Genomic DNA, 461,373 nt, shown 5'->3' on the forward strand with positions numbered 1-461,373 from the left:
ATATGTCCCTGCCCGTCGGCGCGAGGATGGCCGCTGCCCCTCAAGCCTGATAAAATCGCGCGCCTTCGCAGACCGGCAACGGCCGGGCCCCCGGAATAATTCGTACAACGGTTATTCAATGGCCCTGGCGGTCGGTCGTTACCCAGAAATCCCCCCTAAAGGCCTGGATCATGAGCAAGCAACCCTCCCTGAGCTACAAGGACGCCGGTGTAGACATCGACGCCGGTGAAGCATTGGTCGAACGCATCAAGAGCGTCGCCAAGCGCACTGCGCGCCCGGAAGTCATGGGCGGCCTGGGCGGTTTCGGCGCCCTCTGCGAGATCCCGGCCGGCTACAAGCAACCGGTCCTGGTCTCGGGCACCGACGGCGTCGGCACCAAGCTGCGCCTGGCCCTGAACCTGAACAAGCACGACAGCATCGGCATCGACCTGGTGGCCATGTGCGTGAACGACCTGGTGGTGTGCGGTGCCGAGCCGCTGTTCTTCCTTGACTACTACGCCACCGGCAAACTGAACGTCGACACCGCCGCCCAGGTCGTGACCGGCATCGGTGCCGGCTGCGAACTGTCCGGCTGCTCCCTGGTCGGCGGCGAAACCGCTGAAATGCCAGGCATGTACGAAGGCGAAGACTATGACCTGGCCGGCTTCTGCGTCGGCGTCGTGGAGAAAGCCGAAATCATCGACGGTTCGAAAGTCGCTGCCGGCGATGCCCTGCTCGCCCTGCCATCCTCCGGCCCACACTCCAACGGCTACTCGCTGATCCGCAAGATCATCGAAGTCTCGGGTGCCGACATTGAAAACACCCAGCTCGACGGCAAGCCACTGGCCGACCTGCTGATGGCCCCGACCCGCATCTACGTCAAGCCGCTGCTCAAGCTGATCAAGGACACCGGCGCCGTCAAGGCCATGGCCCACATCACCGGTGGTGGCCTGCTGGACAACATCCCGCGCGTGCTGCCAAAAGGCGCCCAGGCCGTGGTCGACGTGGCGAGCTGGACCCGCCCGGCCGTGTTCGACTGGCTGCAAGAGAAAGGCAATGTCGATGAAACCGAAATGCACCGCGTGCTGAACTGCGGCGTGGGCATGGTCATCTGCGTGGCCCAGGAGCACGTCGAGACCGCCTTGAACGTGCTGCGTGAAGCCGGCGAGCAGCCTTGGGTCATCGGCCAGATCGCCACCGCCGCCGAAGGCGCTGCCCAGGTCGAGCTGAAAAACCTTAAGGCGCACTGATGTCCGCGACCTGTGATGTCGTGGTGCTGCTGTCCGGCACCGGCAGCAACTTGCAGGCTCTGATCGACAGCACACGGACCGGCGACAGCCCGGTCCGTATCCGCGCAGTGATTTCCAACCGCGCCGATGCCTACGGCCTGCAACGTGCCAGGGACGCGGGGATCGACACCCGCGTCCTCGATCACAAGGCGTTCGAGGGCCGCGAAGCCTTCGACGCCGCACTGATCGAACAGATCGACACCTTCAATCCACAACTGGTCGTACTCGCTGGCTTCATGCGCATCCTCAGCGCTGGCTTCGTGCGTCACTACCAGGGCCGCCTGTTCAATATCCATCCCTCGCTGCTGCCCAAATACAAAGGGTTACACACTCACCAGCGCGCGCTGGAGGCCGGAGACACGGAGCACGGCTGCTCCGTGCACTTTGTCACCGAGGAACTCGATGGCGGACCACTGGTCGTACAGGCAGTAATACCGGTAGAGTTGCACGACACGCCGCAAAGCCTGGCGCAAAGGGTTCACGCCCGCGAGCACCAGATCTACCCGATGGCCGTGCGTTGGTTTGCCGAAGGAAGGCTGACCCTCGACGATCGCGGTGCCTCACTGGACGGCCAGTTGCTCGCCGCCAGCGGCCATTTGATTCGATATTAGGAGATTTTATGCGTCGCGCCCTGCTCTTCGCTTGCGCTCTGCTTGCCTTGCCCCTGGCACAGGCCGCAGAACTTCAACCGTTCTCCGCCAGCTACACCGCCGACTGGAAACAGTTGCCCATGAGCGGCACCGCCGAGCGCAACCTGACCAAGGAGGCCAACGGCACCTGGAAGCTGAGCTTCAAGGCTTCGATGATGATCGCCAGCCTGACCGAAGAAAGCACCCTGACCCTGGACAAGGACACCCTGCTGCCGCAGTCCTACCACTTCGAACGGGGTGGCCTGGGCAAGGCCAAGAAGGCCGACCTGGACTTCGACTGGAACACCAAGATGGTCACCGGCACCGATCGCGGCGATGCGGTCAAACTGCCGCTCAACCGTGGCATGGTCGATAAATCCACTTACCAGTTGGCCCTGCAGCACGACGTGGCGGCCGGCAAGAAAAGCATGAGCTATCAGGTCGTCGATGACGGCGAAGTCGATACCTATGACTTCCGCGTGCTGGGCTCGGAAAAGGTCGACACCAAGGCCGGACAGATCGATGCGATCAAGGTCGAGCGTGTGCGCGACCCGACACAAAGCAAGCGCATCACCGTGCTCTGGTTCGCCAAGGACTGGGATTACCTGCTGGTACGTCTGCAACAGGTCGAGACCGACGGCAAGGAGTACAACATCATGCTCCAGGACGGCACGGTCAACGGCAAGGCTGTGAAAGGCAGCTGATCAACGCCGATAACAAGAAGCCCCGCACATGCGGGGCTTTTTTGTTGCCCGAGTTTCAAACCCACCACCTATCGCCTGTGGGAGCGAGCTTGCTCGCGATGACGGCTTCACAGTCAACATCACCACCAACTGATACACCGCTATCGCGAGCAAGCTCGCTCCCACAGGGGGGTTTCGCTTTTACTCAAGGATTGCCGCTGCAACATGAAAACTTCTTCATGAACGCCACCTGCGACCGAATGCCGCGCACTGCCTGGCCTGCAGAATTGTTGCGCTTTGCATGAAAACTTCTTAACGAACCGAGGCATTTACTTAGCACGCTATCCAAATCTATAACAAAGTCCTGCACACGCCTTGCTGCAGATAACAGAGATTGGAGCTTGCAAGATGACTGTGAAAGTAACTGAACGCGACGACGCCCATATGTCCCACGAAGGCATTGCCGCTGGCATCCGGATTTGGGACGTGCATCAACAGGATCTACTGGTGGGCATGTTCCACTCCGAAACGGACGCCCACAGCTACAAGGCTGAGCTGGAGCGCGAGGAAAGGTTGCGCTCGCGTGAGATGGCGGAATCGTAAGAATTGGCGATGAAAATCCTGTGAGAGCGAGCTTGCTCGCGATAGCGGTCTATCAGTGGCAAAGATGCTGACTGATACGACGCCATCGCGAGCAAGCTCGCTCCCACAGGCTTTGTGTTTCAGCTCAATGGCATTGCACCGCGCTTACCACATCAAATCATCAGGAATCTGATACGCCGCGTACGGATCATCGGCATCCACTTCTTCAGTCTGAGTGTTGAGCTGGACGATGCGCTTGGGGTCGCGTTCCTGGATCTTCAGGGCTGCCTCGCGCGGGATCACTTCGTAGCCGCCGGCGTGGTGGACGATCGCCAGGGAGCCACTGCTCAACTTGTTGCGCATCAGCGTATTGACCGAGATGCGCTTGACCTTCTTGTCGTCGACGAAGTTGTAATAGTCCTCGGTGGTCAGCTTCGGCAGACGCGAGACTTCGATCAATTGCTTGATCTGTGCGGCCCGGGCCTTCTGCTCGACCTTTTCCTGCTGCTGCCGGTTGAGTTCCTGGTCGCGCTTGACCTTTTCGGCCATGGCTTCCTGGGCGGCACGCTGCTGGGAATCATCCAGTTCGATCTGGCCTTTATGGGCCAGGCGTTGCTGCTTCTGTTTCTCTTTGCCGACCTGCTTGGCCTGCTTTTGGTTGACCAGCCCTGCTTTGAGCAACTGGTCGCGAAGGGAAAGGCTCATGGTGCTTACTCACTTAGGCAACGGCCTCAGCCACAGCTGGGCAAATTCTTTTCCTGACGTTTGGCTTCGCCCCACAAGGCGTCCAACTCTTCGAGGGTGCAATCTTCCATGGGACGGTGGGTGTCGCGCAATGCCTGTTCGATAAATCGGAACCGCCGCTCGAATTTCCCGTTGGCGTCGCGCAGCGCGGTTTCCGGATCGACCTTGAGGTGGCGCGCCAGGTTCACCACGCTGAACAGCAGATCGCCGATCTCGTCGCTGATGGCCACCGGATCGTTGTCGGCCATGGCTTCGAGCACTTCGTCCAGTTCCTCGCGGACTTTATCGAGCACCGGCAAAGGCCCTGGCCAGTCGAAACCGACCTGGCCGGCACGCTTCTGCAGCTTCGCCGAGCGAGACAATGCCGGCAGCGCCCCCGGTACATCGTCGAGCAGCGACAATTGCTCGGGCGCCGAGGCTTTCTCGGCCCGTTCCTCAGCCTTGATTTCTTCCCAGCGCTGCTTGACCTGTTCTTCGCTCAGGCGCGGGATATCCACGGGCGCATACAGGTCACCGGTAGGAAATACATGAGGATGGCGGCGGATCAGCTTGCGGGTGATGCTGTCGACCACGCCGGCGAATTCAAAGCGGTTTTCTTCCCGAGCCAACTGGCTGTAATACACCACCTGGAACAACAGGTCGCCCAACTCACCCTGGAGGTGATCGAAATCGCCGCGCTCGATCGCATCGGCCACTTCGTAGGCTTCTTCAAGCGTATGAGGCACGATGGTGGCGTAGGTTTGCTTGATGTCCCACGGACAGCCGTACTGCGGGTCCCGCAGGCGGTTCATCAGGTGGAGCAGGTCTTCAAGGCTGTACATCAATCCATCCCATCATAAAAATCCCTGTGGGAGCGAGCTTGCTCGCGATGGCGGCGAATCAGCCAGTATTTTGGTGGCTGACAAACCGCTATCGCGAGCAAGCTCGCTCCCACATTTTTGGACTGCGCTTAACCTGGCGTCCGGTTACGCCGGGTCTCGATGATGTTCGGCAACTGAGAAATACGCCCCAGCAACCGCCCCAGCGCATCCAGCCCCGGAATCTCGATGGTCAGGGACATCAGCGCGGTGTTGTCTTCCTTGTTCGAACGGGTGTTGACCGCCAGCACGTTGATCCGCTCGTTCAGCAACACCTGGGACACGTCACGCAGCAGACCGGATCGGTCGTAGGCGCGGATGACGATGTCCACCGGGTAAGTGAGCACCGGCACCGGGCCCCAGCTGACCTGGATGATCCGCTCCGGCTCGCGCCCGGCCAGTTGCAGCACCGAGGCACAGTCCTGGCGGTGGATGCTCACGCCGCGGCCCTGGGTGATGTAGCCGACGATCGCATCCCCCGGCAATGGCTGGCAGCAGCCGGCCATCTGGGTCATCAGGTTGCCCACGCCCTGGATCTGGATATCGCCGCGCTTGCCCGGCTTGTAGCCGGTGGCCTTGCGTGGGATCAGCTCCAGTTGCTCGTTGCCACGCTCCGGCTCCACCAGTTGCTGAGCCAGATTGACCAACTGCGCCAGACGCAGATCGCCGGCACCGAGGGCGGCAAACATGTCCTCGGCGGTTTTCATGTTGGCTTTTTCGGCCAGCTTGTCGAAATCCACCTGCGGCAGGCCCAGGCGACCGAGTTCACGCTCGAGCAAGGTCTTGCCGGCGGCGACATTCTGGTCGCGGGCCTGCAATTTGAACCAGTGGACGATTTTCGCCCGCGCCCGGGATGTGGTGATGTAACCCAGGTTCGGGTTCAGCCAGTCGCGGCTCGGCGTGCCGTGCTTGCTGGTGATGATCTCGACCTGTTCACCGGTCTGCAGGCTGTAGTTGAGCGGCACGATCCGCCCGTTGATCTTGGCACCACGGCAGTTGTGGCCGATCTCCGTGTGGACCCGGTAGGCGAAGTCCAGCGGTGTCGCGCCCTTGGGCAGGTCGATCGCGTGGCCGTCGGGAGTGAAGATATAGACCCGGTCCGGCTCGATGTCGACACGCAGTTGTTCGGCCAGGCCGCCGATGTCACCCAGCTCCTCATGCCACTCGAGCACCTGACGCAGCCAGGAAATTTTCTCTTCGTAGTGGTTGGACCCGGACTTGACGTCGGTGCCCTTGTATTTCCAGTGGGCGCAAACGCCCAGCTCGGCTTCCTCGTGCATGGCGTGGGTGCGGATCTGCACTTCCAGCACCTTGCCCTCGGGGCCGATCACCGCGGTGTGCAACGAGCGATAGCCGTTTTCCTTGGGGTTGGCGATGTAGTCGTCGAACTCCTTCGGAATGTGCCGCCACAAGGTGTGCACGATCCCCAGCGCGGTGTAGCAGTCGCGCATTTCCGGGACCAGTACGCGAACGGCGCGAACGTCGTAGATCTGGCTGAACTCCAGGCCTTTGCGCTGCATTTTGCGCCAGATCGAGTAGATGTGCTTGGCCCGGCCACTGATGTCGGCTTCCACGCCGGTGGCCTGCAATTCTTCACGCAACTGGGTCATCACATCGGTGATGAAGCGCTCGCGATCCAGGCGCCGTTCATGCAACAGCTTGGCGATCTGCTTGTATTGGTCGGGTTCCAGGTAGCGGAAGGACAGGTCCTCCAGCTCCCACTTGATGTGACCGATGCCGAGACGGTGGGCCAGGGGTGCGTAGATGTCGAACACCTCCCGGGCGACGCGATTGCGTTTTTCGTCATCGGCGGACTTCACGGCGCGGATCGCGCAGGTGCGCTCGGCCAGCTTGATCAGCGCGACGCGCACGTCGTCGACCATCGCCACCAGCATCTTGCGCAGGTTTTCCACCTGGCCCTGGGTGCCCAGCACCATGGACTGGCGCGGACTGAGGCTGGCGCTGATAGCGGCCATGCGCAGCACGCCATCGATCAGCTTGGCCACCACGGTGCCGAAGCGCTGGCTGACCACCGGTAGCTGGATCTGCCCTTCGCGCACGCCGCGGTACAGCACCGCCGCCACCAGGGAGTCCTGGTCGAGCTTGAGGTCAGCGAGAATTTCGGCGATCTCCAGGCCCGTCTGGAAACTCGAGGTGCCTTCGGACCACAGGTTCTTCGCCGCGTTGTGTTGCTGCTCCGCCTCGCGAGCGAACTCGCAGGCGGCCTTCAAGGCCTCGCGATCCAGTGCCATGTCGACGCTGACCGCATGATCGAGCCAAGCCTCGAGATTGATACTGCCGTCGGTGTTGATCGGCTGGTGTGCTCTCACCTGTACCATCTTTACTTACCTTCCCTACGACGCAGATTCAATGCGTCAACTTCGCTGACCTTCATGCCCGTGTTTGCGCCCAGGACTGTGGCGGGTTGGCACGAGCGGGTCAGTCGGACAAGCCATCCTGGCTCGCTTCAAATAACGCCATGGCCTCGACATGCGCCGTTTGAGGAAACATATCGAGAATCCCGGCACGTTTTAACCGGTAGCCCTGCTTGATCAGTTCGACCGTATCCCGGGCCAAAGTTGCCGGGTTGCACGAAACATAAACCAACCGTTTGGCCCCCAGGGACGACAGCTTGCGCACCACCTCGAAAGCACCGTCACGAGGTGGGTCCAAGAGTACCGCAGAAAAGCCTTCGCCGATCCATTCGGCACCCGCCAGAGGCTGGGATAAATCGGCCTGAAAAAAGGCAGTGTTATGCAAATTGTTGCTGACGGCATTGGCCGCCGCACGGTCCACCATGGTTTGCACGCCTTCGACGGCCACCACTTGGCGCACGCTTTTGGCCAGCGGCAAGGCAAAGTTGCCCAGGCCGCAGAACAGATCCAGCACCCGTTCCTCGGCTCGCGGCGCCAGCCATTGCAAGGCCTGGGCGATCATCGCCTGGTTGACCCCGGCGTTCACCTGGATGAAATCCCCAGGCCGGTACGCCAGTTCAAGGCCCCAGACGTCCAGGCGAAAGCCCAGGGCCTGCCCGGGCTCGACCGGTTGCGGTTCACCTTCACCGTGCAACCACAACTGGGCTTCATGAAACGCGCAGAAGTCCTTGAGGATCGTCAGGTCGGCCTCCGACAGCGGCGCCATGTGGCGCAGCAATACCGCGAGGGACGAACCGGCGAACAATTCCACATGCCCCAACGCCTGGGGTTTGCTCATGCGTCGCAGCATCTCCGGCAGGCGGCTCATGATCGGCTGCAAGGGCTGTACCAGCACCGGGCAATCACCGATGGCGACGATGTCCTGGCTGCCGGCGGCACGGAAACCCACTTCGAGCTTTTTCGCCTTCTGGTCCCAACGCACCGCCACCCGGGCGCGACGCCGGTAACCGAATTCCGGCCCGCTCAACGGTGCGGCCCACTCCTCCGGCTCGACCCCAGCCACCCGCGACAATTGCTCGGCGAGCATGCGCTGTTTCAGGGCAAGTTGTTCGTCATGGGGCAAATGCTGGACGCTGCAACCGCCGCAACGACCGGCATGGATGCACGGCGCGGCGCGGCGCAGTTCACTGGACAGGAACACCCGCTCAGTGCGGGCCTCGACCACTTTGCCGTGGGCACCGAGCACCCGCGCCTCGACCTCTTCACCGGCCAGGGCACCGATGACGAACCAGGTCCGCCCCTCGACAAACGCAATGCCCCGGCCATCGTTGGCCAGGCGTTCGATGGTCAAGCGCTGCTTTTTACCCGTGGGCACTTGCGGGGCCCGGCTTCCGCCGCTGGGCTGGAAGCGCAAGCCTCTTTCTTGCTTGGCCATCAGTTGGGCGCGTCGAAAATGCCGGTCGACAGGTAACGGTCGCCACGGTCACAGATGATCGCGACGATCACCGCATTCTCCACTTCCTTGGACAGGCGCAGCATCCCCGCCACGGCACCGCCCGAAGACACGCCGCAGAAGATGCCTTCTTCACGCGCCAGGCGACGGGTCACGTCCTCGGCTTCGCTCTGGGCCATATCGATGATGCGGTCCACGCGCTCGGCCTGGTAGATCTTCGGCAGATACTCTTCGGGCCAGCGACGAATGCCCGGGATGGCCGAACCTTCCATCGGTTGCAGACCAATGATCTGCACGTTCGGGTTCTGTTCTTTCAGGTAGCGCGAGGTGCCCATGATGGTACCGGTGGTGCCCATCGAGCTGACGAAATGGGTAATCGTGCCGTCGGTCTGGCGCCAGATCTCAGGGCCGGTGGTGGTGTAGTGGGCCTCGGGATTGTCGCCGTTGGCGAACTGATCCAGCACCTTGCCACGCCCCTCGGCCTGCATGCGCTCGGCCAGGTCCCGGGCGCCTTCCATGCCCTGCTCCTGAGTCACCAGGATCAACTCGGCGCCGTAGGCCGTCATCGCCGCCTTGCGCTCGGCGCTGGAATTGTCGGGCATGATCAGGATCATCTTGTAACCCTTGATCGCCGCCGCCATCGCCAAGGCAATACCGGTGTTGCCGGAGGTCGCCTCGATCAGCGTATCGCCGGGCCGGATCTGCCCGCGCAATTCGCCACGGGTGATCATCGACAGCGCCGGCCGGTCCTTGACCGAACCCGCCGGGTTGTTCCCTTCGAGCTTGAGCAAAAGCGTATTGGTGGTCTCGCCGGGCAGGCGCTGCAAGCGGACCAGCGGAGTGTTGCCGACGCAATCGGCGATGGTGGGGTACTGCAGAGTCATGGCGTATTCGCAATCCGGACTGCGGGGGCGCCTATCATACCGGCAAACCTGGCGCGGCCATATCACGCAAAGTAAGGGGGTTATGGCTTATGGGAATAAGCGAGCCCAAAGCCCAAGGCCAGCACGGTCCCCGTGGAGAGAGCGCTTGCTCCTAGAGCAAATACTTAGAGACGTACTGGCGTTCGAACGGCACTTCATACACCCGAGTGCTACCAAGCACCAGGAGATTGCCGTCCGGGGTCAGTGCCAAGCGACTGACTTGCTCAAAAAAACCGGCTTCGAGCGTGTGTGTCCAGCCCACATATCCAGGGCTTCCATCGAGGTTTGGAAGGCCGAAGCCGTGGTCAATGGCACCACTCTCTTCCAAACGAAAAAGCATCCCCTGATCTAACCCCGCCGTTTGTCCACCTACCACGATCCTGCCGTCAGCTTGAATGGCGACAGCCTGTGCGTTCCCGCTGTCGATGCCCCGCTTCACCGCCACAAACGGTTCCCCGTCATTGAACGCGCGATCAAGGCTCCCATCGCTGTTGAGGCGCAGGACAACTGCATCGGTGGTATGCACCCCGTCGATACCAATTCTCCCTGCCGCTACCAGTTTTCCATCCGGCTGCAACGCGAGGGCATGTAGCACCGCCTGGCGCTCGTCAATGCGTATAAAAGTGACATACCCCTCACTCCCGAATGTCCGCTCCGGGCTTCCATCGAATCGGTACTTGGCGACTAACGCACCTCCCCCATCAATGACTCCCGTAGCGAGGATGTGCCCACTCGCCATGACGACCAGAGGTCCGCGTAAACCCACAGGTGCCAAAAGCACGATGCCCTGCTCGCCGAATGAATGATCGATTTCGCCATCAACAGTGAAACGCATGAGCCACGACGTTGAGGTCGAGTGACTCGGACCACGGCCCGAGCAGATCACCTGGCCACCGGGCAGAAGGGCGATTCTCGTGGTCGAGACCATCCCCATGGGGGGCGGCACCCAGGCGAAGCCTGCGTCACCAAAACCAGAATCAAGCGCGCCTTGCGATGTGACGCGCATCAAGCGCACGGTAACCGGCTCCAGCCCCGAGCCGTAGACCAGAATTTTGCCATCGGCCAGAACTGCAACATCCGTAACGCTGAAGAAACCCGAATCCGGTATCTGCAAGCCGCCACCATTTCCGTAGCCTTGATCGGGCATCCCCTCCGCGGTAAAGCGCCACAGCTCCAATTGCAGGCCTGGTGCTCTAATGAATGCCATGAATATCCTTCCATCCGGCAATTGGACGGCTGGACCGGCGAAGCTTTCTATCTCGATGCCGGTTGGCGGCGGGAAAACCAGTAGACCTTGGCCAGCAAAGGCTTCATACGGACTGCCGGGGTGCAAGGGTACGATGTTGTTCATGGTTATGTCCTCCCAGGCCTGCAGCCCGTTGAGTGACCTCATTGGCCGGCCGTATGGCTGCGTCTTCAAACAGCGCATTCACTACCGCCCGGGGCTATTTATACTTAGCGGTTCGTATTCCTGGATCTTTTAACAAGTAGCGCAACGCTCAAACCTATACCTTCCAGACGTCAAACACCCCGTCAACTTTCTGGTGATCCACAGTTTTAATATTGAAATGACCTTGGTATTTGTTCTTCATCTCGAAGATATCAAGGGTTAAATCTCCCGTTTCCGCCGCCCCTAAAAACCCGTTAAACGCCATGTATATCCAGATATTATATTTCTTTACGTCATAGCTCCCAGGCCCTGTCAGGGAGGAGAACTGCACGATGACGATACCTTTATCGTCTCCTATCCATCCCATGAGGGAATTATCAGGAGCGTCAAGAATATAAACATCCTCGGTTTTAGTAGTTCGCCCATTCAGCGTAATAGCTATTGAGCCTTTCGCATCGAGCTTGGTAGCCGTTTTTACAAGCTTTAATTTTTCTTCTTCACTCATGGTGCTCATGTCTTTCTCCTGATGCATTTATACAATTCAACGACACTGAGCTTAAACAGCAGGAAAAAAACCACACCTGTCAGGGTTGACAGGCCCGACCGATGGTCAATGGGCGAGCCTGAGCCGACACAGGCTCGGAGATTGTTTGCCAGGTCAGCGTAAGGTCGACTCCAGACGCCTGCGCCGCTTATCGCCGTGGGCAATTGCCCAGCCGGACGGATGCACGGCCGACATGAATTTTACAAAGATCCCCCGCCCGCAAATCGCTACACTGCGCAGGTGGTGCGTGCCGGATGCGCGCACAGTTCAATCAGACCGCTGGATGCAGGAGACAAGTGTGCTCAAGAAACTGGGAATCAAAGGCCGTGTGCTGTTGCTCACCCTATTGCCGACCAGCCTGATGGCGCTGGTCCTGGGCGGCTATTTCACCTGGATGCAGCAAGCGGACCTGCACGCCCAGTTGCTGCAACGGGGCGAGATGATCGCCGAGCAACTGGCCCCGCTGGTCGCCCCGGCCATGAGCCGCCAGGACACCGACCTGTTGGAGCGCATCGCCACCCAGTCCCTCGAACAGACGGACGTGCGCGCCGTGACCTTCCTCGCCCCCGACCGCGCGCCGCTGGCCCACGCCGGCCCGACCATGCTCAACCGGGCACCGGAGGGCAACAGTGCACAGTTGCTGCAACGCACCGGCAACGACGCCACGCGCTACCTGCTGCCGGTATTCGGCAAGCACCGCAACCTGGCGGGCGAACTGATTCCCGAAGAAGCCGACCGCCTGCTGGGCTGGGTCGAGCTGGAGTTGTCCCACAGCGGCATGTTGCTAAGCGGTTATCGCAGTATGTTCGCCAGCCTGCTGTTGATCGCCGCCTGCCTGGGCCTGACTGCGCTGCTGGCCCTGCGCATGGGTCGCACGATCAACCGTCCGCTGAGCCAGATCAAGCAAGCCGTGGCGCAACTCAAGGATGGTCACCTGGAAACCCGCCTGCCACCGCTGGGCAGCCAGGAGTTGGACGAACTGGCTTCGGGCATCAATCGGATGGCCGGTACCTTGCAGAATGCCCAGGAAGAATTGCAGCACAGCATCGACCAGGCCACCGAAGACGTGCGCCAGAACCTGGAAACCATCGAGATCCAGAACATCGAGCTGGACCTGGCGCGCAAGGAAGCTTTGGAAGCGAGCCGGATCAAATCCGAGTTCCTGGCGAACATGAGCCATGAAATTCGCACACCGCTCAACGGCATTCTCGGTTTTACCCACCTGTTGCAGAAAAGCGAACTGACCCCGCGCCAGCTCGACTACCTGGGCACCATTGAAAAGTCCGCCGACAGCCTGTTGGGGATCATCAATGAAATCCTCGACTTTTCGAAGATCGAAGCCGGCAAGCTGGTGCTCGACAGCATTCCGTTCAACCTGCGGGACCTGCTGCAGGATACCCTGACCATCCTTGCCCCCGCCGCCCACGCCAAGCAGTTGGAACTGGTGAGCCTGGTCTACCGGGACACGCCGCTGTCGCTGGTGGGCGATCCACTGCGCCTCAAGCAGATCCTCACCAACCTGGTGAGCAACGCCATCAAGTTCACCCGCGAGGGCACCATCGTCGCCCGGGCCATGCTCGAAGACGAGCACGAAGACAGCGTGCAGTTGCGCATCAGCATCCAGGACACCGGCATCGGCCTCTCCAACCAGGACGTGCGGGCGCTGTTCCAGGCGTTCAGCCAGGCCGACAATTCGCTGTCGCGGCAACCGGGTGGCACCGGCTTGGGCCTGGTGATTTCCAAGCGCCTGGTGGAACAGATGGGTGGCGAGATCGGCGTCGACAGCACACCGGGCGAAGGCTCGGAGTTCTGGATCAGCCTGCGCCTGCCCAAGACCCGTGACGACGCCGAAGACCTGCCTGGCCCGCCATTGCTGGGCCGGCGCGTGGCGGTACTGGAGAACCATGAACTGGCCCGCCAGGCCTTGCAGCACCAGCTCGAAGACTGCGGCCTGCAAGTGACGCCGTTCAACACCCTGGAGAGCCTGACCAACGGCATCACTGTCGCCCACCAGACCGACCAGGCGATCGATCTGGCCGTGCTGGGCATCACCAGCAACGACATGCCGCCGGAACGCCTCAACCAGCACATCTGGGACCTTGAGCACCTGGGCTGCAAAGTGCTCGTGCTGTGCCCCACCACCGAACAGACCCTGTACCACCTCTCGGTGCCCAATCCTCACAGTCAGTTGCAGGCCAAGCCGGCCTGCACCCGCAAGTTGCGCCGCTCGCTGTCCGACCTGGTCAACCCGCGCCCGACCCGCAGCGAACCCAGCGAGCCGGTTGCCAGCCGTGCCCCGAAAGTGCTGTGCGTGGACGACAACCCGGCCAATCTGCTGCTGGTGCAGACCCTGCTCGAAGACATGGGCGCCAAGGTGCTGGCGGTGGAAAGCGGCTACGCAGCGGTCAAGGCCGTGCAGAAGGAAACCTTCGACCTGGTCTTGATGGACGTGCAGATGCCCGGCATGGACGGTCGCCAGAGCACCGAGGCGATCCGCCAGTGGGAAAGCGAGCGACACTGCACACCGCTGCCGATCGTCGCCCTCACCGCCCACGCCATGGCCAACGAAAAACGCGCCCTGCTGCAAAGCGGCATGGACGACTACCTGACCAAACCCATCAGCGAACGGCAACTGGCCCAGGTGGTGCTCAAATGGACTGGCCTGGCCCTGCGCAACCAGTCGCCGGAGCGCAGCAGCGATGCCCAGGGTGGCAGCGAACTGCTGGTGCTCGATCACGAAGAAGGCTTGCGCCTGGCCGCTGGCAAGGCCGACCTGGCGGCGGATATGCTGGCGATGCTGCTGGCGTCCCTGGAAGCCGACCGCGAAGCGATCCGCCAGGCCAGCGAGGCCAACGATCACAACGCCCTGATCGAACGGGTCCACCGCCTGCACGGCGCCACCCGCTACTGCGGCGTGCCGCAATTGCGTGCGGCCTGCCAGCGCAGCGAAACCCTGCTCAAGCAACAGGACCCCAAGGCTGCCGTCGCCCTGGAAGAATTGGAGCGCGCCATCAACCGCCTGGCCAGCGAGGCGCGTATCAGTGCCTGATCCAGGGCAATACCCCTGGACCCGGAATCGCTGAAAATCCAGGCTCCTACCCCGGACTGTAGGAGCTGACGAGTGCAACGAGGCTGCGATCTTACCCCTGGCGATTGAATCGCAAGCGAAAGATCGCAGCCTCGCTTCGCTCGACAGCTCCTACGGGCTTGTTTTTTTGCCAGGAGGCCGCCATGCGCGTGATTTTTTTCAGCAGCCAGACCTACGACCGCGACAGTTTCACCCAGGCCCCGACGCCCGCAGGCCTTCAATTGCACTTCCAGCCTGCCCGCCTGAACCTGGACACCGTGGCCCTGGCCGAACGGCATGAAGGGGTGTGCGCTTTCATCAACGATGACCTCAGCGCGCCGGTGCTGGAACGGCTGGCCGCAGGCGGCACGCGGCTGATCGCCCTGCGCTCGGCCGGCTACAACCATGTCGACCTGCTCGCCGCCAAGCGCCTGGGCTTGAGCATCGTCAGGGTCCCGGCCTATTCACCTCATGCCGTGGCCGAACATGCCGTGGCGTTGATCATGGCCCTCAATCGCTGCCTGCATCGGGCCTACAACCGCACCCGGGACGGCAATTTCAGCCTCCATGGGTTGACCGGGTTCGACCTGGTGGGCAAGACCGTCGGCGTGATCGGCACCGGGCAGATCGGCGCCACGTTCGCGCGAATCATGGCCGGCTTCGGTTGCCAGTTGCTGGCCTACGACCCCTACCCCAACCCACAGGTCGAAGCCTTGGGCGCCCGCTACCTGCCCTTGGCCGATCTGCTCGCGCAGGCGCAGATCATCAGCCTGCACTGCCCGCTGAACGAACAGAGCCGGCACCTGATCAACGCCGATTCGCTGGCGACCCTGCAGCGCGGCGCGATGTTGATCAACACCGGGCGCGGCGGCCTGGTGGACACACCGGCCCTGATCGAAGCGTTGAAAAGCGGCCAGTTGGGCTACCTGGGCCTGGATGTGTATGAAGAAGAGGCCCAGTTGTTTTTCAAGGACCGCTCCGACCTGCCCCTGCAGGATGACGTGCTGGCACGGCTACTGACCTTCCCCAACGTGATCGTCACCGCCCACCAGGCGTTCCTGACCCATGAAGCGTTGGCAGCCATTGCCATGACCACCCTGGACAACATCGCCGCCTGGGCGGCTGGTACGCCACAAAATCTGGTGGATAGCTGACCCCGCTCTATCAGCCAACACATACCTTCTGTGGGAGCGAGCCTGCTCGCGATAGCGGTAGATCAGTCAGCATTAATGTCGACTGACACACCGCTATCGCGAGCAGGCTCGCTCCCACAGTGGATTTCGTCGCCTGACCAGCATCCGAACTGTCCCAAGCCATGCCCCGTGCTAGCATGTCGCGCCTATTTGGAGGACCCATGGCCGAACACGATTTCCGCTACACCCTGATGAACCCGCAGCACACCTTGACCGAAGTCCGCGCCCTGGCGCCGGGCCGCTACCAGGTCACCGGCTATGGCGGTTCGATCCAGGCCAACGATGTGTTGCTCGTCACGCTCAAGGGCAGCAAGGACCTGTCCATGCGCCTGACCGTGGACACCGTGCGGCACCTGCTCAAGCCCATGGGCCAATGGACAGCCATGACCACCGGCCCGGTGTTCGGCGAGCTGGCGATCCACACCTGGCAGGTCAACTGTGACGCTTGCGCCAAGGCACTGAGCTTCGAATTCGCCGTCGATGCCAAGCTCGGCGTCAAGGCCGAGAAAACGGCCGCCACCGCACGGATCGCCGAACTGGGCTGGACCACCGTGGGTGAAAAACACCTGTGCCCGACCTGCCAGGAAGCCGCCTGATGAAACGTTTGGCCCTGTCCGCGTCGATCGGCATGAGCCTGATGGGGTGTGCCGCTGAACCTGTGCAGTTGCAACACAACCGCAGCTATATCCTGGAATGGATCGGCGAACGGCCATTGATGGACTACAGCCACCTGACCATCACCCTTGGGGATGATGGCCGGGCCTATGGCAACGGCGGCTGCAACCACTGGTTCGCGCCCTACACCCTGGAAGGCCATCGCTTGAGCTTCGGCAAGATCGGCAGCACCCGCAAGCTCTGCGCCCCGGCGCTGATGGAGCAGGAGACGCGCTTCTTGCAGGCCCTGGAAAAGGTCGAACGCTGGGACATCTCGCCCATCGAGCAGATGCGCTTCTGGCCGGCCCAGGGCAAGCCGCTGCGGTGGTGGCTGGAAGAAGGCTGAGGCCTGAACACCTGTTTGGACCAGGGACATGGTTAACCCAGTGGAGAGGGAGCTTGCTCCCTCGCCACAAAAGCTCCCTGTCACAAAAAATCCATGTGACAAAAGGCCCGATGTCAGATGGGATCACTTGAGCGCCTGCAACGCCTCAAGCTTGGCCATCACCCCCGCCGCCGTCTGCTCCCCCAGCAACTGTTCGCGCACCTTGCCCTGGTTGTCGATGATGTAAGTCACCGGCAGCCCTTCGCTGCGAGGAAGATCGAAGATCTCGGCAGGATCCCGGGCCAGTACCGTGAAGCGAATCCCCATCTTGTCGCTGGCAGTCTTGAGCTCTTCGCCCTGCACCTGGTCGAAGTTGACCCCGAACACGCCGACGTTGCGGCCCTTGAGCTGTTCGGCCAAGGCATTGAATTCCGGGATTTCGGTGCGGCACGGCGCGCACCATTCCGCCCAGTAGTTGAGCACCAGCCATTGTTTGTCCAGCCGTTGCGAAGCGATGGCCTGACCGTTCTGGTCCACCCCGTAGTCGTTTCCGCAACCGGCGAGCAACAAGCTACCCATCAATGCCAGTGCCGCCATCAATCGCCTTGTCATGTGCCAATCCTTGTTTGAATGTGAACGCTGCTGCGACCCGTCGCCTCTCTGAGGTGCTAGGGACTTCGCGGCACAGTAGAATAGCCGCCACCTTACGCAAGATGCGACCCGCTCATGACCGATCTGACGCTTTATCACAACCCGCGCTGCTCGAAATCCCGCGGTGCGCTGGAATTGTTGGAGGCCCGCGGCCTGACGCCCACCGTGGTCCGCTACCTGGAAACCCCGCTCGACGCCGCGCAATTGGAACGCCTGCTGGGCAAGCTCGGCATCAGCGCCCGGCAATTACTGCGCACCGGCGAGGATGAATACAAAGACCTGAACCTGGCCGACGAAAGCCTGAGCCAGGCCCAGTTGATCGCGGCCATCGCCGCGCACCCGAAACTGATGGAACGGCCGATTCTGGAAGCCGGTGAAAAGGCCGTGATTGGTCGTCCGCCGGAGAAGATCCTGGAGATCCTGCCGTGAGTACACCGTACATCCTGGTGTTGTATTACAGCCGCAGCGGCTCCACCAACGAAATGGCCCGGCAGATCGCCCGGGGCATCGAGCAGGCCGGGCTGGAAGCCAGGTTGCGTACGGTACCGGCAATTTCCACCGAGTGCGAAGCGGTGTCCCCGGACATCCCTGAGCAAGGCCCGCTGTACGCCAGCCTTGATGACCTGAAAAACTGCGCCGGCCTGGCCTTGGGCAGCCCGACCCGATTCGGCAACATGGCCGCGCCGCTCAAGTACTTTCTCGACGGCACCAGCAACCTGTGGCTGACCGGCGCGCTGGTGGGCAAGCCGGCCGGGGTATTCACCTCCACGGCAAGCCTGCACGGCGGCCAGGAAACCACCCTGTTGTCGATGATGCTGCCGCTGTTGCACCACGGCATGCTGATCACCGGCCTGCCCTACAGCGAATCGGCCCTGATCGACACCCAAGGCGGCGGCACGCCCTACGGCCCGAGCCATCATGCCGGGGCCGACGGTAAAAGCGGCTTGAACGAACATGAAGTCGCCCTGTGCCGTGCCTTGGGCTCGCGCCTGGCGAAAACCGCCCTGCTGCTGGAGAACGGCCGTGGCTAAGAAGCCGAAAATCCTGCCTTCCATCCAATGGCTGGAGCCGCGCGTACGCATCGCCCGTGTCCTCAGCCTGCTGTGCTTTTTCGGCCTGGTGGGGTTGCTCAGCGCCTACTACCTGCTGATCGCCGACCTGCACGGCGCGCGGCCCTGGGTAATTCTGCTGATCGAACTGGTGCCGCTGCTGATACTTGCGCCCGGCATGCTCAGCGGCAGCGCCCGTGGACACTCGTGGATGTGCTTCGTGGTGAACCTGTATTTCATCAAGGGCGCGCTGGCGGCCTATGATCCGAACCGGCAACTGTTCGGCGTGCTGGAAATGGCGGCGAGCGTCGCGGTGTTCTGCTCGGCGTTGTTGTATGTGCGGTGGCGGTTTCAGTTGAACCGGCGGTTGGCTGGCGAAGGAGAGATTTCCGTCGCCTGATAGACCGCTATCGCGAGCAAGCTCGCTCCCACACTGGATTTGTGAACACCGTAAATCCCCTGTGGGAGCGAGCTTGCTCGCGATAGCCGCAACTCGATCTCAATGATTGACGGTATACGCCAACATCATCGAAATCTGCGACATCGGCCGCCCACCACTTTCTTCATGCCATTGGTTGAAGGCGCCCTGCACCGTCGCCAGGTCCCGCAGGCTGGTGGGGACTTTGTCGATGATGTCCTGGGCATTGAGCGCGGCCACCACGTCATAACTGGGCACGAAGGTGTCCTTGCCCATCATCCGCAAGAAGCGCGGCGCCGACAGGCCGCCCAGTTGATGGCCGTGCTTTTTCAGGTAGGTCCACAGGCCAACGATGTCGGTCACCGGCCAGTCGGCGACCAGCGCGCCGAAACTGCCTTTTTCGTGGGCCACGTCCAATATCAACTGCGCGTTGCGCGGCACGCTCTTGAGCTTGCCCAGATGACGGATGATCCGCGCGTCCTGCATCAGCCGCTCCAGGTGCTCGGCGCTCATCAGCACGACCTTCTCCGGGTCGAACTTGAAGAACACCTCTTCGAAGGCCGGCCACTTGGCGTCCACCAGACTGTGCTTGAGCCCGGCGCGGAACACCCGCAGCGCCATGGTCGAGAGGTAGCGGTCGTCGCTGATCTTGCGCAGTTGCGCCGGGGTCTTGGGAACCGGCAGATGGGCTTCCAGTTCAGCCGCCGAACCGAAGCGGTTCAGACAGTACTCGTGCAGCCACTTGTAATCGCGCATGCCCTCTCCAGGTTTAAAAATGAAAACGGCGCTTCGCGAGCGCCGTGAATAAGAGCCGTTGGCCTCGTCAGAGGTTCACCACATTGACGAACCGCGGGGTGGCGTTTTCGTCGATGCGCAGGTTGGTGAAATCGAACAGGTTGCGGTCCGCCAATTGCGACGGAATGACGTTTTGCAAGCCGCGGAAAATGCTCTCGGTACGGCCCGGAGTCTTGCGCTCCCATTCCTGGAGCATCTCCTTGACCACCTGACGTTGCAGGTTTTCCTGGGAGCCGCACAAGTTGCAGGGGATGATCGGGAACTGCTTGAAATCCGAATAGGCCTGGATGTCTTTCTCGTTGCAATAGGCCAGCGGGCGGATCACCACGTTGCGCCCGTCATCGGCTCGCAGCTTGGGCGGCATGGCCTTGAGCGAGCCGTTGTAGAACATGTTCAGGAAGAAGGTCTCGACGATGTCGTCGCGGTGGTGCCCCAGGGCCATCTTGGTCGCACCGATCTCGTCGGCGAAGGTGTAGAGCGTTCCGCGGCGCAGGCGCGAGCACAGCGAACAGGTGGTCTTGCCTTCGGGAATCAGTTCCTTGACCACCGAATAGGTGTCTTTCTCGACGATGTGATATTCCACGCCCAGCGACTCGAGATAGGCCGGCAGCACATGCTCGGGGAACCCGGGTTGCTTCTGGTCCATGTTCACCGCGACGATGTCGAACTTGATCGGCGCAACCTTCTGCAAATGCATCAGCACATCGAGCAAGGTGTAGCTGTCCTTGCCGCCGGACAGGCAGACCATGACCTTGTCGCCGTCCTCGATCATGTTGAAATCGGCGACCGCCTCACCGGCCAGGCGGCGCAGGCGCTTTTGCAGTTTGTTCTGGTTGACCGTAAGAGTGCCCATGACGCGAAATCCGTGAGGTGTGACGAAAGGCCGGCATTTTACGCAAAAAAACCGTCGTCGGCGAAGGCTGATGACATGCGCTTTTGTGGCGAGGGGATTTATCCCCGCTGGGCTGCGCAGCAGCCCCCTGCGTCGGTCTGATACACCGCAGTGGTCTTTGGATGATGGGCTGCTTCGCAACCCAGCGGGGATAAATCCCCTCGCCACAGTAATATCCGTCTTACCGCAAACCCCGTGCACAGACCTAACGGCGATTAGCATTACCAGCTACAGCGCGATTTGCTCTAAGCCCCCCATCCCCCTCGGGTTAACTCCTTTCTATACTGCGACATAAGGTCGCACACATATCCAGACCTTCACTTACTTGGCCGTCTTGGCCCGTAGGCGCTCCGTTGGGGGGCGATGGCAATAACAAAGGAGTGACTGACTATGATCCATCATGTCGTGGGGCTCTTTACCCACCCTGATCAAGAATGGAAAGAAATCCGTGGCGATCAGGAGGAAAGCATCAGCCACATGTACCTCACCCACACGCTGATCCTGGCGGCCATTCCCGCGGTTTCGGCGTTCATTGGCACCACACAGGTGGGATGGGTCATCGGCAATCGTCCACCGGTCATGCTCACGCAGGAAAGCGCGCTGTGGATGACCATCATGTCGTACCTGGCCATGTTGGGCGGCGTGGCGGTCATGGGCGCCTTCATCCACTGGATGGCCCGCACCTACGACGCCAATCCGAGCCTGGCCCGTTGCGTCGCGTTCGCCACCTACACCGCGACACCTTTGTTCATCGGCGGCCTGGCGGCGCTCTACCCGCACATGTGGCTGGGGATGATCGTCGGCACGGCGGCAATCTGCTACACCGTCTACCTGCTGTATGTAGGCCTGCCAACGTTCATGAACATTCCCCAGGACGAAGGCTTTCTGTTTTCCAGTTCGGTGCTCGCCGTCGGCCTGGTGGTGCTGGTGGCCATCATGGCGTTCACGGTGATCGTCTGGGGGCTGGGCGTCGGCCCGGTCTATACCAATTGAAGTAGTGCCCGCCAATAAAAACAGGATCTGCCGACACAGGCCGCCGCAAGGCGGCCTTCCTGTGTTTGAAACGACCACTGGGCGCCTGGGCGATTCGCAACGGCCGACGCTTGCGGCATACTCGGGCTTCTGGAGACCCGTAAAGCATGCTCGAGCAACTCAATACCCGCGTCGAAGAGTGTTACCAACAAGCTGAATCCTTTTTCAAACGTCCTTTCAAACGCCCGGTGGTCAGCTTCAAATTGCGTGGCCAGAAGGCCGGTGTCGCGCACCTGCATGAAAACCTGCTGCGCTTCAATCCACAGTTGTATCGGGAAAACGCCGAAGACTTCCTCAAGCAGACCGTCGCCCACGAAGTCGCGCACCTGATCGCCCACCAACTGTTTGGCGAACGCATCCAGCCCCATGGCGAAGAATGGCAACTGATCATGCGCGGGGTGTACGAACTGCCGCCCAACCGTTGCCACACCTATGAGATCAAACGTCGCAGTGTGACCCGCTACATCTACAAGTGCCCTTGCGACGGCAGCGATTTCCCGTTCTCGGCCCAGCGCCACAGCCTGGTGCGCCAGGGACGGCGGTATTTGTGCCGTAGCTGTCGCAACACCTTGGTGTTCAGTGGGGAGACCAGGGTGGAATAGCAGGTTTGTGGTGTGTGGACTGGCCCCTTCGCGAGCAAGCTCGCTCCCACACTGGATCCATGGCGTTCCCCCTGTGGGAGCGAGCTTGCTCGCGATGGCTACCTGACAAGCGCTACAAAACCACCCCGCTGCGACGCAATTCAGCTATCCGCTCAACGCTAAACCCCAACGCCCCCAGCACCTGATCCGTATGCGCCCCCAGCCCCGCCCCCATGTGCCGAGGCTCGGGCAACCCTTCGGAAAACTTCAACGGACAGGCCATCTGCGCCTGGCTCGAACCATCCCCTCGGGGCACCTGTGTCACCAGTTCCCGAGCCTGTAACTGCGGATGCCGCACAGCCTCCTCCAGGCTCAGCACCGGCTCGACGCAGGCATCGATCCCGGCAAACAAGCTGCACAACTCGGCAAAATCATGTTTCTCGAACTCGGTTTGCAGCGCCTGCTTGAGGGCGTGTTGCTGTTCAAGCTTGGGCGACAACCCCTGGGCCGCCAGTTCCGGTCGCCCCAAGGCCTCGCACAACGCCTGCATGAAGGCCGGTTCCAGGCTGCCCACCGACATCCAGCGACCATCACGGGTACGGTAATAGTCGTAGAAGCTGCCGCCGTTGAGCATCTGGTTCTCCCAACCCGGTTCCACACCGCAGGCCAGGTAACCGGCACCGGCCATGGCGTTGAGGCTGAACACGCAGTCAGTCATGCTCACGTCCAGGTGCTGGCCCTGACCGGTCTGCTGACGGGCGATGACCGCCGCTAGCAGCCCGATCACCCCGTGCAACGAACCACCGGCGATATCCGCCGCCTGAATACCCAGCGGCAACGGCCCGCTGTCGGCACGGCCGGTGTGGCTGGCCAGCCCCGCCAGGGCCAGGTAGTTGATGTCATGACCGGCGCGGTCCTTATAAGGCCCGGTCTGGCCATAGCCGGTGATCGACACGTAGATCAGCCGCGGATTGATGGCTTTCAAGGCTTCGTAGCCCAGGCCCAGCCGCTCCATCACGCCGGGGCGGAACTGTTCCAGCAGGATGTCGTAGCCCCCCAGCAACTGCGTGATCACCTCCAATGCTTCCGGCTGCTTGAGGTCCAGGGCCAGGCTGCGCTTGTTGCGGTTGAGATAGGCATGGCTGGCCGATACGCCCTGATCATGGGGCGGCAGCACCCGCAGCAAGTCCTGGCGGGTCGGCGACTCGATGCGCAACACCTCGGCCCCCATGTCCGCCAGCAACAGCGAGGCGAACGGGCCAGGCAGCAGGGTCGAGAAGTCCAGAACCTTGAGCGATGCCAGTGGGCCTTGCATGAGCGATCTCCGAGGGGGTGATGACTGAAGACTAGGCAGGGGTTGGCGGTGGGGCAATTACCGCAGGTGTCACAGGGGATGACCATTGCGCTCAGCGTGACTCCCATTGTGGCGAGGGAGCTTGCTCCCGCTGGGTTGCGAAGCAGCCCCAGGATGTATCTGCCATTGAGGAGCTTCAGGTCATACGCAGGGGGCTGCTGCGCAGCCCAGCGGGAGCAAGCTCCCTCGCCACAAAAGCGCTCTCGCCACAAAAACACTCTCACCTGAAAAATGAAGCGCAATAAAAAACCCGCCGAAGCGGGTTTTTCATTGCAGCCTGAAGATTACTTCACAGCGCCTGGAGCAGAGGTTTCAGCCGCTGCAATCTGCGCCGCCGCGATCTGCTCGTCATCTTCACGAACGTCGGAGATACCGCGACCACCGGAAGCCAGCTCGGTCTGCAACTGATCTTCGTCCAGCTCCTTGACCCACTTGGCAACCACGATCGTGGCGACGGCGTTGCCCACCAGGTTGGTCAGGGCGCGAGCTTCGGACATGAAGCGGTCGATACCCAGGATCAGTGCCAGGCCGGCCACCGGCAAGGTGCCCACGGCCGACAGGGTGGCCGCCAGTACGATGAAGCCGCTACCGGTCACGCCAGCCGCACCTTTGGACGACAGCAACAGCACCAGCAGCAGGGTGATCTGGTGAGTCAGGTCCATTGGGGTGTCGGTGGCCTGGGCGATGAACACCGCAGCCATGGTCAGGTAGATCGAAGTACCGTCGAGGTTGAACGAGTAGCCAGTCGGGATGACCAGGCCAACGACCGACTTCTTGGCACCCAGGCGCTCCATCTTGATCAGCATGCGAGGCAGGGCCGATTCCGAGGAGGAAGTACCCAGCACGATCAGCAGTTCTTCACGGATGTAGCGGATCAGCTTGACGACGCTGAAGCCGTGGGCGCGGCAGATGGCGCCCAGCACCACCAGCACGAACACCACGCAGGTGATGTAGAAGCAGATCATCAGCTGGCCCAGTTGCACCAGCGAACCGACACCGTAGGCACCGATGGTGAAGGCCATGGCACCGAACGCACCGATAGGCGCCAGCTTCATGATCATGTTGATGATGATGAACATCACGTGGGCGAAGCGATCGATGAAGTCCAGCACCGGCTTGCCGTAGGCGCCCAGGCGATGCAGGGCGAAACCGAAGAGCACCGAGAACATCAGCACTTGCAGGATGTCGCCGTTGGCGAACGCGCCGACGATGGTGTTCGGGATCACGTTGAGGATGAAGGCAATGATGCTCTGGTCTTTACTGGCCGAGATGAAACCGGCGATCTTGCTGGTGTCCAGGGTCGACACGTCGATGTGCATGCCGGCGCCCGGTTGCACGACGTTGACCACGACCAGACCGATCAGCAGAGCCAGGGTGGAAACGATTTCGAAGTACAGCAGCGCATAGCCGCCGGTCTTGCCCACCGATTTCATGTTCTGCATGCCGCCGATGCCGCTGACGACGGTACAGAAGATGATGGGGGCGATGACCATTTTGATCAGTTTGATGAACCCGTCGCCGAATGGCTTGAGGGCAACACCGGTCTGCGGGTAGAAGTGGCCGAGCAAAATACCGATGGCAATGGCTACGATCACCTGGAAATACAGGGATTTGTACAGTGGCTGACGAGTCGTCATGGCAAACCTTCCTCAAGAGTCCCGCATGACGACTTCCACCTGTCGTCCACGGCACCTCAATTGCGAACCCTCCTGCACTGGAGGGATTTGTTTTTTTCGGCTGCACGCGGCAGACCTGCAAGCTGTATCGCAAGGCCCGTGCCATTTTTTGGAAAAGCCCTACAACCGTTATTGCACAAGGGTTTGTGGATTCATCAGGGATTAAACAGGACGGTGAAAGGTGGCGGATTTCCGCCCACAGGCTGTTTACCGCTCCGGGATTTGGCGGATATCCGCCTTGTCCAGCGTCAGCCCCCTGCTACCATTCGCCCGCTTAACGGACGGATTTCTGCCATGCGCCAACGCACGATTGCCAGCCACTTCGCCCGCGCCGCCTTGGGCGGTGCATGTCGGCAAGGCTTCGACTATTTGCCTTTGCTGCAACAGCTGGGCATCAGCCCCGAGCTGCTGGATGAGCCGCGTGCGCGGATTGCGCCGGAGCAGTTCGCCCGCCTGTTGCAAGCCCTGTGGCTGGCAATGGAAGACGAATACCTGGGATTCGGCCGGGCGGCGAGTAAACCCGGGACGTTTGCCATGATGTGTCACGCGTTGATCCACTGTCGGACCCTGGGCAAGGCCCTTCAACGCGGCTTGCTGTTCTACAGCCTGTTCCCCGACGCCCCGCGCCTGACGCTGGAAACCGAAGGCGAACGGGTGCGGCTGGTGCTGGACGACTCGACGCTGTGGGACCCCGATCACTTTCTGACGGAAAGCCTGCTGGTGGTCTGGCATCGCCTCGCCAGTTGGCTGATCGGCCAGCGCATCGGCCTAGAACAGGTGACTTTTGGCTACGCCAAGCCCGCCCACGGGGCCGAATACGACTTATTGTTCCCCTACCCGCAGGTGTTCGACGCGCCCGGCAGCAGTCTGTTGTTCCACAGCCGTTACCTGGACATGCCGCTGTTGCAGGACGAACGCACCCTCAAGCATTTCCTCGAACACTCCCCCGCCGACCTCTTGTCACGCCCGGACGATGGCCACAGCCTGAGCAGCCAGTTGCGCCGCCTGCTCAGCCGCGACACGGCACACTGGCCCGACCTGGACAGCGTCGCCGCTCATTTGCACATCAGCCCGCAGACCTTGCGCCGGCATCTGCGGGAGGAAGGCACCAGCTTCCAGGAACTCAAGGATCAACTGCGGCGGGATATCGCCATCTACCATCTGGGGCGTGCGGACCTGTCGTTGCAGCAGATCGCCGAGCAGTTGGGGTTCTCCGAACCGTCGGCGTTTCACCGGGCGTTCAAGAAGTGGACGGGGCTGACGCCGGGGGCTTACAGGGAGTTGGAGAACTGAATGGGACATCCAACTTCTGTGGTGTATCTACCCGCTCCTGTGGCGAGGGAGCTTGCTCCCGTTCGAGTGCGCAGCGCTCGCAAATTTTTGGGGCCGCTTCGCAGCCCAGCGGGAGCAAGCTCCCTCGCCACAGAGGCCCGCACACACACCGAAAATATCCCAGTCAAACCACCGGAAAATGAATCCGGAACGCCGCCCCGCCCAGCTCTGAATCCCCCAGGGTCAACTGGGCGCCGTAGCTTTCGATGATGTCCTTGACCACCGCCAGGCCAATGCCCTGCCCCGGATGCTGACGGTCCAGCCGTTCGCCCCGTTCGAGAATCCGCGCCCGTTGATCCGGCGGCACGCCCGGTCCGTCGTCCTCGACATTCAACTCCGTGCCGCCGAGGGTCTGGTGCACGCTGACGCGCACCTCGCCCAGGCACAACCGATAGGCGTTCTCCAGCAGGTTGCCGAGCATCTCCAGCAAGGCGCCCTGTTCAATCGGCACCTGGCAGTGCTCCGGCAGATCGAAACTGACATTGACCCGTTTGTCGCGATAGACCTTGTCCAAGGTGTCGCACAGGCTTTGCAGCACCGGGCGCAAACGCACCTGATGACGTACCAGCCCGCTCTTGCGCAGGCTGGCGCGCTGCAACTGGTAGCCGATCTGCTGGCTCATGCGCTCGATCTGGGTTTGCAGCACCCAGGCCTGGCCACGGTCCTCGGGGCGCCGGGCCATGTCTTCGCTGACACCCTGCAACACCGCCAGTGGGGTTTTCAGGCTGTGGGCCAGGTCATCGAGGGAGTCGCGATAACGGCTGCGCTGCTCCCGCTCGCTGTAGAGCAAGCGGTTGAGGGAACCGGTCAGGCGCAACAGTTCCCGGGGATGCTCGGTACTGAGGCTTTCACGGGCCCCGCTTTCGATTTCGTCCAGCTCCTGGCTCAGGCGCCGCAACGCCCGCAGGCCCCAGGTCAGGCCGATCCACAACAGCGCCAGCAACACCGCCAGGGCCGCGCCAAAACCCAGGTAGAGATTGTCCCGCAGCCCCTGCAAGGTCACTTCGTAATCTCGCACCGGTTGCAAGGTAACGATGCTGAACGCCGCGCTCTGGCCGCCGAGCAACTTGACCTCGACGTCGTAGACAAAAAATTCCTGGCCGTTGTTCTCGCGAATACGGGCGAACTGGTTGCCCTGGCCGTCATAGCGCGGCGTGTAATTGATGTTTTCTTCCTGGGTGGCCTTCGACCGCCAGACCAACCGCCCCTCACGATCATAGATGTAGCCCAGCAGGCGGGCATCGGCGAGGTTGAAGCGCTCATCGGGCAACTGCGCCGGCATCTTCAAGCGATTGTTTTCCACCCGGGCGGCGGAAATCAGCGTGGTCACGTCCGAGGCCAGGCGTTGCTCGATGGATTCCTGCAACGCCAGGCTGAACGCACCTTGCATGGCCGGCAACAAGGCCAGCATGAACAGCACCGCCAGGGTCATCGCGGCCAGCATCAGCCGCAGTCGAAGCGAACGAATCACTGGCAGCGCTCGTTGAACAGGTAACCCAGGCCGCGCACGGTGTCGATCGGTTTGAAGCCGGCCGGCGCTTCCAGTTTACGGCGCAGGCGCCCGACCAGCACTTCGATGACATTGGGATCACGCTCGTCGTCATCAGGGTAGAGCTGCTCCATCAAGCGGTCCTTGGCCACCACTTGCTGGTGATGGCGCATGAGGTATTCGAGGATGCGGTATTCGTAGGCGGTCAACGCCAGCGGCTCCTCGTCGAGAGACGCCTGCTTGCGGTTGAGGTCCAGCAGCAGCGGCCCGGCGACGATGGTCGATTGGGTGAAGCCGCTGGAGCGACGCAACAGGGCGTTCAACCGGGCCTCCAGCTCTTCGAACTGAAACGGCTTGACCACGTAGTCGTCGGCACCGGCGGCCAGGCCTTCGACCTTGTCCTGCCAGTTGCCGCGGGCGGTCAGGATCAGGATCGGAAACGTCTTGTCCTGTGAGCGCAGCCGGCGGATCAGCTCCAGCCCGCTGATACCCGGCAGGCCCAGGTCGATCACCGCCAGGTCGTGGTTGAATTCCCGGACCTGGTACAAGGCCTCCTCGGCATTGGCCACCGCCTGCACCACATGGCCGCTGTCGGTGAGACGGGTTTGCAGGTGATGACGCAACAGCGCTTCGTCTTCGACGACCAGTAATTTCATGGAGCCTCTCCCCAGGCAAATCAAACAATCGCGCGCGGCGCACCTCAACCAAAGGCGCCGGATCGTCTTCGACCGATCCGGCTGCTTCTCCTCACCCTCGCCCGCTTAGAACGTGTAGTTGGCGGACAGGTAGGTCTGGGCGCTGCTGGTCAGGTCCAGCGAGCCGACCTTGTCGCCACCGTGCGGGCTCATCTCGGTGCTGGCGTTGCTGCGCAGGTAACGGTAACCCAGTTCAACCGAGGTGTTTTGCGAAATTTGTTGCAGCACGCCGCCCTGCAAGCCCACTGCGTAGCCAATGTCGCTGTCACGACTGAAGCCGGGCGAATCCTGGGTCAGCTTGGTCAGGCCCACCGTGCCGCCACCGAACAGTTTGGTGCTGCTGGTGACCGGATAGAACACATCGTAGCTGCCCAGCAGGTTCTCCTGGCGCAGCTTGATGCCGTTGTGGGTGCCCGAGACGTTGTCGTAGGTGGCGTAGTAACGGCCCTGGTCGTTCTGCTTGCCCAGGCGCAGGCCATAGGTGGTGTCCTTGCCGATGATGCCGTCGGCGTTCGGGTTGTTCAGGGCGTTGTTCAAGGCGTCGGATTTTTTCACCTTGTCGCTGGTCTGGCCCAGGGTCAGGCTGGCGAAATTGTCATCGGCATGGGCCATGGCGGTGGCGCCCAGCACGGTGAAAGCCAACAGCAGTTTTTTCATAGCAGTCATGGTCGAGTTCCTTTGCAGCGTGGATGTTTCGTGAAGTCGCCGTCACCTTAACCTGCGCCCCCTGAACACCCCTTGAACGTTCTCTGAACCTGCGCTGAATGAATCGGCTAATCTGTGCGGACCACTTTTATAAGGAGATCCGTCATGCGCAGGCTGCTAGCTGTTGTACTTCTGGCCATGAGCGGTGTGAGCCACGCCGCCATCCAGACCCAGGAGATCCCCTACACCAGTGCCGATGGCACCCAGCTGATCGGTTACTACGCTTATGACGACGCCGTCAAAGGCCCGCGGCCGGGTGTGGTGGTGGTTCACGAATGGTGGGGGCTGAACGATTACGCCAAGCGCCGCGCCCGTGACCTCGCGGGCCTGGGCTACAGCGCCCTGGCCATCGACATGTACGGCGACGGCAAGAACACCGAGCACCCCAAGGACGCCATGGCCTTCATGCAGGCAGCGCTCAAGGACGGCAAGGCGGCCAGCGCCCGCTTCCAGGCCGGTCTGGACCTGCTGAAGAAACAGCCCCAGACCGATCCGGACAAACTCGCCGCCATCGGCTACTGCTTCGGCGGCAAGGTGGTGCTCGATGCGGCGCGCCAGGGTGTGCCGCTGGCCGGCGTGGTGAGCTTCCACGGCGCGCTGGTGACCAACACCCCGGCCACGCCAGGCAGCGTCAAGGCCAAGGTGCTGGTCGAGCATGGCGCCCTGGACAGCATGGTCACCCAGGACAACGTCACCGCGTTCAAGAGCGAGATGGACAAGGCCGGCGCCGACTATAAATTCGTCAGCCTCGAAGGTGCCAAGCACGGCTTCAGCAACCCCGACGCCGACCGTTTGAGCCACGGCGAACATGGCGGACCGGACATCGGCTACAACAAGGAAGCCGATGAGAAGTCGTGGACGGATATGCAGAAGTTCTTCAAGAAAATTTTTGACTGAGATCGGCTCTTTCAGTTGAAGCAAACGACGCGCTCTTCAACTGAAACAGATGACGCTTTTGTGGCGAAGGAGCTTGCTCCCGCTGGGCTGCGAAGCGGCCCCAGGATTTTGCGGTCGCTACGCAACCGAGCGGGAGCAAGCTCCCTCGCCACAAAAGCCAACCGCGCTTCTCTTCACAAGACTTGTCCCACTACCCAGCCTCCCACCAACCCGGCAAAATGCCCGGCATGAAGACACTCCCCACCCTGCCCGCCTGTTGTTCGCCTCTGGATGAACACTGGCTATTGCCCGACGCCCTGCCCGATACGGTGCTGCTGAGCACCCGCTTCGACCCGTTGTTGCTGGTGGGCACCGACTTCCCCAACAGCGCCATCGAACCGCCGGCGAGCATCCAGCGTTCGGTGGCCAAGCGTCAGGCAGAGTTCCTGGCCGGGCGGATCTGCGCCCGGGCGGCGTTGCAGCGGCTCGACGGCCTGGCCTGCGTGCCGGCCATCGGCGAAGACCGCGCCCCGGTGTGGCCGGCTCATATCAGCGGCTCGATCACCCACAGCACGGGCCGGGCAGCGGCCATCGTGGCGAAAAAAGACCACTGGCAAGGCTTGGGCATGGACGTGGAAAACCTGCTCGACCCCGAGCGCGCCGAGCGTCTGGCCGGTGAAATCCTCACCTCGCCAGAGTTGCAGCGCATGGCCCGGCTCGCCCGCGATGACCAGGCCTTGCTGGTGACCCTGACCTTTTCAGTGAAGGAAAGCTTGTTCAAGGCGCTGTATCCCATCGTCAGGCAACGGTTTTATTTCGAGCATGCCGAGGTGCTGGACTGGACACACGACGGGCAGGTGCGGCTGCGCTTGCTGACGGACCTGTCGGCCGAATGGCGCCATGGCAGTGAGCTGCAGGCGCAGTTTGGGGTGAAGGATGGGCAGTTGTTGAGTTTGGTAGGGATCAGGGCCTGAGATTTTTGCTGTCTGGGAGGGCCTCATCGCGAGCAAGCTCGCTCCCACAGGTGTACGCATGCCCATGTGGGAGCGAGCTTGCTCGCGATGAGGCCGGCACAGGCACCGCTTCTCTCAAGACCTGTCCTGATGCCTCGGCCAACTCAAGCTGAAACACGCCCCACCCAAACTTTTGCTCTTGCCGATCAGCGCCCGACCATCATGCCAGTGGATGATCCGCCGCACGATCGACAGCCCCAGCCCATGGCCGCCCGAAGCCCGGGCACGGCTGTCGTCCAGGCGCAGGAAAGGTTTGAAAATCCGCTCCCAGGCCGCTTCCGGCACGCCGGGCCCGTCATCTTCCACGTCCACCCGACAGCGCAACTGGCCCACCTGGTAACTGACCGTGACCCTGGAATGGGCGTGGCGCATGGCATTGCCCACCAGATTCTGCAAGGCGCGATGCAGAAAACGTGGCTCGGCCTCGACCCAGGCGCCATCGCAATCGGCGGCCGACAGGCATAGACCGCGCTCGACCGTGATCCCGGCCCGCAACGGCCCCAGCTCATCGATCACTTGATTGACCAGCGCATCCAGATCCACCCGCTGGAAATTCAAGGCCGGTGAACCCTGTTCCAGCCGTGCGTAGGTGAGCATTTCGTCCACCAGCCGATCCAGGTCTTCGATGTCGTGGTCCATGCCCGCCAGGTATTTGTCCCGGGCCTGGGGCGTGGTGGCGCTGCCGAGCATTTCCAGGCCAAACCGCAGGCGCGCCACCGGGGTGCGCAATTCGTGGGACACCGCCCGCACCAGCTCGCGCTGGATCGCCAACAGTTGCTGCAGGTGCTCGGCCATGCCGTTGAACGCCGCGGCCAGCCGCCCGACCGAGTCGGCACCGCGGGCCGGCACCCGGGTTTCCAGGCTGCCCTGGGCGATCTGGGTGGCGGCCGACTCCAGGCCACGCAGGCGCCGCTCCAGCTGACGCACCAACAGATAAACGATCAACCCGATCAGGCTCAACCCCAGCGCCGCGATCAGCACCAGCCATTGCGGCGGATAAGGGTTCATCTGGTACAACGGGCCGATCTCCAGCACCCACGGCGTACCGACCATGCCGGCGAAGACCCGGATGGAGTCGCCACCCTTGCCCAGCGCCATCACCGTATCGCCCTCGGAGACGCGACGGCGCTGGTCTTCGTCCATGTCGGCCTGCTCGGCGGTCATGAGTCGCAGGTCGAAACCAAAGCCTTTTTCCTGTTCCAGTTGCGCCAGCCGCTTGGGTTGCTCGGCCACGGGGTAACGCACCAGTTCGTCGGCCAACAGGTAAATGGTCGCCCGGGCCAGTTGCTCGCTGATCTGCTGGACTTCCCCGACCAACATCAGTTGCTCGGCATCATTGACCAGCCGATAGACTTTTGCCGCGTGCGGCCCGGTCTGCTCCACCAACGCCTGGCCGCGCAGTACGCGGGTACGCTGGCCGAGGTCGAGGTCGGTCTGGGGAAAAGTCTGCAAGGCCAGGGGAATCCCCAGTAGGCGCTCCCACACCAGCAGCGCCCGGCGGCGCTCGGTGTCGTTCATCGGCCGCAGGTTGTCGGCCATCAACGAAAACGTGCCGTGGGCCAGGCGCTCGCGGTATTGCTCGCCGCGGGCCTGGTTGAGCAGGTGCAAGGCCAGCACGCCGAGGACCGCCACCAGCACCAGCGCCGCGCACATGCCGCCATAAATACGCAGGAAGATCGAATTCACGGCGCCGGGTCTACGCAAGCTTCGGGAACGAACAGGTAGCCTTTGCTGCGGATGGTCTTGATCAGCCGTGGATGGTCCGGGTCGTCGCCGATCTTGGGGCGGATGCGCGAGATGCGCACGTCGATGGAGCGGTCCTGGCCGTCATAGCCGATGCCGCGCAGGGCGGTGAAGATTTCTTCCCGGGACAGGATGCGCCCGGCATTGGAGACCAGCAGCCACAGCAGGTCGAATTCGGCGCTGGTCAGCTCGATACCGTTGCCCTGCAACCAGGCTTCGCGCAGGGCGTCGTCGACCACCAGCGGGCCGAATTGCAGGCGCCGCGGCTTTTGCGCCGCGCTCGGCTCCGGTTCGCTGCGGCGCAGCAGGGCCTGGATGCGCGCCAATAGCAAGCGCGGGCGAACCGGCTTGCAGACGTAATCATCGGCGCCCAGGTCCAGGCCCTGGATCTGATCGGTGTCGTCGGTGCGGGCGGTGAGCATCAGGATCGGCCCGTCATAGTGCTCGCGCACCTTGCGGCAGATGCTCAGGCCGTCTTCGCCGGGCAGCATTAGGTCGAGGACCACCAGGTCCGGCTGCTCGGCAATGATCCGCGCCGCCGCCACCGCACCGTCACCTTCGATGGCGACACGCAACCCGTTGCTTTCGAGGTATTCCCGGGTCAGCTCGGCCAGCCGCTGGTCATCCTCGACGATCAATACCTGCCAGGCTTCTTGTTCCACTGGGGCCTCGTCTTGCTGCGAATATAAAAGGAAGGATCAGCACTCACCTGTGGCGAGGGAGCTTGCTCCCGCTGGGCTGCGAAGCGGCCCCAGAAACTGGCGAGCGCGGCGCACTCGAGCGGGAGCAAGCTCCCTCGCCACACAGTGCCCGCTTCAACTATTCGGATACAGCTCCCTCCGTCTTTTTGTCATGTTAAAGGAGGATAAACACACCCATGCATGGGCCGATTGTATAAACGTCGCCTGCACAGAAAACAAGCGGACAAATGCGTTTCGGTCGGGTGGGTTTTATGTGGTAATGTCCGCGCCCGCAAAAACCTTCAGGCTGTTTTCGGATCGTCGAAACCGGTGAAAAAAGGTCCACTCCAGCTAGGTCGCGGCCTACAGAGCAGTTCCACGTTTCGCACACAAATTACGCACAGGCTTATCCACAGGTAGTACGTTGCATACCCCCCGAAAACGCATTATCTTGTAGCCCGCCGCGTAAAAAACCCTACATGTAGGGTTTCAGGCCAAAAACCCAACACAAGTCGGACAGAGAATTCAAGCGCTTTTCTTGCTTCTGTCCAACTGAAACACCGCATTTCCCCAAGCCCAGACCGCCCCTGCGGATGGCAACTGTTTCAAGGTCGAAAACGACCGAAACGGTACGGGTGTTGCAGTCAATTGCTGCCACCCCGGTCACCCGGTTTCGAGCCTCGCTCGCAACCTGAGAACTTCGGATGGAAGCGGCCTTAAACGCCTGCTTCCTACTGTCCCGAAGTTGTTATGCCCGGCGCCAGTCGGTTGTAGTGCTTCAGGACGGAACGGTGGGCACCGTGATGGTGCCCAAACAAACATAGAGAACGTGGAGACACCCATGCACACCGACACAACTCGCGAGAACCCGCAGGGCACCGCGCCGCTGGCCGCCGATTCGAGCCCGGATCTGTCCGCCACCGCGCCGGGCCAACTGCGTGTGATCAAGCGTAACGGCACTGTCGTTCCTTACACCGATGACAAGATCACCGTCGCCATCACCAAAGCGTTTCTCGCAGTTGAAGGCGGCACCGCTGCCGCTTCGTCGCGAATCCACGACACCGTGGCCCGCCTGACCGAACAGGTCACCGCGACCTTCAAGCGTCGCATGCCGTCGGGCGGCACCATCCACATCGAAGAGATCCAGGACCAGGTCGAACTGGCCCTGATGCGTGCCGGCGAACAGAAAGTGGCCCGCGACTACGTGATCTACCGTGACTCCCGCGCCAAGGAACGTGCCACCCGCTCCCCGGCCGACGCACCGGTCCAGGCCCACCCTTCGATCCGCATCGCACGCGCCGACGGCAGCCTGGCGCCGCTGGACATGGGCCGCCTGAACACCATCGTCACCGAGGCCTGCGAAGGCCTGGAAGAAGTCGATGGCGACCTGATCCAGCGCGAAACCCTGAAGAACCTCTACGACGGCGTCGCCCTCAAGGACGTCAACACCGCGCTGGTGATGACCGCCCGGACCCTGGTGGAACGCGAGCCGAACTACTCCTTCGTGACCGCCCGCCTGCTGATGGACACCCTGCGTGCCGAAGGCCTGAGCTTCCTGGAAGTCGCCGAGAGCGCGACCCACCACGAAATGGTCGACCTGTACGCCAAGGCGTTGCCCGCTTATGTCGCCAAGGGTATCGAGTTCGAATTGCTGAACCCTGTCCTGGCCGAATTCGACCTGGAAAAACTCGGCAAGGCGATCAACCACGAGCGTGACCAGCAGTTCACCTACCTGGGCCTGCAAACCCTGTACGACCGTTACTTCATCCACAAGGACGGTATCCGTTTCGAACTGCCGCAAATCTTCTTCATGCGCGTGGCCATGGGCCTGGCAATCGAAGAGAAGCAGCGTGAAGACCGCGCGATCGAGTTCTACAACCTGTTGTCGTCCTTCGACTACATGGCCTCGACCCCGACCCTGTTCAACGCCGGCACCCTGCGTCCGCAACTGTCGAGCTGCTACCTGACCACCGTGCCGGACGACCTGTCGGGCATCTACGGCGCGATCCACGACAACGCCATGCTGTCGAAATTCGCCGGTGGCCTGGGCAACGACTGGACCCCGGTGCGCGCATTGGGCTCGTACATCAAGGGCACCAACGGCAAATCCCAGGGCGTCGTGCCGTTCCTCAAAGTGGTCAACGACACCGCGGTCGCGGTCAACCAGGGCGGCAAGCGCAAGGGCGCGGTCTGTGCCTACCTGGAAACCTGGCACATGGACATCGAAGAGTTCATCGAGCTGCGCAAGAACACCGGTGATGACCGTCGTCGTACCCACGACATGAACACCGCCAACTGGATCCCTGACCTGTTCATGAAGCGTGTCTTCGATGACGGCAAGTGGACCCTGTTCTCGCCATCCGAAGTACCGGACCTGCACGACCTGACCGGCAAGGCTTTCGAAGAGCGCTACGAGTACTACGAAGCCCTGACCGAGTACAACAAGATCAAGCTGTTCAAAGTCGTCCAGGCCAAAGACCTGTGGCGCAAGATGCTGTCGATGCTGTTCGAGACCGGCCACCCATGGCTGACCTTCAAGGACCCGTGCAACCTGCGCAGCCCGCAGCAGCATGTGGGCGTGGTCCACAGCTCGAACCTGTGCACCGAGATCACCCTGAACACCAACAAGGACGAGATCGCCGTCTGCAACCTGGGCTCGATCAACCTGCCGAACCACATCGTCGACGGCAAGCTGGACACCGCCAAGCTGCAACGCACCGTGAACACCGCCGTGCGCATGCTCGACAACGTGATCGACATCAACTACTACTCGGTGCCGCAAGCGAAGAACTCCAACTTCAAGCACCGTCCGGTCGGCCTGGGCATCATGGGCTTCCAGGACGCGCTGTACCTGCAGCACATCCCGTACGGTTCCGATGCCGCGGTCGAGTTCGCCGACAAGTCCATGGAAGCGGTCAGCTACTACGCGATCCAGGCTTCCTGCGACCTGGCCGACGAGCGTGGCGCCTACGAGACGTTCCAGGGTTCGCTGTGGTCCCAGGGCATCCTGCCGCTGGACTCGCAACAGATCCTGATCGCCCAGCGCGGCCAGAAGTACATCGATGTTGACCTGAACGAATCCCTGGACTGGGCACCGGTTCGCGCCCGTGTGCAGAAAGGCATCCGTAACTCCAACATCATGGCCATCGCACCGACCGCCACCATCGCCAACATCACGGGCGTGTCGCAGTCGATCGAACCGACCTACCAGAACCTGTATGTGAAATCGAACCTGTCGGGCGAATTCACCGTGATCAACCCGTACCTGGTTCGCGACCTCAAGGCCCGCGGCCTGTGGGACTCGGTCATGATCAACGACCTGAAGTACTACGACGGTTCGGTGCAGCAGATCGAACGCATCCCGCAAGAGCTCAAAGCGCTCTACGCCACGGCGTTCGAAGTGGACACCAAGTGGATCGTCGACGCCGCCAGCCGTCGCCAGAAGTGGATCGACCAGGCTCAGTCGCTGAACCTGTACATCGCCGGCGCTTCGGGCAAGAAGCTGGACGTGACCTACCGCATGGCCTGGTACCGTGGTCTGAAAACCACCTACTACCTCCGTGCCCTGGCCGCCACCAGCACCGAGAAGTCGACCATCAACACCGGCAAGCTGAACGCTGTTTCCAGCGGCGGCAACCACGGTGACGATTCGGTCCTGGCTGTCCCAGCAGGACCGGCGCCAGTGCCAAAGGCCTGCGCGATCGACGAGCCGGATTGCGAAGCTTGCCAATAAGCTGAGCGGGTGGGCGTGTAAAAGCGCCTGCTGAAGAAGCCCCCGATAGACCGCTGGTTTATCGGGGGTTTTCTTTTGTGTGGGGAAAAGCCAGGTACAAAAAAACGGCGAAGCCTGGATCAGGCGCTTCGCCGTTTATAGCTCACCGCAACATCCGTCGAAAAATCGACAGATGCTGCAGTGGCCAGATGACGCTTAGACCGGAAGGGTGAAAGAGTCACCGTTGTTGGTGAAGAACGTCTCGATGGTGTTGCTTCCTGCGTACCAGTCCTTCAGGAAAACACCGGAGTCCAGGTTACCGCTCTGGTAATCGGCCGCGTTGAAGATGTAGGCATCTGCATCGGTCTTGATAACCTGCACATCGTTGAGACTCTGGATATTCTTCAACCTGACAGTGTCGACACCTGTCGTCCCGGTGTCTTCAATGGCGACCATGGTTCTGGAGTTGACTATGTAGGCATCCCCGCCTTCCCCGCCATAGGCGTCGCCAGACGCATTCATATTGAACGTATCAAAACCCGCGCCACCATGAAGTTCATAGGTGTAGCCGCCGGTTCCCGTCAGAATGTCGTTGCCATCGCCGCCATAGGCAATACCGGAGGAGACCGTCAACGTATCACTGCCGGCCTCGCCGTAAAGCACGCTGCCAGCGTCGTTGCCGCTGCTGGACATGGTGTCATTACCATTGCCGCCATAAAGCGTATCGGCCTGGGTTCCAGTGGAAGGCGTCAATCCAAGGGTGCTGATATCCGTGACGGTGCCGCCATAGATAAAGTCATCGCCATCGCCGCCATAGAGCAAGTCGTTACCCGCCCCACCTTCCAGCTTGTTCGAGTAGGCATTGCCCGTCAGCGTATCGTTGAATTGCGAGCCGATCAGATTATCGATATTGGCCAGCACATCGCCTTGTGCATCACCACCCGACGCGGTTCCCGCCAGTAGGTCGATCTGCACAGCTTCGCTGCTGGTCAGGTACCAGGCACCGTCACCACGGCCCAAGCCATTGAGCGTGTCGGCGCCTGCACCACCGATAAAGTTTTCCGCAGCCGCAGTACTACCAGTGAACGTATCGGCCTGGGCAGTTCCCTGAAAAATCTCAATGGAGGTGTAGCTATCACCTGCCGCGACACCCGTCACCAAAGGCGCACTCAGATCCAGCGTGATGCCTGAGCTCTCATTGGCAAAGCTCAACAAGTCCAGGCCAGTACCGCCGTTGAAGATGTTGGCGCCTGCATCCCCCACAAAGACATCACTGAAGTTGGAACCCGTAATGGCTTCAATGCTGCTGTAGGTATCCCCTGCGGCGATGCCGGTGTGGATGCCGGTTTGGGTGTTGATGGTCAAACCCGCAGTGCTGTCAGCGTAGCTGACTGTATCGGTTCCCTCGCCGCCGATGAATTGGTCCGCGCCAGCGCCACCGAACAGGGTATCGTTACCCGCGCCGGCGATGATGACGTTGTCCGAGGCGTTGCCACGACCGACGAAATTGCCCGTGCCGGTGAAGGTCAGGCGTTCCACCTCGGAGGTCAGTGTCACGTTAACCTGATTGGTGCGCACCTCATCGTCACCACCACCGGCAAACTCGCGCACGAACTGGCTGGCGGTGCCGTTGATGATGTACACGTCGTTACCCGCACCGCCATAGAACTCGTTAGTGCCCACGGCCGTGGTGAATACGTCGTCGTAGTTCGAACCGGTAATCCTCTCGAAGCTACTGAAGGTATCGCCTTGGGCATCGCCGCCCAGCCCGGTCCCCGCCGTAGCCGACGTCATCGTAATGCTGATGCCCTGCTCCGACTGCGAGTAAGAGAGCATGTCGGTGCCCGTGTTGCCATCCAGGCTGTCAGCTGCGGCACTGGCGTAAAACGTGTCGTCGATTGCCGACCCTCGAAACGCTTCGATACCGTCGAATGTATCGCCCTTTGCAAACCCGGTGTGTACACCGGTTTTCAGGTTCAGGGTGACGCCGCCCGAGTCCTCGTAGCTGGCGGTGTCTACACCAGCACCGCCAATCAATTGGTCCGCACCATTGCCACCGATCAAAGTATCGTTACCGGCGCCAGCGGTGATGATGTTGTCAGAAGCGTTACCATTACCGCGGAAATTACCCGTACCGGTATAGGTCAGGCGCTCGACCTCCGTCGCCAGGATCACGTTGGCGTAATTGGTGCGCACCTCATCGTCACCGCCACCGGCAAACTCCCGCACGAGCTGACTGGGAGCGTTGATGATGTAAACGTCATTACCGCCCCCGCCATAAAATTCAGTAGTGACAAAAGTGGTGCTGAATACATCGTCATAGTTCGAACCGGTAATTCTCTCGAAGCCACTGAAGGTGTCGCCTTGCGCATCGCCCCCCAAACCGGTCCCCGCTGTAGCGGACGTCATCGTGATATTGATGCCCTGTTCCGACTGCGAGTAAGAAAGCATGTCGGTGCCTGTGTAGCCATCCAGGCTGTCGGCTGCGGCACTGGCGTAAAACGTGTCGTCGATTGCCGACCCTCGAAACGCTTCGATACCGTCGAGTGTATCGCCCTTTGCAAACCCGGTGTGTACACCGGTTTTCAGGTTCAGAGTGACGCCACCCGAGTCCTCGTAGCTGGCGGTGTCTACACCAGCACCGCCAATCAATTGGTCCGCACCATTGCCACCGATCAAAGTATCGTTACCGGCGCCAGCGGTGATGATGTTGTCCGAGGCGTTGCCACGACCGATGAAGTTGCCTGTGCCGGTATAGGTCAGGCGCTCCACTTCCGTCGCAAGTGCCACGCTGGCCTGATTGGTACGCACCTCATCGTCACCGCCACCGGTAACCTCGCGCACAAGGTGACTGGCAGTGCCGTTGATGATGTAAACGTCATTACCGCCACCGCCATGGAATTCAGTACTGCCGCTCAGTGCACTGCTGAATACATCGTCGTAGTTCGAACCGGTAACTCTCTCGAAGCCAGTGAAGGTATCGCCCTGGGCATCGCCCCCCAAACCAGTCCCCGCTGTAGCCGACGTCATGGTGATGTTGATGCCCTGCTCCGACTGCGTGTAAGAGAGCATGTCGGTACCCGTAGAGCCATCCAGGCTGTCCGCAGCGGCACTGGCGTAAAACGTGTCGTCGATTGTCGAGCCTCGAAACATTTCGATACCGCTAAAGATATCTCCCTTCGCAAACCCGGTGTGTACGCCGGTTTTCAGGTTCAGGGTCACGCCACCCGAGTCTTCGTAACTGACGGTGTCCACGCCAGCACCGCCTATCAACTGGTCCGCCCCATTGCCACCGATCAGGGTATCGTTCCCCGCGCCACTGGTAATGATGTTGTCCGAGGCGTTGCCAGTACCACGGAAATTACCCGTGCCGGTGAACGTCAGGCGCTCGACCTCCGTGCTCAGGGTCACGCTAGCCTGATTGCTACGCACCTCATCATCACCGCCACCGGCAAACTCCCGCACAGTAGCCGTAGCGCCGTTGAAGATGTAAACGTCGTTACCGCCACCACCATGGAATTCAGTAACGCCAAAAGTGGTGTTGAATACATCGTCATAGTTCGTACCGGTAATTCTCTCGAAGCCACTGAAAGTGTCGCCTTGGACATCGCCACCCAACCCGGTCCCCGCAGTCGCAGACGTCATGGTGATGTTGACACCCTGTTCCGACTGCGAATAAGAGAGCATGTCGTAACCCATAGAGCCATCCAGGTTGTCAGCGGAGGCACTGGCGTAAAAAGTGTCGTCGACTGTCGAGCCTCGAAACGTTTCTATACCGCTAAAGGTATCCCCCTGTGCAAACCCGGTGTGTACGCCGGTTTTCAGGTTCAGCGTCACGCTGCCCGCGTCCTCGTAGCTGGCGATGTCAACGCCATCACCACCAATCAATTGGTCCGCACCATTGCCGCCAATCAAAATATCGTTACCCGCGCCGCCAGTGATGATGTTGTCCGAGGCGTTGCCGCGACCGATAAAATTGCCCGTGCCAGTGAAGGTCAGACGCTCGACCTCCGTGCCCAGTGTCACGTTGACCTGGTTGGTGCGTACTTCATCGTCACCGCCACCGGCAAACTCCCGCACGAACTGACTGGCAGTGCCATTGATAATGTAAACATCATTACCGCCACCGCCCCAGAAATCGGTACTGCCCAGTGCGCTGTTGAATACATCGCCATAGTTCGAACCAACAACTCTCTCGAAGCCACTGAAGGTGTCGCCTTGCGCATCGCCCCCCGAACCGGCACCCGCAGTAGCAGACGTCATCGTGACATTGATGCCTTGTTCCGACTGCGCGTAAGAGAGAATGTCGAAACCCGTATAGCCGTCCAGGTTGTCAGCAGCGGCACTGGTGTAAAACGTGTCGTTGGAGGTCGAACCTCGAAACGTTTCGATACCGTTAAAGGTATCGCCTGCGGCGAAGCCGGTGTGTACGCCGGTTTTCAGGTTCAGGGTGACGCTGCTCGCATCCTCGTAACTGACGATGTCAACGCCAGCACCACCAATCAACTGGTCCGCACCATTACCACCGATCAACACATCGTTACTGGCGCCACCGGTAATGATGTTGTCCGAGGCGTTGCCGCGACCGACGAAATTGCTCGTCCCGATATAGGTCAGGCGCTCTACGTTGGTTGCCAACGTCAGGTCACCCAGCGTCGTGCGGACTTCATCATTGCCTCCATCGGCCAACTCGGAGACTGTCACGCCCGTTCCGCCAACGATGTACACATCATTACCGGCCCCGCCTTGAAGCGAATGTCCACTGGTCTGGGCGGTCAGCGTGTCGTTGAAGGATGAGCCCACCACGGTTTCTATGGCCGTCAAAGTATCGCCCTGAGCATCCCCTCCCAGGCCAGTCCCCGTGACCAGACTGACTGTCACCCCAGCGGTCGAATTCGCATAGGACGCCGTATCAGTCCCTGTCCCACCATTGAGGGTGTCTGCGCCCGCGCCGCCCTCCAACCAATCATTACCGTCCCCAGCGCTCAGCGAGTCATTCCCTTCCAACCCATACAACTGGTCCGCACTCGACGTCCCAACCAGAGTATCCGCACCCGATGTCCCATTAATCACTGCCATTTTTTCTTCCTTGCCCTGTTGATGATTCGGTTGCGCGCTGATGAATCAACAGAGCCTCATCCTTCCCGGAAGGCCCGCTGAGCATGATCGCTGATCGGTTTAAGCAAATAAGACATGACGTTCCTCGAACCGGTCTGGATCATCGACTCCACGGGCATTCCCGGCACCAGGGCAAGCCCTTGCAGCTTTGCCAATTCGCTTTGAGGAATCTTGATACCCGCCCGATAGAATCCAACCCCGGTGCGCTCATCCTGGATCAGATCCGCTGACAGCCGCACCACCGTGCCGGTCAATTCGGGCGTGGTGTTACGGTTGAACGCGCTCAAGCGCAAGGTCGCGGACTGTCCGACCGTTAGCTGATCGATATCCTGGGCACTGATCTTCGCCTCAACCAGCAGTTCATCGTCAGCGGGCACGATCTGCATAAGCCCCTCGGCCGGAGAGATGACGCCACCGATTGTGTGCACGGCCAATTGCTGCACGCGCCCGGCGATAGGCGAGGTGATGTCGATGCGTTTAAGCTGGTCGCTGGCCGTGATTTCCCGCTCGATCAATTCGCCCTGACGGGCCAGCAAATCTCTCAGCTCCTGGGACACTTCACTGCGGAAAGTCTGGTCAACCTGAAGTCGTTGCAACTCGGTCTCGGCAATCTTGCCCCGCGCCTCGGCAATGGAGGCCATCAGTTGTCCGCGCTCTCCGCGCAGCCGGGCGATCCCCCGAGCCAGGGCATTGACCCGGTCGAGGGTCATCATGCCTTTGTCGAACAGTTTCTTGACAGCCTGGTATTCGCTATCGATCAGTTCAATTTCTTCCTGCTTGGTTTTCTGCTGGATGTCGTGGCCGGCAATGGTTTCGTTGAGTTGCTGGACGCGCTCGCGCAGTTGCTTCTTCTGACCTTCGCGGGAAGCGCGGCGGTCAAGGAACAATTGCTGCTCGATGGCCATGACCGACTTGGCCTCCTCCAGACTCATGCGGGTCAGCAACTCTTGGGGTATCGCTACTTCGCGGGCATTGTCCCGCTCGGCCTCCAAGCGGGCGAGACGGGCCCAGGCCTGATTCAATGATTTACTGACGATGGCCTGGCTGGCGGCGGGCAATGTGGCGTCGAGGCGCAAAAGCACGTCCCCCGCAGCGACCGCCTGCCCCTCCTTGACCAGCAGTTCAGCGACGACACCGCCGGTAGGGTGCTGGACGGTCTTGACGCTGCCTTCCACGGCAACCACGCCCATAGCGATGACGGCGCCGGACAGGTTGGTGCACACCGCCCAGGTCAGCCCTGCGCCGAGCAGCACCACCAATGAGATCGCCCCCCAACGCAAATGACAGGACAGGGAATCGGTCAGGGTGACTTCTTGATCGGTATGCATCAGTTGGATACTCCCAGTTCCACAACATTGCTGGAGGGCCGGGGGGGCGTTGCCGGAGCTCGTTTAAGGACGACATCCCTGGGGCCGTAAGCCGCTTGCACGCCATTCTCGAGGATCAGTACCTGATCGATCACCGACAAGATATTGGTGCGATGGGCAATCACCACCACGATGGCACCACGGGCCTTGAGCGCCAGGATGGCCTTGGCCAGCGCCTGTTCGCCTTCGGCATCGAGATTTGAATTTGGCTCATCCAGCACCACCAGGAACGGATCACCGAACAATGCCCTGGCCAGGGCCACCCGTTGCCGTTGGCCGGCCGAGAGGTTGACCCCTCCCTCGCCTACTTGGGTTTCATAACCTTGGGGCAACTGCAGGATCAGCTCATGAACCCCGGCCAGTTGCGCAGCGCTGACAATCGCGCTGTCCAGTGCCGAAGGGTCTAGCCGGGCGATGTTCTGGGCGACGGTTCCAGTGAACAAACCAACGCTTTGCGGCAGATAACCGATCAACTTGCCTCGCGCCTGCTCGGTCAGCAGATCCAGCGGTGCTCCATCGAGCCGGATATGCCCGCGAGCCGGTGCCCAGGCATTGACCAGCACGCGCGCCAATGACGACTTGCCCGATGCGCTCGGCCCCACCACACCAACGGCAGTGCCCGCAGCGACCATGAAGTTGATATTTTGCAAGGTCAGGCGCTGCGCGCCGGGCGGCGCGGCAAAAACACTTTCGACCTGCAAACTGCGATGGGCGGTGGGCAGCTCGGTCTTGCTTTGGGCATCCGGGAACAGAGAGAACACTTCCAGCAGCCTCTTCCAGGCGATCTGGGCCCCCAACAGGCTGCGCCACGTGGTAATGACCTGCTCCGCCGGTGCCAGGGTCCGCGCCACAATAATCGAGGCCGCGATCATCGTGCCGCCGCTCAAGTCGCCTTTGATCACCAGCCACGCCCCCAGGGCCAGGGCGGCCGACTGAACGACTTGGCGCAAAGTTTTGGAAATGCCACCGTAAAAGCCGCCGATGTCGATTGAGCGGCGCTGCAGGGTGATGAAGGTGCTGTGATTGTTCTGCCAGATATTCGACGTGTTGGCCAACATGCCCATGGCCATCAGCGCTTCGGCGTTCTGGTGAGCTTGCTGACCCAGGTGGTTGCGCTTGTTCAACGCATCGGCCGAAGCCCGCATCAGTTTGCGGGTTTGCCGGTCAGTGATCAGGGTCAGACCAATAAGGATAATCATCAGGCCGGCGGCCAAAAGGCCGAACAACGGATGAATGTAAAAGCAGACCGCGAGGTAAACCGGCATCCAGGGCAAATCGAAAAAAGCCACCAGGCCCGGTCCGCCAATAAAACCGCGAATCTGATCCAGCTCTTGGGCCGGCTTCAAGGCATCGCCCGTGATGGGCGTTTTCAGCGACGCACCGGCAATGACATTGAAAACCTTGGCGGACAGCGCCAGATCCAGCGAGGAAGCAATTCGCACCATGACCCGGGAGCGAATGATATCCAGCAGGCCCGAAAGCGCATAAACCCCCAGCGCCAGCAGCCCCAGGGCGACCAGGGTCGGGACGCTCTGGCTGGGAATAACCCGGTCGTAGACTTCCAGCATGAACACCGGGCCAATCAGCGCCAGAATATTGATCACACCGGAGAACAGCGCAGCGCCCAGCAGCCCCCGACGCAGTGCCGATTTCAATGAAGGCGCGACAATAGGCGCACTGATAGCGTTATGGGCTTTCAACTGGTATCCGTCCCTTGGTTTTAGTGACATCCCTGTCGTCAGTCAATACAAACTCGATGACAGTCGTATGGAAACTTGACGCTCGTTGAGCGATTGGGACTGAAGTGCAAGTTCCGCACCAGCCAGCCGACAAACGGTCGTTATCCGTGAAGAATTTCGCGCATAAAAAAACCGATGTCTCGGGACATCGGTTTTTTTAAAAAAGCCCGTTATCAAGCCATCTGAATAATGGTCTGCATGATGGTGCTCTGGGTGGAGATGGTCTTGGCGTTCGCCTGGTAGTTGCTCTGGGCCTTGATCAGCTCGACCAGTTCGTTGGTCAGGTTGACGTTTGACTCTTCCAGGGAGTTGGAGACGATCGAACCCAGGGTGCCGGTTTGCGGGGCATCGTAGCCCGGGATGCCCGACGCGAAGGTTTCTTTCCAGCTGGTGCCCCCTACTGGCTGCAGGCCTTGCTCGTTGGTGAAGCTGGCGAGGGCGAGCTGGCCGATCGGCTTGGTCTGGTTGTTGCTGAAGTTGGCCAGCAATACACCGCTGCCGTCGATGGTCAGGTTGGTGATCTGGCCGGTGGCGTAGCCGTTCTGGGTTGGGATCGAGCGGGCGGTGTCGGCGTTGAACTGGGTGGTATTGCCCATGGAGATCGTGATGGTTGGTGCACTGGCGGCGCCGTTGGCGGTCCATGTCCCGTTGGTCACGGTGCCGGGAACCCAGCCGGTCAGTACCAGATCGCTATTGACCGTCGCTGGCGGAGTGGTGACCGTGGTCAACTTGCCGCTCGAATCGAAGTTCATGGTCGAAGGGATCGGCGCAGTAGCGCCCGTCGTGGTCGGCGCGGTGCCATTGAGGTTACGACCATCGATCAAGGTATAGACGTTCCAGGTGTTGCCGGCAGTCTTGACCATGTACTGGTCCATGGAGTGCTGGTTGCCCTGGGTGTCATAGACCGGGGTGGTGAATTGCTTGGTGAACGTGGCCGTGTCGGCCGGATTGAACGCCGCGGTGATCGGCGTCGCCGTCGAGTTCAGGTTGATGGTCGACGAAACCAGGCTGGTGGCCGTCGGCGGCAGGTTCGAAGTGTCGATGCGCAGGTCGGTCAGGATACCGTTCTGGATCTTGCCGTTGGCATCCACGCCATAGCCCTGCAGGCGCGCAGTGCCATCGCTGTTGGTGATGAAGCCTTCCTTGTCGGTCTTGAAAGTACCGGCACGGGTGTAGCTCAGGGAGCCGTCGTTGCTCAGGACAAAGAAGCCCTGGCCCTGGATGCCCATGTCCAGCACGTTGCCGGTGTTGTTCACGTCACCCTGGCCGAACTGCTGGGAAACGTTGGCCAGGCGCACGCCGTTGCCGACGGTCTTGCTGCCCGAACCCAGCTTGGTGGCCGAGTAGACGTCTTCGAATTCCGCACGGGACGATTTGAAACCGGTGGTCGCCACGTTGGCGATGTTGTTGCCGGTCACGTCCAGCTGTTTGTTGGCTGCATAGAGACCGCTAAGGCCGATGTTAAAAGACATGTTGACTCCTTTTGCCGGTTAGTCGGCTCTACATACCAATAGTTTGTACTTTGGACAGGGCAATGCTGCCCAGCCCGGCCAGGTTGAGCATCAGCTCACCGCCCGTCTGGCTGATCGTCACGCTGCTGACCGTGGCCGGCAGGTTGGTGATCAGCGACGTGGCCTTGCCGTCGATGGTGGTCGAGGCCGCGAAGGTGTAAGTGCCCGATTCAACGACCGTGCCCGCGTCGTTCTTGCCATCCCAAATGAAGGCGGAGTTACCGGCGTTCTGGCTGCCCAGGTCAATGGTGCGAACGGTCTTGCCGTCCTTGTCCATGATCTTGACGGCAACGGAGGACACCGATGCCGGTACCACCACCGTGCCGTTGAGGCTCTTGGAGGTATCGACCACCGCCTTGTCACCCGGGGCAATGACCGAGCGGCCCACCAGCGACGAGGCCTGCAAGGCCTGGGACGAGTTGTAGTTGCCGGCGATGCCGCTCACCGTCTCGTTGAGGGTGGTGATGCCTTCCAGGCTGCTGAACTGCGCCAACTGGGCAACGAACTCGCCGTTATCCTGTGGCTCCAGCGGGTTCTGGTTTTTCAGCTGGGTAACGAGCAACTGCAGGAACGCATCCTTGCCCAACTCCTTATTACCGGTGGCAGCGGTGGTCGCCGTGCCCAGGCCATCGCTCTTGGTGTTGGTCTTGACCGAGGAGTTGGCCAGAATCTCGTTGAGACTCAAACCGCTGGTAGTGTTGGTGACGCTCATGTGAATCGCCCCTTATCACTGACCGAGGGTCAGGACCTTCTGCATCATGGCTTTGGCAGTGTTCATCATTTCGACGTTGGTCTGGAACGAACGACTGGCGGAAATCATGTCGGCCATTTCTTCGACGACGTTGACGTTCGGGTAGTAGACATAACCCTTGGCGTCCGCGGCCGGATGGTTTGGCTCGTAGCGGGCCTCGAGGTTGCTCTGGTCTTCGACCACGCCGAGCACCTGCACACCCTGCCCGGCCGCGTCCTGGTCCTGGAACAGCGAGTCGCTGCCGCCGGACTGGCCGCCCTGGAACATGGTGGCGAATACCGGGTGGCGGGCGCGGTAGGTCTGGTCGATGCTCGAAGAAACGGTCTCGGCGTTGGCGATGTTACTGGCGACGGTGTTCAGGCGAGTGGTCTGGGCACTCATGGCACTGCCGGCAATGTTGAATACGCTAGCAATCGACATGGCTTACTCTCCGCGCAGGGCCGATACCAGCCCTTTGAACTTGCTGTTGAGCAGGGTGAAGCTGGCCTGGAAGTTCACGGAGTTTTCCGCGTAGTTGGACTGTTCCAGTTGAGCGTCCACGGTGTTCTGGTCGATCGACGGCTGCATCGGCGTGCGATACATCAGCGACTCGTCGCCATTGCCCAGGCCTTCGGCTTCGATATGACGGCTATTGGTCATGTTCAAGGCGAAGTGGCCGTTCTTGGTCTTCTCGTTCTGCTCGGCGAGCACTTTGGAGAAATCCAGATCCCGGGCCTTGTAGTTCGGGGTGTCGGCGTTGGCGATGTTGTTGGCCAGGACTTCGGCACGCTGGGCGCGGAAGCTCAGGGCCTGTTCGTGGATACCGAGCGCTTTATCGAAGCTGATGCTCATGTCGGAAACCTTTGGGTGACCAGAATGTACGTACGACGGCTAAAGCAAGCGCCGTGCCATTTTAAAAAAGCCCATAAACCGGGGCTTTGCGGACAGCGGCAAGGCGGCAATGCCAGAAAAGCGGCAACGGATTTCCGCCGGATGCCGCTTTTCTGCCGCTTTCTCCCAGGCAATGAGGGTCAAAGGTGGGAGCGAGCTTGCTCGCGATGGCGGTCTGTCAGTTACATCGATTTTGGATGTACCGCCGCTATCGCGAGCAAGCTCGCTCCCACAGGGATAGTGGCGGGGAGGAAATTAGCGGGCATAAAAAACGGGAGCCATTGAGGACCCCCGCTTTTTTGACAACCCTAGCCCATCACTTCGCCTGGTAGATGATCCCCGGGCTGCACTGGACCATCTGGTAATGATCCGGCAAACCGTTCAACGCCTCGGAGGCGCCAAGGAACAGGTAGCCGCCCGGCTTGAGCGTGCCGTGGATGCGCAGCAGGATGTCTTTCTTCACTTCGGCGGAGAAGTAGATCAGCACGTTGCGGCAGAACACGATGTCGAACTTGCCCAGGCTGGCGTAGCTGTCCAGCAGGTTGAACGAGCGGAACTCCACCCGACTCTTGATCGGCGCCTTGACCACCCACTTGCCCGGCCCTTTCGGATCGAAATAGCGTTGCAGGCGGTCCGGCGACAAGCCACGGCCGATGGCCAGGCTGTCGTACTCACCGGTCTTGCAGTTATTGAGCATGGTCCCGGACAAATCGGTGGCGACGATCTGCACGCCGCCCTTCAACTGGCCGAGGTTGGAGCGCTCGAACTCATCGATGGACATCGACAGCGAATAGGGTTCCTGCCCCGACGAACAGGCCGCCGACCAGATCCGCAGGCGCTGGCCCGGGCTGGCCTTGATGGCCGCCGGCAGCACTTTGTTCTTCAGCACCTCGAACGGATAGGTGTCACGAAACCACAGGGTTTCGTTGGTGGTCATGGCGTCCACTACCATCTCGCGCAAGCCGCTGCGCGGTTGAGTCTGGATACGCTGCACCAGCTCGCCCAATGACTTGAGACCCTGTTGCTCCATCAATTTATTGAGACGGCTCGACACCAGATATTGCTTGTTTTCACCAAGCAAGATGCCACAGGCTTTTTCCAGGAAGACCCGGAACTGTTCGAAATCCAAATTACCCGTAGACAAGATACCGCCTCTTTCATCGTGTTGACTTGCCGGGCGCACAACGCGCCCGACCTTTATTCTGCTGCCTTGATCCGATCGACGACCCGGGACGCCAGGTCATCGGGGCGGAATTTCGCCAGGAAATCGTCGGCGCCGACTTTCTTGACCATCGCCTGGTTGAAAACACCGGACAACGAAGTATGCAAGATGATGTGCAGCTTTTGCATACGTGGGTCGCTGCGGATTTCCGAGGTCAGGGTGTATCCATCCATCTCCGGCATCTCGATGTCGGAGATCATCATCAAGAACTCTTCCTCGGGCTTCTTGCCTTCGTCGACCAGCTTGCGCAGGTAATCCAGCGCCTGTCGCCCGTCGTTCAACGCCACCACCTCGACGCCAACCGTTTGCAGGCACCGGGTCACCTGCTTGCGGGCCACCGAAGAATCATCGACGGTCAGCACCCGCAGCGAAATCGCCTTGTGCTGGGTCTCGGCATCCACCACCCCCACGGAGATCGCTTCCGGCGTGGGCGCCACTTCGGCGAGGATTTTCTCCACGTCGATGATTTCCACCAACTGGTTATCGACCCGGGTCACCGCCGTCAGGTAGTGATCGCGGCCGGTGCCCTTGGGCGGTGGATGGATCTCTTCCCAGTTCATGTTGACGATGCGCTCCACCGAGCGCACCAGGAACCCCTGGGTCTTGGTGTTGTACTCGGTGATGATCACGAACGGATTGCTCTGGTCCAGCAACCGGCCGGAACCGGTCGCCATCGCCAGGTCGAGAATCGGGATGGTCGCACCCCGGATATTGGCCACACCGCACACGACGGGGCTGGACTTGGGCATCAGGGTCAGCTTGGGGCATTGCAGCACCTCGCGGACCTTGAATACGTTGATCCCATACATTTGTTGGCCGTCGAGACGGAACAACAACAGCTCCAGGCGATTCTGACCGACCAGCTGAGTGCGCTGGTTTACCGAATCCATTACTCCCGCCATGCCCTGACTCCTACCTAACGCTAATGTGTCCGACGCGCATTCATCACTAAACGGCACGGGGCTTGCTATTGAACCGGCATGAACGCACAAACGACATTTTCTCGACGCCTGACCACTCACTGCCGCCACTGGCTCGGTGCACTGCTGGCTGCCTGCCTGTTCACTTCGGGCGGTCCTGCCCTTGCGGCGGTTCCGGTTACCTTGCCTGATCTCCTTATCGGCGTCACTCAGGGCTTTCTTGAATTCACCGTAGAAGACTACCTGGCAACCAGTCAAACCGAAGGTCGTTACGAAATCGAAGTCAACCAGCTCGACCCCCGCTTGCGCATGTCCATGTGTGACAAGGAATTGACTGCGTCGCTGGAGAGCCCGGCCCGGCCCCTGGGCCGCGTCACGGTGAAGGTTCGTTGCGACAGCGCCGCGCCCTGGACGGTGTTCGTGCCCGCTCAGGTGCGCCTGTTCCGGGACATTGTCACCACCACGCGTCCACTCAAGCGGGCCGGGATCGTCGAGCCCCAGGACGTGATATTGCGCGAGCGGGACATCAGCCAGATCACCCAGGGTTTCCTGACCTCTGTCGATCAGGCCATCGGGCAGAAACTTGTCCGACCAATGGTCGCCGACCAGGTCGTGACGCTGGTGCATCTGGAACAGGCCGAAGTGGTCCGCAAGGGCGACCAGGTGGTCATCACCGCCCGCAGCGGCTCCCTGGCCGTGCGGATGCCTGGCGAGGCCCTGGCCAACGGCGGCATGCGTGAACAGATACGGGTAAAAAACCTTAATTCCCAGCGCGTCATCAAGGCGCAGGTGATGGCCCCAGGCCAAGTGGAAGTGGCGATGTAGTGATCGGGTAGAGGAGGTAGAAAGCTGGCGCTTGATCCCGGTGTTCCCTAGACTGTGCCTTACGCAAAGGCAAGCGCAGACGTGCGCACGTTCATTGAATAAATGAGCCTAAAGTTTTTTTGGGGATGGCCGAAAACATGGCAAGCGTCCAAATACCCAGAGGTTTTTTACCATGGTCATCGATTTCAATCGTTTAAACAGCTCTTCACCGCTGACAGGCACTACGCGTACCAGCGCCACCAAGGAAACTGTCGAAACCGACAAATCCGCGCCGCTGTCCACGCCAGCCGAAAAGGTCAGCAACGGGGAGTCGGTACACCTCAGCAATGAGGCTCAGCAGTTGCAGAAGGTCACTGACAAGCTGCGCGATCAACCTGTCGTCGACAACGCCCGCGTGGCCGAGTTGAAAGCAGCCATCGCCGATGGCAGCTACAAAGTCGACAGCAACCGCGTAGCCAGCAAACTGCTCAACTTCGAAGCCCAGCGCTAGGCCGCCGCCTGCGCGAGGCTTTTGGACGCTAAGACCCAAGGCCAGCCATGCACGACACTCATTTATTGCAACTGATCATCGACGACTTCGTTCCAGCGCAACAATTGCTGGAGCTATTGCAGGCCGAATCCGTGGCCCTGCACGGTCGTGACATGCCTTTGCTGGAAAATATCCTGGCGCAGAAACAGGCACTGATCATCTTGCTCGACCAGCATGGCCGCAAGCGCAGCGAGATCCTCGCCAGCCTCAACCTGCCCGCCAGTCCTGACGGCCTTGAGCAATTGGCCAACCAGTCGACCCTCGGCGATCAATTGCGGTCCCAGAGCAAAGTGCTCAACGACCTGCTCGCCCAATGCCAGGCGACCAACGCCCGCAACGGCCAGTCGATCCTGATGCAGCAGGCCGCCACCGCCAACCAGTTGCGCATTCTCAACGGTGGCGAGATCCCGACGCTGTATGACGCTAGCGGTTCGACGGCCCGAATGGTCAAGCACCGCCCGCTCAGCCAGGCATGAAACGAACCATGCCTTCGCTCTATCAACGCGCGGCACATGCTGGCAAAATGCTGGCCATTCGTAGTCGTATTTTGCCTGGAGATTGACCCACCGTGTTCAATGCCTCAAACGCGGATGATGCTCCGCAGCCCCCCAAGGTCCTCACCACGCCACTGGAAATCTCCGGCAACCTGCGGATGCTGCAAGATAGCCACGACCCGCTGATCATTACCTTCCATGAACGTACCCAGCGCTTCCAGAGCTATCTGGTCAATGTCGATCGCGAGACCAACTCCATCGCCCTGGATGAAATGATTCCTCGGGACGGCGAGCGTTTCCTGCTGGCCGGCGAACCGTTTCGCGTCGAAGGCTTCCATGACGGCGTGCGCATCGCCTGGGACGGCAAGGGTCCATTGACCATCGATGAGTCCAGCGACGGTCGCTGCTATCGCGGCGCCCTGCCCGACGAAGTGGTCTACCACCAACGCCGCAATGCCTTCCGCGCCGCCCTGAAACTTGCCCAGCTTGTGAGTGTTGAACTGGGCGGCGACAAACTCAAGTCCCCCGTGGAAGGCAAGCTGCTGGACATTTCCGCCACCGGTTGCAAGCTGCGTTTCGACGGTGACATCACCCAACGCCTGCAATTGGGCCAGGTGTACGAGCGCTTCATCGCCGCCTTGCCGTTTGGCAACATGATCGCCCCGGTCGAGCTGCGTTACCTGCATTTCGAAGAAAGATTCAACACCACGTTCGCCGGCGTTCGCTTCCACAACATCAGTGGCCTGGTGCAACGGCAGGTCGAGCGGTTCGTCTACCAGCTCCAGCGTGAAGCCCGGCGCTTCGATAAAGACGACCTCTGATCGTCGAGCCATAAAAAAACGGGCAGTCCCTTGCGGTGACTGCCCGTTTTTTTCATGCCCGTTTCAAGGCCTGGCCTGGGTAAAGCTGGGGGCTTCAGGCTCCTGCGCTTCAGCTGCCGCCGCGGTTTCGGTGGCGGGCTCGGGCTCCACCTCCGGATTGATCGGCGCCTGCATCTGCTCCTGCACCACCTGCTCATCTACCCGTGGATCAAGGCACGCCACCAAAGGCGAACTCGACATGCTGTCCGGCATTGCCACGTGATGCAGCGGCGCGTCATCGACCTGATGCAAGTTGGTCACCGCTTTCGGCCGGATCCGCCACACCAGCACCAAGGCGAAGAAGGCGAAAAAGCCGTAGAGCATCTGGCTGCCGAACATCTTCATCAGCACACCCGCCACCAGCGGCCCGATACTGGCGCCAACGCCATAGGTCACCAGCAGCATCGCGGTCAGGGACACCCTTCGATCGGCTTCGACGTGGTCGTTGGAAAACGCCACCGCCAGCGGATACAGGCAGAACTGCACCAGCGAACAGAAGAACCCGGCGACGAACAGCACCTCCAACGGCACCGTCGGAAGAATCGCCAACGGCAGCGCACAGATCGTCAGGACCAGCGCAAAGCAGCGGATCAGCAGCGCCCGGTCGTAACGGTCAGACAGCCAGCCCAGGGGCCACTGCACCAACAGTCCGGCAAAGATGCAGCTCCCCATGAACAGACCGACCTGCTCGGTCGACAGGCCCTGCTGGGAGGCGTACAGCGGTGCCAAGCCATAGAACGAACCGACGATCAACCCGGAGCCCAGCACCGTACTCAATGACTGCGGCACACGCTTGATGAAGAAACGCGGCTCCATGGGCGCCGGATGCAACGCCGCCGGGTGAATCCGCCGGGTCAGCGTCACCGGTACCAGGCACAGGGCGAAGCACAGCGCCACCAGCATCAGCAGTTCCAAGCCCAGGGCCGGGTGCATGACCAGAATCAACTGGCCCAGCACCAGCCCCAGGTACGAGGCGATCATGTAGCCGCTGAACACCACCCCGCGTTGCTTGGCATCGGCCTGTTCGTTGAGCCAGCTCTCGATGACCATGTACTGGCACATCATGCCGAGGCCGACGATCATCCGCAGCACGATCCACGCCGGCAGCCAGTCCACCAGGCCATGGCCCAGCACTGCCGCCCCGACGATCCCGGCGCAGGCCGAATAGGCGCGGATGTGCCCGACGCGGGCGATCAGCCGGTGGCCGATCTTGCCCCCCAGCACCAGGCCGAAATAGTTGGCGGCCATCAGTGCACCGACCCAGAGGCTGTCCACATGGTCGGCGGCCAGGCGCAAGGCCAGGTAAGTACTCAAGAGGCCCGAGCCGATCAACATCATCAGCGAGGCGAAATAAAGCGCTCGAAAAGGTTTCCAGATTTGGCGCATCGGCGTTCCGAGCGGCTCCTTGCGGTGAGTAAGGGCTATCTGTTGAAGATAGCCCGAATGCGGCGGTTCTTTATGCCTGGGCCGCCAGGACACGTCGCTCCCAGGGGGTGATTTCATCGAAGAAGCTGGTCAGCTCCAGGGTCTTGGAAGCGATGTAGCCTTCGATGAACTCCGTGCCGAACAGTTCCTTCGCCAGATGACTACGCTTCAGACGCTCCAGGGCGGCATGCAAGGTACATGGCAGCGACAGATTGTCCGGCACTTCGAATTCGCCCTGGATCGCCGCGCTCGGCTCCAGGCAATGTTCGATCCCATACAGCCCGGCGGCCAGGCTGGCGGCAATCGCCAGGTAGGGGTTGGCATCGGCCCCGGGCAAGCGGTTCTCGACCCGCCGGGCCATCGGCGAGCTGGCGGGAATCCGCAGCCCGGCCGAACGATTGTCATGGGACCAACAGGCATTGTTCGGTGAGGCGAACGGATGGCACAGCCGCTGGTAGGAGTTCACGTTCGGCGCGAACAACGCGGTGAAGTCCGCCAGGCACGCCTGTTGCCCCCCGATGAAATGCCGGAAAGTGGCCGTCGGTTCGCCCGCTTCGTCGCTGAAGACGTTGCGGCCGCTGCCCGTCTCGACGACGCTCTGGTGGATATGCATCGAACTGCCCGCCGTATGGGCCAGGGGCTTGGCCATGCAGACCACGGTCAGGCCGTGCTTGAGGGCCACTTCCTTGAGCAGGTGCTTGAACAGGAAGGTCTGGTCGGCCAGCAACAGCGGGTCGCCGTGGAGTAGATTGATCTCGAACTGGCTCACGCCCATTTCATGCATGAAGGTGTCGCGAGGCAAGCCCAGCGCCGCCATGCAGGCATAGACTTCGCTGAAGAACGGGCGCAGGCCATTGTTGGAACTGACGCTGAACGCCGAGTGGCCGTCTTCGCGACGGCCATCCAGGCCCATCGGCGGCTGGAACGGCTGGGCCGGGTCCGGATTGGGGGCGAACACGAAGAACTCCAGCTCGGTCGCCACCACCGGCGCCAGGCCAAGGGCGGCATAGCGTGCGACAACGGCCTTGAGCTGGCCGCGCGTCGAGAGCCGGGAGCTGTCACCGGTCAGTTCGTCGGCGTCGCAGATCGCCAAGGCACGGGGCTGTTGGCTCCAGGGCAGACGGTGGATCTGTTTCGGGTCGGCCACCAGCGCCAGGTCGCCGTCGTCGCTGCCGTAGAAACGCGATGGCGGATAACCACCCATGATGCATTGCAGCAGCACGCCCCGCGCCAGCTGCAACCGCCGGCCTTCGAGGAAACCCTCGGCGGTCATCACCTTGCCCCGCGGCACGCCGTTCAAATCCGGCGTGACACATTCAATCTCATCAATGCCCGTCAGTCGCTGCGCGAGTGAACGCTGGCCATCGGTCGTCATGACGCAATCCTTGTTATGTGCGAGCCGCGAACGGCAACCCGTACAAAATAGGCTCCGGCTGTTCGGAATATCAAGCGCCCTAGGACAATAAACCCCAAGCTTTTGGAATACATTGTGGGAGCGAGCTTGCTCGCGATGGCGGTGTATCAGTCAGCACGCGTGTTGGCTGACCCGACGCCATCGCGAGCAAGCTCGCTCCCACAGGGGGACTTATGTTGGTAGGGCTATTGCGCAGGCATGTTCAGGGCAGGTAAAGCCGGAACACCCCACCGCCCAACACCCCGCCATTGGCAATCTCGGTCCGCCCGCTCACACCGCCGCGCTGATGCAGCCCGGCGATTCGCGCGGCGAAGTACAGGCCCAGCCCGGTGCTGCCGCTGCTGTGGTTGATGCCCTGCACATACTCGGCCTGACGCTCGATCATCTGCGGCGGGTAACCGTCGCCGTCGTCATTGATGGTCAGCACCAGTTGCCCGGCCTCATCACTCACGCTGATCAGCAGCGCCTGACGCGCATGGCGAATAGCGTTGTTGATGCAGTTGTCGAGCACCGAGGCCACCAGCTCACGGTCGAAAAAGCCCAAGGGGCTGAGCGGATCGACGTCGTAGGTGGCCATGATCCCGCGGCTGCGGAAGACGTCCTGATGGCCGGCCAGCTGCGCCTCGATGAAATCGTCCAGCTCGTGGTAGGCCGGGTGCAGCGGCAACTGGTTGACGCCGAGCTTGTACAGCCCCAGCAACTGCACCATGAGGCCATTGAGATGGGCGAACTCGAACTCGATGACACCTTGCTCCGAGGTCTGACGCTCGGATTCGGGCAAGCGCTCGAGCCATTGTCCATGCGCCTGCATGAGCAAGGTCAGGGAGTTTTTCATGTCGTGCACGGTCGACGCGATCACCGTGGAAAAATCGAGGGCCTGTTCGCTGTCATTCATCGCCAAATGCCTTGCTTCGCAGTTTTTGATAACGCGCAAAACGCGCATCGGAGTCGGGCATCATGCCCACCAGTTTCAGGCAGGCGCGGCACTCCTGCAGCAGTTCCGACTCCACGCTGGTGTCGGTGCCATGCAGCAGCGATTGCGCCATGTTCAGGGCAATACTGATGTTCTTCGGTTGCATCTTCAGCGCGCGGCGGAACAGCTCCCGTGCCTCCGGCAACGCGCCGGTCTTGTAGACCCGCACGCCTTCGCGGTTCAGCTCGGCGGCGGCATTGCCCTGGTTGAGGATGTTCGGGTCGTCGGTCAGCTTGGCGATGCCTTGCATCACCGTCGGGTCATCACCGTAGATTTCCGCGCAGTTCTTGAGCATCGACTCGCCGGCGCTGGTCTGTCCGAGCATTTGCAACTGCTTGGCCACCAGCAACGCGGCCTCGGCGCTCATGAACTGCTCCATGCCATCGAGGCGCTGCAAGGCTTGTTCGGTGAGCTTCTCGGCGGTTTCGGCATCGTTGAGCAACAGGCTGGTGGCCTTCATCAGCCGCGCCCGCACCTGCAGACCCGGGTCGTTGAGGTTCTCCTTCGCCACGGCGCTGAGCGTGGTGTTGATCTCCAGCCGCGTCCGGGTGTCGAGGCCTTTTTCGCTGCCCTTGCTGATCAGCGCATGGGCCAGGCCGAGGTTGCTTTCCGGGTCCTTGAAGCGCGACTGCGCGCCCTGCCCGACCGCCTGGCGATAGGCCTTGGACGCCGTGTCGTAGTCTTCGTTGGTCATTGCCAGCTTGCCCAGCAACGATTGGCGGCGCACGGCCAGCGGCGACAGGCGCACCGCCTCTTCCAGCACGTGCTGCGCCTGTTTGGTGTCACCTTCGGCCACCAATACTTCAGCCATGCCGTCGTACAACGCCGGCATCATCGGAAAGACTTTCAGGGCCTTTTCATAAACGGCCTTGGCCTGTCCCACCTGGCCGCGCTTGAACATCAACTTGCCCAGCCCCGCGTAGGCCCACGGCAACGGGCGATCCGCGATGATGGAGTTGTACAGTCGCTCCAGGGCCTCGTTCTGATTCAGGTCACGCAACGCATCGGCCCGATAACGCAGGCACAACGGCCCGTAGCGTGGGTCTTGCTTGCACAGGGCGATGCAGGCGTTGAGCACTTCCATCGGCTTGCCACGATCCAGGGCCTGCAGGATCGGCTTGAGCAGGGTCTTGCGCTGCTCGAGCCGCTCCAGCCGCTGGGCCAGGCCGGAGCGGTTGAACGGTTTGGTCAGGTACGCATCCGGCTCATGCTCCAGGGCACTGAGCACCATCGCCTGGCTGGTCTCGGCGGTCACCATGAGGAAGACACTTTCATGGCTGATCAACTTCTCGACCATCAGGTCCTCAAGCACCTGCTGGCCATTCTTGCGCCCGTCGCCCAGGTGATAGTCCTGCAGGATGAAGTCATAGCGCTTCTGCGAGCACATGCGCAGCGCCACTTCACCGGTGTCGGCGGTGTCCACGTCCTTGACGCCCAGCTCACGCAGCATGGAGCGGATCGAACTGCGGAAATCCGAGAAATCATCGACGATCAGAAAACTTTTTTGGTGGTACGCCAGCATCGAGGATGTCCAGGCAAGTAAGAAAATAACCCAATGGCATAACAACGAAACGCCGTGTCACAGCCCCGAGGCGCGCAGATGATAGCCACCAGCCAGCAACGTTCAAGGGATTTCAGCAACCGCTTGGCCTGGCTGTGTCGTGACACACATTGCGAGCCAAAACGCAGAAGACAACCGGGCTCATCGGGTTATCGGCAGGAGATGGCGTTCCGTTAAGGGGAAGGTGGGGAGAAACCGAGTGCAGAGACCTGGCTGCCCCCCCGTGGCGAGGGAGCTTGCTCCCGCTGGGCCGCGCAGCGGACCTGTTTTTTGGCGGCTGCTACGCAACCGAGCGGGAGCAAGCTCCCTCGCCACGAAAGGTGATATGAGGCTTCCTCCACCAATCAGCGCAGATGGCTCAATTGCGACGTCCCAACAATTTCGACCGAAAACCCACCTTATTCTCCACAGCCACCGCAACAGGCGGTTCAACTTCCTGCCTCGCCGAATGTGTACTCGGACCATTGGGCCTCAATAAGTCCCCTGGGTAATGCTCAAGCCCCAAGCACTGTGAGTCGTCCATATCGAAAGCCTTGACCGCCGCCACGGCCTCCACGCACCAACGACCAAAATAAGCGCCGCCTTCGAAGTTTTCATCGCCATAGGTGTACCAATAGGGATGTCTGTAACTGACGGCCTGAGGATCAGAGCCGGACTTGGCACCCAAGAAAAGGGGACAGATTTATTTGGAAACCTAGGAGACTAACAATTAAACAAATCCGCCACCTTTCCAACAAATAAATCCGCCCCCTTTTCCCAATTCCCTCAAACGCTCACCTCAACAAACTTCGACTAACATTACCGGTCAGAAAAAACTCTTCAAACGCATCTTTTACGACGGAAAAATTCAAGCAGACCAGTTCACCACTCCAATTATTACCTAGAACTTCATATTCATTACCTTTAAGCTCTGAATTAAAATAAGAACGCACAACATAATCCTCACCATCATCTTCACCCAAAGACAAAACACACCTACCATTATCCGAAAAAATTTGCAACAACTGTGGACCCACATCCGGGCCGTCGACAACATTCAAGGTAAGAGAACCGCCCGCCTTCTCAACTTCATCTAAATGAAATTGAACATCTTGCCAAGCAGGCAGTTTCTTATTTCCTCCCTTCGCTTGATCACCGACACCAACCACCCACGATAAAGTATAGTTCTTCATTAATTTAGCTCCTTAACAAAACGCATACCGGGTCTCCAATATAACGTTTTACCCGTAGCAATCTCATTAATCTCAAGAGACTTTAAGCCGGCCTTCTCCGCAGCCGCTGCAATATCTCCTCGGCAATAACCACACACAGCTTGCCCCTCAACTTTTAGAGTCATAGCGCCCCCTTGGGTTTTCCCGTCATCGTAGGCTTGCTGTATGACCCCAATTTCCGCATGTGCAGTTGCCATATTTGCGTTAGACAGAAAAGGGGACAGATTTATTTGGAAGCCTAGGAGCCTAACAATTAAATAAATCCGCTCCTTTACCAACAAATAAATCCGTCCCCTTTTCCCTTAATGAGTCGCTGGCAAGATCCTCATCAATAAAGCCAAGCTCTTGAGCCGTCAGGTCCTCCGACTGGGAAAGCCAACGCTGGTGCTGATCAAGTCGAACAACGATTTCATCCATTCAGGTGCGCTCCTTTGACGCCAGTACGGACGCCCTTCCGTTTACCATGCTCACTCAGGAACGCATCTGTCGAAGGTTCGTTACGTGAACCTCCAAATTGCACTTAACCAACTGATCCAGCGAAGCCGTCCCTCCAACAAACAATGCCGGCTCAAAGCCGTAGACCTCACGCTCGTCAAGTGCACCCAATTTTTCTAGCGCTCGATCAAATAAAAACTCACCTCGACTATCCTCCAGATCATAACGCTCCTTATCAGACATAGCGAAAAATGTCTGAATGGCTAGATCCGGATCTTTATTAGGTACTTTCAGTTTATTCATCAACGCGACGATAGACCCCGTCGGACATGAAACAACAATTTTCTGATTGTATTTCTCGCCCCAAGCATACAGCGTTCCAAAAGCACTCCGAGCAATAACGTGGTAATTATCTATCTGCGAAAATTCAGTACCGGCTAACCACATATCGAGCAGGTGTTTGTAATCGTCTGGGTCCACCGTCCAGAAAAGTCCATTGGCATACCCACACCAACCTTCTTTCTGCCAATAGGTGAGCAACGCGTCCGGTAGTACCCCCCGATATTTCGCAATATGGGAGCCAGGCACCTGCCGATGTGATGTTGCTTCACCCATTACACTAATGAAACACTCAAAATCTTCGTCGCGCACCCTGTGCCCCCTTAGCTCAACACCAAGTTTTATTTACTGACCTGACCACCTTGCTCCTGGTTAGCCACTAAAAATCCACTCTCAGTAAGAGCACACCTTCCGCCAGCCCGCCAGAATTTAAAATAGGGTTCTAAATCAATATCAAACTTAAACAAAGGCCGCCCAATATACCAAGCAAGATAATAGTCCGCAGCCACCCCATAGAGCGCCTCAAACAACGCATAAACCTGCTCGCTCTCAGCAATCCTACTTCCCCTGATTGCATCACCGACCTCATCAAACAACCAGTAATGAGGAATATCTTGCTGAAGCACACTCTCCATATATTGGGCATCAACAAAAAATATTTGAGCATTATGGCAAAGCTCGAAAATTTCCAAATTGCCCAGCACACCACATGCCCTTTCTTGCTCCTTTAACCACTCCCCACCCAACCGTATCAGCTGGCTTTTCTCCACCCTACATTTGGGCAAGAGATAAAGAGAGCTTTCCATCTCTCCAGCGGCCAGAACGCGCCCAGCTCTATCGACCAACTCTTCCGAAAAAGGAAAGTAGCTAAATATACGCTTAAGCTCCTCCGCGCTACTGTGTACCTTCAACAAACCTAGAAAATGAGCCTTATCAAAAAATGCCTTGCCTTCACAGTAGGCACACCATTCCGACAATAAAGAGTTCATGCCTAATTTTTTCCATCCTTTGACAGAGACAGCAATAAGTCTGCGCAGCCATAGCTTTCACTCTTCATCCCAAAAGTCCCCTGGCGGTGCATACTCACTATTTTTCAAGATCGCACACCAACCAAAACTCCTATAAAACATCTCAAGATCAATTATTTCATAAACTCCATTCCCAGCGCCTTTCAGGGTAATCAAACCAGAAGCATGATGTGTGTACTGACCGCCCGCCCCAGCGACAGCTCTCAACTCCAACTCTTTCCGATCCCACTCCAACACCACTCCAGACGATTCAGGAATAGTTTCCGCAAAAAAAACCTCAAACTCTTTGGCTATCTTGCATACACAAGGAATCCGCTCCTGTCGGAGCAGCTCATCCGTAATCAAGTTTTGGGGGAAATCAACTTTCAACATCATTACAAAACTCTCCACAAAAAAAAAGACAGCTTTATTTAAACACCGAACAGTTAAATACCCCCTTTCTCCCATCAAGATTCTGGCAAAACCAAGAGCACGGATTTAAAAACATAAACCCTATCATCAACAGCTGATGATGCCTCATATATTGCTTCTGTCGCTGTCATAAGCGAATCCTCTCCGCCAGCTAAGAACAGCGCCGATACAACACGCGCCTGACTAAACAGCCGAAGGACTTTTACATCTAAGCCCTGCCCCTCATTCAGGCTGTCTTGCAAGTCAAAATACTGCTCATCTAACTGCGCAGCCAAAACATCGAGCCCAGAAACCTGCTCGGCCGTGAGCTTATTACCAAGACATAGTTGCTTAAGAGATTCGACGACAATAGGCACGTCTACTGGACAAGCCTGAAAAGCAAGCTCACAGGCTACCTTTACCGCACTTCGACGCTGTTTTTCATTGGCTACTTTCAGTTTTTTTACAAGGCTTTTCTCAACTTCTTCTAAGCGCATGATCATTACTTAACCTTGGACAGTGGCTAATGACGTTAGCACATTGCCCCCAGCCGCCCCAAATAATCTCTCTACCTCTCGTCAAGACATATCCGCTAGACCAGCCCCAAGATCGGCTTGATCTGTTCATTCATTTCCACAAAAGTTTCATAGGACATGCCTGGGTCATCATTGAGAACCAAATAAACCCCATCCATCAGCCGAACCGCCATAAGACACTTGCCTTGCAGTCGTGCAATGACTTCATCAGGGCCATAGCCAAGAGTACGCTGACAAAAGGCTGCATCCCAGAACTGGGCAGGAAATAGCGTATAAATATTGTTGCGCCCATCAACATCTATAGTTTTATCCTCACGCAACCGATTGTAAGCCAAGTTATCATCATTCAACCCTCCTTGATAATACAGATCATACAAATCATAGGTCACATGAGCCTTATACCCCTTAAACGCCTCAATCACTTTTGGCAAATGCTCATTCACAACAAACTTATAATCAATAGTCTTGTTTGATATTTTAAATACAAAACGCAAGTGCTCGTCATTGGAGGCCCTACCCTCATATATGTATCGATCACCACGATACGCATAGTCCCCCACAAACCGAAGCCCTCTGATGGGAAGCTTAACAGTATAGGTAGCAATCAACCCGTCGCCGCAACTCGGGGCGGCCGGAAGCTCAAGACCTGCGACCCCTAAAGGAGCACCAATCCGAGACATCCTATCCATGATTTCAGCATGCCGCTGATTTATAGATAAAATTCTATCAGGACACGCATAAAACCACAGTTCTATATCTGCTGCACTCATGGGGCTCTGATTATTTGCTTTCTTTAGCTATCATGAGGGCTCGATCAATCATATCGGAAGTAATGTAAGGCACAAATCCGAGCCTGTCGCCTTTCTCAAAATTCCTTTTATATTCGTCTAAACGCCCAGCATCCCCTGCTATTGCTAGAGCCGCCAAATGTCGGATAGGCATCGCACCTTTAGCTTCAGTTGGCAGTTTCCTATAAACCGCCAGCCCTTCGTCAATACTCTGAGAGCGAGCCCAAGAGACAGCGTTCTCAGACAGCCTAATAACATCATCACTAGAAAAACTAGACAGTTTCTCCGGAGCTTCATTTCCAACTATAACCGGAGTATTACCACCGCCATCACCCAATATGATGGAAACAGCCTCCGAAAACTCTTTGGATGAGATTGAGGAAATAAGCGAAACCCGAAAATGGTCCGAGCGCTTACCCACAGATGGGATAATCTGAAGTTGGACTCCTCCGACATCAGTGACACAAAAATAATCACCAACTTCATCCTTGCTACAGATCCAGCCCTGCTCACTCAAGACTGAAACAATATCTTTTTCTTCCATTACTTCGCCCCAGGAAACCCCACAATCTCAAAGGAAAGCCGTTATTTAACACTTCCTGGGAGAAAAGGGGCAGACAAACTTAAGAGCCGAGAAATTAAGTAAACCACTCCCTTTTTTGCGGTTCTTTCTATCAATAAAAACCTAACACTCTAAGATCACACCTACAAGCTCTGCTGCTTCATCAGGAGGCAGCGCCTCCAGAACAGGAGGAAGATCAATCTTCTTTAGCAATTCAGAAATAGCATCCTGATGATATTTTCGGGCTTTTTCCGAGGATCGACCAGCCGAAAGAACAAGAGACAGGACCTCCAGCATTAATTTTTCAACAGGCAAATCAAAGGAGTTTTCAAGCTCACTATAGGCATAGCCTACTTCACTTTCACCTTCAAGCCATGGGTTTTGGTGGCTGAGCTTGGCTCTGCAATAGCTATAATAACCATCCAGAAACCAAGCCCGAATCTCACCATAGGTCAATCTCTCATTCATTATGGGTATCTTCCGCGACGGGCGTAGCATCCTGATCATCCAGAATATTAACGGTAATATTAGGATACTTCGCCTGTATTACTCCCCTTCTATCCACGCTTGTTTGATCCAACAAGCGAGGCTTGGCCAGACTTCATTAGAGGCACCATCATGCGCCCAGTAACTACAAAGCCATCCTCACGAAGACAATAGTAGTTTCCGTTATCTTCGCAAATAGGGAGCCACGACTTTGGAACGCCCTGCGCTCGCGCCTCCTTGACAGCATTCAAAAGCTCTCTTGGACTATCCCTATTCGCCGTCAGTCGCAGCGCGTCCTTGCCATTGAAAATACTATCACTTGCCTCTTTTACAAAAAATTTATAGTCGTCCGAAAACGGTATACCCAACTCCGTCTCATAGACGCTAAGCAGAGCATCGTCTGGAAGCTGTTGGGCAACTGGAAGGCGCATACGAACACTTTTTAATTCGGCGACAACGTCAGCAATTTCAATATTCATAACTCACCCCAAAGAAAAGAGGACATATTTATTTGGAAACCTAGGAGCCTAACAATTAAATAAACCTTCCCCTTTTCCAACAAATAAATCCGTCCCTTTCCCACCGTTTCCACTACAGCAAAGAAGAAAGGCTAACACCGATAAAACAACACCGACTCAAGGCCGGTATCGAGGATAAGTAATGATCAAGAAAACTCTATTTTGCAATCTGACAGAGGGATTGAGCGGCCATCGGAAATAACCAATTGATCACCTTTGATTTGGGCGAGTAATAGACCAAGGCCCATTGCCCCTGCCTCAATATCTTTTCTCCAACCATCAAGATCACCATGATAGGAAATCGCATGAAAAATAGGTCCCGAGGGCGGTGTGACTTTGCACCCGCGATCATTTACCCCTCCGCGAACAGCATTCGGAGGCTCAGAAAAGCAAGTAATGTTATTAAATTGTTTTCGTAATTTATTTTTCCCATCGTCCGAAAAATAAACAACTTGCTGCCCATCCACAACCGTAACACCAGGTACATTTCGAGCGTTCGACTGCTCAATTTTTCCACCCAGAATTTTTTCTAACGCTTCCCGATCACTACTCATCTCACACCTCACTTTGCTGCCGGGGTAATTACAAATTTAAAGTTTGTGACGCCCGCACCGGCAAACACCTTCGAATAATAACTAGCTAGTTCTCGGCTGTTCGTATGATAAATAACACCGCCATCGAAAGCAGAGGAGTATTTCTTCGCCTGATCTACCATTTTCGTCTGTTCAGCTACTGACCACGGCTTCGAGCCAGCCAGGCTTTCTGGGTTCCGAATAGAACTAGCCCAGTCATCGACAAATTTTGCTTCAATAGCTGTGGGTTTCCCGCCGATCACTGCCACTTCATCAGCGACTCCGTTGACACGTTTCCCATCGACAATTGCCGTGTATTTACGTTCAGCAAATGCAGTATCCCCATACATCCCACGCACACCACTTTCGTAACTCTGTGCCTTATCGATGGCCCGGCTACCACTCACAGCAACCGGATTGGTTGTTTCCAGCGCGGTACCTGCCCCTTTTGCACCAACATTGTACTCCCCCGCATTCTCGACAACCTTCCCATTAACAGTCGTCGTGCCAGGGCCATACCCCCCCTCAAGTTTTTTGCTATACGCCCCCTCCACGCTGCTCCACTGCATCGGCTTACCAGCCGCAGCTTCAGCTTTGGCAATGTTGGCCATATCGGCCATTTTTTCAAGCTCTTTGGCCCCCACCTTGATCCCGGTTTTCGCCAGCGCCACGCCGCCCTTGGCCGCCGTGCCCACGCCCGTGGCGATGGTGCCGACTTGCCAGACCAGTTCGCCAATATCCTCGCCCAGTTGCACGGCACGTTCGTCGCCGCCGTGTTCCAGGGCGTCTTCGATACGTGCGATTTTGGCTTTGGCGTCATCGACCATGGCGTTGCCTAATCTCTGGCGCGCCTCGGGATCCTCGATCAAGGCTTTGATACCTTTGATCCCTTCAACCGGATTAAGGAGGAATTGCGCTAGCCCTTCGACGTCGCTCCAACCCGCCTGCGCCAAGCCCTTGCCGATGCCGAATCGGGTCAGTACTTCTTGTTTTTGGTAAATGTACGCCCACTTGGCAACCACCTTAGTTTTGCCCACCAGGTCAGCCTCGCTGTACTCCTTCTCGGCCTGGACCAACTGCTGGGTCGCCAGCCAGTTGTTGTCCACCGCAGCGCCGGCGGCGCTGTTGGCGGTGGCCGGGTCCAGCGAGGAGCTGGTGGCGGCCAGCCCGGTGACGATGCTGACGATCAGGTTACGCTTGGCTTCGCGCTGGGATTCGCTTTCATCGGGGCTGGCTTCGGAGAACAGGCCGGTGAGCAGGCTCGACGCCGCCGCGCCTGCCGCGCCGCTGCCACAGCTCTGGCTGCTAGCGGCGGCGCCCGCGCAGGCGACGATGCCGTGCAGGGCGGCGTGCAACGGCGAGCCTTCGGTGAGCTTGCCGTCCGCCACCAGGTCGCCGATGTAGCCGGCACCCTGCTGTTGCAGGTAATTGACCACCAGCCCCTGGACGAACGCACTGTTGCCGCCACTGATATTGCCGCTGGCCGCGCCCACCAGGGCGGTGGTGATCTGCCGGTAGGTGCCGCCCGCGCCCCACTTGTCGGCAATGCCGCTGGCTTCGGCATTGAGTCGTTGCGCGTTGCCGAGCAGCGCCAAGCGTTCGCTGTCGGTGAGTTGGGCGTTGGGGTCCAGGGCCGCTTTCTGGGCCGCCTCGGCCTGTTTGCGCTTGAGGTCGACTTCCTTGGCCTTGTTGGCGAGCAAGGTGCTGGCTTCGTTGGAGAACGCCCCGACGATCTCGAAACCGGCACGGATTTCGTCTTCGTCGAAGATCGGCTTGAGGGTGTTGCTGGTGTCGCGGTCGCTGGACACGTCGCGGTTGAGGCTGGCGACGGTTTGCTCGCCATTCTTGCCGGTGCGCTTCTGCTGCTCGGCGTCGTTGCTGATGACGATGGTGCCGCCACTGATCCCGCTGCGGGTGACACTGCTGGCATCATCGCTGGCGCTGATGGCGATCGGCATGGTGGCGCTGAGGTCGTTGTCATTCTTCGGCAGGTCGGTGCCAGGGGTCTGCGTGCCGCCGCTGGTGGCGTTGCCCTGCTGATCCTTGCCGACTTCGCGATAGCCGCCACCGACGCTGACGGTGCTGGCGTCGTACTCGGCCTTGTTCTTGATGTCGCGGCTGGTGAGGCTGGCGGTGACCAGGCGATTCTTGCCGTCCTGCACGGCCTTGTCGCTGCTGGCGATGACAGCGCCAACCAGGTCGGTGTTACCCCCCACGCGAATGTCGAACCCATCGTCGCCGGCCTTGATGCCCGATTGCTCGATCACGCTGGCGTAATTGGAGTCGATATCCGTGGCACCGAAGCTGCCGCTGGCACCACTGATAGTACTCATGCCGAAACAGAACGGCGGAATGCACAGGCTGATGCCAACGCCCAGGCTCTTCTCATCGACCACGTAAGTGTTGGTGTCTTGCAGGCTTTCGATGTTCAGGTCGCCGCCGACATCGGCCAAGACCTGTTTGCCGCTGGCCACCGCACCTCTGAGGTTGGTGTCACCGCCCGAGGACAGCAGCAACTGGTTGCCCGCCTGGACATGGGTGTTGGTGTGGGTGAGCCCATCGCCATCCGCCTGGCCGCGACTGCCGGATGCCCCCAGGTCCAGGGTGAAGCCGTTACGAGCACCGAGGGAGAAGCCGATGCCGATGCTCGCGCTGCTGCCTTTGCTGTCGGTCTCCTGCTTGTCGATGTTGCGGGCGGCGAGCAGGTTGATGTCACCGTCCGCCAGCAGGCTGGCGTTGCGTCCGGCCTTGATATCGCTGCCTTGTACGGTGATGTCGCTGGCGGCTCCAGCGCCCGTGGCACGCAGGCGGACGTCGTTGCCGGCGGTCATGGTCGAACCGGCCGCGCTGTCGCTGGTGTAGGTGGTGGTGCTTTCGTTCTTCTTGGTGCCCAGCGACAGGCTGATGTTGATCCCGCCCGCCGCACCCGGGTCCATCGCCACCGCGGTGGCGGCGTTGTTGGCAGCCATGACGGCGGTAGCGGCGGCCAGGGCCTTCATGCGCCCGTCGTCGGTTTTCTCCGACGCCCGTTTCATTTGCTGGGACGTCTGAATCGCGCTGATCACCGGATTGGTCACGGTGAGGGTGAACCCGGTCTGCTTGAACAGGGTTTCACGCTCGCGCTCGCGGGTGTTGCGCGCCTCGACGACGTCGATGGTCTGCGCCGTGACGTCGATGTTGCCTTGTGGCGCCGACACCTGGCTGCCCACCTGGCGATAGCCCTTGCCGGCTTCGATCAGCACATCGCCAGCGGTCGAACCGACGGTGCTGGCCACGGCCGTGTGCTCGGTGGTGAGGTCCTTGACGCTTTGTTGCTGGCTGCCCAGGGTGACGGCGATGCCACCGCCGCTGAACAGGCCGCTTTTCTTCACGGACTTGTCGTGGCGTTCGCTGCTGCTGTCAGTGTCCGCTTCGATGTTGACGTTGTTGTCCGCCACCAGGACAGTCTGGGTCGTGGACACCACGTTGCTGCCCTTGAGGTTGATGTCACGACCGGCCTGCACATAGGTCTGCTCGCCGCTCAGGGTGGAGCCTTCGGCCGAGGTCTGGCTGATCGTGTCACGGGTGGTGGTGGTCTTGCTGGAGAACATCCCGTTGCTGCCTTTGACCTTGTGCGCTTCATCGGCGAACTGGTAGTTCTGGCCGGCGGTCAGGTTGACGTCGCGCTTGGCCTCGGCAAACACCGCGCCTTGCTCACTGGTGACATGGGCGGCGCGGGCGTTGAGGTCCTGGCCCGCGCTCAAGCGCACGTCGCCCTGCCCTTGAACCAGGGAGCCGACTTCGGTCTGGCTGGCGTCCTTGCGCCAGTTGCTGCTGTTCCAGGTCAGCGCTTGCTCGTGGGCTTCGCCGACGGTGGCCAGGTTGATGTTGTTACCCGCCTCCAGCAACGTGCTGCCGCCCTTGCCGGCGTTGACCACCTGGGCCCCGGTGAGGTTGAGATCGTTGCCGGCGCTCACGCCCATCGTGCCCTGGGCACCGCTGACGAACAGCCCGGCCACCCGTGACAGGTTGGTGCGGGTGCCTTGGGCGCTGCTGCTGTCCCGACTGCTGGAGATGACGTTGATGTCCTGCCCGGCCTTGACCGACAAGCTGTCCACGGCACCGATCAGGCCGCCGAGGTTATTGAGGTTCTCCCGCGCGGCGAGCGATACCTTGTCGGCCTGGATGCGTCCGCCGAGGTTCTCGATGTTCTGCGCGGTGATCGCCATGACACTGCGCCCGGCCAGGCTGCCACTGTTGACCAGGTCGCCAGCGATGTTCAGGTTCAACCGCTGCCCGGCGATCAGGGCGCCGGAGCCGTTGAGGTCGCCCTCCTGGACCCGTACGTACACTTGCGGCACCAGCACGTTGCGGGTGTCGCCGTTGGCCAGGGTGACCTGCTTCTGCACCAGCCAGACGATGTCGCTGGTCAACTGGGCCATTTGCGCGGAGGTCAGGGCCACGCCGGGCACCAATTGCCATTGGCTGGCGACGGTCACGGCGTTGTCGATCAGGGCACGGTACTGCGCTTCGTCATTGGCGTAGCCATCGAGGAAACGCCGGCCGGTGAGTTGCGCGATCTGTTCGCGGATCAATTTCTGTTCGTAGAAGCCGTCGCCCAAACGTTGTTGCGTCAGTGCCGGATCGACTTGCAGGCGCTGCAGCATGTAGTCCGACGACAGCCAGGTGCGATAGCTGGCAAAGCGCGGATCGGTTTCGATCAGGTAGCCGCTGGTGGTCTGGGGATTGGTGCTGAACAGGCTGTTGTTCGGCAATGCCAGGGATGGCCCGCCGCTGCGGATCTGCTCGGCCACGCCTTTGTTGTTGAGGGTGGTCTGGGCCGCGACCTGAACGATGGGCGCCACTTGATAGGTCCTGTCGACCGGGGCATTGACCGTGCCGGTGGCGGCTATCTGCTCGCTGACGCCCTGGGTGGCGCGGGCACCGATCTGGGTGCCGGTACCGTTGCCCGCGGCGTTCTGGGCGAACACGGTCGGTTGCAGGGTGATGTCCTGGATCAAGGGGGCCGGCCTGTAGGCCGTGACGGCTGTTCCTTGACGGTCCCGGCCCTTGCGCTGGATGCGATAGAAATTCGTAGCGGTGCCACTGTCGGTGGTGGTGCGCTGGCCGGTCAGTTCGGTGTTGGTCAGGCTGGTAATGTTGGCCTGCAACAACCCACCGGCAATGATGCGGCTCTTGTCGTTGAGCACATCCCCTGCGTTGATCTGCATCGTCCCGCCAGACAGTATCTGTGCCGGAGCCGAGGTGGCGATCTGGGTTTCCTGGACCACGCGGGTGTAGTCGTAGCGGTTCCAGTTGTCTTTGCGACCCTCAGGCGTGTAGAGGTAAAGGACCTCATCGTTACGCAGGGAAATCTGGTCGCCCTGGTAGCGGTTCGGCGAACCGCTGAGCTGGAATTCCTGCAAGGCCGTGCGGCTGACTTCCACCTGTCGGGTGCTGAAGTGTTCGTTGGTGTTGCGCACGCTTTGCACATCGAGCGACAGGTTGCCGAGGGCCTCGATGGTCGCGCTGGCGTTGGTCAACAGTTGGGCCCGGTCCTGGGCCTTGTCGGCGGTGCTCAGCGCACCGCCGATGGCAAGGTCGCCGGCACTGAAGATCATCGCCTGTTCGCGGTTGTCCAGGGTGCCGGTGCCGATGTCCAGCGACTCACGGGCGGCGATGGTCGCGGCGACTTTGTTCTCATCGCGGTTGCTCAGTGCCGAAGTGGCGATCGCCAATCGATCACCGTACAGACGTCCAGTGCCCAGGTTATTCAGCGACAGCGCTTGCACACGTACTTGCTGGCCGTCGATCAGGCCACGGTTGGTCAAGCTGTCGTTGATGGTCAGGCGAACCTGGCCGGCGCTGATCTCGCCGTTGACGGCGTTGTCCAGGGTCTGCGAGCGCACCAGCAGGAGATTGCCTGCCAGCAGTTTTCCGCTGTTGTTGAAAGCTCCCTCGGTGCTCAGGTCAACCTTGTTATTGGCCTGGATCTGGCCACTCAGGTCCAGGCCACTTTGCAGGCTGAACGTCAGGTCGCCCAGGCTCAGCGCGCGGCCGGTGCCCGCGTAATAGGCGGCGTTGAGGGACAACAGGCTGCCGGCGAGCAAGGTCCCGTCGAGGTTGTGCACCGACTGGCGACGCTGCATCGGATCGCGATCGGTGATGGTCAGGCCGGCCCCCGAGGAAATCAGGCCGCCCTGGTTATCCAGCGCCTGGCTGACGCCGATGGAAAGCCCTTGATCGGCGCGCACGGCACCGGCCTGGTTGCCGAAGGTGTTGAGCGCCAGGCTCATGGCGCGGCCTTCGAGGCCCTGGTTGGCACCTTGGGTGGCGCTGTTGTCGAGCACGTCGGCAGTCACGCTCAGTGTGCCCGCGCTACGCACCAGTCCGCCCTGATTGTTGAGTGTCTCACCCAACACCAACTGGACATCGCCGAGGCCCTGCAACTGACCGCCGCGGTTATCCACCCGCGCGCCTTCGACCTGTACGCTCTTCTGGCCGATGATCTGGCCGCCGCTGCCGTTGGTAAGGTCGGTGGCCTTGAGCACCAGCGTGCCCTTGGCACCGAGGAAACCGGCGCTGTTGTTGAAATGGGCGCTGTGGATTTCCACCGCGTCCTGGCCGCTGATGCCTTGGGTGGTGCCGGACTGAAGGTTGTTCAGCGCCTGGCTGCCGGTGTCGATGAACAGCTTGCCCTTGGCCTGGATCAGACCCGCCGCGTTGCGCAACTCACCGCTGCGCAGGTCGAGGGTCGCGCCGGCATTCAGCGTGCCCTGGCTGTTGTCCATCAGTAGGCCGTGGCTGTTCAGGTCCAAGGCCTGGCCACTGATCACCCCGCCCTGGTTGTTCAGACCCTGGGCCGACAGCTCGATATCGCCCAGCGCTTCAACGCGTCCGCCGCTGTTGTTCAATTCATCGGCCGAAACGCTGACCAGCAACCCGGACTTCACCGAACCCAGCACGCCGTTGGTGTTGTTCAACTGCCCGGCGATGATCTCCATGCGCTGGGTGGCGGCGAGCGTGCCGCCGATATTGTTCAAGCGATCGAACGTCGCGTGCAGCTCACCGCCGGCACTCACCGTGCCTTGGGTGTTATCCAGCGCCTCGCCGCTGACCTTAGTCGTACCGCTGGCGGCCAGCGTCCCACCGCCGTTATTGACCTCTTGGTCGGCCGTGACAGTCAACGCACCGTTATCGGTGGCGAGGACTTTGCCGCCCTGGTTGTTCAACGTGCCGACCTTCAAGTTCACCGTACCGGGACTGCTGACTTGCCCGGCCTGATTGTCGAAGCGTTCACGGGCGGTGATCTGCAAGGGTTGTGCGCCGGTCTGCAGAATGCGTCCACGCTGGTTGGACAGGGTCGTGGTGTCGAGCGTGATCTGTTGGCCTTGGGTCAGGCCATCATCGACCACCACCTCGTTGGCCTTGACGCTCAATGTGCCATTACTCGCCAGGGTGCCTTTGCTGCCGGCCAACTGGCTGGCCTGGATGTCCAGGGTGCCTTTGCCGGCGTGCTCGGCCTTGCCCTTACTGTTGTCGAGGCGATTGGCGCCAAGTTTCAGGTTGGTGCCGTTGGAGGCAATCCTCCCACCGCTGTTGTCGAGCGTGGCGACGGCGGTGATCGATGTGTCGGCGGTGCCGGTCTGCACCAGCTCGCCGCCGGCATTGGAAACATCCCGCGCGCTCAACTGCAGGTTGCCTGCGGTGACCTTGGCTGCATCGGTGCGCAGGGTCTTGGCCGCTTTGGCATTCAGCACCTGGGTCGCATCGACTTGACTGCCACTGAGATTGGCATCGCCAGTGCTGGCCGTCAGGGTAACGTTGCGGCCCAGGGTCCGGCTGCTGCTCAAGTCCAGGTCAGCGGCCTCGACGCTGACATCGCCGCCGGCAAGGTTCTGGCCTTGCGCCTTGACCGTGGCGGCCCGTAGCGCGAGGTTGCCGCTGCTGCTCAGCTTGCCGTCCGCCGCGACGCCCGCCGCCAGGCTCGAGGCGGTGGTGCTGCGAAGGGTCTTGGCGGTCAGTGTCGTGTGGTTCTGGCTGGCAACGGTGCCGCTGTTGTCGATGTCGCCGGTGCTGTCGAGCTTCAGGTCGCCCTTGGCGTATAACGTGCCACTGTTGTCAACGCTGGTGGCAGTGATCCGCGTCGCTGTTGCGCTGCTGATCGCGCCCTGGTTTTGCAACTTACCGTCGGCGCTGACGACCACCTCACCCGCCATGGCGCCGATCTGCCCGGCGTTGCGCACACCCACGCCGGACTCCGTGCCCACCAGCATGATCTTCCCGGCATACATGCCGCCGAGCTTGGCAACGTCGATGGCAACGGTGGGCTTTTCTCCCTCGGCGCCTGGCAGTGGCGTGGCCTGGGTGTTGTCGGCATTGACCTGATTACGTCCAGCGGTGACCTTCAAGTCGTTGGCCCATACCCCGGCGTTGACCTGCACCGAGCGGGCAATCAGGTCCGTGTAATCGGTCTCGCGGGCATCCAGGCCTTTGCCTTCGATGTTGATCGCTCCGCCCTGCACGGTGTAGCCCGTGATGCGACCGTTCTCCAACTGCGCCCGGCCCGTGCTGAGGGTGGCCCGGTCGGCGTTGATGAAGCCGCAACCGTTGCAGGTGATACCGGACGGGTTGGCGATTACCACTTCGGCGCGCTGGCCGGCGACTTCGACGTAACCGCGCAATTGGCTGGGATTACTGGAATTGACTTCGTTGAGGATGACCCGCGCGCTGCCATTGCTCAACATCGGGTTGCCTTCGATCCAACCGCCCAGTTTCGTCTGGCTGTTGCCCGTGCCGTTGTTGAGGATCACCCCCCGGCTATCGACGTCGAACTGGTTGTAGGTGTTGCGCGAGACACCGCCGGCGCTGGGGGCCTGGATATTGACCTGCGGCGTGCCGTTGGCGCTTTGTATCACCATGGGTCGTTGGCCGGCCGGAGCGCCTGGGTCGGCGACGATGGTGCCGGCCCAGGTCGGCGCCACGCTCAAGGACACCAGGCCAATCGCTGTCATCAAGGCAAAGCGCAACGCCCCGAGGGTCGCCGTGCAAGCCGTTGCGCCCGTCGTCGGACCGGGGCGGGTCCCCGGCGCCTTGACCTGGCTGGTGACGTTCTCGGCCACGACCATCAGCAGTCCGCGGGCCTTGTTGAAAACGATTCGGTATAGATGCTTGTTCATAGCAATTCCATTTGCGGAGCCAGCCCGCACGACCAGTGGTTGGAGTTACGCTTCGACTGCCAGCGGGTGGGCGGCGAACCAGGCTTGGGCCTGTTCGGGGATGACCCCGATCCCTTGGAATGTCTTGACCCGCAGGCCACGCTCGTCACCTCGGTGATAGAGGGCACGGGCACAGCGATCGATGAAAAGGTGACGTTGCAACAAGCGGCGCAATACCGCCGTGTGGCCAAAGGGAGCGACCCAGTCGTTGAGCCAGAGGCGCTCGCCGCTGTTCCAGTCCTCCTGGGTCAGTTCCAACGGCGACTGACGCAGGTAACGTTGTTCTGCCGCCTCGTCGAGGTTGAGCCAGGACAGGTAGAACACCGGCTTGCCGTGCTCGGAGCCGAGCACGAACTGACGATGCTTGAGCGCCGGCAACAGCAGCGTCGGCAAGGTGTGCAACGGCGCATCGCGATGGGCCTTGGAGTGCATCCACAACCAGGTGGCAGAGCCGAACACCGCGGCTTCGCTCCAGGGTTCGTCGATCAGGCCGGGGGCGATAATGTCTAGCGTCTCGAACTGCATGGGATCACCTCAGAATGACCAGATGACGGTGAACGCGCTGGTCACGTTGGCCGTCTCGAAACCATCGGGCTTCTTCAACGGCGTACCCACCGACCAGTCATAGGACAGGCCCTTGTAACCGCCGCGTATACCCACCACGGCCCCCGCCAGGCGCTGGCCGATCAGGAACTCACTGGCTTGGCCGCTGACTTCGCCATAGTCGATACCGGTGTAGAGCTCCTGGCCGGTCTGCCCCAGGGACAGGCCGATTTCGTTGCGCAGGGTCCAGCCACGGTCCGCGGAAAGAATGTTCTCGCCATCGAAGCCGCGCACGCTGTAGCGCCCGCCGATGGAGAAGCGATCCTGGGGCACCAGCGGCGTACGGTTCCATTGCGCGCGCCAGCCGCCGATGTAGCGCAGACGCTGATCGCCGATCTGGAACGGCACCTGCAATTGGGCATCGGCGGTGATGATCTGCGAACGTGACGTGCCGGCATCAAAATCTTCCTCGGGTGCCCTGAGCGCGTCATGGGCACCGGTGCCGCGACGGTAGGCGACGCCCAGGTCAAGAATCGAGGCGCCAATGAACTCCCGATGGTCCAACCCCAACTGCCAGCCGGCCATGCGCCGTTTCTGGTTGCCAATTTCGGTGTCGTCGATGAAGTTCTCCGACGAACGCGTCCACAGGCTGCCCCAGGCGGTGGTCTTGCGAACTGCGTCGCGGTACAGCAGGCGTGACAGGCGCAACTCGTTGTTGCGACTCTCGCCCCGGTACTGATAGGTCTGATTGGCGCCGGCGACCGACTGTTCGTAGTTGTATTCGCTGCTGGTGAACCCTAACTGCCAGTAGCCGAACGGCAGCGAATAATGCAGCGTGCTGCCATCGGAGCCGCGATGGCCGGACTCGCCACCGCCCAGGTCATGGTTGACGCTGGCGTAGAACAAATCGTTGAGCGACAGCAGGTTGTCCAAGGACAGCGACACGTTGCCCTGGTATTTACCCGTGGTCTTGCTGCCCGAGTTGTCCACCGAGAGGCTCACCCGGGCGGGGAACCGCTGGCTCCAGGCGATCACCACGTCGCTCTCACCGGGCCTGGCGTCGGCGGCACGGGCTGGCGCGATCTTGATATCGGCCTCGGCGGTCGGCACGCGCTTGAAGTTCTCCAGCGCCTGCTCGATGTCGCGCAAATTGAGCAGATCGCCAGGATTGGCCGGCATCGCATTCCAGGCATTGGCGCGGGAGCTGCTGCCCTCCTCGAAACGAATCTCGCGAATGCGCCCTGGTACCAGGGTCAATACCAGCACCCCACTGTTCAAATCCTGGGCTTCGGCGAGTACGCGAGTGGTGACGTAGCCGGCCTCGATGATCGCATTCTGCATGCGCTTCATCGTCAGGTTGATCCCGCCGCCACCAAGGCAACGACCGATGGCGGGATCATCCTTGGGATTGGCGGCACGCAACGCCCACTGGAATTTTTCCGACGCCTCGCCGATCAGGCGGATGTCATTGATGGCAAAGCAGGGACTTTCCTTGGTGGGCAAGCGATCGGCGCCTTCATCCACAGGTACTGCCTGCAGGCGCACGTCGGGCCGGGACTCCAACTGATCGCGCAAAACCCGTTCGCGCTCTTGCTGGCGCAGCAGTTCTTCTTCAGGTCCAGCCGCCTGCGCGGCGCTCCACGCGCCCGTCATCCAGGCCGCCATCAGCAGCAGGGCGAGACGCTTGGCGTTCTGTGTGGATGAACGGTTTCCGTCAACACAACGGCGAGGGCTGCTCGGTTTACGCGTTCGGCAGGGTGCGGCTGGCTGCATGTCACATCCTTGTGGCCTGAATCGAAGACACAGTGGGTCAGTTCCGCTGGACGCGGATTGGCGCTGACATAGATAAAAAGAGGTACTTATTCCACCGATAACGAAGGAAAAGTCCTACAACGTACCGAGACGGTCAGATAGCAGAGGGAGGAGAAAGTTTCGCGGTATCGAAACAGGTTCGATACCGATGGGTAAAAATGGGCGGTCGATCACAGCCTGAGGCCATGAGGCGCTGAGCAAGGCATGAACGGCACGCTCAAGCCGAGCCTGGTCGTTCGGGGGATGGGGATGCAAGCAGGAAAAGTTAGCGGCAATTGCGCTAACCCACTGTTTATAATGGTGTCCCAGGGCAGGTTCGAACTGCCAACCTTCCCCTTAGGAGGGGGATGCTCTATCCAATTGAGCTACTGAGACACGAGTCGACCACGAGAAACGTGGTGCGCGGGACGGCGTGCATGTTAACGACCTACCCTGCATTTGTCATGTCGTCGCTGTTTTTAAAGTGTAGGCAAATGGTACTGCCTGGAAGGCTGACAAGGCCTGGCGGTCGGGCCAGGCCACCATTCATCTGCCCCTGGCTGGATCAGCCTAGTAAATCGGCCATTTGCCACTATCCTGTACAAGACAGGGACGACACGGTTTTTTGTCCATTTCCGTTATCCGCCAGACGGTATGGCACATCGACACGATCCGACGGTCACAAAATGCGGACCTGTTGTTTTTTTCCAACCAGTCCGCATTTTTTGATGAAAGGTGCTGGCATAACGCCTTTACCCGGATCAGAATTTGTCACAGAATTGGCGCCAATGATCTGGCAATTTTGAGGCATGATGCGGGCCTCTTAACAATTCAGGTTGAACATTTGGCAGTGGAGCTTGTCCTATCGACATCCTGCGGCCAATCCCGAGAACCGCTCCCCTGAACTAACCGGTTAAATAAATATGCGCCCAATGAAACAGGCAATTTATTCCAGCCGTACGGCTGACAAGTTCGTCGTGCGTCTGCCAGACGGAATGCGGGAACGCATTGCCGAGGTGGCTCGTAATCATCATCGCAGCATGAACTCCGAAATCATTGCGCGCCTGGAGCAAAGCCTGATTCAGGAAGGTGCACTGGGTGAAGAGCTGAGCATGCGCCTGGACAGCCCGGAGTTGTCTTTGCATGAACGCGAGTTGCTTCAACGCTTCCGACAACTCTCCCACCGCCAGCAGAACGCCCTCGTTTCGCTGATTGCCCATGACGCAGAGATGACCGCAGACGCGACCTGATCACAACCAAAACACTCAAGCCAGCCGCGTGCTGGCTTTTTTTTGCCTGGCGCTTGGCCAAGGCCTGCTGATCAATGGCAGGGCTGCTAAATTGATCAGCCAACACCAGGGCCTGGAGGCCTGTATGGCAGGTCATGCATTCAAGGTTCGAAGAATCGCAGGGTTGGGCGTGGAAATCGTCGAGGCTGATTCGGATCGAACGTTTGCCCGGCATATGCACGAACACTTTGGCATTGGCTTGCTTGTGCGCGGGGCGCAACGCTCAGCCAGTGGCCGAGGCCTGGTAGAGGCGACTGCGGGTGATCTTATATCGGTCAATCCAGCCGAAGTGCATGACGGTGCGCCCATCGGTGACGGAAAGCGTCGCTGGCAGATGCTGTATTTCGACCCATCGCTGATCGCGCAGGCATTCGAGGACATGACCAAGGAGGGGGGCATCTGCGCCAGTGAGTTCGCCTATCCGATGCTGCAAAGCCCGCCTGCCGCCCAATTGTTCCGCACCCTGTATCGAACAATCGCTCAAGCCGAGGCGCCTGGCGATCACCTGAAGAGCGAAGAAACGCTGGCGCTTTTGCTCGAACATTTGCTGGACCGGCCCCTGCCGGTATCGTCTCTGCCGGACGCGGCGGCAAGCCGTGCGAAAGCCATGATCGACGACGATCCACAGTCGTCGATGTCGCTTGCCTTGCTCGCCAGGGAAGCCGATTTAAGTCGCTTTCAGCTCGTACGCGCTTTCACTCGCCTGACCGGATTGACGCCCCACGCCTATCTGCTGCAACGACGCATTCAGCAAGCACGGCACCTGATCGCTGCGGGCATGCCACTGGCCGATGCATCCCTTGCCAGTGGCTTTGCGGACCAGAGCCATATGACCCGATGCTTCGTGCGCAGCTTTGGGTTCTCACCCGGCATGTACGCACGACAAGATCGGTAGCGTCCTGCAATTTCATACAAGATGCCTCTTCTCATGGCAGGCAGGCTGGAGACTTCATCACTCCAAGGACGCGCCACATGAACCTCGAATTTCTTTTCACCTCCCTGATCGTGGTGGCCTCGCCTGGCACCGGCGTGGTCTATACGGTGGCGGCCGGTCTGGCCCAGGGCTGGCGTGCAAGCGTGGTAGCCGCACTCGGTTGTACCCTGGGGGTCGTGCCACACATGCTGGCAGCCATCACAGGCCTCGCGGCACTGTTGCACGCCAGCCCGTTGGCCTTTGAGGTCATCAAGTACCTTGGCGTCGCTTACCTGCTATGGATGGCCTGGAGTACGCTCCAGAGCCATGGAGCGTTGCACATTGATCCGAACAAGACGCCGCGTTCCAATGGCGCGGTGATTTTTTCGGGCGTCTTGCTCAACCTGCTGAATCCAAAACTGTCGATTTTTTTCCTGGCTTTTCTGCCGCAATTTCTTGCGCCAGGAGAAACGAATGCCATGGGGCGCATGCTGCTGTTGAGCTTTGTCTTCATGGCGATCACCTTTGTGATCTTCGCCCTCTACGGGGTGTTCTGTGCATCGATGCGCCAGCATGTTCTGGAGCGTCCGCCGGTGCTGCGGTGGATGCGCCGTCTATTCTCGGCAGCCTTTGTGGTGCTGGCTGTGCGACTGGCGGTGATGCGGTGATGCACCGAGGGTTTTACGTAATAAAAAAACGGCAAACAGGCTGATGCTTGGGAATTTTGATCTAGCGTTCGGGGGGGGCTGCTTATGGTTCCGCCCTGACGGCGGGTCACTTTTGAGAAGCCCGGAAGCCGGCCCAGTCAAAAGTAAGCAAATGCTTTTGCCCCACCACTTAGTGCCCACTGCGCAATGCCTGCGTTCGGCCAGCGTGGTTAACGGGGCGCCGAGATCAACGTCCACCGCGAGGCGGCCTGATAGCCGACCTGGTTCTGGTAGCCGTACTCCGATCCAATTGGGGGGGCGAGCCTGCTCGCGAAGGCGGTGGTTCAGTCACATGGATGTCGGGCTGACTGGCCTCATCGCGAGCAGGCTCGCTCCCACAGTTTTTTGTATCGTGCGCACATGTTGTGATCACCCACAAACCCATGTGGGAGCGAGCTTGCTCGCGATAGCGGTGGTGCCGTTGCATAGCGGCTGGATCTGCCGGTGGCTCTTGATTTCGACGCCCCGGCAATCAAAAGAAGCCCACAAAAAACGGCGCTTCCCATTTTCTGAAGGAAGCGCCGTTTTTTCTAAGTGGACAGTATTACGCCAAACAGGCGGGTTTCTTGTGGCCGATCAGAGCAGGAAAATCGTCGCCAACCCCAGGAAAATGAAGAACCCGCCGCTGTCGGTCACGGCGGTAATCATGACGCTGGCACCCATGGCAGGATCGCGCCCCATGCGGGCCAGGGTCATGGGGATCAAGACCCCCATCAAGGCTGCCAGCAGCAGGTTGAGCGTCATGGCGGCCGTCATGACCACCCCCAGCGACCAGCTGCCATAAAGCAGGTAAGCCACCACGCCAATCACCCCGCCCCAAATCACGCCGTTGATCAGGGAGACCGCCAGTTCCTTGCGCATCAATCGTGAGGTATTGCCGGTGCTGACTTGGTCCAGCGCCATGGCACGGACGATCATGGTGATGGTCTGGTTGCCGGAGTTGCCACCGATACCGGCGACGATGGGCATCAGCGCCGCGAGCGCCACCAGCTTCTCGATGGAGCCTTCGAACAAGCCGATGACCCGGGAAGCGACAAACGCCGTGATCAGGTTGATCGCCAGCCAGGCCCAGCGGTTACGCAGGGACTTCCAGACCGAGGCGAAGATGTCTTCTTCTTCGCGCAGACCGGCCATGTTGAGGACTTCGCTTTCACTTTCCTCACGGATCAAGTCGACCATTTCATCGATGGTCAGACGGCCGATCAGCTTGCCGTTCTTGTCGACCACCGGTGCAGAAATCAAGTCATAACGTTCGAATGCCTGGGCCGCATCGTAGGCGTCTTCGTCCGGGTGAAAGCTCACCGGGTCGCTGGCCATGACCTCGGCCACCTGCTTTTCCGGGTCGTTGACGAGCAAACGCTTGATGGGCAGCACGCCCTTGAGCACGCCGTCGTAGTCGACCACGAACAGCTTGTCGGTATGGCCGGGCAGTTCCTTGAGGCGACGCAGGTAGCGCAAGACCACTTCAAGGCTGACATCCTCGCGGATCGTCACCATCTCGAAGTCCATCAACGCACCGACCTGCTCCTCGTCGTAGGACAACGCCGAGCGCACACGCTCACGCTGCTGGCCGTCGAGGGCTTCCATCAGTTCGTGGACAACGTCCCGTGGCAGTTCGGGCGCAAGGTCGGCGAGTTCGTCGGCGTCCATTTCCTTGGCCGCTGCCAGCAACTCGTGATCATCCATGTCGGCGATCAGGGTTTCGCGAACCGAGTCCGACACTTCGAGCAGGATGTCACCGTCGCGGTCAGCCTTGACCAACTGCCAGACCGTCAGACGCTCTTCCAGGGGCAAGGCTTCAAGGATGTAGGCGACGTCGGCGGAGTGCAGGTCATCGAGCTTGCGTTGCAGCTCGACCAGATTCTGCCGGTGGACCAGGTTCTCGACCCGGTCATGATGCGGGCCTTCCTGGCGATGCGTCAGGTCTTCGACGACCCGCTGACGCTGCAGCAGCTCAACGACTTGAGCGAGACGATCCTGAAGGCTTTCCTGCGTTTTTTTTACTTCTACTTGGGTCATAGGCGAACTCCACTCCCAGCAGTGGAGCACGCCGGAAGGATCAATCAGTTAATTCATGATTGGCAAAACTAGATATTGAGTAACTACTGGGTAAGTCCATGGAGATATTCCAAAGCCCCGGCGGGGCTGACGGGCGCAATCATACACCGCTTGACGCTTTAAAACGCTAAAAAATCATGGCAAGAACAAGCGCTTGCGAGACAAACCTGAACACAGGCTGAACCTGTCCCTTTACGACGACTTATTCAGAAAAGAAAACACACGCCCCGGCAGAAATGCAGCGACTAACCTGTTCTCCTGCACCGTCAAGGAGGACGACCGGATGCCTGTCAGCCACTACCTGTTCCTGCTCGCCAGCCTGCCCTGCCTGCCTTTGTGGGCCGCCGGGCAAACCGTGCATCGCTGCGAAAGTATCGCGGGGCACGTGACATTCACCACCTTGAGCTGCAGCCCGGGAGAAGCCCTGTCGCTGCAGCAGATCCATTCGTACAGCCCAGGTTCAACCGAGCCGACGACCGAAGCGATGCTGCCCGAAGCGGAGCGCTGGCAAACATCCGGCAACACAACCACACGCAAGGAACCGACCGTGGTTGGCCAGCTCCAGGACCGCTGCGGGAACCTCATCGATGCCAGGCAACGCCGCGATGCCATCCTGGGACGACGAATCGTCCCCGGCATGAGCCAACAGGACGTCGAGAGCGCCCTGGGCAAGCCAGACTCCATCAAGATTCGGAATTCGAGCACACGGTATACCTACAAGGCGAAGAAAGGTCGCAGCGCAGAGGTCGTGTTCGACGAGAGGGGATGCGTGAAAGGCAAATCGTAGACAGCAAAAAGCCCGCGTTAAACGCGGGCTTTTTGGTGTTTGGTGCACTCGACAGGATTCGAACCTGTGACCGCTCGGTTCGTAGCCGAGTACTCTATCCAGCTGAGCTACGAGTGCATGTTGTGGTTTTATACCAGATCACAACTGGTTGAAGCCAAGTTATTTGCATTGCTGCAAACGACTCTTAAATGGTGCACTCGACAGGATTCGAACCTGTGACCGCTCGGTTCGTAGCCGAGTACTCTATCCAGCTGAGCTACGAGTGCATTTGTTGCCGCGCATTATAGGTCGTCAAATCCTTTTGTAAAGCGCTTTTTTCAGTAATTTCAATCACTTACTGATCAAGCCAGGTTTTGACGCACTAAACGAATAATGGCGGAGAACGGGGGATTCGAACCCCCGACACCCTTTTGAGGTGTACTCCCTTAGCAGGGGAGCGCCTTCGGCCACTCGGCCAGCTCTCCGCAACACGGGGCGTATATTAACCACCTTCATCCCCGTTTGCAAACATAAAAATCGATAAAAATTAATGGCTTGGTTCGTCGTCCTTCTCTTTCTTGATACGCAGGTAAATTTCCTCCCGGTGTACAGCAACCTCTTTCGGGGCGTTGACGCCGATACGCACTTGGTTTCCTTTGACGCCGAGCACGGTCACGGTGATTTCGCCATCGCCAATAATCAGGCTTTCTGCACACCGACGGGTCAGAATCAGCATACCTTTCTCCTCACGCAATTCACTTAAGGGACAACAGTCTGCAAAAAAAAGGCATTGGACCTACAACCGAAACGGTCGAAGCCTACAAGCCTAGTATTGACCAGCGCGGGCAAAAGAACAGTTTTGGGACGCGCCATTCAGAAAAACAAAGGGCGCGGTCCAGCCGCGCCCTCCAGACAACGCCTTACTCGCCCGGTTGGGCAGCGGCGTCGAGTTCGAAAGCCGTGTGCAGGGCGCGCACGGCCAGTTCCAGGTACTTCTCTTCGATCACCACGGAGACCTTGATTTCCGAGGTAGAGATCATCTGGATGTTGATGCTTTCCTTGGCCAGGGATTCGAACATGCGGCTGGCCACGCCTGCGTGGGAACGCATGCCGACACCAACAATCGAGACCTTGGCGATCCTGGTATCGCCCACCACTTCCCGGGCACCGATCTCGCCAGCGGTCTTTTTCAGGATCGCTTCGGCAGACTGGTAGTCGTTGCGGTGCACGGTGAAGGTGAAGTCAGTGGTGTTATCGTGCGAGACATTCTGCACGATCATGTCGACTTCGATGTTCGCGGCACTGATCGGGCCGAGAATCTTGAACGCCACGCCGGGGGTGTCTGGCACGCCACGGATGGTCAGCTTGGCCTCATCGCGGTTGAAAGCGATGCCGGAAATGATCGGCTGTTCCATGGATTCCTCTTCATCGATAGTAATGAGGGTGCCCGGACCCTCTTTGAAGCTGTGCAGAACGCGCAGCGGAACGTTGTACTTGCCGGCGAATTCAACCGCCCGGATCTGCAACACCTTCGAGCCGAGACTGGCCATTTCCAGCATTTCTTCGAACGTGATCTTGTCCAGGCGCTGGGCCACGGGCACGACCCGCGGGTCGGTGGTGTAGACACCGTCCACATCGGTGTAGATCTGGCATTCGTCAGCCTTGAGAGCCGCTGCCAGCGCCACGCCCGTAGTGTCGGAACCGCCACGGCCGAGAGTGGTGATGTTGCCCTGCTCGTCCACGCCCTGGAAACCGGCAACAACCACGACACGGCCAGCCTTCAGGTCGCCGCGAATCTTCTGATCGTCGATCTGCAGGATACGCGCTTTGTTGTGCGCGCTGTCCGTCAGGATACGCACCTGATTGCCGGTGTAGGACACCGCCGGCACACCACGCTTGATCAGCGCCATGGCCAGCAAGGCGATGGTCACCTGCTCGCCGGTGGAAACGATCACGTCCAGCTCACGGGGAACCGGTTGCTGGTCGCCGCTGATTTGCTTGGCCAGATCGATCAGACGGTTGGTCTCGCCGCTCATTGCCGACAGCACAACCACCAGGTCATCGCCCGCGTCACGGAATTTCTTAACCTTGTCGGCGACTTGTTCGATTCTCTCGACAGTGCCGACCGAGGTGCCTCCAAATTTCTGTACGATCAAAGCCATTTCAAAGCCGCCTCTGCCCATGAAGGGCGCCCAATAAATCACTCAAACAGCGGCTGGGCTCGTCACTAGACCACGAGCCCGCGACGCTGCCTTAAATACCCTGCTCTACGAATGCAACGGTCTGGGCCAGTGCCGCGTCCAGTGCGCCGACGTCGGTACCACCGCCTTGCGCCATGTCCGGACGACCACCGCCCTTGCCGCCCACTGCCGCAGCGGCCTGCTTCATCAAATCACCGGCTTTGAGTTGGCCAGTCAGGTCTTTGGTCACGCCTGCGACGAGAACGACCTTTTCCTCATGGACACTGCCGAGCAGGATCACTGCGCGGCCGAGTTTGTTTTTCAGTTGATCGACCAGCGCCAACAGCGCCTTGCCATCCTGGCCGTCCAGACGCACGGCCAGAACCTTCACGCCCTTGACGTCCACCGCCTGGGCCGACAGATCGTCGCCCGCGGCGCTGGCGGCCTTGGCCTGCAACTGCTCGAGTTGCTTCTCCAGCAGGCGGTTGCGCTCCAGCACAGCCGACAGCTTGTCGATCAGGTTGTCGCGGCTGCCCTTGATCAGGGTGGCCGCTTCCTTGAGTTGTTCTTCGGCCGCGTTGAGGTACGCCAGGGCCGCAGCGCCGGTGACCGCTTCGATCCGACGCACGCCGGAGGCCACGCCACCTTCGCTGATGATTTTCATCAGGCCGATGTCGCCGGTCCGGTTGGCGTGGATGCCACCGCACAGTTCAACGGAGAAGTCGCCCATGCTCAGCACGCGCACGCTGTCGCCGTATTTCTCGCCGAACAACGCCATCGCGCCCTTGCGCTTGGCGGTCTCGATGTCGGTTTCTTCGGTTTCCACCGGGGAGTTCTTGCGAATCTCGGCGTTGACGATCTCTTCCAGGGCCTTGAGTTGCTCAGGCTTGATGGCTTCGAAATGGCTGAAGTCAAAGCGCAGGCGCTGGCTGTCTACCAACGAACCCTTCTGCTGGACATGCTCGCCCAGCACCTGGCGCAACGCAGCGTGCAGCAAGTGCGTGGCGGAGTGGTTCAGCGACGTGGCATGGCGAACCTCGGCGTCGACATGGGCGGCCACCGGAGCGGCGATCATCAGGCTGCCCGACGCCAGCACGCCGTGGTGCAGGAACGCACCGCCGGTCTTGGTGGTATCACGCACGTCGAAACGCGAGCTGCCCGCCTGCAGGTAACCGCTGTCGCCGATCTGACCGCCGGACTCGGCGTAGAACGGGGTCTTGTCCAGCACGATCACGCCTTCCTGGCCTTCGCTCAGGATATCGACCGACTGTCCATCCTTATAGATGGCAACGATCTTGGCCGAGCCGGAGGTGCCGGCATAACCGGTGAACTCGGTGGCCACGTCAACCTTGACCAGGCTGTTGTAGTCCATGCCGAAGGAACTGGCGGAGCGCGCACGCACCCGCTGGGCTTCCATCTCGCGCTCGAAACCTTCCTCGTCGAGGGTCAGGTTGCGTTCGCGGGCGATGTCACCGGTCAGGTCCATCGGGAAGCCGTAGGTGTCGTACAACTTGAACACCACGTCGCCCGGGACGACGTTGCCCTTGAGTTCGGCCAGGTCCTGCTCGAGGATCTTCAGGCCTTGCTCCAGGGTCTTGGCGAATTGCTCTTCTTCAGCCTTGAGCACGCGTTCGATATGCGCCTGCTGGGACTTGAGTTCCGGGAAGGCGTCGCCCATCTCGGCCGCCAATGCCGCGACGATCTGATAGAAGAAGCTGCCCTTGGCGCCCAGCTTGTTACCGTGACGGCAGGCGCGACGGATGATCCGGCGCAGCACATAGCCGCGACCTTCGTTGGAAGGCAGCACACCGTCGGCAATCAGGAAGCCGCAGGACCGGATGTGGTCGGCGACCACTTTCAGCGAAGCCTGGTTGTCGTTGGTGCAACCGATGGCCTTGGCCGACGCGCTCAGCAGGCTCTGGAACAGGTCGATTTCGTAGTTGGAATGAACGTGCTGCAGCACCGCACTGATCCGCTCCAGGCCCATGCCGGTGTCCACCGACGGCGCTGGCAGCGGATGCAACACGCCATCGGCGGTGCGGTTGAACTGCATGAACACGTTGTTCCAGATCTCGATGTAGCGGTCGCCGTCTTCTTCCGGCGAACCGGGTGGGCCGCCCCAGATGTCCGCGCCGTGATCGTAGAAGATCTCGGTGCAAGGGCCGCATGGGCCGGTGTCGCCCATGGTCCAGAAGTTATCGGAGGCGTAAGGCGCGCCTTTGTTGTCGCCAATACGCACCATGCGCTCTGCCGGGACACCGACCTCTTTGGTCCAGATGTCATAGGCTTCGTCGTCGGTGGCATAGACCGTGACCCAAAGCTTTTCCTTGGGCAGGTTCAGCCACTTGTCGGACGTCAGGAAGGTCCAGGCGAAGGTGATGGCGTCACGCTTGAAATAGTCACCGAAGCTGAAGTTACCCAGCATTTCGAAGAAGGTGTGGTGACGTGCGGTATAACCGACGTTTTCCAGGTCGTTGTGCTTGCCGCCGGCGCGCACGCACTTCTGGCTGCTTACCGCACGGGTGTAGGCACGTTTTTCCTGGCCCAGGAAGCAGTCCTTGAACTGGTTCATCCCCGCGTTGGTAAACAGCAGGGTCGGGTCGTTGCCCGGAATCAAAGAGCTGGAGGCTACTCGGGTGTGGCCTTGCTCTTCGAAGAAGCGAAGGAAGGCTTCACGGATTTCTGCGCTTTTCATTAGGTTCTTCCACGGAGGCTGCGGCCAAAGGCCTGTGCAAAACGTCAACAGACGAAGCAACGGCAAAGGGCCGCATTATATCGGCCCTGCGCGTGGGGTACAGCGTGTTTATACGATAGAAACTGTCAATTGCCCCGGTTAGCGGGTCATTGGCGGGAAAATTCGACGAAAGTGGCGATCACCTGGTCGATTTGCGTCGCGCTCACATCCATGTGCGTCACCATTCGCAGGCGTGGCGCCGCGCTGAGCTTGACGCCCCGTTCATCGGCAAACGCCTTGATCGCCTCGGCTCGCTCGCCCATCTGCACGTAGACCATGTTGGTTTGCACCGGCTCGACCTCGTAACCCGCCGCACGCAAGCCCTCGGCAAGCCGCAGGGCATTGGCATGGTCATCGGCCAGGCGCTGGACCTGATGTTCCAGGGCATACAGCCCCGCCGCCGCAAGAATGCCGGCCTGGCGCATCCCACCACCGACCATCTTGCGCAGCCGGCGGGCCTTGCCGATCAGCTCGACGCTGCCGCACAGGACCGAGCCCACCGGAGCGCCAAGGCCTTTGGACAGGCACACCGACACCGAATCGAAATGTTGGGTGATTTGCCGGGGATCGACGTTCAGCTTGACCGCAGCGTTGTACAACCGCGCCCCGTCCAGGTGCAGGGCCAGGCCATGTTCCTGGGTGAAGCGCCGGGCCCGGGCCAAGTATTCCAGAGGCAGCACCTTGCCCTGCATGGTGTTTTCCAGGGCCAGCAGGCGGGTGCGGGCAAAGTGGAAGTCATCGGGCTTGATCGCCGCGGCGACATGCGCCAGGTCCAGGGAGCCGTCCGCCTGCACCTCGAGGGGCTGAGGCTGGATCGAACCGAGCACCGCCGCACCGCCGCCCTCGTATTTATAGGTGTGGGCCTGCTGGCCGACGATGTACTCATCGCCTCGCTCGCAGTGGGCCATCAGCCCCAACAGGTTGCTCATGGTGCCCGTGGGCACGAACAGCGCTGCGGCAAAGCCCAGGCGCGCGGCCAGTTCGGCTTCGAGGCGATTGACGGTCGGGTCTTCCCCATACACATCGTCGCCGGTCGGCGCACTGGCCATGGCGTCCAGCATGCCGGCGGTAGGTTGGGTGACCGTGTCGCTGCGAAGATCGATAACACTCATGAATCTGGCCTCGGGTGCTGGTGGGGGAATTCCCTTTCGAAGGGCAATTACTGCGGGCATGGCGCGGAATAATCAAGCCCGGTCGCAGGAAAACACCACCTGTACCTGAAGATTAATCAAAACACCTGTGGGAGCGAGCTTGCTCGCGATGGCGGTGTTTCAGCCAGTATTGAAAGTGACTGACACTCCGCTATCGCGAGCAGGCTCGCTCCCACAGGGGGTTATGTGTTAAAAATCCTCCGCCGCCACAAACCATGGCGGCAAAAACGTTCTCAGGGCGGGGTGTAACTCCCCACCGGCGGTAATTGCACGCAACGTGCATAGCCCGCGAGCGCTTGGCGGTACACCGCTTTCTGGGGTGTAGCGGCAAGGTCAGCAGACCCGGTGTGATCCCGGGGCCGACGGTCATAGTCCGGATGAAGAGAGAACGGGATTGGCACCCAAGGGCCGACTGCGACTGTCCGTACGCGGCGTACCCTCGAATCCCCTTCGATTCATGACGCCCTGTTTTTCACACAAACAGGAACCAGAACATGCAACCCATCGCAATCGACAGCAAAAGCAAAAGTCATCCGGGCGAGCGCGTCGCGTTCATCCAGGCCTGCTGGCACAAGGAAATCGTCGACCAGAGCCGTAAAGGCTTCGTCGCTGAAATGATCAACCAGGGTTATCAGGAAAGCGACATCGACTTCTTCGAAGTCGGCGGCGCCTTCGAGATTCCGCTGCACGCCAAGCTGCTGGCCAAGTCAGGCCGCTACGCCGGCATCGTCGCCGCCGGCCTGGTGGTGGACGGGGGCATCTACCGTCACGAGTTCGTCGCTCAATCGGTGATCAGCGGCCTGATGCAGGTGCAGTTGGAAACCGAAGTGCCGGTGTTCTCGGTCGTACTCACGCCGCACCACTTTCATGCTGGGGAAGAACATCAGAAGTTTTTCTTCGAGCATTTCGTGCACAAGGGCCAGGAAGCGGCGAAGACCTGCGCCGATACCCTGCACAAGACCCGGGCATTGCGGCGCAGTGAACAGCGGGCGGTAGCGGTCTAAGGCTGGACACAGGTCCAAATGTGGGAGCGAGCCTGCTCGCGATGACGGAGTATCAGTCGCTATAGATGTCGGCTGATATACCGCTATCGCGAGCAGGCTCGCTCCCACAGGGGTCTTGGGTCAGTTTGAAACTGAGTCAGGCCAGGTTCTCGTCCGTCGCCGGCACAATCAGGATCCCGGCCCGCAAGCCATTCTTCACCTTGGGGTTCGGGAAGATGATCCGGGCGCCCTCCTCTTCGATCACCCAGCGGGTCTGGGCGATGTCCTCGGCCAGCACATAACCTTTTTCAAGCACGGAGAAGTTCTCGATGTCCGCCGGCAGGTTCAGGCGGAAGCTGTCGCTGTGCTTGATGATTTCCCGGGCCACGCTGAACAGCTGGAGGCCGTCGAGCCCTTCATCCTGCTCCGGCTCGTTGCCTTCGATGATCTGTTGCAGACGGGTTTCCAACAGGCTGACATTGACCCCGTCGTTCTGCCCGAATGGCCGGGCCTTGCCCAGTTCCAGGGTGAAGGACTCGGCGCCGAGCTGATCGTAGGTGTAGGCACTGAACACGATGGACGGTTTGTTCTGCAGCAGCACCGCCTCCATGCCCGCGGCACGCAGGCGCGCCAGCTCACGGCGTGAATGCTGGCGACCTTCTTTCCATGGATAGAGGGCGAACTGCTCGATTTTCGAGCCGCGGATGGCGGTGTGCAGGTCGTAGTGCAAGCGGCTGCGTTCCGGCCGACTGAAGAAACTGGCGGCCAGCCGCTCCAGCTCGCAGGCCCGCAGTGCTTCAGGACCGCCGCTCAGTTCATGGCGGCCATTGAACAGCCGGTTGACGTCCTGTTCGACGAAACGCTCCCCGCGCCGAATGGCCTCGGGGTTGCCGAACAGAAACAGAATACGTGCCCGCGGTTTCAGGTCGCCACGGGCAATGTCGTGCAGCAGGCGGTCGAGCAATTCGATCGGTGCGGTTTCGTTGCCGTGGATACCGGCCGACAGCAGCAGGTCCAGGCCATTATCCCGGGCTTCGGGCGGCTTGACCTCCAGCGCGCCCTCGCTCAACCAGCGCATCCGTACGCCTTCGACAGTCAGTTGAGTCTTCTCCGCCGGTTCACGGCCGGCGAGGGTCAGTTCAAGCAGTTTGCCGAGGGCGAGCATAGCGCGGTTTCCTTAATGGTCGTGGCCGCAATCCGGGCCATGGACATGGTCATCGTCGCCGACGTCCGCCGGTTCCATTTCCAGTTGCAGGCTGACCAGGTTGGTCGCCAATGGACGCAACAACAGGTTGGCGTATTCCTCGTCCCCTTCCTCGACATCGACGCCGATCAGCAGCTGACCGCGGCCGTCCTGCTGGATCCACAACTCCTTGCCTTGCCACATCACCGCGACGCGGGTGCAGGAGGTTTCCAGTTGGGTGCCGTCGGTGTCTTCAAGGATCAGCTGCAGGGTATCGCTCATGTCTTTACGTTCTCGTCTGGGGATAAGGCAACGCGCCCTGCTTTGACTGTAGTCAGGTCGCGCGCGCTTTCAATTGATCTGGAAAGGATAAACCGCGCCAAGTTTAAGGATTTGTGTCAGTTCATCCAGTGCCGCACGGCATTCGAGCAGCAACTGCGGGTCTGCCAGGTCATTTTCGGTCATGCGGTCGCGGTAGTGGCGCTCGACCCATTGGGTCAGCGAATCGTACAGCGGCGCGGTCATGATAACCCCTGGGTTGACGGCCGCCAGCTCGGTTTCATTGAGGGCCACGCGCAACCTCAGGCAAGCCGGGCCGCCACCGTTCTGCATGCTTTGCTTGAGGTCGAAGACCTTCACTTCGCGAATGACCCCGCCAGCGCCCGTCAGGCCTTGCAGGTATTGCCAGACGCGTTCGTTGCTGCGGCATTCCTCCGGCACGATCAAGAGCATGGAGCCGTCGGGACGCGACAGCAACTGGCTATTGAACAGGTAGGAACGTACCGCATCATCGACGGTGACCGCCGAACGCGGTACGCACACCGATTGAAATTTCCCACCGACCTTGGCGAGTTTGTTGCTCAGTTCGGCCAGCATCCTGTCGGTCTCGAGGAACGCATCCTCGTGATAGAACAGCACTTCGCCATTGCCCACCGCAATCACATCGTTGTGGAACACACCCTGGTCGATCACCGACGGATTCTGCTGGGCGTACACCACGCCGTCCTCCCTCAGCCCATGCAGGCGGGCAACGGCCTGGGAGGCTTCCAGGGTCTGGCGCGCCGGGTATTTCTGCGGTGCGGGATAACGGGTATCGAAGGCGCTGCGGCCGAAGACGAAGAACTCAACGCCGGCCTCACCGTAGGCACGGCAGAAACGGGTGTGGTTGGCCGCGCCTTCGTCGCCGAACTGCGCCACCGCCGGCAACGCAGCGTGATGGGCGAAGTGTTGCTGATTGGCAAACATCGCCCCCAGCACGCGACTGGTGGTCGGATGCTCGATGCTGCGGTGGTACTTGCAATTCAGGTTGGCGGCGGTGAAATGCACGCGACCATCGGCGGTATCAGCGCTCGGGCTGACCGTGGCGGCGTTGGCCACCCACATGCTGGAGGCCGAGCAACTGGCAACCAGCAACGGCATCGCTTCTTTCGCGGCTTGCTGGATGACCTGGGCATCGCTGCCGGCAAAGCCCAAGCGGCGCAGGGCGGCCACGTCCGGGCGCTCCTGTGGCGCCAGTACACCTTGCTGGAAACCCATGTCCATCAGCGCTTTCATTTTCGCCAGGCCCTGCAACGCCGCTTCCTTGGGGTTGGAGGACTGCTGGCTGTTGCTCTGGGACGCGACGTTGCCGTACGAGAGCCCGCCGTAGTTATGGGTCGGCCCCACTAGACCGTCAAAGTTGACTTCATAGGATTTCATCAGCGAGGCTCCACGAGAATCTGTTTTTTATAGGCATCAAGTAACAGCCGCAGTGCGGCTATCGCGAGCAAGCTCGCTCCCACAAAGGATTGCGCAAAACCCTGTGGGAGCGAGCTTGCTCGCGATCGGGGTTCACATCATTCTCACGCCGGGAGTGAGGGCAGCCGGCATGACAAGGCTCGGGGTTTCCAGGGAAGCCACCGGGTACGCGCAATAATCCGCCGCGTAATAGGCGCTGGCGCGGTGGTTGCCCGAGGCGCCAACACCGCCGAACGGCGCGCTGCTGGCAGCGCCGGTCAGCTGTTTGTTCCAGTTGACGATACCGGCGCGGCTCTGCAGCCAGAACTGCTGGTAACGCTCCTGGGAATCGGACAGCAACCCGGCGGCCAGGCCATATTGCGTATTGTTGGCCTCGGTGATGGCCGCTGCGAAATCCTTGTAGCGGATCACTTGCAGCAACGGCCCGAACAACTCCTCATCAGGACGCTCGGCCACTGCCGTCACGTCCAGGATACCCGGCGTCAGCAATGCCGCCTGGGCCTGCGGCTGAGTCATGGCCAACAGCGGCACGGCGCCTTTGCCCAGCAAATGGTTTTGCGCATCCATCAGCGCTTTTGCCGCGCCCAGGGAAATCACCGAGCCCATGAATGGCGCCGGTTGCTGATCAAAGGCACCGACATCAAGAGTCGAGCTGACCGCCACCAGGCGCGCCAGCAAGGCATCGCCCCAGGCGCCTTCCGGCACCAGCAGGCGGCGCGCACAGGTGCAGCGCTGCCCGGCGGAAATGAAGGCGGACTGGATAATGGTGTAGACCGCCGCATCGACGTCCGCCACCTCATCCACCACCAGTGGGTTGTTACCGCCCATTTCCAGCGCGAGGATCTTGTCCGGGCGCCCGGAAAATTGTTGGTGCAACAGATTGCCGGTACGGCTGGAGCCGGTGAAGAACAGCCCGTCGATACCCGGGTTCGCCGCCAGGGCGATACCGGTTTCCCGCGCGCCTTGCAGCAGGTTCAGCACACCCGCCGGCAGGCCGGCTTCGACCCAGCACTTGACCGTCAGCTCGGCGACTTTCGGCGTCAGCTCGCTCGGCTTGAACAACACGCTGTTGCCGGCCAGCAGCGCTGGCACGATGTGGCCGTTGGGCAAGTGGCCGGGGAAGTTGTAGGGGCCGAACACCGCCACCACGCCATGGGGCTTATGGCGCAGCACGGCGGTGGCGTCGCCCAGGGGGCCGCTCTTCTCCCCGGTCCGCTCGCGGTAGCTCTGCACCGAAATAGCAACTTTGTTGACCATGCTGGTCACTTCGGTCGCCGCTTCCCACAACGGCTTGCCGGTTTCTTCACCGATGCACTGGGCCAGTTCGTCGGCGTGGCTTTTCAGGGACGCGGCAAAGGCCTCCAGCACCTGGATGCGCTCAGCCAGCGAGCGCCGTGCCCAGTCCGGGAACGCCTGGCGCGCAGCCTGCACCGCCGACTCCACTTGCGCCGCCGTGGCGCCGTTGCCCGACCACAACACCTGCTGGGTCACCGGGTTCAACGATTCAAAGAGGTCGCCCTGGCCTTCCAGCCAGCTACCTGCGATGTACAACGACTTCATCATTTCGACTCCCGTGCAGCGGACAACGCAACGGCACGCACCTGATCGCCGGCGTTGAGTTGAAGACGTTTGGCGGTCAGCGGATCGACCACCAGCGTGCCAGCGGCGAAGCGCGCCGGTGCGGCGGTGATGCGGCAGTCTTCGCGCTTGCGGTTATGGATGAGGAACGGCGTGGCGTCATCGCCCGGCGTGCCGATGGCCAGCACCAGCGCCTGGCTGTCGCGAATCGCGCGGATCTTGCCGGTTTCGCATTCCACCGCCGGGCCGGCGTCGAAGATGTCGACGTAACCCTGGTAGCTGAAACCTTCGCTCTTGAGCATCGACAATGCCGGTTCCGTATCCGGATGAACCTGGCCAATCACGGCCCGGGCATCTTCGGACAAGAAACAGGTGTACAGCGGGAACTTGGGCATCAGCTCGGCGATGAACGCCTTGTTGCCCACGCCGGTCAGGTAATCGGCCTGGCTGAATTCCATCTTGAAGAAATGCCGGCCCAGGCTTTCCCAGAACGGCGAACGCCCGCTGTCGTCGGACATGCCGCGCATCTCGGCGATGATCTTGTTGCCGAACAACTGTGGGAACTCGGCGATGAACAACAACCGCGCCTTGGCCAGCATCCGACCATTGAGGCCACTGCGGAAGTCGGCATGGAGGAACAACGAGCACAGCTCGGAATTGCCGGTCAGGTCGTTGGCCAGGAACAGGGTCGGGATTTCCCGATAGATGTTCAATTCCTGGGAGGCACTGACCGTCAGGCCGACCCGGAAGTTGTACCAGGGCTCACGCAGCCCCACGGCACCGGCGATGGCGGAAATGCCCACCACGCGACCGTCATCGTCTTCGAGCACGAACAGGTAGTCCGCGTCACCGCGCCCGGCTTCGCCGCGAAAGGTCTTCTCGGCCCAACCGACCCGATGGGCCAGGCGCTCTTCATTGGCCGGCAAGGTGGTCAGGCCGGTGCCGGTGCTGCGGGCCAGGGCGGTCAGAGCGGGTAAATCGCTGCTGCGTACGGGACGAACGATCATGCTATCTCCTCAAACGGGTCGCTTGCGCCACCCGCGAAACTCAGCGGTAAGGCGTTAAACAGCTACCAGACGCACGCTGGCGCCTTCGCCAACGCCCAAGGCTTCGGCCGCTTCCATGTCCAGGGTCACAGGCTTGCCCGGCGCGTAGTCGAGTTCGAGCAGCACGGCGCGGTAGTCCTGCAATTGGGCATTGGCCACCAGGTATTGGCGACCGACGCCCTTGACCGGTTCGCCGATCTTGACCGGCACCACGCGGCTCTGGGCGATCGAGCGGATGCCTGAGACGCGGGCATGCAGGGTCGGGCCACCGTCGAAGATGTCGATGTAGTGATCGGTCTCGAAACCCTCGCGCATCAGGATGTCGAAGGTGATCTGCGCCCGCGGATGGACCTGGCCCATGGCTTCCTGGGCGGCGTCCGGCAACAGCGGCACGTAGATCGGGTAATGGGGCATCAGCTCGGCGAGGAAGGTACGGCTTTTCAGCCCGCACAAGCGCTCGGCGGCGGCGTAGTTGAGGTCGAAGAAGTTGCGACCGATGGCGTCCCAGAACGGCGAGTCGCCATTCTCATCGCTGTAGCCGACGATCTCGGTCACCACCGAATCGGCGAACCGCTCCGGATGGCTGGCAACGAACAACAGCCGCCCGCGCGAGTTGAGTTCCGACCATGGCGAGCCCACCAGCTCCGGCACCACGTAGAAACTGGTCAACAAGCTATTACCGGTCAGGTCGTGGCATTGGGAAAGCACGTGGATCTTGTTGTGGATCTTCAGCTCACGGGAGGCGTGAACGAAAGTCTCGTTGCGAAAGCTGTAGAATGGTTCGGAATAACCGGCCGACGCGACGATGGCCGAACAGCCCGCCAGCTTGCCGGTCGCGGTGTCTTCGAGGACGAAGAAATAGCTCTCTTCACCGTTGAAGCTGACTTCGGCGGCAAACGAGGCTTCGCTTGCGGCGATCTTGTCGCTCAGGCGTTCCACGTCATCCGGCAAGGAAGTGACACCGATCGGACTGTCCGCAGCCAGACGCTGTACCTCGCCCAGATCAGCCATTTGCGCGGGGCGCATCACCAGCATGGTGTCACTCCTTAACTTGAAATAAAGGGTTCGACCGTTGGGTCGACACACAGAAAAAAAACTAAACGAACACCCTGGCCCGCATTGCATCTGCGGCGGTCTTCGATTTTTCAGCCGCTGCAAGACTCCTGTGGGAGCGAGCTTGCTCGCGATAGCGGTGTGTCAGTCAACATTGATGTTGGCTCATCCGACGCCATCGCGAGCAAGCTCGCTCCCACAAGGGGTCCGGCTTCAGCCTTAGGCTTGCGTCAGCTTCGCCGCGGCCCGCTCGAAGCGGTCCAGACCGGCGTCGATATCGGCGTCTTCCACCACCAGGCTCGGGGCGAAGCGAATCACGTCCGGGCCGGCTTGCAGGATCATCAGGCCTTCCTGTTCGGCGGCGTTGAAGATGTCTTTGGCCTTGCCTTTCCAAGCGTCGTTCAGCACGCAACCAATCAGCAGGCCCAGGCCACGCACCTGGGTGAACAGGCCGTACTTCTCGCCGATCTGCTCCAGGCGCGCCTTGAACTTGTCGTGCTTGGTTTTGACACCACCGAGCACCTCAGGCGTATTGACCACGTCGATCACCGCTTCAGCCACCGCACAAGCCAGCGGGTTACCACCGTAAGTGGTGCCGTGGGTGCCGACGACCAGGTGCTTGGCCAGCGCTTCGGTGGTGAGCATCGCGGCAATCGGGAAACCACCGCCCAGGCTCTTGGCGCTGGTGAGGATGTCCGGGACCACGCCGTAGTGCATGTAGGCGAACAGATGACCGCTGCGGCCCATGCCGGTCTGCACTTCGTCGAATACCAACAGCGCGTCGTGGGCATCGCACAGGTCGCGGGCGCCTTGCAGGTAAGCCTGCTCGGCTGGCAGCACACCGCCCTCGCCCTGGATCGGCTCCAGCACCACGGCGCAAGTCTTGTCCGAAATGGCCGCTTTCAAAGCCGCCAGGTCGTTATAAGGAACGTGGGTGATGCCGGTAATTTTAGGCCCGAAGCCGTCGGAATACTTCGACTGCCCGCCGACGTTGACGGTGAACAGGGTGCGACCGTGGAAGCTATTGAGCGCGGCGATGATTTCGTATTTTTCGCTGCCGAAACGATCGAACGCAACGCGACGGGCCAGCTTGAAGGCGGCCTCGTTGGCTTCGGCGCCGGAGTTGCAGAAGAACGCGCGCTCGGCAAAGGTCGCGTTGACCAGTTTGTGGGCCAGGCGCAGGGCCGGTTCGTTGGTGAAGACGTTGGACACGTGCCACAGCTTGTTGGCCTGCTCGGTCAGTGCACCGACCAGCGCCGGGTGGGCATGGCCCAGTACGTTGACTGCGATACCGCCAGCAAAGTCGATCAGCTCACGACCGGATTGGTCCCATACGCGGGAACCGGCGCCACGTACCGGTATGAAGGCAGCAGGTGCATAGTTGGGAACCATAACCTGGTCGAAATCGGCGCGTTGTACCGCGGCTTGCTCAACGGACATCGGAGTCTCCTGATGAGGAACACCCGCCTGGAACTGGCGGGCTTGGTAAGGATTGTAAGGACAGTTTTCAGCCCGGCCTTGCCGCCAAGCGACAACTTCTTATAGCGCCAACCCACGTTTTGCGCGGGTTTACGGCAATGCGACAAATAGCGTCGCAAAGGCGCAGTTTAAACGTTGTCGCAGGATTTGAGGTGCCTGCCTCCACATTTCCGCTGCCATATACAAAACACCTGTGGGAGCGAGCTTGCTCGCGATAGCAGTGGGTCAGCTGCAAATAGGTGATTGATACACCGCTATCGCGAGCAAGCTCGCTCCCACAGTTTTTTGTGCTGACCGCCCTATCCGCAGTCTTGCCGCTTAGCCCCGTTCGGACGGCACCGAGGACAATTCGAACGGGCTGCTGCTGCGTCGCTGGTTGCGGTCTTCCCGTGGCGTGGCGCCGAAGAAGTTGCGGTAGGCACTGGAGAAGTGCGGCCCCGAGGAGAAACCGCAGGACAGGCCGATCTGGATGATGGATTTGCTGGTTTGCATCAGCATCTGCCGGGCCTTGTTCAGGCGCAGTTCAAGGTAGTACTGGCTGGGCACACGGTTGAGGTATTGCTTGAAGATGCGCTCCAATTGCCGGCGGGACACGCACACATGCTGGGCGATTTCGTCGGTGGTCAGCGGCTCTTCAATATTGGCTTCCATCAGCAGCACCGCCTGGGTGAGCTTTGGATGGCTGGAGCCGAGGCGGTTCTGCAGCGGGATACGCTGGCGCTCGCCGCCCTCGCGAATGCGCTCGACCACCAACTCTTCCGAGACCGCGCCGGCCAGTTCCGCGCCGTGATCCCGGGCCAGCACCGCCAGCAACAGGTCCAGCACCGACATGCCACCGCAAGCGCTCAGGCGATCGCGATCCCAGTCGAACAGATGACTGGTGGCGATGACCTTGGGGAAGCGTTCGGAGAAGTCATCCTGCCAGCGCCAGTGCACGGCGGCACGGTAGCCGTCGAGCAAACCCAGTTGAGCCAGGGGATAGACACCGGCCGACAAACCGCCGATCACACAACCGGCACGCACCAGTTGCTTGAGGGCGCTGCTCAGAGGCGAGGCCAGGGCGGTCGGTGGCTCGTCGGCCAGCAGGAACAGCTTCTGGAAACCCTCGAGCTTGCCGGCCCAAGGTTCGCCCGGCAGTTGCCAGGCGCCATCGGCCGGGGGTTCGGCCTGCAAGAACGACAGCTCGTAGACCACATCCGGATGCACTCGCTGAGCGACACGCAAGGCCTCCTCGGCCAGCGCCAGCGTCAACGCTTTAGTGCTGGGCCAAATCAGGAAACCTATTCGATGGGCAGTCATGGCGGGCGATCCGAAGCGAAAACAGTGTTAAAGCCAAAAGCGGCTGCAACCAAATTAGACCATCTGGCGCGCGGTGCGCAGCATGACCCAAATCAGGTGCGTAACGGGAGCGATTACTTGAGGCTGCCCGAAAGAAATTGTTGCAGGCGCTCCGATTGTGGATTGACCAACACTTCGCGCGGGTTGCCACTTTCTTCGACGATGCCTTTGTGCAGGAACACCAGCTGGTTCGACACTTCACGGGCAAAGCCCATTTCGTGGGTCACCACGACCATGGTCCGACCTTCCAGGGCCAAGGCCTGCATCACTTTGAGCACGTCGCCCACCAGCTCCGGGTCCAGGGCCGAGGTCGGCTCGTCGAACAGCATCACCTCAGGCTCCATCGCCAGCGCACGGGCAATCGCCACGCGCTGCTGCTCGCCACCGGACATGTGGCCCGGGTAGGCGTCTTTGCGATGGGCCACGCCGACCTTGTTCAGGTAGTGCTCGGCCTTCTCCCGCGCTTCAGCCTTGGCCACGCCCAGTACATGCACAGGCGCTTCCATGATGTTTTCCAGCGCGGTCATGTGGGACCACAGGTTGAAATGCTGGAACACCATCGACAGCCGCGAACGCATGCGCTGCAGTTGCTTGGGGTCTGCGGCCTTCATGGCGCCGTCCTTGCCGGCGACCAGCTTCAGCTCTTCGTTGTTGAGCAGAATCTTGCCGGCATGGGGTTGCTCAAGCAGGTTGATGCAACGCAGGAAGGTGCTCTTGCCGGAGCCACTGGAGCCGATGATGCTGATCACATCGCCAGCGGCGGCTTTCAGGGACACGCCCTTGAGCACTTCGTGACTGCCATAGCGTTTATGCAGGTCTTGGACTTCAAGCTTGTACATGCGGTCGGTTCTCACAAAACGTCAGTCGTTGAGCAGTCGATCGGATCGATGCGTTATCAGTGCTTGCGCGGGGCCAGGTAACCCAGCCAGCGGCGCTCGGCCAGTTTGAACAGGCGCACCAGAATGAAGGTCAGGCACAGGTAGAACGCGCCGGCCGTGATGTAGGCCTCGAACGGCAAGTAATACTGCGCATTCACCGTGCGCGCCGCACCGGTGATGTCGATCAGGGTCACGATGGAGGCCAGGCTGGTGGTCTGCAACATCATGATCACTTCGTTGCTGTATTGCGGCAGCGCCCGACGCAAGGCCGACGGCAGCAGGATCCGGCGATACAGCTTGTAGCGCGACATGCCCATGGCCTTGGCCGCCTCGATCTCACCATTGGGCGTGGCCCGCAGGCTACCGGCGATGATTTCGGCGGTGTAGGCGCTGGTGTTGATGGCGAACGCCAGGCACGCACAGAACGTCGCACTGGACAGCCACGGCCAGAGGAAGCTTTCGCGCACGATCGCGAACTGCGCCAGCCCGTAGTAGATCAGGAACAGCTGCACCAGCATCGGCGTGCCGCGGATCACGTAGGTGTAGAGCCAGGCCGTCATGTTGACGAGCGGCTGCTTCGAGACGCGCATCAACCCCAGGGGCAACGCCGCCAACAGGCCGAAGAACAGCGACAGGGCCAACAATTTGAGGGTGGTCAGCAAGCCACTGAAATACAGCGGCAAGGCTTCATAGATGACGTTGTAGTCGAAGATCATAGATCAGCCGCCCTTACGCCTACCGAGTAGCGCTTCTCAAGGTGACGCAATGCCAGCAACGAGACACTGGTGATGACCAGGTACATCGCCGCCACTGCGAGGAAGAAGGTGAAGGGCTCGCGAGTGGCATCCGCCGCCTGCTTGGCCTTGAACATCATGTCTTGCAGGCCCACCACGGAAATCAGCGCGGTGGCCTTGGTCAATACCAGCCAGTTGTTGGTGAAGCCTGGAATCGCCAGGCGAATCATCTGCGGCACCAGCACTCGGAAGAACACCTGGAACCCGTTCATGCCGTACGCCATGCCCGCCTCGGCCTGTCCCTTGGGGATCGCCATGAACGCGCCGCGAAAGGTTTCCGACAGGTACGCACCGAAGATGAAGCCCAGGGTGCCGATACCGGCCGCCAGCGGGTTCAGGTCGATGTAGTCGTCATAGCCGAGCATCGGCGCCACGCGATTGAGCAGATCCTGGCCGCCGTAGAAAATCAGCAGGATCAACACCAGATCGGGAATGCCGCGAATGACCGTGGAATACAGGTCGCCCAGCCACGCCAGCCAGCGCACCGGAGAGAGGCGCAACGCAACGCCGATCAACCCCAGGACGATGGCCAGGGCCATGGACGACAAGGCGAGCTCAAGCGTCAACCATGCGCCATCGAGGATGACAGCCCCGTAGCCTTTCAACATGATTCAGGTCCTCGAAAGTGGGATGAAAAAATGGCGCAAACCGCAGAGATCCTGTTGCTTGCGCCATTTCGCACGAGTGGCGGGACGTCGTTACTTGCCGTAGATATCGAAAGCGAAGTATTTGTCCTGGATTTGCTTGTACTTGCCGTTCTCGCGGATGGCAGTGATCGCGCCATTGATCTTGTCTTTCAGGGCATCGCCCTTGCGAACCGCGATACCGATGCCGTCGCCGAAGTATTTCTCGTCGGTGAAGGCTGGACCTACAAATGCGAAGCCCTTGCCGGCGTCGGTCTTGAGGAAGCCGTCATCCAACAGGGTAGCGTCTGCCACGGTGCCGTCGAGGCGACCGGCGGACACGTCCAGGTAGATCTCGTTCTGCGAACCGTATGGCTTGATCTCGGCACCCAGCGGAGCCAGGACTTCACGGGCGAAACGCTCGTGGATCGAACCGCGCTGCACGCCGATGTTCTTGCCCTTGAGCTCAGCCAGGTTGTCGCCGACCTGGGTACCGGCCTTCATCACCAGACGGGCCGGGGTGTTGTAGTACTTGTTGGTGAAATCAACCGACTTCTTGCGATCTTCAGTAATGGACATGGACGACAGGATCGCGTCGATCTTGCGTACCTTCAGCGCCGGGATCAGGCCGTCGAACTCTTGCTCGACCCACACGCACTTGACCTTCATCTCTTCGCACAGCGCGTTGCCGATGTCGTAGTCGAAACCGACGATGCTGCCATCCGGGGCTTTGGAGGCGAACGGAGGGTAAGCCGCTTCGATACCAATCTTCAGGGGCTTCTCATCAGCGAAAGTCGGCAGGGACAGCACGGACAGTGCCAGGGCGCCAAGCAGCACAAGTTTCTTCATCTTGGGACTCCATCGGTAAAGGGCAAAAACGGCAGAGTGAGCGACAGCCCAATATGCGAATGGGTGAAACGAACGTTGGCGCTGCGTCCTAGGAAGCTCACGGCTTAACCAACGCGAGCCACGACGAGCGAGTGATCGGCATTCTAACGACAGGCCCGAAGCCGATATTTCTTCAATGCGACAACAAATTACAGAAGCACCGAGAAAGCTGTTCGAGCACATTGACAGCCCCGCAAATTCATGCAAGAGCAAAAGAAGGGAAACCGATCTATGCTGCAAATAGCGGGCCCATTATTCGCAAACCCTTCTAATCCGGCAAGCACAGCGTGTCGGCTTATTTTCCGAAACGCCTGGATCCGCCCTATAACGAGGCTTCGCGTTTCACATCGCCCCGTTATGGCGCCTTTGGTTACACATTTCGAAACACCGGTAACGTTCGGACACCTCTTACTTTAAACGCCGATATTTATTCGCAGACCATGCCAGCCGAACACAAAACACCGTGGCGAGGGCGCTTGCTCCCGCTCGGCTGCGCAGCAGTCGTAGGCCGGCCGACGCGGTATGATTGAATGACTGCGGTGCCTGGTTTTGGGGCTGCTGCGCAGCCCAGCGGGAGCAAGCTCCCTCGCCACAGAGCTAGGCGCTCGACATCCAAAAAAAAGCCCCGCTCGGCACTGCCGGGCGGGGCTTTTCAGTGTTACGGGTTACCGTCAGGCCACATTCATGGTCTTGTGCGTCTCGATCAGATGCGCCACCACACCCGGATCGGCCAGAGTGGAGATATCACCCAACCCGTCGTATTCCGCCGTGGCGATCTTGCGCAGGATGCGGCGCATGATCTTGCCGGAACGGGTCTTCGGCAGCCCGGGCGCCCACTGGATCACGTCCGGCGAAGCAATCGGACCGATCTCCTTGCGCACCCAGTTCTTCAGCTCCAGGCGCAGGGCCTCGCTGGTTTCTTCGCCGGCATTGAGGGTGACGTAGACATAGATGCCCTGCCCCTTGATGTCGTGCGGCACCCCCACCACCGCCGCCTCGGCGACTTTCGGGTGGGCGACCATGGCGCTCTCGATCTCGGCCGTACCCATGCGGTGACCGGACACGTTGAGCACGTCATCCACCCGACCGGTGATCCAGTAGTAGCCGTCCTCGTCGCGACGGGCGCCGTCACCGGTAAAGTACATGCCGCTGAAGGTCTTGAAGTAGGTGTCGACAAAACGGTCATGGTCGCCGTACAGGGTACGGGCCTGGCCTGGCCACGAATCGAGGATCACCAGGTTGCCTTCGGCCGCGCCTTCGATCAGGTTGCCGAGGTTGTCCACCAACGCTGGCACCACCCCAAAGAACGGACGAGTCGCGGAACCCGGCTTCAACGCCGTGGCACCTGGCAGCGGGCTGATCAGCACACCACCGGTTTCGGTCTGCCACCAGGTGTCGACGATCGGGCAACGCTCTTTGCCGACATTTTTGTAGTACCAGTCCCAGGCTTCCGGGTTGATCGGCTCGCCCACCGAACCCAACAGGCGCAGGCTGCTGCCATCGGCGCCTTCGACCGCGGCAGTACCCGACGCCATCATCGCGCGGATGGCGGTCGGCGCGGTGTAAAGGATGCTGACCTTATGCTTGTCGATGACCTTGGCCACCCGGGTGATGTCCGGATAATTCGGCACGCCTTCGAACAGCAGCGTGGTCGCGCCATTGGCCAGCGGGCCGTAGACGATATAGCTGTGACCGGTGACCCAGCCCACGTCGGCGGTGCACCAGTAGACCTCGCCCGGCTTGTAGTCGAACACCCGCTCATGGGTCAGCGCCGCATACAGCAAGTAGCCCGCCGTGGTGTGCTGCACGCCCTTGGGCTTGCCGGTGGAGCCGGAGGTGTAGAGGATGAACAGCGCTTCCTCGGCGCCCATTTCCTTCGGCGCGCAAACGGTGCCGGCCACCTTCATCAGGTCTTCATACCAGATGTCGCGATGCTGGTTCCACTTGATGTTGCCCGCCGTGCGCTTGCACACGATGACTTTCTGGATGCTGCTGGTTTCCGGGTTGGTCAGCGCGTCATCGACGTTGGCCTTGAGCGGGATCTTCTTGCCGGCGCGAATACCTTCGTCGGCAGTGATCACCACTTTGGATTTGCAATCGATGATCCGTCCCGCCAGTGCTTCAGGGGAGAAACCGCCGAACACCACCGAGTGAATCGCACCGATCCGGGTACAGGCCAGCATCGCGACCACGGCTTCAGGGATCATCGGCATGTAGATGGTCACCACGTCGCCGCGATGCACGTCCTGGCCGCGCAGGGCGTTGGCGAACTTGCAGACTTCTTCGTGCAGCTCGCGATAGGTGATGTTGCGGCTCTCGGACGGGTCATCCCCTTCCCAGATAATCGCAATTTGATCGCCGCGCTCGGCCAGGTGACGGTCGAGGCAGTTGTAGGAAACGTTCAAGGTGCCGTCGGCGAACCACTTGATGTCGACATGGTGATCGTCGAAGGAAGTCTGCTTCACCGTGGTGAAAGGCTTGATCCAATCGAGGCGCTTGGCCTGCTCGCGCCAGAAGCCGTCCGGATTGACGACCGACTGCTGGTACATGGCCTTGTAGGTCGCCTCGTCAGTCAACGTATTGGCCGCAACCTCGGGACGAACGGGATACACAGAAGCCGCACTCATCTTTCTTACCTCGGTGAATAGTTGTTTTTGTATGAACCCGTTGTAGCCCGGGGCGGGCCTATAGAACCATTCGACGATGGTAGTAACAAGTCCCTACAAAATGTCGGTACTAACGTGCAAGGCCCTGCCTGCCGGCATTTTCCTGTGTGGGAGCGAGCTTGCTCGCGATGACGGCGGCGCATCCAACATAGATGCCACGGACAACCCCACCATCGGTAGCGATTATTACCAGATCAACCAACAGTGTTTATCAAAACCCGGTCTTTTTGCGATTAACCCCACCCTCTAAAATCCACCTCGCCAACCGGCAAACACGATTAACGCAACACAGCCCCCACGAAGGCCGTTAATCCAACTTCCAACACTTGCTCCACACGCAACCCCAAAAAGGTTGCGTGACCCCACTCGACCTCAAAAAAGGTGAAATACAGATGAAAGCTTTATGGGTTCTGGTCCTCGGCAGCCTGTGCGCCACCGCGATGGCGGATGAGGCCCCGACCGACGTTGCACAGCAAAAACCAGCCATTGAGGAGTACACCTACTCCACCCACCTGGACATCGCCAAGGTCATCTCCATGAGCGACATCCCGAACGTCTGCGAAGTGGTCCCGGCCAAGATGGAATACGACGACTCCAAGGGCCAGCGCCACATCCTGAGCTACCGCGTCATGGGCAACGGTTGCTCGAACGACTGATCACAACTGGCAATTTCCACGGCCCGATTCCGCTCGGGCCTGGTTGTGTCTGGAGCCACCAAAAACGGCCAACAAACACAACATGTAGTGCAAAACCGCAAAAAACGCTGGTTTTTTGATCAAAAAAATCCACGATCCGCTTCATGCAAAAAAAATCTTACGCGGCCAAAGCCTTGTAAACCCTCGCTCCCACGCGGATATGCCCCCCGCCGTCCCTTCTGTGAGCCATTTCGCCGCAGCACGTAGGCAAAAAAGTCCTTATAATGCCGCCTTAAACGGGCCTGCAATATTCCCTTACAGGGAGTCAAACCAGCCTGAAGCCCACGCAGAGGCCCATCGCCTCCTTGCGCTCACAGCCGCTTCAGAACGACCCGTACATTTTTCTGTTTATTGCCTGCGTCAGCTGCTGCAACAAACGATTTTCCAAGATCCACCGCGGCCAGTAGGCCTTCAACGGGCATCTGGCCCTCACGCAGGAGACAACACGTCATGCTGAGCTGGGACGAATTCGACAAAGAAGACGGCGAAGTCGCTGTAAAAGGCGCCAACGCCGGCCACGCTTCTGAAGCCAACATGGACCGCCTCGACAGCGCCGGCGGTGCCGCCGCCCTCGAAGCTCGGGCTGTGACGGCCAGCGACTCGGCCGCGATCATTCGCGCCAAGGCCGCCCTCGACAAACTCGACGTCGCTGAAGGCCTCGCCGAACTCGAAGGCGCCTCCGCCCGTGTCGCCGTCGATGAAAAGCGCATGATCAACTGCCGCGCCGACCTCAACCAGCTCGTGCCCTTCAAATACGACTGGGCCTGGCAGAAGTACCTGGACGGCTGCGCAAACCACTGGATGCCGCAAGAAGTCAACATGACCGCCGACATCGCCCTCTGGAAAAACCCGGAAGGCCTGACCGACGACGAGCGCCGCATCGTGATGCGCAACCTGGGCTTCTTCTCCACCGCCGACTCCCTGGTTGCCAACAACCTGGTCCTGGCCGTGTACCGCCTGATCACCAACCCGGAGTGCCGCCAGTACATCCTGCGCCAGGCCTTCGAAGAGGCGATCCACACCCACGCCTACCAGTACTGCATCGAATCGCTGGCCATGGATGAAGGCGAGATCTTCAACATGTACCACGAGATCCCATCGGTCGCGAAAAAAGCCGCCTGGGGCCTGAAATACACCCGTTCGATCTCCGATCCGAAGTTCGAAACCGGCACCCCGGAAACCGATAAAGAGCTGCTGCGCAACCTGATCGCCTACTACTGCGTCCTGGAAGGCATCTTCTTCTACTGCGGCTTCACCCAGATCCTCTCCATGGGCCGCCGCAACAAAATGACCGGCGTCGCCGAGCAGTTCCAATACATCCTGCGCGACGAATCCATGCACCTGAACTTCGGCATCGACGTGATCAACCAGATCAAAATCGAAAACCCACACCTGTGGGATGCCGAGATGAAGGAAGAAGCGACCCAGATGATCCTGCAAGGGACTCAACTGGAGATCGAATACGCGCGCGACACCATGCCTCGTGGGGTGCTGGGGATGAATGCGGCGATGATGGAAGACTATCTGAAGTTCATCGCTAACCGTCGCCTGTCGCAGATTGGTCTGAAGGAAGAGTACCCAGGGACGACGAACCCGTTCCCTTGGATGAGCGAGATCATGGACTTGAAGAAAGAGAAGAACTTCTTTGAGACGCGCGTGATTGAGTATCAGACGGGTGGGGCGTTGAGCTGGGATTGATTAGCATGACCTGCTGCTCGAAAGAGCAGCAGGTCCAAAAGATGCGGCAATCCGTAACCTAAGGTAGGCAAAAACAAGAAACCCGTAGCAATCGCGCCAACGACTGCTACGGGTCTTGACCGCACCAATGAACAGAAGCCCAAAGGTGCGGGCCGTGACTGGAAGAACTCAGATCACGAAGCATTGAGAAAATGCGCGACGTGATTATAGACACCTTTCGGACGGTTTCAACGGCCTCGCGTCGGAGATTTCGTTACTGACGAAGGTCTATCTGCTTTTTTTAAAGCGTAACGTTGCGGGATAGGTGACTGCCCCGCTCTATAATCACGTTCTGAGTAAAACCTATGAAACAGACAATTATTGATGCTATCGATAACCTCCAAGTCCTGACATTCACTTACAGTGGTATCCCGCGAGTGGTTGAACCTCACGCGCTTGGCATCTCTCGCACAGGAAAAGAAGTTCTACGCTGCTATCAGACACATGGCGGTCATGTGACTCCAGGTCATGAATGGGACCTCTGTGAACTGAGTAAAATTTATAATCTATCGATCTCTGGTACCTACTTCCAGACTCCACGCCCTGGCTACAAAAAAGGGGATAGCCATATGATTAGCATTTTTGCGCAACTTTGAGCCCGAAGTAGGGATAGCCGCGCCACTGCGGCTATCCTTTGGCCCCGCCGCCATTGCAGCGTTTTTACTTTTAGAAACGCCACATCATAGGCGTCTCTCAAACCTTGCTTGACCGCTCATTTCCAACCACCTAACCTCTTGCGTCCGGCGCCTAAGAAACGCCTCAAGTAGCGGCCTGACCGCTCCCGAAAGACGCGGCTTTTTTGTGCCTACGGATTTTTCGTGGACATAAGAAAACCTCTGCCATGTCGGGAGTGGGCTAATACAAGACCCGAAAGGGGAATATGTCCGGCCTTCTACTTGGGGTTTCTTAACTCCCGGCGCCTTAGCCCTAAGAAAGCTACAAGTAGAGGTAATGGATATGCCTAAGAATCGTCCCTTCATCCCGAAGGAAATCAGCTACAACGCTACACCAGACCACGCGCCTTCCTACAGGGAGGTCTGCCATGCCTGATCCGCTGATTCCTACTCAATTTATTCGCCACAATATTCATCTGCATGCCCTCCTGGTTGAAAACCAGGCTTGGTTCAGCGCATCCGATCTGGGTCGTTTGATGAGCAAACACCTTGATGAGCGCATGACCCGCAAGCTTGACCCTGACCAGCGCCGGATGATGCTCGTGCATGTCCACGGTTTGACCGAGGAACGTCTGATGCTGAGCGAGTCAGGCGTTTATGCGTTGCTGGTTTATCACTACTGCCCTGAGTATCGATTGCTGCGTGAGTGGATCACGCATCAGGTGGTGCCAACCCTGCGGGATGAGCGCTACTCGCATAAGGTGGAACGGCCTACGTTGAGCGTGTTGGATTGGCCGAAGATGTCGCTCTGCATGCTGCACTGGCAGGATGAGCCATGGATTCGTTTGCGGGATATGCCCGCAGTGCTGGTGGATGATCAGTTTAGCCAGCATGAATCCTGGTGGCGGAAAGCTTCTCGGGTTTTGCGAGGGTTTTGAGATTCAATCAGAAGCCGTCGTCCGTGTTCGGGCGGCGGTTTTTTGTTGGGAATATTGAATTGGGGCCGCTTCGCAGCCCAGCGGGAGCAAGCTCCCTCGCCACGGGTGTCAAGTCACAGATTGGTGTAGTGCTTGGTTGCTGCGTTGTTTTGAAAATCGCAGGCAGGCTCCCACGACTATGGCGGTGTGGAATAGTGGCTTCAGGAAACGTCCAGTTCCTGTTAGACGAAAAAGAACATATGGGGATATGTAATGACGAAAAAAATAAAAAGTGAAGCCTTCGAGTCAATTCACAGCTCGGCCGAAGCACTGCTGAAAATCGGCGCTATCGACAAGGCCACTATGCGAGAGTTTGACGAGGCCTACGTGGCTGAAGTACCGGCTGAAATCTCGGATTCAGAAGAATCGTCTCCACTCAGAGCGGGCCCTCAAAGCCATCAATGATGTCTTCGGGGGGCGGTCAGAATCCGCCGGAACTGAACACCAGCATCTCGCCTCCCCTCACAACCGTGCCGAAACCACCCGTACTCCGTACTGCGGAATAATCCCGTCCGCGGTGACTAACTCCAGTCCTTCCGCCTGAGCCTGGGCAATCAACATCCGATCAAATGGATCGCGATGAATCTCCGGTAACTTGCCCGCCTGCTGTCCATGGAACAATGAAATCGGCAGCTTGGTAAAACCCTCGTCCTCAACCAGCGCCTCAAGATCTTCTGGAGCTTCAAGCATCCCTTTAGCCTGCTTGATCGATATCTCCCAGATTGAAGCGGCGCTCACCAGAACCTGGTTACGTGGCTCCCCCATCATCTGCCGAGCCTCCGTACCCAGAGCAGGATCATCGGAAAGCCACCAAAGAAACGCATGGGTATCTAACAACAGACGCCTCATAAACTGCCCTCAAATCCATCGATGATGTCGTCGGGAGTCTTGTCAAAATCCGCAGACATCCGAATTTTCCCCTTTAACCGCCCAGGCTTGCGCGCCCGAGGTGTATCGATATGGGGCAGTAGATCCAGATAAGGTTTACCGGCCTTGGCGATCACCACCTTGTCGCCATGCCATGCACGCTCCGCAAGCTGGGAAAGCTGGGACTTTGCTTCGTGCATGTTTACTTGCACCAGTTCGTTCATATATCACCTCCATAGCTTAGCTAAGCTAGACTAAGACAGCGATTTTGGATAAGCAAGATGCCGAGCTGGCCGTTTGTCAAAATGGCGTCTCAAGCCGCAGTCATCAGGGTGTGTCGCTCAGCATTCCGGGGCTTCACACCTCAGTCGGGCCTTTGTAGCCATCCTTGGTTTTTGTTGTGGAACGGGGGCCGCTTCGCAGCCCAGCGGGGATAAATCCCCTCGCCACAGGATGGTGTCAGGGCGCAGATGGGTGGCAGGCTTGACGGCCGGGCTGGGTTTGGGAATCGCGAGCAAGCTCGCTCCCACAGGGTTTGCGGCGCATTGAAACTTTGGGTGCATCCCGCCCTGCCCTTCGGTATTAATACACCTCCCCTCACGGACCCGAGCCCCGATGAAATTCGACACCGCCTATTGCCTCAGCCTCGATGCCAAGCTTTCGATCTATGACGTTCGGGATCTGAATTTCGACGAGACCATGGCATTCGATTCGGCCAAGGAGCGCTTTCAGTGCCCCAACGATGCCTGTCGGGCGGCGTTTGATGAGGACAATCGGCTGACGACGTTCAACGCCAAGAACGTCAATTACATCCGCACGCCGCATTTCAAGAATCAACCAACGACCCAGCATATCGAGGGTTGTCCTTATGTCAGTCCGAAAACGCCGGGGTTGGGTGTAGAGAGTGGCGAGGCGGAAACGGATGACGACCGCGAGGAACATTTTCCGTCGGAGCTGCTACTGACTCGGCGTCAGTACGCGCGTAAGCCGTCCGATCTGCCGAAGGATGTTGAGGCGACTCGGCCTACGTCGCCCAATCAATCGTCCCACGGTGATGACGCTCATTCCGCCCAGGACTCGACACCGGACAAGACCAGTGTCTTCGCCCACCCGGTGGAGTGTTTCGTCTCGAATTTCGATAACAAGGATCTACTCAAGCGCATGCCGCTGAAGATTGGCGAGCACACGGCGCCCTATGGATCGTTCTTCAAGAAGATCGAGTACCTGCAGGACAACAAGGGCTTGATTTACTGGGGCAAGATCAAGGAGATCAAGGATTACACGCTGAGCTTTCGCATCGACTTCGAAGCAAAGGTCTGGTTCAAGCAGCCGGACGAGGCGAAGAAGAAGCCTTACTCGGTCAACGTTTACCTGAGCAAGAAGCTGATCGATAACTACCGCAAGCGCAAAGCGTTCCTGGCAGAGATCAAACATGCCATCGACAGTGATGCGTCGTTGTATTGCTTCTTTTATGGCGTGACGCCAGAGTTGAAACAGGTACCTAGCAAGAAGAACCCCGAAGAAACGTTCGGGGTGTTCAGTGCCAATATCGAGAATCTGGATCACTTCATTGTTCGGGAAGCACCGGGGTTGGCCGATAAGTGACTTCGCCTCAGGCTAGCTGTAGCGCTACGCCTTCTTCATTGCGCTTCTTGAGCAAGTTGCCGTTCGAACGCCCGCATCTCCCGTTTCACTTCCATGCGCCGCTCACGTGCGGCCTGGGCGGCAAACTCATCCAAGCCGCCATAACGCCGCAACCAATGGACGATCATTTCTTCGTCCGGGTAGTAATAGTCCTTATGTCCCTTACTGCTTCTCGGGGTGTCATTCATACTGCCGTCGAAGCGACCTGCGGAGAACTCATCAGAGGGTAACGTGCCCCATTCGGCGGCGCAGTCCTCAAAAAACCAGGAAATCTCGTTGAGGTGCTTTTGTGCACCACGGTGGCCACGTTTATAAAAGCTGTACTCACGACAACTTTCCTGGAAGCGCTCCATCATCGGCTCGTCATCGACCCAGCGAAGGAGATCGTGCTGCCCCGCGTGACGCATCAGGCCACTGATCCATCGTTCAGAAAACCGTTGAACAAAACCCTCGACGTCAGCTTTTTTAGCATCGGCGAAAATCATGCAGTAACGGGTTTGCACGTGGATGACGAACAACACGTGTTTGCGCTGCACAGTGATCACGTGAACCAGCCACTGCTCGTCGAGCTCACCTAGCTCATCGTCCTCGATAACAGGTGATGGTGGTTTCTCTACCGGGGTGACTTTCTTACCTTTGCTCACACGGCTGAAAAAGTTGCTGGCCGCTTCGGTGCAGTTGAAGATCAGCATTCAAATCCTCGGAAATATTAGAAACGCTAGGCGTCGTCGGCCCATTCAATCTCGAAGGGTTGGCGAACAGCGTCAGAGACCCTTTCACGTAACTCCTCACTCAGAATCGTCAATTCTTGATCGCTCAGCAGATCGTACGCAATCAGCAATCTCAAAGATAAAGAGATGTCTCGGCGTCGACCGACGTTGAGGCCATCGCCAAGCTCTCGTCCCGATCTCGCATAAGGCCGTAGAGCGTGCGATATCGAGCGTGAGCTGATAAAGCTTCGTTCTGAGCCACCGTCTGGGCATCCGAAAGAACGCCTTGGCAGAAGCGTTCCAGCGCCAGATCGCGGTGTTCTTCGTAATGCTTCCAGTCAGCGTCAGATATCGACATGCCACCCTCCTTAACAAAATATCGAGCAACACCATGCTCCGATTTATTGTATCGATATGCCCAGCATCACAACGACCAACAATCCAATATAGACCCAGGCGTGAAGCCTATCCGGTATCCGTCCGATCCATGGCGCTGCCAGACGGATACCCAGTAGCGCGCCAAGTGTGAGCACAGCGAAGGCCATCAAGTCGACGTAACCGACAAACCACTGCCCCAGATCAAACCCGGTAAACCCGCCCATAGCCATGTAAGTCAGCGTCCCGGCCACTGCAACCGGCAAACTCAACGGGTTAGCCATGGACGTCGCGCGGGACATGCTCAGCCCGCAACGGCGCAACAACGGGACCGTCATGACACTGCCACCCACGCCCAGAAAAGTGGCGATGGCGCCGATGCTGATCCCGCCTGCTGACACCTCTGCCCTGCCCAATCGTCGTGGGATTACAGCGTCGGACCGGGTGAGAAAACCGCGTCTGAGCAAGCAGTCCAGGATGGTCACGCCCAGATAAACGATGAAGGCATAGCGAATGACTTCGCTACTCGCCCACATCGCTGCGACGGCTCCGACGATAGCGCCCAGGCCGATGAAACCGCCCAGCGGCCACACGTAGTGGCGAATGAGGTTACCGGTGCGGTGATGCTTTACGGTGGCGATCAACGCATTGACGATCATCACGCAGGTCGAGGTGGCCACGGCAATGTGCATCGCCGATTGGCTAATAGGGTCGTCGACACCGTGGCTGGCGGTGAGCATGCGGTACAGCAAGGGCACCACGACAAATCCGCCGCCGAAGCCGAACAACACCGCCGTCACACCACTCAGGCAACCGAAGCAGGCAAGCAATACATAGAACATCGAGACGAATCCGCAAAATGGGAGGCGCCCACGATAGGTAATCGAGACCTGGCCCGCTGTAGCAAACAGGCCGATAATGTTCGCGTTTACGCCAATCGTGAGTGGTCCATCGATGCGCAACACTTCGATCGATTTATTGGATGCGACACCCAGGGCCGTCGTTGCCATCGGCACCGATTACGCTCATGGACACGTGCTGCCGTTGCATCGTCACCGCCGCGCACAGTTGCTCTATGGCGCCACCGGGGTGATGCAGGTCAGCACGGCGGATGGTAATTGGGTGGTGCCGCCGCAACGGGCGGTGTGGATTGCGCCGGGGGTCGATCATGAAGTGCTGATGCTGGGCGTGAGCACCCGCAGCCTGTACATCGAACCGACCGCAGTAACGGCCATGGACATGCGGTGCCAGGTCATCAGCGTGTCGCCCCTGATGCGCCAGTTGCTGATGGAAGCCGTGGAGCTGGTGCCGGACTACGACGAGGCTGGACGCGATGGCGCGCTGATCGATCTGCTGCTGCACGAACTGCTGCGCAGCGCTCATCTGCCACTGCATCTTCCACTGCCCCAAGACCCGCGCCTGCTCGGCCTGTGTCAGGCATTTCTGAAACGCCCAGACGCCCATGCCTCGCCCGTGCAATGGGCGGCGCAATTGCATATCAGCTTGCGCTCGTTCAATCGGTTGTTCAGCCGGCAGACCATGCTGAGTTTCAGCCAGTGGCGGCAGCAGGCATGTGTCATGGCGGCGTTGGCCCGTCTGGCCGAAGGGGATTCGGTGACGCGCATCGCCCTGGATCTGGGCTACGACAGCCCCGCTGCGTTTTCCAGCATGTTCCGTCGGGTACTGGGCCACGCACCGAGCGCATGGCTGGAGAAGACCGCTGGTCATTGATCAAAAAAATGGGATTGATCCGGATTCAAAACAACTGTACAAAAACACAGTACTTTTTTGAATCCCACCGCTTTGGAGCACCCCATGGCCTCTCTCGCAATCAAAACCACCCTGGAACGTATCGCTGTCTATCAATTCACCCCTGCTCACAGTGCACAGGCCCGAGCCATGCTGGGCTGGAGTGTCGAGGAGCTGTCCCGGCAATCCGGCGTCTCGGTCCAGGCCATCCGCCGCTTCGAAGCCGGTGGCGAGCTGCGCGATGTCACCCGCCTGGCCCTGGCGTTTCGCCTGGAGGCCGAGGGGCTGGTGTTCTTCCCCGGCTTCGCACCGGGGCGCGGCATGAACATCAAGGGCGCGACGCCGGACCCGATGGGGCGATCCGATTACGCGATGATCGAATAACACCGACTGCGCAAGTGCTGGGCTTTGTACGAAAAGTCGCCGAGCGCCGATCAGGCAAGGCGAAAACAGGCGAGGAAGCGGAGTTGACTGTTGTCAATGAGCATTCCGAGCCTGTTTTCAACGCAGCATGATCGTCGCGCAGGCACTTGTCGTACAAAGCCTAGGCGATACCGGCCCGGTCCTGGTATGCCGAAGGCTCCACGTCCAGCCACCAGGCGCGGCCACGTTGCGGCTGCGTCAGGGTGAATGCTTCGCCCATTTGCGGAGTGGCAATGCAAACGTTGCGCTCCCAGGCCAGGGCCAGGATGCGATCGAAGGGTTCATACCAGGCATGCATCGCCAGGTCGAACGTGCCGTTGTGGATAGGCAGCAGCCAGCGGCCCTTCAGGTCGATGTGAGCCTGCAGGGTCTGCTCCGGCTGCATGTGGACATGGGGCCAATCGACGTTATAGGCGCCGGTTTCCATCAGCGTCAGGTCGAAGGGGCCGTATTGTTCGCCGATGCGTTTGAAACCATCGAAGTAGCCGGTATCGCCACTGAAGAAAATTCGCGTGGCGCCGTCGATCATCACCCACGAGGCCCACAAGGTGCTGTTGCTGTCGAACAGGCCGCGCCCGGAAAAATGCTGGGAGGGCGTGGCAATGAACTCGATACCGTCCACCTCGGTGCCTTGCCACCAGTCCAACTGACGCACCTTGCTGGCGTCGACGCCCCATTTGATCAAGGTGTCGCCTACACCCAGGGGCGCCAGGAAATAGCGGGTCTTGGCCGCCAGCTTGAGAATCGCCTGATGATCGAGGTGGTCGTAATGATCGTGGGAAAGGATCACCGCTTCAATCGGCGGCAACTCTTCCAGGCTGATGGGCGGCTGATGGAAACGCTTGGGGCCGACCCATTGCACGGGTGAGGCACGTTCGGAGAACACCGGGTCTGTCAGCCAGAATTTATCCCGCAGCTTGAGCAGCACGGTGGAGTGGCCGAGACGGAAGACGCTGTGATTCGGCGCGGCCAGCAACGCGGCGCGCGTCAGCGGTTGAACCTCGATGGCGCCCGCGGGCCGGGTAGCGCGCGGCTTGTGGAAGGTCATGTTCCAAATGATGCGCAGGGTCGTGCCGAACCCTTGCCGTGGAGTGGAGGCGTGATTGCGATACTTGCCCTGTTCATGCCGGGATAAATGCTGGGCAGACGGGCTGTCGGTCGAAAGAGAAGGAATGGTCATGGTGCGATAACTCCAAGGACGTCGTCGCCATTGCGCTTCGTCGTTGTGGGACGCTGGATGGCCGTTGCATGCACGCTCAGCCGTTTGACGCAAAGCTACACCACTCGGTGTAGTTTCCAGATTGCATGAATCCCGGGAGCAAGTAAACTGCCGAGTGTAAGTTCTCTCATTTCAACCGACGAATTGCCCATGACCGTACCGCAGCGCCTTACCGAGCGAAAACGCGAAGCCATCCTCCAGGCTGCGATTGCTGAATTTCGTAGCAGCGGTTTCGAGATCACCAGCATGGACAGGATCGCAGCGACTGCCGGCGTATCGAAGCGCACGGTGTATAACCATTTCCCGAGCAAGGAAACGTTGTTTGCCGAAATCCTGAATCGGTTATGGAACAGCATTACCGCAGAACAGGACATGCCTTACAGCCCGCAAACGCCGCTCCGAGAGCAGCTTCAAACGTTACTGCAAGCCAAACTGCATCTGCTGGCGGATGAGAATTTCCTCGACCTGGCGCGCATCGCCATCGCCGCAACGATTCATTCCCCGGAGCGAGCCCAAGACATGGTGTCGCGCATGGGCCAGCGTGAAGAAGGCCTGACAGCCTGGATTCGCCAGGCCCAGGCCGATGGTCGGTTGAAGCCCGTGGAGCCGGCATTTGCCGCGCAGCAAATGCATGGACTGCTCAAGACGTTCGCCTTTTGGCCGCAGGTTTCGATGGGGCAACCGAGCCTGACCCAGGAGCAGCAGGCCCAAGTGATCGAATCGGCCCTCGACATGTTCCTGAGTCGTTACCAGGCCTGAGTGTCAGCCCCACCGCAGATTGCGTCCCAACTCATCGAACAAGGTCACCACCGAACGCAAGGCCCGGCAGTCCGGGCGAGTCAGAAGCCACAGGGCGGTGTCGTATCCCACCAGGGGTTCGCCAAGGGGCCTCAAGCCCTGGTTCTCGTCGATCAGAAAGTCCGGCAGCGCCGCAACGCCTAAACCGGCCCGCACCAGTTCGGTAACCGAGAGCATGCTGTTGCAGCGATAGGCGGGCACTACGCCGGGTAGATGCAGGCGGCGCCAGGCCACGGTGGGGTGATCCGGAAGGAAATCGTCCGGCGCGATCCAGGTCATGGCGGCCAGGTCATCCACATTCGCCGAGCGCAGGTAGGTGGCGCCGGCACACACCCGGAACGTCACGTTGCCGAGGTTGCGACCGACCAGGTGTTCCGGCGGCGTACGGGTCAGTCGCAACGCAATGTCGGCATCGCGGCGGCTCAGGTTGGCAAAGTCGTTCGAGGTGCTCAACTCAAGGGCCAACGCCGGATAAGCAGGCATGAAACGCGCCAGCGCCGGCAGCAACAACGCTTGCAGGACTGAATCACTGCACGTCAGGCGCACCGTCCCGCTGATGACCTCGCCCCCCTGCTCCACCCCCACCCGCGCCGCCTCCAACGCCTGCTCGGCGCGCTCGGCTTGTTCGGCCAATGCCTGGGCCAGGCTCGTGGGCAAGTACCCGGAACGGCTTTTCTCGAACAAGGGCTGGCCCAGGGCTGCCTCCAGCCGACGTACCGAACGAAACACCGTCGACACGTCCACCTCCAGCAGCCGAGCAGCCCGGGCCAGCGAGCCGCCACGGACCAGCGCCAGGATCAGGGACAGATCGGAATAGTCCAGACGATAGTGCGCCGCTGCATTGATCACTTGGGTAAACGCCAATATTGATTGCGTAAACGCCAATCTATAGTGGCTATCAGGAATCAACAAGCGGCGAGCCTCCCATGGAAAAACAGCGTCCTTTAAACATCGCCCTGGTCGGCGACCACGACCCACACATCACCGCTCACCGGGCGATCCCCCTCGCACTTGAGCTGGCGGGCACACAAACCGGCCATGCCATTCGCTTGCAATGGCTGGCGACGCCGCTCATTACCGACAACGCAGTGCTGGAGGATTTCGACGGTGTCTGGTGCGTGCCCGGCAGCCCCTACCAAAACGAAGCCGGCGCCTTGCAAGCCATTCGTTTTGCCCGCGAACAGCGTCGCCCTTTCCTGGGCACCTGCGGTGGTTTTCAGCACGCCGTGCTGGAATATGCCCGTCACGTGATGGGGTGGGTCGACGCCGTCCATGGTGAAACCTCTCCAGAGGCTGAACGGGCGCTGCTGACGCCGCTGAGCTGTGCCTTGGTGGAAACCATCGACAGCCTTCAGTTCGAGGCGGGCTCGTTGATCGCCAGGGCCTATGGCCGACAGACAGCGTTCGAGGGCTACCATTGCCGCTTCGGGGTCAATCCGGATTTTGAGAAAGACTTGCTGAGTCAGCGCCTGCACGCCGTCGCCCGGGATACGGCCGGCGACCTGCGAGCGGTGGAGTTGCAGGACCATCCGTTCTTTGTCGCCACACTGTTCCAGCCTGAACGTGCCGCGTTGGACGGCCGCGTGCCGCCGCTGGTCCGCGCGTTTGTCGAAGCCTGCGCGAGGAAAATGTCATGAGCGCCCACTATTACGCAGTCATTTTCACCTCCCGGCGTACCGAGGGGGACCAAGGCTACGCCGAAACCGCCGAACGCATGTTGGCCCTTGCCCGGGAGCAGCCCGGATTTTTAGGCGTCGAATCGGCCCGTGGCGACGATGGTTTGGGAATTACCGTGTCCTATTGGAGCGATGAAGCAGCGATCCTGGCCTGGAAGCAGCATCCCGAACACAGCGCGATTCGTGAGCAAGGCCGCTCCACCTGGTATACCCATTGCCACACGAGGGTGTGCAAGGTCGAACGGGACTATGCCTTCCAACGCCCAATCTGATGCCAGGAAGCAAATCCCTGTGGGCGCGAGCTTGCTCGCGATGGCGGTGTGTCAGTCACGATCATGTTGGCTGATCCATCGCTATCGCGAGCAAGCTCGCTCCCACATTTTTCCCAGGTGCTCACCAATTCATTGCTCAACGCAAATCCTTGTGGGAGCGAGCCTGCTCGCGATGGCTGTGTTTCAGTCACTATGATGTTGTCTGATCCACCGCTATCGCGAGCAAGCTCGCTCCCACAGGGTTTCTGTTCAGTTCAAGATCGAGGGCTCAGCCTTCCACCAACTGCCGCACCGCCACGATTTCCGGCAGGTCGCTGCGGGCCATGTACACCCGCAAAGGTTCGGTGAGGTTGATGCGGTCGTCGATGTTCTGGTCCAGCAACAACTGGACTCGCTCGCGCTTGAGGGCCATGGTGCCGTCTGCCGCGGGGGCCCAGACAAATTCGCAAGTGGGGATGATGCCGTCGTCGGCCACGTCCATGCCGAAGGCGTCTTCGCTGAACCGCACGATGTACTGGCCGGTCTTGCGGTTCAAGCCGACAAAACCCTTGAGCTGGTCGGCGGCCTGGCAGATGAATGTCGAAGTGGTGTGCATGGTAAACCTCATGGATGCGTCCCTCGGGACGTCTGATCGATGGTTTACACGCAGGGCAAGCGAATTTTAAGGTTTCCCTCTGCCGGGGAAACTGGTGCGGCCAAGAGTACTGCAAAGCGGCCTGAAAATGCGTGGGAAAAATCTGCTTTACGCAGGTTTATGTCGGTGTAGCGATAGCGCCAACAGCGTTCAGTTGTTAAAAGATAGGTTTTTGCCCCTGCGAAAGGATCTCGAGCATGCCTGTCACCTTCACCCGTAGCGCCTTGGTGCTGAGCCTGTTGCTCGGCTTCGGTCAGACACAAGCCTCCGAAACCCCGAGCCCCAAGGCCCTGGCAACCCTTCAAGGCATTCCCCACCCGGCGGTCATCGCCCACCGCGGCGCCTCGTTCGACGCACCGGAATCCACTGCCGCCGCCTACAAGCTGGCCCGCGACCTGGGCGCCGACTATCTGGAACTGGACCTGCAACGCAGCAAGGACGGTGTGTTGTTCGTCCTGCATGATGACAGCCTGCTGCGCACCACGGATGTCGCGAGCAAGTTTCCCGAACGCAAGGACAGCACTGCCAACGAATTCACGATGGCGGAACTCAAAACCCTCGATGCCGGCAGTTGGTTCAACACGGCCTACCCGGACCGCGCGCGCCCTTCCTTCGTCGGCCTGAAAATCCTGACTCTTGATGAAGTGATCAACATCGCCGAGGGCAACCCGCAGCAAAAACCCGGGCTGTACATCGAAACCAAGGAGCCGAAGCTGTTCCCTGGCATCGAGCGCGACCTGAAGGACAAACTGCAGGACCGTGGCTGGCTGAGCCCCGCCGGGTCCAAACTGGCCAAGCGCGCCATCGGTGTCGGCCAGGGCAAGGGCAAAGTGGTTTTGCAGACCTTTGAAAAGAACAGCCTCGAACTGCTGCACAAAGAGATGCCGAAGGTGCCGAAGATCCTGCTGCTGTGGGTGGGCGAAGGCAACATCGAACCCAAGTCCAAGGTGACGTTTGCCGAGTCTGGTGAAACGGACAAGGCCGCCTATTACGCCAAGCAGGAACCCAAGGACAAGGCCGAGTTCGAGCAGTGGGTCCAGTATGCCAAGGCCCATGGCGCCATCGGCACGGGCCCTTCGGCGGCGTTGACCCATGGCGGCAGCCAGAGTTACTCGGACCTGGTGCAGCCGTGGATGAACCAGTACACCCATGACCAGGGTTTGCTGGTGCATGTCTACACCGTCGATGAGCCGGTGGACTTCAAGAAAGTGATGGAGGCTGGCGTGGATGGCATTTTCACCAATCGGGCCAGTGAGTTGCTCAAGTACTTCAAGCGTCCCGAAACAGGCAGTGTGGCGCAACTCTTGAAGAAGAACGGCTACTGAGTCGAAAGACGTTTCCAGGAAACGTGCACAATGTTTTTTCGAATTAAGGGTGAATTAAGTTGCCACAGATAATCTGAACCCACTTAAACGACTCACCCTTTAACGACATAAGGAAAGACGTATGAAAACTTTGACTGCCCTGTTCACCGCTGCCGCCCTGACCCTCACTGCAGGCCTGGCCCAGGCCGATGTACGAATCGATCAGGTTCCTCAGTTGGTCAAGGAAGGCAAGATCAAGTCCCTTGAATCGATGAATGAAGCAGCCCTGAAGTTGCACCCAGGCGCCACCATCACCGACACCGACCTGGATAACCACTTCAACGGCTACGAATATGAGGTGGAACTGAAAACTGCCGATGGCAAAGAGTTTGATGTGGACTTCGATGCCACAACCGGCAAAGTCCTGTCCGACAAGCAAGACACTTAATCCATCGGTTAAAAAGAAGCCGCGCAACTTTCAAGTTGCGCGGCTTCTTCGTGTACGTATGTAAACCGCTGCCCGGTCTGAACGCCGCCGCTCAACTGTCACAAAACCTTCAAAAAACCCTGCAATGATGCCGCTCAAGTGAACCTGTTGTCGCCGCGACAGGCACTCCCCGCCAGCGAGCCCTCATGAACCACAGCATCGACCAAAGCCATCGCGATCCGGACCTGTTCGGCCTGCTTTATGGGTTTCGTTTCCGCCCCGGCGAGCGTGGTCGGGAGATCGATTCGGCCCAGGCCCTGCAAAGCCTGCAACAACCGCAAGACGCCGACGAATTCCTCTGGCTGCACCTGAACCTGGCCCACGCGGCCTGCGAGCGCTGGATGAAGAGTCACCTGGCCTTGCCCCAGGAGTTCTTCGAAGCCCTGCACGAAGGCTCGCGCTCGACCCGTATCGAACATGTGGACTCGGCACTGCTGGCGGTGGTGAACGATGTCGTGTTCAACCTCAGCAACCTGGTGTCCTCGGACGTATCGACGTTGTGGGTGTGCGTGCACAGTCGGTTGATCATCAGCGCGCGTCTGCAACCTTTGCATTCGGTCGACAAGCTGCGCTCATCGGTCAAGGCCGGTGAGTGCTTTCGTTCCCCGCTGGAACTGCTGGTGCATCTGCTGCGCGACCAAGGCGAAGTGCTGACCCAGATCGTGCGCAAGACCAGCCTCAGCGTCGACCAGATCGAAGACCAACTGCTCTCTTCGCGACTGTCCACCAACCGCGCCGAGCTAGGTGCCCAACGCCGCGTGCTGGTGCGCCTGCAACGCCTGCTGGCCCTGGAGCCAGGCTCGTTGCTGCGCCTGCTCAACCGCCCACCGCAATGGTTGCAGAAGGAAGACGTCAAGGAGCTGCGCAAGTCGACTGAGGAGTTCGCCCTGATCATCAACGACCTCACCGCCCTGGGCGAGCGGATCAAGCTGCTGCAGGAAGAGATCGCCGCCAACCTCAACGAACAAAGCAACCGCACGCTGTTCACCCTGACGGTGGTCACGGTCCTGGCGTTGCCCATCAACATCATTGCCGGTTTTTTCGGCATGAATGTCGGCGGGGTACCGCTGGCCAGCGACCCCGAAGGCTTCTGGATCCTCGTGGCGCTGGTGGCAACCTTCACCGTGATTGCAGGCCGATGGGCGTTTCGCAAGCGGCGCGATTATTGAGAGCGTTCCTCTGCCCCCCTGCTCACTTCACGCTCGCATGAGCTTTTGTGGCGAGGGAGCTTGCTCCCGCTCGGCTGCTCAGCAGCCGTAAAAGCTGCCAACCGTTCTATTCCTGACCCACCGCGTTGAATGGCCTTGGGGCTGCTGCGCAGCCCAGCGGGAGCAAGCTCCCTCGCCACAGGTGTTAATCAGGCCCTATTGCAAACAGATCAATACCGTCAGGCACTCAACCGCGCCGTCACTTCATTCAACTGCCCCGACAACCCATGCAAATCCCGACTGGCCGCTTCGGTGCGCTGCACATTGTCGAGGTTGGTGCTGGCGATGCAGGTGATTTCAGTCAGGTTGCGCGAGATGTCTTCGGCCACGGAGGTCTGCTCTTCCGCGGCGGTGGCGATCTGGCGGTTCATGTCGCGAATCGCTTCCACCGCCTGGGTGATGCGCTCCAGCATGGCACCGGCCTGGGTCACCTGCTCGACACTTTCTTCACTGCGCGACTGCCCGCTTTCGATGGCCTGGGCCGCGTCCACCGCGCCAGTCTGCACGGTCTGGATGATCTGATTGATCTCGATGATCGATGACGCCGTGCGCTGGGCCAGGTTGCGAACCTCATCGGCGACCACCGCGAAACCGCGTCCGGCCTCACCCGCCCGTGCCGCTTCGATGGCAGCGTTGAGGGCCAGCAGGTTGGTCTGCTCGGCAATCCCGCGAATCACTTCAAGCACTTTACCGATGCGTCCGCTGTCGGTTTCCAGGCGACGGATAACCGTGGCCGTGTTGGCAATTTCGCCACGCATCCGGGTGATGGTGTGGACAGTGCCCTGCATCACTTTCTCGCCCTGCTGCGCCGATTGATCGGCATCATCGGCAGCCCGCGCCGCATCGGCGGCATGGCGGGCAACTTCCTGGGCGGTGGCGGACATCTCGTTCATGGCCGTTGCCACCTGATCGGTGCGTTCGAATTGTTCGCTGGTGCCTTGGCTCATCAGGCTGGCGATGGCATTGAGCTCACCGCTGGCACTGTCCAGTTCCGTGGCACTGCGTTGCAGGCGCGTGAAGGTTTCGGCGAGGAAATCGCGCAAGGTGTTGGCCGCCAGGGCGAGATCGCCCAGTTCGTCCTGGCGATTGCTGACGACCCGCTCGGCGAAACGGCCGTGACTCAATTGGGTCACGTATGCGATCAGGTTGCGGATGGGCTGCACCAGATTGCGGTTGACCAGCCACAGGCTGAATACCCCGATCAGCAGGCCCGAGACCAGCATCACCACAGTACCCAGCATAATGGTCCGGTCGGCCCCGGCACTGATCGACACCGATTGCTCGTTGCCCATCTGGCGCAACTCAGCCACCAGCGCACTCATCTGCTCGCTGGCAGCACGGTCGACGCCCTTGACCGCCGCATCACCGGCCGCCGCGTCAGCACCTGCCGCCACAAACGCGTCCCGGCCCTTCTGGTACGCCGAACCCAACTGACGGTGTTCGTCCCGCAGGCGTTCAATGCGCGCCTTGATTTGGGCAGGGAGGTCTTTGTGCCCGATCAACTCACCCAGAATGCCCTGGACATCGTGCTGGCGCTCTTCGAATTGCTTCCAGTACTTATCCAGGTCCGCTGGCTGCTTGCCGCGCAACAGGACGTTTTTCCATTCCTGGACCTGCACCTTGAATTGCAGGTTGGCCTCGTCGATCAACTGCGAGGCGCGCAACGGGCCATCAATCAGGTTGCGATAATTCTGGACGCCCTCGGACAGGAAATGAAAGGACGCCAGGGCGATCAACAGTATCGCCAGCAAACTGCCGCTGAGCAGAGCAAGGATCTGGGCTCTCAAGGATTTTTGTAGAAACATGGAGGGGATCTCATGGCAATAAAAAGAGCCGAGCTCACGGAGCGACACGCCCCGACCTCCATGTCCGGTATCGCGACCGAGTGCGGCGGGATATATACATGCCATCGGCACTTCAGGTGCATTCTTGATGCCTTGCCGACTATTGGTAATCCCTGTCAGCCGTCAGGAACGCTCGCCCAAGCCAGCGTAAAGCAAGATTGGTCATGACTTGTCCAGACAATCCCTTTTGTCGGCACAACGGGATTTAATAGTCTTTTTGTCATTTCTCCTGCTGTATCCTGCCCAGGCTTTGTAAAAGCGCGGATCTACCAGATCTATCAACAGACTTTGCGAGGAGCGCGATATGCACGAGATCCCTAATCTCCCCTTCCCAAGCCTGCACGACACTGAGCAGACGACCACGCTACAAGCCGGGGGGCAACCTGATGCCCAGCAACCCGAGCCCAAGCAACCCACTGAACGCCGCCAGGCCGACAGCGAAGACTGATTGACCCGCACCACCAGACCGTGTGGAAAGCGCTAAGATGCGCTTTCCACACTGCCTGAACCCGAGTGCCCCCATGAGCGATGACACCCCTCCCTTCAGCGCCCCCCAGGCCAGCCTCCTGATCGGCACCGCCGAGAAAATGGTCGATATCTGGACCCGCCTTTCCGCCGAGAAACAAGCGGCCCTGCTGGCGCGTTTCGGCAGCGAAGAGAACGCCATCGCCGCGCTGGTCACCACGCGCCTGGTCAGCGGACAGCACGACAGCTGAACCACCATTGGGCAAATAGTTTTACTTTTCTGCGTCCGGACGCCACGGTCGCCGTTATCATAAGCAGCCTATCTATCCTGCTGCTCCGTGGACCTCTTTCCCATGTCAGATTCCCCGCGCCCCCTGGCGGTCACGCTGCAAGTCGTTTCCATCGTCCTGTTCACCTTCATCGGCTACCTGAATATCGGCATTCCCCTGGCCGTGCTGCCCGGCTTCGTCCACGGCGAACTGGGTTTCGGCGCGGTGATCGCCGGGCTGGTGATCAGCGTGCAGTACCTGGCCACCCTGCTCAGTCGCCCTTACGCAGGGCGAATCATCGACAACCTGGGGAGCAAGCGCGCGGTGATGTTCGGCCTCGCCGGCTGCGGGCTGAGCGGTGTGTTCATGCTGGTGTCGGCCTGGACGCCACACCTGCCAACATTCAGCCTGATCAGCCTGTTGATCGGTCGCCTGGTGCTGGGCAGCGCGGAAAGCCTGGTGGGCTCTGGTTCGATTGGCTGGGGCATCGGCCGGGTCGGTGCAGCGAATACCGCCAAAGTGATCTCCTGGAACGGTATCGCCAGTTACGGCGCGCTGGCGATCGGTGCTCCGCTGGGGGTGTGGCTGGTCAATGCGTTGGGGCTGTGGAGCATGGGCGTCAGCATCATCTTGCTGGGTTTGCTGGGGCTGGCATTGGCCTGGCGCAAAACCGCGGCACCCATCGTCACGGGCGAGCGCCTGCCGTTCATGCACGTGCTCGGGCGTGTACTGCCCCACGGCTGCGGCCTGGCCCTGGGTTCCATCGGGTTTGGCACGATCGCGACGTTCATCACCCTGTACTACGCCACGCAGCACTGGGACAACGCCGTGCTGTGCCTGAGCCTGTTCGGCGCCAGCTTCATCGGCGCGCGTCTGCTGTTCGGCAACCTGATCAACCGTCTGGGCGGCTTTCGCGTAGCGATTGCCTGCCTGTCGGTGGAAACCCTCGGCTTGTTACTGCTCTGGCTCGCACCGGACGCCCAATGGGCCCTGGCGGGCGCGGCGTTGAGCGGTTTCGGCTTTTCCCTGGTGTTTCCGGCGCTGGGGGTGGAAGCGGTCAACCTGGTGCCAGCTTCCAGCCGTGGGGCGGCGGTGGGCGCCTATTCGCTGTTCATTGATTTATCGTTGGGGATCACCGGGCCACTGGCCGGTGCGATTGCCGCGGGTTTCGGCTTTGCCTCGATCTTTCTGTTCGCCGCCCTGGCGGCCCTGGGCGGGTTGGCACTGAGTGTCTACCTGTACCGGCAGGCGCCTCGGTACCGTGAAGCGCGGGAGAAGAATTAGAAATCCACCTTGCCGCGGCCGGCCTTGATCGAGCCGCGCTTGGTCTTGGATTCCAGGCGACGCTTTTTCGAACCCAGGGTCGGCTTGGTCGGGCGACGCTTCTTTTCGACCTTGGTGGCGCTGAGGATCAGTTCGGCCAGGCGCTCCAGCGCGTCGGCCCGGTTCTGTTCCTGCGTACGGTATTGCTGGGCCTTGATGATCAGCACACCGTCGCTGGTAATGCGGCTGTCGCGCAGGGCCAGCAACCGCTCCTTGTAGAACTCGGGCAGCGACGAGGCCGGAATGTCGAAGCGCAAATGCACGGCGCTGGAGACCTTGTTGACGTTCTGCCCCCCGGCCCCTTGTGCGCGGATGGCCGTCAGCTCGATCTCGGCGTCCGGGATGTGCACGGTGTTGGAAATGACCAGCATGGAAAGTGTCCGGTATCAGGCCCCACAGGATACCGCGAATCTCCCGGACAGCTCCCTGTGGTGAATACAAATTCCATGAACACTGCAGAACCCCTGTGGGAGCGAGCTTGCTCGCGATAGCGGCGGATCAGCAGCATTGATGTTGACTGACACACTGCTATCGCGAGCAAGCTCGCTCCCACAGGGTTACGTGCTTACTTGGCAGCCGCCGCCACCGCCAGTTCATGCCGGGCACTGCGCTTGTTCTTGATCCAATAGCACACGGCCATGAACACCACCCACACCGGAATCGCGTAGACCGAGATCTGGATGCCGGGGATCAGCAGCATCACGCCCAGGATGAACACCACGAACGCCAGGCAGATGTAGTTGCCGTACGGGTACCACAACGCCTTGAACAGCGGCGTCTGGCGGGTCTGGTTCATGTGCTGGCGGAACTTGAAGTGCGAGTAGCTGATCATCGCCCAGTTGATCACCAGGGTCGCGACCACCAGTGACATCAGCAACTCCAGCGCATGCTGCGGGACCAGGTAGTTCAACAGCACCGCCACCAGCGTGACCGCCGCCGAGGCGAGGATCGAACGCACCGGCACGCCACGCTTGTCGATCTTGGACAAGGCGTTGGGCGCATCGCCCTGCTCGGCCATGCCCAGCAACATGCGGCTGTTGCAGTAGGTGCCGCTGTTGTACACCGACAGCGCGGCGGTCAGCACCACGAAGTTGAGGATATGCGCAGCGGTGTTGCTGCCCAGCATCGAGAACACCTGCACGAACGGGCTGCCGCTGTAGGCATCGCCGGAGGCGTTAAGGGTGGTCAGCAGGCTGTCCCAAGGGGTCAGGGACAACAGCACCACGAGGGCGCCGATGTAGAAAATCAGAATCCGGTAGATCACCTGGTTGATGGCCTTGGGGATCACGGTTTTCGGTTTGTCGGCCTCTGCGGCGGTGAAACCGAGCATTTCCAGGCCACCGAAGGAGAACATGATGATCGCCATGGCCATCACCAGGCCGCTCACGCCGTTGGGGAAGAACCCTCCGTGGGACCACAGGTTGGTCACTGACGCCTGCGGGCCACCATGACCGCTGACCAGCAAATAGCTGCCCAGGGCAATCATGCCGACAATCGCCACGACCTTGATGATCGCGAACCAGAACTCCGCCTCGCCAAAGACTTTGACGTTGGCCAGGTTGATTGCATTGATCAGGATGAAAAACGCCGCCGCCGACACCCAGGTTGGAATGTCCGGGGCCCAGTAATGGATGTACTTGCCGACCGCGGTCAGCTCGGACATGCCCACCAGGATGTAGAGGATCCAGCAGTTCCAACCCGACAGGAACCCGGCGAAACCGCCCCAGTACTTATGGGCGAAGTGGCTGAAGGACCCGGCGACCGGCTCTTCGACGATCATTTCGCCCAATTGGCGCATGATCATGAAGGCGATGAAGCCGCAGATGGCGTAGCCGAGGATCATCGACGGGCCGGCTGATTTCAGCACCCCCGCCGAGCCGAGGAACAGGCCGGTGCCGATCGCGCCACCGAGGGCGATCAGTTGAATGTGTCGATTTTTCAGGCCGCGTTTCAGCTCGCCTGAATGCGTATTTTCTACAACGGTCATGCGTCACCTATTTGTTTTTATCTGTGACGAAATCGAACCCGACACGCTCGTGGCGTGGCGGAGTGAACAAGGCGGATAACCTTGAAAATGCGTGGGTACGCGAAGGGTCACAGTAAAACGCGGCGCATTGTACACCGCTGCCCCACTGCGACCAGACACCCGCGCACCCCGTCCTTCAGGTCTGCCGCGCATCTGACCCGTCCCGCCGGTTTGAAACAAGCGCTGCGAAGTGTCGGAAAAACCGTCAAACCGGCCTCTTCGGCAGCTTTTTCTTACAGCGCAGCCAAACACCGATACAAACCGGCCTGATAGGCAAAAATCGTCAGCATTTCTTTACAAACCGTAACGCAAAATTTCCACGTAGGAATTTTCTGTAAGCTGACTGCAAATTGACGGTAGCTAGCTACCTAAGTAAAAAACTACACAGCCAACTGTTTTTGAATGAGTAATTTCTTCGGCGAAAATGGAAAAAAAGTTCAAACGAAAAAAATAAAATTATTTTTTTGCAATCCAAAAAACCCTCGACTAGGTTTTCAGCGACTTGCCAAGGCATCGTGCCGACAAGTCCTGCGGTGCCGTTGCCGGCCTGTTTACACTCGCCGAATCGGGCCGTTGATTTCCGTAAAAGTCATCTAGGAGATTCACTATGCAAGCACTGGACAAAGACTTGGAAACCGAACTGCAACTGGACGAATGGTTTGAAGCCCCGACCCATGAAGCCGCTGTTGAAATGATGCAAGCCGACGCTGTCGTTCCGTTCGGCACGGCGATGTGGCCTCTGTAGGCACTGCCCGGCGGAGGCGATCCGGCCGGTCGACTCCGCCACTTTTCGCCGGTTGTCAGGGAAGTTAAATGAACTTGTCAGGGAAGAATAAGCATGGACACACAACAAGCCATCTCACATTTCCTTTACTACCTCGAACACCATCCCGCCCTGGCCGGCATCCAGCCCGCCAAGGTGTTGCTCGGTCATACCGCTGACTACGAAGCGCTGACTGGCGCCATTGCCGAACAGGCGGGCAGCGGCTCGCCCTTCCGGTTCAGCGCCATGCGCCTGGACCTCGAGTCCACGGAGCGCCTGTCCAAGGCCATTGCCGACAGCGATCTGTATATTTTCTTCTACGACTCTTCCACCCTGCCCAGCCCACGTCCCGACGGCCCGGACTTTGTCCGCGCGCTGCAAGGCGTGATGGCCGACAACTGGAAGAAATCGCTGCTGTTCAAGGACTACGGCGATTATTTCTACGACACCTTCAGCGTGATTCCCCAGCGTATCGCCGGGCTCAACAGTCACCTGATCCGGCGCATGTCCCAGGCGACGACCCTGAGTTTCCAAGATGACCACGGTTCATATTTCGACACAGCCCTGGGCGGCGTGAAGAAGTGGACCGACATCAACGGCCTCGGCAACTACGACCTGGCCCCCGGCGAAATCGCCACCCACAGCGACACCATCAATGGCCGGGTGAATTTCGTCGGCACGTTCCTGAGCACCATCCCGTTCGCACGTAAATACGGCGTGCTGCAATCGCCATTGGAGCTGTGGATCGAAGACTCCACCATTCAGAAAATCGCCACCGACGTGCCGGGCCTGGAGCACGATTTCAACAAATACCTGGACGCCAACCCGTCCAACCGCCGCATCGAGGAGCTGGGGATCGGCACCAACGAAGGGGTCAAGAGCCTGTACGCCCGCAACGCCGGTTTCGAGGAACGCCACTGCGGCCTGCACCTGGGACTGGGTGGCGGGGCCAAGGGCAGCCATCACCTGGATCTGATTTTCGAGAAGGGGATGTTGGCGCTGGATAATGAGCCGATGTTTGATGGGCGGTTTGTGCTTTAGGGGCAACCTTGGGGGGAGTGGTGGGCCTGCTGGCCTCTTCGCGAGCAAGCCCGCTCCCACACTGGATCGCCGGTGATCACAAATGCTATGTCCACTGAAGATCAAATGTGGGAGCGGGCTTGCTCGCGAAGACGGATTCAAAGGCACTGCATCACTAAAGCCAGACAAAAAAAACGCCAACCCAACGGTTGGCGTTTTTTCTTGCAGCTTGCAGCTAGAAACTCACCGCGATCTCACTCCGGCTTACGACGCCCAAACCCCGGACGCTGTCCCGAACCTGCCGGTGCACCACGGCGCTTGCCCGATGGCGTGTCGCGGTCGGCCAGGACGATTCCCGGACGCTTTTTCGGTGCCGGCTTGGCCGGACGCTTGGTGTCGGCCGGGCGATCGGCGACTGGCGTACCGCGACCCGCTGGGGCACCGCGACCTTCACCGCGCTCGGTCCGACCATTGGCCGGACGCGGCGTACGTGGGCCACGCTCACCGTCCTGACGAGGCGCAGGCTTGCGAGCCGGGCGCTCGCCTTCGATCTGCGGCTCGCGGGAAGGACGCGGGCCAGTCGGCGCACCTTCAGCCGCCGGACGCAGCGTACGCACGCGCTCGGTCTTGCCCATCGGACGCGAGGATTTACGCTGCATCCGCTCCAGCTTGTCCTTGCTCTTGGCGGTCATCTGCGGCATTGCCACCGGCTTGAGACCCACTTCGGCGGCGAGGATGTCGACTTCGTACTGGCTCATTTCACGCCAGCGGCCCATGGGCAGGTCGGAGTTGAGGAACACCGGGCCGAAACGCACGCGCTTCAGGCGGCTGACTACCAGCCCTTGGGATTCCCACAAACGCCGCACTTCACGGTTACGGCCTTCCATCACCACGCAGTGATACCAGTGGTTGAAGCCTTCACCGCCGGGCGCCTGCTTGATGTCGGTGAAACGCGCCGGGCCGTCTTCCAGCACAACACCGGCCTTGAGGCGCTCGATCATTTCGTCGTCGACTTCGCCACGCACACGCACGGCGTATTCGCGGTCCATCTCGTAGGACGGGTGCATCAAACGGTTGGCCAGCTCACCGTCGGTGGTGAACATCAGCAAACCGGTGGTGTTGATGTCCAGGCGACCGATGTTGATCCAGCGGCCTTCTTTCGGACGCGGCATCTTGTCGAACACGGTCGGGCGACCTTCCGGGTCGTCACGGGTGCAGATTTCGCCGTCGGGTTTGTTGTACATGATCACGCGGCGCACCGTTTCGGCGGCCTCTTCGCGCTTGATCACCTTGCCATCGATGGTGATGGCGTCGTGCATGTCGACACGCAGGCCCAAGGTGGCATCTTTGCCGTTGACCTTGATCCGGCCCTGGGTGATCCAGGCTTCCACGTCGCGGCGCGAACCGACGCCGATACGGGCGAGGACTTTTTGCAGCTTCTCGCCTGCTGGGCCGATTTCCTGGCTGTCGTTCTGGTCTTGGTCTTTCATTCTGGGCACCTCCCGGTGTGGTCGAGCCAGGCTTGGCCTGACGCTTTGAAAACGGGTCTTCGACGAAGGGATCGCCAAAGGGTCGCGAATCATACGCCTGTTGAGGCGATTGCGCATCAGAGACTAGCTGATCGACGAACCTTCAGCGCTTTTTCCGCCGACCGGTGATGCACAGTATTCATGCGGGAACGAGCCTGCGCGCGATTGCTAATGTTGGCTGTCAGACCGCTATCGCGAGCAAGCTCGCTCCCACAGTGGATCTGCGGTGGTCACAGGAACCCGGTGCCCCCAATTCCCTGTGGGAGCGAGCTTGCTCGCGATAGCGGTGGTCCGGTCACTGAAAGGTTGTGGCGGTCGGCAATGCTTTCCAGAAAATCGGGTCAATCGTCGAACTGACGCCGTTCGTTCTCGATCGCCTCGGCCAGGGCACGGGCTTCGGCTTCTTCATCGCTGAGCTCAGGGTCGCGTGGTTCGAGGGCGGCGACGGCGGCCAGCAGTTTTTCCCGGGCCGCGGCTACGCCAAGAATGTCTTCTTCGGGTTCGGGGTCAGGTTCGGCCTGAAGTCCAACTTCGCTGCCCGGTTGCGCGGGTTCATCCATTTCGCTTTCAGACCCCGGCCCCTCACGCAGCAGATCGTCGAAATCGGTCTTCAAGCCCTCCTCCATGGTGTCCAGTTCCAACAACAACGAGTGGAAACTGGTCTCTTCCTTCGGCTCCTCAGGCTCGGCGCTGGCGTCGGCCAATTCCTGCAGGCCCTGGGGTACCGGGGCGTCGTCGAACTCCAGCATCGGTTCGGGTTCCAGCTCCCGCAGTTCGGCCAGCGGCGGCAGGTCATCCAGGTTCTTCAGGTTGAAGTGATCGAGAAAGGCCTTGGTGGTGGCGAACATCGCGGGTTTGCCCGGCACATCGCGATAGCCAACGACGCGGATCCACTCGCGCTCCAGCAACGTCTTGACGATATGGCTGTTGACCGCCACGCCCCGTACATCCTCGATCTCGCCCCGGGTGATCGGTTGGCGATAGGCGATCAACGCCATGGTTTCAAGCATGGCGCGGGAGTAGCGCTGCGGCCGCTCCTCCCACAGGCGCCCGACCCAGGGCGCGAACTTCTCGCGGATCTGCAGGCGATAACCGGACGCCACTTCCTTGAGTTCGAACGCCCGCCCCTCGCAGGACTTGCCCAACAGCGTCAGGGCTTTCTTGAACACGGCCGGCTCGGGCCGCTCGCCTTCTTCGAAGAGTTCGAACAGGCGCTCCATCGATTGCGGCTTTCCCGAGGCCAACAGGAAAGCTTCAAGCAAGGGGGCCAGCTCGCGGGGTTCAGTCAGATTCATTGATTTGCTCGTTATTCGGCTCGTGCCCGCACGTGGATCGCTGCGAACGGCTCATTCTGCACCAGCTCGACCAAGGATTCCTTGACCAATTCCAGGACCGCCATAAACGTCACCACCACCCCCAACCGCCCTTCCTCGGCGGTGAACAGCTCGACAAACGGCACGAAGCCGCCGCCCTTGAGCCGCTCCAGCACATCGCTCATGCGCTCGCGGGTGGACAGCGCTTCGCGGCTGACCTGGTGACTTTCAAACATATCGCCTCGGCGCAGGACCTCGGCCATGGACATCAATAGCTCTTCCAGGCTCACATCCGGCAGCAACTTGCGCGCCCGCGCTTGCGGCGCATCGAGCTTGGGTACCACCACATCGCGCCCCACCCGGTTCAAGCCATCGAGGCCTTCGGCCGCGACCTTGAAGCGTTCGTACTCCTGCAAGCGGCGGATCAACTCGGCCCGCGGATCGTCCTCTTCCTCTTCGACCTCGGCCGAGCGCGGCAGCAGCATCCGCGACTTGATCTCGGCGAGCATGGCCGCCATCACCAGGTACTCGGCCGCCAGTTCCAGGCGCACCGACTGCATCAACTCGACATAACCCATGTACTGGCGGGTGATTTCCGCCACGGGGATGTCGAGGATATTGATGTTCTGTTTGCGGATCAGGTACAGCAGCAGGTCAAGCGGGCCCTCGAAGGCTTCGAGGAACACTTCCAGCGCATCCGGGGGAATGTACAGGTCCAGGGGCATTTCCATGACCGCCTGGCCATAGACCATGGCGAACGGCAACTCCTGCTGCGCGCCGGCCTGGCTGTCGACATTGTCCACGGCGGTTTCCACGGCGGACATTCAGGCCTCGACCATGAACGGCGTCGGATCGCCGCAACCGACGCGCACCACCTGGGGCTCGCCATCGGCCAGGTTGATCACCGTGGACGCCGACATGCCGCCGAAACCGCCGTCGATGATCAGGTCCACCTGATGCTCGAGGATCTGGCGCATCTCATAGGGATCGGTCAACGGCTCGGTCTCGCCGGGCATGATCAGCGTCACGCTCATCAGCGGCTCACCCAGTTCCGCCAGCAGCGCCAGGGCGATGGGATGGCTCGGCACCCGCAGGCCGATGGTGCGTTTTTTCGGGTGCAGCAACAGCCGCGGGACTTCCCGCGTGGCATTGAGAATGAAGGTGTACGGCCCCGGCAAATGGGCCTTGAGCAAGCGGAAGGTGCCGGTGTCGATCTTGGCGAACAGGCCCAACTGCGAAAGATCGCTGCAGATCAGCGCGAAATTGTGCTTGTCGTCCAGTTGACGCAGGCGTCTGACACGCTCCACGGCATTCTTGTCGCCGATCTGGCAACCGATGGCGTAGGACGAGTCGGTGGGATAGACCACTACGCCACCACCACGAATGATTTCCACGGCCTGTTTGATCAGGCGCGCTTGCGGGTTTTCCGGATGAATCTGGAAAAATTGACTCACGTGTTCTACCTGTTCAGACGGCGGCGGTAACGGGATCATGTTTGAATCTACACCATAGTGGTGGCAGATCTTCCGGCAACGGGCGGTATTCGCCAATCTCGGACCAGCCCCCAGGACCATGGAAATCACTGCCGGCAGTGACCAGCAGACCGAACTCACGGGCCAGGATCGCCAGGCTGCCCACCTGCTCGGCGGGCTGATGGCCGTTGACCACCTCGATGGCATGGCCCCCCGCTTGAATATAGTCGGCGACCAGGCGGCGGCGCTTGCTGCGGGTGAAATCATAGTGCCATGGATGCGCCAGGCTGACCCAGGCGCCAGCGGCCCGCAGGGTCTGAACGGTTTCTTCCAGGGTCGGCCAATGTTGCTTGACGTCCCCCAGCTTGCCGGCCCCCAGCCATTTTCGGAACGCTTCGGCGCGATCCTTGACGAACCCTTCGCGCACCATCCAGTCGGCAAAGTGTGGCCGGGCCGGTGCGTTGCCGCTGTCGCCCAGTTCCTGCTGGATCTGCCGGGCGCCGTCCAGCGCCCCGGGCATGCCTTTGAGGGCCAGCTTGCGGCTGATCTCTTCGGAACGCAGCCAGCGCCCGTCGCGCAGTTGTGCGATGGCCTGGACCAGCGCCGGCGCGTTCACATCGAAACCGTAGCCCAGCACATGGATGGTCGCCCCGCCCCAGGTACAGGACAATTCGACCCCGTTGACCAGCTGCATGCCCAGCGCCGTGGCGGCGCTGCGGGCCTCGTCGAGCCCTTCGAGGGTGTCGTGATCGGTCAGGGCCAGGACTCGCACGCCGTGCTCGAACGCCCGCGCCACCAGAACCGCAGGCGCCAGGGCGCCATCGGAGGCCGTGCTATGGCAGTGCAAATCAACATTCACGAGAGTTTGTTACCTCAAATCAGCTGGCCCTATCGCGGCCAAGGATGTTTGTTATTATGCCGCCACATCCTGCTTCTGGCTGCCACTGTGAAACAATTCATCGACTTCATCCCGCTCCTGCTGTTTTTCATCGTCTACAAACTTGATCCCCGAGCCGTCGATTTCGCCGGTCACTCCTTGACTGTAGGCGGTATTTACAGCGCCACCGCAGTGCTGATCATCAGCTCCCTGGTGGTTTACGGCGCGCTGTTCGTGTCCCAGCGCAAGCTGGAGAAGAGCCAGTGGCTGACCCTGATCGCCTGCCTTGTGTTCGGCAGCCTGACCCTGGCGTTCCACAGCGAAACCTTCCTCAAATGGAAGGCCCCGGTGGTCAACTGGTTGTTTGCCCTCGCTTTCATCGGCAGCCACTTCATCGGTGACCGCCTGCTGATCAAGCGCATCATGGGCCATGCCATCAACCTGCCTGAACTGATCTGGACCCGGTTGAACATCGCCTGGATCGCGTTTTTCCTGTTCTGCGGCGCCGCCAACCTGTTCGTTGCGTTCACGTTCCAGGAGTACTGGGTCGACTTCAAGGTCTTCGGCAGCCTGGGCATGACGCTGCTGTTCCTGATTGGCCAGGGCATCTACCTGTCCCGTCACTTGCACGATGCCGACCCCACCACGCCTAAAACCGAGGACTGACATGCTCTACGCAATCATTGCCACCGACGTCGCCGATTCCCTGGAAAAACGCCTGGCCGTGCGCCCGGCACACCTGGAGCGCCTGCAACAGCTCAAGGCCGAAGGCCGTATCGTACTGGCCGGCCCGCACCCGGCGGTGGACAGCAATGACCCGGGCGCCGCGGGTTTCACCGGCAGCCTGATCGTGGCCGAGTTCGACTCCCTGGTCGCCGCCCAGGCCTGGGCCGAGGCCGATCCGTTCGTGGCGGCCGGCGTCTACGCCAATGTCGTGGTCAAGCCGTTCAAGCAAGTCCTGCCGTAAATCCTCCCCTGGCGCGATGGGCCTTCGCGGCTCATTGCCCCCGTTGCTCATCTTTCTCATTCGCCTGCCGACAACCTGTCTAATCTCGATTGGAATTCAGGAGTTGCAATGCGCAAAGGTCCGTTGTGCCTGTTGTTGGTCTCGTTGGCGATCGGAGCGCCCGCCCATGGCGAGGAAAGCACCGAGGGCAGTCATTCGGCGCCCTTGTCCCTGAGCGCCGGCGGCCAGATCGCTGAATTGCAGCAACGCTTGAAGGACAGCGAGCGCCAGCGTGAAGAGCTGAGCAAACAACTGCAAAATGCCGACAGCGAACGCGAGAGCGCTGTGCTGGCCCGGCTGCGTCAGGAGAACCAGCGCCTGAAGCTGCAACTCAAGGAAGCCCAGGCCAGCCCGCTGCCGCGCCTGCTGACCGATCAACAGCAATGGTTCGTCATTGGTGCCGGGGTAGCGCTATTGGCCTTGCTCTGCGGTATCTTTGCCAGCGGTGGACGTAGACAACGTCGGCAATGGCTAAATTGAGTGAGTCATGAGCGAGCTGTTACTGATAGATGATGACCAGGAGCTGTGTGAGCTCCTCGTGAGTTGGCTGAGCCAGGAAGGGTTTCAGGCCCGCGCCTGTCACGATGGCCAGAGTGCCCGCAAGGCCCTGGCCGAAACCGCCCCGGCTGCCGTGGTCCTGGACGTGATGCTGCCCGACGGCAGTGGCCTGGAACTGCTCAAGCAATTGCGCACCGATCACCCGGAATTGCCGGTGCTGATGCTGTCGGCCCGGGGTGAACCGCTGGACCGTATCCTTGGCCTGGAACTGGGCGCCGATGACTACCTGGCCAAGCCCTGCGACCCCCGGGAACTGACCGCCCGCCTGCGCGCCGTGCTGCGCCGCAGCCACCCGACAGCCGTGTCCAGCCAGATCGAACTGGGGGACCTGACCTTCAGCCCGGTGCGTGGCGTGGTCAGCATCGACGAACAGGAACAGACCCTCACCGTTTCCGAAAGCCGCCTGCTCGAAGCATTGCTCAAGCAACCGGGCGAGCCGCTGGACAAGCAGGAACTGGCGCAGATCGCCCTGGGCCGCAAACTGACCCTGTACGATCGCAGCCTCGACATGCACGTGAGTAACCTGCGCAAGAAAATCGGCCCCCACCCCGACGGCCGTCCGCGCATCGTGGCGCTGCGTAGCCGGGGCTACTACTACAGCCTCTAGAGGTTGTGGCTGCTATTACAGCCCTAGAGACTGTGAGTGCTATTACAGCCCCTAGAGGCTTTTGTGGCGAGGGAGCTTGCTCCCGCTCGGTTGCGCAGCAACCGCAAAAGCTTGGGGCCGCTGCGCAGCCCAGCGCGAGCAAGCTCCCTCGCCACAAAAGCGCCTTCATCCCAGCAAGCTCCCTCGCCACAGTGTGTTGTGTCCGCCCTGCAGTTTTGTCAGCTCCGCCCCAAACCGTCTTTACCCAAGCTTTACGCGCCCCTGACCGCCGCTGACCTTGATCTCCGTAATCTGCACACATCCGGAACTGACCGGGAACGAGACAAGGAGACACACCATGCGCAAGACCCTTATCGCTCTGATGTTCGCTGCCGCCCTGCCGACCGTCGCCATGGCCATGCCCGAAGGCCCCGGCCCGATGGGGCCGATGGACGGCCCGCGTCACGGCGGCCAGATGCACGACAAAGGCCCCTACAGCCAACTGGACCTGAGCCGCGAACAACGCCAGCAGATTCGCCGGATCATGGGCGAACAGCGTCACGAACAACGGGAACTGGTCGACAAGTACCTGGCCAAGCTGTCGCCAGCCGACCAGAAAGCCATGCAGGACGAGATGCAAGCCCGGCATCAGAAGGTCGATGCCCAGATCCGCGGATTGTTGAAGCCTGAGCAGCAAAAAGAATTCGACGCGATCCAGAAGAAACAGGCCGAACGTCGCGCCGAGTGGGCTGAGTTCAAAGCCTGGAAAGCGCAACAACCGCAAAAAGCGCAATAATGCACTGAAGCTTGCCCAGCCCAACGGCCAATCGCCGTTGGGCTTTCTTTGTTTTCGAGGATTTATCGTGCGTTCATTGTTCTGGCGCATCCTGGCCAGTTTCTGGCTGGCCATCGCCCTGGTTGCAGGGCTTTCGATCCTGATGGGCCACATGCTGAACCAGGACGCCTGGATCCTCAGCCGTCACCCTGGCCTCAATACCCTGCCCGAAGAGTGGACGCAAACCTACGAAAGCCAGGGCGAGGACGCCGCCCAGGACATCTTGCAACAGCGCAAGCGCCAGTATCACATCGACGTCCAGGTGTTCAACGAAAGCGGCGACCCGGTGGTCCGCGGCACCTTCCCCCATCGTGCCGCAGCCTTCGAGGCCCGACAGAAAAACGACGACCGACGCCTGCCCTGGCGGCGGCTGACCGACGAGTTCACCAGCGCCAAAAGTGGCGACACCTACCTGTTCATCTACCGTATCCCCCATCCCGAACTGGACGCCTGGCACCGCGGCAGCCTGCTTTGGCCCCTCAGTGCATTGGGGATCGCGCTGGTGGTGCTGACCTTGTTCAGCCTCTTGGTGACGCTCTCCATCACCCGTCCGCTGAATCGACTGCGCGGCGCGGTGCATGACCTGGGCCAGGCCGCCTACCAGCAGAACAGCCTCGCCAAACTGGCCAACCGGCGGGACGAGTTCGGCGTACTGGCCACCGACTTCAACCGCATGGGCGCGCGCCTGCAAAGCTTGATCGCCAGCCAGCGCCAACTGCTGCGCGACGTGTCCCACGAACTGCGCTCGCCCCTGGCCCGGCTGCGCATTGCCCTGGCCTTGGCTGAACGGGCCAGCCCCGAGGAACGTGAAAAACTCTGGCCGCGCCTGACCCGCGAATGCGATCGCCTGGAGGCGCTGATCAGCGAAATCCTGGTCCTGGCCCGGGTCGATGCCGACAACGCTGGCGCCGAAGAGGTGGAACTCAACGGCTTGCTGGTCACCCTGCAAAAAGATGCGCAACTGGCGTCACCGGATCAAACCGTGCAGCTTGAAACCGAGGCGGACCTGACCCTCAAGGGCTGGCCAACGATGATCGAGCGAGCGGTGGACAACCTGCTGCGCAACGCCCAGCGCTTCAATCCAGCCGGAAAACCCATTGAGATGCGCGCGGTGCGCCAGGGCGAACGGATCCTGATCAGCGTGCGCGACCACGGGCCCGGCGTGGAGGCCGAGCACCTGGGGCAATTGGGCGAGCCGTTCTACCGCGCACCCGGCCAGACCGCCGCCGGCCATGGCCTGGGCCTGGCTATCGCGCGTCGTGCCGCCGAACGCCATGGCGGTGCATTGGTGTTGGGCAATCATCCTGGCGGGGGGTTTATCGCGACGCTGGAACTGCCGTTGGTGCCGGGGGCAGTGGTACAACCTTAAGGTCAAAAAATGAACCCTGTGGCGAGGGAGCTTGCTCCCGCTCGGTTACGCAGCAACCGCAAAATCTTGGGGCTACTTCGTAGCCCAGCGGGAGCAAGCTCCCTCGCCACAAAAGCGCCCTCGCCACAGGAAATCAAACAAGGCGAGGTGAGCGACGCGGGCGAACCCGACGGCAAGCGCGATCTCATCAAACCAAACGATAATCCCTCTTATTCAAACCGCCCCGCCCTGTTAGACTTTGCGCCCTCTTTTCACCTATCTCCCAGGTCGCCCGATGCCGTCGTTGCCTCTTCGCTTATGCGCACTGTTCATGGCCCTGGGCCTGAGTGCCTGCGATGATGCCCCGCGTTTTACCCAGGCCGAACCGGGTGAAGCCCGTTCCGGTGGCGCCGCGACGGTGCGCAAGAGCGATCAGAACGCCTTTTCCCTGCCCTCGGCCAATCTGCCGCCTTCGCGGCGCGTGGATTTCAGCGTCGGCAACAGTTTCTTCCGCAGCCCCTGGGTGATTGCCCCCTCGACCACCACCGCCCGGGACGGCCTCGGGCCCTTGTTCAACACCAACGCCTGCCAGAACTGCCACGTCAAGGACGGCCGCGGCCATCCGCCGGCGCCGGACGCGACCAGCGCGGTGTCGATGCTGGTGCGCCTGTCGATCCCCGACGCGCCACCTTACGCCAGGGTCATCGAGCAACTGGGGGTGGTGCCGGAGCCGGTCTACGGTGGGCAATTGCAGGACATGTCGGTGCCCGGCGTCGTCCCCGAAGGCAAGGTGCGGGTCGATTACACGCCAGTCCCGGTGCGTTTCAAGGACGGCACCGTCGTCGAACTGCGCAAGCCGAACCTGCAGATCACCCAGCTGGGCTATGGCCCGATGCACCCCGACACGCGCTTTTCGGCCCGCGTGGCACCGCCGATGATCGGCCTGGGTCTGCTGGAGGCCATCCCCGACGAGGCGCTCCTGGCGAACGCCAAAGCCCAGGCGCGGGAGAACAACGGCGTCGCCGGCCGCCCCAACCAGGTCTGGGACGATGCCCAGCAAAAAACCGTACTGGGGCGTTTCGGCTGGAAGGCCGGCCAGCCCAACCTCAATCAACAGAACGTCCACGCGTTCTCCGGTGACATGGGCCTGACCACCAGCCTGCGGCCCTTCGACGATTGCACCGAGGCCCAGGTCGACTGCAAGCGCGCCCCCAGTGGCAACGGTCCGAACGGCGAGCCGGAGGTCAGCGACAACATTCTGCGCCTGGTGCTGTTCTACAGCCGCAACCTCGCGGTGCCGGCCCGTCGCGACGTGAATTCACCCCAAGTACTGGCGGGCAAGAATCTGTTTTTCCAGGCCGGTTGCCAGTCTTGCCACACACCGAAATACACCACCGCCGCCAACGCCGCCGAACCGGAGTTGGCGAACCAGGTCATCCGCCCCTACACCGACCTGCTGTTGCACGACATGGGCGAAGGCCTGGCCGACAACCGCAGCGAATTCAAGGCCAGCGGCCGTGACTGGCGGACCCCGCCGCTGTGGGGCATCGGCTTGACCGAAACCGTCAACGGCCACACCCAGTTCCTGCATGACGGTCGTGCCCGCAATCTGCTCGAAGCCGTGCTGTGGCATGGCGGCGAAGCACAAGCGGCGCAACGCCAGGTTTTAGCGTTCAATGCCGAGCAGCGCGCTGCGTTGCTGGCCTTTCTGAATTCCCTTTAAATGCCCTTTCCAGAAATGGGAGCCTGACATGTTCCGTCCCAAGCTGTTGTTCACCAGCCTCGCCGCCCTCGCCCTCGGTGCCTGCTCGCCCCAGGACCCGCAAGCCGTCACCTCGGCCGCCATCGCCAAGCAAGTGATCCTGCCGACCTACAGCCGTTGGGTCGAGGCCGACCGGCAACTGGCGACCAGCGCCCTGGCGTTCTGCCAAGGCAAGGAAAACCTGGACACCGCCCACGCCGACTTCCTCAAGGCGCAAAAGGCCTGGGCCGAGTTGCAACCCCTGCTGATCGGCCCGCTGGCCGAGGGCAACCGCGCCTGGCAGGTGCAGTTCTGGCCGGACAAGAAAAACCTGGTGGGCCGTCAGGTCGAGCAGTTGGTCAACAGCCAGCCACAGATCGACGCCGCCGGCCTGGCCAAGTCCAGCGTTGTCGTGCAAGGGCTCTCGGCCTACGAATACCTGCTGTTCGACGCCAAAATCGACATGGCCGACGCCGCCCAGAAAGCCAAGTACTGCCCGCTGCTCATCGCCATCGGCGAACGCCAGAAGCAACTGGCCGAAGAGATCCTGTCGGGCTGGAACACCAACGACGGCATGCTCGCCCAGATGAGCAAGTTCCCCAACCAGCGCTACGCCGACTCCCACGAGGCCATCGCCGATCTGCTGCGCGTGCAAGTCACGGCCCTGGACACGCTGAAGAAAAAACTCGGCACGCCGATGGGCCGCCAGAGCAAGGGCGTACCTCAGCCATTCCAGGCCGATGCCTGGCGCAGCCAGTCGTCGTTGCAAGGGCTGGAAGCCAGCCTGAGCGCGGCCAGAACCGTCTGGGCCGGCGTGGACAACAAGGGCCTGCGCGGCCTGCTGCCAAGCGACCAGAAACCGTTGGCGGACAAGATCGACGCCGCCTACGATGCCTCGTTGAAACTGTTCGCCAGCAGCCAGCGATCGTTGACCGAAATGCTCAACGACGATGCCGGGCGCCAGCAACTCAACGATTTGTACGACAGCCTCAACGTCGTCCATCGCCTGCACGAAGGCGAACTGGCCAAGGCGCTGGGCATTCAATTGGGCTTCAACGCCAACGACGGTGACTGATCATGTTTCGACGTCAGGTCCTGGCACTGGGCAGCTTGCTGCTCGGCGCCGTTACCCTGGGCGGCTGGACGCTGTTCAAGCAAAAGGACAAGAGTCCGCTGCTGCTTTCGGCACGGGACGATGGCGACGGCAAGCACTACGCCGTCGGCTATCGACTGGACGGCACGCGGGTGTTCGCCACCCAGGTCGGCCAGCGTTGCCATGACATTATCAATCACCCGACGCAGCCGATTGCGCTGTTCGTCGCCCGTCGTCCAGGCACCGAAAGCTACCTGATCGACCTGCGCGATGGGGCGCTGCTGCAAACCATCACCTCGTTGCCGAACCGACACTTCTATGGCCACGCGGTGATCCACAACAGCGGCGAATGGTTGTATGCCACCGAGAACGACACCACCGACCCGGGACGCGGCCTGTTGGGCGTGTACCGTTTCGAAGGCGAGCGGTTGGTGCACAGCGGCGAGATCTCCACCCATGGCATCGGTCCTCACCAGGTGTCCTGGATGCCCGATGGCGAGACGCTGGTGGTGGCCAACGGCGGCATTCGCACCGAGGCCGAAAGCCGGGTCGACATGAACCTCGACGCCATGGCGCCGAGCCTGGTGCTGATGCAGCGCGATGGCACCCTGCTGAGCAAGGAAACCCTCGCCCAATCGATGAACAGCGTGCGCCACCTGGGCATCGCCAGCGACGGCACCATCGTCTCCGGCCAGCAGTTCATGGGCGCAGCCCACGAATCGTCAGAACTGGTGGCGATCAAGCGGCCGGGGCAGCCGTTCCAGGCATTCCCGGTGCCCGAGGAACAATTGCAGGCCATGGGGCACTACACCGCCAGCGTCGCCGTGCACAGCGACCTACGCCTGGTGGCGCTGACCGCCCCGCGCGGCAACCGCTTCTTCATCTGGGACCTGGACAGCGGCGAAGTCCGCCTGGATGCACCCTTGCCGGACTGTGCCGGCGTGGGTGCGGTGGCCGACGGTTTTGTCGTGACGTCGGGCCAAGGGCGTTGCCGCTATTACGATTGCCGGCAGACACAACTGGTTGCAAAACCCCTGGATCTGCCGGCAGGGCTCTGGGACAACCATTTGCATCTGGCCTGAGCCGGGGAGCGAAGCCATCGGCGCCAAGCTCCCTGATTTTTCGGAAAATTCCCACGCACCACCGGCCCGCCAGCATCTGGAATAGCCCGCACACTCGGAGTAATGTGCCCGCCTATCTGTATTTTCTCTCAGCTCTTTTCCAAGGAAGTGGAACATGCTGCGACGCCGCATGCTGATCATGTTGGGTGTTGTCCTGCTGGTGGTGCTGTTGCTCGCCGGCTACAAGGCCTTCTCCGTTTACCAGCAGATCCAGGCATTTTCTGCGCCAAAACCGCCGGTCAGCGTCTCCGTGGCCACGGCCGCCCAGCAACCCTGGCAGGCTCGCCTGCCCACCGTTGGCAGCCTCAAGGCACTGCAAGGCGTGGACCTGAGCCTGGAAATCGCCGGGACCGTGCAGAAGGTGCAGTTCCAGTCCGGGCAGAAGGTCAAGGCCGGTCAGCCGCTCCTGCAACTGGACAGCGAAGTCGAAAGCGCCCTGCTGGAAACCGCCGAGGCCGACCTGGGCCTGGCGCAACTGGATTTCGGTCGCGGCCGACAGCTGGTGGGCAGCCAGGCGATCTCCAAGGGCGAATTCGACCGGCTCTCGGCGCAACTGAAGAAGAACCAGGCCACGGTCAACCAGCTCAAGGCGTCGCTGGCCAAGAAACACATCCTGGCGCCGTTCAGCGGCACCATCGGCATCCGCCAGGTGGATGTCGGCGACTACCTGGCCAGCGGCACGGTGATCGCCACCCTGCAGGACCTCAGCAGCCTGTATGTGGACTTCTACGTGCCTGAGCAAACCGTGCCCCGGCTCGCCGTTGCCCAGTCGGTCAACGTCAGCGTCTCGGCCTATCCCGGGCAGACCTTCGTCGGCACCATCAGCGCGATCAACCCCAAGGTCGAGGACAGCACCCGCAACGTCCTGGTGCGCGCCACCCTGGCCAATCCCGACGGCAAACTGCTGCCCGGCATGTTCGCCAACCTGCAGGTGATCCTGCCGGACGTGGCCGCCGGAATCGTCGTGCCGGAAAGCGCCGTGACCTACACCCTCTACGGCAACTCCATGTACGTGGTGACGCAAAAGAAAGCCGCCGACGGCACTGTCGAGAAGGACGACAAGGGCCAGCCGGTGCTGATCGCCGAACGGCGTTTCGTTGAGACCGGCGAGCGACGCGACGGGCAGGTGCTGGTTTCCAAAGGCGTGCAGAGCGGCGAACAAGTCGTGATCGCCGGCCAGATCAAGCTCGATAACGGTACGCCGATCGCCATCAGCGACGACAAGACCCTGACCGAACAGAACAGCCCGCCGCGCGCGGACTGATCAAGGAACCCCCATGGCTTTTACCGATCCGTTCATCCGCCGCCCGGTGCTCGCCACCGTGGTCAGCCTGTTGATCGTGCTGCTGGGCTTCCAGGCCTGGAGCAAGCTGCCCCTGCGTCAGTATCCGCAAATGGAAAACGCCCTCATCACGGTGACCACCGCCTACCCCGGGGCCAACGCCGAGACCATCCAGGGCTACATCACCCAACCGATGCAACAGAGCCTGGCCAGTGCCGAGGGCATCGACTACATGACTTCGGTCAGTCGCCAGAATTTCTCGGTGATTTCGGTCTATGCCCGCATCGGTTCCAACAGCGACCGGCTCTTTACCGAACTGCTGGCCAAGGCCAACGAGGTCAAGAACCAACTGCCCCAGGACGCCGAGGACCCGGTGCTCAGCCGCGAGGCCGCCGATGCCTCGGCACTGATGTACATCAGCTTCTTCAGCAAGGAACTGAACAACCCGCAGATCACCGACTACCTGTCACGGGTGATCCAGCCCAAGCTGGCGACACTGCCCGGCATGGCCGAGGCGGAGATCCTCGGCAACCAAGTCTTCGCCATGCGCCTGTGGCTGGACCCGGTCAAACTCGCCGGCTTCGGCCTGACCGCCGCCGACGTGACCAATGCCGTGCGCCAGCACAACTTCCTCTCCGCCGCCGGTGAAGTGAAAGGCGAATACGTCGTCACCAGCATCAACGCCAACACCGAACTCAAGTCCGCCGAGGCCTTCGCCGCGATCCCCCTCAAGACCGACGGCGACAGTCGCGTGTTGCTGCGGGACGTGGCCCGCGTGGAAATGGGTGCAGAGAACTACGACACCATCAGTTCCTTTGGTGGCACACCTTCGGTGTACATCGGGATCAAGGCCACCCCGGGCGCTAACCCGCTGGATGTGATCAAGGAAGTGCGCAAGATCATGCCGGAGATGGAGGCGCAACTCCCGACCAACCTCAAGGCCGAGATCGCCTACGACGCCACCCTGTTCATCCAGGCCTCCATCGACGAGGTGGTGAAAACCCTGTTCGAGGCGGTGCTGATCGTCATCGTTGTGGTGTTCCTGTTCCTCGGCGCCCTGCGTTCGGTGGTCATCCCGGTGGTGACCATCCCGCTGTCGATGATCGGCGTGATGTTCTTCATGCAGTTGATGGGCTACTCGATGAACCTCCTGACGCTGCTGGCCATGGTGCTCGCCATCGGCCTGGTGGTGGACGACGCCATCGTGGTAGTGGAGAACATTCACCGGCACATCGAGGAAGGCAAGACCCCGTTCGACGCCGCGATAGAAGGTGCCCGGGAAATCGCCATGCCTGTGGTCTCGATGACCATCACCCTGGCGGCGGTGTATGCACCGATCGGCCTGCTCGAGGGCCTGACGGGCGCTTTGTTCAAGGAGTTCGCCTTGACCCTGGCCGGGGCGGTGGTGATCTCCGGGATCGTCGCCCTGACCCTGTCGCCCATGATGTGCGCCCTGCTCCTGCGCCACGATGAGAACCCCTCGGGGCTGGCCCATCGGCTGGACATGATTTTCGAACGCTTGAAGAGCCGTTACCAGCGCATGCTCCATGGCACACTCAACACCCGGCCGGTGGTGCTGGTGTTCGCGGTGATCGTGCTGCTGCTGATCCCGGTGCTGGTCATGTTCAGCAAGTCCGAACTGGCCCCCGACGAGGACCAAGGCATCATCTTCATGATGGCCAACGCCCCGCAGCCCACCAACCTCGACTACCTGAACACCTATACCGATCACTTCATTACCATTTTCAAGGAGTTCCCGGAGTACTACTCCTCGTTCCAGATCAATGGCTACAACGGCGTGCAGTCGGGCATCGGCGGCTTCCTGCTCAAGCCCTGGAACGAACGCGACCGCACCCAGATGGAAATCCTGCCCGAGGTCCAGGCCAAGCTGGAAAGCGTGCCTGGCCTGCAGATCTTCGGTTTCAACCTGCCCTCGCTGCCGGGCACCGGCGAAGGCCTGCCGTTCGCATTCGTCATCAACTCACCGAAGGACTATGCGACGCTGCTGGAAATTGCCGACCGGGTCAAAAAGCGCGCGTTGGAGTCCGGCAAGTTCGCCTTCATGGACATTGACCTTGCCTTCGACAAGCCAGAAGTCGTGGTGGATATCGACCGCGCCAAGGCCGCCCAGATGGGCGTTTCCATGCAGGACCTGGGCGGTACCCTGGCAACGCTGCTGGGCGAATCCGAGATCAACCGCTTCACCCTCGAGGGCCGCAGCTACAAGGTCATTGCCCAGGTCGAACGGCCGTTCCGGGACAATCCGGACTGGCTGAACAACTACTACGTGAAAAATGCCCAGGGTGAATCGCTACCGCTATCGACCCTGATCAAGGTCAGCGACCGGGCGCGACCGCGACAACTGAACCAATTCCAGCAGCTCAATGCGGTGACGATTTCAGGCTTTCCCATCGTGAGCATGGGCGAGGCCATCGAGACCGTCCGCCAGATTGCCCGGGAGGAAGCACCGGCGGGGTTCGCCTTCGATTACGCCGGGGCTTCGCGTCAATTCGTACAGGAAGGCAGTGCGTTGTGGGTAACCTTTGCCCTGGCCCTGGCGATTATCTTCCTGGTGCTGGCCGCGCAGTTCGAAAGTTTCCGGGACCCGCTGGTGATCCTGGTGACCGTGCCGCTGTCCATTTGCGGAGCCCTGATTCCGCTGTTCCTCGGCTGGTCGAGCATGAACATCTATACCCAGGTGGGGCTGGTGACGCTGATCGGCCTGATCAGCAAGCACGGGATCCTGATAGTCGAGTTCGCCAACCAGTTGCGCAGGGAACAGAACCTGTCGCCGCGCGAAGCCGTGGAACAAGCCGCGTCGATTCGTCTGCGACCGGTGCTGATGACCACCGCGGCGATGGTGTTCGGCATGGTGCCGCTCATCTTCGCCACAGGCGCCGGGGCGGTGAGCCGCTTCGACATCGGCACGGTGATCGCCACGGGCATGTCGATTGGCACCTTGTTCACGCTGTTTGTGTTGCCTTGCGTCTACACACTGCTGGCCAAGCCGGACAAGGCCTGAGGACTGTTCAAGCAAACTCACGCTGGTACGGGATGTTTTTGTGGCGAGGGAGCTTGCTCCCGCTGGACCGCGAAGCGGTCCCAATCGGTTTCAAGGTCAGGCAGCAGTCGTGCAATCACGACTGCTTCGCAGCCGAGCGGGAGCAAGCTCCCTCGCCACAGGATGAGGGTTCGACTGATGACTTGTGGTTTGAGTCCCAAATAAAAAGGCCTCACACAAGGGAGGCCTTTATTTGGGTTTCAGGGCTTTCAACTCTGAGGCCTCATCCCCTGGGACAGGCTGAACATGAACAGCAGCAGATCATCGTCCGGGCGGATCGCCTCGCTGGCCTTTGCCACACGCGGCAGGGGACAATGCGCACCCGCACTGGACGCACTGAGGATCTGCGAGCGTGGCTGTTCCCATACAGCCACCGCCATTGATGTAACTGCCAGGGCTCCGACTAAAAACAAACCTCTAGCAATTTCTAGTTTCATGGCTATAAACCTTTGATAGCGCTGCCAAACGCCGCCTCATAAAAGTAGACGAGTTTTTTCCAGTCGGCATCGCTGAACGACGAATGGCGCCGCAGCTGTTTCAGGTCATGGGAGGCCGCACGCCGGGCAGTCAGGCGCTGGCGACATTTCTCCAGATCCAGCAGGGCCACTTCGGCCTTGGCCGCCTCGCCCTCTCCTGTCACCTGCACAAAAACATGCTTGATGTAGAGGCAGCCGTGCTGCCAACGGCCCTTGTGCATGCGGGCCAGATTCTCAGCCAGGCCCTGGAGGATTTGATCATGCACCGCTTCGCCATGGCGCTCACGTCCGCCTCCGGCATACCAATGCTCGATTTCCTCGAAACCTTCCAGCGCATGGGTCACTAACAGTGCACGCCACTTGTGGACGGGGTCACGCTGGGCGCCACAAAAGATCAGCTCGGGCACGCGAACATCCAGCTGGGTCAACGCCAGCAGTGCGTCTTGCTCACGCAACACGGTCGGTCGACCGAGCGGATGCAACCAACTGCGATAAATGTGCCCCGTTTGACGCTTGGCATACAACAGCTCGCCGTCGTTGCTGTTGATCCGCTGCACGCCGCTTTCACCGCCACGGCGCACGTTGGGCTCTTCCACCCACTCACCTTGCTGGTTCCAAAAATGTTCGAAGCTGTTGCGGGAAATGCCTGTTGTCTCTACGGCCTGCACAACCATGCTGTTACCTCTTGCGTAATACATAAACTCGCCACATGGCATAGAGCGGTAGGAAATCCAGCCGTTCCTGAATGCGAAACCCGGCCTGCCGAAACTCCTCTTCTACTGTATCAGTCGGTAACACAAATCGATTCTGGTAGTCTTTCTGCCCACGGGTGCGCTCCAGACGCTTGCGTTTCCAGGCCTTGAAATTGCCATCGACCCACAATGAAACGATCACACTGTCACGACTGACACGCTCGAATTCCTTCAGAATCGCCAGTCGATGCGCGGGTTCACCGATGTGATGCAACAAGCGCATACAAAAAATACTGTCGACGGCGTTATCAGGCAAGGCGATGTCGAACGCAGAAGTGTGCAAGGGCCGTACCCGTTTTACGACATCCGTCGGTTGAGCCTCCAACGCGGTATTGAGCATGGCTTCGGAATTGTCCGCGCCGATGATGACCCGGTTCGGTTTTTCGGCCAGTAAGGGCCAGAAGCGCCCGGCACCGCAGGGCAGGTCCAGGACCAGGCCGGGATCTCCGACGAGTGTCAATGCACGTCGGGCCAATTGTTGGTCTCGCTGGTTGGAAAGACGGCGACTCAAGCCACGGCGATGCTTGTGAAAATATTCCCTGGCGTGCTGCTCGTCGTATTTTTCGGAAAAATCCAGCTTGATAGGTTTGGACATTAGCGGGGCCTCGATGACTGATCGGCCCCACCTTATGAATCGGAGTGTCATGCCTTTGTGAAAATAAAGTCAGGTAAACGCTTCAATGTTTACAAGACTTTTCGGTACAGAGGCCTAGCCCTTTGGATTCAATTCCACCTCGAAGTGGCAACCATTGGGCTCCATCGTACTGAGGCTGACGGTCCAAGCCTGGTTCTCGCAAATGCGCTGCACCAGGGACAAGCCCAATCCCAAGCCCTCGCCACGCTTTTCGTTACCGCGCACGAACGGTTCGAACATCGCCTCGCGCTTCTCCTCTGGAATCCCCACGCCGCTGTCCTCGACCACAAATCCAGTGGTGGTCAGTGAAAGGCGGATGAAGCCCTGATCGGTGTAGTGCAGGGCATTGCGCAGCAGGTTGCCCATCACGGCCGTCAGGAATGTGGCGTTATACAGGGTGTCGAGGGTTTGCCCGGGGTCGAAGATCAGCGTCAGGCCTTTGGATTCGATGGGCCCGCGCCACACGCCGAGGAGGTTCTCGGCCACCTGCCCCAGGGTCAGCCGAGGCGACATGCCGTTGTCTTCGCGCTCGGCCCTGGCGAGCATCAGGAAGGTCTGCACCAGTTCACGCATCTCTTCACTGGCCCGATTGATGCGCTCGACCTGGGTACGACCGCGCGGGTCCAACGCCGGGTTTTCCAACAGCAACTCACAGGAGGTCGCCAGGACCATCAACGGCGTGCGCAACTCGTGGCTCACGTCGCTGGTAAACAACCGCTCGCGGGTCAAGGCCTGGCGCAAGCGCCCCAGTGTGGCGTCGAACGCCACGGCCAGTTCACCCACCTCATCGGCGGCATAATCCGGGGCCAGCGGCGGCGCGAGACCCAGGAGCTGGTCGCGATGACGCACTTGCCGAGCCAGGCGAACCACGGGCGCCATCACCCGGCGTGCCAGGACCCAACCCAGGAATACCGCCAGCGCCAGGCTGAGCACGAAACCCACCAGCACCACGGCGAAAAGCACCCGTTCGCGCTCTTCGAAGTCGCTCTGGTCTTGCAGCAACACGTAGTGCCGGCCGTCAACGATCTCGACCATGGCGTGATAGGACAACTGTTCGCGAAACACCTCGTGGAAACCGCGCTCCAGATGGCGCAAATCCTTGGGCAACTCGAAGTCCCCCGGGCCGCCGCTGAAATAAAACAACTGGTCGGGTTCCGGCCGATGGTTCCAGTCCGAGACACTGTCCATCAACAACAGGCGTTGCAGATCACCGCCCAGCCCGGCGGAAATCAGTTTCTCTTCAACCAAATGGACCGTCGCCACGATGCCCATGGCGAACGCACCGGCGACCAATGCGCTCATCAGCGCAAACGCGATGATGATCCGTTGGGCAAGGCTCTGCTTAAACTCCATCGCGGCCCTCGGCCAGGCGATAGCCGACGCCGTGCACGGTGTGCAACAACGGCTTTTCGAACGGTTTGTCGATCACCTGGCGCAGTTGATGGACATGGCTGCGCAAGCTGTCGCTGTCCGGGCAATCGTCGCCCCACAACGCTTCTTCGAGAATTTCGCGGCGCAGCACGTGGGGACTTTTCTGCATCAGTACCGCCAGCAGCTTGAGGCCCACGGGGTTGAGCTTGAGCAGCTTGCCTTCACGCGTCACTTCGAGGGTATCGAGGTCGTAGATCAGGTCACCGACCTGCAAGGTCCGCCGGCCACCACCCTGGGCCCGACGCATGACGGCTTCGATCCGCGCCGCCAGTTCCGACAAGGCAAACGGCTTGATCAGGTAGTCATCGGCGCCGGACTTGAAGCCCTGCAGGCGATCGTCCAACTGATCCCGGGCGGTGAGCATGATCACCGGCGTATCGCGCCGGGCGTCTTCGCGCAGGCGCTTGCACAAGGTGTAGCCGTCAATGCCCGGCAGCATGATATCGAGCACGATCAGGTCGTAGTGTTCGGTCGCCGCCAGGTGCAACCCCGACAAACCGTCCTGGGCACAATCGACGGTGTAGCCCTTGAGCCCCAGGTAATCGGCCAGGTTGGCCAGGATGTCGCGGTTGTCTTCGACCAATAGAATTCGCATGGGCACCTCTGCGTACATAGTTAACGGCTGGCTTGGCCCGCGCAGCTTACGGCCAAGCGTGACTTACGGCTAGGGTTGTATCCGCCGTGGCAGCGCAGTCCACCCTGTGGGAGCGAGCTTGCTCGCGATAGCGGTGGGTCAGCTCCATCAATATTGGATGTTCCGACGCTATCGCGAGCAAGCTCGCTCCCACAGGGGCCGCACTGCCAGGCATTGACGAGTTTTTCACCCAACATTCACACAGCCCGAACGCAACGCAGACCAGACTGCGCAACGCGCTGATTACGAAAACTTCCATCAAAGGTATCGCTATGGTCTCCACCGCCATCCGCCCCGCTTCCAGGCCGCTGAATTTCTGGATTGCCTTGGGCCTGCCTGCCGTTGTCGCAGCCATTCTGGTGCTGCTGGAACTGACTACCCTGGACATGGACATCGCCAAGCTGTTTTACGACCCGATGGCGGGTGGCTTTATCGGTCGGCACAGTTTTTTTCTGGAGGACATCCTCCACGATCGAGCCAAGGAGGTGGTGATCGTGTTCTCCGTGCTGGCAATTCTCGGCTTCATCGGTACGTTTTTCATCGCCCGGCTCAAACCGTTCAAGCGGGAATTGGGCTGCCTGGTGCTGTCCCTGGCACTGGCGACGTCCTTCGTCACGCCGATGAAAGCCGTGACGGCGGTGCAATGTCCCTGGAGCCTGAAGGAATTCGGCGGCCAGGAAACCTACAGTGAGCTGCTCAGCCCACGCCCGGCCACGGACAAACCCGGCCGATGCTGGCCCGGCGGTCACGCCGCCACCGGGTTCACGTTGTTTGCGTTGTTCTTCGTCCTGCGCGACCGCCGCCCGCGCCTGGCTCGCCGGGCCTTGGTATTCGCCTTCACGCTGGGAACCGTGTTCTCCCTGGGGCGGATGATGCAAGGGGCGCACTTCTTTTCCCATAATGTGTGGACGGCGGTGTTCTGTTGGCTGATTTGCCTGGGGTGTTACTACTACATCCTGTACCGACCGGCTCTTGGAGATGAACGCGCGGCCAGAGCCGAGCCCGTCAGCGCCTGAACATGGAGCATTCCTGTGGGAGCGAGCTTGCTCGCGATGGCGGTGGGTCAGTGCCGGGTACATGAATTGACCCACCGTAATCGCGAGCAAGCTCGCTCCCACAAGGGATTGGCGCCGCGTCATGAATCCAAGGCAATAAAAAACCCCGCCTGCTTTCGCAGGCGGGGTTTTTCGCTACAGGGGGTAAGGCTGGCTTACATCATGCCGCCCATGCCACCCATGCCGCCCATGTCTGGCATACCGCCGCCAGCTGGAGCGTCTTCCTTGATTTCAGCGATCATCGCCTCGGTGGTGATCATCAGGCTGGCAATCGACGAAGCCGCTTGCAGAGCCGAACGAGTCACTTTGGCCGGGTCCAGGATACCCATTTCGATCATGTCGCCGTATTCGCCGGTAGCAGCGTTGTAACCGTAGTTACCCGAACCCTGCTTGACCTTGTCGACCACAACGCTTGGCTCGTCGCCGGAGTTGGCAACGATCTGGCGCAGCGGTGCTTCTACAGCGCGACGCAGCAACTGGATGCCCACGTTCTGGTCATCGTTGTCGCCTTTGAGTTCGCTGATGGCTTGCAGGGCACGAACCAGTGCCACGCCACCGCCAGGTACCACGCCTTCTTCAACGGCTGCGCGGGTCGCGTGCAGGGCGTCTTCAACGCGGGCTTTCTTCTCTTTCATTTCAACTTCGGAACCGGCGCCAACCTTGATCACCGCAACGCCGCCCGACAGCTTGGCCAGACGCTCTTGCAGTTTTTCACGGTCGTAGTCGGACGAGGTCTCAGCTACTTGTGCGCGGATCTGGGTCACGCGAGCCTGGATGTCAGCCTCAACGCCAGCACCGTCGATCACGGTGGTGTTTTCCTTGGACAGGATCACGCGCTTGGCGTTACCCAGGTGCTCCAGGGTGGTGCTTTCCAGGCTCAGGCCGATCTCTTCGGAGATAACGGTACCGCCGGTCAGTACGGCGATGTCCTGCAGCATGGCCTTGCGACGGTCGCCGAAGCCTGGAGCCTTGACGGCTGCGACTTTAACGATGCCACGCATGTTGTTCACAACCAGGGTCGCCAGGGCTTCGCCTTCAACGTCTTCAGCCACGATCAGCAGTGGGCGGCCGGCTTTGGCAACGGCTTCCAGCACGGGCAGCATTTCGCGGATGTTGGAGATCTTCTTGTCCACCAGCAGGATCAACGGGCCGTCGAGTTCGGCGGTCATGGTGTCCGGCTTGTTGACGAAGTACGGGGACAGGTAGCCACGGTCGAACTGCATGCCTTCTACAACCGACAGTTCGTTTTCCAGGCCCGAGCCTTCTTCAACGGTGATCACGCCTTCTTTACCGACTTTTTCCATGGCTTCGGCAATGATGTCGCCGATGGAGTTGTCGGAGTTGGCGGAGATGGTACCAACCTGAGCGATCGCCTTGGTGTCAGCGCATGGCTTGGACAGGGCTTTGAGCTCTTTGACAATGGCGATGGTCGCCTTGTCGATGCCGCGCTTGAGGTCCATCGGGTTCATGCCGGCAGCGACGGCTTTCAGGCCTTCGTTGACGATCGACTGAGCCAGTACGGTCGCGGTGGTGGTGCCGTCACCGGCATCGTCGTTGGCACGGGAGGCAACGTCTTTGACCAGTTGCGCGCCCATGTTTTCGAAGCGGTCTTTGAGCTCGATTTCTTTGGCTACGGAAACGCCGTCCTTGGTGATGGTCGGAGCGCCGAAGCTCTTCTCGATGATCACGTTACGGCCTTTCGGGCCCAGGGTCGCTTTTACTGCGTCAGCCAGGACGTTGACACCGGCGAGCATTTTCTTGCGGGCGGAATCGCCGAATTTAACTTCTTTAGCAGCCATGATCGATATTCCTTAAATACTTTGTAGTAACGGGAAAATGGGCGGGGGAATCAGCCTTCGAGAACAGCGAGGATTTCGTTCTCGCTCATTACCAGCAGGTCTTCGCCGTCGACTTTCACTGTGTTGCTGCCGGAGTAAGGGCCGAACACAACCTTGTCACCCACTTTCACGGCCAGCGCACGTACTTCACCGTTTTCCAGTGCCTTGCCTGGGCCTACAGCGAGAACTTCACCGTGGTTGGCTTTTTCAGCAGCCGAACCTGGCAGGACGATACCGCCAGCGGTTTTCTTCTCTTCTTCGCTGCGACGGATGACGACGCGGTCATGCAGAGGACGAAGCTTCATTGTCGATCTCTCCTAATTTTTGGTTTTCATCGGCCGGTGTAGTCCCGGCGGGTTTAACAAAGCCGGCAGAGCCGGGTGCGGTTCGTCAGTCGAACCGCGGAAGTCTGTCCGGTGTCACCACCGGAAACCTTGCGGTGACCGTTACATAAGGGCGTACAAGTGGATTACAAGGGCGGGGGCAGAAATTTTTTTACTTCACGCCGCCAAAACGAACACGGCGCCCGAAGGCGCCGTGAAGAGGGTTTTACTTGGAATCGCGGTGTTCGAACTCGCCTTCGATCACGTTGGGCTCGCGCCCCACAGGCTCACGCGGAGCCGGACCGCCGCGGGGCTGAAGGTCATCGGCGAAGGCGCGCTGACGCATCGCCTGCTCTTCGGCGCGCTGGCGCATTTTATTGGCCAGCAACCGACGGGTGAACGGCAACAGCATGACCAGGCCCAGCACGTCGCTGATAAAGCCTGGCAGGATCAACAGGCCGCCACCCAGGGCCAGCATCAGGCCTTCGAGCATGGTCTGGGCGGGTAGCTCGCCACGGTTCAGGCTTTCACGGGCCCGCAACGCCGTGGCGAGGCCGGCAATGCGCAGCACGAACACGCCGAGCATCGAGCCGAGAATGACCAGCAGCAGCGCCGGGAAGAACCCGATCGCACCGCTGACCTTGACGAATACGAACAGCTCCAACACCGGGAACAGCAGAAAGAGCAACAAAAAAGGGCGCATCAAATGGTTCCTCAACGCAAGAATGCCTTGCTATGAAAACCTAAATGACGTCGCCCTTTCGTGAATTCAAGCGTCGGCCTCGGCATTTTTTGGCCATTGCTCGGCGTGAGCCAGGTAAACCAAGGCTTCGCGCACTTGTGTCGGGGTGTTGCAGGGGGTCGCAAACGCCAGCCAGTGCAGGCCCAGGCCAATGCGCAGGTGCATGCCCTCGCTGTCGATGCCCACCAGTTGCGCCGGTTCGCTTTTCGGCAGGCCGGCCAGCGCCACGTAATGAGCGATGGCTTTGGCGTGATCGGCATTCATGTGCTCGATCATGCTGGCTTCGGCTTTGCCGGCAAAGGGGTTGGCCAGGGTGAGCTGGTCGATCCAGTGAATGGCGCCAAAGCCGCCGATGTAGCGATGGCGCACCGGCTCGAGCACCCAGAAATCGAAATCATGGGCCTTGTGGTAGTTCTGCGAGTCAGGGAAATAGCGGTAATACCGCTCGGCGGCCGCTTCGATGGCGGCGCTGTCTTCGAGTTTCCGGGCCTCGGCCAGGTAGGTCAGGCGCCCCACGGCCTGCACATCCTCCGCACCGCGCTCGCCCACCAGCATCGAACACTTGGGGTCTTTTTGCAGATTGTGAGTGTGCTGGGCAATGCGGCTGATCAGGACCAGCGGCCGGCCTTCTGCGTCCAGGCAATACGGTACGACGGAGCCGAACGGAAAGCCGGGCATGGATTTGGAATGAGTGGAGAGCATTCCACGGTATTCCTTGAGCAGCAGTTCGCGGGCATGCTTGGCAGCTTCAACGCTCAATTTATGACTCCTTTTATGAAATCCGTCTAGAAAACGGTCAGGCGACTGGAGTAATGTTCCGATACACCTAGGGGACAGTTCTCGTGTGCAGTCGGGCTACACCGTCGCAAATCGAGAGGCCTCCCATAAGGTCCCCTCCACCGCTGCGCCATCTGGACATGAGAATGCAACTCACTGACAAAGTAATCATTATCACCGGCGGTTGCCAGGGCCTGGGCCGCTCCATGGCCGAGTATTTCGCAGGCAAAGGCGCCAAGCTGGCGCTGGTGGACCTCAACCAGGAAAAACTCGACCAGGCGGTGGCCGCCTGCGCAGCCAAGGGCGTCGAGGCGCGCGCCTACCTATGCAATGTCGCCAATGAAGATCAGGTGATCGACATGGTTGCCCGGGTGGCCGAGGACTTCGGCGCGATCCACGGCTTGATCAATAACGCCGGGATCCTGCGCGACGGCCTGCTGCTCAAGGTCAAGGACGGCGAAATGACCAAGATGAGCCTGGCCCAATGGCAAGCCGTGATCGACGTCAACCTCACCGGCGTGTTCCTGTGCACCCGTGAAGTGGCGGCGAAAATGGTCGAACTGAAGAACAGCGGGGCCATCATCAATATCTCGTCGATTTCCCGTGCCGGCAATGTCGGCCAGACCAACTACTCGGCCGCCAAGGCCGGCGTGGCGGCCGCCACCGTGACCTGGGCCAAGGAACTGGCGCGCTACGGCATCCGTGTCGCCGGCATCGCTCCGGGCTTCATCGAAACCGAGATGACCCTGGGCATGAAACCCGAGGCCCTGGAGAAAATGACGTCGGGGATCCCGCTCAAGCGCATGGGCAAGCCCGAGGAGATCGCCCATTCGGCGGCGTATATCTTCGAGAACGACTACTACACCGGTCGGATTCTGGAGATGGACGGTGGGTTGCGGATCTAAGGACCTGCACACAGTCAATGTGGGAGCGAGCTTGCTCGCGATGGCGTCGGATCAGTCAGTCTTGATGTGACTGATACACCGCTATCGCGAGCAAGCTCGCTCCCACATTGGATGGTGTTTCAAACATCAATCGTCGCTGACAGTGATGTTCGGCATCGCCGGCGATGCAGCCTCCTGCAACACGATCCGCGCGCCCACGTGGCGGGCCAGTTCCTGATAGACCATGGCGATCTGGCTGTCCGGTTCAGCGATAACCGTCGGTTTGCCGCCGTCGGCCTGTTCGCGGATCACCATCGACAGCGGCAGCGAAGCCAGCAATTCGACGCCGTACTGGGTCGCCAGTTTTTCCCCGCCACCTTCGCCGAACAGGTGCTCGGCATGTCCGCAATTGGAGCAGATGTGCACGGCCATGTTCTCTACCACGCCCAGCACCGGGATGTTCACCTTGCGGAACATCTCCACGCCCTTGCGCGCGTCCAGCAGGGCCAGGTCCTGGGGGGTGGTGACGATCACCGCACCGGCCACCGGGACTTTCTGCGCCAGGGTCAGCTGGATATCGCCGGTGCCCGGCGGCATGTCGATCACCAGGTAATCCAGGTCGCCCCATGCGGTTTGCGTGACCAGTTGCAGCAATGCCCCGGAAACCATTGGTCCGCGCCAGACCATCGGCGTGTTGTCGTCGGTCAGGAAGGCCATGGACATGACTTCCACGCCATGGGATTGCAGCGGCACGAACCACTTCTGGTCCTTGATCTGGGGCCGGGTGCCCTCGGCGATCCCGAACATGATGCCCTGGCTCGGACCGTAGATGTCCGCGTCGAGAATCCCGACCTTCGCCCCTTCACGGGCCAGGGCCAGGGCCAGGTTGGCGGCGGTGGTGGACTTGCCCACGCCGCCCTTGCCCGAGGCCACGGCGATGACGTTCTTGACGTTCGCCAGCCCCGGCACCTGCGCCTGGGCCTTATGCGCGGCAATCACGCTGGTGACGTGGACTGTCGCGGCGGTCACGCCGTCCAGGCCTTCGATCGCCATTTGCAGCATCTGCGCCCAGCCGCTCTTGAACAGGTCGGCGGCGTAGCCGATTTCCAGCTGGACGCTGACGCGATCACCCTGGATGTCGATGGCGAGCACGCATCCGGCGCTGACCGGGTCCTGGTTCAGGTAGGGGTCGGTGTACTGGCGAAGGACGGTTTCCACCGCTGCGCGGTTGACGGCGCTCATGGGCAACTCCGATAACAAGACTTGAAAAACAGGCCGCTATCCTACGCCCCGTGTGCTTTTGTGGCGACCCGATTAAGGGCGGCGAACACACTTGTGGCGAGGGAGCTTGCTCCCGCTCGGCTGCGCAGCAGTCGCAATGGGGCTGACGTGGTTTACCTGCATGCCTGCGGCTGACAGCGTTGGGGCGGCTTCGCCACCCAGCGGGAGCAAGCTCCCTCGCCACACAAACCGAACAGCACTCTGAAACAGCCCCGAAGGGTGAAAAAAAGCTGCCAGCGCTTTATAGTGGCCGACCTCCGTTTCATCAAGTAGCCGAGCCCCATGTCCGAGCCACGCAAGATCCTCGTCACCAGCGCCCTGCCCTATGCCAATGGTTCGATTCACCTCGGCCATATGCTGGAATACATCCAGACCGATATGTGGACGCGCTTCCAGAAACATCGCGGCAACCAGTGCATCTATGTCTGCGCCGACGACGCCCACGGTTCGGCCATCATGCTGCGCGCGGAAAAGGAAGGCATCACCCCGGAACAACTGATCGCCAACGTCCAGGCCGAACACAGCGCCGACTTTGCCGAGTTCCTGGTGGACTTCGACAACTTCCACTCCACTCACGCCGAAGAAAACCGTGAGCTGTCGAGCCAGATCTACCTGAAGCTGCGTGACGCCGGGCACATCGCCACCCGTTCGGTCACCCAGTATTTCGACCCGGAAAAGAACATGTTCCTGGCCGACCGCTTCATCAAGGGCACCTGCCCGAAATGCGGCACCGAAGACCAGTACGGCGACAACTGCGAAAAATGCGGCGCCACCTATGCACCGACCGACCTGAAGGACCCGAAATCGGCGATTTCCGGCGCCACCCCGGTACTCAGGGACTCCCAGCACTTCTTCTTCAAGCTGCCGGACTTCCAGGACATGCTGCAAACCTGGACCCGCAGCGGCACGTTGCACGACGCGGTGGCCAACAAGCTCGCCGAATGGCTCGACTCCGGCCTGCAAGAGTGGGACATTTCCCGCGATGCGCCGTACTTCGGTTTCGAAATCCCCGGCGAGCCCGGCAAGTATTTCTACGTGTGGCTGGACGCGCCCATCGGCTACATGGCAAGTTTCAAGAACCTTTGCGACCGCACGCCTGAGCTGGACTTCGACGCGTTCTGGGGCAAGGACTCCACGGCCGAGGTGTATCACTTCATCGGCAAGGACATCGTCAACTTCCACGCGCTGTTCTGGCCCGCCATGCTCGAAGGCGCCGGTTTCCGCAAGCCGACCGGCATCAACGTTCACGGCTACCTGACCGTCAATGGCCAGAAGATGTCCAAGTCCCGCGGCACCTTCATCAAGGCCCGGACCTACCTGGACCACCTGTCCCCGGAATATCTGCGCTACTACTACGCGGCCAAGCTCGGCCGCGGCGTCGACGACCTGGACCTGAACCTCGAAGACTTCGTGCAGAAGGTCAATTCCGACCTGGTGGGCAAGGTCGTCAACATTGCCAGCCGTTGCGCCGGGTTCATCCACAAGGGCAACGCCGGGGTCCTGGTCGCCGGTAACGCCGCGCCGGAACTGACCGACGCCTTCCTGGCGGCGGCCCCAAGCATCGCCGAGGCTTACGAGAGCCGCGACTTTGCCCGTGCCATGCGCGAAATCATGGCCCTGGCCGACCGCGCCAACGCCTGGATCGCCGACAAGGCCCCGTGGTCGCTGGCCAAGCAGGAAGGCAAGCAGGACGAAGTCCAGGCCATCTGCGCCTTGGGCATCAACCTGTTCCGCCAGTTGGTGATCTTCCTCAAGCCGGTACTGCCGTTGCTGGCCGCCGATGCCGAAGCATTCCTGAACGTTGCACCGCTGACCTGGAACGACCACCAGACGCTGCTGAGCAACCATCAGCTGAACGCGTTCAAGCCGTTGATGACCCGTATCGACCCCGCCAAGGTCCAAGCCATGGTCGACGCCTCCAAGGAAGACCTGGCCGCCAGCCAGACCGACACCGGCGGCCCGACCGGCAACGGTGAGTTGACCAAGGACCCGCTGTCGCCGGAAATCGACTTCGACGCCTTCGCCGCCGTTGACCTGCGCGTGGCACTGATCGTCAAGGCCGAAGCCGTCGAAGGGGCCGACAAGCTGCTGCGCCTGACCCTGGATATCGGCGACGAGCAGCGCAATGTGTTCTCCGGTATCAAGAGTGCCTACCCGGACCCGGCCAAGCTCGAAGGTCGGTTGACGATGATGATCGCCAACCTCAAACCGCGCAAAATGCGCTTCGGTATTTCCGAAGGCATGGTGATGGCGGCGGGCCCCGGCGGCGAGGAAATCTACCTGTTGAGCCCTGACAGCGGCGCCAAGCCGGGCCAGCGGATCAAGTAACGCGACCGCGTGCTGCACCGATCCCACAGTCGCCTCGCAGGTGGCTGTGGGATTTTCATATCTGGCCCACGCGCCCGGCGTGCCGGATAATGCCTAATCTTGTAACAGGCCCTTTGTCGCCCACACGCCCATGACTGAAATCGCCCTCACGCTGTTCAGCGCTGCCCTGATCAACAACCTGGTGTTGCATTGGCCGCTGGGTGTCGATCCGCTGCTGGCGGCCAACGGTAGAAAGCAGGTGCACGCCTTGGGCCTGGCGACGGCGTGCCTGATGTTGATCGCCGGCACCCTGGGTTACCTGGTCGATCATGGGGTGCTCGTGCCAACAAATCTGACAGCCCTGCGCCTGTTGGTCTGGCTGTCCTTGAGCATCTTGCTGATCGGGCCCTTACTGCGCCTGCTGACACGCTGGCTGCCAGCAATGCCGTTCGATGGGTTGTGGCCCCTGCTGCTCGGCAATGCCGGCATCCTCGGCGTCACGCTGCTCAACGGCCAGGATGACCGAGGACTGGGCCATGCCATAGCGCTGAGCCTGGGCGCCGGATTGGGCTTCTGGCTGGTGCTGAGCCTGTTCGACGATCTGCGCCAGCGCACCTTCAATAATGCTATTGCCTTGCCCTTTCGAGGCCTGCCGATTCAGTTGATCAGTGCCGGACTGATGGCGGTGGCCTTTCTCGGATTGCGCGGGCTGGTCAAAACATGAGCCTGATTCAACGTATCGACGCCCTGTTGCCGCAGACCCAATGCGGCAAGTGCGGCCACCCCGGGTGCAAGCCCTACGCCGAAGGCATCGCCCAGGGCGAGCCGATCAACAAATGCCCGCCCGGTGGGCGCGAAACCATCGCGGCCCTGGCCGAGCTGATGAACATACCGGTGCTGGAGCTGGACACCAGCCGCGGCGTGGCCCCGGCGCAAATCGCCTTTATCCGCGAAGCCGAATGCATCGGCTGCACCAAGTGCATCCAGGCCTGTCCGGTGGACGCGATTGTCGGCGCGGCCAAGCTGATGCACACCGTCCTCATCGATGAATGCACCGGCTGCGACCTGTGCGTGGCGCCCTGCCCGGTCGATTGCATCGAGATGCGGCCTCTGCCGACGGCAACTGTGTTGCCGATTGTCGGCGGCCTGGCTTTCAGCGCCGCCGAGCAGCAGGCGCGAACCGCCAAGCGCAATCACGCCCGGCGCCGCTTCGAACAGCGCAATTCGCGCCTGCGCCGCGAAGAAGAACAGCGCCAGGCGGAGCGTTTGGCCCGGACCCAGCGCGCGGCGCAGGCCAAGGAACAGGAACAGGCGCAGCCGCTCGATCCCGTACAAGCCGCACTGGAACGCGTGCGCGCGCAAAAAGCCGCCACCGCCGATGCTGCCTTGAAAAAAGCCAAGGTTGATCTGGCCATGAGCCGGGCGCAGTTGAACAAATCATTGAAGGCGTTCGGCCATCCGCCGACCTTCGAGCAGCAGTCGCAACTGATCCTGCTGCAACGCCAGTTCGAAGCAGCCGAGCAGGCCCTGAGCCAACTGGAAAACGCCGCACCAGCGGCCACTCCAGCCCCAGCACCGGCTTCGGCACAAAATGCCGAACTGAAGCGGGCCAAGATCCAACTGGCGATGCGCCGCGCCGAACTCAGCAAAGCCCGGACGGCAGCGGCATCGGATGAACAACTGCAGGCGTTGGAGCAAGCGGTGAAGGATGCCGAGCGCCAGGTGGACGTCCATGCCGCTTCCTGAACCCGTGGACGAACGGCTGCGGCCCGCGATGACTCGGGTGTTGCTGGCGACACTGCCCGGCGTGCTGGCGTTGCTGTGGTTCCAGGGCTGGGGCGTGGCGCTCAACCTGCTGTTGTGTGGCCTCACCGCGCTGGCGGTCGAAGCGTTGGTGCTGCGTTTGCGCCGCCGGCCGCTCAAATCCGAGCTGAACGATGGCAGCGCGCTGGTCAGTGCCACGCTGCTGGCCGTGGCCTTGCCGGCGTATTGTCCTTGGTGGTTGACCGTTACGGCGGCCGCCTGCGCCTTGCTGTTCGGCAAGCACCTGTGGGGCGGCGTCGGCAGTAATCCGTTCAACCCGGCGATGCTTGGGTACGCCCTGGTGCTGGTGGCTTTCCCTTCACATATGAGCCAATGGCCCACGCCCCAGGGCATGGGCCTGCTTGAAGGCTTGCAGCAGGTGTTCGGCACTCATCCGGCGCCCGATGCCTGGGCCGGGGCCACCGCGCTGGACAGCCTGCGGACCAACACAAGCCTGACCATCGATGAACTGTTTGCCAATGATCCGGCGTTCGGACGTTTCGGTGGACGGGGTGCCGAATGGGTCAATCTGGCCTTCCTGGCAGGCGGCCTGTTTCTGTTGCAGCAGCGGGTGTTCAGTTGGCATGCGCCGGTGGGCCTGCTGGCGAGCCTGTTTATTGTTAGTCTGTTGTGCTGGAACGGCTCGGGTTCCGATTCCCATGGCTCACCGCTGTTTCATCTGTTCAGCGGCGCGACCATGCTCGGCGCGTTCTTTATCGCGACCGAACCGGTTTCGGGCGCCAAGGCCCCGCTCGCCCGCCTGCTGTTTGGCGCGGGCATGGGGCTGCTGGTCTACCTGATCCGCACCTGGGGCGGCTACCCGGATGGCGTGGCACTCGCGGTGTTGTTGATGAACCTCGGCGTGCCGGCACTGGACCGGTTTGCCGAGGCGCGACAACGGCGGCCTCTGACATGAAGAATCCCGGCGGCGTGGCAATCCTGATCCTGTTGATCGGCCTCGGCAGCGGTGCCACTTACCTCACGCACCTCGGCACCGCCGGGCGCATCGAGGCCCAGCGGCAAGCGTTGGCGAACAGGACCTTGCTTGAGGTGCTGCCCACTGACCGCTATGACAATCAGCCGTTGGCGCACCCGGTTTTCACCGCCTCGGTGACCTTGGCCCATAGCACGCTGCTGGGCGGTTACCTGGCGACCCGCAACGACAAGCCCAGCGCCGTGCTGCTGCGTAGCCAGGCGCTGGGCTATGAAGGCAGCATCGAATTGCTGGTCGCCATCGATCCACAGGGCCGGCTGCTGGGCGTCAAGACGCTGCGCCAAGCCGAGACACCCGGGTTGGGCGCGGCGATTGCCGGCTGGCCGAACGCCTGGTTGCAGGGCTTCATCGGCAAATCACGCCGGGCGCCTGACGACAGCGGCTGGGCCCTGAAGAAGGACCAGGGACAGTTCGATCAACTGGCCGGCGCAACGGTGACGTCCCGGGCGGTGCTTCAAGCGGTTCACGACGCGTTGCGTTACTTCGACGAGCACAAGACTCAGTTGGGAGTGCCTGCCAATGAATAAGCCATGGGGCCTGACACACGGTCTGTTGCTCGTCCCGCTGGTTGGTGCCAGCGATTCGCTGATGGGCGCGCTGGTGCTATGGCTGGCCTGGGCCTTGATTTTCTTCTGCCAGGGCTTGGCGATGGGGCTTGTCCGGCAGCGCCTGACACCCTGGCAACGACTGCTCGCCGCCATCGTGCTCGCCGCTACCCTGACCACCTGCACGGGTTTTGTCGTCCAGGCCTGGGCATTGGAACTGTATCGACCGCTAAACCTGTACCTGGGCTGGATCGCCCTGAGCTGTGTGGCGCTGGAGCATGCGGGTTTCTTCGTTGAAGCGCGCTGGCCTGGACGCCTCAGGCTGGCTGGGATGTTCGGTCTCTTGATGATCAGCCTGGGCACCCTGCGCGAGCTGATCGGCAGCGGTCTCCCCCTGGCCCCGCTCGCCCCGGGCGGGTTCATTCTGCTCGGGCTGCTGTTGGCGGCCCGACAGGCCTGGACGGCAGCCAAATCCCCTTCAACCACCGAGGAAACGCCGCGCCCATGAACGCCGCAAAACGCCTGGAAATATTCCGTCGCTTCCACGAGGACAACCCGGAACCGAAAACCGAACTGGCCTATTCCTCGCCGTTCGAGTTGCTGATCGCGGTCATCCTGTCGGCCCAGTCCACCGACGTCGGCGTCAACAAGGCCACGGCTAAATTGTTCCCGGTCGCCAACACCCCGGAGGCGATCTACGCCCTGGGCGTCGAAGGGTTGTCCGAGTACATCAAGACCATCGGCCTGTTCAACAGCAAGGCCAAGAACGTGATCGAAACCTGCCGCCTGTTGATCGAGCGCCACGGCAGTGAAATCCCGCAGACCCGTGAAGCGCTGGAAGCCCTTCCAGGCGTCGGCCGCAAAACCGCCAACGTCGTGCTCAATACCGCGTTTCGGCAGTTGACCATGGCGGTCGACACTCACATTTTCCGCGTCAGCAACCGTACCGGGCTGGCCCCCGGCAAAAACGTGGTGGAAGTGGAGAAGAAGCTGATGAAATTTGTCCCCAAGGAATACCTGCTGGACTCCCATCACTGGCTCATCCTCCATGGACGCTACGTCTGCCTGGCGCGCAAGCCCCGCTGCGGCAGCTGCCGAATCGAAGATTTATGCGAATACAAGCACAAGACCTCGGACGATTGAGGCGCTATCGGTTTTATCGATCCATCGATTGAAAAAATCTTTTTTACCCGCCCGTGGTTTATCGATATAAGGAGCGCCAATGGCAGTCTTAGCCTGGAGTCGAACCCATGAGTGCTGGCAAAGAACAACTGGATGTAGAAGACGAATTCATCGCCGTTGAGGCCGACGACGTTGAACCCGCGGTCGTGCCGGAAGTAGCGAAAACCAACCTGAGCAAGCGCCGCACCATCGATAACCTGCTGGAAGAGCGTCGTTTACAGAAGCAGTTGGCCGATTACGACTTTGACCTCTGACACGTAAAAGCCTCCCGGATGGAGGCTTTTTACTGAGTACGCGTGACAGAAGCCTCACACCAACCCATTGCGCTGCGCCAGCTCGATCAGGTCGACCAGCGAACGGGCATTGAGCTTCAATAACAGGCGGGTCTTGTAAGTACTGACGGTCTTGTTGCTCAAGAACATTCCATCGGCGATTTCCTTGTTGGTCTTGCCCCGCGCCAGTTGCTGCAAGACCATCATCTCCCGCCCCGATAACCGATCGACCATATCGGACTCACTGGCATTACCCAGGCTCGATCGCACCGTATGCAATGCCTGGTTGGGAAAGTAACTGTAGCCGGACAGTACTGCCTTGATTGCACTCAATAACTCAGTCAAGTCCTGTTGCTTGCAGACATACCCGGCTGCCCCTGTCTGCATGCAGCGCATTGAAAAATGTCCAGGCGCCTGGGAAGTCAGTACCAATACCTTCATTGACGAAGGTATGGCCGTCAAACGGGCAATGACCTCCAACCCATCCAGTTTCGGGATACCGATATCGAGAATGACGATATCGGGCATAAGTTCACGAGCAAGTTGTAACGCATCGACGCCGTTGTCGGTTTCGGCAACGACCTCATAACCATGACGCTCCATCAGCAAACGTACAGCAAGACGAATGACGGGATGATCATCCACGATCAGCACTTTATTCATGGGCAAATCCAACTTCGCTGTTCGAATTTTTAGAGCACGCACAATAGCCTAGTCATTTCTACCTTGGCATGCCGCCCCCCCCTGACCGCTCGCACCAAGAGACAGAACCTACAAGCTATACAGAAAATTCCTACAAATCCCGCCGGGAAAAATGTGTCCTGATTTTTTTTACAGAGAAGGACCGCCCCCCCTTAACAAACCGGTACCCCCATGAATAATGCGTTCTTTCACCGCCATGCCTGCCTGCGGACCGGCCACCGGAAAGCACTTCACTCATAAAGAGTAACTGAATTATTTACTGTTAAAACTGCCGCCGCTCACTTCAGCAGCGGAAATTAATATATAAGAAACGTTCAGGCACTCGCGACGAAACTTCGACAACCTTGATTGTTTTAGCGATGCTTTTATTAACCACCGACCTTATTTTCCAACCCACTCACTGAGCATGAATATTCCATGAGTATTAACCATGAACAAACCTTTGAAGACCATCACCAACCCCATGACCCTTATCGCCATATTCGCAACTTTATCCGAAACGTCCGCGGCGATTTCCCTGCCTTTCCTGGATGACCAGGATCGTGAGTATTACCTCTGGTTCCTGATCAGCTTTCCTTTTTATCTATTGCTGCTTTTTTTCATCACCCTGAACTTCAATTATCGTTCCTTGTATTCACCTTCGGATTTTCGCAAGAGCAAACACTTCATAAAGACCATGGATGACGCGACCTCTCGGCGCAGACGAATGCTACGCCGGACGGGCAAGGACCAACGGCGGCGGCCGATAAGCTTTCATCGACCCAGGCATGAATCGCCGGACACCCTTTGCATCCTATGCCGCCAATCCCAACGCCTGATCGAGACCTGTCGATTGGAGCATTTGAAGCACCCCGGCATCGTCGTGTACGTCATCTACCACCACGCAGACCTTGCAGCCCACGGGCAGGATGAATGAGCGGTCAGGAGGCAGCGCCGCAGCAAATAGGGGGTACGCACAAACAGAAGGCAAAAAAAACGGCCTGCTCAAGGCAGGCCGTTTTTTTGATAGCCAGGGTCAGAACAGCTTGCGACCCTTGTTCGCCGCGATGCGCATGCGCAGGGCGTTGAGCTTGATGAAGCCCGCCGCGTCGGCCTGGTTGTAGGCACCGCCGTCTTCTTCGAAGGTCGCGATGTTGGCGTCGAACAGCGACTCGTCGGACTTGCGCCCGGTGACGATCACGTTGCCCTTGTACAGCTTCAGGCGTACCACGCCATTCACGTGAGCCTGGGAGGCATCGATCATTTGCTGCAGCATCAGACGCTCAGGGCTCCACCAGTAGCCGGTGTAGATCAGGCTGGCGTACTTGGGCATCAACTCGTCCTTGAGGTGGGCCACTTCGCGGTCCAGGGTGATCGATTCGATCGCCCGGTGGGCGCGCAGCATGATGGTGCCGCCCGGGGTTTCGTAGCAGCCGCGGGACTTCATGCCGACATAGCGGTTCTCGACGATGTCCAGACGACCGATGCCGTGTTCGCCGCCGATGCGGTTCAGGGTCGCCAGCACGGTGGCCGGGCTCATTTCCACGCCGTCCAGCGCGACGATATCGCCATTGCGATAGGTCAGCTCCAGGTATTGCGGGGTGTCTGGGGCCTTCTCCGGGGAGACGGTCCAGCGCCACATGTCTTCTTCGTGCTCGGTCCAGGTGTCTTCCAGCACGCCGCCTTCATAGGAGATGTGCAGCAGGTTGGCGTCCATCGAGTACGGGGACTTCTTCTTGCCGTGGCGCTCGATCGGGATCGCGTGCTTCTCGGCGTAGTCCATCAGTTTTTCACGGGACAGCAAGTCCCACTCACGCCACGGGGCAATGACTTTCACGCCCGGCTTGAGGGCATAGGCGCCCAGCTCGAAACGCACCTGGTCGTTGCCTTTGCCAGTGGCGCCGTGGGAAATGGCGTCAGCGCCGGTTTCGTTGGCGATTTCGATCAGGCGCTTGGCGATCAACGGACGGGCGATGGACGTACCCAGCAGGTACTCGCCTTCGTAAACGGTGTTGGCGCGGAACATCGGGAACACGAAGTCGCGGACGAACTCTTCGCGCAGGTCATCGATGTAGATCTCTTTGACGCCCATGGCCTGGGCCTTGGCGCGTGCAGGTTCGACTTCTTCGCCCTGCCCCAGGTCAGCGGTGAAGGTCACCACTTCGCAGTTATAAGTGTCCTGCAGCCACTTGAGGATCACCGAAGTGTCCAGGCCGCCGGAATACGCCAGAACGACCTTGTTTACGTCCGCCATGCCATCACTCCACGGGTTGTACGGAAAGCCGGGAAGTCTAACGTCCAGCGCGGATAATTTACAGGGGCGCGACAGCTTATGACGACGAAGCGACAGATTATGTCGAGTGCGCGACGGTCAACCCGGTTCAGGACGTCCGCGCAGCGGTGGAAGCGGGCGTCGGGATCGGTGCCTTGGCGGGAGCGGCGACCGGCGCCGGGACCTTGGCTGGAGCCGCAGCGGGCGCTGGCTGCGGTGCTGGTGCCGGTGCTTCAACCGGCGCGCCACGCTCCAGGCGCACGACCACGCGACGGTTCTTGGCCCGGTTGGCGGCGTTGGTATTGGACACCAGGGGATAACGCTCGCCATGGAACCGCAGTGTGATCTGTGACTCCTGAAAACCATTGGCCTTGAAGAAGTCCTGGACCGCCAGGGCCCGGCGACGCGACAGTTCACGGTTGGTCAGGCGGTTGCCGCTATTGTCAGAGTGACCGTCGAGCTCGACACGATTGACGCTCGGGTCGGCCTTGATGAAGTCGAGCATCACCTGCAACTGGGCCTTGGCCTGAGCATCGAGCTCGACCCCTTCGCCGGGAAAACCGATTTGAGTTTGCTTAATCTGCTCGAAATTCTTCGGTAACAGTTTCGCCACGCAGCCTTGGTAGTCACTGAAGGCCTTATTGAAGCGCACCGGCAACAATCGGACTTCCGAAACCCGCCCATCCTCGGTGTTGCGCCGCACCACAGGGCTGCGACCCTCCATCAGCCCACTGATCAAGCGACCGGCCTGGACCTGGGAGCTGTTGAACAACACGTCGCCACTGCCGATCCTGACCGACCCCAGGTTGATATCGCCGCGCCCCGGTTGCCACGGTGCGGCGGCCGCCAGCAGGGTGGCCGAACCGCCACCCAGCATCGGGTTATAGCTCTTGAGGCGGAACGTGGCCTGTTCGCCCGCCCGGCGCACGAATTCGCCGCTGCCGAAATCGGTGATCGGCTGGCTCAGTCGGCACTCGAACTTGTCGCCTTCGACCGTCCACTCAATGCTCTCCAGACGGGTCTGGAAAGTGAGCGCCATGGCGGGAAGGCTGGCAAACACACTGAGCAAGGCTAGATAACGCTGGCGCACGGGAGGCTCCACTGACTTTTATACAAAGATCGACGCCTGCTTGAGGGCACGACGCCTGTCCGGGGCACTGCACGGATTCGTGGCACACCTGTAGGAGCTATCGGTAAGTTGTGGCAGAACTTGATAGCGGGTGCCTGAATCGGTCTTTTCCGGTAGCATTCCCCAGAGTTTGACCCGCCTGGAAGCCCCCCAATGTCCGACCGCCTGACCCTGCTGCGTCCCGACGACTGGCATATTCATCTTCGCGATGGTGCTGTGTTGACCCATACCGTCGCCGATGTCGCGCGCACCTTCGGGCGCGCAATCATCATGCCTAACCTGGTTCCACCCGTGCGCAACGCCGCCGAGGCCGATGGCTATCGCCAGCGTATCCTCGCCGCGCGCCCGGCTGGCAGCCGCTTCGAACCGCTGATGGTGCTTTACCTCACCGACCGCACCCAGCCCGAAGAGATTCGCGACGCCAAGGCCAGCGGTTTTGTCCATGCCGCCAAGCTGTACCCCGCCGGCGCGACCACCAACTCCGATTCCGGTGTCACCAGCATCGACAAGATCTTCCCGGCGCTGGAGGCCATGGCCGAAGTCGGCATGCCGTTGTTGATCCATGGTGAAGTCACCCGGGGCGACGTCGACGTGTTCGACCGCGAGAAGATCTTCATCGACGAGCACATGCGCCGCGTCGTGGAGCGTTTCCCGACCCTCAAGGTGGTGTTCGAACACATCACCACCGGCGATGCCGTGCAGTTCGTCAACGAGGCCCCGGCCAACGTCGGCGCGACCATCACCGCCCATCACCTGCTGTACAACCGCAACCACATGCTGGTGGGCGGGATCCGGCCGCACTTCTATTGCCTGCCGATCCTCAAGCGCAATACCCACCAGGAAGCCCTGCTGGACGCCGCCACCAGCGGCAGCGCCAAGTTTTTCCTCGGCACCGACTCGGCGCCCCACGCCCAGCACGCCAAGGAAGCGGCCTGCGGTTGCGCCGGTTGCTACACCGCCTATGCCGCCATCGAGATGTACGCCGAGGCGTTCGAACAGCGCAATGCGCTGGAAAAACTCGAAGGTTTCGCCAGCCAGCATGGTCCGCGCTTCTATGGCCTGCCGGTAAACACCGATCGTATTACCCTGGTCCGTGACGAATGGACCGCCCCCGTCAGCCTGCCCTTCGGCGAGCAGACCGTCATCCCGCTGCGCGCCGGTGAAAAACTGCGCTGGCGCCTGCTGGAGGAAAACGCGTGAGTGAAGATCATTTCGACGACGAACTGGACGGCAACGGTGGCTCGGGCGGCGCCCGTCATCCCATGGCCGCGCGGTTCCGTGGCTACCTGCCGGTCGTCGTCGATGTAGAAACCGGTGGTTTCAATTCCGCCACCGACGCCTTGCTGGAAATCGCCGCGACCACCATCGGCATGGACGAAAAAGGCTTTGTGTTCCCTGACCACACCTATTTCTTCCGTGTCGAACCGTTCGAAGGCGCCAACGTCGAAGCCGCGGCCCTGGAGTTCACCGGGATCAAGCTCGATCACCCGTTGCGCATGGCGGTCAGCGAAGAAACGGCCCTGACCGATATCTTCCGTGGCGTGCGCAAGGCGCTCAAGGCCAACGGTTGCAAGCGGGCGATCCTGGTCGGTCACAACAGCAGCTTCGACCTGGGCTTCCTCAACGCCGCCGTCGCGCGCCTGGACATGAAGCGCAACCCGTTCCATCCGTTCTCCAGCTTCGACACCGCGACCCTGGCGGGCCTGGCGTATGGCCAGACCGTCCTGGCCAAGGCCTGCCAGGCGGCCGACATCGATTTCGATGGCCGTGAAGCCCACTCGGCCCGCTACGACACCGAGAAGACCGCCGAGCTGTTCTGCGGCATCGTCAACCGGTGGAAAGAGATGGGTGGCTGGCAGGATTTCGACGACTGACATCGGCGCCAGATCCAACCCTTGTGGCTCTTGTGGCTCTTGTGGCTCTTGTGGCGAGGGAGCTTGCTCCCGCTGGGCTGCGAAGCGGCCCCTTTTTTTTGCGATTGCTGCGCAATCGAGCGGGAGCAAGCTCCCTCGCCACAGGGTCGCAGATTAGCCAGTGATCTGGCTTGAAACACCCATAAAAAAACCGGCCATCGAGGGCCGGTTTTTTTATGCCGTGTGCGCTTACAGCTTGTCGCTGTGCTCGCCCAGATAAGCGGCAACGCCTTCAGGCGAAGCGGTCATGCCCTTGTCGCCTTTTTTCCAGTTGGCCGGGCAGACTTCGCCGTGCTCTTCGTGGAATTGCAGCGCGTCAACCAGACGGATCAGCTCTTCCATGTTACGGCCCAGCGGCAGGTCGTTGATAATCTGCGAACGGACAACGCCCTTGTCGTCGATCAGGAACGCGCCACGGAAGGCCACGCCGCCTTCGGACTCAACGTCGTAGGCCTTGGCGATTTCGTGCTTCATGTCGGCAGCCATGGTGTATTTCACCTGACCGATACCGCCATTGTTGATCGGGGTGTTGCGCCAGGCGTTGTGAGTGAAGTGCGAGTCGATCGAAACGGCGACCACTTCAACGTTGCGCGCCTTGAAGTCGTCCATGCGGTGATCCAGTGCGATCAGCTCGGACGGGCAGACGAAGGTGAAGTCCAGCGGATAGAAGAACACCAGACCGTATTTGCCTTTGATGGCCGAGGACAGGGTGAAGCTGTCGACGATTTCGCCGTTGCCGAGGACGGCTGGAACGGTAAAGTCTGGGGCTTGTTTGCCTACGAGTACGCTCATTGGATATCTCCTGATGTAATAGCGTGAAAACAAGGTCCGGGCCAGCCTGCCACCCTCAGGCGACAGCCCTGTGACACGAACCCGCTTGCAAGGGCCGACCATCATACACCGCGCATTTGGGCTGTCTTCAACCGTTTTTCGGTGGTATCGAAAAATCGCCGCCCCGCTGCGTGCCGACTTCGTTGTCCGGGAAAAACCGTTCGTCAGCCTGACATCGCTCTGGCACAAGACCTTGAGAAACCACTTTGACAATCATTCTCGTTAACATTAAGATCCGTCTCAATTGAGTCACAACCAGCGACGGTTCTCACTTATGTATGTATGCCTCTGCACTGGCGTCACCGACGGACAAATCCGCGAAGCGATCTATGAAGGTTGCTGCAGCTATCGCGAAGTCCGCCAGGCCACCGGCGTAGCCAGCCAATGCGGCAAATGTGCCTGCCTTGCCAAGGAAGTGGTGCGTGAAACCCTCGCCAAGGTGCAAACGGCACAGGCCTCGATCCCCTACCCCGTAGAATTTACCGCCGCGTAAAGACAGCTTTTCAAAGGAACCGGACTCAATGTCCGGTTTTTTTATGCCTGTAAATCAAATGCTTAGCGTCCAGACGCGGAACACAAACATTCTTATTCCGATTAATTTTCATTTATTATTCAATAACTTAGGTTTGACACCAATAAATACGCGGCTCAAACTCCGCCCTATACACAGCTATTACAGGGCAGGCCCCATCATGAAAGGCGACATTACAGTCATCCAGCATCTCAACAAGATCCTTGCCAATGAGCTGGTCGCGATCAACCAATACTTTCTGCATGCGCGCATGTACGAGGATTGGGGCCTGAACAAGCTGGGCAAGCACGAGTACCACGAGTCCATCGACGAGATGAAGCACGCGGACAAGCTGATCAAGCGCATCCTGTTTCTCGAAGGCCTGCCGAACGTCCAGGACCTGGGCAAGCTGCACATCGGCGAACACACCCGGGAAATGCTTGAGTGCGACCTGCGCATCGAGCGCACCGGCCACGCCGACCTGAAGGCCGCCATCGCCCATTGCGAAAGCGTTGGCGACTTCGGCAGCCGTGAACTGCTGGAAGACATCCTCGAATCCGAGGAAGAGCACATCGACTGGCTGGAAACCCAATTGGGCCTGATCGACAAGGTCGGTCTTGAGAACTACCTGCAATCGCAGATGGGTGAAGAATAAGCGTTCCCCGCAAGCAAGCCACTAAAAAGCCCCGCCCTCTTTCGAGAGGCGGGGCTTTTTATTGCCTGGATTCCAGGCCTACCCAAAACCACTGTGGGAGCGAGCTTGCTCGCGATAGCGGTGGATCAGGTAAAAAAACGCTGACTGACACGCTGCTATCGCGAGCAAGCTCGCTCCCAAAAGGTTTCGTGCTCACCACAATCTATGGGTGAACAGACTTCCATGAATCAGGCTTCGGTCTTGCTCGCCGCCGCTTTTTCTACCGCTTCCTTGATCGTGGCCTGCAGAGAGCCGTCAGCCGCCATCTCGGTCATGATGTCGCTACCACCGATCAGCTCACCGCCCACCCACAGTTGCGGGAAGGTTGGCCAGTTGGCGTACTTGGGCAGGTTGGCGCGGATTTCCGGGTTCTGCAGGATGTCCACGTAGGCAAACTTCTCGCCACACGCCATCACAGCCTGAGCGGCCTTGGCCGAGAAGCCGCACTGTGGTGCGTTCGGCGAGCCTTTCATGTAAAGCAGGATGGTGTTGTTGGCAATCTGGTCTTTAATCGTTTCGATGATATCCATGGAGCACCTCGGCTTAAAACTTTTGCGACGTAAGTTGTCGACACGGTGACGCATTGTAACGGAAAGCCGAACGTGCTCCAGAGACAATTTTACGCAGCAGCCACCTTCACCGATACACCGTTGAGCGCCGCGTTGCCGGACAACTCATCGAGCTGGCAATCATCGGTCAGGTCATTGGCGCTGGAGCCTGGCTGCGCGCTGGCAATGGTCATCTGCACGCCCGGCCGGGCATGACCCCAGCCGTGGGGCAGGCTGACCACGCCTTTCATCATGTCCAGGCTGCCCAGCACCTCGACTTCGATGGCCCCCACTCGCGAACTGACCGTCACGCGCTGCCCGTCGGCAAGACCGCGAGAGGCGAGATCGTCCGGGTGCATCAGCAATTGATGACGCGGCTTGCCCTTCACCAGTCGATGGAAGTTATGCATCCAGGAGTTGTTGCTGCGCACATGGCGGCGGCCAATCATCAGCAACTCATCCGGTTCTGGCGCCTGCAACGCGGCAAAGCGCGCGAGGTCGGCCAGAATCACCGCTGGCGCGGCCTGCACCCGCTGGTTTTCGGTTTTCAAGCGCGGGGCCAGATTGGGCTTGAGTGCGCCGAGGTCGATGCCATGGGGATGGTCGAACAAGGTCGCCAGGGACAGCTTGTGCGGCGAGGCGTCGCCATACGCCCCGTTGCGCAGACCAAAATCGATCATCTGCGCCGGCGGCATGGTCGGTTTGAGTTCCTTGCCGGTCCGGGCAGCGAAGGCCTTGGCCAGGCCGACGAAAATTTCCCAGTCGTGCAGCGCCCCCTCGGGCTTGGGCAGGATCGCCCGGTTGAAACGGGTCACGTTGCGCACCGCGAACAGGTTGAACGTGGTGTCGTAATGATCGTTCTCCAGGGCCGAGGTCGAGGGCAGGATCAGGTCGGCGTAACGGGTGGTTTCGTTGATGTACAAATCGACACTGACCATGAACTCCAGCCCATCCAGAGCCTGCTCCAACTGGCGCCCGTTGGGTGTCGACAGCACCGGGTTGCCGGCCACGGTGACCAGTGCACGAATCTGCCCTTCGCCTTCGGTCAGCATCTCCTCGGCCAGGGCCGACACCGGCAGCTCCCCTGCGTACTCGGGACGCCCGGACACCCGGCTCTGCCAACGATTGAAATGCCCGCCCGAGGTGGTGGCCACCAGGTCCACCGCCGGCTCGGTGCACAAAGCACCGCCCACTCGATCAAGATTGCCGGTCACCAGGTTGATCACCTGGATCAGCCAGTGGCACAGCGTACCGAACGCCTGGGTCGACACCCCCATCCGCCCGTAGCACACCGCTGACGGCGCGGCGGCGAAGTCCCGGGCCAATTGCCGGATCTGCGCTGCCGGCACCGAACAGAGCGGGCTCATCGTTTCAGCCGTGAAAGAGGCAACGGCCGCGCGCACCTCGTCCAGGCCGTCCACCGGCAGATGGCTGTCACGGGTCAGGCCTTCGCTGAACAAGGTATTGAGCAAGCCAAACAGCAGCGCGGCATCACCGCCCGGGCGTACAAAGACATGCTGGTTGGCAATGGCCGCCGTTTCGCTGCGGCGCGGATCGACCACCACCACTTTCCCGCCCCGGGCCTGAATCGCCTTGAGGCGCTTCTCCACGTCTGGCACGGTCATGATGCTGCCGTTGGAGGCCAGTGGGTTACCGCCCAGGATCAGCATGAAGTCGGTGTGGTCGATGTCCGGAATCGGCAGTAGCAAGCCGTGACCGTACATCAGATGGCTGGTCAGGTGATGGGGCAGTTGGTCCACCGAGGTCGCCGAGAAACGGCTGCGGGTCTTCAACAGGCCCAGGAAATAGTTGCTGTGGGTCATCAGCCCATAGTTATGCACGCTGGGGTTGCCCTGGTAGACCGCCACCGCGTTCTGGCCGTGACGCGCCTGGATATCCGCCAGGCGCTCGGCCACCAACGCGAAGGCATCGTCCCAGGCGATGGGATGCCATTCGTTGCCGATACGCTGCATGGGGTGGCGCAGGCGGTCAGGATCGTTCTGGATATCTTGCAGGGCCACCGCCTTGGGGCAGATGTGACCGCGACTGAAGGTGTCCAGCGCATCGCCCTTGATCGAGGTGATCGCCAGGCCCTGGCCGTCGGTTTCGGTGGTTTCGAGGGTCAAGCCACAGATGGCTTCACACAGATGGCACGCACGGTGGTGGAGAGTCTTGGTCATGGCCAGTCTCTGTTTTATTCGTGGCGGGCACTTTCGGCCGCGGGAACAAAACTATGGCGCGTGATTCCCGGCAGCGCCAGCGACGTTCGTCCTGTGAATTGCCGGGCATCAGGCCCACCGATGAAGTGCCTTCAAGGGCCTTCGGGAGGTGGCGCCAGGAGTTGGATTTCCTCGATGGTTTCCACTTGTTCCTGGGCGATGGGTACACCGGTCAGTTCGCCAATCAACCGCCAGTGCTCGTCGAGGCCGCTGCTGATGGTGGCCATGCGATCGATCATCCGGCGGCCGGCGGCCTTGGTCACTTCGTCATCGCTGCGCAGCAATTCGAATGACATGGACGTCACCGATGCCGTCAGGTGGGTCAGCGTGCGTGCGGTCAGCCCCAGCAATTCCATCAATTGTTGCTCTTTCAAATCCATTTCGGGCTCCTGTGCCGCTGAGGCTCATTTATAACCCAGGCCTTTGCATTAGGAAATGTTTCACGGCCACCAGCAGACAGGTACAGGATGGGATGACACGGCGTAAATCGGCCCCTCATCCACGGCACACCCACCGCGCTTGATTGCCAAGCCGAGCGACCCCAGTGTACAAATGGGCCGCTGCTGTCAGGAAACCGGCCTCAAATACGCCATCGCATTCGCGTGATGGCTTCGCTGAAATCCCCAAAAACCGTAGCCCTATTGGTAAGACGCGACATTTAATTATAAGATCGCGCCTTCCCCTATTTCGTCGCCCCGTGCGGCTTTTGCCGCAGGTCTCGCCCGTTTTTTCATTAAACAAGGCTTTGAGCATCTGCGGTCAGTTACAAAAAGGTAGTCAATCATGAGCGCAAGGCACTTTCTCTCCCTGATGGATTTCACGCCCGATGAGTTGCTCGGCGTGATCCGTCGAGGCGTGGAGCTCAAGGACCTGCGTAACCGCGGCGTACTGTTCGAGCCCTTGAAAAACCGCGTGTTGGGGATGATCTTCGAGAAGTCATCGACCCGCACGCGCATCTCTTTCGAAGCCGGCATGATCCAGCTGGGCGGCCAGGCGATCTTCCTGTCGCCCCGCGACACCCAACTGGGCCGTGGCGAACCCATCAGCGATTGCGCCATCGTCATGTCGAGCATGCTCGACGCGATGATGATCCGTACCTTTGCCCACAGCACCCTGACCGAGTTTGCGGCTCATTCCCGCGTACCGGTGATCAACGGCCTGTCCGACGACCTGCACCCCTGCCAGTTGCTGGCCGACATGCAGACCTTCCTCGAGCACCGTGGCTCGATCCAAGGCAAGACCGTGGCCTGGATCGGCGATGGCAACAACATGTGCAACAGCTATATAGAAGCGGCAATGCAGTTCGACTTCCAGTTGCGCATTGCCTGCCCCGAAGGTTTTGACCCCAATGCCGAGCTGCTGGCCAAGGCCGGCGACCGGGTGTCCATCGTCCGTGACCCGAAACAGGCCGTGGCCGGTGCGCACCTGGTGAGCACCGACGTCTGGACCTCCATGGGCCAGGAAGAAGAAACCGCCAGGCGCCTCAAGTTGTTCGCGCCACTGCAGGTCAACCGGGCCCTGCTCGACCTGGCGGATGCCGAGGTGTTGTTCATGCACTGCCTGCCGGCCCACCGTGGCGAGGAGATCAGCATGGACCTGCTGGATGACCCGCGTTCGGTGGCCTGGGACCAGGCCGAGAATCGCCTGCATGCGCAAAAGGCCTTGCTCGAGTTCCTGGTCGAGCCGGCGTATCACCACGCATGAGCCACGCCCTGCTGCTGAACTTGCACAACCTGGCCTGCGGTTATCAGGACCAGCGGGTCGTGCAGAACCTGAACCTGCACCTCAATGCCGGTGATATCGGTTGCCTGCTCGGTTCGTCCGGGTGCGGCAAGACCACGACCTTGCGCGCCATCGCCGGCTTCGAACCGGTGCACGAGGGCGAGATCCAGCTGGCCGGGGAAACCATCTCTCGCGCCGGTTTCACCCTCGCCCCGGAAAAACGCCGCATCGGCATGGTGTTCCAGGATTACGCCCTGTTCCCCCACCTGAGCGTGGCCGAAAACGTTGCCTTTGGCATTCGCAAGCATCCGAACAAGGACCGCGTCGTCGAAGAATTGCTGGAACTGGTCAACCTGAAACACCTGGGCAAGCGTTTTCCCCATGAACTGTCCGGCGGCCAACAGCAGCGCGTGGCCCTGGCCCGCGCGCTGGCGCCGGAACCGCAGCTGCTGTTGCTCGATGAACCGTTCTCCAACCTCGATGGCGAGCTGCGACGCAAGCTCAGCCATGAAGTGCGGGACATTCTCAAGGCCCGCGGCACCAGCGCGATCCTGGTCACCCACGACCAGGAAGAAGCCTTCGCCGTGAGTGACCATGTCGGCGTATTCAGGGAAGGTCGCCTGGAACAGTGGGACACGCCCTACAACCTGTATCACGAACCGTTGACGCCATTCGTCGCCAGTTTCGTTGGCCAGGGCTACTTCATTCGCGGCCAGCTCGACAGCCCGGAATCGGTGCAGACCGAGCTGGGCCTCCTGCGTGGCAACCGAGCCTACACCTGGCCCATCGGCGGCGCGGTGGACGTGCTGCTGCGACCAGATGATATCGTCTACGCCCCGGACAGCCCGCTCACCGCGAGAATCGTTGGCAAGACCTTCCTGGGTGCCTCAACCTTGTATCGCCTGCAGCTGCCCACCGGTGCGCAACTGGAATCGATCTTCCCCAGCCACGCCGACCATCAGGTCGGTGCCGCTGTCGGCATCCGCGTGGCGGCTGAACACCTGGTGCTGTTCCAGGCGTCAGGCAGCACGGCGGCGCATCTGCCACCGGTGGAAAGCGGCGTGCGGCGTTACAGCGCGGCCAGCTAAGACCTGAAGACATGCAAGACCCTGTGGGAGCGAGCTTGCTCGCGATGACATAGGCACATTCAGCATTAATGCACGCTGAACCAGCGCTATCGCGAGCGAGCTCGCTCCCACATTTGATGTCATTGGCTTGAGTGCAGCATCAACGTCCCACTGGCCACCAACGTCGCATTCCCGCCGATCTTCACCCGCTCACCCTCCAACCGGCAAAACAACGCCCCACCCCTGGCCGAACATTGATAAGCCGTCAGTCCGTGCTTGCCCAGGCGCTTGGACCAATAGGGAATCAGGCTGCAATGGGTCGAGCCGGTCACCGGGTCTTCGTTGATGCCGATCGCCGGGGCAAAATAGCGCGAGACAAAATCATGCTTGCTCCCCGGCGCGGTGACGATAGCGCCGGGCCAGGGCAGTTTCGCCAGGGCCGCCATGTCCGGCTTGCAATCGAGCACCGCTTGCTCCGACTCCAGCACCACGAACAGTTCGTTGGAACTCAGCACATCCACCGCCTCGACGCCCAAGGCACTCTGCACAGCCAGGGACGCACCCAACTCGGCAGGCACGACGGCCGGAAAATCCAGCCACAGCCGATCACCTTCACGTGTCACGCTCAACGAACCGGACCGGCAGATGAAATCCAGGCGCTCGACCGTTTCGTGATAGACCTCGAACAGCACATAAGCGCTGGCCAACGTGGCGTGCCCACACAGCGGGACTTCGGTGGTGGGGGTGAACCAGCGGATATGCCAATGCTGGCCTTCACGCACCAGAAATGCGGTTTCAGCCAGGTTATGTTCGGCGGCGATCTTCTGCATCAAATCGTCGGCCAGCCAGCCGTCGAGCCGATAGACCATCGCCGGGTTACCGCCGAACGGCCGATCACTGAACGCATCGACCTGATGAAACGCAAGCTGCATGGCACTTCTCCTTATTTTTTGATGCGCCAGCATGGGGTGTAGCGGTACGGCTTATCCAGTGACAGATCAGTAGAATTTTCACCCTACAGCGCCGGATAAAAAAACCGACTAAAGCCAAGCCTTACGCATCCTTGTGGCGAGGGAGCTTGCTCCCGCCTGGTTGCGCAGCAGCCACCCTGCTATCAAGCCCGCCCGATATCAGCAAACGTCGCCCCGGTGTGCTCCTTCAATACCGAAGGCGCCAGCTCGACTTCCAACCCACGCCTTCCTGCACTGACGAACATGCTGGCGAGTGGTTGTGCGGAATTGTCAATAAACGTGCGCAGACGCTTCTTCTGCCCCAGCGGGCTGATACCACCGAGCAAATAACCGGTCGAACGCTGCGCGGCGGCCGGGTCGGCCATCTCGACCTTCTTCACGCCGGCAGCATGGGCCAGGCCTTTCAAATCCAGGCTCCCGGCCACGGGCACTACCGCTACCAACAACTCACCTTTTTCGCTGGCCGCCAACAACGTCTTGAACACCTGCGCCGGATCCAGCCCGAGCTTTTCCGCCGCCTCCAAGCCATAGGACGCAGCCTTGGGATCGTGTTCATAACTGTGGATGCGATGTTCGGCGCGCACTTTCTTAAGCAGATCCAACGCGGGTGTCATGACCGCTCCTGATAAGGAAATCAAAAAAGACTGAGCGGATTCTAAGCCATCGTCTGTGAAAAGGCTTTGTGGCTGCACTGCCAATGCCAATGACGCGTTGGCAACAGGAGAGTCATTCACAGCGCGAATAGTTTAAATGTGACCAGCGGTTCACTTTCGACCTTTGACACCAGCGTTTCTTGTCTATATTTTTTCGAAACTGAAAGTCACATTGCATGTCTCAAGCTGCAACCCGAGATCAGGATGGGGATCCTGCCTCGGTGGAGGTCGCGCAATCGAGCATTATCGAACGCGCTGCAAAACAACAAAAAACCGAGGTTTGAATGACAACTGCTTTACAACAGCCATCCCTGTCCAGCCAATGCCTGGCCGAATTCCTGGGCACTGGCCTGCTGATCTTTTTTGGCACCGGTTGCGTCGCGGCGCTCAAGGTCGCGGGTGCGAGTTTCGGTTTGTGGGAAATCAGCCTCATCTGGGGCGTCGGTGTCAGCATGGCAATCTACCTGAGCGCAGGCGTTTCCGGCGCCCACCTCAACCCCGCCGTCAGCATCGCCCTGTGCCTGTTCACCGACTTCGAAAAGCGCAAACTGCCTTTCTACATCATTTCCCAAGTGACCGGCGCTTTCTGCGGCGCTCTCCTGGTCTACACGCTGTACAGCAATCTATTCTTCGATTTCGAACAGTCCCGGCACATGATTCGTGGCACCGAAACGAGCCTCGAACTGGCGTCGGTGTTCTCCACCTACCCGCACGCGGCACTGTCCACTGGCCAAGCCTTCCTCGTGGAAGCGATCATCACCGCCATCCTGATGGGCGTGATCATGTCCCTGACCGATGACAACAACGGCTTGCCCCGTGGCCCACTGGCGCCGTTGCTGATCGGCCTGCTGATTGCCGTGATCGGCAGTTCCATGGGGCCGCTGACGGGCTTTGCGATGAACCCGGCGCGGGACTTCGGTCCTAAACTGATGACTTTCTTCGCAGGCTGGGGTGAAATTTCCCTCACGGGTGGACGCGACATCCCGTACTTCCTGGTTCCGATTTTTGCCCCGATCGTGGGGGCGTGCCTCGGTGCTGCGGCCTATCGCGGGTTGATTGCCCGCCACCTGCCCAGCGCCATAACTGCTACAAAGGATGCAAAACCGGCCATTGACGGCAAGCCCAGAACGTCCTGATACAGTCGGCGCAGGCTCCTGCCCTTCGAGCGTGCGCCGTGGCTTCCTCTCCTATTAGTCCCAAGGCAATCGACATGACCGATATCCAGAACAAGAACTACATCATTGCCCTCGACCAGGGTACGACCAGCTCGCGCGCGATCATCTTCGACCGTGATGCCAACGTGGTCTGCACCGCCCAACGCGAATTCGCCCAGCATTACCCGCAAGCCGGCTGGGTCGAACACGACCCGATGGAAATCTTCGCCACCCAGAGCGCGGTCATGGTCGAAGCCCTGGCCCAGGCCGGCCTGCACCATGACCAGGTGGCCGCCATCGGCATCACCAACCAGCGGGAAACCACCGTGGTCTGGGACAAGACCACCGGCCGCCCGATCTACAACGCCATCGTTTGGCAGTGCCGGCGCAGTACCGAGATCTGCCAACAGCTCAAGCGCGACGGCCACGAGCAATACATCAGCCAGACCACCGGCCTGGTCACCGACCCGTACTTCTCCGGCACCAAGCTCAAGTGGATCCTGGACAACGTCGAAGGCAGCCGCGAGCGTGCGCGCAACGGTGAGCTGCTGTTCGGCACGGTCGATAGCTGGCTGATCTGGAAATTCACCGGCGGCAAGGTCCACGTAACCGACTACACCAACGCCTCGCGCACAATGCTCTTCAACATTCACTCCCTGGAATGGGACGCCAAGATGCTCGATATCCTCGACATCCCCCGCGAAATGCTCCCCGAAGTGAAATCGTCCTCGCAAATCTATGGCCGCACCAAGAGCGGCATCGCCATCGGTGGCATCGCCGGCGACCAGCAGGCCGCCCTGTTCGGCCAGATGTGCGTGGAGCCGGGCCAGGCGAAAAACACCTACGGCACCGGCTGCTTCCTGCTGATGAACACCGGGAAAAAAGCCGTGAAATCCAATCACGGCATGCTCACCACCATCGCCTGCGGCCCCCGTGGCGAAGTGGCCTACGCCCTGGAAGGGGCCGTATTCAATGGCGGCTCCACAGTCCAATGGCTGCGCGATGAACTGAAGATCATCAACGACGCCCTGGACACCGAATACTTTGCCAACAAGGTCAAGGACAGCAACGGTGTGTACCTGGTGCCTGCCTTCACCGGCCTGGGCGCGCCGTATTGGGACCCCTATGCCCGTGGCGCGCTGTTTGGCCTGACCCGTGGCGTACGGGTCGACCACATCATCCGCGCAGCGCTGGAGTCGATTGCCTACCAGACCCGCGACGTACTCGACGCCATGCAACAGGATTCGGGTGAACGCCTCAGGGCCCTGCGCGTCGACGGTGGCGCGGTGGCGAACAACTTCCTGATGCAGTTCCAGGCCGACATCCTCGGCACTCAGGTCGAGCGGCCGAAAATGCGTGAAACCACAGCCCTGGGTGCGGCGTACCTGGCCGGCCTGGCGTGCGGCTTCTGGGGCAGCCTGGAAGAACTGCGCGGCAAAGCGGTGATCGAGCGCGAATTCGAACCGCAACTGGACGAGGCGGCGAAAGAAAAACTCTATGCCGGCTGGCAGAAAGCGGTCAGCCGCACCCGCGACTGGGAGCCCCATGAAGACGCTGAATAAGGCCTGATAAGGTTCTGAAACTGGTCGGGAGTGGATTCCTGCGGCATCATGGGCAAATTTTGTACGGCAGCCCAAAGGAAGCCCCATGAATCTGCCTCCCCGCCAGCAGCAAATCCTCGAACTGGTCCGCGAACGCGGCTATGTCAGCATCGAGGAAATGGCGCAGTTATTCGTCGTCACCCCGCAAACCATCCGTCGCGACATCAATCAACTGGCGGAAGTGAACCTGCTGCGCCGCTACCACGGCGGCGCCGCCTACGATTCAAGCGTGGAAAACACCGCCTACGCCATGCGCGCCGACCAGATGCGCGACGAGAAGCAACGCATCGCCGAAGCCATCGCCGCCCAGATCCCCGATCACGCCTCGCTGTTTATCAACATCGGCACCACCACCGAATCCATCGCCCGAGCGCTGCTCAATCACAACCATCTGAAGGTCATCACCAACAACCTGCACGTGGCGTCGATCCTCAGCGCCAAGGACGACTTCGAAGTCCTGATCGCCGGCGGCAACGTACGGCGTGACGGTGGCGTGGTGGGCCAGGCCAGCGTCGACTTCATCAACCAGTTCAAGGTCGACTTCGCCCTGGTGGGCATCAGCGGGATCGATGAAGACGGCAGCCTGCTGGACTTCGACTACCAGGAAGTGCGGGTTTCCCAAGCCATCATCGCCAATGCCCGGCAAGTCCTGTTGGCGGCGGACTCCAGCAAATTCGGGCGCAACGCCATGGTCCGCCTGGGCCCCATCAGCCTGATCGACTGCCTGGTGACCGACCAGCAACCCGTGCCGGCCCTGACGCAACTGCTGAGCCAGCACAAGATTCGGCTGGAGGTGGTCTGAGTTCACCCCCGCCCCTCCCCCTGTGACGAGGGGATTTATCCCCGCTGGGCTGCGAAGCAGACCTAAACCCGGCGACTCGGTGTATCAGGCGAATTGAGTGACTGTATTGGGGCTGCTACGCAGCCCAGCGGGGATAAATCCCCTCGCCACAAAAGCATCCCCACTCACACCCCTCGCCCGGCCTCATGTTCGTAAATTTTCCTTTCAGCTTCCTTCGATCAGTAATTTCAATCGAATTCGACTGGCTGTGGCTGTGCTTATGGGCTAGTATTTTCGCAAATGAACATTTATGTTCGAATTCAAATATTACGAAAAAAGCCCGAGGCCAGCCGATGCCCACTTCTACCTTGCCTACGCCCCCTCTCGCCGAGATCTATGACGTCGCCGTCATTGGCGGCGGTATCAATGGCGTGGGGATTGCCGCGGACGCTGCCGGTCGCGGTCTTTCGGTGTTCCTTTGTGAAAAGGACGACCTGGCCAGCCATACTTCTTCGGCCAGCAGCAAGCTGATCCATGGCGGCCTGCGCTACCTTGAACATTATGAGTTCCGCCTGGTGCGTGAAGCACTGGCCGAACGCGAAGTGCTGCTGACCAAGGCCCCGCACATCGTCAAGCAAATGCGCTTCGTGCTGCCCCACCGCCCGCACCTGCGCCCGGCCTGGATGATTCGCGCCGGGCTGTTCCTCTACGATCACCTGGGCAAACGTGAACAGCTCGCCGGCTCCAAAAGCCTGAAATTCGGTGCCGACAGCGCGCTGAAAAGCGAGATCACCAAAGGTTTCGAATATTCCGACTGCTGGGTCGACGACGCACGGCTGGTGGTGCTCAACGCCATGGCCGCCCGGGAAAAAGGCGCGCATATCCACACCCGCACCCGCTGTGTGAACGCCCGCCGCAGCAAAGGCCTGTGGCATTTGCACCTGGAGCGTGCCGACGGCAGCCTGTTTTCGATCCGCGCCAAGGCGTTGGTCAATGCCGCCGGCCCGTGGGTCGCCAAGTTCATTCGCGATGACCTGAAGCTGGAATCACCCTACGGCATCCGCCTGATCCAGGGCAGCCACCTGATCGTGCCGAAACTCTACGAAGGCGAACATGCGCACATTCTGCAAAACGAGGATCAGCGCATCGTGTTCACCATTCCGTATCTGAACCAGTTCACCCTGATCGGTACGACGGATCGCGAATACACCGGCGACCCGGCCAAAGTGGCAATCACCGAAGGCGAAACCGATTACCTGCTGAAAGTGGTCAATGCCCACTTCAAGAAGCAGATCAGCCGCGACGATATCCTGCACAGCTATTCCGGTGTCCGTCCGCTGTGCAACGACGAATCCGACAATCCATCGGCCGTGACCCGGGACTACACCCTGGCGCTGTCGGGCGGCGGCGAAGAAGCCCCGTTGCTGTCGGTGTTCGGCGGCAAGCTGACCACTTATCGCAAACTGGCCGAATCGGCCATGGCGCAACTGGCTCCCTACTTCACGCAGATGCGCGGGAGCTGGACCGCCGTAGAGGCCCTCCCCGGCGGCGAAAACATAACCACCCCGCAAGCCCTGTGCTCGGCGCTGCGTGACAAGTTCGACTGGCTGCCAACCGTCATCGCTCGCCGCTGGGCCACCACCTATGGCAGCCGTACCTGGCGCATGCTCGAAGGCGTGCATGACCTGGGCGACCTGGGCGAGCACCTCGGTGCCGGCCTTTACACCCGCGAAGTCGATTATCTATGCAGCGACGAATGGGCCGTCGATGCCCAGGACATCCTCTGGCGCCGCAGCAAGCTGGGCTTGTTCACCACCCCGGCCGAGCAGGAGAAGCTGCAGCAGTACCTGGAGAAGGTCGAGCACAACCGTCGCAAGATCGAAGCGGCCTGACTGATATCCCGCAAAACCCAAAGCCCCTGAATCCAGCGATTCAGGGGCTTTTTGCTATCTGGCGTCCACCGATGCCCCCCTGTGAGAGCGAGCTTGCTCGCGATGACGCCAGCACATTCAACCTCTATGTGACTGACCCACCGCTATCGCGAGCAAGCTCGCTCCCACAGTGGGTCGAGGCAGGCTCAAGCCATTCGGTTTTCCGAACACGACCCTCCAGTCAGTTCGGCAAACCGGATAAAGCATTCCGCATAAAACCTGAAACAAAACATTAATTACCTTTAAAAACAATAAGTTATTTATAGGCGACTGGCCTGGCACGACTCATGCTCTACACTCCTGGAGACGAATGCCTGCACGCCAACACACCAGGAGCTGCCAGGCATCTCGAAGTACTCAGGGCCGACGAACCGGCCGAAATAAAAAAAACAATGTCGAGGAAACATCGATGCGTATCGTTCCCCATCTCCTGGGCGCAGCCATTGCTGCCGCTCTGATCAGCACTCCGGTTTTCGCAGCCGAACTGACCGGCACACTGAAAAAGATCAAAGAGTCCGGCGTCATTACGCTTGGCCATCGCGACGCTTCCATTCCGTTCTCCTACATCGCAGACGCTTCCGGCAAGCCGGTCGGCTACTCCCACGACATCCAGCTGAAAGTCGTCGAAGCCCTGAAGAAAGAGCTGGACGTGCCGAACCTGCAGGTCAAGTACAACCTGGTCACCTCGCAAACCCGTATCCCGCTGGTGCAGAACGGCACCGTGGACCTGGAGTGCGGCTCCACCACCAATAACGTTGAGCGCCAGCAGCAAGTCGCCTTCTCCGTTGGCATCTTCGAAATCGGTACCAAGCTGCTGTCCAAGAAAGACTCCAAGTACAAGGATTTCGACGACCTCAAGGGCAAGAACGTCGTGACCACCGCCGGCACCACGTCCGAGCGCCTGCTCAAGGCCATGAACGCCGACAAGCAAATGGGCATGAACGTCATCTCCGCCAAGGACCACGGCGAATCCTTCCAGATGCTGGAATCGGGTCGTGCCGTCGCGTTCATGATGGACGACGCCCTGCTGGCCGGCGAAGCCGCCAAGGCCAAGAAGGCTGATGACTGGGCCGTCACCGGTACACCTCAGTCCTACGAAATCTACGGCTGCATGATGCGCAAAGGCGACGAGCCATTCAAAAAGGCTGTGGATGACGCCATCAAGGCCACCTACGCTTCGGGCGAGATCAACAAGATCTACGAAAAATGGTTCATGCAGCCGATCCCGCCAAAAGGCCTGAACCTGAACTTCCCGATGAGCGAAGAACTCAAGGCTTTGATCGCCAACCCGACCGATAAAGCGGCTGACGACAAGAAATCCTGATTTCTGACTAACCTTATCCTCTGAAGGGGCCCGGCCCTTTCAGGGGATGGTCACTCCCTGCTGGCAAATCTGGAAACACTCGAACCGGTGGCTGTCGAGCCGCTCGTGTGTGCCTGGCGTTCAACGTCGGGTGGGAAAGGACTTCCCCCTGCAGATATTTGTACATCGATCGATCTGAGGGGAGACCCTAATGAATTACAACTGGGACTGGGGCGTGTTCTTCAAGTCCACCGGCGTGGGCAGCGAGGTTTATCTCGACTGGTACGTGGCCGGCCTGGGCTGGACCATCGCCATCGCCGTCGTCGCCTGGATCATTGCCCTGCTGCTGGGCTCGATCCTGGGTGTGATGCGTACCGTGCCGAACCGGCTGGTGTCGGGTATCGCCACGTGCTACGTGGAGCTTTTCCGTAACGTGCCGCTGCTGGTTCAGCTGTTCATCTGGTACTTCCTGGTGCCGGACCTGCTGCCCGCCGATATGCAGGAGTGGTACAAGCAGGACCTGAACCCGACCACCTCGGCCTACCTGAGCGTCGTGGTGTGCCTGGGCCTGTTCACCGCCGCCCGGGTCTGCGAACAAGTGCGCACCGGCATCCAGGCGCTGCCGCGCGGCCAGGAATCCGCCGCCCGCGCCATGGGCTTCAAGCTGCCGCAGATCTACTGGAACGTGCTGCTGCCCCAGGCCTACCGGATCATCATTCCGCCGCTTACCTCGGAATTCCTCAACGTCTTCAAGAACTCCTCCGTGGCCTCGCTGATCGGCCTGATGGAGCTGCTCGCGCAGACCAAACAGACCGCCGAGTTCTCCGCCAACCTGTTCGAAGCCTTCACCCTGGCGACGCTGATCTACTTCACCCTGAACATGAGCCTGATGCTGCTCATGCGCATGGTCGAGAAGAAAGTCGCGGTGCCCGGCCTGATCTCCGTGGGGGGTAAATAATGGAATTCGACTTCACTGGCATCATCCCGGCCATTCCCGGCTTGTGGAACGGCATGGTGATGACCCTCAAGCTGATGGCCCTGGGTGTCGTCGGCGGGATCATCCTGGGGACGATCCTGGCGCTGATGCGCCTGTCCCACAACAAGCTGGTCTCCAATATCGCTGGCGCCTACGTCAACTATTTCCGCTCGATTCCACTGCTGCTGGTCATCACCTGGTTCTACCTGGCGGTGCCGTTCGTGCTGCGCTGGATCACCGGCGAGGACACGCCGATCGGTGCGTTCGGCTCCTGCGTCGTGGCGTTCATGATGTTCGAGGCGGCGTACTTCTGCGAAATCGTGCGGGCCGGCGTACAGTCGATCCCCAAGGGCCAGATGGGCGCCGCACAGGCACTGGGCATGAACTATGGCCAGACCATGCGCCTGATCATCCTGCCCCAGGCGTTTCGCAAGATGACCCCGCTGCTGCTGCAACAAAGCATCATCCTGTTTCAGGACACCTCGCTGGTCTACACGGTCGGCCTGGTGGACTTCCTCAATGCTTCGCGGGCCAATGGCGACATCATCGGCCGCTCCAATGAGTTCCTGATCATCGCAGGTCTCGTGTACTTCACAATCAGCTTTGCCGCCTCGCTGCTGGTCAAGCGTCTGCAAAAAAGGTTCGCCGTATGATCTCTATCAAGAACATCAACAAGTGGTATGGGGACTTCCAGGTACTGACCAATTGCAGCACCGAGGTCAGCAAGGGTGAGGTTGTGGTGGTGTGCGGCCCTTCGGGTTCGGGCAAATCCACGCTGATCAAGTGCGTGAACGCCCTGGAACCGTTCCAGAAAGGCGACATCGTGGTCGACGGCACGTCCATCGCCGACCCGAAGACCAACCTGCCGAAACTGCGTTCGCGGGTGGGCATGGTGTTCCAGCATTTCGAACTGTTTCCGCACCTGACCATCACCGAGAACCTGACCATCGCGCAGATCAAGGTGCTGGGCCGCAGCAAGGAAGAAGCCACCAAGAAAGGCCTGCAACTGCTTGAGCGCGTTGGCCTTTCTGCCCACGCCCACAAGCACCCGGGCCAGCTCTCCGGCGGCCAGCAGCAGCGCGTGGCGATTGCCCGTGCCCTGGCGATGGACCCGGTGGTGATGCTGTTCGACGAACCGACCTCGGCCCTTGACCCGGAAATGGTCAACGAAGTGCTCGACGTCATGGTGCAACTGGCCCACGAAGGCATGACCATGATGTGCGTGACCCACGAAATGGGCTTCGCCCGCAAAGTGGCGAACCGGGTGATCTTCATGGACCAGGGCCAGATCATCGAAGACTGCAAGAAAGAAGAGTTCTTCGGCGACATCAGCGCCCGCTCCGAACGTGCGCAGCATTTCCTTGAGAAAATCCTGCAGCACTAAACAACACCGCTTCCCACTGTGGGAGCGAGCTTGCTTGCGATAGCGGACTGCCAGTCACCTTATTGTCGACTGATCAGCAGTCATCGCGAGCAAGCTCGCTCCCACAAGGGAGCACTGTTGGTTTGTCGATTTGTGTTGTGGTTGACCCAAGGCTTCTGTGATGAAATGCGACCCCACCCTTTATCGCGCCGCGCCGCCATCACTCGCCGTGAAACCCCGCCTGATCCGCCATCTGTTCCTGCCGCCGCTGGTCATTGCGCTGATGATCGGCCTGGGTTACCTCGGTTTCTGGATCAGCGAACACTATGGCGTACGTGGCCTCGCCGAGAATGGCGAACGCCAGTTGGAGCTGCACGCCCGTGCGGTCGAGAGCGAGATCAGCAAGTACACCTACCTGCCCAGCCTGCTGGAGCTTGAATCGAGTGTCTCGCAACTGCTCGACGACCCGACGCCCGAGCATCGCAAGACCGTCAACGAATACCTCGAAGGCCTGAACCGCCGTAGCCGCAGCCGGGCCATCTACGTCATGGACACCACCGGTCGGGTCATGGCCACCAGCAACTGGCGCGATGTCGACAGTTACCTGGGCGAAGACCTGTCCTTCCGCGCCTATTTCCAGAACGCCGTACGCGGCCAGCCGGGACGGTTCTACGGCATTGGCAGCACCAATGGCGAACCCGGCTACTACCTGGCCCATGGCCTGGAGCAACAGGGCAAGATCATCGGCGTGGCCGTGGTCAAGGTGCGCCTCGAAGCCATGGAGGAGCGCTGGCAGCGAGCGCGGCTGGAGGCGTTCGTCAGTGATGAGAACGGCATCATCATCCTGTCCAGCGACCCGGCGCGACGGCTCAAGTCGGTGCGGCCCCTGAGCGACGAGACCAAGGAGCGCCTGGCCCGCAGCCTGCAATATTACTGGTTCCCGCTCAATGAACTGGTGCCCCTGGCCCGGGAACGCCTGGCCGAAGGCATGGAAAAGCTGACCTTCCCGTCCAACACCGAACTGGTGTCCGACGAGCGCGCCATCAGCTACTTGTCGCAGACTCGGCCCTTGAGCGATACCCCGTGGAATTTCACCCTGCTGACGCCCCTTGAAGACCTGCGTCGCCAGGCGATCAACCAAGGCATCCTGGTGGCCGTGGCCTTCGCCCTGGTGGCGTTCCTGCTGATCGCCTGGAATGAACGGCGCAAGGTCATCGCCACCCGCCTTGCGGCCCGGGAAGCCTTGCAGGAAGCCAACAACCAGCTTGAGCGTCGGATTACCGAACGCACCACCGACCTGCGCGCCAGCAACGAACGGCTCAAGGGCCAGATCCGCGAGCGGCGCCAGGCCGAAGAGACCTTGCGCCGGGCCCAGGACGAACTGGTCCAGGCCGGTAAGCTGGCGGCCATCGGCCAAATGTCCACCAGCATCGCCCATGAGCTCAACCAACCGCTGGCGGCGCTGCGCACCTTGTCTGGCAATACCGTGCGCTTCCTGGAGCGCGGCCAGCTGGACATCGCCAGCACCAACCTCAAGACCATCAACGAATTGATCGACCGCATGGGCCGGATCACCGCCAGCCTGCGCGCCTTCGCCCGGCGCGGCGATGACCAGGGTCGGGCGAGCCTGGGCAAGGCCGTCGAGGCCGCGTTGCAATTGCTGGGCGGACGCCTGGAAAACCTGGACATCCAGATCCACAGCGGTTTCGATGACGTCCAATTGCAAATTGACCAGACCCGCCTGGAACAGATCCTGGTGAACCTGATCGGCAATGCCCTGGACGCGATGCAGACGCAACCCGAGCCGAAACTGTGGCTCGACGGCCAGGCCGCCGACGGCAAATATCGCCTGCGAGTGCGGGACAATGGCCATGGCATCGATCCTGAAGCCCGCAAGCATTTGTTCGAACCGTTCTTCACCACCAAACCTGGCGAACAGGGCCTGGGCCTGGGCCTGACGCTCTCGGCGAGCCTGGCCGCCGCCGCGGGTGGGCATTTGGGCGTCGAGTACCCGCTTGAGCGTGGCACGACGTTTGTCCTCAATCTACCGTTGGTCAGCCTTTTACCTGCCGAGCCGCTATGAACCACGACCTGAGCGTACTGATCGTCGAAGACGACCCCCACGTCCTGCTGGGCTGCCAGCAGGCCCTGAGCCTGGAAGACATTCCCTGCATCGGCGTGGGCAGCGCCGAAGAAGCCCTGGAGCGAGTCGACGATAACTTTGCCGGCATCGTTATCAGCGACATTCGCCTGCCGGGCATCGACGGCTTGGAGTTGCTGACCCGCCTCAAGGCGCGGGACCGTAGCCTGCCAGTGGTGCTGATCACCGGCCACGGCGATATCTCCATGGCCGTGGGTGCCATGCAAAAAGGCGCCTATGACTTCATGGAGAAACCCTTCTCCCCTGAGCGCCTGGTGGACGTCGCCCGCCGCGCCCTGGAGCAGCGCAGCCTGGCCCGCGAAGTGTCATCGCTGCGTCGGCAACTGGCCGAACGCGACTCCCTGGAAGGGCGGATCATTGGCCGCTCGCCGGCCATGCAACACCTGCGCGCGCTGATCGCCAACGTCGCCGACACCTCGGCCAACGTCCTGATCGAAGGCGAAACCGGCACCGGCAAGGAACTGGTCGCCCGCTGCCTGCATGATTTCAGTCGGCGCCACGACAAGCAGTTCGTCGCGCTGAACTGCGGCGGCCTGCCGGAGAACCTGTTCGAAAGCGAGATTTTCGGTCACGAGGCCAATGCCTTCACCGGTGCAGGCAAACGCCGGATCGGCAAGATCGAGCACGCCGATGGCGGCACGCTGTTTCTCGATGAAGTGGAAAGCATGCCCCTGCCCTTGCAGATCAAGTTGCTGCGCGTGTTGCAGGAACGCACCCTCGAACGCCTGGGCTCGAACCAGAGCGTGGCGGTGGATTGCCGGGTGATCGCCGCCACCAAGTCCGACCTGGACGAAATGGGCCGGGTCGGGCAGTTTCGCAGCGACCTGTATTACCGCCTCAACGTGGTGACCCTGGAACTGCCGCCCCTGCGCGAGCGGCGCGAAGACATCCTGCAACTGTTCGAGCATTTTCTTCAGCAGTCGTCCCTGCGCTTCGACCGCACGGTGCCGGAGCTGGACAACCAGACCCTGTCGAACCTGATGAGCCACGACTGGCCAGGCAACGTGCGCGAACTGCGCAACGTCGCCGAGCGCTACGCCCTGGGCCTGCCGGCGTTCAAGCGCTCCGGCGCCAGCGGCGGCAACCAGGGCCTGGCCTTCGCCGAAGCGGTGGAAGCTTTCGAGCGCAACCTGCTGGTGGACGCCCTGCAACGCAGCGGTGGCAACCTGACCCAGGCCAGCCAGGAACTGGGCATGGCCAAGACCACGTTGTTCGACAAAGTCAAAAAATATGGCCTGAGCCATTAACCGGATGGTGAACGTGTGGACCTGATTTTCAAGGCGGCGCTGGGTGCGGCCGTGGTGGTCATCCTGGCGATGCTGGCCAAGACCAAGAATTACTACATCGCCGGGCTGGTGCCGCTGTTCCCCACCTTTGCCCTGATTGCCCACTACATCGTCGGCAAAGGCCGCTCGGTGGACGATCTGAAGACCACCATCGTGTTTGGCATGTGGTCGATCATTCCGTACTTCGTCTATCTCGCAACGCTGTACGTGATGGTCGACCGGATGCGCCTCGAAGCCTCATTGGCCGTGGCAGCCGTCGCCTGGCTGATGGCGGCGACGGTGCTGGTCAGCGTTTGGGTACGGCTTCACGCCTGATCCCTGTGATCAATAGCCGACGGTAAACCGCGTCCGCGAAAACTGCGGCGTTTCCACTTCATCGATCATCGCAATGGCGTAGTCGGCAAAGCTGATCCAGCTGCGCCCGGTGTCATCGAACAGCAGGTGGTCCTTGCCAACACGGAATCGCCCGGTGCGCTCGGTTTCGACGAACTCCGCCGAAGGCGAGAGGAAGGTCCAGTCCAGGTCCTGTTCCTTGCGCAGCACATCCAGGAACAATGCACCGGCACTGGCTTCGGCCAAGTACTCCTCCGGAAAACCGTCGCTGTCGATCACCCGGCTGTTATCCGGCAGCAACAACGAACCGGCCCCGCCGACCACCAGCAAGCGCTTGACCCCGGCGGCTTTCACCGGTGCGATGACCTTGTCGGCCGGCACACTGGCAAAGTGCGCAGCGCTGATCACCACGTCATGCCCGTCGATGGCGGCGATCAACGCCTCGCTGTCCAATACGTCCAACTGCTTGCTGACCACCCCGGCCCTTTCGCCGATTTTCGCGGTGTTGCGGGCAATGGCCGTCACGCTGTGACCACGGCGCAGGGCCTCTTCCAACAGTTGGCTACCCGCACGCCCGGTGGCGCCGATGATTGCGATTTTGCTCATGGTGTTCTCCATTGATTACACAAAGATGCTATTGAAGCGGTTGCTTGAATATTTCCAAGTGACAGAACCTTCGTGGCTTGAAATGAAGCCCTTGTGGCGAGGGAGCTTGCTCCCGCTCGGCTGCGCAGCAGTCGCAAAAATGCTCATGCGGTGTGCCAGGTAGAACTCATTGGCTGGTATTGGGGCCGCTGCGCAGCCCAGCGGGAGCAAGCTCCCTCGCCACAAAAGCTCATCAGCCCAGCCTCATCGCTGCTTCAATACCTCACCACTTCATCTCGCCCTTCGCCACCTTGGCACTGAGCTCCAGGGAGCTGTCTTCACCCAGGTCTGGATAGCGTAGTTTCATGGCGCGGATCAGCGCGGCGGAATCCTTGGCCTTGGCGGTTTCTTCGTCGAAAGCCTTGATGTAACCGGCGGTGAAGCGCACCGGGGCCAGGGAACGGGCGCTGTCACCCAGGTAATGACCCGGAATCACCGTGCTCGGTTGCAGTTGTTCAATGTTGGCGAGGGTCGCCAGCCAATCCTTGTGAGACTGCGGCGTCTGGGTATCGGCCATCCACACGTGAATGTTCTCGGCCACCACCACACCGCCAACCACCGCCTTGATCGATGGAATCCACACGAAACTGCGGTCCGGTTGCGGACCATCGAGGCCGACGACCTGCAAGCGCTGGCCTTCCAGGGTCAGGCTGTCGCCCTTGAGCACCTGAGGCACGATAGCTTTGGTCGGCGCATCGCTCTTCAGGATCGGCCCCCAGTATTTCAGCTTGCCGTCCATGGTGTGCTTGATGTGCTCGACGGTCGGCGCCGAGGCCAGCACCTTGGCCTCCGGGAACGCGGCGGTGAGGGTTTCCAGACCAAAATAGTAGTCTGGATCGCCATGGCTGATGTAGATCGTGGTCAATCGCTTGCCACTGGCGCGGATTTTTTCCACCACCTGGGCGGCCTGGGATTTGCCGAACTGGGCGTCCACCAAAATCGCCTCTTTTTCACCGCTGACCAACACCGACGTCACCGGGAAAACCGCCGTCGCGCCAGGGTTGTAGACGTCGAGCGTCAAGTTGGCGGCCCAGCTCTGGGCAGTGAAGGCCAAGGCGGCGGTTGTCAGCAGCAGGCGCTTGAGTGGGATAAAGCCGGTCATGGTGTGCTCCGTTGTCCAAAAACCCGTCAGGGGAATGGGACTGAGCTTAGTTGCCTGACTCGTTACAAAAAATGCGATGCTGGGACATAGTTTGTTTCTGAAAGCGGGCAAATCATGGATCGTCTACAAGCAATGCGGGTGTTCGTCACGGTGGTCGACCTGGGCAGCCAGTCGGCGGCGGCCGAGCATCTGGACCTCTCGCGGCCGGTGGTGTCGCGCTACCTGGCAGAGCTGGAAGATTGGGTCGGTGCCCGGCTGATGCACCGCACCACCCGCAAGCTGAGCCTGACGGCCGCAGGTTCCGAGATCCTGCCGCGCTGCCGGCAGATGCTGGAGCTGTCCGGCGACATGCAAGCGGCCGTCAGCCCCCCGGACGACGCACCACGGGGCATGCTGCGCATCAGCGCCAGCACCTCGTTCGGCCAGGCCCAACTGGCGAGTGCCATGGCCGAATACGTCAAGCGCTACCCCGGGGTGAGCGTCGACCTGCAGATGCTCGACCGCACCGTCAACCTGGTGGACGAACGCATCGACCTGGCGATCCGCATGAGCAACGACCTGGACCCGAACCTGATCGCCCGTCGCCTGACCGTCTGCCGTTCGGTGATCTGCGCCTCGCCGCGGTACCTGCATGAGCACTCCACACCGCTGCGCGTGGAAGACCTGAGCCGGCACAACTGCCTGACCCACTCCTACGTCGGCAAGAGCCTGTGGCATTTCGAACAGGACGGCGAACAGGTCTCGGTGCCGGTGCAAGGCAACATCAGCGCCAACGAAGCCAGCACCTTGCTTCAGACCACGATAGCCGGCGCAGGCGTGGCGATGCTGCCCAGCTACCAGGCCGGCGCCCACATCAAGAACGGCGAACTGATCCGCCTGCTGCCTCATGCCGAACCGCGCCGGATGAACATGTACGCGGTGTATGCCTCACGCAAGCACATGCCGTCGGCGCTGCGCAGCCTGCTGGATTTCCTGGTGCTGAAGTTTCCCGAGACACCTGGTTGGGATGCGGGGCTCTAAACAGTATTGGCCACAATGAAGTTCCCCTGTGGGAGCGAGCCTGCTCGCGATAGCGGTGTGACAGCCAATAAAGATGTTGTCTGATCCACCGCTATCGCGAGCAGGCTCGCTCCCACAATAAGTCCGGTGTATTTCTTTACTCACCCGCCAGGATTTCACCAACAGCCCGCCCCAAGGCATACTGGCCACCCTCCGCATTCCAGAACCCAAAACCGCCCCATGCGTATCCACGTCAGTTTCATCGACCGCGTCGGCATCACCCAGGAAGTCCTGGCCCTGCTCGGTGGGCGCAATCTCAACCTGGATGCGGTGGAGATGGTGCCGCCCAACGTCTACATCGACGCCCCGACCCTCAGCCCGCAAGTGCTCGACGAGTTGCGCGAGGCGCTGTTCAGCGTGCAAGGCGTGCAGGCGGTCACCGTGGTGGACATCCTGCCGGGCCAGCGTCGGCACTTGCAGCTCGATGCCTTGCTCGCCGCCATGACCGACCCGGTGCTGGCCTTGGACAGCGTGGGCAAGGTGTTGCTGGCCAACCCGGCGCTGATCGCCCTGTACGGTCGTGAACCGGCCGGGGAAAGCGTGGCCGAGCTGTTCAGTGACGAGGCATTGCTCGGCGCCCTGCTGGAGAACGGTTTCCGCCTGCCGTTGCGGGAGGTCACCCTCAACGGCCAGACCTTGCTGCTGGACGCCACCCCCATCACCGACGCCGGCGCGCTGCTGACGCTGTATCAGCCCAATCGCATCGGTGAACGACTGTCGGCTCTGCACCATGACCACGCCGAAGGTTTCGACGCGCTGCTCGGCGAGTCCCCGGCGATCCGCACCCTCAAGGCCCGGGCCCAGCGGGTCGCGGCCCTGGATGCACCGCTACTGATCCAGGGCGAAACCGGCACCGGCAAGGAACTGGTGGCCCGGGCTTGCCATGCCATCAGCGCCCGTCACAGCGCACCGTTCCTGGCCCTGAACTGCGCCGCGCTGCCGGAGAACCTGGCGGAAAGCGAGCTGTTCGGCTACGCCCCCGGCGCCTTCACCGGGGCGCAACGGGGCGGCAAGCCCGGGTTGATGGAGCTGGCGAACCAGGGCACGGTCTTCCTCGATGAAATCGGCGAGATGTCGCCGTACCTGCAAGCCAAGCTGCTGCGCTTCTTGAACGATGGCAGCTTCCGCCGGGTGGGCGGCGACCGGGAAGTCAAGGTCAATGTGCGGATCCTCAGCGCCACCCACCGCAACCTGGAAAAAATGGTCAGCGAAGGCTCGTTCCGCGAAGACCTGTTCTATCGCCTGAACGTGCTCAATGTCGAAGTCCCGCCACTGCGTGAACGCGGCCAGGACATCCTCCTGCTGGCGCGCTACTTCATGCAGCAGGCCTGCGCGCAGATCCAGCGCCCGGTCTGCCGCCTGGCCCCCGGTACCTACCCGGCGCTGCTGGGCAACCGCTGGCCGGGCAATGTGCGGCAATTGCAGAACGTGATCTTTCGCGCCGCCGCCATCTGCGAAAGCAGCCTGGTGGATATCGGCGACCTGGACATCGCCGGCACCTCCGTGGCGCGCCAGGGCGATGTGGAAGTCGAAAGCCTGGAACAGGCGGTGGAAACCTTCGAGAAGCACCTGCTCGAAAGCCTCTACACCAACTACCCCTCCACCCGTCAGTTGGCCAGCCGCCTGCAAACCTCCCATACGGCGATTGCCCATCGGTTGCGCAAGTACGGGATTTCCAACAAGCCATAAGCCCGCCACAGTCCCCTGTGGGAGCGAGCTTGCTCGCGATGACTGTCCGACAGTGACAGAAATGTTGACTGATACTGCGCTATCGCGAGCAAGCTCGCTCCCACAGAGGCTATGCAGCGCATCCAAAAACGACCTCCACCTGTACTGAAAGCGCTACAGTGGAACGATATCGCTACGACCTGCGCTAACCTGCACTGCGCAAGGCTTTGATCCCACAACGATTTTTTCCAGGCGTCCAGCTGTAGCGATTTCGCTACAGCCAAGCCGATCCAGGTCTCGACAAAACCATTCAACTTATTGATATATAAGCCATTAATGACATTGGCCGCATTCTTGCTATGGATATAGCCATTCGGCCGGGCCAAGCCCCGCGCCTTTCTTCGCGTCCACCAGACGAATCTGGCCCCAGGAGTTTCCATGAGCGAGTTGCGTTTCACTGAAGATCACGAATGGCTGCGCACCGAAGCCGACGGCAGCGTCACCGTAGGCATTACCGCTTTTGCGCAGAACGCGTTGGGCGATGTGGTTTTTGTGCAACTGCCTGAACTGCAGTCCTACGACAAAGGCGCCGAAGCCTCCACCGTAGAGTCGGTCAAGGCCGCCAGCGGGGTGTACATGCCCTTGGACGGTGAAGTGCTCGAAGTGAACGACAAACTCGACGGAAGTCCGGAACTGGTCAACGAAGATCCGATGGGCGAAGGCTGGTTCTTCCGCTTTAAACCGACCGACGCCGACGCAGTGGCTAAGCTGTTGGATCAAGACGCCTACGATCGCCTGATCAAAGCCAACGCCGAAGCCTGAGGAGCGCACCATGACCGTTAATCTCGGCACCGCCAACGAATTCATCGCCCGCCACATCGGCCCGCGTGCAAGTGACGAGCAAGCCATGCTCGAGCGCCTGGGCTTCGACTCCCTGGAAGCCCTGAGCGCCAGCGTCATCCCGGAAAGCATCAAGGGCACCAGCGTGCTGGACATGGGCGACGGCCAGAGCGAAGCCGACGCACTGGCCTCGATCAAAGCCATCGCCGGCAAAAACCAGCTGTTCAAGACCTACATCGGCCAGGGCTACTACAACTGCCACACGCCGGCACCGATCCTGCGCAACCTGCTGGAAAACCCGGCCTGGTACACCGCCTACACCCCGTATCAGCCAGAAATTTCCCAAGGCCGTCTCGAAGCGCTGTTGAACTTCCAGACCCTGATCAGCGACCTCACCGGCCTGCCGATCGCCAACGCCTCTTTGCTCGACGAAGCCACCGCTGCCGCCGAAGCCATGACCTTCTGCAAGCGCCTGAGCAAGAACAAGGGCAGCAACGCCTTCTTCGCCTCCGTGCACAGCCACCCGCAAACCCTCGACGTGCTGCGCACCCGTGCCGAGCCCTTGGGCATCAACGTGGTGGTGGGCGATGAGCGCGAACTGAGCGACGTCAGCGGTTTCTTCGGCGCACTGCTGCAATACCCGGCCAGCAACGGCGACCTGTTCGACTACCGCGAACTGACCGAACGCTTCCACGCCGCCAACGCCCTGGTGGCCGTTGCCGCGGACCTGCTGGCCCTGACGCTGCTGACCCCGCCGGGTGAATTCGGCGCCGACGTCGCCATTGGCAGCGCCCAGCGCTTCGGCGTGCCCCTGGGCTTCGGCGGCCCGCACGCGGCCTATTTCTCCACCAAGGACGCCTTCAAGCGCGACATGCCAGGCCGTCTGGTCGGCGTTTCCGTGGACCGTTTCGGCAAGCCGGCCCTGCGCCTGGCGATGCAGACCCGCGAGCAACACATCCGCCGCGAGAAAGCCACGAGCAACATCTGCACCGCCCAGGTGCTGCTGGCCAACATCGCCAGCATGTACGCCGTGTACCACGGACCCAAGGGCCTGGTACAAATTGCCAATCGCATCCATCACCTGACCGCGATCCTCGCCAAGGGCCTGGGCGCGCTGGGCCTGAGCGTCGAGCAAGAGAGCTTCTTCGACACCCTGACCCTGCGCACCGGTGCGCAAACCGCCGCCCTGCACGACAAGGCCCGCGCCCAACGCATCAACCTGCGCGTCGTGGACGCTGAACGCCTGGGCCTGTCCTTGGACGAGACCACCAGCCAGGCTGATGTCGAAGCACTGTGGAGCCTGCTGGCCGACGGCAAGGCCCTGCCGGACTTCGCGACCCTGGCCGCCAGCGTGCAAAGCCGCATCCCGGCCGAGCTGGTACGCCAGTCGGCGATCCTCAGCCACCCGGTGTTCAACCGCTACCATTCCGAAACCGAGCTGATGCGCTACCTGCGCAAGCTCGCCGACAAGGACCTGGCCCTGGATCGCACCATGATCCCGCTGGGTTCCTGCACCATGAAACTCAACGCCGCCAGTGAAATGATCCCGGTGACCTGGGCCGAGTTCGGAGCCCTGCACCCGTTCGCCCCCGCCGAGCAAAGCGCCGGCTACCAGCAACTGACCGATGAGCTGGAAGCCATGCTCTGCGCCGCCACCGGTTATGACGCGGTGTCGCTGCAACCCAACGCCGGTTCCCAGGGCGAATACGCCGGCCTGCTGGCGATCCGTGCCTACCACCAGAGCCGTGGCGAAGACCGCCGCGACATCTGCCTGATCCCGTCCTCGGCCCACGGCACCAACCCGGCCACCGCCAACATGGCCGGCATGCGCGTGGTCGTGACCGCCTGCGATGCCCGTGGCAACGTCGACATCGAAGACCTGCGGGCCAAGGCCATCGAGCACCGCGAACACCTCGCCGCGCTGATGATCACCTACCCGTCCACCCACGGTGTGTTCGAAGAAGGCATCCGCGAAATCTGCGGCATCATTCATGACAACGGCGGCCAGGTGTACATCGACGGCGCCAACATGAACGCCATGGTCGGCCTCTGCGCCCCGGGCAAGTTCGGCGGCGACGTGTCGCACCTGAACCTGCACAAGACTTTCTGCATCCCTCACGGCGGCGGCGGCCCGGGCGTCGGCCCGATTGGCGTCAAGTCGCACCTGGCGCCGTTCCTGCCGGGCCATGCCAACATGGCGCGCAAGGAAGGCGCGGTGTGCGCGGCGCCGTTCGGCAGCGCGAGCATCCTGCCGATCACCTGGATGTACATCCGCATGATGGGCGGCGCGGGCCTCAAGCGTGCCTCGCAACTGGCGATCCTCAACGCCAACTACATCGCCCGGCGCCTGGAAGAGCACTACCCGGTGCTCTACTCCGGCAGCAACGGCCTGGTGGCCCACGAGTGCATCCTCGATTTGCGTCCGCTCAAGGACAGCAGCGGCATCAGTGTCGATGACGTGGCCAAGCGCCTGATCGACTTCGGTTTCCACGCCCCGACCATGTCGTTCCCAGTGGCCGGCACGTTGATGATCGAGCCGACCGAAAGCGAATCCATGGAAGAGCTGGACCGCTTCTGCGACGCCATGATCTGCATCCGCGAAGAAATCCGCGCGGTGGAAAACGGCAGCCTGGACAAAGACGACAACCCGCTGAAGAACGCCCCGCACACTGCGGCGGAGCTGGTCGGCGAGTGGACTCACCCCTACAGCCGCGAACAGGCGGTGTACCCGGTGGCGTCGTTGATCGATGGCAAGTACTGGCCGCCAGTGGGCCGGGTCGACAACGTGTTCGGCGACCGCAACCTGGTCTGCGCCTGTCCGTCGATCGAAAGCTACGCTTGACCTGTGAGGGGGCGGGCTTGCTCGCCCTCTCAACAACACCGCATATCCCCTTGTGGGAGCGGGCTTGCTCGCGAAGGCGGTGTGTCAGCCAAGTAAATATCGACTGGCATACCGCCTTCGCGAGCAAGCCCGCTCCCACATTGGATCTACGCCAAACTCATATTCGTCGATCCCCATAAAAAGAAACCGGAGAAACACCATGTCGTTAAGCGTGTTCGACCTGTTCAAGATCGGCATCGGCCCTTCCAGCTCCCATACGGTCGGCCCGATGCGTGCCGCTGCCCGTTTCGCCGAAGGGCTGCGTCGTGATGACCTGCTCAATGTCACCACCAGCGTCAAAGTCGAGCTCTACGGTTCGCTCGGGGCCACCGGCAAGGGCCACGGCAGTGACAAGGCCGTGCTGCTGGGCCTGGAAGGTGAGCACCCCGACACCGTGGACACCGAAACGGTGAACGCCCGGCTCCAGGAGATCCGCAGCAACGGTCGCCTGAATCTGCTCGGCGAACACGCCATCGAATTCAATGAAAAGCTGCACTTGGCGATGATCCGCAAGCCGCTGGCCTTTCACCCCAACGGCATGATTTTCCGCGCCTTCGATGCAGCGGGTCTGCAAGTGCGCAGCCGCGAGTACTATTCGGTCGGTGGCGGCTTTGTCGTGGATGAAGACGCCGCCGGCGCCGACCGCATCGTCGAAGACGCCACGCCCCTGACCTTCCCGTTCAAGAGCGCCAAGGACCTGCTGGGGCATTGCACCACCTATGGCCTGTCCATCAGCCAGGTGATGCTGACCAACGAAAGCGCCTGGCGCCCCGAAGCCGAGACCCGCGCCGGCCTGCTGAAAATCTGGCAGGTGATGCAGGATTGCGTGGCGGCCGGCTGTCGCAACGAAGGGATTCTGCCGGGCGGGCTGAAGGTCAAGCGAAGGGCTGCGGCGTTGCACCGCCAGTTGTGCAAGAACCCCGAAGCCGCATTGCGCGACCCGCTGTCAGTGCTGGACTGGGTCAACCTGTATGCCTTGGCGGTCAACGAAGAAAACGCCTATGGCGGGCGCGTCGTCACCGCGCCGACCAACGGGGCGGCAGGCATCGTCCCGGCCGTGCTGCATTACTACATGCGCTTCATCCCCGGTGCCAACGAGGATGGCGTGGTGCGCTTCCTGCTGACCGCCGCCGCCATCGGCATCCTGTACAAGGAAAACGCCTCCATCTCCGGCGCCGAAGTCGGCTGCCAGGGTGAAGTGGGCGTGGCCTGTTCCATGGCCGCCGGAGCCCTGTGCGAAGTGCTCGGCGGCAGCGTGCAGCAAGTGGAAAACGCCGCCGAGATCGGCATGGAACACAACCTCGGCCTGACCTGCGACCCGATTGGCGGCCTGGTGCAGGTGCCGTGCATCGAACGCAATGCCATGGGCTCGGTGAAAGCCATCAACGCGGTGCGCATGGCCATGCGCGGCGATGGGCATCACTTCGTCTCGCTCGACAAAGTCATCCGCACCATGCGCCAAACGGGCGCCGACATGAAAAGCAAATACAAGGAGACCGCCCGCGGCGGTCTGGCGGTCAACATCATCGAATGCTGACGCGCGCCATTCTCATTTTCCAGGAGTCGATATGTCCACCGAACCACTGTTGAAAACCCCGCTGCACGCCCTGCACCTCGAACTCGGCGCCCGCATGGTGCCATTCGCCGGCTACGACATGCCGGTGCAGTACCCACTGGGCGTGATGAAGGAACACCAGCACACCCGCGATCAGGCCGGGTTGTTCGACGTGTCCCACATGGGCCAGATCCGCCTGACCGGCGCAGGCGCTGCCAAGGCCTTGGAAACCCTGGTGCCGGTGGACATCATCGACCTGCCGGTGGGCATGCAGCGCTACGCCATGTTCACCAACGAGAACGGCGGCATCCTTGATGACCTGATGGTCGCCAACCTGGGCAATGACGAACTGTTCCTGGTGGTCAACGCCGCCTGCAAGGACCAGGACCTGGCTCACCTGCAGGCCCACATTGGCGCGCAGTGCAGCATCGAGCCGCTGTTCGAAGCCCGTGCCCTGCTCGCCCTGCAAGGCCCGGCCGCCGTCACCGTGCTCGCCCGCCTGGCGCCGGACGTGGCGAAGATGACCTTCATGCAGTTCCAGCGCGTCACGCTATTGGGCGTGGACTGCTTTGTCAGCCGTTCGGGCTACACCGGTGAAGACGGTTTCGAAATCTCCGTACCCGCCGCCGACGCGGAAAAGCTCGCCCGCGCCTTGCTGGCCGAGCCGGAAGTCGCGGCCATCGGCCTTGGCGCCCGTGACTCCCTGCGCCTGGAAGCCGGCCTGTGCCTGTATGGCCACGACATGAACACCGAGACGACACCGATCGAAGCCAGCCTGCTGTGGGCCATTTCCAAAGTGCGCCGTGCCGATGGCGCTCGCGCCGGTGGTTTCCCTGGCGCTGAGCGCGTGTTCGCCCAACAACAGGGCGGCGTGAAGCGCAAACGCGTCGGTCTGCTGCCCCAGGAACGCACACCGGTGCGTGAAGGCGCGGAGATCGTCAACGAAGCCGGCGAGATCATCGGCTCTGTGTGCAGCGGCGGTTTCGGCCCCACCTTGGGCGCTCCGCTGGCGATGGGTTATCTGGACAATGCCTATGTAGCGCTGGATACGCCGGTCTGGGCCATTGTGCGTGGGAAAAAGGTGCCTTTGCTTGTAAGCAAAATGCCATTCGTTCCACAGCGCTACTACCGCGGCTGATTGGTTGTTTCTATAAGTAACGCGGTTGCGTTATACGTGCACTAATGTGTCACGCAACCGCCATAAAAGGGTGCATATCTTTAGACACTCAACCGACCTTATAACGATCGTAAACAATTGAACTAGCCTATCGAATAAGCCCTGTTCCGCAAGCGGCGTAAATGCTGGCAAGCTGAGCAAATACGGGGCCTTGCGGGGGGGTTGTTTTTTTATTCGAAGTTGGCGTAGAGTTTGGTCACTGTGTTTGCATGGGTCGCTTGGAATCGTGACCTGGGCAGTAGCTTATGAAGTTCGCTACATCCCGTTCGACGTCTCTTACTTTCCTGCAACCCAGCCCCAGTACTCTTTCATGCGAAAGAGGCTGTCATCAATTTTAGCGTCAAAGGAAATAAGAAAATGTCTCAACGTCAGAGCGGTACCGTCAAGTGGTTCAACGACGAAAAGGGTTTTGGTTTTATCACGCCTGAAAGCGGTCCGGACCTGTTCGTGCACTTCCGCGCCATCCAGGGCAACGGCTTCAAGAGCCTGAAAGAAGGCCAGAAAGTCACTTTCGTTGCCGTGCAAGGCCAGAAAGGCATGCAGGCTGACGAGGTTCAAGCCGAAGCCTAAGGCTTTCGCATACTAAAAAGCCCCTGATTGATATCAGGGGCTTTTTTATGGGCGTAAATCCGTAAAATGGCTTCTTTTTTGTTTGAGGCCGTCATGTCGAAACACTTGCTCACGCCCCAGGGCGACTTCCCCCCCGCCGGCCTGGGCCGTCGCCTGGCGGCGATGTTTTATGACTTCTTGCTGTGCACGGCGCTGCTGATCGTCACCAGCGGCGCCTACAAGATGATCCAGATGGCGATCATCGGCGAGGAAAAAATGCGCGCCCTGACCGAAGCCGGCGCGCTGGACGGCGACCCGCTGCTGTCCACCGTGCTGCTGTTCGTGCTGTTCGGTTTCTTCGCCAAGTTCTGGACCCACAACGGCCAGACCCTGGGCATGCAGGTGTGGTGCATCCGCGTACAGAACGCCGATGGCACGGCCATCAGCCTGTGGCAGGCGCTGTTGCGGTTCGTGGTGTCGATCGCGTCACTGCTGCTGGTGGGGCTGGGCTTCATCTGGGCGCTGTTCGACAAGCGCCAGCGCAGCTGGCATGACATCTACTCGGATACGCAGTTGGTGCGGATTCCCAAGAAGACCAAGTGACACCCTGAATTGAAGCAGTACCTGTGGCGAGGGAGCTTGCTCCCGCTCGGCTGCGAAGCAGCCGCAAAAAGGCCCATGGGTATGCCAGGGACCATCGGTTTGCCGGTATTTGGGGCTGCTTCGCAGCCCAGCGGGAGCAAGCTCCCTCGCCACAAAAGCTTCATAGGCCTGAAGACCGTCTACATCCTAAAGACCGTCTACATCCTAAAGACCTTCTACAACCTCAAGGCTTCAAGCATTCCCCGCCAACTTCATCCGCGCCGCCTGGGTGAAGTCCAGCATGCGCTTGAGCGGGCGAATCGCCTGAGGAATCAGCGCCGGGTCGACGAAGATCTCGTTGGTGCCTTCCTGCAAGCTCTTGAGCGTGCGCTCCAGGGTGTTCATCGCCATCCACGGGCAATGTGCGCAACTGCGGCACGCCGCGCCGTTACCGGCGGTAGGGGCTTCGATGAAGACCTTGTCCGGGCACAGCTGCTGCATCTTGTAGAAAATGCCCCGGTCGGTGGCGACGATCAGCGTCTTGTTCGGCAGGGTCTGGGCCGCGGCGATCAATTGGCTGGTAGAGCCCACCGCGTCGGCCAGTTCAATCACCGCCGTCGGCGACTCCGGATGCACCAGGATCGCGGCGTCCGGGTACAGCGCCTTCATGTCTTCCAACTGCTTGGACTTGAACTCTTCGTGGACGATGCAGGCACCGTCCCAGAGCAGCATGTCGGCGCCGGTCTTGCGCTGGATGTAAGTACCCAGGTGCTTGTCAGGCCCCCAGATGATCGTCTCGCCGTTGTCCATCAGGCTCTCGACGATTTCCAGCGCGCAACTGGACGTCACCACCCAGTCAGCCCGGGCCTTGACCGCCGCCGAGGTGTTGGCATAAACCACCACGGTGCGCTCCGGATGCTGGTCGCAGAACGCCGAGAACTCGTCCACCGGGCAGCCCAGATCCAGGGAGCAGGTCGCTTCCAGGGTGGGCATCAATACGCGTTTTTCGGGGTTGAGGATCTTGGCGGTCTCGCCCATGAACTTGACCCCGGCCACCACCACGGTCTTGGCCGGGTGGGCATTGCCGAAGCGGGCCATTTCCAGGGAGTCGGACACGCAACCACCGGTCTCTTCGGCCAGGGCCTGGATGATCGGGTCGCAGTAGAAGTGCGCGACCAGCACCGCGTCCTGAGCCTTGAGCTCGGCGGCGATGGCGGCGCGGTACCAGGCTTCTTGCTCGGCGGTCAGCGGCTTGGGCTGCTTGGCGTCGAGGTGAGCCTGGACCAGAAGGCGTTCGGAAATTTGCGTCATGTTCGCAAGACCTGCAAGCGCGTTTAGCGCGAAAGTCGAGTATACACCCGGCTCCGGACCACTCGGGTACCGCCGGGAAAGTGGGTATCAATCAGGCACGGGACAGCGTGAAGCCGGCAAGGCTACAGAATATCCCGCCGATGCAAAAGATCATTCTGACCTGCGTCCTGGCAGACGCATCAAGGCTATAAGGTCAAACACAACATCTGTGGCGAGGGGATTTATCCCCGCTGGGGCGCGAAGCGGCCCTAGACCCAATCAGCGCGGTGTATCAGGTCAGTTGCATTCACCTTTTCTGGGGCTGCTGCGCAGCCCAGCGGGGATAAATCCCCTCGCCACAGGTTTTGTATTCGCCAAGGCAATGGCTGATTTCTGCCTCCGGCAAGCTGACTGAAATGTAATCACCTACCGCGTCGGCTTATGTCATCTTCTTTTCAAACCTGCACAGGGAACTGTTCCTGTGCTCGCTGCGAATCGACTGACGGACTTCCATCGATGCAAACAAAAACTTCCCGGCGAACCTTCGTCAAAGGCCTGACTGCCGGTGGCATCCTCGGTGGCCTGGGGTTATGGCGCTCGCCCGTCTGGGCGGTCACCAGCCCCGGCCAGCTCAATGAAATGACCGGCACCGAGTTTGACCTGTTCATCGGCGAAAGCCCGGTCAATTTCACCGGCAGCCCCCGCACCGCCCAGACCATCAACGGCGGCATCCCCGGCCCGCTGCTGCGCTGGCGTGAAGGCGACACCGTGACCTTGCGGGTGCGCAATCGCTTGCAGGACACCACCTCCATCCACTGGCACGGCATCCTGCTGCCGGCCAACATGGACGGCGTTCCAGGGTTGAGTTTCAAAGGCATCGAACCCGGCGGCCTGTATGTCTATCAGTTCAAGGTCCGGCAGAACGGCACCTACTGGTACCACAGCCACTCCGGTTTCCAGGAACAATCCGGGGTCTACGGCCCGCTGGTGATCGACGCCAGGGAACCCGAGCCCTTCCAGTACGAACGGGACTACGTGGTGATGCTCACCGACTGGACCGATGAGGACCCCGGCGACGTCCTGCGCAAGCTCAAGAAACAATCGGACTACTACAACTACAACAAACGCACCGTCGGCGACTTCATTGACGATGTGGGCAAGAACGGCTGGGCCAGCACCGTGGCCGACCGCAAGATGTGGGCCGAAATGAAGATGAACCCCACTGACCTGGCCGACGTCAGTGGTGCCACCTACACCTACCTCATGAACGGCCAGGCGCCGGACATGAACTGGACCGGCCTGTTCAAGCCTGGCGAACGCCTTCGCCTGCGCTTTATCAACGGCTCGTCCATGAGCTATTTCGACGTGCGCATTCCCGGCTTGAAGATGACAGTGGTGGCGTCCGACGGCCAATACGTCAAACCGGTAAGCGTCGATGAGTTCCGGATCGCCGTGGCCGAAACCTATGACGTCATCGTCGAACCGACCCAAGAGGCCTATACCCTGTTCGCCCAGTCCATGGATCGCACCGGGTATGCCCGCGGCACCCTCGCGACCAGGGCCGGGTTGTCGGCACCGGTGCCGCCCCTTGACCCGCGGCCCTTGGTGACCATGGACGACATGGGCATGGGTGGCATGGACCACGGCTCGATGCAGGGCATGGCGGGAACGGACGACAGCTCGATGCAAGGCATGGATCACAGCCAGATGCAGGGGATGAACGACATGGCCGGCATGGATCACGGTGCCATGCAGGGCATGGACAGCATGCCCGCGCACCCCGACACCGAGAAAGACAACCCCTTGGTGGACATGCAGGCCATGAGCGTCAAGCCCAAGCTCGATGATCCGGGCATGGGACTGCGCGACAACGGTCGCAAAGTGCTCACCTACTCCGACCTGCGCAGCACTTTTCCCGACCCCGACGGCCGCGAGCCGGGCCGCACGATCGAGCTGCACCTGACCGGCCACATGGAGAAATTCGTCTGGTCGTTCAACGGCGTGAAATTCTCCGACGCCGCGCCGCTGCTGCTCAAGTACGGCGAGCGACTGCGCATCGTGCTGATCAACGACACCATGATGACCCACCCCATCCACCTGCACGGCATGTGGAGCGACCTGGAGGATGAGAACGGCCAGTTCATGGTGCGCAAGCACACCATCGACGTGCCACCGGGGGCCAGGCGCAGCTACCGAGTCACCGCCGATGCCCTCGGACGCTGGGCGTATCACTGCCATCTGCTGTTTCACATGGAGATGGGCATGTTCCGTGAAGTTCGGGTGCAGGAATGAGGAGTCGACCATGACCACTGTTTTTCACTACCCCATGGCACTCATTGCCAGTCTGACCCTCGGCGCCACCGCCTCGGCCTGGGCGGCGAGCAACGACATGCAAGGCATGGACCATAGCCAGATGCAAGGTATGGACTCGATGCAGGGCATGGAACCCATGCAATCAGCGCCGACCACCAGCCGCACACCGATCCCGACACTGACCGCCGCCGACCGCGCCGCCGTCTACGAGGATCATGGCGGACACGCGGTGCATGACAGCGCCATCCATTCGTTTTTCCTCATCGACCAACTGGAATGGCAGGACGCCGATGACGGCAGCGCCCTGAGCTGGGACGCCTCCGGCTGGATTGGCGGCGACATCGACCGTTTGTGGTTGCGCTCCGAAGGTGAACGCCTCAACGGCAAGACTGAAGAAGCCGAATTGCAGGCCCTGTGGGGCCACGCCGTCAGCCCCTGGTGGGACGTGGTGGCCGGCGTGCGCCAGGACTTCAAGCCAGGCGATCCGCAAACCTGGGCCGCCTTCGGTGTGCAAGGCATGGCGCTCTACAACTTCGAAGCCGAGGCCACCGCATTCATCGGCGAAGGTGGCCAGAGCGCGGCGCGCCTGGAGGGCGACTACGACATCTTGCTGACCAATCGGTTGATTCTGCAGCCCACCGCCGAGGTCAACTTCTATGGCAAGAACGATCCCGTCCGTGGCGTCGGCTCGGGGTTGTCGGACACCGAGCTCGGCCTGCGGCTGCGCTATGAAATACGCCGCGAATTCGCGCCCTACATTGGCGTCACCTGGAATCGGGTCTACGGCAACACCGCCGACTACGCCCGGGAAGAAGGCGAAGACCGCAGCGAAGCGCGCCTGGTGTTAGGCGTACGCATGTGGTTCTGACCTGTTTCACTAAAACTAAAAACCGATTGTAGGAGTCCTTGCATGTCATTCATCAAAACCGCCGTCGCCTTGTCCGCCGGCCTGTTGCTCAGTGGCCTGGCCCAGGCCCACCCGAAACTGCTGTCCTCCACTCCGGCCGAAGGCGCCGAAGGGGCGGCACCGGCAAAGATCGAGCTGCACTTTTCCGAAAACCTGCTGACCAAGTTCTCCGGCGCCAAACTGATGATGACCGCGATGCCGGGCATGGCGGCGCATTCGCCAATGCCCATGCCGGCCAAGGTGTCCGGCAGCGATGATCCGAAAACCATGGTCATCACGCCGAATGCGCCCCTCACCGCCGGCACCTATCAGGTCCAGTGGCGCGCGGTGTCGTCCGACACTCACCCGATCACCGGCAACGTCACGTTCAAGGTGAAGTGAGTTGATGAGCGACTCGATCAACATCGCGCTGCGCTTTGCTCTCTACCTGGATTTGATGTTGCTGTTCGGCCTGGCCGCGTTTGGCCTCTATAGCCTGCGCGGCCAGGAGCGGGTCTCGGGGGCGCCGTTGCCTTTCGCACCACTGCTGCTGACCACAGCGGTGCTGGGCGGGTTGCTCTCCCTGGCGGCCATGGCGTGCATGGCCTGGGCCATGAGCGGTGTTTCAACGTGGGCCGAACTGTGGCCACACATTGAAATGATGGTGATGGAGACCGATGTCGGCTTGAGTTGGACGCTGCGCATGGTGGCGCTGCTGCTGGCCGGTTTCGCCGTGACGCTCAATCACCGTTGGCCGACCGCCAGCCTGACCCTGATCACACTGGGCGGTGCCGTGGCGCTGGCGACGCTGGCCTGGACAGGCCACGGCGCCATGGACGAAGGCAGCCGCCGTCACTGGCACTTCATCACCGACTTCCTGCACCTGTGGGCGGCAGGTGGCTGGGTCGGTGCCTTGGCCGCGTTTGCCCTGCTGCTTCGCCAGGCCGAACCTGCCTTGGCGGTGCTGGCCCGGACATTGACCGGGTTTGAAACTGCCGGTGCGGTGATCGTGGTGGTCATCAGCGTGACAGGGATGGTCAATTATCTGTTCATCGTCGGCCCCAGTGTCACAGGGCTGCTCGACAGCACCTATGGTCAGTTGCTGGCGCTCAAACTCATCTTGTTCGCGGCCATGCTGGTGTTCGCCGCGTTGAACCGTTTTCACCTGAGCCCACTCCTGGAGCAAGCCCGACAGAGTGGCAAGCACGGGGTCGCGGTGAAGGCCCTGCGGCGCAGCATGGTGCTGGAGTTCTCCGTGGCGGTGGTCATCCTGGGGTTGGTGGCCTGGTTGGGGACGTTGAGTCCGGGGGTGGGCGCTTAGGAGGCTGCCAGAGGAACTCCAACCACACAAAAAACCTGTGGGAGCGAGCTTGCTCGCGATGAGGTCATGACTTCCAACATTAATATTGCCTGTTATGCCGCCATCGCGAGCAAGCTCGCTCCCACAGGGTCTGCGTTGTGACCATAATCTGTGTGCTATTTAGTTTTTCAATATCCAACGCCAGTTTTCAGTTTGCCCCATCGCAGCTCTCCAGCCTAAATGATGCTTTGTTTTAGCCAAGGCCCTGTTATGGAAAACGTTCGAACCTCAAGCACCCATGCCATATGGCTGATGGTCAGCATCGTCTTGGTAGCGCTGAACCTGCGGCCCTCGATGGCCGCCGTCGGGCCGTTGCTGTCAGCCATTCGCGGCGAGGTCCCCCTGAGCTTCAGCACCGCCTCGCTGCTGACCATGTTGCCGGTCATGGCCATGGGCCTGGCGATGTTCCTGGGCATGCGCATCGCCTTGCGCATCGGTGAGCACCGTACCATCGTGCTGTCGCTGTTGATCATCGGTATCGCCACCGCATCGCGCTTGTACCTGGACAGCGCCGCTGAGCTGATCATCAGCGCGGTGTTGGCCGGGCTCGGCATCGCGCTGATCCAGGCGGTGATGCCGGCGCTGATCAAGTCGCGCTACGCCGACAACGTCTCGCTGTTCATGGGCCTGTATGTCACGTCCATCATGGGCGGGGCGGCGCTTGCCGCGTCGTTTTCGCCGTTTGTCCTGTCGCAGACCGGTAGCTGGCGCATCGGCCTGGCAATCTGGGCATTGTTGGCGTTGGTCGCCCTGGGTTGCTGGCACGTCCAGCGCTCAGCCGTGACACCGTTGCCCGAAGCCCCTGTCCGGCAGCAAGCGTCATTCTTCAGCAATTCCCGGGCTTGGCTGCTGGCGATTTTCTTCGGCCTGGGCACCGCCTCCTACACCTGTGTACTGGCCTGGCTGGCCCCGTACTACGTGGAAAAGGGCTGGAGTGAACAACACGCGGGCCTGCTGCTAGGGTTCCTCACGGCCATGGAAGTGCTGTCCGGCCTCGTCACCCCGGCGATCGCCAACCGCAGCCGGGATAAACGCCTGGTCCTGACCGCCCTGCTGGCCTTGATCATCGGCGGCTTCTGCGGCCTGATCCTCAGCCCCGAACGCTTCAGCCTGCTCTGGCCCTGCCTGCTGGGGCTGGGTATCGGCGGCCTGTTCCCCATGAGCCTGATCGTGTCCCTCGACCACTTGGACAACCCGCGACGGGCTGGCGGTCTTACCGCGTTCGTGCAGGGTATCGGCTATCTCATCGCCGGCCTCTCGCCATTGATTGCCGGGATGATCCGTGACCAATTAGGGAGTTTTGAGTGGGCCTGGTGGTCACTCACGGCGGTCATGGCGTTGATGATGGTAATGGTATTGCGCTTGGACCCGAAACATTACGGACAACACATCCGCTGAACGTTCAGGGGGATGACTGACTAGACCGAAGATTGGGCTGGCGCGACTTGGCGTTACTATACCTACCAGGATTTTTACCTCGTAAGGGAGCTACGCCTTGTCCGTCATACCTGACAGAACCTTCGCTGAAGTGCTCAAGCACACCGTCAAACGCATTCTTTCCTATTGGACCCAGATCACCGTCACGTTAGGCCTGCTCGCGACTGGGCTTGGGTTCATCACACTGTATCTCTATACCCGCACGATTGGACGAATCGATCTGTTCATGCCGTCCATCGATGTGAAGTCTGCACTGTTGGTCTGGGTCGTGCTCGTCCTGCTACTGATGCTGTCGTATTTGTTCATCCTGGGGGCAACAACGTGGATGTTCGGCTGCTCGGTTTCGCTTTTTTCAAACATGAAGGACAACCAACCGAAGATCGTTTTCTACCTGGTGTTCCCCACAGTTGTCGGATTTAGCGCATTCATCTGTGCCACCTTCTTCCTGCCCACGTTATTGAGCCCCTGGGGGACATTGGCGGCGTTATTCCTGATCGTCTTCGTTGCGTGTTTTCTCATGTACGCATTCACGCCGTTCAAAAGAATTATCAGGAAAAGCACACTTGTCCAAGCCAGGCTGGATCGAGCCCGCTTGAAACGCCTGGCAGCCCATCGGCAAATAAAGCGAAAAAAGCCGCAGCGGCACAAGGCCGCCGCCCCCCAGAAGACCTGGTCGCACGAATGGCTCACCTATTGGCAGGCACTTAAAGACAAAACGGTTCCAGCATGGCTCTGGGTAAAAGAACATTGGCAGCGGCTACTGTCCTGGATACGGGCTCGCAAAGAGTTCTGGCTCGTCACCCTGCTCTCGATCTCTCTATTCATCACCGTGATCTTCGCCGCCTTTCCAATCCTGCTGACGATACGTTCCTATATGGAGAGGGAAACGCCAGACACCATCCCCTACGTGGCGGGCCTGTCCTGGCTGACACTCATCTTCACCCTGCTACCGGTCATCATATTTTACTGTTTCAAGGGGGACATCTACAGGCGCACCTTCAATGGCCTGATTGCCATGCTCCTCGCCTTCTGCGCCTTCACATTGCTCTCGCCGGGCAGTTTGAGCCAAATAACCTACATCGCAGCAGGCGGCTTATCGGTTCGCCAACAAACGGCGGAGCGATACGCCTTGCCAGAGGATATAAAGCTGCAAGACCTGAATGCCACCCTGTGGAAAACACGCCAGGTTGCTACGCAAAAAATAGAAGTCGAGGCGTTCCAGTTGTATTCCTTTGGGGACGTACTGTTACTGTGCCCGAGAGACATGCTGTCGCTTGAACTCAAAGAACTGAAAAACTACTCGAGGTTCTGTGTCAGCACGCTCAATAGCAAGGTTGTGCGAAAACCTCGGTTACCGGTATTCGCCAGGAAACCACAGAGCGAATGGGCCTGCCGGGTGCCCTCATGGCGGATCCACGCAGGACGTTGGCTCGCGTGGGAAGCGCTGGTTCCTGGCGTTTATCACTCCGCCGCGGGCGAGAAAAGGACTGAGGGGCCTGGCAAGTCGTGAGCGTGGCGATTGCTCCACGACAGGACGACTGACTCCCCGCTCTTGGGCGGGGGGGACACTTTATTTCAGGCAAAAAAAAATCCGGAAATCCTCACTTTCGTGGGCCTTCCAGACTTTTAAAACAGCTAAAAATGGTGGGTCGTGTGGGATTCGAACCTACGACCAATTGGTTAAAAGCCAACTGCTCTACCAACTGAGCTAACGACCCGCTGTGTGGTGGCGCGTATAATACTGATTTCTAAGGACTATTCAACACTTAATTTGAAATAAATCAAAAATAACGGGTTGGATCGCTCACACCCGCCGCCGCGAAGCCTTCTGCACGCAGGCGGCAGCTGTCGCATTTGCCGCAGGCGCGGCCCTGATCGTCGGCCTGATAGCAGGAAACGGTGAGTCCGTAGTCCACGCCAAGCTTCACGCCTGCCTTGACGATGTCGGCCTTGCTGAGATTCTGCAACGGCGCCTGGATGCGGAAACCCTGCCCTTCCACGCCGGCCTTGGTCGCCAGGTTGGCCATGCGCTCGAACGCGTCGACGAACTCCGGGCGGCAATCCGGATAGCCGGAATAATCCACGGCATTGACGCCAATGAAAATATCACGGGCGCCCAGCACTTCGGCCCAGCCCAATGCCAGGGACAGGAACACCGTGTTACGCGCCGGCACATACGTCACCGGGATGCCCTCGCTAGGCGCCTCGGGCACGTCGATGGAACTGTCGGTCAGGGCCGAGCCGCCAATGCCGTTGAGGTTCAGGCCGATCACTTTGTGTTCCACCACGCCCAAGTCCCGGGCAACCCGCTCGGCGGCGTGCAATTCAGCGCGGTGGCGCTGGCCATAGTCGAAACTCATGGTGTAGCAGCGGTAGCCCTCGGCACGGGCCATGGCCACAACCGTGGCCGAATCCAGGCCACCGGACAACAGGATGACCGCACGTTTTTCAGCAATATTCGAATGTTCAGTCATCTCAGCGCCCCGGCTCGTCGTTCCAAAGATATTTATGCAGCTGCAGTTGCAGGCGCACCGGCAGGTTATCCGCCACCACCCAATCCGCCAGTTCCCGAGCGCTCAAATCGTGATGACTCGGCGACAACAACACTTCGCCGGCCCGCTGGTCGAGCCCGTACTGGATCAACTTGGACACGGCCCAGTCGTAATCCTCGCGTGAACAGATCACGAACTTGACCTGATCGTTGGGCGTCAGCAGTTCGATATTCTCATAGCGGTTGCGGTGCGCTTCCTTGGAGCCTGGGGTTTTCAGGTCCACGACGCGACTGACACGCGGGTCGACGGCCGAGATATCCAGGGCGCCGCTGGTCTCCAGGGAAACCTCGTAACCGGCATCACACAACTGCTTGAGCAAAGGGATGGCGTTGGGTTGCGCCAAGGGCTCACCACCCGTGACACAGACATAACGCGGACGATAGCTGGCTACTTGCTCCAGGATATCGTCGAGGGTTCGCACGGTGCCGCCGCTGAAGGCGTACGCACTGTCGCAATATTGGCAACGCAACGGACAACCGGTGAGGCGCACGAATACCGTGGGCAGCCCAGCCGTTCGCGTTTCACCCTGCAACGAGTAAAAAACTTCGGTGATTCTCAATGTGTCTTGCATAGTCGCCACGGGCGTAACAGCTAAACAGGCTGTCCGCCTCCGTCAGGCACTTCAAGGAACCCCGCCAACGCGCAGATCCCAAAAAGCGTGTTTCATAAAAAGGGCGTGAATTCTAACGAAAAAACCCGCGACAAGCGCGGGTTTCTTCAAAACAGCTCAAGCCGGCTTACATGCGTTGCAGATCACGCTGGGCCAGTTGTGCGGCGGATGTGCCCGGGTACTGGGCCACCACCTGTTGCAGAATGCCTTTCACCTTGTCGGTGTGACCGAGGCGGCGTTCTACGTCAGCCAGCTTGTACAGCGAATCCGGCACCTTGGCGTGCTTGGGATACAGTTGCGAAACCTTGGCGAACGCCTGGCCGGCACCTTGCAGGTCACCCTTGGCCAGGTTCACTTCGCCCAGCCAGTATTGGGCATTGCCCGCGTACTGGCTGTTTGGGTATTTGCGCAGGAAAGCGGCAAAGGCCTGGCTGGCCTTGTCGAAATCCTTGGCCTTGATCAGGTCGAAGGCAGCATCGTAATAAAGCTTTTCCTTCGCCGGATCAGCCGGCTCGCCACCGGCGGCAGGGGCTGCTGGAGCCGCTGCGCCCGCGCCTGCGGCTGCACCGGGGGCGTTCAAGTCGCCACCAGCTGGAGAATTCTCAGGAGTCGCGGCAGGTGCAACGCCGGATCCTATGCGCCGATCAAGATCCTGGTATCGCTCCAGGCTTTCCTGCTTCATGCGCGAAATGTCATTTTGCAGTTCTTCGATCACACCCTGTTGGCGCGAGATCTGATCCTGCATTTGCTGCAGTTGGTTGAACAGCTGGCCCTGTGCCGAGACAGGAGCCGAAACCCCTCCCCCGGCATAGGCGCCGTTCGTACCGTAACCTGCAGGCGGATAGCTGCTCCCGCTATTGTTATAGCCGGCATCGTTATCGACCACAGGAACCGCAGCCCACGCCGCAAGCGGCGCGAGGCTGAGAGCCAGAACAGTTACAGCACGACGGCACGTTCGCATGACGAATTACTTACGCAGTTCGACGCGACGGTTTTGAGCCCAGGACTGCTCGTCGTTGCCGGTAGCAACTGGACGCTCTTCGCCGTAGGAAACCAGTTCCAGCTGAGCTGGGGAAACACCTTGCAGTACCAGGTAGCGTTGAACGGCTTTCGCACGACGCTCGCCCAGTGCCATGTTGTACTCACGAGTACCACGTTCGTCGGTGTTGCCTTCCAGAACAACGCGAGCGCCGTTTGCCTTCAGGTCTTTGGCGTGAACGTCCAGAGCGCGCATGGCTTCTGGCTTCAGGTCCGAGCTGTCGTATTCGAAGTAGAAGGTGGTGATTGCGCGCAGAGCAGCTTCTTCGCTCAGGGAGCCATCAACTGCACCCGTGTTAGCGCCGTAACCAGCGTTTGGATCAACAGCGCCTTCACCGGCATTGTCGCCGCCTTTGGACGAGCAACCTACAGCTACAGCCATGGCCAGAGCCAGCGCAGCAAATTTACCAAACTTCAGCATTTCCATCGTGAAACTCCTAATGAACCCCAGTGTGTTAAGTAAAACGTATAGCGCCGCGTCAGTTCAGGTAAGGGGACCAGGACGGTTCTCTGACTTCGCCTTGTGCGGTAGGAAGCGGGAGCCTCACGCGTCCATTAATGGACACGAGCATCAAGACTCCCCGGCCCTGCTGGCGGGTGGCGTAGATTACCATGGTGCCGTTGGGCGCAACAGTGGGTGACTCGTCCAGAGTGCTATCAGTGAGGATTTTTACGCTACCGCGCTGCAAATCCTGGGCCGCCACCTTGAAATTGGTGAAACCGTCCTGGCGATGGATCATCACCAGGGTCTTTTCGTCCGCCGACAATTTAGGGTTGGCGTTGTAGTTACCGACGAAGGTCACGCGTTCGGCACCGCCGCCACCGGCACTGGTCTTGTAGATCTGTGGCTTGCCGCCGCGGTCGGAGGTGAAGTAGATGGTCGAGCCATCCTTGCCCCAGAACGGTTCGGTGTTGATGCCCGGGCCGTTGGTGACACGGGAGATCGAACGCGAGGCCAGGTTCATCACGTAGATGTCCGGGTTGCCGTCCTTGGACAGCACGAACGCCAGGCGCGAACCGTCCGGCGACCAGGCTGGCGCACCGTTCAGGCCTTCGAAGTTAGTGATCTGCTCACGACGACCGGTGTCGATGTGCTGCACGAAAATACGCGGACGCTTCTGCTCGAACGAGACATAGGCGATGCGCTTGCCATCGGGGGCGAAGCGCGGCGACAGGATCGGCTCGCGCGATTGCAGCAAGGTCACCGCACGCGCGCCGTCATAGTCGGAACGCTGCAGGGTGTAGCGGGTGTTGTTCTCGGAGAAACGCTCGGCCGTCACGTAGAGCATGCGAGTGGAGAACGCGCCCTTGATACCGGTGAGTTTCTCGAACGACTGGTCGGCGATGTAGTGCGACATGTCGCGCAGTTGATCGACGCTGCCCGACACGCTGCCGGTCAGCACCTGCTGCTCGGTGGCGACGTTGAACAGGGCGTACTGCACCTGCAGGCGACCGCCGGCCGGAACGATGCTGCCGACCATGATGTACTGGGCGCCCAGGGCCTTCCAGTCACGGTAGATGACTTCGCTGGCCTGGGTTGGCAGGCTGATCATGTTCTGCTTCGGAATCGGCGCGTAGTAACCCGAGTTGCGCAGGTCGTTGCCGATGATTTCCGCCATGTCGTCCGGCAGGACGTTACCGCCCTGCCAGCCGAACGGTACGACGGCGATCGGGGTCGCCCGGTCGCTGCCGCTGGTGACCAGGATGTTCTTTTCCTCTGCTACCGCTATCCCTGCCAGGCAGCAGATAACGACCAGCATTGATCGAAGAAGGTTTCTCACAAGGCTAGATCCTCAGGTGTGAATGTCATCTTGAATGAACGATAGGGAGCAAAGTCGCTCGGTTTCATTCCTTGCATTTCCGTCAAACGCCCAATGTTCTTGACCGCAGCGACCGCCGAAGCGTCGAACGGACCGTCACCACTGGACTTGGCGACGCTGACCGAGGTAACCGTACCGTCGGGCAACATGCCGATTTGCAATACTACCGTCATGCCTTTGCGCGCCGAAGGTGGACGAGCCCAGCCTTCTGCCGCTCGGGCACGAATCAGATCATCGTAACTGCCGGCGACTTCATCGCCCTGCTCATCGGCCAAGGCTTGCTGGCGCTCCGGCGTGTCGGAAAGCAAATCTGCCAAGGCCTGGGCCTTTTTGTCTTCGGCGGATTTACGCGCTGCGTCCTGGGCCTTTTTCTTGGCGGCGTCGGCGGCGGCTTTCTTCTTCGCGTCTTCGGCGACTTTCTTTTTCGCCTCTTCAGCTTCAGCTTTCTTCTTGGCGTCTTCGGCCGCTTTCTTCTTCGCGTCCTCGACGATCTTTTTCTTCGCTTCTTCAGCGGCCGCTTTCTTGGCCTCTTCTTCAGCGGCTTTCTTGGCTTCTTCTTCGGCTTTCTTCTTGGCTATATCAGCCAATTGTTTCTCTTCTGCCTTTTTGGCCTCGGCGGTTTTCTTCGCTTCGTCGGCTTTCTTGGCCTCGTCAGCCTTCTTCGCCTCGTCCGCTTTCTTCGCCTCATCGGCCTTCTTGGCTTCTTCGGCCTTTTGAGCCGCTTCCTCTTTCTTTTGTTCCGCAGCCTTTATCGCTTCCTGCTCAACCTTCTTCTGTTCCATCTGCTCGACTTCGGTCTGGCGAGCGGCGGACTTCTTCGCCTCACCGGCAAGCTTCTGGTTGGTCTGCGTGGTGGCCTGGCTTTTCGATTTGAGCTGGTACAACGTCGCCTGCACGATCGGCTTGGCCGGCGGCAACTCCGGGGTCATGGCAAAACTGACGAACAGCATGCCGAACACCAGCACATGCAGGCCGATGGCCAGGACACTGGGCCAGAAGTAGCTTTCCGAGGCGGACGGCTCTCGCTGTTGCTGCATCAGGGTGCCTCGGTAATCAAGCCAACATTACCGACCCCGGCTTTCTGCAGCCCGCCCATGGCCCCCATCACGGCACCGTAGTCGACGGTCTTGTCGCCACGAATGAACACCTGGGTGCGCTTGCCGGCGTCGTTGCCGACACGAATGATCTTGGTCACCGCATCGGTCATCTGCGGCAAGGTCATGGCCCGGTCCTGCTGCTTCTCGGTGTCCACTTCACTGCCAAGGTTCCAGTAGTAGGTCTTGTCAGCCTTGATCGAAATGGTCAGTACCTGGGTGTTGTTGTCCTGCGGCAAGGCTTCGCTGGAAACCTTGGGCAGATCGACCTTCACGCCCTGATTGAGCATGGGCGCGGTCACCATGAAGATGACCAGCAGCACCAACATCACGTCGATGTAGGGCACCACGTTCATCTCGGCAACCGGCTTGCGCTTTTTTCGGGCTCGAGCGATTAAAGCCATTGGGAAATACCTGCTTATTCTTCGCTGGTGTGCACTTTACGGTGCAGGATCGCCTGGAATTCATCGGCGAAGGTGTAGTAACGGCCAGTCAGCATTTCGCTGCGGGCAGCGAAGCGGTTGTAGGCGATAACGGCCGGGATGGCCGCGAACAGGCCGATGGCGGTGGCGATCAGTGCCTCGGCGATGCCCGGGGCCACGGTGGCCAGGGTCGCTTGCTGGGCGGAAGCCAGGCCACGGAAGGAGTTCATGATCCCCCACACGGTACCGAACAGACCGATGTACGGGCTGACCGAACCAACGGTGGCCAGGAACGACAGGCCCTGCTCGAGCTTTTCTTCCTCGCGGGAAATGGCGACACGCATGGCACGGGCCACGCCTTCCATCACTGCCTCAGGGTCGACGCCCGGCTGCTGGCGCAGGCGGGAGAACTCCTTGAAGCCAGCACGGAAGATCTGCTCGACGCCCGAATCCGGGTCCGGGTTGCTGCCGGCCTGGCGATAGAGCTTGGACAGGTCGATGCCGGACCAGAAGCGCTCCTCGAAGCTCTCCAGGGCGCGGCGACCGGCGCGCAGCATGTTGCTGCGCTGAAAGATCATGATCCATGAGGTCACCGATGCGGCTACCAGGGTCAGCATTACCAGTTGCACCACGACACTGGCATTGCTGACCAGGCTCCACATGGAGGAATGGTCGACGACGTTAGCTTCCACGCTTTATCTCCTGCTCTGAGTGTGTACCCGCGCCGCTCACGCCGGCAAAGGCCGCGCGTAGAGCTTCGGGAATGGCCCGGGGTTTCAAACTATGGGTGCGCACACAGGCCACCAAAAACTGCCCTTCGCAGAGCAGCACGTTATCCGTAGCCCGCCTGACCTGCTGCTTGAAGCGCAGGCTGACACGGTTCAATTCGATCACATCGGCACTTACCACCAGTTCGTCGTCCAGTCGCGCCGGCGCGTGGTAACGCGCTTCGCTGGAATGCACGACGAATAACAGGTCCTCCCCTGCCAGCGCGGATTGGGCAAAACCCAGTTCCCGCAGCCGTTCGGTTCGAGCCCGTTCCATAAACTTGAGGTAATTGACGTAGTAGACGATGCCGCCAGCATCGGTGTCCTCGTAATAAACGCGACAGCGATGTGCGAACGACTCCAGCCCGTTTTGCGCGCGCATACTCTAGTGCTTACTCCTCAGGTTGCCAATCGGCCAGGCAACTGTTTTTTCATTCTCGAACGCATTGACGCTCCAGGCGTCGTCTGGGACAGCACGAACCGGAAAAAAGTCGGCGTACAGAGCTCGTTCAATCGTCCACGGCATCGAGGAATTCGTCTACCACCGGCATCTCGCCCATTCGTGTCGGGATGTTTAAGCCAAAGTGCAGATAAGCATGGCGGGTCACCACGCGACCGCGAGGGGTGCGCATGATGTAGCCCTGTTGGATCAGGTACGGTTCCAGCACGTCTTCAATGGTGTGGCGCTCTTCGCTGATGGCCGCCGCCAGGCTGTCCACGCCCACCGGGCCGCCGTCGAACTTCTCGATCATGGTCAGCAGCAGGCGCCGGTCCTGGTGGTCGAAACCACGCTCGTCGATGTCCAGCAGGTTCAACGCCAGGTCGGCAATCGGCTTGGTGATGTGACCCTTGGCCCGGACTTCGGCAAAATCCCGGACCCGACGCAGCAGGCGATTGGCGATCCGCGGCGTACCCCGGGCACGCCGGGCGATCTCATAAGCACCGTCCGGGTCCAGCGGCAACCCGAGGATGCCCGCCGAGCGGCTGACAATCGTCGCCAGGTCGGCGTTGTTGTAGAACTCCAGGCGCTGGACGATACCGAAACGGTCCCGCAGCGGGTTGGTCAGCATGCCGGCGCGGGTGGTGGCGCCCACCAGGGTAAAGGGCGGCAGGTCGAGCTTGATGGAGCGCGCCGCCGGCCCTTCGCCGATCATGATGTCGAGCTGGAAATCTTCCATGGCCGGGTACAGCACTTCCTCGACGATCGGCGACAACCGATGGATTTCGTCGATGAAGAGTACGTCATGGGGCTCAAGGTTGGTCAGCAGCGCCGCCAGGTCGCCCGGCCGTTCAAGCACCGGCCCCGACGTGCTCTTGATCGAGACACCCATTTCCTGGGCAATGATGTTGGCCAGGGTGGTCTTGCCCAGGCCCGGCGGACCGAAGATCAAGGTGTGGTCCAGCGACTCGCTGCGCCCGCGGGCCGCCTGGATGAACAGCTCCATCTGCTCGCGCACGGTCGGTTGGCCGATGTAGTCGGCCAGGCTGACAGGACGAATCGCGCGGTCCTGGATTTCCTCGCGGTCACGGGGCGCGCCCGTGGCGGCGATCAGACGGTCAGCTTCAATCACTTAAATCATTCCCTTCAGGGCACGGCGAATCATGTCTTCGGTGCTCAGGCCTTTTTCCTTGATGGCGGAAATCGCCTTGCTGGCTTCCTGCGGCTTGTAGCCCAGGGAAATCAGCGCGGTGACCGCATCGTTTTCGGCGCTGGCGGCCGGCACCGGCGCGTCCGGTTGGTTCGGCACCAGGGCGAACATCGCCGGCACCGCCTCCCAGGCCTTGAAGCGGTCCTTGAGTTCGACCAGCAGGCGCTCGGCGGTTTTCTTGCCCACCCCCGGCACCTTGGTCAGGGCCGACGTGTCCTGGGACTGCACGCAGCGCACCAGTTCGTCGACTTCCAGGCTCGACATCAAGGCCAGGGCCAGTTTCGGGCCGACGCCATTGAGACGGATCAACTCGCGGAAGAAATCCCGCTCGCGCTTGCCAACGAAACCATAGAGTAACTGCGCATCCTCGCGCACGACCAAATGGGTGTGCAGGGTCAGCGGCTCGCCGACCGACGGCAAGCGATACAGCGTGGTCATGGGCACTTCCAGCTCGTAGCCCAGGCCATTTACATCCAGAATCAGGTGCGGCGGCTGTTTTTCAGCCAGGGTGCCGCGCAAGCGTCCAATCACGTTTCAGATCCTTGGGTGCTGGCCAGCCCGCGGGCTGGCGAATATCAACACGAGCATAAAGGCCGACGACACAGGCGCAACTTACTCGGGTTCATGAATGAAGCGCTGATGCTATCAGAGACGCAGGCGCCCGCCACGACTGCGTGCAGTCCCCAGGCCATGGGGCAACAGGCTGGAACGGGTATGGGCATGGCAAATGGCGATGGCCAGGGCGTCGGAGGCGTCGATTTGCGGCTTGCTGACCAGCTTCAACAGGTGCATCACCATCATTTGCACCTGTTCCTTGTTCGCCGCCCCTGTGCCGACGACCGCCTGCTTGACCTGGGTCGCGGTGTATTCGGCGATCTCCAGGTTTTCCTCGGCGCCAGCCACGATGGCCGCGCCCCGGGCCTGCCCCAGCTTCAGGGCCGAATCGGCGTTGCGCGCCATGAAGACCCGTTCGATGCCCATCGTCACCGGGCCGTAGGTCTGGATGACTTCGCGCACGCCGCGATAAACGATCTGCAAGCGCTCATGCAGCTCACCCGCACCGGTGCGGATGCAACCAGAGGCAACGTACACGCAGCCGCGCCCGGTATCGCGAACCACACCGTAGCCGGTGATGCGCGAACCGGGGTCGATACCAAGGATTAAAGTCATAACGCCTGCGAAAGGTAATGCGGTTGCAAGAGGATACAGCTCATCAAAGGCTTGCAGTGAATCCGTGGCGAGGGAGCTTGCTCCCGCTGGGCTGCGCAGCAGACCTTTTTGGGGAGCGCTTCGCACTCCAGCGGGAGCAAGCTCCCTCGCCACAATGATTACAAACCCAACCTGGCGTGAGCAGTATTCCGCCTGTCAGCCAAGCTGTTCAGCCACCGACTCCGGAATATCGGCGTTGGAATAAACGTTCTGCACGTCATCCAGATCTTCCAGCATGTCGATCAGCTTGAGCACCTTCTCGGCCCCTTCCAGGTCCAGTTCGGCACTGGTGGTCGGCTGCATGACGATTTCCGCGTCGGCGGGCTTGAAACCGGCCGCCTCCAGGGCATTGCGCACGGCATAGAAGCTGGCGAACGAGGTGAACACGTCGAACGAGCCGTCTTCATGGCTGACCACGTCATCGGCGTCGGCCTCCAGAGCCGCCTCCGTCAGGGCATCTTCATCGAGGCCCGGCGCGAAGCTGATTTGCCCCTTGCGCTCGAACAGATAGGCCACCGAGCCGTCGGTGCCCAGGTTGCCACCGCATTTGCTGAAAGCGTGACGCACAGCGGCAGCGGTACGGTTGCGGTTGTCAGTCATGCATTCGACCATCACCGCCACGCCGCCCGGGCCATATCCTTCGTAGGTCAGTTCTTCAACGTTGTCAGCCTCTGTCGCACCCGCGCCACGGGCGATGGCCCGGTCGATGATGTCGCGGCTCATGTTGGCACCCAAGGCCTTGTCCAGGGCCAGGCGCAGGCGCGGGTTGGAACCCGGATCGCCGCCACCCTGGCGGGCCGCGACCGTCAGCTCACGGATCCACTTGGTGAAGATCTTGCCTCTCTTGGCATCCTGACGTTCTTTGCGGTGCTTGATGTTCGCCCACTTGGAATGACCTGCCATAACTCGCTCCGTTTCTCTTTGGAACATTGCCCGCCCTGCGCGTACGCAGTGGCCGGCAATCAGAAATATCGACCCCAATGAAAAGGCGCATCCGAAGATGCGCCCTCTCAGGTGCCAGCCTTACTCAGCCTTTGGCTGTTCACGCAGACGGATGTGCAACTCGCGCAACGCCTTGGCGTCCACTACGCCCGGGGCCTGGGTCATGACATCGGCCGCGCTCTGGGTTTTCGGGAACGCGATCACTTCGCGGATCGACTGGGCGCCGGTCATCAGCATCACCAGGCGGTCCAGGCCGAAGGCCAGGCCACCGTGGGGCGGTGCACCGTATTTCAGCGCATCGAGCAGGAAGCCGAACTTCTCTTCCTGTTCCGCTTCGTTGATGCCCAGCAGGCGGAACACCGCCTGTTGCATTTCCTTGCGATGGATACGGATCGAACCGCCACCCAGCTCGGTGCCGTTCAGGACCATGTCGTAGGCACGCGACAGAGCGGTGGCCGGGTTGGCCTCCAATTCTTGCGGCGAGCACTTCGGCGCGGTGAACGGGTGGTGCAGCGCGGAGAAGCTGCCGTCGTCGTTTTCTTCGAACATCGGGAAGTCGACGACCCACATCGGTGCCCACTCGCAGGTCAGCAGCTTCAGGTCATGGCCCAGCTTGATGCGCAGCGCGCCCAGGGCTTCGCTGACGATCTTGGCCTTGTCGGCGCCGAAGAACACGATGTCGCCGTCAACCGCGCCCACGCGATCGAGGATCACATTGAGGTTGGCTTCCGGAATGTTTTTCACGATCGGCGATTGCAGACCGTCGACACCGGCGGCGCGCTCGTTGACCTTGATGTACGCCAGACCCTTGGCACCGTAGATGCCGACGAACTTGGTGTAGTCGTCGATCTGCTTGCGCGGCATGCTGGCGCCGCCGGGAACACGCAGGGCCGCGATACGGCATTTAGGGTCATTGGCCGGGCCGCTGAACACCTTGAACTCGACGTCCTTGAGCTGATCGGCCACATCCACCAGTTCCAGCGGGTTACGCAGGTCCGGCTTGTCAGAACCGTAGCGGCGCATGGCCTCTTCGAAGGTCATGTGCGGGAACTCGCCGAACTCCAGCCCCAACACTTCCTTGAACAGGTTGCGGATCATGCCTTCGGTCAGGCCCATGATGTCTTTTTCGTCGAGGAAGCTGGTCTCGATGTCGATCTGAGTGAACTCAGGTTGACGGTCGGCACGCAGGTCTTCGTCGCGGAAGCACTTGGCGATCTGGTAGTAGCGATCGAACCCGGCCACCATCAGCAGTTGCTTGAACAGCTGTGGCGATTGCGGCAGGGCGAAGAAGCTGCCGGGGTGGGTACGGCTCGGCACCAGGTAGTCGCGGGCGCCTTCCGGCGTGGCGCGGGTCAGGATCGGCGTCTCGACGTCGAGGAAACCGTTCTCATCCAGGTAGCGACGAATGCTGGTGGTCATGCGCGAACGCAGGCGCAGCTTCTCGGCCATTTCCGGGCGACGCAGGTCGATGAAGCGGTAGCGCAGACGGGTTTCCTCGCCCACGTCGGAGTATTCGTTGAGCGGGAACGGCGGGGTTTCCGACTCGTTGAGCACTTCCAGCTCGTAGCCCAGCACTTCGATCATGCCCGACGCCATGTTGGCGTTGCCGGCGCCGGCCGGGCGCAGGCGCACCTTGCCGGTGATCTTGACGACGTATTCGCTGCGCACGCGGTCGGCGGTGGCGAAGGTTTCAGCGCGGTCCGGATCGAACACCACCTGGGCCAGGCCTTCACGATCACGGATATCGAGGAAAATCACCCCGCCATGGTCACGGCGACGATGGACCCATCCGCAAAGAGTAACTTCCTGACCTTCCAGGCTTTCGTTCAGTTGGCCGCAATAATGGCTGCGCATCATGGTAGTGGTTTCACTTCTCGTCATTCGTCATTCGGTTGGAGGCCCTGCCCGTGCAAGAACTCGCGCGTATTCAACTCAATCAGCTTTGTCGCCACCGGCCAGGTTTTTCTTGGCGCCGGTCTTGAAGTCGGTTTCATACCAGCCGGTGCCACCAAGGCGGAAACCCGGCATGGAGAGCATCTTTTTCAGTTCCGGCGCCTGGCAGGCAGGGCAGTCGACCAGCGGTGCCGCGCTGATCTTTTGAATGGCTTCCATCTGATGACCACAGGAAGCACATTGATAGTCGTACATCGGCATGGGGTTGTCTCGGCGATCAGGTTACTCGCGCAAAGGCGGGGCTTTGCGGCAAAGAGCGGGATTATATCCATTAAATGCGGCCTGTGCAGCCGTAAGACCGCACAGTCATTGCCGAGCCTGTTGTTCATTTAAGGCCTGTGTGGCTCATTGTGGCGAGGGAGCTTGCTCCCGCTTGAGTGCGAAGCGCTCATAAGAGGGCTGCTGCGCAGCCCAGCGGGAGCAAGCTCCCTCGCCACGGAATTTGCCGTCATTGACGGGCTAGCCCCCACAATGATCCATCCCGGTGTCCTTCAAACTGTGCACCACGCAGACCACGCGCACCAGCCCGCTGAAATTGCGCACCCCGCCATGGCGCAGGTGCACTTCCCTGTCCACGTGGGACAACAACGTGCTGATGGAGCAGCGGTTGAGCTCGGCCATGTCACCGAGGATATCCCAATAGACTTGTTCCAGCCGCAGACAGGTGGCGAACCCGTTCAGGCGAATGGATCGGGCCAGGGGCCGGGCCAGTTGCATATCGAACCCCCGGATGAACGGGTCGACGCTGATGGGCTGAAAACGCCCCAGCCCCCCTTCCCCGGGTTCTTTTCCTTGAATCATACCGTTGACACTCCTTTGCCATACGAGCCTCTGGGTTGGAACAACCCATCTGTGGCTCTATGGAAGCTCAACGGCATCGCCAGTTCCAGACGACTTTATGACCATGGACGTAGGACAAGCCAACAGCAGGCCAGCGACGAATTACGTCGTCCTACACGGCCCGTGCAGGCAATGCGTCCCACGTCACGTCATCACCTGCTCAATCAGCCTTCGAGCAGTGCACGCAGCATCCACGCGGTCTTTTCGTGAACCTGCATGCGCTGGGTCAGCAGGTCGGCCGTGGGCTCGTCGCTGACCTTCTCCAATAAAGGAAAGATGCCACGGGCCGTACGCGTCACCGCTTCCTGCCCCTCGACCAGTTGCCGGATCATGTCTTCGGCGGCAGGCACGCCTTCTTCTTCCTTGATGGAGGACAGGCGCGCATACACCGAGTAGGCACCCGGGGCCGGGAAGCCAAGGGCGCGGATTCGTTCGGCAATCAGGTCCACCGCCAGGGCCAGCTCGTTGTATTGCTCCTCGAACATCAGGTGCAGGGTCCGAAACATCGGCCCTGTGACGTTCCAGTGGAAATTGTGGGTCTTGAGGTACAGCACGTAGGTATCCGACAGCAGGCGCGAAAGCCCGTCGACGATGGACTTGCGGTCTTCTTCACTGATACCGATATCAATTGCCATGGGGTTGATCTCCTGAGGTGATGAATTCGACAATGGCCCTACCCACTCTAGTGGTTCTGGCCGTCTACGGCCTGCGACAGATTGCCAGCCCTCCAGAACCGACAAGCCAGGACAGCCGACGGTTCCGACACCTGGGAAATTCAACGCCGCTTGCCTGGCGCGTTCAAGCAGCCGCGCGGCTTTTCTGGCCGACGAACAGCGCGGTGCGCGCCCGTAACGGGTTTGAGAAGGCCCGAGCTTTGCTGTTAAATAGGCAGTGTGTCGCTACGCTTATTTTCCCGGGCGTAACGCATAGGCTGATTCGGGTACGTGTCCAACGCCTCTCATTGTTTCGAAGCGAACCGTGCCCGACCCGCTCTTCCTTGTGATCTGTCTTAACCGTGAGTCAATCAAAATGTTGAAAATCGTCCACTTGCTAATGGGCGCAGCTGCCCTGCTGCTGTCCTTCATCCCTAGCCTGGGTTCCGAAGCCACACCTTACCTGCAACACCCCGATGCACTGTACCTGGCCTTTTTCGGCCTGCTCAACCTGACCCTTGCCCCCGTCATCCCTTACTGGAACAAAGGTCCACGTCACCAACTGCAAAACCTTGTCAGCGTCCTGCTGGTGCTGGCCGTTGCCTTGCAAACCCTGGCCCTGCTGGCGCCCATGCCGGAAATCGGCGGTCAGCCGGCCATTCTGTTCAGCCTGGGCGCGGCACTGCTCGCCGTGGCACTGCACCTGGCCGTCAGCTTCTACAAGAAGTCGTCGCCGGCCGCCGCTGCGCAGAACTACGACATGTCCAACCGCGATACCGGCACGGTGAAGTGGTTCAACACGTCCAAAGGGTTCGGCTTCATCTCCCGCGACTCCGGCGATGACATTTTCGTGCATTTCCGGGCCATTCGTGGCGAAGGCCATCGCGTCCTGGTGGAAGGCCAGCGCGTGGAATTCTCCGTGATGAACCGCGACAAGGGCCTGCAGGCCGAAGACGTGATCGCTGCGCTGCCGCGCCGCTGATCCAAGCGTAAAAAAACCGCGATGCAGCCTGGCTGCTCGCGGTTTTTTATTGCCCGGCAATCGGGATACGTCAGTAGTGAGGGGGCGGCGCCTCTTCTTCGAAGGATTCGAATTGTCCGGCCATTTCTTCCTGGCGCTTGAGCAACGCCGCCATCTGCAGCTGCAGACGCTCGACAACCCGCTGCTGCGCCACCAGCACATCATTCAATGCCTGGATGGTGTCATCCTGAAACGCCAGGCGGCTTTCCAGATCGGTTACGCGCTCTTCAAGGTTCATGGTTCAGCCCTCCAGAAACTTGAAATCATCGGCCAAGGCCACTCGCAACCGTTCGCGAATGGCCGCGACCTGCCCTGCATTATAAGGCTGGGCCGGGTGTTTGCCCCAAACCGGCGCAGGCCAGGCGGCATCATCACGCTTGCGCACGATGACATGCATATGCAATTGACTGACGACGTTACCTAAGGTTGCAACGTTCATCTTGTCGGCATCGAACGAGTCCTTGAGGGTCTCAGCCAGCGCCGTGGTTTCTTTCCACAGCTGCAATTGATCGATGTCATCCAACTGAAACAATTCGCTGATATTTTCTCGCCGCGGCACGAGGATGAACCACGGGTAATTGGCGTCGTTGGACAAGAGCAAACGGCACAACGGGAAATCGCCGATGGGCAATGTGTCTTGTTGCAGTCGTGGATCTAAGGCAAACACCGCGCGTACTCCTCGTTATCGATTCTGCCCGGCTCAGCGACCCGCAGGCCTGCATCGGGCACAGATGCGCAGCATACCCGCGAACGCCGGATCGATCACTGCGTACCGTCCCGATGCCCGCCCCTTCGATGATTTTTTTCAACACCCGGTATCAAGCTGTGCAAGCGGACGCACCAACACAGCGCAAGCGACACGGCAAGGTGCTGAAAGGACCGTGCCAGGGCTCAGGCCAGAACGCGAACGCTGTAAGATTTTCGTACAGTTTGAAAATTTTTTGCACCAAAACAGCACAGTGCGTCTACGCTCAGTGCACAAAGCATCCGTGATTTACTCACTGGGTAGGGTGAACCGGTAACGTTTTTGGTTGTCTTGCCGAATTTATCGACGCCAAACACGGGAGCCCAGACGAGTCAACCCTATTTAAAACAAGGCCTTTGGAGCCCGGTTTCATGAGGTTTCACCGCGTCAACCGATGAAATGTGAAAAAAATGTAAACGAAATTCGGGTTTGAGCATGCTTGTTGCATTCATACCCGCACTGTCCAAAGGTCCTGCCGGAAGCGGGAACCTGCCGACATACAAATTAAAGTGGCAAGGCTGCCCTAAAGGAGCTTCAAGCGCGGTAACGACGGACTCTTTACACCGATGCCGGAAAAGAAAAAACAACATTAACGTTGTGCATACCGCTGCGTCGGAACAGCTGAAATACGACATGGATCGAGCCATTGGCGACATGGTCGTAAAGAAGCTGGAAGGTTGAATGGGCAAGTATCGCCAAAGAATGTCGGCGTGATATAAGTTTGCGCCGACACAAAAAGAAAGAGCCGCCCAGATAATAAAACAGGTGGGACGGCAGTACTCTTAAAACCAAAGGAGCAAATCACGATGCGCGTGATGAAGTGGAGCATGATCGCACTGGCCGTTGCTGCAGCAGCCAGTACTCAAATGGCCTCGGCCGCACCTTTTGTAAGTGACCAGGCTGAAGCCAAAGGCTTTGTTGAAGATGCCAGCGCTAAACTGCTGCTGCGCAACTACTACTTCAACCGTGACCGCAAAGACGGCGCTACCGATCAGAAAGACTGGACCCAGGGTATCTGGGGTAACTTCAACTCCGGTTACACCCAAGGTACCGTAGGCGTCGGCATTGATGCATTCGGTTACCTGGCAGTCAAGCTGGACGGCGGCGATGGCACTGGCGGCACTGGCAACATGAGCCGCGATGCCGATGGCGAAGTCAACGACAGCCAAGGTAAAGCCGGCGCAGCCATCAAGTTCCGCGTTTCCAAGACCGAGCTGAAAATCGGCGACCAACAGCCAAGCACTGCTCCAGTGTTCGCTGTAGGTGGTTCCCGCGTCCTGCCTCAAACTGCCAGCGGTTTCCAACTGCAGAGCAGCGAAGTCAAAGATCTTGACCTCGAAGCCGGTCACTTCTACTCGGCCACCAGCCAGGACCGCAACGCCCGTAACGGCGGCCTGTTCGCAACCTACGCTGGCGTAGAAGCCAACACCATCGACTACGCTGGCGGCAAATACTCGTTCAGCGACAACCTGAGCGCATCGGTATACGGCGCCCAGCTGGAAGACATCTGGAACCAGTACTACGGTAACCTGAACTACACCATCCCAATGGGTGGCGATCAGTCGCTGAACCTGGACGGTAACATCTACCGCACCACCGACACCGGCAGCTCCAAGGCCGGCGACATCAGCAACACCGCGTTCTCCCTGGCAGCTGCTTTCTCGTTCCTGAAAGCGCACACCGTCACCGTGGCCTTCCAGAAAATCAACGGCGACACACCGTTTGACTACATTGGTGTGGGCACGAACAACCGCGGCGGCGACTCGATCTTCCTCGCCAACTCCATCCAGTACTCCGACTTCAACGCTCCTAACGAAAAATCTGCCCAGATCCGTTACGACATCAAGATGGCTGAGTACGGCGTTCCTGGTCTGAGCTTCATGACTCGTTACGTTAAAGGTTGGGACATTGACGGTACCAACACCCCTGCTGGCAGCCCTTACGCTGGCCTGTACGGTGAAGACGGCAAGCACAACGAAACCAACTTCGAAGCCAAGTACGTTGTTCAGTCTGGCCCGGCCAAAGATCTTTCCTTCCGTGTTCGTCAAGCCTGGCACTACGCTAACGCTGATGAAGGCGAAGGCGATATCAAAGAGTTCCGCCTGATCGTCGACTACCCGATTTCGGTTCTGTAATTGCCGAAAGTCAGTTTGCGGTAATCAAAAAAAGGCCCATCTTCGGATGGGCCTTTTTTATTGAATCAACTTTATTGCGCAAGGCCTGACCTAAAGGTCAAACAACAACCGATCGAGCATTACGCCGATGTCGATTCCTGAACGACCCGAATCACTCGTTGTGGAAATGGGATATCAATACCCGCGTCCTTCAAACGATCCCGCGCCTGCTCATTGAGCATGAACATCACGTTCCAGTAATCCGCCGTCTTGACCCAAATCCGCAACGACACCGTGATGGAACTGTCACCCAAGGTGGAAATCACCGCTTCAGGCGCCGGATCCGCCAGCACGCGTTCATCCTTGGCCAAGTCCAGTAACACTTCCCGGGCCTTTTGCAGGTCAGCCTGGTAATCCACGCCGACATCGAATACGACCTTGCGGGTTGGCTGGCGGTTGGTGTTGGTGATGATGCCGTTCGACAGGTTGCCGTTGGGCACGATGACCGTCTTGTTGTCGCCGGTGCGAATCACCGTGTGGAAGATCTGGATGCTGTCGACCGTACCGGCCACTCCCTGGGCTTCGATCCAGTCACCGATGCGGAACGGGCGGAACAGCAGGATCAGCACGCCGCCGGCGAAGTTCGCCAGGCTGCCTTGCAAGGCCAGGCCAATCGCCAGGCCGGCGGCACCGATGGCGGCGACGAACGAAGTGGTTTCCACACCAATCATCGAAGCGACGCTGACAATCAGCAGTATCTTCAGAATGATGTTGGCCAGGGTACTGATGAAACCTTGCAGCGCCAGGTCGGCGTTACGCAGGGCCAGCAGCGCACCGAGTTTCTGCGTCACTTTGTTGATCAGCCACCAGCCGATGGCCAGGGTGATGACGGCCAGCAGCACACGGCTGCCGTATTCCATGATCATGGGAATCCAGGTCTGGGAAGCCTTGACCAGGTTGTCCACTTCAGCGTTCAAGTCCATCTACCTCTCCTTATTGCTGTTGCACGCGGCATTGTGGCGAGGGAGCTCGCTCCCGCTTGGGCGCGCAGCCTCACCAAAGGGGCCGCTTCGCAGCCTAAGCGGGAGCAAGCGCCCTCGCCACAGTGCTTCATACAAACAAAATGTCCGAACAACCGGGTATCAGTCGCGGAAGTTATTGAATTGCAGGGGCATGCCGAATTCTTTGCCGCGCAATGCCGCAATGGCTTCCTGCAAGTCGTCACGCTTCTTGCCGGTGACCCGCACCTGCTCGCCCTGGATGGCGGCTTGTACCTTGAGCTTGGCGTCCTTGATATGAGCGACGATTTTCTTCGCCAGTTCCTTGTCGATGCCTTCCTTGAGCACGGCTTCCTGCTTCATCAGCTTGCCCGAGGCATAGGCGTCCTTGACCTCGAGGCACTGCACATCGATCTTGCGCTTGACCAGCGCCAGCTTGAGGATCTCGATCATCGCCTCGAGCTGGAACTCGGCCTCGGCGGTCAGGTTCACGGTCAGGTCTTTTTCCTTGAACTCGAAACTGCCCTTGCCCTTGAGGTCATAACGACGGTCGAGTTCCTTGACGGCGTTTTCAACCGCGTTGGTGACTTCGTGTTTGTCCAGTTCGGATACCACGTCGAATGACGGCATGTAGTGTTCTCCAAATAAAAAGGCGCGCCAGTATCAACGGCGCGCGCTTGGCTTGTGGTTAAAATCGGGCTCATTATAACGGCTCTTTTCCTGCCGACACTGCGAGCCCTCCGATGCCTGCGCCAATCCGAGTAAAAAACTGATGTCGACCACCTGGCATGTGCTCGGGGCCGGCAGTCTTGGCACGTTGTGGGCCACGCGCCTGGCCCGGGCCGGGTTGCCGGTGCGGCTGGTGCTGCGCAACGAAACGCGTTTGCAGGCCTACCGCAGCGCCGGTGGCCTGACGCTGGTGGAACAGGGCCAGGTGCAGTGCTACCCGGTGCCGGGCGAAACCGCGGACAGCCCAGAGCCCATCAAGCGCCTGCTGCTGGCCTGCAAAGCCTACGACGCGGAGGCGGCAGTGACCTCGGTGGCCCATCGCCTGGGCGCCGAATCGGAACTGATCCTGTTGCAGAATGGCCTCGGCAGCCAGGACGCGGTGGCCAATTGTGTGCCCCAGGCCCGTTGCATCAGCGCCTCCAGCACCGAAGGCGCGTTCCGCGACGGTGACTGGCGCGTGGTATTCGCCGGCCACGGTTACACCTGGTTGGGCGACCCGGCTCACCCGGTGGCGCCGTTCTGGCTGGACGACTTGGCCGCCGCCGGCATTCCCCACGAATGGAGCGCCGACATCCTCACCCGCCTCTGGCGCAAGCTGGCACTCAACTGTGCAATCAATCCACTGACCGTCCTGCACCACTGCAAGAACGGCGGCCTGCAGGAACACCACTGCGAAGTGGCGACCCTGTGCGCGGAGCTTACGGATTTGCTCGAACGCTGCGGCCAGCCTGCGGCGGCCGAGGATTTGCAGCCGGAAGTCGAACGGGTGATCCAGGCCACGGCCGCCAATTACGCCTCGATGTACCAGGATGTGGCCAATCGGCGTCGTACCGAAATCAGCTATTTGCTCGGTTACGCCTGCAAGGTCGCCCAGCGCCATGAGCTGAGCGTGCCGCACCTGGAACAACTGCGCCAGCGACTGATTGTCCACTTGAACAACCTCGGATTGCCCAGCGACTGAGCAGCGGCTACGCTGGCCCTCGTGTTCCTTCTTAGCGACGAGTCTGATGCCATTGCGCCAGCGCCTTGAAAACCTCCCGGTCGGCCAGAAACTGCTGGCCGCCCTGTTGGTGTTGTTGACCACTGTCCTGCTGGTGGCCAACCTGACCTTTATCAGCGCCGCCTACTACATCTCCCAGGAAAGCATGGCGCCTCAGGCCCTGCAGACCATTGGCCGGCTGGTCGCCAACCCGAGCCTGATCTCCGACGCGTTGCAGTCGCCACAAAGCGCCCAGCGCCTGCTCGACGAGCTCAACAGCTATGCACCACTGCGGGCGGCGGCGTTGTACGACGGCCAGGGCGATCGCCTGGCGCAGCTGCAACAGGGCGAAAAACTCAAGCTGCCGGACCATTACCGCAACCTACAAGCCTGGCAGGCCACTGAATTTCGCAGCAACCAGGTCATTACCCTGCCCCGCCCCGGCACGGCGCCTGGTCATCTGTTGTTGGTGGCCAGCAGCGAACTGCCGACCGCGTTCTACACCGGCACCCTGACTGCCAGCCTCGGCATCCTGATTTTCAGCGTGTTGCTATGGCTGATCATTGCCCAGCAGATCAAGCGCCTGATCACCCAGCCGATTCATCAACTCGAAGAGCTGTCCCGCCAGGTCACCCGCGAGGAGAACTATGCCCTGCGCGCCGCACGGGGCAACCACGATGAGATCGGCAGCCTGGCCGAGGCGTTCAATACCATGCTCTCGCGCATCGAAGCCCGGGAGCAGCAACTCAAGCGTGCGCGGGACGACTCCCAGGCCGCCTACGACCAGGCCCAGGGCCTGGCGGAAGAAACCCGCCATACCAACCGCAAGCTGGAGCTGGAAGTCCAGGTGCGCAGCAAGATCGAGAAAAAGCTCACCGGTTTTCAGAATTACCTCAACAGCATCATCGACTCCATGCCGTCGGCGCTGATCGCCCTCGATGAACAACTCTACGTCACCCAATGGAACCAGGAAGCCAGCGCCCTCTCCGGCACGCGGCTGGACGAGGCCCTGAACCAGCCGATCTTCCTCGCCTTCGAACCGCTCAAGCCGTACCTGCCCCAGCTCAAGCAGACCGTAGAACAACATACGGTGGCCAAGATCGAGCGCGTCACCTGGACCAAGGACGACGAAGCCCGGCATTACGCCCTGACGTTCTACCCACTGATGGGCGGCGCCGGGCGGGGCGTGGTGATCCGCATCGATGACATCACCCAGCGCCTGTCGCTGGAGGAAATGATGGTGCAATCGGAGAAAATGCTCTCGGTCGGCGGCCTCGCGGCGGGCATGGCCCATGAGATCAACAACCCGCTTGGGGCGATCCTGCACAACGTGCAGAACATCCGCCGGCGCCTGTCGCCGGAATTGCCGAAGAACCTTGAACAGGCCGAGCAACTGGGAATCGAACTGCCGGTGGTCAACCGCTACTTGGAAAGCCGCGAGATTCCGCAGTTGCTCGACGGCATCCAGCAGGCCGGCGCCCGGGCGGCGAAAATCGTCACCCACATGCTCAGCTTCAGCCGGCGCAGCACCCGACAGATGGCGCCGTGCGACCTGCCGGCGCTGATCGATCAGGCGGTGGAAATCGCCGGTAACGACTTCGACCTGGCGATCGGCTTCGACTTCAAGGGCCAGGCGATCATCCGTCAGTTCGACCCGAACCTGGGCCCAGTACCCGGCACCGCCAACGAACTGGAACAGGTGCTGCTCAACTTGCTGAAAAACGCCGCCCAGGCGATCCACCAACGCCAGGACGACAGCGAGCCCGGGCGCATTATCCTGCGCACGCGGTTGAATCCGCCGTGGGCGGAAATCCAGGTCGAGGACAATGGTATCGGCATGAGCGAGAACGTGCGCAAGCGCACGTTCGAACCCTTCTTCACGACCAAGGAGATCGGCCAGGGCACGGGCCTTGGGCTGTCGGTCTCGTATTTCATCATCACCAACAACCACAAGGGCCAGATGGAAGTGCAGTCGGCACCGGGCCAAGGCACCTGCTTCACCTTGCGCCTGCCCCTGGCCGGCACTTCGATGGTGGCGCAGGAAAACAAACAACTGGAGCGCTGAGCATGGGTTTTCGCCTGTCGAAGATTTACACCCGCACCGGCGACAAAGGTGAAACCGGGTTGGGCGATGGTCGCCGCGTGGCAAAGGACCACCCACGAGTCGAAGCCATCGGCGAAGTGGACACGCTGAACAGTCAGTTGGGCTTGTTGCTGGCCGGGCTCGCCGCCGAAACGACCCAGTACCCGGCGCTGAAGGAAGTCAGCGAAGTGCTGGGCCCTTGTCAGCATCGCTTGTTCGACCTGGGCGGTGAGCTGGCGATGCCCGCCTACCAAGCCTTGAACGTGGCGGAAATCGAGCGGCTGGAAGCGGCGATCGATGTGTGGAACGAGGAATTGGGGCCACTGGAAAACTTCATCCTGCCCGGTGGCTCGACGCTGATCGCCCAGGCCCACGTCTGCCGCAGCCTGGCCCGCAGCGCCGAGCGTCGTTGCCAGCAACTGAACGCGGTGGAACCACTGGCCGGGCCGGGGTTGGCCTATATCAATCGGTTGTCGGACTTGTTGTTCGTGGCGGCGCGGGTCATTGCCCGGCGGCAGGGCGTGGCGGAGGTGTTGTGGGAGGCGGCGGCCAAACCTGGAATTTGAGTGTTTTTTGAGGCCGCCATCGCGAGCAAGCTCGCTCCCACAGGGGTTCTGTGAACACCGCAGATCCAGTGTGGGAGCGAGCTTGCTCGCGATGGCGTCAGTTGCTGCACCACATTCTCAAGCTCAAGATTCAGGCCAAAACGCCCGAATCCCCGCCACACCCTGCGCCCCGGCTTCCCAGGCTTTTTGCCGTTCGCCAGGCCCTACCCCACCCAACAGATAGACCGGCCGGTTGAAGCCCTCGATCAACCGCGCGGCCTCTGCCCACCCCAACGGCTGCGCGTCGGGATGGGTCTGGGTCGGTTGCACCGGCGAAAGCGTGACGAAGTCCACATCCATCTGTTGCGCCAGGGCCAGTTCCTCGGCGTTATGGCAGGAGGCTGCCAGCCAACGGTCCTTGCCGAACGGTCGACCGGCCGCGGCATGCTTGCGCAGTTGCGCGGCGGTAATGTGCCAGCCAGCGGAAGGAAAATCCCCCAGCCATTCGAACGGTCCCTTGAGCATCAGCTGGGCCTTGCCGGCACACAACCCCGCCGCATCCACCGCCAGGTCGCGGTATTGCGGGTCGTAGCCGTTGGGGGCACGTAGCTGGACCAACTTGATCCCGCCAGCAATCGCCTTCTGCATGCCGCGCAGCAAGGCCGGCGTCTCGAGGCCTTCAGGGGTAATCAGGTATTCACCTGGCAAACGGGCCGCCGCGACGATCGGCTGATTGGCCGCCGGAAACTCATGGTTCGTCAGGTCGCGGGCCGTCACCCAGGCCAACGGCTGCCCTTCGGCGCCATGGGGCTCGCCGGTGAACGCCGAGACCTCCCAGACATCCAGCAACACCTGTTTGTCCGGGTAATCGTGACGCACCTTGATCAGCGGCCGGGCGGTTTCGACGACAATGCCCAGCTCTTCGTGAAGTTCACGGGCCAGGGCGGTTTCGACGGATTCGTCGGCCTCGACCTTGCCGCCAGGAAATTCCCACAAGCCGCCCTGGTGCTGGGTGTCGGCCCGTCGGGCGATCAGGATTTTACCGGCGGCATCGCGGATGACCGCTGCCGCCACATGGACTCGTTTCACCGCGCAGTGTCCTCCAGGCCAGCTTGTTGCCACGCCTTGAACGCTGGCCATTGATATAGGGTTTCGACGTAGGCCTCATCGACCTCGGACAGTTTCACCTGATAAGTGCGCAAGCGCACGGCAACAGGGGCAAAAAACGCGTCGGCCAGGCTGACGTGGCCAAACAGGTAGGGGCCGGCTTCGGTCGCCGTGGCACGGCATTCGGCCCACAGCGCCAGCATCCGCTCGATGTCCGCCTGGACGTCAGCCGGCATGGGCGACAGCGGTGCATCACGCAGCAGGTCAAACGGCATGTGGCTGCGGAGGGCGAAAAAACCGCTATGCATTTGCGCACAGGCCGAGCGTGCCTGGGCCCGGGCGGCCACATCCTTGGGCCAGAGACCGGCCTGCGGGAACTGTTCGGCCAGGTATTCGGCAATCGCCAGGGAATCGGCGATCACGCCGAATTCGGTCTTGAGCAACGGGACCTTGGCCGTGGCCGAATACTTGAGCAGCTTTTCGCGGGTGTCGGGCTGGTCGAGCCTGACCCGCTCTTCGGTGTACTTCGCGCCGGTCAGCGCCAGGGCCAGCGCGCCGCGCAGGGACCAGGAAGATAGATCTTTATCGCCGATGATCAGGTGCAGGCTCATGTGGATTCCTTTCTTATGGTTCTGAGGTGTCTGTACTGGCGCCATCGCGAGCAGGCTCGCTCCCACAGGGGTTCGGTGGTGAGAACACTTTCTCAGTCACCCCGCAAATCCCTGTGGGAGCGAGCTTGCTCGCGATGGCAGCAACTCGGTCCCGAGCCTGTTAAGTCCGGTACTCAGCGTTGATCTTGACGTACTCGTGGGACAAATCGGTCGTCCAGATGGTTTCGCTGCAATCACCCCGTCCCAACTCGATACGGATGGTGATTTCTTCCTGCTGCATCACCGCCGCGCCCTGGGCTTCAGTGTAAGTGGCAGCACGAGCGCCTTGGCTGGCGATGCACACATCACCGAGGAACACGTCGATCTTGCTCACGTCCAGCTCAGGCACGCCGGCCCGGCCGACGGCGGCAAGGATGCGGCCCCAGTTCGGATCGGAGGCGAACAGCGCGGTCTTGATCAGCGGCGAGTGGGCCACGGTGTAGCCGACATCCAGGCATTCCTGATGATTGCCACCACCGTTGACCTGCACAGTCACGAACTTGGTTGCGCCTTCACCGTCACGGACGATGGCCTGGGCCACTTCCATGCAGACTTCGAATACCGCCTGCTTCAGGGCGGCGAACAGCGGGCCGCTGGCCTCGGTGATCTGCGGCAGGTTGGCCTGGCCGGTGGCGATCAGCATGCAGCAGTCGTTGGTGGAGGTGTCGCCGTCGATGGTGATGCGGTTGAACGACTTGTTGGCGCCGTCGAGCATCAGGTCCTGCAGCACTTGGCGCGAGACCTTGGCGTCCGTGGCGATGTAGCCGAGCATGGTCGCCATGTTCGGGCGGATCATGCCGGCGCCTTTGCTGATGCCGGTGACGGTGACGGTCACGCCGTCATGCTCGAACTGGCGGCTCGCACCCTTGGGCAGGGTGTCGGTGGTCATGATGCCGGTGGCGGCGGCGGCCCAGTTGTTTTCCGACAGGTCATCGAGGGCGGCTTGCAGGGCGCCTTCGATCTTCTCGACTGGCAGCGGTTCGCCGATCACCCCGGTGGAATACGGCAGCACCTGGCTGGCGTCGACGCCGGTCAGCTCAGCCAGCTTGGCGCAAGTGCGCTCGGCGGCGGCCAGACCTGGCGCGCCGGTGCCGGCGTTGGCGTTACCGGTGTTGGTCAGCAGGTAACGCACCGGCCCTTGCACGCGTTGCTTGGCCAGGATGACCGGCGCGGCGCAAAAGGCATTGAGGGTGAACACGCCCGCCACCGTCGAGCCTTCGGCGCAACGCATGACCACGACGTCCTTGCGCCCGGGGCGCTTGATGCCTGCCGAGGCGATACCGAGTTCAAAACCGGCAACCGGGTGCAACGTTGGCAACGGACCAAGACCAACAGCCATGAATGCGCTCCTCAAATAGATGTATATCGGCACCGTCTTTATCGAAACGGTGGATCAAAATGGCAAAACGCCGCGAGGGTGAGTCGCGGCGCGGGTCGTTCAGCGTTGAAACGGGTTTATTGGATCTGCCCGTGGCAATGCTTGTATTTCTTGCCCGAACCGCAATAGCACAGTTCGTTACGGCCCAGCTTCTGCTCGTTGCGCACCGGTGCGGTCGCCAGGGCGACATCCACATCGACGCCCTCTTCGGCGACCACTTCCAGGCCAGGGGCTTCGGCGTGTTCAAACTGCATGCGCGCGGCCAGGGCTTCGGCTTCCTGGCGCAGGCGGGCTTCTTCCTCGGCCGGGTCTTCGCGGCGAACCTGGACGTGGGACAGCACGCGGATCGAGTCGCGCTTGATCGAATCGAGCAACTCGGAGAACAGCGTGTAGGACTCGCGCTTGTACTCCTGCTTCGGGTTCTTCTGGGCGTAACCACGCAAATGGATACCGTGACGCAGGTGATCCATGGTCGACAGGTGGTCTTTCCACAAATCGTCCAGTACCCGCAGCACAATCTGCTTCTCGAAGGAGCGCAGTGCCTCGGCACCCGCCTGGTCTTCCTTCTCGTTGTAGGCTGCGATCAGTTCGGCCAGCAGTTTTTCGCGCAGGGTCTCTTCGTACAGGTGATCGTCTTCGTCGAGCCATTGCTGGATCGGCAATGCCACGCCGAAATCACTCTGCAAGGCCGCTTCCAGGCCGGCGACATCCCATTGTTCCGGCAGCGATTGCGGCGGGATATGGGCGCTGACGGTGGCGTTGAGCACGTCCTGGCGGAAATCGGCGATAGTTTCGCCAATGTTGTCGGCGGCCAACAAACTGTTACGCATGTGATAGATCACTTTACGCTGTTCGTTGTTGACGTCGTCGAACTCGAGCAATTGCTTGCGGATATCGAAGTTGCGGCCTTCGACCTTGCGCTGGGCCTTCTCGATGGCGTTGGTCACCATGCGGTGCTCGATCGCCTCGCCGGGCTGCATGCCCAGGGCCTTCATGAAGTTCTTCACCCGGTCAGAGGCGAAGATGCGCATCAGGCTGTCTTCCAGGGACAGGTAGAAACGGCTGGAACCGGCATCGCCCTGGCGACCGGCACGGCCACGCAGCTGGTTGTCGATACGACGCGATTCGTGACGCTCGGAGGCGATCACCTGCAAGCCGCCGGACTCGAGCACCTGCTGGTGACGCTTCTGCCAGTCGGCCTTGATCTGCGCGATCTGCTCAGGGGTCGGATTTTCCAGGCTGGCGACTTCCACTTCCCAGTTGCCGCCCAGCAGGATGTCGGTGCCACGGCCGGCCATGTTGGTGGCGATGGTCAGCGCACCCGGGCGACCGGCCTGGGCGATGATCTCGGCTTCCTTCTCGTGGAACTTGGCGTTGAGCACCTTGTGCTCGATGCCTTCCTTGTCGAGCAGGGCGGACATGTGCTCGGAGGTCTCGATGGTGGCGGTACCCACCAGGATCGGACGGCCCTGGGCCATGCCTTCCTTGATATCGTTGATGATCGCCGCGTACTTCTCTTCGGCGGTCAGGAACACCAGGTCGTTGTAGTCTTTACGGGCCAGCGGCTTGTTCGGCGGAATCACCACCACTTGCAGGCCGTAGATCTGGTGGAATTCGAACGCTTCGGTGTCCGCGGTACCGGTCATGCCGGACAGCTTGTTGTACAAGCGGAAGTAGTTCTGGAAGGTGGTCGAGGCCAGGGTCTGGCTCTCGGCCTGGATGTTCAGGCCTTCCTTGGCTTCGATGGCCTGGTGCAGGCCTTCGGACAAGCGACGACCCGGCATGGTACGACCGGTGTGTTCGTCCACCAGCACGACCTGGCCATCCTGCACGATGTATTCGACGTTGCGATGGAACAGCTTGTGGGCACGCAGGCCGGCGTAGACGTGGGTCAGCAGGCCCAGGTTATGGGCCGAGTACAGGCTCTCGCCTTCGGCCAGCAAGCCGACACGGGTGAGCATTTCCTCGATGAACTGGTGACCGGCCTCGTTGAGTTCGACCTGGCGGGTCTTCTCGTCGATGGTGTAGTGCCCGGCCTGGGTCACTTCGCCTTCGACTTCCTCGACGTGCAACTTGAGCTGCGGGATCAGCTTGTTGATCTCGATGTACAGCTTGGAGCTGTCCTCGGCCTGACCGGAAATGATCAGCGGGGTACGGGCTTCGTCGATGAGGATGGAGTCGACTTCGTCGATCACGGCAAAATTGAGTTCACGCTGGAATTTTTCTTCCATGCTGAACGCCATGTTGTCGCGCAGGTAGTCGAACCCGAATTCGTTGTTGGTGCCGTAGGTGATGTCGGCGGCGTAGGCGGCGCGCTTCTCTTCCGGCGGCTGGAACGGCGTGACGACGCCGACGGTCAGGCCGAGGAATTCGTAGAGCGGGCGCATCCAGTTGGCGTCGCGGCGGGCCAGGTAGTCGTTGACCGTCACCACGTGCACGCCCTTGCCCGACAGTGCGTTGAGGTACACGCCCAGGGTCGCCACGAGGGTCTTGCCCTCACCGGTACGCATTTCGGCGATCTTGCCTTCGTGCAAGGTCATGCCGCCGATCAACTGAACGTCGAAGTGGCGCATGCCCATGACCCGCTTACCGGCTTCACGGGCGACCGCAAAGGCTTCGGGCAGGAGCTGATCAAGGGTTTCCCCCTTGGCGATGCGGTCCTTGAATTCGGCAGTCTTGGCGCGTAACTGATCGTCCGAAAGGGCCACCATTTGCTCTTCGAAGGCATTGACAGTCTGTACCGTCTTGAGCATGCGCTTGACTTCACGCTCGTTCTTGCTTCCAAAAAGTTTCTTTAACAAAGGCGCAAACATATCGGCAGGATCTTCCACACTAAAGGGATGGAGGGCGGCCCCATGAGTCGCCCGTGCAGCCCTCATGGCCGCATGCGAACGAGCATTCTACCCGGAAACGATGGAGAGGAAAGTGGCGTTATTCCACGATGCTGGCACAGCGCTGTGACGGGGCCACCCTAAAATAAGGGCTTTTGCGCGAACTTCAACCCACAAAGCGCAGAAGTTACTGATTGATTGAGTAGCCCAAAGCCGCTGGGCGAGAGGGTCGAGGCGCGTCCGGCGCTTTCTGCTACCATGGCGCCTCTGTCACTTGCGGTATTCATTCATGGCCTTCCGCCCTCTTCCAGCCAAGGCGCCCGCCGTTCTGCTGCGCGAAGCCAAGCCGCTGAAAGCCATCTTCGGCCACGCCAGACGCCTGGGTCACTTGCAGCGCTTGCTGGACAGCCAGTTGCAACCGGCCGCGCGCGAGCATTGCCACGTGGCGTCCTGGCGCGAAGGCAGCTTGCTGTTGATCGTCACCGATGGTCACTGGGCCACGCGCCTGCGCTACCAGCAAAAACGCCTGCTGCGCCAACTCCAGGCGTTCGAAGAATTCGCCAACCTGACGCGGATCCTGTTCAAGGTACAGCCGCCCACCGTCCAGGTCGGCGCCAAGGGGCATACGCTGGATCTGTCCACCGATGCCGCGGCGACCATCCAGGCCACGGCGGACGGCATCACCGATCCCAACCTGCGGGCGGCGCTGGAGCGGTTGGCGGCACATGCGCGGCCCAAGGATTGAGTTTTCGGCGCCTGTTAGATAGTTATCGCGAGCAAGCTCGCTCCCACAGGGGGTCTGCGGCGGACACTTATTTTGTGTACAACGCCAATCCCTTGTGGGAGCGAGCTTGCTCGCGATAGCGGCAGATCAACCGGCACATGCTTCGCCTGCTACACCGCCTTCGCGAGCAAGCCCGCTCCCACAGTAGATTTCTGCCGGGCGCAACATGTGTGCCTGCCGCAGATCCATTGTGGGAGCGGGCTTGCTCGCGAAAGGGGCGACTCGGTCCTGGCTACCGGCGCCGCTTGCTGCCCCCCAGCAACGACCCCATCAACCCGCGCACCAATTGCCGCCCCAACTGATTGGCCGCCTGGCGCATCGCTGATTTAAGCGCCTGGCCGGCTGCCGTGCCGAGGAACTCGCCAGCCTTTTCGGTGAAGCTGGGTTCTTCGGCCGTGGGCTTGCCCGGCACCGCTTCGGCCTGGGGTTCCAGCCCCTTGCGCCCCATCAGCACTTCGTAGGCCGATTCGCGATCAATCGGCTTGTCGTAGCGCCCTTGCAGCGACGAACGGGCGATCAACCCGGCGCGCTCGGCCTCGCTCAGCGGTCCGATGCGCGATTGCGGGGGCGCCACCAGCACCCGCTGGACCATTTCCGGCGTGCCTTTTTCCTGCAAGGTGCCCACCAGGGCTTCACCGATGCCCAGTTCGGTCAGCACCGCCAAGGCGTCGAACTGCGGATTGGGCCGGAAACCGTCGGCCACCGCCCGCAGGGATTTCTGCTCCTTGGCAGTGAAAGCCCGCAAGCCGTGCTGGATGCGCAAGCCTAACTGGGCGAGCACATCGTCCGGCAAGTCGCCCGGCGACTGGGTCACGAAATACACCCCCACACCCTTGGAACGGATCAGCCGCACCACTTGCTCCAAGCGCTCCTGCAATGCCTTGGGCGTACCGGCAAAGAGCAAGTGCGCCTCATCGAAGAACAGCGCCAGCAGCGGCTTGTCCGCATCGCCGCGCTCGGGCAACTGCTCGAACAGCTCGGCCAGCAGCCACAGCAGGAACGTCGCGTAGACCTTCGGCGCTTCGTGGACCAGGCGGCTGGCGTCGAGCAAGTGGATGCGGCCACGGCCATCGCTGGCCGGTTGCAGAATGTCTTCGAGCTGCAACGCCGGTTCGCCGAACAACGCGTCCGCGCCCTGCTGTTCCAAAGTGGACAGGCGCCGCAGCAGCGCCTGGCTGGAGCCGGTGGTCATCAGCGCCGCGTCGTCCCCCAGCAGCTCGGGGTTGTCCTTGAGATGATTGAGCAGCGCCTTCAGGTCCTTGAGGTCCAACAGCAACAGACCCTCGCGGTCGGCCACCTTGAACGCAGCGTAGAGCGCCGACTGCTGGCTGTCCGTGAGTTCCAGCAGGCTGCCGATCAACAACGGGCCCATCTCACTCAGGGTGGTGCGCAGTGGATGACCGGACTGGCCGTGGATATCCCACAAGGTCACCGGATAAGCCTGGGGCTTGTGGTTGAGCCAAGGCATGCCGGCAATACGCTCGGCGATCTTGCCCTGGGGGTTGCCGGCCGCGCCCAGGCCGCACAGGTCACCCTTGATGTCCGCCGCGAACACCGCCACGCCGGCATCGCTGAACATTTCCGCCAGGCGCTGCAAGGTGACGGTCTTGCCGGTACCGGTGGCGCCCGCCACCAGACCATGACGGTTCGCCAGGCGCATGGCCTGGGCGATGGGCTGGCCGCTGAGGTCGGCGCCGATAACGAGTTGCGATGAGTCAGGCATGTGGTCACCCGTGGTGGTTGCGATATGACGCCATTTTGCATGCTTATATAAAAGCATGCCTGGTGCATTAAGGCCCTGGCAGCAGGAATAATAACTGCGAACCTGGGCCGCCCCTATCGCGAGCAAGCTCGCTCCCACAGGGATTGGGGCCGGGGCACAGCTCCAATGTGGGAGCGAGCTTGCTCGCGATGAGGCCCTGTCAAACCCAGCAATACTCCACTGACACCCCACCCCCACAACCCCAACCGAACATCTATTCTTACTAAAGGTCAACACAGGAGAACACAGACCGGAGGGACGTTCATCGTGCATATAGCGGACATCACCATGTTCTACGCCCCCGCCAGCGGAGGCGTGCGCACTTATCTGGATGCCAAGCACCGGCGCCTGGGCGATCGGCCCGGTATTCGCCACAGCCTATTGATCCCCGGCGCGCATTTGAGCGAGCACGACGGCATCTACAAGGTTCCAGCCCCTGCGCTGCCGTTCGGCAAGGGCTATCGCTTCCCCCTTCGCCTGGCGCCGTGGCGCAATGTCCTGCGCGATCTGCAGCCGGATCTGATCGAGGTCGGCGATCCGTACCTCACCGCCTGGGCCGCCTTGGATGCCCGCCGTCAGCTCGACGTGCCCGTCATCGGTTTCTATCACTCCGACCTGCCGCTGTTGGTGAGCAACCGCATGGGCAACTGGTTCACCCCCAACATCGAAGCCTATGTCAGCAAGTTGTATGGCAATTTCGACCGAGTCCTGGCGCCGAGCCAGGTCATGGCCGACAAGCTGACCGGGCTGGGGGTCAAGAACGTCTTTGTGCAACCCTTGGGCGTTGACCTGCAAACCTTCAACCCCGCCGCCCGCGACCCGGAACTGCGGGCCGAGCTGGGTATCGCCGAAGACACGCGCCTGCTGATTTTTGCCGGTCGTGGCTCCAAGGAAAAAAACCTGCCGGTGCTGCTCAAATGCATGAAACGCCTGGGCGAGCGCTATCACCTGTTGTTGGTGGGCTCGTCGATGCCCGCCGTGGTGCCGGACAACGTCACGGTGGTGGATGAATTCTGCCCGGCACCGCAAGTCGCCCGGCTCATGGCCAGCGCCGACGCCCTGGTGCACGCCGGCGACCAGGAGACCTTCGGCCTGGTGATCCTCGAAGCCATGGCCAGCGGTATTCCCGTGGTGGCGGTGGCGGCCGGGGCTTTCACCGAAATCGTCCATGAGGACTGTGGCCTGCTGTGCACACCCAACAATCCCCAGGCCATGGCCAATGCCGTGCGGCAACTGTTTGCCGAAGGCTGCCAGCGCCGTGGCCTGCTGGCACGCCGGCATGTGGAGCGTCATTACGCCTGGGACACCGTGGTCAACAGCTTGCTGGGGCATTACTACGCCGTGCTCGGCGAACAGATGCCGTTGCTGGCCAATGGTTGAGGCGAGGTCCGTGTCGATGAATCACTCGCCCAGTGTCCTGTTTCGCAAATACGTTTCTTTCTTGGCGAGTGGCTGTTGTCGTCAGGCAAGGCGCCGCGACGAGTCATAGCCCACTATGGCGAGGAGCGGCAACGCAGCATGACGACAACAGACACCGTCAAAAAGGAACAGTATTTGTGATACAGGACACTAGCGTGCTCTTGGTGCTGCATGACGTGGCACCGCAAACCTGGCCCGACTACCAGCCCTTCGTCGAAGCCGTGGATGCCCTCGGCCAAGTGCCAATGACCTGGCTGGTGGTGCCGGACTTTCACCGTGCCAATGCCTTGGAGGCTCATCCCGGCTTTCGGCGTCTGCTCGACAGCCGGGTCGAGCGCGGCGATGAGCTGGTGTTGCATGGCTACTACCATTGCGACGACGGCCCCGCCGCCCGCCACCCCAAGGATTGGTTCATGCGCCGGGTCTATACCCACGAGGGCGAGTTCTACAACCTGTCCGAGGCCGCCGCCCTCGCCCGCCTGCGCGCCGGGATCGACACCTTTGAGCGCTACCACTGGCCGCTGGAAGGTTTCGTCGCCCCGGCCTGGCTGATGAGCGAAGGCACGCGCCAGGCTTTGCGCCAGTTGCCACTGAGCTACACCAGTGACACCCAACACCTCTATCGCCTGCCCGACTTCAGCGCCATCGACGCGCCAGGGCTGGTCTGGAGCGCCCGCAGTGCCTGGCGCCGTGGCCTGTCTAAAGTCATCAGCGACCAGCGTGAACAGCGCTGGCGCCAGGCTCCGGTGATTCGCCTGGGCCTGCACCCGGTGGACATGCGCCACGGGTTTTCCCGCAACTATTGGCTGCGCACCCTCGAACGCCTGCTCACCGACGGTCGCGTGCCGATGACCAAGGTCGGCTGGCTGGCAACCCAGGGGTTGCGGGCCCGCAGCGCCGCATGAAACGGCTGATCTGGCTGGGTGTCGCCCTGCTCACGGCGTTGTTGGTGCCGTTGCTGGTCGGGGGCGGGGAAATGTGGTCGCGGGTGCAGCGTTTTCCCCTGTCCCTGCTGCTGGCCATGCTCGGCATGATCGTGCTGTGCTGGGGCTTGAATTCCGTGCGCCTGCGCCTGCTGCTGGGTGAATACCGAGGGCGCATCGGCGGGTGGAAAAGCATGGGTGTGGTGATGTCCACCGAATTCGCCATGTGCGCGACGCCCGGTGGCAGTGGCGGCCCGCTGACGCTGATGGCCCTGCTGGCGCGCAACGGTGTGCGCCCGGCCCATGGCAGCGCGGTGTTTGCCATGGACCAACTGAGCGACTTGCTGTTTTTCCTCTGCGCCTTGGTGGGCATTCTGTTCTACGCGCTGTTCCAGAACCTCAGCCAGCGCCTGGAATGGATGCTGGCGTTGAGCGCGATTTCATTGTTCAGCGGGCTGTGCGGCTGCGTGCTGGTCGCTCGTTATCACCGCCGGCTGATCCTGCTGGGGGCTCGCGTACTGCGACACTTGCGGGTAAAGACTGCCACCCGCCAACGCTGGGGCCGCAAGATCCTGAACTTCCTGGCGGCCTTCACCGACACCTTGAAATTGCCGCGACAGACGCTGTTCCAGGTCTTCGGCCTGACCTGCCTGCATTGGGCGTTGCGCTACAGCGTGTTGTACCTGGCATTGAAGGGGCTGGGCGCGGATTTGCAGTGGGCCTGGAGTTTCCTGATCCAGATGCTGTCCTTGAGCGCGGGACAGTTCAGCCTGCTGCCAGGCGGTGCCGGGGCGGCCGAATTGACCTCGGCGGCGCTGCTGGCCCCGATGGTGGGCAAGTCCACCGCAGCGGCGGCGATCCTGATCTGGCGGGCGGTGACCTATTACTTTTACCTGGTGGCCGGCGGACCGGTGTTCTTCCTGATGGTCGGGCGGCCGTTGATCAAGAAGCTGATCAGGCTCAGGCAAGCCTGACCGGTCACGGCGCCTGTTCGGGCTCGTCCTGGGGGTGCAACTGCTCCCACAATTGCGCGGCATCGGGAAACTCGGTGCCATCCTCCGGGCTCAACGCGTCGGGGTCATAGCGGCTGAGGCAGCCCTCGCCCAAGGTGGCTGGCGCCTTGGAGGTGGCTTTGTCCAATGGGTCGGTCATGGCGCGTTCCTCCCTTTGAGGTTGCATGTACCGTGGCGAGGGAGCTTGCTCCCGCTCGGCTGCGCAGCAGTCGTAAAAGCCTGCCTACTCCATTCTCCCGATACACAGTGTGGAATGGTTTTGGGGCTGCTTCGCAGCCCAGCGGGAGCAAGCTCCCTCGCCACAGGGACATCGTTGTTCTTTAGTAAACAAAAAGGCCTGGCGATCGCTCGTCCAGGCCCTTTGAAGTGTAGTCAGAAGACCACGGTCTTGTTGCCGTGCACCAGCACTCGGTCTTCCAGGTGATAACGCAGGCCCCGGGCCAATACCATCTTCTCTACGTCACGGCCGAAACGCACCATGTCTTCGATACTGTCGCTGTGGCTGACGCGCACCACGTCCTGCTCGATGATCGGGCCGGCATCCAGCTCCTCGGTCACGTAGTGACAAGTGGCGCCAATCAGCTTCACACCGCGCATCGACGCCTGGTGGTACGGCTTGGCCCCGACGAACGACGGCAGGAAACTGTGGTGGATGTTGATGACCTTGTGGGCGTATTCGCTGCACAAGGCCGGCGGCAGGATCTGCATGTAGCGGGCCAGTACCACCACCTCGGCGTCGTGGTGCTTGACCAGCCGCGAGACTTCGGCGAACGCCGGATGCTTGTCCTGCGGGTCGACCGGTACGTGGTAATACGGGATGCCGTGCCATTCCACCATGCTGCGCAAATCGTCATGGTTGGAAATCACACAGGCGATGTCGCAATCGAGCTCATCGCTGTGCCAGCGGTGCAACAAGTCAGCCAGGCAATGAGACTCGCGGCTGGCCATCAGCACCACGCGTTTTTTCTGCGCGGTGTCGGTGATACGCCAGTCCATCGAGAACTCTTCGGCAATGGGGGCGAACGCTTCACGAAAGGCTTCGATGCCGAAGGGCAGCGAGTCGGCACGAATCTCGTGACGCATGAAAAACCAACCGCTTTGATTGTCCGAGTGATGGCTCGCTTCGGTGATCCAGCCGTTATGGGACGCCAGAAAGTTACTGACTTTAGCAACGATGCCGACGCGGTCCGGGCAAGCAATCACCAGACGAAAAGTGCGCATTAGGGAAACTCCAGAACTTCGCAAAGGCGGCCATTCTAGCCATTGCGCGGCAAAACTGCAGTATCGATGACACGCCGAATCCTGGGCCACAGCCCCAGGCCATGATCTGCGAGGCCGGGAAGGCAGGTTATATGTGTGAACAGATGTGAAGACACTGTCGTGGCATTTAACTGCAACAGGCGTTTTTGTGGCGCAGCACTAATTAATTAAATAAAACACCGGTTAAATGTTTACTTGATGAAACTGTCTGATTACTATTGCCGCACTGTCTCCTTGTCACCCGCGTCCTACATAAGGTAGTCCACATGTCCTTGATCAATGAATACCGCGCCACAGAAGAAGCCATCAAAGAACTGCAAGCTCGCCTGAAAAACCTGTCGCAAGACGACAAACTGCAAACCGAGCTTGAATTCGAAGGCAAACTGCGCACGCTGATGGGCGAATACTCCAAGTCGCTGCGCGACATCATTGCCCTGTTGGATCCAGAAGCCAAGTCGAGCAAAGCCCCACGTGGCGCCGTCAAAACTACCGGCACCAAGCGCGCTCGCAAAGTTAAGCAATACAAAAACCCGCACAACGGCGAAGTCATCGAAACCAAAGGTGGCAACCACAAGACGCTGAAAGAGTGGAAAGCCAAGTGGGGCGGTGACGTGGTAGAAGGCTGGGCAACCCTGCTGGGCTAAGCCTCACCGCGGCGCAAGCTTCTTTGCGAACAAAAAAACGCCAGTGCTTACTGGCGTTTTTTTATGCCTGTTATCTTTTCATTTCATTGCGATTCAAGGCTTAAACGTTTGCGCAATTGCTGGCTGTAGCCTTGCCACTCCATGAGTACTTCTCGCTGCATCGGCGTAGACAGGGCCAGCCACTCTACCATCGCCTCGTCAAAACTTTGCAAGGTATTAGGCGCTCCCCACTCCGGGGCGGACAGACGTTGTTGACAGAAAATTCTCCAGCGTTCCTGCTCTTCGGGATTCAAGGTGTCTGGAAAGTTGCGTGCGCGATATCGGAACAATAGTTCCGGCAGACGCTCATCATCGAAAGGCCAGTGCGCTTGCGCCAACTGCGCCGGATCCGCCATGCGCACTTGTTCACATAAACGCCGATCGCGATCGCCCAAGAAGCCCGCGTATAACTGTTGCTCGGGATCCTCGCTGGCGGAGAAATCCTCGCGGCCATAAATAGTCTGAAGTTTATCCTGCCAAACTTTCTGTGCGTCAGTTAGCCGCAATGCCCGCTGTTGATAGCCTTCCATGTCCAGTTCCAGCCGCTGCTGGTCCTCGACGCGCAGCACCGACAACGGCGCGACCACCGGGCATTTGTTGATATGGATAAGCTTGAGCGGCACCGGCAACTCACCCTCGAGCAGTTCTTCACGGCGGGTATACAACCGCTGGCGCAGGCTTTCGGCGTCATGGTCCAACAGGCCCTGGGGGTCCAGGTGCAGGTCGCAGACAATCAGGGCGTTGCGGTTTTTCGGGTGCCAGGCCAACGGCAATACCACGCCGATGTAGTTGCGCGCCGCCGAGAAGCGACCGGAAATATGCACCATCGGCTGCAGCAGGCGGATCTGGTCCATCACCTTCTGTTTGCTGCGCAACTGGAACAGCCAGTCATAAAGCCGGGGCTGCTGCTGACGGACCAGGCGGGCCAAGGCGATGGTCGCGCGCACGTCCGACAACGCATCGTGGGCCTGGCCATGATCGATGCCATTGGCGGCGGTCAGGCGCTCAAGCTTGAGGCTGACGCGACCGTCCTCCTGCGGCCAGACAATCCCATCGGGGCGTAGCGCATAGGCGGCGCGCACCAGGTCGATCAGATCCCAGCGACTGTTGCCGCCCTGCCATTCCCGCGCATACGGGTCGAAGAAATTCCGATAGAGGCTGTAGCGGGTCATTTCATCGTCGAAGCGCAGGGTGTTGTAGCCGGCGCCACAGGTGCCCGGCGCAGCCAGTTGTCCGTGGACACGGGTCATGAAATCGGCTTCGCTCAAGCCTTTTTCGGCCAGGCAGGTCGGGGTGATGCCGGTAATCGCACAGGCAGCCGGATGCGGCAGGATGTCATCGCTGGGCCGGCAATACAGGTTCACCGGTTCATCGATTTCATTGAGTTCGAAATCGGTACGGATACCCGCCACCTGCAAGGGCCGGTCGCAACGCGGGTTGATGCCGGTGGTTTCGTAGTCGTACCAGAAGATGGAAGTCACGGGCTGTTCCTGAACTGAAGACTGGCGAAGTCTAGGCGCTTGAACCCGCCTGCGACCAGCAATGCTGTAACTTTTGAATGCCAGCACGGGCGCCACCCCCCATCCTGTGGGAGCCAGCTTGCTCACGATAGCGGTGGGTCAGCTTGCATCAATGCTGGATGTTCCGACGCCTTCGCGGGCAAGCCCGCTCCCACAATGGTTTTTCGGGTGATTGCAGGATTTGTATCCACCCTAAATCCCCTGTGGGAGCGGGCTTGCTCGCGATGGCGGTGGTTCAGTTGCATCCATGTTGAATGGGCTGCCGCTATCGCGAGCAAGCTCGCTCCCACAGTTGAACGCCGGTGCTCACGGCTGCGATGTTCAATCCCACAAGATGATGCAGACAGTGTTCGCCCTCTCAATCCTGTTGCAAACCATGAAATGCCCCACACTGTTCTATCGTTTGCCCGCGCGAAGACTGCTAGCATCTGGGCCGAGATTGAACATTCGGTCTGGCCCATCACAGGTTGCCCATGCTCGAGACACCAGCACTGCAAAGGAACGCGACGCTGCCCGCGCCCCTGGACACGCGTTATCAGGTGGAAACGCCGGAGGGCATCGACCTGCCGCTGCGCCCGGCGGGGTTGATGCCGCGTGCAATCGCCTTCGCCATCGATTTGGGCATACGCGGGTTGGTCCTGGGTGTTTTTTTCCTGGTCCTGGCGTTTTTCGGCGAGCTGGGGCTCGGCCTGGGGTCCATCCTGCTGTTTGTCGTCAGCTGGTGGTACATGGTGTTGTTCGAGGTACTTAACCAGGGGCGCTCTCCCGGCAAACAGATCATGGGGCTGCGCGTGGTGCAGGACGATGGCCGGCCCATCGGCTGGTCGGCGTCGCTGATCCGCAACCTGCTGCGTTTCGTCGACATGCTGCCCTTCGGCTACACCTTCGGGGCCATCTGTTGCCTGCAGCATCCAGCATTCAAGCGCCTGGGCGACCTCGCGGCCGGCACGCTGGTGGTGTATCGCGAACAACCGGTCAAACGCCCCGCATTGCCCATGGCCCCGCCGATACGCACGCCTTTCCCCCTGAACCTGCATGAGCAACGCGCCGTGCTGGGCTTCGCCGAACGCCAGGCAGAATTGTCCCAGGCGCGGGTCAACGAACTGGCAGCGATCCTGGCCGCACCACTGAACGTCCAGGGGCCGAACGCCACCGCCGAACTCAATGGCATCGCCCGCGGCCTGCTGGGGCCGACATGAAGCAAAGCCTGTTCGAAAGCCGCCACCAAGGAGAATGGGAGCACCTGTCCCGGCAACTCGATCAATTGGAACGCAGCCGCAACGTGCCCCAGAGCAGTGACTTCCCTGCCGCCTACCGACGGCTTTGCCATCACCTGGCATTGGCCCAGGCCCGGGGTTACAGCAGCTTGCTGGTCGACACCCTGCAACAACTGGCGCTGCGCGGTCACCAGCAACTCTACCGGGATCGCAGCCGCCCCTCGGCCAGCCTTTCGACCTTTATCCTGGTCGGTTTCCCTCGACTGGTGCGTGAGCAATGGCGCTTCGTGCTGGCCGCCAGCCTGATGTTCATGGGCAGCCTGGTGGGCATCGGGCTGTTGGTCTACCTGTTCCCGGAACTGGTCTACAGCGTGCTGGGCGCCGACGAAATCAGCCAGATCCGCAGCATGTATGACCCGGCCTCCGGGCACTTGGGGCGCTCGGTCGAACGGGCCGCCAGCGAGGACTGGGTCATGTTCGGCTATTACATCATGCACAACATCGGCATTGCCTTTCAGACGTTCGCCAGTGGCTTGATGTTTGGGCTGGGCAGCGCGTTCTTCCTGTTTTTCAATGGCCTGACCATTGGCGCGGTGGCCGGGCACCTGACCCAGATCGGCTCCGGGGGAACGTTCTGGTCGTTCGTGATCGGCCACGGCGCCTTCGAACTCACCGCCATCGCCCTGGCCGGCGCCGCAGGCCTGCAACTGGGCTGGGCGTTGATCGCCCCGGGACGCCTGACCCGGGGCGAGGCCTTGCGGCTCGCGGCGGGTAAAAGCGTGCTGATGATCGGCGGCGTAATGCTGTTCCTGCTCATTGCCGCGTTCATCGAGGCCTACTGGTCTTCCAGCGCGGTGACGCCCGCCACCAAATACACGGTGGGCGCCTTGTTGTGGCTGTTGGTGATCAGCTATCTGTCGCTTGCCGGACGGGCCCGCCATGCGCCTGAGTGATGCCACCGTCGTCATCCGTCCACGCACCACCTGGGAAGCCATGGACCTTGGCATATTGATGAGCCAGCAGCATCGACGCCTGTTGATGACCAGTTGGGCGATCATCACGCTGCCGGTGTACCTGTTGCTGACCCTGCTGCTGTGGGATTCACCGTCCCTGGTGGTGATGCTGTTCTGGTGGCTGAAACCGGCCTTTGACCGTTTGCCGCTGTACATCCTGTCCAAGGCGCTGTTTGGCGAAACCCCCACCTTGAGGCAGGCCCTGCGCCAATGGCCGGCGCTGCTCAAGCCCCAGTTGCTGGCCAGCCTGACCTGGCGCCGGCTGAGCCTGAGCCGCAGCTTCCTGCTGCCGGTGGTGCAACTCGAAGGGCTCGCCGGCGAGGCGCGGGAGCAACGCATACGGGTATTGCAACAACGCAACCGCGGCGCGGCGCAATGGTTGACCATCATCGGCATGCACCTGGAAACCGCCCTGTGGTTCGGCCTGATGGCCCTGTTCTACCTGTTCGTGCCGCAACAAGTCGAACTGCAATGGGACTGGGAAATGCTGGTGTCAGCGGCCGAGCAGGACTGGTTGTGGTTCGAACACCTGGTCAATTTCTTGTATCCGCTGCTGCTGATCTTGTGGGAGCCGGTGTACGTCGCCTGCGGCTTCAGCCTCTACCTGAACCGGCGCACCATCCTCGAGGCGTGGGACATCGAGTTGGTGTTCCGGCGCCTGCGCCAGCGCCTGAGCGGCGTGGCCCCGGCATTGTTGCTGCTGGCCCTGGTGATGCTGCCACTGGCGCCCCCGGCGTTTGCCGCTGAGGACAACAGCGGCCCCGACAGCCCGCGGTTGCTCAACCAGCCCCTCACCAGCGAAGCCTCCCGGGACGGCATCAAGGCGATCCTCGACGCCCCGCCGTTCAAGAACCCGGAGACCGTCACCCGTTATCGTTTCGGCGAAGAAACCGCCGAAACCGCCGATGAAACCGAAGCAAAACCGAGCTGGCTCAAGGCCCTGTTCAAATGGCTCGGTGGCCAACGCTTCGACATCGCCGCCGCGCTGATCCAGGTCGCGCTGTGGGCCTGCCTGGTGGGGGCGATCGTCTGGCTGGCCTGGCACTACCGGGAACGACTCAAAGCCCTGGTCAATCGCCGACCGACGCAACGCCTGCCCGTGGAACGCGCGGCGCCGGCCCATATGTTCGGCCTGGATATTCGTGAAGAAAGCCTGCCGACCGACGTCGCCGCCAGCGTCGAACAGCTGTGGGCCACACAGCCCCGTGAAGCCTTGGGCCTGCTGTACCGGGCACTGCTCAGCCGATTGCACCATGACTTCAAGATCCCCTTGAAACCGTCCGACACCGAAGGCCAGGTGCTGCAACGCATCGAACAGCTCAGGCAGGACAACCTGCTGGGCTTCAGCCAAAGCCTGACCGTGCACTGGCAGAACATTGCCTATGGGCATCGCGCGCCGCCGCCCCACCTGCAACAGGAACTGTGTGACGGCTGGCGCGGGCTGTTCGGTCCGGGAGCGTCTCGATGAACCGGCACGCGGGGTGGCTGATCGGCGCCGTGCTGGCCGCCGTGGTGTGCGTATTCGGTTTCTATCTCTACACCCAGGCCGTGCCTTATGAGGAGGTCGTCGAACACGGCCCCTCTCCGGAGGCCCAAGCCAACCCTTACCTGGCCGCCGAACTGTTCCTGCGCCAGCGGGGGATCAACGTCGAGCACGCCAACAGCCTGGAGGTGCTGCCGACCCTGGAGCCACGCCAACACAGCCTGCTGTTGTTGGGCGAGCGCACCCACATGACGCCAAGGGAAGTCGAGCAGTTGATGCACTGGACCCGGGCCGGCGGGCGCTTGCTCTTTGTGGCCGAAGCCTTGTGGGACGACAGCACCGGCAGCAGCGGCGACTTGCTGCTCGATCGCGTTCGCCTGCACCAATCTTTGAGCAAGGACCTCAAGGAGCCCGCGCCCGAACTGATCAAGGACCGTTACCCGGAACTGACCAAGCTCTATCTGGAAGATGAAGAGGCGCCGGCGTATGTCGGTTTCGACACCGACTTCCACCTCGAAGACCCGCACAACCTGGCCCAGGCCTGGGCCAATAGTGCGTTGGCGACCCACATGATGCAATTGAACCTTGGCCTGGGCTCGATCACCGTGATCACCGACGCCGAGCTGTGGAAGAACGACGCCATCGACCAGTACGACAACGCCTGGCTGCTCTGGTATTTGAGCGCCGACACGGACGTTACCCTGCTGTTCAACACCGACCACGACACCCTGCTGACCCTGTTGCTGCGCTATTTTCCCCAGGCGCTGGTGGCACTGCTGGCCTTGGTTGCCCTGTGGTTCTGGCGTTCGGCGGTGCGCCATGGCCCGTTGCAAGCACCGGCCTCCCAGGCGCGGCGCCAGTTGGAAGAACACGTCCAGGCCAGCGCCGGCTTCCACCTGCGCCACAACGGCCAACAGCACCTGTTGCACGCCTTGCAACAAGACGTGCTGCGGCGGGCACGCCATCTTCACCCAGGCTTCGAACAACTGGCCGTCGCCGAACAATGGCAGGTACTCGCCCGCCTGACCCGGCAACCCACGCGGGCCATCAGCCAGGCCTTGAGCCCACGGCCGAAACAGCGGATGTCCAGCGCCGAGTTCTGCCGCCAGGTCGCCCATTTGCAAACCCTCAGGAATGCCCTATAAATTTTCCGCAAAAAAAATCCGCAAATTTACTGGAAATCATCTATCTTACGGCATCGATAAAGCTAGAAATTACGGGCTTTACAGACCATTTCATTTTCCGCATAAATTTCCGCAGGAATTACCCAAAAAAAGTCGTTTGCGCTCGCCGGAAGCAAATAATGATCACTTCAAAAACGTACCTCGACCCCGTACTGCCAGAAAATCTGCCCGACTCGATCATTCAGGCCGCGGATCAGTTGCCGCGCAAGGCAGCCTTTCTGGCCGGACGGCTGGCCGATGAAACATCCAGGCAACTGGCGGGCCTGCTACGCATCACTAATACCTACTACTCGAATCTGATCGAAGGGCATCGAACCGAGATCGCCGACCTCCAGATTGCTCGCACGACCCCCAAACGGGAAAGAAAAGAGCTCAAAGAGCTTGCCGTGCAACACATGACGCAGCAGGAGGTGATGGAGCGGCTGTTTCGCATGCGGTCAGCGGACAATTTCTCTGCCATGTTCGATCCCAAGTTGATCGCGGCCATCCATCGTCGACTGTTCAAGGATGCTTCCACGCAGGAACTGACCCTGGGCGATGGTCGCATGATGGAGCCCGGCAGGCTGCGGGCCGAAGAGAATGAACAGGTCCAGGGTGGCGCGCATATCGCCCCAGCGGCTGCCGCTGTTTTGCCCATGCTTGAACATCTGCAGCTGCATTACGGGCGAATCAAGGATCCGCGGCGGCAATTGATCGCTGCCCTGGCAGGTCATCACCGAGTGGCGCTTGTCCACCCCTTCCTCGACGGCAATGGTCGAGTGATTCGGATGCTCACCCACCTGCAACTGGTTCACCTCGGGCTAAAGCCTTTCCTCTGGTCACTGTCTCGTGGCCTGGCTCGCAGGCAAGATGAGTACTATCGCTTCCTGGCCTTGGCTGATCGTCCTCGTGAAGGTGACTATGACGGGCGCGGCCAACTTTCACAGCGTCACTATTTCAACTTCATCGAGTTCATGCTCGATGTTTGCCACGATCAGATTGAGTACATGACGACCTCGCTAAACCCGGCCAAGCTGCGCGAGCAGGTTCTTCATGTGTTTTCAACCGATCCCGACCTTCGCCGTGCCGGCATCAGGCCCACCAGCGCGGCTGCCGTGCTGGCGCTTCTCACCCAAGGTGCGATGCCGCGTGCTGAGTTCAAGGTGTTCACAGGTTTGAAGGATCGGCTTGCTACGGAAGAACTGAGCCGCATGATCGAAGCGGGGATCGTGGTCAGCAGTACCCCTAGATCCCGTACAGTGGAAGCGGGTTTGCCCGCACGCTTCGCCGGGCTGATCTTTCCCAACCTGCATTTCCAAATGGGCTAAGGTGTGCCGGCGACTCAGTTGTCACTGCCCGGCACTGAAGGATGAAAGAGTTAGATCACGCGTAATAGGATTTAACCGTTAGGAGAACGCAAGAATTGACGACTGAACAGAACGAACCTACCGACGGCCAGGCCCACGCCGCCCAACAGCGCCAGCGCGCCATTCAGTTGGCCCAGGCGATCCGCAGCGAGCTGCGCAAGGCGGTGGTCGGCCAGGCCAGCGTGATCGACGATGTGCTCACGGCGCTGATCGCCGGCGGCCACGTGCTGCTCGAAGGCGTTCCCGGGCTGGGCAAGACCTTGCTGGTGCGCGCCTTGGCTCGCTGTTTCAACGGCGAGTTCGCGCGCATTCAGTTCACCCCCGACCTGATGCCCAGCGACGTCACCGGGCACGCGGTGTATGACTTGCAGACCGAGCAGTTCAAGCTGCGCAAGGGCCCGGTGTTCACCAACCTGCTGCTGGCCGACGAGATCAACCGCGCACCGGCCAAGACCCAGGCCGCGCTGCTCGAAGCCATGCAGGAACGCCAGGTCACCCTCGAAGGCCGTGCCCTGCCCATCAGCCAGCCGTTCATGGTGCTCGCCACCCAGAACCCCATCGAACAGGAAGGCACCTACCCGCTGCCGGAAGCCGAGCTCGACCGCTTCATGCTCAAGGTGCGCATGGACTACCCGGATGCCGACCAGGAGCTGGACATGGTGCGCCAGGTCAGCCGCTCGACCCGCGCCGACATGCTCGACGTGCAACCGCTGCGCATGGTGCTGCAGGCCAAGGACGTGCAAGCGTTGCAACGCATCGCCAGCGACCTGCCGATGGACGACCAGGTGCTCGACTACGCCGTGCGCCTGGCTCGCACCACCCGCAGTTGGCCGGGCTTGACCCTCGGCGCCGGGCCTCGCGCATCAATTGCGCTGGTCCGTTGCGCCCGGGCGCGGGCGTTGTTGCGCGGCGGCGAGTTCGTGGTGCCGGACGACATCAAGGGCTGCGCCCTGGCCGTGCTGCGCCACCGCGTACGGCTGGCGCCGGAACTGGACATCGAAGGGCTGTCGGTGGACCAGGTGCTGGGGCAACTGCTCGATCAAGTGCCGGCGCCGCGGTTGTGATGATCCGCCCTGTGCCAAAAACACCTTTTGTGCCCAGAGCAATTCTTCTGGCAAGAGCGCTTTTTGTGGCGAGGGAACTTGCTCCCGCTGGGCTGCGCAGCAGCCCCCAGGTTCTATCTGACACACCGCCAGGGGACGCTGCGCGTCCAGCGGGAGCAAGCTCCCTCGCCACGGGAAACCTCACTGCAGCAAATTCCTTCGCCAAGGCCGACGTCCGCTCCCAGGAAATGCCCCCATGAAACCCTCACGCCTGCTGCTGACCTGGCTCATCCTGTTGCTGGCCGTGAGTATCGTGCTCGGCGCACTGCGGGCGCTGGGCATCGCGGTGCCCTCGACGTTGCTGTCGATCAACTGGGGGTTGCTGCTGGCCGTGCTGGCCCTGGCGCTGCTCGACGCGGTGCGCGTCCGGCGCCTGCCCACGCCCCGGGTGCAACGGCAAATGCCCGGCAGCCTGGCTTTGGGCCGTTGGGGTGACGTCCGGTTGGACATCAGCCATGACTTTATCCAGCCGCTGCACGTGCAGCTTTTCGACCACGTACCCGATGGCCTGGACTTCGAAAACCTGCCGCTGTCGGTCGAGCTGCAACCCGGCCAGCGCAGCCAGGTCGGCTACCGCCTGCGCCCGCTCAAGCGCGGTCACTTCACTTTCACCCAGTGTGAAACCAACCTGCCGAGCCCGCTGGGCCTGTGGACCGACAAACGCCTGCTGGACGCTGTCGACCACACCCGCGTCTACCCGGACTTCGCCAGGCTCTACGACGGTCAACTGCTGGCGGTGGACAACTGGCTCAGCCAACTCGGCATCCGTCAGCGCCAACGCCGCGGCCAGGGGCAGGAGTTCCACCAACTGCGGGAGTTTCGCGAGGGCGACAGCCTGCGCCAGATCGACTGGAAGGCAACGGCCCGCCATCGCACGCCGATTGCCCGGGAATACGAAGATGAGCGCGACCAGCAGATCATCTTCATGCTCGACTGCGGCCGGCGCATGCGCAGCCAGGACGGCGAACTGGCGCATTTCGACCACGCCCTCAACGCCTGCCTGCTGCTCAGCTACACCGCCCTGCGCCAGGGCGATGCCGTGGGCCTGAGCACCTTCGCCAGCGATCAACGTCGCTACCTCGCCCCGGTCAAAGGCACCGGCCAGCTCAACGTGTTGCTCAACACCGTGTACGACCTCGACAGCAGTCAGCACCCCGCCGACTACCAGGCCGCCGTCAGCCAAGTGCTGGCCCGGCAGAAACGCCGGGCCCTGGTCGTGCTGGTGACCAACCTGCGGGACGAGGACGATGAAGAACTGCTGACCGCCGTCAAACGCCTGGGCCAACGGCATCGAGTGCTGGTGGCGAGCCTGCGGGAAGAGGCGCTCGACCGGCTGCGGCAAACGCCGGTGCAGACCCTGCCCGAGGCGTTGGCCTATTGCGGGACGGTGGACTATTTGAATGCACGGGCGACGCTGCATGAGCGATTGAGCGCCCATGGGATGGCGGTACTGCAAGCCCGGCCCGGGGAGTTGGGGGCCGAGCTGGTGACGTTGTACCTGGGGTGGAAGAAGGCCGGGAATTTGTAGAGAATCGCACCTCACCGTTAAACATCCACCCTGGACGGCAACGTCAGTTTCGGCAGCTCGGGGCTAAGCAATTCCAAAACAAAACTGCCATGAGCACCGGGTTGGGTCACGATGGTCCAGCGCATGGGGGCTGCCGTCACCGGTCGCCGCACATAAAATGCAGGATCAAAGACCAACCCAAGGGATACACCAGGGTTCCCCTCAAGATGAACCTCAGTCTCGTTAATCAAACTGCTGTCTTTTTTGACTCTCAGCTCCAGAATATTGGTGGTACCAGCGGATAAGTAAATCACCCTGATGTAGCCACTTTCATCAAAGATTGGGAGCTCATTCAGCCAAAGGGTAAATTCCTGCACCCAGCTATCCTCGGTCCCCAACACCTTCGCCTCCAACCGATCCGAATCCCACCCAAATTCTCCGCGCACGGATGCACTCAACGTGTAGCGTCCTATCCTCGACGGCAACTCAAAGGTAATCGACGCCTTGCCCTGCGCATCGCAAACCGACGGCGCCAGCACCACGCCTTTGAAAAACCAATGCACCTTCACCCCTGCAACCGGCTCGCCGGTGGCCGCGCTGACCACCGTTGCCTCGGCGCTGATTTCGTCTCCCGGTACCCCCTCAAGGTCAGCGCTGGTCAGGCTTTCAATCACACAAGCCTCATGCACGAGGTAATCAAACTCCACGACCTCGATGCCGCCAACGGCGCGGGCCCTCACCGTGCCCGGCCCGGCAACCGTCGCGATGAAACTGAAGCGTGCGATGCCATAAAAATTGGTGGTCGTCGTCACAGGCTCCATGGCTTCGTCAGTGCTCGTCCAGGACACCGGAACATTGCGCGCTGGCTGGCCGGTCACCGCATTGATCAAGGTGACGTCAAATAACAACACTTCACCCCAGTCAACAACCTGACGCTCCTCGTTCGTCGTCGCCACGACATCCACCGGCACATGGCTGCCCAGGGAAAACGCATTCAGCGGTGAGCGCGCCAACAGCCGCGAGGCCGACAGCTGCAAATAAAACCCGGCGTCGGTCCGGTCCTCGGCCAAAAGGCTGACCGGCAGACCGGCAGCGGTCAACGTCCGTGGCTTGCCTAACCCGAACGGCTCGAACTGCAACCCGGTGTCCAATTCGTGCGCGCCGCTGAACCCCAGTGTCAGCTCCTGATCGAGCAACGGGCTGTCCTCCACAACAGATAGCGTCAGGTCCAGCCGGTCCGCCCGACGCGGGAAGAAGGTTTGTTCGCCCCAACGCCGTGGGTCCCCCAAACGAGTTTGGACGTTGAGGTCGAGCCAGGGATCGTCCTGATGCGCAAACACATCGAAGCCCTGCTCGACCTCGGTCCCATCGTAGGGATTGCTGACCAATGCCTGGACCTGGTGGTTTCCCGCTGCCGTCGGCTGGTAGGCGCACTGGGCGATGCCGTCCGCCCCGCTTTGGGAGGTTTGGCCATCGTCCCAGGCCACGTTCACGTCGTTGGCCGGCTGCTTCGTGAACGCCGACACATAGCGCAGGGCCAGCCGGGCGCTTTCGCCTTTGCTCAGCACCGGGTCGGTCGCCACCTCGAAGGCAGTTCCGACCACCACTTTGTTGTGGGCCAGTTTCAGTGCGAACGTCGATGGCTGGGTAAACGCCTCGACGCCCAGCACTCGGGCGGCCCAACTGCGCTGTGCGGACTGGCTCGCGCCGCTGAAGTCACAGCGGTAGCGAACCCCGCCGGCGGTCATGGGCGCTGGCTCGGTCAAAGGTGGGGTCATCTGCCACCCCGCCGGCAGGTCCGGTGCCACGGTGGTCTCGAACAACAACCCATGCAAGCCACCCGGGTCTCCCTCCGGCAGGAGCGTCAGGTCGTGGGCCGCGCCGATGCACGGGTACAAATCAGCCTCGGCGCCCCAGTTTTTTGGCGTCTGGTCGAACACCAGCGAGAGCTCCGTGGACAAGTCCTGGGGCAGCGCCCGAAACGCCAGGTCGAGGGGCTCCAGGCCCGTCGAAACCACCTGTAGATCGAAAACCCCACCCGTGTCGGCCACCGATGCCTGGACCGGCCAATCCAGCCCGGCGGGGGTGATGGTGACCGGGGTGTCCATGTTGGCGATCACAATGGAGCGTGCGCTGGCCGGGTCCTGCCAACGCAGGAACACCTCTTTGCCGATCAAGGGGCTGCCGGCCGCCACCGCCAGATGAAAGACCGAGTTCTGGCCCATGAGGCACACCGCGCCCGCCCCGACCCGATCGATGGCGACGCCATCGAGGGTGAAGCTGGCGGTGTTCCAGGCACTGGTCGCCAGGGTCTGGATGGCGAATGCGTGCCCCAGCTCCTGCCCGCCTTCACGGGGATTGACCCGCGCCGCGAGGGTGTAGTCGCCGTGGGCGGTCGGCCGGTCGATCACACTGGCCCAGCCATGTGTGCCGGTCCAGGTTCTCTGCAGCCCTTGGGAGGTGTCCCACTCCACCGGCACCCCGGCAATCGGCTGGTCGCCCAGGCTCGTCACTCGCAGCATGCACCAGACATAGTCATGCTCATCCACCACCGGCACCCGATTGGCCTCACGCACGTCACCGATCTTGAGGCTGTGGCGGGCCAGCGACATGGCGTTGCTGACCGTGGGGCGCTGCAGCGCGGCGCAGCCCAAGCGCAACCCGAATTCATCAATGCCGTTGCTGTCGTCGCAAACCAGCCGCCAGGTTAATGCGTCACCGGTGACCGGCACCGGCGTCAACAAGGCCGGCTGGACCGTCACCCCCAATTCTTCAGGGGCCTTGCCTTCCCATTCCAACCAGACATCGAGGTTGCGCAGGGGGCTGTCGGCGTCAAACAGGACCTCCACCGGGTACGTCGCGCCACGATCGGGAAACCCGGTTTGTTCCCCCCAGAGGGCAGCGTCCATGTTGGGGAACTTGATGCGCACGGCCTTCAACGGATCGGTGGCGTGGGCCTTCACACTGAACGTGTGAAGCGCGCTGCCCTGGGCATAAAAGAGACTCTCGACGCTGGCCTTGACCGCCAGCGTACCCTCGGTGGCCGGTGCGAAGTCGAACCAGGCTTCGCCGCCCTCATCGGTCTCGCTGACCGCAAGCACGTCCTCGCCCAGCATCCAGCTCACCTCGTGGCCATGCATCGGCAGGTCCAGGTAATAGGATTTCACCCGCACCCTCATCCGGACCGTCTGCTCGTACTCGATCACCGGTTGGTAAGCCGGGTCCTGGAGGCTTTCGACGACCAGCCGATGATGCCCCAGCGAGACCGCGATCGGGTAAGTGTCGGCGTGGTACTTGCTGTAGATGGACAGATCGAACAACTGGGTGTCGTTGCCCACCGGTCGCGGGCAATCCACCTGCCAGGTGTCTTCGATCCGTTGGTTCTCACCCCAGTCGGGCGAAATGAGCACGGCCTCCAGCGGGTTGTCCTGGTTCCACAGCAACGCCTCGGTGCCGGCCCAGGGGCTACCCGCGGCCGGTTGAAAGGACAACTGATGGCGCTGGGCGCCGGTCGCGCCGTGACACAGGTAAAGCGTGGGCTGGTCGGCCGGGGTAAAGGCCTGGCCGTCGTTGACGAACCGCGCCAGGACCAGCGGGTCGAGTTCAAGGTGAAAATCGATCAGGGCAACGATAACGTCCTTGGTGGATGTCGCCACGTTGGAGCTCATGATGACGAACTCAAAGAGATCGTCCTCCTCAACGTCGAAGTCGATCGACTCCGTGACGAGCGTCAGGGTCAGCTCCCTGATTTCCGAATCCGCCGCAGCGTTGCCGCGTGGCGGCAGGGCGATTTCCAGGCTGTCGTCGGTTCCACGCCGACGCAGGCTGAACGTGCCGGGACCATCGCTGCGGTTGTCGTACAAAAAACTCAAGCGGTAACGCGCGCCCGTCGATTGCGGCGCGGGGGCCGGCACTTGTTGGGACATCCCCTTGCCGCTGTAAAGGGACAGGTAATCGATGGTGCCCCCCTGCCACGGGCCGCGCTTGAGAGCTCTGCCGCCTGCCCCTCCCACATACTGCCAGTGGTCCCAGTTAACGAAATGTCCGTTGGGAAGGATGTTGGTCCGGGTGTTGACAGGCTCCCTGTTCATTTTTTTCATTTTTCCACCCCACGTGCGTTCGGTTCAGATTGGTTGAAAAAGGATTGGACCTCTCTGGAGAACGCCGGGCTGCCTACCTTGGCGGTGTATCGGATCTTGAGGATGATGTCGGTCAAGGCCAGCAGTTGCTGTTTCTGGCGAGGTTTCAGATGCCAGGGAAAGGCCAACGTCCAGAGGGACACGGCGCCGGTATTTTCAAACGGGTTGCGCAAACCCTCGTCGGGTTTCAACGCGACCGTGCCGAAATCCTCCACCCCAACGGAAATGGCGATGTGCTCGCCGCTGCTGATATTCACCAGTACATCCGGTGGAGCTGACGTCGGGTTATCGCTATAGAGATATTCCAACGACTGGAGCGAATCCTTGATGGCGGTGACGCTGCGGATCTGCGTCAGCGTTGCACAGAGGTTTTCGAAGGGGCCGAGCAGCGTCGGTAGCGTCACGTCCACGGCGCTGATCTGCCGGCAGTAATGGTTGTGATAGTCACGGTCGAACAAGCGCTGGGACAGCTCGAACTCCAACTCGCCGGAGTCTTGCAAGCTCTTCAACGCCTCTTCCCAGTCCATCTGGCCGGCCACGCCACTGTTTTCATTGAACAACTGGCGCAACGACACGGTCTTGACCATTTCCGGACGCCGCTCATAACGCAGCAGATAATCGGCCTCCATGCGCAACAGGTCGAGCCGCAGGGCATCCCCGGCCGTCAGGCCGTAGTAGTTGTCCAGCCAGGCATTGGTGCGTATGTGGTTGAGATCGAACTCGGCGCTCTCCACCTGCAAGGCGCGCTGGGCACTGAGGCACAAACTGACGACTTGATCGTAAGCCTGATAATGCAAGGTCTTGCATTGCCCCACGTACCAGCGGTACAGCTCGACGCGCGTGGCGCGGGTGAGCAGAAAATCGTAGAGCGCCTGGGTCTGGGCATTCATTCTGACGATCTGTTTCAAGCCCGCCTCGGCAGCAGCAACCGCACGGGTCTGGGCGTTGATGCTGTCATCGATCATCACCAGCTCCGCCTCGGCCTGGTCCCGTGCCAGCCCCCAGTCTTCACGCCGCCGACGGTAGCTTTCGGACGTGGCATCTTTTTCGGCATTGCCGCGAACAACCTCTGCCGCGATCTGAAAACCGAAGCCAACGGCGCGCGGAATGTTGCCCACCTGGTGCCCGCCGTTGGCCAGGCCGAATACGTTGGGGAGGGTGTCGATGGCAGCACCGGCCATCTCGAACCCGGTGCTGAGTGACGACAGCATTTGCGCGACGTCCAGGTCCGCCATGACCTTGTATTCGGCACCGGAAATGTTCTCCATGTGCAGTTTTGCGTAGTGCAAACGGCGCTGTTCGGTGATTGCCCGGCTGCTGTTGAGCGCCGCCAGGCTTTCCTTCGCCTGGGCGAGATTTTCCTCCTGCATGGCCTTGGTGAAGGCGCCCAACTCGGTCAAGTGACGCTGCTGCAACAGCTCCTGCTCGCCGCGGTCCTGTTGCTCCAGCAGGCGGATCACCTGATTGCCGCACTCTTGCAGATATTGCGTGGCCCGCAGTGCGGCATCGAACAGCACACGCCAGCGAAACGCGGCAATGCGCAAAGGCCCGCCCATGGGCCGAACCGGGCCGGCGCCACCGGCCGCCAGGTTATTGAGCAGATCGGCCGGGTTGATCGTGCTGAACAATTCGACGGACATGGGTTTGCCATCGATGGTCAGGTTATGGCGCAGGTTGTACAGGCGTTGGGCCGGCAACTCATAGAGCTGCAACACCCGCAGACTCACCGGCAAGCGGAAAGGCTCGGTACCGATGACGCCGGGGTCTTCAAAAAACCGGGTCTTGACCGGCAGCCATCCCGAGTCCAATTGCAGCGCTCTTTCGAACGCCTTGAGTGCCGCACCTTCCTCCAGCTTCGTAACCAGGTCTCCCAGCTTGGTCGGCGTCCATTGGCTCAGGGCCTGAGTGTCCGGTGATACGCCCATCAGGTTTTTGGCGCGCAGGTATTGCAGCTTGGCCGCCGCCAGGCTGTCGCGGGTCAACTGGCGGTACAGCCAGTCGCCCCATGCCAGAAGGTTGGCCACATAGTCGAGGTAAATCAGCATTTGGTAATGCCGGGGCGTCGAGTAGGCGATCGCATCCGGATCGGTGGGGTTATCGGCTTCACACCCTACCCCGCCGTCATCAGTGCTGTTCACGTTCAAGGGCCGGCAGCGCCAGTACGGGGGCTTGGGAGCCGCCAGGCGGTTTGCCGGGTCGGCGGGGGCCTGGGGGTCGAAGATAAAGTGCAGCCATTGTTGGGCTTCGACGAAACGGTCTTCGTCCTTGAGGCGCGTCGCCACCAGGTGGGGCAAATGGAAAAACAGCTCCCAGAAAAACAGCCCGTTGGCCCCGTCGAACGGCCCGTTGGGCTCATCGGTATTGTCAGGCAGCTTCGGCTCATCGGGAAACTGGGTGTCCCAGTCGAGCACGGCGTCGATCGAAACGTTGGCGCGTGTCACCAGTTCAGCGCCGATCAGCGTGTTCAGGCGCACGTAACTGAGCTTCGTCAACCCAGGGTCGTTGAGTTGCAGAAACTGGGCCCCGCGCGGGTTGGTTTTGTGCAGTTTTGGCAGCGTGACCTCGGGAGGAAGGCCCTTGAGTGTCAGCACGAAGGTTTTTGTGCCCAGGCCGTCACCTGTGAGGGTAAACGTTGCGGTCATACCGGCGAAATTGGGGCGGAAATAGTTATTCCATGAAGAGGACCAACCACCATTGTCGGAATAATCCGTTTTGAAGAATTCTGTGTCACTGCCTGAAGGATCGGACAGAGTCAAAATGAACTCCTTTTGCGCTCCCGCCATGCCAGGCACCAGTTGAGCGCAGTGCGCTTGCACAGACAGCATCTGACTGCCTTGGTTCTGCCTTATCACTGCCTTGAGGGCGAATTTGTCCACCAGAGGGCTCGCCCCCGACGAGACCGTTTCGGTCATGCTGGAAAAGTCCGACGGGGCAATCCGTTGCTGCAAGGTTAAAGGATCGCTGAAGCGGACCATCGCCAGGTGATCCATGATCGGTTTTTCATCGTCCACCTTGCGAAACAGCGCATCGCGGGTTTCGTAGATGTCCACCGGATTGGCTCGGGTCGAGAAGTCGATCGCATTGGTCAAGTGCACCGCCAACCGCCCCTTGGGATAGAGCGGGTCGACGTCGTCGCGCAGCATCACCGCCACCAGCCGGCATTTGTCACCCACGTCGTAGTCCAACTGTGTCAGGTTCAAGCGTACCGGCGGCGACCACTGCCCGCTCAGCGTGATAAAGGCCACCTTCAACTCGATCTCGTAGGGCTTTTGCATCACGCCCTCGCCATCGAAAAACGCCTCGCGCCATTCGGCCCAGACCAGGCACAAGCGCCCGCCCCAAAAGACCAGGCGGCTATCGAGCACGCGCACATCGGCGGGAATATCGACGGGTTTCCACTCGCTCCAGGCGGCCGGGTTGATGGCCACGCTGTCCGCATTCACCTGCACATCAGCCTTGCGCCAGAAATAGCGATAAGGCGCAATCCGCTCCTTGCCGATCAGGTAGTAATCGGCGTTGCGGGCATGGGGCCCGTCGGTATCGACATAGCCGGTGAGCACCTCCAGGTTGCACACTTCTTCAAAGCCCCGCAGGTATTGCTGGATGCCCTGTTGCACCGAATCGGTGGTCAGCCGGGTCTGGTTGAGGTTGTTTTCAAGGTCTTTGAACAGGCTGGTCTTGCGGATGCGCGCATACGGGGTGATGTAGTCTTCGGGCATGCACTTGAGCAATTGGCTGGCGGCCCACAACGGGTACTGACTGGCAATGTCCCAATCCTTCAAGTCCTTGGGGTCGAACTCCCGGTCGGTGTAGCCCGGCTCGAGTTTCTGGTAGACCGCGTGGATGTATTGCTGGAAACAACTGACGGCCTCGGCGACCCAGGAAGTCTTGACCTGATGGTTATCCTGGGGATCGGTGCGCAGCCACTCCAACAGATCGTCGGCGGTTTTGATCAGCGGAAAACCCTTGTTCTGCTCCCGGTCTTCGATTTCCTTGATCCCCAGCGCACACTCGACCAATGCGTCGCGGCGCAGGGCGGTCACCCGGGTGATGTCTTGCGTGGCCATAATCGTCTCCTGTTTGCTGGGCTGCGGCGCCTGCGGCTGACCACCGCGGGGATCGATCAAAGGTCGTCGTCTTCCAGGGTGAGCACGAAGCTGATCGGTGGGAACAGCATCTTGAGATCGTCTCTAGAGACGCTCGGCCCACTGATGGTCACGGCTTCCAGGCTGGTGAACGTCACCTCCGTCACCCCCTCGGCATTGGTCAAGGTCGGGACAGGATGAGTGAACACAGGGTTGAGCTCCCAACTCACCAGCTCGTGGGCAACCGGGTTTTCATACTGATCGAGCAAGCGCGCCCGCAAGGTGATGTCGATGCCGACTTTTTCCCGAGTGACAGAGATCTCCTCGTCCAGCATATAAAACTCATACGACCCAGGGTCATTGCCCAGGGTGATGGTCGCCGCAGGCTGTGGCTCGCGGGCATCCAGGCGATAACTGATCACATCGCGCCCCATCACGGTCCCGGCCCGCACGGTGGCCGTGGCGATACCGTCCGCCCCGGTGGTCGAAAACGCCGGTTCAACCGTGCACAGCGTCGAATTCCAATAAACATTGACGTTTGCCTGGAGCTCCCCAGCGCGGGTCACCGTGACGGTCAACTCTGCCGTCTCAGCGCTGTTGGCGATCAGTTCATGAGTACTGATACTGCTCTCGACCTCGACCCGATCCACCGTGGCGTGAATGCCGTACAGCGGTGACGTGCGGCCTGGTTCCGACAGGAGGACGGCGACCTGATGGGCGACCTCTTCGTATTGCTGAAAGCTTGCGTCCGGGTCGAGTTTGCCGATCTTCAGCGTGGTCGGCGCATCCAGTTTGCTCAGCAGTACAAACCCGCGCAGACGCGTGAACAGATCAAGATGTTCCAGCGTGCGGATGTAGCCTTTCGCGGGATTGACACGGTCGGCGCACGCCCGCACCTCTTCGACACTCCAGTCAAAAAGTTCGGCGAGCAGCCTGGCGGCCTGCTCTTGCACCAGGCGCAGTCCGTCGCCCGACAAATTGCCGGGCAGTTCGTTGACCCGTTGCAAATAACCGAGTAGCTGCGACTCGGGTTTCTGGCTGAGCGCGACGGCACGGTTATAGACCGTCAGGTAATACAAGGCGCTTGGGGTAAACGGCCCTGTGCCGGGGACGCCCCCCACACCATCGCCGATGCTCAGGTAAAGGCTGAGAAACTCCACGCTCAAGTTGAACGCTTTCACCACTTCACTGCGGCGGGTAAAACCCGCCAGCATGCCCAGGAAGGGGTCACCCGGCGTCTCGTCGCGGGGGCTGTCCCCTGAATCCTGGACCGATGTGCGTCCCAGCGCCTGTAACAGCACGTCATGCACCGTGCCCCCCGACCAGGCCAGCACCGGCAATGCCAAGACCGGTGTCAACCGGCCATACACGGCCAGCCTCTCCTGAACCACCCCACGTTGACTGGCGCGACTGCTCAGCAGTACCGCCATGATTCTTTCGACGGTTTGTGGGTCCTGTCGGCCCATCACCTGACGTACCACCCGATCGACCACCTCCCGGGCATAGAACTCGTAGGGTGGGTCGGCGGACTCGAGCCGATGAATCACCAACCCGTCCTGATCCACCAGTTCCAAGAGTTGGTTCGTCCATAGCCGGCCATTGGTCAATTCCGGCGCACCGGCCATGCGCAGCCCGGCTTCGGTAAACAACGACGGCGCAAGCCTGGTGCGAATCTGCTCGAAAAGTTCAAGCTGTGCTTCCAAGGGCTGGGCTGGCGCGGCGATGGGCTTGACGTGTTCGACCGTCCAGGCCACGTCCAGGCCACTGTCGGCGCACCAGCGGACCCAGCCCTCCAGGCGCTGGATTTGCGACAAGGCATCGGGCATCTGTGCCCTCTCCCCGTGGATACGCGGCTGACCGGCCAGCACCGCGCCCCAGGTCCCGGGGCTCAACAGGTTGAGAATTTCTACCGCCACGTTCGGCGCCACACCCAACCTCTGGGGCAGCCTGGCCATGCGGTAGAAGCTGGAGAGCACCGGCAGGCTACGCAAGAGCCTCCCGTGGGCCTCGGCGATCAGCGGCGCCAGGCTGAAATAGGTCGCCAGGTCGATGTTCAGGCCACTGCAAATATGCACGACCGTGAGGGCGTCGGCCTCAGTCACCGGCACCAGCGCAAACTCGCTGCCATCCAGCTTCAAAGGCGGGATCGCCAGCGTGTCCTTGTTGAACACGCGGTCGAACTGCGAGGCCTCGGTGCCACGACCGTAAATCGACACACTGCCCATGAACGCAGCAAATTCTTCGGCCGTGCATTGGTAGTCTTCCCGCAGCATTTCAAACAACCCCAGCGCCCGCAGGGTGTTTTCGCTCATCCAATAGTCGGGCGGGTCGTCCGTGGCATTGGCCATGCCCAACTCGGCCTCGATGATCGCCACCAATAACGCGTCGGTTTCATGGCTGGCCATCCGCATGGCATTGTCCAGGCGGACTTTGCGGTTGAGGCGGTCAATTCTGTCGTACCGGGGGTTCTCTACATCGTCCTCGTCGACAATCCCGAAAATCTTGTTGGTGAAGTCGCTGCCACCGTATTCGATGCTCATCAACGGTGGTTCGGCCAGGCCATTGTTGACGAACACCGAGCCTGCATGCCCAGGCGTGATCTCCTCGTCAATGAGCGACACATGCGGGGACACGGTGGGGGCGAACAGCTCGACCGAGAGCAGGGCCTCGAGGCCGGGTTGCGTCAGCTTGGTCCGCTGGTTGAAGAAGAAGGTCTGATTGAGGTCGGCCGCTTCGATATCACTCAGCAGCCCGAAATACTTCTTGAAATAAGCGTCTTGATCGCCATCGGGAAAATGCGGAGCATCGGTCATGATCGCCCGCTGGCTTGGGCTGAGTCGGGTGGCCTGGGTGAGCGCGTCATCGGCCGTCTCGCCCCAAGGCAGGTCCCGCAGGAAATAGGGGTACTTGGGGTCGCACAGCTTAACGATGCCGCCCACGGAAGTGCCAAGATCCCGGGTCAACTCATCCATCGTGACCCAGGGGTGGTGGTAGGGCAGCCCATTGGGGTAGCTGCGTTCGTTGAGTATCACGTCGAGGTTTTGCATTGGCCCAAGGGAATCCTTGATCGATGTCTCCAGCACCTTGCTGACCACTTCCACCGAGGACACCACGCCGTACGTGGTCACCGGATCAATGTCCAACTCATCCAGGTCCACCCGCCGGAGCTTGAGCAGGAAAGCATCCGCCTCTTCAGAAGGCCTGAGGCGTTGTTCCGACCAGCGCTTGAGCCACACCGCATAAGCCACGGGCGAATGAATGGCCTCGATCGCGTCAATCGGACACCTACCGCTAAAATTAGGCCGGAACAGGTCGCCGTAGGTTGGCCCGGTGACCAACGCCAACATCCCTTGGCGCAGGTGTGCGGGGAGCGGCTCAGGATGGGTCAGTTGGTCTTCGATGTAGAGGCGCAGCACCCAAGTCGCCAAGCCGTTAAGGCGTAGCGCGAGGGCCCGGGCGTCGTCAAGCGCCAGGCCATACTCATCCACTAACCCGGCGACCCCTTTGCGCGCCAGCGCACACACCGAACCGCCGTCTTCAAAATATTGCACCAGGCTGGGAAACTCATCGGACGGCTGCCCCTTCAGGACCTGCGCACAAAAATGGCTGGCGATTCGAGCCGGAGAGTCCTTCATCGTAGCGCTCCGCTGGGGATAAGGAATCGGGCCACCTGCACCAAAGGCAGCGGCCTGCACACCTGATATTTGAAGGTAAAAGCGGGGCTGCGCCTACTGTCAGACTTGACAGTAGGCGCAAGTTTTTTCCAAGGATTTTGCTCGATCGGTTCCACTTCAAAACGCGGGTAGTCACCCCCGATTTCCTGTGGGAGCGGGCTTGCTCGCGAAGGCGCCGGGACAGTCACCTCGCCATCCGCTGACCCTCCGCTATCGCGAGCAGGCTCGCTCCCACACCGAATCTCGGGCGAACACAAATCCGGCTGCCACCCCGACTCCCTGTGGGAGCGAGCTTGCTCGCGATGACGGCGCCACAGTCAACATCTCCACAACTGAACCACCGCTATCGCGAGCAGGCTCGCTCCCACAGGGGGTCTCGGGGTGAATGCCCATCCGCCTACCGACCCCGGTTGTCCTCAACCCGGGCCACTTCAAAACGCAGGCTGTCGGCCCAATCCGAATCGTCTTGCCGCGCTTTCAGCCAGTGGGCGCCCGGCAGCAACGGAGCATCCGGCGAAGCCGTCCAGGTGCCACCCGTTACCAAATCGTCCTGGGAAACCACCTGCCGGCTATCGAACCAGTACGACAATTCAATGCGCTTGCCCGTCTCGCCAGTGCCTTCGAAAAGCGCCGTGCCCGCGAACCAATGCCCGGCTTCGGGCGCGGTGAATGTCGGCGCGCCGGACAGCAACAGCACCGGATGCGCCTCGCTCCAGCCGGAGCGGTAGTCATCGCATTCCTGCTGCACGATCCAGTGGTGTTCGCCGGCCGGCCGGTCGATGGGCAACGCCAGTGACCACGTCCGGTTCGCTTGCACCTGGGTCCGGCCCAAAACGGTGTCGGGCTCATCGCTCCAGGCCACTTCCACCCAGTCACCGGCATACCCGTGCCCGGAAATCGTCGCCGTCGCGCCGATGTGCTGTTGCAGTGCCGGTGATTCAATGAGGGGAATCGGCGGCACCACGGTGATGGGATGATCGGGCCCGAAATCAGAGACCTCTTCGGCAAACAGTTGCCGAGCGCGCAACACGCATTCACCCACGGGCAAATGGGCGTCGTAGGACCAGTAACCCAAGCGGTTGGCCCGCACCGTGGTCAAGGGTTCGTCCGCACCGTCGAGCCACAGCTCGACCCACGCCACATCGAACCCCGACGCAGCGCGGGCATAGCCATCGATGACGGCGATGCGGGGCATGCGGTCGCCCGGCTGGGGATACTCGATGGTGGGGGGGAACAGGATCACCGTGAAGGTGACCCGTTGGCTTTCTTCGGATGGCCATTCTCCGTATTGCTGCACGGCGTACACGGTATGCGGACCAAACGAAAGGTCTTCGAGGGACACCGACCAGTCGTTCTCCGTGACCGGATTCTCGCCTAGCGGCAATTTCGTCACGGCATCAAACACATACATCGTAGCCCCCGGTATGCCGCCCGTGCCCCTGATGACGGGGTTGTGATCCACATCCTCATCGACGGGCGAAGTGATGACCGGCTGCAACACGACGATTTCGAACGGCTGGGACGCCGGATTGGACGTTACACCGCCGATGCTCTGGGTGACGCGAGCCGTATAGGTACCGGGCAGGAACGGCTCCTCCCGGGTGAAGGTCCAGTTGGTACCATCCATCGTGGCCGCATGGGGCGTGCCCTGCTCCCCATCGAACCCAAGATTGACCTGCGCACCGTTCAAGCAGGTGCCCGAGAAATGCGGGGTCAGACCGTCGTAGCTGACGCTCACAGTGGGTAACGGCGCGTTGATGGTGAACGATTTGAAAGCGGTCGGGTTAGAGCTCAGGTTGTTGAACAACTGCCATGCTTGGACACGGTAGATACCCGGGTCCCAGGCTTCGGTGGCCGTACAGGACCAGGTCTTGTCGGCAGTGTCGACGTCGACAATGGGCACAGCGGGCACAGTCTCGCCTTCACGCCGCACCTCGATCCGCCCCGGTTGCCCAGGCCAGGTATCACCGGTACCGAAAAACACGGGTTTGCGGTCCTCACCGACCTGAACCGAGAGGGTTGGCACTGGGACGGGGATAGGAACCGTGAGCCTGTCGCTCCAATCGGAATAGATCCAGCCTGAGCCATCGGGAACTCTTTGCCGGATATTCATTTCATGCTGGGCAGGTGGCTGATTCGTCCATTCAAAAAACCACGCACCCGACCGCACCGGTTCGCTGCCTTGCGGATCCATATTGTTCGCGATGTGAACATCCACGATGGCTGTGTCATAACCGGCCCCCGAAAACCTCACCGTGCCGGAGCTGGGGTAGGACACGTCGATACCCACCAGTTTTGGGGGTTTTATCTTGAACTCACGGTAGTCACTGCGTTGCGAGGTAACGCCTTGATAGGTCTGCTCGGCCACCAAATTGACGGGGCCCGCCTTGTTCAGACTTACATTAACGCTCCAGTTTCCCCCTGCCTTCACAGTGTCGTCACCTACGCTTTCAGGGCTCCAGTCCAATTTCACGTAAACTTTGGCGCCGACGATGCCGTTTGTTCCAGTGACCGTGAAGTTCATGTTCTGGGGGGCGGTGAGCGCGTTGATGTTTAATTTGCCCAAGACCGTAAAGGTGCGTGCCTCTGTATATTTAACGGGCCCACCGCCATATTGATAGGCCGCCTGTACTGAACAAGGTCCACTGGGCAGAGTTACTTTTACTGGAGTGCTCCAAGTTTTATCGGTTTTTACGGATTTTTTCTCTGACAGTTCTGTACCCACATTAGGAACAACCGCCCATACATGATTGTGCGGAAATCCTAAGCCTGCGAAGACAATCTGGTCAGCGCGTACTACAGCGCCCTGTGCGGGCGTGGTAAGCGTCGTCGGTGCCAGGTAGGCCGTTTTCTGATTCGAGTCTACGGACGTCGCTCCCCCTATTGTTTGGGTCGCGTAAATAGTCACAGTGTCTGATCCATCCGGCATATGGAATGTCCCCATCCATCCACCACTGCTATATATAACTGTAGATGCTAAAAACTGACGATTCCGAGCGTTATAAATGTTGATGCTACCATCAGCTACACCGTTGATCCCTGAAACAGTGACCGGCAGGGCAACAACCTCACCAGAGGGGGATTCAATTACTGGAGCAGGCGCAAAACTGACGTCGGTCGCCACCCAGGCCGTAGGGTCTCCCCCCGAACGATCAAAGATATAAGTAAACTCAATTTTTGCTGTTGAGCTATTCCCCCATACTTCCCCCCCGTTTGTAGAACCCGGCATAAAGTGCCATTGACCATCTTGCCGAGCATTTTCGGTTAGCGTATGCCTCCAGGAACCAGGTTGTTTCGAGGAAAACTCCAGAATAATGTCTCCGGAATGACGGTTATTATTGCTGACCCAGTACTGTACTGCGTAACAATTGAATACCGTACCCGTGGCATTCCAAAAGTAGCTCACCTCAAGCTTCGCTACTTGGCCACTGTGCATAACCTCCAATACTGTTGAAGTACGGGTGGCGGCAGGCGAATCAATAGCTTCGTGTTCTTGGATATCAACACTAGAGGAAGTAGATGTACGCTCGTATCCGTCGGCTTCTGATGGATTCCTCTCTGGGGCTCCATCTGGCTGCCCTTCTTCGATCCCATCGTCAGTGTTCATGATTCATTCCACAATTGGTGATTAACAGGCTGGTGATGTGGCCGGATAGTTCGCCAGTCATTCAGTGCCAATCTTGCGGTTTGAACACCTGTCAGCTCTGACAGTCCCGACCAGCGGCGGCATCTGTAAGAAGCGACCGACTGACTACAACGCCTTGCGCAACGGACTACAGATCCGCCAGAATCCGCCGGCTTGTGCGCCTTGGCCTTGCCCCGTAACTTGATTCGTGTCGCTGATATCCAGCGATCGGGTTTAGTCGCCCGGGGTAAATCACCAAGATGCATTGCGTCTCCATCAGTCAGGTCTCCTATTCCTGCTCTTGATGGTGGCTGTGCGCAGGGCGCTTCGGCGCGCCGGTTTTTGGTGATACTTCCCCGGTCGACTAACCTGCGTACAGCCGCCGCCCCTCCGTTTAGTCGCGAAGTGGTCAAGGCATCATTTAAGGAAGATCACCATGTTCAAAGCCACACCTAACCCTCCGCATACCGACCCGCTATCCCCCCAAGAACCCCTCGACGCCGAAAAGCTCGACCAAGCCACCCAAAAAGTCCTGGACTACTACCTCAAGCCCAGCCATGGCCAGCCCGACAAAAAGCCTGCCAAACAACCGGATTACTTCATCGTCGCGCCCGACGCCGACCCCGAAGGCATGCTCGCGCACACCTACGAAACCTTCTGCTCGGTGAGCACGCTGATCCTGGATTTATCCGAAGACCTGGAAGGCGCCCCGCGCAACCTGGCCCTGGCGATTCACCAGATGGGCGAGATGGGGGTGTTGTTGCTGGAAAAGTTGATGGATAACGAAGGGAAGGTTCAGCGTTGATATGAAGCTATGGGAGCACAACTTGGCGATGGGGTAGTTTAGATGGCTATCGCGAGCAGGCTCGCTCCCACAGTGGATTTGCGATGGTCACAGGACAGGTATCCCCCCAATCCCTGTGGGAGCGAGCTTGCTCGCGATGGCGGCGGTACGGCCAATATCTTCATCGACTGACCCAACGCTATCGCGAGCAAGCTCGCTCCCACATTGGATCCTCGGTGGACATAGAGCCCCGTGGGACCGTAGGCAGTTCGTTCAGGCCGACTCCGGCAGCGGGTGAAAACAGAAATATTGCTGCAAGGCACCCACCAGTTGCCCGTACTCCGGTGGCGCCCATAGCAGCCTGAAACCAGCATCGAAATGCATCGGCGTCACATCTTCGTGGCACCACAGGCACCTGGCTTTCAACTTGATGTTTTGCTGTGGCCCTTCGTCGGAGGGGATTTTCAGGTGCAAGTCAAAATCCGCACCGACCATCAACGGCAGAGGGCTGATCAGCATCAGCCCATTTTCAGAAACATTGCCCAAAAAACCGATAGGCCTGTCGTTGATACCGTTGAACACTTTGAGGAAATACGGCAACTGATGCCGTTCGATCCGACGTTCTTTGTACATGTCTTGTATCGCTTTTCTAGCGGCCACGTACAGGGCCTACCGATCACTTCGGAACGAACCCAAGCGAGCCCGCTCTCCCCAATACCGGTGCCAGACGCTGCCAACCGCCTTAAGCCTACTTCTGCCGGTCTCAGGTGCTTCTAAAAAGTAGAGATCTAGCTCTAACTACGACTTGTACAAATATAGCCCAAGGTGGAATGACGACCAGTCTCACGTATTAATTTTCATAAACACAACAGGCAAAAGGAGGATGGCCAGGATTACGCCTGGCCACGGGAGGGAAGATCAAGAAGCTGGACGGATCGCTGACGCGCTGCGGGTCGGGTAATGACCCAGGCTCTGCAAGGTTTCGAGCCGGGCGCGGGCGCGGAACGCGTATTCGCTGTTAGGGTATTGGGTGATGATGAACTGGTAGGTCTGCGCCGCATCGATAAACAGCTTCTGCCGTTCCAGGCACTGGCCGCGCAGCATCGAGACTTCCGGCTGCATGTAGCGGCGGGCACGGCTGGCGCGGTCGACCTTGGACAGTTCGAGCATGACCTGCTCGCAATTGCCACGGTCATAGGCCTTGTAGGCCAGGTTCATGTGGTGGTTCATCGACCAACGGGTGCAGCCCGTGACGCTCAGGGCCAGGGCAACAAAAAGCACGAATCGCATGGGAGGTTCTCCTGTCTTGAGCTCTGTATCGACCTGGGCAAGAAAATCTTCAGCCTGAAAACGCTTGCCCGTTAGAACACCCGTGGCGAGGGAGCTTGCTCCCGCTGGGCTGCGCAGCAGCCCAAAAAATAGGGCCGCTTCGCGCCCCAGCGGGAGCAAGCTCCCTCGCCACGAGAGCGATGTTCGAGATTAGTGTTTGAAGGCGCAAAAATCTTCAGGAATGTTCATTTCGAAAAACAAACGAAAAAGTAGTGCATATGAACAATGACTACACCCAAAGAGCATAGTAGCCTTCGCTGGCGCTTGAACTTGAGGAGTCTTGCATGTCCGTCCGTCGCACCAAAATCGTCGCTACCCTTGGCCCGGCCAGTAATTCGCCGGAAGTTCTCGAACAGCTGATTCTGGCTGGCCTGGACGTTGCCCGTCTGAATTTCTCCCACGGCACCCCCGAAGAGCACAAGGCGCGTGCCAAGCTGGTGCGCGACCTCGCCGCCAAGCACGGCCGCTTCGTCGCCCTGCTGGGTGACCTGCAAGGCCCGAAGATCCGTATCGCCAAATTCGCCAACAAGCGCATCGAGCTGAAGATCGGTGACAAATTCACCTTCTCCACCAGCCATCCGTTGACCGAAGGCAACCAGCAAGTGGTCGGCATCGACTACCCGGACCTGGTCAAGGATTGCGGCGTGGGCGACGAGTTGCTGCTCGACGACGGTCGCGTGGTGATGCGCGTCGAGACCGCCACCGCCACCGAACTGAATTGCATCGTAACCATCGGTGGCCCGCTGTCGGACCACAAAGGCATCAACCGTCGCGGTGGTGGCCTGACGGCCCCGGCCCTGACCGACAAAGACAAGGCCGACATCAAGCTGGCCGCGGAAATGGAAGTCGACTACCTGGCCGTGTCCTTCCCCCGTGACGCCGCGGACATGGAATACGCCCGTCAACTGCGCGACGAAGCCGGCGGCACCGCCTGGCTGGTGGCCAAGATCGAACGTGCCGAAGCGGTGGCCGACGACGAAACCCTCGATGGCCTGATCAAGGCCTCCGACGCCGTGATGGTGGCCCGTGGCGACCTCGGCGTGGAAATCGGCGACGCCGAGCTGGTGGGCATCCAGAAGAAGATCATTCTGCACGCGCGCCGCCATAACAAAGCGGTGATCGTCGCGACCCAGATGATGGAGTCGATGATCCAGAACCCGATGCCGACCCGTGCCGAAGTGTCCGACGTAGCCAACGCCGTGCTCGACTACACCGACGCCGTGATGCTCTCGGCCGAAAGCGCCGCCGGCCTCTACCCGCTCGAAGCGGTGCAAGCCATGGCGCGCATCTGCATCGGCGCTGAAAAGCACCCGACCAGCAAGACCTCCAGCCACCGCATCGGCAAGACCTTCGAGCGCTGCGACGAGAGCATCGCCCTGGCAACGATGTACACCGCCAACCACTTCCCGGGCGTGAAGGCGATCATCGCCCTGACCGAAAGTGGCTACACGCCGCTGATCATGTCGCGCATCCGCTCCTCGGTGCCGATCTACGCGTTCTCCCCACACCGCGAAACCCAGGCCCGTGCGTCCATGTTCCGTGGCGTCTACACCGTGCCGTTCGACCCGGCCGCCCTGCAACCGGGCGAAGTCAGCCAGGCGGCGGTGGATGAACTGGTCAAGCGCGGCGTGGTGCAGACCGGTGACTGGGTCATCCTGACCAAGGGCGACAGCTACCACACCATCGGCGGCACCAACGGGATGAAGATCCTGCATGTTGGCGACCCGATGGTCTGAGTGACCGAGTGCTGAAAAACAAAAGCCCTGCCATGTGAATGGTGGGGCTTTTTGGTTTTTGCCTTCTGATAAATGTGTTGCCTGGACTGGCCCCATCGCGAGCAGGCTCGCTCCCACAGAGGGTCTGCGGTGATATTCAATTTCCCGACCACCACCAAACCCTGTGGGAGAGAGCTTGCTCGCGATAGCGGTGGATCAGCTTGCACCCATGCTGAATGTGACGCCGTCATCGCGAGCAAGCTCGCTCCCACAGTGGAACTGTGGTGGTCTTCGATTTTCGGCCACCGCTGATTCCCTTGTGGGAGAGAGCCTGCTCGCGATAGCGGTGGATCAGCTTGCCCCCATACTGAATGTGACGCCGTCATCGCGAGCAAGCTCGCTCCCACAGTGGAACTGTGGTGGTCTTCGATTTTCGGCCACCGCTGATTCCCTTGTGGGAGCGAGCTTGCTCGCGATAGCGGTGGACCAGGTTGCACCCATGCTGAATGTGACGCCGTCGTCGCGAGCAAGCTCCCACAGTGGAACTGTGGTGGTCTTCGATTTTCGGCCACCGCTGATTCCCTTGTGGGAGCGAGCCTGCTCGCGATAAGGCCAGCCCAGGCACTACAAAACTAATGCCTGTTGATAAACCCCGACAACGCCGCCACCGCCTCGGGCGAGCGCAGGCGTTGGGTGAATAGCCTGCCCTCTTCCTCAATCACCTTGCGCAACTGTTCCCGGTCCGGCGCTTTCATCAGTTGCTTGCTGATGCGCACCGCTTCAGGCGGCAGCGATTCGAAGCGCAACGCCACCTCCCGCGCCTTGGCCAATGTCGCCTCACCCGTGTCCAGCGCCTCGGTGGCAATGCCCCACGCGACCGCCTGCTCACCACTGAAGCCCTCGCCCAACAGCAACAATTGCGCAGCCCTGGCCTGGCCCAGCAGCCGCGGCAGGATCAGGCTGGAGCCAAACTCCGGACACAGCCCCAGGTTGACGAACGGCAGGCGCAGCCGCGCGTCGCGGCTGACGTAGACCAGGTCGCAATGCAGCAGCAACGTGGTGCCGATGCCCACTGCCGGCCCGGCCACGGCGGCGATCACCGGTTTGCGGCAGTCGAGCAGGCTGAGCATGAACTGGAATACCGGGTTATCGAGGTCGTTCGGTGGCTGTTCGAGGAAGTCGACGATGTCGTTGCCGGCGGTGAAGCAATCGCTGGAGCCGGTGAGCAGCACGGCGTGAACCTGCGGGTCGCTGTCCGCCGCCGCCAGGGCTTGGGCCAATTGACTGTACATGGTCCGGGTCAGGGCGTTTTTCTTGTCCGGGCGGTTCAAGCGCACGGTCAGCAGGCCGCGTTCACGGTCGAGCAACAGGGTTTCGGTCATGATCGGTCTCGCGTCTGTAAATCAGCGCTCAACCACGGGGCAGGAAGACGTCGGCCAGCAGTTGATTGCGCGGCAAGCCGGCCAGGTACAAACGCTTGGCAAAGGCCTCGACCCGGTCGGGATGACCGCAGAGTAAGGCCTGGGTTTGCCGGGAAACAAGCCGCAGTTGCGCCAAGGCGGACGGCGCCTCGGCCGCGGTCAGCAGTTCTACCGAAAGGTTTTCATGCTTGGCCGCCAGCGCCGCCAGGGGTTTGGCCAGGTAATGCCCGGCCGCATCATGGGCCACGTGAATAAGACGAATCGCGCCTTGGTGATGCTGGCGCAAGGCTTCGCGCAGGAGGCCGAACAACGGTGCCAGACCGGTGCCGGCGGCAAGCAGCCACAGGGGTTTGGCGTGCCAGTCGGGGTCGTAGTGCAAGGCACCGCCACGCAGTTCGCCCAGGCGGATCGGGTCGCCGGCCTTCATCTGCCGGACAGCCCCGATGAACTGGCCGGGCTCGCGGCAATCGAGGTGGAACTCCAGGAAACGGTCTTCTTCGGGCAGGCTCGCCAGGGAATACGGCCGGGCCACGTCGCCGGCCCACAGCACCAGATGCTGCCCGGCCCGATAGCGCAGCGGCCGCTCGGGGGTGACGCGCAAACGCAGCACCTCACCGCCCAGCCAGTCCACCGCCATCACCTGGGCGGCCTGGCCGTCGCGTTGCGGGTCGAAGGTATGGACCTGCACATCCTCAACCACCTGGCATTGGCAGGCCAGCCGCCAACCCTGGTCGCGCTGCGTCGGGCTCAAGGCGTCGGGCCGGCTGTCACGCACATCGCCGCCCACGCATTGCACCAGGCAGGCGTGGCAGCTCCCGGCGCGGCAACTGTAGGGCACCGCCACGCCAGCGCCGTTCAAGGCGTCCAGCAGGTTACTGCCCGCCGCCACCGTCCATTGCCGACCGGCGACTGTCAGTTCAGGCATCGACGTTCTCCCAGGCGGCGGCGCAACGATTGCGGCCGTCTCGCTTGGCACGGTACAGGGCTTGGTCGGCACGCTGCAACGCGTTGTCCAGGTCATCGCCCATGTCCAGCATCGTCATGCCTGCCGACAGGCTGAGAGCGCCGACCTGCAGGCCGATCAGCTCGACTTCGGTGAACGCCAGCCGCAGCCGCTCGCAACAGGCCGTCAGGCGCGAGGGATCGCAGGCAGGCAGCAGCATGACAAATTCCTCACCGCCATAGCGGGCCAGCACATCGCCTTCGCGCAGGCACGCCGTGGCAACTGCGGCAAACGCCTGGAGCACCTGGTCGCCAGCGGCGTGGCCGTGCAGGTCGTTGATGCGCTTGAAATGGTCGAGGTCGATCAGAGCCAGGCCATGGGCGACGCCGGGCCTGAGGGTGTTGAGTTCGCGGGAGGCCAGGCGCAGGAAGTGCCGGCGGTTGAACAGCCCGGTCAATTCATCGGTGGCCACCAGGTCTTCGAGCTGGCGCATCATCCCGCGCAAGGTGTCCTGGTGCGCCTGCAAGGCAAACCGCCGCTGGCGCATGCGCTGGCGTGAGGTCTGGACGTAGCGGGCGTAAAACACCAGCCACACCAGCACGAGAAACAGCACGGCCACCTGCAACCCGGACAGGGTGGGATCGGGAAGCCTGAAAAAGTAACCGTCCCAGAGGGTAATGGCGGTGAAGCTGATGAACACCAGCGACGCACAGCGCACAAAGGCCCGGCGCGACAAGTGGAATAGCCCGAACAGCAGGATCAGCACATAAAACACCAGGAACACGCCCCGGGCCTGGTCCAGGTGCGCCATCATCCAGGTCTGCCAGCCCAGGCCGATCAACACCTGGATTTCGGTGAGGCTGGGGTCGGCGAAGCGCAGGTTACGGTCGGTGATAAACAGCGCGAACAGCCCGGCCTGGCACAGCACGACTAACACGCTGCCGATGATGACACCGCGCAACGAGTCCAGGTAATGCCCACTGAAAAATGCCAGCCACAACAAAACCAGTGCCAGCGCGTACGTCGCGGCCGCCAAAGCGAAGCGTTTCAGCAAAAGACGTTGAATGGCGTTATGGGTCAATCGTTGACTCACCATGGGAAAGGAAACTGACAGGAGGCGTCCTACGCTACAGGCCAGACGCCACTTTAGTGGCGTGTAGGGCAAATGACCATTCAATTCTGGAGCAGAAAAATGGCGTCAAAGCAATGGCCCAAAATGACGCAGTTGTCTGATGTCCCTGGCGAACGTTTACCTGTGGCGAAGGAGCTTGCTCCCGCTGGAGCGCGAAGCGGTCCCGTTTCTGGTGGGCGCTTCGCACCCAAGCGGGAGCAAGCTCCCTCGCCACGGGCTTTCACCTCCCACCTGTTCAATCCGTCGCTATCGCGAGCAAGCTCGCTCCCACAGGGTGCCGGCCTGCGATATACTGCCGCGCCTTTTTAGCGTCGCGCCAGCATGCCCGGCGTGCCTTATAGAGGTGCCGCCCGTCGACCGATGCACCCAAGCGGCCGGCACCTTATTGAATGTTCCCGTCTTTAGAGAGGAGCGCGACTCATGACCGTGATCAAGCAAGATGACCTGATACAGAGCGTTGCCGACGCCCTGCAGTTCATTTCCTACTACCACCCCGTGGATTTCATCCAGGCGATGCATGAAGCCTACCTGCGCGAAGAATCGCCGGCGGCCCGTGACTCCATGGCGCAGATCCTGATCAACTCGCGCATGTGCGCCACCGGCCATCGGCCGATCTGCCAGGACACCGGCATCGTGACCGTGTTCGTGCGCGTGGGCATGGACGTGCGTTGGGATGGCGCAACCATGAGCCTGGACGACATGATCAACGAGGGCGTGCGTCGCGCCTACAACCTGCCGGAAAACGTCCTGCGTGCCTCCATCCTCGCCGACCCGGCAGGCGCACGTAAAAACACCAAGGACAACACCCCCGCGGTGATCCACTACTCCATCGTCCCGGGCAACACCGTGGAAGTGGACGTGGCGGCCAAGGGCGGCGGCTCCGAGAACAAGTCGAAGATGGCCATGCTCAACCCGTCCGACTCCATCGTCGATTGGGTACTGAAAACCGTTCCGACCATGGGCGCCGGCTGGTGCCCACCGGGCATGCTCGGCATCGGCATCGGCGGCACCGCCGAGAAAGCCGCGGTCATGGCCAAGGAAGTCTTGATGGAATCCATCGACATCCACGAGCTCAAGGCCCGCGGCCCGCAGAACCGTATCGAAGAGATGCGCCTGGAGCTGTTCGAGAAGGTCAACCAACTGGGCATCGGCGCCCAGGGCCTGGGTGGCCTGACCACCGTGCTCGACGTGAAGATCATGGACTACCCGACCCACGCCGCCTCCCTGCCGGTGTGCATGATCCCCAACTGCGCCGCCACCCGTCACGCCCACTTCGTGCTGGACGGCACTGGCCCGGCGTCGCTGGAAGCGCCACCGCTGGACGCCTACCCGGAAATCGTCTGGGAAGCCGGCCCGTCGGCCCGTCGCGTCAACCTCGACACCCTGACGCCAGAGGAAGTGCAAAGCTGGAAGCCGGGCGAAACCGTGCTGCTCAACGGCAAGATGCTCACCGGCCGCGACGCGGCGCACAAACGCATGGTGGAAATGCTGAACAAGGGTGAAACCTTGCCGGTGGACCTCAAGGGCCGCTTCATCTATTACGTCGGCCCGGTCGACCCGGTAGGCGACGAAGTCGTCGGCCCGGCCGGTCCGACCACCGCCACACGGATGGACAAGTTCACCCGCCAGATCCTCGAGCAGACCGGCCTGTTGGGCATGATCGGCAAATCCGAGCGCGGCCCGACCGCCATCGAAGCGATCAAGGACAACAAGGCCGTCTACCTGATGGCCGTCGGCGGTGCCGCTTACCTGGTGGCTCAGGCGATCAAGAAATCCAAGGTCCTGGCGTTCGCCGAACTGGGCATGGAAGCGATCTACGAGTTCGAGGTCAAGGACATGCCGGTGACCGTTGCGGTCGATAGCCAAGGCGAGTCGGTGCACATCACCGGTCCTGCCATCTGGCAGAAGAAGATCAGCGAGAGCCTGGCGGTAGAGGTGCAGTAACACGCACTCCAGCGCTGTGAAGAAGGCCGGTGGGCGACAAGCTCACCGGCCTTTTTCATGTCATCACAAAAATCTGTGGGAGCGAGCTTGCTCGCGATAGATGGGGTTCCTTCAGCATCGACAGAGACTGACCCACCGTTATCGCGAGCAAGCTCCCACAAAAGCTGTGCGAACAACCGTTCATCGTGCAAACCCGCCGACCTGTCAGATCTGACAGGTTACACCCCTGTTCTCCCTTGGCATCCTCCCCTGGCCGGGGATCAATCCTGGCGCGGCTTAAAAGGGATGAACGTCCATGGCAGAGCAAGCGCCCCTCCAGATCATCACGCCCACCATCGCCGGCAGTGCGTCAATCGCTACTATCGGCAACAGCCTCGGCCCGGTAGGCACGCTAGGTGCCGCTTCCTTTGAATTGCCGTTACCCATATCGAGCGCCCGTCACCTGACGCCGACGCTGGCGCTGCGATACAGCAGCCAGAGCGGCAACAGCACGTTCGGCATCGGCATGCAGTTGTCGGTCCCCAGCATTCGGCGCAGGACCCATAAAGGCGTACCGCTCTACAACGAAGAGGACGTCATGGTTGGCCCCGACGGGGTGGAGCTCTGGCCTGATCTGGAGGCACAGACCAGCCGCACAGTCGGCGACCGGACCTTCGCGACGGTGCGCTACTACCCCAGGATTGAAAGCACCTTCGACATTTATGAACTCTGGACGTCCATCGACGACCTCCCGTTCTGGCGAGTACAGGGCAGCAACGGTCACTTGTATTGCTATGGGAAAAGCGAAGCGTCACGCATTGTCGAGCCTGAGCCTGAACCCGAGCCACCGACACGCATCGCCGAGTGGCTGTTGCTGGAAGAAGTCAGTCCGCTGGGCGAGCACATCTATTATGAGTATGTGGCGGATCCGGCTGTATCCGACGGCCCCCATGACTACCGCGCCCAACGCTACCTGCGCCGTGTGTGTTACGGCAACGCCACGGCCAGCGAAACCTTCTACTGTTTCGAAGAACCCGACCCGGTCACCCTGCCGTGGCACTTCCATCTGGTCTTCGACCACGGCCAACGCTCCCTCGAACTTGAGGAAAAACCCATCTGGACGCCCGCCGACGAAGACGCCTGGCAACTGCGCAGCGACCCGTTCCACACTTACCGATACGGTTTCGAAATCGGCACCCGGCGCCTGTGTCATCAGGTGCTGATGTTCCACCGTTTCCCTGCCGACGCCGAACCGGCGCTGGTGCGGCGACTGTTGCTGGAGTACACCTCGACGGCGCTGGGCTACAGCCTGTTGACCGCCGCCCACTATCAAGACTGGGATGCCGAGGGTCGGGTCGGGTATTCGCCACCGGTAGAACTTCACTACAACGACTTTGCGCCTGACGTTGTACCCAAGACTTTTTTCGCCTTGGAAACCATGCCTGCCCTGGAACACGGTCGGCGTTATCAGTGCGTCGACCTGTATGGCGAAGGTGTTCCAGGTTTTTTGTGCCGCTACAGCCATGGCTGGTATTACCGCGAGCCCGAGCGCGCGACAACCGGTGACAGTGAAGAAATCGGTTATGGTCCCTGGACGCTTCTGGAAAGCATTCCAGTGGCCGCCGAAAACTCGACGGTCATGCAATTGCTCACCGACCTGACCGGCAGTGGCCGCCTCAATTGGGTCATCGCCCAGCCCGGCACGAGCGGCTTCTACACACTCAACCCGGACCGCAGCTGGTCGGCCTTCACGGACTTCAAGCATTTCCCCGTAGAGTTCCTGCACCCCGCCGCGCAATTGGGCGATCTGGCCGGCGATGGTTTGCGCTCGTTGGCGATGATCGGCCCCAACAGCGTACGCCTCTATGCGAACCTGCGCGAAGAAGGGTTCGCCGCCGGCGTGGACGTGCCCCATGAACCGGACAGCCCCCTGCCATTGTTCAGCAACGTACGCAGCGAGCTGGTGCTGTTCGGCAATATGCTGGGTAGCGACAGCACCGAACTGGCCCGCATTCGCTTCGATGAAATCAGGTGTTGGCCAAACCTGGGCCACGGGCATTTCGGCGCCGGCTTTGTCATGAGCCCCCTGCCCTTCAGCTACGAGGAGTTCAGTGCCGAGCGGGTGCGAATCGCCGATCTGGATGGCTCTGGAGCACCGGCGCTGATCTACCTGCGAAGCGATTGTTTCGACATCTATTTCAACCACGGCGGCAATGGCCTGGAGCAAACGCCTTTGCGGGTGCCCTGGCCCGACGGGTTGCGCTATGACAACCTCTGCCAAGTCACTTTGGCCGATCTGCAAGGCTTGGGTTGCGCCAGCCTGATCCTGAGCGTGCCCCATCACACGCCGGATATGAAACCCCGGCATTGGCGCTACGACTTCGTCACGACGCGCCCCTATCTGCTCAACGCCACGAACAACAACATGGGCTGCGGCAGCACCCTGACCTATCGCAGTAGCGCACAGTTCTGGCTGGACGAGAAAGCCCAACGTGTGGCGAAGGACGAACCACTGGATTGCTACCTGCCCATGGCCCTGCAACTGGTGGCGCGCCAGCAACAGCTGGACGAAATAACCGGAAATTGCCTGACCCAGCGCTTTACCTATTACGAAGGTGACTACGACAGCTATCACCGTGAGTTCAGGGGCTTTGGCCGCTTGTATCAGCTCGACAGCGAGTTGCCTTCAGAAGACCGGAACAGCGACTTCACCGCACCGGTGCTGGCCAAGACCTGGTTCCATACCGGTCGTACCGTCGACCAGCCGCTCAGGGATTGCTTCGACGCCGACCACGACGCGCCGCCCCTGGGCCCGACGCTGCTGACCCAGTTCCATGAACAGGACGAGGCCGACCCAATCATCGTTCCCGACCCGGACACCGCCCGGGAAATGGCCTACGCCTTGAGCGGTCATGTACTACGCGCCGAGACCCACGACGGCGAATCGACCGACATGACCAAGCCCTACACGGTGGTCCGGCAGCGTTATCTGCTGCGCTGTCCCCACGACAACCAGAAAAGCCTGTTGGTGTTGGCGCTGGAAACGGCCACTCATCAATACGATGGTTTTATCGACGACCCGCAGGCCCGGCACACCGTCAACCTGGGTTGGAACCGCTACGGCCAGTTGGCGCACGGTTTCATCGTCCACTATGCCCGGCGTCTGACCGCCGCGGACCCACCGCCCTTCGAGGATGAAGACGAGATCAATTGGTGGCGTGACGCCCATGACGATCAACAACAAGTTTTCCACATCATCGAAAGTCGGGCCGAGTATCTGCACCTGGTGGACGATAGCGGGCAACGCCAGCGGCTGGGCCTGCCCTGGCGCGCTCGAACCAACGGTCTGCAACGTCCCAAAGGCACGCTTGCCCAGGGGCTGAATCCGCAGCAGGTCAGCTACGAATGCTTCCTTGAATACCACGAGCAATGGACCGCCGCCCGGGTGCTGATCGCCCTTGAGGAGCAAACCTACCTGCGAGATGCCTGGAACAACATCCTGTTCCAGGCCCTGCGCGGGCCGTTGGAAGTCGCCGAATTCGACAAACAGGCGCTGGACGCCTACGACGTCGTGCCCGGACCGTTCGACATCCGCGAGCAACTGCTAGCGATCGGCTTCGAGCCTATGAAGCTGTTCCTCCCGGAGGACCCAGGCGAGGATGACGCCCAAAACCTGTGGTCGAAAAAAGTCGGCTTTGCCACCTACTTATCGAGCCACGGCTTCTTTCAAATCAGCGAGTTGCAGGAAACCCAAAGTCATGGCGTGACAACGACCCAGTACGACGCCTATCACTTGATGCCCCTCATCGTGACGCTACCGGACGGGTGCACGACCCAAATCGAATACGACTATCACGCGCTGCTGCCGCGAAAAATCATCGACCTCAACGAGAATGTCCAAGAGGTGCTTTACGGTCCCGCCGGCGTACCTTTGGGCATCACCTTTCACGGCACCGAGAATGGCGCTCCGGCAGGCTTCGATGCCATCGACACTTATGAGCCACCCGATGAGTTGTCGCCAGCTCATGCGATCGAAAATCCTGTGACCACCCTGGGCACCATCGCCAGCGCCGTGCGGATCGAAGAGTTGAGTTGGATGGGCACACTCGATCTGGCACGGTTCCCGCGAGCTCAGCGCGACGAGTGGGTCAGCGCCCGCTACGTATTGCCCAGCGGCCATATCCGCGCTTCGGCGCGGGTTCGCCTGGCCCGACTCAAAACACGGACCGCCGGCGAAGAACAGCTCTGGACACTGATCCAGGCAACGGCCCGGGAGCCGGCCCACAGCGTCGTGCTGAGTGCTGATCGCTACCCGAATGATGATTCTTTGCGACAGATCCGCATTGGCCTTAACGCTGTCGACGGTTTTGGCCGGGCATTGCAAAGCAAACAATTGGTCGAGCCTGGGCAAGCCTATGCCGTGGCCGAGGACGGCTCGCTGCGATTGGACGACAACGGGCAGCCGATCCAGCATGAAGCCACCCGCCGCTGGCGCGTCAGCGAACGGGTCGAGTACAACGGCAAGGGCTTGGTGACGCGGGTATACAGGCCGTATTTCGCCGATGCATGGCGCTACATCAACGACGCCTCGCTGCGCGAGCATGGCTACCATGATCAACAGTTCTACGATCCGCCCGGGCGGCTGGTCAAGGTCGTCAATGCCAAGGGCCATGAAGCCTGGCATGTCTATCATCCGTGGTACCAGTGCGACCACGACTACAACGACACCGATACGGGGCCTGCCCCATGATTCGACAGATTCATGGCAAGACTCCCGTCGTGGCGGTGTTCAATGGACGAACCGGCCCCGTCCGTCGGGTGGACTATCTGCGCGGTTCGACAAGCGACGAAACCCAAAGGCTGGTCACAGCCCAGGCGTATGACCTCCTCGGGCGCATCGTCGATCAATGGGATCCGCGCTTTCACGGCACGCCAACCATCAGCCTGCACAGCCTCTACAGCCTGTCCGGTACACCACTGCGTACTGAAAACGTCGATGCCGGGTGGCGCTGCGAATTACCCGGCCTGGCCGGCGAGCGCCTGCACAGTTGGGATGCCCGCGGCAGCGAGCAACAGACCGAATACGACTCGCAGTTGCGGCCCATGCTGATCCGCGAACGCGGCCAGGACCAGGCGTGGACCACGGTGGGTCGCCTGCGCTACGGCAGCCCTTCGACCGAAGACGCCCTGCACAATCGCTGCGGTCAACGGGTGGAGCATTACGACACGGCCGGGCTGGTCACTGTTGAGGATTATTCAATGACAGGGTTGCCCCTGGATCAGGGACAACGTTTCCTCGACACGTTGGAGATGCCCGACTGGCCGGACGATGAAGCGGGGCGCGAGCGTTTGCTGGAGCCTGCCCGCTACGACACCCATTGGTACTACAACGCCTTGGGTGACGCCGTGGGTCAGACCGATGCCAAGGGACACAGCCGACGCATTGAGCTCGATGTCGCCGGACAACCCAAGCGCGTGCATTGGCAATGGGCAGGCAGCCCCACTGCCGAGCTGGTCACCCATGAGTTCCAATACTCTGCCGGGGGTCAGCTACAGGCGTCCACCGCCGGCAATGGCATCAAGACCCATCTTGCCTATGACCCGGCCAACGGACGCCTGACTGAGCTCAAGGCCATGAGTGGCAGCGATGCCCTGCAGCACTTGACCTACCTCTATGACCCCATGGGCCATGTCACGTCTATCGCCGATCACACCCATGTCGTGCGTTACCACGCCAACCAGCGCAGCGAAGGCATTCGTACCTTCGTCTATGACAGCCTGTATCGCCTGGAAAGCGCCACGGGATTGGAGATCCCCGGAGCGGGTACGCAACCGGGATTGCCAGGGCTTGTCCCGCCCTCCGACCTGTCCTTGCGAACCCCATACACTCAACATTACGAGTATGACCACGGTGGTAATCTGGAAAAATTGCTGCACAACAGCGCCACCCCAGGCCAAGGGCATACGCTACGCCTGACACTGGACCCGTCGAGCAATCGCTGCCTGCAATGGCACAAGGGCGAAGCCGCTTTCAACGAAGAACTGGACTTCGATGCCGGCGGCAACCCACTGAGCCTGCCCGCCACCGGACAGCACCTGACCTGGAACTGGCGCAATCAATTGCACAAGGTGACCCAAGTCCAACGCCACGATGGCGAAGACGATGCCGAGCACTACAGCTACAACGGCCAGGGCATCCGCATGCGCAAGCGGCACATCGCCCAGGCCGCTTCCGTCAGCCACGTGCGCGACGTGCGTTACTTGCCGGGCCTGGAAATCCGCACCCTGGACGACAGCGAAGAATTGCACGTCTGCACCTTGCAAGGCCCGGCGTTCAACCTGCGCGGACTGTACTGGGCCAAAGGCCGGCCGAGCGAAATAGAGCAAGGCCAACTGCGCTACAGCCTTGAAGATCATCTGGGTTCGTTGGTCATGGAACTGGACCAGGACGCCCGGCTCATCAGCCTCGAAGGTTACTACCCCTTCGGTGGCACGGCGTGGTGGGCGGCGGGCTCCCAGGTGCAGGCCAGTTACAAGACCGTTCGTTACTCCGGCAAGGAGCGCGATGCCAGTGGGCTTTATTACTACGGGTTCCGTTATTACGCACCGTGGATGATGCGCTGGATCAACCCGGACCCGGCGGGGCCGGTGGATGGGTTGAATGTGTATGCGATGGTGGGGAATAACCCGATCGGGCTTGTGGATGCTTTCGGGTTGGGCAAGGAAAAATTTTATCAAGCCTTTAGCCAAGAGACGGAGCGCATGCTGACAGGTGCGGAAAAAAACCCCCTACCACCGCAAAAGGGAAAGCCGCACGAAGTCAAGCAAGCGCGGGAAGAATTTTATAGAGAATTCCCCTACGCAAGATTTACCACGGCGACAAAAAACAAACTGACTGCACATGCTGGCGTGCTGTTTGACAACGGCGATCCCAGCGCCTCGATCATGATAACCAATGTATACAATATTCCCCAACCAAAGAAAGTCGAGGAGGTTCCGGGAATCAGTGTCCATAAGCCTCGACATCCCACCGTACGGGAGCCCTACTTACTCATGTCAGGAATACTGGCGGTCGACCCGGGCGAATTCGCGACCCATCTGGGTGAACGCTATATCGAAGCTGTCAGGGACCCCGATATAAAAATCTATAGAGGAGGCAGTGCGACCCCAGTCGGTATCAGCGGTATTGAATATGAAGCATCCCTGCCCGATATGGTGAGAGAACTGGTCATTCCTCATATCGAGCAGAGCGATGCTCTGACCCCGCAAAGTGCCGGCATTCCCGGGTATCACGCGGAGGTCGTCCAGGGCAACTTAATCAGGTTATTCCCGAACGTTAAGGAAAATCTTCAATTTGTCACCATCGCCACACAGAAGCTGCAAGGCGCCAATGTCGTTGAAGATTTTCCGGCCTGTTTCAATTGCACCAACATCCTGCTGGACAGCGATGATGGAGCCCCCGGATTCAACATCATTACCGGAAGGACGCTTATATCCCATGACGAATGGAAGCGTATGGTGAAAGCCTACCCAGACTGATGCCACCCACGGCTGGAATCATTTACCGCCCAGGTATTTCGAGCAACTGCCGGCTCAACCGTCGCAGCAACTCCGTGCGACCGTATCCCAGCTCTATCATGCCTTGCTCATACTGTTCCTTAGAGATAGCACCCTTCAGCTGAGCATCAAGCAATGCCTCAGCCTGTTCAGCGTACTTAATCGAGTTCTGAAGAAACGCTTGTGGGTAACGCTTTTTCAAATACCGTCGCCAAAACCTTTGCCCGATCATCTGATTCACCAACCCATCGCCTGTTTCCAGCGCCAGGACAGACTGATAGGCCTGGCTCAGCGCCGCTTCGTCCACATCCGCCAGCGCCTGGAACAACATCCCCTTGGATTGCCATGGCAACTCAAGCCGCTCGGCCAAACCGGTCTGGAACGCCAGGTAGACTTCCACCTCATCAATGGTCCCGGTGAGTTCGCCATCCTCATCCAAGGCGATAAAAGTCTCGCCCGCCTGCAAGCGACTCTGGATCGTGGCGCGGGCAATTTCGTTGACTTGATCCAACCGGGACTTGCCCTTGGCCAGCGCCAGCAACTTGGCTTCGACCTGCCCGGCGTCGCCCTCCCGATACGCTTCATGGACCAGGACCTTGACCCCCATTTCGTTGAACAGCTGGGCCCCGGCATCGGCACAGGAATCCGGGTTGATTGCCATGCGAAACAAATCCTCGCGCAATGTCGCGTCTTCGGACATCGCGTCGAGCATTCTCCAGACTCGCTCCACCAACTGGGGACGATAAGTCGCCTCGACGTAATCAGCAGCCTCCGTCAATTGCTCCAGCACCTCGAAAAAACCCTGGGCACCGGCTTCACGCTCAAGCTCATCCCAAGTCCGTTGCCGAGCCACGCGCTGCTCAGCGTCGACATCTTCGAGCCAATGCTGGCTGGTCAACTCGCCCTTGGGTGGATAGCTGCGCGCCGGATCATAGCCGACCGAACGCATGTAATCCTGGAACTGCCTCAGACAATCGCCCGGCAGTTGGTCCCGGCTCAAACGGGTGCGAGCGATCAACCGGGCTTGCTCGGAGCCGGGCGTCACTTGCGGTATACGGCTAATGGGGTTGTCCATCAGGTTCAGTTCGAAGGCAGGCGGCCGCGCTGTGGAAAACAAGCCTGGCGGCCAGTCGGCGATGCCGGTGTTCTGCAAATCCAGCACGTTGAGCTCCGGCATGAGGCTGATGTCGGGAAGCAGAGTCAAGGTTGGGTTGTTACTCAGCCGCAACACTTCCAGGCGGCTAAGCCCCGCTATTTCAACCACGTTTTCGGCGGTGAGGCTCAGCCGGTTGTCGGCGAGGTCCAGCCGCTGCAGATCGGCATAGTTGAGTCGGGGAGGCGTTACGAGATGGTTGTGGCTCAGATCCAGCGCCTTCAAATCAGGAAAATAATCAAGGAATGGTCCCATATCGACACGAAGCGCTCCCTGGCGCCATTGAAGCGAGCTCACATGAGGAAACCTCACCTCCAACGTTGGGAAATAATCGAGAAAATCGTGCGACCAGTGATGGTCCAGATCCAGCGCGTAGCCCTCGGGCAACGGGTCCAAACCTGCTCGCCAACATTGCTTGAGGGACGATGCCAGTTTTCTCTTGTGGTAGCGCTGATTGATTGGCAGCGTATCGCCCCGCTCGATGGCGACCCAATCCTCCAGTGCCCTGCTCAACCCTTCGAATTCAATCTCTCGGGCCCTGAGATTTTCCAAGGCCATTGCCTCGGAAGGAAATGAGCCGACGAACTTGGAAAAGGCCTGCTCCGACGCGTCGGGGTACAGCACCTGGAACCGCCCCTTCAGGTTCAACCCGTCCCCGACGCCAAGCAGCCGCTCATCGACCCGCCCATAGCCCGGCTGTTCCCCGAGCAGACGCTCGACAATCAGTGGTTCCGCCACCGTACCGTCAACCTCCAGCAGGACTTTGCGAAACGTCGCCCGGTCCAATGGCGCTTGTTGGATAGCCTGCCTCAGCAAAGGCCCGTCACCCAGGTTGTAGCCCAACGTGCGAAGCTCGGCCTCGGTCAGGGCATGCAGGATGTCGGTGTAGAAATCGTCGGCGCTGTTCACCGAATTACCTTGCTCGCCAAACAGGCGGGGCGTCGCCTCTTCCACCGGCACGAGTACCTTGCGCACGAACGATGACGACGGCCCGACGCTGTCGAGCAGCGGTCCCTCAAGCCCCCCGTCGCGAATTTCGATACGCACGTCAGTCGGCCATCCAGACAGTTGCTCCAGGCTGTGCAACGCCAACCGCCAGGTGTCGGGGTTGCCCTTGGTGGGCAAATACAAGCCTTCGTAGGCCTGGACGAGGCGCCATTCGCCCATGGCCGTGCGGGCCGCCTGGCGCAGGCGCAGAGGCAGGTACCCGCGCTCGCTCATCTGCTGGCGCTCCACATCGGTGGCGTCAATCAACAACTCGTCCACCACGGCGCGAGGCAACTGGGGAAACTCACCGTGCAAAACCTGAGCGCCTGCACCTTCCGCCTCGCCGAACACCGGCTCGATGGCTACTGGACTACCTTGCGCGGCACGGAAGCGCTTGATGGTTTCGGCCAACAGCACTGGAGGCCGGGTGTGTTCAACGTGCAGTTGACGCAAGCTTGATTCTTCGACCCCGCTGACGATGCGGATCTGCTCCAGGGTTTCATCCGAAAAAGCTTCGACGCTGTGCCCCAGGCGCCGCATCAGTTTTGTCCCTTGCCAGCTCAGCGGACGTTCGGCCTCGTGGACCCAGGCGCCAGCCTCGTTATGGGCCAGCCTGGGCGCATAGGCATCGACGCGAGAGGGATGTTGAATCCGATACACCGACGAATTCGGGGCCTGCTCGACCACGAACTGCTGGCCGTCGAGCAACAGGACCTCTTGGTCCTGATGAAGATAAAGGCCATTGGCTTGTGGCCGAGCGTCCGTTTCGAGGGCCAGTGACTGCTCATAGGACGCGAGATCGGGGTGCCATAGACGCGATTGCCCATCGCGGCCCCGGACCACTTTCATCTGTTCGACAAACGACGAAGGCCGACTGGACCGCACGGCCCCCACCACTTTGCCCCCTGCAACGAAAAGCCCCATGAACGCCATGTTTTCGGCGACCCCGAGCAGATGTGCGGCAGCTTCGGCACGTTGGCCATGCGACCAGTCGACGATGCCTTCGAACGCTTCATCGAGCAGCTGATAGGCGGTGTAGGCCATCAATGCTTCGCCGAGTACCGGCACGAACGACGCTGCCGTAAAAGCGGCCATTTCCAACACTGTCTCGGCCACTTGCATGAAACTGTCCCAGCGAGCCCAACGGGACTTGAGATCTTCGTCTCCCGTCGGCACGGCCAGCAGGCGGGCGTCCTGGAACATCTGGTCCAGCCGTTGCTCGAACCCATGCTCCCAGAGATCGCCCTTCACTCGTCGGCAGGTCATTCGCAGCTTGGGATTTTCCACCGGTTCGCGCCTGGCTTTGAACAACTGCGCATTGAGCGCGGCAAAAAAACGTCCACGGCTGGCCAAGGGAATGAAGCGACTGAAAACATGTTGGTAAGGCTTCGAACGCAATCGAACGGCCAGCGCCGTGAAGAACGCCGCCGTGGAACTGTACTGCCTGATGGGATACTCCGGATCGTCGGGGATATACACCACGACCGGTTCGGCCTGCCGGCTCTGCTCAAGATCGGGGGCAATCATCACGATGCCGGTCAGGCGCGTATCGAGCAGATACACGTCGTGGCAATATTGTGGCTTGCCGCGATAACTGACGTGTTGCTGGCCGTCCATCAACCCCTGCAATGTCCGATGAACCTGCGGACTGATATCCCCCTTGATCCGCCCCATGGCCGCCGCAGCACGGAAGGCGTCCTTGTCGCTGGTTTCGACACGCGCCTGGACCACGGCAGCCGCGACCGGCTCGTCGAGCAAATTATTCTTCAAATACGCTTGATAGCGCCCACCGATGTCCAGCTCCCGGCAGAGCGCCACGAACACCGGCAAGGTCAGCGTGCTGGTCATAGGCAGGACATTGAACTGCCCGGTCGCCGAGGGCCGGGTAATGAAACAGGACGCGTCGTCGAAAAAACCTGGGCGTGATTCTTTTGCCTCAAAATTTTGCAGGGCGGCATCCAGCAGCGAAATCGTTCGGGACCTGTATGCGACGGAAATCCCCTCCGGGATATAGAGCCGCAGGTATGTTTGCCTGACATCCAACGTGACGTTGCAACGTTTTTCCAGCGCAGCGACCAACAGCGGCTCAGCGAAGGCTTCGATGGACTGGAGCCGAGCGAGCACCTGCTCCAGTTTTTGCCGAGACGTCCAAGTGGCTTGCAAGGCGCTTTTCAGGTACGCCCTATCGGCCGCGGCCGCCTGGGCAAATCCCGGCGGCATTGCCCCGCTGGCTTGCATGAGCGCCGTACGTTGTTTCGATGAAAGCCCGGCCAGCCAGTCGGGCATCGAATAGACGAGCCATTCCTGGGGATCGGTCAGCCGAAGGGTCTCCGGCACTGAGGTTTGCAGAGAAGTCATGTATTGCAGTCATCCGTGACAAGTGAAGCTTGAAGCTAAACGACGCCCGCCCATCGGAACCAGCCGAAACTTGTTTCCGGACAAAACACGGCGACCCGGCCTGTTTGGTGCCTGCCAGCAACATGCTATGGTTCGCCCCCGACTCCCACCGGTTTGCGCCTGCATGCTGCCGACTCCCCGCACCTTGCGCCTGCTCCTTGCCATTGCGCTGATCCTCATCGGCGCCGCCCTTGCCGCCAGCCTGGCTGTGCGCCACGCCGAACGCGCGGCCCTGGACGAAGACGCCAACCGCGCGAGCCAGCAACTGGCGCTGTATGCCAACTCGCTACACACCTTGATCGAACGCTATCGCGCCTTGCCCGCCGTACTGGCGCTGGACCCGGAGTTGCGTGACGCCCTCAAGGGGCCGGTCAGCCCGGCGCAACAGGACACGTTGAACCGCAAGCTGGAGAAGATCAACGGCGCCGCGCAGTCCTCGACACTGGAGTTGCTCGACCACACCGGCCAGGCAATCGCCGCCAGCAACTGGCGGTTGCCCAGCAGCTACGTCGGCCACAACTATGGCTTTCGCCCCTATTTTCTCCAGACCCGCACCCAGGGCACCGGGCGGTTTTATGCGGTGGGCGTGACCAGCGGCATCCCGGGGTACTTCCTCTCCAGCGCCGTGACCGGCGACAACGGCGAGTTCCTTGGCGCGATGGTGGTGAAGCTGGAGTTTCCGGAGCTGGAGCGCGAGTGGCGCCAAGGCAGCGACACCCTGCTGGTCAGCGATGCCCGGGGGATCATCTTCATCGCCAATCGTCCGGGCTGGCGCTATCGCCACTTGCAGCCGCTGACCGACAGCGACCGCGCCGAGCTCAAGGCCACCCGCCAATACGACAAACAACCGTTGCAACCCCTGGCCTTTGAGCCGCTACGACGCTTCGATGACAACAGCCATCTGGCCCGGGTCGAGGCCCCCGATGGTTCGACGGACTACCTATGGGAATCCTTGCCGTTGACCGCCGAAGGCTGGACCCTGCATTTGCTGCGCCGCCCCCAGGTCGCCTTCGAAGACCTGCGCAACGCCGGGCTCGCCGCCGCCGGACTATGGCTGGCGCTGGTGTTCCTGTTGCTGTTTCTCAACCAGCGCTGGCGCCTGGCGAAACTGCGCCAGCGCAGCCGTCAGGAACTCGAACGACTGGTGGACGAACGCACCCGCGAACTGCGTACCGCCCAGGACGGCCTGGTGCAATCGGCCAAACTGGCAGCGTTGGGGCAGATGTCGGCGGCCCTGGCCCATGAAATCAACCAACCCTTGACCGCCCAGCGCATGCAACTGGCAACCCTGCGCTTGCTGCTGGATCACGGTCGGGTCGATGACGCCTACAAGGCCCTCAAGCCGGTGGACGACATGCTGACCCGCATGGCCGCCCTCACCGGCCACCTGAAGACGTTTGCCCGCAAAAGCCCCAGCGGCCTGCGCGAACGCCTGGACCTGGCGGCGGTGGTGGACCAGGCATTGCAACTGCTGGAGACGCGCCTGCGGGACGAAAACATCAGCACCGTGCTGCATCTGACCCGTCCGGCGTGGGTGCGCGGCGATGCGATCCGCCTCGAACAGGTGTTGATCAACCTGCTGCGCAACGCCCTCGACGCCATGGCCGGCCAACCCGTCAAGCGCCTGGAAGTGCGCCTGGAGGCCGATGAACAATTGTGGCGCCTGAGCGTCAGCGACAGCGGCACCGGGATCGCCGAGGAACATCTGGCCCAGGTATTCGACCCCTTCTTCACCACCAAGGCCGTGGGCGATGGCCTGGGCCTCGGGCTGGCGGTTTCCTTTGCGATCATCCATGAGTCTGGCGGGCGGCTGACAGCGGACAACCATGAAAACGGCGCGGTATTCTGCGTGACCTTGCCCATCGATCAGGAGGCTCAACAGCATGCTTGATTCAGTCATGGTCGTGGATGACGAAGGCAGCATTCGCAGTGCCGTCGAGCAATGGTTGAGCCTGTCGGGGTTCCAGGTGCAGCTGTTCAGCCGCGCCGACGAATGCCTGGCCCGCTTGCCGGAGCATTTCCCCGGGGTGATCCTCAGCGACGTGCGCATGCCCGGCCTCAGCGGCCTGGAGCTGCTGGCCGAGGTACGCCGCCGCGACCCGGACCTGCCGGTGATCCTGTTGACCGGCCACGGTGACGTGCCCATGGCTGTCGAGGCCATGCGCGACGGGGCCTACGACTTCCTGGAAAAACCCTTCAGCCCCGAAGCCCTGCTGGGCAGCCTGCGCCGGGCCCTGGACAAGCGCACCCTGGTCCTGGAAAACCGCCGCTTGCATGAACAGGCCGACGCTCGCGCCCGCCTCGATGGCACGCTGCTGGGGGTTTCCCGTGCATTGCAAAACCTGCGGCGCCAAGTGCTGGACCTGGCGGCACTGCCGGTCAACGTGTTGATCCGCGGCGAAACCGGCAGCGGCAAGGAACTGGTCGCCCGCTGCCTGCACGACTTCGGCCCGAGAGCCCGCAAACCTTTCGTGGCGTTGAATTGCGCGGCGATTCCCGAGCCGCTGTTCGAAGCGGAGCTGTTCGGGCATGAAAGCGGCGCCTTCACCGGCGCCCAGGGCAAGCGCATCGGCAAGCTCGAATACGCCGACGGCGGCACGCTGTTTCTCGATGAAATAGAAAGCATGCCCCTGGCCCAGCAAGTCAAGTTGCTGCGGGTGTTGCAGGAACAGAAGCTCGAACGCCTGGGTTCCAACCAGAGCATCCAGGTGGACCTGCGCATCATCGCCGCCACCAAGCCCGACCTGCTGGACGAAGCCCGGGCCGGGCGTTTTCGCGAAGACCTGGCCTATCGCCTGAACATCGCCGAGCTGCGCCTGCCGCCGCTGCGAGAACGGCGCGAGGACATTCCCTTGCTGTTCGAACACTTCACTCACAACGCCGCCGAACGCCTGGGCCGCCCCGCCGCGCCCCTGAGCGGCCCGCAGTTGAGTCATCTGCTCAGCCACGACTGGCCGGGCAATGTGCGAGAACTGGCCAACGTCGCCGAACGCCAGGTGTTGGGCCTGGATCAACTGCCCGCCCTGGAGGCGGAGCCGGGCCAGTCCCTCGCGGCCCAGCAGGAAGCCTTCGAAGCCCACTGCCTGCGCGCCGCCCTGACGCGACACAAAGGCGATGTGAAAGCCGTGCTCGAAGAACTGCAACTGCCACGCCGCACCTTCAATGAAAAGATGCAGCGGCATGGGTTGAGTCGGGAGATGTTTTTGTAAGGCCCGCTGAATTTGCTGTGTCTGTACCGGCCCCATCGCGAGCAGGCTCGCTCCCACAAGGTCATGTGTACGCCGGACTATTTGTGGGAGCGGGCTTGCTCGCGAAGGCGTCGGCTCAGTCGATATTGAGTGGGCTGACACACCGCTTTCGCGAGCAAGCCCGCTGCCACAGGGTCATCTGTACACCGGCCAAAATGTGGGAGCGAGCTTGCTCGCGATAGGGCCGCCACAGACGAAGAATCTCTCCCTGCATAAGCGGATTCCCGCCCACACCCCCAACCATAATGAGCGGATTTCCGCTCACGCCACACGATAGCCCCCTCTAAACCGGCCCTCCGCCACCTGGCACAGCTCCTGCTATAGCCCTGCTAGGCTGCGTTCCCACGCGCTCCACAAAAACAATTAAACGAAGGATCCTTCAATGGATAACTCCAACGCCCTGCCCCTTGGGTCGGCTGCCGTGCCCGCCCGTGAAAGAACCACCGCCAGCCGGATCAAATCGATCTTCAGCGGCTCGGTCGGCAACATGGTCGAGTGGTATGACTGGTACGTCTACGCCGCTTTCTCGTTGTACTTCGCCAAAGTCTTCTTCCCCAAGGGCGACACCACCGCCCAATTGCTCAACACCGCCGCGATCTTCGCCGTGGGCTTCCTGATGCGCCCGATCGGCGGGTGGTTGATGGGCCTGTACGCTGACCGCGCCGGGCGCAAACGTGCGTTGATGGCCTCGGTGTACCTGATGTGCTTCGGCTCGCTCATCATCGCCTTGAGCCCGAGCTACGAAACCATCGGCGTCGGCGCGCCGATCCTGCTGGTGTTTGCCCGTCTGCTCCAAGGCCTGTCGGTAGGTGGCGAGTACGGCACCTCGGCGACCTACCTGAGCGAGATGGCGACCAAGGAACGTCGTGGCTTCTTCTCCAGCTTCCAGTACGTGACCCTGATCTCCGGCCAGCTCATCGCCCTGGGCGTGCTGATCGTGCTGCAACAATTCCTCAGCACCGAACAGCTGTACGCCTGGGGCTGGCGCATCCCGTTCGCCATCGGCGCGCTGTGTGCGGTGGTGGCGCTGTACCTGCGTCGCGGCATGGAAGAAACCGAGTCGTTCACCAAGAAAGAGAAGTCCAAGGAAAGCGCCATGCGCACCTTGATGCGCCACCCCAAGGAACTGATGACCGTGGTCGGCCTGACCATGGGCGGCACGCTGGCGTTCTACACCTACACCACCTACATGCAGAAATACCTGGTGAACACCGTCGGCATGAGCATTTCCGACTCCACCACCATTTCCGCCGCCACACTGTTCCTGTTCATGTGCCTGCAGCCGGTGATCGGCGGGCTGTCGGACAGGATCGGTCGCCGGCCGATCCTGATCGCCTTCGGCATCCTCGGCACCCTGTTCACCGTGCCGATCCTCACCACCCTGCACACCATCCAGACCTGGTGGGGCGCGTTCTTCCTGATCATGGCCGCGCTGATCATCGTCAGCGGCTACACCTCGATCAACGCCGTGGTGAAAGCCGAGCTGTTCCCCACCGAAATCCGCGCCCTGGGCGTCGGCCTGCCCTACGCGCTGACCGTGTCGATCTTCGGCGGCACCGCTGAATACATCGCCCTGTGGTTCAAGAGCATCGGCATGGAAACCGGCTACTACTGGTACGTGACGGCCTGCATCGCCGTGTCGCTGCTGGTGTACATCACCATGAAAGACACCCGCAAGCATTCGCGGATCGTGACTGACTGACAGGGTTCAACCGTCACCGCAACGGTGACTGGGATGGCCCCATCGCGAGCAAGCTCGCTCCCACAGGTTTTGCGCCAGGCCGCAACCCTGTGGGGGTGAGCTTGCTCGCGATAGCTTACGAAGCTTGCCCCATACGCCCTCGGCGATCTCCGCAACATCCCCCCGCCAGCAATCTCCCCGAAGCCCAACCACGATTAATCACCCGTTAATGCTGCCATTGCACCCTGGGCTTACCTGATCGATGACTTGCGCGACGTTCGCTCCGACGATGGAAGCGATTGAATACGCCGCCCTTAATATCTAGTTAATCGATTGTTTTTAGCATTATTTTGCGCTTTTCAATCAATTTAGTTGGCGTAGCATTTAACCCATGCAAGACACACATCGCCACGAACCCGGAGTGACCACCATGAAAACCAAACTGATCCTCGCCCTGACCCTGTCCGTGCTGGCTGCCAACACCTTCGCCGCTGACGGTTTCGACAAGACCGGTACCGCCTCCTTCGGTGCTAACGCCAGCGCAGCCATCGAACGCAGCCATGCCGGTAGCTACGCCGCCGATGGTTTCGACAAGACCGGCACCGCCGACGCCATCGCCGCTGACGGTTTCGACAAGACCGGCACCGCCGACGCCATCGCCGCTGACGGTTTCGACAAGACCGGTACCGCCGACGCCATCGCCGCTGACGGTTTCGACAAGACCGGTACCGCCGATGCCATCGCCGCTGATGGTTTCGACAAGACCGGTACTGCCGAAGCCATTGGTTAATGATTGAACGTCAAAAGATCGCAGCCTTCGGCAGCGCCTACAGGAGCGTATTCAATCTGTAGGCACTGCCGGAGGCTGCGATCTTTTTGGATCAACCAAATCTGGAAATAAACGGCCCAGGCTTGCACTATTGGCCGCCTACGAATGCCCTTCCAGGAAACACACGCCATGCCCGATGACATCCATTTCTACGAACCCGCCAACGGTCACGGCCTGCCACACGATCCATTCAACGCCATTGTCGGCCCGCGCCCCATCGGCTGGATTTCGTCCCAGGATGGCGAAGGTCGCCTGAACCTGGCGCCCTACAGTTTCTTCAACGCCTTCAACTACATTCCACCGATCATTGGGTTCTCCAGCGTCGGGCGCAAAGACAGCCTGAACAACATCGAACAGACCGGCGAATTCGCCTGGAACCTGGCCACCCGCCCGCTCGCCGAGCAGATGAACCAGAGCTGCGCGATGGTCGCGCCAGAGGTCAACGAGTTCGAATTGGCAGGTCTGACGGCCGCCCCGTCACGGGTGATCCAGGTGCCGCGCGTCGCCGAAAGCCCGGTGTCCTTCGAATGCAAGGTCACGCAGATCATTCAATTGCAGCGAGCGGACAAAGGGCTGGTGCCGAGCTGGCTGATCCTCGGCGAAGTGGTCGCCGTGCATATCGCCCAGTGGCTGTTGAAGGATGGGGTGTACGACACCGCCGCCGCCGAGCCGATCTTGCGCGGCGGCGGGCCGGCGGACTATTTCCAGTTGGGGCCTGAGGCGTTGTTCAAGATGCATCGTCCAAAGTAGGGGCAGCGCGATCCCCTGTGGCGAGGGAGCTTGCTCCCGCTGGGCTGCGAAGCGGCCCCTTTTTTGGTGGGTGCTTCGCACCCAAGCGGGAGCAAGCTCCCTCGCCACAAAAGCAACTCCCAAAAGGCTGATTACCAGACCAACCTGCCCTCGTCGTCGACCCCCTGAAGGTGAGTCAACTCGATGGCGGCCGCAACGTCGGCCTCGGTGGCAGTCTTGAAGGTCTGCTCTTCAAGCACCTTGTTGAAACGCGGCGCACCTGAGCCGCCGATGGCCTTGGTGGCAATGGCGGCGTGGTAACCGCCGCCGTCCTTGGGAACAACGGCGGAAACAGCTTCAAAGGTTTCAAAGGCTTTACGTGCCATGTCTTGTGCATCCTGGCGGTGGAAAATGACGCTCATTAAACCTTCAACCGGCCAGTTTGTGTACCTGCGCCCGGCCCCCTTCGGTCGCCTGGGCGGCGGAGACTTCCCGGAAGGTGTGGAAATCCAGGCTGCTCACCACCAGGTCCTGCACCAGCTCGGCGAAAATCGCCATGGCCGGTGAATTGAAGTAGGCGTCCATCGACGACTGGTTGACCCAGAGCCCGGACACCAGCCACAAATCAGCGTCGCATTGCGATTGCTGCAAGGCAAAGTGCAGGCAACCGGGCGCCTGGCGCGAAGGCGCGATCAGCGTGCTCAGGCGTGCCCCCAGTTGCTTGGAGCAACCGCCGCGGGCCCGGACGAAAGCCATGTGGCTGACGGGGATCTGTGTAGTCATGTTCAACCCTCCCAGGTAATCCGTTGTGCAGCCGGGGACAGGCTGCGACAGGATCAAAGGTTAAGCGCCACGCCGCCAGCTTCGTTAGTCGATTCCTGCCGACCCATTGCACAATCCTGCGCACCCGCCGCACAAAATTCGCCATCGATCCCGTTGCAACCCGAGAAGTTGAAACAAAAGGTTTCAAGCAAGTTTCGCTAGCGTTGCACCGTCATGGCCCATTGCGCCGTGCAGGATCAGGCAAGCTTTCAACAGGATGTTGCTACCGCTGCGCCTTGCACAAACATAAGCTTTGCTCATCGCTCCCTATCGCCTGAGGATCCCGGCATGTCGCCACTCGATCACGCCCACGTCCCGCTGGACACGTACCTGGAACAACAGCGCGCCGAACTGGCATCGATCATCGAGCGCAACACCAGCGAAGACGGCAGCTACGCCACGGCCATCGGCTCGCTGCACCTGTCGCGGCACAGCCAGCCGCACAGATTCGCCCCGGTGCTGGCGCAACCGGCGCTGTGCATCATGGCCCAGGGCAGCAAGCAGGTGTGCCTGGCGGACGAGTCGTTCCAATACGACCCGCTCCATTACCTGGTGGTCTCGGTCTCGATGCCGCTCAGTGGCTGCATCACCGACGTTTCGGCCGGCCAGCCGGTCCTGGCCCTGCGCCTGGACATCGACCCCACGGAAATCACCGCGTTGATCGCCGATGCCGGCCCCTTGGGCGTGCCGACCCGCCCCGCCGGGCGCGGGCTGTATGTCGAACGCCTGGACACGCCGATGCTCGACGCCGTACTGCGCCTGACACGGCTGCTGGACACGCCGAAAGACATCGCCATGCTCGCGCCCCTGGTGCGCCGGGAAATCCTCTATCGCCTGTTGCGCAGTCCACAGGGCTATCGGCTGTATGAAATCGCCATCGCCAACAGTCAGAGCCATCGCATCAGCCAGGCGATCAAATGGCTCAACGGCCATTTCGAACAGCCGCTGCGCATCGATGACCTGGCCCGGGAAGTGAACCTCAGCGTCTCGACCCTGCATCACCGCTTCAAGGCCATGACGGCGATGAGCCCGCTGCAATACCAGAAGCAACTGCGTTTACAAGAAGCCCGCCGGCTGATGCTGGCCGAAGGGCTGGAAGCTTCAGCGGCGGGGTACCGGGTGGGTTATGAAAGCCCTTCGCAGTTCAGCCGTGAATACAGCCGGTTGTTTGGTGCGCCGCCGTTGCGGGATCTGGCGCGGTTGCGGATGACCGTTTGAGCTGGGTTTTGTATTGCCTGGGCCGGCCTCATCGCGAGCAAGCTCGCTCCCACATTGGGTCTGTTGTGAACTAAGAATCTGTGTTCACTGAAGATCCCTTGTGGGAGCGGGCTTGCTCGCGAAGAGGCCAGCCGCGGCACTGCACCTTTAGAAATCAGGCACTGAGCAACCGACACGCCTGCGCCGGTATGGTCACTGACACCGCATGCCCGATCCCCAGGTCCATCCCTTGGCAAGGCGTGCTCAGCGCGGTGAACGAAACCCCGGAGCATTCCACCGTGGTCTCGATGGTCGCGCCAATGTCCCGCACAAACGTCACCCTGCCCAGCAACCGGTTACCCGCCGTGGCCTGGGGCGCGGACAGTTGCAGGTCTTCGGGGCGCACCAGCAACTTGACGTTCTCTCCCACCACGACACTGTGGCTGGCTGGCACTTCCAGCGCGTCCCCGCCCGGCAAACCCACTCGCCCATGGCCCAGGGTGATCGCCGGGAAAATGTTGCCGGAGCCGATGAAGTCGGCGACGAATTCATTGGCCGGGTGCCGGTAGATTTCAATCGGCGTACCGACCTGCTGCACCCGATGTTTGCCCAGCACCACCACGATGTCGGCCATGGTCATGGCTTCGCGCTGATCGTGGGTCACCAAGATGGTGGTGATGTTCAGCCGCTGTTGCAGTTGGCGGATTTCCACTTGCATCGATTCGCGCAACTTGGCGTCCAGGGCCGACAGCGGTTCGTCCAGCAGCAGGATTTTCGGCCGGGCGGCAATGGCCCGGGCAATCGCCACTCGCTGACGCTGTCCGCCTGACAGTTTCGCCACGGGTCGGTCGATCATCGCCTGGAGCTGGATCAGTTCCAGCAACTCCACCACCCGAGCCTGTTGCTCGGCCTTGCCCACGCCCCGCAGTTTCAGCGGATAGGCGATGTTCTCGCCGACGGTCATGTGGGGGAACAGCGCCAACGATTGAAACACCATGCCGAAGTTGCGCAGGTGCGCCGGCGTGTGGCCGATGTCTTCGCCATCCAGGCGGATTTCCCCGGCGCTGAGGCTTTCCAGGCCGGCGATCATACGCAGCAGCGTGGTCTTGCCGCAGCCCGATGGTCCGAGGAAACACACCAGCTTGCCCTCGGGCAAATGCAGGTTCACGTCCGTTACCGCGCAGGCCGAGCCGTAGTGTTTCTCGACGTTTTCCAGTATCAGTCCAGTCATGTCTTCACCTCGAAATCAAAAGGAAACGCCGCCTTCGCCCACCAGCTTCTCCAACGCCCAGATCAGCACGAAGTCGATCAGCACGATGAGCACGGCAAACGAAAATACGGTGGGGTCCAGCGACGACACGGTGCGGCTGTACATCCAGATCGGCACGGTCATGACATCGATGGTGTAGAGGAAATAGGTCACGGTGAATTCGTTGAACGAGACAATGAACGCCAGCAGCATCCCGGCGAGAATCCCTGACTTCATCAACGGCACCACCACGTCGATGATGGCCCGGCGCGGTGTCGCCCCGAGCATTCGCGCGGCTTCCTCGACTTCGCTGCCAATGCCGAGCATGGCGGCGGTGCAGTTCTTCACCACGAACGGCAAGGCGAGGATGACGTGAGCGATGACCAGCCTTGAGGTGGTCATCTGGAACGGTAGGCTGTCGAACACCAGCAATAGCGCCAGGCCCAGTACCACCATGGGAAACACCAACGGCAGCGACATCAGTTGCAGCGCCACGGCCTTGCCCCGGAACTCGCAACGAGTCAGCGCATAGGCCGCCGGCACCGCGATCAGCGTGGCGAAAATCATCGTCAGGCAGGCCACCAGTAAACTGGTGCCCATGGCCTGGCCCAGGCTCAGCACATCGCTGGCGTCCGGCGAAACGAAGGTGTGCCAGGCGGCCCGGTACCATTGCAGGCTGTAGCTGCTCGGTGGGAAGTCCAGGTTCGCGGCGCCGCTGAAGGACATGACGATCATGGTCAGGATCGGCAGCACCGCCAGCAACAGGATGAACCCCGACAGCAGCCCCACCGAGCGCCCGGTTTCGCCAGGTAGCAGCGACTGGCGCCTTTTGCTCAACGCGTTCATTGAGAAGCCTCCAGCATCCGCCGACGGCGGCCGGTGAAATATTCGGACAAGGTCATGATCGCCAGCGTGGTGACGATCAGCACCACCCCGGCGGCAGAGGCGGCCGGCCAGTTCATCAACGGGGCGATCTGGTCGTGCACCATCACCGCCAGCATCGGCACCCGTCGACCGCCCAACAGCAGCGGTACAACGAAGCTGCTGGCGTTGTAGGCGAATACCAGCGTCGCGCCGGTGATGATGCCCGGCAGGCTCATGGGCAGCACCACTTGGCGAAACACCTGGAAACGGCTGGCACCGAGGGTGGCGGCGGCCTCTTCATAACTGCGGGCAACACCGCGCATAGCACTGGCGATGGGCAACACGGCCAGGGGGAACGCGGTCTGGACCAGGCCCATCAACACGCCATTCTGGTTGTACAGCAGCATGATCGGACGCTTGATCAGCCCCAGGCCCATGAGCGCCTGGTTGAGCATGCCGGCCGGGCCAAGGATCACCAGCCAGCCGTAGCTTTGCAGCAGCAAGTTGACCAGCAGCGGCAACAGCACCGCCGCCAGGAACACCCGCCGCAACAACGGCGAGGCCAGGCGCGACATGGTGTAGGCCACGGGAATCGCCAACAGCACGGCGATCACCGCGCTGATCAACGCCAGGCGCAGGGTCAGCAGCAGGGACTTGAGGTAATAGGGTTCCAGCAACTGCCCGTAACTGGCGAGGCTGAACCCACTCCACTCCGCGCCCTTAGTGCCAACGCTCATGCGCAGCACCAACAGACTGGCGGCGATCAGCACGCCGAGAAACAACATCGAGGGCGACAGGAAAAGCCAGGCCCGGCTGGTGGGTGAAATACCCCGGGCGGCGCACATGGGCGCAACACGCTGCGGATGGGTTAACGGTTGGTGTTCCATGGCAAGGTCTCGTCAGTGGAAAACGACAGAACAAACACAACTTCAAATCCACTCAATCGCGGTAGGAGCAAGGCACAGTGAACATCTCCATCGACTGAACCACCGCTATCGCGAGCAAGCTCGCTCCCACCGTGGATCTGCGGTGGTCACAGAATCCATGCCCCCCCCCGATTCCTGTGGGGGCGAGCTTGCTCGCGATGGCGGCGGCACAGGCGACATCCCCGCCAACTGACCCGCCGCTATCGCGAGCAAGCTCGCTCCCACCGTGGATCTGCGATGGTCACAGAATCCATGCCCCCCCGATTCCTGTGGGAGCGAGCTTGCTCGCGATGGCGGCGGCACAGGCGACATCCCCGCCAACTGACCCACCGCTATCGCGAGCAAGCTCGCTCCCACCGTGGATTTCGGGTGCTCACAAATGTCCTGTACACCTCAATCTCCTGTGGGAGTTCGAATCAGGAAGAGAAGATTTCCGTGTACCGGCGAATCCACTGGTCATGCACCGTCGCCAGGAACGCGTTGTCGTGCATGATCGCCTTGTCGGCGATTTGCTCCGGGGTGAGGATGTAGGGGCTCTTGCGTGCTTCGGCGGAGATGATGGCCTTGGCGTTGACCGGGCCGTTGAAGATGTCTTCGGCCATCTTGCCCTGCACCAGCGGGTCGAGGGAGTGGTCGATGAAGGCGTAGGCCAGGTCGGTGTCGCCAGGGCGGTTTTTCGGCATGACCGAGAGCATCAGGTCGGTGTAGAAACCTTCCTTCATGCCAAACGTCGCCCCCAGGCCGTAGGCCGGGTCGCGGATCTGCTTGGGGAAGAACGCCGGCGCGTACAAGCCGCCCATGTCCAGGGAACCGGTGCGAAACAGCTCGGCGATCTGGTTCGGGTTTTCCCCCAGGGTCACCACCCGGTCCTTGAGCTCGGCGAGTTTCTTGAAGCCGGGCTCGATATTATGTTCGTCACCACCGGCCAGCTTGGCGGCAATGATGATCAGGTCCATGGCCTCGGTCCAGTTCGGCGGCGGCAGGAAGATGTTCGGCGCCAGGTCGGCGTCCCACAGGGCGGCATAACTGTCCGGCGCCTGTTTCAGGGTACGGGTGCTGTAGACCAGGCTGTTGCACCACAGCAGATAACCAATGCCATGGCCGCCCGCGCCGGTGCGGTATTGCGCCGGCACATCTGCCAGGTTGGGGATACGGTTGAGGTCGGGTTTCTCCAGCAACCCGGCGGTGGCCAGGCCTTCGGCGCCGACACCGGCCAGGGTGATGATGTCGTATTGCGGCCGATCACCACCGGCCTTGAGCTTGGCGACCATTTCCGAGGTACTGCCGGTACGGTCGGCAATGACCTTGGCCCCGGTCTTGGCCTCGAACGTCGCCGCGATGTTGCGCAACGCCGCCAGCCCGGTGTCATCGGACCAGGTCAGCAGGCGCAGGGTCTTGCCGACGAACCGCGTGTCGCTGGCCCGGGCGCTGATGAAGGGCACGCTCATGGCGGCCGCCGCGACCGATACCACGCTCGCAGTCTTGATGAATTGACGTCTGTTCAGATCATGCTCGCCCATGGAGGACTCCCTTTATTCTTTTAAGTATGAGGTGGGTAAAGCCGTTGCGCCCGCACCCTTCGACGCCGGCCAAAGCCCCGTACTGCAAGGGCTTCACCGTTGTCCAAGGCCATCCTGAGGTCGTGCAAAATCCCTGACTATCGAAAAAAACTCATTGAAGCCATGTTCCTGGCGCATGCCTTTTTTCGAGGCATGCATGGCCCGATAACGTGCCGTCAGACCGCGCGAATGACGTGCTTGACCTCCTGGAACGCCGCCAACCCCCACGGCCCCAACTCGCGACCGAGGCTGCTCTGCTTGTAGCCGCCCCACGCCGCCTGGGGAAAAATCACCTGGGGCGCGTTGATCCACACCAGCCCTGCCTGCAAAGCGTTGGCTACCTGTTCGGCCGCCTCGGTATCACGGCTGACCACACTGGCCACCAGGCCGAAACGGCTGTCGTTGGCCAGGGCGATTGCCTGTTCCTGTGTGGTAAAACGGCGTACGCACAACACCGGCCCGAAGATCTCCTCGCACCACAGCGCACTGTCCAGGGGCACGTCAGTGAAGATTGTCGGCTGTAAAAAAAAGCCGCGCGGCAGGTGCGCAGGGCGCTGGCCACCACACACCAGCGTTGCTCCGGCACTCACGCCACGGTCGATGTGCCCCAACACCCGCTGGTATTGCGCCTGGTTGACCAGCGCGCCCATCTCCACGTCCGGGTCGAACGGGTCGGCCACACGGATCGCCTCGGCGCGGGCCTTGAGCTGTCGCAGGAACTCATCGGCCAACTCATCGGCCACCAGTACACGGCTGGTGGCTGAACACATCTGCCCGGCATTGAAGAAACCGCCGCCGCAGGCCAATTCCACCGCCAGGTCCAGGTCGGAATCGGCCAGCACCAGCAACGAGGATTTACCGCCCAGTTCCAGGCTTACGCCCTTTACCGTTTCCGCCGCCCGCTGCATCACCTGCACGCCCACCGCGTTGCTGCCGGTGAAGGAAATTTTCGCCACGCGCGGGTCCGCCGCCAGCGGCGCCCCGACGGCCAGGCCGGTGCCGCAGACCAGGTTGAACACCCCGTGCGGCAAGCCGCAGCCAGCGATAATCGCTGCCAGTTCCAGCTCCGGCAACGGCGTGACCTCCGAAGGCTTGAGCACCACGCAACAGCCGGCGGCCAGGGCCGGGGCAAGTTTCCAGGCGGTGGTGACCATCGGAAAATTCCACGGCACGATCAGCCCGACCACACCGCAGGGTTCGCGGCGCAGGCGTGCGTTGAAATCATCGCTGGGCAAGGCCAGCGGCTGGTCCTGCCGGGCGTCGAGGCCTTCGGCCAGTTCGGCGTAATACTCAAAAGTGGCGACCACGTCGTCAACATCGATGGCGGCTTCGAACAGCGGCTTGCCGTTGTTGCTCGATTGCAATTGCATCAACCGCTCGCGACCGGCCCGCACCCCGGCGGCGATACGGCGCAGGATCGCGGCACGCTCGGCGCCCGTGGTGTTTGACCAGTGCATGAAAGCCTGGGTCGCCGCGTTCAACGCCTGATCGACGGCGCGCTCATCGCCGCCATACACCGTGGTCAGCAATGCCTCGGTTGCCGGATTGATCACCCGCAGCGATTGGTCACCGGCTGACCATTTTCCGTTGATGTACAGCCCGTCTCGCGTGGTGAGAGCGCTCATTTCGACACCTCTGCCATCCAGCGTGCCTGGTCGATTTCGATCAGGGTTGGGCCTTGCCGATCACTGGCAGCGAGTAATGCACCGCGCAGTTGCTCCACGCCGTCGATGGCCTGCGCCGCGCAGCCCAGCGCCTTGGCAACACCGACGAAATCCGGGGTGTAGATGTCCACGCCCACCGGCTCGATGGCGCGGTTGACCATGTATTTCTTGATCTCTTCGTAGCCCTGGTTATTCCACAGCAGCACGATCACCGGCGTGCGTGCCTCCACGGCGCTGGCCAGTTCCGGCAGGGTGAACTGCAGGCCGCCATCACCGATCAGGCACACCACCGGCGGGCGTCCCTGGCCCAGGTCCGTACCGCCGAGCCAGGCACCGATGGCCGCCGGCAACGCATAGCCGAGGGTGCCGTAGCCGGTCGACGAGTTGAACCAGCGGCGCGGCTGCTCCGGGTTGAAGGTCAGGTTGCCGGTGTACACCGGTTGAGTGGAGTCGCCGACGAACACCGCGTCGGGCAGCGCCTGCAAAACCGTGTCGAGGAACAAGGTCTGGGCGCGAGTCGTGGTGTCCCAGCTTTGCTCAAGGTCCGCGCGCAATCGGGCGACACGCACCGGGCCCCACTCGTTGCGGCGCTCGGCCAAGGGTTGCGCGTTCAGCGTGTCGAGCAAGGCTCGGGCAGCCGTGCGAGCGTCGGCCACCAGCGCCAAGCGTGGTGGATAGTTGCGCACGGTCTGGTCGGGGTCGATGTCGATGCGCAGCAACGCACCGGGGATCTCGAAGCCGCCGGCAAAGGTGATGTCGTAGTCGGTCTCGGCCAGTTCGGTGCCGATGGCCAGCACCACATCGGCCTCGGCCACCAATGCGCGGGTGGCGTCCAGGCTCTGGGTGGAGCCGATCAACAGGGGGTGCCGGGACGGCAACATGCCCTTGGCATTGATGGTCAACGCCACCGGCGCGCCGAGGCGTTCGGCCAGTTCGGTCAATTCGGCCACCGCGTCAATGGCCCCGCCACCGGCCAGGATCAGAGGCCGCCGAGCCGTCGCCAGCAGGTCGGCCATTTGTTTCACCGCACCCGGTGCGGCACCGGCGCGGCTGATGTTCACCGGCGCGCTGGCGAGCAAGGCATCGGCGTCTTCGACCAAAACGTCCAGCGGAATTTCAATGTGCACCGGCCGTGGGCGTCCGGCCTGGAACAGCGCGAATGCCCGGGCCAGCACACCGGGCAACTCGGCGGCGGACATCAACGTGTGGGAAAACGCCGCGACACCGCCCACCAGTGCTGACTGGTTCGGCAGTTCATGCAGCTTGCCGCGTCCACCGCCCAACTGGCTGCGCGACTGTACGCTGGAGATCACCAGCATCGGGATCGAATCGGCGTAGGCCTGACCCATGGCGGTGGTGATGTTGGTCATGCCGGGGCCGGTGATGATGAAACACACGCCGGGCTTGCCGCTGACACGGGCGTAACCGTCGGCCATGAAGCCTGCGCCTTGCTCATGACGCGGCGTCACATGGCGGATGCTGGAACGGGCCAGCCCACGGTACAGCTCGACGGTGTGCACGCCGGGGATACCGAACACCTGCTCCACGCCATAACCTTCGAGTAACTTGACCAACACTTCGCCGCACGTCGCCATTGCCATTGCCCTTTTTTCTTGTCTTGGACCAAGCCCCGCGGGGCCTTTTTTTGTCCTGGGAATGGCGTTATTGAACGGTCAGCCCATAGCGGCAACAATGGATAAAAAGTCATACTAGCCATGTCCTCACGTCATGGCTGGATCCAAATGAAACGACTTCCCCCGCTCCCGGCGCTGCACACGTTTCTGATCACGGCCCAATGCTGCAACTTCACCCGTGCCGCCGAACAGCTGCACATCACCCAGGGCGCGGTGAGCCGGCAGATCGCCGGGCTGGAAGATCATTTAGGTTATGCATTGTTTCTGCGCCAGGCGCGGGGCCTGAGCCTGACCGCCGAGGGCCAGGCGTGGCTGCCACGGGTGCAGCAGGTGTTCAGCCTGATCGGCGAAGCGGTCGAGCAAGTCGGCGAAAAGCGCCAGACCCTGCAACTCAAGGCCCCGACCTGCGTGATGCGCTGGTTGCTGCCGCGCCTGCTGCAATGGCAAAAGGAACGCCCGGATGTGCCGGTGGAACTGACCACCACGGTCCGGCACGGCGTGGATTTCCAGCGCGAAGCTTTCGACGCCGCGGTGGTCTATGGCCCGCCACCCGACAGTACGCTGGCGTGCCTGCACCTGTTCGATGAACAACTGACGCCGGTGTGCTCGCGTCCGATGCTTGAAGGCCCGGTGCCGCTGGGTGAACCCGCCGACCTGCAACACCATTTGTTGCTTCACCCCACCGCGGACGAACGCGACTGGAAGGCCTGGCTGGCGGCGGCGGATGTGCGCTTGAGCAACGTCAGCAAGGGCCAGCATTTCGAAACCCTGGACCTGGCGATGTCCATGGCGTCCCAGGGCACGGGCGTGGCGATTGGCGACTGGTCGTTGATCGGTGACGACCTGAGCGCCGGCCGGCTGGTGATGCCGTTCGAGCTGAAGGTCAAGACCGGGCTGGGCTATCACCTGGTGCACCCGCGCAAGCCCGAGACTTCGGGGTCGTTGCAGGAGTTGATGGGGTGGTTGGTGGAGCAGGCTCAAGCGCGGTAGAGGCTGACCCTCCCCCTTCAAAGGTGAATGAAACTGTGGCGAGGGAGCTTGCTCCCGCTGGGTTGCGCTGTAGGAGCTGCCGAAGGTTGCGATCTTTTGATCTTGATCTTCGCTCTCGATTCAATTGCCAGGGGAAAGATCGCAGCCTCGCTTCGCTCGACAGCTCCTACAGGCCCAGCGGGAGCAAGCTCCCTCGCCACAAAAGCTCAGGCCTTTAAAAAGAAGGTGCTATCAGAGCAGATTCGGCGCCTGCGCCGGCTCGATCTGTGCCCAATGGGACGTGTCTTCGCGGTGCTGCTGCAGATACGGCAACACCGCCCCCAGCAACGGCGCCTTGAACGCGTCCTGGAAGCGATGGGCCAGGCCGGGGATCAGCTTCAATTGGCTGCCTTGGATGTGCGCCGCCAAGTGCACGCCGTGCATCACCGGCAGCAACGGGTCGGCGGTGCCGTGGACGACCAGGGTCGGTACCCGCAGTTGATTGAGCAGGGCCACCCGGCTTGGCTCGGCCATGATCGCCATGATCTGGCGCTTCACGCCCTCGGGGTTGAAGGCCCGGTCATAGGCCACGGCGGCCTGATGCAGCAAGGCCTGTCGATCGTCCACCACCACCGGGCTGCCCAACGCGGCCAGCAGATCGGCCTGCTGTTCAAGGGCCATTTCGCGATTCGGCGCACCGCGCCGGGACAACAGTTGCACCAGCCTTTCGCTGGGCGCGGGCAAGCCTGCGGCACTGGAACTGGTCATGATCAGGGTCAGGCTTTCAACCCGCTCCGGCGCCATGGCCGCCATGTGCTGGGCGATCATCCCGCCCATGCTCACGCCCAGTACATGGAAGCTTTGCACCTGCAACGCGTCCATCAGCCCCAGCCCGTCGTCGGCCATGTCGGTCAGGGTATACGGCGCGGCCACGGGCAAGCCGAGTTTGTAGCGCAGGGCTTCAAAGGTCAGGTTGGCGCTGCCGGGCGCCTGGCGCCAGGTGGACAACCCCACGTCCCGATTGTCGTAACGGATCACCCGGAAACCTTGTTCGCACAGGGCAACCACCACTTCGTCCGGCCAATGGATCAACTGCCCGCCCAGGCCCATCACCAACAGCAATGCCGGATCCGAGGCACGGCCAATGCTCTGGTAGGCCAGGCTGACCTGATCCAGATCGACCCGTTGGGTCGCAACATTGACATCACAACGAGAAGCCGCCATCGACGGCAGGCCGAAAAACAACGCGGCCAGGAAAATAAGTACACGCATGAAGAAACACCGAAACGCAGAACCCCAGTAGAGCGCGAGTCTGATGAAGTTTGTTCAAGCGCGCTGCCACAGTTACGTGACAGTTTGATGAAGATTGCCGAGCGGTTGCTTGAAGCCATGTAGACAACGCTGTGGCGAGGGAGCTTGCTCCCGCTGGGCCACGGCAAGCCTCGACCATTCATCGCATCGCCTTCCCACCTGTCAGACCTGACAGTAGCCAGCCACCGCCGACGCGCTTTAACTACTGCTAACGCAAACCACGTCCGGCCTTGCGATGAAATGGAGCGCGATCATGAGCCTGTATGCGCAGGTCCGAGGAACACCGGCTGTGGCGCCGTTGGCGGCCATAAGCATTCCCGATGCCATCGCCTTGGACAAGGGAATTGCAGGAGTCAATCGGGCGCTGCTCAAGGCTGATTGTTCGGGCTTACCTATCCATGTTCCATCCAGCCATTGGGTGAAGGGTGACAAGGTAGACGTTTATTTTTCCGGCGTCCCTTCGCCTGTCCTCTCATGGGTGGTACCCCTGGACCATGACACCAACAAGCCGCTGTCGTGCTTCGTTGATCCCCAACAAATTCCGGAGGGTTTTAGCGAGCTGTTCTATCGAGTCAATGGCGCAGAGTCGGCACACTTGGCAGTGCTGGTCAGGAAGCGTTCGCCTGGGGGTGAAGATCCGGCGCCACAACTTCCCGGTCATGGTTTGTTAGCCGCACCTCAAACACCTGACGCCGTAATTGATGGCGCCCATGATGTGCCCGTTACTGTTGGCCCGTGGCGAGGGATGCGCGCAGGACACAAAGTGAATCTGCAAATTGCGCGCGGGTGCTTGCCGCATACCGTAAAGCCTGGCGAAGAGGGCCAACCTGTCGTTTTTATTCTGACCAGGGAAATGATTGCCGAACTTGGCAAGTGTGACGTGCTGCTGTTCTACACGTTATGGGATGAAGTGGACAATCCCGCGACAGACCGCTCCCTGACCAGCGTGATCCACGTTCGGCCACCGGCCGGAACGATGGGCGTCGCACTGACTGCCCCGATCATTCTCGACGTGGATCAGGACAACGTCATTGATTTGGGAAAGGCCAGGGAAAGAGATGTAATCGTGGAAGTCGATGTCGCCGCCAATGGCTTGACTGCAGGTCAACAGATCAAGCTCAACTGGCGCGGTGAACCACTCGATGAACTACCACAGCTGTTGACCTGGACACAAACGGTAGGCGAATTGCCAAGTGTAGTTTTCAAAATCAGCCCATCCATGCTTGGCACGTGGGTGGGGAGTTGGGTTTCTGTCACATGGATGCCGACCACAGATGACGGGTTCCTTGCATCGCCAGCGCTTGAGTTTTTACTCATCGATACCTCGAAAACAATACCGTTCGAAACCGTGGATGACTCGATTTTAGATCTCTGGATGCCGATCATCCCTGGACAGGTCGAGCCGGTGGAAGGTGGGATCGCGATGATCGGTATTCCAAAAATGATCTACGACGATAAACCCGACGGCCTGGCGGTCATTATCAATCCCTGGGTGGAGAAGGCCGCCAATGACACGTGCCGGCTGTTTCTCAACGACGAAACAGCACCCGTGGATGTTGATACTGTACTGCCAGGTACGGAACGTGACAGCCTAACGATGCATGTTCCGCCACTAATGCTCATCGATGGTATCAACGAGCTCTTTTACACAGTAGAACGTCCTAGCGGAAACGAGAAACCCAGCGAGCCGGCCCTGACCATGCTCTATCATCAGGTCCGCCCCGGGAACTTCGATCAAGACCCAGTTGCAGAAGGACATTCTGAATTAAAACTGGCGTTTCCTATCCCACAAAACAACGGCATCGATGTGGTGAAAGAGGGGCTGGATGGCACCTTGCAGCAACTGGTCGTGCATTGCCGCTACCCCTTCTGCCGGCTGTACGACCATATCGACATCGACTTCGGCGGACACATCGTTCATTCCAAGGTGCTCTCCGATCAGGCTCCGCCGGTGCCTTCAATCACTCCCACGACGGTGACGGTGATCGTTCCCGCTTCAGAACTGGACAAGATCGAAAATCGCCGTGCCCTGCCAGTCCGATTCATGGTCACCGACCTGATAGAAAACAGCACGGACCCGTCGTCAATCTGGTCGGCGACGACCTACATCGATGTTGATCGCCGAAACGAACGCCTACCAGCACCGATCTTTCGCGAAGACCTCGCTGATGAGAATGACATCGCCAACTTGATCGACCTGGACAAACTTGCCGGGCGTCCGTTGTCGTTGATTGTCAGTACCAATCATCCGTCATACCGGGCCGGCGACGAAGTAAGCGCCATTTTCAAGCATCCTCCCAACGCTGACCACCCAGCGCTAGTGGGTGTCGTCCAAACGGAACTTGGCCAGCCAAAACCTTTGATTTTACAAGTGCCGAACGATTTACTTGTCGCCGGCAGGGAGGTCAGCTGCACTTACGATACAAGGTTCAAGACACTCAATCAGGAAGGCTATTCGAAAACCGCGTTCGCTCAAGTCATCGGTTTCGGCGAACTGCAATTGCCCAACCTGCTCGAGGCCAACGGTACGGGCACGACCCAGATTCTTGCCCCCTTGGATGCGGTTGATGGCGCCACCGTTCGCATTGTCGTCGCTGGTTTACAAAGCACCGATAACATCAAGTTGACGCTTACCGGCACTCCCGGTGCAGGCACTCCGGACCTTGCGCCAGTCCCAGGCGAGATCGACGGCAGCGTTGATATTCCAATTCCTGCATCGGTGATCGCTGCAAACATCGGCAACGGCGTCAATACCACTTTCACGCTCAGATATGAGGTGCTGCGGGGCAACGAAACCTTTCCGTCGGGTACCGTCACCGTGACTGTCACACCACTTCCAGCCAACAGTCTTATTTCGCCCGTGTTCTTCATCAATAATGCCGAACAACTAAACGTGTTGGACTTGAACAGCTTCACAGGTAACGCCGCTATTCGCGCAAAAGTCTGGTCTTTCATAGCCGTTGGACAGCATGTACGCATGGCCTTGGAAGGCAGAACACCGAATAATAGCCCTAGTAACCTGACCATTTGGAACGGCGGCACCAGCAAAGTCAGCATTGAATGGCTCACGAACGGTTTCTATCAAGTCAACGTGGACCGCGCTTACCTCAATACTCTGGGTGATGGGACTCAACTTGTGATCAAGTTCAGCGCATCCTTGGACTTGAGGGACGACGCCAGCACGGATATCGACTTCCCCGACCGTGTGTATCGAGTCGGAGTGGCCGGACAGGCACCGGTCATCACCTCGGTGAAGGCCGGCGAAACAGAAATCCCTCCCGGAGGCGAAACCTCCGAGACTCGGATTATCGTGACCGGCACCGTCACGCCCAGTCGGGAAGTGAACCTCTACGACGGAGCCACGCCGCTAGGCGCCGCGAGCGTAACGGGCACCGTATGGAGCATAGGTCCCATGACGTTCTTGACCGGCCTCCATGCCTTGACCGCGCGCGCCCTGGATGGAACGGAATCGTCCCCGCCACGGCTCTTTACGATCAAGGTCGAGACACAAACACCCACCATCACTGCTGTAACAACAGACGAAGGAAATGTCCCCGTTAACGGAAGTACCTACTACCGAAAAGCAAGTATCACAGGCACAGGCACGGCTGGACAAACTGTAGAGCTGTTGGACAATAACGTTTCTATTGGTCATTTGCCGGTCAACGGCAGCTCGGTGTGGAATATGCCGACCCGACTGTTCAGTGCGACCACTCACACCCTCACCGTGCGCACGACGGACGGCAGCAACAAAAGCTCGACGCGGGTATTTACAGTTGGGGAAGGGCTGTCACTGCATATAGCGAGGTTTTCTCAAAAAGATGAGGGCGGATGGGCTTGGGGCGGTGCAGGAGCGTTGGCCGATCTGTCGTGGGTAGCCTTTCCTGGGCAAAGTTATTACCACATGCTCAATATGACCAACACCGACGCTTCGGCGGGGATATTCCTGGCAAGGACATTTACGGGCCTTACTCCGGGCGCGACGTATCTACTGTCATCAAGCGTCCTTCGCGTGGACAACCTAAACATTGCGCCGCAGCTTCAGCTTGAGACCAGTGCAGGAGATCGATCATCCATCGCTACCCTGTCCATTCGATATCAACCTGTAAGCATACAATTGACATTCGTCGCGAGTGCGCCCGATATGACAATGCACTTCAGAAATTATCAGAACTTGGGCACAGGGAATGATTTTGCAATCGCACATATCCAGATTCAGCGAACACAGCTCCCGTCGTGATATGAGGAAAAAGGCAAGCGACACACTACCCTAAACAAACCCACGGGCCATTTCTGGTGCCGCGGGCTTTTCGTGGCCTCGTTGACCGTTCAGCTCTCAAGCCAACTGGCTACGCAACTGCCGCGCCGCCGCGACCATGTTCACCAGGGCCGCCTCCGTCTCCGGCCAGCCCCGGGTCTTCAGCCCGCAGTCAGGGTTGATCCACAGCCGCTCGGCGGCGATGCGTTTCACCGCCTTGCTCATCAGCGCGACCATCTCGGTCGTGTCCGGCACCCGTGGCGAGTGGATGTCGTAGACACCCGGGCCAATGTCGTTCGGGTAGTCGAACGCCTCGAATGCGTCCAGCAACTCCATGTCCGAACGCGAGGTCTCGATGGTGATGACATCGGCGTCCATGTCGGCGATGGCCTTGATCACGTCATTGAACTCGCTGTAGCACATGTGGGTATGGATCTGGGTTTCATCACCCACGCCCGACGCGCACAAACGGAAAGCGTCCACGGCCCAGTCCAGGTAGGCCTGCCATTGCCCGCGACGCAGTGGCAGCCCTTCGCGGAACGCCGCCTCGTCGATCTGCACGATTTTGATCCCGGCCTTTTCCAGGTCCAGCACTTCGTCGCGCAGAGCCAGGGCCAGTTGTCGGGCCTGGACCTGGCGCGACACGTCTTCGCGGGGGAACGACCACATCAGCATGGTCACGGGACCGGTAAGCATGCCTTTCATGACTTTGTCAGTCAGGCTTTGCGCGTAACGGATCCAGTCGACGGTCATGGCTTTCGGGCGACTGATGTCGCCGTAGATGATCGCCGGCTTCACACAACGCGAGCCATAACTCTGCACCCAGCCGAAACGGGTGAAGGCGTAGCCGTCCAGTTGCTCGGCAAAGTATTCCACCATGTCGTTGCGCTCGGCTTCACCGTGCACCAACACGTCCAGGCCCAGGCGTTCCTGGATCTGCACGGCATGGCGGATCTCGGTGTGCATGGCGTCCTGATAGTCGTTGGCCGACAGCTTGCCTTGCTTATAAGCCTGACGCGCCAGGCGGATCGCCGGGGTCTGCGGGAAGGAGCCGATGGTCGTGGTAGGAAAAGTGGGCAGTTTCAGTCGGGCACGCTGCTCTTCGATGCGCTTGGCAAACGGCGAGCGCCGCTGGCTGTCCTGTGGCCCGATGGCCGCCAGACGGGCCTGGACCTCGGCTTTATGAATGCGTGTCGAGCCGGCGCGACCGCTCTGCACTTCACGGCTGGCGGCCAGGGCCTGCTGCACGGCGGGGGCCTGTGGATCGTTCAATGCGTCACGCAGCACCGCGACTTCACCGCACTTCTGCACGGCAAAGGCCAGCCAGCTCTTGAGTTCGGGGTCGAGCCGGTCTTCACGTTCCAGGTCCACCGGGCTGTGCAACAACGAGCACGAAGTGCTGACCCAGAGGTTGTCGCCAAAGCGCTCCTGGGCCGGTTGCAAGTGCGCCAGCGCCTGTTCCAGTTCGCAGCGCCAGACGTTGCGACCGTTGACCAGGCCCACCGAGAGAATCTTGTAGGTCGGCAGGCGGTCCAGCACCTGGCCCAGTTGTTCCGGGTCACGTACCGCGTCGATGTGCAAACCGTCCACCGGCAGGCTCACCGCTAGGCCAAGGTTGTCTTGCAGGCCACTGAAATAGGTGGCCACGAGTTTTTTCAGCGGCGAGTACTGGAGGATGTGGTAAGCCCGCTCGAAGGCGCTTTTCCAGGCCAGGGGCAGGTCGAGGGTGAGGATCGGTTCGTCGATCTGCACCCATTCCACGCCCTGGGCCTTGAGGCGGTTGAGGATTTCACCGTAGACCGGCAGCAGGCGTTCCAGCAGGTCGAGCTTGTCGAATGCCTCGCCCTTGGCCTTGCCCAGCCACAAATAAGTCAATGGGCCGATGATCACCGGTTTGACCCGGTGGCCCAAGGCATGGGCCTCCTCTACCTCATCGAACAACTGTTCCCAGCTCAGGGCGAAGGTCTGGTCGGCGGAAAATTCCGGAACCAGGTAGTGGTAATTGGTGTCGAACCACTTGGTCAGCTCCTGGGCGTACTGCGCCTGGCCGTGCTCGGCACCGCAGCAACTGGCCGTGGCGCCACGGGCCATGGCGAACAGGGTGTCGAGGGTCGGCCGGCCCTGGGCATTCAACGTGCTGTGAAAACGCTGTGGGACGGCGCCCAGGGTCAAGCTGTGGCTGAGCACCTGGTCGTACCAGGCAAAGTCGCCGACGGGCAGCAGGTCGATGCCGGCGTCTTTTTGCAGTTGCCAGTGACGGGCCCGCAGTTCACGTCCCACCGCCTGCAACGCAGCCGGGGCCAGGTCGCCCTTCCAATAGGCTTCGAGGGCTTTTTTCAATTCGCGGTCGGCGCCGATGCGGGGAAAACCGAGGGTGTGGGCCAGGGCCATGGTGTGCGTCCTCCTGTAAAAGATGGCGCCATTGTCGACAGCGCGGCCCACATGAGACAAACTCAACCTTTTCGTGTTGATCACAAGTTTTACTCATGGAGCCACTCCGGTGCTTGAACTCCGTCACCTCAAGACCCTGCACGCCCTGCGCGAAGCCGACAGCCTGGTCGAAGCCGCCGAACGCCTGCACCTGACCCAGTCCGCCCTCTCCCACCAGTTCAAGGAACTGGAAGAACGCCTGGGCATGCAGTTGTTCGTGCGCAAGACCAAGCCGGTACGCTTCACCAGCGCCGGCCTGCGCCTGTTGCAACTGGCCGATGCCGCCCTGCCCTTGCTGCGCAGTGCTGAACGGGACATCGCCCGCTTGGCGGGCGGCACCGCCGGGCGCCTGCACATGGCCATCGAGTGCCATAGCTGCTTCCAGTGGCTGATGCCGACCATCGACCAGTTCCGCGATGCCTGGCCGGAAGTCGAGCTGGACCTGGCCTCGGGTTTCGCCTTCGCCCCCTTGCCGGCCTTGGCCCGAGGCGATCTCGACCTGGTGGTGACCTCCGACCCGCTGGAATTGGCCGGCATCACCTACGTGCCGCTGTTCACCTACGAAGCGATGCTCGCCGTCGCCAACCAGCATCGGCTGGCGGGCAAGCCCTACATCGTGCCCGAGGACCTGATCAGCGAAACCCTGATCACCTACCCGGTGGAGCGGGACCGGCTGGACATTTTCACTCGTTTCCTGGAGCCAGCCGACATCGAACCGGCCCAGGTGCGCACATCCGAGCTGACGGTGATGATGATGCAACTGGTGGCCAGCGGCCGTGGCGTCTGCGGCATGCCGCACTGGGCGCTGCACGAATACAGCTCGCGGGGCTACGTGAAGGCCAAGCGGCTGGGGGAGAAAGGCTTGTTTGCCACGCTGTACGCGGCGGTGCGCACCGACATGCTCGACGCGCCGTACATGCGCGACTTTCTGCTGACGGCCAAGGACACGTCGTTTTCCACACTCGATGGGGTCAGTGCCGTGCGCTGATGCCGGGTTGGCTCCATCGCGAGCAGGCTCGCTCCCACAGGGGATTCGTGCGGTGAACACCATCGACGCCATCCAACAAATCTCTGTGGGAGCGAGCTTGCTCGCGATGGCGGTGGGTCAGCTTGCAGTGATGCTGGATGTGCAACTGCTATCGCGAGCAAGCTCGCTCCCACAGGGGGAAGGTGGTGGCCTTAAAGTTCGAGCCACATGTGGATTTTGTCGAGGTACTCATCGTCCACGCGGATCGCCATCGGTTCGAGGCCGTAGAGGACGAAGCCGCAGCGCTGGTAGAGCTTGAGCGCCGGGTCGTTGCCGGCGGTGACGGTCAGCTGCACCAGGCGCAGGAAGGTATGGCGCCGGGCTTCGTCGAGGGCCGCCTGCAGCAGTTGGTAGCCGAGGCCCCGATGGCGATGTGCGTCGGCGACGTACATGCCGAACAGCAGCGCCTTGTGCCGGGCTTTTTCCCGGGGTTCCAGGGCCAGGCCGACGATGCCGACCAGTTCTTGCTCGACAAACGCCCCCAACAACACATCGAGCCGGCTGCCCAGGCGTGACGCCCACCAATTGATGGGCAATGTCGCCCGTTCGCTGACGCTGGAGGTGAAGGCCTGGGGGTGCAAGGCGTACGCCTGGAGCATCAGCTCGCGATATTCCTGGGCATCAACGGCCCGCAGGCGCCGAATGTTCACGCCGAACGCCGTTGCTCAAGCATCAGGCGCAGCGCCAGGGCACCGAGGACAAACCCCATGAAGTAGCGCTGCACCGCCAGCCAGCTCGGGTTATGGACAAACCAGGAGGCAATGCCGGCGGCGAACAGGGCAATCAGCAGGTTGACGCTGAAACTGACGCTGATCTGGGTCAGCCCGAGGATGATGCTCTGGGTGAACAGCGAACCGTGCTCCGGGCTGATGAATTGCGGGAACACTGACAGATAGAACACCGCGATCTTGGGATTCAGCGCACTGGTGAGAAAGCCCATGGTGATCAGCTTGCGCGTCGAATCCGCCGGCAACTGCTGGGCCTCGAAGGGCGAACGCGCGCCCGGTTTCACAGCCTGCCAGGCCAGCCACAACAGGTACAGCGCGCCGGCCCACTTCAACACCTCATAGGCCATGGGCACCGCCAGGAACACCGCCGTCAGCCCCGCGGCGGCGGCGAACATGTGCACGAAGAACCCCGCCACCACGCCCAACAGCGACGTGACGCCGGCCTTGCGGCCCTGGCAGATCGAACGGGAGATCAGGTAGATCATGTTCGGGCCGGGCGTCAGGACCATCAGCAACGCGGCGGCGGCGAAAATCAACAGATCCGGCAATGGAATCATGGGCGTCAGTCCTTGAGGCGTGAATCAGCAAGTGGCCAAGTATGTCGCTCGATAAAACGGCAAGATAACCTCGCCTGTCAACGGCGCCAGCACCCGATCACTGTCGCCGGCCGGGTCGATCCAGCACACCTCTTCGATTTCGGCCGCCGGCGAAACCGGGGCGTCAATGCTCAGCAAAAACACCTCGGCCTGCACGGTAAACCCCGGTTCGTTGGCCGCCGGCGCGCTGAACACCCCCAAGTGGCGGGCCTGGGCCGGGTCGATCCGCAACCCAAGCTCTTCTTCCAGCTCGCGGGCCAGCGCCTGCACCGGTTGCTCATGGGCCTCGATCTTGCCACCGGGCTGCATGAAGGCCCGGGTGCCGCGCTTGCGCACCAGCAGGGTTCGCCCGTCCGGCCCGAGCAACAGGGCGGCGGCGATGCGGATGAGGGAAGTGGTCATGAGGGATAAAAGCCTTGGCCGGGGAAATGGCGGGGAGATTACAGACCGCAGCGGCGACAGCAAAGCCTGGCGCGACCGCAAAACCAACACACATCTACTGTGGGAGCGGGCTTGCTCGCGAAGGCGGAGTGTCAGCCAATAAATTTCTGACTGATACACCGCCTTCGCGAGCAAGCCCGCTCCCACAGTTGGAATCGTGTCGCCTTCAGAACCGCATCACCCCAACATCGGCTTCGGCACCGAAGGGTCGACCTCCTCAGGGATCTTGACGAACACGCTGTAGCGGGCCCCTTCCATCGACTCGAAGGCGATGAGCTTTTCCACCAGCGGGCCGCTCAGGACCTTGCCGGCGTTGAGCAGCAACATGCCGTTGTCGGCGTTGAGGTTGCGCGCCAGGATCATGCCGGCCGCCAGTTCCCGGGTGTTCATGACCCTCACCGTCGGGTCCGACAAGGTCACGTCTTCCAGGTATTCACCGCAGGCCTTGATGAAATCCTCGATCATATTCGGGTCGTACAACTTGCCGGCGTACTTGCGGATGTAGACCAGCGCTTCGTCGCTGTTCATCTGCCGCTCCAGAATCAACCCGCGCTGCAGCTCGATGAAGTCCACCGCCAGTTTCAACAGCCGCGAGCCAAACGGAATGGCCTCGCCCTTGAGACGATCGGGAAAACCGCTGCCGTCCCAACGCTCCTGGTGATGGCGGATGATGCGTGCCGCGTCCTTCATCGGGTCCAGGGTCATCAGCAGCGATTCGCTCTGCTTCGGATAGGCTCGGTACAGATCGAGCTCAGAGTGATGCAGCATGTCGGCGGGCGTGACCATCATGTTGTCGGTCCAGCTCAGCTTGCCAATGTTGTAGAGCGCGGCGGCCATGGTCAGGTCGCGGTCGGTGGACTCGTCGAGAAAATTCAGCCGGCTGTAGACATGGATCAGTTCGATGATTTCCCGATTGGTCTGCTTGGCCTTGGGCAGGCGCAGGTTGGCGATCAGCGAAAACACCTCGGTGCCGGTCACGTAGCTGCGCTTGAGCTCGTCATAGGCCAAGTCGAGCATGTCGGCGGTCTGCTGCAACTCGGAAGTGCGTGAGGCCACGCGTTTTTCCAGGGTGGCGTTGAGGGTCTTGAGTTGCTGGTTCTGTTCGCGGTTGAGCGCTTCGAGGCGCTGGCGCTCGCTTTCGGAATGCTGGTGGGCCAGGGCCTGGAGCAGGGCCTGTATCAGTTCCTCATCGTTCCAGGGCTTGCTGAGGTAGCGATAAAGCTGCCCCTCGTTGATGGCCTTGGTCATCATGTCCACATCGGCATAACCGGTGAGCAAAATGCGCAAGGTCGACGGATAGAGCTCGCGAATGTGAGCCAACAGTGTCGCGCCGTCCATGTTCGGCATGCGCGCATCGCTCATCACCAGATCGACGGGCCGCTCCTTGAGAACTTCCAGCGCCTTGGCGCCGCTGTCGGCTAGCAGGATCTCATAGGGTTGGTTACGCAATAATCGACGCAGGCTACTGAGAATCGACTCTTCGTCGTCAACCAGCAACACCGTGGGCTTCCTTACCGGAACGCCCGACGATTGATCTTCCATTAGAACCCCTCCTATTAACGACTGTTCTACCTTAGCCCCAAAATACAGACTAGTAGATAGAGTAAATTTAGACTCGACTTGCCATTGCTGGCCGAGCGCATCCCAATCAGACGACTATGCTGTACCCCATGAAGGGCCATGTGCAGGCCACAATACTCATGCGACAGAAAGGGATATCAGATGTTCCCACGGTTTTCTAGGCAGCATCATCGTGGTGCAGGACCATGAGCCTGCCGACGGAGAAAGGCAATCGGCGCATCCTCATCGTCGACGACAGCGCGACCATCCATGAGGACTTTCGAAAGATCCTCTGCCCCAAGGCGACCACCGAAGATAGCCTGAGCAGTGCCGAGCAAGCCCTGTTCGGCGCGCCGGTGGTGGCTCCCAGCCAGAGTTTCGTGCTCAACTCGGCGTTCCAGGGCATGGAAGCCCTGAACAAGGTCGAATCGGCGCTGGCCCAGGGGCAACCCTTCGCCATGGCGTTCATCGACATGCGCATGCCACCGGGCTGGGACGGCCTGGAAACCATCGAACGGTTATGGCGCGCCGACCCCAAGCTGCAAGTGGCCCTGTGCACCGCTTACTCGGATTATTCCTGGGAGGATATTTCCGAGCGCCTTGAACTGGGCGACCGCCTGCTCATCCTGAAAAAACCCTTCGACGCCATCGAGATCCGCCAGATGGCCAGCGCCTTGACAGTCAAGTGGCAGATGACCGAGGACGCGGCGCTGAAAATGGACATGCTCGAACGGGCGGTGGAGGAACGTACCCGCGAGTTGGCCGACGCCAACATCATCGTGCAGAACAGCCCGACCATTCTATATCGCCTGCGGGGCGAGCCGCCGTTCCCACTGATGTACGTCTCCCACAACATCACCAAGTTCGGCCATGTCGCGGCGCAACTAATCGACTCGCCGGACTGGGCGCAGACACTGATCCACCCCGACGACCAGGGCAAAGTCCAGGAGGCAATGGTCCGCGTCCTCGATCGCGACACCGCGGGGGCTTGCATCGAGTTTCGCATGCGCACCGGCGACGACACGTTCCGCTGGGTGGAGAACCGCTACATCCCGGTGCGCAACGATCAGGGCCTGTTGCTGGAAGTGGAAGGCATTATCCTCGACATTACCGAGCGCAAGCTGGCCGCTGAGAAGATCGCACTGCTCGCCCGCACCGACGGCCTGACCGGGCTGGCCAACCGCGCCACCGTGCTCGAGCGCCTGCACCAGGCCTTCGCCGCCGCTCGGCGGGGGGCGCCGCCGTTTGCCATGTTCTACCTGGACCTGGACCACTTCAAGCGGATCAACGACACCCTGGGTCACCCCATCGGCGACCTGTTGTTGCAGGAAGTCGCGGCACGGCTCAAAGGCTGTACCCGGGAAAACGACCTAGTGGCGCGCCTGGGTGGCGACGAATTCGCCATCCTGCAACTGGACGTCCACGAAGCGACCCATTGCGCCGCGCTGGCGACCAAGATCCGCGATACCCTGGCGGCGCCCTATTTCCTGGACGGCAACGACGCGCGGATCTCGGTGAGCATCGGCATCGCCCTGTACACCCCGCAGAGTGCCAGTGCCGACAGCCTGATGGCCCAGTCCGACATGGCCCTGTACCGCTCCAAGGAAAAAGGCCGCAACCTGTACCATTTCCATAATGAAGAAATTAACCGGGACGTAACAGAGCGCGTCGCCCTGGCTAACGACCTGCGCCTGGCCCTCGAGAATAACGAGCTGCAACTGCACTACCTGCCGGAAGTCGACCTCGGCAGCGGCAAAATCCTCGGCATGAGCGTGCAGGTGCGCTGGAAACACCCCCAGCGTGGCTGGTTGGAACCGACGGACTTCATGCCGGCCGCCGAGAAGACCGGGATCATCATTAGCCTCGGTCACTGGGTGCTGGACCGGGCCTGTCAACAGATGCGCCAGTGGCGCGACCAAGGCATGGCCCCCCCGGCGATCGCCATGGACCTGTCCCTGACCCAGCTCAAGACCGGCCCGGAACTGATCTACGACGTGCTGCGCACCACCGCGCGCTGGGAGTTGGCGCCTTGGGACCTGCGTTTCGACGTCACTGAAGCAACCCTGGCCCAGACCAAATGGACTCACAACGACGTGCTGCCGCGCCTCTGCGAACTGGGCGTGCAGATCGCCATCGATGACTTCGGCACCGAGTATTCCTCGTTCGACTACCTCAAGACCTACCGGGTCAATCACCTCAAGCTCGCCCAGCGCTTTCTAGAAAGCGCCAACACCGACCCAGAGAGCGCCACGACGTTGCGTACGATCATCAATTTCGCCCGGGACGTGGGCATCGGGATCATCGCCGAGGGCGTCGAGACCCAGGAGCAACGCACCACGCTGATGTCCAGCGGCGGTTCGATGCAGGCCCAGGGGCATTACTTCAGCACCGTGGTCGACAGCGGCCAGGCCGCCGAATTGCTCAAGGCCGGCACCATCATTCCCGGGACGGATCACGGGATCCGGCCGGAGAGCCAGCTACCGGAGAGCAATCCATGAACCCCATGTCGGTACCTGCCAACCGGCGGATCCTGGTGGTGGACGATACACCGGCGATCCACCAGGACTTTCGCAAGATTCTCAGCCCCAGCGCCGGCAGCGATACCTCGCTGGACAACACCGAAAGCCTGCTGTTCGGCACCCCGCAGGCCAACCGGCTGCAATTCCAGATCGACTCGGCCTACCAAGGCGAGGAGGCGCTGGAATTGGTCAAGCGCGCCCAGGCCGAAGGCCAGCCCTATGCGATGGTGTTCGCCGACATGCGCATGCCACCGGGCTGGGATGGCCTGCAAACCATCGAGCAACTGTGGAAAGCCGATCCGCGCCTGCAAATCGCCCTGTGCACGGCCTTCTCGGATTATTCCTGGGAAACCATGTCCGAACGAATCGAGTTCGACGATCAACTGCTGATCCTCAAGAAACCCTTCGACACCCTGGAAATCCGCCAGATGGCCAGCGCCATGACCTGGAAATGGCAACTGGCCCAGGACGCGGCGAGAAAAATGCGCAGCCTGGAACGCACGATCGAAGAGCGCGTCCAGGAATTGCTCAAGGTGTCCCACCTGCTGCAATACGACGTGCTCACCGAGCTGCCCAACAGCATGTTGCTCGGCGATCGCCTGACCCAGGCCATGGCCCAGTGCCGTCGGCATGACCGGCAACTGGCGGTGATGTTCATCGGCCTGGACCGCTTCAAGCGCATCAACAACGCGCTGGGCCATCCGGTGGGCGACGAAATGCTCAAGCGCGTGGCGCGGACGCTGGCGACCGTGGTGCGTGAGTCCGACTCGGTGTTTCGCTACGGCTCGGATGAGTTCGTGGTGGTGCTGGGGGACATCGTCGACCCGCAGCAGACCAAAGGCGTGGCCGACAAACTGCTGGCGGCCATCAACACCCCGCAGCCCATCGATGGCCATGACCTGAGCGTCACCGCGAGCCTGGGCATCAGCGTGTACCCGAACGACGGTTTCGACGCCGTGGCGCTGATCAAGAAAGCCGAGACGGCGATGCGCAACGTCAAGGAGGCCGGCCCCAACGACTACCGTTTCTTCACCGAAGACATGAACCGCCGGGCACGGCAGCAACAGACCATCGAATCGGGCCTGCGCCTGGGCCTGCAACGCAAGGAATTCGTGCTGCATTACCAACCCAAGCTCGACCTCAAGAACGGCACGGTGGTCGGGGTCGAGGCGCTGGTGCGCTGGGACAGGCCGGGGCATGGTTTGGTCTATCCGTCGGATTTCATTCCGGTGGCCGAGGACAGCGGCCTGATCGTTCCACTGAGCCAATGGGTGCTTCAGGAAGCCTGCCAGCAGGCCTGCCGTTGGCAAGCCCAGGGTATGCGGCCGCTGTACCTGTCGGTGAACATCTCGGCCATCGATTTTCGCCAGCGCGGTTTCGTCGAAGGCATCGCCCGCACCCTCAAGGAAACCGGCCTGGACCCGACACAGTTAGAACTGGAGATCACCGAAAGCGTACTGATGCAGAACGTCGACACCACGGTCGCCATCCTCAAGGCCATCAAGCAACAGGGGATACGCCTGGCCATCGACGATTTCGGCACGGGTTATTCGAGCCTGAGCTACTTGCAGAAATTTCCGGTGGATGTGCTGAAGATCGACCAGTCGTTCATTGGTGACCTGAGCATTGACAGCAACGACGCCAAGCTGGTGAGCACCATCATCAGCCTGGGCAAGAGCCTGAACCTGCACATCATCGCCGAAGGGGTGGAAACCCTTGAGCAGCTTGAATTTCTCAAGAAGCACCAATGTGAGGAAGCCCAGGGTTATTACTTCAGCAAGGCCGTCGAACCGCAGGCCTTCGCCGATTGGATGACAGAGTGGGAAAAATTCCAGAACCCGTTTTCGTGAATACCTGAGTATCCTCAACCAAAGTTTCAAGGAAAACATCCCATGGCGTTACATGGACTGATTCTGACTCTCGGCCTGCTCATGGCAGCAAGCGTAACCGCTCACGCCGACCACCTGAACGTCCCCCTCAAGCCCCTGCCACCGGTGCCGCCCCTGGACCCCAAGCGCGTCCAGCTGGGACTACGGCTGTTCAATGACCCGCGGCTATCGGTCAACAACACACTGTCCTGCGCCAGTTGCCATCGCCTGGACAAGGGCGGCGCCGACGACAAGCCGTTTTCCCTGGGCTTCGACGGCAAGCCGGTGGAGGTCAATACGCCAACGGTGTTCAACGCTAGCCTGAACTTCCACCAGTTCTGGGATGGCCGCGTCGATACGCTGGAAGAGCAGGTGCATGAGGTCGTGACCAGCTCGGTGGAAATGGGCAGCACCTGGGAGTTGGTGATCAAGCGCATCGCCGACGACCCAGACTACGCCAAGGACTTCAAGGACGCCTACCCTGACGGCGTCACCAAGCCCAATATCCAGGGCGCACTGGCCGACTACGAGCGCACCTTGCAGACGCCCAACTCGCGTTTCGACCAATACCTGCTGGGTAATACCGACATCCTCACGCCTCGGGAGAAGTTCGGTTACCAGCGTTTCAAGGAGTACGGCTGTATCGCTTGCCACCAGGGCGTGAACATGGGCGGCAACATGTTCCAGAAATTCGGCGTCATGGGCGACTACATCGGCGACCGGGGCAACCCCACCCGGGCCGACGAAGGACGCTTCAACCTCACCGGCGACGAAGCGGACCGCCAGGTCTTCAAGGTGCCGAGCCTGCGCAACGTGGCAGTCACCGCCCCGTATTTCCATGACGGGGCGGCGCCGACCCTGGAACGCGCGGTGGAGATAATGTTCCAGTACCAGTTGGGCCGTGAGCCGCTGAAGAACGATACCGAGTTGATCGTCGAATTCCTCAAGACCCTGACCGGTGAGTGGGATGGCAAACCCTTATGATAGTCCTCCGTCGCCTCGGCCTGGCCCTCATCGGCGTCTTGCTGGCTGGCATCCTGCTGTTCATGTACGTCAACTCGGGGGCACAGCAGGCCGCCTCGTACATTGAATCCCGGGACCTGATCCGCCTGCTCAAGCAACAGGACGCCATCTGGGACAACGAAATCCTCAAGTCGCGGATCGCCCTGACCCACGACTACGACCCGTTGGTCTCACCCCTGCAGGAAATGGCACGCCTGTGGCAGCGTCTGGACGCCATCGAATCGGAACCGGGGCGCCACGAGCATTCACTCTGGGAGGCCCAGCGCGACGAATACCTCAAACTGCTCAAGGAAAAGACCCGTTTGGTGGAACAGTACAAGTCTCATAACGCGGTATTGCGCAACTCCCTGGCCTTCCTGCCCACCGGCGAGGACGACATCCAGGGCCAGTTCGCCCGGCTGCCCGACACGTACAGGCTGGAGTTGCAGAACATCGCCATCGACACCTACGACCTGTTGCTCAGCGGCATGGAATTCGCCCAGTTCAGCTCCCCAGAGATAGCCGCCGAGGTGCTGATGGGTTTGAACCAGTTGGATGTCAACAAGGAGCGCTTGCCCGAGGGGCTGCGTAACTCCGTCGAAATCCTGCAGCCGCACATCGAGCTGATCCTGCGCGAACAGCCCCTGGTCAATGAATTGCTCATGGGAATCGAAGCGGTCCCCCTGGCCGATCGCCTGGACATCATCACCAACCTGCTCGATAGAGACCAGGAGAAAGACGCCGCCAAATACGAGCGTAACCACATTTACTTGCTGGTGTTCGCCACATTCCTGGTGCTGATCCTGATCTGGCTGGCGATCCGCCTGATGCGCAGCTTCGCCGAGATCAAACGGGTCAACATCGCCCTGCAAACCGCCAACGATGAGCTGGAACAACGGGTCGAGGAGCGTACCCGTCAACTCAAGGACACCCAGAGCGAGTTGATGGACACCGCCCGCCAGGCCGGCATGGCGGAAATCGCCACCAACGTGCTGCACAACGTCGGCAACGTCCTCAACAGCGTGAACATCTCCGCCGACCTGGTCTGCCGCAAACTGCGCAGCAGCAAGGCCCTGGGGCTGGGCAAGGCGATGCAATTGATCAACGAACACACCGATGACCTCGGGCACTTCCTCACCGAAGACGCCAAAGGCAAGCTGCTGCCAGGCTACCTCAACCAACTGGTCGAGGCCATCGCGCAGGAGCAGCAGGGCCTGACCGATGAACTGGCCCAGTTGAGCAAGAGCGTGGACCACATCAAGGACATCGTCTCTACCCAGCAGTCCTATGCGGGGGCCAGCAGCCTGCTGGAACCTCTGGTGGTCAGCGAACTGCTCGAAGACGCCCTGCGCATGAATTCCGGCGCCCTGACCCGCCATCATGTTACGGTTATCAGGGAATACGGCGATGTGCCGCGGTTCATGGGCGACAAGCACCGCTTGCTGTTGATCCTGATCAACCTGATCAGCAATGCCAAATACGCCATGGCCGGAGTGTCCAACCATGCGCGGAACATGACCCTCAAGGCCGCCGTCATCGATGGCGAGACCCTGCAAATCAGCGTCAAGGACGAAGGTGAAGGCATCCCGGAGGAAAACATGACGCGCATCTTCGCCCATGGTTTTACCACCCGTAAGGAAGGCCACGGCTTTGGCCTGCACAGCTGCGCAGTGGCGGCCATTGAAATGAACGGCCACCTCACCGCCCACAGTGAGGGGCCAGGCAAAGGGGCGACATTCCAATTGCAGGTGCCCCTGAAACTTGCAGAAGGTGAACCATGAACAGCCTGATTAACCGCCGCATTCTGTTGATCGACGATACACCCGCCATTCATGACGATTTTCGCAAGATCCTCACCCCCAGGGATGAGAGCAACGCGGACTTGCAGGGCATTGAAAGCGCGCTGTTCGGCGAAGCGCCGAAACCTGTCACCACCGTGTTCGAACTTGACTCAGCCTACGGTGGGCAGGAAGGCCTGAACAAATTGTTGGAGGCCGCGGCGAAGGAGCGTCCCTATGCCCTGGCTTTTGTCGACATGCGCATGCCCGAAGGCTGGGACGGCGCCAAGACCATCGAAGAACTCTGGAAGTACGACCCGCAGTTGCAAGTGGTGGTGTGCACCGCCTATTCGGACTACTCCTGGGATGAACTGCTTGACCGCCTGAACGGCCATGACCGCTTGCTGATCCTGAAGAAGCCGTTCGACAACATCGAAGTCCAGCAGATGGCTAACACCCTGACCACCAAATGGGAAATGACCTTCCGCGCGCAATTGAAAATGAACAAGCTCAAAGATCTGGTGGAACAACGCACCCAGGCCTTCAAACAAGCCAGCGAGCTGCTGCAAATGGAGATCGACGAACGCAAGATGCTGGAAACCCAGTTGGTGCAATCGGAAAAGCTCGCCTCGCTGGGCCAGTTGGCGGCCGGGGTGGCCCACGAAATCAACAACCCGATCGGCTTCATTTCTTCCAACCTGGGGGCGCTGGACGGCTACTTCGGCAAACTCCAGGAAATGCTCAGCGCCTACGGCAGCGCCGAAGAGGCCATCGCCTCACCGGAGCTGGTGGTGAGCTTGAGAAAGCTGCGCGAACAGGTGGAGCTGGATTTCCTGGTCGAGGACATCCCCTTGCTGATCAAGGAATCCAAGGATGGCATCGGCCGGGTCGGGCAGATCGTCAAGGACCTGAAGGACTTCTCTCGCGTTGACTCCAGCCAGGAATGGCAGATGGCCAATTTGCAGCAGGGCATGGATTCGACGTTGAACATCGTCGCCAATGAAATCAAATACAAGGCCGACGTGGTCAAGGAATACACACCGTTGCCGGAGGTGGAATGCCTGCCGTCGCAGATCAACCAGGTGATCATGAACCTGATCGTCAACGCCGCCCAGGCCATCGGCCCCGAACGCGGCACCATCACCCTGCGCAACGGGGTCGGTGACGAAACCGTCTGGATCGAAGTGGCGGACAACGGCTCGGGCATCCCCCCCGAAACCCTGCAGAAAATCTTCGACCCGTTCTTCACCACCAAACCCATCGGCCAGGGCACGGGGCTCGGGCTGTCGTTGTCCTACGGCATCGTGAAAAAACACAACGGCGAGATCACCGTACGCAGCGAAGTCGGCGTCGGCACCACCTTTCGCGTGGAATTGCCGGTGCGGCAGATGAAGCAGGCGAGCTGAGCCACACCGGCCATTCAAACTGGGTCTGCTGCGCAGCCCAGCGGGAGCAAGCTCCCTCGCCACAACTGCCCGCACTTCGCCGCAAATCGAATTGTGGGAGCGAGCTTGCTCGCGATAGCGGTGCGACAGGCATGCAGATAGTGAATGTGCGACCGTTATCGCGAGCAAGCTCGCTCCCACAGGTTTTGCTGGCGTTCACAGACGGATCATTCCAAGCAAACCAACCCCGTGGCGAGGGAGCTTGCTCCCTCGCCACGGGTTGCGTTCCATATCCGCCCCCTCGCCACAGGTTGTTGTTGCCCGCCGTTTCGCTGCCAGCGCAGAATGCCTACGCCGCCTCGCCAATCGCTCACCCCCAAGGAAACCGTATGAGCCTGTCTCTGCTAAGCCGCTACGCCTTCTTTGCTGGCTGTGTCATCTTCACCCTCGCCAGCCTGCCGTTCCTGCAACACGACTGGCTCTGGCCCATCGCGCTGGTGACCGGGCTGCTGAGCCTGCTGGGGCTGTTCGACCTGCTGCAGAGCCGCCACGCCGTACGGCGCAATTATCCGATCCTTGGCAATATCCGCTACCTGGTGGAAGGCATCCGCCCGGAGATCCGCCAGTACCTGCTCGAATCCGACAGCGATGCCCTGCCCTTCTCCCGGGCCCAACGCTCGTTGGTGTATTCCCGGGCCAAGAACGAAAGCGCCGACAAACCGTTCGGCACCTTGATCGACGTCTACCAGACCGGCTTCGAATTCATCGGCCACTCCATGCGCCCCGCCCCGCTGAGCGACCCCAGCGGCTTTCGTGTGACCGTCGGCGGCCCACAGTGCACGCAACCGTACTCCGCGTCGGTGTTCAACATCTCGGCCATGAGCTTCGGCTCCCTGAGCGCCAACGCCATCCGGGCGTTGAACCAGGGGGCCAAGCTGGGCAACTTCGCCCATGACACCGGTGAAGGCAGTATCAGCCCGTACCACCGCGAACACGGTGGCGACCTGACCTGGGAACTGGGCAGCGGCTATTTTGGCTGTCGCACCCGCGACGGGCGCTTCGACCCCGAGCGCTTCGCCGCCCAGGCCCAGAACCCGCAGGTGCGGATGATCGAAATCAAGATGAGCCAGGGTGCCAAACCCGGCCATGGCGGCATCCTGCCCAAGCACAAGGTCACTCGGGAAATCGCTGAGACCCGTGGCATCCTCATGGGCGAGGATTGTGTTTCGCCGTCACGCCACAGCGCGTTTTCCACGCCGATTGAACTGATGCACTTCGTCCAGCAACTGCGTGAGCTGTCCGGCGGCAAACCGGTGGGCTTCAAGTTCTGCCTGGGCCATCCATGGGAGTTCATGGGCATCGCCAAGGCCATGCTGGAAACCGGGATCCTGCCCGACTTCATCGTGGTCGACGGCAAGGAAGGCGGCACGGGCGCGGCGCCAGTGGAGTTCACCGATCACATCGGCGTGCCGCTGCGCGAGGGCCTGCTGTTCGTGCACAACACCCTGGTGGGGCTGAACCTGCGGGACAAGATCAAGCTCGGCGCCAGTGGCAAGATCGTCAGCGCCTTCGACATCGCCAGCGTCCTGGCCATCGGCGCCGACTGGGCCAACGCCGCACGCGGCTTCATGTTCGCCATCGGCTGCATCCAGTCGCAAAGCTGCCACACCAACAAATGCCCCACCGGCGTCGCCACCCAGGACACCCTGCGCCAGCGCGCCCTGGTCGTCCCGGACAAGGCCCAGCGGGTCTACAACTTCCACCGCAACACCCTCAAGGCCCTGGCCGAAATGCTCGCCGCCGCCGGGCTTGAACACCCGTCGCAATTGCAGCCCAAACATTTGGTGCGGCGCATGTCGGCCACCGAGGTGAAGTTGTTTTCTCAGTTGCATGTGTTTCTGAAACCGGGGGAATTGCTGACGGGTGAGGTCAACGGCCAGTTCTATTCGCGGATGTGGCAGATGGCGCGGGCGGACAGTTTTGAGCCGCGGGAGGTTGCCGCGGCTTGAACAGCAACCCCGCTTTCATAACCGGCCCAACCTTCCTGTGTCTATCGGTACCTGTAAGATCTGACAGTAGACGATAGCTCCCCAGGGGTTGAACAATCATTCGATGGTTCAACCCCAAGGAAGATCCGCGATGGTTCTCGCACGCCTCGTTGCAATAGCTATGCTCGGTACGTCGCTGGTCACTATTGGGTTTCATTCAACGATCCAAGCCGATGGTCGATCCGGAAAGGAGCAAGAGGACGCCGCTTTTATCGACCAACTGATCGGACAGATGACCGTTGCGGAAAAGATCGGCCAACTGACTCAGTTGGGTATGTATATGCCCACCACCGAGCCGACCGTGAAAATCGATGGTCAGCAAACCGTCGTTGGTTCCGTATTGGGTGTTTATGGCGCAGAAGCCACTCGCCAATTGCAACGCGATGCCGTTCAGACCTCCCGCCTGCATATTCCATTATTGTTCGCCTACGATGTACTCCACGGCTTCCGCACGGTATTCCCCGTACCGCTGGCTGAGGCGTCGGCATGGGACCCGGACCTGTCACAACGAACCGCAAGGGCCGCTGCCGTCGAAGCGACTGCCAGCGGCTTGCATTGGACTTACGCACCTATGGTGGATATCTCGCGAGACCCGCGCTGGGGGCGAGTGGTCGAGGGGGCTGGCGAAGACCCGTTTTTGGGTGCCGCACTAGCGACCGCACGCGTGCGCGGTTTTCGCGGTGGGGGCATCCCTGACACTTCAACACTCCTGACCACCGCTAAACACTTCGTCGCTTACGGCGCAGTCGAGGGGGGGCGTGACTACAGCATGTCTGAGATGTCCGAGCGAACGTTGGAGGAAGTCTACCTCCCACCGTTTCGTGCCGCCTTAGAAGCAGGGGTGGATGCAGTCATGCCCGGGTTGAATGAAGTCGATGGTACGCCAATGCACGGCAATCAAAAATTACTCAAGAATAAGTTGCGCAACGAGTGGAACTTCCAGGGCGTGGTAGTCAGTGACTACAACGGTGTCATGGACCTGATGCAGCATGGCATAGCCCCCACATCGAGCGACGCCACTCATCAAGCCTTCAACGTCTCAATTGATATCGATATGGCAGGGGGAGGCTACGCCGCTGAACTGCCTGCCCTGGTCCGTAGCGGCCAAGTACAGCAAAACTCTCTTGATGATGCAGTGCGTCGCATACTCCAGAGCAAACAACGGCTGGGCCTGTTCGACGATCCTTACCGCTACAGTGATCCGAACCGGGAGGCACTGACCCCGTCCCCTCCAATGCGGGCGTTGGCACGCGAGGCTGCACAAAAGTCCATCGTGCTGTTGAAAAACGATGACTCGTTGCTGCCACTACCGAAAAACCTGCGCAAGCTCGTAGTCGTTGGAGCCCTGGCGAACGATGCTCTGTCCACATTGGGCCCTGTACCTGCAGAGGGCCGTCCCAACGAGTCAATAACCGTTCTGGCAGGGGTAAAAGCCGCATCGCCAGGAACCGAGGTTGTCTACATTCCTGGCGCCTTCCCCACAAGCAGCGACATCTCTGGCATTGATGAGGCTCAGCGCGCAGCCAGGGATGCCGACGTAGTTATTGCCGTGCTCGGCGAAACCCAAGACATGAGTGGCGAAGCGCGCAGCCGCGCCTCTCTTGATTTACCGGGGGCGCAAAACGCCCTGCTGACGCAACTGATCAATACCGAAAAACCCGTGGTAGTCATCCTCATGAATGGTCGCCCGCTTGCCATACCGGCCGTGGACGAACAGGTGCCTGCCATTCTGGAAACCTGGTTTCTGGGATCGGAAATGGGCCATGCAGTTGCCGACGTGCTGTTTGGCGATGTAAACCCCAGTGGCAAGCTCCCCATCACCTTCCCACGTACGGTGGGGCAAGTGCCCATCTACTATGCGCATAAAAGCACCGGGCGACCCTCGAGCAAAACAGATTACTTCACTTCCAAATACTTGGACGAAGATTGGAGACCGCTCTATCCGTTTGGTCATGGCCTGAGCTACACCACATTCACTTATGGAACACTGAAACTCAGTAAACGGCAGCTGAGGCCCAATGAAACATTAACCGTACAAGTTGAGGTCCGTAACAGTGGCCAACGCGCCGGTGAAGAAACCGTGCAACTGTACCTACGCCAGAATGTCGCGAGCATTACGCGCCCGGTACGCCAGTTACGTGGTTTTTCCAAAGTCCACCTCACTCCCGGTGAAACCAGAACAGTGAAATTCTTGCTTGATCAGGAAGACTGGGCGTTGTTGAACGATCATTTATTACCGTTCGTAGAGTCCGGGACGTTCACATTGTTCGTAGGAGGTAGCTCCATTACTGATAACCAAGCGAGTTTCGAAATCACCACCAGCGAGCAGTTGACAAGACACGGTGCGGCTATTCCGCGTTCATTGCGTGATGCAACGATACGCTAACGAACCTTTCGCCGCGGCTTAAATTGCGAGACCGGTGTCGCTTTGCGGGTGAACAGATAAGCAACCACCCCGCCATCAACCAGAGTAAGACTTCGTTCCCACTCTTTTTCTGATAGCGGCGGCGTGGCGTTAACTTTGAAAGCGATCCACCAGACTCTGTGTCCAGAACAATTCAATCCTTGCCAGTCAATGAAAGAGTCCGCCTTCAAATGCTCGGGTATCAAGGCGTAACCGTTACGATCAGGGAAACCTTGCGCAATGATATCGGAGGGTAATAAAGCGGTGGGTGTACGTCTCGTGCCGTAATTGACCAGATCTGCCAAGGCTCGTGCCGGGCAAGTAGCACGCTGAAGGCCTCGTCATACCAGATAGCGGGGAGCGTGATTCCATAAAAACGTACACCCAGCGCAAGGAGAGCCACGGCTGCCAACGCTGAGTAGTCAGCGAACCAGCGGGGAGGTTTGACTAAGTAAGTGTGCAAAGCCCTCATTCACGATCCCCGCGAAACACCAGAAACCGTGAGAACAGAAAACCAATCACCAAACTCACCAACGAAAAACCCGTTACGGTCAGCAAGCCGTGAAGCTGCCAGCGGTCCCCCAAATACCCCACGATGAAACTGAGCGCCCCCATGACACAGAGAAAAAGGACATAGCGCGGCACCGAGCGTTTGGCCTCGAAGGTATAGAGCGCATTGACATAAAAAGAAAATGAGGCCGCCACGCAAAACGCAACAAAATTACTTGTCGACTGATCGAGGCCGGCGCCCACGCGCAGGACAAAAAAGATCTGCCAATGGATCAGCGTATTCGCCACACCAACGAGTGCGTAGGTCAAAAAACCTTTCCATATCGCGTTCATACCCATTCCCTACCGGGTTGGTGCTTCAGGCGATACTTAATCTAGGGGCCCATCGATACGCGGTCTACTGTAAGAACTAACAGGTGCTTATCACTCCAAACGGTGCTCATAGCAGCGCGGCGAACCAAATCTAGACGGTTCCTTCATGACGATGAAGCCATAATCGCCGAGCAGATAAATCCGGTAATACTGGTTGTCCACGAGGGGCGTAAACCCCTGGTAACCGACACGGGTCGCGTTGCGCCGCTCGCGTTCGATCACCACGTTAGTGATGCCCATGAAGAGCGGGCTTTCCGGAAGGATGAAGTAGTCGATGTTAAGCAGATAATGCAGGACCGGCAGTTGTTCGAACGAACCGCAAGCACTGACCAGCCATTGGGAGGAATAAGTCAGCGACATGTAGATCCGCTTGGCTTCGTACAGCTCCCGGCGCGAAGTAATGTCGTAACTCAAACTGTAGAGCGCACCGTTGGCGAAGGTTTTTTCCAAGGTCAGGACCCGACCGTAGGCGAAAGACAACGAAAGCGTTGCCAGAAGCGGAATGACCAGCAACACCGGCAGTCGGCGATGGATCGGAACAAGGGCTTGGTACGCAAGATAAGACAGCAACACCAATAGCACCCCGAAGCCCATCAAGGTGCGGGCGCCTTCATTGAAGTCGCGAAAAAACACGGTGATGCCAGGCACCAGGAAAACCAACAAACAAAGGGCCAGTAAACAGATCAGACTCAAGGCGATTGTCTTCCACCGCGGCTCTTCACGGGCCCCTATCCGGCGTCCCAAACGTAAGGCACCGATCAGCGAACACAATGCCAGCACGGCAAATACCCAGGCGTATCCACCGTGGAGCAATAGCGCAATCTTTTCCAGAACCGTGGCGATATTGAAACCAATCTGTCCGAGTGGATCAACTTTCCAATTCAGTAATTCGGTCCGTGTCGTCTCTATGGACGAGAGCGTCATGACGCAATAAATCAGCATGGCCAAGCCAAGCTGAGCGAGCCTGCCCCCCAACATTGCCCACCACTGTCGCCATGGCAGCGGTTTGCATGCAGCCCTGAACAGGTCCAGGCACACCAACCCCAGGAACACATTGAAACTGATCTGATAGAGCCCGAATGCCAACACCAACAATGCCACCGGCACCCACCGCTGGCGCATGGGCGAGGCGCTGCGAAAAGTCGTTGCGTAAATAACCGCCACCAGACTCAGCGCCATACCAGGCCCGTCGTATTGATAGGACAGGTTCTGCAGCAGGAACGGGTTGTACCAGAGGGGCAAGGGCACGAAGCAGCAGGCTAACGTCGGCTCGGGAAAATAGTGATAGGTCAGGCGAGTCAGGGCCTGAGACATCGCCAATACAGCAAGTAACAAAGGCAGCGGAAAAATGTCCGGCGCGGCGCCGCTGAAAGAGAGCACCTGGTACAACAGGTCAGTAAACCAGCGTCCCTGGCTGGCCCAGCCATTGCCAGCATCCAGTGTCCGCCAGCTATCGTCGATATAACGAAAGTCAGCGAGGATCAATGGCAGAACATACAGCAGGGTCGCCATCAAAAAAAAAGACATGACCTGACGCTGGTTGAGCTCGCGATAAAAAATCAGCGGAACGTTCATGCGCAACGCCCTCGAAACGCTACGAACCGGAGCGACATCAAGCCGGATATCTGCCAATGAATATTCTATTGACCCACCCAATCATCGATTAGCTGAGAAAATCATCCCCTATCGTTTTCACAGGCGTTGCCGACCCAGCCGGTGTTTGCTGGCGCCACTCAATTTAGGTTCCACGCAGCACAGCGTCTACTGTAAGAACTAACAGGTCCTCGACGCTAAAAAAAAGCCCCGATCATCAGACCGCGGCTCTCTTTCACGCGCCGTTAATCTACGAAGCCGAACGCACCGTCCCCTCTACATCGCCGGTCGGTTGCAACTTGAAGGTGTAGAACAGCACCGTCAGCAGCACCAGGAACGCCGGGCCGACATACAACGCCACACGCGTATCCGGGAAATACGCCATCAACCCCACCACCAGCACCAGGAATGCCAATGCCAGGTACGAACTGACCGGGTACAGCCACATGCGGTATTTCAACGCCGCACGCTCGGAAGCACTGAGGCTTTTGCGGAATTTGAGCTGGGCCAGCAGGATCATCACCCAGGTCCAGATCGCGCCGAAGGTGGCGATGGACGTTACCCAGACGAAGACTTTCTCGGGCACCAGGTAATTGAGCAGCACACCCAGCAGCAACGCGGCGATGGACAGCAACAGCGCGCGGCGTGGTACGCCGTTGTTGGAGGTCTTGGCGAAACCGGCCGGGGCCTGACCGTTCTGCGCCAGGCTGTAGAGCATCCGCCCGGTGCTGAAGATCCCGCCGTTGCAGGACGACAATGCGGCGGTGATCACCACGAAGTTGATGATGCCGGCGGCGGTCTTGATGCCCAGGCGCTCGAAGGTCATCACGAATGGGCTGCCCTGGGTGCCGATCTCGTTCCATGGGTAGATCGACAGGATCACGAACAGCGCGCCGACGTAGAACAGCAGGATCCGCCAGAACACCGAGCCGATGGCGTTGGGGATGGTTTTCTGCGGGTTCTTCGCCTCTCCGGCGGTCAGGCCGATCATCTCCACGCCCAGGTAGGCGAACATGACCATTTGCAGGGACATCAACACGCCGGACACGCCGTTGGGCAGGAAGCCGCCATGGGCCCAGAGGTTGGAGATGCCCAGGGCCACGCCGTCGTTGCCGAAACCAAAGGCGATGATGCCGACGCCGCCGATGACCATGGCGATGATGGTGACGATCTTGATCAGGGCGAACCAGAATTCGAATTCGCCGAAGGCCTTGACCGCGATCAGGTTGATCGAGCCCATGCTGACCAGCGCGGCCAAGGCCCAGATCCAGCGGGGCACGTCGGGGAACCAGATGCCCATGTATACGGCGACGGCGGTGATTTCTGCCACACAGGTCACCAGCCACAGGAACCAGTAGTTCCAACCGGTCAGGAAACCTGCCAGTGGGCCGAGGTAGTCCTGGGCATAACGGCTGAACGAGCCGGCCACCGGGTTGTGCACGGCCATTTCACCGAGGGCGCGCATGATCACCAGGATCGCCAGGCCGCCAATGATGTAGGACAGCATGATCGCCGGACCGGCCATTTCGATGGCCTTGGCCGAACCGAGGAACAGCCCGACACCGATGCAGGCGCCAAGGGCCATCAGGCGGATATGCCGCTCGCCGAGTTCACGTTTGAGCGGACCACCTTGGGCGGTCTCGCCATGGGGCAGATGATTGCCGACAGGCATAGGGATAACCTCGTCTTGTTATTGGATTGGCCACCGAGTGTCCAAGGCCGCAGGCCGGTAAGCCTGCCGCCTTGCCGAAACCGGGTCTGTCTTGTGGGCAGACCGTCCTGTGGAACGACAACCTCAGGATCAGCGGGTCGTGCAGTATAAAAAGCCAGGGATAGAGAGTTTCACTGTAAAACCTGAAAAATTCAGGGATAAACCTCAGCCAGAATGGAGTTTTTGAGAGGTGTTGTCTGGGATCCAGGCCATTGGGAAAACGCCGCCGAGTATTGCACAGTGATGGTGCAGCGTCATGTCTTGGCATGGGGCGATGGCTCTAGTGCAAGGTTTTCAGAAACATCACGCCCCTATGACTCAAACACCACAACCTCTGTGGCGAGGGAGCTTGCTCCCGCTCGGCTGCGCAGCAGCCGCGCGCTTTTGAAAGCTAAAAGCGAGGGCGGCTTCGCCCCCCAGCGGGAGCAAGCTCCCTCGCCACAAAAGCAGTTAGAGCCACACCGTGTCCCACAGTGGGTAATTGCCAATGCGATCCACCAGCCCAGCACGAAGCGGATTGGCAATGATGTAGCGAGCGGAAGGCCGCAGGTCCTCGTTGTCATGGATCGCGCGGTCATGGAAGCCGCTTTGCCAGAAGGCGCCCTTCCTGTTCATTGCTCGGTTGATTGTGAGGGTGCTGCGGGACTTGACCACCTGCATCACATGCGTGAGCTGAGCGTGCTCTAGCTGTACCAGCCAATGCAGATGGTCCGGCATCACAACCCAGGCCAGCGAATTGACCTGGCCTCGCTCATGAGCCAGGCGCATTTCTGCCACCAATAAGCGGCCCAATTGCCAGTTTCTGAAGATAGGTGTGCGTTGGTGAACAACTGTAGTGACGAGATAGCCTCGCCCCGGTTCCGAAGAGCGTCCGCGACGCAAGCGATGAGAGTTTGGACGTGGAGGATGCATTCCATGGCTTCCTGTGGTTGGGGTATCTACTTACGGTAGCGTCACCCGCGACGATCCGACGCGATAATGGTTGAGCGACTTTTCCGAAAACGACGTAATACCCGTGGCGAGGGAGCTTGCTCCCGCTGGGGGGCGAAGCCGCCCTCGCTCTTCAACCGCTGAAACTCTTCAGCCATGCCATCGTTGCGTCTGCTGCGCAGCCGAGCGGGAGCAAGCTCCCTCGCCAAAAAAGCGCCTTAAACCCTGACAACCATAAGCACCTGTGCAGTCTTCGCGCATGGGCACGCAATCCCCCATCCTGAAGGCATACCTACCGTGGCGAGGGAGCTTGCTCCCGCTGGGGGGCGAAGCCGCCCTCGCTCTTCAACCGCTGAAACTCTTCAGCCATGCCATCGTTGCGTCTGCTGCGCAGCCGAGCGGGAGCAAGCTCCCTCGCCACAAAAGCTCCTTAAACCCTGACAACCATAAGCACCTGTGCAGTCTTCGCGCATGGGCACGCAATCCCCCATCCTGAAGGCATACCTACCGTGGCGAGGGAGCTTGCTCCCGCTGGGGGGCGAAGCCGCCCTCGCTCTTCAACCGCTGAAACTCTTCAGCCATGCCATCGTTGCGTCTGCTGCGCAGCCGAGCGGGAGCAAGCTCCCTCGCCACAAAAGCTCCTTAAACCCTGACAACCATAAGCACCTGTGCAGTCTTCGTGCATGGGCTCGCAATCACTCATCCTGAAGGCATACCTACCGTGGCGAGGGAGCTTGCTCCCGCTGGGGGGCGAAGCCGCCCTCGCTTTTCAACCGCTGAAACTCTTCAGCCACGCCATCGTTGCGTCTGCTGCGCAGCCGAGCGGGAGCAAGCTTCCTCGCCACAAAAGCTCCTTAGACCCTGACAACCATAAGCACCTGTGCAGTCTTCGTGCATGGGCTCGCAATCACTCATCCTGAAGGCATACCTACCGTGGCGAGGGAGCTTGCTCCCGCTGGGGGACGAAGCCGCCCTCGCTTTTCAACCGCTGAAACTCTTCAGCCACGCCATCGTTGCGTCTGCTGCGCAGCCGAGCGGGAGCAAGCTTCCTCGCCACAAAAGCTTCTCAGCCAATGGCATCTCACAAGTGCTCGTGCATGGGCTTGCCCATAATTTCCCCTCCCCCCACGCCAACCACCGTCTAAGCTTCAAGCAAGTCCGATCAATCTGCTCAATGGATCAGTCGACTATGGGCGCTTTGTGGCAAACCGATTCGAATGAACCTGTGGTCCCGACTGAACGTATGGAAGAAGCGCCTTTACCTCAAAAAAAACGCCGCGCACGGCATGGCTGGCGGGCATTCTGGTTGTTGCTGCTGATTATCGTCGTGGTGGTCGGCCTGGCGGCGGCCAAGGAAATGCGCACATCGCGGTTTCAGGCCCGGGAGCTCAGCAAGTACGCCGCGTCCCTGAGCTATTCGGTGCAGCCGGGGCCCAGCGACGCCATCGTCTACCCTGGCGCAGGCCCGTTCGACCGGCGCCTGGGCTACAGCGCGCTGGGGGAATTCCTGCCGCGCCTGCTCAAGCGCGACTACGTGATCCAGGCCCAGGCGCGGTTTTCGCCGGCGTTGATGGGCTACGTCGAAAAAGGCCTGTTCGTACCCTATGCGGAAAAGATCCAGGCCGGGCTGACCATCACCGACTGCCGCGCCGCGCCGGTCTATCAGTTCAAGTACCCGCAGCAGCTGTATGCGAACTTCGAAGCGATCCCGCCCGTGGTGGTGCAGAGCCTGTTGTTCATCGAGAACCGTTTCCTGCTCGACCCCAAGCACCCCCTGGCAAACCCGGCCGTGGACTGGCCGCGCTTCGGCATGGCGGCCTGGTCGCAAGTCGCCAAGCTGCTGAGCCTGCCGGGGCAATCCGCCGGGGGCAGCACCTTGGCGACGCAACTGGAGAAGTACCGTCACTCGCCTGAGGGCCTGACCGTGTCCGGCGCGGAGAAAATCCGCCAGATGATTTCCGCCAGCGTGCGCGCTTACCAGGCCGGTCCGCAAACCCTCGAGGCGCGGCAGCGGATCATCCGCGACTACCTCAACAGCGTGCCACTCTCCGCCGTGCCAGGGCATGGCGAAGTCCATGGCATGGCCGAAGGCTTGCGGGTCTGGTACGGCGCCGATTTCAATCGGGCCAATGAACGCTTGGCCAGCACTGCGACCGATCCCCAGAGTCTGGCGGAAAAAGGCCTGGCCCTGCGGGAAATGCTGTCATTGATGATTGCCCAGCGCCGGCCGTCCCATTACCTGACCAAGGGTCGCGATGAACTGGCGAACCTGACCGACAGTCACATCCGGTTGCTGAGGCAAAACGGCGTGATTGACGCGGCGTTGGCCGAGGCGGCCCTGGCGAGCAAGGTCAGCTATCGCGACTGGGTCCAGGACCCGACTGTCCAGCCCAACGAAACCAACAAAGGCATCAGTGCCGCCCGCAGTCGCCTCGCCGCCCTGCTCAACCGCCCGCTGTACGACCTCGATCGCCTCGACCTCTCCGCCACCAGCACCTTGCAAAGCGACTTGCAGGCCCAGGCCACCGACTACCTCAAGCGCCTGGCCGACCCGGCCTTCGCGACCGAGATCGGCCTGATGGGCGAACGCCTGCTGACCCCCACCAGCACCACCCAGGTGCGCTACAGCTTCACCCTGATGGAGCTGACCCCCGATGGCTCGCGCGTGCGGGTGCAGACCGACAGCACCGACCAGCCCTTCGACATCAACGAAGGCAGCAAACTGGAACTGGGCTCCACCGCCAAGTTGCGCGTGCTCACCACGTACCTGCAGATCATCGCCGAACTGCACGAGCGTTATGCCCAGCAGACCCCGGCGGCGTTGAAGAAAACCGAGATCGCCGAGCAGGATCGCCTGTCTCGCTGGGCGCTGGACTACTTGATTGAAAACACCGACCGCAGCCTGCCGAAGATGCTCGAAGCCGCGCTGGACCGAAAGTACTCAGCCAGCCCCGGCGAAGCGTTCTTCACCGGTGGCGGGCTGCACACTTTCCACAACTTCCGCCGGGAAGACGACGGTCGCCTGCCCACGCTGCGCGACGCCTTGCGAGAATCCATCAACCTGCCGTTCATCCGCCTGATGCGCGACCTGGTGCGCTACGCCACCTATGCCGGGCCCAACAACAGCTCCGAACTGCTCAAGGACGACAAGGACCCGCGCCGCCAGGAATACCTGGCCCAGTTCGCCGACCGCGAAGGCACTTCGTTCCTGCTCAGGTTCTGGAAGAAGTACCAGAAAAAGGACACCGGCCAGCGCCTCGAAACCTTCCTCGACGGCATGCGCCCCACGGCGATCCGCCTGGCTGCCGTGCACCGTTACTTCTTTCCCAACGACAGCCAGGAGAACTTCAACCGCTTCGTGCGCGCGCATTTGAAGTCGGCCAAGAGCGCCGAAAAGCTCACCGACGAACGCCTCGAACGGCTCTACCAAAGCTATGGCCCCGGCGCCTATGACCTGCCGGACCAGGGTTTCATCGCCAAGGTCCACCCCTTGGACTTGTGGCTGATGGGTTACCTGCTGAACAACCCCGACGCCAAGTTCAGCCAGATCGTCAAGGCCAGCCAGTTCGAGCGCCAGGAAGTCTATAGCTGGCTGTTCAAGAGCCGGCACAAGAGCGCCCGCGACAGTCGCATCCGCACCATGCTGGAGATCGAAGCCTTCCTGGATATTCACCAGCGCTGGCAGCAGGTCGGCTATCCGTTCGACCACCTGGTGCCGTCGCTGGCCACCGCCATCGGCAGCTCCGGCGACCGCCCCGCCGCGTTGGCGGTCCTGGTGGGTACCATTCTCAACGACGGCATCCGGCAACCGGCCTTGCGCGTCGACAGTTTGGATTTTGCCGTCAATACGCCCTACGAAACACGCCTGGTCAACGACCCGGAAAGCGGCAAGCGCGTGATGCCGGTGGAAGTCGCCCAGGCTCTGCGCGGTGCGCTGTCCCAGGTGGTGGATGCCGGCACCGCGAAACGCGTGGCCGGCAGTTTCAAGTTGGCCGACGGGACGCCGCTGGCCATGGGCGGCAAGACCGGCACCGGCGACAACCGCATCGAAGCGGTCGGCTCCGGCGGGCGAGTGATCAGTTCCAAATCGATCAACCGCACCGCCACCTTCGTGTTCTACATCGGTGACAGCCATTTCGGCACCCTCACCGCCTATGTCCCGGGGGCATCGGCGCAGAACTTCAAATTCACTTCGGCCTTGCCGGTGCAAGTGCTCAAGGGCATGGCACCGTTTCTCTCGCCGTACTTGCAGCCGGGGACTCATACCCAGTGCAAGCCGTTGGTGGCGGAGCATTGACACAGCAACATGTGGGTCAAACATATATGGCGAGGGAGCTTGCTCCCGCTGGGGGCGAAGCCGCCCTCGCTTTTCAACGGCTGAAAAAATGCTTCAGCCATGCCGCCGTTGCGTCTGCTGCGCAGCCGAGCGGGAGCAAGCGCCCTCGCCACAAAAGCTCGTCAGACCATGACAACTGCAAGCACCCGTGCATTTTTTTGGGCAAAGCTGGCAATCAATCATTCTGAAGGCATGGGCTCCGTGGCGAGGGAGCTTGCTCCCGCTGGGGGGCGAAGCCGCCCTCGCTTTTCAACGGCTGAAAAAATGCTTCAGCCATGCCGCCGTTGCGTCTGCTGCGCAGCCGAGCGGGAGCAAGCGCCCTCGCCACAAAAGCTCGTCAGACCATGACAACTGCAAGCACCCGTGCATTTTTTTGGGCAAAGCTGGCAATCAATCATTCTGAAGGCATGGGCTCCGTGGCGAGGGAGCTTGCTCCCGCTGGGGGGCGAAGCCGCCCTCGCTTTTCAACGGCTGAAAAAATGCTTCAGCCATGCCGCCGTTGCGTCTGCTGCGCAGCCGAGCGGGAGCAAGCTCCCTCGCCACAAAAGCTTGTCAGACCATGACAACTGCAAGCACCCGTGCATTTTTTTGGGCAAGGCTGGCAATCAATCATTCTGAAGGCATGGGCTCCGTGGCGAGGGAGCTTGCTCCCGCTGGGGGGGCGAAGCCGCCCTCGCTTTTCAACGGCTGAAAAAATGCTTCAGCCATGCCGCCGTTGCGTCTGCTGCGCAGCCGAGCGGGAGCAAGCTCTGGCAACAGGGTTTTATGCAGATGCTCAATTCCATGAGCCCACCACCGTGCGCTCTTGCACTGATTGCCCTACGGCGCAGTCGCGTCGAACACCATGTGCACCGTGCCGTAGTAGTCGCCAGGCTTGTACTCGTCATCGGGCTTGATGGCAGCGATGACGAGCGGCACCTGGCGCCCGGGCCGGGCCTCTGTGGCCGAGACCACCTGGGCCGAATCCAGGGTCAATACGACGTTGTTGAACGTCACGCGCAAATCAATGCGCTCACGACCATTGGACAAGTACGCCTCTTCCCCCAGGCGTGCGCCGATAGAACCGTTGCTGTTCTTCACCTCGTAGGTCGCCCGCAGTGGGCTGAGTTCGTTGGTGATGGTGCTGAAGGGCAAGCGCTGTTCGCGCTGGACCAGTTGCGGGTCGAGGGGCAACACGTAGAAGTCGGCCGTCGGGATGGTCACGTAGACTTCGAACGTTTCCCGCTCGACCGCGCCCCAGGCGGTGGCCCAGGGCAACGTCAGGGCGGTCAATGCGAGGGGGCGTATCAATGCCTTGAATATTTTGGTCTTGAACATTTTGATTACCTCTGGCGTCAACGACGGTTCGGCGACGGTGGCCATCAACCTTTGATCTCGACGTTTTTTTTCTGGTTGCCTTCGACAAGGGTGAAGCGGTATTGCCGCCCCGCTTCCTTGTCGAACGAGAAACTCTGACCGCTCTTGACGTGGTGTTTGGTGGTGGGCTTGCAGTCGTTCTCTTTCTGCGCCACGCAGTCCTTGAACTCATCGATCACCAACACCGTGTTGCCGTTATTACGCAACTGGTAGCGGCTGGCGCTGTCGTCGATCACGGTGTCGTACCGGGTGTTCTTGGGCCGCACGAAAAACACCGTGCCGTAACCCGCCAACACCTTGACCCCCGCCGCCACGCGGTCCTTTTTATATTGCTCGCGCTCTTCGGCGCTGATGGCGAACTCGTCTTCGGCTTCGGGCACCACCGGCACGAAACGCACCCGGAAGTAGCGCTCCTTGTCGCGGTTGCCCATGAACAGCAAGCGCGTACCCTGCACCCCGTTGGCCGGCACGATCAGCCGCGCCGGGCTGGCCATCAACCCGTCCTTGGCCTGGGCGCTGGCCTGGTTCTGCAGCGGCACTTCCTGGTAGCTGCCGTCCTCGTTGTAGATGATTTCCAGGATGTTGACCTTGACGAACGCCGTGGACGTGCCGCCGTTGAACACCCGTTTCATATAGGTGCTTTTGTCGCCGTCGAGGTAGTCGTACACCACCCCCACCCCAATCTGCGGCCCAGCCTGGGCCACGCCGCAAAACAGATAGATCCCAACCCATGCCAATAGATGTTTCATCGCTTTTCCAACCTCATGCAGTAAACACAACTCATTGAATTTTTCCGGCCAGCCGGCCACTCAGACTTCCGAATCCCAGATCACCGTGACGTTGCCGCTGTAAGCCGTGGCGCCGGTGTCCAGCATCTGCTCGACGCTGCTCTGGCCCACCTCGAAATGCAGCATTCCCAAGCGTCGATCGACGTATAAACCCGGCCGGAACAGCTCGGTGCCACTGCCGTCGCGCAACAGCCGGCGGCGGTTGACCGGTTGCCCGCCGGCATCCGTCAGGCCGTCGGGCAGGGTCACGCTGACGTCCACCGGCACGGCGTGGCCGGTGGATGTTTCGGTGATTGCGCAGGTGTTGCCGCTGATGTGCTGGCACTCGAGGGCCATCTTGAAACGGGAGGACGCGGAGATATGAAAGCGCTGGTCGCGGAACAGCCGCGTCGGTTTGCGGCCGCTGTTCAGCCAGGATTGCCAACCTTCCTGGGGCACCAGTTCGACGCGGTTGCCGCCGGGGGGGACTTCGACTTTGAGGGTGTGTTCGACGTCAAGGTTGAAGTTGAGGGTGATAGCCGAGTCATTGGGAATCATGACGTCCCCCAGGTCCACGTCCTGGCCCGGCCCCACAGTGAATGTCATAGAACCCGTGTATCGGCCGCTCGACATCCTCAAAGGGTTGGGGGTGCGCAGTTCGTAGGCAAAGTCCAGGTAGGTGTAACTCATACTCGGAATCAAATAATTGGCTCTTTTGGCACAAGCGCCTTCTACCGGCGTCTTCCAGAAAAACATGTACCAGTTACTGCCATAAGCCCCAACACCACTGTATTGACATGGCGATGGTGCATACACCCAACTGGAGCCGTTCCATAACCTCTTATGGGCGGTCAACATATCTACGCCGCCACCGACCAAATCGACGACGCTGCCAGGGAACTGGTATCGCGAACCGATACCCGACCAGCGCACTTCAACAGTTTCTGTCTCGCCTGTCGTTGAATGAGTTACCTGCGCGGTACGCCAATTGGCGGGGACTTTAAACATCGCGCCTTGCCGCGCGTCTCCATGGCCCGCCTGAATAGGGCCGGTCGAACTGGCGGTCAGGGGCATCCGAATGCTGAACATTTTTGTTGTCCTGCACTCCGCCGGATATTGCGCGCAATAACCACTGACCGGCGTAGTGTTGAGAAACGTATTCTCCTGGGGCTTGGACGCATCGGGCCTGAACAGCGCGCTGATGTCCTGGTTCAAGGCATTGGCCGCAGGCACGCACGCAACCAACAATGCCCCGACCACGCTGCGCATGTTCACCGGTAAATACTTCATCTATCTCCCACCATCAAATCGGCTCGGAACAGGCCGAGCCAGCCTGTCTAAACTTCCGAATCCCAAATCACCGTGACATTGCCGCTGTAGGCCTTGGCGCCGGTGTCGAGCATCTGCTCGACGCTGCCCTGGCCCACCTCGAAATGCAGCATTCCCAAGCGCCGATCGACGTATAACCCCGGCCGGAACAGCTCGGTGCCACTGCCGTCGCGCAGCAGCCGACGGCGGTTGACCGGTTGCCCGCCGGCATCCGTCAAGCCGTCGGGCAGGGTCACGCTGATGTCCACCGGCACGGCGTGGCCGGTGGCGGTTTCGGTGATCGCGCAGGCGTTGCCGCTGATGTGCTGACACTCGAGGGCCATCTTGAAACGGGAGGAAGCGGAGATATGAAAGCGCTGGTCGCGGAACAGCCGCGTGGGTTTGCGACCGCTGTTCAGCCAGGATTGCCAGCCTTCCTGGGGCACCAATTCAACGCGGTTGCCGCCGGGGGGGACTTCGACTTTGAGGGTGTGTTCGACATCCAGGTTGAAATTGAGCGTAATAGCCGAGTCATTGGGGAGCATGACGTCACCCAAATCAAAGTCTTGCCTTGGCCCGGCACTATAGGTCAGCGACCCAGTGTATCGGCCAGATGACATTTTCAAGGGATTGGGGGTGCGCAACTCATAGGCAAAATCCAAGTAGCGGTAAGACATGCTTGGAATCAAGTAACGAGCTTTTTTAGTACATTCGCGCTCTACCGGAGTCTTCCAGAAAAATTTGTAGCGTTTCTCGGAAAATGCCCCTACGCCGGTATTTTGGCAGGGAGTGGGGGCTGCCACCCATTGGTGACCATAGCCGCCCCACAACCTCCAATGAGCCGTTTGTGCATCCACGCCACCACCCACCAAATCAATCACGCTACCTGGGAACTCATATTGAGAACCTATTCCGGTGATTCGTAGCTCTACAACTTCCGTTTCGCCTGTCCCTGCATGAGTGATCTGTGCTGTCCGCCAATTGGCAGGAACTTTAAACGTTGCACCCTGCCGAGGGTCAGCATGATTGGCCTGGATAGGGCTGGCCGAATCGAAAATAATCGGCAGACGAATACTGAACATCTTTGCAGCACTGCATGACGCCGGATACTCCTCACAATAACCACTGACCGGCGTGGTATTGAGAAACGTATTCTCGTTGGGCTTCGAGGCATCGGGCCTGAAGATTGCGCTGATATCCCGCGTCAAGGCACTAACTTCGGACACGCAGGCCAACGACAACACCGAAACCAGGGTGCGCACTATTATCGGTAAACGTTTCATCTCGCTCTCACAACAAATCGGCTTGAATAGGCCAAGCCATGCCTTGCTAAACTTCCGAATCCCAAATCACCGTGACATTGCCGCGGTAGGCCTTGGCGCCGGTGTCCAACATCTGCTCGACGCTGCCCTGGCCCACTTCGAAATGCAGCGCCCCTAACCTGCGATCCACATAAAAACCCGGCTGGAACAACTCGGTGCCACTGCCATCGCGCAGCAGCCGACGGCGGTTGACTGGTTGCCCGCCGGCATCCGTCAAGCCGTCGGGCAGGGTCACGCTGACATCCACCGGTACGGCGTGGCCGGTGTCGGTTTCAGAGATCGCGCAGGTGTTGCCGCTGATGTGCTGGCATTCGATGGCCATCTTGAAACGTGACGAGGCCGAGATATGAAAGCGCTGGTCGCGGAACAGCCGCGTCGGTTTGCGTCCGCTGTTGAGCCAGGCTTGCCAGCCTTCCGGGGGCACCAGTTCCACGCGGTTGCCGCCGGGGGGCACTTCGACCTTGAGGGTGTGCTCGACGTCGAGTTTGAAATTGAGGGTGATCACCGAGTCATTGGGAAGCATGACGTCCCCCATGTCGAAGTCCTGCCCCGGCCCAACGCCATAGGTCACCGAGCCCCGGTATTGGCCGGACGACATCCTCAATGGGTTGGGTGTACGCAGTTCGTAGGCGAAGTCCAAGTGGCGGTAGGACATGCTGGGGATCAAGTAGCTGGCCCTTTTCGCGCACACACCTTCGACGGGGGTCTTCCAGAAGAAGTTATAGATAAGGTGGTTCAAGGTCCCGAAGCCGGTGGATTGACAGGGCGAGGGCGCGTACTTCCAGCTCGAACCGCCCCATAACTTCCTATGAGCGGTTGAGAGGTCCACGCCGCCCCCGACCAGTTCAACGACACTGACGGGCAGTTGGTAGCGCGAACCGACACCGGATATGCGGACTTGAACAATTTCAGTTTCGCCCGTCTCGGTATGGGTCACCTGTGCCAGACGCCAAGTGGCCGGCACATCGAACATCGCCCCTTGGCGCGAATCCCCATGATTGGCCTGAATGGGACCGGTCGATTCGAAGACAATGGGCAACTGAAGGCTGAACATTTTTTCCCTGTCACAGACCGCCGGATACAGTGCGCAATAACCCGAGACAGGGGTGGTATTGAGAAAAGTATTTTCATTGGGCTTCGAGGGATCGGGCCTGAATATTGCGCTGACATCCTTGCTGACGGCATGAGCCGTCGATACACAGGCCAACACCATCACCGATACCATGCCTTGCACTGCCATTGGTAACTGCTTCATCTACCCTTCCCTCACATTTGGCTCGGACCGGCCAAGCCATTCCTTTTTAAACTTGCGAATCCCAGATCACCGTCACATCGCCGGAGTAGGTCGTGGCGCCGCTGTCGAGCATCTGTTCGACGCTGCCCTGGCCGACCTCGAAATGCAGCATTCCCGAGCGCCGATCGACGTACAAACCCGGCTGGAACAGCTCAGTGCCGCTGCCATCGCGCAGCAGGCGACGGCGGTTGACCGGTTGCCCGCCGGCGTCCGTCAAACCGTCAGGCAGGGTCACGCTGACGTCCACCGGCACGGCATGGCCAGTGCCGGTTTCGGCGATGGCACAGGTGTTGCCGCTGACGTGCTGGCATTCGAGGGCCATCTTGAAACGCGAAGAAGCAGAGATATGGAAGCGCTGGTCGCGGAACAGTCGTGTGGGTTTGCGGCCGCTGTTGAGCCAGGACTGCCAGCCTTCGTTGGGCACCAGTTCGACACGGTTGCCGCCGGGGGGGACTTCGACCTTGAGGGTGTGTTCGACGTCGAGTTTGAAGTTGAGGGTGAGCGCGGAATCGCTGGGAACCATGATGTCGCCCATGTCGATATCCTGCCCTGGCCCGACGCTATAGGTCAGCGAACCGGTGTATTGCCCGGACGACATTTTCAAGGGATTAGGGGTGCGAAGCTCGTAGGCAAAATCCAGATAGGGAAAATTGAGCCCGGGGATCAAGACAAAGGCCTTTTTGGCGCATGAACTTTCCACCGGGGCCTTCCAGAAAAATGTGTAAGTCCTGGGGCCATGGAACCCTACGCCGCTGTATTGGCAGGGCGTGGCGGCATAGACCCAACCGGCACTCCACAACAATTCGTGAGCCCTCGCTTGACTCACACCTCCACCTGCCAGGTCGACTGCATCATGGGAGAGACGGTATTGCGAACCGAAACCGGACCAGCGCACTTCAACCGTTTCCGTCTCCCCCGTGCCTGCATGGGTGACCTGCAATGTTCGCCAATTGGCAGGCACTTTAAACATCGCCCCTTGCCGATGATTTGCATGATGGGCTTGAATAGGGCCGGTCGAAGCAGCAGTCAGGGGTAATCGAATGCTGAACATCCTGGTTGCCGCGCATTCAGCCGGATAGCTTCCACAGTAGCCACTGATCGGCGTGGTATTGAGAAATGTATTCTCCTGGGGTTTCGAAGCGTCGGGCCTGAATACAGCGGTGATATCCCGCTCCAAGGCGTTGGCTGCCGGTGCACAGGCAAACAGCAACACCGAGACCACGCTGCGCACTGCAACCGATAAGGGTTTCATTGATACAACCTCATATATCAAGACCAATCACTGCAAATAAAGGTGTACCGCTGCTCAAGGAAGTCTGAAAAACCCGTGGCGAGGGAGCTTGCTCCCGCTGGACGCGACAGCGTCCCCTACGGGGTGATGGCTGGCAAAGCAGGGGGCCGCTTCGCAGCCCAGCGGGAGCAAGCTCCCTCGCCACAGGTTTCATCGTTGATCTTGAGTGAGCAGCATTAGCCAATAGGGGTGGAGCTTGGCTCCCACGGCCTTGGCGGTTCATGAACGCTGCTTCGTCCCGGCCTCGGCCAGCGTCGTATCGGCCAGGCTGTCCGGGGTGCAGCGCAAGTCACCGATCATCAACACGTCGCCTTCGCGGGCGGAGCTGTCCGGGTCGAGGCGGAAGCGACAGAACAGCTCGTTGCCGTACCGCACTTCCAAGGTCGGGGAGCCGGCATTCATCTCCATGGAGAAGAACCCGTCCACCTCACTGATGCCGCGGCTGGCGTGGTTGATCACGTGATGGCCCTTGAGCGGCTCTCCCTGCTCATCCAGCAGGCGGCCGAGCACGGTCACGGTTTTCATCACGTTGACCTTGCGGTAATCCACGCCGCCCTTGTTCAGGTGGTAACGGGTGCGGGACGGCTCGATGTTCGCCGCCGGTGGATGCACGCCCTCGAAATCGAAGGTCACCATGCTGTTCTTGTAGGCGGTGATCGGCACGAAGTTGCGACCCGGGTGCAAGGTGGTGCTGCCGCCGGTCAAGTCGTCGGCCCGCAGGATGATGTCGTCCAGGTCGGTTTCCACGTCGACGATCATGCCGGCGCCGCGGCCATGGGCCAGGCCGGTGAAGGCGGCTTTCTGACCACCCACCGCCACCGTGCTGCTCAGGTTCAAGCCGCCGGTAAGGTTGTCGTTGTAGGACGAACGCTGGATGAAGCCATCGCCGTACATCGACTCGGTCATGAAACTGGCGATGCCGGACAGGCCCACGCCATAGGTGTCGGCCAGGGCCGTGGCGGAGACGCTTTGCAACACGTGGTCCTGCAGATCGCGGCGATAGGACAGCGAGGCATTGTTGTCCCGCGTGCCTTCGCGGGAAGTGCGGGTGCCGATGCTGCCCGACCAGTACTCGCCGGGCCCGCCCAAGGCAACGCTGAGGCTCAGGTCCACGCCACGATTGCGCCGGTCGTTGGTACTCGACGTGCCAGGGCGGTCGAACACCGACAATCGCCAGTTGGCATCGCTGCCACCCAGCGTGGTGCGCTGGGTCCAGCCCAGGTCCAGGCCGGTGCCCTGGACATTGCCTTCGCTGTAGGCCAGCCGGCCGTTGATGGAGTTCTTGTTGCTCAAGCGATGATTGACCGACAGCGATGAATTGCTGGTCTGGCCGACGTAGACGTTGCGCTGGCGGATACGGGTGCCGTCCGGCAAGGTCTCGTAGGTGTTGCGGGTGTCGAGCCAGCTACGGTTGTGGCTGGCGACGATGCTGCCTTGGCCATAGCTGTACAGGCCTTGCAGGTCCATTCCGGTGCCGTACTGCTCGGTCTGGTAGACGTTGGCGTACAGGCTGGTGCTGCTGGCGAGCGTCCAGTCGATCGAGGTGCCGACTTGCAGCTTGTCCTGCACCTGGCGCGTGGAGGCGCCGAGAATCACCCGTGGGTGCAGCAGGTAGTTGACGCCGAGCCCCGCGGTGTTGAAACCCGAGGGCTGGTCTTCCCAGTTGCTCCACAGCCGGGTTTCGCGACCGGCGAACAGGTTGTAGCGCCAACGGTCTTCGGTGCTGCTCCAGTTGTTGGGCTTGTAGACCAGCTCCTGGCTGGTGGCGGTGGTTTGCCCGTCCTCGATCAGCCGCACTTCCACTTCATAGATACCGCCCGGCAACGGGCGGGTATCCAGGCTCTGCAAGCCGGCACTGACGGCCTGGGTGTTGATCAGCAGGCCGCTGCGATAAATCTCCACCGACGCCTGGCGGCTGGCGGTGACATAAATGGGGTAGACGCTGGGTTTGGGGTTGTCGACCAGCAGGCTGTCGGAGCTGCCGTACATCACCCCCAGCGCGGTGTCCGGGTTGGCGCCGAACGAACGGATCTGGCGATTCAAGCCATCGGAACTGGGGGTGAAGTAACCCAGGCGGAAAAAATTGCCTTCCATTTCCCGTTGGGTGTAGAGCTCGTGGACGGCGTGGTAGACCTTGTCGTCCGGCCCGCCAAGACGCGAGAGCTGAAGGTCCAGGGACTGACTCCAGTTGCCCACGCTGGAACTGGCATTGAGGCCATACCGTCCGCCGGTGTCCTGTTTCTGGCCACCGTTGAGATTGAGTTGGTTATTGAAGATCAGGCCGAGGCTGCCGCCTTCCGGTTGATCGTAGAAACGCTTGGTTTCGGTTGCGCGCTCGACATCCTGGGTCAGGATCGACACTAATGAATTCTCAAGGCTGTAGTGCACGGCCAGCAACCCGCCCGTGCAGTTGGTTTCACATGCGCCCAATGCTTGTCCCTGCTTGAGGCGTTGTTCCCATTGTTCGCGCTCGACGGCTTTTATCGTGCTGTCTTGCGTGTCGGTGAATTCCAACAAGGTAATGCGATCATCCCGCGTCAAGACCACCATGGCCTCACCGAGATACTGTTGATTGAGTTCAATACGAACCGCGAGTGGCACATCGAAGAAGTGGGCTTCAAACTCCGCCGGCAGGCCCTTGGCCTGGGACAACAGGCTTCTTGGCGTGGTACCGGGGGCGGTTGGCGCGGCCAATGCTGTCGCGCACAAAAATAGCGCGAGCGCACCTGCGATGGGTGTCATCGGAAACATCAACGGATTCTCATATTCAGCGAGCTATCGGGGCGTTTCAGGTACAGGCCGACCGGCTGGGGAGAACCGGTCGACCTGCGGCGATGCCCGTGGGCGAGGTGAAACTCACCGGGCAGCGAATGGCCTTACGGACGCGGCACGGCGTCGAAGATGACGGTCATGTCGGCGGTGTACAGGCCGTTCTGGGTGTCCAGAGGCTTGGCCGCGACGATGGTCATCTCAGCCTGGGTGCCTGGCGTGGAGGTGGCATCGTCCACCACTTCCTGCGGCGTGGCGGTCAGGGTGACGCCGTTGAAGGCGGTGGTCAGGGCGATGGCATCGCTGCCGTTGTACAGCGAAGCCGGGCCGCCTTCGATGTACGCGTTGACCGAACCTTCGGTGTTTTTCACATCATAGGTCTGGCGCAACGAAGTCAAGGTGCCGTTGACCGTGTTGTAGCTCATGACTTCATCTTTACCGAAGTCCGGGTTGCGTGGCTGCACGTGGAACTGTTGGGTCGGGATGTTCGCGGTGATGTGGATGGAGGAGCGTGCATCATCGGCAGCGAATGCCAGCGGAGAACCCAGGGCAGCGGCGACCAGAGCAGTACCGGATACGAGTTGTTTGAGCATGTTGTTAACACCTGTTCTTAGCGATAAAGAGAAAAGGTTGGAATTGCAGACCAAGCGCAACTTGGCCCGCCCCTCCAACGCCGAGCATGATCGGCGCTCTTTGACTAAAAAAAAGCAGGCAATTTCCTATAGGCGTGTAGTAAATCCGGCATACAAAAGAGCGAAAAATACGCAGTTAGCGATAAAACAGAAGTTTGGCTGTCAGAAACACCCCACATTTAAGCCTACAGACTTTTTATCATTACAAATGTATGCCGTCACACCCCGCATACATTGAGCATTCATGTAAGGTCATTCCTTGAACCCAAGTAACCCGCCGCAAAAACAAGATATATCTTAGTTTGCGAAAAATCATTAAGTCAAAAGATATATCTTTTATTCAAGATATATCTGAGCGCTATCTATATGCAGAACGGAGACAGCATATGAACGCCCTTTATTCTCATTCCACCTCTTCCTCCAAACGCGAACACGACGGTTTCGAACGACGCCCGACGGGTTCGCGTGGCAGCCGGGCCCCCCGGGTCTTCGCCTCCGGTGATTTGAAGGTGTTGCTGCTGGCGCTGATTGCCGAACAGCCTTGTCATGGCTATGACCTGATCCGCCGGATCGAGCACATGTTCGAGGGCGCCTACAGCCCCAGCCCCGGCGTGATCTATCCGACCCTGACCTTCCTGGAAATGAACGCCATGATCAGTTGCGGCATCAAAGACGGAAAAAAGTGCTACAGCGTGACCGATGCCGGACGTCTATCTCTTGAGGATCAGGCCGAAGCGCTGGATGAGGTACGTACGCGCATCGAAATCAGCAAGCGCACGTTGCGCGGCCATGATCGTCCCCCGGAAATCCATGAAGCGGTGTATAACCTGCGCCATGCCCTGCAAAAGCATCATGGCCACTGGAGCCCGGAAGAAATCCAGCGGGTGCGCGACCTGCTCGACGCCACCGCCAAAGCCATCGTCGACGGCCCCGACCGTCCATCTGTTTCGGAGTCAAGCCAATGACCGAAGTCGATCCAAACACCATTCACCGTGTCAGCCACGAGATCAAACGCCGTCGCCTGCAAGTATTGCGGGTGGAGGACCTGACCCCGCGCATGCGCCGCATCACCGTCGGCGGGCCGGAACTGGCCGGGTTCGTCAGCCTGGGCACCGACGATCATGTGAAGTTGCTGTTCCCGCAGAATGCCGAGGAGCAGGCCGCCCTGGAAAACTTCAGCCCCAACGCGGGCAAGGCCCAGGGCCCGATGCCCGAGATGCGCGACTACACCCCGCGCCGCTATGACTTGGACGCCTTGGAGATGGACATCGATTTCGTGCTCCACGGCGACGGCCCGGCCTCGACCTGGGCGGCCCAGGCGGCGCCAGGGCAATACCTCAACATCGCCGGGCCCCGGGGCTCGATGATCGTACCGGACATCTTCGACAGCTACCTGTTGATCGGCGACGAAACCGCCCTGCCCGCCATCGCCCGCCGTCTCGAAGGCCTGGCGCCCAACCGACGGGCCCTGGTGGTGGTGGAAGTGGAAAACGGCGCCGAACAGCAAGTGCTCCAAAGCCCGGCGCAGGTGCACGTGATCTGGGTGCTGCGCGAAGGCCGCCAGGACAACCTGCTGCGCACCGTGCAGCATCTGGAAATGCCCGGCGGCAAGCTGTACGCCTGGGTCGCGACCGAGAGCAAGGTGTCGCGGCAGATTCGCAAGGTGTTGCTGGAGGAGAAAGGGTTGGACCAGGACTTTGTGAAGGCGGTGGGGTATTGGAAGCTGGAGGGCAGTGAGGAAGATTGAGGGACTGGCGGTGGCTGAAGTACCCTTTATCCGCTGACTGGACGCCCCCCCTGTGGCGAGGGAGCTTGCTCCCGCTGGGCTGCGCAGCAGCCCCCCAAAGCAGTCACCTCGATCTATCTGATCCATCGAGTTGTCAGGTTTTGGGTCTGCTTCGCAGCCCAGCGGGAGCAAGCTCCCTCGCCACAGGGGCTATCGCACTTTATCCATCACCACCAGGTACCCCGCCCCATGCTTTTCCTGCTCGCCTACATCAGCAGCGTCGTGCTGATCAACTTCGCGTTTTCCGCCGCGCCGCACCTGGACATCATCTGGTCGGCCTGGGGCGGGCTGGTGTTTATATTGCGGGACATGGTGCAGACCCGTTTCGGCCATGGCGCCATCGTGGCGATGCTGGCGGCGCTGGTGCTGTCCTATGTCACCTCGGACCCGACCATCGCCCTGGCGAGCGCCACGGCGTTCGCAGTGTCCGAGTGCATCGACTGGCTGGTGTTCACGATCACCAAGCGCCCGCTCCATGACCGGTTGTGGATCAGTTCGGCCCTGAGCATTCCCCTGGATACATTCATTTTCTTCGGTCTGATCGATGCCCTGACGCCCGCCGTGGTGATCACCGCCCTGCTCTCGAAATTCGCCGGGGTGACCGCCGTCTGGCTGATCATGGCCTGGCGTCTGCGCAAACAGGCCGTCGCCGGCTGACGCGGTTCATGTAAAATGCCGCGCTTTCTCCCCATGGGAAGCTCGCCCGGCGCGCGCCCCCGATGATCCGCTCCTGTTTGAGGACCTTCAGATGACCCGTATCGGAACCCCATTGTCGCCCACCGCGACCCGCGTTTTGTTGTGTGGCAGCGGCGAGCTGGGCAAGGAAGTGGTAATCGAACTGCAGCGCCTGGGCGTCGAGGTGATTGCCGTGGATCGCTACGCCAACGCGCCGGCCATGCAAGTGGCCCACCGCAGCCATGTGATCAACATGCTCGACGGCGCCGCCCTGCGTGCGGTGATCGAGGCCGAGAAGCCGCACTTCATCGTGCCGGAAATCGAAGCCATCGCCACCGCCACCCTGGTGGAACTGGAAGCCGAAGGCTTCACCGTGATCCCCACCGCTCGCGCCGCGCAGTTGACCATGAACCGCGAAGGCATCCGTCGCCTGGCTGCCGAAGAACTGGGCCTGCCCACATCGCCGTACTTCTTCGCCGACACCGTGGAAGACTACCGCAAGGCCGTCGAGACCCTGGGCTTCCCGTGCGTGGTCAAGCCGGTGATGAGTTCTTCGGGCAAGGGCCAGAGCCTGCTGCGCGGTAACGATGACGTGCAGAAAGCCTGGGACTACGCCCAGGAAGGCGGCCGCGCCGGCAAGGGTCGGGTGATCATCGAAGGGTTCATCGATTTCGACTACGAAATCACTTTGCTCACCGTGCGTCACGTGGGTGGCACCACCTTCTGCGCACCGGTCGGCCACCGTCAGGAAAAAGGCGACTACCAGGAATCCTGGCAGCCCCAAGCCATGAGCCCGAAAGCCCTGGCCGAATCCGAGCGCGTGGCCAAGGCCGTCACCGAGGCCCTGGGTGGTCGTGGTCTGTTTGGCGTCGAGCTGTTCATCAAGGGTGACCAGGTGTGGTTCAGCGAAGTCTCGCCACGCCCCCACGACACCGGCCTAGTGACGCTGATTTCCCAGGACCTGTCGCAGTTCGCCCTGCACGCCCGCGCCATTCTCGGCCTGCCGATCCCGCTGATCCGCCAGTTCGGCCCGTCGGCGTCGGCGGTGATCCTGGTGGAAGGCCAGTCGACCCAGACCGCGTTCGCCAATTTGGGCGCGGCCCTGAGCGAACCGGACACCGCCCTGCGCCTGTTCGGCAAGCCGGAAGTCAACGGCCAGCGCCGCCTGGGCGTGGCCCTGGCTCGCGATGAGTCCATCGAAGCGGCCCGCGCCAAGGCGACCCGGGCGTCGCAAGCGGTGAAGATCGAGTTGTAACGCTTACCCAAGGCTGCCCCCCCTGTGGCGAGGGAGCTTGCTCCCGCTGGATGCGCCAGCATCCCCTGCGGTGTGATGGCTGGCAAAGCAGGGGGCTGCTTCGCAGCCCAGCGGGAGCAAGCTCCCTCGCCACAAAAGCTCAGAAGCTCAAAGGCCTGCGTCCACAGAGACTCCGCGTTGCTACAAAAAAAGGCGACACCCGCAAGGGTGTCGCCTTTTTCATGAGCGCAGGTTTTGCTTAATCCGGCAGTTTGTAGGCAATCACATAGTCACCCTGCTTGGTGCCCAGGGAACCATGACCGCCAGCGACGACCAGCACGTATTGCTTGCCGTCCTTGCCGGTGTAGGTCATCGGCGTGGTCTGGGCGCCGGCGGGCAGGCGGCCTTCCCACAGTTGCTTGCCGTTTTTCACGTCGTAGGCGCGCAGGTACTGGTCCAGCGTACCACTGAGGAACGCCAGGCCGCTGCCCGTGGTGAACGTGCCGCCCAGGCTTGGAACACCCATGCTCAGCGGGATCGGTACCGGCGAGCTGTCGCGCACGGTGCCGTTCTTGTGCTTCCACAGGGTCTTGTTGTTGGTCAGGTCCACGGCCGCGACATAACCCCACGCAGGCGCCTGGCAAGGCAGGCCCATGGGCGAAAGCAGCGCTTCGAGGATCACGCCATACGGCGCGCCTTTGTTCGGCTGCACGCCTTCGGTTTCGCTTTTGCGACCCGGGCCACCCGCGACTTCAGCCGCTGGCACCAGCTTCGACTTGAACGCCATGTAGCTCGGGTTGACGAAGGCGATCTGACGCACCGGGTCTACCGAAATACCGCCCCAGTCGAACACGCCGAAATTGCCCGGATAGACGATCGAGCCTTGCAGCGACGGCGGCGTGAACATGCCGTCATAGCGCAGCGACTTGAAGTCGATCCGGCACAGCATCTGGTCGAACGGGGTCACGCCCCACATGTCACTTTCCTTGAGGACCGGCGGCACGAAGTTCAGATCGGACATCGGTTGGGTCGGCGAGGTGAAGTCGCCTTCCACCGCGCCTTGCGGCACCGGGATCTCCTTGATCGGCACGATCGGCTGACCATTGCTGCGGTCCAGCACGTAGATGCTGCCCTGCTTGGTCGACGCCAGGACGGCGGGTTTCACGCCTTCGGCGGTCTTCAGGTCCATCAGGGTCGGTTGACCGCCGACATCCATGTCCCACAAGTCGTGGTGGGTGAACTGGAAGTACCAGCGCACCTTGCCGGTGGCGATGTCCAGGGCGGTCAGGCCGGCGGCGTATTTTTCCGATTCCGGGGTCCGGAATCCACCGAACTGGTCAGGGGTCTGGTTGCCCATCGGCAGGTAAAGCATGCCGAGTTTTTCATCGACGCTGAACATGGACCACATGTTCGGCGAGTTGCGGGTGTAGGTCTTTCCTTCGGCAATCGGCGTCGTGTCGTCCGGGTTGCCGCTGTCCCAGTTCCACACCAGCTTGCCGGTGTGCACGTCATAGGCGCGGATCACACCGCTTGGCTCGTCGGTGGAGACGTTATCGGTGACGTGACCGCCGATCACCACCAGGTTCTGGGTGACCGCCGGTGGCGACGTGGAGTAGTAACCGCCGGCCGTGAAGCCGCCGATGTTCGCGGTCAAATCGACCTGGCCCTTGTCGCCGAAGTCTTCGCACATCTTGCCGGTGTCGGCGTTGAGGGCGATCAGGCGGGTGTCGGCGGTCGGCAGGAAGATCCGCCGCGGGCACACGGTACTGGCCGGCGAGCTGCTGGCGGTGCCAGTCGGGCTCTGCTCGGCGGAGGCGTACACGGCATCATCGTGGTAGGTCACGCCACGGCAGGTCATGTGGGCCCAACCCTTGAAGTTTTCCGCTTTTTGCGTGGAAAGCTTTGGATCGAAACGCCAGATTTCCTTGCCGGTCTCAGGCTCCAGGGCGATCACCTGACTGTGAGGCGTGCACACGTAGAGCATGCCGTTGACCTTCAGCGGGGTGTTTTCGGCGGTGGTTTCACCCGGGTCGTTCGGCCCTGGCAGGTCGCCGGTGCGATAACTCCAGGCTTGCTTCAGCTTGCTGACGTTCTCGGGGGTGATCTGCGCCAGCGGCGAATAGCGGTCGCCATGGGCACTGCGCCCGTAGGAGTTCCAGTCGCCATCCGGCATGGCCGGTGCGGTGTTGGTCATGCCTGGCACGCTGTCGCGGTCCAGTTGGCCCTTGATCTCGCCCGGGTTGGTGAACTGGCTGGCGAGCGCGGCGATACCGGCAATGACCACGGCGGCGCCCAATGCACGGGTGCCCGTGGCCGAGGCATCGGCGGTCAACAGCGGGCGGCGGAACCATGGCAGCAACATGACGATGCCCAGGGCAAACAGCATCGCCAGGCGCGGCACCAGTTGCCACCAGTCCAGGCCCACTTCCCACAGCGCCCACACGGTGCTGGCGAATAGCACCAGTGCGTACAGGCCCAGAGCCGCGCGACGGGCCATGATCAGCAGCACGCCGGTCAGCGCCAGGCCGATACCGGCCAGCAGGTAATACAGCGAGCCGCCAAGCGTGCTCAGCTTGACTCCCCCGGCCAGCAGGGCCAGGCCCATCAATAGAAGCAGAATGCCGAGCAGGCTCGGTAGCAAACGGCTTCGACTCAAAGCACCCTCAGTGCTCATAGTGTGATTCTCCGTGACGTTTTAAGGAGTCCCGCGCAAGTAGTCACTGTAGATGACGATCTTGCGGAGGCATGGTTCAGTGCAAAAGGCAAATTGGCTGCCGCAATCCCTTGTGGGAGCGAGCTTGCTCGCGATGGCGGCGTGTCAGTCGACTTCAATGTTGAATGTGCAATGGCTATCGCGAGCAAGCTCGCTCCCACAGGTGGTCACTGAGACAGCGCTGTCTTTCAGGGCAGGACATTGAGCATTCAATCAAATCTTTTCAACAGGAATGAGCTGGACGCAGAGGCTTCAGCACAACAGAAGAAGCGTTTCAGCAGGCGGCGCAAGGATAATGTCCTGATCTCAATAGAGAAAGGGCTTTTGTTGACATGCATCGTTTCGGTTTCGGTAACAGTGCGCCTGGCTCTGGAGCCCCACGATGAAGGCTATGCTTCCACCGCAAGGGCACCTCGGCTAAGGTGCGCGGCTTTACCCTTTTTCGCGCGAAGGCCTCCCATGACCGAACCCAACAACAACCCGCTGCACGGCGTGACGCTGGAGCAGATCCTCAACACCCTCGTGCAGCATTACGAATGGTCGGGCCTGGCCGAGCGCATCGATATCCGCTGCTTCAAGAGCGACCCGAGCATCAAGTCGAGCCTGACCTTTTTGCGCAAAACCCCCTGGGCGCGGGAGAAAGTCGAGCGCCTGTACATCAAGTTGATGCGCACCAAACGGCCGGTCTGAGCCGCCGTGGGGATTGATAAAAGTCCTCGCCTCACCCTGCGCCAGCGCTTCGTGTCGGTAACGGCGCTGCTGGGCTGGGCGGGGTTGAGCATCCAGCTGTATCTGATCCTGCTGGGGCGCTGGGAACTGGGCGCGAGCCTGCTGGGTGGGTTGGTGAGTTTCTTCAGTTTCTTTACGGTACTGACCAACCTGTGGGTGGCGGTGGTCCTGACGTGGGAGCTGACCGCTCGCCCATCCCCGGCCCGGCGCTGGTTCCTGCTGCCCAGCGTAAGCAGCGGCATCGCCGTGAGCATCGCCCTGGTCAGCCTGGCCTACAACCTGTTGCTGCGCCACCTCTGGCAACCCGAAGGCTGGCAGTTCGTGGCCGACGAACTACTGCATGACGTGGTGCCCCTGCTGTACATCGCCTATTGGTGGCGATGGGTGCCCAAAGGCAACTTGCGCCTGGGCCACATCGGGCTGTGGATGATCTATCCCTTGGTCTATTTCGCCTATGTCCTGCTGCGGGGGGATTTGCTGGCGGCCTACCCCTACCCTTTTATTGATGTGGCGAGCCTGGGTTATCCACAGGTGTTTATCAATGCCGGGGGGATATTGGTGGGGTTTGTCGGGATTGCGTTGGGGGTGGTGGGGGTGGATCGGTGGTTGGGGCGGCGGTCCTACTAACGTAACTGTGGATAAAGCTTTTGTGGCGAGGGAGCTTGCTCCCGCTGGGTCGCGCAGCGGCCCCCTCTGAACAGCCACTGTGTTCTCCTGACGCACCCGGGAGCCTGATGTTGGGGCTGCTTCGCAGCCCAGCGGGAGCAAGCTCCCTCGCCACAGGGGGACGTGTTCACAATCAGCGCCTAGCCGGCAACATCCACACCAACCCACTGGCCTTGGCTCGCTCATGACACAACGCCAAAACCCCGCGCCGCTCATCATTGTCCATCCGACTCCATCGGGTGATTTCCGCCACGGTGCGCTGGCAGCCGGTGCAGATGTCGTCATCGTCCAGCGCGCAGATGTTCACGCAGGGCGAAGGCACCGGCCGTTCAGGGGCGCTCATGGTTCCTGCTCGGCCAGGTCGCGGGCATAGCGCTGGGAATTGTGCACATAGTGCGCCGCGCTGGCCACGAGCATGTTCTTCTGGGCTTCGGTCAATTCACGCACCACCTTGCCGGGGGAGCCCATCACCAGCGAACCGTCGGGGATCTCCTTGTTTTCGCCGATCAGCGCATTGGCGCCGATGATGCAGTGCTTGCCGATCTTCGCGCCGTTGAGGATTACCGCGTTGATGCCGATGAGGCTGTAGTCGCCCACCGTACAGCCGTGGAGCATGGCGTTGTGGCCAATGGTCACGCCGGTGCCGATGGTCAGTGGATACCCCATGTCGGTATGCATCACCGTACCGTCCTGCACATTGCTGTCCTTGCCGATCAGGATCAACTCATTGTCGCCGCGCAGCACGGCGTTGAACCAGACGTTGGCGCCCTCTTCGAGGCGGACCTTGCCCACCAGCGTGGCATTGGGCGCGACCCAGCTCTGTGGGTGGGTTTCGACACGGGCATCGCCCAGGCGGTATTTCATGGGAATCCTCGGGGCATCAGGTATTGATGAAACTCTTTGGCGGGGTGTGCAGGTCGATCTCGGCGTCGTACAGCAGGTTGACCAGTTCGACGATCATGATCGCCGTCAGCCCCCAGATCTTGTACTCGCCAAACCGATAGCTGGGCACGTACCAACTGCGACCCTGGTAATCGATCCGGTGCGTGTGTTCACGTGGATCCTTGCGGAAAAACTCCAGCGGCACGCTGAATACCGCCGCGATCTCGGCGTCGTTGGCCTGGTATTCGACGTAGTCCGGAATCACCCCGACATACGGCGTGACCTTGATGCCATGGAGCGAGATCAACGGGCTGAGGGGGCCGATCACTTCCACCAGGCCGGGCGGCAGGCCGATTTCTTCCTCGGCTTCGCGCAGGGCGGTGAAGATCAGGTCCGGGTCTTCCGGGTCGCGACGCCCGCCGGGAAACGCCACTTCGCCGCCATGGGTCGAGAGCCCGCTGGCGCGCAGGGTCAGTACCAACTCCGGTTCATCACTGCGGGTGATCGGCACCAGCACCGCGGCTTCAGGAAAACGTCGGTCGGCCTGCAAATCTTGCGGGGTATGGTTGCTTACTCGATGCAGTAGCTCGTCCAGCATGAGACTTCTCGATTTATTCGCTACCTTGCATCATGCACCAATCATTCGAGCGGCCCAACCCCCGCACCGCGTCGTGTCGCGAAACGACAACTTGCCGACACCGGCCCGCGCACGCCAAGATAGGCGCAGCATTCAGGAACCCAAGCATGAAATTCTGCAGCCAGTGCGGTAACCCGGTGACCCAGCGCATACCCGAAGGCGACTCGCGCCTGCGCTTTGTCTGCGACACGTGCCACGCCATCCATTACCAGAACCCCAACATCGTGGCCGGTTGCGTACCGACCTGGGGCAGCAAAGTCCTGTTGTGCCGGCGCGCCATCGAGCCACGGCGCGGTTACTGGACCCTGCCGGCGGGCTTCATGGAGAACGGCGAGACCATCGAACAGGCCGCCGTGCGCGAAACCGCCGAAGAGGCCTGCGCCCGGGTGCGAAACTTGAGCATCTATACGCTGATTGACGTACCGCATATCAGCCAGGTACATGTATTCTTCCGCGCCGAACTGGTGGACGAGGATTTCGCCGCCGGGCCCGAGAGCCTGGAAGTGAAGTTGTTCGAAGAAGCGGACATTCCCTGGGACGAGCTGGCTTTCCGCACGGTGGGCCGCACCCTGGAATATTTCTATGCCGACCGCCGGGCCGAGGATTACCCGGTGCGATCCGAATCGATCCCGCCACTGGCTCAGCCTGCCAACACCTGAAAAAACCAATCAAATAAATATAGCCGCGACACCTCTAGGGATACCGTTTCAATGCGCTGGTTGCTTGTCCTGTTCTGCTTGTCGTTCACCGCTGTGTCCCAGGCCGCCGCCGTGGGAACCTACAACGGCAAGGTCATCGAAAAAGTGCTGGTGCTCAAGTCCGCCCATCAATTGCAATTGATCAACGACGGCAAGCCGCTCAAGACCTATCGCATCTCCCTGGGCAAGGGCGCCAAGAAAGGCCCCAAGCTGATAGAGGGCGATAAGCGCACCCCTGAAGGTTTCTATTGGCTGGACTGGCGCAAGACCAGTGACCGGTTCTACCTGTCGATGCACATTTCCTACCCCAACATCAGCGACGCCGCCCGCGCCCGCCGCGAAGGCGTGGAGCCTGGGGGCATGATCATGATCCACGGCACGCCGGATTCGGAAGAGAACCCTGAGCAGTTGTTCCATACGCTGGACTGGACCGACGGCTGCATCGCCATGCGCAACGTGGACATGCGCGAGGTGTGGGACCTGGTGCCGGATGGGACGATGATCGAGATTCGTCCGTAGCCCCATTTCTTGCGGCGAGGCGCTTCTGTGGCGAGGGAGCTTGCTCCCGCTGGGTTGCGCAGCAACCCCAGGGCAGGCAACTCAATCTGCCTGACACACCGCATTTGTCAGATCTCAGGGCCGCTTCGCAGCCCAACGGGAGCAAGCTCCCTCGCCACAGGGAACGGTGTCGATCAGCCTTTTGTTACAAGTCCAGACACCGCAACGCAATCCCCTTCCCCAGCCTTGATCTACCCTCAGAACTGATGCGGTGGCTCGGATCGTTCAGCCCCGCAGAATCCAACGTGAGACGTGTCACGTCGAAGCATATGCAGTCATGACGTATGTGATTCGACGGGCTTCACCGTTCAGATAAGGCATCAAATCATGACAACCCATAACAACTTCATACGGGTGACTGCTGTCGCGGCAGTGGTGTTCGCAGGTGTGTGGCAACCGGGCGCAGACGCGTGGGGAGCCGATGGAAAAGAGGAGCCTTGGTATACCGCCTGGCTTCAGGTCGCGGCGGATTCGAGCGTGGATATCCGCAAGAGCACGCCCTGGTTGCGCTGGCGTACCGACATGGACACGCTCTACCGGGGCGATACGACGGGTCAGGGCCTCAGTGCCTTCACGCAGGGGCTGTTGCCCAAAGCCTATGGCACTCCCGTGGAGGAATGGGGGTACGACTGGATCACCCACGCGAGCGGAAGCGCAGGGACGGTGTTCAGCAGCGCAACGCGCAATCAACTGATCGCCCAGCACTACGCCAGCGAGTGGGTGTACGAGTTCAGGGCCCCCCACGGAATCGATCAGGTGCAATCGGGGGGGCCCTTTCCCGGTGAGGAGGAAATCAGCTTCCCGGGCGGGGTCAAGGCGCACTTTATCAAGCAGGCCTGCAAGGCACACAATCTTGCCGATTGCAGGACGAACCTAAACTACCGGGAGCCCACCGGCCAGGAAACGATGCGGGAGGTCGCGGTGATGGCCATCGACTGGAACCGGCTGACGCCTCGAGAGGGTTTGGCATGGGTAAAGTCCCAGGAATCCCTTTGGGCCGTCGGCTCTACGAAGATCAACCCCGTGCAGGGCGCAGATGCGCTTACCAATGGGTTACGGGGCTTGAACTCTTTGCCACCGAACTTGAGATTCGCGATGTATCAGGAGGACCATCTGGCGCAGTCTATCGTTGTGGCATTTCGCGACTATAGCGAAGCCAAGCTCTGGGCCACCCAGGAAGCCTCGAACGGCGGCTGGGTCTACGAAGTCAGGCCCAACAGCGTGGCGGTGGATTTGTCGGTTCGTAACGCGGGTTCCCGTGAAGGCGCCTTCGCGTTCATCGGCGGTATCAAGGGAGGCTTGTTGATGAACGCCCGGCGTTTCGAGAAAGGCGTGAGTGAACCGGTCGAGTGCATTGGCATAGAGAAAGAAGTTTGCCGGCGCGAAAACCTCCACCAATAGTTTTCCAGCCTCGCGGTGCAGTCAGGTTGGTTGATGCTGTTTACTCAAGGCTCGTGTGAACCATTATGGCGAGGGAGCTTGCTCCTTCGCCACAGGATCGGTGTTCTGCCGGTTTTTTTGTGTTCGTCTTTCGATTTATCGCGAGCAAGCTCGCTCCCACAGTGGGTTTGTGTGGACCACAGGATTTGTGATCGACACCGGCCCCTTTGTGGGAGCGAGCTTGCTCGCGATGAGGCCGGCACTTATGGCATCAAGTCCGAAGTTCTACCCGGTCCAAGGCCTTGTTCGCCAGCAACGCGCCCAGCTCAATCATCTGTGACACGCCTAACGCCACATGCCGCCGCGAGCCTTCCAGGCCAAACGCCAGGTCGTTGAGCATCGCATTGGCCGAGGCCAGGGTTTCGCTGAGGTTGGCCAGCAGGGCTTCGGTGTCAACGCTGTCCGATACGGTGAACAACTGCACAGAGGGTTGGGGTTCTGGTTCGCTGTCGTCGGGTTTGAGGTAATGGTCCATCGCGCGGTCGGCGGCTTCTTTCAGCTTGTCGGGGGCGTAGTCGCCGTAGGGGAAGGTGGAAGCGGGTTTGGGAGTATCAGAATCATTTTTCAATGGAAGCTCCTTTCATCTAATGGAGCCCAGGACAAAACGTCCGGGCCTGTTGCCCCTTGATTTTTTCGGACGGTCAAACCCGGTCGCTGAATTGGCAGCGACACCCAAAGGCTAGAGCCCTCGCTTCCTAGGGACAACCTTAAAAACATGTCGGAAACTTCGAGGCGTCTGACAGACCAAGAGATGATGATTCACACAACAAAAAACCGGCCTAAGCCGGTTTTCGAGGATGACATTTGGGTTTACACAAACGCTGCGCGCTGCTCAGCCTCATAATGCCGAGTCTGAAAAGGCAAGAGGGTTTGCACCTTCAAGCCAAGACCTTCATTCAACCCCCAAGCGAGAGCGAGCTCATCACGGCGTTTGCGAAGCGCAACAGCGGTTTGTGAGGTTATGGCTTGCTTGGGTGTCGAACGTAAAAATAGCTCAAGGGCTTTGAAGACTTCCAATGCGCGACTGTCCGTGACACACGAAAATCGGGTGAGTCGTTCGAGCAGATATCCTGCGCGACGCAACTCGACCTCATTAGTGTGTTGACTCAGAAAAGCTTGGGCTGCGCTTATCAAGTCCAAGTTGGAATACCAGACAGCTTTGGCTGCACTCACGAGTGCAACATCATCTGCGTGATCCAGCGGGCTTTTTACCAATGTGTCCAGAGCGGCTGAGAGGACGTGGCCGTTAGCAGGCTTCGTCATCTGTATTCTCCAAATAATTTTGCAAAATGTGGGTAAGAACAGACGTTGGAGGCTCTTTGTTACCAACATATACATCAATTGCCTGCATTGCCAGTCGACGCAGCTCGGCGGTCAATATGAAGCCGGCCCTCAGGAGCGCCATGATATCGCCAACGTCTTGGTCCGTTGCTCTACCCAGCTTTGAAATCGCAATATCGACAGGAGCAGCAATGTGGACGTGCAGAGGTGACTCTATCGGGAACTCTTCAAGGGGGATGCTTCGGACCCAATAATCCTCGTGAATCGGACCAAAGCTGGTGTTGTATTGGAGGTCGTAGTTCAGCTCCATCAATCGGCCGGACTTCTCGTCGACAAATTGCTCGGGCACTTCCGCAAGCAACGTTCGAAGATGAAAGCCTTCCGGAAGGCTCGCCTCATAGATTTCGGCGTCAACGTCCGTGGAAACACGATGATGCGTATAGAGATGTACTGCGCATCCGCCAAACACCATGACTTTAACCGCCCCTGACTCCGCATTTTCACATATCAGCTCCGCTTCGACAGACTTGAACATTGAAATCAAAGCCCGTCCCAGGGAGGTACTTGTATTGAGGCGGGGGGTGATCATATCCGGCAGTTCCATGTTTGGACCTCAGAGGCTGCTGTTGCTCCTTGAAACTTGGATCTGCTGCTCGGTCTTCCCAAGGCCGGTAAGCGATCCCAGTACTTGGAGATGTGGGCTCCGAAAGCTAGAGCCCTCGCTTCCGAGGGACAACCTTAAAAACATGTCGGAAACTTCGAGGCGTCTGACAGACCCCTCATCTGATCAGGGATGTTTCGCACAGATTTCAGATGGGCTTTTCTGGATGGGGTTGGGTACATATCCATTGCTGCGGTAACGGCTACTTAGGGTTCCGCCCTGACGGCGGGTCACTTTCGAAAAGCGCGAAAGTAACCAAAGCGCTTCTGCCCCACCACTCGGCACCTCGCTTAGGCTCGGTGTGCCCTCACTCCGGCATTGCTCCGTGGGCCCGCCGCGAAGGGCCATCCATGGCCCAGCGCGGCTAACCCGGCATCCATGCCGGGTTGCCCACTACGCAATGCCTGCGTTCGGCCAGCGTGGTTAACGGGGCGCTGAGATCTACGTCCACCCCGCCACGAGGCGGCCTGATAGCCGACCTGGTTCTGGGTGGGTCCGCGTTTCTCCTGTGGGAGCGAGCTTGCTCGCGATGAGGCCAGCAAACCCAATATCCATGTGACTGAACCACCGCCATCGCGAGCAAGCTCGCTCCCACATTGGATTTTCAGCAGCCACAACACTCATATACGTCGCAAACACCTTGTGGGAGCGGGCTTGCTCGCGAAGAGGCCAGTACATTCGACATCCTCGTTGGCTGTTATGCCGCCTTCGCGAGCAAGCTTTGCTCCCACAGATCTGACGGGTGTACGACTGGGTGAGCCAGGTCGGCTATCAGGCCGCCTCGTGGTGGGGTGGACGTTGATCTCAGCGCCCCATTAACCATGCTGGCGGAACGCAGGCATTGCGCAGTGGGCATCCCGGCATGGATGCCGGGATAGCCGCGCTGGGCCATGGTTGGCCCTTCGCGGCGGCCCACGGAGCAATGCCGGAGTGAGGGCACACCGAGCCTAAGCGAGGTGCCAAGTGGTGGGGCAAAAGCGCTTTGGTTACTTTCGACTGGGCCGGCTTCCGGGCTTTTCGAAAGTGACCCACCGTCAGGGCGGAACCCTAAGTGGGGGACTGTCAGAAATTTTGTGTTCGGGCATAACATGCTGAAGAGGTGCATGTATGCCAATCAAAAAGAAGACGGCCTTGGAGGCCAAAACCGAGTTCCCTTCGATCCCGAAGGAGCTGATTGATCAGTTCGTCAAAGGTCCTATGACTGCCGAGGCGATTCAGGACGCGTCGATGGCCTTCAAGAAGGCGCTTATCGAGCGAGCCCTGGGTGCAGAGCTGGGTCACCATCTTGGCTATCCTCAGGGCGCGGAGCGCCCCGAGGAGTCGAGTAACCAGCGCAACGGTAAAAGTGGCAAGACCGTTTTGACAGACGACGGTCCGCTTCGTCTGGAGATTCCCCGAGATCGCGATGGCAGCTTTGCGCCGATTCTGATTCCCAAGCATGAGCGGCGCTTTACCGGTTTCGATGACAAGATCATCGCCATGTACGCTCGGGGCATGACGGTTCGCGAGATTCGTGCGTTTCTCCTGGAGCAGTACGGCACGGATGTCTCGCACGACTTCATCAGCTCGGTCACCGACGCGGTGATGGAAGAGATCGGCGCTTGGCAGCAACGACCGCTTGAGCCGATGTACCCGGTCATCTTCTTCGACGCGCTGCGGGTCAAAATCAGGGAAGAAGGTCTGGTCCGCAATAAGGCCATCTACTTGGCCTTGGGCGTACTACCGGACGGAACCCGCGATATCTTGGGCATCTGGATCGAGACAACGGAAGGCGCCAAGTTCTGGATGAAGGTCTTCAATGACCTCAAGACACGCGGCGTCGAAGACGTGTTGATTGCCGTGACCGATGGCCTCAAAGGCATGCCAGAAGCCCTGAGCGCGGTGTTTCCTGAGACGACGTTGCAAACCTGCATCGTGCATCTGATCCGCAACAGCCTCGACTATGCAGCCTGGGACAAACGTCGGGAACTGGCCAAGGCTCTCAAGCCGATCTATCAAGCGATCAACGCCGAGGCCGCCGAAGTGGCTCTGGACTCATTCGAAACCGGCCCCTGGGGCAAGCAGTACCCGACCGTCGTGGCTGCCTGGCGACGCGCCTGGGATCGAGTTATCCCGTTTTTTGTCTTCCCGCCCGCCATCCGGAAAGTGATTTACACGACCAATGCAATCGAGAGCATCAACGCTCAACTGCGAAAGATCATTAAAACGAGAGGACACTTTCCAACCGATGATGCTGCCACGAAGCTGATCTGGCTGGGCTTGCGCAATATCACAGCAAACTGGGGCAGTGCGGCCCATGATTGGAAAAGTGCGATGAATCAGTTCGCGATCCTGTACGGGGATCGGTTCATCAGGCCGACGTGGTAAATGAAGGTCTGCCTAACGGCAGGCCGTTACCGGCCCGCACACAAAAAATCTGACACTCCCCTAAGTGGCCATTATCGAAGAAACGGATATACACACCGCCCAAAAAACAAACTACTAAAAATAAATATCAAATTTCAAACCCCCGCCCCATGCATACCACTGACCTCTAAAAACGCTGTAATTCAACACCCCACCTCCACCACCCTAATACCACTTAAAGAACAACCCTCAGAAAAACCCATAAAACACTAGCCAACCCCAAAAAAGCACCGTTGACATGGTATTCAAGTGGTATTAGTTTCCACCCCAATCACCGAGCGACAACGCCCACAAAAAACCGCATCGGACAAACAAATGAACGACATCCTGGCCCTGCGCCCCGACGACACCCAACCCACCCCGCTCTACCTGCAACTGGCCCGCAACCTGGAAGCCGCCATCCACGCAGGCCAGTGGAAAGCCGAGCAAGCGATGCCGTCCGAGCGCAGCCTGAGCGAGCAACTGGGCATTTCCCGGGTCACCGCCCGCAAAGCCCTGGAAGTGCTGTTTGAACAAGGCCTGATCCGCCGCAACCAAGGCTCGGGAACGTTCATCACCCCGCGCCTCGAACAACCGCTCTCGCGCCTCAGCGGCTTCAGCGAAATGCTCCGGCTCAAAGGCTTCGTGCCCGGCTCCCAGTGGCTGGAGCGGGAAATCACCCCGCCCACCCACGAAGAACTGATTCGCCTGGGCCTGTCACCCACCGACAAAGTCGCCCGGCTCAAGCGCCTGCGCAAGGCCGACGACACGGTCATGGCCATCGAGATGAGCACCCTGCCCGCGTCGATCATTCCCAAGCCACAAGCGGTGGGCGATTCGCTTTATGAATTCCTCGACGGCATCGGCAAACCGGTGGTGCGCGCCCTGCAACACATCCAGGCCATCAACGCCTCGGACGAGTTCGCCGCCCTGGTGGGCATCGCCCCCGGCACCGCGATGCTGCTGATGACCCGGGTCGGCTACCTGGAAGACAACACGCCCATCGAAGTCACCGACACCTATTGCCGCAACGACTACTACGACTTTGTCGCAGAGTTGCGGCGCTAGACGACCAGAGAATCCCAATGTCCGAAGACAACATCCTCACCGCCAACGGCTGGATACGCGGCCGCCTGGTCCATGAACACGGCAAGGTCGTGTCCATCGAAGGCCAGCCCTGCGACCCAACGAGCAACGACCTGCCCTACCTGCTGCCCGGCTTCATCGACCTGCATGTGCACGGCGGTGGCGGCATGGACATCATGCAAGGCGCGCCGGCGTTCGAAACCATCGCCCGTACCCACGTGCGCTTCGGCACCACGGCGCTGCTCGCCACCACCATGACCGCGCCGAGCGAAGAAATCGCCAACGTGCTCAAGGCCCTCGGTGAGTTTTGCGAACAGCGGCCCAGCGGCAGCGCACGCGTGCTGGGGGTGCATTTGGAAGGCCCCTATATCAACCCCGGCAAACTCGGCGCCCAACCGAATTTCGCCCACACCGCGCTGATGGCCGAGGTCGAGTCCTACCTGGCCCTGGCGCCGATCCGGGTAATCACCATCGCACCGGAAATCGCCGGGCACGACGCTTTGATCCGCGCCCTCAGCGCCCGGGGCGTGCGCATGCAGATCGGCCATACCCTGGGCAGTTACGAAGAAGGCGTCGCCGCGCTGGCCGCCGGGGCCAGCAGTTTCACCCATTTGTACAACGCCATGAGTCCGCTGCATCACCGCGAACCGGGCATCGTCGGTGCGGCGCTGGCCCATGCGCAATATGCCGAGCTGATCCCAGATCTGCTGCACGTGCACCCCGGGGCCATGCGCGTAGCCTTGCGCTCGATCCCGTGCCTGTATTGCGTCACCGACTCCACCGCCGCCGCCGGCATGCCCGACGGCGAGTACAAGCTGGGCAGCCACACCGTGACCAAATGCCTGGGCGGTGTACGGCTGGCCGATGGCACGCTGGCCGGCAGCACCCTGACCATGGACCAGGCCCTGCGCAACCTGGTGAAAATCGGCCTGCCCCTCGACGAAGCCTCGCAACGCCTGTCGCAATTCCCCGCCGACTACCTCGGCCTGCCCGAGCGCGGACGCCTGCAACCCGGCGCCTGGGCCGACTGTGTGCGCCTTGACCGAGCCCTGAACCTGATCGACGTGATGGTCGAAGGAGAAGCCATTGACTTCCAAAATGCTTGAAGAGGCCTTGAGCTCGTGCGACGCCGTCGAGCGCCAATTGCAGCGATTGGACCCGGCCCTGCAGGAAATTGCCGGGCGCCTGCGCCGTCAGCCGCCGCAAGTGGCGATGACCGTGGCCCGTGGCAGCTCCGACCACGCCGCCAGCTACTTTGCCTACCTGACCATGCAACAACTGGGTTTGCCGGTGGCCTCATTGCCGATGTCGGTGGTGACCATGCAGCAGGCGCCACTCAAGGTCAGCGGCCAGGTGGCGTTCGCATTCTCCCAATCCGGGCAGAGCCCGGACCTGGTCAACAGCCTGCGTCTGTTGCGCAAGCGCGGCGCGTTGAGCGTGGCGATGGTCAACGCAGAGGATTCTCCGCTGGAGGCGGCGTGTGAATTCAGCGTGCCCTTGTGCGCTGGCATCGAAAGCAGTGTCGCCGCCACCAAGAGTTTCATCGCCACCCTCAGCGCCAGCGCGCGCCTGGTGGCCCACTGGAAAGACGACGCCGAGTTGCTCGACGCCGGCACCGCGCTGCCCGAAGGCCTGCGCGATGCCGCGAGCCAGGATTGGAACGCCGCCGTCGACGCCCTGCGTGACTGTCAGCGCTTGATGGTCATCGGCCGTGGCGCCGGGTTCGCCATCGCCCAGGAAGCGGCGCTCAAATTCAAGGAGACCTCGGCGATCCAGGCCGAAGCCTTCAGCAGCGCCGAGGTCCGCCACGGGCCGATGGCGTTGATCGACGAGCACTACCCGCTGCTGGTGTTCGCCCCGCGAGGCGCCGAGCAGGCCGGTGTGTTGAGCCTGGCCGCCGACATGCGCCAGCGCGGCGCCCGGGTGCTGCTGGCCGCGCCCGATGACATCGCCGAGCGCGACCTGACGCTGACCCGCGCCGAACACCCGGCCCTGGACCCGATCCTGGCGATCCAGAGTTTTTACCGGATGGCCGCCAGCCTGGCCGAAGCCCGAGGCCTGGACCCGGACCAGCCACGGCACTTGAGCAAGGTCACCCGGACCCACTGAACCGACGGCTTTCTTTTAATAGAAGGCCAATGAGATTTCGAAGAGAGCGAGCCCATGTCCAACAACAATAAAGAGCTGACCCTCAGCGCCCCGCTCAGCGGGCCGGTGCTCACCCTCGCCAACGTCCCGGACGCGGTGTTCGCCAGTGGCGCCATGGGCGACGGGATCGCCATCGATCCGCTGAACGACACCCTCTACGCCCCCTGTGACGGCGAAGTGATCCACGTCGCTCGCACCGGCCACGCCGTGACCCTGCGAGCCGACAACGGCGCCGAACTGCTGCTGCACCTGGGGCTGGACACCGTCGAGTTGCAGGGCGACGGGTTTTCCATGCTGGTCAAGGAAGGCGCGCGGGTCAGCAACGGCCAGGCGCTGCTGCGTTATGACCTGGACAGCGTGGCGCAGCGCTGCAAAAGCCTGGTCAGCCTGCTGATCATCACCAATGGCGAGCACTTCCTGGCTCGGCCCATTACCCTCAAAGGGGTCAAGGTCGGCGAGCCGTTGCTGCACATTGTCACCAAGACACCGGGTGAAGCACGCGACGATGAGCCGGACGTCGGCATCGAAGTGTTCGGTCAGATCCGTATCGCCCATCGAGGCGGCCTGCATGCGCGGCCGGCTGCCTTGGTTCGCCAGACCGCCCAAGGCTTCAAGAGTCGCTCGCACCTGCACTTCAACGGCCGATCAGCGTCCTGCGACAGTGTGATGGGCATGATGGGCCTGGCGATCACCGAACAGGCCGAAGTGCACGTCAGTTGCCGTGGCAGCGATGCCGAAGCGGCGTTGCAAGCGCTGCTGACCACCCTGTCCACCGCCCTGGCCGAAGAAGCCCACGCCGAGGCGCCGCCGGTCAAGGTCCCCAGCCGCACCGCCGAAGACGGTGTGCTGCACGGCGTATGCGCCGCGCCCGGCCTGGTCAGCGGACCGCTGGTTCGCCTGGACGGCATTCAGTTGCCCGAGGATGGCGAGGGCCACGACGTCGCCGAACAGCGGCAACGGCTGCGCGATGCCTTGGCACACGTCAGTCGCGAGATCCAGTTGACCCTGGAAAACGCCAAGGCCCGGCGCCACATCGATGAGCAAGCGATCTTCAGTGCCCACCTGGCGTTGCTGGAAGATCCGGTCCTGCTGGACGCCGCTGACCTGTCGATCGAGCAAGGTTGCGCTGCGCCCCACGCCTGGAGCCGCTCCATCGACGTGCAGTGCCAAGTGCTGCGGCAACTGCAAAGCACGTTGCTGGCCGAGCGCGCCAATGATTTGCACGACTTGCGCCAGCGGGTCTTGCGGGTGTTGCTCGGTGAAGCCTGGCAATTCGACGTACCGGCGGGCGCCATTGTCGTCGCGCAGGAACTGACCCCATCGGACCTGTTGCAACTCAGTGCCCAAGGCGTGGTCGGTGTGTGCATGGCCGAGGGCGGCGCGACGTCCCACGTAGCGATCCTCGCCCGTGGCAAAGGCCTGCCCTGCCTGGTGGCGTTGGGCGAGGCAGTGCTTGCACTGGCGCCAGGCCAATCGGTGGTGCTGGACGCTGACGGTGGCCGCCTCGAACTCACGCCAACCGCCGAGCGCCTGGCGCAGGTGCAACAAGCACAGAGCCGACGCGCAGCCCTGCGCGCCGAGCAACAGACCCTCGCCCACACACCGGCGCGAACTGTCGACGGAGTGGATGTTGAAGTCGCCGCCAACGTCGCCTCCAGCACCGAAGCCGGCCTGGCCTTCGCCAACGGTGCCGATGGCGTTGGCTTGTTGCGCACCGAATTTCTCTTCGTCGACCGCCTCACCGCCCCTGATGAAGAAGAGCAACGCCTGGCCTATCAGGCCGTGCTCGATGCCATGAGCGACAGGCCGGTGATCATCCGCACCATCGACGTCGGCGGCGACAAACAACTGGACTACCTGCCGCTGCCGGCCGAAGCCAACCCGGTGCTCGGCCTGCGGGGCATTCGCCTGGCCCAGGTGCGCCCGGAACTGCTGGATCAGCAATTGCGGGCCCTGCTGCAAACCCAACCCCTGCATCGCTGCCGGATTTTGTTGCCGATGGTCACCGAGGTCGACGAACTGCTGCACATCCGCCAGCGTCTCGATGCCTTGGGCGCCGAACTCGGCCTGGACGAACGCCCGCAACTGGGGGTGATGATCGAAGTACCGGCTGCCGCCTTGCTGGCCGAACAACTGGCCGAGCACGCGGACTTCCTGTCCATCGGCACCAACGACCTTTCCCAGTACACCCTCGCCATGGACCGCGACCACGCCGGTCTCGCCGCCCGGGTCGATGCCCTGCACCCGGCGCTGTTGCGGCTGATCGCCCAGACCTGCGCCGGCGCGGCGAAGCACGGGCGCTGGGTCGGGGTATGCGGGGCCCTGGCCTCCGATCCCCTGGCGACGCCAGTACTGGTGGGCCTGGGGGTGCGCGAGCTGTCGGTCAGCCCGCCGCAGATCGGCGAGATCAAGGCGCGCGTGCGCCAGCTCGACACCGTCAAGTGCGCGTGCCTGAGCGCCGAATTGCTGAACCTGGCCAGTGCCGCCGCCGTGCGCCAGGCCTGTCATCAACATTGGCCCCTGGGCTGAGCCCCGTCGGACAACAATAAAAGGAGAGACGCCATGTACCAGCATTTCATCGAAGGCCTGCAACGCCTGGGCCGGGCGCTGATGCTGCCCATCGCGATCCTGCCGATCGCCGGCCTGCTGCTGCGCCTGGGTGACACGGACCTGTTGAATATCGCGATCATCCACGATGCCGGCGAAGCGATTTTCGCCAACCTGCCGATGATCTTCGCCATCGGCATTTCTGTGGGTTTCGCCCGGGACAACAACGGCACGGCGGGGCTGGCCGGGGCCATCGGCTACCTGGTCATGATCGCGACGCTGAAGGTGCTCGACGCGACCATCAACATGGGTATGCTCGCCGGGATCATCAGCGGCCTGTTGGCCGGTGCGCTGTACAACCGCTTCAAGGACATCAAGCTGCCGGAGTACCTGGCGTTCTTTGGCGGCCGGCGCTTCGTGCCGATTGTCACCGGTTTCAGCGCCGTGGGCCTGGGCCTGGTGTTCGGCCTGATCTGGCCGCCGATCCAGCACGGCATCAACAGCTTCGGCGAGCTACTGATGGCCAGCGGCAGTTTCGGCGCGTTCGTCTTCGGTGTATTCAATCGGTTGCTGATCGTCACGGGGCTGCACCACATCCTCAACAACATGGCCTGGTTCATCTTCGGCAGCTTTACCGACCCGACCACCGGTGCAGTGCTGACCGGGGACCTGACCCGTTATTTCGCCGGCGACCCCAAGGGCGGCCAGTTCATGACCGGCATGTTCCCGGTGATGCTCTTCGGCCTGCCCGCCGCGTGCCTGGCGATGTACCGCAACGCCCTGCCCCAGCGCCGCAAGGTCATGGGCGGGATTCTGCTGTCCATGGCGTTGACCTCGTTTCTGACCGGTGTCACCGAACCGATCGAATTCGCCTTCATGTTTCTCGCTCCGCTGTTGTACCTGGTCCATGCGCTGCTCACCGGCCTGTCGATGGCGGTGACCAATCTGCTGGGCATTCACCTGGGCTTTACCTTCTCCGGGGGCTTTATCGACATGGTCCTGGGTTGGGGCAAATCCACCAACGGCTGGTTGGTCGTCCCGGTGGGCCTGGCCTACGCGGCGATCTATTACCTGGTGTTCGACTTCTGCATCCGCCGCTTCGACCTGAAAACGCCGGGGCGTGAAGAGGTGCCGGCGAGCGACAAACCGGCCATCGCCGAAAACCAGCGCGCCGCGGCCTACATCCAGGCCTTGGGCGGCGCTGACAACCTGATCACCCTCGGCGCCTGCACCACGCGCCTGCGACTGGACCTGGTGGATCGCAACAAGGCATCCGACGCCCAGCTCAAGGCCCTTGGCGCCATGGCCGTGGTCCGCCCCGGCAATGGCGGCAGCCTGCAAGTGGTGGTGGGGCCGATGGCCGACAGCATTGCCGATGAAATCCGCTTGGCGTTGCCCTCTTCCGAACGGCCCGTCAGCACGCCCGTGGCCGCCGTGGCTGAGGCGACCTTATCGACTGTCGTCTCCGAGGCCGAAGCGCAACAATGGCTCGCCGCCCTGGGCGGTGGCGGGAATGTGGTGCAGCTCGATTGCGTGGCGATGAGCCGTTTGCGCGTGCAATTGGCCGATGGCAAGGGGTTGTCGGAAAGCCAGCTCAAGGCGCTTGGCTGCCAGGGGGTCAGCTCGCTGGAGGATGGTGTGTGGCACTTGTTGCTGGGGGAGAAAGCGCCGGTGTTGTGGCGGGCGTTGGAGGCGGTGGTGCCGAGTCGTAAGGCGGATGTCAAAGCCTGAGTTTTCGTTGCCTGACAGTCCGCTATCGCGAGCAAGCTCGCTCCCACAGGGTCTGGTGTCGTCACAAGTTCGGTGAACAACACCCATCCACTGTGGGAGCGAGCTTGCTCGCGATGAGGCCGGCACAAGCAACATCAAACATCTGATACACACCATCCCCGTGGCGAGGGAGCTTGCTCCCGCTCGGTTGCGCAGCAGCCGCCAAAAAGCTTGGGGCCGCTGCGCAGCCCAGCGGGAGCAAGCTCCCTCGCCACAAGGGTTCGTGTACACAGAATCGCGGGCAATAAAAAACCCGCTTAATCGATCAGCGGGTTTTTCATTCAGGCGCCAGGGGATCAGAAATCCTCCAACCGCCACACTTCATACGCCGGTGTCTCGTAGGGATGGCTGTGTTTCAACGCCGCCACCACCGCACGAATCAACTCGTCAGCAACGACAAGCTCTACCTTCCATTCCTCGACCTGCTCGACCTGCCCCGCCTCGCCAATGAACGGCTGGCTGCCGTCCAAGGGGCGAAACTGGCCCAGGCCCAGCACTTGCCAGACGCAGTGGTCATAGTCGCCGATCCGCCCGCCACCGGCGGCGAATACGGCGCTTTTGACCTCGTCCACATGGCTGGCCGGGACGAAAAAGCAGAGCTTGTACACCGTCTTAGTTCACCCAGACGCGCGCATTGCGGAACATGCGCATCCAGGGCGCGTCTTCGTTCCAGTCGTCCGAACGCCACGAGTTCTGCACCGCGCGGAACACTCGCTCCGGGTGCGGCATCATGATCGTGACGCGGCCGTCGCGGCTGGTCAGGCCGGTGATCCCGCGCGGCGAACCGTTCGGGTTGGCCGGGTAGGTTTCGGTGACCTTGCCGTGGTTGTCGACGAAACGCAGCGACACGCAACCGGACAGGTCGGCTTCGAGCAGGGCTTCTTCACTTTCGAATTCCGCGTGGCCTTCACCGTGGGCGATGGCGATTGGCATGCGCGAACCGGCCATGCCCTGCAGGAAGATCGAGTTCGACTCCTGCACCTGGACCATCGCCACGCGCGCTTCGAACTGCTCGGAACGGTTACGCACGAAGTGTGGCCAGAACTCGCTGCCCGGGATCAGCTCGTGCAGGTTGGACATCATCTGGCAACCGTTGCACACGCCGAGGGTGAAGCTGTCGGTGCGCTCGAAGAAACCTTGGAACGCATCACGGGCACGGCTGTTGAACAGCGCCGACTTGGCCCAGCCTTCACCGGCACCCAGCACATCGCCGTAGGAGAAGCCGCCACAGGCGACCATACCCTTGAAGTCGTTCAGGTCGACACGACCGGCGAGGATGTCGCTCATGTGCACGTCGATCGCGTTGAAACCGGCGCGGTCGAACGCTGCCGCCATCTCCACCTGACCGTTGACGCCCTGCTCACGCAGGACCGCCACTTGTGGGCGAATGCCTTTCTTGATGTAGGGCGCGGCCACGTCGTGGTTGACGTCGTAGCTGAGCTTGGCGCTCAGGCCCGGGTTGTCTTCTTCCAGCAGCGCGTCGAACTCCTGCTCGGCGCACTCGGCGTTGTCGCGCAGGCGCTGGATCTGGTAGCTGGTTTCCGCCCACTGGCGCTGCAACAGGCGGCGCTGGCCTTCGAAGACGGTGTCGCCGTTGAAGGTGATGTTGATGTGGGCGTTGTTGATCGGCTGGCCGATCACCGAGACGCAATCGGCCAGGCCCGCGGCGCTGAACTGGGCGAGGATGTCCGGGGTGGCGTCCTGGCGAACCTGGATCACCGCGCCCAACTCTTCGTTGAACAGGATGGCCGGGATTTCAGCTTTGGACTCGGCAACGCTGTCGAGGGTCAGGCTCAGGCCGCAGTGACCGGCAAAGGCCATTTCCACCACGGTGGTCAGCAAACCGCCGTCGGAACGGTCGTGGTAGGCCAGCAGGTGACCGTCGGCGTTGAGGCCCTGGATCACGGCGAAGAACGCCTTCAGGTCTTCGGCATCGTCGACATCCGGCGCTTGCGAGCCGAGCTTGCCATGCACCTGGGCCAGGATCGAGGCGCCCATACGGTTCTGGCCACGGCCCAGGTCGATCAGGATCAGGTCAGTGGTGCCCTTGTCCATGCGCAGTTGCGGGGTCAGGGTCTGGCGGATGTCGGTGACCGGGGCGAAACCGGTCACGATCAGCGACAGCGGCGAGGTCACGCTCTTGTCCACGCCTTCGTCGTTCCAGCGCGTGGCCATGGACATGGAGTCCTTGCCCACCGGAATGGTGATGCCCAGCTCAGGGCACAGCTCCATGCCGACAGCCTTGACGGTGTCGTACAGGCGGGCGTCTTCACCCGGGTGGCCGGCGGCGGACATCCAGTTGGCCGACAGTTTGATGTCGGAGATCTTGCCGATGCGCGAAGCCGCGATGTTGGTCAGGGTCTCGCCAATCGCCATGCGGCCCGAGGCCGGGGCGTCCAGCAGCGCCAGCGGCGTGCGCTCGCCCATCGCCATGGCTTCGCCGGTGTAGACATCGAAGCTGGTAGCGGTCACGGCCACGTCGGCCACCGGCACCTGCCATGGGCCGACCATCTGGTCACGGGCCACGAGGCCGGTGATGGTGCGGTCGCCAATGGTAATCAGGAAGCTCTTGCTTGCCACGGCCGGGTGGTGCAGGACGCGCTCGATGGAATCAGCAACGTCGAGCGTCGACGGGTCGAAATCATCGCCCAGCTCGGCTTCGCGAACGGCCGAACGGTGCATGCGCGGGGCCTTGCCCAGCAGCACTTCCAGCGGCATGTCCACCGGGCTGTTGCCGAAGTGGCTGTCGGTGACGGTCAGTTGCGGCTCGGCGGTGGCTTCACCCACTACCGCGAACGGGCAGCGTTCGCGCTCGCAAATGGCCTGGAAGCGTTCGAAGTCAGCCGGGCCGACCGCCAGGACGTAACGTTCCTGGGATTCGTTGCTCCAGATTTCGTGCGGGGCCATGCCCGGTTCGTCGTTCGGAATGTTGCGCAGTTCGAAGCGACCACCACGGCCACCGTCGTTGACCAGTTCCGGGAAGGCGTTGGACAGGCCGCCCGCGCCGACGTCGTGGATGAAGCTGATGGGGTTGTGTTCACCCAACTGCCAGCAACGGTCGATGACTTCCTGGCAACGGCGCTCCATTTCCGGGTTTTCCCGCTGGACCGAAGCGAAGTCCAGGTCGGCCGAGCTGGTGCCGGTGGCCATGGAGGAAGCCGCGCCGCCGCCCAGGCCGATCAGCATGGCCGGGCCGCCGAGGACGATCAGCTTGGAGCCGACCAGGATCTCGCCTTTCTGCACGTGTTCGGCGCGGATGTTGCCCATGCCGCCGGCGAGCATGATCGGCTTGTGGTAACCACGGACTTCTTCACCACGGGGGGTGGTGATGGACTGTTCGAAGGTACGGAAGTAACCGGTCAGGGCCGGACGGCCGAATTCGTTGTTGAACGCCGCGCCGCCCAGGGGACCTTCGATCATGATGTCGAGGGCGTTGACGATGCGCTCAGGCTTGCCGTACGGCTTTTCCCACGGCTGTTCGAAGCCAGGGATCTGCAGGTTCGACACGGTGAAACCGGTCAGGCCGGCCTTGGGCTTGGCACCGCGCCCAGTGGCGCCTTCGTCGCGGATCTCGCCACCGGAACCGGTGGACGCGCCCGGGAACGGGGCAATGGCGGTCGGGTGGTTGTGGGTCTCGACCTTCATCAGGATGTGCACCGGCTCCTGGACCGCACCGTACTGGCGGGTCTCAGGGTTCGGGTAGAAACGCCCGGCGACGTTGCCGACGATCACCGCAGCGTTGTCCTTGTAGGCCGACAACACACCTTCGTTGTGCATCTGATAGGTGTTCTTGATCATGCCGAACAGGCTTTTTTCCTGGCTCTGGCCGTCAATGTCCCAACTGGCGTTGAAGATCTTGTGGCGGCAGTGCTCGGAGTTGGCCTGGGCGAACATCATCAGTTCGATGTCGTGGGGGTTACGCTTCAAGCCCTGGAAGGCGTTGACCAGGTAATCGATCTCGTCTTCGGCCAGGGCCAGGCCCAGTTCGGCGTTGGCTTTTTCCAGCGCGGCACGGCCGCCGCCCAGTACGTCGATGGCGGTCAGTGGCTTGGGTTCGGCGTGGCTGAACAGACCGGCGGCCTGTTCCAGGTTGCCCAGCACGACTTGGGTCATGCGGTCATGCAGGCCTTCGGCGATCAACTGGGCCTCGGCCTCGCTGAACTCACCGGCCACATAAAAGGCAATGCCGCGCTCCAGGCGCTGGATTTTCGCCAGGCCGCAGTTGCGGGCGATGTCGCTGGCCTTGCTCGACCACGGCGAAATGGTGCCGAAACGTGGCAGCACCAGGAACAGGCGACCGGCCGGCTCCTGGACAGGAACACTGGGGCCGTACTTCAGAAGGCGCGCGAGCACCTGCTGTTCGTCGCCGGTCAAACCGCCGGTGACTTCGGCGAAGTGAGCGAATTCAGCATACAAGCCACTGACAGCCGGAACCTTCTGGCTCAGTTGCTCAAGGAGTTTGCTGTGGCGAAAGGCAGAAAGGGCAGGAGCGCCGCGCAGGATCAACATCTTCGGGACAGCCTCGGGAAGGGGGTGTGCTTTGAGGCCGTGCATTCTAGCCTAAACCGCCGGCAACGGCACCCGAAACGGCACGCGCGGTGCTGGCCGAATGTCGGTCTTTGCGCATACGGCGGTATTGCCCCCCCGTGCCAAGGTTGGCGCAGAGATATTTTTCAGCGGCGCAAAGCCCGCCACACCCCGGCCAGCCGGTGTCGCGGACATGTTTTGCAACCGCTAGCAGACTGGCCTTTTGCTGTCGAGATATGGCGGTAGGGGCCGTTTGCGTATACTGCGCAGATGTTTTCCCCAACGGCTTTGCGTCCGCGATATGCCAAATGGCTGATCGCAACCGGACTCTTCCTGGTGCTCGGTGGCTGTGTTGAGAAACCCAACACACTGGAGCGCGTAAAGGAGGATGGCGTGCTGCGGGTGATTACCCGAAACAGCCCCGCCACCTACTTCCAGGATCGCAATGGTGAAACCGGCTTCGAATACGAGCTGGTGAAGCGCTTCGCCGACGATTTGGGCGTGGAGCTGAAGATCGAGACCGCCGACAACCTCGACGAGCTGTTCAGCCAGGTCGGCAAACCCAACGGTCCGGTATTGGCGGCCGCGGGCCTGGTCAGCAGCGAACAGCGCAATAAGCAGGTGCGGTTCTCCCGCGCCTACCTGGAAGTCACCCCGCAGGTCATCTACCGCAACGGCCAGTCACGCCCCACCGACGCGGCCGCCCTGGCAGGCAAGAAGATCATGGTGCTCAAGGGCAGCACCCACGCCGAACAGCTGGCACAGCTCAAGCAGCAGTATCCGGGCATCGAATACGAGGAATCCGACGCCGTCGAGGTTGTCGACCTGCTGCGCATGGTGGATGAGGGCCAGATCGACCTGACGCTGGTGGACTCCAACGAAGTGGCGATGAACCAGGTGTACTTCCCCAACGTGCGCGTGGCGTTCGACCTGGGCGATGCCCGCAGCCAGAGCTGGGCGGTGGCCCCCGGGGAGGACAACAGCCTGCTCAACGAAATCAACAGCTACTTGGAGAAGGTGCAGAAAAACGGCACCCTGCAGCGGCTAAAAGACCGTTATTACGGGCACGTTGACGTCCTTGGCTACATGGGCGCCACCACGTTCGCCCAACACTTGCAGCAACGACTGCCCAAATACGAACAACATTTCAAGGCCTACGCCAAGAAAGAGAAAGTCGACTGGCGCCTGCTGGCCGCGATCGGCTACCAGGAATCGCTGTGGCAACCGACGGTCACGTCCAAGACCGGCGTGCGCGGCCTGATGATGCTGACCCAGAACACCGCCCAGGCCATGGGCGTGTCCAACCGCCTGGATCCGAAGCAAAGCATCATGGGCGGTGCCAAGTACCTGGCCTACATGAAGGACCAACTGGACGACAGCATCGAGGAGCCCGACCGCACCTGGTTCGCCCTCGCCGCCTATAACGTCGGCAGCGGCCATCTGGACGACGCCCGCAAACTGGCGGCAAAGGAAGGGCTCAACCCGAACAAGTGGCTGGATGTGAAGAAAATCCTCCCGCGCCTGTCCCAGAAGCAGTGGTACAGCAAGACCCGCTACGGCTACGCCCGAGGCGGCGAACCCGTGCATTTCGTGGCGAACATCCGTCGCTACTACGACATCCTGACCTGGGTGACGCAGCCACAGCTCGAAGGCGACCAAGTGGCCGAGGGCAACCTGCATGTGCCGGGTGTCGACAAGAGCAAGCCGAGCCAGGAAACCCCGCAGCTATAGCAGCTGCCCTTCCCCACAGCTTTGCCTGGACTATCCACAAATTTTATATCCACCCAAGATCCCCTGTGGGAGCGAGCTTGCTCGCGATAGCGGTCTGTCAGTCAACATCCATGTTGAATATCAGGCCCTCATCGCGAGCAAGCTCGCTCCCACAGTTTTGATTGGGAGGCTCACACGTTTTGTGGGGCTCAGGATCTGCCGGCAGCCAGGATCAGCGCCTTCATTTCCGCCACAGCCGACTTGAACCCGACGAACAACGCATGGGCCACCAGCGCGTGGCCGATGTTCAGCTCGTTGATACCCTTGATGGCCGCAACGGCTTCGACGTTGTGGTAGTGCAGGCCATGGCCGGCATTGACGATCAAGCCTTGGGCCAGGCCAAAGGCGACGCCATCGGCGACCCGCTGCAGCTCGTCGGCCACGTCCGTGGGGGTTTCGGCATCGGCGTAGCGGCCGGTATGCAGTTCGATGGCCGGGGCGCCGACCCGCTTGGACGCTTCGATCTGCCGTTCGTCGGCATCGATGAACAGCGACACCTCGGCACCGATCTTCGACAGACGCTCCACCGCCAGGCTGATCCGAGCCTCCTGCCCCGCAACGTCGAGGCCGCCTTCGGTGGTCAGTTCCTGGCGCGTTTCCGGCACCAGACAGATGTGCGCCGGGCGAATGAGCTCGGCGAACGCCATCATTTCTTCGGTCACGCCCATTTCGAAGTTCATGCGGGTTTGCAGCACGTCCTTGAGCAGCAGCACGTCGCGCTCCTGGATGTGGCGACGGTCTTCACGCAGGTGCACGGTGATGCCGTCGGCCCCCGCTTCTTCCGCGTCCAGCGCGGCCTTGACCGGATCCGGGTAACGCGTACCGCGGGCCTGGCGCAGGGTGGCGACATGGTCGATGTTCACGCCGAGAAGAATGCGATTGCTGGTGCTCACGAAAAGGCTCCTGAATGGACGAATAGTCGGCCCACAGCATACGGGTTGATCAGGGCTTGCGAAACAGCTCGCGACTGACCAGCGGCCGACCGCCCAGGTGCACGGCCAGGGCCTGGCGCATCAGGCGCTTGGCTGCCGACAAGGCACCCGGCGCACGCCAGTCGGCCTCGGCCATGGCCAAAAGCTCTGCACCGTTGAACAGCCCCGGCTGCAGCAGATAGACCCGCTCCAGTCCGGCATCCACTTGCAAACGGTAGAGGCCGTCGGCGGCGATGGGCTCGCCGTGCAGATCCGTGTTCAGGGCGAAGCCATAGCCCAGGTCATCCAGCAGCCGCCATTCGAACGAACGCAGCAGCGGCTCCAGCGCACGGCCTTCGGCCAGGGCCAGCAGCGTGGCGGCGTAGTGGTCGAAGACGGCCGGGTGGGGATCTTCGGCGGGCAGCAGGCGGATCAGCAGTTCATTGAGGTACAAGCCGCTGAACAACGCCTCGCCGTTGAGCCAGGCAGCGACGCCGTTGCTTTCCATACGCCCGACGTTCTTCAACTCGCCCCGCCCGCGAAATTCGACTTCCAGCGGCACGAACGGCCGCGCCAGCGTCCCCGCCTTGCCCCGCGCCCCACGCAACACTGCCCGCAGCCGCCCTTGGGGCGTGAGGAAGTCCACCAGGGCGCTGCTTTCGCGGTAGGCGCGCGAATGCAGGACGTAGGCGGGTTGGGCGATGGGTGGGGTGGGGGACATCAGGGGCCTGAGTATCGACAAGACATCAATGGTTGAAGAAATCCTGTGGCGAGGGAGCTTGCTCCCGCTCGGCTGCGCAGCAGTCGTAAAACCAGGCCATGCGGTGTGTTTGACTAGATGGGATCACGAACCCAGGGGCCGCTTCGCAGCCCAGCGGGAGCAAGCTCCCTCGCCACAGAAGCTCGCTCCCACAATGGTTCTCGGTACATCCGGTTATGCGATCAGAGGTCGCCGTAACCCAACGAACGCAACGCCCGTTCGTCATCGGACCAGCCGCCCTTCACCTTGACCCACAGGTTGAGCATGATCTTGGAGTCGAACAGCAGCTCCATGTCCTTGCGCGCCTCGGTGCCGATGCGCTTGATGCGCTCGCCCTTGTCGCCAATGATGATTTTCTTCTGGCCGTCACGTTCGACGAGGATCAACGCATGGATGTGCAGGGTCTTCCCCTGTTGCTTGAACTCTTCGATCTCGACCGTGATCTGGTACGGCAGCTCGGCGCCCATCTGGCGCATGATTTTCTCGCGCACCAGCTCAGCGGCGAGGAAACGGCTGCTGCGGTCGGTGATCTGGTCTTCCGGGAAGAAATGATCGTTTTCCGGCAGGTGTTCGGCAATCACCCGCTCCAGCGCGTCGAGGTTATGGCCGTGCTGGGCAGAGATCGGGATGATCTGGGCATTGGGCAACTGTTCCTGCAACCAGGCCAGGTGCGGCATCAGCTCGGCCTTGTCTTCGATGCGATCGGTCTTGTTCAGCGCCACGATCAACGGACCTGTCACGTACTGGACGCGTTCGAGGACCATCTGGTCTTCTTCGGTCCATTTGGTGCGGTCGACCACGAAGATCACCACGTCGACGTCTTTCAACGCCGCCGAGGCGGTCTTGTTCATGTAGCGGTTCAGGGCTTTTTCGCCGCCCTTGTGCATGCCCGGGGTATCGACGTAGATCGCTTGCACGGCGCCTTCGGTCTTGATACCCAGCATGTTGTGGCGAGTGGTCTGGGGCTTGCGCGAGGTGATCGCCAGTTTCTGGCCCAGGATGTGGTTCAGCAGCGTGGACTTGCCCACGTTCGGCCGACCGACAATGGCGACATAGCCGCAGCGGGTGACGGTTGTATCAGTCATTGCCATTCTCCACGCCCAGGGCAATCAGTGCTGCGGCGGCCGCTACCTGTTCGGCAATACGACGACTCACACCCTGACCCCGGCTTTTTTCATTCAGTAGGACAACTTCGCATTCGACGAAGAAAGTTCGGCAATGCGGCTCACCCTGGATATCCACCACTTCGTAGCGCGGCAATTCGCAACTGCGCGATTGCAGGAATTCCTGCAAACGGGTCTTCGGGTCCTTGTTGGTGTCTACCAGCGTCAGGCTGTCGATCTCGGAAGTCAGCCAGGCCAGCACGCGTTCACGCGCCATGTCCATGCCTGAATCCAGGTAGATCGCGCCAATCAACGCTTCCAGGGCATCGGCCAGGATCGACTCGCGACGGAAACCGCCGCTTTTCAACTCACCGGAGCCCAGGCGCAGGTATTCGCCCAGGTCGAAACCACGGGCCAGTACGGCCAGGGTCTCACCTTTTACCAATCGCGCGCGCAAACGCGACAACTGGCCTTCGCGGGCCAGCGGGAAGCGCTCGAACAGCGCCTCGCCGGCCACGAAGTTGAGGATGGCGTCACCGAGGAATTCCAGGCGCTCGTTGTTGCGCCCGGCAAAACTGCGGTGAGTGAGGGCCAGGAGCATCAGGTCCGGGTCCTTGAAGGTGTAGCCGAGCTGACGCTCGAGACGGCTTAGAGAAACGCTCACGGTTTACCCACGCTGAGTTCGTGGCTGGATTCCACCGCCACGGTGGCAAGGCACCGTTGGCTTGGGACAATTAACGCTGTGTTCAAAAATGACGTCCTGACTATCGTTGGCTTCATGCTTTCGGGCAACCTTGTGCAGGCTCCAGAAAAGCATTCGGCGCTGTGTTCAACAGCGCCGTGTGTGATTACTTGATCAGGCCAACCCGCGAGAAATTCGGCAGGTGACTGAGTTTGGGTTCCGGCCAGCTCATCCAGACCGCAAAGGCCTTGCCGACGATGTTCCGGTCCGGGACCATGCCCAGCAGGTCCTTGGGAATGTTCGGATCATCCCAGTAACGGCTGTCGTTGGAGTTGTCGCGGTTGTCGCCCATCATGAAATAGTGCCCCGCCGGCACGGTCCACGAACGGTCCGGCGTGGCGCGGTAGCGGCTCATTTCCTTGCGGATCAGGTGTTCGGCCTCGCCGAGTTTTTCCCGGTAGAGTTCGGCACTGCCCAGCGTGCCCGGCTCGGAGCCGAGCAACTGTTCGGCCACTGATTGGCCATTGACGAACAGACGCTTGTCGGCGGTGTAGCGGATCGTGTCGCCCGGCAGGCCGACCACGCGCTTGATGTAGTTGACGTTCGGGTCGCTCGGGAAGCGGAACACCATGACATCGCCGCGTTGCGGGTCACCCACTTCGATGACTTTCTTGTCGATCACCGGCAGGCGGATCCCGTAGGAGAACTTGTTCACCAGGATGAAATCGCCCACATCCAGGGTCGGCTTCATCGAGCCGGACGGGATCTGGAACGGTTCCACCAGGAACGAACGCAGCACCAGCACGATGAACAGCACCGGGAAGAACGACTTGCCGTATTCGACCAGCAGCGGTTCCTTGTTGAGCTTTTCGACCACCACACCATCAGGCTGGCTGACGCTGCCCTGATAAGAGGCGATGGCCGCCCGGCGCCGAGGCGCCAGGAACAACAGATCAAGCAACGCCAACAGGCCGCAGACAAACACGGCGATAACCAGCAACAGCGGGAAATTTAGCGACATAGGACCTAACTATCCAACCTGAGCACCGCAAGGAAGGCTTCCTGTGGAATTTCCACGTTACCGACCTGCTTCATGCGTTTTTTACCGGCCTTCTGCTTTTCCAACAGCTTGCGCTTACGGCTGACGTCGCCGCCGTAGCATTTGGCCAATACGTTCTTTCTGAGCGCCTTGACGGTTGTACGCGCCACAATCTGCCCGCCAATGGCGGCCTGGATTGCCACATCGAACATCTGCCGCGGAATCAGTTCCTTCATCTTCTCGGTCAATGCACGACCTTTGTAGTGCGCGTTGTCACGGTGCACGATCAATGCCAGGGCATCGACTTTCTCACCGTTGATCAGTACATCCAGCTTCACCAGATTAGCCGATTGGTAACGATCGAAATGATAGTCCAGCGAAGCATAGCCGCGACTGGTGGATTTGAGGCGGTCGAAGAAGTCCAGCACCACTTCGTTCATCGGCAGGTCGTAGGTCACCTGGACCTGCGTGCCGAGGAACAGCATGTCGTGTTGCACGCCGCGCTTCTCGATGCACAGGGTAATGACGTTACCCAGGTGCTCTTGAGGCACAAGGATGTTGGCCCGCACGATCGGCTCGCGCATGTCTTCGATGGCCGACAGGTCCGGCAGCTTGGACGGGTTGTCGACGTAAATGGTTTCGCCGTTCTTGAGCAGCAGCTCGAAGATTACCGTCGGCGCCGTGGTGATCAGGTCCAGGTCGTACTCGCGCTCCAGGCGCTCCTGGATGATTTCCATGTGCAACATGCCCAGGAACCCGCAGCGGAAGCCGAAGCCCAGGGCGTCGGAGCTTTCCGGGGTGTATTGCAGGGACGAGTCGTTCAGGGTCAGCTTTTGCAGGGCTTCGCGGAAATCCTCGAAGTCGTCGGAACTGACCGGGAACAGGCCGGCATAGACCTGCGGCTGGATACGTTTGAAACCGGGCAGTACATCGACGTCGGGGGTGGAGCTCAAGGTCAGGGTGTCGCCGACCGGCGCCCCGTGGATGTCCTTGATGCCGGCGATGATGAAGCCCACTTCACCGGCCTTCAGGTCGACGGTGGCGGTGTGTTTCGGGTTGAAGACCCCGACGCTGTCCACCAGGTGGATCTTGCCGGTGGACTTGACCAGGATCTTGTCGCCCTTCTTCACACGGCCATGGCGCACGCGAACCAGGGAGACTACGCCCAGGTAGTTGTCGAACCAGGAGTCGATGATCAACGCTTGCAGCGGATCTTCGATGTTGCCGGTTGGCGCGGGAATGGTGGTCACCAGGCGCTCGAGCACTTCGTCCACGCCCAGGCCGGTCTTGGCGCTGCAGGTGACCGCGTCGGTGGCGTCGATGCCGATGATTTTCTCGATTTCTTCCTTCACGCGGTCCGGGTCGGCCTGGGGCAGGTCGATCTTGTTCAGCACCGGCATGACTTCCAGGCCCTGCTCGATGGCCGTGTAGCAGTTGGCAACCGACTGGGCCTCGACGCCCTGGCCGGCATCGACCACCAGCAATGCACCTTCACAGGCCGCCAGCGACCGGCTGACTTCATAGGTGAAGTCGACGTGGCCGGGGGTATCGATGAAGTTCAGCTGATAGGTGACGCCGTCGCGGGCCTTGTAGTAGAGGGTAACGCTGTGGGCCTTGATGGTGATCCCGCGCTCACGCTCGAGGTCCATGGAGTCCAGGACCTGGGCTTCCATTTCACGCTCGGCCAGGCCGCCGCACATCTGGATGAAGCGATCAGCCAGCGTCGACTTGCCATGGTCAATGTGGGCGATGATGGAGAAATTACGGATATGACTCAAATCACTCACGGATCAACACTCAAAAAGGCTGCAGGCATGGCCCGCCGAAAAATAGCCGGGAATTGTACCTGATACACCGTGCAAGCGTCACGTTCGCCTGTCGATACCCACTGTTTGGATTGGGGAGAGGGGTGGACACACCTGTGGCGAGGGAGCTTGCTCCCGCTGGGCTGCGAAGCGGCCCCTCGATTTATCCGCCACTGCGATGTGTCAGGCAGGTTGTAGGGGACTGCTACGCAGTCCAGCGGGAGCAAGCTCCCTCGCCACAGAAGCTCGCTCGCCATAATGAGCTTGGTTCAACCCGCCCGGCGCAGCAGCCAGAGCCCGGCCAACGCACAGACACCGGCCGGCACCAGCACCGCGAACAGCGGCGAGAAACCGAACACCAGGCTCGACGGCCCCAGCAGGTCCTGGGCGATACGGAAGGTGAAGCCCACCAGCACGCCGGTAAACACCCGTTGACCGAGGGTCACCGAACGCAGCGGGCCGAAAATGAAGGAAATCGCCATCAACACCAGGGCGGCAGTGACCAGCGGCTGCAACACCTTGACCCAAAAAGCCAGCCAGTAGCGGCCGTTATTCAGGCCCTGGTCCGCCAGGTAATGGATATAGCCCCACAAACCGGTAATCGATAGCGACTCCGGCGCCATCACCACGGTGCTGAGCAACTGCGGGCTGATCGACACATCCCAACGCTCTTGCGCAGCGGCGACCACTTCGGTGCGCTTGTCATGGAACAGGGTGGTGGTGACATCACTCAGTTGCCAGTGGTCCTCGGCGAAATTCGCGCGCTTGGCGAAGCTCGACGACAGCAAATGCCGCTGCTCGTCGAAACGATAGCGGGTCACGCCATAGAGGATGCCATTGGGCTGGACCGAGTTGATGTGGATGAACTCGTCGCCCTGGCGGTGCCACAGGCCGTGCTTGGCGCTTTGCGCATCACCGCTGCCCTGGGCCAGGGAACGGTTGGCCTGGGCGGTGTTCTCGGTGGCCGGGGCGATGTATTCGCCGATCAACACGCCCACCAGCATCAATACCAGCATCGGCTTCATCACCGCCCAGACGATCCGACCGATGGACACGCCGGCGGCGCGCATGATGGTCAGCTCGCTGTTACTGGCCAGGCTGCCCAGGCCGATCAGGCAGCCGATCAACGCCGCCATCGGCAGCATGTCGTACAGGCGCCGAGGCGCGGTCAGCAGCACATAGCTCATGACGTCCATCAGGGTATAGGTGTCGCTGACGTCGCTCATTTCATCGATGAAGGCGAACAGGGTCGCCAGGCCAAGGATGATCCCCAGCACCGCGAGGATCGCCATGAACACGCTGCTGCCGATGTAGCGGTCGAGTTTAACCACGGGCCACCTCCAGCGCGCTGCGGCGACTGGCCAGTTTCAGGCGCAGTGGCTCCCAATAGAGCAGCCCCAGGCCGATGACCAGGAAGATGCCATGCACCCACCACAAGCCCAGTGTCGGCGGGATCTTGCCCTTCTCCAGGGCGCCGCGGGCGGAAATCAGGATGGTCAGGTAAGCCATATACAGGAGAATCGCCGGCAGCAACTTGAGGAAACGGCCCTGGCGCGGGTTGACCCGCGACAGCGGCACCGCCATGAGGGTCACGATGAACACCAGCAGCGGCAACGACAGGCGCCATTGCAGCTCGGTGCGGGCGCGAATGTCGTCGCTGCCCAGCAGGCTGGCGGTCGGCATCGCGTCGCGGTCGGTGACTTCGTCGCTGACCTCGGGCTTGGGCAACAGCACGCCATAGGTGTCGTACTGGATGGCCCGGTAATCGGCCTGCCCCGGCTTGCCGTCGTAGCGATAGCCGTTTTCCAGGATCAGGTAGCGGTTGCCGTCGGGGTTGATTTCCTGCCGGCCTTTCTCGGCCACCAGCACGGAAATGCCACGGTCCTTCTTGGTGTCCGAAGACAGGTTCTTTTGCGTAATGAAGACGCCGCCCAGGTTGATCCGGTCTTCCGAGAGCTGTTCGGTGTAGGTCACCCGCGTGCCGTCACGCAGGGCCTGGAAACGCCCTGGCACCAGGGTGTCGAATTCGGTCATGGCGTCCTGCTGGTTGATCAGCAGCTGGAATTGGTTGGCGCCCTGGGGCGACAGGCTCAGGCTCAGCCAGGCCACCACCAGCGCCACCAGTGTGGCCGGGAACAGGGTCATGCGAAACAGGCGTTGCTGGCTCATGCCAGTGGCCGACAGCACGGTCATTTCGCTGTCCAGGTACAAGCGCCCATAGGCCAGCAAAATGCCGAGGAACAACCCCAGCGGCAGGATCAATTGCAGGAAGCCCGGCAGGCGGAACCCCATGATCAGGAACAAGGAGCCCGGATCCAGGGCGCCGGAGGCCGCCTGGGCAAGGTATTTGATGAAGCGTCCGCTCATGATGATGACCAGCAGCACGGCGCTCACGGCGCTCAGGGTCAGCAGGACTTCGCGGGATAGATAACGAAAGACGATCAAACCAGACACTCCAGGATTGTCAGGCTAAGGCGGCCAAACAAGAAACGTATCAAGCCAGCTCACGCAGCGAGCCGCCAAAAAAGAGCCGCATTATCCTGTGATTGGAGGCGCCTGTCACTGCGCACGCTTTAAGCAGACGCTTCACAGTCAAAAAGTTAACGACTCCCAGGGTTGTCAGGCTCGGCCGCCGAGGTTCAAACTGCGGCCTTTGTCGCCGGCAAGTACCGGCGTTCTCTTATATAGAAGACAGCGTTCAGCGCGCCACTGTTTCGGCGCCTGGCCTCTTGACCATTCACTCAGGGATCCGGACATGGAACTGGTTGTAAAAAGCGTCAGCCCAGAAACGTTGAAAACCGCCACGCTGGTGGTTGCCGTCGGTGAAAACCGCCAGCTCGGCGTCGTCGCCACCCAACTCGACAGCCTGAGCGGCGGTGCCATCAGCGCTGTGCTCAAGCGCGGCGACCTGGCCGGCAAGGTCGGCCAGAGCCTGTTGCTGCACAGCTTGCCCAACCTCAAGGCCGATCGGGTGCTGCTGGTGGGCGTGGGCAAGGACGCCGAACTGGGCGACCGTCCGTTCCGTAAAATCATCGCCGGCGTGCTGGGCACCCTCAAGGGCCTGGGTGGCGCTGATGCCGTCCTGGCGCTGGACGAGTTGGTGGTCAAGGGTCGCGACAGCTACGGCAAAAACCGCCTGCTGGCTGAAACCCTGGTGGACGGCGAATACCAGTTCGACCAGTTCAAGAGCCAGAAAGCCGAACCCCGCGCCCTGAAGAAAATCACCCTGCTGACCATCAAGGCCGCCCAGGCTGAAGTTCAGCGCGCCGTGACCCACGCCACCGCGATCGCCAACGGCATGGCCTTCACCCGCGACCTGGGCAACCTGCCGCCGAACATCTGCCACCCGACGTTCATGGGTGAACAGGCCAAGGCGTTGGGCAAGGAATTCAAGGGCCTGAAAGTCGAAGTCTTCGACGAAAAGAAAATCAAAGACCTGGGCATGGGCTCGTTCTACTCCGTCGGCCAGGGCAGCGCCCAGCCGCCACGCCTGATCGTCATGCAATACAACGGTGGCAAGAAGACCGAGAAGCCCTACGCCCTGGTCGGCAAGGGCATCACCTTCGACACCGGCGGTATCAGCCTCAAGCCGGGCGCCGGCATGGATGAAATGAAGTACGACATGGGCGGCGCCGCGAGCGTGTTCGGCACCCTGCGCGCCGTGCTCGAACTGCAACTGCCGATCAACCTGGTGTGCATCCTGGCCTGCGCCGAGAACATGCCCAGCGGCACGGCCTCGCGTCCGGGCGACATCGTCACCACCATGAGCGGCCAGACCGTGGAAATCCTCAACACCGACGCCGAAGGCCGCCTGGTGCTGTGTGACGCCCTCACCTACTCCGAGCGCTTCAAGCCGCAAGCGGTGATCGACATCGCGACCCTGACCGGCGCCTGCGTCGTCGCCCTCGGTGCCCACACCTCGGGCCTGCTGGGCAACAACGACGAACTGATCGGCCAACTGCTCAGCGCCGGCCAGCAAGCCGACGACCGCGCCTGGCAGTTGCCACTGTTCGACGAGTACCAGGAACAACTGGACAGCCCGTTCGCCGACATCGCCAACATTGGCGGCCCGAAAGCCGGGACCATCACTGCGGCCTGCTTCCTGTCGCGCTTCACCAAGAACCTGAACTGGGCGCACCTGGACATCGCCGGCACGGCCTGGACCAGCGGCGGCAAGGACAAGGGCGCCACTGGCCGTCCGGTCCCCCTGCTGACCCAGTACCTGCTGGACCGCGCCAAGGCCTGACACCGATGACCGTCGTTGGCGTCGCCCTCGGGTGGCGTCAGCGGCGGCTCAGGAACCGCAATGACCAAAGTCGATTTCTATATCCTGCCCAGCGCCGACCCATCGGCGCGGCTGGATTTCGCCTGCAAGCTCGTTGAAAAGGCCTGGCGCATGGGGCACCGCATCTACCTGCATTGCAGCGATGCCGCCCAACGCGAGGACCTGGACGCACGCCTGTGGGCTTTCAAGGGTGAGAGTTTCGTGCCCCACGGCCCGGCCGAAAGCGAACCCGAGGGGTTGATCGTGCTGGGGCTGGGCGATGACTGCGGTCAGCACCAGGACCTGCTGGTCAACCTCGACCTGAAAGTGCCGGCCTTCGCCCAACGCTTCGCCCGCGTGGCGGAAGTGGTGGTGGAAGACCCGGCCATCCGACAAGCCGCGCGGGAGAGTTTCCGTTTCTACCGCGAACAGGGCTATCCTCTGCAAGACCACCGTTTACAGCGACTCTGAGCCCTACGATGGACACTCCAAAATCGCCACAAAAGCCTGCGCACCTGCTGGATGACCTTGAGTCGATCCGCCAACTGCTCGGCGACGACAACCTGCAACCGCCACTGCTGACCGACACGGTCGTGCACGAGCCGGTGCATGACGAGCAGATTCCCCTGCTGTTCGATCCGATCAGCGGCCAGCCTGAACCCGAGCCTGCCGCCAAGGCCGAAGCCAAGGGCCCCGACGCCCTGCTGCACCTGGACCGCGAATTGCGCGCTGCGGCGCAGTTGATCCTGCAAGACGTCATCGATGACTTCGCCCCGCACATCGAAACCGAGATCAAGCGCCGGCTGGATGCGCGGATGGAGCGGTTGTTGAGTCAGTACGAGTAACACTGCGACCCGGTTGCTTAGGCTTTTTGTGGCGAGGGAGCTTGCTCCCGCTCGGCTGCGAAGCAGTCGCAATAGCGCCGCCTGGTTTTGGGGCCGCTTCGCGGCCCAGCGGGAGCAAGCTCCCTCGCCACAATGTTTCTCAGCTTGAATGAAGCGATCACGACCACCCCGACTCGCCCTGCGCCCCACGCCCCGCTATACTTCCCGGCTTTTCCTGAATAAATGCCAATAGGGTCCCGCCGCGCATGGATAAGACCTACCAGCCGCACGCCATTGAAACTTCCTGGTACAACACCTGGGAGTCCGAGAATTATTTCGCTCCGCAAGGCGCGGGCGATTCCTACACCATCATGATCCCGCCGCCGAACGTCACCGGCAGCCTGCACATGGGCCACGGCTTCAACAACGCGATCATGGACGCCCTGATCCGTTTCCGTCGCATGCAAGGTCGCAATACCTTGTGGCAGCCGGGCACCGACCACGCCGGTATCGCCACGCAGATGCTGGTGGAGCGCCGCCTCGAAGCCCAAGGCCAGAATCGCCACGACCTGGGTCGAGAGAAATTCCTCGAGAAAGTCTGGGAATGGAAAGACGAGTCCGGTGGCAACATCAGCCGCCAGATCCGTCGCCTCGGCTCGTCCGTGGACTGGAGCCGCGAACGCTTCACCATGGATGACGGTCTTTCGGAAGCGGTGAAGGAAGCCTTCGTGCGCCTGCATGAAGACGGGCTGATCTATCGCGGCAAGCGCCTGGTCAACTGGGACACCAAGTTGCACACGGCCATTTCCGACCTCGAAGTGGAGAACCACGACGAGAAAGGCTTCCTGTGGAACCTGAAATACCCGCTGGCCGACGGCGCCAAGACCGCCGAAGGCAAGGATTACCTGATCGTCGCCACCACGCGCCCGGAAACCATGCTGGGTGACTCCGCCGTTGCGGTGAACCCGAACGATGAGCGCTACCAGGCGCTGATCGGCAAGTTCGTCGAGCTGCCCCTGGTTGGCCGGCGCATCCCGATCATCGGCGACGATTACTGTGACCCTGAATTCGGCACCGGCTGCGTGAAAATCACCCCGGCCCACGATTTCAACGACTACGAAGTCGGCAAGCGCCACAACCTGCCGCTGCTGAACATCTTCGACAAGAACGCCAATGTCTTGCCGGCCGCCCAGGCGTTCAATCTCGATGGCACGCTGAACGAAAGCGTCGACGGCCAGATCCCGGCCGAATACGCCGGCCTGGACCGCTTCGAAGCGCGCAAGCAGATCGTCGCGGCGTTCGAAGCCGTCGGCCTGCTGGTCAGCGTCGACGATCACGCCCTGAAAGTCCCGAAAGGCGACCGCTCCGGCACCATCATCGAGCCGTGGCTGACCGACCAGTGGTACGTGTCCACCAAGCCGCTGGCCGAGCCGGCGATTACCGCCGTGGAAGACGGCCGCATCCAGTTCGTGCCCAAGCAATACGAAAACATGTACTTCTCGTGGATGCGCGACATCCAGGACTGGTGCATCAGCCGTCAGCTGTGGTGGGGCCATCGCATCCCGGCCTGGTACGACGAGTCGGGCAAGGTCTATGTCGGCCGCGATGAAGCCGAAGTCCGCGCCAAGCACAACCTCGGTCCGGATGTGGCCCTGGCCCAGGACAACGACGTCCTCGACACCTGGTTCAGTTCGGGCCTGTGGACCTTCTCGACCCTGGGCTGGCCACAGCAGACCGAGTTCCTGAAGAAATTCCACTCCACCGACGTGCTGGTCACCGGCTTCGACATCATTTTCTTCTGGGTCGCCCGGATGATCATGCTGACCATGCACCTGGTGAAGAACGAGGACGGCACCCCGCAAGTGCCGTTCAAGACCGTCTACGTCCACGGCCTGGTGCGCGACGGTCAGGGCCAGAAAATGTCCAAGTCCAAGGGTAACGTCCTGGACCCGCTGGACATCATCGATGGCATCGACCTGGAAACCCTGGTGCAGAAGCGCACCTCCGGCCTGATGCAACCGAAACTGGCAAAGAAGATCGAGAAAGCCACCCGCGAAGAATTCGCCGAGGGCATCGCCAGCTACGGCACCGATGCCCTGCGTTTCACCTTCTGCTCGCTGGCGTCCACCGGTCGCGACATCAAGTTCGACATGGGCCGCGTCGAAGGCTATCGCAACTTCTGCAACAAGATCTGGAACGCCGCGCGCTATGTGCTGGATAAGGGCGAAGACTGCGGCCAGAACGGCGAAGCCTATGAGCTGACCCTGGCCGATCGCTGGATCATTTCCCAGTTGCAACGCACCGAAGCCGAAGTGACCCGCCAACTGGACCAGTTCCGTTTCGACCTGGCCGCGCAAGCCTTGTACGAGTTCATCTGGAACCAGTACTGCGACTGGTACCTGGAACTGTCCAAGCCGGTGCTGTGGGACGAAAACGCACCGGTCGAACGCCAGCGCGGCACCCGTCGCACCTTGGTTCGCGTGCTGGAAGTGGCCCTGCGCCTGGCACATCCGTTCATGCCGTTCATCACCGAGGAAATCTGGCAGCGCATCGCACCGCTGGCGGGCATCCAAGGCAAGACGATCATGCTGCAACCGTGGCCGGTGGCCAACGAGACCCGCATCGATCCGGCGGCCGAGGACGACATCGAATGGCTCAAGACCTTCATGCTGGGCCTGCGTAACATCCGCGCCGAAATGAACATCGGCCCGGGCAAGCCGTTAACCCTGTTCCTGAAGAATGCCAGCGCCGAAGACCTGCGTCGCCTCAACGAAAACGAAGCGCTGCTCAAGAAGCTGGCGAAGCTCGAATCGGTGACAGTGCTGGCCGCCGGCGAAGAAGCGCCCCTGTCGGCCACCGCCCTGGTCGGCGAGATGGAAGTGCTGGTGCCAATGGCCGGCCTGATCGACAAGGCCGCGGAACTGGCGCGCCTGGACAAGGAAATCCTGCGCCTCAAAGGCGAAGTGCAGCGGGTCGGCGGTAAGCTGTCCAACGCCGGCTTCGTCGACAAGGCCCCGGCCGAGGTCATCGAGAAGGAACGGGCCAAACTGGCCGAGGCTGAACAGGCCTTGGGCAAGCTGGCCGAGCAACATGCGCGGATCTCCAGCCTGTAACGGCGGTTCGCAATGGAAAGGGAGGTCCTGATGGACCTCCTTTTTTATGCCTGACACTTTTTTCCAAACAATGAAGATCCCTTGTGGGAGCGGGCTTGCTCGCGAAAGCGGTGTTTCAGATAGCTTATTCGTTAACTGACACACCGCTTTCGCGAGCAAGCCCGCTCCCACATTCAAACCGCGCAGTCATCAAGACCGGGCAGGATGTGGGACAATGCCCGCCACTTTTGAACCTTCCCCGAATCGACCCGCCCATGACTGCCCCTCGCTCTCCAAAACCTGCCCGCCAGAAGCCCAAGCCCGCCACCGAGGCCAAACCCTTGGCGCCGCGGGAGAAGGCCAGCCTGCACCCGCGTAACCGTCACCAGGGCCGCTACGACTTCCCAGCGCTGATCAAGTCCACGCCTGAGTTGGCCAAGTTCGTGATCATCAACCCCTACGGCAAGGAAAGCATCGATTTCGCCAGCCCCGAAGCCGTGCGGGTGTTCAATCGGGCGCTGCTCAAATCCTTTTACGGCATCGCCCACTGGGATATTCCGGCCGATTACCTGTGCCCGCCGGTGCCAGGTCGTGCGGACTATGTGCACTTCCTCGCCGATTTGCTTGCCAGCCACAACGACGGTGAAATCCCCCGCGGTGCGGCCGTCAAGGTGCTGGACATCGGCACCGGCGCCAACTGCGTCTATCCGTTGATCGGCTACAGCGACTACCGCTGGCACTTCCTCGGCTCGGAGATCGACCCGACCGCCATTGCCTCGGCCAAGGCCATCGTCCAATCCAATGGCTTGAACAAGGCCATCCAGTTGCGCCAGCAAGCCAACCGCAAGCAGATCCTCCTGGGCCTGCTGGAAGATGGCGAACGGTTCGACCTGACGATGTGCAATCCGCCGTTCCACGCCTCCCTGGAGGAAGCCACCAAGGGCAGCCAGCGCAAGTGGCGGGCGCTGGGCAAGGCCGACCCGAAGCGCAAGCTGCCGGTGCTGAATTTTGGCGGTCAGGCTGCGGAGTTGTGGTGCGAGGGCGGGGAAGCCCGGTTCGTGACGCAACTGATCGACGAGAGCGCACAGGTGGCCGGGCAAGTGTTGTGGTTCAGCACCCTGGTGTCGAAAGCGTCGAACCTGCCGGCGATTCAAGCCGCATTGAAAAAGGCCGGGGCGCTACACAGCCAGGTGGTGGAGATGTCCCAGGGCCAGAAGCAGAGTCGCTTCGTGGCCTGGACCTTCCAGACCGAGACCCAGCAACAGGCGTGGCGTCAGTCGCGTTGGGTTCGCAAGGGCTGAGTCAATCCAGCACTGCCAATCGTCAGGCAGACAAGGAATCTGTGGCGAGGGGATTTATCCCCGTTGGATTGCGTAGCAATCCCCTGCCCCTGCCTGACACATCACGGTTACTGATGAGTCGTGGGGCCGCTTCGCAGCCCAGCAGGGACAAATCCCCTCGCCACAGGGCACTTTTTCCAGGGCAATAAAAAACCGTGCCCGGATCGTTCCGAGGCACGGTTTTTTTTACAGCGGTCTTACTTGTTGATCGCGTCGGTCAGGCCTTTGGCCACAACCAGCTTGACCACTTTCTTGGCAGCGATTTCGATGGCAGCGCCAGTCGAAGGGTTGCGGCCGGTACGGGCAGGACGCTCGGTGACTTTCAGCTTGCCGATGCCTGGCAAGGTGATTTCGCCGCCATTTTCCAGCTGATCGGCAACGATCTGGCCCAGTTGGTCCAGGGCGTTACGCGCGGTGGTTTTCGGCGCGTCGATTGCTTCAGCGATGTCAGCGATCAGTTGGTCTTTAGTAAGAGCCATGTAGTGTTCCTTCCCTATCAAATTCATATGGATTGCAGAGTGCAGTGTCAGCCATCGAGCCCGATCTCTGTGGATCAGGCACCCTCGGCAATCACCACGACGGATCGGGGTAATAGATGCCGAAAACCGGGTTTGGTTCGACCTGACAGATGCTGAATGCACGCTTAACGCAGTGACTTCGCGTAAGACCGGGCAAAACTAGCACAACGCCTCTGAAATATCCGCCTCTAGCTACCCATTTGGTCAGCTTTCTTGCGCTAAAACGTTAAAAAAATGCATATAGGCGGTCGGACGGGCCTGAAAGAGCCTTGGCCGGGTTCCAAAACCAGTGATTGCGGTACACTGGGCCTTTTTCGGGGAGCACGCCCTCCTCTCTTTCATCAGCCGAGAAATCCATGCCGATCCGTCATTGCATCGTCCACCTGATCGACAAAAAACCCGACGGCACCCCTGCTGTGCTCCATGCCCGCGACTCCGAACTGGCAGAGTCCACGGCCATCGAGAACATGCTCGCCGACCTCAACGAAAGCTATAACGCCAAGCAAGGCAAGGCCTGGGGCTTTTTCCATGCCGAATCCGGGGCGCATCCGTTCAGCGGCTGGCTGAAGGAGTACCTGGACGGCGGCAAGGATTTCACCGCGTTCAGCCGCGTGGCGGTGGAACACCTGCAGAAGCTGATGGAAGAATCCAACCTGTCGGTGGGCGGCCACGTGTTGTTCGCGCATTACCAGCAGGGCATGACCGACTACCTGGCCATCGCCCTGCTGCACCACAGCGAAGGCGTGGCGGTGACCGATGAACTGGACGTGACCCCGTCCCGTCACCTGGACCTGGGCCAACTGCACCTGGCGGCGCGGATCAACGTGTCGGAATGGCAGAACAACAAGCAATCCAAACAGTACATATCGTTCATCAAGGGCAAGAACGGCAAGAAGGTCTCGGAGTACTTCCGAGACTTCATCGGCTGCCAGGAGGGCGTCGACGGCCCCGGCGAGACCCGCACCTTGCTCAAGGCCTTCAGTGACTTCGTCGAAAGCGAAGACCTGCCGGAAGACGATGCCCGGGAAAAGACCAAGACCCTGGTGGACTACGCCAGCAGCCAGGCCAAGCTCGGCGAGCCCATGGGCCTGGAAGAACTGTCCGAGCTGATCGACGAAGATCGCCCGAAAGCTTTCTACGACCACATCCGCAACAAGGACTACGGGCTGTCGCCGGAAATCCCGGCGGATAAACGTACCCTCAACCAGTTCCGCCGCTTCACCGGCCGCGCCGAAGGCTTGTCCATCAGCTTCGAAGCGCACTTGCTGGGCTCCAAGATCGAGTACGACGAGGAAGCCGGTACGTTGATCATCAAGGGTCTGCCCACGTCGCTGACCGACCAGCTCAAGCGCCGCAACTGATGCTCGGCGGGGTACTGAAGAAGTGCCTGCTGGTCCTGTTGGTGGTGGTGGCTTACCAGAACTGGGGCAAGATCGAGCGGGTGATCAACCCGTCGCAGATGGTTTCCGAGCAGATTCGCAGCAACGCCCGCGTGGTGCTGTACGCCACCGATTGGTGCGGCTACTGCAAGGCCACCCGACGGTTCCTGGATGAAAAAGGCGTGCCGTTTCGCGAGTTCGATATCGAGAAGGACACCGAGGCGCGCAAGGCCTACGAGGCGTTGGGCGGCCGGGGGATTCCGATCCTGGAGGTGAATGGCACGTTGATTCGTGGGTATGAACCGGAGAACATTCTCAAGGCGTTGTCCGCTTTATAGTTCCGATGGCCTCATCGCGAGCAAGCTCGCTCCCCAAGGATTGGGGCGGCCACAAATCCGATGTTCGTCGCAGATCCGATGTGGGAGCTAGCTTGCTCGCGATGGCGGTGGTCCAGTCAGAGCGCAAGCCCTGGGTAGAGGGTAAGCGTCCATTGATCGGGACTGTCAACTCCTACAGTATCAATGCCTGAAATAGCGTTTATTTTTTATATGCCCCCTCAGCCGAAGCCATCGCTGGGCCGAACCTCCTGCGAGAACGCCTGAACAGACGGAGCATATAAAATGAGCTCGATACAGCGCTACCCAGCCCGAAACCGCGTTATAAAAATCACCCATCGCGCCCTGGTGTTGTCTTTCATTGCGATCTACGCCGGTTCCGCCTCCGCCGCGCAATACACCTGCCAACTCTTCCTGCCACCGAACCAAACCGTGATACAGACCACCACCGTTTTCAACGGGAGCAGCACGAGCGATGCCATCAGGCGCGCCACAACGATCTTCGACCTGCAAGGCCTTATTCCTCCCAATGCGGCACACCTGGTTCTCTGCGAGCTGTAATGTCGGGTGATCGCTTTTGGAATAAACGCCCGGAATTGCCTGCTCCGGGCGACAGATCAACTTTAATCGAGTGTCTGACCTTCTTATCGAGTTGATCATTGAAAACCCGGCCGTGGAAAGTGCACATGCACCTTCCCGCCACGTTCGTCCTCACGACGCAAGATCGGCTCTTCGCATGCGAAGGTTTTGTCCATCAGCTTCGAAACGCACTTGCTGGACTCCAGGATCGAGTACGACGAGGAAGCCGGTACGTTGATCAAAGGGTCTGCCCACGTCGCTGACCGACCAGCTCAAGCGCCGCAACTGATGCTCGGCGGGACTGAAGATGTAGATTCGAGGGCCTCATCGCGAGCAAGCTCGCTCCCACAGTGATTGGCGGCAAACGCAGATCCGCTGAACGACATACCCTCCTGTGGGAGCGAGCTTGCTCGCGATAGCGGACTCACATTCAACATCAATATTGACTGCCCTGGCGCCATCGCGAGCAGGCTCGCGCCCACAGGATCATTCGCTGTTCACCGGGCCTCGATCCGGAACCCGAACCGCGGAAAGTGCACATGCACCACCCCGCCACGTTCGTCTTCGCGACGTAGAATCAACTCTTCGCTACCCGCAAACAACAACTCCCCAGCCACCGGATCGACGCCATAGTCCGTCGCGGCGATGGTCACCTGCTGCCCTGCCGTGAACCCGTTCGGCTCATCGAACGACTCTTCCGGCAGCGCGGCCGGTGTCGCGTTGCGGGCAACGTCCAGGGCTTCTTCGGCACTCATCTGACTCGACGCGCCATGGCCGAAACCCAGCACTCGCGTGAACCATGCCGAAACAGCCGGATACGCGTCCACCAGCGGCGAAGTCACCGGGGTGCCCTTGAGGAACCACAGCGGATGGGCCATGGCGAAGTCGGCAATCGACGGATCACCCAACAGGAAATCGCCCTCCTCGCGCTGCAACTGTTGCTCCAGGCGGGCCATGATGGTCGGCCACTGGTGCTTGGCCTGATCGGCGGGCAAGCGCGTGGTCGTGCCGCCACTGAACAGCCCGGCGCGATCGCTGATGAACGCCTTGATGGCTTCAGGCGATAGCTTGGCGAAACGCACCGCCACCGACTCAGGCTGGAACACCAGGCTCACCGCATGCTGGAACACCACCGAATCGGCCCAGGCGGCAAAGGACGCAGCCAGCATCTCCCGGCCTTCGGGGAACAGGGCCGGCGAGGCTTTTTCCTGCTCCAACCGACGGGCGATCAGCGACGTATCGCAATAGATGTCCGCGCCAATCTGCAATACCGGCGTCTTGCGATAGCCACCCGTCAGCGCCGTCAGGTCAGGCTTGGGCATCATCGGCGGGATGCTCACCGAACGCCAGGACAGGCCCTTGAAGCCCAGCAACAGCCGGGCCTTTTCGGCGAAAGGAGACGTCGGGTAATGATGAAGAATCAGCTCTGACATGAGATTCGCCACTGCAGGAATGAAGGCTTGCAGCTTAGCGCGCCTGACCGGACCAGCCTACCGGCCTGATAAAGGCCTATCAGCCAGGCTGATGAAGCGACAGCGCACTGGCCACCAGGCATTCCTTGGCGCTTTTCTTGAGCTTTTTGATCAGCCGCTCCTGGCGCAGGGCCTCGCCCTTGTCGCGACAGGCCTCGGTATACACCAGCGCCACTGCCGGGCTGGACAGGAAGAAGCGCGCGCCCTTGCCGCTTTGATGCTTGGCGAAACGCCGCACCGGGTCATCACTGATGCCACAGTACAGCGAGCCATTGGCGGCCCGCACCAGGTAGACGTACCAGGGTTTGTCCGCTTCGGCGGGGCCTTGTGCAGGCAGATCGGGAGAGGAGTCGGCGGTCGTCACGGGATGTTCAACAGGTGGGCAAAGACAAGCGGCGATCTTATCAGCGACTGGCCTGGAACGCCCGCAGCCCCTTGAGCGCCTGGGCCCTGACGGCGTTGCGCACCAACGGCGTCCACCCCAGCAGCAGGCCCTTGGTGCCCAGCGCCTGGCGGGACCAGCGCCACAGATCAAAGCTGTCATGGTGTTCGCAGATCTTGCCATCGCGAAACACGAAACGCGCCTGGATGTCGTTGATCACGATGTTGCCGGTCTGGCTGAACAGGTACGTCGCCACCCAATGAGCACCGCCGGTACGCTCGTCGCTGCGCACGTTATCGAAGGTCAGGGAAAAGTCCTTGGCCCGGGTCGTCAACATGCGCCACATGTCGCCGGCATCGCGCCCGCGCAGCTCGCCAAACGCCGGGTCGCTGAACAGCACGTCGTCGGTGTAGCAGGCGCTCATGGCGTCGGCGTCCAGGCGCTGGAAGGCCTGATAAAAACGGGTGATCAAGGCGTTGTGGGCATCACTCATGGACCGGCTCCGAAAAACGTTTCAGTAGGCCTGCACGATAATCTGCCGCCGCAGGGAAGACTATCGTCATTCGCCATGAAAATGATATCAACGAAGACCGGTGACTCTTTCGCTCACAACCCCGACGTACAACGCCCGGCCTGCGCCAATGCCCGCGATGATCGCCCCCAGGCCAACCAGGCCGAAGATCCAGCCCAAGGCATTCCAGCCGCCGGTCAAGTCGTGGACCACGCCCACCGCGAAGGGCCCCAGCGACGCCAGCGTATAACCAAAGCCCTGGGCCATGCTGGACAGGTTGGCAGCCACATGGGCGTCCCGCGAACGCAGCACGATCAGCGTGAGCGCCAGGCTGAACGTCGCGCCCTGCCCCAAGCCCAGCAATATCGCCCAACCCCACAAGCCATCGATGGGCGCGTAGAGGCAACCGAACAGCCCGCCCAGGGTCATGACCATGACGATCACGATGGCCAGGCGCTGGTCCTTGCCACGCGTTGCCAGCCAAGGCGCGGCGAGGGAGCTGATCAACTGCACGATGACCGAGCCGGACAGCACGAGCCCGGCCTGGGTCGGGGTCAGGCCACGTCCAATCAGGATCGAGGGCAGCCAGCCAAAGACGATGTAGGCCAGGGACGATTGCAGCCCCATGTACAAGGTCACTTGCCAGGCCAGGGGGTCACGCAGCAAGCCGCGGACCCGGTACGCCACCTGATGGGCACCGTGTTTCTCGCCCACTTGCGGCAACCAGAACACCGCGGCCAGCAGCGCCGGAACCGCCCAGAACCCCAGACCCAAGGCCCAGTCGTGGCCAAGGTGCTCGCTCAACGGCACCGTCGCCCCGGCCGCCATCGCTGCGCCCAGGCACAGCGCCATGGTGTAGACACCGGTCATGGCGCCGGCCTGTTTGGCGAAGTCGCGCTTGACGATGCCCGGCAGCAGCACGCCGATCACGCCGATGCTCGCACCGGCCAGGATACTGCCGGCGAACAGCCCGACCTGACCGAACGCACTGCGCAGGACAATCCCGCCCGCCAGTGTCAGCAAGATCCCCAGCACCACGCGCTCGGCCCCGAAGCGCCGCGCCAGCACCGGCGCCAGCGGCGCGAAGAGGCCCAGGCAAAGCACAGGCAACGTGGTCAGCAAACCGGCCTGGGCAGCCGACAGGCCAAGGTTTCTTGATACTTCGCTGAGCAGCGGCGCCATGCTCGACAACGCCGGACGCAGGTTCAGCGCCACCAGGATCAGCCCGAGCAGCAACAACCAAGGTCGCCGCACCAGAGGATGGCGTTGCTGGGCCTGCTCATCGTCGGCCTCGGCGTCGATCAACAGTTCTTCGAGTTCGGCGGCGCGTTTGGACGCCGTCGAGGTGGCAGGGTCAAGCAGATCGCGGGACATGGAAAGCTCGGGTTCAGGGTTCATTGATCAACTGCCGGCAGAGGGACTTGGCTCGCTCCGGGTCTTGGCGTTCGACGGCTTCGAGAATTTCGACGTGCAGGTCGAACACATGTTGATGGCGGGGAATGATGTTGAGGCTCTGGCGCAACTGTGCGCCGATGACGCTGGAGAAGTAGCGATAGAGCTCGCTCAGCGCAGGGTTGTGCGCAGCGTCCACCAGCAGGCGGTGGAACACCAGGTCGCAGGCGATGTAGTGCTCCAGGTCGCCGTGATAATGCTCGCCACTGGCTTGCAGCGCCCGGCGTAACGCAAGCAAATCCTCATCGGTGCGCCGCAGCGCCGCCAGGCCAATGGCCTCGACTTCGAGGATGTGCCGGGTTTCCCGGGCCTGTTCCAGCGAACAGCGCGACAGCGCCTTGAGGGTATCCAGTGGGTCGACCACTGCCCGCACGTAGCTGCCATCGCCCTGACGGATCTCGATCAACCCGGAAAACGCCAGCACGCGCATGGCTTCGCGCACGGTGTTGCGGCTGATCCCCAGCTCCGCCACCAGCTCCGGCTCGGTGGGCAAGCGCTGGCCGACGGCCCACACACCATCGCTGATGCGCTGGCGCAGTTGATCCAAGGCTTGGTCGACCAAGGAGCGTTTTATTAATGGAGAAATATCTGACATCGGACTCGCCTTTCATCCAATCATAGGATGAATTTTCTGACATGTTAGTCAGCTTCATCCCAGAGAACAAGCGCCTAGGGTTTAAGGGCAGGAGAAGAGCGAGATTTTCGATTGATCAAAATTACCCTTTGAGGGTAATTTTAGAGACAAGGCAAATGACTTCTTATGGAAAAGAGCACACCCCATTACGACCTGGCCGTGATCAAGACCGAGGTTCACAGGTTGGGAAGCAAGGCATTCACGATGAGCGCACGGGAAGGCGGACGAAGAATGACGTTAAATCTTGCCCAGATGCTGCGGATCGTTCACTTGCTGGAACACAGGAGCTGCACAAATCGATGACCACCTATGCCGATCACCGCATCTGGCAAGACGTCTATCACACAACACTTCAGGACCGGGAGATCTACAACAAAGTGACTTACCGCCCAGGCGGTGGGCATCCGGTGGTCTCCTTCAAGGAGAAAAACCAATGAAAGCACAGCAATGTGTCAGCTGCGGCACGGACGACGCGATGCATCACTTCAAGAATCGCAGCTTCTCAGTCGACTACAAGCGGGTAGCCCGACCGGTGCACGACATCGCCGGATGGGAGTGCCAGGTCTGTGGTGAAATAGAATTCGATCACGATACCGACAGCGCCGAGCGCTATTCCAAGGCAAGCGACCAGTTGCTGGAAGACTGCCTTCAAGCCATGGGCGCAGAGATCAAGCGCATCCGCCGCAAACTGCACCTCACCCAGAAAGAAGCCGTGAAGTTACTGTCCGGTGGTGGGCACAATGCCTTTTCCCGCTATGAGCGAGGCGAGATCCCCCCACCTCAACCGCTGTTCATGCTGATGCGTCTGCTGGATCGTCATCCGCACCTGATGGCCGAGATCCAGGTCCTGGACGAAGGCACCGACCTGCGGCAGTTGCTGCTTGACCGCCACCCCGAGCGCGAAACCGTGCTCAGCTCCTGAGGCGAAGAAAACGCAGGCAAAAATAAACCCGGACAAGTCCGGGTTCATTTCACTGCCTAAAGTCGGATCAATGCAGGATCTGGCTCAGGAACAGCTTGGTGCGGTCGTTCTGCGGGTTGTCGAAGAAGTCGTTCGGCGCGGCCTGTTCGACGATTTCACCCTTGTCCATGAAGATCACGCGGTTGGCCACCGTGCGTGCGAAGCCCATTTCGTGGGTCACGCAGAGCATGGTCATGCCGTCTTCGGCCAGGCCGATCATGGTGTCCAGCACCTCTTTCACCATTTCCGGGTCGAGGGCCGAGGTCGGCTCGTCGAACAGCATGATTTTCGGCTTCATGCACAAAGCACGGGCGATGGCCACACGCTGTTGCTGACCGCCGGAGAGCTGGCCCGGGTACTTGTGCGCCTGCTCTGGAATGCGTACGCGCTCCAGGTAATGCATGGCGATTTCCTCGGCCTTGCGCTTGGGCATCTTGCGTACCCACATCGGCGCCAGGGTGCAGTTCTGCAGGATGGTCAGGTGCGGGAACAGGTTGAAATGCTGGAACACCATGCCGACTTCACGGCGGATCGCTTCGATCTGCTTGAGGTCGTTGGTCAGTTCCACGCCGTCGACCACGATGCGACCCTGCTGATGCTCTTCCAGGCGGTTGAGGCAGCGGATGGTGGTGGACTTGCCGGAGCCCGAAGGGCCGCACAGCACGATACGCTCGCCCTGCTTGACGTTCAGGTTGATGTCTTTCAACACGTGGAACTGGCCGTACCACTTGTTGACGCCCTGCATCTGAATAATGCCTTCAGGGCTCACAGGCTGTTTGATCGCTTCACTCATAAACTACGCTCCTAACGCTTGTGGCCAGTGTCCAGCTTGCGTTCCAAATGCATGGAATAGCGGGACATACCAAAACAGAAAATCCAGAACACCAGGGCGGCGAACACATAGCCTTCAGTGGCCATGCCCAGCCATTTCGGGTCGGCGGCAGCTTGTTTCACGCTGTTGAGCAGGTCGAACAGGCCGATGATGATCACCAGGCTTGTGTCCTTGAACAACGCGATGAAGGTGTTGACGATACCCGGGATGACCATCTTCAAGGCTTGCGGCAGAATCACCAGGCCCATGCTACGCCAGTACCCCAGGCCCATCGCCGCGGCCGCTTCGTACTGGCCCTTGGGAATGGCTTGCAGGCCGCCACGCACCACTTCGGCCACGTAGGCCGACTGGAACAGGATCACCCCGATCAGTGCTCGCAGCAGCTTGTCGAAGTTCATGCCTTCGGGCAGGAACAGCGGCAGCATCACCGACGACATGAACAGCACCGTGATCAACGGCACACCGCGCCAGAACTCGATGAAGGTCACGCAGACCACGCGGATCGCCGGCATGTTCGAGCGCCGGCCCAGGGCCAGGACGATACCCAGCGGCAGCGCGCCAGCGATACCGACAGTGGCGATCACCAGGGTCAGCATCAGGCCGCCCCATTGGCTGGTTGCCACCGTGGCCAGACCGAACACCCCACCGTGCAACAGGCACCAGGCAATGATCGGGTACAGCACCAGGAAGCTCAGGCCGTAGATCGCCTTGCGCGGGAAGCGCGAGATGAACAGCGGTGCGACACCGAGCACGGCCAGCCACACGGTCAGATCTACGCGCCAGCGCAGATCCGTCGGGTAATAGCCGTACATGAACTGGCCGAAACGCTGCTGGATGAACACCCAGCAGGCGCCTTCCTTGGTGCAGTCGGCCTGGGTGGTGCCGACCCAGTTGGCATCGAGGATCGCCCAACTGAGGATCGGCGGGACCACGAGGTAAATCAGGTAGAACGCGAACAGCGTCAGCAGCGTATTGAGCCAGCTGGAGAACATGTTCGCGCGCATCCATGCCATCGGCCCGAACACTTTGCTCGGCGGCGGCATATCAGGTTTGAAAGTATGGGATGTCATGCGCTTTTCCTCACCGCTCGATCAGCGCAATGCGCTTGTTGTACCAGTTCATCAGCAAGGAAATGCTGATACTGATCGCCAGGTACACGCTCATGGTGATCGCGATCACCTCGATGGCCTGGCCGGTCTGGTTCAACACCGTGCCGGCAAACAGCGAAACCATTTCCGGGTAACCGATACCGGCTGCCAGGGAGGAGTTCTTCGCCAGGTTCAGGTATTGGCTGGTCAACGGCGGAATGATCACGCGCAGGGCTTGCGGGATGATCACCTTGCGCAGGGTCGGACCGTTACGCAGACCCAGCGAGTGAGCCGCCTCGGTCTGGCCATGGCTGACCGACTTGATGCCCGAGCGCACGATCTCGGCGATGAACGCCGCGGTATACACCGTCAGCGCCAGGGTCAAGGCCAGCAACTCCGGAATCAATACCCAGCCACCGACGAAGTTGAAACCCTTGAGTTCCGGCATTTCCCAATGCACGGGAGCACCGAAGATCAGCGTGCACAACGCCGGGATTACCAGGAATAGCGCCAGGCCGACCCAGAACTTATGGAACGGCTCGCCGGTCGCTTCGAAACGCTTGTTGGCCCAGCGGGTCATCAGCACGATGGCGACGATCGCCAGCACGACACTGGCCACGAACGGCCAGAACCCTTCCGCCACCAGCGCCGCCGGCATGTTGAGGCCGCGGCTGCTGACAAAGAAGGTGTCGCCGAAGTTATGGCTGTTGCGCGGCCCCGGCATGGTCAGGAACACCGCGAAATACCAGAACAGGATCTGTAGCAGCGGCGGGATGTTGCGGAAAACCTCCACATACACCGTCGCTACTTTGGCGATGATCCAGTTTTTCGACAGTCGGGCCACGCCGACGATGAAACCGAGGATCGTTGCCAGGATCACGCCGATGAACGTCACCAGCAGTGTGTTGAGCAACCCGATGACAAAGACGCGGGCATAGCTGTCCGCTTCGGTGTAGTCGATCAGGGTTTGAGCGATGCCAAAACCGGCACTGCGCTCCAGGAAGCTGAAACCGGAAGTGATGCCCCGGTGCTCGAGGTTGGTCTGCGTGTTATCGAACAGAAACCAGCCCAACGAGATAACCGCCACGATGGTGACGATCTGAAATACCCACGCACGCACTCGTGGATCGCTGAGGCTGAGCCTCTGCTTAGGTGCGCCGATTGAATTTTGCATGAAGTGCCCCGCAAGGAATGGAACAGAACATCACCCGGTGGTTGGCCCACCGGGTGATAGAACCATCAGCGCACTGGTGGTGCGTATTGAATGCCGCCAGCGTTCCACAGAGCGTTCAGGCCGCGATCGATTTCCAGCGGAGTGCCCTTGCCGAGGTTACGCTCGAACACTTCACCGTAGTTGCCGACTTGCTTGACGATCTGTACGACCCAGTCTTTAGGCAGCTTCAGATCCTTGCCGTATTCACCGTCAGCGCCGAGCATACGCGCGACGTCCGGGTTCTTGGTGGACTTGGCTTCGGCTTCGACGTTTTTCGAAGTGATGCCGGCCTCTTCAGCGTTGAGCATGGCATTGCCAGTCCAGCGCACTATTTTCGCCCACTCTTCGTCGCCATTACGCACGACCGGACCCAGTGGCTCCTTGGAAATGGTTTCTGGCAGAACCACGTAGTCCTTCGGCGAAGCCAGCTTGCTGCGCTGGGCGAACAGCTGGGACTTGTCGGAGGTCAGCACGTCGCAACGGCCGGATTCCAGCGACTTGGCGCTTTCATCGGAGGTGTCGAAGGTGATCGGGGTGTATTTCAGGCCGTTGCCGCGGAAGTAGTCGGAAACGTTCAGCTCGGTGGTGGTACCGGCCTGGATGCAGATGGTGGCACCGTCCAGTTCCTTGGCACTCTTGACGCCCAGCTTGTTGTTTACCAGGAAACCGATGCCATCGTAGTAAGTGATGAAGCCAGGGAAAAACAAGCCCATGCCAGCATCACGGGAGCTGGTCATGGTGGTGTTGCGTGACAGGATGTCAATTTCGCCGGATTGCAGCGCGGTGAAACGCTCCTTGGCATTCAATTGGCTGAATTTGACCTTGTTCGCATCGCCGAGCACGGCAGCGGCCACGGCGCGACAGAAGTCAGCGTCGATACCCTGAATCTTGCCGGTGGCATCCGGCACCGAGAAACCCGGCAGGCCATCACTCACACCACACTGCACAAAACCTTTCTTCTGTACGGCATCCAGGGTTGCACCCGCCTGAGCGAACCCGCTGACACCGAGTACTGCTGCTGCAGTCACGACTGCCAGGGTGGATTTCAGTAACTTCATTCAAACCTCCAGTTTTGCTCTTGTTGTGTCGGAGCTCGAGCCCTGTCGCACCCTTATGGGGCATTGCCGACCCTCGTTGGCTTTTTTTAGGGTCAACCGACGTCTGGACTTTCGCTATGAGTCTAATAATGAGGATGTCCGTAAACAGTGGTCATGCCCATCTCTCACCAAACGGCCGAACGGGCTGTAGCCCTTCACGTTCGCGAAGCCCGTAGCGGCTGCTGGCGAACATTCATCACCGGATTTCTGATATCCCATGCGGCGCGTCTAACTGATAGTGTTACCGCGCTGCGTAAGAATCATCACTCAGCTACCCCATAGCAAAGCCCGTACCAGACCGCTGCGCTTAGGCCATGTAAAACACGTCAAGACAAAAACTTTCAACTTTGCGACATCTAATTAACTGAGGCACCGGGGACGCACTGTAATCACGCACTGATTGGGCGCACCCGCACAGATTTGGAGCACAACCATGACCGACCCCTTGATTCTCGAGCCCAGCGGCACTGTTGACGCGTGCGTTATCTGGCTCCACGGCCTGGGCGCCGATCGTTATGATTTCATGCCGGTCGCCGAAATGTTGCAGCAAAGCCTGCACACCACACGTTTCGTTCTACCCCAGGCACCGACCCAGCCAGTAACGATCAATGGCGGCTATGAGATGCCCAGTTGGTACGACATCCGCGCCTTGAGCCCGGCACGGGCCATCGACGAACAGCAACTCGAAGCTTCGGCGCAACGGGTCATCGAGCTGGTCGAAAGCCAGCGAGGCAGCGGAATAGACGCTTCGCGGATTTTCCTCGCCGGTTTCTCCCAAGGCGGCGCGGTGGTCTATCACACCGCCTTCGTGAAATGGCAGGGGCCACTGGGCGGCGTGATCGCGCTGTCTACTTATGCACCGACATTCAGCGATGAGCTGCAATTATCGGCCAGCCAGCAACGCATTCCGGTCCTGGCGCTGCACGGGCAATACGACGAAGTGGTACTCAACCCGATGGGGCGGACCGCAAAAGAGTATTTAAAGCAGCATGGTGTCACCGTGACATGGCAGGAATACCCAATGGGCCACGAAGTGTTACCCGAGGAGATTCGCGACATCGGCACCTGGCTGGCCGAACGGTTGCGCTAAGCGGCCAATCGCCACGCCGGTCCGTTGACGATCCCACTACGCCGCGCCCGTTTCTTGCATTACACTGGCCGGCGTACATTCCTAAACCAATCGATGAGATGACCGTGCTCAAAGCACTCAAGAAGATGTTCGGTAAAAGCGAGGCCGAGCAACTCGCGCCTGGCGCCACTGCGCCGACCCACGGCCCGAGCCGTACCGATGCGCAACAACCGCGCCGGGCGGCCCCCGTTGCACAGGCGAAACAAGAACCCGCCGCCCAGCCTGTTACGCCCCCCGAGCCCGAGAAACCCCGCAACGAAGCCCCCCGGCCGCGCCGCGAACGCGCACCGAAACCGCCGGTCGTCGCTTGGAAACTCGAGGACTTCGCCGTAGAACCCCAGGAAGGCAAGACGCGCTTCCACGACTTCAAGCTCGCCCCGGAACTGATGCATGCCATCCAGGACCTGGGTTTCCCGTATTGCACGCCGATCCAGGCGCAAGTGCTGGGCTATACGCTCGCCGGCAAAGACGCCATCGGTCGCGCCCAGACCGGCACCGGCAAGACCGCCGCGTTCCTGATCTCCATCATCACCCAATTGCTCCAGACCCCGCCGCCCAAGGAACGCTACATGGGCGAACCGCGGGCGCTGATCATCGCGCCGACCCGCGAGCTGGTGGTGCAGATCGCCAAGGACGCCGCCGACCTGACCAAGTACACCGGCTTGAACGTCATGACGTTCGTCGGCGGCATGGATTTCGACAAGCAGCTCAAGCACCTCGAAGCCCGCCATTGCGACATCCTGGTCGCCACGCCGGGCCGCCTGCTGGACTTCAACCAGCGCGGCGACGTGCACCTGGACATGGTCGAAGTGATGGTGCTGGACGAAGCCGACCGCATGCTCGACATGGGCTTCATCCCGCAAGTGCGCCAGATCATTCGCCAGACCCCACCGAAAAGCGAACGCCAGACCCTGCTGTTCTCCGCCACCTTCACCGAGGACGTGATGAACCTGGCGAAGCAGTGGACCACCGACCCGGCCATCGTCGAGATCGAAGCCGAGAACGTTGCCAGCGAAAACGTCGAGCAGCATATCTATGCGGTGGCCGGTGCCGACAAGTACAAGCTGCTCTACAACCTGGTCAACGACAACGGTTGGGAACGGGTGATGGTGTTCGCCAACCGCAAGGACGAAGTGCGGCGTATCGAAGAACGCCTGGTGCGCGATGGCGTCAACGCGGCCCAGCTCTCGGGCGACGTGCCCCAGCACAAGCGCATCAAGACCCTCGAAGGTTTCCGCGAGGGCAAGATCCGCGTGCTGGTGGCCACCGACGTGGCCGGTCGTGGCATCCACATCGACGGCATCAGCCACGTGATCAACTTCACCCTGCCGGAAGTACCGGACGACTACGTGCACCGGATTGGCCGGACCGGTCGTGCCGGGGCCGCCGGGGTTTCGATCAGCTTCGCCGGTGAAGATGACTCCTACCAGCTGCCGTCGATCGAGGCGTTGCTGGGTCGCAAGATCAGTTGTGAAATGCCGCCGACCCATCTGTTGCGACCGGTCGAGCGCAAGCGCCCTTAGCATCGAGATCGACGCAGAGCGTCCATTGAGGCATCCCCACGCAGAGCGTGGGAACGATCAGCGCAGCCAGGACAGGCTGCGCTTTTTTTGCCCTGGGATATTGCCCGATTAAACTAAAAGTCCATAATGGACAAATTAGTTTATAAAATACCCCGGAGCCTCCATGCCCACCACGCCCTATGTGATGACCCAAGCCCAGGCCCGCGAACTGCTCGGGCAAATCGACGTGCCGCACATCCTGCGCCAGCTGTTTCGTGATCTCGCGGCCGGGCAAGCGGTGCAGCCGCCCCAACAACTGGTGGTGTTTCCCCAAGGCGCCGGGGATTTCATCAACTACTTGGGCGTGCTGGCTGAAGACCAGGTGTACGGGGTCAAGACCTCGCCCTACATCGTGCGCGAGCAAGGCCCACTGGTCACCGCCTGGACCTTGCTGATGTCGATGCAGACCGGCCAGCCGCTGCTGCTGTGCGATGCCGCCGAGCTGACCACCGCCCGTACCGCCGCGACCACCGCCGTCGCCGTCGATGCTCTCGCCCCGTATAACGCCAGGCGCCTGGCGGTCATCGGCAGCGGCGCGGTGGCCCAGGCGCACGTGCACTACGTCAAGGACTTGCGGGACTGGCAAGGCATCCGCCTCTACTCGCCAGGCCTGAAGACCAAGTCGGCGCAGGAACGTGCCGCGCTCACTGACCTGGATCCGCGCCTGCAAATAGCCGACACCCTCGAAGCCGCGCTGCACGACGCCGATGTGGTGATGCTCTGTACCTCGTCCGCCAACGCCGTGCTCGACCCGCAGACCCTGGGCAAACCGGCGCTGATCACCTCCATCAGTACCAATGCCCCACGCGCCCATGAAATACCGCCCCAGCGCCTCAACGACATGGACGTGTTCTGCGACTATCGTCAGACCACCCCGGGCTCGGCCGGTGAAATGCTGATCGCCGGCGAACAGCACGGCTGGGAGGCCTCGCGCATCGTCGGCGACTTGCCTGAATTGCTCAGCGAACACGTCGCGCGTCCCGATTACCAACGCCACGTGTTCTTCCGCTCCATCGGCCTGGGGCTGGAGGATGTTGCGCTGGCGAATGCGCTGTACCGGTTGCACCACCACAACTGACACAACCAATTCCCCTGTGGGAGCGAGCTTGCTCGCGATGCGGAGGGTCCGTCACCCCCACTATCGACTGTCAGGCCGCCATCGCGAGCAAGCTCGCTCCCACAGGATTTTCTCCAGACTCCCGGCACTGTGCTCGACAGGAGAGCCTCATGACCTCAGCAGATTTCATCATCATCGGCGGCGGCATTGCCGGTGCCTCCACCGGTTACTGGCTGGCGCCCCACGGCCGGGTCATCGTGCTCGAACGCGAGTCCCATCCGGCCTACCACTCCACCGGACGCTCGGCGGCGCTGTACACCGCCGCCTACGGCACCCCGCAGGTGCGGGCGCTGACCCAGGCCAGCCGGGATTTTTTCGACACCCCGCCGGCCGGCTTCTGCGAGCACCCGCTGCTGAGCCCACGGGGCGAAATGACCGTGGATTTCACCGGCGACCCAGCCGAATTGAACAACCAGTACCTGAGCGCCAAGGCCACGGTGCCGCAGATGCAACTGCTCAGCGCCGATGAAGCCTGTGTGCGGCTGCCGATCCTGCGGCGGGACAAGGTCCACGGGGCGATCTACGACCCGACGGCCTGCGATATCGACACCGACGCCCTGCATCAAGGCTACCTGCGCGGTATTCGTCGCAATGGCGGCGTCGTGCACACCGACAGCGAAGTACAGCAATTGAGCCGCGATGATCAGGGGGTGTGGCAGGTGAAAACCGCCAACCAGGCGTTCACTGCGCCGGTCCTGATCAATGCGGCCGGTGCCTGGGCCGATCACATTGCCGAAATGGCCGGCGCCCGGAAACTGGGCCTGCAACCCAAGCGGCGGGCGGCGTTCATCTTCGCCGGCCCCGAGGGCGTGGATATTCATGACTGGCCGATGCTGGTGAGCCTGGACGAATCCTTCTACATGAAGCCCGACGCCGGCATGTTCCTCGGCTCGCCGGCCAACGCCGACCCGGTGGAACCCCACGACGTGCAGCCGGAAGAACTGGACATCGCCATGGGCATCTACCAGATCGAAGAAGCCACCACCCTGACCATCCGCCGCCCGACCCGCACCTGGGCCGGGTTGCGCAGTTTCGTCCACGACGGGGACCTGCTGTCCGGTTTCGACCCACAGGTGCCCGGACTGTTCTGGGTCGCGGCCCAGGGCGGCTACGGCATCCAGACGTCACCGGCCATGGGCCAGGCCAGCGCGGCGCTGGTACGTGGCGAACCGCTGCCCGAGGCCCTGGCCCGTTTCGGCCTGAGCAGCGCCATGCTGTCACCCGAGCGCCTGGGGTGAGCCAACTGAGGTGACGCATCGCCACGATTGCGGCACACTCCCCGCGCCCCTGTTTCACGGGGCGCTGACGCTGCCTGGAGCCCTGTCATGACCGCTTCGCCATCCGACCCGACGCTGGAAAACTTCCGCACCATCGCCGACGCCATCGCCACGCTGTTCTACCCCCACGCCGAAGTGGTGCTGCACGACCTGCGCAGCCAGAAAGTCGACTACATTGCCAATAACCTGTCCAAGCGCGAGATTGGCGATGACTCGTCCCTGGAAGACATGCTCAGTGAGGACGTCAGCGAACGTAACATCGGGCCTTACGAAAAACTGAACTGGGACGGACAGAAGATTCGCAGCCTCAGCAGCGTCCTGCGCGACGCCCACGGTCATCCGCTGGCGGTGCTGTGCATCAACCTGAATATTTCGCTGTTCGAGAATGCCAAGGCCGCGCTGGATCTGTTCCTGTCGCCGGGCAAATTGATCCCCCAGCCGGACTCACTGTTTCGCGATGACTGGCAGGAGCGGATCAACACCTTCCTGCACGCCTGGATGCGCGAGCGTCAGCTGAGCCTGAACCTGTTGACCCGCGATCACAAACGCGAACTGGTGCTGGCGCTGCATGCCGAAGGCGCGTTCAAGGGCAAGAGTGCGTCCAACTATGTGGCGAATGTGCTGAACATGGGGCGGGCGACGGTGTACAAGCATTTGAAGGAATTGAAGGGCTGAAGTTTTGTATGGCCCCAGGCCTGGCCTCATCGCGAGCAAGCTCGCTCCCACAGGGATCTCAGTGAGCACGGATCCCCTGTGGGAGCGAGCTTGCTCGCGAAGACGGTCAATCAGTCGCCGTAGATGTCTGACTTGAAATACTTGGCCTGGATCTTCTGGTACTCCCCATTGGCCCGAATCCCATCGATGGCCTTGTTCAAGTCCGCCACCAGTTGGGTATTGCCTTTGCGCACCGCGATACCGGCGCCCTCACCGACGTATTTCGGGTCCTTGAGCTCGGGGCCGACAAACGCGTAGCCCTTGCCACGGGGCATCGACAGGAAGTCTTCCAGTGGGATGGTGTCGGCGAAAATCGCGTCGAGGCGACCGGACGCCAGGTCCATGTAGATTTCTTCGTTGTTGCTGTAGCGCTTGACGGTCACACCCTTGGGTTCGAGCACTTCAGTGGCGTAGCGGTCAGTGGTGGTGGCCCGCTGCACGCCCACGGTCTTGCCCTTGAGGCTGGCGTACTGGTCATCGACCACCGCCCCTTCCTTCATGATCAGGCGCGATGAGGTGAAGTAATACTTGTGGGTGAAATCCACCGACTTCTTGCGCTCTTCGGTGATGGTCATGGACGACAGCGCCAGGTCGATCTTCTTCACCTTGAGCGATGGGATCAGCCCGTCGAACTCACTCTCGATCCATTCGCACTTGACCTGCATCTGCGCGCACAGGGCATTGCCGATGTCATAGTCGAACCCTTCGATTTTCCCTTCCGAAGTCTTGGAAGCAAACGGCGGATAAGCCGCTTCGATGCCGATGCGCAGGGTTTTCTCAGCGGCGAACAGACTGCTGGAGGCCAACAGGCTCAAGGCCAGGCCGGTGATGAGGGGGAGTTTGTTCATGATCGATCTCTCGCGGGTTGTTGTTGGTTTGGCAGAGAAAGGTGGACTCGATTATTTTGTACTTATAAATCCATACCGGACTTTAATGTACATATCGTCAATTGGGGAAAGAGGGAAAATGATGGAAGGCTGATAGCCCCTTCGCGAGCAAGCCCGCTCCCACAGAGGCCCTGCGTTGAGCACAAATATTGTGTACGACACAGATTCCCTGTGGGAGCGGGCTTGCTCGCGAAGGCGGACTCACAGCCTCCAAATGACTGCCAGGCTGCCTACTGCTTCCAGCGATCCGCCGCCGCATGATCACTGTCCCGCCCTTCAACCCAGCGCGGGCCGTCGACGGTGTTTTCCTTCTTCCAGAACGGCGCACGGGTCTTGAGGTAGTCCATGACAAAGGCGCAGGCATCGAACGCCGCCTGGCGATGGGCACTGGCGGCCGCGACGAAGACAATCGGCTCGCCCGGTTCCAGGGCGCCGATACGGTGCAGCACCTCCAGCTTGAGCAGCGGCCAGCGCCGCTCGGCCTCGGTGGCGATCTTGCCCAGGGCTTTTTCGGTCATGCCCGGGTAATGCTCCAGGAACATCCCGGACACATCGAGGCCGTCATTGAAATCACGCACGTAGCCGACAAAGCTCACCACCGCCCCCACGCCGACATTGGCCGCGTGCATCGCGTTGACTTCGACCCCTGCGTCGAACGGTTCGACCTGCACACGAATCGCCATGATTCAGCCTCCGGTCACAGTGGGGAAGAACGCGACTTCGTCACCGTCCGCCAACGGCTCATCGAGCTGGCACAGGTCTTCGTTGCGCGCGCACATCAGGTTCTGCTCCTTCAGCACGTCGGCACCGTCACGCTGGGCAAGCAGTACACGCACATCGTCGACCGTGGCGAAATCGCCTTCCACCTTTACCGAATCCACGCCAAGCGCTTCACGGTAACGGGCAAAGAACTTCACGGTAATCTTCATGACGCATCCGCCTGGAAATGGCCGCTCTTGCCGCCGAGCTTCTCCAGCACTCGCACGCCTTCGATGGTCATGCCGCGATCCACGGCCTTGCACATGTCGTAGATGGTCAGCGCGGCGACGCTGGCGGCGGTGAGGGCCTCCATTTCCACGCCGGTCTGCCCCGACAGTTTGCAGCGGGCGACGATGCGCACCCGGTCCTCGCCCTCGGCGTTGAGCTCGACCTTGACGCCGGTGAGCAGCAGCGGGTGACAGAGCGGAATCAGGTCGCTGGTTTTCTTCGCAGCCTGGATGCCAGCAATGCGCGCAACGGCAAACACATCGCCCTTGGGGTGACCGCCGCTGACGATCATCTGCAGCGTATCGGGCAGCATGCGCACAAAGGCCTCGGCCGTGGCTTCACGGAACGTCACGGCCTTGTCGGTCACGTCGACCATATTGGCGCGACCTTGGGAATCGAGATGAGTCAGCACAGGGTTACTCCTGATCGGGAATGTCGATTGTAAACCTGTGGGTCAGATTCCGGCAGGGTTGATTGTCACACCCACTTGCGCCCTGGATTCGGAAGTCACTGCAAAACCCCTGTGGGAGCGAGCTTGCTCGCGATGGCGGTGGGTCAGGCAGCTATTTTTATCTGATGCACCGCTATCGCGAGCAAGCTCGCTCCCACAGTTTTTTTGTACAGCCATAAAAACCGGGCGACCTTGAGGTCGCCCGGTTGTGATGGTCGGTTACAGGTGAGATTCGGCGTATTCGGCCAGGATTGAGCGCGGTACGCCCTGCAGGGTGATGTGGACCCCGTTGGGGAAGTCCTTGAAGCGTTCGGTCAGGTAGGTCAGCCCGGAGCTGGTCGCGGACAGGTAAGGGGTATCGATCTGCGCCAGGTTACCCAGGCACACCACTTTGGAACCGGCGCCGGCACGGGTGATGATGGTTTTCATCTGGTGCGGGGTCAGGTTCTGGCATTCGTCGATCAGGATCAGGCTCTGCTGGAAGCTGCGCCCGCGAATGTAGTTGAGGGATTTGAACTGCAACGGCACTTTGCTCAGGATGTAGTCGACGCTGCCATGGGTGCTTTCGTCATCCATGTGCAAGGCTTCGAGGTTGTCGGTGATCGCCCCCAGCCACGGTTCCATTTTCTCCGCCTCGGTGCCGGGCAGGAAACCGATCTCCTGGTCCAGGCCCTGCACGCTGCGGGTGGCGATGATGCGCCGGTAGCGTTTGCTGACCATGGTCTGCTCGATGGCGGCGGCCAGGGCCAGGATGGTCTTGCCGGAACCGGCGGCGCCGGACAGGTTGACCAGGTGGATATCCGGGTCGAGCAAGGCGAACAGGGCCAGGCTCTGGTAGATGTCACGAGGCTTGAGGCCCCAGGCCTCCTGGTGCAACAGTGGTTCCTGGTGCAGGTCGAGGATCAGCAGTTTGTCGACATGGATTTCCTTGATCCAGCCGACGAAGCCTTGTTCATCGATGATGAACTCGTTGATGTGCACGGCCGGCAGGTTGTCGATCAGTTGCACCTGGTGCCAGGTGCGGCCATGGTCCTGGCGGGTCTCGACCTTGCTCACACGGTCCCAGAAGGAGCCGGTCATGGTGTGGTAGCCGTTGGGCAACAGCGAAACGTCATCGACCAGTTGGTCGGTGCTGTAGTCTTCCGCCGCGATCCCGCAGGCGCGGGCCTTGAGGCGCATGTTGATGTCTTTGGTCACCAGCACCACGGCCTGGTCCTTGTTGCGCGCGTGCAGGTCGATCAACTGGTTGATGATGATGTTGTCGTTCAAGTGTTCAGGCAGCACCAGGTTGGGTTCGGTGCGCTTGCTCATCAGGATCGAAAGCAGGCCCTTGGGACCACTCTTGCCGCGCTGGATCGGCACGCCGAGTTCAACGTCTTCCGGGGAGGCATCACCCAAGGTCTTGTCGATCAGACGGATCGCCTGCCGGCATTCGGCCGCAACGCTGTGATGCCCGCTCTTGAGCTTGTCCAGCTCCTCAAGCACGGTCATCGGGATGGCAACGTGGTGTTCTTCGAAGTTCAGGAGCGCGTTTGGATCGTGGATCAATACGTTGGTATCGAGTACATAGAGGATTGGCTGGTTGGAGGAAAGGCTACGTCCGTGGTCATCCATACTCGGTCACCTATGTGGGGGCCATTCGACGCAATACCGTGACAGTGCTGCGCCTCGAGGTAGCCACCGAATTCACCCGCGAGGATTCAGGTGAACTGCACACAATCTGGGTCTTGGAAGACGCCACCTGTGTTGCAGGTTTCGGCGGTCTGACTTCTTGATACTCCAAAAACCATGACAGGAAAAAGCACTTTGACGCTTTTTTGAAGTTTATTTTTCAGAGTGACGAATAACCCTTGGCGTACCGCCGCCGCGCCGTTAAAGTCGGAAGTCCGGTTGTCATGAATGTGTCCCGGTTTTTCCTCCTTCCCCAATGTTTCCGGGCCTTTCCCGGTTTCAGCGAAACGCCTCCTGACAGTCCGCCCAACCGATCCCGCTCTGCGCCGTCTGCGTCATGAGCCAGGGCATCGCCGTTTTCACCCCATCCTGCTTGGCGTTGAAATTGATCACCCCGTGGCGCCACAACAGCATCAGGGTCAGCACACGCTGGGCGCTTTGCTCAGGCTTGAGCCGATTGCCGCTGTCCTGGGGGTCGATATCCCACAGCGCCACCTGCAAGCCCTGCTGCCGGAAAAACCCTTCGGCATCGCCACGACGCTGACCTTGGGGCGGACGGAACAGTGGCACGTAGTTCTCGGGCAGCTTGCCCTTGACCAGCTCGACACTGCGCCGGACCGAGTCTTGCCAGTCCTGCCAATGGCTGTGGGAACGGAACTCCCAGCCCTGCACCCCCACGCACTGTCCCGCATACAACATCTGGAGACTGTTGACCGAGCGCTCTTCCAACCGCGCCTGGATGTCCTTGCCCAGCACGAAGAAGGTGCCGTTCATGTTCGCCTTGCGCAGGTATTCGGTCAGCCATGGGGTGTTGTCCGGCACGACGTTGGCGGCGCTGTCGAAGGTCAGCAGGAACAGCCGGTCGTTCATGTCTTCGCCGTTGCGTTCGTAATCGCCAAAACGAGCAATTTCACTGCTGGTTTGCGGAAAAAGTGCGGCTTTACGCAGTAGTTCATCGCGGTATTGGGTATGAAAGATCTGGCTCGGCGCCGCCCATTTGATGTAGTAGGAGTTGTCATCCAGATGGAACCTGCGGGCCTCTTCGCGCAGGGTCGCCATGTCCTCGACCAGGTAACAGAAGGACGCATCCTGATCGCAACTGCGCTGGGCAAAGTTGTAATTGGTCAGCAACCGTTGCCACAGCCGGGCGCGAAGGGCGTCGATCGCGGCCATATTCACCGTGCGCAGCCCCAGGTACTGTTTGAGCGCGATTTCGTCCATGGCATCGACGTCCAGCAGGCCCCGGGCGAACATCAGGATCTCGGCCCGCGAGGCCACGTCGAACAGCGTCGGGCTGGTGAGTTGTTCCGGCCAGGTGCTGCGGTCCAGGGTGGCGACGTCGTTGGGCGCGGCACTGGCGCCCAGGCTCAACAACCAGGCCGATAACAGAAGGGCGATACGCAAAAGGGATGTCTCCATAACGAAACCCGCGCGGCATCATAGCCGATCCTGGTGCGACACCTTCTGGCAAACAGGTCTAATTAGCCTTTGTGGCGAGGGAGCTTGCTCCCGCTGGGCTGCGAAGCGGCCCCAGAATTTTTGCGGTCGCTGCGCAACCGAGCGGGAGCAAGCTCCCTCGCCACAAAAGCATCACCACCGATCACCTATCACCCCAATAGCTGGAGTCCACCCGGACAACCCCCTAGAATCGCCGCACCTTCAAGGAGACGATTGCATGCTGATGGTGATTTCCCCCGCCAAGACCCTCGATTTCGAAACACCGCCGGCCACCGCGCGCTTTACCCAGCCGCAGTACCTGGATCACTCCCAAGAGCTGATCGAACAGCTGCGCGAACTCTCGCCGGCACAGATCAGCGAACTGATGCACGTCTCCGACAAGATCGGCGGCCTCAATGCCGCGCGATTCGGCAGTTGGACGCCAGCGTTCACCCCAGCCAACGCCAAGCAGGCGCTACTGGCCTTCAAGGGCGACGTATACACGGGCCTGGATGCGCAAAGCTTTGGCGAAGCCGATTTCGACTATGCCCAGCAACACTTGCGCATGCTCTCCGGCCTCTATGGCCTGCTGCGCCCACTGGACCTGATGCAACCCTATCGCCTGGAGATGGGCACGAAGCTGGCCAATGCCCGCGGCAAGGACCTGTATGCCTTCTGGGGCACACGCATCAGCGAATGGCTGAACGAAGCCCTGGCTGACCAGGGCGACGACGTCCTGTTGAACCTGGCTTCCAATGAATACTTCTCGGCGGTCAAGCGCAGCGCACTGAAAGCGCGCGTCATCGATACCGAATTCCGCGACTTGAAAAATGGCCAGTACAAGATCATCAGCTTCTACGCCAAAAAAGCCCGGGGCCTGATGAGTCGTTTCGTCATTGAAGAACGCATCAACGACCCTGCGGCACTCCGCCAATTCGATGTTCAGGGTTATCACTTCAACGCACAACAATCGAGCCAGGACAAACTGGTGTTCTTGCGCGATCACGCCCCCGAATAAGGCATAACCTTATATCGCCCCTGATCGGGGGCTTCGATCAAGCCCCGATCTGTCATCTTAGTTCCCCGCCTGTTTCGCCAGTTTCATGACGCCAATAAATCGGCCCACTTCCCTGCTAACTTTTCTTTCACTCGACACTCGTCAGTTTTTTGCGTAGTGGCACCAAAATTTTTTATCGGTAGTGGCACAAAACTATCCCCCCCTCCTAACTCCCCATTAATAAAGGATGAAACGGCCAGTGCCATCATATTGAGGGCAGTGCCATCTTCGATAATATTTCGAAAAATTTCGAAAATCGCGATGAGCGGATCGGAACTATGTGAAATTGCACGGCTCATACCACCCGTAACGATTCTCACGGAGCGTGTAAGAGAAGACTTACATAGGCCGTCGATCCAAGTAACCAAGTTGTCATGGCAATTTAGTGAAACGGTCGCCTATTTGGATCCATCTTATAAAGGACAGGAGATAACGCACCATTACTATCCCCTACAAGGCCAAGGCTGCGCCCCTATAACGTGCTCACCCGAGCACACAAGCTTCTGATTTTGTGGGCTTTTGCCAGGGATCAGAGGTGAGAGACTTTTTGCACGAGCGTTCTTGATAACAGGGACTGGCTGCATAACAGGGCAGGTCATAACAACTAGGCCGCTTTGCGCACAACTTGAGTGCACTTATTTAGACACTCGGAACTTAGTATGCCTGCACACGGCACTGTGGCGCCTGCATTCCACACTTCCGAGTGCTCGATGACCGCTGAACACTATTAACTCCGGCCATTTAATGGCGTGAAAACAGAGGTAAATGCGATGCGCATTAGCATATTTGGTTTGGGTTACGTCGGTGCAGTATGTGCCGGTTGCCTGTCTGCACGGGGCCATGATGTAGTTGGCGTAGATGTCGCCAAAGACAAAATCGACATGATCAACGCCGGCAAATCGCCCATCGTTGAACCGGGTCTTGGTGAGCTGTTGGCGCAAGGCATTCAAACAGGCCGACTGCGCGGCACGACCAACTTCGCCGAAGCCATTCGTGATACTGACTTGTCGATGATTTGTGTCGGTACACCGAGCAAAAAGAACGGCGACCTGGAACTGAACTACATCGAAGCCGTGTGCCGCGAGATCGGTTTTGTCCTGCGTGACAAGACCACCCGCCACACCATCGTGGTTCGCAGCACCGTGTTGCCGGGCACCGTGGCAAACGTTGTCATCCCGATCCTGGAAGACTGCTCTGGCAAGAAAGCCGGCGTCGATTTCGGTGTCGCGGTCAACCCTGAGTTCCTGCGCGAAAGCACCGCGATCAAAGACTACGACCAACCGCCGATGACCGTTATCGGTGAGTTCGACACCGCTTCCGGCGACGTTCTGCAATCGCTGTACGAAGAGCTCGATGCGCCGATCATCCGCAAGGACATCGCCGTCGCCGAGATGATCAAGTACACCTGCAACGTGTGGCACGCCACCAAGGTGACCTTCGCCAACGAGATCGGCAACATCGCCAAGGCCGTCGGCGTCGATGGCCGTGAAGTGATGGACGTGGTCTGCCAGGACAAGACCCTGAACCTGTCCCAGTACTACATGCGCCCAGGCTTCGCCTTCGGCGGCTCCTGCCTGCCCAAGGACGTTCGCGCCCTGACCTATCGCGCCGGCGCCCTGGACGTGCAAGCACCGCTGCTCAACTCGCTGATGCGCAGCAACGAGTCCCAGGTGCAGAACGCCTTCGACATCGTTTCCAGCCACGACAAGCGCAAAGTCGCCCTGCTGGGCCTGAGCTTCAAGGCCGGTACCGACGACCTGCGTGAAAGCCCGCTGGTGGAACTGGCGGAAATGCTGATCGGCAAGGGTTTCGACCTGAAGATCTATGACAGCAACGTCGAATACGCCCGCGTCCACGGTGCGAACAAGGATTACATCGAGTCGAAGATTCCTCACGTCTCGTCCTTGCTCAACGCCGACTTCGACTCGGTGATCGACAGCTCCGACATCATCATCCTGGGCAACCGCGACGAGAAGTTCCGCGCGCTGACCGAAAACGTACCGGAAGGCAAGCAGGTCATCGACCTGGTCGGCTTCATGTCCAAGGCCACCAACCCGAGTGGCCGGACCGAAGGCATCTGCTGGTAAGTCTGTTTGCCGGCCGGGGCATGCCCCGGCCGGCCTTTCGCCTGCCTTAACCCATCGGGCCGCCCACAAGGCCCGCCCGAGATAGAGACGGATGCAGATTATGCACAGGCTAAAGCACGGCCTGCTTCAGGCCGCCGGTTGGCTGTTTTACTTGAGTTTATTGATGGGCATCGCCATGGCGCTGCCCACGTCCACGTTCGACTCCGAATCCAAGGATTTCATCTTCCTGATCGGCGCCGTGGGCATCTGGCGTTACTCCATGGGAGCAACGCATTTCGTGCGCGGCATGATCTTCCTGTACATCGTCTACCCACACCTGCGCCGCAAGGTCCGCAAGCTGGGCAAGGCGGCGGATCCGTCCCACGCGTACCTGATGGTCACCAGCTTCCGGATCGACGCGCTGACCACTGCACAGGTGTATGGCTCGGTGATCCGCGAGGCCATCGACTGCGGGCTGCCCACCACCGTGGTCTGCTCCATCGTGGAAATGTCCGACGAGCTGCTGGTCAAGAGCCTCTGGGCCCGCATGAACCCGCCTGAGCGGGTCAAGCTGGATTTCGTGCGCATCCCTGGCACCGGCAAGCGTGACGGCCTGGCCTACGGCTTCCGCGCCATCTCCCGCCACCTGCCGGACGACCGCGCCGTGGTCGCCGTGATCGATGGCGACACCGTGCTCGCCGAAGGCGTCGTGCGCAAGACCGTGCCGTGGTTCCAGCTGTTCGGCAACGTCGGCGGCCTGACCACCAACGAGTTCTGCGAAGTGCGCGGCGGCTACATCATGAGCGAGTGGCACAAACTGCGCTTCGCCCAGCGGCACATCAACATGTGCTCCATGGCCTTGTCCAAGCGCGTGCTGACCATGACCGGGCGGATGTCGGTGTTCCGCGCCACCGTGGTCACCAACCCGGACTTCATCGCCGACGTGGAAAGCGACTCCCTGCAACACTGGCGCCTGGGCCGCTTCAAGTTCCTGACCGGTGATGACAAGTCGAGCTGGTTCAGCCTGATGCGCCTGGGCTACGACACGTTCTACGTGCCCGATGCGGCGATCAACACCGTCGAGCATCCGCCCGAGAAGAGCTTCATCAAGGCCAGCCGCAAGCTGATGTTCCGCTGGTACGGCAACAACCTGCGGCAGAACTCCCGGGCACTGGGCCTGGGCATGCGCCGTCTGGGCCTGTTCACCTCGGTGGTGCTGTTCGACCAGCGGGTGTCGATGTGGACCTCGCTGCTGGGCCTGACCGTGGCACTGATCGCCAGCTTCAAGTACGGCACCGCGTTCATCCTGGTGTACCTGCTGTGGATCGGCATCACCCGGTTCCTGCTGACCCTGCTGCTGTCGTGCTCCGGACACAAGATCGGCCCTGCCTACCCGGCGATCCTCTATTACAACCAGATCGTCGGTGCCCTGGTGAAGATCTACGTGTTCTTCCGCCTCGACCAACAGTCCTGGACTCGCCAGCCCACCCACCTGACCCGTGATCTCGCCAGCTTTCAACGTTGGTTCAACACTTGGTCGTCTCGGACCATGACCTTCTCCGCCGGCAGCATTTTTGTCGCCGTGCTGCTGACGATGGTCTGACCGGACTTGAATGAATTAACTAGGAAATCGCCCCTATGAACACCGCCGTGAATGTCAACGTAGTGCATGAATCCGAAGCCCAGCGCCAACATGCCCGGGTCAAAATCCCGGCCAAGCTGCGCTTCTTCGGTCCCGACCGCACGCCCATGGAAGTCAAGGTCCTGGACCTGTCCGCCGGTGGGTTGTGCTTCAACGCCGGCCAACTGCCGCTCAAGGTTGGCGAGACCTACAAGGCTCGCCTGCAGTTCGTGATCGACAACCTTGGCCTGGCCATGGACGTGGAATTGCAGATCCGTTCCTACGACCGCCAGACCGGCCGCACCGGTTGCCAGTTCCAGAACCTGGAGCCGCGGGACATCTCGACACTGCGTCACATCATCACCTCGCACTTGGCCGGCGACATCGTCGGTGTCGGCGACGTGCTGGCGACCCTGCAGCGCGACAACTTCACCAAGGCTCGCAAGCAGAAAGACGAAAACGGTGGCATGAGTGCCTTCGGTCGCCTGCGCGCCGTGACCTTCAGCCTCGGGATCTTCATCGTTGGCCTGGCGGCGTTCGGTTTCATCTTCAAGTCGGTGTACGGCATGTACTTCGTCAGCCACGCCCAGGCAGGCCTGGTAAACGTACCGGGCATGGCCATCACCATGCCGCGCGACGGCACCGTGCAGAGCCTGGTCAAAGCCGACGGCGTAGCCGCCAAGGGCGCCCCGCTGGCGACCTTCAGCACCAGCATGCTCGATGTGCTCAAGGGTCACCTGGACGACAACCAGTTGCAGCCGGCCAAGGTCGAGGAACTGTTCGGCAAGCAGATGACCGGCACCCTGACCTCCCCATGCGACTGCATCGTGTCCCAGCAACTGGTCGCCAACGGCCAATACGCCAGCAAGGGTGACGTGATCTTCCAACTGGTCCCACGGGGCACCGAAGCCAACGTCGAAGCGCGCTTCTCCTATCGCCAGTTCGGCGACGTGCGCCCAGGCACGCCGGTCAGCTTCCAGGTCGCCGGCGAAGACACCACCCGTACCGGCAAGATCGTCAGCAGCACCAGCCTGAAAAGTGCCGACCTGTCCTCCGATATCCGTGTGCTGATCCAGCCTGACGAACCCCTGGACAGCTCGCTAGCCGGCCGTCCGGTAGAAGTCACCAGCGACCGTGGCCCGAACCTGAACTGGCTGATCGACAAAGCCATGGCCGTCGGTATTTAAGTCGAGGATATGCCCGTGACCATTATAAAAATCCTGAACAGCCCACAGACCCTGTGGGAGCGAGCTTGCTCGCGAAAGGATCCACGCGGTCAGGATGATATGCCGCAAGCGCGTTCCCACATGGGAACACTGTGTGCCCTGGCACTGGCCGTCAGCCTGGCCGGTTGTGCCGGCCTGCCCGACCAGCGCCTGGCCAACGAAGCCCTCAAGCGCGGCGACACGGCGCTGGCGCAGCAGAACTACCAGCAACTGGCCGACCTGGGCTACAGCGAGGCCCAGGTGGGCCTGGCCGACATCCAGGTGGACAGCCGCGACCCGGAGCAGATGAAAAAAGCCGAGGCGACTTACCGCGCCGCGGCCGATATCTCGCCACGGGCCCAGGCTCGCCTGGGTCGCCTGCTGGTGGCCAAGCCCGGTTCCACCGAAGCGGAAAAACACGAAGCCGAAGGCCTGTTGAAGAAAGCCTTCGCCAACGGCGAAGGCAACACCCTGATCCCGCTGGCGATGCTGTACCTGCAATATCCCCACAGCTTCCCGAACGTCAACGCCCAGCAGCAGATCAGCCAATGGCGCAGCGCCGGCTACCCGGAAGCGGGCCTGGCGCAGATCCTGCTCTACCGCACCCAGGGCACCTACGACCAGCACCTGGATGAAGTCGAGAAGGTCTGCAAGGCCGCGCTGGCGACCACGGACATCTGCTACGTCGAACTGGCCACGGTCTATCAGAAACGCGGCCAGCCGGAACAGCAGGCCGAACTGCTCAAGCAGATGCAGGACGGTCACGCCCGTGGCGTCGTCTCCGCCCAGCGCGTGGACAGCGTCGCCCGTGTCCTGGCCGATGCCAGCCTGGGCAAGACCGACGAAAAGACCGCCCAGTCGTTGCTTGAAGGCATCGCCCCCGGCTACCCCGCTGCCTGGGTCAGCCTGGCGCAACTGCTCTACGACTTCCCGGAACTGGGTGACGTCGACAAGATGATGCAATACCTGGAAAACGGCCGCGCCGCCGACCAGCCGCGCGCCGAGCTGTTGCTGGGCAAGCTTTACTACGAAGGCAAGTGGGTCCCGGCCGATGCCAAGGCCGCCGAGGCACATTTCCAGAAAGCCGTTGGCCGCGAAGTGGCCGCCGACTACTACCTCGGCCAGATCTATCGCCGCGGTTACCTGGGCCAGGTGTACTCGCAAAAAGCCCTGGACCACCTGCTCAAGGCCGCCCGCAACGGCCAGAACAGCGCCGACTTCGCCATTGCCCAGCTGTTCTCCCAAGGCAGGGGCACCAAGCCCAACCCGGTCAACGCTTATGTGTTCAGCCAGTTGGCCAAGGTGCAGAACACCCCACAAGCCACCGAGCTTGCCCAAACCCTCGAAGCACAATTACCGCCGGAACAACTTGCACAAGCGCAACGCCTGCTACAACAAGAGCAGGCCATTCGCGGCGCAATGAGCCCCGATACGCTGGAACTGCAAGCCCTAAAAGAAGATGACGGCGAGGAATCTCTATGAAGCTTTTGAAGCTCAACCCTTTTGTGCAGGCTGGTATTGGCCTGTCGTTTGCCCTGCTGTGGTCCTGCCCGACCCTGGCGGCATTGACCGATAGCAAGAATTTCGGCCTGGAAGTGAAGATCACCGGGCAGTCCGAAGATGACCGTGACCTCGGCACCCAGAGCGGTGGCGACGTGAACGGTGTCGGCCTGGACCTGCGTCCGTGGGTCTACGGTGAAAGCGAAAGCGGCGCCTGGAGCGCCTACGCCATGGCCCAGGCCGTGACGTCCAGCGACATCATCGAAACCGACACCCTGCAACAGTCCGACGGCGCCACCCAAGAAACCGACAGCGGCGATCGCGAAGCCAAGAAAAGCTACCTGGCCATGCGCGAGTTCTGGATCGGCTACCGCGGCCTGACCCCCTACCCGGGCGAGCAATTGAAGTTCGGTCGCCAGCGCCTGCGCAATGACGACGGCCAATGGCGCGACACCAACATCGAAGCCCTGAACTGGACCTTCGACACCACCTTGCTGCGGGCCAACCTCGGCGTGGCCGAACGGTTCAGCGAATACCGCACCGACCTCAAGGAACTGTCCCCCAAGGACAAGGACCGCCTGCACGTCTATGGCGACGTGGGCTACCAGTGGATGCCAGGCCAGTGGGCCGGTATCCGCGCCCACCACTCCCATGACAATGGCAGCCTCGATTACCCGACCCCGGGCGAAGCCACCGACACCCTGGACAAGACCCAGAACGGCGACATCTCCTGGCTGGGCCTGGAAGCCAACAGTGATGCCTATAACTGGCGCAACACCAACACCGTCAACTACTGGGCCAGCATCACCGGCATGAGCGGCGAGCGCGACACCGTCAACCCGCTCAACGCCGACGGCACGCGCCCAACAGAAGCCAAGCACAGCGATGACGTCGACGGCTGGGCCACCGACCTGGGTATCCGCCTGCGTCTGGACCCGCAATGGCAAGTCGGTGCGGCCTATGCCCGCGCCAGCGATGAGTACCAACAGAACGGCCTGCAAAGCAACCGCTCGAACTTCACGGGCACCCGCTCGCGGGTGCACCGTTTCGGCGAAGCGTTCCGGGGCGAAATGGCCAACACCCAGAGCGCCAGCCTGTTCGGTTCCTGGCAGTTGCGCGACGAATACGACGCAAGCCTTGTGTACCACAAGTTCTGGCGCGTGGACGGCAACAAGCCGGTGGGCAGCAACGGCATCAACGCCGTGGAAAACAACACCGACGACGTGACCGGCGCGATTCTGTCCACCTCTACCCTGCCGCTCAATGACGGCGACAAGGACCTGGGCCAGGAAGTCGACTTGGTCGTCACCAAGTACTTCAAGCAAGGTCTGCTGCCGGCCGCGCTGAGTCAGTCCATTGATGAGCCGTCGGCGCTGGTGCGCTTTCGTGGCGGCGTGTTCAAGCCAGGCGACGCCTACGGCAAAGAGGTCGATTCGTACATGCATCGCGCCTTTGTCGACGTGATCTGGCGCTTCTGATGCGAATGGCCATGGGAGTGCCCGATATGAACCGCTACCTCAGGAACAGCCAGGCGATGAAAGGTTCGATCAGCCTGTTGGTCGCAGCGATGCTGCTGGCCGGCTCGCCGGCGTTCGCCAACGTTGAACCGGTGGTCAAGCCGGGCAACGTGGTCAAGGAACTGCAACAAGCCAGGACCTACACCGTCAGCAGCGCGCCGACCGCACCGCTGGAGCTGGCCGCGCCGACCCTGCCCGACCTCAAAGGCTATACCGCCGAAGCCGTCGCGGCCAAGATCGTGCGCAGCAAGCCCGGCAAGGTCAGCGTGCGCCGGATGATGCAGGAAAATGCCTTGAAGGACTTCATCGGCGGCGACAACAAGATGGCCGAGTGGGTGGTGCGCCAGCGCGGCATCCCTCAGGCCGTCTTCCTTGACGACGGTTACATGAACCTCAAGGACCTGGCCAAGAAGGCCCCCAAGTACGTGATCGAAACTTCGCCAGGTGTGTACCTGGCGAAGATTCCGATCGTGGTCGGCCAGAAGGGCATCCTGGAAATCGACAAGCAGACCCAGGAATTGCGCCTGTCCCAGGAGGGCGGCTCATTCCTGGTCAACGATGGCCGGATGTTCATCCGCGACACCAAGGTCACCGGCTGGCGCGAAAAGGAAAACGGCCCCGCCACGTTCCGTTCGCCCAAGGAATTCCGTCCGTTCCTGCTGTCCTGGGGCGGCACCGAGACTTACATCGTCAATACCAAGATGGCGAGTTTCGGCTACGCCAACAGTAAGTCGTACGGGGTGAGTATTTCCCAGTACACGCCGAACATGGCCAAGGTCCTCAAGCGCCCGGAACCGACCGGTTGGATCATCGGTTCCGAGTTCTCGGACATGTGGTACGGCTTCTACTGCTACGAAACCAACGATTTCGTGGTCAAGAGCAATACCTACAAAGACAACATCGTCTACGGCATCGACCCCCACGACCGTTCCCATCGGCTGATCATTGCCGACAACACCGTCTACGGGACCAAGAAGAAGCACGGGATCATTATTTCCCGTGAGGTCAACGACAGCTTCATTTTCAACAACCGCAGCTACGACAACAAACTCTCGGGCCTGGTGATCGACCGTAACAGCGTAAACAACCTGATCGCCTACAACGAGATCTACAAGAACCACACCGACGGCATCACGCTTTACGAGAGTGGTGACAACCTGCTGTGGGGCAACAAAGTGATCAGCAACCGCCGCCACGGCATCCGGATTCGTAACAGCGTGAACATCCGCCTCTACGAAAACGTGTCCATGGCCAACGGCCTGACCGGTCTCTACGGTCACATCAAGGACCTGTCCGACACCGACCGGGACATCAAGCTCGACCCGTTCGACGCCCAGGTCTCGCTGATCGTGGTCGGTGGCGAACTGGCCGCCAATGGCAGCGGCCCGTTGTCCATCGACTCGCCCCTGAGCGTCGAGCTGTACCGCGTGTCCATGCTCGCGCCGACCAAATCCAGCGGCATCAGCTTCTCGGGAATCCTCGGCGAGCGCCAGGATGAAATTCTCGACCTGCTGGTGCGCCAGCAGAAAGCCGTGCTGATTGACCCTGTCGAACGCCAGACCGAATTGCGGGACTGAGGATGACCTTTATGAACCCACAGATGATCAAACTCCTGGGCCTGTCCGCCCTGACTGCCGGCATTCTCGCCGCTGCAAGCGGCGCGCGCGCCGATGAAATCAAGGCACCGAGCTTCACCGCCGAACCGTGCTGCAACCTGTGCCCGGCGGCCCATGACGCGAAGAACTACACCACGCGCTACCAGCAGAACTTCACCACGCTGGTGCAGGCTCAGGGCGACTGGCTGTTCCGGACCCAGGAAGACCTGCGCACCGAATTCAACACCACCCCGGCCGGCTACAAGCGCATGCAACAGTTGCACGATGCGTTCAAGGCAAAAGGCGTCGAACTGGTGATCGTCTACCAGCCGACCCGGGGCCTGGTGAACCGCAACAAGCTCAACCCACAGGAAAAGGCCGCTTTCGACTACGAGAAAGCCCTGACCAACTACAAATCCATGCTCGGCCGTTTCGCCCAGATGGGTTATGTGGTGCCGGACCTGTCGCCGCTGACCAACGAAAACCTGCCCGAGACCCTGCCGGCCCACGATTTCTATTTCCGTGGCGACCAGCACTGGACCCCGTATGGCGCCCAGCGCACGGCCAAGATCGTCGCCGAGAAGGTCAAGCAGATCCCGGCCTTCGCCGACATTCCCAAGCGTGAATTCGAGACCACGAAGTCCGGCCGCATGGGCAAGACCGGCACCCTGCACAACATGGCCGGGCAACTGTGTGGCACCAGCTATGCGATCCAGTACATGGACCAGTTCACCACCGAACCCAAGGGCGAGGCTGGCGACGGCGACCTGTTCAGCGATTCCGGCAACCCGCAGATCACCCTCGTGGGCACCAGTCACAGCGGCAAGAACTACAACTTTGCCGGTTTCCTGCAGGAAGCCATCGGCGCCGACATCCTCAACGTCGCCTTCCCTGGCGGTGGCCTGGAAGGCGCGATGATCCAGTACCTGGGCAGCGAAGAGTTCCAGAAGAACCCGCCGAAAATTCTCATCTGGGAATTCTCGCCGCTGTATCGCCTGGACCAGGAAACCATCTACCGCCAGATGATGGCGCTGCTGGACAACAACGGTTGCGAAGGCAAGCCGGCACTCATGAGCAGCAAGACCGCGCTCAAGCCGGGCAAGAACGAATTGATGGTCAATACCAAGAACATGGATCTGCGTAATGGCAGCCACCAGGTCGACATCCGCTTCACCGACACCTCGGTGAAAACCTTGCAAGCCACCCTCTGGTACATGAATGGGCGCCACGAGGATATCAAGATCGAAAAACCGGATACCTCCGACACCGACGGACGTTTCGCCTTCCAATTGCGCACCGACGAGGACTGGGCTTCGCAGAACCTGCTAGCCGTTGAAGTCCAGGGTCCTGAAGCCGGTAAAGAGCCGCTGCAAATCGAAGCGAAAGTCTGCAAACGCAACGCATCTCCGCAAGCCGGGCAACAAACGGCTCAAATCGGACAATGAGGTCTCGTCTCATGACCAGTACCACGCGCACCCGAACGTTGAAAACGCTGCTGGCGCCCTCCCTGCTGACCCTGGCGCTGTTCGCCGGGGCCACGCAGGCGGCGGCCCCGTTGCGCCCGCCACAGGGTTATTTCGCACCGATCGAAAAGGTCAAGGCCGGCGAAGCGGCCAAAGGTTGCGACGCCACGCCGACGCCCTACACCGGCTCCCTGCAATTTCGCAGCAAGTACGAGGGCTCCGACAAAGCCCGCTCGACGTTGAACGTGCAATCGGAAAAAGCCTTCCGCGACAGCACCGCCGACATCACCAAGATCGAGCGTGGCGTCAGCAAGCAAGTCATGCAGTTCATGCGTGACGGGCGCCCCGAGCAACTGGAATGCACGCTGAACTGGCTGACCGCCTGGGCCCAGGCCGATGCGCTGATGTCCAAGGACTTCAACCACACCGGCAAGTCCATGCGCAAATGGGCGTTGGGTAGCATGGCTTCGGCCTATGTGCGCCTGAAGTTCTCCGAGTCCCGCCCATTGGCCAATCACCAGGAGCAGGCGCAACTGATCGAAGGCTGGTTCAGCCGGATGGCCGATCAGGTGGTCAGTGACTGGGACAACCTGCCGTTGGACAAGACCAACAACCATTCCTACTGGGCCGCCTGGTCGGTGATGGCCACCTCCGTGGCAACCAACCGCCGCGACCTGTTCGACTGGGCCGTCAAGGAATACAAGGTCGGCGTCAACCAGGTCGATGCCGACGGTTTCCTGCCTAACGAACTCAAGCGCAAGCAACGGGCCCTGTCCTACCACAACTATGCCCTGCCGCCGCTGGCGATGATCGCCAGCTTCGCCCAGGTCAACGGTGTGGACCTGCGCCAGGAAAACAACGGTGCCCTCAAGCGACTGGGGGACCGGGTGCTGGCCGGGGTGAAAGACCCGGACATCTTCGAAGAGAAGAACGGTGAAGAGCAGGACATGAAAGACCTGAAGGTCGATTCGAAATTCGCTTGGCTCGAACCGTTCTGCAGCCTCTACACCTGCTCCGAGGATGTGCTGGAGCGCAAACATGAAATGCAACCGTTCAAGACCTTCCGCCTCGGCGGGGACTTGACCCGGGTGTATGACCCGTCGCGGGAGAAAGGCGAAAAAGGAAGCTGACACCGTTCTCCCTGCCTGGCAGGGAACCCTGTGGGAGCGAGCTTGCTCGCGATGACGGCGGCACATGCGACTGCGATGCAAGCTGATCCACTGCCATCGCGAGCAAGCTCGCTCCCACAAGGGAAAGTGGTCTGTTTCAAATGCAATGAACCTCCCGGTTTTCATGGGGGGGTTTGGGGGGGCTCTGGCCCTTGACTGTTGATTCAACATGGAGAGATCGGGATGGTATTTTCATCCAACGTGTTCCTGTTCCTGTTCCTGCCGATCTTTCTCGGCTTGTACTACCTGAGCGGGCAACGCTATCGCAACCTGCTGCTGCTGATCGCCAGCTACGTGTTCTATGCCTGGTGGCGGGTGGACTTCCTCGCGCTGTTCGCCGGCGTGACCCTGTGGAACTACTGGATCGGCCTGAAAGTCGGCGCCGCCGGTGTGCGCACCAAACCGGCCCAGCGCTGGCTGTTGCTCGGCGTGGGTGTGGACTTGGCCATCCTGGGCTATTTCAAGTACGCCAACTTCGGCGTGGACAGCCTCAACGCCATCATCACCGGCTTCGGTCTCAACCCGTTCATCCTGACCCACGTGCTGTTGCCGATCGGGATCTCGTTCTACATCTTCGAGTCCATCAGCTACATCATCGACGTCTATCGTGGTGATACGCCGGCGACCCGCAACCTGATCGACTTCGCAGCGTTCGTGGCCATTTTCCCGCACCTGATCGCCGGCCCCGTGTTGCGCTTCCGCGACCTGGCCGACCAGTTCAACAACCGCACCCACACGCTGGACAAGTTCTCCGAAGGCTGCACCCGCTTCATGCAGGGCTTCATCAAGAAAGTGTTCATCGCCGACACCCTGGCGGTGGTGGCCGACCATTGCTTCGCCTTGCAGAACCCGACCACGGGCGATGCCTGGCTCGGCGCCCTGGCCTACACCGCGCAGCTGTACTTCGACTTCTCCGGCTACAGCGACATGGCCATCGGCCTGGGCCTGATGATGGGTTTCCGTTTCATGGAAAACTTCAAGCAGCCCTACATCAGCCAATCGATCACCGAGTTCTGGCGCCGCTGGCACATCAGCCTGTCGACCTGGCTGCGCGACTACCTCTACATCACCCTGGGCGGTAACCGCAAAGGCACGCTGATGACCTATCGCAACCTGTTCCTGACCATGCTGCTCGGTGGTCTGTGGCACGGCGCGAACATCACCTACGTGATCTGGGGTGCCTGGCACGGCATGTGGCTGGCCATCGAAAAAGCGGTGGGCATCAACACCACGCCACGCAGCATCAACCCGATCCGCTGGGCGCTGACCTTCCTGCTGGTGGTGATGGGCTGGGTGATCTTCCGGGCCGAGAACCTGCACGTGGCCGGTCGCATGTACGGCGCCATGTTCAGCTTCGGCGACTGGTCGCTGTCGGAACTGACCCGCGCCAACCTCACCGGTCTGCAGATCGCCACGCTGGCGGTGGCCTACGTCACCCTCGCCTTCTTCGGCCTGCGGGACTTCTACACCAACCGTCCGCCAGTCAAGACCAAGCCTGAAGTGACCACCGAGGCCGATGGTCCGGCCACTGCACAACCGGGTCTGATCAAAGCCGCGCCGGGCGAAAATCCGACGAACATTCATGAACCTGGCTACACCGTTGGCGTCGAAGCCCAGGTGCAACCGGCCTACTGGACCGTGGACTGGTCACGCTACGTGATGCGCACCCTGGTGCTGCTGCTGTTCATCGCCTCGATTCTCAAACTCTCGGCGCAAAGCTTCTCGCCGTTCCTTTACTTCCAGTTCTGAGGGATCTGAACATGACCCGCTCATTACGCATCTTTTACATCGCACTGTTCATGCTGATCCTGACAGCGCTGGGTATCTGGTCGATGCGCAGCTTCCTAGGCTTCAGCACCAACCCCGACGCGACCGTGCTCAACGGGCGCTGGGCCAAGGCCGTGGAAACGCACTACGACGAAGAGTTCCCGATCAAGCGCCTGGGCACCAACATCTGGGCCGCGCTGGACTACAAGCTGTTCAACGAGGGCCGCAAAGGCGTGGTCCTGGGCCGCGACCAGTGGCTGTACAGCGATGAAGAGTTCAACCCGATCGTCAACGAAGAGCTGAACCTGCAAGGCAACTACGCGCTGGTCGAAGGCGTGCGCCAGAAGCTCAAGGAACAAGGCATCACCCTGGTCATGGCGATCCTGCCGGCCAAGGCGCGGCTGTACCCCGAGCACCTGGGCGAAGTGAAGCCATCGAGCATTCACGCCAACCTCTACCAGGATTTCCACGCTCGCGTCGCGGCCGACAATATCCTCGCGCCTGACCTGCTCGGCCCGCTGCAACAGGCCAAGCAAAGCGGCCAGCAAGTGTTCCTGCGCACCGACACCCACTGGACGCCGGAAGGTGCCCAGGTCGCTGCCGAGAACCTGGCCAAGGCCATTGCCGAGAAGGCACCGCTCAACGGCGAGCCGCAGCGCTTCGTCACCGAGCCTGCGGAAAAAATCACCCACAAGGGCGACCTGCGCCAGTTCCTGCCGCTGGACCCGCTGTTCGAAAACCTGATGCCAGCCCAGGAGCCGCTGGTCAAGCGCAACACCCGCGAAGCCGACGACCAGCCGGCCGAAGGCGACGCGCTGTTCGCCGATGCCCAGGTGCCCGTGGCCCTGATCGGCACCAGCTACAGCGCCAACCCTACTTGGAACTTCGTCGGTGCACTCAAGCAAGCCCTGCTCAGCGACGTCGTGAACTACGCCGAAGACGGCCACGGCCCGATTCTGCCGATGCTCAGCTACCTCAAGAGCGATGCCTTCAAGAACAGCCCGCCACAAGTGCTGATCTGGGAGTTCCCTGAACGTTATCTGCCTGTGAACAACGAAATCGGCGACGCCGACCCACAGTGGGTCGCAGAGCTCAAGCAAGCCGGCGCTCGCCAACAGAACGTAGCCGCCAACACCCCATCCGAGACGCCCGACCGGGCGCAAAACTGAAAGAGAGGTCCACCATGACTTTCAACACTACTCCTCGCCGTCTCGCTGCTCGCTCCTTCAAGGCTGTTGCCCTCGTCGCCAGCATGAGCGCCCTCTCACTGTCCGCCTTTGCCGGTGACGCGGCCCTGTACGGCCCCATCGCGCCAAAAGGCTCGAGCTTCGTGCGGGTGTACAACGCCAGCAACGCCGAAGTCAGCGCCACCGTCGGCAGCACCAACATCAGCGACGTAGCCCCCCTGGCCAGCAGCGACTTCAGCTTCATGCCCGGCGGCGACTACAGCGCCAAGGTCGGCAGCCAGACCGTGCCGGTGAAACTGGCCTCCGATCACTATTACACCCTGGTCAACAACGCCAGCGGCCAGCCGCAACTGATCGAAGAACCGCCGTTCAAGAACAAGCAGAAGTCCCTGGTCCGCGTACAGAACCTCAGCGACAAGGCACTGACCCTCAAGACCGCCGATGGCAAGACCGAAGTGGTGCCGAACGTGGCCGCCAAGGGCCGTGGCGAACGTGAGATCAACCCGGTGAAAGTGTCCCTGGCCCTGTTCGAAGGCGACAAGAAAGTCGGCGACCTCAAGCCCGTGGCCCTGGAGCGCGGCGAAGCGGCCGTGCTGTACGTCACCGGTTCAGGCAGCAGCCTGTCGCCAGTGTGGGTGAAACGCCCTGTGTCGACCCGCTGATGAATTCACCTGATTGACGCTGTACCCCTGTGGGAGCGGGCTTGCTCGCGAATACGGTCTCACATTCAACATTGATGTTGGCTGAAGCACCACTTTCGCGAGCAAGCCCGCTCCCACCCTGAATCGGGGTGTCATTCGGGTACGGAACAACAACAAGAGAGTGAAACGACAGAACGCAGTAGCTCTAACAACCATTTCGCTTCAAGGAGTAACAAACATGATTCCGGTGATCTTGTCAGGTGGTAGTGGCTCACGTCTTTGGCCGCTTTCGCGCAAGCAATTCCCTAAACAGTTCCTGGCCCTGACCGGTGAACACACCCTGTTCCAGCAGACCCTCGAGCGCCTGGTGTTCGAAGGCATGGACACGCCGATCGTGGTCTGCAACAAAGACCACCGTTTCATCGTCAACGAGCAGTTGACCAACCGTAAACTCGAAGCCCAGCGCATCCTGATGGAACCGTTCGGGCGCAACACCGCCCCGGCCGTGGCGCTGACGGCGATGATGCTGGTCAACGAAGGCCGTGACGAGCTGATGCTGGTGCTGCCGGCCGACCACGTGCTGGAAGACCAGAAAGCCCTGCAACGCGCCCTGGCCCTGGCCACCGTGGCCGCCGAGCGTGGCGAGATGGTGCTGTTCGGCGTACCGGCCACCAAACCGGAAACCGGCTATGGCTACATCAAGTCGACCAACGATGCGCTGCTGCCCGAAGGCGTGAGCCGCGTCTCGCACTTCGTCGAAAAACCCGACGTCAAGCGTGCCACCGAGTTCGTCGAGGCCGGCGGTTACTTCTGGAACAGCGGCATGTTCCTGTTCCGCGCCAGCCGCTTCCTCGAAGAGCTGAAAAAGCACGATCCAGACATCTACGACACCTGCCTGCTGACCCTGGAGCGCAGTGAGCAGACGGCTGACACCATTACCTTCGACGAAGCCACCTTCGCCTGCTGCCCGGATAACTCCATCGACTACGCGGTGATGGAAAAGACCCAGCGCGCCTGTGTGGTCCCACTGTCGGCCGGTTGGAGCGATGTCGGCTGCTGGTCGTCGCTGTGGGAAGTCAATGCCAAGGACGCCAACGGCAACGTCACCAAGGGCGACGTGGTCGTCCAAGACAGCCGCAACTGCATGATCCACGGCAACGGCAAGCTGGTGTCGGTGATCGGCCTGGACAACATCGTGGTGGTCGAAACCAAGGACGCCATGATGATCGCCCACAAGGACAAGGTCCAAGGCGTCAAGCAGATGGTCAACACCCTCAACGCACAGGGCCGCACCGAGACCCAGAACCACTGCGAGGTCTATCGTCCGTGGGGTTCCTATGACTCGGTGGACATGGGCGGTCGTTTCCAGGTCAAGCACATCTCGGTCAAGCCGGGCGCGTGCCTGTCGCTGCAGATGCACCACCACCGCGCCGAACACTGGATCGTGGTCAGCGGCACCGCCGAAGTGACCTGCGACGAGAACGTGTTCCTGCTCTGCGAAAACCAGTCGACCTACATCCCGATCGCGTCGGTCCACCGCCTGCGCAACCCGGGCAAGATCCCGCTGGAAATCATCGAAGTGCAGTCCGGCAGCTACCTGGGCGAAGACGACATCGAGCGTTTCGAAGACATCTACGGTCGCTCCACCCCGGTCGAACGCGGCGTCTCGGTGAAAACCATCGCCCAGTAACGATCAGCCAGACGAGAAGTCCCCATCCAACCCACTGCGTCCCCTATCCGCAGTGGGTTGGACCCTTCTTCAAGTCAGACTTTCAAGGGCTGCTTGGCACTGAATTTGAGGTTTTTCCACTTAAGATTGGACGTAGGAACACGGGAGCTGTCCAGCTCAATGGTTCGACCCAATCTCGCCGCCGCGATAAAGCGATGATGGCCATCTTTCAGGGTAATGACTTTTGCATCGCTATCGTATGCGTACGTCGGAGTTCCCAAGCCGACCTTGAGCGCTGCTTGATCCTTGGCCTTGATTAAAGCAACCGCACGCTCACGCTCCGCACCTTCCAATACGTGAAATTTTTCATACTCCTTGATGCCTGATTCATTTGCCCAGTCTTGGCTCGGCACCAACTCGTACCCTCGTGGCCATTCAGGCAGGCTTTTTCCTTCGACCAGATCGAACTTTTTCTTAAAAGTCACGACCAGACGCTCCACAGAAACCTCCAATCCGTTTCGTATGATTGTCGCCGGTTTGAAACGCATCGAAACGTCGCTGGTTGAAAGCGCGTCCTCGCCCGCCTCCGTAAACTTAAGTGGACTGAAAGCAACGCCTGTCGGTATTGATGTGCTGTCGTTTCCCCCCTTCCCAGGGGTATTGGCAAAAGTGGCGGGTGGAGGAACCTTTGCTGTTCCGCTTCCGAAACGGCTGCTGATATTCGCAGAAGTGGCGGGTCGGAGAGCCCCTGCTGTTTGGCTTTCGAAACGGCTCTTGAGATCGCTGACGACACTTTTTTTCGCTACCCCCGATGCAACGGCTCCATTGCCCGTTTCCACCGGCATGAGCCCGTTATCATCAAACCAACCCACCGGGTTGTTTCTGACCATCCGATACCCGTTCAAACCATCAACCGCCCCCGCCGGATCTGGATTCACCCATCGCTGCAGCCAAGGCGTGTAATACCTGAACCCATAGTAATAAAGCCCCGTGGCATCCCTCTCCTTGCCCGAATAACGCACTGTCTTGTAGCCCACCTCGACCGCATCGTCCCCTGCCAGATAAGCCGTTTCGCCAAAAGGATAAAAATGCTCCCGGCTGATGACCCGCCCATCCTGGGCAAGCTCCAGGCTGACCGAGCCCAAATGATCGGCAACGCTGTATCGATAGCAGTCGTTCTCGCCGGTCGGCGGTGCGCTTTCCCAATGCAGCACCCGAACATCGCTGAGCCCGCCTTGGGCAGTGATCACTTGCAGCGCCTCGCCCGTGCCGCTGTCGGCGCGCAGTTCCAGCCCCGGCAAATAACGGACCTCGGCGGCGAGCGTGCGAGCGTCGGTCTGAAGCGTGCGCAACTTGCGCACACGTTGCCCGCCGCTGTCGTAGATATAAGCCTCGCTGTCGTTAAGGCCCGAAGAGCGTTCGATGGGGGTGACCGAGCCAAGCTGGTTGCGCAAGTCCCAGGCCAGGAACCGGCCCGCGTCCAGTTCCAGGCAATTGCCCCGCGCATCGAACGCCGCGGCAATTTCGTCCTCGGTGGGCGGCACGCCATTGCGGTACGGCAGGCAGCGATTGCTATAGCGAGCCGCTTGGATTTCCCGACCATGGCTTTGTGCCCCGACGTGAACCAGCGTCAACAGATTGCCGCCTTCGTCGTAGCGGTAGGTCTGCTGATAATTGCTAACCGCCGCCGGGTCGTTGTGCCTCAGCGAATCGGGCCCTTGATTCGCCGAGCCCGCCTCCCAACCGGTGGCTTGGATCAGTTTATAGAGACTGTCGTAGACAAAGCGGCTGATCGGGTCGATGCGCTGGTTGGCAAAGTAGCGAACCGCCAGGGCTGCGTCCTCGATGCTCAACACGTTGCCCATCGGGTCATAAACGTAGCGCAAGTGTTGCAGTACCTGGCCGGCACGCAGGGCTTGGCGCTCCGCCAGGCGCCCGTCTTCAGGGTTATAGATAAGGGTGGTTTGCACGCCGTTGCCGGCTGTTTCCCCCTCGATCTGTCCAAGAGCATCGTAGCGAACATCACTCACCAGCGTCTGCCAATCATCCTGCCCCGCCAATAGCAGCTGGCTGCCGGACAGCCGACCATCGAGCGTAAGGCGTTGGCGTTGTCGATTTCCCCGGGCGTCGACTCGCTCCAGCACATCGCTCAGCGGCCCGACACGCCACGTCGAAACGGCACCGCTTCCAGGTTCAAGGCGTTGTTCGCGATCGGATTCCGACTCCGGCCAATCGGGCAAAGCCGCATCGAGGATGTAACGGCGGTCCTGCATGAGGTTATGCCCGGTCAAGGCAAACGACGCCAGTAACAACGTACCCGCCGTGTCGTCGTGACGGATCAGTTGGCCATACTGGTTGTGGTCCTGATCGCCCTGGCCCGGGTATCCATAAGCCAGGCGTTCGGTACATCGGCGCGGCTGCCCGTCGCCCTGCTCGGACACCGCCACGGGGCGAAGCGATTCGTCATAGAGCACATCGCGCTGTGTCCCTCGACTGTCCCAGCCCAGCAATCCTTCCTCGGCGAGCCCCGGCAGATCGATCTGCCGGCCGGCATCGACGCTGTCTGTGCGCAGCGTGACGCCGGACAACGAATAAATCGCCGAAAGGTTACTGGGCGCCCGTTCGTCACTGTCCTGCATGGCCCACAACCGTGGATCCCACTGTTTCACCGCGCGCCCGGCGAGGTCAAAGAGGCTGCGGTTGATACGCCGCTGCGCCAGGCCGTTCGGGAGGCTGCGGCAGTAATCGACCGAACGAACCGGCCTGCTCCGCGAGTCGACGGCTATCAGCGTCGGCGTTCGATAATCCATGCCCATCTGTAGGAATCCCATGTAGTGCCAGGGTATCGCGGCCCATCTAACCAACGGGTCTGCAAGGCTGCCTACTGTCAGATATGACAGTGGCGACCGACGGCATACCGCGGCACCGCTGGCCCTGGCCGGAGACTCGATGGGCTCGGCTCAAGGCGTGCGCAGAACGGCCACCGAGCAGAGCCTCCAGTCGGCAGGTCGGGAATAGACGGTCCCGTGGTCGATCATCAACGTGTAATAGTTGCCCGAGTGATGGGCCTGTGCCGTCCAGTAATCGGAAACCCGGGGATCGAAATTCTGGTCGGCATCGAAAGCACCGATGGGCCAGCCATACCCCCGCACCATATCGCCCCACTCGGGATACACCGCGCCGGGGTAGCGAAGCAGGTAACCGTTGCCCAGTTCATACGCCTGGGGCAAGGCTGCGCCATGGCTGAGCGAGTAGTTGTAGGCCGCGCTCCAATTCATATGACAGGCCAGCGCGGTAAACCATAACCTTGGCTTGGGCAGGGTGTATTGCGCGCTCTGCTGGCGTGCGTCCCTGATAGTGAACGTCCCGTGTGTATAGCCCCTGAGGGTAATCTCACCGGTGCCGGGATCGATGGGCATCTGTTGCGGGTCGGCACTGCTGAAGGCATACGGCGGCGTCCCACCGATGACGTTGAGAACCAGCCGTCCTCCGCTGAATCCGGTGTAGGGAAAGCCGCTGTCAGCCGCGAATGTAAAAGTGTCGCCCCGGGGCGAGGCGGTCAGGGAACTGACGCGCAGGATTTTGCTGCGCTCGTCAAATACCTGATCCCTCGGATCGAACGAAAACGAAGCCTTGTGCGCTGGGGTCGCAGGCAAGTCGATACGTATGATGGGCCGCCAAAGACCGCTGTGTTCATAGAAGTCCTGTTGGTCATATTGGGCGAATCTCAAGCCATTCCCTACGTAGTAGAACGCCTGGATCGGCAACTGCGGGGCAATATCCCGCGGCCAGGTGGCAAGCATCAGTTCATTGCGGCTGTGGAACGCAACAGCATTGTGCAGTTGCATCGCACGAAGGGCTTGATGGAACGAGTCGGCTGCCGCGTCATTCATCTGGTCACGTACATCGAAGCTGCATTGGTAGTAACTCTGGACCACACCTGGTTGGTTCGTGTGGGCCAGCCACTGCTCTGCTGAGGTAATGCCCTGCGATTGACAGCGCCGGCTCTGCTGCGGGTAGCTGCGGTGAGCGCCACACCCCGGATTGTCCCGGTCGAACGTGGCGCCATCGATGGGGAACACGCAGAGAATTTCAATCTTGCGCTTGTCGGCTGGCATATCCAGAACCGGATAGAAAATGAAGCCGTGATCGTACGTGGAGTCGATCTGCCGGAACTGCGAATCCTGCCGCAGGTATGAGAATGATACGGCTCCTTTTTCCTCGGCAATGGGACTGGGGTTCCAGGCGTTGTAGTCGGTCGAGTGAATCGTCCCCCGGAACACAATCCCGGAGCAGAGAAACGCCGGCGTGGAGGCACTGCCGCAGTTGATGCGGGTGTCGGCATAACGCGCCGCCAGCGCCGATGCGGTAGCGGTCCCGTCTTGCTCCAGCTGCGCGAGGCTTGAAGGGTCGGACACATGACGGGTTGAGAGGTGCAGGCATCCGGTGACCAGAATGCATAACACCTGCATCAGGATGAACTTCATCAGCGCTCCCCTGTTTCGGCTTGTGCGGTTGGGGCGCAGCAACGCCGTCCGTTTATTCAGGGCTATCTCAAACGCAGGGCGGTCCCACGGCAACTGTCAGAAATTACAGTGCTGACCAACGGGACCACTCCCTGTCCTGCGGATGTCCATTCAAGCGTCTCTTCGATAGGATGGTCGCCACGACTTCACGGAGTTTTGATCCATGCTCATTGGCGTGCTCCTCGTTATCACTTGGCTCATCCTGCTGTTGCGCTACCCGGCCAAGGCCCTGCCGGTCTCCCTGGCGGCCTTCATCGGGCTGGGACTGGTCGCCGCCTGGGTGCTCTGGCAGGAAAGCCGCGAGACCCGGCAGTTGGAGCGCCTGGAACTGCGCATCAGCTATGCCCCTCAACAGTGCCCCGCCGACCGCCCGCTGTCGCTGACCATGAAAAACAACAACGACGTGCCGCTGATCGAGCTGCGCTGGCGGGTTGCGGCCTATGCACCTGGCGACACCATCAACCTGGCCGACAGCCCCTACGACGCACCGCGCTATCGAGGCCCCGGCGAATTGCAGGCCGGCGCCGACTGGCAAGACTGCTTGCCGCTGCCGCCCCTGCGCCCGGGTTATCGCCCGCAGACCCTGGAGTTTCGCGCCGAGCGATTGCACGGTAGCTTTTCCAACTGATTGCCCTCCCCCCAAATTTTTTTGCACAAGGAACGCGCCATGCCTGTTGCGTTGATTACCGGATGTTCCAGCGGCATTGGCCGCGCCCTCGCCGACGCCTTCAAGGCCGCGGGTTATCAAGTCTGGGCCACGGCGCGCAAGGCTGAAGACGTGGCGACACTCGCCACGGCCGGGTTCACCGCCATGCAGCTGGACGTCAACGACGGGCAAGCCCTGGAACAACTGGGTGAGCGGATCAACCAGCAGCATGGTGGCCTGGATGTGCTGGTCAACAATGCCGGCTATGGCGCCATGGGCCCGCTGCTGGACGGCGGCGTGCCGGCCATGCAGCGCCAGTTCGAAACCAACGTGTTCGCCATCGTCGGGGTCACCCGGGCGCTGTTCCCGGTGTTACGTCGGGCCAGGGGGCTGGTGGTGAACATCGGCAGCGTTTCCGGGGTGCTGGTCACGCCGTTCGCTGGCGCCTATTGCGCGTCGAAGGCGGCAGTGCATGCCTTGAGCGATGCCTTGCGCATGGAACTGGCGCCGTTCGGCATCCGCGTGATGGAGGTCCAGCCCGGCGCGATTGCCTCCAGCTTCGCCAAGAATGCCGGCCATGAAGCCGAACAATTGATCAGCGAACAATCGCCCTGGTGGCCGCTGCGCGATGGCATCCGCGCCCGAGCCAAGGCCTCCCAGGACAACCCGACCCCGACCCACGCGTTCGCCGCCGCGCTGCTCAAGGCGGTTCAACAACCCAAGCCCCCCCGCCTGCTGCGCCTGGGCAATGGCAGCCGGGCGCTGCCGTTGATGGCTGGCTTGTTGCCCAAAGGGTTGCTGGAGAAAGGGTTGATGAAGCGGTTTGGGTTGGGGAAATCGCTGTAGTCAGCGCGAATTGGGCTTTTTTGCTGTTGTGCAGTGGCTGAACTTCAATTCCTGTGGGAGCGAGCTTGCTCGCGATGACAGCGTGTCAGCCACCCTCATGCAACTGAACCACCGCTATCGCGAGCAAGCTCGCTCCCACAGGGGATCTGTGGTGGGCATTAACCTCGCCATCACCCCGGAAAAAAATGTGGGAGCGAGCTTGCTCGCGATGACGGCGTGTCAGCCACCCTCGATGCGGCTGAACCACCGCTATCGCGAGCAAGCTCGCTCCCACAGGGGTTCTGTGGTGGGCATCAACCTCGCCATCATCCCATCAGTAATCACTGATCTCAGCCCTTGTCGTGGGGTTCTACCACCACCGTGCAGGTCATCCCCGCCGCCAGCAGCACACTCTCCGGCACTTCATCCAGATGAATGCGCACCGGCACCCGCTGGGCCAGGCGAACCCAGTTGAACGTGGGGTTCACGTCGGCGATCAGTTCGCGGCTTTCGGGGTTGTCGCGGTCGTAGATGCCACGGGAAATACTTTCCACATGCCCCTTGAGCACCTCACCGCTCATCAACTGCAGCTGCGCCGCATCGCCGACCCGCACCTTGGGCAATTTGGTTTCTTCGAAGAAGCCATAGACCCAGAACGAATTCATGTCCACCACGGCCATCTTCGCCTCGCCGATGCGCGCATAGTCGCCGCGGTGCACGTTGAGGTTGGTGACGTAGCCATCCACCGCCGCGCGGACTTCGGTACGTGACAAGTTCAGCTGCGCAGCCTCCAATTGGGCCTGGGCCTGCTGGTAGTCGGCCAGGGCCGAGTCGGCGATGTTGCTGGCGTCGTCGCGGTTTTCCCGGGAGATCACCAGGCTGTCCAGGTCGGCACGCCGATGGGCGTTGACCTTGCGCATTTCCCAAGTGGCCTTGCGCGACGCCACCAGGGCGCGCGCCTGCTTCACGGCGATGCGGTAATGCTCGGGGTCGATGCGCATCAACAAGTCGCCCTTTTTCACCGATTGGTTGTCGCGCACCGGCACCTCGACCACCTCGCCGCTGACGTCGGCGGCCACATTGATGATGTCGGCCCGCACCCGACCATCGCGGGTCCAAGGCGTGTTCATGTAATGGACCCACAGCGTACGGCCGATCCACAGCGCCAGGGCCAGCACCAACAGCGTCGCCAGCAGGCTGAAAAACTTTTTCATCGCATCGATCTCAACGGTAGACCGTCAGCGCCAGCGCGCCGAACAGGCAGGTAAACAGACTCAGGCGCAGCAACGCCGGGTGCCAGAAGAAGCGGTACAGGTCCAACCCCGACAGGAAGCGGTCCAAGGCCCAGGCCAGGCCGGCGGCGATGAAAAACATCAGGGTCATGGTGGGCATATACACGCCGTGGAAGGCGATCTCACGGGGCATGTTCAGGTTCCTGGGGAAGCGGTGTGGCATGGGGCATGGCATAGCCGGCCAAGGGCGATTGGGGGTCCAGTAGCGAGGTGCGGATGAAATGCAGGTAGCTTTTCACCCGACGCAGGGCCGAGGTGTCGAAATGCGGGGCGAAGGGTTCGTCGGTGACCTGCACGCGGCCGATGGCGTGGTCCACCGCCACCAACGCACGCTCCAGATTGCTCGGGCTCGGTTGGCGGAATAGCCGCACCAGCGCTCGCCCCATCACCCGAATCGCCTGGCGCCATGGCTGGCTTTCGGCATACGCCGGATGCACCGGCAAGATTGCTTGTTCCTTGCGCAACTCGATAATCGCGTGACCAACTTCCAGCACCACGAACATCCAGCGCAGCAAGTCCCGTTGCACCTGCGGCTGCCCCGCCGCCAGCCCGTAGGCCTGATGCAACAAGTCGCGGGTACGGCTTTCGAAACCCGAGGCCAGGCCCTTGAGCTTGCCACTGATGGCGAACACCACTTGCTCACGAAGGTCCTGTTCCAGCCGGCGCCACAGCCAGCGGCTGTTGGGCGGCAGGATGATCGCCCCGGCCGCGGCGCACACCAGCATGCCGAGGATCATCGCGATGTAGTCGTTGATGAAGGCGTAAGGGTTGTAGAGCGTCAGGTTGTCCGGCACCGAGCCGGTGCAGAAAAAGATCAGCAGCCCCAGCCCGACCCCGGCGTATTGGGGTCGCGAACTGAGGAATGAACCCAGCATGATCACCGGCGCGAGCATCACACACAGCAGCGGGAAACCGTCGATCAACGGGAAGATGAAGAACATCTCGACGAAGCCGATCAACGCCCCGAACAACGTGCCGCAGGCCATCTGGAAGGCCATGCGCTTGGGATTCGGCGTCGCGGCCGACAAGCCCACGGTGGCGGCGGCGATCATCGTCATGGTCGCACCGCTCGGCCAGGCCGTGGCGACCCAGTAGCTGCCCAGCACCAACAGGATGAAGGCGGCGCGAACCCCCGACGCCGTGGCGGCCAACCAGTTGGTCTGCGGCACGAACGGTTCGTCCCAGCGCTCGCGTTCGTGGCGATGCTCGGCCAGGGAGGCATGGGTCTGGGCGTAGCCATGCAGGTCTTCGACGAAGCGATAAAGCAACTCGTAGGCGGTATGGAAATCCAGCTGCTGTCCGTCAGTGGGCGCCGTTTCCTGGAACGACGCCCGCAGCCGGCGCACCTGGGCCGGCAAGTCGGCCTTGTACTCGGCCAGCGCCGCCGCCAGACGGGCCGCATCGGCGTCGGTCAGGGCGCGGCCACTGAACCCGTCGAGCAGTTCGGCCAGGGTTTGCAAACCAGGCTTGATGGCGTGGACCACATGATCCGCCGCGCTGCCGCGCAAGCGTTCGAGCAACTGGTGCAAGGCATTGAAGCGGGTGGTGATGCCCATGAACTCGCTGTTCAAGCGACTGAGCCGGCCGTTGCGCCGACGCATGTGCGGGTCTTCGAACACGGTCACGCTGCGCAGGCTTTCCAGGCCCACCGCTTCGGCAATGAAACCCACGTTGCGCGCTTCGAAGGCCTCCCGCTGGCTGCGTCCACGCAGGCCATCGGTGACGAACAGGGCAAATACCCCAAAGCGCTGGTACAAGGCGTTACGCATGGCGGCACTGGCGGTTTGCGGCAGGATCGCGGCGCTGACCAGGGTGGCGCAGAGGATCCCCAGGGAAATCTCCAGCACCCGCCAGACCGCCGCCATGAACGCACCTTCCGGATGGGCCAGGGCCGGCAGGCCGATCATCGCCGCGGTGTAACCGGCCAGCACGAAACCATAGGCGCGGAAGTTGCGATAACGCGCCGCCCCCGCCGAACAAAGGCCGACCCAGATCGCCAGGCAAGCGAGAAACGGTTCGGTGTTCTGGGCAAACACCGCGATCAACGCCACCATCACCGCCGAGCCGGCCAGGGTGCCGAGCAAGCGATAGAAACTCTTGGCGAACACCTGCCCGCTCTGGGGCTGCATGACGATGAACACAGTGATCATGGCCGTGCGCGGCTGTGGCAATTCCAGGCGCATCGCCAGCCACAAGGTCAGGAACGCGGCGAACAGGACCTTGAAGATGTAGACCCAGGTCACCCCGTCGCTGCGGGCCCAGTCGAAGAAACCACGGCGCCATTCGAGGCGATGGAGCCAGCGTGCGGAGGCGAACAAAGACATCACAATAGAACGACTCAGCATCGTGGCGAGGGAGCTTGCTGTGGGAGCAAGGCTTGCCCGCGACGAGGGCAATGTGGTCTTCCAGAAATCGAGTCGCCCCGGTCGCGAGCAAGCTTTGCTCCCACAGCAAGCTCCCCTCGCCACAGGGCACGACTCAAGTCAGCGGTATCGCTCCCAGCCCCCAGCCCGCCACCCAGCGCCGTCACCAGGTCGGCATGGGCACTCAGCCGAGCCGCCTGCACCTGCTGCTGCACCTGTTGCTGCTTGAACAGCAGGCTTTGGGCATTGAGCACGTTGAGGTAGTCGGTGAGCCCACGCTGGAACGCCACCAGTGCGATGTCGTAGGTACGCTGGGCGGCGGCCACCGACTCGGCGGCGAAGACCTGCTGCTTGTCCATGGACTGGCGACGGATCAACTGATCGGAAATCCCCTTGAGGGCATTCACCAGTGTCTGGTTGTAGTGCGCCACGGCGATGTCATACCCGGCGGCGGCCTCGCCCAACTGCGCACGCAAGCGCCCGCCGTCGAAGATCGGCAACGTGATCGCCGGCCCGACGTTGTAGGTGAGCTTCTTGCCGGTCAGAAACTCCAGCGCCCCCCCCCCGGTGGCCATGTAGCCGAGGCTCCCCACCAGATCGACGTTGGGATAAAAACCGGCCCGGGCCACATCGATGCCCCGGGCCTGGGCCGCCACTTGCCAACGCCCGGCCACCACATCCGGACGCTGGCCAAGCAGCTCGGCGGGCAAGGCCGACGGCAGTTTCAAGGGCGCGCCGAGGGCCAGGGTCGGACGTTGCAACTGCGCACCCGCTCCGGGCCCCTTGCCCGCCAGGGCCGCCAACTGATTGCGGCTCAAGGCGATGGCTTCGTCCAGGACGTCGAGTTGGCGATGGGTCTCGGGCAGTGGCGCCTGGGCCTGACTGACTTCGAAATGGGTGCCGATGCCACCGTCCAGGCGCTTTTGCGCCAGGTCGAGAATCTGCGCTTGTTGGCGCAGCGTCGCGGCGACGATATCGCGCTGGGCGTAGTGCAGCGAAAACTGAATGTAGGCGCGCACGATGTTGTTCTGCAGCTCCAACTGCGCCTGTCGCGCTTCAGCGACGCTGACGTGGGCCAGATCGACCGCCCGTTCGCTGGCATTGCGCTCGCGGCCCCACAGGTCCAAGGCATAACTCAAACCCAG

The 461,373-nt window shown here is 60.9% G+C and carries 388 protein-coding genes, 5 tRNA genes, 5 pseudogenes and 1 riboswitch (1 of these 399 cut by a window edge); of the genes and pseudogenes, 185 read left to right on the forward strand and 213 right to left on the reverse strand.

Features of this window, described 5'->3' with window-relative positions; genetic code table 11:
* Nucleotides 1-170 precede the first annotated feature (170 nt).
* The 4 genes from purM (at nucleotide 171) to AC515T_RS21560 (ending at nucleotide 3,183) form a co-directional block, all read left to right on the forward strand.
* The gene (gene purM / locus AC515T_RS21545) at nucleotides 171-1,229 is read left to right on the forward strand and encodes a phosphoribosylformylglycinamidine cyclo-ligase (protein ID WP_003204658.1); all 1,059 of its coding nucleotides are present in this window, start codon (nucleotides 171-173) and stop codon (nucleotides 1,227-1,229) included.
* Nucleotides 1,229-1,879 (forward strand): phosphoribosylglycinamide formyltransferase, encoded by a 651-nt coding sequence (purN, locus tag AC515T_RS21550; RefSeq protein ID WP_060741065.1) that lies wholly within the window; start codon nucleotides 1,229-1,231, stop codon nucleotides 1,877-1,879. The genes purM and purN overlap by 1 nt, the downstream gene beginning before the upstream one ends.
* An 8-nt stretch (nucleotides 1,880-1,887) precedes the next feature.
* Nucleotides 1,888-2,601, forward strand: coding sequence for a DUF3108 domain-containing protein (locus AC515T_RS21555; RefSeq protein WP_060741064.1), 714 nt, complete (start codon nucleotides 1,888-1,890; stop codon nucleotides 2,599-2,601).
* 387 nt (nucleotides 2,602-2,988) lie between these two features.
* A complete protein-coding gene (locus tag AC515T_RS21560; protein ID WP_025215049.1) occupies nucleotides 2,989-3,183 on the forward strand; it encodes a hypothetical protein in 195 nt (64 codons plus the stop codon).
* A 144-nt stretch (nucleotides 3,184-3,327) separates the two neighbouring features.
* Here AC515T_RS21560 and AC515T_RS21565 read toward each other — a convergent pair whose 3' ends face one another.
* From AC515T_RS21565 to AC515T_RS21595, 7 genes are all read right to left on the reverse strand, one after another.
* Nucleotides 3,328-3,867: a DUF2058 domain-containing protein gene (locus AC515T_RS21565; protein WP_053124301.1), complete on the reverse strand. Its 540-nt coding sequence runs from the start codon at nucleotides 3,865-3,867 to the stop codon at nucleotides 3,328-3,330.
* 26 nt (nucleotides 3,868-3,893) lie between these two features.
* Nucleotides 3,894-4,727: a nucleoside triphosphate pyrophosphohydrolase gene (gene mazG, locus AC515T_RS21570; protein ID WP_122569233.1), complete on the reverse strand. Its 834-nt coding sequence runs from the start codon at nucleotides 4,725-4,727 to the stop codon at nucleotides 3,894-3,896.
* Between the two features lie 128 nt (nucleotides 4,728-4,855).
* Nucleotides 4,856-7,102, reverse strand: a complete 2,247-nt coding sequence (relA, locus tag AC515T_RS21575) for a GTP diphosphokinase (RefSeq protein WP_014339754.1) — start codon at nucleotides 7,100-7,102, stop codon at nucleotides 4,856-4,858.
* A 100-nt stretch (nucleotides 7,103-7,202) separates the two neighbouring features.
* A complete protein-coding gene (rlmD, locus tag AC515T_RS21580; RefSeq protein ID WP_496529950.1) occupies nucleotides 7,203-8,573 on the reverse strand; it encodes a 23S rRNA (uracil(1939)-C(5))-methyltransferase RlmD in 1,371 nt (456 codons plus the stop codon).
* A complete protein-coding gene (cysM, locus tag AC515T_RS21585) occupies nucleotides 8,573-9,475 on the reverse strand; it encodes a cysteine synthase CysM (RefSeq protein ID WP_092204023.1) in 903 nt (300 codons plus the stop codon). Before cysM ends, rlmD begins: the two co-directional genes overlap by 1 nt.
* Before the next feature lie 151 nt (nucleotides 9,476-9,626).
* Nucleotides 9,627-10,865 (reverse strand): hypothetical protein, encoded by a 1,239-nt coding sequence (locus AC515T_RS21590; RefSeq protein ID WP_496529951.1) that lies wholly within the window; start codon nucleotides 10,863-10,865, stop codon nucleotides 9,627-9,629.
* A gap of 154 nt (nucleotides 10,866-11,019) precedes the next feature.
* Complete coding sequence (locus AC515T_RS21595) at nucleotides 11,020-11,418, reverse strand: hypothetical protein (protein WP_496529952.1); 399 nt, start codon at nucleotides 11,416-11,418, stop codon at nucleotides 11,020-11,022.
* 328 nt (nucleotides 11,419-11,746) lie between these two features.
* On the opposite strand from AC515T_RS21595, the gene AC515T_RS21600 reads away from it, so the two are divergent.
* The 4 genes from AC515T_RS21600 (at nucleotide 11,747) to AC515T_RS21615 (ending at nucleotide 16,708) form a co-directional block, all read left to right on the forward strand.
* Nucleotides 11,747-14,497, forward strand: a complete 2,751-nt coding sequence (locus AC515T_RS21600; RefSeq protein ID WP_496529953.1) for a response regulator — start codon at nucleotides 11,747-11,749, stop codon at nucleotides 14,495-14,497.
* 182 nt (nucleotides 14,498-14,679) lie between these two features.
* Complete coding sequence (locus AC515T_RS21605; protein WP_496529954.1) at nucleotides 14,680-15,669, forward strand: 2-hydroxyacid dehydrogenase; 990 nt, start codon at nucleotides 14,680-14,682, stop codon at nucleotides 15,667-15,669.
* A gap of 200 nt (nucleotides 15,670-15,869) precedes the next feature.
* A complete protein-coding gene (locus AC515T_RS21610; protein WP_496529955.1) occupies nucleotides 15,870-16,304 on the forward strand; it encodes a hypothetical protein in 435 nt (144 codons plus the stop codon).
* Nucleotides 16,304-16,708: an META domain-containing protein gene (locus AC515T_RS21615; RefSeq protein WP_060741057.1), complete on the forward strand. Its 405-nt coding sequence runs from the start codon at nucleotides 16,304-16,306 to the stop codon at nucleotides 16,706-16,708. The genes AC515T_RS21610 and AC515T_RS21615 overlap by 1 nt, the downstream gene beginning before the upstream one ends.
* Before the next feature lie 123 nt (nucleotides 16,709-16,831).
* On the opposite strand, the gene AC515T_RS21620 is transcribed toward AC515T_RS21615, so the two are convergent.
* A complete protein-coding gene (locus tag AC515T_RS21620) occupies nucleotides 16,832-17,299 on the reverse strand; it encodes a TlpA disulfide reductase family protein (protein ID WP_496529956.1) in 468 nt (155 codons plus the stop codon).
* Between the two features lie 114 nt (nucleotides 17,300-17,413).
* On the opposite strand from AC515T_RS21620, the gene arsC reads away from it, so the two are divergent.
* Genes arsC through AC515T_RS21635 form a run of 3 tightly spaced genes read left to right on the forward strand, consistent with a single transcriptional unit; the run spans nucleotide 17,414 to nucleotide 18,787 of the window.
* Nucleotides 17,414-17,767, forward strand: a complete 354-nt coding sequence (gene arsC / locus AC515T_RS21625; RefSeq protein WP_460082285.1) for an arsenate reductase (glutaredoxin) — start codon at nucleotides 17,414-17,416, stop codon at nucleotides 17,765-17,767.
* Complete coding sequence (wrbA, locus tag AC515T_RS21630; RefSeq protein ID WP_496529957.1) at nucleotides 17,764-18,369, forward strand: NAD(P)H:quinone oxidoreductase; 606 nt, start codon at nucleotides 17,764-17,766, stop codon at nucleotides 18,367-18,369. The genes arsC and wrbA overlap by 4 nt, the downstream gene beginning before the upstream one ends.
* Nucleotides 18,362-18,787: a DUF2069 domain-containing protein gene (locus AC515T_RS21635; protein ID WP_460082282.1), complete on the forward strand. Its 426-nt coding sequence runs from the start codon at nucleotides 18,362-18,364 to the stop codon at nucleotides 18,785-18,787. Before wrbA ends, AC515T_RS21635 begins: the two co-directional genes overlap by 8 nt.
* Before the next feature lie 99 nt (nucleotides 18,788-18,886).
* On the opposite strand, the gene AC515T_RS21640 is transcribed toward AC515T_RS21635, so the two are convergent.
* Together AC515T_RS21640 and ttcA are read right to left on the reverse strand one after the other, a co-directional pair.
* Nucleotides 18,887-19,561: a DNA-3-methyladenine glycosylase I gene (locus AC515T_RS21640; protein ID WP_496529958.1), complete on the reverse strand. Its 675-nt coding sequence runs from the start codon at nucleotides 19,559-19,561 to the stop codon at nucleotides 18,887-18,889.
* 67 nt (nucleotides 19,562-19,628) lie between these two features.
* Nucleotides 19,629-20,453: a tRNA 2-thiocytidine(32) synthetase TtcA gene (ttcA, locus tag AC515T_RS21645; RefSeq protein ID WP_003178962.1), complete on the reverse strand. Its 825-nt coding sequence runs from the start codon at nucleotides 20,451-20,453 to the stop codon at nucleotides 19,629-19,631.
* Nucleotides 20,454-20,882: 429 nt separating this feature from the next.
* Here ttcA and AC515T_RS21650 point away from each other — a divergent pair, with 429 nt between their 5' ends.
* Both AC515T_RS21650 and AC515T_RS21655 read left to right on the forward strand, forming a co-directional pair.
* The gene (locus AC515T_RS21650) at nucleotides 20,883-21,485 is read left to right on the forward strand and encodes a Yip1 family protein (RefSeq protein WP_039591896.1); all 603 of its coding nucleotides are present in this window, start codon (nucleotides 20,883-20,885) and stop codon (nucleotides 21,483-21,485) included.
* 146 nt (nucleotides 21,486-21,631) lie between these two features.
* Nucleotides 21,632-22,126 carry a SprT family zinc-dependent metalloprotease gene (locus AC515T_RS21655; RefSeq protein ID WP_003204703.1) on the forward strand — a complete coding sequence of 165 codons (495 nt, stop codon included), beginning with the start codon at nucleotides 21,632-21,634 and terminating at the stop codon, nucleotides 22,124-22,126.
* A 112-nt stretch (nucleotides 22,127-22,238) separates the two neighbouring features.
* Here the strand turns inward: AC515T_RS21655 and AC515T_RS21660 are convergent, their stop codons facing one another.
* On the reverse strand, nucleotides 22,239-23,420 hold the full coding sequence (locus tag AC515T_RS21660) for a CaiB/BaiF CoA transferase family protein (protein ID WP_496529959.1): 1,182 nt from the start codon (nucleotides 23,418-23,420) through the stop codon (nucleotides 22,239-22,241).
* 323 nt (nucleotides 23,421-23,743) lie between these two features.
* A complete protein-coding gene (locus AC515T_RS21665) occupies nucleotides 23,744-25,096 on the reverse strand; it encodes a dicarboxylate/amino acid:cation symporter (RefSeq protein ID WP_496529960.1) in 1,353 nt (450 codons plus the stop codon).
* A gap of 333 nt (nucleotides 25,097-25,429) precedes the next feature.
* On the opposite strand from AC515T_RS21665, the gene AC515T_RS21670 reads away from it, so the two are divergent.
* Nucleotides 25,430-26,428: an AraC family transcriptional regulator gene (locus AC515T_RS21670; protein ID WP_496529961.1), complete on the forward strand. Its 999-nt coding sequence runs from the start codon at nucleotides 25,430-25,432 to the stop codon at nucleotides 26,426-26,428.
* Between the two features lie 163 nt (nucleotides 26,429-26,591).
* Here the strand turns inward: AC515T_RS21670 and AC515T_RS21675 are convergent, their stop codons facing one another.
* From AC515T_RS21675 to AC515T_RS21685, 3 genes are all read right to left on the reverse strand, one after another.
* The gene (locus tag AC515T_RS21675) at nucleotides 26,592-27,938 is read right to left on the reverse strand and encodes an ATP-binding protein (protein WP_496529962.1); all 1,347 of its coding nucleotides are present in this window, start codon (nucleotides 27,936-27,938) and stop codon (nucleotides 26,592-26,594) included.
* Nucleotides 27,935-28,612, reverse strand: coding sequence for a response regulator (locus tag AC515T_RS21680; protein ID WP_014339772.1), 678 nt, complete (start codon nucleotides 28,610-28,612; stop codon nucleotides 27,935-27,937). Before AC515T_RS21680 ends, AC515T_RS21675 begins: the two co-directional genes overlap by 4 nt.
* Nucleotides 28,613-28,717: 105 nt before the next feature.
* Nucleotides 28,718-29,317: a hypothetical protein gene (locus tag AC515T_RS21685; RefSeq protein ID WP_496529963.1), complete on the reverse strand. Its 600-nt coding sequence runs from the start codon at nucleotides 29,315-29,317 to the stop codon at nucleotides 28,718-28,720.
* A gap of 144 nt (nucleotides 29,318-29,461) precedes the next feature.
* Here AC515T_RS21685 and AC515T_RS21690 point away from each other — a divergent pair, with 144 nt between their 5' ends.
* The gene (locus AC515T_RS21690; RefSeq protein ID WP_496529964.1) at nucleotides 29,462-30,253 is read left to right on the forward strand and encodes a dienelactone hydrolase family protein; all 792 of its coding nucleotides are present in this window, start codon (nucleotides 29,462-29,464) and stop codon (nucleotides 30,251-30,253) included.
* A 227-nt stretch (nucleotides 30,254-30,480) separates the two neighbouring features.
* On the forward strand, nucleotides 30,481-31,206 hold the full coding sequence (locus AC515T_RS21695) for a 4'-phosphopantetheinyl transferase family protein (RefSeq protein WP_496529965.1): 726 nt from the start codon (nucleotides 30,481-30,483) through the stop codon (nucleotides 31,204-31,206).
* 114 nt (nucleotides 31,207-31,320) lie between these two features.
* On the opposite strand, the gene AC515T_RS21700 is transcribed toward AC515T_RS21695, so the two are convergent.
* Entirely contained in the window at nucleotides 31,321-32,931 is a 1,611-nt protein-coding gene (locus tag AC515T_RS21700) for an ATP-binding protein (protein ID WP_496529966.1), read from the reverse strand.
* Nucleotides 32,928-33,650, reverse strand: a complete 723-nt coding sequence (locus AC515T_RS21705) for a response regulator (protein ID WP_496529967.1) — start codon at nucleotides 33,648-33,650, stop codon at nucleotides 32,928-32,930. The genes AC515T_RS21700 and AC515T_RS21705 overlap by 4 nt, the downstream gene beginning before the upstream one ends.
* An 859-nt stretch (nucleotides 33,651-34,509) precedes the next feature.
* Between AC515T_RS21705 and AC515T_RS21710 the strand changes: the two genes are divergently transcribed.
* Complete coding sequence (locus tag AC515T_RS21710; RefSeq protein ID WP_496529968.1) at nucleotides 34,510-37,401, forward strand: ribonucleoside-diphosphate reductase subunit alpha; 2,892 nt, start codon at nucleotides 34,510-34,512, stop codon at nucleotides 37,399-37,401.
* A 195-nt stretch (nucleotides 37,402-37,596) separates the two neighbouring features.
* Here the strand turns inward: AC515T_RS21710 and AC515T_RS21715 are convergent, their stop codons facing one another.
* The 9 genes from AC515T_RS21715 to AC515T_RS21755 all read right to left on the reverse strand — a co-directional run bounded on the left by AC515T_RS21715 (nucleotide 37,597) and on the right by AC515T_RS21755 (nucleotide 50,860).
* Nucleotides 37,597-42,459, reverse strand: coding sequence for a beta strand repeat-containing protein (locus AC515T_RS21715; RefSeq protein WP_496529969.1), 4,863 nt, complete (start codon nucleotides 42,457-42,459; stop codon nucleotides 37,597-37,599).
* A 56-nt stretch (nucleotides 42,460-42,515) separates the two neighbouring features.
* Nucleotides 42,516-43,826, reverse strand: coding sequence for an HlyD family type I secretion periplasmic adaptor subunit (locus AC515T_RS21720; RefSeq protein ID WP_496529970.1), 1,311 nt, complete (start codon nucleotides 43,824-43,826; stop codon nucleotides 42,516-42,518).
* Complete coding sequence (locus AC515T_RS21725; protein WP_496529971.1) at nucleotides 43,826-45,565, reverse strand: type I secretion system permease/ATPase; 1,740 nt, start codon at nucleotides 45,563-45,565, stop codon at nucleotides 43,826-43,828. Before AC515T_RS21725 ends, AC515T_RS21720 begins: the two co-directional genes overlap by 1 nt.
* Nucleotides 45,566-45,777: 212 nt before the next feature.
* Nucleotides 45,778-47,076, reverse strand: coding sequence for a flagellar hook protein FlgE (gene flgE / locus AC515T_RS21730; protein ID WP_496529972.1), 1,299 nt, complete (start codon nucleotides 47,074-47,076; stop codon nucleotides 45,778-45,780).
* A 28-nt stretch (nucleotides 47,077-47,104) separates the two neighbouring features.
* A complete protein-coding gene (gene flgD / locus AC515T_RS21735; protein ID WP_496529973.1) occupies nucleotides 47,105-47,827 on the reverse strand; it encodes a flagellar hook assembly protein FlgD in 723 nt (240 codons plus the stop codon).
* A 15-nt stretch (nucleotides 47,828-47,842) separates the two neighbouring features.
* Nucleotides 47,843-48,286, reverse strand: coding sequence for a flagellar basal body rod protein FlgC (gene flgC, locus AC515T_RS21740; protein WP_413792244.1), 444 nt, complete (start codon nucleotides 48,284-48,286; stop codon nucleotides 47,843-47,845).
* 3 nt (nucleotides 48,287-48,289) lie between these two features.
* The gene (gene flgB / locus AC515T_RS21745) at nucleotides 48,290-48,697 is read right to left on the reverse strand and encodes a flagellar basal body rod protein FlgB (RefSeq protein WP_003204732.1); all 408 of its coding nucleotides are present in this window, start codon (nucleotides 48,695-48,697) and stop codon (nucleotides 48,290-48,292) included.
* A gap of 355 nt (nucleotides 48,698-49,052) precedes the next feature.
* Entirely contained in the window at nucleotides 49,053-49,880 is an 828-nt protein-coding gene (gene cheR / locus AC515T_RS21750) for a protein-glutamate O-methyltransferase CheR (RefSeq protein ID WP_063324730.1), read from the reverse strand.
* Between the two features lie 53 nt (nucleotides 49,881-49,933).
* Nucleotides 49,934-50,860 (reverse strand): chemotaxis protein CheV, encoded by a 927-nt coding sequence (locus AC515T_RS21755; protein WP_058544891.1) that lies wholly within the window; start codon nucleotides 50,858-50,860, stop codon nucleotides 49,934-49,936.
* A 78-nt stretch (nucleotides 50,861-50,938) separates the two neighbouring features.
* Here AC515T_RS21755 and flgA point away from each other — a divergent pair, with 78 nt between their 5' ends.
* From flgA to AC515T_RS21775, 4 genes are all read left to right on the forward strand, one after another.
* A complete protein-coding gene (flgA, locus tag AC515T_RS21760; RefSeq protein WP_496529974.1) occupies nucleotides 50,939-51,703 on the forward strand; it encodes a flagellar basal body P-ring formation chaperone FlgA in 765 nt (254 codons plus the stop codon).
* A gap of 172 nt (nucleotides 51,704-51,875) precedes the next feature.
* Nucleotides 51,876-52,193, forward strand: coding sequence for a flagellar biosynthesis anti-sigma factor FlgM (gene flgM / locus AC515T_RS21765; protein WP_122569261.1), 318 nt, complete (start codon nucleotides 51,876-51,878; stop codon nucleotides 52,191-52,193).
* A 47-nt stretch (nucleotides 52,194-52,240) separates the two neighbouring features.
* The gene (locus AC515T_RS21770; protein ID WP_496529975.1) at nucleotides 52,241-52,708 is read left to right on the forward strand and encodes a flagella synthesis protein FlgN; all 468 of its coding nucleotides are present in this window, start codon (nucleotides 52,241-52,243) and stop codon (nucleotides 52,706-52,708) included.
* Nucleotides 52,709-52,800: 92 nt separating this feature from the next.
* The gene (locus AC515T_RS21775; protein ID WP_072412234.1) at nucleotides 52,801-53,547 is read left to right on the forward strand and encodes a flagellar brake protein; all 747 of its coding nucleotides are present in this window, start codon (nucleotides 52,801-52,803) and stop codon (nucleotides 53,545-53,547) included.
* 63 nt (nucleotides 53,548-53,610) lie between these two features.
* Here the strand turns inward: AC515T_RS21775 and AC515T_RS21780 are convergent, their stop codons facing one another.
* The 21 genes from AC515T_RS21780 to AC515T_RS21880 all read right to left on the reverse strand — a co-directional run bounded on the left by AC515T_RS21780 (nucleotide 53,611) and on the right by AC515T_RS21880 (nucleotide 77,751).
* Nucleotides 53,611-54,972: an MFS transporter gene (locus tag AC515T_RS21780; RefSeq protein WP_496529976.1), complete on the reverse strand. Its 1,362-nt coding sequence runs from the start codon at nucleotides 54,970-54,972 to the stop codon at nucleotides 53,611-53,613.
* Nucleotides 54,973-55,042: 70 nt separating this feature from the next.
* Nucleotides 55,043-56,284: a glutamine synthetase family protein gene (locus tag AC515T_RS21785; RefSeq protein WP_496533174.1), complete on the reverse strand. Its 1,242-nt coding sequence runs from the start codon at nucleotides 56,282-56,284 to the stop codon at nucleotides 55,043-55,045.
* Between the two features lie 343 nt (nucleotides 56,285-56,627).
* Nucleotides 56,628-57,320, reverse strand: a complete 693-nt coding sequence (locus tag AC515T_RS21790; RefSeq protein ID WP_496529977.1) for a sensor histidine kinase — start codon at nucleotides 57,318-57,320, stop codon at nucleotides 56,628-56,630.
* Nucleotides 57,313-58,920 (reverse strand): response regulator, encoded by a 1,608-nt coding sequence (locus AC515T_RS21795; RefSeq protein WP_496529978.1) that lies wholly within the window; start codon nucleotides 58,918-58,920, stop codon nucleotides 57,313-57,315. Before AC515T_RS21795 ends, AC515T_RS21790 begins: the two co-directional genes overlap by 8 nt.
* 397 nt (nucleotides 58,921-59,317) lie before the next feature.
* Nucleotides 59,318-59,626, reverse strand: coding sequence for a PoNe immunity protein domain-containing protein (locus AC515T_RS21800; RefSeq protein ID WP_496529979.1), 309 nt, complete (start codon nucleotides 59,624-59,626; stop codon nucleotides 59,318-59,320).
* Nucleotides 59,627-59,732: 106 nt separating this feature from the next.
* Nucleotides 59,733-60,131, reverse strand: coding sequence for a DUF6911 family protein (locus AC515T_RS21805; RefSeq protein WP_496529980.1), 399 nt, complete (start codon nucleotides 60,129-60,131; stop codon nucleotides 59,733-59,735).
* Complete coding sequence (locus tag AC515T_RS21810) at nucleotides 60,131-60,451, reverse strand: cytidine deaminase-like fold-containing protein (protein WP_496529981.1); 321 nt, start codon at nucleotides 60,449-60,451, stop codon at nucleotides 60,131-60,133. Before AC515T_RS21810 ends, AC515T_RS21805 begins: the two co-directional genes overlap by 1 nt.
* On the reverse strand, nucleotides 60,417-60,587 hold the full coding sequence (locus AC515T_RS21815; protein ID WP_496529982.1) for a hypothetical protein: 171 nt from the start codon (nucleotides 60,585-60,587) through the stop codon (nucleotides 60,417-60,419). The genes AC515T_RS21810 and AC515T_RS21815 overlap by 35 nt, the downstream gene beginning before the upstream one ends.
* Nucleotides 60,588-60,641: 54 nt before the next feature.
* Nucleotides 60,642-61,256 (reverse strand): GAD-like domain-containing protein, encoded by a 615-nt coding sequence (locus AC515T_RS21820; protein WP_496529983.1) that lies wholly within the window; start codon nucleotides 61,254-61,256, stop codon nucleotides 60,642-60,644.
* A gap of 29 nt (nucleotides 61,257-61,285) precedes the next feature.
* The gene (locus tag AC515T_RS21825) at nucleotides 61,286-61,933 is read right to left on the reverse strand and encodes a hypothetical protein (RefSeq protein WP_496529984.1); all 648 of its coding nucleotides are present in this window, start codon (nucleotides 61,931-61,933) and stop codon (nucleotides 61,286-61,288) included.
* Nucleotides 61,934-61,990: 57 nt separating this feature from the next.
* Nucleotides 61,991-62,347, reverse strand: a complete 357-nt coding sequence (locus AC515T_RS21830; RefSeq protein ID WP_496529985.1) for a hypothetical protein — start codon at nucleotides 62,345-62,347, stop codon at nucleotides 61,991-61,993.
* A gap of 71 nt (nucleotides 62,348-62,418) precedes the next feature.
* Nucleotides 62,419-62,865, reverse strand: a complete 447-nt coding sequence (locus tag AC515T_RS21835) for a hypothetical protein (protein ID WP_496529986.1) — start codon at nucleotides 62,863-62,865, stop codon at nucleotides 62,419-62,421.
* 89 nt (nucleotides 62,866-62,954) lie between these two features.
* On the reverse strand, nucleotides 62,955-63,668 hold the full coding sequence (locus tag AC515T_RS21840; protein WP_496529987.1) for a hypothetical protein: 714 nt from the start codon (nucleotides 63,666-63,668) through the stop codon (nucleotides 62,955-62,957).
* Between the two features lie 10 nt (nucleotides 63,669-63,678).
* Entirely contained in the window at nucleotides 63,679-64,230 is a 552-nt protein-coding gene (locus AC515T_RS21845) for a DUF6990 domain-containing protein (protein ID WP_496529988.1), read from the reverse strand.
* Between the two features lie 141 nt (nucleotides 64,231-64,371).
* Entirely contained in the window at nucleotides 64,372-64,716 is a 345-nt protein-coding gene (gene imm2 / locus AC515T_RS21850; RefSeq protein ID WP_496529989.1) for an Imm2 family immunity protein, read from the reverse strand.
* Between the two features lie 89 nt (nucleotides 64,717-64,805).
* A complete protein-coding gene (locus AC515T_RS21855; RefSeq protein ID WP_496529990.1) occupies nucleotides 64,806-65,213 on the reverse strand; it encodes an SMI1/KNR4 family protein in 408 nt (135 codons plus the stop codon).
* A gap of 185 nt (nucleotides 65,214-65,398) precedes the next feature.
* Nucleotides 65,399-65,806, reverse strand: coding sequence for a hypothetical protein (locus AC515T_RS21860; RefSeq protein ID WP_490145051.1), 408 nt, complete (start codon nucleotides 65,804-65,806; stop codon nucleotides 65,399-65,401).
* Between the two features lie 8 nt (nucleotides 65,807-65,814).
* Nucleotides 65,815-74,982 carry a two-partner secretion domain-containing protein gene (locus tag AC515T_RS21865; RefSeq protein ID WP_496529991.1) on the reverse strand — a complete coding sequence of 3,056 codons (9,168 nt, stop codon included), beginning with the start codon at nucleotides 74,980-74,982 and terminating at the stop codon, nucleotides 65,815-65,817.
* 45 nt (nucleotides 74,983-75,027) lie between these two features.
* A complete protein-coding gene (locus AC515T_RS21870) occupies nucleotides 75,028-75,546 on the reverse strand; it encodes a toxin-activating lysine-acyltransferase (protein WP_496529992.1) in 519 nt (172 codons plus the stop codon).
* Nucleotides 75,547-75,555: 9 nt separating this feature from the next.
* The gene (locus AC515T_RS21875) at nucleotides 75,556-77,217 is read right to left on the reverse strand and encodes a ShlB/FhaC/HecB family hemolysin secretion/activation protein (RefSeq protein WP_496529993.1); all 1,662 of its coding nucleotides are present in this window, start codon (nucleotides 77,215-77,217) and stop codon (nucleotides 75,556-75,558) included.
* A 457-nt stretch (nucleotides 77,218-77,674) separates the two neighbouring features.
* Nucleotides 77,675-77,751: transfer RNA gene (locus AC515T_RS21880), tRNA-Arg, on the reverse strand.
* Nucleotides 77,752-78,278: 527 nt separating this feature from the next.
* Here AC515T_RS21880 and AC515T_RS21885 point away from each other — a divergent pair.
* From AC515T_RS21885 to AC515T_RS21895, 3 genes are all read left to right on the forward strand, one after another.
* Nucleotides 78,279-78,605 (forward strand): Arc family DNA-binding protein, encoded by a 327-nt coding sequence (locus AC515T_RS21885; protein WP_496529994.1) that lies wholly within the window; start codon nucleotides 78,279-78,281, stop codon nucleotides 78,603-78,605.
* A gap of 169 nt (nucleotides 78,606-78,774) precedes the next feature.
* Complete coding sequence (locus AC515T_RS21890; RefSeq protein ID WP_496529995.1) at nucleotides 78,775-79,539, forward strand: AraC family transcriptional regulator; 765 nt, start codon at nucleotides 78,775-78,777, stop codon at nucleotides 79,537-79,539.
* 77 nt (nucleotides 79,540-79,616) lie between these two features.
* Nucleotides 79,617-80,225, forward strand: a complete 609-nt coding sequence (locus tag AC515T_RS21895; protein WP_496529996.1) for a LysE family translocator — start codon at nucleotides 79,617-79,619, stop codon at nucleotides 80,223-80,225.
* A gap of 615 nt (nucleotides 80,226-80,840) precedes the next feature.
* Here AC515T_RS21895 and mgtE read toward each other — a convergent pair.
* A complete protein-coding gene (gene mgtE, locus AC515T_RS21900; RefSeq protein WP_072346428.1) occupies nucleotides 80,841-82,283 on the reverse strand; it encodes a magnesium transporter in 1,443 nt (480 codons plus the stop codon).
* A 322-nt stretch (nucleotides 82,284-82,605) separates the two neighbouring features.
* Between mgtE and AC515T_RS21905 the strand changes: the two genes are divergently transcribed.
* Nucleotides 82,606-83,109, forward strand: coding sequence for a cell envelope protein SmpA (locus AC515T_RS21905; protein WP_496533175.1), 504 nt, complete (start codon nucleotides 82,606-82,608; stop codon nucleotides 83,107-83,109).
* 40 nt (nucleotides 83,110-83,149) lie between these two features.
* On the opposite strand, the gene AC515T_RS21910 is transcribed toward AC515T_RS21905, so the two are convergent.
* The 7 genes from AC515T_RS21910 to ltaE all read right to left on the reverse strand — a co-directional run bounded on the left by AC515T_RS21910 (nucleotide 83,150) and on the right by ltaE (nucleotide 89,114).
* Nucleotides 83,150-83,226: transfer RNA gene (locus tag AC515T_RS21910), tRNA-Arg, on the reverse strand.
* 72 nt (nucleotides 83,227-83,298) lie between these two features.
* Nucleotides 83,299-83,375: transfer RNA gene (locus AC515T_RS21915), tRNA-Arg, on the reverse strand.
* 107 nt (nucleotides 83,376-83,482) lie between these two features.
* Nucleotides 83,483-83,573: transfer RNA gene (locus tag AC515T_RS21920), tRNA-Ser, on the reverse strand.
* 62 nt (nucleotides 83,574-83,635) lie between these two features.
* Nucleotides 83,636-83,824, reverse strand: coding sequence for a carbon storage regulator CsrA (gene csrA / locus AC515T_RS21925; protein WP_003178872.1), 189 nt, complete (start codon nucleotides 83,822-83,824; stop codon nucleotides 83,636-83,638).
* A gap of 184 nt (nucleotides 83,825-84,008) precedes the next feature.
* Entirely contained in the window at nucleotides 84,009-85,250 is a 1,242-nt protein-coding gene (locus tag AC515T_RS21930; RefSeq protein WP_496529997.1) for an aspartate kinase, read from the reverse strand.
* Between the two features lie 91 nt (nucleotides 85,251-85,341).
* Nucleotides 85,342-87,963 (reverse strand): alanine--tRNA ligase, encoded by a 2,622-nt coding sequence (gene alaS / locus AC515T_RS21935; RefSeq protein ID WP_496529998.1) that lies wholly within the window; start codon nucleotides 87,961-87,963, stop codon nucleotides 85,342-85,344.
* Nucleotides 87,964-88,109: 146 nt separating this feature from the next.
* Nucleotides 88,110-89,114 carry a low-specificity L-threonine aldolase gene (ltaE, locus tag AC515T_RS21940; protein ID WP_496529999.1) on the reverse strand — a complete coding sequence of 335 codons (1,005 nt, stop codon included), beginning with the start codon at nucleotides 89,112-89,114 and terminating at the stop codon, nucleotides 88,110-88,112.
* 264 nt (nucleotides 89,115-89,378) lie between these two features.
* Nucleotides 89,379-89,547: riboswitch (FMN riboswitch) on the forward strand.
* Nucleotides 89,548-89,647: 100 nt separating this feature from the next.
* On the opposite strand from ltaE, the gene AC515T_RS21945 reads away from it, so the two are divergent.
* On the forward strand, nucleotides 89,648-90,157 hold the full coding sequence (locus AC515T_RS21945; protein ID WP_496530000.1) for a 6,7-dimethyl-8-ribityllumazine synthase: 510 nt from the start codon (nucleotides 89,648-89,650) through the stop codon (nucleotides 90,155-90,157).
* 136 nt (nucleotides 90,158-90,293) lie between these two features.
* On the opposite strand, the gene astE is transcribed toward AC515T_RS21945, so the two are convergent.
* The 13 genes from astE to acs all read right to left on the reverse strand — a co-directional run bounded on the left by astE (nucleotide 90,294) and on the right by acs (nucleotide 105,360).
* On the reverse strand, nucleotides 90,294-91,301 hold the full coding sequence (astE, locus tag AC515T_RS21950) for a succinylglutamate desuccinylase (protein ID WP_496530001.1): 1,008 nt from the start codon (nucleotides 91,299-91,301) through the stop codon (nucleotides 90,294-90,296).
* Nucleotides 91,302-91,313: 12 nt separating this feature from the next.
* Nucleotides 91,314-91,601 carry a hypothetical protein gene (locus tag AC515T_RS21955; RefSeq protein ID WP_003178862.1) on the reverse strand — a complete coding sequence of 96 codons (288 nt, stop codon included), beginning with the start codon at nucleotides 91,599-91,601 and terminating at the stop codon, nucleotides 91,314-91,316.
* 69 nt (nucleotides 91,602-91,670) lie between these two features.
* Complete coding sequence (gene astB / locus AC515T_RS21960; RefSeq protein ID WP_496530002.1) at nucleotides 91,671-93,017, reverse strand: N-succinylarginine dihydrolase; 1,347 nt, start codon at nucleotides 93,015-93,017, stop codon at nucleotides 91,671-91,673.
* Nucleotides 93,018-93,149: 132 nt separating this feature from the next.
* Complete coding sequence (gene astD / locus AC515T_RS21965; protein ID WP_496530003.1) at nucleotides 93,150-94,619, reverse strand: succinylglutamate-semialdehyde dehydrogenase; 1,470 nt, start codon at nucleotides 94,617-94,619, stop codon at nucleotides 93,150-93,152.
* Nucleotides 94,616-95,641 carry an arginine N-succinyltransferase gene (gene astA, locus AC515T_RS21970; protein ID WP_496530004.1) on the reverse strand — a complete coding sequence of 342 codons (1,026 nt, stop codon included), beginning with the start codon at nucleotides 95,639-95,641 and terminating at the stop codon, nucleotides 94,616-94,618. The genes astD and astA overlap by 4 nt, the downstream gene beginning before the upstream one ends.
* 54 nt (nucleotides 95,642-95,695) lie before the next feature.
* Nucleotides 95,696-96,715 (reverse strand): arginine/ornithine succinyltransferase subunit alpha, encoded by a 1,020-nt coding sequence (aruF, locus tag AC515T_RS21975; RefSeq protein WP_092201660.1) that lies wholly within the window; start codon nucleotides 96,713-96,715, stop codon nucleotides 95,696-95,698.
* Between the two features lie 237 nt (nucleotides 96,716-96,952).
* On the reverse strand, nucleotides 96,953-98,173 hold the full coding sequence (locus AC515T_RS21980) for an aspartate aminotransferase family protein (RefSeq protein ID WP_496530005.1): 1,221 nt from the start codon (nucleotides 98,171-98,173) through the stop codon (nucleotides 96,953-96,955).
* 357 nt (nucleotides 98,174-98,530) lie between these two features.
* Nucleotides 98,531-99,511 carry a GlxA family transcriptional regulator gene (locus tag AC515T_RS21985; protein ID WP_018612661.1) on the reverse strand — a complete coding sequence of 327 codons (981 nt, stop codon included), beginning with the start codon at nucleotides 99,509-99,511 and terminating at the stop codon, nucleotides 98,531-98,533.
* Between the two features lie 113 nt (nucleotides 99,512-99,624).
* Nucleotides 99,625-100,389: an ABC transporter ATP-binding protein gene (locus AC515T_RS21990; protein ID WP_053124413.1), complete on the reverse strand. Its 765-nt coding sequence runs from the start codon at nucleotides 100,387-100,389 to the stop codon at nucleotides 99,625-99,627.
* A 56-nt stretch (nucleotides 100,390-100,445) separates the two neighbouring features.
* Nucleotides 100,446-101,144 (reverse strand): ABC transporter permease, encoded by a 699-nt coding sequence (locus tag AC515T_RS21995; RefSeq protein WP_192261210.1) that lies wholly within the window; start codon nucleotides 101,142-101,144, stop codon nucleotides 100,446-100,448.
* A complete protein-coding gene (locus tag AC515T_RS22000) occupies nucleotides 101,141-101,830 on the reverse strand; it encodes an ABC transporter permease (protein ID WP_014339811.1) in 690 nt (229 codons plus the stop codon). Before AC515T_RS22000 ends, AC515T_RS21995 begins: the two co-directional genes overlap by 4 nt.
* Nucleotides 101,831-101,920: 90 nt before the next feature.
* Nucleotides 101,921-102,694 carry an ABC transporter substrate-binding protein gene (locus AC515T_RS22005; protein ID WP_122569291.1) on the reverse strand — a complete coding sequence of 258 codons (774 nt, stop codon included), beginning with the start codon at nucleotides 102,692-102,694 and terminating at the stop codon, nucleotides 101,921-101,923.
* 710 nt (nucleotides 102,695-103,404) lie between these two features.
* A complete protein-coding gene (gene acs, locus AC515T_RS22010; RefSeq protein WP_496530006.1) occupies nucleotides 103,405-105,360 on the reverse strand; it encodes an acetate--CoA ligase in 1,956 nt (651 codons plus the stop codon).
* Between the two features lie 431 nt (nucleotides 105,361-105,791).
* Between acs and AC515T_RS22015 the strand changes: the two genes are divergently transcribed.
* The 4 genes from AC515T_RS22015 (at nucleotide 105,792) to AC515T_RS22030 (ending at nucleotide 109,827) form a co-directional block, all read left to right on the forward strand.
* Nucleotides 105,792-106,055: a DUF2790 domain-containing protein gene (locus AC515T_RS22015; protein WP_496530007.1), complete on the forward strand. Its 264-nt coding sequence runs from the start codon at nucleotides 105,792-105,794 to the stop codon at nucleotides 106,053-106,055.
* A 489-nt stretch (nucleotides 106,056-106,544) separates the two neighbouring features.
* The gene (locus tag AC515T_RS22020) at nucleotides 106,545-107,792 is read left to right on the forward strand and encodes a ribonucleotide-diphosphate reductase subunit beta (protein WP_024776511.1); all 1,248 of its coding nucleotides are present in this window, start codon (nucleotides 106,545-106,547) and stop codon (nucleotides 107,790-107,792) included.
* Nucleotides 107,793-108,873: 1,081 nt separating this feature from the next.
* On the forward strand, nucleotides 108,874-109,383 hold the full coding sequence (locus tag AC515T_RS22025) for a BRO-N domain-containing protein (RefSeq protein WP_496530008.1): 510 nt from the start codon (nucleotides 108,874-108,876) through the stop codon (nucleotides 109,381-109,383).
* Between the two features lie 252 nt (nucleotides 109,384-109,635).
* Entirely contained in the window at nucleotides 109,636-109,827 is a 192-nt protein-coding gene (locus AC515T_RS22030; RefSeq protein WP_496530009.1) for a DNA-binding protein, read from the forward strand.
* A gap of 57 nt (nucleotides 109,828-109,884) precedes the next feature.
* On the opposite strand, the gene AC515T_RS22035 is transcribed toward AC515T_RS22030, so the two are convergent.
* Nucleotides 109,885-110,271, reverse strand: coding sequence for a type II toxin-antitoxin system VapC family toxin (locus tag AC515T_RS22035; protein ID WP_496530010.1), 387 nt, complete (start codon nucleotides 110,269-110,271; stop codon nucleotides 109,885-109,887).
* Nucleotides 110,268-110,513 carry a type II toxin-antitoxin system Phd/YefM family antitoxin gene (locus AC515T_RS22040; RefSeq protein WP_486109981.1) on the reverse strand — a complete coding sequence of 82 codons (246 nt, stop codon included), beginning with the start codon at nucleotides 110,511-110,513 and terminating at the stop codon, nucleotides 110,268-110,270. Before AC515T_RS22040 ends, AC515T_RS22035 begins: the two co-directional genes overlap by 4 nt.
* A 391-nt stretch (nucleotides 110,514-110,904) precedes the next feature.
* Between AC515T_RS22040 and AC515T_RS22045 the strand changes: the two genes are divergently transcribed.
* A complete protein-coding gene (locus AC515T_RS22045; protein ID WP_496530011.1) occupies nucleotides 110,905-111,894 on the forward strand; it encodes a hypothetical protein in 990 nt (329 codons plus the stop codon).
* Between the two features lie 35 nt (nucleotides 111,895-111,929).
* Here the strand turns inward: AC515T_RS22045 and AC515T_RS22050 are convergent, their stop codons facing one another.
* From AC515T_RS22050 to AC515T_RS22060, 3 genes are all read right to left on the reverse strand, one after another.
* The gene (locus AC515T_RS22050) at nucleotides 111,930-112,625 is read right to left on the reverse strand and encodes a DUF6933 domain-containing protein (protein ID WP_496530012.1); all 696 of its coding nucleotides are present in this window, start codon (nucleotides 112,623-112,625) and stop codon (nucleotides 111,930-111,932) included.
* Nucleotides 112,626-112,776: 151 nt separating this feature from the next.
* Nucleotides 112,777-113,001: a hypothetical protein gene (locus AC515T_RS22055; RefSeq protein WP_496530013.1), complete on the reverse strand. Its 225-nt coding sequence runs from the start codon at nucleotides 112,999-113,001 to the stop codon at nucleotides 112,777-112,779.
* 43 nt (nucleotides 113,002-113,044) lie between these two features.
* Nucleotides 113,045-113,860: a sulfite exporter TauE/SafE family protein gene (locus AC515T_RS22060; RefSeq protein WP_496530014.1), complete on the reverse strand. Its 816-nt coding sequence runs from the start codon at nucleotides 113,858-113,860 to the stop codon at nucleotides 113,045-113,047.
* A gap of 112 nt (nucleotides 113,861-113,972) precedes the next feature.
* On the opposite strand from AC515T_RS22060, the gene AC515T_RS22065 reads away from it, so the two are divergent.
* Together AC515T_RS22065 and AC515T_RS22070 are read left to right on the forward strand one after the other, a co-directional pair.
* Nucleotides 113,973-114,749, forward strand: coding sequence for an AraC family transcriptional regulator (locus tag AC515T_RS22065; protein WP_496530015.1), 777 nt, complete (start codon nucleotides 113,973-113,975; stop codon nucleotides 114,747-114,749).
* A gap of 84 nt (nucleotides 114,750-114,833) precedes the next feature.
* Nucleotides 114,834-115,151 carry a helix-turn-helix domain-containing protein gene (locus AC515T_RS22070; RefSeq protein ID WP_496530016.1) on the forward strand — a complete coding sequence of 106 codons (318 nt, stop codon included), beginning with the start codon at nucleotides 114,834-114,836 and terminating at the stop codon, nucleotides 115,149-115,151.
* A 160-nt stretch (nucleotides 115,152-115,311) separates the two neighbouring features.
* Here the strand turns inward: AC515T_RS22070 and AC515T_RS22075 are convergent, their stop codons facing one another.
* On the reverse strand, nucleotides 115,312-116,370 hold the full coding sequence (locus AC515T_RS22075; protein WP_496530017.1) for an MBL fold metallo-hydrolase: 1,059 nt from the start codon (nucleotides 116,368-116,370) through the stop codon (nucleotides 115,312-115,314).
* A 189-nt stretch (nucleotides 116,371-116,559) separates the two neighbouring features.
* Here AC515T_RS22075 and AC515T_RS22080 point away from each other — a divergent pair, with 189 nt between their 5' ends.
* Nucleotides 116,560-117,168 (forward strand): TetR/AcrR family transcriptional regulator, encoded by a 609-nt coding sequence (locus AC515T_RS22080; protein ID WP_496530018.1) that lies wholly within the window; start codon nucleotides 116,560-116,562, stop codon nucleotides 117,166-117,168.
* Nucleotides 117,169-117,171: 3 nt separating this feature from the next.
* Here the strand turns inward: AC515T_RS22080 and AC515T_RS22085 are convergent, their stop codons facing one another.
* Entirely contained in the window at nucleotides 117,172-118,119 is a 948-nt protein-coding gene (locus AC515T_RS22085) for a LysR family transcriptional regulator (protein ID WP_496530019.1), read from the reverse strand.
* A gap of 14 nt (nucleotides 118,120-118,133) precedes the next feature.
* Between AC515T_RS22085 and AC515T_RS22090 the strand changes: the two genes are divergently transcribed.
* Nucleotides 118,134-118,844 (forward strand): CTP synthase C-terminal region-related (seleno)protein, encoded by a 711-nt coding sequence (locus AC515T_RS22090; RefSeq protein ID WP_496530020.1) that lies wholly within the window; start codon nucleotides 118,134-118,136, stop codon nucleotides 118,842-118,844.
* The gene (locus AC515T_RS22095; RefSeq protein ID WP_496530021.1) at nucleotides 118,841-119,155 is read left to right on the forward strand and encodes an antibiotic biosynthesis monooxygenase family protein; all 315 of its coding nucleotides are present in this window, start codon (nucleotides 118,841-118,843) and stop codon (nucleotides 119,153-119,155) included. Before AC515T_RS22090 ends, AC515T_RS22095 begins: the two co-directional genes overlap by 4 nt.
* A 268-nt stretch (nucleotides 119,156-119,423) precedes the next feature.
* Here AC515T_RS22095 and AC515T_RS22100 read toward each other — a convergent pair whose 3' ends face one another.
* On the reverse strand, nucleotides 119,424-119,750 hold the full coding sequence (locus tag AC515T_RS22100) for a DUF2025 family protein (RefSeq protein WP_496530022.1): 327 nt from the start codon (nucleotides 119,748-119,750) through the stop codon (nucleotides 119,424-119,426).
* A 236-nt stretch (nucleotides 119,751-119,986) separates the two neighbouring features.
* On the opposite strand from AC515T_RS22100, the gene AC515T_RS22105 reads away from it, so the two are divergent.
* The 3 genes from AC515T_RS22105 (at nucleotide 119,987) to AC515T_RS22115 (ending at nucleotide 122,749) form a co-directional block, all read left to right on the forward strand.
* Complete coding sequence (locus AC515T_RS22105) at nucleotides 119,987-121,114, forward strand: glycerophosphodiester phosphodiesterase (protein ID WP_496530023.1); 1,128 nt, start codon at nucleotides 119,987-119,989, stop codon at nucleotides 121,112-121,114.
* A gap of 121 nt (nucleotides 121,115-121,235) precedes the next feature.
* Nucleotides 121,236-121,541, forward strand: a complete 306-nt coding sequence (locus tag AC515T_RS22110) for a PepSY domain-containing protein (protein ID WP_496530024.1) — start codon at nucleotides 121,236-121,238, stop codon at nucleotides 121,539-121,541.
* Between the two features lie 185 nt (nucleotides 121,542-121,726).
* A complete protein-coding gene (locus AC515T_RS22115; protein ID WP_496530025.1) occupies nucleotides 121,727-122,749 on the forward strand; it encodes a transporter in 1,023 nt (340 codons plus the stop codon).
* Nucleotides 122,750-122,967: 218 nt separating this feature from the next.
* On the opposite strand, the gene AC515T_RS22120 is transcribed toward AC515T_RS22115, so the two are convergent.
* Entirely contained in the window at nucleotides 122,968-124,593 is a 1,626-nt protein-coding gene (locus tag AC515T_RS22120; protein WP_496530026.1) for a methyl-accepting chemotaxis protein, read from the reverse strand.
* Nucleotides 124,594-124,936: 343 nt separating this feature from the next.
* On the opposite strand from AC515T_RS22120, the gene AC515T_RS22125 reads away from it, so the two are divergent.
* The 3 genes from AC515T_RS22125 (at nucleotide 124,937) to AC515T_RS22135 (ending at nucleotide 126,650) form a co-directional block, all read left to right on the forward strand.
* Nucleotides 124,937-125,080 (forward strand): hypothetical protein, encoded by a 144-nt coding sequence (locus AC515T_RS22125; RefSeq protein ID WP_496530027.1) that lies wholly within the window; start codon nucleotides 124,937-124,939, stop codon nucleotides 125,078-125,080.
* Between the two features lie 37 nt (nucleotides 125,081-125,117).
* Nucleotides 125,118-125,348: a hypothetical protein gene (locus AC515T_RS22130; RefSeq protein ID WP_496530028.1), complete on the forward strand. Its 231-nt coding sequence runs from the start codon at nucleotides 125,118-125,120 to the stop codon at nucleotides 125,346-125,348.
* A gap of 102 nt (nucleotides 125,349-125,450) precedes the next feature.
* Nucleotides 125,451-126,650 (forward strand): MFS transporter, encoded by a 1,200-nt coding sequence (locus tag AC515T_RS22135; RefSeq protein ID WP_496530029.1) that lies wholly within the window; start codon nucleotides 125,451-125,453, stop codon nucleotides 126,648-126,650.
* Here the strand turns inward: AC515T_RS22135 and arfB are convergent.
* A complete protein-coding gene (gene arfB, locus AC515T_RS22140; protein WP_496530030.1) occupies nucleotides 126,647-127,060 on the reverse strand; it encodes an alternative ribosome rescue aminoacyl-tRNA hydrolase ArfB in 414 nt (137 codons plus the stop codon). The genes AC515T_RS22135 and arfB overlap by 4 nt on opposite strands.
* A gap of 194 nt (nucleotides 127,061-127,254) precedes the next feature.
* The gene (locus AC515T_RS22145) at nucleotides 127,255-128,676 is read right to left on the reverse strand and encodes an amino acid permease (protein ID WP_496530031.1); all 1,422 of its coding nucleotides are present in this window, start codon (nucleotides 128,674-128,676) and stop codon (nucleotides 127,255-127,257) included.
* 646 nt (nucleotides 128,677-129,322) lie between these two features.
* Between AC515T_RS22145 and AC515T_RS22150 the strand changes: the two genes are divergently transcribed.
* Both AC515T_RS22150 and AC515T_RS22155 read left to right on the forward strand, forming a co-directional pair.
* Entirely contained in the window at nucleotides 129,323-129,460 is a 138-nt protein-coding gene (locus AC515T_RS22150; protein WP_003178782.1) for a hypothetical protein, read from the forward strand.
* 93 nt (nucleotides 129,461-129,553) lie between these two features.
* The gene (locus AC515T_RS22155) at nucleotides 129,554-130,519 is read left to right on the forward strand and encodes a leucyl aminopeptidase (protein ID WP_496530032.1); all 966 of its coding nucleotides are present in this window, start codon (nucleotides 129,554-129,556) and stop codon (nucleotides 130,517-130,519) included.
* 233 nt (nucleotides 130,520-130,752) lie between these two features.
* Here AC515T_RS22155 and rluB read toward each other — a convergent pair whose 3' ends face one another.
* The 5 genes from rluB to AC515T_RS22180 all read right to left on the reverse strand — a co-directional run bounded on the left by rluB (nucleotide 130,753) and on the right by AC515T_RS22180 (nucleotide 135,671).
* Nucleotides 130,753-131,988 carry a 23S rRNA pseudouridine(2605) synthase RluB gene (rluB, locus tag AC515T_RS22160; RefSeq protein ID WP_496530033.1) on the reverse strand — a complete coding sequence of 412 codons (1,236 nt, stop codon included), beginning with the start codon at nucleotides 131,986-131,988 and terminating at the stop codon, nucleotides 130,753-130,755.
* Between the two features lie 380 nt (nucleotides 131,989-132,368).
* Nucleotides 132,369-133,322 carry an SMC-Scp complex subunit ScpB gene (gene scpB / locus AC515T_RS22165; RefSeq protein WP_496530034.1) on the reverse strand — a complete coding sequence of 318 codons (954 nt, stop codon included), beginning with the start codon at nucleotides 133,320-133,322 and terminating at the stop codon, nucleotides 132,369-132,371.
* Between the two features lie 11 nt (nucleotides 133,323-133,333).
* The gene (locus tag AC515T_RS22170) at nucleotides 133,334-134,164 is read right to left on the reverse strand and encodes a segregation and condensation protein A (protein WP_496530035.1); all 831 of its coding nucleotides are present in this window, start codon (nucleotides 134,162-134,164) and stop codon (nucleotides 133,334-133,336) included.
* Nucleotides 134,165-134,794, reverse strand: a complete 630-nt coding sequence (locus tag AC515T_RS22175) for an L-threonylcarbamoyladenylate synthase (RefSeq protein ID WP_053124883.1) — start codon at nucleotides 134,792-134,794, stop codon at nucleotides 134,165-134,167.
* A 13-nt stretch (nucleotides 134,795-134,807) separates the two neighbouring features.
* Nucleotides 134,808-135,671, reverse strand: a complete 864-nt coding sequence (locus AC515T_RS22180; RefSeq protein WP_060740970.1) for a PHP domain-containing protein — start codon at nucleotides 135,669-135,671, stop codon at nucleotides 134,808-134,810.
* Between the two features lie 87 nt (nucleotides 135,672-135,758).
* Here AC515T_RS22180 and AC515T_RS22185 point away from each other — a divergent pair, with 87 nt between their 5' ends.
* From AC515T_RS22185 to AC515T_RS22235, 11 genes are all read left to right on the forward strand, one after another.
* Nucleotides 135,759-136,355 carry a septation protein A gene (locus AC515T_RS22185; protein ID WP_003204874.1) on the forward strand — a complete coding sequence of 199 codons (597 nt, stop codon included), beginning with the start codon at nucleotides 135,759-135,761 and terminating at the stop codon, nucleotides 136,353-136,355.
* A 1-nt stretch (nucleotide 136,356) separates the two neighbouring features.
* Nucleotides 136,357-136,656 (forward strand): YciI family protein, encoded by a 300-nt coding sequence (locus AC515T_RS22190; RefSeq protein WP_496530036.1) that lies wholly within the window; start codon nucleotides 136,357-136,359, stop codon nucleotides 136,654-136,656.
* Nucleotides 136,657-136,764: 108 nt separating this feature from the next.
* Nucleotides 136,765-137,175, forward strand: a complete 411-nt coding sequence (locus AC515T_RS22195; RefSeq protein ID WP_060740967.1) for an SH3 domain-containing protein — start codon at nucleotides 136,765-136,767, stop codon at nucleotides 137,173-137,175.
* A 7-nt stretch (nucleotides 137,176-137,182) separates the two neighbouring features.
* Entirely contained in the window at nucleotides 137,183-137,860 is a 678-nt protein-coding gene (locus AC515T_RS22200) for a response regulator transcription factor (protein WP_122569321.1), read from the forward strand.
* 337 nt (nucleotides 137,861-138,197) lie between these two features.
* Nucleotides 138,198-138,635, forward strand: coding sequence for a Spy/CpxP family protein refolding chaperone (locus tag AC515T_RS22205; RefSeq protein ID WP_496530037.1), 438 nt, complete (start codon nucleotides 138,198-138,200; stop codon nucleotides 138,633-138,635).
* Between the two features lie 67 nt (nucleotides 138,636-138,702).
* Entirely contained in the window at nucleotides 138,703-140,043 is a 1,341-nt protein-coding gene (locus AC515T_RS22210; RefSeq protein WP_496530038.1) for a sensor histidine kinase, read from the forward strand.
* A gap of 274 nt (nucleotides 140,044-140,317) precedes the next feature.
* Nucleotides 140,318-141,745 (forward strand): di-heme oxidoreductase family protein, encoded by a 1,428-nt coding sequence (locus AC515T_RS22215; protein WP_496530039.1) that lies wholly within the window; start codon nucleotides 140,318-140,320, stop codon nucleotides 141,743-141,745.
* Between the two features lie 28 nt (nucleotides 141,746-141,773).
* The gene (locus AC515T_RS22220) at nucleotides 141,774-142,838 is read left to right on the forward strand and encodes an imelysin family protein (RefSeq protein WP_496530040.1); all 1,065 of its coding nucleotides are present in this window, start codon (nucleotides 141,774-141,776) and stop codon (nucleotides 142,836-142,838) included.
* 2 nt (nucleotides 142,839-142,840) lie between these two features.
* Complete coding sequence (locus tag AC515T_RS22225) at nucleotides 142,841-143,938, forward strand: DUF1513 domain-containing protein (RefSeq protein ID WP_496530041.1); 1,098 nt, start codon at nucleotides 142,841-142,843, stop codon at nucleotides 143,936-143,938.
* A gap of 154 nt (nucleotides 143,939-144,092) precedes the next feature.
* A complete protein-coding gene (locus AC515T_RS22230; protein WP_496530042.1) occupies nucleotides 144,093-145,241 on the forward strand; it encodes an efflux RND transporter periplasmic adaptor subunit in 1,149 nt (382 codons plus the stop codon).
* A 13-nt stretch (nucleotides 145,242-145,254) separates the two neighbouring features.
* On the forward strand, nucleotides 145,255-148,281 hold the full coding sequence (locus AC515T_RS22235) for a multidrug efflux RND transporter permease subunit (RefSeq protein WP_496530043.1): 3,027 nt from the start codon (nucleotides 145,255-145,257) through the stop codon (nucleotides 148,279-148,281).
* Nucleotides 148,282-148,529: 248 nt separating this feature from the next.
* Here the strand turns inward: AC515T_RS22235 and AC515T_RS22240 are convergent, their stop codons facing one another.
* From AC515T_RS22240 to colR, 5 genes are all read right to left on the reverse strand, one after another.
* Nucleotides 148,530-148,757, reverse strand: coding sequence for a hypothetical protein (locus AC515T_RS22240; RefSeq protein WP_092201589.1), 228 nt, complete (start codon nucleotides 148,755-148,757; stop codon nucleotides 148,530-148,532).
* A 2-nt stretch (nucleotides 148,758-148,759) separates the two neighbouring features.
* Nucleotides 148,760-149,470, reverse strand: coding sequence for a lipopolysaccharide kinase InaA family protein (locus AC515T_RS22245; RefSeq protein WP_496530044.1), 711 nt, complete (start codon nucleotides 149,468-149,470; stop codon nucleotides 148,760-148,762).
* 4 nt (nucleotides 149,471-149,474) lie between these two features.
* Entirely contained in the window at nucleotides 149,475-150,143 is a 669-nt protein-coding gene (locus AC515T_RS22250; protein ID WP_496530045.1) for a class I SAM-dependent methyltransferase, read from the reverse strand.
* Between the two features lie 114 nt (nucleotides 150,144-150,257).
* Nucleotides 150,258-151,535 carry a sensor histidine kinase gene (locus AC515T_RS22255; RefSeq protein WP_496530046.1) on the reverse strand — a complete coding sequence of 426 codons (1,278 nt, stop codon included), beginning with the start codon at nucleotides 151,533-151,535 and terminating at the stop codon, nucleotides 150,258-150,260.
* Nucleotides 151,525-152,208 carry a two-component system response regulator ColR gene (gene colR / locus AC515T_RS22260; protein ID WP_496530047.1) on the reverse strand — a complete coding sequence of 228 codons (684 nt, stop codon included), beginning with the start codon at nucleotides 152,206-152,208 and terminating at the stop codon, nucleotides 151,525-151,527. Before colR ends, AC515T_RS22255 begins: the two co-directional genes overlap by 11 nt.
* A gap of 311 nt (nucleotides 152,209-152,519) precedes the next feature.
* Between colR and AC515T_RS22265 the strand changes: the two genes are divergently transcribed.
* A complete protein-coding gene (locus AC515T_RS22265) occupies nucleotides 152,520-153,263 on the forward strand; it encodes a phosphatase PAP2 family protein (protein ID WP_496530048.1) in 744 nt (247 codons plus the stop codon).
* Between the two features lie 194 nt (nucleotides 153,264-153,457).
* Here the strand turns inward: AC515T_RS22265 and groL are convergent, their stop codons facing one another.
* The 4 genes from groL to AC515T_RS22285 all read right to left on the reverse strand — a co-directional run bounded on the left by groL (nucleotide 153,458) and on the right by AC515T_RS22285 (nucleotide 156,964).
* Nucleotides 153,458-155,101, reverse strand: coding sequence for a chaperonin GroEL (gene groL, locus AC515T_RS22270; RefSeq protein WP_053124505.1), 1,644 nt, complete (start codon nucleotides 155,099-155,101; stop codon nucleotides 153,458-153,460).
* 50 nt (nucleotides 155,102-155,151) lie between these two features.
* Nucleotides 155,152-155,445, reverse strand: a complete 294-nt coding sequence (locus tag AC515T_RS22275) for a co-chaperone GroES (RefSeq protein ID WP_003204913.1) — start codon at nucleotides 155,443-155,445, stop codon at nucleotides 155,152-155,154.
* A gap of 244 nt (nucleotides 155,446-155,689) precedes the next feature.
* The gene (locus AC515T_RS22280; RefSeq protein ID WP_014339863.1) at nucleotides 155,690-156,166 is read right to left on the reverse strand and encodes an FxsA family protein; all 477 of its coding nucleotides are present in this window, start codon (nucleotides 156,164-156,166) and stop codon (nucleotides 155,690-155,692) included.
* 66 nt (nucleotides 156,167-156,232) lie between these two features.
* On the reverse strand, nucleotides 156,233-156,964 hold the full coding sequence (locus tag AC515T_RS22285) for a HugZ family pyridoxamine 5'-phosphate oxidase (RefSeq protein WP_496530049.1): 732 nt from the start codon (nucleotides 156,962-156,964) through the stop codon (nucleotides 156,233-156,235).
* Nucleotides 156,965-157,128: 164 nt separating this feature from the next.
* Between AC515T_RS22285 and AC515T_RS22290 the strand changes: the two genes are divergently transcribed.
* Nucleotides 157,129-157,887 carry an SDR family oxidoreductase gene (locus AC515T_RS22290; protein ID WP_092201573.1) on the forward strand — a complete coding sequence of 253 codons (759 nt, stop codon included), beginning with the start codon at nucleotides 157,129-157,131 and terminating at the stop codon, nucleotides 157,885-157,887.
* A gap of 126 nt (nucleotides 157,888-158,013) precedes the next feature.
* On the opposite strand, the gene apbC is transcribed toward AC515T_RS22290, so the two are convergent.
* Entirely contained in the window at nucleotides 158,014-159,108 is a 1,095-nt protein-coding gene (apbC, locus tag AC515T_RS22295; RefSeq protein WP_496530050.1) for an iron-sulfur cluster carrier protein ApbC, read from the reverse strand.
* A 321-nt stretch (nucleotides 159,109-159,429) separates the two neighbouring features.
* On the opposite strand from apbC, the gene metG reads away from it, so the two are divergent.
* The 8 genes from metG to AC515T_RS22335 all read left to right on the forward strand — a co-directional run bounded on the left by metG (nucleotide 159,430) and on the right by AC515T_RS22335 (nucleotide 166,232).
* Nucleotides 159,430-161,475, forward strand: a complete 2,046-nt coding sequence (metG, locus tag AC515T_RS22300; RefSeq protein ID WP_496530051.1) for a methionine--tRNA ligase — start codon at nucleotides 159,430-159,432, stop codon at nucleotides 161,473-161,475.
* Nucleotides 161,476-161,605: 130 nt separating this feature from the next.
* A complete protein-coding gene (locus AC515T_RS22305) occupies nucleotides 161,606-162,178 on the forward strand; it encodes an Rnf-Nqr domain containing protein (RefSeq protein WP_496530052.1) in 573 nt (190 codons plus the stop codon).
* Nucleotides 162,175-163,200, forward strand: coding sequence for an electron transport complex subunit RsxB (gene rsxB / locus AC515T_RS22310; RefSeq protein ID WP_496530053.1), 1,026 nt, complete (start codon nucleotides 162,175-162,177; stop codon nucleotides 163,198-163,200). The genes AC515T_RS22305 and rsxB overlap by 4 nt, the downstream gene beginning before the upstream one ends.
* The gene (locus tag AC515T_RS22315) at nucleotides 163,187-164,173 is read left to right on the forward strand and encodes an RnfABCDGE type electron transport complex subunit D (RefSeq protein WP_496530054.1); all 987 of its coding nucleotides are present in this window, start codon (nucleotides 163,187-163,189) and stop codon (nucleotides 164,171-164,173) included. Before rsxB ends, AC515T_RS22315 begins: the two co-directional genes overlap by 14 nt.
* On the forward strand, nucleotides 164,170-164,778 hold the full coding sequence (locus tag AC515T_RS22320) for an RnfABCDGE type electron transport complex subunit G (RefSeq protein WP_496530055.1): 609 nt from the start codon (nucleotides 164,170-164,172) through the stop codon (nucleotides 164,776-164,778). The genes AC515T_RS22315 and AC515T_RS22320 overlap by 4 nt, the downstream gene beginning before the upstream one ends.
* Nucleotides 164,771-165,304 carry an Rnf-Nqr domain containing protein gene (locus AC515T_RS22325; RefSeq protein WP_496530056.1) on the forward strand — a complete coding sequence of 178 codons (534 nt, stop codon included), beginning with the start codon at nucleotides 164,771-164,773 and terminating at the stop codon, nucleotides 165,302-165,304. The genes AC515T_RS22320 and AC515T_RS22325 overlap by 8 nt, the downstream gene beginning before the upstream one ends.
* On the forward strand, nucleotides 165,301-165,939 hold the full coding sequence (gene nth / locus AC515T_RS22330; protein ID WP_053124528.1) for an endonuclease III: 639 nt from the start codon (nucleotides 165,301-165,303) through the stop codon (nucleotides 165,937-165,939). The genes AC515T_RS22325 and nth overlap by 4 nt, the downstream gene beginning before the upstream one ends.
* A gap of 107 nt (nucleotides 165,940-166,046) precedes the next feature.
* A complete protein-coding gene (locus AC515T_RS22335; protein WP_496530057.1) occupies nucleotides 166,047-166,232 on the forward strand; it encodes a PA3496 family putative envelope integrity protein in 186 nt (61 codons plus the stop codon).
* A gap of 54 nt (nucleotides 166,233-166,286) precedes the next feature.
* Here the strand turns inward: AC515T_RS22335 and AC515T_RS22340 are convergent, their stop codons facing one another.
* Nucleotides 166,287-166,913 (reverse strand): response regulator transcription factor, encoded by a 627-nt coding sequence (locus tag AC515T_RS22340; protein WP_053124532.1) that lies wholly within the window; start codon nucleotides 166,911-166,913, stop codon nucleotides 166,287-166,289.
* A 469-nt stretch (nucleotides 166,914-167,382) separates the two neighbouring features.
* Between AC515T_RS22340 and AC515T_RS22345 the strand changes: the two are divergent.
* Nucleotides 167,383-167,640, forward strand: a pseudogene (locus AC515T_RS22345) (hypothetical protein); the annotation flags it as partial.
* Between the two features lie 327 nt (nucleotides 167,641-167,967).
* On the opposite strand, the gene AC515T_RS22350 reads toward AC515T_RS22345, so the two are convergent.
* Both AC515T_RS22350 and AC515T_RS22355 read right to left on the reverse strand, forming a co-directional pair.
* Entirely contained in the window at nucleotides 167,968-169,185 is a 1,218-nt protein-coding gene (locus AC515T_RS22350) for an argininosuccinate synthase (RefSeq protein ID WP_003204943.1), read from the reverse strand.
* A 127-nt stretch (nucleotides 169,186-169,312) separates the two neighbouring features.
* Nucleotides 169,313-170,293: a flagellar protein MotY gene (locus tag AC515T_RS22355; protein ID WP_496530058.1), complete on the reverse strand. Its 981-nt coding sequence runs from the start codon at nucleotides 170,291-170,293 to the stop codon at nucleotides 169,313-169,315.
* A gap of 192 nt (nucleotides 170,294-170,485) precedes the next feature.
* Here AC515T_RS22355 and pyrC point away from each other — a divergent pair, with 192 nt between their 5' ends.
* Entirely contained in the window at nucleotides 170,486-171,532 is a 1,047-nt protein-coding gene (gene pyrC, locus AC515T_RS22360) for a dihydroorotase (RefSeq protein ID WP_496530059.1), read from the forward strand.
* Nucleotides 171,529-172,206: a ribonuclease T gene (gene rnt / locus AC515T_RS22365; protein ID WP_003204947.1), complete on the forward strand. Its 678-nt coding sequence runs from the start codon at nucleotides 171,529-171,531 to the stop codon at nucleotides 172,204-172,206. Before pyrC ends, rnt begins: the two co-directional genes overlap by 4 nt.
* Before the next feature lie 228 nt (nucleotides 172,207-172,434).
* Here rnt and AC515T_RS22370 read toward each other — a convergent pair whose 3' ends face one another.
* The gene (locus tag AC515T_RS22370; protein WP_003204949.1) at nucleotides 172,435-173,037 is read right to left on the reverse strand and encodes a peroxiredoxin; all 603 of its coding nucleotides are present in this window, start codon (nucleotides 173,035-173,037) and stop codon (nucleotides 172,435-172,437) included.
* 313 nt (nucleotides 173,038-173,350) lie between these two features.
* On the opposite strand from AC515T_RS22370, the gene AC515T_RS22375 reads away from it, so the two are divergent.
* Nucleotides 173,351-173,569 (forward strand): bacterioferritin-associated ferredoxin, encoded by a 219-nt coding sequence (locus tag AC515T_RS22375; RefSeq protein WP_003178704.1) that lies wholly within the window; start codon nucleotides 173,351-173,353, stop codon nucleotides 173,567-173,569.
* Between the two features lie 199 nt (nucleotides 173,570-173,768).
* Nucleotides 173,769-174,242, forward strand: coding sequence for a bacterioferritin (bfr, locus tag AC515T_RS22380; protein WP_003178701.1), 474 nt, complete (start codon nucleotides 173,769-173,771; stop codon nucleotides 174,240-174,242).
* A 227-nt stretch (nucleotides 174,243-174,469) separates the two neighbouring features.
* On the opposite strand, the gene grxD is transcribed toward bfr, so the two are convergent.
* The 3 genes from grxD to plzR all read right to left on the reverse strand — a co-directional run bounded on the left by grxD (nucleotide 174,470) and on the right by plzR (nucleotide 177,428).
* Nucleotides 174,470-174,811 (reverse strand): Grx4 family monothiol glutaredoxin, encoded by a 342-nt coding sequence (grxD, locus tag AC515T_RS22385; RefSeq protein ID WP_496530060.1) that lies wholly within the window; start codon nucleotides 174,809-174,811, stop codon nucleotides 174,470-174,472.
* Nucleotides 174,812-174,900: 89 nt separating this feature from the next.
* Nucleotides 174,901-177,009, reverse strand: a complete 2,109-nt coding sequence (locus AC515T_RS22390) for a molybdopterin oxidoreductase family protein (protein ID WP_496530061.1) — start codon at nucleotides 177,007-177,009, stop codon at nucleotides 174,901-174,903.
* Nucleotides 177,010-177,140: 131 nt separating this feature from the next.
* Nucleotides 177,141-177,428 (reverse strand): PlzR type 4 pili assembly inhibitor, encoded by a 288-nt coding sequence (gene plzR, locus AC515T_RS22395; protein ID WP_496530062.1) that lies wholly within the window; start codon nucleotides 177,426-177,428, stop codon nucleotides 177,141-177,143.
* A gap of 403 nt (nucleotides 177,429-177,831) precedes the next feature.
* Here plzR and argF point away from each other — a divergent pair, with 403 nt between their 5' ends.
* Both argF and AC515T_RS22405 read left to right on the forward strand, forming a co-directional pair.
* Nucleotides 177,832-178,752 (forward strand): ornithine carbamoyltransferase, encoded by a 921-nt coding sequence (gene argF / locus AC515T_RS22400; protein WP_122569353.1) that lies wholly within the window; start codon nucleotides 177,832-177,834, stop codon nucleotides 178,750-178,752.
* Complete coding sequence (locus AC515T_RS22405; RefSeq protein WP_496530063.1) at nucleotides 178,749-179,858, forward strand: ABC transporter ATP-binding protein; 1,110 nt, start codon at nucleotides 178,749-178,751, stop codon at nucleotides 179,856-179,858. Before argF ends, AC515T_RS22405 begins: the two co-directional genes overlap by 4 nt.
* 119 nt (nucleotides 179,859-179,977) lie before the next feature.
* On the opposite strand, the gene AC515T_RS22410 is transcribed toward AC515T_RS22405, so the two are convergent.
* A complete protein-coding gene (locus tag AC515T_RS22410) occupies nucleotides 179,978-180,769 on the reverse strand; it encodes a PhzF family phenazine biosynthesis protein (protein ID WP_305468215.1) in 792 nt (263 codons plus the stop codon).
* A 182-nt stretch (nucleotides 180,770-180,951) separates the two neighbouring features.
* Nucleotides 180,952-181,422 (reverse strand): Cys-tRNA(Pro) deacylase, encoded by a 471-nt coding sequence (gene ybaK, locus AC515T_RS22415; protein WP_003204968.1) that lies wholly within the window; start codon nucleotides 181,420-181,422, stop codon nucleotides 180,952-180,954.
* Nucleotides 181,423-181,745: 323 nt separating this feature from the next.
* On the opposite strand from ybaK, the gene AC515T_RS22420 reads away from it, so the two are divergent.
* The 11 genes from AC515T_RS22420 (at nucleotide 181,746) to AC515T_RS22470 (ending at nucleotide 194,332) form a co-directional block, all read left to right on the forward strand.
* Complete coding sequence (locus AC515T_RS22420; protein ID WP_496530064.1) at nucleotides 181,746-182,597, forward strand: MIP/aquaporin family protein; 852 nt, start codon at nucleotides 181,746-181,748, stop codon at nucleotides 182,595-182,597.
* A 74-nt stretch (nucleotides 182,598-182,671) separates the two neighbouring features.
* A complete protein-coding gene (gene glpK / locus AC515T_RS22425) occupies nucleotides 182,672-184,177 on the forward strand; it encodes a glycerol kinase GlpK (protein WP_496530065.1) in 1,506 nt (501 codons plus the stop codon).
* Between the two features lie 85 nt (nucleotides 184,178-184,262).
* Nucleotides 184,263-185,018 carry a DeoR/GlpR family transcriptional regulator gene (locus tag AC515T_RS22430; protein ID WP_496530066.1) on the forward strand — a complete coding sequence of 252 codons (756 nt, stop codon included), beginning with the start codon at nucleotides 184,263-184,265 and terminating at the stop codon, nucleotides 185,016-185,018.
* A 332-nt stretch (nucleotides 185,019-185,350) separates the two neighbouring features.
* Nucleotides 185,351-186,889 carry a glycerol-3-phosphate dehydrogenase gene (gene glpD, locus AC515T_RS22435; protein WP_496530067.1) on the forward strand — a complete coding sequence of 513 codons (1,539 nt, stop codon included), beginning with the start codon at nucleotides 185,351-185,353 and terminating at the stop codon, nucleotides 186,887-186,889.
* 448 nt (nucleotides 186,890-187,337) lie between these two features.
* Nucleotides 187,338-188,252 carry a glutamate/aspartate ABC transporter substrate-binding protein gene (locus AC515T_RS22440; protein ID WP_496530068.1) on the forward strand — a complete coding sequence of 305 codons (915 nt, stop codon included), beginning with the start codon at nucleotides 187,338-187,340 and terminating at the stop codon, nucleotides 188,250-188,252.
* 190 nt (nucleotides 188,253-188,442) lie between these two features.
* Nucleotides 188,443-189,189, forward strand: a complete 747-nt coding sequence (locus AC515T_RS22445) for an amino acid ABC transporter permease (RefSeq protein ID WP_496530069.1) — start codon at nucleotides 188,443-188,445, stop codon at nucleotides 189,187-189,189.
* Nucleotides 189,189-189,860 (forward strand): amino acid ABC transporter permease, encoded by a 672-nt coding sequence (locus AC515T_RS22450; protein ID WP_109753832.1) that lies wholly within the window; start codon nucleotides 189,189-189,191, stop codon nucleotides 189,858-189,860. The genes AC515T_RS22445 and AC515T_RS22450 overlap by 1 nt, the downstream gene beginning before the upstream one ends.
* Nucleotides 189,857-190,591, forward strand: a complete 735-nt coding sequence (locus AC515T_RS22455; protein ID WP_003204983.1) for an amino acid ABC transporter ATP-binding protein — start codon at nucleotides 189,857-189,859, stop codon at nucleotides 190,589-190,591. Before AC515T_RS22450 ends, AC515T_RS22455 begins: the two co-directional genes overlap by 4 nt.
* A gap of 160 nt (nucleotides 190,592-190,751) precedes the next feature.
* A complete protein-coding gene (gene aauS, locus AC515T_RS22460; protein ID WP_496530070.1) occupies nucleotides 190,752-192,653 on the forward strand; it encodes a two-component sensor histidine kinase AauS in 1,902 nt (633 codons plus the stop codon).
* Nucleotides 192,650-193,978, forward strand: coding sequence for a two-component response regulator AauR (aauR, locus tag AC515T_RS22465; protein ID WP_496530071.1), 1,329 nt, complete (start codon nucleotides 192,650-192,652; stop codon nucleotides 193,976-193,978). The genes aauS and aauR overlap by 4 nt, the downstream gene beginning before the upstream one ends.
* A 24-nt stretch (nucleotides 193,979-194,002) precedes the next feature.
* Nucleotides 194,003-194,332 (forward strand): GlpM family protein, encoded by a 330-nt coding sequence (locus tag AC515T_RS22470; protein ID WP_163006902.1) that lies wholly within the window; start codon nucleotides 194,003-194,005, stop codon nucleotides 194,330-194,332.
* Nucleotides 194,333-194,341: 9 nt separating this feature from the next.
* Here AC515T_RS22470 and AC515T_RS22475 read toward each other — a convergent pair whose 3' ends face one another.
* Both AC515T_RS22475 and AC515T_RS22480 read right to left on the reverse strand, forming a co-directional pair.
* Nucleotides 194,342-194,956, reverse strand: a complete 615-nt coding sequence (locus tag AC515T_RS22475; protein ID WP_496530072.1) for an NAD(P)-dependent oxidoreductase — start codon at nucleotides 194,954-194,956, stop codon at nucleotides 194,342-194,344.
* Nucleotides 194,957-195,218: 262 nt separating this feature from the next.
* Entirely contained in the window at nucleotides 195,219-196,097 is an 879-nt protein-coding gene (locus tag AC515T_RS22480; RefSeq protein WP_496530073.1) for an MBL fold metallo-hydrolase, read from the reverse strand.
* A 114-nt stretch (nucleotides 196,098-196,211) separates the two neighbouring features.
* On the opposite strand from AC515T_RS22480, the gene AC515T_RS22485 reads away from it, so the two are divergent.
* From AC515T_RS22485 to AC515T_RS22520, 8 genes are all read left to right on the forward strand, one after another.
* The gene (locus AC515T_RS22485) at nucleotides 196,212-197,117 is read left to right on the forward strand and encodes a LysR family transcriptional regulator (protein ID WP_496530074.1); all 906 of its coding nucleotides are present in this window, start codon (nucleotides 196,212-196,214) and stop codon (nucleotides 197,115-197,117) included.
* Between the two features lie 219 nt (nucleotides 197,118-197,336).
* Nucleotides 197,337-198,845, forward strand: coding sequence for a transcriptional regulator GcsR (gene gcsR, locus AC515T_RS22490; protein ID WP_496530075.1), 1,509 nt, complete (start codon nucleotides 197,337-197,339; stop codon nucleotides 198,843-198,845).
* A gap of 417 nt (nucleotides 198,846-199,262) precedes the next feature.
* Nucleotides 199,263-199,646, forward strand: coding sequence for a glycine cleavage system protein GcvH (gene gcvH / locus AC515T_RS22495; RefSeq protein ID WP_496530076.1), 384 nt, complete (start codon nucleotides 199,263-199,265; stop codon nucleotides 199,644-199,646).
* A 10-nt stretch (nucleotides 199,647-199,656) separates the two neighbouring features.
* Entirely contained in the window at nucleotides 199,657-202,506 is a 2,850-nt protein-coding gene (gene gcvP / locus AC515T_RS22500; RefSeq protein ID WP_496530077.1) for an aminomethyl-transferring glycine dehydrogenase, read from the forward strand.
* Nucleotides 202,507-202,705: 199 nt separating this feature from the next.
* Nucleotides 202,706-204,082, forward strand: a complete 1,377-nt coding sequence (locus AC515T_RS22505; protein ID WP_496530078.1) for an L-serine ammonia-lyase — start codon at nucleotides 202,706-202,708, stop codon at nucleotides 204,080-204,082.
* Between the two features lie 31 nt (nucleotides 204,083-204,113).
* Nucleotides 204,114-205,238 (forward strand): glycine cleavage system aminomethyltransferase GcvT, encoded by a 1,125-nt coding sequence (gcvT, locus tag AC515T_RS22510; protein WP_496530079.1) that lies wholly within the window; start codon nucleotides 204,114-204,116, stop codon nucleotides 205,236-205,238.
* Between the two features lie 396 nt (nucleotides 205,239-205,634).
* Nucleotides 205,635-205,847: a cold-shock protein gene (locus AC515T_RS22515; RefSeq protein ID WP_003175786.1), complete on the forward strand. Its 213-nt coding sequence runs from the start codon at nucleotides 205,635-205,637 to the stop codon at nucleotides 205,845-205,847.
* Nucleotides 205,848-205,940: 93 nt separating this feature from the next.
* The gene (locus AC515T_RS22520) at nucleotides 205,941-206,429 is read left to right on the forward strand and encodes an RDD family protein (RefSeq protein ID WP_186706344.1); all 489 of its coding nucleotides are present in this window, start codon (nucleotides 205,941-205,943) and stop codon (nucleotides 206,427-206,429) included.
* 231 nt (nucleotides 206,430-206,660) lie between these two features.
* Here AC515T_RS22520 and nadA read toward each other — a convergent pair whose 3' ends face one another.
* Entirely contained in the window at nucleotides 206,661-207,719 is a 1,059-nt protein-coding gene (gene nadA, locus AC515T_RS22525; RefSeq protein WP_496530080.1) for a quinolinate synthase NadA, read from the reverse strand.
* Nucleotides 207,720-208,214: 495 nt separating this feature from the next.
* On the opposite strand from nadA, the gene AC515T_RS22530 reads away from it, so the two are divergent.
* From AC515T_RS22530 to AC515T_RS22555, 6 genes are all read left to right on the forward strand, one after another.
* Nucleotides 208,215-209,990, forward strand: a complete 1,776-nt coding sequence (locus tag AC515T_RS22530; protein WP_496530081.1) for a copper resistance system multicopper oxidase — start codon at nucleotides 208,215-208,217, stop codon at nucleotides 209,988-209,990.
* A 97-nt stretch (nucleotides 209,991-210,087) separates the two neighbouring features.
* Entirely contained in the window at nucleotides 210,088-210,879 is a 792-nt protein-coding gene (locus AC515T_RS22535; protein WP_496533176.1) for a copper resistance protein B, read from the forward strand.
* 42 nt (nucleotides 210,880-210,921) lie between these two features.
* Nucleotides 210,922-211,299: a copper homeostasis periplasmic binding protein CopC gene (gene copC, locus AC515T_RS22540; protein ID WP_496530082.1), complete on the forward strand. Its 378-nt coding sequence runs from the start codon at nucleotides 210,922-210,924 to the stop codon at nucleotides 211,297-211,299.
* 4 nt (nucleotides 211,300-211,303) lie between these two features.
* Nucleotides 211,304-212,218, forward strand: coding sequence for a copper homeostasis membrane protein CopD (gene copD / locus AC515T_RS22545; protein ID WP_496530083.1), 915 nt, complete (start codon nucleotides 211,304-211,306; stop codon nucleotides 212,216-212,218).
* Between the two features lie 249 nt (nucleotides 212,219-212,467).
* Nucleotides 212,468-213,655: a cyanate transporter gene (locus tag AC515T_RS22550; RefSeq protein ID WP_496530084.1), complete on the forward strand. Its 1,188-nt coding sequence runs from the start codon at nucleotides 212,468-212,470 to the stop codon at nucleotides 213,653-213,655.
* A 97-nt stretch (nucleotides 213,656-213,752) separates the two neighbouring features.
* On the forward strand, nucleotides 213,753-215,204 hold the full coding sequence (locus AC515T_RS22555) for a hypothetical protein (protein WP_496530085.1): 1,452 nt from the start codon (nucleotides 213,753-213,755) through the stop codon (nucleotides 215,202-215,204).
* A 132-nt stretch (nucleotides 215,205-215,336) separates the two neighbouring features.
* On the opposite strand, the gene AC515T_RS22560 is transcribed toward AC515T_RS22555, so the two are convergent.
* The 18 genes from AC515T_RS22560 to AC515T_RS22645 form a co-directional block, all read right to left on the reverse strand.
* Nucleotides 215,337-215,412: transfer RNA gene (locus AC515T_RS22560), tRNA-Lys, on the reverse strand.
* A 63-nt stretch (nucleotides 215,413-215,475) separates the two neighbouring features.
* On the reverse strand, nucleotides 215,476-216,150 hold the full coding sequence (gene queC, locus AC515T_RS22565) for a 7-cyano-7-deazaguanine synthase QueC (protein ID WP_496533177.1): 675 nt from the start codon (nucleotides 216,148-216,150) through the stop codon (nucleotides 215,476-215,478).
* Nucleotides 216,151-216,169: 19 nt separating this feature from the next.
* The gene (gene queE / locus AC515T_RS22570) at nucleotides 216,170-216,817 is read right to left on the reverse strand and encodes a 7-carboxy-7-deazaguanine synthase QueE (RefSeq protein WP_496530086.1); all 648 of its coding nucleotides are present in this window, start codon (nucleotides 216,815-216,817) and stop codon (nucleotides 216,170-216,172) included.
* A 166-nt stretch (nucleotides 216,818-216,983) separates the two neighbouring features.
* A complete protein-coding gene (gene ybgF, locus AC515T_RS22575) occupies nucleotides 216,984-217,817 on the reverse strand; it encodes a tol-pal system protein YbgF (protein ID WP_496530087.1) in 834 nt (277 codons plus the stop codon).
* Nucleotides 217,818-217,823: 6 nt separating this feature from the next.
* The gene (pal, locus tag AC515T_RS22580) at nucleotides 217,824-218,321 is read right to left on the reverse strand and encodes a peptidoglycan-associated lipoprotein Pal (protein ID WP_003178634.1); all 498 of its coding nucleotides are present in this window, start codon (nucleotides 218,319-218,321) and stop codon (nucleotides 217,824-217,826) included.
* 52 nt (nucleotides 218,322-218,373) lie between these two features.
* The gene (tolB, locus tag AC515T_RS22585; RefSeq protein ID WP_072408782.1) at nucleotides 218,374-219,675 is read right to left on the reverse strand and encodes a Tol-Pal system beta propeller repeat protein TolB; all 1,302 of its coding nucleotides are present in this window, start codon (nucleotides 219,673-219,675) and stop codon (nucleotides 218,374-218,376) included.
* Nucleotides 219,672-220,751: a cell envelope integrity protein TolA gene (tolA, locus tag AC515T_RS22590; RefSeq protein ID WP_003205033.1), complete on the reverse strand. Its 1,080-nt coding sequence runs from the start codon at nucleotides 220,749-220,751 to the stop codon at nucleotides 219,672-219,674. Before tolA ends, tolB begins: the two co-directional genes overlap by 4 nt.
* Nucleotides 220,751-221,203: a protein TolR gene (gene tolR / locus AC515T_RS22595; protein WP_161798348.1), complete on the reverse strand. Its 453-nt coding sequence runs from the start codon at nucleotides 221,201-221,203 to the stop codon at nucleotides 220,751-220,753. The genes tolA and tolR overlap by 1 nt, the downstream gene beginning before the upstream one ends.
* A gap of 23 nt (nucleotides 221,204-221,226) precedes the next feature.
* Entirely contained in the window at nucleotides 221,227-221,922 is a 696-nt protein-coding gene (tolQ, locus tag AC515T_RS22600; protein ID WP_014339916.1) for a protein TolQ, read from the reverse strand.
* Complete coding sequence (ybgC, locus tag AC515T_RS22605) at nucleotides 221,912-222,379, reverse strand: tol-pal system-associated acyl-CoA thioesterase (RefSeq protein WP_003205037.1); 468 nt, start codon at nucleotides 222,377-222,379, stop codon at nucleotides 221,912-221,914. The genes tolQ and ybgC overlap by 11 nt, the downstream gene beginning before the upstream one ends.
* A gap of 127 nt (nucleotides 222,380-222,506) precedes the next feature.
* Entirely contained in the window at nucleotides 222,507-223,568 is a 1,062-nt protein-coding gene (ruvB, locus tag AC515T_RS22610; protein WP_003178599.1) for a Holliday junction branch migration DNA helicase RuvB, read from the reverse strand.
* Nucleotides 223,569-224,177 carry a Holliday junction branch migration protein RuvA gene (gene ruvA / locus AC515T_RS22615; RefSeq protein WP_024779454.1) on the reverse strand — a complete coding sequence of 203 codons (609 nt, stop codon included), beginning with the start codon at nucleotides 224,175-224,177 and terminating at the stop codon, nucleotides 223,569-223,571. It lies immediately after the preceding gene.
* Between the two features lie 114 nt (nucleotides 224,178-224,291).
* Entirely contained in the window at nucleotides 224,292-224,816 is a 525-nt protein-coding gene (gene ruvC / locus AC515T_RS22620) for a crossover junction endodeoxyribonuclease RuvC (protein WP_014339919.1), read from the reverse strand.
* A 195-nt stretch (nucleotides 224,817-225,011) separates the two neighbouring features.
* Nucleotides 225,012-225,758 (reverse strand): YebC/PmpR family DNA-binding transcriptional regulator, encoded by a 747-nt coding sequence (locus AC515T_RS22625; protein WP_018614256.1) that lies wholly within the window; start codon nucleotides 225,756-225,758, stop codon nucleotides 225,012-225,014.
* A 120-nt stretch (nucleotides 225,759-225,878) separates the two neighbouring features.
* Entirely contained in the window at nucleotides 225,879-227,654 is a 1,776-nt protein-coding gene (gene aspS, locus AC515T_RS22630; RefSeq protein WP_496533178.1) for an aspartate--tRNA ligase, read from the reverse strand.
* A 75-nt stretch (nucleotides 227,655-227,729) separates the two neighbouring features.
* Nucleotides 227,730-227,951, reverse strand: a complete 222-nt coding sequence (locus AC515T_RS22635; RefSeq protein ID WP_003178589.1) for an FmdB family zinc ribbon protein — start codon at nucleotides 227,949-227,951, stop codon at nucleotides 227,730-227,732.
* Nucleotides 227,952-228,209: 258 nt separating this feature from the next.
* Complete coding sequence (locus AC515T_RS22640; RefSeq protein ID WP_496530088.1) at nucleotides 228,210-228,551, reverse strand: ribbon-helix-helix domain-containing protein; 342 nt, start codon at nucleotides 228,549-228,551, stop codon at nucleotides 228,210-228,212.
* A gap of 203 nt (nucleotides 228,552-228,754) precedes the next feature.
* Nucleotides 228,755-229,225, reverse strand: a complete 471-nt coding sequence (locus AC515T_RS22645) for a Dps family protein (protein ID WP_496530089.1) — start codon at nucleotides 229,223-229,225, stop codon at nucleotides 228,755-228,757.
* A 394-nt stretch (nucleotides 229,226-229,619) separates the two neighbouring features.
* Between AC515T_RS22645 and AC515T_RS22650 the strand changes: the two genes are divergently transcribed.
* Complete coding sequence (locus AC515T_RS22650; RefSeq protein ID WP_496530090.1) at nucleotides 229,620-230,225, forward strand: cold-shock protein; 606 nt, start codon at nucleotides 229,620-229,622, stop codon at nucleotides 230,223-230,225.
* Nucleotides 230,226-230,295: 70 nt separating this feature from the next.
* On the opposite strand, the gene AC515T_RS22655 is transcribed toward AC515T_RS22650, so the two are convergent.
* Both AC515T_RS22655 and AC515T_RS22660 read right to left on the reverse strand, forming a co-directional pair.
* Complete coding sequence (locus tag AC515T_RS22655; protein WP_060740896.1) at nucleotides 230,296-230,502, reverse strand: SlyX family protein; 207 nt, start codon at nucleotides 230,500-230,502, stop codon at nucleotides 230,296-230,298.
* Between the two features lie 3 nt (nucleotides 230,503-230,505).
* Complete coding sequence (locus AC515T_RS22660) at nucleotides 230,506-230,931, reverse strand: HIT domain-containing protein (protein ID WP_186706359.1); 426 nt, start codon at nucleotides 230,929-230,931, stop codon at nucleotides 230,506-230,508.
* Between the two features lie 884 nt (nucleotides 230,932-231,815).
* Between AC515T_RS22660 and AC515T_RS22665 the strand changes: the two genes are divergently transcribed.
* Nucleotides 231,816-233,144 carry an OprD family porin gene (locus tag AC515T_RS22665; RefSeq protein WP_496530091.1) on the forward strand — a complete coding sequence of 443 codons (1,329 nt, stop codon included), beginning with the start codon at nucleotides 231,816-231,818 and terminating at the stop codon, nucleotides 233,142-233,144.
* A 119-nt stretch (nucleotides 233,145-233,263) separates the two neighbouring features.
* Here AC515T_RS22665 and AC515T_RS22670 read toward each other — a convergent pair whose 3' ends face one another.
* Together AC515T_RS22670 and AC515T_RS22675 are read right to left on the reverse strand one after the other, a co-directional pair.
* On the reverse strand, nucleotides 233,264-234,106 hold the full coding sequence (locus AC515T_RS22670; protein ID WP_210640427.1) for a mechanosensitive ion channel family protein: 843 nt from the start codon (nucleotides 234,104-234,106) through the stop codon (nucleotides 233,264-233,266).
* Between the two features lie 159 nt (nucleotides 234,107-234,265).
* Nucleotides 234,266-234,751: a YajQ family cyclic di-GMP-binding protein gene (locus AC515T_RS22675; RefSeq protein ID WP_060740892.1), complete on the reverse strand. Its 486-nt coding sequence runs from the start codon at nucleotides 234,749-234,751 to the stop codon at nucleotides 234,266-234,268.
* 142 nt (nucleotides 234,752-234,893) lie between these two features.
* On the opposite strand from AC515T_RS22675, the gene AC515T_RS22680 reads away from it, so the two are divergent.
* Genes AC515T_RS22680 through AC515T_RS22690 form a run of 3 tightly spaced genes read left to right on the forward strand, consistent with a single transcriptional unit; the run spans nucleotide 234,894 to nucleotide 238,478 of the window.
* A complete protein-coding gene (locus AC515T_RS22680) occupies nucleotides 234,894-235,811 on the forward strand; it encodes a putative 2-dehydropantoate 2-reductase (protein WP_496530092.1) in 918 nt (305 codons plus the stop codon).
* A gap of 46 nt (nucleotides 235,812-235,857) precedes the next feature.
* Complete coding sequence (locus AC515T_RS22685) at nucleotides 235,858-237,894, forward strand: sensor histidine kinase (RefSeq protein WP_496530093.1); 2,037 nt, start codon at nucleotides 235,858-235,860, stop codon at nucleotides 237,892-237,894.
* Nucleotides 237,895-237,896: 2 nt separating this feature from the next.
* Nucleotides 237,897-238,478 carry a cob(I)yrinic acid a,c-diamide adenosyltransferase gene (locus AC515T_RS22690; RefSeq protein ID WP_496530094.1) on the forward strand — a complete coding sequence of 194 codons (582 nt, stop codon included), beginning with the start codon at nucleotides 237,897-237,899 and terminating at the stop codon, nucleotides 238,476-238,478.
* Nucleotides 238,479-238,601: 123 nt separating this feature from the next.
* On the opposite strand, the gene AC515T_RS22695 is transcribed toward AC515T_RS22690, so the two are convergent.
* From AC515T_RS22695 to secA, 4 genes are all read right to left on the reverse strand, one after another.
* Nucleotides 238,602-239,546, reverse strand: coding sequence for a Nudix family hydrolase (locus tag AC515T_RS22695; protein ID WP_496530095.1), 945 nt, complete (start codon nucleotides 239,544-239,546; stop codon nucleotides 238,602-238,604).
* Nucleotides 239,543-240,175, reverse strand: a complete 633-nt coding sequence (locus AC515T_RS22700; RefSeq protein WP_496530096.1) for a glutathione S-transferase family protein — start codon at nucleotides 240,173-240,175, stop codon at nucleotides 239,543-239,545. Before AC515T_RS22700 ends, AC515T_RS22695 begins: the two co-directional genes overlap by 4 nt.
* Before the next feature lie 160 nt (nucleotides 240,176-240,335).
* Complete coding sequence (gene argJ, locus AC515T_RS22705; protein WP_496530097.1) at nucleotides 240,336-241,553, reverse strand: bifunctional glutamate N-acetyltransferase/amino-acid acetyltransferase ArgJ; 1,218 nt, start codon at nucleotides 241,551-241,553, stop codon at nucleotides 240,336-240,338.
* A 116-nt stretch (nucleotides 241,554-241,669) separates the two neighbouring features.
* A complete protein-coding gene (gene secA / locus AC515T_RS22710) occupies nucleotides 241,670-244,405 on the reverse strand; it encodes a preprotein translocase subunit SecA (RefSeq protein ID WP_496530098.1) in 2,736 nt (911 codons plus the stop codon).
* Nucleotides 244,406-244,712: 307 nt separating this feature from the next.
* Between secA and AC515T_RS22715 the strand changes: the two genes are divergently transcribed.
* The gene (locus AC515T_RS22715; RefSeq protein ID WP_305485383.1) at nucleotides 244,713-245,168 is read left to right on the forward strand and encodes a DUF721 domain-containing protein; all 456 of its coding nucleotides are present in this window, start codon (nucleotides 244,713-244,715) and stop codon (nucleotides 245,166-245,168) included.
* Between the two features lie 271 nt (nucleotides 245,169-245,439).
* Here the strand turns inward: AC515T_RS22715 and AC515T_RS22720 are convergent, their stop codons facing one another.
* Nucleotides 245,440-246,930 (reverse strand): helicase HerA-like domain-containing protein, encoded by a 1,491-nt coding sequence (locus AC515T_RS22720; RefSeq protein ID WP_496530099.1) that lies wholly within the window; start codon nucleotides 246,928-246,930, stop codon nucleotides 245,440-245,442.
* Between the two features lie 327 nt (nucleotides 246,931-247,257).
* On the opposite strand from AC515T_RS22720, the gene gpgS reads away from it, so the two are divergent.
* The 3 genes from gpgS to gpgF all read left to right on the forward strand — a co-directional run bounded on the left by gpgS (nucleotide 247,258) and on the right by gpgF (nucleotide 250,285).
* On the forward strand, nucleotides 247,258-248,349 hold the full coding sequence (gpgS, locus tag AC515T_RS22725) for an N-acetylglucosaminyl phosphatidylglycerol synthase (protein WP_496530100.1): 1,092 nt from the start codon (nucleotides 247,258-247,260) through the stop codon (nucleotides 248,347-248,349).
* A 179-nt stretch (nucleotides 248,350-248,528) separates the two neighbouring features.
* Nucleotides 248,529-249,293: an N-acetylglucosaminyl phosphatidylglycerol deacetylase gene (gene gpgD, locus AC515T_RS22730; protein ID WP_496533179.1), complete on the forward strand. Its 765-nt coding sequence runs from the start codon at nucleotides 248,529-248,531 to the stop codon at nucleotides 249,291-249,293.
* Complete coding sequence (gene gpgF, locus AC515T_RS22735; protein WP_496530101.1) at nucleotides 249,290-250,285, forward strand: glucosaminyl phosphatidylglycerol flippase; 996 nt, start codon at nucleotides 249,290-249,292, stop codon at nucleotides 250,283-250,285. Before gpgD ends, gpgF begins: the two co-directional genes overlap by 4 nt.
* A 4-nt stretch (nucleotides 250,286-250,289) precedes the next feature.
* On the opposite strand, the gene AC515T_RS22740 is transcribed toward gpgF, so the two are convergent.
* Together AC515T_RS22740 and purU are read right to left on the reverse strand one after the other, a co-directional pair.
* The gene (locus tag AC515T_RS22740; protein ID WP_163006898.1) at nucleotides 250,290-250,463 is read right to left on the reverse strand and encodes a hypothetical protein; all 174 of its coding nucleotides are present in this window, start codon (nucleotides 250,461-250,463) and stop codon (nucleotides 250,290-250,292) included.
* A 233-nt stretch (nucleotides 250,464-250,696) separates the two neighbouring features.
* Entirely contained in the window at nucleotides 250,697-251,545 is an 849-nt protein-coding gene (gene purU, locus AC515T_RS22745; RefSeq protein ID WP_496530102.1) for a formyltetrahydrofolate deformylase, read from the reverse strand.
* Between the two features lie 305 nt (nucleotides 251,546-251,850).
* Between purU and mvaT the strand changes: the two genes are divergently transcribed.
* The gene (gene mvaT, locus AC515T_RS22750; protein WP_003205091.1) at nucleotides 251,851-252,228 is read left to right on the forward strand and encodes a histone-like nucleoid-structuring protein MvaT; all 378 of its coding nucleotides are present in this window, start codon (nucleotides 251,851-251,853) and stop codon (nucleotides 252,226-252,228) included.
* 83 nt (nucleotides 252,229-252,311) lie between these two features.
* Here mvaT and sbcB read toward each other — a convergent pair whose 3' ends face one another.
* A complete protein-coding gene (gene sbcB, locus AC515T_RS22755; protein WP_496530103.1) occupies nucleotides 252,312-253,748 on the reverse strand; it encodes an exodeoxyribonuclease I in 1,437 nt (478 codons plus the stop codon).
* Nucleotides 253,749-254,260: 512 nt separating this feature from the next.
* Here sbcB and AC515T_RS22760 point away from each other — a divergent pair.
* The 7 genes from AC515T_RS22760 to AC515T_RS22790 all read left to right on the forward strand — a co-directional run bounded on the left by AC515T_RS22760 (nucleotide 254,261) and on the right by AC515T_RS22790 (nucleotide 262,661).
* Nucleotides 254,261-254,986 (forward strand): RDD family protein, encoded by a 726-nt coding sequence (locus AC515T_RS22760; RefSeq protein ID WP_496530104.1) that lies wholly within the window; start codon nucleotides 254,261-254,263, stop codon nucleotides 254,984-254,986.
* On the forward strand, nucleotides 254,983-255,957 hold the full coding sequence (locus AC515T_RS22765) for a stage II sporulation protein M (RefSeq protein WP_496530105.1): 975 nt from the start codon (nucleotides 254,983-254,985) through the stop codon (nucleotides 255,955-255,957). Before AC515T_RS22760 ends, AC515T_RS22765 begins: the two co-directional genes overlap by 4 nt.
* Nucleotides 255,944-257,485 carry a DUF4129 domain-containing protein gene (locus tag AC515T_RS22770; RefSeq protein WP_496530106.1) on the forward strand — a complete coding sequence of 514 codons (1,542 nt, stop codon included), beginning with the start codon at nucleotides 255,944-255,946 and terminating at the stop codon, nucleotides 257,483-257,485. The genes AC515T_RS22765 and AC515T_RS22770 overlap by 14 nt, the downstream gene beginning before the upstream one ends.
* Nucleotides 257,482-258,645 (forward strand): DUF4350 domain-containing protein, encoded by a 1,164-nt coding sequence (locus AC515T_RS22775; RefSeq protein WP_496530107.1) that lies wholly within the window; start codon nucleotides 257,482-257,484, stop codon nucleotides 258,643-258,645. The genes AC515T_RS22770 and AC515T_RS22775 overlap by 4 nt, the downstream gene beginning before the upstream one ends.
* Nucleotides 258,646-258,803: 158 nt before the next feature.
* Nucleotides 258,804-259,991, forward strand: a complete 1,188-nt coding sequence (locus AC515T_RS22780; protein ID WP_496530108.1) for a Fic family protein — start codon at nucleotides 258,804-258,806, stop codon at nucleotides 259,989-259,991.
* Nucleotides 259,992-260,086: 95 nt separating this feature from the next.
* A complete protein-coding gene (locus AC515T_RS22785) occupies nucleotides 260,087-261,094 on the forward strand; it encodes an AAA family ATPase (protein WP_496530109.1) in 1,008 nt (335 codons plus the stop codon).
* Between the two features lie 235 nt (nucleotides 261,095-261,329).
* Nucleotides 261,330-262,661, forward strand: coding sequence for a DUF58 domain-containing protein (locus AC515T_RS22790; protein WP_496530110.1), 1,332 nt, complete (start codon nucleotides 261,330-261,332; stop codon nucleotides 262,659-262,661).
* Nucleotides 262,662-262,678: 17 nt separating this feature from the next.
* On the opposite strand, the gene AC515T_RS22795 is transcribed toward AC515T_RS22790, so the two are convergent.
* The 4 genes from AC515T_RS22795 to AC515T_RS22810 form a co-directional block, all read right to left on the reverse strand.
* Entirely contained in the window at nucleotides 262,679-266,731 is a 4,053-nt protein-coding gene (locus tag AC515T_RS22795) for an Ig-like domain-containing protein (RefSeq protein ID WP_496530111.1), read from the reverse strand.
* A gap of 5 nt (nucleotides 266,732-266,736) precedes the next feature.
* Complete coding sequence (locus AC515T_RS22800) at nucleotides 266,737-270,846, reverse strand: Tc toxin subunit A-related protein (protein WP_496530112.1); 4,110 nt, start codon at nucleotides 270,844-270,846, stop codon at nucleotides 266,737-266,739.
* A gap of 56 nt (nucleotides 270,847-270,902) precedes the next feature.
* Complete coding sequence (locus tag AC515T_RS22805; RefSeq protein WP_496530113.1) at nucleotides 270,903-274,499, reverse strand: Tc toxin subunit A; 3,597 nt, start codon at nucleotides 274,497-274,499, stop codon at nucleotides 270,903-270,905.
* Between the two features lie 436 nt (nucleotides 274,500-274,935).
* Entirely contained in the window at nucleotides 274,936-278,145 is a 3,210-nt protein-coding gene (locus AC515T_RS22810) for a hypothetical protein (RefSeq protein ID WP_496530114.1), read from the reverse strand.
* A 454-nt stretch (nucleotides 278,146-278,599) separates the two neighbouring features.
* Here AC515T_RS22810 and AC515T_RS22815 point away from each other — a divergent pair, with 454 nt between their 5' ends.
* A complete protein-coding gene (locus AC515T_RS22815; protein WP_496530115.1) occupies nucleotides 278,600-278,968 on the forward strand; it encodes a DUF6124 family protein in 369 nt (122 codons plus the stop codon).
* Nucleotides 278,969-279,220: 252 nt separating this feature from the next.
* Here AC515T_RS22815 and AC515T_RS22820 read toward each other — a convergent pair whose 3' ends face one another.
* Entirely contained in the window at nucleotides 279,221-279,580 is a 360-nt protein-coding gene (locus AC515T_RS22820; protein ID WP_496530116.1) for a PilZ domain-containing protein, read from the reverse strand.
* Nucleotides 279,581-279,865: 285 nt separating this feature from the next.
* Entirely contained in the window at nucleotides 279,866-280,237 is a 372-nt protein-coding gene (locus AC515T_RS22825) for a tetratricopeptide repeat protein (RefSeq protein WP_207964963.1), read from the reverse strand.
* A 323-nt stretch (nucleotides 280,238-280,560) separates the two neighbouring features.
* On the opposite strand from AC515T_RS22825, the gene pyk reads away from it, so the two are divergent.
* Complete coding sequence (pyk, locus tag AC515T_RS22830) at nucleotides 280,561-282,012, forward strand: pyruvate kinase (protein WP_496530117.1); 1,452 nt, start codon at nucleotides 280,561-280,563, stop codon at nucleotides 282,010-282,012.
* A gap of 611 nt (nucleotides 282,013-282,623) precedes the next feature.
* On the opposite strand, the gene AC515T_RS22835 is transcribed toward pyk, so the two are convergent.
* The 3 genes from AC515T_RS22835 to AC515T_RS22845 are packed head-to-tail and all read right to left on the reverse strand — an operon-like array spanning nucleotide 282,624 to nucleotide 285,436.
* Nucleotides 282,624-283,373: an enoyl-CoA hydratase-related protein gene (locus tag AC515T_RS22835; RefSeq protein ID WP_496530118.1), complete on the reverse strand. Its 750-nt coding sequence runs from the start codon at nucleotides 283,371-283,373 to the stop codon at nucleotides 282,624-282,626.
* Between the two features lie 28 nt (nucleotides 283,374-283,401).
* A complete protein-coding gene (locus tag AC515T_RS22840) occupies nucleotides 283,402-284,337 on the reverse strand; it encodes an iron-sulfur-binding ferredoxin reductase (RefSeq protein ID WP_496530119.1) in 936 nt (311 codons plus the stop codon).
* Nucleotides 284,330-285,436: a GGDEF domain-containing protein gene (locus tag AC515T_RS22845; RefSeq protein WP_496530120.1), complete on the reverse strand. Its 1,107-nt coding sequence runs from the start codon at nucleotides 285,434-285,436 to the stop codon at nucleotides 284,330-284,332. Before AC515T_RS22845 ends, AC515T_RS22840 begins: the two co-directional genes overlap by 8 nt.
* A gap of 471 nt (nucleotides 285,437-285,907) precedes the next feature.
* On the opposite strand from AC515T_RS22845, the gene AC515T_RS22850 reads away from it, so the two are divergent.
* The 3 genes from AC515T_RS22850 (at nucleotide 285,908) to AC515T_RS22860 (ending at nucleotide 294,949) form a co-directional block, all read left to right on the forward strand.
* The gene (locus tag AC515T_RS22850; protein ID WP_496530121.1) at nucleotides 285,908-287,431 is read left to right on the forward strand and encodes a fumarate hydratase; all 1,524 of its coding nucleotides are present in this window, start codon (nucleotides 285,908-285,910) and stop codon (nucleotides 287,429-287,431) included.
* Nucleotides 287,432-287,726: 295 nt separating this feature from the next.
* Entirely contained in the window at nucleotides 287,727-292,160 is a 4,434-nt protein-coding gene (locus tag AC515T_RS22855; protein WP_496530122.1) for a SpvB/TcaC N-terminal domain-containing protein, read from the forward strand.
* Nucleotides 292,157-294,949 (forward strand): RHS repeat domain-containing protein, encoded by a 2,793-nt coding sequence (locus tag AC515T_RS22860; protein WP_496530123.1) that lies wholly within the window; start codon nucleotides 292,157-292,159, stop codon nucleotides 294,947-294,949. The genes AC515T_RS22855 and AC515T_RS22860 overlap by 4 nt, the downstream gene beginning before the upstream one ends.
* 22 nt (nucleotides 294,950-294,971) lie before the next feature.
* Here the strand turns inward: AC515T_RS22860 and AC515T_RS22865 are convergent, their stop codons facing one another.
* Nucleotides 294,972-299,465 (reverse strand): NEL-type E3 ubiquitin ligase domain-containing protein, encoded by a 4,494-nt coding sequence (locus AC515T_RS22865; protein ID WP_496530124.1) that lies wholly within the window; start codon nucleotides 299,463-299,465, stop codon nucleotides 294,972-294,974.
* A 163-nt stretch (nucleotides 299,466-299,628) separates the two neighbouring features.
* Here AC515T_RS22865 and AC515T_RS22870 point away from each other — a divergent pair, with 163 nt between their 5' ends.
* From AC515T_RS22870 to AC515T_RS22890, 5 genes are all read left to right on the forward strand, one after another.
* Complete coding sequence (locus AC515T_RS22870) at nucleotides 299,629-301,395, forward strand: sensor histidine kinase (protein WP_496530125.1); 1,767 nt, start codon at nucleotides 299,629-299,631, stop codon at nucleotides 301,393-301,395.
* Nucleotides 301,388-302,713: a sigma-54-dependent transcriptional regulator gene (locus AC515T_RS22875; RefSeq protein ID WP_496530126.1), complete on the forward strand. Its 1,326-nt coding sequence runs from the start codon at nucleotides 301,388-301,390 to the stop codon at nucleotides 302,711-302,713. The genes AC515T_RS22870 and AC515T_RS22875 overlap by 8 nt, the downstream gene beginning before the upstream one ends.
* Nucleotides 302,714-303,134: 421 nt before the next feature.
* On the forward strand, nucleotides 303,135-304,454 hold the full coding sequence (locus AC515T_RS22880; protein WP_496530127.1) for an MFS transporter: 1,320 nt from the start codon (nucleotides 303,135-303,137) through the stop codon (nucleotides 304,452-304,454).
* Between the two features lie 409 nt (nucleotides 304,455-304,863).
* Entirely contained in the window at nucleotides 304,864-305,223 is a 360-nt protein-coding gene (locus AC515T_RS22885) for a hypothetical protein (RefSeq protein ID WP_496530128.1), read from the forward strand.
* A gap of 168 nt (nucleotides 305,224-305,391) precedes the next feature.
* The gene (locus AC515T_RS22890; protein ID WP_413792414.1) at nucleotides 305,392-306,012 is read left to right on the forward strand and encodes a flavin reductase family protein; all 621 of its coding nucleotides are present in this window, start codon (nucleotides 305,392-305,394) and stop codon (nucleotides 306,010-306,012) included.
* A 131-nt stretch (nucleotides 306,013-306,143) separates the two neighbouring features.
* Here the strand turns inward: AC515T_RS22890 and AC515T_RS22895 are convergent, their stop codons facing one another.
* Both AC515T_RS22895 and AC515T_RS22900 read right to left on the reverse strand, forming a co-directional pair.
* The gene (locus AC515T_RS22895; RefSeq protein ID WP_496533180.1) at nucleotides 306,144-306,377 is read right to left on the reverse strand and encodes a hypothetical protein; all 234 of its coding nucleotides are present in this window, start codon (nucleotides 306,375-306,377) and stop codon (nucleotides 306,144-306,146) included.
* A gap of 43 nt (nucleotides 306,378-306,420) precedes the next feature.
* The gene (locus tag AC515T_RS22900) at nucleotides 306,421-306,774 is read right to left on the reverse strand and encodes a putative quinol monooxygenase (RefSeq protein ID WP_496530129.1); all 354 of its coding nucleotides are present in this window, start codon (nucleotides 306,772-306,774) and stop codon (nucleotides 306,421-306,423) included.
* A 327-nt stretch (nucleotides 306,775-307,101) separates the two neighbouring features.
* On the opposite strand from AC515T_RS22900, the gene AC515T_RS22905 reads away from it, so the two are divergent.
* Complete coding sequence (locus AC515T_RS22905) at nucleotides 307,102-308,031, forward strand: AraC family transcriptional regulator (protein WP_496530130.1); 930 nt, start codon at nucleotides 307,102-307,104, stop codon at nucleotides 308,029-308,031.
* Between the two features lie 154 nt (nucleotides 308,032-308,185).
* On the opposite strand, the gene AC515T_RS22910 is transcribed toward AC515T_RS22905, so the two are convergent.
* From AC515T_RS22910 to AC515T_RS22935, 6 genes are all read right to left on the reverse strand, one after another.
* Nucleotides 308,186-309,241 (reverse strand): ABC transporter ATP-binding protein, encoded by a 1,056-nt coding sequence (locus AC515T_RS22910; protein ID WP_496530131.1) that lies wholly within the window; start codon nucleotides 309,239-309,241, stop codon nucleotides 308,186-308,188.
* Between the two features lie 15 nt (nucleotides 309,242-309,256).
* Entirely contained in the window at nucleotides 309,257-310,105 is an 849-nt protein-coding gene (locus AC515T_RS22915) for an ABC transporter permease (RefSeq protein ID WP_496530132.1), read from the reverse strand.
* Nucleotides 310,102-311,010 carry an ABC transporter permease gene (locus AC515T_RS22920; RefSeq protein WP_496530133.1) on the reverse strand — a complete coding sequence of 303 codons (909 nt, stop codon included), beginning with the start codon at nucleotides 311,008-311,010 and terminating at the stop codon, nucleotides 310,102-310,104. The genes AC515T_RS22915 and AC515T_RS22920 overlap by 4 nt, the downstream gene beginning before the upstream one ends.
* A gap of 455 nt (nucleotides 311,011-311,465) precedes the next feature.
* Entirely contained in the window at nucleotides 311,466-312,569 is a 1,104-nt protein-coding gene (locus AC515T_RS22925) for an ABC transporter substrate-binding protein (protein WP_496530134.1), read from the reverse strand.
* 215 nt (nucleotides 312,570-312,784) lie between these two features.
* Nucleotides 312,785-314,233 carry an aldehyde dehydrogenase family protein gene (locus tag AC515T_RS22930; protein ID WP_496530135.1) on the reverse strand — a complete coding sequence of 483 codons (1,449 nt, stop codon included), beginning with the start codon at nucleotides 314,231-314,233 and terminating at the stop codon, nucleotides 312,785-312,787.
* Complete coding sequence (locus AC515T_RS22935) at nucleotides 314,230-315,867, reverse strand: 5-guanidino-2-oxopentanoate decarboxylase (RefSeq protein ID WP_496533181.1); 1,638 nt, start codon at nucleotides 315,865-315,867, stop codon at nucleotides 314,230-314,232. The genes AC515T_RS22930 and AC515T_RS22935 overlap by 4 nt, the downstream gene beginning before the upstream one ends.
* 147 nt (nucleotides 315,868-316,014) lie before the next feature.
* On the opposite strand from AC515T_RS22935, the gene AC515T_RS22940 reads away from it, so the two are divergent.
* Nucleotides 316,015-316,896 (forward strand): LysR substrate-binding domain-containing protein, encoded by an 882-nt coding sequence (locus AC515T_RS22940; protein WP_496530136.1) that lies wholly within the window; start codon nucleotides 316,015-316,017, stop codon nucleotides 316,894-316,896.
* A gap of 231 nt (nucleotides 316,897-317,127) precedes the next feature.
* Here AC515T_RS22940 and AC515T_RS22945 read toward each other — a convergent pair whose 3' ends face one another.
* Nucleotides 317,128-318,147 (reverse strand): alpha/beta fold hydrolase, encoded by a 1,020-nt coding sequence (locus AC515T_RS22945; protein ID WP_496530137.1) that lies wholly within the window; start codon nucleotides 318,145-318,147, stop codon nucleotides 317,128-317,130.
* 292 nt (nucleotides 318,148-318,439) lie between these two features.
* Between AC515T_RS22945 and AC515T_RS22950 the strand changes: the two genes are divergently transcribed.
* Nucleotides 318,440-322,426 carry a hypothetical protein gene (locus AC515T_RS22950; RefSeq protein WP_496530138.1) on the forward strand — a complete coding sequence of 1,329 codons (3,987 nt, stop codon included), beginning with the start codon at nucleotides 318,440-318,442 and terminating at the stop codon, nucleotides 322,424-322,426.
* A 96-nt stretch (nucleotides 322,427-322,522) separates the two neighbouring features.
* Here the strand turns inward: AC515T_RS22950 and metE are convergent, their stop codons facing one another.
* Entirely contained in the window at nucleotides 322,523-324,835 is a 2,313-nt protein-coding gene (gene metE / locus AC515T_RS22955) for a 5-methyltetrahydropteroyltriglutamate--homocysteine S-methyltransferase (protein WP_496530139.1), read from the reverse strand.
* 109 nt (nucleotides 324,836-324,944) lie between these two features.
* Between metE and metR the strand changes: the two genes are divergently transcribed.
* The gene (metR, locus tag AC515T_RS22960; protein WP_060740854.1) at nucleotides 324,945-325,862 is read left to right on the forward strand and encodes a transcriptional regulator MetR; all 918 of its coding nucleotides are present in this window, start codon (nucleotides 324,945-324,947) and stop codon (nucleotides 325,860-325,862) included.
* A gap of 191 nt (nucleotides 325,863-326,053) precedes the next feature.
* Here metR and AC515T_RS22965 read toward each other — a convergent pair whose 3' ends face one another.
* The 4 genes from AC515T_RS22965 to nosR all read right to left on the reverse strand — a co-directional run bounded on the left by AC515T_RS22965 (nucleotide 326,054) and on the right by nosR (nucleotide 329,208).
* The gene (locus AC515T_RS22965) at nucleotides 326,054-326,551 is read right to left on the reverse strand and encodes a GNAT family N-acetyltransferase (protein WP_496530140.1); all 498 of its coding nucleotides are present in this window, start codon (nucleotides 326,549-326,551) and stop codon (nucleotides 326,054-326,056) included.
* Nucleotides 326,548-327,186 (reverse strand): LysE family translocator, encoded by a 639-nt coding sequence (locus AC515T_RS22970; protein WP_053124734.1) that lies wholly within the window; start codon nucleotides 327,184-327,186, stop codon nucleotides 326,548-326,550. Before AC515T_RS22970 ends, AC515T_RS22965 begins: the two co-directional genes overlap by 4 nt.
* A 24-nt stretch (nucleotides 327,187-327,210) precedes the next feature.
* The gene (locus AC515T_RS22975) at nucleotides 327,211-327,627 is read right to left on the reverse strand and encodes an NUDIX hydrolase (RefSeq protein ID WP_496530141.1); all 417 of its coding nucleotides are present in this window, start codon (nucleotides 327,625-327,627) and stop codon (nucleotides 327,211-327,213) included.
* Between the two features lie 216 nt (nucleotides 327,628-327,843).
* A complete protein-coding gene (gene nosR, locus AC515T_RS22980) occupies nucleotides 327,844-329,208 on the reverse strand; it encodes a response regulator c-di-GMP phosphodiesterase, NosR family (RefSeq protein WP_496530142.1) in 1,365 nt (454 codons plus the stop codon).
* 224 nt (nucleotides 329,209-329,432) lie between these two features.
* Between nosR and AC515T_RS22985 the strand changes: the two genes are divergently transcribed.
* The 8 genes and pseudogenes from AC515T_RS22985 to AC515T_RS23020 all read left to right on the forward strand — a co-directional run bounded on the left by AC515T_RS22985 (nucleotide 329,433) and on the right by AC515T_RS23020 (nucleotide 342,212).
* Nucleotides 329,433-331,724, forward strand: coding sequence for a GGDEF/EAL domain-containing response regulator (locus AC515T_RS22985; protein WP_496530143.1), 2,292 nt, complete (start codon nucleotides 329,433-329,435; stop codon nucleotides 331,722-331,724).
* A complete protein-coding gene (locus AC515T_RS22990; RefSeq protein ID WP_496530144.1) occupies nucleotides 331,721-333,595 on the forward strand; it encodes a two-component system response regulator in 1,875 nt (624 codons plus the stop codon). Before AC515T_RS22985 ends, AC515T_RS22990 begins: the two co-directional genes overlap by 4 nt.
* A 42-nt stretch (nucleotides 333,596-333,637) precedes the next feature.
* The gene (locus AC515T_RS22995; RefSeq protein ID WP_496530145.1) at nucleotides 333,638-334,597 is read left to right on the forward strand and encodes a cytochrome-c peroxidase; all 960 of its coding nucleotides are present in this window, start codon (nucleotides 333,638-333,640) and stop codon (nucleotides 334,595-334,597) included.
* Complete coding sequence (locus tag AC515T_RS23000) at nucleotides 334,594-336,396, forward strand: DAHL domain-containing sensor histidine kinase (protein WP_496530146.1); 1,803 nt, start codon at nucleotides 334,594-334,596, stop codon at nucleotides 336,394-336,396. The genes AC515T_RS22995 and AC515T_RS23000 overlap by 4 nt, the downstream gene beginning before the upstream one ends.
* 590 nt (nucleotides 336,397-336,986) lie before the next feature.
* Nucleotides 336,987-337,073, forward strand: a pseudogene (locus AC515T_RS23005) (hypothetical protein); the annotation flags it as partial.
* A 291-nt stretch (nucleotides 337,074-337,364) separates the two neighbouring features.
* Nucleotides 337,365-337,799, forward strand: a complete 435-nt coding sequence (locus AC515T_RS23010; RefSeq protein ID WP_413817783.1) for a sensor histidine kinase — start codon at nucleotides 337,365-337,367, stop codon at nucleotides 337,797-337,799.
* A gap of 368 nt (nucleotides 337,800-338,167) precedes the next feature.
* Nucleotides 338,168-339,787, forward strand: a complete 1,620-nt coding sequence (locus tag AC515T_RS23015) for an FMN-binding glutamate synthase family protein (RefSeq protein ID WP_496530147.1) — start codon at nucleotides 338,168-338,170, stop codon at nucleotides 339,785-339,787.
* A 130-nt stretch (nucleotides 339,788-339,917) separates the two neighbouring features.
* Nucleotides 339,918-342,212 (forward strand): glycoside hydrolase family 3 N-terminal domain-containing protein, encoded by a 2,295-nt coding sequence (locus AC515T_RS23020; protein WP_496530148.1) that lies wholly within the window; start codon nucleotides 339,918-339,920, stop codon nucleotides 342,210-342,212.
* Here the strand turns inward: AC515T_RS23020 and AC515T_RS23025 are convergent.
* From AC515T_RS23025 to AC515T_RS23045, 5 genes are all read right to left on the reverse strand, one after another.
* Nucleotides 342,209-342,535 carry a hypothetical protein gene (locus AC515T_RS23025; RefSeq protein WP_496530149.1) on the reverse strand — a complete coding sequence of 109 codons (327 nt, stop codon included), beginning with the start codon at nucleotides 342,533-342,535 and terminating at the stop codon, nucleotides 342,209-342,211. The two genes, AC515T_RS23020 and AC515T_RS23025, sit on opposite strands and share 4 nt — an antisense overlap.
* 163 nt (nucleotides 342,536-342,698) lie before the next feature.
* A complete protein-coding gene (locus AC515T_RS23030) occupies nucleotides 342,699-343,073 on the reverse strand; it encodes a GtrA family protein (RefSeq protein WP_496530150.1) in 375 nt (124 codons plus the stop codon).
* A 90-nt stretch (nucleotides 343,074-343,163) separates the two neighbouring features.
* Nucleotides 343,164-344,687 carry a glucosyltransferase domain-containing protein gene (locus tag AC515T_RS23035; RefSeq protein WP_496530151.1) on the reverse strand — a complete coding sequence of 508 codons (1,524 nt, stop codon included), beginning with the start codon at nucleotides 344,685-344,687 and terminating at the stop codon, nucleotides 343,164-343,166.
* Between the two features lie 268 nt (nucleotides 344,688-344,955).
* Nucleotides 344,956-346,377: an amino acid permease gene (locus AC515T_RS23040; protein WP_496530152.1), complete on the reverse strand. Its 1,422-nt coding sequence runs from the start codon at nucleotides 346,375-346,377 to the stop codon at nucleotides 344,956-344,958.
* Nucleotides 346,378-346,866: 489 nt separating this feature from the next.
* Entirely contained in the window at nucleotides 346,867-347,328 is a 462-nt protein-coding gene (locus tag AC515T_RS23045; RefSeq protein WP_496530153.1) for an REP-associated tyrosine transposase, read from the reverse strand.
* Nucleotides 347,329-348,535: 1,207 nt separating this feature from the next.
* On the opposite strand from AC515T_RS23045, the gene AC515T_RS23050 reads away from it, so the two are divergent.
* Entirely contained in the window at nucleotides 348,536-351,643 is a 3,108-nt protein-coding gene (locus tag AC515T_RS23050) for a transglycosylase domain-containing protein (protein WP_496530154.1), read from the forward strand.
* 858 nt (nucleotides 351,644-352,501) lie between these two features.
* On the opposite strand, the gene AC515T_RS23055 is transcribed toward AC515T_RS23050, so the two are convergent.
* The 8 genes from AC515T_RS23055 to AC515T_RS23090 all read right to left on the reverse strand — a co-directional run bounded on the left by AC515T_RS23055 (nucleotide 352,502) and on the right by AC515T_RS23090 (nucleotide 362,382).
* On the reverse strand, nucleotides 352,502-352,984 hold the full coding sequence (locus AC515T_RS23055) for a CS1 type fimbrial major subunit (RefSeq protein WP_496533182.1): 483 nt from the start codon (nucleotides 352,982-352,984) through the stop codon (nucleotides 352,502-352,504).
* Nucleotides 352,985-353,043: 59 nt separating this feature from the next.
* Nucleotides 353,044-353,787, reverse strand: a complete 744-nt coding sequence (locus AC515T_RS23060) for a molecular chaperone (RefSeq protein ID WP_496530155.1) — start codon at nucleotides 353,785-353,787, stop codon at nucleotides 353,044-353,046.
* A 60-nt stretch (nucleotides 353,788-353,847) separates the two neighbouring features.
* Complete coding sequence (locus AC515T_RS23065) at nucleotides 353,848-355,095, reverse strand: hypothetical protein (protein ID WP_496530156.1); 1,248 nt, start codon at nucleotides 355,093-355,095, stop codon at nucleotides 353,848-353,850.
* Between the two features lie 47 nt (nucleotides 355,096-355,142).
* Nucleotides 355,143-356,396, reverse strand: coding sequence for a hypothetical protein (locus AC515T_RS23070; RefSeq protein ID WP_496530157.1), 1,254 nt, complete (start codon nucleotides 356,394-356,396; stop codon nucleotides 355,143-355,145).
* A gap of 46 nt (nucleotides 356,397-356,442) precedes the next feature.
* Complete coding sequence (locus AC515T_RS23075; RefSeq protein WP_496533183.1) at nucleotides 356,443-357,675, reverse strand: hypothetical protein; 1,233 nt, start codon at nucleotides 357,673-357,675, stop codon at nucleotides 356,443-356,445.
* Nucleotides 357,676-357,736: 61 nt separating this feature from the next.
* On the reverse strand, nucleotides 357,737-358,981 hold the full coding sequence (locus tag AC515T_RS23080; RefSeq protein ID WP_496530158.1) for a hypothetical protein: 1,245 nt from the start codon (nucleotides 358,979-358,981) through the stop codon (nucleotides 357,737-357,739).
* A 258-nt stretch (nucleotides 358,982-359,239) separates the two neighbouring features.
* Nucleotides 359,240-361,771, reverse strand: a complete 2,532-nt coding sequence (locus tag AC515T_RS23085) for a CS1-pili formation C-terminal domain-containing protein (RefSeq protein WP_496530159.1) — start codon at nucleotides 361,769-361,771, stop codon at nucleotides 359,240-359,242.
* A gap of 125 nt (nucleotides 361,772-361,896) precedes the next feature.
* The gene (locus AC515T_RS23090; protein ID WP_496530160.1) at nucleotides 361,897-362,382 is read right to left on the reverse strand and encodes a CS1 type fimbrial major subunit; all 486 of its coding nucleotides are present in this window, start codon (nucleotides 362,380-362,382) and stop codon (nucleotides 361,897-361,899) included.
* A gap of 425 nt (nucleotides 362,383-362,807) precedes the next feature.
* On the opposite strand from AC515T_RS23090, the gene AC515T_RS23095 reads away from it, so the two are divergent.
* From AC515T_RS23095 to purT, 4 genes are all read left to right on the forward strand, one after another.
* Nucleotides 362,808-363,386 carry a PadR family transcriptional regulator gene (locus AC515T_RS23095; RefSeq protein WP_496530161.1) on the forward strand — a complete coding sequence of 193 codons (579 nt, stop codon included), beginning with the start codon at nucleotides 362,808-362,810 and terminating at the stop codon, nucleotides 363,384-363,386.
* Nucleotides 363,383-364,168, forward strand: a complete 786-nt coding sequence (locus AC515T_RS23100; protein ID WP_496530162.1) for a siderophore-interacting protein — start codon at nucleotides 363,383-363,385, stop codon at nucleotides 364,166-364,168. Before AC515T_RS23095 ends, AC515T_RS23100 begins: the two co-directional genes overlap by 4 nt.
* Before the next feature lie 228 nt (nucleotides 364,169-364,396).
* The gene (locus AC515T_RS23105) at nucleotides 364,397-364,864 is read left to right on the forward strand and encodes a preQ0 transporter (RefSeq protein ID WP_186709959.1); all 468 of its coding nucleotides are present in this window, start codon (nucleotides 364,397-364,399) and stop codon (nucleotides 364,862-364,864) included.
* Between the two features lie 91 nt (nucleotides 364,865-364,955).
* Nucleotides 364,956-366,137, forward strand: coding sequence for a formate-dependent phosphoribosylglycinamide formyltransferase (gene purT, locus AC515T_RS23110; RefSeq protein ID WP_496530163.1), 1,182 nt, complete (start codon nucleotides 364,956-364,958; stop codon nucleotides 366,135-366,137).
* 238 nt (nucleotides 366,138-366,375) lie between these two features.
* On the opposite strand, the gene AC515T_RS23115 is transcribed toward purT, so the two are convergent.
* The gene (locus tag AC515T_RS23115) at nucleotides 366,376-368,790 is read right to left on the reverse strand and encodes a glucose/quinate/shikimate family membrane-bound PQQ-dependent dehydrogenase (RefSeq protein ID WP_496530164.1); all 2,415 of its coding nucleotides are present in this window, start codon (nucleotides 368,788-368,790) and stop codon (nucleotides 366,376-366,378) included.
* Nucleotides 368,791-369,288: 498 nt separating this feature from the next.
* Here AC515T_RS23115 and AC515T_RS23120 point away from each other — a divergent pair, with 498 nt between their 5' ends.
* Together AC515T_RS23120 and AC515T_RS23125 are read left to right on the forward strand one after the other, a co-directional pair.
* Nucleotides 369,289-369,519, forward strand: coding sequence for a VF530 family protein (locus AC515T_RS23120; RefSeq protein ID WP_003178410.1), 231 nt, complete (start codon nucleotides 369,289-369,291; stop codon nucleotides 369,517-369,519).
* A gap of 6 nt (nucleotides 369,520-369,525) precedes the next feature.
* Nucleotides 369,526-370,185 (forward strand): Pr6Pr family membrane protein, encoded by a 660-nt coding sequence (locus AC515T_RS23125; RefSeq protein ID WP_496530165.1) that lies wholly within the window; start codon nucleotides 369,526-369,528, stop codon nucleotides 370,183-370,185.
* 172 nt (nucleotides 370,186-370,357) lie between these two features.
* Here the strand turns inward: AC515T_RS23125 and AC515T_RS23130 are convergent, their stop codons facing one another.
* Genes AC515T_RS23130 through AC515T_RS23140 form a run of 3 tightly spaced genes read right to left on the reverse strand, consistent with a single transcriptional unit; the run spans nucleotide 370,358 to nucleotide 371,704 of the window.
* On the reverse strand, nucleotides 370,358-370,567 hold the full coding sequence (locus AC515T_RS23130) for a DUF1289 domain-containing protein (protein ID WP_024619283.1): 210 nt from the start codon (nucleotides 370,565-370,567) through the stop codon (nucleotides 370,358-370,360).
* Nucleotides 370,564-371,088: a gamma carbonic anhydrase family protein gene (locus AC515T_RS23135; protein ID WP_060740825.1), complete on the reverse strand. Its 525-nt coding sequence runs from the start codon at nucleotides 371,086-371,088 to the stop codon at nucleotides 370,564-370,566. The genes AC515T_RS23130 and AC515T_RS23135 overlap by 4 nt, the downstream gene beginning before the upstream one ends.
* 16 nt (nucleotides 371,089-371,104) lie before the next feature.
* On the reverse strand, nucleotides 371,105-371,704 hold the full coding sequence (locus tag AC515T_RS23140; RefSeq protein WP_496530166.1) for a CoA pyrophosphatase: 600 nt from the start codon (nucleotides 371,702-371,704) through the stop codon (nucleotides 371,105-371,107).
* 146 nt (nucleotides 371,705-371,850) lie between these two features.
* On the opposite strand from AC515T_RS23140, the gene AC515T_RS23145 reads away from it, so the two are divergent.
* From AC515T_RS23145 to AC515T_RS23155, 3 genes are all read left to right on the forward strand, one after another.
* Nucleotides 371,851-372,402, forward strand: coding sequence for an NUDIX hydrolase (locus tag AC515T_RS23145; protein ID WP_053186956.1), 552 nt, complete (start codon nucleotides 371,851-371,853; stop codon nucleotides 372,400-372,402).
* 51 nt (nucleotides 372,403-372,453) lie between these two features.
* Nucleotides 372,454-372,960, forward strand: coding sequence for a L,D-transpeptidase family protein (locus tag AC515T_RS23150; protein WP_496530167.1), 507 nt, complete (start codon nucleotides 372,454-372,456; stop codon nucleotides 372,958-372,960).
* 648 nt (nucleotides 372,961-373,608) lie between these two features.
* Nucleotides 373,609-374,400 (forward strand): scabin-related ADP-ribosyltransferase, encoded by a 792-nt coding sequence (locus AC515T_RS23155; RefSeq protein WP_496530168.1) that lies wholly within the window; start codon nucleotides 373,609-373,611, stop codon nucleotides 374,398-374,400.
* Between the two features lie 250 nt (nucleotides 374,401-374,650).
* Here AC515T_RS23155 and AC515T_RS23160 read toward each other — a convergent pair whose 3' ends face one another.
* From AC515T_RS23160 to AC515T_RS23170, 3 genes are all read right to left on the reverse strand, one after another.
* Complete coding sequence (locus tag AC515T_RS23160) at nucleotides 374,651-375,007, reverse strand: DUF6124 family protein (protein WP_496530169.1); 357 nt, start codon at nucleotides 375,005-375,007, stop codon at nucleotides 374,651-374,653.
* A 242-nt stretch (nucleotides 375,008-375,249) separates the two neighbouring features.
* Nucleotides 375,250-375,702: a hypothetical protein gene (locus tag AC515T_RS23165; RefSeq protein WP_212801406.1), complete on the reverse strand. Its 453-nt coding sequence runs from the start codon at nucleotides 375,700-375,702 to the stop codon at nucleotides 375,250-375,252.
* Nucleotides 375,686-376,324, reverse strand: coding sequence for a DUF6036 family nucleotidyltransferase (locus AC515T_RS23170; RefSeq protein ID WP_496530170.1), 639 nt, complete (start codon nucleotides 376,322-376,324; stop codon nucleotides 375,686-375,688). The genes AC515T_RS23165 and AC515T_RS23170 overlap by 17 nt, the downstream gene beginning before the upstream one ends.
* A gap of 1,164 nt (nucleotides 376,325-377,488) precedes the next feature.
* Between AC515T_RS23170 and AC515T_RS23175 the strand changes: the two genes are divergently transcribed.
* The 6 genes from AC515T_RS23175 to nagE all read left to right on the forward strand — a co-directional run bounded on the left by AC515T_RS23175 (nucleotide 377,489) and on the right by nagE (nucleotide 386,278).
* Nucleotides 377,489-378,748: an IS256 family transposase gene (locus tag AC515T_RS23175; protein WP_496530171.1), complete on the forward strand. Its 1,260-nt coding sequence runs from the start codon at nucleotides 377,489-377,491 to the stop codon at nucleotides 378,746-378,748.
* A gap of 354 nt (nucleotides 378,749-379,102) precedes the next feature.
* Complete coding sequence (locus AC515T_RS23180) at nucleotides 379,103-379,834, forward strand: GntR family transcriptional regulator (RefSeq protein ID WP_030139601.1); 732 nt, start codon at nucleotides 379,103-379,105, stop codon at nucleotides 379,832-379,834.
* Between the two features lie 17 nt (nucleotides 379,835-379,851).
* A complete protein-coding gene (gene nagA, locus AC515T_RS23185) occupies nucleotides 379,852-380,958 on the forward strand; it encodes an N-acetylglucosamine-6-phosphate deacetylase (protein WP_496530172.1) in 1,107 nt (368 codons plus the stop codon).
* Nucleotides 380,939-381,961 carry an SIS domain-containing protein gene (locus tag AC515T_RS23190; RefSeq protein ID WP_496530173.1) on the forward strand — a complete coding sequence of 341 codons (1,023 nt, stop codon included), beginning with the start codon at nucleotides 380,939-380,941 and terminating at the stop codon, nucleotides 381,959-381,961. Before nagA ends, AC515T_RS23190 begins: the two co-directional genes overlap by 20 nt.
* Before the next feature lie 54 nt (nucleotides 381,962-382,015).
* The gene (gene ptsP / locus AC515T_RS23195; RefSeq protein WP_496530174.1) at nucleotides 382,016-384,529 is read left to right on the forward strand and encodes a phosphoenolpyruvate--protein phosphotransferase; all 2,514 of its coding nucleotides are present in this window, start codon (nucleotides 382,016-382,018) and stop codon (nucleotides 384,527-384,529) included.
* Nucleotides 384,530-384,562: 33 nt separating this feature from the next.
* Complete coding sequence (nagE, locus tag AC515T_RS23200; RefSeq protein ID WP_496530175.1) at nucleotides 384,563-386,278, forward strand: N-acetylglucosamine-specific PTS transporter subunit IIBC; 1,716 nt, start codon at nucleotides 384,563-384,565, stop codon at nucleotides 386,276-386,278.
* Between the two features lie 335 nt (nucleotides 386,279-386,613).
* On the opposite strand, the gene AC515T_RS23205 is transcribed toward nagE, so the two are convergent.
* Nucleotides 386,614-386,925, reverse strand: a complete 312-nt coding sequence (locus tag AC515T_RS23205; protein ID WP_496530176.1) for an NGG1p interacting factor NIF3 — start codon at nucleotides 386,923-386,925, stop codon at nucleotides 386,614-386,616.
* 4 nt (nucleotides 386,926-386,929) lie between these two features.
* Nucleotides 386,930-390,826 (reverse strand): phosphoribosylformylglycinamidine synthase, encoded by a 3,897-nt coding sequence (gene purL, locus AC515T_RS23210; protein WP_496530177.1) that lies wholly within the window; start codon nucleotides 390,824-390,826, stop codon nucleotides 386,930-386,932.
* A 288-nt stretch (nucleotides 390,827-391,114) separates the two neighbouring features.
* Here purL and mltF point away from each other — a divergent pair, with 288 nt between their 5' ends.
* Nucleotides 391,115-392,575: a membrane-bound lytic murein transglycosylase MltF gene (gene mltF, locus AC515T_RS23215; RefSeq protein WP_496530178.1), complete on the forward strand. Its 1,461-nt coding sequence runs from the start codon at nucleotides 391,115-391,117 to the stop codon at nucleotides 392,573-392,575.
* A 188-nt stretch (nucleotides 392,576-392,763) separates the two neighbouring features.
* Here mltF and pdxJ read toward each other — a convergent pair whose 3' ends face one another.
* The 8 genes from pdxJ to lptF all read right to left on the reverse strand — a co-directional run bounded on the left by pdxJ (nucleotide 392,764) and on the right by lptF (nucleotide 401,359).
* On the reverse strand, nucleotides 392,764-393,507 hold the full coding sequence (pdxJ, locus tag AC515T_RS23220; protein WP_496530179.1) for a pyridoxine 5'-phosphate synthase: 744 nt from the start codon (nucleotides 393,505-393,507) through the stop codon (nucleotides 392,764-392,766).
* Between the two features lie 49 nt (nucleotides 393,508-393,556).
* Nucleotides 393,557-394,246, reverse strand: a complete 690-nt coding sequence (recO, locus tag AC515T_RS23225) for a DNA repair protein RecO (RefSeq protein WP_496530180.1) — start codon at nucleotides 394,244-394,246, stop codon at nucleotides 393,557-393,559.
* Between the two features lie 221 nt (nucleotides 394,247-394,467).
* A complete protein-coding gene (era, locus tag AC515T_RS23230; protein ID WP_079303829.1) occupies nucleotides 394,468-395,370 on the reverse strand; it encodes a GTPase Era in 903 nt (300 codons plus the stop codon).
* Nucleotides 395,363-396,052 (reverse strand): ribonuclease III, encoded by a 690-nt coding sequence (rnc, locus tag AC515T_RS23235; protein ID WP_060740811.1) that lies wholly within the window; start codon nucleotides 396,050-396,052, stop codon nucleotides 395,363-395,365. The genes era and rnc overlap by 8 nt, the downstream gene beginning before the upstream one ends.
* Before the next feature lie 184 nt (nucleotides 396,053-396,236).
* Nucleotides 396,237-397,091, reverse strand: coding sequence for a signal peptidase I (lepB, locus tag AC515T_RS23240; protein ID WP_496530181.1), 855 nt, complete (start codon nucleotides 397,089-397,091; stop codon nucleotides 396,237-396,239).
* Nucleotides 397,092-397,096: 5 nt separating this feature from the next.
* Nucleotides 397,097-398,896: a translation elongation factor 4 gene (lepA, locus tag AC515T_RS23245; protein WP_053124835.1), complete on the reverse strand. Its 1,800-nt coding sequence runs from the start codon at nucleotides 398,894-398,896 to the stop codon at nucleotides 397,097-397,099.
* Between the two features lie 287 nt (nucleotides 398,897-399,183).
* The gene (gene lptG, locus AC515T_RS23250; RefSeq protein ID WP_496530182.1) at nucleotides 399,184-400,245 is read right to left on the reverse strand and encodes an LPS export ABC transporter permease LptG; all 1,062 of its coding nucleotides are present in this window, start codon (nucleotides 400,243-400,245) and stop codon (nucleotides 399,184-399,186) included.
* Complete coding sequence (gene lptF / locus AC515T_RS23255; RefSeq protein ID WP_496530183.1) at nucleotides 400,238-401,359, reverse strand: LPS export ABC transporter permease LptF; 1,122 nt, start codon at nucleotides 401,357-401,359, stop codon at nucleotides 400,238-400,240. Before lptF ends, lptG begins: the two co-directional genes overlap by 8 nt.
* 310 nt (nucleotides 401,360-401,669) lie before the next feature.
* Between lptF and AC515T_RS23260 the strand changes: the two genes are divergently transcribed.
* The 5 genes from AC515T_RS23260 (at nucleotide 401,670) to rlmF (ending at nucleotide 408,395) form a co-directional block, all read left to right on the forward strand.
* Nucleotides 401,670-403,160: a leucyl aminopeptidase gene (locus AC515T_RS23260; RefSeq protein WP_496530184.1), complete on the forward strand. Its 1,491-nt coding sequence runs from the start codon at nucleotides 401,670-401,672 to the stop codon at nucleotides 403,158-403,160.
* 60 nt (nucleotides 403,161-403,220) lie between these two features.
* Complete coding sequence (locus AC515T_RS23265; RefSeq protein WP_003205282.1) at nucleotides 403,221-403,649, forward strand: DNA polymerase III subunit chi; 429 nt, start codon at nucleotides 403,221-403,223, stop codon at nucleotides 403,647-403,649.
* 8 nt (nucleotides 403,650-403,657) lie between these two features.
* Nucleotides 403,658-404,023, forward strand: coding sequence for a DNA polymerase III subunit chi (locus AC515T_RS23270; protein ID WP_496530185.1), 366 nt, complete (start codon nucleotides 403,658-403,660; stop codon nucleotides 404,021-404,023).
* Nucleotides 404,024-404,268: 245 nt separating this feature from the next.
* Entirely contained in the window at nucleotides 404,269-407,115 is a 2,847-nt protein-coding gene (locus AC515T_RS23275; RefSeq protein ID WP_496530186.1) for a valine--tRNA ligase, read from the forward strand.
* A gap of 254 nt (nucleotides 407,116-407,369) precedes the next feature.
* The gene (gene rlmF / locus AC515T_RS23280; protein WP_496530187.1) at nucleotides 407,370-408,395 is read left to right on the forward strand and encodes a 23S rRNA (adenine(1618)-N(6))-methyltransferase RlmF; all 1,026 of its coding nucleotides are present in this window, start codon (nucleotides 407,370-407,372) and stop codon (nucleotides 408,393-408,395) included.
* 236 nt (nucleotides 408,396-408,631) lie between these two features.
* Here the strand turns inward: rlmF and AC515T_RS23285 are convergent, their stop codons facing one another.
* Complete coding sequence (locus AC515T_RS23285; RefSeq protein WP_260962238.1) at nucleotides 408,632-408,913, reverse strand: HU family DNA-binding protein; 282 nt, start codon at nucleotides 408,911-408,913, stop codon at nucleotides 408,632-408,634.
* Between the two features lie 395 nt (nucleotides 408,914-409,308).
* Here AC515T_RS23285 and yejK point away from each other — a divergent pair, with 395 nt between their 5' ends.
* The 4 genes and pseudogenes from yejK to AC515T_RS23305 all read left to right on the forward strand — a co-directional run.
* Nucleotides 409,309-410,313 carry a nucleoid-associated protein YejK gene (gene yejK / locus AC515T_RS23290; RefSeq protein WP_014340016.1) on the forward strand — a complete coding sequence of 335 codons (1,005 nt, stop codon included), beginning with the start codon at nucleotides 409,309-409,311 and terminating at the stop codon, nucleotides 410,311-410,313.
* Nucleotides 410,313-410,669 (forward strand): glutaredoxin family protein, encoded by a 357-nt coding sequence (locus AC515T_RS23295; protein ID WP_496530188.1) that lies wholly within the window; start codon nucleotides 410,313-410,315, stop codon nucleotides 410,667-410,669. The genes yejK and AC515T_RS23295 overlap by 1 nt, the downstream gene beginning before the upstream one ends.
* A gap of 282 nt (nucleotides 410,670-410,951) precedes the next feature.
* Nucleotides 410,952-411,227 carry a hypothetical protein gene (locus AC515T_RS23300; RefSeq protein ID WP_496530189.1) on the forward strand — a complete coding sequence of 92 codons (276 nt, stop codon included), beginning with the start codon at nucleotides 410,952-410,954 and terminating at the stop codon, nucleotides 411,225-411,227.
* 177 nt (nucleotides 411,228-411,404) lie between these two features.
* Nucleotides 411,405-411,534 (forward strand): annotated as a pseudogene (locus AC515T_RS23305) (nucleoid-associated protein YejK); the annotation flags it as partial.
* A 208-nt stretch (nucleotides 411,535-411,742) separates the two neighbouring features.
* Here AC515T_RS23305 and AC515T_RS23310 read toward each other — a convergent pair.
* The 5 genes from AC515T_RS23310 to AC515T_RS23330 all read right to left on the reverse strand — a co-directional run bounded on the left by AC515T_RS23310 (nucleotide 411,743) and on the right by AC515T_RS23330 (nucleotide 415,657).
* Nucleotides 411,743-412,678 (reverse strand): glutathione S-transferase family protein, encoded by a 936-nt coding sequence (locus AC515T_RS23310; RefSeq protein ID WP_496530190.1) that lies wholly within the window; start codon nucleotides 412,676-412,678, stop codon nucleotides 411,743-411,745.
* Nucleotides 412,679-412,757: 79 nt separating this feature from the next.
* Nucleotides 412,758-413,081, reverse strand: a complete 324-nt coding sequence (locus AC515T_RS23315) for a GIY-YIG nuclease family protein (protein ID WP_496530191.1) — start codon at nucleotides 413,079-413,081, stop codon at nucleotides 412,758-412,760.
* Between the two features lie 40 nt (nucleotides 413,082-413,121).
* Nucleotides 413,122-413,592, reverse strand: coding sequence for a nuclear transport factor 2 family protein (locus AC515T_RS23320; RefSeq protein WP_496530192.1), 471 nt, complete (start codon nucleotides 413,590-413,592; stop codon nucleotides 413,122-413,124).
* Nucleotides 413,593-413,679: 87 nt separating this feature from the next.
* Nucleotides 413,680-415,008: a CynX/NimT family MFS transporter gene (locus AC515T_RS23325; RefSeq protein WP_496530193.1), complete on the reverse strand. Its 1,329-nt coding sequence runs from the start codon at nucleotides 415,006-415,008 to the stop codon at nucleotides 413,680-413,682.
* The gene (locus AC515T_RS23330; RefSeq protein ID WP_496530194.1) at nucleotides 414,998-415,657 is read right to left on the reverse strand and encodes a FadR/GntR family transcriptional regulator; all 660 of its coding nucleotides are present in this window, start codon (nucleotides 415,655-415,657) and stop codon (nucleotides 414,998-415,000) included. The genes AC515T_RS23325 and AC515T_RS23330 overlap by 11 nt, the downstream gene beginning before the upstream one ends.
* 165 nt (nucleotides 415,658-415,822) lie before the next feature.
* Between AC515T_RS23330 and AC515T_RS23335 the strand changes: the two are divergent.
* Both AC515T_RS23335 and AC515T_RS23340 read left to right on the forward strand, forming a co-directional pair.
* Nucleotides 415,823-416,133 (forward strand): annotated as a pseudogene (locus AC515T_RS23335) (type II toxin-antitoxin system MqsR family toxin).
* The gene (locus AC515T_RS23340; protein ID WP_496530195.1) at nucleotides 416,130-416,618 is read left to right on the forward strand and encodes a type II toxin-antitoxin system MqsA family antitoxin; all 489 of its coding nucleotides are present in this window, start codon (nucleotides 416,130-416,132) and stop codon (nucleotides 416,616-416,618) included. The pseudogene AC515T_RS23335 and the gene AC515T_RS23340 overlap by 4 nt, the downstream one beginning before the upstream one ends.
* A gap of 67 nt (nucleotides 416,619-416,685) precedes the next feature.
* Here AC515T_RS23340 and AC515T_RS23345 read toward each other — a convergent pair whose 3' ends face one another.
* The 4 genes from AC515T_RS23345 to AC515T_RS23360 all read right to left on the reverse strand — a co-directional run bounded on the left by AC515T_RS23345 (nucleotide 416,686) and on the right by AC515T_RS23360 (nucleotide 420,848).
* A complete protein-coding gene (locus tag AC515T_RS23345) occupies nucleotides 416,686-417,450 on the reverse strand; it encodes an amino acid ABC transporter ATP-binding protein (RefSeq protein WP_003178331.1) in 765 nt (254 codons plus the stop codon).
* Nucleotides 417,451-417,461: 11 nt separating this feature from the next.
* The gene (locus AC515T_RS23350; RefSeq protein ID WP_122567180.1) at nucleotides 417,462-418,559 is read right to left on the reverse strand and encodes an amino acid ABC transporter permease; all 1,098 of its coding nucleotides are present in this window, start codon (nucleotides 418,557-418,559) and stop codon (nucleotides 417,462-417,464) included.
* A gap of 10 nt (nucleotides 418,560-418,569) precedes the next feature.
* On the reverse strand, nucleotides 418,570-419,751 hold the full coding sequence (locus tag AC515T_RS23355) for an amino acid ABC transporter permease (protein WP_122567181.1): 1,182 nt from the start codon (nucleotides 419,749-419,751) through the stop codon (nucleotides 418,570-418,572).
* A 65-nt stretch (nucleotides 419,752-419,816) separates the two neighbouring features.
* Entirely contained in the window at nucleotides 419,817-420,848 is a 1,032-nt protein-coding gene (locus AC515T_RS23360) for an amino acid ABC transporter substrate-binding protein (protein ID WP_496530196.1), read from the reverse strand.
* Between the two features lie 472 nt (nucleotides 420,849-421,320).
* Here AC515T_RS23360 and AC515T_RS23365 point away from each other — a divergent pair, with 472 nt between their 5' ends.
* From AC515T_RS23365 to AC515T_RS23385, 5 genes are all read left to right on the forward strand, one after another.
* On the forward strand, nucleotides 421,321-421,977 hold the full coding sequence (locus AC515T_RS23365; protein ID WP_496530197.1) for an alpha/beta hydrolase: 657 nt from the start codon (nucleotides 421,321-421,323) through the stop codon (nucleotides 421,975-421,977).
* Between the two features lie 98 nt (nucleotides 421,978-422,075).
* Nucleotides 422,076-423,539 carry an ATP-dependent RNA helicase RhlB gene (gene rhlB / locus AC515T_RS23370; protein WP_496530198.1) on the forward strand — a complete coding sequence of 488 codons (1,464 nt, stop codon included), beginning with the start codon at nucleotides 422,076-422,078 and terminating at the stop codon, nucleotides 423,537-423,539.
* A 163-nt stretch (nucleotides 423,540-423,702) separates the two neighbouring features.
* Complete coding sequence (locus tag AC515T_RS23375) at nucleotides 423,703-424,656, forward strand: ornithine cyclodeaminase family protein (RefSeq protein WP_496530199.1); 954 nt, start codon at nucleotides 423,703-423,705, stop codon at nucleotides 424,654-424,656.
* Nucleotides 424,657-424,805: 149 nt separating this feature from the next.
* Complete coding sequence (locus AC515T_RS23380; RefSeq protein WP_496530200.1) at nucleotides 424,806-425,933, forward strand: NAD(P)/FAD-dependent oxidoreductase; 1,128 nt, start codon at nucleotides 424,806-424,808, stop codon at nucleotides 425,931-425,933.
* Nucleotides 425,934-426,020: 87 nt separating this feature from the next.
* On the forward strand, nucleotides 426,021-426,647 hold the full coding sequence (locus tag AC515T_RS23385; RefSeq protein WP_496530201.1) for a helix-turn-helix transcriptional regulator: 627 nt from the start codon (nucleotides 426,021-426,023) through the stop codon (nucleotides 426,645-426,647).
* 110 nt (nucleotides 426,648-426,757) lie between these two features.
* On the opposite strand, the gene AC515T_RS23390 is transcribed toward AC515T_RS23385, so the two are convergent.
* Nucleotides 426,758-427,534 carry an ABC transporter substrate-binding protein gene (locus AC515T_RS23390; RefSeq protein WP_496530202.1) on the reverse strand — a complete coding sequence of 259 codons (777 nt, stop codon included), beginning with the start codon at nucleotides 427,532-427,534 and terminating at the stop codon, nucleotides 426,758-426,760.
* On the opposite strand from AC515T_RS23390, the gene AC515T_RS23395 reads away from it, so the two are divergent.
* A complete protein-coding gene (locus tag AC515T_RS23395) occupies nucleotides 427,533-427,667 on the forward strand; it encodes a hypothetical protein (RefSeq protein WP_496530203.1) in 135 nt (44 codons plus the stop codon). The two genes, AC515T_RS23390 and AC515T_RS23395, sit on opposite strands and share 2 nt — an antisense overlap.
* Before the next feature lie 136 nt (nucleotides 427,668-427,803).
* On the opposite strand, the gene moaE is transcribed toward AC515T_RS23395, so the two are convergent.
* The 5 genes from moaE to AC515T_RS23420 form a co-directional block, all read right to left on the reverse strand.
* The gene (moaE, locus tag AC515T_RS23400; protein ID WP_496530204.1) at nucleotides 427,804-428,256 is read right to left on the reverse strand and encodes a molybdopterin synthase catalytic subunit MoaE; all 453 of its coding nucleotides are present in this window, start codon (nucleotides 428,254-428,256) and stop codon (nucleotides 427,804-427,806) included.
* A gap of 3 nt (nucleotides 428,257-428,259) precedes the next feature.
* Nucleotides 428,260-428,502: a MoaD family protein gene (locus AC515T_RS23405; protein WP_496530205.1), complete on the reverse strand. Its 243-nt coding sequence runs from the start codon at nucleotides 428,500-428,502 to the stop codon at nucleotides 428,260-428,262.
* Entirely contained in the window at nucleotides 428,499-428,972 is a 474-nt protein-coding gene (gene moaC / locus AC515T_RS23410) for a cyclic pyranopterin monophosphate synthase MoaC (RefSeq protein WP_058542774.1), read from the reverse strand. The genes AC515T_RS23405 and moaC overlap by 4 nt, the downstream gene beginning before the upstream one ends.
* A gap of 258 nt (nucleotides 428,973-429,230) precedes the next feature.
* Complete coding sequence (locus tag AC515T_RS23415; protein WP_122566532.1) at nucleotides 429,231-430,625, reverse strand: PhoH family protein; 1,395 nt, start codon at nucleotides 430,623-430,625, stop codon at nucleotides 429,231-429,233.
* Nucleotides 430,626-430,961: 336 nt separating this feature from the next.
* On the reverse strand, nucleotides 430,962-432,086 hold the full coding sequence (locus AC515T_RS23420) for a polysaccharide deacetylase family protein (RefSeq protein ID WP_496530206.1): 1,125 nt from the start codon (nucleotides 432,084-432,086) through the stop codon (nucleotides 430,962-430,964).
* A 271-nt stretch (nucleotides 432,087-432,357) separates the two neighbouring features.
* Here AC515T_RS23420 and yaaA point away from each other — a divergent pair, with 271 nt between their 5' ends.
* Nucleotides 432,358-433,137, forward strand: a complete 780-nt coding sequence (gene yaaA, locus AC515T_RS23425) for a peroxide stress protein YaaA (protein WP_496530207.1) — start codon at nucleotides 432,358-432,360, stop codon at nucleotides 433,135-433,137.
* Between the two features lie 83 nt (nucleotides 433,138-433,220).
* On the opposite strand, the gene AC515T_RS23430 is transcribed toward yaaA, so the two are convergent.
* On the reverse strand, nucleotides 433,221-433,475 hold the full coding sequence (locus tag AC515T_RS23430; RefSeq protein WP_496530208.1) for a hypothetical protein: 255 nt from the start codon (nucleotides 433,473-433,475) through the stop codon (nucleotides 433,221-433,223).
* Nucleotides 433,476-433,946: 471 nt separating this feature from the next.
* On the opposite strand from AC515T_RS23430, the gene AC515T_RS23435 reads away from it, so the two are divergent.
* From AC515T_RS23435 to AC515T_RS23490, 12 genes are all read left to right on the forward strand, one after another.
* Nucleotides 433,947-435,263 carry a nucleotide sugar dehydrogenase gene (locus AC515T_RS23435; RefSeq protein WP_305491054.1) on the forward strand — a complete coding sequence of 439 codons (1,317 nt, stop codon included), beginning with the start codon at nucleotides 433,947-433,949 and terminating at the stop codon, nucleotides 435,261-435,263.
* Nucleotides 435,264-435,363: 100 nt separating this feature from the next.
* Nucleotides 435,364-436,845: a mannuronan synthase gene (gene alg8, locus AC515T_RS23440; protein WP_496530209.1), complete on the forward strand. Its 1,482-nt coding sequence runs from the start codon at nucleotides 435,364-435,366 to the stop codon at nucleotides 436,843-436,845.
* 35 nt (nucleotides 436,846-436,880) lie between these two features.
* Nucleotides 436,881-438,050 (forward strand): alginate biosynthesis protein Alg44, encoded by a 1,170-nt coding sequence (locus AC515T_RS23445; protein ID WP_122566537.1) that lies wholly within the window; start codon nucleotides 436,881-436,883, stop codon nucleotides 438,048-438,050.
* Nucleotides 438,051-438,065: 15 nt separating this feature from the next.
* On the forward strand, nucleotides 438,066-439,550 hold the full coding sequence (algK, locus tag AC515T_RS23450; protein WP_496530210.1) for an alginate biosynthesis TPR repeat lipoprotein AlgK: 1,485 nt from the start codon (nucleotides 438,066-438,068) through the stop codon (nucleotides 439,548-439,550).
* Between the two features lie 5 nt (nucleotides 439,551-439,555).
* Nucleotides 439,556-441,046: an alginate export family protein gene (locus AC515T_RS23455; protein WP_496533184.1), complete on the forward strand. Its 1,491-nt coding sequence runs from the start codon at nucleotides 439,556-439,558 to the stop codon at nucleotides 441,044-441,046.
* Nucleotides 441,047-441,072: 26 nt separating this feature from the next.
* Nucleotides 441,073-442,662: a mannuronan 5-epimerase AlgG gene (algG, locus tag AC515T_RS23460; protein ID WP_496530211.1), complete on the forward strand. Its 1,590-nt coding sequence runs from the start codon at nucleotides 441,073-441,075 to the stop codon at nucleotides 442,660-442,662.
* An 11-nt stretch (nucleotides 442,663-442,673) separates the two neighbouring features.
* On the forward strand, nucleotides 442,674-444,125 hold the full coding sequence (locus tag AC515T_RS23465) for an alginate O-acetyltransferase (protein ID WP_496530212.1): 1,452 nt from the start codon (nucleotides 442,674-442,676) through the stop codon (nucleotides 444,123-444,125).
* An 11-nt stretch (nucleotides 444,126-444,136) separates the two neighbouring features.
* On the forward strand, nucleotides 444,137-445,273 hold the full coding sequence (locus AC515T_RS23470; RefSeq protein WP_496530213.1) for a mannuronate-specific alginate lyase: 1,137 nt from the start codon (nucleotides 444,137-444,139) through the stop codon (nucleotides 445,271-445,273).
* 222 nt (nucleotides 445,274-445,495) lie between these two features.
* A complete protein-coding gene (locus tag AC515T_RS23475) occupies nucleotides 445,496-447,061 on the forward strand; it encodes an MBOAT family O-acyltransferase (RefSeq protein WP_496530214.1) in 1,566 nt (521 codons plus the stop codon).
* An 11-nt stretch (nucleotides 447,062-447,072) separates the two neighbouring features.
* Nucleotides 447,073-448,248 carry an alginate O-acetyltransferase gene (locus AC515T_RS23480; protein WP_496530215.1) on the forward strand — a complete coding sequence of 392 codons (1,176 nt, stop codon included), beginning with the start codon at nucleotides 447,073-447,075 and terminating at the stop codon, nucleotides 448,246-448,248.
* Between the two features lie 14 nt (nucleotides 448,249-448,262).
* Nucleotides 448,263-448,928 carry an alginate O-acetyltransferase AlgF gene (locus tag AC515T_RS23485; RefSeq protein WP_496530216.1) on the forward strand — a complete coding sequence of 222 codons (666 nt, stop codon included), beginning with the start codon at nucleotides 448,263-448,265 and terminating at the stop codon, nucleotides 448,926-448,928.
* 217 nt (nucleotides 448,929-449,145) lie between these two features.
* Nucleotides 449,146-450,597 (forward strand): mannose-1-phosphate guanylyltransferase/mannose-6-phosphate isomerase, encoded by a 1,452-nt coding sequence (locus AC515T_RS23490; RefSeq protein ID WP_047228836.1) that lies wholly within the window; start codon nucleotides 449,146-449,148, stop codon nucleotides 450,595-450,597.
* A gap of 74 nt (nucleotides 450,598-450,671) precedes the next feature.
* On the opposite strand, the gene AC515T_RS23495 is transcribed toward AC515T_RS23490, so the two are convergent.
* Nucleotides 450,672-453,392, reverse strand: a complete 2,721-nt coding sequence (locus tag AC515T_RS23495; RefSeq protein ID WP_496530217.1) for an RHS repeat domain-containing protein — start codon at nucleotides 453,390-453,392, stop codon at nucleotides 450,672-450,674.
* A 144-nt stretch (nucleotides 453,393-453,536) separates the two neighbouring features.
* On the reverse strand, nucleotides 453,537-455,063 hold the full coding sequence (locus AC515T_RS23500) for a hypothetical protein (protein ID WP_496530218.1): 1,527 nt from the start codon (nucleotides 455,061-455,063) through the stop codon (nucleotides 453,537-453,539).
* Between the two features lie 202 nt (nucleotides 455,064-455,265).
* Between AC515T_RS23500 and AC515T_RS23505 the strand changes: the two genes are divergently transcribed.
* Both AC515T_RS23505 and AC515T_RS23510 read left to right on the forward strand, forming a co-directional pair.
* A complete protein-coding gene (locus AC515T_RS23505; protein WP_496530219.1) occupies nucleotides 455,266-455,730 on the forward strand; it encodes a multidrug transporter in 465 nt (154 codons plus the stop codon).
* Nucleotides 455,731-455,769: 39 nt separating this feature from the next.
* Nucleotides 455,770-456,594 (forward strand): SDR family oxidoreductase, encoded by an 825-nt coding sequence (locus tag AC515T_RS23510; RefSeq protein ID WP_496530220.1) that lies wholly within the window; start codon nucleotides 455,770-455,772, stop codon nucleotides 456,592-456,594.
* Between the two features lie 329 nt (nucleotides 456,595-456,923).
* Here the strand turns inward: AC515T_RS23510 and AC515T_RS23515 are convergent, their stop codons facing one another.
* The 4 genes and pseudogenes from AC515T_RS23515 to AC515T_RS23530 form a co-directional block, all read right to left on the reverse strand.
* Nucleotides 456,924-457,787, reverse strand: coding sequence for an efflux RND transporter periplasmic adaptor subunit (locus AC515T_RS23515; RefSeq protein WP_496530221.1), 864 nt, complete (start codon nucleotides 457,785-457,787; stop codon nucleotides 456,924-456,926).
* Nucleotides 457,788-457,797: 10 nt separating this feature from the next.
* Complete coding sequence (locus tag AC515T_RS23520; protein ID WP_003205331.1) at nucleotides 457,798-457,998, reverse strand: DUF1656 domain-containing protein; 201 nt, start codon at nucleotides 457,996-457,998, stop codon at nucleotides 457,798-457,800.
* On the reverse strand, nucleotides 457,988-460,192 hold the full coding sequence (locus AC515T_RS23525) for an FUSC family protein (protein ID WP_496533185.1): 2,205 nt from the start codon (nucleotides 460,190-460,192) through the stop codon (nucleotides 457,988-457,990). Before AC515T_RS23525 ends, AC515T_RS23520 begins: the two co-directional genes overlap by 11 nt.
* A 164-nt stretch (nucleotides 460,193-460,356) precedes the next feature.
* Nucleotides 460,357-461,373, reverse strand: a pseudogene (locus AC515T_RS23530) (efflux transporter outer membrane subunit); its annotated part runs 429 nt beyond the window's last position; the annotation flags it as partial.

The sequence above is a fragment of the Pseudomonas sp. FSO-7 genome, assembly GCF_059579345.1.

Excerpts from the sequence above, each read along its gene's own strand:
- purM (WP_003204658.1), top strand. The coding sequence starts at position 171 with ATGAGCAAGCAACCCTCCCTGAGCTACAAGGACGCCGGTGTAGACATC.
- purN (WP_060741065.1), top strand. The coding sequence starts at position 1,229 with ATGTCCGCGACCTGTGATGTCGTGGTGCTGCTGTCCGGCACCGGCAGC.
- AC515T_RS21555 (WP_060741064.1), top strand. The coding sequence starts at position 1,888 with ATGCGTCGCGCCCTGCTCTTCGCTTGCGCTCTGCTTGCCTTGCCCCTG.
- AC515T_RS21560 (WP_025215049.1), top strand. The coding sequence starts at position 2,989 with ATGACTGTGAAAGTAACTGAACGCGACGACGCCCATATGTCCCACGAA.
- AC515T_RS21565 (WP_053124301.1), bottom strand. The coding sequence starts at position 3,867 with ATGAGCCTTTCCCTTCGCGACCAGTTGCTCAAAGCAGGGCTGGTCAAC.
- mazG (WP_122569233.1), bottom strand. The coding sequence starts at position 4,727 with ATGTACAGCCTTGAAGACCTGCTCCACCTGATGAACCGCCTGCGGGAC.
- relA (WP_014339754.1), bottom strand. The coding sequence starts at position 7,102 with ATGGTACAGGTGAGAGCACACCAGCCGATCAACACCGACGGCAGTATC.
- rlmD (WP_496529950.1), bottom strand. The coding sequence starts at position 8,573 with ATGGCCAAGCAAGAAAGAGGCTTGCGCTTCCAGCCCAGCGGCGGAAGC.
- cysM (WP_092204023.1), bottom strand. The coding sequence starts at position 9,475 with ATGACTCTGCAGTACCCCACCATCGCCGATTGCGTCGGCAACACTCCG.
- AC515T_RS21590 (WP_496529951.1), bottom strand. The coding sequence starts at position 10,865 with ATGAACAACATCGTACCCTTGCACCCCGGCAGTCCGTATGAAGCCTTT.
- AC515T_RS21595 (WP_496529952.1), bottom strand. The coding sequence starts at position 11,418 with ATGAGCACCATGAGTGAAGAAGAAAAATTAAAGCTTGTAAAAACGGCT.
- AC515T_RS21605 (WP_496529954.1), top strand. The coding sequence starts at position 14,680 with ATGCGCGTGATTTTTTTCAGCAGCCAGACCTACGACCGCGACAGTTTC.
- AC515T_RS21610 (WP_496529955.1), top strand. The coding sequence starts at position 15,870 with ATGGCCGAACACGATTTCCGCTACACCCTGATGAACCCGCAGCACACC.
- AC515T_RS21615 (WP_060741057.1), top strand. The coding sequence starts at position 16,304 with ATGAAACGTTTGGCCCTGTCCGCGTCGATCGGCATGAGCCTGATGGGG.
- AC515T_RS21620 (WP_496529956.1), bottom strand. The coding sequence starts at position 17,299 with ATGACAAGGCGATTGATGGCGGCACTGGCATTGATGGGTAGCTTGTTG.
- arsC (WP_460082285.1), top strand. The coding sequence starts at position 17,414 with ATGACCGATCTGACGCTTTATCACAACCCGCGCTGCTCGAAATCCCGC.
- AC515T_RS21640 (WP_496529958.1), bottom strand. The coding sequence starts at position 19,561 with ATGCGCGATTACAAGTGGCTGCACGAGTACTGTCTGAACCGCTTCGGT.
- ttcA (WP_003178962.1), bottom strand. The coding sequence starts at position 20,453 with ATGGGCACTCTTACGGTCAACCAGAACAAACTGCAAAAGCGCCTGCGC.
- AC515T_RS21650 (WP_039591896.1), top strand. The coding sequence starts at position 20,883 with ATGATCCATCATGTCGTGGGGCTCTTTACCCACCCTGATCAAGAATGG.
- AC515T_RS21655 (WP_003204703.1), top strand. The coding sequence starts at position 21,632 with ATGCTCGAGCAACTCAATACCCGCGTCGAAGAGTGTTACCAACAAGCT.
- AC515T_RS21660 (WP_496529959.1), bottom strand. The coding sequence starts at position 23,420 with ATGCAAGGCCCACTGGCATCGCTCAAGGTTCTGGACTTCTCGACCCTG.
- AC515T_RS21665 (WP_496529960.1), bottom strand. The coding sequence starts at position 25,096 with ATGACGACTCGTCAGCCACTGTACAAATCCCTGTATTTCCAGGTGATC.
- AC515T_RS21670 (WP_496529961.1), top strand. The coding sequence starts at position 25,430 with ATGCGCCAACGCACGATTGCCAGCCACTTCGCCCGCGCCGCCTTGGGC.
- AC515T_RS21680 (WP_014339772.1), bottom strand. The coding sequence starts at position 28,612 with ATGAAATTACTGGTCGTCGAAGACGAAGCGCTGTTGCGTCATCACCTG.
- AC515T_RS21685 (WP_496529963.1), bottom strand. The coding sequence starts at position 29,317 with ATGACTGCTATGAAAAAACTGCTGTTGGCTTTCACCGTGCTGGGCGCC.
- AC515T_RS21690 (WP_496529964.1), top strand. The coding sequence starts at position 29,462 with ATGCGCAGGCTGCTAGCTGTTGTACTTCTGGCCATGAGCGGTGTGAGC.
- AC515T_RS21695 (WP_496529965.1), top strand. The coding sequence starts at position 30,481 with ATGAAGACACTCCCCACCCTGCCCGCCTGTTGTTCGCCTCTGGATGAA.
- AC515T_RS21710 (WP_496529968.1), top strand. The coding sequence starts at position 34,510 with ATGCACACCGACACAACTCGCGAGAACCCGCAGGGCACCGCGCCGCTG.
- AC515T_RS21715 (WP_496529969.1), bottom strand. The coding sequence starts at position 42,459 with ATGGCAGTGATTAATGGGACATCGGGTGCGGATACTCTGGTTGGGACG.
- AC515T_RS21720 (WP_496529970.1), bottom strand. The coding sequence starts at position 43,826 with ATGCATACCGATCAAGAAGTCACCCTGACCGATTCCCTGTCCTGTCAT.
- flgE (WP_496529972.1), bottom strand. The coding sequence starts at position 47,076 with ATGTCTTTTAACATCGGCCTTAGCGGTCTCTATGCAGCCAACAAACAG.
- flgD (WP_496529973.1), bottom strand. The coding sequence starts at position 47,827 with ATGAGCGTCACCAACACTACCAGCGGTTTGAGTCTCAACGAGATTCTG.
- flgC (WP_413792244.1), bottom strand. The coding sequence starts at position 48,286 with ATGTCGATTGCTAGCGTATTCAACATTGCCGGCAGTGCCATGAGTGCC.
- flgB (WP_003204732.1), bottom strand. The coding sequence starts at position 48,697 with ATGAGCATCAGCTTCGATAAAGCGCTCGGTATCCACGAACAGGCCCTG.
- AC515T_RS21755 (WP_058544891.1), bottom strand. The coding sequence starts at position 50,860 with ATGGCGGGAGTAATGGATTCGGTAAACCAGCGCACTCAGCTGGTCGGT.
- flgA (WP_496529974.1), top strand. The coding sequence starts at position 50,939 with ATGAACGCACAAACGACATTTTCTCGACGCCTGACCACTCACTGCCGC.
- flgM (WP_122569261.1), top strand. The coding sequence starts at position 51,876 with ATGGTCATCGATTTCAATCGTTTAAACAGCTCTTCACCGCTGACAGGC.
- AC515T_RS21770 (WP_496529975.1), top strand. The coding sequence starts at position 52,241 with ATGCACGACACTCATTTATTGCAACTGATCATCGACGACTTCGTTCCA.
- AC515T_RS21780 (WP_496529976.1), bottom strand. The coding sequence starts at position 54,972 with ATGCGCCAAATCTGGAAACCTTTTCGAGCGCTTTATTTCGCCTCGCTG.
- AC515T_RS21785 (WP_496533174.1), bottom strand. The coding sequence starts at position 56,284 with ATGACCGCCGAGGGTTTCCTCGAAGGCCGGCGGTTGCAGCTGGCGCGG.
- AC515T_RS21790 (WP_496529977.1), bottom strand. The coding sequence starts at position 57,320 with ATGAATGACAGCGAACAGGCCCTCGATTTTTCCACGGTGATCGCGTCG.
- AC515T_RS21795 (WP_496529978.1), bottom strand. The coding sequence starts at position 58,920 with ATGCTGGCGTACCACCAAAAAAGTTTTCTGATCGTCGATGATTTCTCG.
- AC515T_RS21805 (WP_496529980.1), bottom strand. The coding sequence starts at position 60,131 with ATGAAGAACTATACTTTATCGTGGGTGGTTGGTGTCGGTGATCAAGCG.
- AC515T_RS21815 (WP_496529982.1), bottom strand. The coding sequence starts at position 60,587 with ATGGATGAAATCGTTGTTCGACTTGATCAGCACCAGCGTTGGCTTTCC.
- AC515T_RS21825 (WP_496529984.1), bottom strand. The coding sequence starts at position 61,933 with ATGAACTCTTTATTGTCGGAATGGTGTGCCTACTGTGAAGGCAAGGCA.
- AC515T_RS21830 (WP_496529985.1), bottom strand. The coding sequence starts at position 62,347 with ATGATGTTGAAAGTTGATTTCCCCCAAAACTTGATTACGGATGAGCTG.
- AC515T_RS21835 (WP_496529986.1), bottom strand. The coding sequence starts at position 62,865 with ATGATCATGCGCTTAGAAGAAGTTGAGAAAAGCCTTGTAAAAAAACTG.
- AC515T_RS21840 (WP_496529987.1), bottom strand. The coding sequence starts at position 63,668 with ATGAGTGCAGCAGATATAGAACTGTGGTTTTATGCGTGTCCTGATAGA.
- AC515T_RS21845 (WP_496529988.1), bottom strand. The coding sequence starts at position 64,230 with ATGGAAGAAAAAGATATTGTTTCAGTCTTGAGTGAGCAGGGCTGGATC.
- imm2 (WP_496529989.1), bottom strand. The coding sequence starts at position 64,716 with ATGAATGAGAGATTGACCTATGGTGAGATTCGGGCTTGGTTTCTGGAT.
- AC515T_RS21855 (WP_496529990.1), bottom strand. The coding sequence starts at position 65,213 with ATGAATATTGAAATTGCTGACGTTGTCGCCGAATTAAAAAGTGTTCGT.
- AC515T_RS21860 (WP_490145051.1), bottom strand. The coding sequence starts at position 65,806 with ATGAGTAGTGATCGGGAAGCGTTAGAAAAAATTCTGGGTGGAAAAATT.
- AC515T_RS21865 (WP_496529991.1), bottom strand. The coding sequence starts at position 74,982 with ATGAACAAGCATCTATACCGAATCGTTTTCAACAAGGCCCGCGGACTG.
- AC515T_RS21870 (WP_496529992.1), bottom strand. The coding sequence starts at position 75,546 with ATGCAGTTCGAGACGCTAGACATTATCGCCCCCGGCCTGATCGACGAA.
- AC515T_RS21875 (WP_496529993.1), bottom strand. The coding sequence starts at position 77,217 with ATGACGGGCGCGTGGAGCGCCGCGCAGGCGGCTGGACCTGAAGAAGAA.
- AC515T_RS21885 (WP_496529994.1), top strand. The coding sequence starts at position 78,279 with ATGCGCCCAATGAAACAGGCAATTTATTCCAGCCGTACGGCTGACAAG.
- AC515T_RS21895 (WP_496529996.1), top strand. The coding sequence starts at position 79,617 with ATGAACCTCGAATTTCTTTTCACCTCCCTGATCGTGGTGGCCTCGCCT.
- mgtE (WP_072346428.1), bottom strand. The coding sequence starts at position 82,283 with ATGACCCAAGTAGAAGTAAAAAAAACGCAGGAAAGCCTTCAGGATCGT.
- AC515T_RS21905 (WP_496533175.1), top strand. The coding sequence starts at position 82,606 with ATGCCTGTCAGCCACTACCTGTTCCTGCTCGCCAGCCTGCCCTGCCTG.
- csrA (WP_003178872.1), bottom strand. The coding sequence starts at position 83,824 with ATGCTGATTCTGACCCGTCGGTGTGCAGAAAGCCTGATTATTGGCGAT.
- AC515T_RS21930 (WP_496529997.1), bottom strand. The coding sequence starts at position 85,250 with ATGGCTTTGATCGTACAGAAATTTGGAGGCACCTCGGTCGGCACTGTC.
- alaS (WP_496529998.1), bottom strand. The coding sequence starts at position 87,963 with ATGAAAAGCGCAGAAATCCGTGAAGCCTTCCTTCGCTTCTTCGAAGAG.
- ltaE (WP_496529999.1), bottom strand. The coding sequence starts at position 89,114 with ATGAGTGTTATCGATCTTCGCAGCGACACGGTCACCCAACCTACCGCC.
- AC515T_RS21945 (WP_496530000.1), top strand. The coding sequence starts at position 89,648 with ATGCAACCCATCGCAATCGACAGCAAAAGCAAAAGTCATCCGGGCGAG.
- astE (WP_496530001.1), bottom strand. The coding sequence starts at position 91,301 with ATGCTCGCCCTCGGCAAACTGCTTGAACTGACCCTCGCCGGCCGTGAA.
- AC515T_RS21955 (WP_003178862.1), bottom strand. The coding sequence starts at position 91,601 with ATGAGCGATACCCTGCAGCTGATCCTTGAAGACACCGACGGCACCCAA.
- astB (WP_496530002.1), bottom strand. The coding sequence starts at position 93,017 with ATGAAATCCTATGAAGTCAACTTTGACGGTCTAGTGGGGCCGACCCAT.
- astD (WP_496530003.1), bottom strand. The coding sequence starts at position 94,619 with ATGATGAAGTCGTTGTACATCGCAGGTAGCTGGCTGGAAGGCCAGGGC.
- astA (WP_496530004.1), bottom strand. The coding sequence starts at position 95,641 with ATGATCGTTCGTCCCGTACGCAGCAGCGATTTACCCGCTCTGACCGCC.
- aruF (WP_092201660.1), bottom strand. The coding sequence starts at position 96,715 with ATGCTGGTGATGCGCCCCGCGCAAATGGCTGATCTGGGCGAGGTACAG.
- AC515T_RS21980 (WP_496530005.1), bottom strand. The coding sequence starts at position 98,173 with ATGTCCGTTGAGCAAGCCGCGGTACAACGCGCCGATTTCGACCAGGTT.
- AC515T_RS21985 (WP_018612661.1), bottom strand. The coding sequence starts at position 99,511 with ATGACTGCCCATCGAATAGGTTTCCTGATTTGGCCCAGCACTAAAGCG.
- AC515T_RS21990 (WP_053124413.1), bottom strand. The coding sequence starts at position 100,389 with ATGTACAAGCTTGAAGTCCAAGACCTGCATAAACGCTATGGCAGTCAC.
- AC515T_RS21995 (WP_192261210.1), bottom strand. The coding sequence starts at position 101,144 with ATGATCTTCGACTACAACGTCATCTATGAAGCCTTGCCGCTGTATTTC.
- AC515T_RS22000 (WP_014339811.1), bottom strand. The coding sequence starts at position 101,830 with ATGTTGAAAGGCTACGGGGCTGTCATCCTCGATGGCGCATGGTTGACG.
- AC515T_RS22005 (WP_122569291.1), bottom strand. The coding sequence starts at position 102,694 with ATGAAGAAACTTGTGCTGCTTGGCGCCCTGGCACTGTCCGTGCTGTCC.
- acs (WP_496530006.1), bottom strand. The coding sequence starts at position 105,360 with ATGAGTGCGGCTTCTGTGTATCCCGTTCGTCCCGAGGTTGCGGCCAAT.
- AC515T_RS22015 (WP_496530007.1), top strand. The coding sequence starts at position 105,792 with ATGAAAGCTTTATGGGTTCTGGTCCTCGGCAGCCTGTGCGCCACCGCG.
- AC515T_RS22020 (WP_024776511.1), top strand. The coding sequence starts at position 106,545 with ATGCTGAGCTGGGACGAATTCGACAAAGAAGACGGCGAAGTCGCTGTA.
- AC515T_RS22025 (WP_496530008.1), top strand. The coding sequence starts at position 108,874 with ATGCCTGATCCGCTGATTCCTACTCAATTTATTCGCCACAATATTCAT.
- AC515T_RS22030 (WP_496530009.1), top strand. The coding sequence starts at position 109,636 with ATGACGAAAAAAATAAAAAGTGAAGCCTTCGAGTCAATTCACAGCTCG.
- AC515T_RS22035 (WP_496530010.1), bottom strand. The coding sequence starts at position 110,271 with ATGAGGCGTCTGTTGTTAGATACCCATGCGTTTCTTTGGTGGCTTTCC.
- AC515T_RS22040 (WP_486109981.1), bottom strand. The coding sequence starts at position 110,513 with ATGAACGAACTGGTGCAAGTAAACATGCACGAAGCAAAGTCCCAGCTT.
- AC515T_RS22045 (WP_496530011.1), top strand. The coding sequence starts at position 110,905 with ATGAAATTCGACACCGCCTATTGCCTCAGCCTCGATGCCAAGCTTTCG.
- AC515T_RS22050 (WP_496530012.1), bottom strand. The coding sequence starts at position 112,625 with ATGCTGATCTTCAACTGCACCGAAGCGGCCAGCAACTTTTTCAGCCGT.
- AC515T_RS22055 (WP_496530013.1), bottom strand. The coding sequence starts at position 113,001 with ATGTCGATATCTGACGCTGACTGGAAGCATTACGAAGAACACCGCGAT.
- AC515T_RS22060 (WP_496530014.1), bottom strand. The coding sequence starts at position 113,860 with ATGTTCTATGTATTGCTTGCCTGCTTCGGTTGCCTGAGTGGTGTGACG.
- AC515T_RS22065 (WP_496530015.1), top strand. The coding sequence starts at position 113,973 with ATGCGCAACACTTCGATCGATTTATTGGATGCGACACCCAGGGCCGTC.
- AC515T_RS22070 (WP_496530016.1), top strand. The coding sequence starts at position 114,834 with ATGGCCTCTCTCGCAATCAAAACCACCCTGGAACGTATCGCTGTCTAT.
- AC515T_RS22075 (WP_496530017.1), bottom strand. The coding sequence starts at position 116,370 with ATGACCATTCCTTCTCTTTCGACCGACAGCCCGTCTGCCCAGCATTTA.
- AC515T_RS22080 (WP_496530018.1), top strand. The coding sequence starts at position 116,560 with ATGACCGTACCGCAGCGCCTTACCGAGCGAAAACGCGAAGCCATCCTC.
- AC515T_RS22090 (WP_496530020.1), top strand. The coding sequence starts at position 118,134 with ATGGAAAAACAGCGTCCTTTAAACATCGCCCTGGTCGGCGACCACGAC.
- AC515T_RS22095 (WP_496530021.1), top strand. The coding sequence starts at position 118,841 with ATGAGCGCCCACTATTACGCAGTCATTTTCACCTCCCGGCGTACCGAG.
- AC515T_RS22100 (WP_496530022.1), bottom strand. The coding sequence starts at position 119,750 with ATGCACACCACTTCGACATTCATCTGCCAGGCCGCCGACCAGCTCAAG.
- AC515T_RS22105 (WP_496530023.1), top strand. The coding sequence starts at position 119,987 with ATGCCTGTCACCTTCACCCGTAGCGCCTTGGTGCTGAGCCTGTTGCTC.
- AC515T_RS22110 (WP_496530024.1), top strand. The coding sequence starts at position 121,236 with ATGAAAACTTTGACTGCCCTGTTCACCGCTGCCGCCCTGACCCTCACT.
- AC515T_RS22115 (WP_496530025.1), top strand. The coding sequence starts at position 121,727 with ATGAACCACAGCATCGACCAAAGCCATCGCGATCCGGACCTGTTCGGC.
- AC515T_RS22120 (WP_496530026.1), bottom strand. The coding sequence starts at position 124,593 with ATGTTTCTACAAAAATCCTTGAGAGCCCAGATCCTTGCTCTGCTCAGC.
- AC515T_RS22125 (WP_496530027.1), top strand. The coding sequence starts at position 124,937 with ATGCACGAGATCCCTAATCTCCCCTTCCCAAGCCTGCACGACACTGAG.
- AC515T_RS22130 (WP_496530028.1), top strand. The coding sequence starts at position 125,118 with ATGCGCTTTCCACACTGCCTGAACCCGAGTGCCCCCATGAGCGATGAC.
- AC515T_RS22135 (WP_496530029.1), top strand. The coding sequence starts at position 125,451 with ATGTCAGATTCCCCGCGCCCCCTGGCGGTCACGCTGCAAGTCGTTTCC.
- arfB (WP_496530030.1), bottom strand. The coding sequence starts at position 127,060 with ATGCTGGTCATTTCCAACACCGTGCACATCCCGGACGCCGAGATCGAG.
- AC515T_RS22145 (WP_496530031.1), bottom strand. The coding sequence starts at position 128,676 with ATGACCGTTGTAGAAAATACGCATTCAGGCGAGCTGAAACGCGGCCTG.
- AC515T_RS22150 (WP_003178782.1), top strand. The coding sequence starts at position 129,323 with ATGCAAGCACTGGACAAAGACTTGGAAACCGAACTGCAACTGGACGAA.
- AC515T_RS22155 (WP_496530032.1), top strand. The coding sequence starts at position 129,554 with ATGGACACACAACAAGCCATCTCACATTTCCTTTACTACCTCGAACAC.
- rluB (WP_496530033.1), bottom strand. The coding sequence starts at position 131,988 with ATGAAAGACCAAGACCAGAACGACAGCCAGGAAATCGGCCCAGCAGGC.
- scpB (WP_496530034.1), bottom strand. The coding sequence starts at position 133,322 with ATGAATCTGACTGAACCCCGCGAGCTGGCCCCCTTGCTTGAAGCTTTC.
- AC515T_RS22170 (WP_496530035.1), bottom strand. The coding sequence starts at position 134,164 with ATGTCCGCCGTGGAAACCGCCGTGGACAATGTCGACAGCCAGGCCGGC.
- AC515T_RS22190 (WP_496530036.1), top strand. The coding sequence starts at position 136,357 with ATGCTCTACGCAATCATTGCCACCGACGTCGCCGATTCCCTGGAAAAA.
- AC515T_RS22195 (WP_060740967.1), top strand. The coding sequence starts at position 136,765 with ATGCGCAAAGGTCCGTTGTGCCTGTTGTTGGTCTCGTTGGCGATCGGA.
- AC515T_RS22200 (WP_122569321.1), top strand. The coding sequence starts at position 137,183 with ATGAGCGAGCTGTTACTGATAGATGATGACCAGGAGCTGTGTGAGCTC.
- AC515T_RS22205 (WP_496530037.1), top strand. The coding sequence starts at position 138,198 with ATGCGCAAGACCCTTATCGCTCTGATGTTCGCTGCCGCCCTGCCGACC.
- AC515T_RS22215 (WP_496530039.1), top strand. The coding sequence starts at position 140,318 with ATGCCGTCGTTGCCTCTTCGCTTATGCGCACTGTTCATGGCCCTGGGC.
- AC515T_RS22220 (WP_496530040.1), top strand. The coding sequence starts at position 141,774 with ATGTTCCGTCCCAAGCTGTTGTTCACCAGCCTCGCCGCCCTCGCCCTC.
- AC515T_RS22225 (WP_496530041.1), top strand. The coding sequence starts at position 142,841 with ATGTTTCGACGTCAGGTCCTGGCACTGGGCAGCTTGCTGCTCGGCGCC.
- AC515T_RS22230 (WP_496530042.1), top strand. The coding sequence starts at position 144,093 with ATGCTGCGACGCCGCATGCTGATCATGTTGGGTGTTGTCCTGCTGGTG.
- AC515T_RS22235 (WP_496530043.1), top strand. The coding sequence starts at position 145,255 with ATGGCTTTTACCGATCCGTTCATCCGCCGCCCGGTGCTCGCCACCGTG.
- AC515T_RS22240 (WP_092201589.1), bottom strand. The coding sequence starts at position 148,757 with ATGAAACTAGAAATTGCTAGAGGTTTGTTTTTAGTCGGAGCCCTGGCA.
- AC515T_RS22245 (WP_496530044.1), bottom strand. The coding sequence starts at position 149,470 with ATGGTTGTGCAGGCCGTAGAGACAACAGGCATTTCCCGCAACAGCTTC.
- AC515T_RS22250 (WP_496530045.1), bottom strand. The coding sequence starts at position 150,143 with ATGTCCAAACCTATCAAGCTGGATTTTTCCGAAAAATACGACGAGCAG.
- AC515T_RS22255 (WP_496530046.1), bottom strand. The coding sequence starts at position 151,535 with ATGGAGTTTAAGCAGAGCCTTGCCCAACGGATCATCATCGCGTTTGCG.
- colR (WP_496530047.1), bottom strand. The coding sequence starts at position 152,208 with ATGCGAATTCTATTGGTCGAAGACAACCGCGACATCCTGGCCAACCTG.
- AC515T_RS22265 (WP_496530048.1), top strand. The coding sequence starts at position 152,520 with ATGGTCTCCACCGCCATCCGCCCCGCTTCCAGGCCGCTGAATTTCTGG.
- groL (WP_053124505.1), bottom strand. The coding sequence starts at position 155,101 with ATGGCTGCTAAAGAAGTTAAATTCGGCGATTCCGCCCGCAAGAAAATG.
- AC515T_RS22275 (WP_003204913.1), bottom strand. The coding sequence starts at position 155,445 with ATGAAGCTTCGTCCTCTGCATGACCGCGTCGTCATCCGTCGCAGCGAA.
- AC515T_RS22280 (WP_014339863.1), bottom strand. The coding sequence starts at position 156,166 with ATGCGCCCTTTTTTGTTGCTCTTTCTGCTGTTCCCGGTGTTGGAGCTG.
- AC515T_RS22290 (WP_092201573.1), top strand. The coding sequence starts at position 157,129 with ATGCAACTCACTGACAAAGTAATCATTATCACCGGCGGTTGCCAGGGC.
- apbC (WP_496530050.1), bottom strand. The coding sequence starts at position 159,108 with ATGAGCGCCGTCAACCGCGCAGCGGTGGAAACCGTCCTTCGCCAGTAC.
- metG (WP_496530051.1), top strand. The coding sequence starts at position 159,430 with ATGTCCGAGCCACGCAAGATCCTCGTCACCAGCGCCCTGCCCTATGCC.
- AC515T_RS22305 (WP_496530052.1), top strand. The coding sequence starts at position 161,606 with ATGACTGAAATCGCCCTCACGCTGTTCAGCGCTGCCCTGATCAACAAC.
- rsxB (WP_496530053.1), top strand. The coding sequence starts at position 162,175 with ATGAGCCTGATTCAACGTATCGACGCCCTGTTGCCGCAGACCCAATGC.
- AC515T_RS22315 (WP_496530054.1), top strand. The coding sequence starts at position 163,187 with ATGCCGCTTCCTGAACCCGTGGACGAACGGCTGCGGCCCGCGATGACT.
- AC515T_RS22320 (WP_496530055.1), top strand. The coding sequence starts at position 164,170 with ATGAAGAATCCCGGCGGCGTGGCAATCCTGATCCTGTTGATCGGCCTC.
- AC515T_RS22325 (WP_496530056.1), top strand. The coding sequence starts at position 164,771 with ATGAATAAGCCATGGGGCCTGACACACGGTCTGTTGCTCGTCCCGCTG.
- nth (WP_053124528.1), top strand. The coding sequence starts at position 165,301 with ATGAACGCCGCAAAACGCCTGGAAATATTCCGTCGCTTCCACGAGGAC.
- AC515T_RS22335 (WP_496530057.1), top strand. The coding sequence starts at position 166,047 with ATGAGTGCTGGCAAAGAACAACTGGATGTAGAAGACGAATTCATCGCC.
- AC515T_RS22340 (WP_053124532.1), bottom strand. The coding sequence starts at position 166,913 with ATGAATAAAGTGCTGATCGTGGATGATCATCCCGTCATTCGTCTTGCT.
- AC515T_RS22350 (WP_003204943.1), bottom strand. The coding sequence starts at position 169,185 with ATGGCGGACGTAAACAAGGTCGTTCTGGCGTATTCCGGCGGCCTGGAC.
- pyrC (WP_496530059.1), top strand. The coding sequence starts at position 170,486 with ATGTCCGACCGCCTGACCCTGCTGCGTCCCGACGACTGGCATATTCAT.
- AC515T_RS22370 (WP_003204949.1), bottom strand. The coding sequence starts at position 173,037 with ATGAGCGTACTCGTAGGCAAACAAGCCCCAGACTTTACCGTTCCAGCC.
- AC515T_RS22375 (WP_003178704.1), top strand. The coding sequence starts at position 173,351 with ATGTATGTATGCCTCTGCACTGGCGTCACCGACGGACAAATCCGCGAA.
- bfr (WP_003178701.1), top strand. The coding sequence starts at position 173,769 with ATGAAAGGCGACATTACAGTCATCCAGCATCTCAACAAGATCCTTGCC.
- grxD (WP_496530060.1), bottom strand. The coding sequence starts at position 174,811 with ATGGATATCATCGAAACGATTAAAGACCAGATTGCCAACAACACCATC.
- AC515T_RS22390 (WP_496530061.1), bottom strand. The coding sequence starts at position 177,009 with ATGACCAAGACTCTCCACCACCGTGCGTGCCATCTGTGTGAAGCCATC.
- plzR (WP_496530062.1), bottom strand. The coding sequence starts at position 177,428 with ATGGATTTGAAAGAGCAACAATTGATGGAATTGCTGGGGCTGACCGCA.
- argF (WP_122569353.1), top strand. The coding sequence starts at position 177,832 with ATGAGCGCAAGGCACTTTCTCTCCCTGATGGATTTCACGCCCGATGAG.
- AC515T_RS22405 (WP_496530063.1), top strand. The coding sequence starts at position 178,749 with ATGAGCCACGCCCTGCTGCTGAACTTGCACAACCTGGCCTGCGGTTAT.
- AC515T_RS22410 (WP_305468215.1), bottom strand. The coding sequence starts at position 180,769 with ATGCAGCTTGCGTTTCATCAGGTCGATGCGTTCAGTGATCGGCCGTTC.
- ybaK (WP_003204968.1), bottom strand. The coding sequence starts at position 181,422 with ATGACACCCGCGTTGGATCTGCTTAAGAAAGTGCGCGCCGAACATCGC.
- AC515T_RS22420 (WP_496530064.1), top strand. The coding sequence starts at position 181,746 with ATGACAACTGCTTTACAACAGCCATCCCTGTCCAGCCAATGCCTGGCC.
- glpK (WP_496530065.1), top strand. The coding sequence starts at position 182,672 with ATGACCGATATCCAGAACAAGAACTACATCATTGCCCTCGACCAGGGT.
- AC515T_RS22430 (WP_496530066.1), top strand. The coding sequence starts at position 184,263 with ATGAATCTGCCTCCCCGCCAGCAGCAAATCCTCGAACTGGTCCGCGAA.
- glpD (WP_496530067.1), top strand. The coding sequence starts at position 185,351 with ATGCCCACTTCTACCTTGCCTACGCCCCCTCTCGCCGAGATCTATGAC.
- AC515T_RS22440 (WP_496530068.1), top strand. The coding sequence starts at position 187,338 with ATGCGTATCGTTCCCCATCTCCTGGGCGCAGCCATTGCTGCCGCTCTG.
- AC515T_RS22445 (WP_496530069.1), top strand. The coding sequence starts at position 188,443 with ATGAATTACAACTGGGACTGGGGCGTGTTCTTCAAGTCCACCGGCGTG.
- AC515T_RS22450 (WP_109753832.1), top strand. The coding sequence starts at position 189,189 with ATGGAATTCGACTTCACTGGCATCATCCCGGCCATTCCCGGCTTGTGG.
- AC515T_RS22455 (WP_003204983.1), top strand. The coding sequence starts at position 189,857 with ATGATCTCTATCAAGAACATCAACAAGTGGTATGGGGACTTCCAGGTA.
- aauS (WP_496530070.1), top strand. The coding sequence starts at position 190,752 with ATGAAATGCGACCCCACCCTTTATCGCGCCGCGCCGCCATCACTCGCC.
- aauR (WP_496530071.1), top strand. The coding sequence starts at position 192,650 with ATGAACCACGACCTGAGCGTACTGATCGTCGAAGACGACCCCCACGTC.
- AC515T_RS22475 (WP_496530072.1), bottom strand. The coding sequence starts at position 194,956 with ATGAGCAAAATCGCAATCATCGGCGCCACCGGGCGTGCGGGTAGCCAA.
- AC515T_RS22480 (WP_496530073.1), bottom strand. The coding sequence starts at position 196,097 with ATGACCGGCTTTATCCCACTCAAGCGCCTGCTGCTGACAACCGCCGCC.
- AC515T_RS22485 (WP_496530074.1), top strand. The coding sequence starts at position 196,212 with ATGGATCGTCTACAAGCAATGCGGGTGTTCGTCACGGTGGTCGACCTG.
- gcsR (WP_496530075.1), top strand. The coding sequence starts at position 197,337 with ATGCGTATCCACGTCAGTTTCATCGACCGCGTCGGCATCACCCAGGAA.
- gcvH (WP_496530076.1), top strand. The coding sequence starts at position 199,263 with ATGAGCGAGTTGCGTTTCACTGAAGATCACGAATGGCTGCGCACCGAA.
- gcvP (WP_496530077.1), top strand. The coding sequence starts at position 199,657 with ATGACCGTTAATCTCGGCACCGCCAACGAATTCATCGCCCGCCACATC.
- AC515T_RS22505 (WP_496530078.1), top strand. The coding sequence starts at position 202,706 with ATGTCGTTAAGCGTGTTCGACCTGTTCAAGATCGGCATCGGCCCTTCC.
- gcvT (WP_496530079.1), top strand. The coding sequence starts at position 204,114 with ATGTCCACCGAACCACTGTTGAAAACCCCGCTGCACGCCCTGCACCTC.
- AC515T_RS22515 (WP_003175786.1), top strand. The coding sequence starts at position 205,635 with ATGTCTCAACGTCAGAGCGGTACCGTCAAGTGGTTCAACGACGAAAAG.
- AC515T_RS22520 (WP_186706344.1), top strand. The coding sequence starts at position 205,941 with ATGTCGAAACACTTGCTCACGCCCCAGGGCGACTTCCCCCCCGCCGGC.
- nadA (WP_496530080.1), bottom strand. The coding sequence starts at position 207,719 with ATGACGCAAATTTCCGAACGCCTTCTGGTCCAGGCTCACCTCGACGCC.
- AC515T_RS22530 (WP_496530081.1), top strand. The coding sequence starts at position 208,215 with ATGCAAACAAAAACTTCCCGGCGAACCTTCGTCAAAGGCCTGACTGCC.
- AC515T_RS22535 (WP_496533176.1), top strand. The coding sequence starts at position 210,088 with ATGCAAGGCATGGACCATAGCCAGATGCAAGGTATGGACTCGATGCAG.
- copC (WP_496530082.1), top strand. The coding sequence starts at position 210,922 with ATGTCATTCATCAAAACCGCCGTCGCCTTGTCCGCCGGCCTGTTGCTC.
- copD (WP_496530083.1), top strand. The coding sequence starts at position 211,304 with ATGAGCGACTCGATCAACATCGCGCTGCGCTTTGCTCTCTACCTGGAT.
- AC515T_RS22550 (WP_496530084.1), top strand. The coding sequence starts at position 212,468 with ATGGAAAACGTTCGAACCTCAAGCACCCATGCCATATGGCTGATGGTC.
- queE (WP_496530086.1), bottom strand. The coding sequence starts at position 216,817 with ATGCAAGACACATTGAGAATCACCGAAGTTTTTTACTCGTTGCAGGGT.
- ybgF (WP_496530087.1), bottom strand. The coding sequence starts at position 217,817 with ATGCGAACGTGCCGTCGTGCTGTAACTGTTCTGGCTCTCAGCCTCGCG.
- pal (WP_003178634.1), bottom strand. The coding sequence starts at position 218,321 with ATGGAAATGCTGAAGTTTGGTAAATTTGCTGCGCTGGCTCTGGCCATG.
- tolA (WP_003205033.1), bottom strand. The coding sequence starts at position 220,751 with ATGCAGCAACAGCGAGAGCCGTCCGCCTCGGAAAGCTACTTCTGGCCC.
- ybgC (WP_003205037.1), bottom strand. The coding sequence starts at position 222,379 with ATGCGCGCGCAAAACGGGCTGGAGTCGTTCGCACATCGCTGTCGCGTT.
- ruvC (WP_014339919.1), bottom strand. The coding sequence starts at position 224,816 with ATGACTTTAATCCTTGGTATCGACCCCGGTTCGCGCATCACCGGCTAC.
- AC515T_RS22625 (WP_018614256.1), bottom strand. The coding sequence starts at position 225,758 with ATGGCAGGTCATTCCAAGTGGGCGAACATCAAGCACCGCAAAGAACGT.
- aspS (WP_496533178.1), bottom strand. The coding sequence starts at position 227,654 with ATGATGCGCAGCCATTATTGCGGCCAACTGAACGAAAGCCTGGAAGGT.
- AC515T_RS22635 (WP_003178589.1), bottom strand. The coding sequence starts at position 227,951 with ATGCCGATGTACGACTATCAATGTGCTTCCTGTGGTCATCAGATGGAA.
- AC515T_RS22640 (WP_496530088.1), bottom strand. The coding sequence starts at position 228,551 with ATGATTCAAGGAAAAGAACCCGGGGAAGGGGGGCTGGGGCGTTTTCAG.
- AC515T_RS22645 (WP_496530089.1), bottom strand. The coding sequence starts at position 229,225 with ATGGCAATTGATATCGGTATCAGTGAAGAAGACCGCAAGTCCATCGTC.
- AC515T_RS22650 (WP_496530090.1), top strand. The coding sequence starts at position 229,620 with ATGTTGAAAATCGTCCACTTGCTAATGGGCGCAGCTGCCCTGCTGCTG.
- AC515T_RS22655 (WP_060740896.1), bottom strand. The coding sequence starts at position 230,502 with ATGAACCTTGAAGAGCGCGTAACCGATCTGGAAAGCCGCCTGGCGTTT.
- AC515T_RS22665 (WP_496530091.1), top strand. The coding sequence starts at position 231,816 with ATGCGCGTGATGAAGTGGAGCATGATCGCACTGGCCGTTGCTGCAGCA.
- AC515T_RS22670 (WP_210640427.1), bottom strand. The coding sequence starts at position 234,106 with ATGGACTTGAACGCTGAAGTGGACAACCTGGTCAAGGCTTCCCAGACC.
- AC515T_RS22675 (WP_060740892.1), bottom strand. The coding sequence starts at position 234,751 with ATGCCGTCATTCGACGTGGTATCCGAACTGGACAAACACGAAGTCACC.
- AC515T_RS22680 (WP_496530092.1), top strand. The coding sequence starts at position 234,894 with ATGTCGACCACCTGGCATGTGCTCGGGGCCGGCAGTCTTGGCACGTTG.
- AC515T_RS22685 (WP_496530093.1), top strand. The coding sequence starts at position 235,858 with ATGCCATTGCGCCAGCGCCTTGAAAACCTCCCGGTCGGCCAGAAACTG.
- AC515T_RS22690 (WP_496530094.1), top strand. The coding sequence starts at position 237,897 with ATGGGTTTTCGCCTGTCGAAGATTTACACCCGCACCGGCGACAAAGGT.
- AC515T_RS22700 (WP_496530096.1), bottom strand. The coding sequence starts at position 240,175 with ATGAGCCTGCACCTGATCATCGGCGATAAAGATCTATCTTCCTGGTCC.
- argJ (WP_496530097.1), bottom strand. The coding sequence starts at position 241,553 with ATGGCTGTTGGTCTTGGTCCGTTGCCAACGTTGCACCCGGTTGCCGGT.
- secA (WP_496530098.1), bottom strand. The coding sequence starts at position 244,405 with ATGTTTGCGCCTTTGTTAAAGAAACTTTTTGGAAGCAAGAACGAGCGT.
- AC515T_RS22715 (WP_305485383.1), top strand. The coding sequence starts at position 244,713 with ATGGCCTTCCGCCCTCTTCCAGCCAAGGCGCCCGCCGTTCTGCTGCGC.
- AC515T_RS22720 (WP_496530099.1), bottom strand. The coding sequence starts at position 246,930 with ATGCCTGACTCATCGCAACTCGTTATCGGCGCCGACCTCAGCGGCCAG.
- gpgS (WP_496530100.1), top strand. The coding sequence starts at position 247,258 with ATGTTCTACGCCCCCGCCAGCGGAGGCGTGCGCACTTATCTGGATGCC.
- gpgF (WP_496530101.1), top strand. The coding sequence starts at position 249,290 with ATGAAACGGCTGATCTGGCTGGGTGTCGCCCTGCTCACGGCGTTGTTG.
- AC515T_RS22740 (WP_163006898.1), bottom strand. The coding sequence starts at position 250,463 with ATGACCGACCCATTGGACAAAGCCACCTCCAAGGCGCCAGCCACCTTG.
- purU (WP_496530102.1), bottom strand. The coding sequence starts at position 251,545 with ATGCGCACTTTTCGTCTGGTGATTGCTTGCCCGGACCGCGTCGGCATC.
- mvaT (WP_003205091.1), top strand. The coding sequence starts at position 251,851 with ATGTCCTTGATCAATGAATACCGCGCCACAGAAGAAGCCATCAAAGAA.
- AC515T_RS22760 (WP_496530104.1), top strand. The coding sequence starts at position 254,261 with ATGCTCGAGACACCAGCACTGCAAAGGAACGCGACGCTGCCCGCGCCC.
- AC515T_RS22765 (WP_496530105.1), top strand. The coding sequence starts at position 254,983 with ATGAAGCAAAGCCTGTTCGAAAGCCGCCACCAAGGAGAATGGGAGCAC.
- AC515T_RS22770 (WP_496530106.1), top strand. The coding sequence starts at position 255,944 with ATGCGCCTGAGTGATGCCACCGTCGTCATCCGTCCACGCACCACCTGG.
- AC515T_RS22775 (WP_496530107.1), top strand. The coding sequence starts at position 257,482 with ATGAACCGGCACGCGGGGTGGCTGATCGGCGCCGTGCTGGCCGCCGTG.
- AC515T_RS22780 (WP_496530108.1), top strand. The coding sequence starts at position 258,804 with ATGATCACTTCAAAAACGTACCTCGACCCCGTACTGCCAGAAAATCTG.
- AC515T_RS22790 (WP_496530110.1), top strand. The coding sequence starts at position 261,330 with ATGAAACCCTCACGCCTGCTGCTGACCTGGCTCATCCTGTTGCTGGCC.
- AC515T_RS22795 (WP_496530111.1), bottom strand. The coding sequence starts at position 266,731 with ATGAACAGGGAGCCTGTCAACACCCGGACCAACATCCTTCCCAACGGA.
- AC515T_RS22800 (WP_496530112.1), bottom strand. The coding sequence starts at position 270,846 with ATGGCCACGCAAGACATCACCCGGGTGACCGCCCTGCGCCGCGACGCA.
- AC515T_RS22805 (WP_496530113.1), bottom strand. The coding sequence starts at position 274,499 with ATGAAGGACTCTCCGGCTCGAATCGCCAGCCATTTTTGTGCGCAGGTC.
- AC515T_RS22810 (WP_496530114.1), bottom strand. The coding sequence starts at position 278,145 with ATGAACACTGACGATGGGATCGAAGAAGGGCAGCCAGATGGAGCCCCA.
- AC515T_RS22815 (WP_496530115.1), top strand. The coding sequence starts at position 278,600 with ATGTTCAAAGCCACACCTAACCCTCCGCATACCGACCCGCTATCCCCC.
- AC515T_RS22820 (WP_496530116.1), bottom strand. The coding sequence starts at position 279,580 with ATGTACAAAGAACGTCGGATCGAACGGCATCAGTTGCCGTATTTCCTC.
- AC515T_RS22825 (WP_207964963.1), bottom strand. The coding sequence starts at position 280,237 with ATGCGATTCGTGCTTTTTGTTGCCCTGGCCCTGAGCGTCACGGGCTGC.
- pyk (WP_496530117.1), top strand. The coding sequence starts at position 280,561 with ATGTCCGTCCGTCGCACCAAAATCGTCGCTACCCTTGGCCCGGCCAGT.
- AC515T_RS22835 (WP_496530118.1), bottom strand. The coding sequence starts at position 283,373 with ATGACCGAAACCCTGTTGCTCGACCGTGAACGCGGCCTGCTGACCGTG.
- AC515T_RS22840 (WP_496530119.1), bottom strand. The coding sequence starts at position 284,337 with ATGCCTGAACTGACAGTCGCCGGTCGGCAATGGACGGTGGCGGCGGGC.
- AC515T_RS22850 (WP_496530121.1), top strand. The coding sequence starts at position 285,908 with ATGACCGTGATCAAGCAAGATGACCTGATACAGAGCGTTGCCGACGCC.
- AC515T_RS22855 (WP_496530122.1), top strand. The coding sequence starts at position 287,727 with ATGGCAGAGCAAGCGCCCCTCCAGATCATCACGCCCACCATCGCCGGC.
- AC515T_RS22860 (WP_496530123.1), top strand. The coding sequence starts at position 292,157 with ATGATTCGACAGATTCATGGCAAGACTCCCGTCGTGGCGGTGTTCAAT.
- AC515T_RS22865 (WP_496530124.1), bottom strand. The coding sequence starts at position 299,465 with ATGACTTCTCTGCAAACCTCAGTGCCGGAGACCCTTCGGCTGACCGAT.
- AC515T_RS22870 (WP_496530125.1), top strand. The coding sequence starts at position 299,629 with ATGCTGCCGACTCCCCGCACCTTGCGCCTGCTCCTTGCCATTGCGCTG.
- AC515T_RS22875 (WP_496530126.1), top strand. The coding sequence starts at position 301,388 with ATGCTTGATTCAGTCATGGTCGTGGATGACGAAGGCAGCATTCGCAGT.
- AC515T_RS22880 (WP_496530127.1), top strand. The coding sequence starts at position 303,135 with ATGGATAACTCCAACGCCCTGCCCCTTGGGTCGGCTGCCGTGCCCGCC.
- AC515T_RS22885 (WP_496530128.1), top strand. The coding sequence starts at position 304,864 with ATGAAAACCAAACTGATCCTCGCCCTGACCCTGTCCGTGCTGGCTGCC.
- AC515T_RS22890 (WP_413792414.1), top strand. The coding sequence starts at position 305,392 with ATGCCCGATGACATCCATTTCTACGAACCCGCCAACGGTCACGGCCTG.
- AC515T_RS22895 (WP_496533180.1), bottom strand. The coding sequence starts at position 306,377 with ATGGCACGTAAAGCCTTTGAAACCTTTGAAGCTGTTTCCGCCGTTGTT.
- AC515T_RS22900 (WP_496530129.1), bottom strand. The coding sequence starts at position 306,774 with ATGACTACACAGATCCCCGTCAGCCACATGGCTTTCGTCCGGGCCCGC.
- AC515T_RS22905 (WP_496530130.1), top strand. The coding sequence starts at position 307,102 with ATGTCGCCACTCGATCACGCCCACGTCCCGCTGGACACGTACCTGGAA.
- AC515T_RS22910 (WP_496530131.1), bottom strand. The coding sequence starts at position 309,241 with ATGACTGGACTGATACTGGAAAACGTCGAGAAACACTACGGCTCGGCC.
- AC515T_RS22915 (WP_496530132.1), bottom strand. The coding sequence starts at position 310,105 with ATGAACGCGTTGAGCAAAAGGCGCCAGTCGCTGCTACCTGGCGAAACC.
- AC515T_RS22920 (WP_496530133.1), bottom strand. The coding sequence starts at position 311,010 with ATGGAACACCAACCGTTAACCCATCCGCAGCGTGTTGCGCCCATGTGC.
- AC515T_RS22925 (WP_496530134.1), bottom strand. The coding sequence starts at position 312,569 with ATGGGCGAGCATGATCTGAACAGACGTCAATTCATCAAGACTGCGAGC.
- AC515T_RS22930 (WP_496530135.1), bottom strand. The coding sequence starts at position 314,233 with ATGAGCGCTCTCACCACGCGAGACGGGCTGTACATCAACGGAAAATGG.
- AC515T_RS22935 (WP_496533181.1), bottom strand. The coding sequence starts at position 315,867 with ATGGCGACGTGCGGCGAAGTGTTGGTCAAGTTACTCGAAGGTTATGGC.
- AC515T_RS22940 (WP_496530136.1), top strand. The coding sequence starts at position 316,015 with ATGAAACGACTTCCCCCGCTCCCGGCGCTGCACACGTTTCTGATCACG.
- AC515T_RS22945 (WP_496530137.1), bottom strand. The coding sequence starts at position 318,147 with ATGCGTGTACTTATTTTCCTGGCCGCGTTGTTTTTCGGCCTGCCGTCG.
- AC515T_RS22950 (WP_496530138.1), top strand. The coding sequence starts at position 318,440 with ATGAGCCTGTATGCGCAGGTCCGAGGAACACCGGCTGTGGCGCCGTTG.
- metE (WP_496530139.1), bottom strand. The coding sequence starts at position 324,835 with ATGGCCCTGGCCCACACCCTCGGTTTTCCCCGCATCGGCGCCGACCGC.
- AC515T_RS22970 (WP_053124734.1), bottom strand. The coding sequence starts at position 327,186 with ATGATTCCATTGCCGGATCTGTTGATTTTCGCCGCCGCCGCGTTGCTG.
- AC515T_RS22975 (WP_496530141.1), bottom strand. The coding sequence starts at position 327,627 with ATGACCACTTCCCTCATCCGCATCGCCGCCGCCCTGTTGCTCGGGCCG.
- nosR (WP_496530142.1), bottom strand. The coding sequence starts at position 329,208 with ATGGAAGATCAATCGTCGGGCGTTCCGGTAAGGAAGCCCACGGTGTTG.
- AC515T_RS22985 (WP_496530143.1), top strand. The coding sequence starts at position 329,433 with ATGAGCCTGCCGACGGAGAAAGGCAATCGGCGCATCCTCATCGTCGAC.
- AC515T_RS22990 (WP_496530144.1), top strand. The coding sequence starts at position 331,721 with ATGAACCCCATGTCGGTACCTGCCAACCGGCGGATCCTGGTGGTGGAC.
- AC515T_RS22995 (WP_496530145.1), top strand. The coding sequence starts at position 333,638 with ATGGCGTTACATGGACTGATTCTGACTCTCGGCCTGCTCATGGCAGCA.
- AC515T_RS23000 (WP_496530146.1), top strand. The coding sequence starts at position 334,594 with ATGATAGTCCTCCGTCGCCTCGGCCTGGCCCTCATCGGCGTCTTGCTG.
- AC515T_RS23010 (WP_413817783.1), top strand. The coding sequence starts at position 337,365 with ATGGATTCGACGTTGAACATCGTCGCCAATGAAATCAAATACAAGGCC.
- AC515T_RS23015 (WP_496530147.1), top strand. The coding sequence starts at position 338,168 with ATGAGCCTGTCTCTGCTAAGCCGCTACGCCTTCTTTGCTGGCTGTGTC.
- AC515T_RS23020 (WP_496530148.1), top strand. The coding sequence starts at position 339,918 with ATGGTTCTCGCACGCCTCGTTGCAATAGCTATGCTCGGTACGTCGCTG.
- AC515T_RS23030 (WP_496530150.1), bottom strand. The coding sequence starts at position 343,073 with ATGAACGCGATATGGAAAGGTTTTTTGACCTACGCACTCGTTGGTGTG.
- AC515T_RS23035 (WP_496530151.1), bottom strand. The coding sequence starts at position 344,687 with ATGAACGTTCCGCTGATTTTTTATCGCGAGCTCAACCAGCGTCAGGTC.
- AC515T_RS23040 (WP_496530152.1), bottom strand. The coding sequence starts at position 346,377 with ATGCCTGTCGGCAATCATCTGCCCCATGGCGAGACCGCCCAAGGTGGT.
- AC515T_RS23045 (WP_496530153.1), bottom strand. The coding sequence starts at position 347,328 with ATGCATCCTCCACGTCCAAACTCTCATCGCTTGCGTCGCGGACGCTCT.
- AC515T_RS23050 (WP_496530154.1), top strand. The coding sequence starts at position 348,536 with ATGGGCGCTTTGTGGCAAACCGATTCGAATGAACCTGTGGTCCCGACT.
- AC515T_RS23060 (WP_496530155.1), bottom strand. The coding sequence starts at position 353,787 with ATGAAACATCTATTGGCATGGGTTGGGATCTATCTGTTTTGCGGCGTG.
- AC515T_RS23065 (WP_496530156.1), bottom strand. The coding sequence starts at position 355,095 with ATGAAGTATTTACCGGTGAACATGCGCAGCGTGGTCGGGGCATTGTTG.
- AC515T_RS23070 (WP_496530157.1), bottom strand. The coding sequence starts at position 356,396 with ATGAAACGTTTACCGATAATAGTGCGCACCCTGGTTTCGGTGTTGTCG.
- AC515T_RS23075 (WP_496533183.1), bottom strand. The coding sequence starts at position 357,675 with ATGGCAGTGCAAGGCATGGTATCGGTGATGGTGTTGGCCTGTGTATCG.
- AC515T_RS23080 (WP_496530158.1), bottom strand. The coding sequence starts at position 358,981 with ATGAAACCCTTATCGGTTGCAGTGCGCAGCGTGGTCTCGGTGTTGCTG.
- AC515T_RS23085 (WP_496530159.1), bottom strand. The coding sequence starts at position 361,771 with ATGTTTCCGATGACACCCATCGCAGGTGCGCTCGCGCTATTTTTGTGC.
- AC515T_RS23090 (WP_496530160.1), bottom strand. The coding sequence starts at position 362,382 with ATGCTCAAACAACTCGTATCCGGTACTGCTCTGGTCGCCGCTGCCCTG.
- AC515T_RS23095 (WP_496530161.1), top strand. The coding sequence starts at position 362,808 with ATGAACGCCCTTTATTCTCATTCCACCTCTTCCTCCAAACGCGAACAC.
- AC515T_RS23100 (WP_496530162.1), top strand. The coding sequence starts at position 363,383 with ATGACCGAAGTCGATCCAAACACCATTCACCGTGTCAGCCACGAGATC.
- AC515T_RS23105 (WP_186709959.1), top strand. The coding sequence starts at position 364,397 with ATGCTTTTCCTGCTCGCCTACATCAGCAGCGTCGTGCTGATCAACTTC.
- purT (WP_496530163.1), top strand. The coding sequence starts at position 364,956 with ATGACCCGTATCGGAACCCCATTGTCGCCCACCGCGACCCGCGTTTTG.
- AC515T_RS23115 (WP_496530164.1), bottom strand. The coding sequence starts at position 368,790 with ATGAGCACTGAGGGTGCTTTGAGTCGAAGCCGTTTGCTACCGAGCCTG.
- AC515T_RS23120 (WP_003178410.1), top strand. The coding sequence starts at position 369,289 with ATGACCGAACCCAACAACAACCCGCTGCACGGCGTGACGCTGGAGCAG.
- AC515T_RS23130 (WP_024619283.1), bottom strand. The coding sequence starts at position 370,567 with ATGAGCGCCCCTGAACGGCCGGTGCCTTCGCCCTGCGTGAACATCTGC.
- AC515T_RS23135 (WP_060740825.1), bottom strand. The coding sequence starts at position 371,088 with ATGAAATACCGCCTGGGCGATGCCCGTGTCGAAACCCACCCACAGAGC.
- AC515T_RS23140 (WP_496530166.1), bottom strand. The coding sequence starts at position 371,704 with ATGCTGGACGAGCTACTGCATCGAGTAAGCAACCATACCCCGCAAGAT.
- AC515T_RS23145 (WP_053186956.1), top strand. The coding sequence starts at position 371,851 with ATGAAATTCTGCAGCCAGTGCGGTAACCCGGTGACCCAGCGCATACCC.
- AC515T_RS23150 (WP_496530167.1), top strand. The coding sequence starts at position 372,454 with ATGCGCTGGTTGCTTGTCCTGTTCTGCTTGTCGTTCACCGCTGTGTCC.
- AC515T_RS23165 (WP_212801406.1), bottom strand. The coding sequence starts at position 375,702 with ATGACGAAGCCTGCTAACGGCCACGTCCTCTCAGCCGCTCTGGACACA.
- AC515T_RS23170 (WP_496530170.1), bottom strand. The coding sequence starts at position 376,324 with ATGGAACTGCCGGATATGATCACCCCCCGCCTCAATACAAGTACCTCC.
- AC515T_RS23175 (WP_496530171.1), top strand. The coding sequence starts at position 377,489 with ATGCCAATCAAAAAGAAGACGGCCTTGGAGGCCAAAACCGAGTTCCCT.
- AC515T_RS23180 (WP_030139601.1), top strand. The coding sequence starts at position 379,103 with ATGAACGACATCCTGGCCCTGCGCCCCGACGACACCCAACCCACCCCG.
- nagA (WP_496530172.1), top strand. The coding sequence starts at position 379,852 with ATGTCCGAAGACAACATCCTCACCGCCAACGGCTGGATACGCGGCCGC.
- ptsP (WP_496530174.1), top strand. The coding sequence starts at position 382,016 with ATGTCCAACAACAATAAAGAGCTGACCCTCAGCGCCCCGCTCAGCGGG.
- nagE (WP_496530175.1), top strand. The coding sequence starts at position 384,563 with ATGTACCAGCATTTCATCGAAGGCCTGCAACGCCTGGGCCGGGCGCTG.
- purL (WP_496530177.1), bottom strand. The coding sequence starts at position 390,826 with ATGTTGATCCTGCGCGGCGCTCCTGCCCTTTCTGCCTTTCGCCACAGC.
- mltF (WP_496530178.1), top strand. The coding sequence starts at position 391,115 with ATGTTTTCCCCAACGGCTTTGCGTCCGCGATATGCCAAATGGCTGATC.
- recO (WP_496530180.1), bottom strand. The coding sequence starts at position 394,246 with ATGTCCCCCACCCCACCCATCGCCCAACCCGCCTACGTCCTGCATTCG.
- era (WP_079303829.1), bottom strand. The coding sequence starts at position 395,370 with ATGACTGATACAACCGTCACCCGCTGCGGCTATGTCGCCATTGTCGGT.
- lepB (WP_496530181.1), bottom strand. The coding sequence starts at position 397,091 with ATGTCGCTAAATTTCCCGCTGTTGCTGGTTATCGCCGTGTTTGTCTGC.
- AC515T_RS23260 (WP_496530184.1), top strand. The coding sequence starts at position 401,670 with ATGGAACTGGTTGTAAAAAGCGTCAGCCCAGAAACGTTGAAAACCGCC.
- AC515T_RS23265 (WP_003205282.1), top strand. The coding sequence starts at position 403,221 with ATGACCAAAGTCGATTTCTATATCCTGCCCAGCGCCGACCCATCGGCG.
- AC515T_RS23270 (WP_496530185.1), top strand. The coding sequence starts at position 403,658 with ATGGACACTCCAAAATCGCCACAAAAGCCTGCGCACCTGCTGGATGAC.
- AC515T_RS23275 (WP_496530186.1), top strand. The coding sequence starts at position 404,269 with ATGGATAAGACCTACCAGCCGCACGCCATTGAAACTTCCTGGTACAAC.
- rlmF (WP_496530187.1), top strand. The coding sequence starts at position 407,370 with ATGACTGCCCCTCGCTCTCCAAAACCTGCCCGCCAGAAGCCCAAGCCC.
- AC515T_RS23285 (WP_260962238.1), bottom strand. The coding sequence starts at position 408,913 with ATGGCTCTTACTAAAGACCAACTGATCGCTGACATCGCTGAAGCAATC.
- yejK (WP_014340016.1), top strand. The coding sequence starts at position 409,309 with ATGCCGATCCGTCATTGCATCGTCCACCTGATCGACAAAAAACCCGAC.
- AC515T_RS23295 (WP_496530188.1), top strand. The coding sequence starts at position 410,313 with ATGCTCGGCGGGGTACTGAAGAAGTGCCTGCTGGTCCTGTTGGTGGTG.
- AC515T_RS23300 (WP_496530189.1), top strand. The coding sequence starts at position 410,952 with ATGAGCTCGATACAGCGCTACCCAGCCCGAAACCGCGTTATAAAAATC.
- AC515T_RS23310 (WP_496530190.1), bottom strand. The coding sequence starts at position 412,678 with ATGTCAGAGCTGATTCTTCATCATTACCCGACGTCTCCTTTCGCCGAA.
- AC515T_RS23320 (WP_496530192.1), bottom strand. The coding sequence starts at position 413,592 with ATGAGTGATGCCCACAACGCCTTGATCACCCGTTTTTATCAGGCCTTC.
- AC515T_RS23325 (WP_496530193.1), bottom strand. The coding sequence starts at position 415,008 with ATGAACCCTGAACCCGAGCTTTCCATGTCCCGCGATCTGCTTGACCCT.
- AC515T_RS23330 (WP_496530194.1), bottom strand. The coding sequence starts at position 415,657 with ATGTCAGATATTTCTCCATTAATAAAACGCTCCTTGGTCGACCAAGCC.
- AC515T_RS23340 (WP_496530195.1), top strand. The coding sequence starts at position 416,130 with ATGAAAGCACAGCAATGTGTCAGCTGCGGCACGGACGACGCGATGCAT.
- AC515T_RS23345 (WP_003178331.1), bottom strand. The coding sequence starts at position 417,450 with ATGAGTGAAGCGATCAAACAGCCTGTGAGCCCTGAAGGCATTATTCAG.
- AC515T_RS23350 (WP_122567180.1), bottom strand. The coding sequence starts at position 418,559 with ATGACATCCCATACTTTCAAACCTGATATGCCGCCGCCGAGCAAAGTG.
- AC515T_RS23355 (WP_122567181.1), bottom strand. The coding sequence starts at position 419,751 with ATGCAAAATTCAATCGGCGCACCTAAGCAGAGGCTCAGCCTCAGCGAT.
- AC515T_RS23360 (WP_496530196.1), bottom strand. The coding sequence starts at position 420,848 with ATGAAGTTACTGAAATCCACCCTGGCAGTCGTGACTGCAGCAGCAGTA.
- AC515T_RS23365 (WP_496530197.1), top strand. The coding sequence starts at position 421,321 with ATGACCGACCCCTTGATTCTCGAGCCCAGCGGCACTGTTGACGCGTGC.
- rhlB (WP_496530198.1), top strand. The coding sequence starts at position 422,076 with ATGACCGTGCTCAAAGCACTCAAGAAGATGTTCGGTAAAAGCGAGGCC.
- AC515T_RS23375 (WP_496530199.1), top strand. The coding sequence starts at position 423,703 with ATGCCCACCACGCCCTATGTGATGACCCAAGCCCAGGCCCGCGAACTG.
- AC515T_RS23380 (WP_496530200.1), top strand. The coding sequence starts at position 424,806 with ATGACCTCAGCAGATTTCATCATCATCGGCGGCGGCATTGCCGGTGCC.
- AC515T_RS23385 (WP_496530201.1), top strand. The coding sequence starts at position 426,021 with ATGACCGCTTCGCCATCCGACCCGACGCTGGAAAACTTCCGCACCATC.
- AC515T_RS23395 (WP_496530203.1), top strand. The coding sequence starts at position 427,533 with ATGATCGATCTCTCGCGGGTTGTTGTTGGTTTGGCAGAGAAAGGTGGA.
- AC515T_RS23390 (WP_496530202.1), bottom strand. The coding sequence starts at position 427,534 with ATGAACAAACTCCCCCTCATCACCGGCCTGGCCTTGAGCCTGTTGGCC.
- moaE (WP_496530204.1), bottom strand. The coding sequence starts at position 428,256 with ATGGCGATTCGTGTGCAGGTCGAACCGTTCGACGCAGGGGTCGAAGTC.
- AC515T_RS23405 (WP_496530205.1), bottom strand. The coding sequence starts at position 428,502 with ATGAAGATTACCGTGAAGTTCTTTGCCCGTTACCGTGAAGCGCTTGGC.
- AC515T_RS23415 (WP_122566532.1), bottom strand. The coding sequence starts at position 430,625 with ATGGATGACCACGGACGTAGCCTTTCCTCCAACCAGCCAATCCTCTAT.
- yaaA (WP_496530207.1), top strand. The coding sequence starts at position 432,358 with ATGCTGATGGTGATTTCCCCCGCCAAGACCCTCGATTTCGAAACACCG.
- AC515T_RS23430 (WP_496530208.1), bottom strand. The coding sequence starts at position 433,475 with ATGAGCCGTGCAATTTCACATAGTTCCGATCCGCTCATCGCGATTTTC.
- AC515T_RS23435 (WP_305491054.1), top strand. The coding sequence starts at position 433,947 with ATGCGCATTAGCATATTTGGTTTGGGTTACGTCGGTGCAGTATGTGCC.
- alg8 (WP_496530209.1), top strand. The coding sequence starts at position 435,364 with ATGCACAGGCTAAAGCACGGCCTGCTTCAGGCCGCCGGTTGGCTGTTT.
- AC515T_RS23445 (WP_122566537.1), top strand. The coding sequence starts at position 436,881 with ATGAACACCGCCGTGAATGTCAACGTAGTGCATGAATCCGAAGCCCAG.
- algG (WP_496530211.1), top strand. The coding sequence starts at position 441,073 with ATGAACCGCTACCTCAGGAACAGCCAGGCGATGAAAGGTTCGATCAGC.
- AC515T_RS23465 (WP_496530212.1), top strand. The coding sequence starts at position 442,674 with ATGAACCCACAGATGATCAAACTCCTGGGCCTGTCCGCCCTGACTGCC.
- AC515T_RS23470 (WP_496530213.1), top strand. The coding sequence starts at position 444,137 with ATGACCAGTACCACGCGCACCCGAACGTTGAAAACGCTGCTGGCGCCC.
- AC515T_RS23475 (WP_496530214.1), top strand. The coding sequence starts at position 445,496 with ATGGTATTTTCATCCAACGTGTTCCTGTTCCTGTTCCTGCCGATCTTT.
- AC515T_RS23480 (WP_496530215.1), top strand. The coding sequence starts at position 447,073 with ATGACCCGCTCATTACGCATCTTTTACATCGCACTGTTCATGCTGATC.
- AC515T_RS23485 (WP_496530216.1), top strand. The coding sequence starts at position 448,263 with ATGACTTTCAACACTACTCCTCGCCGTCTCGCTGCTCGCTCCTTCAAG.
- AC515T_RS23490 (WP_047228836.1), top strand. The coding sequence starts at position 449,146 with ATGATTCCGGTGATCTTGTCAGGTGGTAGTGGCTCACGTCTTTGGCCG.
- AC515T_RS23495 (WP_496530217.1), bottom strand. The coding sequence starts at position 453,392 with ATGGGCATGGATTATCGAACGCCGACGCTGATAGCCGTCGACTCGCGG.
- AC515T_RS23500 (WP_496530218.1), bottom strand. The coding sequence starts at position 455,063 with ATGAAGTTCATCCTGATGCAGGTGTTATGCATTCTGGTCACCGGATGC.
- AC515T_RS23505 (WP_496530219.1), top strand. The coding sequence starts at position 455,266 with ATGCTCATTGGCGTGCTCCTCGTTATCACTTGGCTCATCCTGCTGTTG.
- AC515T_RS23510 (WP_496530220.1), top strand. The coding sequence starts at position 455,770 with ATGCCTGTTGCGTTGATTACCGGATGTTCCAGCGGCATTGGCCGCGCC.
- AC515T_RS23515 (WP_496530221.1), bottom strand. The coding sequence starts at position 457,787 with ATGAAAAAGTTTTTCAGCCTGCTGGCGACGCTGTTGGTGCTGGCCCTG.
- AC515T_RS23520 (WP_003205331.1), bottom strand. The coding sequence starts at position 457,998 with ATGCCCCGTGAGATCGCCTTCCACGGCGTGTATATGCCCACCATGACC.